This window comes from Streptomyces sp. NPDC056580, assembly GCF_042793175.1.
GTDB lineage: Bacteria > Actinomycetota > Actinomycetes > Streptomycetales > Streptomycetaceae > Streptomyces.
The window spans coordinates 56,943-426,174 of record NZ_JBHTVE010000009.1 but is presented as its reverse complement, the minus strand read 5'-3'; the positions used below and the strand labels follow the sequence as shown (position 1 = coordinate 426,174).

Annotated in this window: 305 protein-coding genes, 5 tRNA genes, 11 pseudogenes and 2 riboswitches (1 of these 323 running past the window's edge); of the genes and pseudogenes, 117 read left to right on the top strand and 204 right to left on the bottom strand. The window is 72.2% G+C overall.

The annotated features are described in order from the left end of the window. Positions 1–296: 296 nt before the first annotated feature. The 3 genes from ACFQ9Z_RS22635 to thyX form a co-directional block, all read right to left on the bottom strand. Positions 297–1,982, bottom strand: coding sequence for a ribonuclease J (locus ACFQ9Z_RS22635; RefSeq protein WP_383021331.1), 1,686 nt, complete (start codon positions 1,980–1,982; stop codon positions 297–299). A 155-nt stretch (positions 1,983–2,137) separates the two neighbouring features. Continuing rightward, positions 2,138–3,037, bottom strand: coding sequence for a 4-hydroxy-tetrahydrodipicolinate synthase (dapA, locus tag ACFQ9Z_RS22630; RefSeq protein WP_383021328.1), 900 nt, complete (start codon positions 3,035–3,037; stop codon positions 2,138–2,140). A gap of 211 nt (positions 3,038–3,248) precedes the next feature. After that, positions 3,249–3,992 (bottom strand): FAD-dependent thymidylate synthase, encoded by a 744-nt coding sequence (gene thyX / locus ACFQ9Z_RS22625; protein WP_143640151.1) that lies wholly within the window; start codon positions 3,990–3,992, stop codon positions 3,249–3,251. A 158-nt stretch (positions 3,993–4,150) separates the two neighbouring features. Between thyX and ACFQ9Z_RS22620 the strand changes: the two genes are divergently transcribed. Next, complete coding sequence (locus ACFQ9Z_RS22620) at positions 4,151–4,399, top strand: hypothetical protein (protein WP_383021321.1); 249 nt, start codon at positions 4,151–4,153, stop codon at positions 4,397–4,399. 89 nt (positions 4,400–4,488) lie between these two features. After that, complete coding sequence (locus ACFQ9Z_RS22615) at positions 4,489–5,043, top strand: hypothetical protein (RefSeq protein WP_383021314.1); 555 nt, start codon at positions 4,489–4,491, stop codon at positions 5,041–5,043. 100 nt (positions 5,044–5,143) lie between these two features. Here the strand turns inward: ACFQ9Z_RS22615 and ACFQ9Z_RS22610 are convergent, their stop codons facing one another. The 5 genes from ACFQ9Z_RS22610 to rpsO all read right to left on the bottom strand — a co-directional run bounded on the left by ACFQ9Z_RS22610 (position 5,144) and on the right by rpsO (position 10,616). After that, positions 5,144–5,596: a hypothetical protein gene (locus ACFQ9Z_RS22610; protein WP_383021310.1), complete on the bottom strand. Its 453-nt coding sequence runs from the start codon at positions 5,594–5,596 to the stop codon at positions 5,144–5,146. Between the two features lie 13 nt (positions 5,597–5,609). Continuing rightward, positions 5,610–6,362 carry a 4-hydroxy-tetrahydrodipicolinate reductase gene (gene dapB, locus ACFQ9Z_RS22605; protein ID WP_383021305.1) on the bottom strand — a complete coding sequence of 251 codons (753 nt, stop codon included), beginning with the start codon at positions 6,360–6,362 and terminating at the stop codon, positions 5,610–5,612. A 24-nt stretch (positions 6,363–6,386) separates the two neighbouring features. Further along, positions 6,387–7,766 carry a M16 family metallopeptidase gene (locus ACFQ9Z_RS22600; RefSeq protein ID WP_383021302.1) on the bottom strand — a complete coding sequence of 460 codons (1,380 nt, stop codon included), beginning with the start codon at positions 7,764–7,766 and terminating at the stop codon, positions 6,387–6,389. Continuing rightward, complete coding sequence (locus ACFQ9Z_RS22595; protein ID WP_383021299.1) at positions 7,763–10,006, bottom strand: polyribonucleotide nucleotidyltransferase; 2,244 nt, start codon at positions 10,004–10,006, stop codon at positions 7,763–7,765. The genes ACFQ9Z_RS22600 and ACFQ9Z_RS22595 overlap by 4 nt, the downstream gene beginning before the upstream one ends. A gap of 322 nt (positions 10,007–10,328) precedes the next feature. Further along, a complete protein-coding gene (rpsO, locus tag ACFQ9Z_RS22590; RefSeq protein ID WP_143640166.1) occupies positions 10,329–10,616 on the bottom strand; it encodes a 30S ribosomal protein S15 in 288 nt (95 codons plus the stop codon). A gap of 280 nt (positions 10,617–10,896) precedes the next feature. Here rpsO and ACFQ9Z_RS22585 point away from each other — a divergent pair, with 280 nt between their 5' ends. Further along, positions 10,897–11,190, top strand: coding sequence for a DUF397 domain-containing protein (locus ACFQ9Z_RS22585; RefSeq protein ID WP_383021291.1), 294 nt, complete (start codon positions 10,897–10,899; stop codon positions 11,188–11,190). 68 nt (positions 11,191–11,258) lie between these two features. Here ACFQ9Z_RS22585 and eccD read toward each other — a convergent pair whose 3' ends face one another. Then, positions 11,259–12,767, bottom strand: a complete 1,509-nt coding sequence (eccD, locus tag ACFQ9Z_RS22580; protein ID WP_383021412.1) for a type VII secretion integral membrane protein EccD — start codon at positions 12,765–12,767, stop codon at positions 11,259–11,261. A gap of 338 nt (positions 12,768–13,105) precedes the next feature. Here eccD and eccCa point away from each other — a divergent pair, with 338 nt between their 5' ends. Further along, the gene (eccCa, locus tag ACFQ9Z_RS22575) at positions 13,106–17,080 is read left to right on the top strand and encodes a type VII secretion protein EccCa (protein ID WP_383021285.1); all 3,975 of its coding nucleotides are present in this window, start codon (positions 13,106–13,108) and stop codon (positions 17,078–17,080) included. Positions 17,081–17,420: 340 nt separating this feature from the next. Here the strand turns inward: eccCa and ACFQ9Z_RS22570 are convergent, their stop codons facing one another. From ACFQ9Z_RS22570 to ACFQ9Z_RS22550, 5 genes are all read right to left on the bottom strand, one after another. Then, entirely contained in the window at positions 17,421–17,720 is a 300-nt protein-coding gene (locus ACFQ9Z_RS22570) for a WXG100 family type VII secretion target (protein WP_383021277.1), read from the bottom strand. A 95-nt stretch (positions 17,721–17,815) separates the two neighbouring features. Beyond that, positions 17,816–18,163, bottom strand: coding sequence for a WXG100 family type VII secretion target (locus ACFQ9Z_RS22565; protein WP_383021273.1), 348 nt, complete (start codon positions 18,161–18,163; stop codon positions 17,816–17,818). A 133-nt stretch (positions 18,164–18,296) separates the two neighbouring features. Next, positions 18,297–19,616, bottom strand: coding sequence for a S8 family serine peptidase (locus ACFQ9Z_RS22560; protein WP_383021270.1), 1,320 nt, complete (start codon positions 19,614–19,616; stop codon positions 18,297–18,299). Positions 19,617–19,618: 2 nt separating this feature from the next. After that, positions 19,619–21,403 carry a hypothetical protein gene (locus tag ACFQ9Z_RS22555; protein WP_383021265.1) on the bottom strand — a complete coding sequence of 595 codons (1,785 nt, stop codon included), beginning with the start codon at positions 21,401–21,403 and terminating at the stop codon, positions 19,619–19,621. A gap of 2 nt (positions 21,404–21,405) precedes the next feature. Beyond that, positions 21,406–21,810: a hypothetical protein gene (locus ACFQ9Z_RS22550; RefSeq protein WP_383021260.1), complete on the bottom strand. Its 405-nt coding sequence runs from the start codon at positions 21,808–21,810 to the stop codon at positions 21,406–21,408. 618 nt (positions 21,811–22,428) lie between these two features. Between ACFQ9Z_RS22550 and ACFQ9Z_RS22545 the strand changes: the two genes are divergently transcribed. From ACFQ9Z_RS22545 to ACFQ9Z_RS22525, 5 genes are all read left to right on the top strand, one after another. Beyond that, on the top strand, positions 22,429–22,776 hold the full coding sequence (locus ACFQ9Z_RS22545; RefSeq protein WP_383021257.1) for a DUF4333 domain-containing protein: 348 nt from the start codon (positions 22,429–22,431) through the stop codon (positions 22,774–22,776). A gap of 92 nt (positions 22,777–22,868) precedes the next feature. Next, positions 22,869–23,312: a hypothetical protein gene (locus tag ACFQ9Z_RS22540; RefSeq protein ID WP_383021251.1), complete on the top strand. Its 444-nt coding sequence runs from the start codon at positions 22,869–22,871 to the stop codon at positions 23,310–23,312. Between the two features lie 77 nt (positions 23,313–23,389). Beyond that, the gene (locus tag ACFQ9Z_RS22535; RefSeq protein WP_383021248.1) at positions 23,390–24,709 is read left to right on the top strand and encodes a hypothetical protein; all 1,320 of its coding nucleotides are present in this window, start codon (positions 23,390–23,392) and stop codon (positions 24,707–24,709) included. Positions 24,710–24,776: 67 nt separating this feature from the next. Next, positions 24,777–25,274, top strand: a complete 498-nt coding sequence (locus tag ACFQ9Z_RS22530; protein ID WP_383021245.1) for a hypothetical protein — start codon at positions 24,777–24,779, stop codon at positions 25,272–25,274. Positions 25,275–25,340: 66 nt separating this feature from the next. Further along, a complete protein-coding gene (locus ACFQ9Z_RS22525; protein ID WP_383021242.1) occupies positions 25,341–25,853 on the top strand; it encodes a hypothetical protein in 513 nt (170 codons plus the stop codon). Positions 25,854–25,939: 86 nt separating this feature from the next. Here the strand turns inward: ACFQ9Z_RS22525 and mycP are convergent, their stop codons facing one another. Next, positions 25,940–27,235 (bottom strand): type VII secretion-associated serine protease mycosin, encoded by a 1,296-nt coding sequence (gene mycP / locus ACFQ9Z_RS22520; protein ID WP_383021238.1) that lies wholly within the window; start codon positions 27,233–27,235, stop codon positions 25,940–25,942. Positions 27,236–27,258: 23 nt separating this feature from the next. After that, positions 27,259–28,785, bottom strand: a complete 1,527-nt coding sequence (gene eccB / locus ACFQ9Z_RS22515) for a type VII secretion protein EccB (protein WP_383021231.1) — start codon at positions 28,783–28,785, stop codon at positions 27,259–27,261. Between the two features lie 205 nt (positions 28,786–28,990). Here eccB and eccE point away from each other — a divergent pair, with 205 nt between their 5' ends. The 3 genes from eccE to ACFQ9Z_RS22500 all read left to right on the top strand — a co-directional run bounded on the left by eccE (position 28,991) and on the right by ACFQ9Z_RS22500 (position 34,766). Further along, the gene (eccE, locus tag ACFQ9Z_RS22510; RefSeq protein ID WP_383021226.1) at positions 28,991–30,352 is read left to right on the top strand and encodes a type VII secretion protein EccE; all 1,362 of its coding nucleotides are present in this window, start codon (positions 28,991–28,993) and stop codon (positions 30,350–30,352) included. Further along, positions 30,352–31,131: a hypothetical protein gene (locus ACFQ9Z_RS22505; protein ID WP_383021222.1), complete on the top strand. Its 780-nt coding sequence runs from the start codon at positions 30,352–30,354 to the stop codon at positions 31,129–31,131. Before eccE ends, ACFQ9Z_RS22505 begins: the two co-directional genes overlap by 1 nt. 362 nt (positions 31,132–31,493) lie before the next feature. Continuing rightward, entirely contained in the window at positions 31,494–34,766 is a 3,273-nt protein-coding gene (locus ACFQ9Z_RS22500) for an SCO5717 family growth-regulating ATPase (RefSeq protein WP_383021217.1), read from the top strand. Between the two features lie 73 nt (positions 34,767–34,839). Here the strand turns inward: ACFQ9Z_RS22500 and ACFQ9Z_RS22495 are convergent, their stop codons facing one another. The 9 genes from ACFQ9Z_RS22495 to rimP form a co-directional block, all read right to left on the bottom strand. Further along, a complete protein-coding gene (locus ACFQ9Z_RS22495) occupies positions 34,840–35,787 on the bottom strand; it encodes a bifunctional riboflavin kinase/FAD synthetase (RefSeq protein ID WP_383021214.1) in 948 nt (315 codons plus the stop codon). 130 nt (positions 35,788–35,917) lie between these two features. Next, a complete protein-coding gene (locus tag ACFQ9Z_RS22490) occupies positions 35,918–40,000 on the bottom strand; it encodes a serine protease (RefSeq protein WP_383021211.1) in 4,083 nt (1,360 codons plus the stop codon). A gap of 280 nt (positions 40,001–40,280) precedes the next feature. Further along, a complete protein-coding gene (gene truB, locus ACFQ9Z_RS22485; RefSeq protein WP_383021204.1) occupies positions 40,281–41,186 on the bottom strand; it encodes a tRNA pseudouridine(55) synthase TruB in 906 nt (301 codons plus the stop codon). Continuing rightward, a complete protein-coding gene (gene rbfA / locus ACFQ9Z_RS22480) occupies positions 41,183–41,635 on the bottom strand; it encodes a 30S ribosome-binding factor RbfA (protein ID WP_383021201.1) in 453 nt (150 codons plus the stop codon). The genes truB and rbfA overlap by 4 nt, the downstream gene beginning before the upstream one ends. 52 nt (positions 41,636–41,687) lie before the next feature. Then, entirely contained in the window at positions 41,688–41,981 is a 294-nt protein-coding gene (locus ACFQ9Z_RS22475; protein ID WP_383021196.1) for a DUF503 domain-containing protein, read from the bottom strand. 199 nt (positions 41,982–42,180) lie between these two features. Beyond that, positions 42,181–45,264, bottom strand: a complete 3,084-nt coding sequence (gene infB, locus ACFQ9Z_RS22470; protein ID WP_383021191.1) for a translation initiation factor IF-2 — start codon at positions 45,262–45,264, stop codon at positions 42,181–42,183. Positions 45,265–45,413: 149 nt separating this feature from the next. Beyond that, positions 45,414–45,719 carry a YlxR family protein gene (locus ACFQ9Z_RS22465; protein ID WP_383021185.1) on the bottom strand — a complete coding sequence of 102 codons (306 nt, stop codon included), beginning with the start codon at positions 45,717–45,719 and terminating at the stop codon, positions 45,414–45,416. Positions 45,720–45,820: 101 nt separating this feature from the next. Further along, on the bottom strand, positions 45,821–46,819 hold the full coding sequence (gene nusA / locus ACFQ9Z_RS22460) for a transcription termination factor NusA (protein ID WP_143640217.1): 999 nt from the start codon (positions 46,817–46,819) through the stop codon (positions 45,821–45,823). Between the two features lie 2 nt (positions 46,820–46,821). Beyond that, positions 46,822–47,331 (bottom strand): ribosome maturation factor RimP, encoded by a 510-nt coding sequence (rimP, locus tag ACFQ9Z_RS22455; RefSeq protein WP_383021179.1) that lies wholly within the window; start codon positions 47,329–47,331, stop codon positions 46,822–46,824. A gap of 219 nt (positions 47,332–47,550) precedes the next feature. Between rimP and ACFQ9Z_RS22450 the strand changes: the two genes are divergently transcribed. Genes ACFQ9Z_RS22450 through ACFQ9Z_RS22440 form a run of 3 tightly spaced genes read left to right on the top strand, consistent with a single transcriptional unit; the run spans position 47,551 to position 49,539 of the window. Continuing rightward, positions 47,551–48,096 (top strand): hypothetical protein, encoded by a 546-nt coding sequence (locus tag ACFQ9Z_RS22450; protein WP_383021176.1) that lies wholly within the window; start codon positions 47,551–47,553, stop codon positions 48,094–48,096. After that, positions 48,093–48,578, top strand: a complete 486-nt coding sequence (locus ACFQ9Z_RS22445) for a ferritin-like domain-containing protein (protein WP_383021173.1) — start codon at positions 48,093–48,095, stop codon at positions 48,576–48,578. Before ACFQ9Z_RS22450 ends, ACFQ9Z_RS22445 begins: the two co-directional genes overlap by 4 nt. 52 nt (positions 48,579–48,630) lie before the next feature. After that, on the top strand, positions 48,631–49,539 hold the full coding sequence (locus ACFQ9Z_RS22440; protein WP_383021170.1) for an aminoglycoside phosphotransferase family protein: 909 nt from the start codon (positions 48,631–48,633) through the stop codon (positions 49,537–49,539). 347 nt (positions 49,540–49,886) lie between these two features. On the opposite strand, the gene ACFQ9Z_RS22435 is transcribed toward ACFQ9Z_RS22440, so the two are convergent. The 3 genes from ACFQ9Z_RS22435 to ACFQ9Z_RS22425 all read right to left on the bottom strand — a co-directional run bounded on the left by ACFQ9Z_RS22435 (position 49,887) and on the right by ACFQ9Z_RS22425 (position 53,099). Then, on the bottom strand, positions 49,887–51,590 hold the full coding sequence (locus ACFQ9Z_RS22435) for a proline--tRNA ligase (protein ID WP_383021164.1): 1,704 nt from the start codon (positions 51,588–51,590) through the stop codon (positions 49,887–49,889). A gap of 109 nt (positions 51,591–51,699) precedes the next feature. Next, positions 51,700–52,230 carry a GNAT family N-acetyltransferase gene (locus tag ACFQ9Z_RS22430; protein ID WP_383021159.1) on the bottom strand — a complete coding sequence of 177 codons (531 nt, stop codon included), beginning with the start codon at positions 52,228–52,230 and terminating at the stop codon, positions 51,700–51,702. 20 nt (positions 52,231–52,250) lie between these two features. Then, positions 52,251–53,099 (bottom strand): GNAT family N-acetyltransferase, encoded by an 849-nt coding sequence (locus ACFQ9Z_RS22425; RefSeq protein WP_383021155.1) that lies wholly within the window; start codon positions 53,097–53,099, stop codon positions 52,251–52,253. Between the two features lie 262 nt (positions 53,100–53,361). On the opposite strand from ACFQ9Z_RS22425, the gene ACFQ9Z_RS22420 reads away from it, so the two are divergent. Then, positions 53,362–55,191, top strand: a complete 1,830-nt coding sequence (locus ACFQ9Z_RS22420; RefSeq protein ID WP_383021151.1) for a SpoIIE family protein phosphatase — start codon at positions 53,362–53,364, stop codon at positions 55,189–55,191. A gap of 423 nt (positions 55,192–55,614) precedes the next feature. Here ACFQ9Z_RS22420 and ispG read toward each other — a convergent pair whose 3' ends face one another. From ispG to dxr, 3 genes are all read right to left on the bottom strand, one after another. Continuing rightward, complete coding sequence (gene ispG / locus ACFQ9Z_RS22415) at positions 55,615–56,772, bottom strand: flavodoxin-dependent (E)-4-hydroxy-3-methylbut-2-enyl-diphosphate synthase (RefSeq protein WP_383021147.1); 1,158 nt, start codon at positions 56,770–56,772, stop codon at positions 55,615–55,617. 204 nt (positions 56,773–56,976) lie between these two features. Beyond that, positions 56,977–58,281, bottom strand: a complete 1,305-nt coding sequence (locus ACFQ9Z_RS22410; protein WP_383021142.1) for a M50 family metallopeptidase — start codon at positions 58,279–58,281, stop codon at positions 56,977–56,979. Then, complete coding sequence (dxr, locus tag ACFQ9Z_RS22405) at positions 58,278–59,543, bottom strand: 1-deoxy-D-xylulose-5-phosphate reductoisomerase (protein ID WP_383021139.1); 1,266 nt, start codon at positions 59,541–59,543, stop codon at positions 58,278–58,280. The genes ACFQ9Z_RS22410 and dxr overlap by 4 nt, the downstream gene beginning before the upstream one ends. A gap of 277 nt (positions 59,544–59,820) precedes the next feature. On the opposite strand from dxr, the gene ACFQ9Z_RS22400 reads away from it, so the two are divergent. Next, positions 59,821–60,282 carry a hypothetical protein gene (locus tag ACFQ9Z_RS22400; RefSeq protein WP_383021134.1) on the top strand — a complete coding sequence of 154 codons (462 nt, stop codon included), beginning with the start codon at positions 59,821–59,823 and terminating at the stop codon, positions 60,280–60,282. A gap of 29 nt (positions 60,283–60,311) precedes the next feature. Here the strand turns inward: ACFQ9Z_RS22400 and ACFQ9Z_RS22395 are convergent, their stop codons facing one another. Further along, a complete protein-coding gene (locus ACFQ9Z_RS22395) occupies positions 60,312–62,249 on the bottom strand; it encodes an acyl-CoA dehydrogenase family protein (RefSeq protein WP_383021131.1) in 1,938 nt (645 codons plus the stop codon). Between the two features lie 315 nt (positions 62,250–62,564). Between ACFQ9Z_RS22395 and ACFQ9Z_RS22390 the strand changes: the two genes are divergently transcribed. Then, the gene (locus ACFQ9Z_RS22390; RefSeq protein ID WP_383021127.1) at positions 62,565–63,578 is read left to right on the top strand and encodes a LacI family DNA-binding transcriptional regulator; all 1,014 of its coding nucleotides are present in this window, start codon (positions 62,565–62,567) and stop codon (positions 63,576–63,578) included. Between the two features lie 44 nt (positions 63,579–63,622). On the opposite strand, the pseudogene ACFQ9Z_RS22385 reads toward ACFQ9Z_RS22390, so the two are convergent. After that, positions 63,623–63,872, bottom strand: a pseudogene (locus tag ACFQ9Z_RS22385) (beta-galactosidase); the annotation flags it as partial. Between ACFQ9Z_RS22385 and ACFQ9Z_RS22380 the strand changes: the two are divergent. Continuing rightward, positions 63,861–64,543, top strand: a pseudogene (locus tag ACFQ9Z_RS22380) (fibronectin type III-like domain-contianing protein); the annotation flags it as partial. The pseudogenes ACFQ9Z_RS22385 and ACFQ9Z_RS22380 sit on opposite strands and share 12 nt — an antisense overlap. Before the next feature lie 164 nt (positions 64,544–64,707). Here ACFQ9Z_RS22380 and ACFQ9Z_RS22375 read toward each other — a convergent pair. The 4 genes from ACFQ9Z_RS22375 to ACFQ9Z_RS22360 form a co-directional block, all read right to left on the bottom strand. Beyond that, positions 64,708–65,055, bottom strand: a complete 348-nt coding sequence (locus ACFQ9Z_RS22375) for a hypothetical protein (protein WP_383021122.1) — start codon at positions 65,053–65,055, stop codon at positions 64,708–64,710. A 197-nt stretch (positions 65,056–65,252) separates the two neighbouring features. Next, positions 65,253–66,698: an aldehyde dehydrogenase family protein gene (locus tag ACFQ9Z_RS22370; RefSeq protein ID WP_383021119.1), complete on the bottom strand. Its 1,446-nt coding sequence runs from the start codon at positions 66,696–66,698 to the stop codon at positions 65,253–65,255. A 187-nt stretch (positions 66,699–66,885) separates the two neighbouring features. Continuing rightward, entirely contained in the window at positions 66,886–68,457 is a 1,572-nt protein-coding gene (locus ACFQ9Z_RS22365) for a PucR family transcriptional regulator (RefSeq protein ID WP_383021114.1), read from the bottom strand. Positions 68,458–68,594: 137 nt separating this feature from the next. Continuing rightward, on the bottom strand, positions 68,595–70,721 hold the full coding sequence (locus ACFQ9Z_RS22360) for an ATP-binding protein (protein WP_383021108.1): 2,127 nt from the start codon (positions 70,719–70,721) through the stop codon (positions 68,595–68,597). A 287-nt stretch (positions 70,722–71,008) separates the two neighbouring features. On the opposite strand from ACFQ9Z_RS22360, the gene gabT reads away from it, so the two are divergent. Together gabT and ACFQ9Z_RS22350 are read left to right on the top strand one after the other, a co-directional pair. Then, positions 71,009–72,343, top strand: a complete 1,335-nt coding sequence (gene gabT / locus ACFQ9Z_RS22355; RefSeq protein WP_383021103.1) for a 4-aminobutyrate--2-oxoglutarate transaminase — start codon at positions 71,009–71,011, stop codon at positions 72,341–72,343. Between the two features lie 376 nt (positions 72,344–72,719). Continuing rightward, positions 72,720–73,247 (top strand): annotated as a pseudogene (locus tag ACFQ9Z_RS22350) (hypothetical protein); the annotation flags it as partial. A 73-nt stretch (positions 73,248–73,320) separates the two neighbouring features. Here ACFQ9Z_RS22350 and ACFQ9Z_RS22345 read toward each other — a convergent pair. The 8 genes from ACFQ9Z_RS22345 to ACFQ9Z_RS22310 all read right to left on the bottom strand — a co-directional run bounded on the left by ACFQ9Z_RS22345 (position 73,321) and on the right by ACFQ9Z_RS22310 (position 82,984). Beyond that, positions 73,321–75,138 carry a chitinase gene (locus tag ACFQ9Z_RS22345; RefSeq protein ID WP_383021098.1) on the bottom strand — a complete coding sequence of 606 codons (1,818 nt, stop codon included), beginning with the start codon at positions 75,136–75,138 and terminating at the stop codon, positions 73,321–73,323. A gap of 69 nt (positions 75,139–75,207) precedes the next feature. After that, the gene (locus tag ACFQ9Z_RS22340; RefSeq protein ID WP_383021094.1) at positions 75,208–75,681 is read right to left on the bottom strand and encodes a hypothetical protein; all 474 of its coding nucleotides are present in this window, start codon (positions 75,679–75,681) and stop codon (positions 75,208–75,210) included. 123 nt (positions 75,682–75,804) lie between these two features. Further along, on the bottom strand, positions 75,805–77,235 hold the full coding sequence (locus ACFQ9Z_RS22335; RefSeq protein WP_383021091.1) for an NAD(P)/FAD-dependent oxidoreductase: 1,431 nt from the start codon (positions 77,233–77,235) through the stop codon (positions 75,805–75,807). A 23-nt stretch (positions 77,236–77,258) separates the two neighbouring features. Next, positions 77,259–78,059, bottom strand: a complete 801-nt coding sequence (locus ACFQ9Z_RS22330; protein ID WP_383021087.1) for an ABC transporter permease — start codon at positions 78,057–78,059, stop codon at positions 77,259–77,261. Continuing rightward, complete coding sequence (locus tag ACFQ9Z_RS22325) at positions 78,060–78,989, bottom strand: ABC transporter permease (RefSeq protein ID WP_383021080.1); 930 nt, start codon at positions 78,987–78,989, stop codon at positions 78,060–78,062. A gap of 2 nt (positions 78,990–78,991) precedes the next feature. Then, entirely contained in the window at positions 78,992–80,143 is a 1,152-nt protein-coding gene (locus ACFQ9Z_RS22320) for an ABC transporter ATP-binding protein (RefSeq protein ID WP_383021069.1), read from the bottom strand. A gap of 5 nt (positions 80,144–80,148) precedes the next feature. After that, complete coding sequence (locus ACFQ9Z_RS22315) at positions 80,149–81,396, bottom strand: PotD/PotF family extracellular solute-binding protein (protein ID WP_383021064.1); 1,248 nt, start codon at positions 81,394–81,396, stop codon at positions 80,149–80,151. Positions 81,397–81,445: 49 nt separating this feature from the next. Then, complete coding sequence (locus ACFQ9Z_RS22310) at positions 81,446–82,984, bottom strand: gamma-aminobutyraldehyde dehydrogenase (protein WP_383021059.1); 1,539 nt, start codon at positions 82,982–82,984, stop codon at positions 81,446–81,448. Positions 82,985–83,195: 211 nt separating this feature from the next. On the opposite strand from ACFQ9Z_RS22310, the gene ACFQ9Z_RS22305 reads away from it, so the two are divergent. Next, positions 83,196–83,762 (top strand): NADAR family protein, encoded by a 567-nt coding sequence (locus tag ACFQ9Z_RS22305; protein ID WP_383021056.1) that lies wholly within the window; start codon positions 83,196–83,198, stop codon positions 83,760–83,762. 195 nt (positions 83,763–83,957) lie between these two features. On the opposite strand, the gene ACFQ9Z_RS22300 is transcribed toward ACFQ9Z_RS22305, so the two are convergent. Next, positions 83,958–84,713 (bottom strand): DUF4190 domain-containing protein, encoded by a 756-nt coding sequence (locus ACFQ9Z_RS22300; protein WP_383021053.1) that lies wholly within the window; start codon positions 84,711–84,713, stop codon positions 83,958–83,960. Positions 84,714–84,851: 138 nt separating this feature from the next. On the opposite strand from ACFQ9Z_RS22300, the pseudogene ACFQ9Z_RS22295 reads away from it, so the two are divergent. Continuing rightward, positions 84,852–85,993: pseudogene (locus ACFQ9Z_RS22295) on the top strand (adenosine deaminase). Between the two features lie 37 nt (positions 85,994–86,030). Next, positions 86,031–86,717 carry a glycerophosphodiester phosphodiesterase gene (locus ACFQ9Z_RS22290; protein WP_383021049.1) on the top strand — a complete coding sequence of 229 codons (687 nt, stop codon included), beginning with the start codon at positions 86,031–86,033 and terminating at the stop codon, positions 86,715–86,717. An 81-nt stretch (positions 86,718–86,798) separates the two neighbouring features. Here ACFQ9Z_RS22290 and ACFQ9Z_RS22285 read toward each other — a convergent pair whose 3' ends face one another. Further along, complete coding sequence (locus ACFQ9Z_RS22285; RefSeq protein ID WP_383021044.1) at positions 86,799–87,323, bottom strand: hypothetical protein; 525 nt, start codon at positions 87,321–87,323, stop codon at positions 86,799–86,801. Between the two features lie 147 nt (positions 87,324–87,470). Here ACFQ9Z_RS22285 and ACFQ9Z_RS22280 point away from each other — a divergent pair, with 147 nt between their 5' ends. Continuing rightward, entirely contained in the window at positions 87,471–89,867 is a 2,397-nt protein-coding gene (locus tag ACFQ9Z_RS22280; protein ID WP_383021040.1) for an ATP-binding cassette domain-containing protein, read from the top strand. A 3-nt stretch (positions 89,868–89,870) separates the two neighbouring features. Here the strand turns inward: ACFQ9Z_RS22280 and ACFQ9Z_RS22275 are convergent, their stop codons facing one another. After that, positions 89,871–91,058, bottom strand: coding sequence for a spermidine/putrescine ABC transporter substrate-binding protein (locus ACFQ9Z_RS22275; RefSeq protein ID WP_383021033.1), 1,188 nt, complete (start codon positions 91,056–91,058; stop codon positions 89,871–89,873). 193 nt (positions 91,059–91,251) lie between these two features. Next, positions 91,252–92,691 (bottom strand): gamma-aminobutyraldehyde dehydrogenase, encoded by a 1,440-nt coding sequence (locus ACFQ9Z_RS22270; protein WP_383021026.1) that lies wholly within the window; start codon positions 92,689–92,691, stop codon positions 91,252–91,254. Positions 92,692–92,897: 206 nt separating this feature from the next. Between ACFQ9Z_RS22270 and ACFQ9Z_RS22265 the strand changes: the two genes are divergently transcribed. From ACFQ9Z_RS22265 to ACFQ9Z_RS22235, 7 genes are all read left to right on the top strand, one after another. Beyond that, the gene (locus ACFQ9Z_RS22265; protein ID WP_383021023.1) at positions 92,898–93,419 is read left to right on the top strand and encodes an Lrp/AsnC family transcriptional regulator; all 522 of its coding nucleotides are present in this window, start codon (positions 92,898–92,900) and stop codon (positions 93,417–93,419) included. Then, positions 93,404–94,786, top strand: coding sequence for an aspartate aminotransferase family protein (locus tag ACFQ9Z_RS22260; protein WP_383021019.1), 1,383 nt, complete (start codon positions 93,404–93,406; stop codon positions 94,784–94,786). The genes ACFQ9Z_RS22265 and ACFQ9Z_RS22260 overlap by 16 nt, the downstream gene beginning before the upstream one ends. Positions 94,787–94,994: 208 nt before the next feature. After that, entirely contained in the window at positions 94,995–95,735 is a 741-nt protein-coding gene (locus ACFQ9Z_RS22255; RefSeq protein ID WP_383021015.1) for an ABC transporter ATP-binding protein, read from the top strand. Then, on the top strand, positions 95,717–97,120 hold the full coding sequence (locus tag ACFQ9Z_RS22250) for a hypothetical protein (protein WP_383021010.1): 1,404 nt from the start codon (positions 95,717–95,719) through the stop codon (positions 97,118–97,120). Before ACFQ9Z_RS22255 ends, ACFQ9Z_RS22250 begins: the two co-directional genes overlap by 19 nt. Before the next feature lie 112 nt (positions 97,121–97,232). Next, positions 97,233–97,640, top strand: coding sequence for a VOC family protein (locus tag ACFQ9Z_RS22245; RefSeq protein ID WP_383021007.1), 408 nt, complete (start codon positions 97,233–97,235; stop codon positions 97,638–97,640). Positions 97,641–97,686: 46 nt separating this feature from the next. After that, complete coding sequence (locus ACFQ9Z_RS22240; RefSeq protein ID WP_383021003.1) at positions 97,687–98,814, top strand: LOG family protein; 1,128 nt, start codon at positions 97,687–97,689, stop codon at positions 98,812–98,814. 159 nt (positions 98,815–98,973) lie between these two features. Then, complete coding sequence (locus ACFQ9Z_RS22235; protein ID WP_383020999.1) at positions 98,974–99,672, top strand: LAETG motif-containing sortase-dependent surface protein; 699 nt, start codon at positions 98,974–98,976, stop codon at positions 99,670–99,672. Between the two features lie 75 nt (positions 99,673–99,747). Here the strand turns inward: ACFQ9Z_RS22235 and ACFQ9Z_RS22230 are convergent, their stop codons facing one another. From ACFQ9Z_RS22230 to rlmN, 5 genes are all read right to left on the bottom strand, one after another. Then, positions 99,748–100,545, bottom strand: a complete 798-nt coding sequence (locus tag ACFQ9Z_RS22230) for a maleylpyruvate isomerase family mycothiol-dependent enzyme (protein ID WP_383020996.1) — start codon at positions 100,543–100,545, stop codon at positions 99,748–99,750. 24 nt (positions 100,546–100,569) lie between these two features. Beyond that, entirely contained in the window at positions 100,570–101,592 is a 1,023-nt protein-coding gene (locus ACFQ9Z_RS22225; protein ID WP_383020993.1) for an ABC transporter ATP-binding protein, read from the bottom strand. Then, the gene (locus tag ACFQ9Z_RS22220) at positions 101,592–103,193 is read right to left on the bottom strand and encodes an ABC transporter permease (RefSeq protein WP_383021409.1); all 1,602 of its coding nucleotides are present in this window, start codon (positions 103,191–103,193) and stop codon (positions 101,592–101,594) included. Before ACFQ9Z_RS22220 ends, ACFQ9Z_RS22225 begins: the two co-directional genes overlap by 1 nt. Before the next feature lie 47 nt (positions 103,194–103,240). Then, complete coding sequence (locus ACFQ9Z_RS22215; RefSeq protein WP_383020989.1) at positions 103,241–104,326, bottom strand: thiamine ABC transporter substrate binding subunit; 1,086 nt, start codon at positions 104,324–104,326, stop codon at positions 103,241–103,243. Positions 104,327–104,408: 82 nt separating this feature from the next. Then, positions 104,409–104,516: riboswitch (TPP riboswitch) on the bottom strand. Between the two features lie 23 nt (positions 104,517–104,539). Further along, positions 104,540–105,646, bottom strand: coding sequence for a 23S rRNA (adenine(2503)-C(2))-methyltransferase RlmN (gene rlmN, locus ACFQ9Z_RS22210; RefSeq protein WP_383020980.1), 1,107 nt, complete (start codon positions 105,644–105,646; stop codon positions 104,540–104,542). Between the two features lie 439 nt (positions 105,647–106,085). On the opposite strand from rlmN, the gene ACFQ9Z_RS22205 reads away from it, so the two are divergent. Both ACFQ9Z_RS22205 and ACFQ9Z_RS22200 read left to right on the top strand, forming a co-directional pair. Beyond that, on the top strand, positions 106,086–106,562 hold the full coding sequence (locus ACFQ9Z_RS22205) for a hypothetical protein (RefSeq protein ID WP_383020977.1): 477 nt from the start codon (positions 106,086–106,088) through the stop codon (positions 106,560–106,562). A 405-nt stretch (positions 106,563–106,967) separates the two neighbouring features. Further along, positions 106,968–107,621 (top strand): YceI family protein, encoded by a 654-nt coding sequence (locus ACFQ9Z_RS22200; protein WP_383020974.1) that lies wholly within the window; start codon positions 106,968–106,970, stop codon positions 107,619–107,621. A gap of 110 nt (positions 107,622–107,731) precedes the next feature. Here the strand turns inward: ACFQ9Z_RS22200 and ACFQ9Z_RS22195 are convergent, their stop codons facing one another. The 5 genes from ACFQ9Z_RS22195 to rpsB form a co-directional block, all read right to left on the bottom strand. Further along, a complete protein-coding gene (locus ACFQ9Z_RS22195) occupies positions 107,732–108,835 on the bottom strand; it encodes a phosphatidate cytidylyltransferase (protein WP_383020971.1) in 1,104 nt (367 codons plus the stop codon). Continuing rightward, on the bottom strand, positions 108,835–109,392 hold the full coding sequence (gene frr / locus ACFQ9Z_RS22190; protein ID WP_143636040.1) for a ribosome recycling factor: 558 nt from the start codon (positions 109,390–109,392) through the stop codon (positions 108,835–108,837). Before frr ends, ACFQ9Z_RS22195 begins: the two co-directional genes overlap by 1 nt. Before the next feature lie 186 nt (positions 109,393–109,578). After that, on the bottom strand, positions 109,579–110,337 hold the full coding sequence (pyrH, locus tag ACFQ9Z_RS22185; RefSeq protein WP_383020964.1) for a UMP kinase: 759 nt from the start codon (positions 110,335–110,337) through the stop codon (positions 109,579–109,581). A gap of 192 nt (positions 110,338–110,529) precedes the next feature. Further along, a complete protein-coding gene (tsf, locus tag ACFQ9Z_RS22180) occupies positions 110,530–111,366 on the bottom strand; it encodes a translation elongation factor Ts (protein WP_383020959.1) in 837 nt (278 codons plus the stop codon). 173 nt (positions 111,367–111,539) lie between these two features. Continuing rightward, positions 111,540–112,481: a 30S ribosomal protein S2 gene (rpsB, locus tag ACFQ9Z_RS22175; RefSeq protein ID WP_383020956.1), complete on the bottom strand. Its 942-nt coding sequence runs from the start codon at positions 112,479–112,481 to the stop codon at positions 111,540–111,542. 300 nt (positions 112,482–112,781) lie between these two features. On the opposite strand from rpsB, the gene ACFQ9Z_RS22170 reads away from it, so the two are divergent. Continuing rightward, entirely contained in the window at positions 112,782–113,462 is a 681-nt protein-coding gene (locus tag ACFQ9Z_RS22170; protein ID WP_383021406.1) for a peptidoglycan DD-metalloendopeptidase family protein, read from the top strand. Here the strand turns inward: ACFQ9Z_RS22170 and ACFQ9Z_RS22165 are convergent. From ACFQ9Z_RS22165 to ACFQ9Z_RS22085, 17 genes and pseudogenes are all read right to left on the bottom strand, one after another. After that, positions 113,416–113,973 carry a TetR/AcrR family transcriptional regulator gene (locus tag ACFQ9Z_RS22165; protein ID WP_383021399.1) on the bottom strand — a complete coding sequence of 186 codons (558 nt, stop codon included), beginning with the start codon at positions 113,971–113,973 and terminating at the stop codon, positions 113,416–113,418. The genes ACFQ9Z_RS22170 and ACFQ9Z_RS22165 overlap by 47 nt on opposite strands. Positions 113,974–114,038: 65 nt before the next feature. Next, a complete protein-coding gene (whiG, locus tag ACFQ9Z_RS22160) occupies positions 114,039–114,881 on the bottom strand; it encodes an RNA polymerase sigma factor WhiG (RefSeq protein WP_383020951.1) in 843 nt (280 codons plus the stop codon). A gap of 349 nt (positions 114,882–115,230) precedes the next feature. Beyond that, positions 115,231–116,331, bottom strand: a complete 1,101-nt coding sequence (gene dprA, locus ACFQ9Z_RS22155) for a DNA-processing protein DprA (protein WP_383021392.1) — start codon at positions 116,329–116,331, stop codon at positions 115,231–115,233. Between the two features lie 56 nt (positions 116,332–116,387). Next, entirely contained in the window at positions 116,388–118,007 is a 1,620-nt protein-coding gene (locus ACFQ9Z_RS22150) for a YifB family Mg chelatase-like AAA ATPase (RefSeq protein WP_383020947.1), read from the bottom strand. A gap of 1 nt (position 118,008) precedes the next feature. Then, a complete protein-coding gene (locus ACFQ9Z_RS22145) occupies positions 118,009–118,404 on the bottom strand; it encodes a YraN family protein (RefSeq protein WP_383020942.1) in 396 nt (131 codons plus the stop codon). 85 nt (positions 118,405–118,489) lie between these two features. Then, on the bottom strand, positions 118,490–118,798 hold the full coding sequence (locus tag ACFQ9Z_RS22140) for a DUF2469 domain-containing protein (RefSeq protein ID WP_003965949.1): 309 nt from the start codon (positions 118,796–118,798) through the stop codon (positions 118,490–118,492). A gap of 56 nt (positions 118,799–118,854) precedes the next feature. After that, positions 118,855–119,379, bottom strand: a complete 525-nt coding sequence (locus ACFQ9Z_RS22135) for an NUDIX hydrolase (protein WP_383020938.1) — start codon at positions 119,377–119,379, stop codon at positions 118,855–118,857. Continuing rightward, positions 119,369–120,145 (bottom strand): signal peptidase I, encoded by a 777-nt coding sequence (lepB, locus tag ACFQ9Z_RS22130; protein ID WP_383020934.1) that lies wholly within the window; start codon positions 120,143–120,145, stop codon positions 119,369–119,371. Before lepB (ACFQ9Z_RS22130) ends, ACFQ9Z_RS22135 begins: the two co-directional genes overlap by 11 nt. Before the next feature lie 116 nt (positions 120,146–120,261). After that, complete coding sequence (gene lepB / locus ACFQ9Z_RS22125; protein WP_383020931.1) at positions 120,262–121,272, bottom strand: signal peptidase I; 1,011 nt, start codon at positions 121,270–121,272, stop codon at positions 120,262–120,264. Next, a pseudogene (gene lepB / locus ACFQ9Z_RS22120) lies at positions 121,163–122,257 on the bottom strand (signal peptidase I); the annotation flags it as partial. The pseudogene lepB (ACFQ9Z_RS22120) and the gene lepB (ACFQ9Z_RS22125), both read right to left, overlap by 110 nt. Then, positions 122,250–122,954, bottom strand: a complete 705-nt coding sequence (lepB, locus tag ACFQ9Z_RS22115; protein WP_383020926.1) for a signal peptidase I — start codon at positions 122,952–122,954, stop codon at positions 122,250–122,252. The pseudogene lepB (ACFQ9Z_RS22120) and the gene lepB (ACFQ9Z_RS22115), both read right to left, overlap by 8 nt. A 45-nt stretch (positions 122,955–122,999) precedes the next feature. After that, on the bottom strand, positions 123,000–123,350 hold the full coding sequence (rplS, locus tag ACFQ9Z_RS22110; protein ID WP_383020923.1) for a 50S ribosomal protein L19: 351 nt from the start codon (positions 123,348–123,350) through the stop codon (positions 123,000–123,002). 135 nt (positions 123,351–123,485) lie between these two features. Next, positions 123,486–124,319 (bottom strand): tRNA (guanosine(37)-N1)-methyltransferase TrmD, encoded by an 834-nt coding sequence (gene trmD, locus ACFQ9Z_RS22105; protein WP_383020919.1) that lies wholly within the window; start codon positions 124,317–124,319, stop codon positions 123,486–123,488. Continuing rightward, complete coding sequence (gene rimM, locus ACFQ9Z_RS22100; RefSeq protein ID WP_383020916.1) at positions 124,316–124,861, bottom strand: ribosome maturation factor RimM; 546 nt, start codon at positions 124,859–124,861, stop codon at positions 124,316–124,318. The genes trmD and rimM overlap by 4 nt, the downstream gene beginning before the upstream one ends. An 83-nt stretch (positions 124,862–124,944) precedes the next feature. Next, positions 124,945–125,184: an RNA-binding protein gene (locus tag ACFQ9Z_RS22095; protein WP_005479813.1), complete on the bottom strand. Its 240-nt coding sequence runs from the start codon at positions 125,182–125,184 to the stop codon at positions 124,945–124,947. Between the two features lie 5 nt (positions 125,185–125,189). Further along, positions 125,190–125,609 (bottom strand): 30S ribosomal protein S16, encoded by a 420-nt coding sequence (rpsP, locus tag ACFQ9Z_RS22090; protein ID WP_383020911.1) that lies wholly within the window; start codon positions 125,607–125,609, stop codon positions 125,190–125,192. A 302-nt stretch (positions 125,610–125,911) separates the two neighbouring features. Next, positions 125,912–126,508 (bottom strand): hypothetical protein, encoded by a 597-nt coding sequence (locus ACFQ9Z_RS22085; RefSeq protein ID WP_383020908.1) that lies wholly within the window; start codon positions 126,506–126,508, stop codon positions 125,912–125,914. A 525-nt stretch (positions 126,509–127,033) separates the two neighbouring features. Between ACFQ9Z_RS22085 and ACFQ9Z_RS22080 the strand changes: the two genes are divergently transcribed. Then, positions 127,034–127,930, top strand: a complete 897-nt coding sequence (locus tag ACFQ9Z_RS22080) for a class I SAM-dependent methyltransferase (protein WP_383020904.1) — start codon at positions 127,034–127,036, stop codon at positions 127,928–127,930. A 2-nt stretch (positions 127,931–127,932) separates the two neighbouring features. Here the strand turns inward: ACFQ9Z_RS22080 and ftsH are convergent, their stop codons facing one another. From ftsH to ACFQ9Z_RS22050, 6 genes are all read right to left on the bottom strand, one after another. Then, complete coding sequence (gene ftsH / locus ACFQ9Z_RS22075; protein ID WP_383020900.1) at positions 127,933–129,870, bottom strand: ATP-dependent zinc metalloprotease FtsH; 1,938 nt, start codon at positions 129,868–129,870, stop codon at positions 127,933–127,935. Between the two features lie 88 nt (positions 129,871–129,958). Continuing rightward, positions 129,959–131,509: a signal recognition particle protein gene (gene ffh, locus ACFQ9Z_RS22070; RefSeq protein WP_383020897.1), complete on the bottom strand. Its 1,551-nt coding sequence runs from the start codon at positions 131,507–131,509 to the stop codon at positions 129,959–129,961. A gap of 115 nt (positions 131,510–131,624) precedes the next feature. Beyond that, the gene (locus ACFQ9Z_RS22065; protein WP_383020893.1) at positions 131,625–134,075 is read right to left on the bottom strand and encodes a [protein-PII] uridylyltransferase; all 2,451 of its coding nucleotides are present in this window, start codon (positions 134,073–134,075) and stop codon (positions 131,625–131,627) included. 20 nt (positions 134,076–134,095) lie between these two features. Further along, positions 134,096–134,434 carry a P-II family nitrogen regulator gene (locus ACFQ9Z_RS22060; RefSeq protein ID WP_100828472.1) on the bottom strand — a complete coding sequence of 113 codons (339 nt, stop codon included), beginning with the start codon at positions 134,432–134,434 and terminating at the stop codon, positions 134,096–134,098. Next, positions 134,431–135,780, bottom strand: a complete 1,350-nt coding sequence (locus ACFQ9Z_RS22055; RefSeq protein WP_383020888.1) for an ammonium transporter — start codon at positions 135,778–135,780, stop codon at positions 134,431–134,433. Before ACFQ9Z_RS22055 ends, ACFQ9Z_RS22060 begins: the two co-directional genes overlap by 4 nt. A gap of 331 nt (positions 135,781–136,111) precedes the next feature. Beyond that, the gene (locus ACFQ9Z_RS22050) at positions 136,112–137,590 is read right to left on the bottom strand and encodes a hypothetical protein (RefSeq protein WP_383021387.1); all 1,479 of its coding nucleotides are present in this window, start codon (positions 137,588–137,590) and stop codon (positions 136,112–136,114) included. 457 nt (positions 137,591–138,047) lie between these two features. Between ACFQ9Z_RS22050 and ACFQ9Z_RS22045 the strand changes: the two genes are divergently transcribed. Beyond that, positions 138,048–138,710 (top strand): bifunctional DNA primase/polymerase, encoded by a 663-nt coding sequence (locus ACFQ9Z_RS22045; RefSeq protein ID WP_383020883.1) that lies wholly within the window; start codon positions 138,048–138,050, stop codon positions 138,708–138,710. Positions 138,711–138,862: 152 nt separating this feature from the next. Here ACFQ9Z_RS22045 and ftsY read toward each other — a convergent pair whose 3' ends face one another. Then, positions 138,863–140,065 carry a signal recognition particle-docking protein FtsY gene (gene ftsY, locus ACFQ9Z_RS22040; RefSeq protein ID WP_383020876.1) on the bottom strand — a complete coding sequence of 401 codons (1,203 nt, stop codon included), beginning with the start codon at positions 140,063–140,065 and terminating at the stop codon, positions 138,863–138,865. A 170-nt stretch (positions 140,066–140,235) separates the two neighbouring features. Between ftsY and ACFQ9Z_RS22035 the strand changes: the two genes are divergently transcribed. Both ACFQ9Z_RS22035 and ACFQ9Z_RS22030 read left to right on the top strand, forming a co-directional pair. Further along, positions 140,236–141,738, top strand: a complete 1,503-nt coding sequence (locus ACFQ9Z_RS22035) for a cytosine permease (RefSeq protein ID WP_383020871.1) — start codon at positions 140,236–140,238, stop codon at positions 141,736–141,738. Between the two features lie 95 nt (positions 141,739–141,833). Then, positions 141,834–142,805: an LLM class flavin-dependent oxidoreductase gene (locus ACFQ9Z_RS22030; protein ID WP_383020868.1), complete on the top strand. Its 972-nt coding sequence runs from the start codon at positions 141,834–141,836 to the stop codon at positions 142,803–142,805. Between the two features lie 134 nt (positions 142,806–142,939). On the opposite strand, the gene ACFQ9Z_RS22025 is transcribed toward ACFQ9Z_RS22030, so the two are convergent. The 4 genes from ACFQ9Z_RS22025 to ACFQ9Z_RS22010 all read right to left on the bottom strand — a co-directional run bounded on the left by ACFQ9Z_RS22025 (position 142,940) and on the right by ACFQ9Z_RS22010 (position 149,493). Then, positions 142,940–144,358 (bottom strand): sugar porter family MFS transporter, encoded by a 1,419-nt coding sequence (locus ACFQ9Z_RS22025; RefSeq protein WP_383020865.1) that lies wholly within the window; start codon positions 144,356–144,358, stop codon positions 142,940–142,942. 225 nt (positions 144,359–144,583) lie between these two features. Further along, the gene (locus ACFQ9Z_RS22020) at positions 144,584–148,369 is read right to left on the bottom strand and encodes a chromosome segregation SMC family protein (protein ID WP_383020860.1); all 3,786 of its coding nucleotides are present in this window, start codon (positions 148,367–148,369) and stop codon (positions 144,584–144,586) included. Positions 148,370–148,626: 257 nt separating this feature from the next. Continuing rightward, the gene (locus ACFQ9Z_RS22015; RefSeq protein WP_143635984.1) at positions 148,627–148,830 is read right to left on the bottom strand and encodes a hypothetical protein; all 204 of its coding nucleotides are present in this window, start codon (positions 148,828–148,830) and stop codon (positions 148,627–148,629) included. 381 nt (positions 148,831–149,211) lie between these two features. After that, on the bottom strand, positions 149,212–149,493 hold the full coding sequence (locus ACFQ9Z_RS22010; protein ID WP_383020854.1) for an acylphosphatase: 282 nt from the start codon (positions 149,491–149,493) through the stop codon (positions 149,212–149,214). Positions 149,494–149,674: 181 nt separating this feature from the next. On the opposite strand from ACFQ9Z_RS22010, the gene ACFQ9Z_RS22005 reads away from it, so the two are divergent. Both ACFQ9Z_RS22005 and ACFQ9Z_RS22000 read left to right on the top strand, forming a co-directional pair. Continuing rightward, positions 149,675–150,772 carry a CAP domain-containing protein gene (locus tag ACFQ9Z_RS22005; protein WP_383020851.1) on the top strand — a complete coding sequence of 366 codons (1,098 nt, stop codon included), beginning with the start codon at positions 149,675–149,677 and terminating at the stop codon, positions 150,770–150,772. A 375-nt stretch (positions 150,773–151,147) separates the two neighbouring features. Further along, positions 151,148–152,056, top strand: coding sequence for an alpha/beta fold hydrolase (locus ACFQ9Z_RS22000; RefSeq protein WP_383020846.1), 909 nt, complete (start codon positions 151,148–151,150; stop codon positions 152,054–152,056). A gap of 81 nt (positions 152,057–152,137) precedes the next feature. On the opposite strand, the gene ACFQ9Z_RS21995 is transcribed toward ACFQ9Z_RS22000, so the two are convergent. Beyond that, positions 152,138–152,722 carry a flavodoxin family protein gene (locus ACFQ9Z_RS21995; RefSeq protein ID WP_383020840.1) on the bottom strand — a complete coding sequence of 195 codons (585 nt, stop codon included), beginning with the start codon at positions 152,720–152,722 and terminating at the stop codon, positions 152,138–152,140. Positions 152,723–152,837: 115 nt separating this feature from the next. Between ACFQ9Z_RS21995 and ACFQ9Z_RS21990 the strand changes: the two genes are divergently transcribed. Beyond that, complete coding sequence (locus tag ACFQ9Z_RS21990) at positions 152,838–153,236, top strand: winged helix-turn-helix transcriptional regulator (RefSeq protein WP_383020836.1); 399 nt, start codon at positions 152,838–152,840, stop codon at positions 153,234–153,236. A 64-nt stretch (positions 153,237–153,300) separates the two neighbouring features. Here the strand turns inward: ACFQ9Z_RS21990 and mutM are convergent, their stop codons facing one another. The 8 genes and pseudogenes from mutM to recG form a co-directional block, all read right to left on the bottom strand. Continuing rightward, complete coding sequence (mutM, locus tag ACFQ9Z_RS21985; protein WP_383020833.1) at positions 153,301–154,158, bottom strand: bifunctional DNA-formamidopyrimidine glycosylase/DNA-(apurinic or apyrimidinic site) lyase; 858 nt, start codon at positions 154,156–154,158, stop codon at positions 153,301–153,303. 82 nt (positions 154,159–154,240) lie between these two features. After that, positions 154,241–155,032 (bottom strand): ribonuclease III, encoded by a 792-nt coding sequence (gene rnc, locus ACFQ9Z_RS21980; RefSeq protein WP_383020828.1) that lies wholly within the window; start codon positions 155,030–155,032, stop codon positions 154,241–154,243. An 8-nt stretch (positions 155,033–155,040) separates the two neighbouring features. Then, entirely contained in the window at positions 155,041–155,214 is a 174-nt protein-coding gene (gene rpmF, locus ACFQ9Z_RS21975; protein ID WP_003951102.1) for a 50S ribosomal protein L32, read from the bottom strand. A 2-nt stretch (positions 155,215–155,216) separates the two neighbouring features. Further along, complete coding sequence (locus ACFQ9Z_RS21970) at positions 155,217–155,861, bottom strand: YceD family protein (RefSeq protein WP_383020822.1); 645 nt, start codon at positions 155,859–155,861, stop codon at positions 155,217–155,219. 146 nt (positions 155,862–156,007) lie between these two features. Continuing rightward, on the bottom strand, positions 156,008–157,171 hold the full coding sequence (locus tag ACFQ9Z_RS21965; RefSeq protein WP_383020819.1) for a cell division initiation protein: 1,164 nt from the start codon (positions 157,169–157,171) through the stop codon (positions 156,008–156,010). 57 nt (positions 157,172–157,228) lie between these two features. Continuing rightward, positions 157,229–157,708, bottom strand: a complete 480-nt coding sequence (gene coaD, locus ACFQ9Z_RS21960; RefSeq protein WP_383021384.1) for a pantetheine-phosphate adenylyltransferase — start codon at positions 157,706–157,708, stop codon at positions 157,229–157,231. 26 nt (positions 157,709–157,734) lie between these two features. After that, positions 157,735–158,325: pseudogene (gene rsmD, locus ACFQ9Z_RS21955) on the bottom strand (16S rRNA (guanine(966)-N(2))-methyltransferase RsmD); the annotation flags it as partial. A gap of 106 nt (positions 158,326–158,431) precedes the next feature. Next, positions 158,432–160,648: an ATP-dependent DNA helicase RecG gene (recG, locus tag ACFQ9Z_RS21950; protein ID WP_383020814.1), complete on the bottom strand. Its 2,217-nt coding sequence runs from the start codon at positions 160,646–160,648 to the stop codon at positions 158,432–158,434. A gap of 202 nt (positions 160,649–160,850) precedes the next feature. Between recG and ACFQ9Z_RS21945 the strand changes: the two genes are divergently transcribed. Together ACFQ9Z_RS21945 and ACFQ9Z_RS21940 are read left to right on the top strand one after the other, a co-directional pair. Beyond that, positions 160,851–162,677, top strand: a complete 1,827-nt coding sequence (locus ACFQ9Z_RS21945; RefSeq protein WP_383020811.1) for an HSP90 family protein — start codon at positions 160,851–160,853, stop codon at positions 162,675–162,677. Next, positions 162,677–165,634 carry a tetratricopeptide repeat protein gene (locus ACFQ9Z_RS21940; protein ID WP_383020807.1) on the top strand — a complete coding sequence of 986 codons (2,958 nt, stop codon included), beginning with the start codon at positions 162,677–162,679 and terminating at the stop codon, positions 165,632–165,634. The genes ACFQ9Z_RS21945 and ACFQ9Z_RS21940 overlap by 1 nt, the downstream gene beginning before the upstream one ends. Positions 165,635–165,674: 40 nt before the next feature. On the opposite strand, the gene ACFQ9Z_RS21935 is transcribed toward ACFQ9Z_RS21940, so the two are convergent. Beyond that, positions 165,675–167,381 (bottom strand): DAK2 domain-containing protein, encoded by a 1,707-nt coding sequence (locus ACFQ9Z_RS21935; protein ID WP_383020803.1) that lies wholly within the window; start codon positions 167,379–167,381, stop codon positions 165,675–165,677. Between the two features lie 258 nt (positions 167,382–167,639). On the opposite strand from ACFQ9Z_RS21935, the gene rpmB reads away from it, so the two are divergent. Continuing rightward, on the top strand, positions 167,640–167,825 hold the full coding sequence (rpmB, locus tag ACFQ9Z_RS21930; protein WP_003993230.1) for a 50S ribosomal protein L28: 186 nt from the start codon (positions 167,640–167,642) through the stop codon (positions 167,823–167,825). Between the two features lie 88 nt (positions 167,826–167,913). Here the strand turns inward: rpmB and thiD are convergent, their stop codons facing one another. Both thiD and ACFQ9Z_RS21920 read right to left on the bottom strand, forming a co-directional pair. Then, complete coding sequence (gene thiD / locus ACFQ9Z_RS21925; protein ID WP_383020800.1) at positions 167,914–168,705, bottom strand: bifunctional hydroxymethylpyrimidine kinase/phosphomethylpyrimidine kinase; 792 nt, start codon at positions 168,703–168,705, stop codon at positions 167,914–167,916. Next, the gene (locus tag ACFQ9Z_RS21920) at positions 168,702–169,667 is read right to left on the bottom strand and encodes a thiamine-phosphate kinase (RefSeq protein ID WP_143635951.1); all 966 of its coding nucleotides are present in this window, start codon (positions 169,665–169,667) and stop codon (positions 168,702–168,704) included. Before ACFQ9Z_RS21920 ends, thiD begins: the two co-directional genes overlap by 4 nt. Positions 169,668–169,872: 205 nt before the next feature. Here ACFQ9Z_RS21920 and ACFQ9Z_RS21915 point away from each other — a divergent pair, with 205 nt between their 5' ends. Continuing rightward, positions 169,873–170,106: an Lrp/AsnC family transcriptional regulator gene (locus ACFQ9Z_RS21915; RefSeq protein ID WP_143635949.1), complete on the top strand. Its 234-nt coding sequence runs from the start codon at positions 169,873–169,875 to the stop codon at positions 170,104–170,106. 20 nt (positions 170,107–170,126) lie between these two features. Further along, positions 170,127–170,645 carry a DUF3515 domain-containing protein gene (locus ACFQ9Z_RS21910; RefSeq protein WP_383020794.1) on the top strand — a complete coding sequence of 173 codons (519 nt, stop codon included), beginning with the start codon at positions 170,127–170,129 and terminating at the stop codon, positions 170,643–170,645. A gap of 10 nt (positions 170,646–170,655) precedes the next feature. Here the strand turns inward: ACFQ9Z_RS21910 and ACFQ9Z_RS21905 are convergent, their stop codons facing one another. The 3 genes from ACFQ9Z_RS21905 to ACFQ9Z_RS21895 form a co-directional block, all read right to left on the bottom strand. Continuing rightward, positions 170,656–171,813 (bottom strand): D-alanine--D-alanine ligase family protein, encoded by a 1,158-nt coding sequence (locus ACFQ9Z_RS21905; protein ID WP_383020791.1) that lies wholly within the window; start codon positions 171,811–171,813, stop codon positions 170,656–170,658. A 168-nt stretch (positions 171,814–171,981) separates the two neighbouring features. Further along, positions 171,982–172,992 carry an NAD(P)H-dependent glycerol-3-phosphate dehydrogenase gene (locus ACFQ9Z_RS21900; RefSeq protein ID WP_383020788.1) on the bottom strand — a complete coding sequence of 337 codons (1,011 nt, stop codon included), beginning with the start codon at positions 172,990–172,992 and terminating at the stop codon, positions 171,982–171,984. Beyond that, positions 172,989–173,831 (bottom strand): lysophospholipid acyltransferase family protein, encoded by an 843-nt coding sequence (locus ACFQ9Z_RS21895; protein ID WP_383020785.1) that lies wholly within the window; start codon positions 173,829–173,831, stop codon positions 172,989–172,991. The genes ACFQ9Z_RS21900 and ACFQ9Z_RS21895 overlap by 4 nt, the downstream gene beginning before the upstream one ends. Positions 173,832–174,047: 216 nt before the next feature. Here ACFQ9Z_RS21895 and cofC point away from each other — a divergent pair, with 216 nt between their 5' ends. Further along, positions 174,048–174,686, top strand: a complete 639-nt coding sequence (cofC, locus tag ACFQ9Z_RS21890) for a 2-phospho-L-lactate guanylyltransferase (protein ID WP_383020780.1) — start codon at positions 174,048–174,050, stop codon at positions 174,684–174,686. A 110-nt stretch (positions 174,687–174,796) separates the two neighbouring features. Next, positions 174,797–175,000, top strand: coding sequence for a hypothetical protein (locus ACFQ9Z_RS21885; RefSeq protein WP_383020776.1), 204 nt, complete (start codon positions 174,797–174,799; stop codon positions 174,998–175,000). A gap of 82 nt (positions 175,001–175,082) precedes the next feature. Here the strand turns inward: ACFQ9Z_RS21885 and ACFQ9Z_RS21880 are convergent, their stop codons facing one another. The 4 genes from ACFQ9Z_RS21880 to leuC form a co-directional block, all read right to left on the bottom strand. Then, the gene (locus ACFQ9Z_RS21880) at positions 175,083–175,733 is read right to left on the bottom strand and encodes an HU family DNA-binding protein (protein ID WP_383020773.1); all 651 of its coding nucleotides are present in this window, start codon (positions 175,731–175,733) and stop codon (positions 175,083–175,085) included. A 136-nt stretch (positions 175,734–175,869) separates the two neighbouring features. Next, positions 175,870–176,100, bottom strand: a complete 231-nt coding sequence (locus tag ACFQ9Z_RS21875; protein WP_281294640.1) for a hypothetical protein — start codon at positions 176,098–176,100, stop codon at positions 175,870–175,872. A 264-nt stretch (positions 176,101–176,364) separates the two neighbouring features. After that, the gene (gene leuD, locus ACFQ9Z_RS21870; protein ID WP_383020768.1) at positions 176,365–176,958 is read right to left on the bottom strand and encodes a 3-isopropylmalate dehydratase small subunit; all 594 of its coding nucleotides are present in this window, start codon (positions 176,956–176,958) and stop codon (positions 176,365–176,367) included. Between the two features lie 2 nt (positions 176,959–176,960). Further along, entirely contained in the window at positions 176,961–178,388 is a 1,428-nt protein-coding gene (gene leuC, locus ACFQ9Z_RS21865) for a 3-isopropylmalate dehydratase large subunit (RefSeq protein ID WP_383020763.1), read from the bottom strand. A gap of 191 nt (positions 178,389–178,579) precedes the next feature. On the opposite strand from leuC, the gene ndgR reads away from it, so the two are divergent. Continuing rightward, positions 178,580–179,296 carry an IclR family transcriptional regulator NdgR gene (gene ndgR, locus ACFQ9Z_RS21860; protein ID WP_061925666.1) on the top strand — a complete coding sequence of 239 codons (717 nt, stop codon included), beginning with the start codon at positions 178,580–178,582 and terminating at the stop codon, positions 179,294–179,296. A 127-nt stretch (positions 179,297–179,423) separates the two neighbouring features. On the opposite strand, the gene ACFQ9Z_RS21855 is transcribed toward ndgR, so the two are convergent. Beyond that, entirely contained in the window at positions 179,424–179,948 is a 525-nt protein-coding gene (locus ACFQ9Z_RS21855; RefSeq protein ID WP_383020756.1) for a DUF4188 domain-containing protein, read from the bottom strand. 81 nt (positions 179,949–180,029) lie between these two features. Between ACFQ9Z_RS21855 and ACFQ9Z_RS21850 the strand changes: the two genes are divergently transcribed. Beyond that, positions 180,030–180,674, top strand: a complete 645-nt coding sequence (locus ACFQ9Z_RS21850) for a MerR family transcriptional regulator (RefSeq protein ID WP_383020753.1) — start codon at positions 180,030–180,032, stop codon at positions 180,672–180,674. Positions 180,675–180,726: 52 nt separating this feature from the next. On the opposite strand, the gene ACFQ9Z_RS21845 is transcribed toward ACFQ9Z_RS21850, so the two are convergent. The 9 genes from ACFQ9Z_RS21845 to ACFQ9Z_RS21805 form a co-directional block, all read right to left on the bottom strand. Then, positions 180,727–180,799, bottom strand: a tRNA-Glu gene (locus ACFQ9Z_RS21845). Positions 180,800–180,827: 28 nt separating this feature from the next. Further along, positions 180,828–180,899 (bottom strand) — tRNA-Gln (locus ACFQ9Z_RS21840). A 21-nt stretch (positions 180,900–180,920) separates the two neighbouring features. Next, positions 180,921–180,993 (bottom strand) — tRNA-Glu (locus ACFQ9Z_RS21835). A gap of 62 nt (positions 180,994–181,055) precedes the next feature. After that, positions 181,056–181,128 (bottom strand) — tRNA-Glu (locus tag ACFQ9Z_RS21830). A 38-nt stretch (positions 181,129–181,166) separates the two neighbouring features. Beyond that, positions 181,167–181,238: transfer RNA gene (locus ACFQ9Z_RS21825), tRNA-Gln, on the bottom strand. A gap of 91 nt (positions 181,239–181,329) precedes the next feature. After that, positions 181,330–182,064 carry an HAD family hydrolase gene (locus ACFQ9Z_RS21820; protein WP_383020750.1) on the bottom strand — a complete coding sequence of 245 codons (735 nt, stop codon included), beginning with the start codon at positions 182,062–182,064 and terminating at the stop codon, positions 181,330–181,332. Between the two features lie 112 nt (positions 182,065–182,176). Further along, complete coding sequence (gene gltX, locus ACFQ9Z_RS21815) at positions 182,177–183,661, bottom strand: glutamate--tRNA ligase (protein WP_383020745.1); 1,485 nt, start codon at positions 183,659–183,661, stop codon at positions 182,177–182,179. Next, the gene (locus ACFQ9Z_RS21810; RefSeq protein ID WP_383020741.1) at positions 183,654–184,439 is read right to left on the bottom strand and encodes a fumarylacetoacetate hydrolase family protein; all 786 of its coding nucleotides are present in this window, start codon (positions 184,437–184,439) and stop codon (positions 183,654–183,656) included. Before ACFQ9Z_RS21810 ends, gltX begins: the two co-directional genes overlap by 8 nt. Positions 184,440–184,950: 511 nt before the next feature. After that, complete coding sequence (locus ACFQ9Z_RS21805; protein ID WP_383020737.1) at positions 184,951–185,145, bottom strand: hypothetical protein; 195 nt, start codon at positions 185,143–185,145, stop codon at positions 184,951–184,953. 564 nt (positions 185,146–185,709) lie between these two features. On the opposite strand from ACFQ9Z_RS21805, the gene ACFQ9Z_RS21800 reads away from it, so the two are divergent. The 8 genes from ACFQ9Z_RS21800 to ACFQ9Z_RS21765 all read left to right on the top strand — a co-directional run bounded on the left by ACFQ9Z_RS21800 (position 185,710) and on the right by ACFQ9Z_RS21765 (position 196,434). Then, complete coding sequence (locus tag ACFQ9Z_RS21800) at positions 185,710–189,648, top strand: nitrate- and nitrite sensing domain-containing protein (protein WP_383020734.1); 3,939 nt, start codon at positions 185,710–185,712, stop codon at positions 189,646–189,648. Between the two features lie 9 nt (positions 189,649–189,657). After that, positions 189,658–190,071 (top strand): roadblock/LC7 domain-containing protein, encoded by a 414-nt coding sequence (locus tag ACFQ9Z_RS21795; RefSeq protein ID WP_003973453.1) that lies wholly within the window; start codon positions 189,658–189,660, stop codon positions 190,069–190,071. A gap of 111 nt (positions 190,072–190,182) precedes the next feature. Further along, a complete protein-coding gene (locus ACFQ9Z_RS21790) occupies positions 190,183–190,581 on the top strand; it encodes a DUF742 domain-containing protein (RefSeq protein WP_143635912.1) in 399 nt (132 codons plus the stop codon). Further along, the gene (locus ACFQ9Z_RS21785; protein ID WP_067301226.1) at positions 190,562–191,137 is read left to right on the top strand and encodes an ATP/GTP-binding protein; all 576 of its coding nucleotides are present in this window, start codon (positions 190,562–190,564) and stop codon (positions 191,135–191,137) included. The genes ACFQ9Z_RS21790 and ACFQ9Z_RS21785 overlap by 20 nt, the downstream gene beginning before the upstream one ends. Before the next feature lie 377 nt (positions 191,138–191,514). Further along, a complete protein-coding gene (locus ACFQ9Z_RS21780; protein WP_383020725.1) occupies positions 191,515–194,784 on the top strand; it encodes a nitrate- and nitrite sensing domain-containing protein in 3,270 nt (1,089 codons plus the stop codon). Between the two features lie 10 nt (positions 194,785–194,794). Continuing rightward, positions 194,795–195,208 (top strand): roadblock/LC7 domain-containing protein, encoded by a 414-nt coding sequence (locus ACFQ9Z_RS21775; RefSeq protein WP_004983065.1) that lies wholly within the window; start codon positions 194,795–194,797, stop codon positions 195,206–195,208. Positions 195,209–195,302: 94 nt separating this feature from the next. Continuing rightward, a complete protein-coding gene (locus ACFQ9Z_RS21770; protein ID WP_143635908.1) occupies positions 195,303–195,872 on the top strand; it encodes a DUF742 domain-containing protein in 570 nt (189 codons plus the stop codon). Beyond that, positions 195,853–196,434 (top strand): ATP/GTP-binding protein, encoded by a 582-nt coding sequence (locus ACFQ9Z_RS21765; protein WP_121406158.1) that lies wholly within the window; start codon positions 195,853–195,855, stop codon positions 196,432–196,434. Before ACFQ9Z_RS21770 ends, ACFQ9Z_RS21765 begins: the two co-directional genes overlap by 20 nt. Positions 196,435–196,600: 166 nt before the next feature. Here the strand turns inward: ACFQ9Z_RS21765 and ACFQ9Z_RS21760 are convergent, their stop codons facing one another. From ACFQ9Z_RS21760 to ACFQ9Z_RS21745, 4 genes are all read right to left on the bottom strand, one after another. Next, positions 196,601–196,789, bottom strand: a complete 189-nt coding sequence (locus tag ACFQ9Z_RS21760; protein ID WP_383020720.1) for an acyl-CoA carboxylase subunit epsilon — start codon at positions 196,787–196,789, stop codon at positions 196,601–196,603. 57 nt (positions 196,790–196,846) lie between these two features. Next, the gene (locus tag ACFQ9Z_RS21755; RefSeq protein WP_383020717.1) at positions 196,847–198,442 is read right to left on the bottom strand and encodes an acyl-CoA carboxylase subunit beta; all 1,596 of its coding nucleotides are present in this window, start codon (positions 198,440–198,442) and stop codon (positions 196,847–196,849) included. A gap of 154 nt (positions 198,443–198,596) precedes the next feature. Further along, complete coding sequence (locus ACFQ9Z_RS21750; protein ID WP_383020714.1) at positions 198,597–200,930, bottom strand: polysaccharide lyase 8 family protein; 2,334 nt, start codon at positions 200,928–200,930, stop codon at positions 198,597–198,599. A gap of 24 nt (positions 200,931–200,954) precedes the next feature. Continuing rightward, positions 200,955–201,470, bottom strand: a complete 516-nt coding sequence (locus ACFQ9Z_RS21745) for a hypothetical protein (protein ID WP_383020710.1) — start codon at positions 201,468–201,470, stop codon at positions 200,955–200,957. A gap of 270 nt (positions 201,471–201,740) precedes the next feature. Here ACFQ9Z_RS21745 and ACFQ9Z_RS21740 point away from each other — a divergent pair, with 270 nt between their 5' ends. Continuing rightward, complete coding sequence (locus ACFQ9Z_RS21740; RefSeq protein ID WP_383020707.1) at positions 201,741–202,346, top strand: YceI family protein; 606 nt, start codon at positions 201,741–201,743, stop codon at positions 202,344–202,346. Between the two features lie 126 nt (positions 202,347–202,472). On the opposite strand, the gene ACFQ9Z_RS21735 is transcribed toward ACFQ9Z_RS21740, so the two are convergent. Both ACFQ9Z_RS21735 and ACFQ9Z_RS21730 read right to left on the bottom strand, forming a co-directional pair. Next, the gene (locus ACFQ9Z_RS21735; protein WP_383020703.1) at positions 202,473–203,840 is read right to left on the bottom strand and encodes a hypothetical protein; all 1,368 of its coding nucleotides are present in this window, start codon (positions 203,838–203,840) and stop codon (positions 202,473–202,475) included. Between the two features lie 58 nt (positions 203,841–203,898). Next, positions 203,899–206,910 carry a carbohydrate binding domain-containing protein gene (locus ACFQ9Z_RS21730; RefSeq protein ID WP_383020700.1) on the bottom strand — a complete coding sequence of 1,004 codons (3,012 nt, stop codon included), beginning with the start codon at positions 206,908–206,910 and terminating at the stop codon, positions 203,899–203,901. Between the two features lie 236 nt (positions 206,911–207,146). On the opposite strand from ACFQ9Z_RS21730, the gene ACFQ9Z_RS21725 reads away from it, so the two are divergent. The 3 genes from ACFQ9Z_RS21725 (at position 207,147) to ACFQ9Z_RS21715 (ending at position 210,068) form a co-directional block, all read left to right on the top strand. Continuing rightward, positions 207,147–209,015, top strand: coding sequence for a ricin-type beta-trefoil lectin domain protein (locus ACFQ9Z_RS21725; RefSeq protein WP_383020697.1), 1,869 nt, complete (start codon positions 207,147–207,149; stop codon positions 209,013–209,015). A 19-nt stretch (positions 209,016–209,034) separates the two neighbouring features. After that, the gene (locus ACFQ9Z_RS21720) at positions 209,035–209,340 is read left to right on the top strand and encodes a hypothetical protein (RefSeq protein ID WP_383020694.1); all 306 of its coding nucleotides are present in this window, start codon (positions 209,035–209,037) and stop codon (positions 209,338–209,340) included. Between the two features lie 125 nt (positions 209,341–209,465). Further along, positions 209,466–210,068 carry a GPP34 family phosphoprotein gene (locus tag ACFQ9Z_RS21715; RefSeq protein WP_383020689.1) on the top strand — a complete coding sequence of 201 codons (603 nt, stop codon included), beginning with the start codon at positions 209,466–209,468 and terminating at the stop codon, positions 210,066–210,068. 434 nt (positions 210,069–210,502) lie between these two features. Here ACFQ9Z_RS21715 and cimA read toward each other — a convergent pair whose 3' ends face one another. The 11 genes from cimA to ACFQ9Z_RS21660 form a co-directional block, all read right to left on the bottom strand. After that, a complete protein-coding gene (gene cimA, locus ACFQ9Z_RS21710) occupies positions 210,503–212,113 on the bottom strand; it encodes a citramalate synthase (RefSeq protein WP_383020686.1) in 1,611 nt (536 codons plus the stop codon). Positions 212,114–212,469: 356 nt separating this feature from the next. After that, the gene (locus ACFQ9Z_RS21705; RefSeq protein ID WP_383020681.1) at positions 212,470–213,075 is read right to left on the bottom strand and encodes a TetR/AcrR family transcriptional regulator; all 606 of its coding nucleotides are present in this window, start codon (positions 213,073–213,075) and stop codon (positions 212,470–212,472) included. 9 nt (positions 213,076–213,084) lie between these two features. Continuing rightward, positions 213,085–214,104, bottom strand: coding sequence for an agmatine/peptidylarginine deiminase (locus ACFQ9Z_RS21700; protein ID WP_383020674.1), 1,020 nt, complete (start codon positions 214,102–214,104; stop codon positions 213,085–213,087). Between the two features lie 15 nt (positions 214,105–214,119). Continuing rightward, the gene (locus ACFQ9Z_RS21695; RefSeq protein ID WP_383020671.1) at positions 214,120–215,844 is read right to left on the bottom strand and encodes an urease subunit alpha; all 1,725 of its coding nucleotides are present in this window, start codon (positions 215,842–215,844) and stop codon (positions 214,120–214,122) included. Next, positions 215,841–216,551: an urease subunit gamma gene (ureA, locus tag ACFQ9Z_RS21690; RefSeq protein ID WP_383020667.1), complete on the bottom strand. Its 711-nt coding sequence runs from the start codon at positions 216,549–216,551 to the stop codon at positions 215,841–215,843. The genes ACFQ9Z_RS21695 and ureA overlap by 4 nt, the downstream gene beginning before the upstream one ends. Before the next feature lie 256 nt (positions 216,552–216,807). Next, entirely contained in the window at positions 216,808–217,896 is a 1,089-nt protein-coding gene (locus tag ACFQ9Z_RS21685) for a branched-chain amino acid aminotransferase (protein WP_383020663.1), read from the bottom strand. Positions 217,897–218,143: 247 nt separating this feature from the next. Further along, a complete protein-coding gene (locus ACFQ9Z_RS21680) occupies positions 218,144–219,187 on the bottom strand; it encodes a 3-isopropylmalate dehydrogenase (RefSeq protein WP_383020658.1) in 1,044 nt (347 codons plus the stop codon). Positions 219,188–219,329: 142 nt separating this feature from the next. Beyond that, a complete protein-coding gene (locus ACFQ9Z_RS21675; protein WP_359553267.1) occupies positions 219,330–219,461 on the bottom strand; it encodes a hypothetical protein in 132 nt (43 codons plus the stop codon). Between the two features lie 315 nt (positions 219,462–219,776). After that, positions 219,777–220,319 carry a GNAT family N-acetyltransferase gene (locus ACFQ9Z_RS21670; RefSeq protein WP_383020653.1) on the bottom strand — a complete coding sequence of 181 codons (543 nt, stop codon included), beginning with the start codon at positions 220,317–220,319 and terminating at the stop codon, positions 219,777–219,779. Positions 220,320–220,430: 111 nt separating this feature from the next. Continuing rightward, entirely contained in the window at positions 220,431–222,062 is a 1,632-nt protein-coding gene (gene pruA / locus ACFQ9Z_RS21665) for an L-glutamate gamma-semialdehyde dehydrogenase (RefSeq protein WP_383020649.1), read from the bottom strand. A 39-nt stretch (positions 222,063–222,101) separates the two neighbouring features. Next, entirely contained in the window at positions 222,102–223,028 is a 927-nt protein-coding gene (locus ACFQ9Z_RS21660; protein ID WP_383020645.1) for a proline dehydrogenase family protein, read from the bottom strand. 165 nt (positions 223,029–223,193) lie between these two features. Between ACFQ9Z_RS21660 and ACFQ9Z_RS21655 the strand changes: the two genes are divergently transcribed. Then, entirely contained in the window at positions 223,194–224,411 is a 1,218-nt protein-coding gene (locus ACFQ9Z_RS21655; protein WP_383020641.1) for a PucR family transcriptional regulator, read from the top strand. A 4-nt stretch (positions 224,412–224,415) separates the two neighbouring features. Here ACFQ9Z_RS21655 and ACFQ9Z_RS21650 read toward each other — a convergent pair whose 3' ends face one another. Beyond that, positions 224,416–224,991: a TetR/AcrR family transcriptional regulator gene (locus ACFQ9Z_RS21650; protein WP_383020637.1), complete on the bottom strand. Its 576-nt coding sequence runs from the start codon at positions 224,989–224,991 to the stop codon at positions 224,416–224,418. A gap of 98 nt (positions 224,992–225,089) precedes the next feature. Here ACFQ9Z_RS21650 and ACFQ9Z_RS21645 point away from each other — a divergent pair, with 98 nt between their 5' ends. Continuing rightward, positions 225,090–226,637 carry an MFS transporter gene (locus ACFQ9Z_RS21645; protein ID WP_383020634.1) on the top strand — a complete coding sequence of 516 codons (1,548 nt, stop codon included), beginning with the start codon at positions 225,090–225,092 and terminating at the stop codon, positions 226,635–226,637. 90 nt (positions 226,638–226,727) lie between these two features. On the opposite strand, the gene serA is transcribed toward ACFQ9Z_RS21645, so the two are convergent. The 6 genes from serA to ACFQ9Z_RS21615 all read right to left on the bottom strand — a co-directional run bounded on the left by serA (position 226,728) and on the right by ACFQ9Z_RS21615 (position 236,657). Further along, the gene (serA, locus tag ACFQ9Z_RS21640) at positions 226,728–228,317 is read right to left on the bottom strand and encodes a phosphoglycerate dehydrogenase (protein WP_143635859.1); all 1,590 of its coding nucleotides are present in this window, start codon (positions 228,315–228,317) and stop codon (positions 226,728–226,730) included. A 229-nt stretch (positions 228,318–228,546) separates the two neighbouring features. After that, positions 228,547–229,545 carry a ketol-acid reductoisomerase gene (ilvC, locus tag ACFQ9Z_RS21635; RefSeq protein ID WP_383020631.1) on the bottom strand — a complete coding sequence of 333 codons (999 nt, stop codon included), beginning with the start codon at positions 229,543–229,545 and terminating at the stop codon, positions 228,547–228,549. A 118-nt stretch (positions 229,546–229,663) separates the two neighbouring features. Next, on the bottom strand, positions 229,664–230,188 hold the full coding sequence (gene ilvN, locus ACFQ9Z_RS21630; RefSeq protein ID WP_004925060.1) for an acetolactate synthase small subunit: 525 nt from the start codon (positions 230,186–230,188) through the stop codon (positions 229,664–229,666). 28 nt (positions 230,189–230,216) lie between these two features. Further along, positions 230,217–232,064 carry an acetolactate synthase large subunit gene (locus ACFQ9Z_RS21625; RefSeq protein ID WP_174266435.1) on the bottom strand — a complete coding sequence of 616 codons (1,848 nt, stop codon included), beginning with the start codon at positions 232,062–232,064 and terminating at the stop codon, positions 230,217–230,219. Positions 232,065–232,307: 243 nt separating this feature from the next. After that, entirely contained in the window at positions 232,308–235,331 is a 3,024-nt protein-coding gene (locus tag ACFQ9Z_RS21620; RefSeq protein ID WP_383020622.1) for a putative bifunctional diguanylate cyclase/phosphodiesterase, read from the bottom strand. A gap of 372 nt (positions 235,332–235,703) precedes the next feature. Then, the gene (locus tag ACFQ9Z_RS21615; RefSeq protein WP_383020619.1) at positions 235,704–236,657 is read right to left on the bottom strand and encodes a 2-hydroxyacid dehydrogenase; all 954 of its coding nucleotides are present in this window, start codon (positions 236,655–236,657) and stop codon (positions 235,704–235,706) included. A 73-nt stretch (positions 236,658–236,730) separates the two neighbouring features. Here ACFQ9Z_RS21615 and ACFQ9Z_RS21610 point away from each other — a divergent pair, with 73 nt between their 5' ends. Together ACFQ9Z_RS21610 and ACFQ9Z_RS21605 are read left to right on the top strand one after the other, a co-directional pair. Then, positions 236,731–237,729 carry an aldo/keto reductase gene (locus tag ACFQ9Z_RS21610; protein WP_383020615.1) on the top strand — a complete coding sequence of 333 codons (999 nt, stop codon included), beginning with the start codon at positions 236,731–236,733 and terminating at the stop codon, positions 237,727–237,729. Positions 237,730–237,827: 98 nt separating this feature from the next. Beyond that, on the top strand, positions 237,828–239,000 hold the full coding sequence (locus tag ACFQ9Z_RS21605) for a PQQ-dependent sugar dehydrogenase (RefSeq protein WP_383020611.1): 1,173 nt from the start codon (positions 237,828–237,830) through the stop codon (positions 238,998–239,000). A 102-nt stretch (positions 239,001–239,102) separates the two neighbouring features. Here ACFQ9Z_RS21605 and ACFQ9Z_RS21600 read toward each other — a convergent pair whose 3' ends face one another. From ACFQ9Z_RS21600 to ACFQ9Z_RS21535, 14 genes are all read right to left on the bottom strand, one after another. Then, on the bottom strand, positions 239,103–242,147 hold the full coding sequence (locus ACFQ9Z_RS21600) for an AAA family ATPase (protein WP_383020608.1): 3,045 nt from the start codon (positions 242,145–242,147) through the stop codon (positions 239,103–239,105). A 125-nt stretch (positions 242,148–242,272) separates the two neighbouring features. After that, positions 242,273–242,464, bottom strand: coding sequence for a hypothetical protein (locus ACFQ9Z_RS21595; RefSeq protein ID WP_383020603.1), 192 nt, complete (start codon positions 242,462–242,464; stop codon positions 242,273–242,275). A gap of 195 nt (positions 242,465–242,659) precedes the next feature. Next, positions 242,660–243,319 (bottom strand): hypothetical protein, encoded by a 660-nt coding sequence (locus ACFQ9Z_RS21590; protein ID WP_383020599.1) that lies wholly within the window; start codon positions 243,317–243,319, stop codon positions 242,660–242,662. 35 nt (positions 243,320–243,354) lie between these two features. Further along, positions 243,355–243,930: a GNAT family N-acetyltransferase gene (locus ACFQ9Z_RS21585; protein WP_383020594.1), complete on the bottom strand. Its 576-nt coding sequence runs from the start codon at positions 243,928–243,930 to the stop codon at positions 243,355–243,357. 69 nt (positions 243,931–243,999) lie between these two features. Next, entirely contained in the window at positions 244,000–244,422 is a 423-nt protein-coding gene (locus tag ACFQ9Z_RS21580) for a hypothetical protein (protein WP_383020589.1), read from the bottom strand. Between the two features lie 182 nt (positions 244,423–244,604). Next, complete coding sequence (gene gatB / locus ACFQ9Z_RS21575; RefSeq protein WP_383020586.1) at positions 244,605–246,119, bottom strand: Asp-tRNA(Asn)/Glu-tRNA(Gln) amidotransferase subunit GatB; 1,515 nt, start codon at positions 246,117–246,119, stop codon at positions 244,605–244,607. A gap of 16 nt (positions 246,120–246,135) precedes the next feature. Next, entirely contained in the window at positions 246,136–246,375 is a 240-nt protein-coding gene (locus ACFQ9Z_RS21570; RefSeq protein ID WP_351664495.1) for a hypothetical protein, read from the bottom strand. Next, complete coding sequence (gene gatA, locus ACFQ9Z_RS21565) at positions 246,372–247,871, bottom strand: Asp-tRNA(Asn)/Glu-tRNA(Gln) amidotransferase subunit GatA (RefSeq protein WP_383020581.1); 1,500 nt, start codon at positions 247,869–247,871, stop codon at positions 246,372–246,374. The genes ACFQ9Z_RS21570 and gatA overlap by 4 nt, the downstream gene beginning before the upstream one ends. 5 nt (positions 247,872–247,876) lie before the next feature. Continuing rightward, entirely contained in the window at positions 247,877–248,173 is a 297-nt protein-coding gene (gatC, locus tag ACFQ9Z_RS21560) for an Asp-tRNA(Asn)/Glu-tRNA(Gln) amidotransferase subunit GatC (RefSeq protein ID WP_018531282.1), read from the bottom strand. A 367-nt stretch (positions 248,174–248,540) separates the two neighbouring features. Next, positions 248,541–250,766, bottom strand: coding sequence for a putative bifunctional diguanylate cyclase/phosphodiesterase (locus ACFQ9Z_RS21555; protein ID WP_383020573.1), 2,226 nt, complete (start codon positions 250,764–250,766; stop codon positions 248,541–248,543). Positions 250,767–251,018: 252 nt separating this feature from the next. Next, complete coding sequence (gene ligA, locus ACFQ9Z_RS21550; RefSeq protein ID WP_383020570.1) at positions 251,019–253,214, bottom strand: NAD-dependent DNA ligase LigA; 2,196 nt, start codon at positions 253,212–253,214, stop codon at positions 251,019–251,021. A gap of 15 nt (positions 253,215–253,229) precedes the next feature. Continuing rightward, on the bottom strand, positions 253,230–254,186 hold the full coding sequence (locus tag ACFQ9Z_RS21545) for a methionine synthase (protein ID WP_383021381.1): 957 nt from the start codon (positions 254,184–254,186) through the stop codon (positions 253,230–253,232). 89 nt (positions 254,187–254,275) lie between these two features. Further along, positions 254,276–254,974, bottom strand: coding sequence for an SDR family oxidoreductase (locus ACFQ9Z_RS21540; protein WP_383020566.1), 699 nt, complete (start codon positions 254,972–254,974; stop codon positions 254,276–254,278). Positions 254,975–254,981: 7 nt separating this feature from the next. Next, on the bottom strand, positions 254,982–255,521 hold the full coding sequence (locus ACFQ9Z_RS21535) for a TIGR00730 family Rossman fold protein (RefSeq protein WP_383020563.1): 540 nt from the start codon (positions 255,519–255,521) through the stop codon (positions 254,982–254,984). Positions 255,522–255,571: 50 nt separating this feature from the next. On the opposite strand from ACFQ9Z_RS21535, the gene ACFQ9Z_RS21530 reads away from it, so the two are divergent. The 3 genes from ACFQ9Z_RS21530 (at position 255,572) to ACFQ9Z_RS21520 (ending at position 257,019) form a co-directional block, all read left to right on the top strand. Continuing rightward, positions 255,572–255,904, top strand: coding sequence for a DUF427 domain-containing protein (locus tag ACFQ9Z_RS21530; protein WP_360672641.1), 333 nt, complete (start codon positions 255,572–255,574; stop codon positions 255,902–255,904). Between the two features lie 63 nt (positions 255,905–255,967). Next, positions 255,968–256,747 carry an alpha/beta fold hydrolase gene (locus tag ACFQ9Z_RS21525; RefSeq protein ID WP_383020557.1) on the top strand — a complete coding sequence of 260 codons (780 nt, stop codon included), beginning with the start codon at positions 255,968–255,970 and terminating at the stop codon, positions 256,745–256,747. Between the two features lie 38 nt (positions 256,748–256,785). Further along, positions 256,786–257,019, top strand: coding sequence for a hypothetical protein (locus ACFQ9Z_RS21520; protein ID WP_383020553.1), 234 nt, complete (start codon positions 256,786–256,788; stop codon positions 257,017–257,019). 52 nt (positions 257,020–257,071) lie between these two features. On the opposite strand, the gene mnmA is transcribed toward ACFQ9Z_RS21520, so the two are convergent. Beyond that, positions 257,072–258,196: a tRNA 2-thiouridine(34) synthase MnmA gene (mnmA, locus tag ACFQ9Z_RS21515; protein ID WP_383020549.1), complete on the bottom strand. Its 1,125-nt coding sequence runs from the start codon at positions 258,194–258,196 to the stop codon at positions 257,072–257,074. Positions 258,197–258,289: 93 nt separating this feature from the next. Here mnmA and ACFQ9Z_RS21510 point away from each other — a divergent pair, with 93 nt between their 5' ends. After that, a complete protein-coding gene (locus ACFQ9Z_RS21510) occupies positions 258,290–258,943 on the top strand; it encodes an N-acetylmuramoyl-L-alanine amidase (RefSeq protein ID WP_383021377.1) in 654 nt (217 codons plus the stop codon). A 266-nt stretch (positions 258,944–259,209) separates the two neighbouring features. Here the strand turns inward: ACFQ9Z_RS21510 and ACFQ9Z_RS21505 are convergent, their stop codons facing one another. From ACFQ9Z_RS21505 to ACFQ9Z_RS21495, 3 genes are all read right to left on the bottom strand, one after another. Continuing rightward, the gene (locus ACFQ9Z_RS21505; RefSeq protein ID WP_383020545.1) at positions 259,210–260,379 is read right to left on the bottom strand and encodes a cysteine desulfurase family protein; all 1,170 of its coding nucleotides are present in this window, start codon (positions 260,377–260,379) and stop codon (positions 259,210–259,212) included. 120 nt (positions 260,380–260,499) lie between these two features. Next, positions 260,500–260,778, bottom strand: a complete 279-nt coding sequence (locus ACFQ9Z_RS21500; RefSeq protein ID WP_383020540.1) for a DUF4190 domain-containing protein — start codon at positions 260,776–260,778, stop codon at positions 260,500–260,502. A 32-nt stretch (positions 260,779–260,810) separates the two neighbouring features. Next, positions 260,811–260,978, bottom strand: coding sequence for a hypothetical protein (locus tag ACFQ9Z_RS21495; protein WP_281294009.1), 168 nt, complete (start codon positions 260,976–260,978; stop codon positions 260,811–260,813). A gap of 145 nt (positions 260,979–261,123) precedes the next feature. Between ACFQ9Z_RS21495 and ACFQ9Z_RS21490 the strand changes: the two genes are divergently transcribed. Beyond that, positions 261,124–261,750, top strand: a complete 627-nt coding sequence (locus tag ACFQ9Z_RS21490; protein ID WP_383020535.1) for a TetR family transcriptional regulator — start codon at positions 261,124–261,126, stop codon at positions 261,748–261,750. An 11-nt stretch (positions 261,751–261,761) separates the two neighbouring features. On the opposite strand, the gene ACFQ9Z_RS21485 is transcribed toward ACFQ9Z_RS21490, so the two are convergent. Continuing rightward, positions 261,762–262,763 (bottom strand): helix-turn-helix transcriptional regulator, encoded by a 1,002-nt coding sequence (locus ACFQ9Z_RS21485; RefSeq protein WP_383020532.1) that lies wholly within the window; start codon positions 262,761–262,763, stop codon positions 261,762–261,764. Between the two features lie 101 nt (positions 262,764–262,864). Between ACFQ9Z_RS21485 and ACFQ9Z_RS21480 the strand changes: the two genes are divergently transcribed. Further along, positions 262,865–263,461 carry a TIGR03086 family metal-binding protein gene (locus tag ACFQ9Z_RS21480; RefSeq protein ID WP_383020529.1) on the top strand — a complete coding sequence of 199 codons (597 nt, stop codon included), beginning with the start codon at positions 262,865–262,867 and terminating at the stop codon, positions 263,459–263,461. On the opposite strand, the gene ACFQ9Z_RS21475 is transcribed toward ACFQ9Z_RS21480, so the two are convergent. After that, positions 263,448–264,344, bottom strand: a complete 897-nt coding sequence (locus tag ACFQ9Z_RS21475) for a thioesterase family protein (RefSeq protein WP_383020525.1) — start codon at positions 264,342–264,344, stop codon at positions 263,448–263,450. The two genes, ACFQ9Z_RS21480 and ACFQ9Z_RS21475, sit on opposite strands and share 14 nt — an antisense overlap. Positions 264,345–264,521: 177 nt before the next feature. Here ACFQ9Z_RS21475 and ACFQ9Z_RS21470 point away from each other — a divergent pair, with 177 nt between their 5' ends. After that, positions 264,522–265,826, top strand: coding sequence for an alpha/beta hydrolase (locus ACFQ9Z_RS21470; protein WP_383021373.1), 1,305 nt, complete (start codon positions 264,522–264,524; stop codon positions 265,824–265,826). On the opposite strand, the gene ACFQ9Z_RS21465 is transcribed toward ACFQ9Z_RS21470, so the two are convergent. The 10 genes and pseudogenes from ACFQ9Z_RS21465 to ACFQ9Z_RS21420 all read right to left on the bottom strand — a co-directional run bounded on the left by ACFQ9Z_RS21465 (position 265,735) and on the right by ACFQ9Z_RS21420 (position 277,465). Beyond that, the gene (locus ACFQ9Z_RS21465) at positions 265,735–266,394 is read right to left on the bottom strand and encodes a trimeric intracellular cation channel family protein (protein ID WP_383020522.1); all 660 of its coding nucleotides are present in this window, start codon (positions 266,392–266,394) and stop codon (positions 265,735–265,737) included. The two genes, ACFQ9Z_RS21470 and ACFQ9Z_RS21465, sit on opposite strands and share 92 nt — an antisense overlap. A 46-nt stretch (positions 266,395–266,440) precedes the next feature. After that, the gene (locus ACFQ9Z_RS21460; RefSeq protein ID WP_383020518.1) at positions 266,441–267,832 is read right to left on the bottom strand and encodes a M1 family metallopeptidase; all 1,392 of its coding nucleotides are present in this window, start codon (positions 267,830–267,832) and stop codon (positions 266,441–266,443) included. Positions 267,833–268,503: 671 nt separating this feature from the next. Then, a pseudogene (locus ACFQ9Z_RS21455) lies at positions 268,504–269,623 on the bottom strand (ABC transporter ATP-binding protein); the annotation flags it as partial. Between the two features lie 26 nt (positions 269,624–269,649). Further along, positions 269,650–270,744, bottom strand: coding sequence for an ABC transporter ATP-binding protein (locus ACFQ9Z_RS21450; RefSeq protein ID WP_383020514.1), 1,095 nt, complete (start codon positions 270,742–270,744; stop codon positions 269,650–269,652). Beyond that, on the bottom strand, positions 270,741–271,748 hold the full coding sequence (locus ACFQ9Z_RS21445; RefSeq protein WP_143635788.1) for an ABC transporter permease: 1,008 nt from the start codon (positions 271,746–271,748) through the stop codon (positions 270,741–270,743). Before ACFQ9Z_RS21445 ends, ACFQ9Z_RS21450 begins: the two co-directional genes overlap by 4 nt. Positions 271,749–271,820: 72 nt before the next feature. Next, positions 271,821–273,590, bottom strand: coding sequence for an ABC transporter substrate-binding protein (locus tag ACFQ9Z_RS21440; protein ID WP_383020511.1), 1,770 nt, complete (start codon positions 273,588–273,590; stop codon positions 271,821–271,823). 38 nt (positions 273,591–273,628) lie between these two features. After that, complete coding sequence (locus ACFQ9Z_RS21435) at positions 273,629–274,627, bottom strand: ABC transporter permease (RefSeq protein WP_383020508.1); 999 nt, start codon at positions 274,625–274,627, stop codon at positions 273,629–273,631. 349 nt (positions 274,628–274,976) lie between these two features. Next, a complete protein-coding gene (locus tag ACFQ9Z_RS21430) occupies positions 274,977–275,738 on the bottom strand; it encodes an enhanced serine sensitivity protein SseB C-terminal domain-containing protein (protein ID WP_383021368.1) in 762 nt (253 codons plus the stop codon). A 189-nt stretch (positions 275,739–275,927) separates the two neighbouring features. Continuing rightward, a complete protein-coding gene (locus tag ACFQ9Z_RS21425) occupies positions 275,928–276,722 on the bottom strand; it encodes an enhanced serine sensitivity protein SseB (RefSeq protein ID WP_383020503.1) in 795 nt (264 codons plus the stop codon). A gap of 65 nt (positions 276,723–276,787) precedes the next feature. Beyond that, positions 276,788–277,465: an AAA family ATPase gene (locus ACFQ9Z_RS21420; RefSeq protein WP_383020500.1), complete on the bottom strand. Its 678-nt coding sequence runs from the start codon at positions 277,463–277,465 to the stop codon at positions 276,788–276,790. 179 nt (positions 277,466–277,644) lie between these two features. After that, positions 277,645–277,743, top strand: a riboswitch (glycine riboswitch). Positions 277,744–277,900: 157 nt separating this feature from the next. Here ACFQ9Z_RS21420 and gcvT point away from each other — a divergent pair. The 5 genes and pseudogenes from gcvT to ACFQ9Z_RS21395 all read left to right on the top strand — a co-directional run. Continuing rightward, positions 277,901–279,028, top strand: a complete 1,128-nt coding sequence (gene gcvT / locus ACFQ9Z_RS21415; protein ID WP_383020496.1) for a glycine cleavage system aminomethyltransferase GcvT — start codon at positions 277,901–277,903, stop codon at positions 279,026–279,028. 116 nt (positions 279,029–279,144) lie between these two features. Then, on the top strand, positions 279,145–279,522 hold the full coding sequence (gene gcvH / locus ACFQ9Z_RS21410) for a glycine cleavage system protein GcvH (RefSeq protein ID WP_143635774.1): 378 nt from the start codon (positions 279,145–279,147) through the stop codon (positions 279,520–279,522). Between the two features lie 14 nt (positions 279,523–279,536). Further along, the gene (gene glyA, locus ACFQ9Z_RS21405; RefSeq protein ID WP_383020491.1) at positions 279,537–280,814 is read left to right on the top strand and encodes a serine hydroxymethyltransferase; all 1,278 of its coding nucleotides are present in this window, start codon (positions 279,537–279,539) and stop codon (positions 280,812–280,814) included. Positions 280,815–280,896: 82 nt separating this feature from the next. Further along, positions 280,897–282,264, top strand: a complete 1,368-nt coding sequence (locus ACFQ9Z_RS21400) for an L-serine ammonia-lyase (RefSeq protein ID WP_383020487.1) — start codon at positions 280,897–280,899, stop codon at positions 282,262–282,264. Positions 282,265–282,561: 297 nt separating this feature from the next. Next, a pseudogene (locus ACFQ9Z_RS21395) lies at positions 282,562–282,729 on the top strand (DNA-binding protein); the annotation flags it as partial. Between the two features lie 582 nt (positions 282,730–283,311). Here ACFQ9Z_RS21395 and ACFQ9Z_RS21390 read toward each other — a convergent pair. After that, positions 283,312–285,063, bottom strand: a complete 1,752-nt coding sequence (locus tag ACFQ9Z_RS21390; RefSeq protein ID WP_383020483.1) for a M28 family peptidase — start codon at positions 285,061–285,063, stop codon at positions 283,312–283,314. A gap of 409 nt (positions 285,064–285,472) precedes the next feature. On the opposite strand from ACFQ9Z_RS21390, the gene ACFQ9Z_RS21385 reads away from it, so the two are divergent. Continuing rightward, positions 285,473–286,483: a LuxR C-terminal-related transcriptional regulator gene (locus ACFQ9Z_RS21385; RefSeq protein ID WP_383020480.1), complete on the top strand. Its 1,011-nt coding sequence runs from the start codon at positions 285,473–285,475 to the stop codon at positions 286,481–286,483. A gap of 227 nt (positions 286,484–286,710) precedes the next feature. After that, positions 286,711–287,265 carry a GH25 family lysozyme gene (locus ACFQ9Z_RS21380; protein WP_383020475.1) on the top strand — a complete coding sequence of 185 codons (555 nt, stop codon included), beginning with the start codon at positions 286,711–286,713 and terminating at the stop codon, positions 287,263–287,265. A gap of 25 nt (positions 287,266–287,290) precedes the next feature. Here the strand turns inward: ACFQ9Z_RS21380 and ACFQ9Z_RS21375 are convergent. From ACFQ9Z_RS21375 to ACFQ9Z_RS21365, 3 genes and pseudogenes are all read right to left on the bottom strand, one after another. Further along, a pseudogene (locus tag ACFQ9Z_RS21375) lies at positions 287,291–287,956 on the bottom strand (NADPH-dependent F420 reductase); the annotation flags it as partial. A gap of 169 nt (positions 287,957–288,125) precedes the next feature. After that, positions 288,126–288,338 carry an EF-hand domain-containing protein gene (locus tag ACFQ9Z_RS21370; protein WP_358935701.1) on the bottom strand — a complete coding sequence of 71 codons (213 nt, stop codon included), beginning with the start codon at positions 288,336–288,338 and terminating at the stop codon, positions 288,126–288,128. A gap of 83 nt (positions 288,339–288,421) precedes the next feature. Then, complete coding sequence (locus ACFQ9Z_RS21365; RefSeq protein WP_383020472.1) at positions 288,422–288,598, bottom strand: hypothetical protein; 177 nt, start codon at positions 288,596–288,598, stop codon at positions 288,422–288,424. A gap of 49 nt (positions 288,599–288,647) precedes the next feature. Here ACFQ9Z_RS21365 and ACFQ9Z_RS21360 point away from each other — a divergent pair, with 49 nt between their 5' ends. After that, a complete protein-coding gene (locus ACFQ9Z_RS21360) occupies positions 288,648–289,280 on the top strand; it encodes a GNAT family N-acetyltransferase (RefSeq protein WP_383020469.1) in 633 nt (210 codons plus the stop codon). A gap of 11 nt (positions 289,281–289,291) precedes the next feature. On the opposite strand, the gene ACFQ9Z_RS21355 is transcribed toward ACFQ9Z_RS21360, so the two are convergent. From ACFQ9Z_RS21355 to ACFQ9Z_RS21330, 6 genes are all read right to left on the bottom strand, one after another. Beyond that, positions 289,292–290,470, bottom strand: a complete 1,179-nt coding sequence (locus ACFQ9Z_RS21355) for a beta-propeller fold lactonase family protein (RefSeq protein ID WP_383020466.1) — start codon at positions 290,468–290,470, stop codon at positions 289,292–289,294. Then, positions 290,470–291,261, bottom strand: a complete 792-nt coding sequence (locus ACFQ9Z_RS21350; protein WP_383020462.1) for a polysaccharide deacetylase family protein — start codon at positions 291,259–291,261, stop codon at positions 290,470–290,472. Before ACFQ9Z_RS21350 ends, ACFQ9Z_RS21355 begins: the two co-directional genes overlap by 1 nt. A gap of 126 nt (positions 291,262–291,387) precedes the next feature. Further along, entirely contained in the window at positions 291,388–291,903 is a 516-nt protein-coding gene (locus tag ACFQ9Z_RS21345) for an ATP-binding protein (protein ID WP_383020458.1), read from the bottom strand. A 287-nt stretch (positions 291,904–292,190) separates the two neighbouring features. Beyond that, positions 292,191–292,958, bottom strand: coding sequence for an enoyl-CoA hydratase/isomerase family protein (locus tag ACFQ9Z_RS21340; protein WP_383020455.1), 768 nt, complete (start codon positions 292,956–292,958; stop codon positions 292,191–292,193). 163 nt (positions 292,959–293,121) lie between these two features. Next, entirely contained in the window at positions 293,122–294,360 is a 1,239-nt protein-coding gene (locus tag ACFQ9Z_RS21335) for an Ig-like domain-containing protein (RefSeq protein WP_383020452.1), read from the bottom strand. A gap of 155 nt (positions 294,361–294,515) precedes the next feature. Beyond that, entirely contained in the window at positions 294,516–295,742 is a 1,227-nt protein-coding gene (locus tag ACFQ9Z_RS21330) for an Ig-like domain-containing protein (protein WP_383020447.1), read from the bottom strand. A 244-nt stretch (positions 295,743–295,986) separates the two neighbouring features. Here ACFQ9Z_RS21330 and glgX point away from each other — a divergent pair, with 244 nt between their 5' ends. The 8 genes from glgX to ACFQ9Z_RS21290 all read left to right on the top strand — a co-directional run bounded on the left by glgX (position 295,987) and on the right by ACFQ9Z_RS21290 (position 310,583). Then, positions 295,987–298,233 (top strand): glycogen debranching protein GlgX, encoded by a 2,247-nt coding sequence (glgX, locus tag ACFQ9Z_RS21325; RefSeq protein WP_383020443.1) that lies wholly within the window; start codon positions 295,987–295,989, stop codon positions 298,231–298,233. 330 nt (positions 298,234–298,563) lie between these two features. Beyond that, positions 298,564–300,354 (top strand): ABC transporter ATP-binding protein, encoded by a 1,791-nt coding sequence (locus ACFQ9Z_RS21320; RefSeq protein ID WP_383020438.1) that lies wholly within the window; start codon positions 298,564–298,566, stop codon positions 300,352–300,354. Beyond that, complete coding sequence (locus ACFQ9Z_RS21315) at positions 300,351–302,216, top strand: ABC transporter ATP-binding protein (RefSeq protein WP_383020433.1); 1,866 nt, start codon at positions 300,351–300,353, stop codon at positions 302,214–302,216. The genes ACFQ9Z_RS21320 and ACFQ9Z_RS21315 overlap by 4 nt, the downstream gene beginning before the upstream one ends. Before the next feature lie 26 nt (positions 302,217–302,242). Further along, on the top strand, positions 302,243–303,958 hold the full coding sequence (locus ACFQ9Z_RS21310; RefSeq protein ID WP_383020427.1) for an ABC transporter transmembrane domain-containing protein: 1,716 nt from the start codon (positions 302,243–302,245) through the stop codon (positions 303,956–303,958). Beyond that, positions 303,955–305,718: an ABC transporter ATP-binding protein gene (locus tag ACFQ9Z_RS21305; RefSeq protein ID WP_383020423.1), complete on the top strand. Its 1,764-nt coding sequence runs from the start codon at positions 303,955–303,957 to the stop codon at positions 305,716–305,718. Before ACFQ9Z_RS21310 ends, ACFQ9Z_RS21305 begins: the two co-directional genes overlap by 4 nt. Positions 305,719–306,045: 327 nt before the next feature. After that, entirely contained in the window at positions 306,046–308,085 is a 2,040-nt protein-coding gene (locus tag ACFQ9Z_RS21300; RefSeq protein ID WP_383020416.1) for a M4 family metallopeptidase, read from the top strand. 245 nt (positions 308,086–308,330) lie between these two features. Further along, a complete protein-coding gene (locus ACFQ9Z_RS21295) occupies positions 308,331–309,992 on the top strand; it encodes a M4 family metallopeptidase (protein ID WP_383020412.1) in 1,662 nt (553 codons plus the stop codon). Between the two features lie 69 nt (positions 309,993–310,061). Continuing rightward, positions 310,062–310,583 carry a DUF1990 domain-containing protein gene (locus ACFQ9Z_RS21290; protein ID WP_383020408.1) on the top strand — a complete coding sequence of 174 codons (522 nt, stop codon included), beginning with the start codon at positions 310,062–310,064 and terminating at the stop codon, positions 310,581–310,583. Positions 310,584–310,614: 31 nt separating this feature from the next. Here the strand turns inward: ACFQ9Z_RS21290 and ACFQ9Z_RS21285 are convergent, their stop codons facing one another. Next, positions 310,615–313,233: a glycosyltransferase family 1 protein gene (locus tag ACFQ9Z_RS21285; protein WP_383020404.1), complete on the bottom strand. Its 2,619-nt coding sequence runs from the start codon at positions 313,231–313,233 to the stop codon at positions 310,615–310,617. A gap of 348 nt (positions 313,234–313,581) precedes the next feature. Between ACFQ9Z_RS21285 and ACFQ9Z_RS21280 the strand changes: the two genes are divergently transcribed. From ACFQ9Z_RS21280 to glgB, 4 genes are all read left to right on the top strand, one after another. Then, positions 313,582–315,747: an alpha-1,4-glucan--maltose-1-phosphate maltosyltransferase gene (locus tag ACFQ9Z_RS21280; protein ID WP_383020402.1), complete on the top strand. Its 2,166-nt coding sequence runs from the start codon at positions 313,582–313,584 to the stop codon at positions 315,745–315,747. Continuing rightward, positions 315,744–317,444: a maltose alpha-D-glucosyltransferase gene (gene treS / locus ACFQ9Z_RS21275; RefSeq protein ID WP_383020399.1), complete on the top strand. Its 1,701-nt coding sequence runs from the start codon at positions 315,744–315,746 to the stop codon at positions 317,442–317,444. The genes ACFQ9Z_RS21280 and treS overlap by 4 nt, the downstream gene beginning before the upstream one ends. Before the next feature lie 95 nt (positions 317,445–317,539). Further along, positions 317,540–318,955, top strand: a complete 1,416-nt coding sequence (locus ACFQ9Z_RS21270) for a phosphotransferase (RefSeq protein ID WP_383020395.1) — start codon at positions 317,540–317,542, stop codon at positions 318,953–318,955. Continuing rightward, positions 318,952–321,336 (top strand): 1,4-alpha-glucan branching enzyme, encoded by a 2,385-nt coding sequence (gene glgB, locus ACFQ9Z_RS21265; protein WP_383020391.1) that lies wholly within the window; start codon positions 318,952–318,954, stop codon positions 321,334–321,336. The genes ACFQ9Z_RS21270 and glgB overlap by 4 nt, the downstream gene beginning before the upstream one ends. A gap of 83 nt (positions 321,337–321,419) precedes the next feature. Here glgB and ACFQ9Z_RS21260 read toward each other — a convergent pair whose 3' ends face one another. The 4 genes from ACFQ9Z_RS21260 to ACFQ9Z_RS21245 form a co-directional block, all read right to left on the bottom strand. Then, positions 321,420–323,645 (bottom strand): HelD family protein, encoded by a 2,226-nt coding sequence (locus ACFQ9Z_RS21260; RefSeq protein WP_383021363.1) that lies wholly within the window; start codon positions 323,643–323,645, stop codon positions 321,420–321,422. 171 nt (positions 323,646–323,816) lie between these two features. Next, positions 323,817–324,149 (bottom strand): thioredoxin family protein, encoded by a 333-nt coding sequence (locus ACFQ9Z_RS21255; RefSeq protein WP_383020385.1) that lies wholly within the window; start codon positions 324,147–324,149, stop codon positions 323,817–323,819. After that, positions 324,146–324,574: a MerR family transcriptional regulator gene (locus tag ACFQ9Z_RS21250; RefSeq protein WP_383020382.1), complete on the bottom strand. Its 429-nt coding sequence runs from the start codon at positions 324,572–324,574 to the stop codon at positions 324,146–324,148. The genes ACFQ9Z_RS21255 and ACFQ9Z_RS21250 overlap by 4 nt, the downstream gene beginning before the upstream one ends. A 143-nt stretch (positions 324,575–324,717) precedes the next feature. Next, entirely contained in the window at positions 324,718–326,133 is a 1,416-nt protein-coding gene (locus ACFQ9Z_RS21245) for a cation:dicarboxylate symporter family transporter (protein WP_383021360.1), read from the bottom strand. A 116-nt stretch (positions 326,134–326,249) separates the two neighbouring features. Between ACFQ9Z_RS21245 and ACFQ9Z_RS21240 the strand changes: the two genes are divergently transcribed. After that, positions 326,250–327,881 (top strand): ATP-binding protein, encoded by a 1,632-nt coding sequence (locus tag ACFQ9Z_RS21240; protein WP_383020379.1) that lies wholly within the window; start codon positions 326,250–326,252, stop codon positions 327,879–327,881. Beyond that, positions 327,878–328,576: a response regulator gene (locus ACFQ9Z_RS21235; protein ID WP_383020375.1), complete on the top strand. Its 699-nt coding sequence runs from the start codon at positions 327,878–327,880 to the stop codon at positions 328,574–328,576. Before ACFQ9Z_RS21240 ends, ACFQ9Z_RS21235 begins: the two co-directional genes overlap by 4 nt. A 238-nt stretch (positions 328,577–328,814) precedes the next feature. Here ACFQ9Z_RS21235 and ACFQ9Z_RS21230 read toward each other — a convergent pair. Further along, positions 328,815–329,354: pseudogene (locus tag ACFQ9Z_RS21230) on the bottom strand (hypothetical protein); the annotation flags it as partial. Between the two features lie 320 nt (positions 329,355–329,674). On the opposite strand from ACFQ9Z_RS21230, the pseudogene ACFQ9Z_RS21225 reads away from it, so the two are divergent. After that, positions 329,675–330,299, top strand: a pseudogene (locus ACFQ9Z_RS21225) (helix-turn-helix domain-containing protein). Positions 330,300–330,317: 18 nt separating this feature from the next. Here the strand turns inward: ACFQ9Z_RS21225 and ACFQ9Z_RS21220 are convergent. Further along, positions 330,318–331,343 carry an ATP-dependent 6-phosphofructokinase gene (locus tag ACFQ9Z_RS21220; protein WP_383020372.1) on the bottom strand — a complete coding sequence of 342 codons (1,026 nt, stop codon included), beginning with the start codon at positions 331,341–331,343 and terminating at the stop codon, positions 330,318–330,320. 199 nt (positions 331,344–331,542) lie between these two features. Between ACFQ9Z_RS21220 and pta the strand changes: the two genes are divergently transcribed. The 3 genes from pta (at position 331,543) to pyk (ending at position 336,359) form a co-directional block, all read left to right on the top strand. After that, positions 331,543–333,633 carry a phosphate acetyltransferase gene (gene pta / locus ACFQ9Z_RS21215; protein ID WP_383020366.1) on the top strand — a complete coding sequence of 697 codons (2,091 nt, stop codon included), beginning with the start codon at positions 331,543–331,545 and terminating at the stop codon, positions 333,631–333,633. Further along, the gene (locus ACFQ9Z_RS21210; RefSeq protein ID WP_383020362.1) at positions 333,630–334,841 is read left to right on the top strand and encodes an acetate kinase; all 1,212 of its coding nucleotides are present in this window, start codon (positions 333,630–333,632) and stop codon (positions 334,839–334,841) included. The genes pta and ACFQ9Z_RS21210 overlap by 4 nt, the downstream gene beginning before the upstream one ends. 99 nt (positions 334,842–334,940) lie before the next feature. Then, positions 334,941–336,359: a pyruvate kinase gene (pyk, locus tag ACFQ9Z_RS21205; RefSeq protein WP_383020358.1), complete on the top strand. Its 1,419-nt coding sequence runs from the start codon at positions 334,941–334,943 to the stop codon at positions 336,357–336,359. 106 nt (positions 336,360–336,465) lie between these two features. Here the strand turns inward: pyk and ACFQ9Z_RS21200 are convergent, their stop codons facing one another. The 4 genes from ACFQ9Z_RS21200 to ACFQ9Z_RS21185 form a co-directional block, all read right to left on the bottom strand. Next, positions 336,466–337,821, bottom strand: coding sequence for a hypothetical protein (locus tag ACFQ9Z_RS21200; protein ID WP_383020354.1), 1,356 nt, complete (start codon positions 337,819–337,821; stop codon positions 336,466–336,468). Next, on the bottom strand, positions 337,811–338,368 hold the full coding sequence (locus ACFQ9Z_RS21195; protein WP_383020351.1) for a DUF6114 domain-containing protein: 558 nt from the start codon (positions 338,366–338,368) through the stop codon (positions 337,811–337,813). Before ACFQ9Z_RS21195 ends, ACFQ9Z_RS21200 begins: the two co-directional genes overlap by 11 nt. 115 nt (positions 338,369–338,483) lie before the next feature. Then, positions 338,484–339,113 carry a DUF6230 family protein gene (locus tag ACFQ9Z_RS21190; protein ID WP_383020348.1) on the bottom strand — a complete coding sequence of 210 codons (630 nt, stop codon included), beginning with the start codon at positions 339,111–339,113 and terminating at the stop codon, positions 338,484–338,486. A 622-nt stretch (positions 339,114–339,735) separates the two neighbouring features. Continuing rightward, complete coding sequence (locus tag ACFQ9Z_RS21185) at positions 339,736–340,707, bottom strand: tetratricopeptide repeat protein (protein WP_383020345.1); 972 nt, start codon at positions 340,705–340,707, stop codon at positions 339,736–339,738. A 208-nt stretch (positions 340,708–340,915) separates the two neighbouring features. Here ACFQ9Z_RS21185 and ACFQ9Z_RS21180 point away from each other — a divergent pair, with 208 nt between their 5' ends. Further along, positions 340,916–341,548 (top strand): TetR/AcrR family transcriptional regulator, encoded by a 633-nt coding sequence (locus ACFQ9Z_RS21180; RefSeq protein ID WP_383020342.1) that lies wholly within the window; start codon positions 340,916–340,918, stop codon positions 341,546–341,548. 136 nt (positions 341,549–341,684) lie between these two features. Here the strand turns inward: ACFQ9Z_RS21180 and ACFQ9Z_RS21175 are convergent, their stop codons facing one another. The 5 genes from ACFQ9Z_RS21175 to ACFQ9Z_RS21155 form a co-directional block, all read right to left on the bottom strand. Next, on the bottom strand, positions 341,685–343,385 hold the full coding sequence (locus tag ACFQ9Z_RS21175; RefSeq protein WP_383020338.1) for a methylmalonyl-CoA mutase: 1,701 nt from the start codon (positions 343,383–343,385) through the stop codon (positions 341,685–341,687). Between the two features lie 120 nt (positions 343,386–343,505). Continuing rightward, the gene (locus tag ACFQ9Z_RS21170) at positions 343,506–343,844 is read right to left on the bottom strand and encodes a DUF3817 domain-containing protein (protein WP_383020331.1); all 339 of its coding nucleotides are present in this window, start codon (positions 343,842–343,844) and stop codon (positions 343,506–343,508) included. A gap of 43 nt (positions 343,845–343,887) precedes the next feature. Beyond that, entirely contained in the window at positions 343,888–344,397 is a 510-nt protein-coding gene (locus ACFQ9Z_RS21165; RefSeq protein WP_383020328.1) for a MarR family winged helix-turn-helix transcriptional regulator, read from the bottom strand. Between the two features lie 83 nt (positions 344,398–344,480). After that, a complete protein-coding gene (locus tag ACFQ9Z_RS21160) occupies positions 344,481–344,774 on the bottom strand; it encodes an MTH1187 family thiamine-binding protein (protein ID WP_143626819.1) in 294 nt (97 codons plus the stop codon). Continuing rightward, the gene (locus tag ACFQ9Z_RS21155; protein WP_143626821.1) at positions 344,771–345,115 is read right to left on the bottom strand and encodes a DUF3817 domain-containing protein; all 345 of its coding nucleotides are present in this window, start codon (positions 345,113–345,115) and stop codon (positions 344,771–344,773) included. The genes ACFQ9Z_RS21160 and ACFQ9Z_RS21155 overlap by 4 nt, the downstream gene beginning before the upstream one ends. Before the next feature lie 170 nt (positions 345,116–345,285). Here ACFQ9Z_RS21155 and ACFQ9Z_RS21150 point away from each other — a divergent pair, with 170 nt between their 5' ends. From ACFQ9Z_RS21150 to ACFQ9Z_RS21135, 4 genes are all read left to right on the top strand, one after another. Then, on the top strand, positions 345,286–345,918 hold the full coding sequence (locus ACFQ9Z_RS21150) for an AIM24 family protein (protein WP_383021354.1): 633 nt from the start codon (positions 345,286–345,288) through the stop codon (positions 345,916–345,918). A gap of 1 nt (position 345,919) precedes the next feature. After that, positions 345,920–346,570: an AIM24 family protein gene (locus tag ACFQ9Z_RS21145; RefSeq protein ID WP_383020320.1), complete on the top strand. Its 651-nt coding sequence runs from the start codon at positions 345,920–345,922 to the stop codon at positions 346,568–346,570. Next, positions 346,567–347,373 (top strand): AIM24 family protein, encoded by an 807-nt coding sequence (locus ACFQ9Z_RS21140; RefSeq protein ID WP_383020316.1) that lies wholly within the window; start codon positions 346,567–346,569, stop codon positions 347,371–347,373. The genes ACFQ9Z_RS21145 and ACFQ9Z_RS21140 overlap by 4 nt, the downstream gene beginning before the upstream one ends. Before the next feature lie 94 nt (positions 347,374–347,467). Further along, positions 347,468–347,944, top strand: coding sequence for a MarR family winged helix-turn-helix transcriptional regulator (locus tag ACFQ9Z_RS21135; RefSeq protein WP_383020311.1), 477 nt, complete (start codon positions 347,468–347,470; stop codon positions 347,942–347,944). 61 nt (positions 347,945–348,005) lie between these two features. Here ACFQ9Z_RS21135 and meaB read toward each other — a convergent pair whose 3' ends face one another. Both meaB and ACFQ9Z_RS21125 read right to left on the bottom strand, forming a co-directional pair. After that, the gene (gene meaB / locus ACFQ9Z_RS21130; RefSeq protein ID WP_358936009.1) at positions 348,006–348,962 is read right to left on the bottom strand and encodes a methylmalonyl Co-A mutase-associated GTPase MeaB; all 957 of its coding nucleotides are present in this window, start codon (positions 348,960–348,962) and stop codon (positions 348,006–348,008) included. 39 nt (positions 348,963–349,001) lie between these two features. After that, entirely contained in the window at positions 349,002–350,210 is a 1,209-nt protein-coding gene (locus ACFQ9Z_RS21125; RefSeq protein WP_383020306.1) for an acetyl-CoA C-acetyltransferase, read from the bottom strand. Positions 350,211–350,359: 149 nt separating this feature from the next. On the opposite strand from ACFQ9Z_RS21125, the gene mce reads away from it, so the two are divergent. The 8 genes from mce (at position 350,360) to ACFQ9Z_RS21085 (ending at position 360,525) form a co-directional block, all read left to right on the top strand. Beyond that, on the top strand, positions 350,360–350,800 hold the full coding sequence (gene mce / locus ACFQ9Z_RS21120) for a methylmalonyl-CoA epimerase (RefSeq protein WP_143626833.1): 441 nt from the start codon (positions 350,360–350,362) through the stop codon (positions 350,798–350,800). 206 nt (positions 350,801–351,006) lie between these two features. Beyond that, positions 351,007–354,888 (top strand): polarized growth protein Scy, encoded by a 3,882-nt coding sequence (gene scy, locus ACFQ9Z_RS21115; RefSeq protein WP_383020297.1) that lies wholly within the window; start codon positions 351,007–351,009, stop codon positions 354,886–354,888. 182 nt (positions 354,889–355,070) lie between these two features. Further along, positions 355,071–356,006 carry a cellulose-binding protein gene (locus tag ACFQ9Z_RS21110; RefSeq protein WP_383020293.1) on the top strand — a complete coding sequence of 312 codons (936 nt, stop codon included), beginning with the start codon at positions 355,071–355,073 and terminating at the stop codon, positions 356,004–356,006. A 137-nt stretch (positions 356,007–356,143) separates the two neighbouring features. Further along, on the top strand, positions 356,144–356,407 hold the full coding sequence (locus ACFQ9Z_RS21105) for a DUF3253 domain-containing protein (RefSeq protein WP_383020289.1): 264 nt from the start codon (positions 356,144–356,146) through the stop codon (positions 356,405–356,407). A 70-nt stretch (positions 356,408–356,477) separates the two neighbouring features. Next, positions 356,478–357,434, top strand: coding sequence for an ABC transporter ATP-binding protein (locus ACFQ9Z_RS21100; protein ID WP_383020285.1), 957 nt, complete (start codon positions 356,478–356,480; stop codon positions 357,432–357,434). A gap of 2 nt (positions 357,435–357,436) precedes the next feature. Next, on the top strand, positions 357,437–358,210 hold the full coding sequence (locus ACFQ9Z_RS21095; protein WP_383020281.1) for an ABC transporter permease subunit: 774 nt from the start codon (positions 357,437–357,439) through the stop codon (positions 358,208–358,210). Between the two features lie 132 nt (positions 358,211–358,342). Continuing rightward, the gene (locus ACFQ9Z_RS21090) at positions 358,343–359,653 is read left to right on the top strand and encodes an ABC transporter ATP-binding protein (RefSeq protein WP_383020276.1); all 1,311 of its coding nucleotides are present in this window, start codon (positions 358,343–358,345) and stop codon (positions 359,651–359,653) included. After that, positions 359,650–360,525 (top strand): ABC transporter permease, encoded by an 876-nt coding sequence (locus ACFQ9Z_RS21085; RefSeq protein ID WP_383020271.1) that lies wholly within the window; start codon positions 359,650–359,652, stop codon positions 360,523–360,525. Before ACFQ9Z_RS21090 ends, ACFQ9Z_RS21085 begins: the two co-directional genes overlap by 4 nt. A gap of 8 nt (positions 360,526–360,533) precedes the next feature. On the opposite strand, the gene ACFQ9Z_RS21080 is transcribed toward ACFQ9Z_RS21085, so the two are convergent. Continuing rightward, entirely contained in the window at positions 360,534–360,866 is a 333-nt protein-coding gene (locus ACFQ9Z_RS21080; RefSeq protein ID WP_383020261.1) for an ATP/GTP-binding protein, read from the bottom strand. 221 nt (positions 360,867–361,087) lie between these two features. Between ACFQ9Z_RS21080 and ACFQ9Z_RS21075 the strand changes: the two genes are divergently transcribed. Next, positions 361,088–362,116 (top strand): LLM class flavin-dependent oxidoreductase, encoded by a 1,029-nt coding sequence (locus tag ACFQ9Z_RS21075; protein WP_383020258.1) that lies wholly within the window; start codon positions 361,088–361,090, stop codon positions 362,114–362,116. Between the two features lie 124 nt (positions 362,117–362,240). Here the strand turns inward: ACFQ9Z_RS21075 and ACFQ9Z_RS21070 are convergent, their stop codons facing one another. After that, positions 362,241–362,633: an SCO5389 family protein gene (locus ACFQ9Z_RS21070; RefSeq protein ID WP_383020252.1), complete on the bottom strand. Its 393-nt coding sequence runs from the start codon at positions 362,631–362,633 to the stop codon at positions 362,241–362,243. A gap of 299 nt (positions 362,634–362,932) precedes the next feature. On the opposite strand from ACFQ9Z_RS21070, the gene nucS reads away from it, so the two are divergent. Then, positions 362,933–363,604: an endonuclease NucS gene (gene nucS / locus ACFQ9Z_RS21065; protein ID WP_383020249.1), complete on the top strand. Its 672-nt coding sequence runs from the start codon at positions 362,933–362,935 to the stop codon at positions 363,602–363,604. A gap of 75 nt (positions 363,605–363,679) precedes the next feature. Here nucS and ACFQ9Z_RS21060 read toward each other — a convergent pair whose 3' ends face one another. The 3 genes from ACFQ9Z_RS21060 to ACFQ9Z_RS21050 form a co-directional block, all read right to left on the bottom strand. Then, on the bottom strand, positions 363,680–366,157 hold the full coding sequence (locus ACFQ9Z_RS21060; RefSeq protein WP_383020245.1) for an ATP-binding protein: 2,478 nt from the start codon (positions 366,155–366,157) through the stop codon (positions 363,680–363,682). A 293-nt stretch (positions 366,158–366,450) separates the two neighbouring features. After that, complete coding sequence (locus tag ACFQ9Z_RS21055; RefSeq protein WP_143626857.1) at positions 366,451–366,774, bottom strand: STAS domain-containing protein; 324 nt, start codon at positions 366,772–366,774, stop codon at positions 366,451–366,453. 174 nt (positions 366,775–366,948) lie between these two features. Beyond that, positions 366,949–367,797, bottom strand: a complete 849-nt coding sequence (locus ACFQ9Z_RS21050) for a 3-hydroxyacyl-CoA dehydrogenase family protein (RefSeq protein WP_143626859.1) — start codon at positions 367,795–367,797, stop codon at positions 366,949–366,951. A 329-nt stretch (positions 367,798–368,126) separates the two neighbouring features. Here ACFQ9Z_RS21050 and ACFQ9Z_RS21045 point away from each other — a divergent pair, with 329 nt between their 5' ends. Beyond that, complete coding sequence (locus ACFQ9Z_RS21045; protein ID WP_383020237.1) at positions 368,127–368,264, top strand: hypothetical protein; 138 nt, start codon at positions 368,127–368,129, stop codon at positions 368,262–368,264. A gap of 21 nt (positions 368,265–368,285) precedes the next feature. Here ACFQ9Z_RS21045 and ACFQ9Z_RS21040 read toward each other — a convergent pair whose 3' ends face one another. Then, positions 368,286–368,819, bottom strand: coding sequence for an SMI1/KNR4 family protein (locus tag ACFQ9Z_RS21040; RefSeq protein WP_383020234.1), 534 nt, complete (start codon positions 368,817–368,819; stop codon positions 368,286–368,288). A gap of 218 nt (positions 368,820–369,037) precedes the next feature. Here ACFQ9Z_RS21040 and ACFQ9Z_RS21035 point away from each other — a divergent pair, with 218 nt between their 5' ends. Beyond that, positions 369,038–369,232, top strand: the start of a protein-coding gene (locus tag ACFQ9Z_RS21035) for a cob(I)yrinic acid a,c-diamide adenosyltransferase (RefSeq protein ID WP_383020231.1). Its footprint extends 378 nt past the window's final position; only the first 195 of its 573 coding nucleotides appear in the window; its start codon is at positions 369,038–369,040; its stop codon lies beyond the right edge, outside the window.

Here is a 369,232-nt window from a genome sequence, read left to right as displayed (position 1 = left end):
ACCCTCTCGGGCTTTCCTCCGGGCGCTTCCCTTCGTTCTTGCGTTTCCGACTCTATCAGATCTTTTCTCGACCCGATTTCCTCGGCGCTTTCCAGGTTCCCGCTTCCGCGTTTCCCTTTCCGGCGGCTCCGACTTTATCAGAACTTCTGAGCCGGATTTCCCACCCGATCCGTGGCAACCGTCGTCCAGCGCATGAAGCACTGGGGGTTCCCCTCGGGCGGAGCCGTAAACGTACTGGAGCGGGGCGCCCCGATGCAAATCGAGGCGCCCCGCTCCGAGTTCACGCAGCCGGCGTGTCAGACCTCCACGACGACCGGGAGGATCATCGGCCTGCGGCGATAGGTGTCCGAGACCCACTTGCCGAGGGTGCGGCGGATCAGCTGCTGCAGCTGGTGCGGCTCCACGACGCCGTCCTGGGCTGAGCGCTCCAGGGCTTCGTTGATCTTCGGGACGACGCCGGTGAAGGCGGAGTCCTCGATGCCGGAACCGCGGGCCTGGATGTGCGGGCCGCCCGTGATCTTGCCGGTGGACGAGTCCACGACCACGAAGACCGAGATGATGCCCTCGTCACCGAGGATCTTGCGGTCCTTCAGGGCCGGCTCGCCCACGTCGCCGACGGAGAGGCCGTCGACGTAGACGTATCCGGCCTGGACCTTGCCGGAGATCCTGGCCTTGCCCTCGACCAGGTCGACGACCACCCCGTCCTCGGCGATGACGATCCGGTCGTGCGGGACGCCGGTCATCGCGCCGAGCTCGGCGTTGGCGCGCAGGTGGCGCCATTCGCCGTGGACCGGCATCAGGTTCCGCGGGCGGCAGATGTTGTAGAAGTACAGCAGCTCGCCGGCGGAGGCGTGGCCGGAGACGTGCACCTTGGCGTTGCCCTTGTGGACGACGTTGGCGCCCCAGCGGGTCAGGCCGTTGATCACCCGGTAGACCGCGTTCTCGTTCCCGGGGATCAGGGACGAGGCCAGGATGACCGTGTCGCCCTCGACGATCCGGATCTGGTGGTCCCGGTTCGCCATCCTGGAGAGCGCGGCCATCGGCTCGCCCTGGGAGCCGGTGCAGACCAGGACCACCTCGTGGTCCGGGAGGTCGTCGAGCGTCCTGACGTCCACGACCAGGCCCGGCGGGACCTTCAGGTAGCCGAGGTCGCGGGCGATGCCCATGTTGCGGACCATCGAGCGGCCGACGAAGGCGACCCGGCGGCCGTACTCCTGGGCCGCGTCCAGGATCTGCTGGATGCGGTGGACGTGGCTCGCGAAGCTCGCCACGATGATCCGCTTGCGCGCTCCGGCGAAGACCTGGCGCAGGACGTTGGAGATGTCCCGCTCGTGCGGGGTGAAGCCGGGGACCTCGGCGTTCGTGGAGTCGGTGAGCAGGAGGTCGATGCCCTCCTCGCTGAGCCGGGCGAACGCGTGCAGGTCGGTGAGCCGGTTGTCCAGCGGGAGCTGGTCCATCTTGAAGTCGCCGGTGTGCACGACCATGCCGGCGGGCGTGCGGATGGCGACCGCCAGGGCGTCCGGAATGGAGTGGTTGACCGCGATGAACTCGCAGTCGAACGGGCCGATGCGCTCGCGGTTCCCCTCCGCCACCTCAAGGGTGTACGGGCGGATCCGGTGCTCCTGGAGCTTGGCCTCGATGAGGGCGAGGGTCAGCTTGGAGCCGATCAGCGGGATGTCCGGCTTCTCGCGGAGCAGGAAGGGGACGCCGCCGATGTGGTCCTCGTGGCCGTGGGTGAGGACGATGCCCTCGATGTCGTCGAGACGGTCCCGGATGGAGGAGAAGTCCGGCAGGATCAGGTCGATTCCGGGCTGCTCCTCCTCGGGGAAGAGCACTCCGCAGTCGACGATCAGCAGGCGGCCGCCGTATTCGAAGACCGTCATGTTGCGGCCGATCTCGCCGAGACCGCCGAGCGGGGTGACGCGCAGGCCGCCCTCGGGGAGCGGCGAGGGCGGTCCGAGTTCAGGATGCGGATGACTCAAAAGACTCTCCTCACCACGCGCGCCACGTACCGGTCGGGCACGTGGCGCGCATGACGTTCGTGCAGAAGCAGTTGTCGTTGTGGGGTGCGGGCACCGGTGGCCCGCTATGCGGTTGTGGATTCAGTTGTGAAGCTCGGGTGATGCCAAGTCTGTTGTCAGAGCTGTACCCCGCCGGCAGCAAGATCGATCTTGAGCTGGGCGATCTCCTCGGGTGAACACTCGACCATGGGGGCCCGCAGGGGCCCTGCGGGCAGGCCCTGGAGGGCGAGCGCGGCCTTGGTGGTCATGACGCCCTGGGTGCGGAACATGCCGGTGTACACCGGGAGGAGCTTCTGGTGGATCTCCGTGGCCTTGACGACGTCGCCCGAGGTGTACGCGTCCACGAGGGCGCGCAGGTCGGGGGTGACGACGTGGCCGACGACGGAGACGAAGCCGACCGCGCCCACCGAGAGCAGCGGCAGGTTCAGCATGTCGTCACCGGAGTACCAGGCGAGGCCGGACTGCGCGATGGCCCAGCCGGCGCGGCCGAGGTCGCCCTTGGCGTCCTTGTTGGCGACGATCCGCGGGTGCTCCGCCAGGCGGACCAGGGTCTCCGTGTTGATGGGGACCCCGCTGCGGCCGGGGATGTCGTAGAGCATGACCGGCAGCCCGGTGGTGTCCGCGACGGCCGTGAAGTGCCGGTACAGGCCCTCCTGCGGGGGCTTGTTGTAGTACGGCGTGACGACCAGCAGGCCGTGCGCGCCGGCGCGCTCCGCCTCGCGGGCCAGCTCGATGCTGTGGCGGGTGTCGTTGGTGCCGACTCCGGCCACGACGTGGGCGCGGTCGCCGACCGCCTCCGCCACGGCCCGTACGAGATCCGATTTCTCCGCGTCACTGGTGGTGGGGGACTCGCCGGTGGTGCCGTTGATGATCAGGCCGTCGTTGCCTGCGTCCACCAGGTGGGCGGCGAGCCGCTGCGCGCCGTCGAGGTCGAGTGCGCCGTCCGCCGTGAAGGGCGTGACCATGGCGGTGAGGACCCGCCCGAAGGGGGTCTGCGGAGTCGAGGTCGGAGCCATGGGTACCACGCTACTCGGTGCTCCGGGCGTGGTCTGCCCGTGGGGTGCCGGGTAAGTCAGGACAAATAAGGAGCCCGGCACTGCCTGCTCGGGGGTTCAAGCAGTGCCGGGTCCGTTCGATCAGGCTAGATGAACTTCTCGGAATGCCGCAATACGGACACTTCGCCCGGCTGATCCGTACATCCGTTCCGCGCGTGGGAACAGGGCTTCGTCAGGGGGCCACGCGCCCGTTCGCGTTGAAGGCGGCGTACGTGAGCGGCATGAGCTCGGCCCACCGCGCCTCCATCTGCTCACCGACCATCTCGATCTCCCGCTGCGGGAAGGACGGCACCTTCGCCAGCTCGTGCTGGGTGCGCAGCCCGAGGAAGTGCATCAGGGAGCGGGCGTTGCAGGTGGCGTACATGGAGGAGAAGAGGCCGACGGGCAGGGCGGCGCGGGCCACCTCGCGGGCGACGCCCTCGGCGAGCAGCTTCTGGTAGGCCGCGTACGCCTGCTCGTAGGACTCCTCGAGGGTGCCGCGCACGGTCTCCTGCTGGGCCGGGGTGCCCTCGACGAAGACGTACTTGCCGGGGCGGCCCTGCTGGACCAGCTTGCGGTCCTCGCCGGGGACGTAGAAGACCGGCTGGAGCTCCCGGTAGCGGCCCGACTCCTCGTTGTACGACCAGCCGACCCGGTGACGCATGAACTCGCGGAAGACGAAGATCGGGGCGCTGATGAAGAAGGTCATCGAGTTGTGCTCGAACGGGCTGCCGTGCCGGTCCCGCATCAGGTAGTTGATGAGGCCCTTGGAGCGCTCAGGGTCCTTCTTCAGCTCGTCCAGCGACTGCTCGCCGACGGTGGAGACGCGGGCGGCGAAGAGGACATCGGCGTCCGACGCGCTGGACTTCACCAGCTCGACGGTGACATCGCTGCGGAAAGTGAGCGACTCGGGGGTGGTCACGGGGGTCCTTCCCATCACTTCTTGAGGTTCGCGCCCACTGTACGGGGCACCCCTGACAGTCCCGAACAGTGACCTTGCCATGGATTTTTTCGGACATGGGCACCTTTTGTGCCACTCGAGCGTCTGTAGCGGTGAGGCCTGACCGTTCGATCCCCTAAGGAGCTGGACCCGCGATGTTCCGTCGGCGTGAGCCCGTACCCTTCGCCTTCCTGGCCGAGGCGGACAGGTTCCGCAGCAATGTCACTCCCCCGCCCCGGGAGCGGGCGTCGCTCGGCGAGCTGGCCGGGCGCTGGCTGCTGGGCCTGACCCTCGTCGCCGCGCTCGTCGGCGCCCTCGTCCTCGGGATGCCGGCGCTGTCGACGCCGTCCAGTACGCCGGCCCAGCAGTCCCAGGCCTCGCAGGGGCACACTCAGGGGCACTGACCCTTCCGGCCGCCCAAGGGTGGTGGGCGCGAACCCGGCCGGATAGCCTCACCGGGCACAGCCCAGCAAGGATCGAGTGAGGACCAGCCGTGCCCCTGCCCTTCCTGACGGCCGACCGCTCCTTCGACGCGGCCTCCGAGAGCCCGCTGCCGTACGACGACCGGGACCGCTGGCGGCGGCCCTACCGGCCGGGTCCCTGGCGGGTCGCCGGCGCCGCGCTGGGGCTGCTGCTCTCCTCGTTCGTGCTGTTCGGGGCGGTGCTCATCGCCCTGACCGACTCGGTGTCCGCCGCGGGCCTGGTGCTCACCCTGGCGCTGGCCGTCATCGCCTGCGCCCTGCGCGTGCTGCGCATGGGTGTGTGGGTGAGTCCGCGCGGGCTGCGCCAGGTGGGCTTCCTGGTGACGCGTACGGTGCCCTGGCCCCGGGTGATCGCGGTGCGCACGGCGCAGCAGCCGGTGCGCTGGCTGGGGCTGCCGCGCACCGTGCAGGGCCAGGCGCTGACGCTCGTGCGCAAGGACCGGCCCGTCGAGGACACGCCACCGCTGCTGACCACGCACGGCCTGGACTTCCTGCACCGGCCCGCGGCCTTCGACCGGGCGGCCGACACGGTGGAGGCGTGGGCCGCGGAGCACCGGCGCGCCTGACCGCCCCGGGAACACGAAGGAGGGGACGGACCGCGTGCGGCGCGGTCCGTCCCCTCCTTCGTGTTCCTCGTGCTCCCCGGGCCGGCCGGCCCGGCCCGGATCAGACCTGGACGGGTCTGCCGTCGTGCAGGGCGATGGCCCGCTGCATCGCCTTGCGGGCGCGCGGGGTGTCGCGGGCGTCGTGGTAGGCGACGGCGAGCCGGAACCAGCTTCGCCAGTCGTCGGGGGCGGCCTCCGTCTCGGCCTTGCGCCGGGCGAAGACCTCGTCCGCCGACTCGCGGTCGATGCGGCCGCTGGGCAGCCGCCTCAGCTCGTCGACGGGCAGCCCGCCCTCGGCCTCGAGTTCGGCGGCGAGCTGGTTGGCCCTGCGGACGAACTGGGTGTTCTTCCACAGGAACCACAGGCCGATGACAGGCAGGATCAGCACCGCCACACCGAAGGTGACGGTGACGAGCGTGCCGGTCTGGATGAGCATCACGCCGCGGCTGCCGACCAGGACGAAGTAGAAGACCAGGACGGCGGCCGTGACGAGGTAGGTGATCTTCGCGCGCATGACGTGTTCGGGCTCAGCTCAGGTCGAGGAAGTGTTCCAGGCCGAAGGTGAGGCCCGGGGTCGACACCACGCGGCGGACGCCGAGCAGGATGCCCGGCATGAAGCTGCTGTGGTGCAGGGAGTCGTGGCGGATGGTGAGGGTCTCGCCCTCGGCGCCGAGCAGCACCTCCTGGTGGGCCAGCAGGCCGCGCAGCCGGACGGAGTGCACGGGGACGCCCTCGACGTCGGCGCCACGGGCGCCGTCCAGGGCGGTGACGGTGGCGTCCGGCGCCGGCGCCGAACCGGCCCGGCGGCGTGCCTCGGCGATGAGCTGGGCCGTGCGCGCGGCGGTCCCGGAGGGGGCGTCCACCTTGTTCGGGTGGTGCAGCTCGACGACCTCGACGGACTCGAAGTACGGGGCGGCGAGCTGCGCGAACTTCATGGTGAGCACGGCGCCGATGGAGAAGTTCGGCGCGATGAGCACACCCGTCTCCGGGGACTGGTCGAGCCAGCCCGTGAGCTGCGCGAGGCGGTCCTCGGTCCAGCCCGTCGTACCGACGACCGCGTGGATGCCGTGGCGCACGCAGAAGTCGAGGTTGCCCATGACGGAGCCGGGGGTGGTCAGTTCGACGGCGACCTGGGCGCCGGTCTCCGCCAGGGTCTCCAGCTTGTCGCCCCGGCCGAGGGCGGCGACCAGCTCCATGTCCTCGGCGGCCTCGACCGCCCGTACCGCCTCGGACCCGATCCGGCCCTTGGCGCCGAGTACCGCCACGCGCAGCTTGCTCATCTGTTGCTTCCTTACCGGAGGTGATTAGGCGACGGCGTCGTGCAGCCGCGCGGCCTGCTTGTCCTTGAGCGGGCCGATGACCGACAGCGAAGGGCGTTGTCCGAGGATGTCCTGGGCGACCGACCGGACCTCGTCCGGGGTGACCGCGGCTATCTTCGCCAGCATGTCGTCGACGGACATCTGCTCGCCCCAGCACAGCTCGCTCTTGCCGATGCGGTTCATCAGCGCGCCGGTGTCCTCCAGGCCCAGCACGGTGGAGCCCTGGAGCTGGCCGATGGCACGGGCGATCTCGTCGTCGGAGAGGCCGTTCTGCGCGACGTGGTCGAGTTCGTCCCGGCAGATCCTGAGCACGTCGTGCACCTGGCTGGGCCGGCAGCCGGCGTACACGCCGAACAGGCCGCAGTCGGCGAAGCCGGAGGTGTACGAGTACACGCTGTAGGCGAGGCCGCGCTTCTCCCGGACCTCCTGGAAGAGGCGGGAGGACATGCCGCCGCCGAGGGCGGTGTTGAGCACGCCCATGGCCCAGCGGCGGTCGTCCGGGCGGGCGAGGCCCGGCATGCCGAGGACCACGTGCGCCTGCTCGGTCTTGCGGGCGAGCAGTTCCACCTTGCCGGTCGCGCGGATGGCGCGGCGGCCGTCGCGCGGGGCGATGGGCTGCGCGCCGGGGTCCTTGAAGGCGTTCGCCTTCTCGAAGGCGGCGCGGACCTGGCGTACGACCTTGTTGTGGTCGATGTTGCCGGCGCAGGCGACCACGAGGTGGGTGGGGTCGTAGTGCTTCTTGTAGAAGCGGCGGATGCGGTCGGCGGTGAGGGCGTTGACCGTGTCGACGGTGCCGAGGACCGGGCGGCCGAGGGCGGTGTCGCCGAACATGGTGTGCGCGAACAGGTCGTGCACGCAGTCGCCCGGGTCGTCCTCGGTCATCGCGATCTCTTCGAGGATGGCGCCGCGCTCTACGTTGACGTCCTCCTCGAGGATCAGTGAGCCGGTGAGCATGTCGCAGACGACGTCGATGGCGAGCGGCAGGTCGGTGTCGAGCACGCGCGCGTAGTAGCACGTGTACTCCTTGGCCGTGAACGCGTTCATCTCGCCGCCGACGGCGTCGACGGCGGCGGAGATGTCCAGCGCGCTGCGCTTGGCGGTGCCCTTGAAGAGCAGGTGCTCCAGGTAGTGCGTGGCGCCGTTCAGCGACGGGGTCTCGTCGCGGGAGCCGACGTGCGCCCAGATGCCGAAGGTGGCCGAACGCACGGAGGGCAGGGTCTCGGTGACGACGCGCAGGCCGCCGGGGAGGGTGGTCTTGCGGACCGTGCCGATGCCGCCGGTGCCTTTGATGAGGGTTTGGGTACGGGCGACGGCCCGCGCCTCCGAAGAGATGCGGGCCGTCGCCTTGGAGCCACGGGACGTCACTGGTCGGCGTCGTCCTTCTTCGTCTCGCCATCGGCGGAGCCGCTGTCGGACTCGTTGTCCTCGCCCTCGATCACCGGAACGAGGGACAGCTTGCCGCGGGAGTCGATCTCGGCGATCTCGACCTGGACCTTCTGGCCCACACCGAGGACGTCCTCGACGTTCTCCACACGCTTGCCGCCGGCGAGCTTGCGGATCTGCGAGATGTGCAGCAGACCGTCCTTGCCGGGCAGCAGGGAGACGAACGCACCGAAGGTGGTCGTCTTGACGACCGTACCGAGGTAGCGCTCCCCGACCTCGGGCATCGTCGGGTTGGCGATGCCGTTGATCGTGGTGCGGGCGGCCTCGGCGGAGGGGCCGTCGGCCGCGCCGATGTAGATCGTGCCGTCGTCCTCGATGGTGATCTCGGCGCCGGTGTCCTCCTGGATCTGGTTGATCATCTTGCCCTTGGGGCCGATGACCTCGCCGATCTTGTCGACCGGGATCTTCACGGTGATGATCCGCGGCGCGTTCGGGGACATCTCGTCCGGCGTGTCGATCGCTTCCATCATCACGTCGAGGATGTGGAGGCGGGCGTCGCGGGCCTGCTTGAGGGCCGCGGCCAGGACGGAGGCGGGGATGCCGTCCAGCTTGGTGTCGAGCTGGAGGGCGGTCACGAACTCCTTGGTGCCGGCGACCTTGAAGTCCATGTCGCCGAAGGCGTCCTCCGCACCGAGGATGTCGGTGAGGGTGACGTAGTGCGTCTCGCCCTCGATCTCCTGGGAGATCAGGCCCATGGCGATACCGGCGACGGGGGCCTTCAGCGGCACACCGGCGTTCAGCAGCGACATGGTGGAGGCGCAGACCGAGCCCATGGACGTCGAGCCGTTGGAGCTCAGCGCCTCGGAGACCTGGCGGATCGCGTAGGGGAACTCCTCGCGCGCGGGCAGCACCGGCACGAGCGCGCGCTCGGCGAGGGCGCCGTGGCCGATCTCGCGGCGCTTGGGGGAGCCGACACGGCCGGTCTCGCCGGTGGAGTACGGCGGGAAGTTGTAGTTGTGCATGTAGCGCTTGCGGGTCACCGGGGAGAGGGTGTCCAGCTGCTGCTCCATGCGGAGCATGTTGAGGGTGGTGACGCCCAGGATCTGGGTCTCGCCACGCTCGAACACCGCGGAGCCGTGCACGCGGGGGATGGCCTCGACCTCGGCGGCCAGGGTGCGGATGTCGGTGACACCGCGGCCGTCGATGCGCTTCTTCTCCTTGATGACGCGCTCACGGACCAGGGCCTTGGTCAGGGCGCGGTACGCGGCGGAGATCTCCTTCTCGCGGCCCTCGAACTCCGGCAGGAGCTTCTCGGCGGCGAGGCCCTTGACGCGGTCCAGCTCGGCCTCGCGCTCCTGCTTGCCGGGGATGGTGAGCGCCTGGGCCAGCTCGGGGCGGACGGCGGCCGCGAGGGCCTCGAGGACGTCGTCCTGGTAGTCCAGGAAGATCGGGAACTCGGCGGTCGGCTTGGCGGCCTTGGCGGCGAGGTCGGCCTGGGCGCGGCACAGGACCTTGATGAAGGGCTTCGCGGCCTCCAGACCGGCGGCGACGACCTCCTCGGTCGGCGCCTCGGCGCCGCCCTCGACCAGCTTGATGGTCTTGTCGGTGGCCTCGGCCTCGACCATCATGATCGCGACGTCGCCGTCCTCCAGGACGCGGCCGGCGACCACCATGTCGAAGACGGCGTCCTCGAGTTCGGTGTGCGTCGGGAACGCGACCCACTGGCCGCGGATCAGCGCGACGCGGACGCCGCCGATCGGGCCGGAGAAGGGCAGGCCGGCCAGCTGGGTGGACGCGGACGCGGCGTTGATCGCGACGACGTCGTACAGGTGGTCGGGGTTGAGCGCCATGATCGTGGCGACGACCTGGATCTCGTTGCGCAGGCCCTTCTTGAAGGACGGGCGCAGCGGGCGGTCGATCAGGCGGCAGGTGAGGATGGCGTCCTCGGAGGGACGGCCCTCACGGCGGAAGAAGCTGCCGGGGATCTTGCCGGCGGCGTACATCCGCTCCTCGACGTCCACCGTGAGGGGGAAGAAGTCGAGCTGGTCCTTGGGGTTCTTGGAGGCGGTGGTGGCCGACAGCACCATGGTGTCGTCGTCCAGGTACGCCACGGCGGAGCCGGCGGCCTGCTTGGCCAGGCGGCCCGTCTCGAAGCGGATGGTGCGGGTGCCGAAGGCGCCGTTGTCGATGACGGCCTCGGCGTAGTGGGTCTCGTTCTCCACTAGCGTTTTCTCCTCGTCTTCGTCCCTGGCCGCCCGTGTGGCGGGGGGACGTTTGTGGAGGGCGCTCCGTCTGGTGCGGGCCGGTCTTCGATCGAAGCACCCGGGGCTCGTTCCCCCGGGGGCCACTACCGAGGACCGGCGGCGGCGAGGCGCGCTCCTCCTCGTTCTGTTTGGTACGGGTTGCGCCGTACGTGTTCCGTGTCGTGCGTAGTGCGTTGTCCTACCACACTACAAAGCAGGTGTGACACCGCGCACGTTTCCGCACGTACGGCAAAGGGAGCGGCCCCCGAGTCCTATCGGGAACCGCTCCCTTCACGGCGTCTTACTTGGCGCCCGCCGCACCGCGGCGGATGCCCAGACGGTCGACCAGCGCACGGAAGCGCTGGATGTCCTTCTTCGCCAGGTACTGCAGCAGGCGACGGCGCTGACCGACCAGGATCAGCAGACCACGGCGGGAGTGGTGGTCGTGCTTGTGGGCCTTGAGGTGCTCCGTCAGGTCGGAGATCCGACGGGAGAGCATGGCGACCTGGACCTCGGGGGAGCCGGTGTCACCCTCCTTGGTACCGAACTCGGAGATGATCTGCTTCTTCGTAGCGGCGTCGAGCGACACGCGTACTCCTCATAGTCTGTAAGTGCCATCGAGTGCCCCCGGTCCACTTCTCGGGGGAGCTTCCACGACTCGGGAGGCGGGGATCCGCTGGGCGCGGCCTCCAGGGCGGCAGGCGATGCCTGCGGTCGCTCCGGAGGTGCGTACACAAACGGCCGTCGACCAGGATACCAGGCAGGCGCGGGCCCCTTGTCCCGGGTGCCGGAACGCGACGGCCCGGGGGGCGGCCGCCACTAGGGTGAGCGTGCTGAGCGCAGTCACGTCGGGAAGGGGTCGCTTCGGGATGGCGGAGTCGGAAGCGGAGATGAAGGCACGCAAGGAGCGGGAGCGGGACGAGCTGTACGCGCTCGACATCTCGGAAGTCGAGTGGCACTGCGCGCCGGGCACCGAGGAGCACGAGGAGCGGGTCGAGATCGCGTACCTGCCGGCGGGCGCGGTGGCGATGCGCTCCTCCCTCGACCCGGGCACGGTCCTCAGGTACACGGAGGCGGAGTGGCGGGCCTTCGTCCTGGGCGCGCGCGACGGAGAGTTCGACCTGAAGCCGATGCCGCACAACGGCGGGCTCGCGGCCGGCTGAGCGCGGTACGGCGAAGGGCGGCACGCGCGCGTGCCGCCCTTTCCCCTGCCGTGGGTCCGTCTCGGCCGCTAGCTGGTCATGGCCCGGGCCTGTGCGTAGACGTCGAAGACGGCCAGCGCCAGCGGGATCAGGGTGAGCAGCACGAAGCTCTCGGCGATCTCCAGGAAGCGCCCCCAGAAGGGGGTGACGCCGCGCCGCGGGGTGATCAGGGCGATCGCGGTGACCAGGGCGATGGCCGCGCCGACCGCCGCGGCGAGCCAGACGCTGCGGATGTCCAGGGCGGTGGTGTCGCCCTGGAAGGCGTCGATGACGTAGTCGCGCGGCGGGTTGAGGGCGAGCCCGAGGCCGAGGAAGACGATCGCGGCCAGGCCGGCGGCCAGGGTGGCGCCGACCTGCTGGGTGTAGCGGAACAGGTGGGCCCGCATCAGCATCGCCACGCCGGTCGCGAGGGCCAGGAGCTGGGCCCAGATGTCGCTGGAGAAGCCTAGGACGATCGACGCGCCGACGGCGACGAGGGCGCAGCCGCCCACGAGGCCGACGAGGAGTTCGTGGCCGCGGCGGGCCTGGGCGGCCACCCGCTCGGCGTCCACGGGCTCCTGCGGGGCGGGTTCGCCGCCGCCGTAGCCGCCGCGGGACGGGTTGGGCGGCTCGAAGCCGATGGGCAGCCGGGCGAAGCGCATGGACAGACCCGGCAGGAAGGCCAGCGCCACGACGGACAGCGGGGCGCAGATCGCGGCCGTCTCGATGGGCCTCAGCTCGGCGAGGATCGCGACGAAGGTGGTGACCAGGCCGACGGCGGAGGCGAAGACGAACGCCACGAAGGGTCCGTCACCGCCCGGTGACACCAGGGTGAGCACCACGGCGGCGACGAGGACCGCCGCGCAGGCGAGCAGGAACTGCAGCCGTCCGATGCCCTCGCCGCCGGCGATCGGCAGCAGGCCCGAGCCGGCCACGGCGACGTTCGGCAGGGCGCCGAGTCCGAGCGCGACCGCGGAGCCCCGGTCGTCGTACACACGCGCGCGTACGCAGGCGATGCCGACGAGCAGGATGCCGGTGACGCCCGCCACGACGCCCTGCAGGCTGTGCATGTCGTGCCGGATCTGCGAGCTCCAGGCCACGAACGCGAGGAGCGCGGGCAGGATGCCGGCCGCGACCAGGCCGGCGGCCCGGGTGAGGTCGCCGCTCCACAGGGTGCGGTCGCGGGTGACGGCGGAGGCCACCGCCTCGGAGACGTCGTCGAGGACGGCGGGCGGCAGCGACTCGGCGAACGGGCGCAGGGTGAGCAGTTCGCCGTCGAGGATGCGCTGCGCGGTGAACGAGCGGGCGCCGTCCAGGACGGTGCCGTCGCGCCGTACGAGGTGGTAGCCGACCGGTGCGCCCTCCTCGGGGCTCTGCCGGGACAGGCGCAGGATCTCCGGGTACAGGTCGGCGACCGGTACGTCGTCGGGAAGTGCCACGTCGATGCGGCTGTCGGGCGCCACGATGGTGACCCGGCAGAAGCCGAAACCCATGCCCGCCCCGGAAGGGGCTCCGGTGCCCGGTCCGCCGGTTGCGCCGGCCGGCGCGGAGGCCGTCATGCTCACCTGCTGTTCCCCCTCGTCGGTGGTGCGGCGGCCCCGCGGTGCCACCGCGCACCCTTCCGCCCGTAAAGATGCTGTGTAGGTTGAGCCGCGCCTTCCGTTCCGTCGCCCGACCGCGGGGTCGCGTCCGGGGTTCGCGGGTCGGCGCTCGCTTCGAACCGTTGCGGATTGCCCGGGTTTTCCCGGAACGATTCGCAACTGCTCACGCGTCTCACCGGCACCCTACCGCCCGCCGTTGTCCGTGGTTGTCAGTAGGATCGCGCATCGCGGTCGACGTCCGCCTGACACGGGGCGGCGGACGAAACATCTCGGTCCGGCAAGGGAATTGGTGCGTAGTGAGCCACATCGTCGTCAAGCGCCCGCCACGGGCGCTGCCGAAGGAAGTGCCCACGGACGAGGTCGTACTGCAGGCGCCGCCGGAGCTTCCGCGCGGGCAGCAGGAGGGCGCGCTGATGCAGCTCCTGCCCATGCTCGGCATGGGCGGGTCGGTGGTGTTCTTCTTCAACCCCCAGGCCCAGCCGTTCATGAAGATCATGGGCCTGGTGATGGTGGCGTCCACGATCGGCATGGGCATCTCCATGCTCATCCGCTACCGGCGCGGCAGCCAGGGGCAGATGGCCGACATGCGCCGCGACTACCTCCGTTACCTGTCGCAGACCCGGCGCGCGGCCCTGGACACCGCGAAGGCGCAGCGCGACGCCCAGTACTACCTGCACCCTTCACCCGAGCAACTGTGGGCGCTGGTGGCCGAGGGCAGCCGGGTGTGGGAACGGCGCACCGGTGACGAGGACTTCGGGCAGGTCCGGGTGGGTCTCGGCCCGCAGGCGCTGGCAACTCCCCTGATTCCGCCGCAGACCGCCCCGGTCGACGAGCTGGAGCCGCTGACCGCGGGCGCCATGCAGCGCTTCCTCGCCACGCACAGCGCCCTCGACGACCTGCCGATGGCGGTGTCCCTGCGGGCCTTCTACCACGTGACGATCAGCGGCGAGCCGGGCGCCGTGCGCGGCACCGCCCGTGCCGTCGCCGGCTCCCTGGCCGCCCTGCACTCCCCCGAGGACCTGGTCATCGCCGTCGTCACCGGCCGGGAGTCGGCGCCCGAGTGGGAGTGGGCCAAGTGGCTGCCGCACGCCCAGGCCCCGGGCCTGACCGACGGCGCCGGCAGCATGCGCCTGATCACCACCAGCCCGGTGGACCTGGAGGAACGGCTCGCCTCCCACCTCCAGGGCCGCCCCCGCTTCCACCCCGGCGGGCCGCCGGTCGCCGAGCAGCCGCACGTGGTGGTCGTGCTCGACGGCGTCTCGCTGCCGCCCACGTCGCTGCTGGCCGGCCCCGAGGGCCTGCAGGGCGTGACCGTCCTGGAGGTCGTGCCCGGCGACCTCACCATCGGCCGCGGCGACCTCTCCGTCGTGGCGCACCCCGGGGAACTGCGCCTGGAGTCGGGGCACGGCATGGTCTACGAGGGGACGCCGGACGTCCTGTCGTACGAGGCCGCCGAGGCCCTGGCCCGCCAGCTCGCGCCGCTGCGGATGGGCTCGGGCGGTGACGACGACGAACCGCTGCTCGCCAACCTGGAGTTCACCGACCTGCTGAACCTGGGCGACGCGGCCTCGGTCGACCCCAAGCGGACCTGGCGGCCGCGCTCGCAGTCGGAGCGGCTGCGCGTGCCGATCGGTCTCGGCGAGGACGGCCGGCCCGTGATGCTCGACCTGAAGGAGGCGGCGCAGGAGGGCATGGGCCCGCACGGCCTGTGCGTCGGTGCGACCGGTTCCGGCAAGTCGGAGCTGCTGCGCACGCTGGTGCTCGGCCTCGCGGTGACCCACTCCTCGGAGACGCTGAACTTCGTCCTCGCCGACTTCAAGGGCGGTGCCACCTTCGCCGGCATGGCCCAACTGCCGCACGTGGCCGCCGTGATCACCAACCTCGCGGACGACCTGACCCTGGTCGACCGCATGGGCGACTCGATCCGCGGTGAGCTCAACCGCCGCCAGGAGATGCTCCGCGACGCGGGCAACTACGCGAACATCCACGACTACGAGAAGGCGCGCGCGGCGGGCGCTCCGCTGCAGCCGATCCCGTCGCTCGTCCTGGTGATCGACGAGTTCAGCGAACTGCTCACCGCCAAGCCCGACTTCATCGAGATGTTCGTGCAGATCGGCCGCATCGGCCGGTCGCTCGGCGTGCACCTGCTGCTGGCCTCGCAGCGCCTGGAGGAGGGCCGTCTGCGGGGCCTGGAGACGTATCTGTCGTACCGCATCGGCCTGCGGACGTTCTCGGCGGCCGAGTCCCGCGCGGCGCTGGGCGTCCCGGACGCCTACGAGCTGCCGAACGTGCCGGGTTCCGGCTTCCTGAAGTTCGGCACCGACGAGATGGTCCGCTTCAAGGCGGCGTACGTCTCCGGCGTGTACCGCACCAGCTCGCAGCAGGCCGCGGCCCTCGGCGGCCCGCTGCCCGTCGACCGCAGGCCGGTGCTGTTCACCGCGGCCGAGGTGCCGGTGCGGTACGCGCCGGTCCCGCAGCAGCGCCAGGAGACGCCCGAGAAGCAGCAGGACGACGCGCTCGCCGACACCGTGCTCGACGTGATCGTGCGGCGTCTGGAGGCGCAGGGCCCGGGCGCCCACCAGGTGTGGCTGCCCCCGCTGGACAGCCCGCCGTCGCTGGACGCGCTGCTTCCCGGGCTGGCCCCGGTGCCCGGCCGCGGCATGACCCAGCCGGGTTACGAGGGCGCGGGCCGGCTCGTCATCCCGGTCGGCCTCGTCGACAAGCCGTACGAGCAGCGGCGCGACCCGCTGTGGACGGACTTCGGCGGCGCGGCCGGCCACATGCAGATCATCGGCGGCCCGCAGTCCGGCAAGTCGACGCTGCTGCGCTCGATCATCGCGTCGTTCGCGCTCACCCACACCCCCCAGGAAGTGCAGTTCTACGGCCTGGACTTCGGCGGCGGCGGCATGTCCGCGGTGGCCGGGCTGCCGCACGTGGGCGGCGTGGCCTCCCGGCTGGACCCGGAGAAGGTCCGGCGTACGGCGGCCGAGGTGTACGGCGTGATGACCCGCCGCGAGGAGTACTTCCGCGCCAGCGGGATCTCCTCCATCGCGGAGTTCCGCTCCCGTCGCGCGCGCGGTGACATCTCCGTGACCGACCAGCCCTGGGGCGACGTCTTCCTGGTCATCGACGGCTGGGGCAACTTCCGCACCGACTACGAGGCGCTGGAGCCGCTGGTCCTGGACATCGCCGCGCGCGGTCTGGGCTACGGCATCCACCTCGTCCTCACCGCGTCGCGTTCGATGGAGGTCCGCTCCAACCTCAAGGACCACCTGATGAACCGCCTCGAACTGCGGCTCGGCGACCCGATGGACTCCGAGTTCGACCGGAAGGTCGCGGCGAACGTGCCCACCGGTGTGCCGGGGCGTGGCCAGACCCCGCAGAAGCAGCACTTCATGGCGGCGGTCCCGCGGATCGACGGGCTCTCCTCCGACACGGACCTCGCGGAGGCGACGACCGCCCTCGCGGCCGAGGTCACCCGCCACTGGCAGGAGCCCGGCGCGCCGGAGGTGCGGCTGCTGCCCCGCGAGTTCCCGGCTGCCCAGCTTCCCCCGGGCGACCGCTTCCCGCAGCGCGGCGTCTCCTTCGCGCTGGACGAGGACAACCTCGAGCCGGTGTTCGTGGACTTCGAGCAGGACCCGTTCTTCCTGGTGTTCGGCGAGAGCGAGTCCGGCAAGTCGAACCTGCTGAAGCTGCTGATCAAGCGCCTCACCGAGCGCTACGACGGCAACACCTGCAAGCTGTTCGTCGTCGACAACCGCCGCTCGCTGCTGGGCGTGACCCCGCCGTCCCACCTGGCGGAGTACATCCCCATGTCGAACCAGATGCAGCACCACATGGACGCGCTGGCCGACCTGATGCAGCGCCGCACCCCGACGGCCGACGTGACCCCGGAGCAGCTCCGCAACCGGAGCTGGTGGCGGGGGCCCACGGTGTACGTCGTCATCGACGACTACGACCTGGTGTCCACGTCGAGCGGCAACCCGCTGTCGGGCCTGACGGAACTGCTCCCGTTCGCCCGCGACGTCGGCGTCCGCTTCATCATCGCCCGCTCCACGGCGGGCGCGGGCCGCGCCGCCTACGAGTCCTTCATGCAGCGCATCAAGGAACTCGGCGCCCAGGGCGTCGTCCTCGCGGGCGACCCGGCCGAGGGCGACCTGTTGGGCGGCGTACGGCCGCGCCCGATGCCGGCGGGCCGGGGCATCTTCGTGTCGCGCAAGCGGGGGAAGCCGATGGTGCAGGTGGGGCAGGTGGCGGACGAGGTGGACTGAGCCGGGGCAGTGCGCACGGGCGGCACGGGCCCGCCCGTGCCCCTCAGAAGACCGGCAGCGCGTGGAGCGAGCTGTCGTGCCGGACCGCGGCGGTTGCGGTGACCGGCCCGGCCTCACCCGTGGCGGGGACGAAGCGCGAGGTCTCGGCCTCGGCCAGGAAGGCCTGGTGGTCGGCGCCGGGAGGAGGTGCGCCGCGGAGGACCGTGTGCTCACGTCGTCGCTGCGCGCGACGCAGCGCCGCTCCGCGACGGGGACGCGGGTGTGGATCGTCCAGGGTGAGCGAAAGGGTGGGCGCCTCCCGCGCGCGCCCACCCTGGAGTTGCTTCTTGCGAGCCTCGTTCTACTGGAAGTAGCTGGAGGCCTTCTTGTCGCCTTCCATGTACGTACCGCCGGACTGGGCGACGACGTGGCCGATCCCGGTCAGTGCCTGGTGGATGTCGTTCGCCTCCTTGTCCCAGCGGTGCAGCTTCTCGTGGAAGGTGTTCTGGGCCTGGCCCTCCCAGTACTGCAGGCTGCTCACCACCATCTTGCGGAGCTCCTGCAGGTCCTGCTCGAGCTGGCTCGCCTCGTTGCCGATCGTGGTCGCCGCGAAGTCGAGTCCGTCATAAGTGACTGACAGTCCCTCAGCGTTGTTGGCCATGCCTGTTTACCTCGTCTCGCCGATGTGTGCCTGTTGTGTGCGCCGGCTGCCCGGCGTTAGCTCTGGGTGCCGCCCGCCCCGGTGGGGGCGGAGCCTCAGTAGGAGCTGAGGGAGGAGGACTGGACCGTGGGAGCGCCGTCCTTGACGTCGATCTTGTTGACGGCGGCGCGCACCTCGTCTTCCTTGCTGTCCTTGATGTTGCGCGTCGCGGTCATCGCCTCGATGACGTCACCGAGGATGTCGCCGATGTTCTTCAGCGACTCGTTGATCTCGTACTGCTTCTTGTCGAACGCGGCGCGGCCGATGCCCTGCCACTGGCCCTCGAGGCCGTCGATGACGCCCTGGAGCCCGTGCACGCGCTTGCGGATGCCCTCGTACTTCTCGTACATCTTCTTCTGCAGGTGGATTACTGCGGCATCTTCGAGCTTCTGCTTGTCGGCCATGTCAGCCTGCCCTTTCTTGTCTGTCTCTTCGGTCCAACTGTTCCGGCTCACCGCCGCCGTGGTGCGGTACGGCGGTGAGCGCGCACTGCGTCGCCCTGTCCCCGGGGCACAGGGCTACAGACGACTGCCGACGTCACCTGGCACGCCGGGCCCGCATGACGGCAGCGCCTCCGCCGCCGATCACGAGGACCGCGGCGACGGCGCCGAGTGCGATCCAGAGGGTGTTGCCGCCGTCCGAGGACTCCGCGCCCGATCCTGCCGCCGAGGTGCTGCCGGCAGAACCCTTCGCGGGGGCTTGTGACGGGGTTGATGCAGAGGGGGAGGGTGCGTTGGAGGCGGCTGAAGTTCCTGCCTTGGCCAGGAGGTCGCCGCCGTTCTCCTTGGCGAGGGGGTCTTCGTGTGCGGGGCCCGCATCGAACTTGGCGGATTCGAGAACCAGACGGGGGCGGATCATTCCGTAGCCGCCGTACTTGCTCGGCTTCTCCTTGGGCCACTTGCGTCCGGCCGTGTCGATCAGGGACCGCGTGACCTGGTTCACCGTCCAGTCCGGATGCGCGGACCAGATGAGCGCCGCGGCGGCCGAAGCGAGTGCTGTCGCCGGGCTCGTGCCCTCGCGGTCGCAGTACGAACGAAAATTGGTGTCACACCAGCCCGGGAACCCCTGGCCGGGCGCTGTGAGGTCGACATAGCCACCGGACGACGAGAACTTCGACACCGTCCCGGTTTCGTCGGCCGCCGCGACTCCGACCACGTAGGGATAAGCGGCGGGATAGTCGATCAGGTCCTTCTTGGCGCTTTGACCGGCGTTGCCGACGGCGGCAACAAGCAACTTGCCCTTGGAGGCGGCATACTTGACCGCCTCTTCTTCTTCCGGATACAGGTAGCCGCCGAACGACATGCTGATGATCTTCGCGTCGGTGTCAGCGGCCGCCCTGATCGCTTGTGCGATCTTGGGTGTTTTCTTCTCTTCGCTCTTGCCCCCCGGCAGACCCTCGAGGTCGACACGGTAAGGAACGATCTTGGCCCCCGGCGCCAGACCCTTGAGCCCGCCGCCGGAACCCGTACCCGCGATCAGTTCGGCCATGGTGGTGCCGTGGCCGGTGAAGTCGTCAGTGGCCTTGTAAGCCACTGTCTTGGGCACCTCGCCGGTCAGCACCTGGCCCTTCAGGGAAGGCGTATCCGGGTTCACGCCCGTGTCGATGACGGCGACCTTGACGCCTTCACCGGTGCTGACCCGCCACATCTGGTCGGCCTTCATCGGTTCCAGGTACCACTGCTTCGACTGAGCGTCGTCCGCGGTGGCACTCGGGGCGAATCCGACGCCCAGGACGGCGAGGACTCCGACGAGCGCGCCTACGGTTCTTCCCGGCCCCGCGAAGCGCCTCCGTGTCGGCACGGTGTGGCCGACCTCCCGCCCGGTCCCTGGCTTCATCGTCTGCGTGTCCTCGCTCATGCTCAGTTGACCACCGGCGGCACATCGCGCCGGGGACTGTTGGGCAGGTGGGTCTCTTCGTCCTCGACCAAGTAGTCAGGGCGTGTAGATCGCTGTGCTTCCTCGTCGTCGGCCGGTTTCTGCTTGCCGCCGGCACCCCGGACAAGACCCGCACCGCCACGCGTCATGCCGTTACGCTCAGCGCCTGCCGCTGAGTTGCGGCCGGCCGGCCGGCCCGTGACGCCTTCGGACGCGGCCGCACCCGTACGGGAGCCGGCGGCCGCACCGGGACCGGACCGCGCGGCGGGCTCGGTCGCTCCGACGACACCACGCTGGCCGATCCGGCCGGCCGTGGGCCGGGCGTTGACGGCTTCCCCGCTGCCGACGACCGTGCCACGAGGAATCCTCGACCCGCCCTTCGAGACACCGCTGGTGCTCGAAGGACGCCCTCCGACGACTCCGTTGGACCGACCGGCGCCGGTCGTGGGCCCGCTGCTCGCTCGAGGCGCCGCCGTGCCTCCGGGCCGCGGCGTACCCCCGGTGACCGCTCGCCCCATCGAAGTCGGTTTCGCCCCGGAGGTGGTCCCGCCGGACGCGGACTGGCCCGTCGACGTGGCGCGGCCCATCTGGTTCATGGGCCCCTGGCCCGCGGATCGTCCGGATCCGGGACCGGCAGCCCCGGGGGCCCTGGTCCCGCCCTGAGCCGACGTGGGCGTGCGGAAGCCTCCGGCACCACTCAGGCCACGGCCGGCCGGACCGCCGGTCACGGGAGTTCCGAGCGGGCCGTTGAAAGGCGGGAACTGGCTGCCACCACTTGCGGGGGGTGTACCGGGGACCGGCGGGGTGTGCCCCGTCGAAGACGTGGTCGTGGTCGGAGGCAGTGTGCCGACGGTGTCGATGTTCGTCCCGACAGGCCGGTCCGGGACCTCCGTGTGCGTCGGGAGGTCCTGCGCGGGGGTCGGGACGTGGCCGGTCGGCGCCACGACGTGCCTCGTCGTCGGCGCGATCGAAGGATGGCCGGCCGGCACGCTCGCGGTCCCAGTCCGCTGCGGGGTGCTGGAGTCAGTTCCGCCGGAGACGTCACGCTGCGCCGTCTTCGGCTTCGGGACGCCCACGTCCGGTACATCCTTGAAAGTGGGAGCGTCGTCGTGCAGGACCTGCAGCTGCTCCCTGGAAACCGCGTAGTACGAGGCCAACCGGTTCATCTGGTTGATCGCCTCTTGACGGTTCTTCTCGACCTTCACGGCGTCGGCGTACTCTTCCTTGTTCGCCGCCTTCTCGACCGAGCTGTAGGCACTGGGGCGTTTGAGGTTCGCCGGGTCCCGGGGCGGCATGGCGCCACGCACGGAGGCGAGGCCCACCGCGGCCGCCGTGATCTGGTCGCCCGCGCCTCCCGCGAACGTACTCAGGTCGTACGTGCTCGAGACCAGCCCGGCGCCCCACTTGCGGAAGTCGTCACCCGCCTTGCCGACCCACGGGACTGTCTCGAACTGGCCCTTGAGTTCCTCAGCCGCCGCCTTGATGGCGTCTCGCGCGTCCCACAGGGCCTTGCCGGAGGACTCCAGGTCCTCCGGGTCCGTCTGCTCGACCAGATCGAGCATCTCGTTCAGAGAACGCTGCTCGAATTCGGTCCGGCTGACCATGGCCTCCGAGTACGGGGTAGGCGCAGCGGCGGCGCGGATCACGCCGTTGATCAGTTCCTTGAGGAAGCCTCCCCCGTGGGGGTGTTCCGCCGCATCCCGCGCGAGGTCCGTGAAGTTGTTCTGATGGGATACCCGATCGAGGTCTGCCTTGTGATTGTCGGTCATCGTCAGAACACCTCCTGCGTACCGTCGCCCGTGTGCGCACCGTCCTGCGGCGGATTCAGCTTCCGGATCTCCACCTGAATCTCCCAGAACCGCCGCCGCTGCTCCTCTTCGAGGTTGTCGAAGGTCCCCTTCGCACCCAGAACGGCGATACCGAGCGCCTCGATCTGCAGGTGCAGTGTCTTGGAGAGCGTGGTGAGGCGCTCGTGGACCGCGTTGAACGTGCCGTACAAGGCGTCCGCCTCGTGGAAGGCGCCGGCCGCGCTACTGAGTGACCCCTTGCGGATCGCCTGCTGCCCGAGGCGTGTCGGGTTGCCCGCCGACCCCTCCAGGTCCTTGAGTACGGCGTCCACCCGGCCCACGAACTTCTTCAGCGCGTCACCGCTGGCCTTCAGGTTCGCCGCTGACACGCCCCCCACCATGTCTGCCGGAAGCACGACGCTCCTCCCCGTTTCCCCGTACGGTCGCTCGGCCCTGACGGGCCGGGACCGACCATCCGCTCGCCGTACGTTCGCAAAGCGAGCCGCGTCTCACAACGCCTTTACCACTCTAGTCAACCTGCCCAACCGGTCCAACCGAGCATGTGTCTTGACTCGGTCACGAGTCAGCACCCGTGGCCATGGTTTGTCCGGTTTTCCTGTTTGCAGGTGATGGCGCACAGGGATCTTCATGGAACCTCTACAGGCGATCGGGCGGGCGGCACCGGCCACCGCCCATATGCCGGGCGGGAGTTGACGAAGTGGCGCGGTGGGGGCCCGTACGAGTGACGTCCGACCCGATAGGGGTCAGTGCGAACGAGGAGTGGACGGGCGGGAACCGGGGGTGCGCCGGGCCTCAACTCGGCAGCCGAAAGCTCGGGTTGTCATTCGCCGCCGCATTCCCGTGAAGGCACGTGGGGAGAGGCCGTGGGAGTCATGAAGGGCCGGCGGAGGCCGCATGCGCGCGCCCTCCCCGGGGCGCCCGCGGCGATCCCGGCAAGTAAGCTTCCTGCGTCTTTCTGTCATGCTCAGCAAATCCGGAGACTCGACATGCCCAAGTTCCGCAGGTCCGCCGCCATTTCGGCGCTTTCGGCGGTGACCGTCGGCGCCCTGCTCTCCGGTTGCTCGGCCTCCGTGAGCGTCGGCACGCCGAAACTGTCCGCCGGCAAACTGGCGTCCACGCTGTCCGCCAAGCTCGCCGCCACCACCGGGCGGCCCAAGCCGCACATCACCTGTCCCGAGGACCTCAAGGGCAAGGTGGGCACGACGACGCGGTGCACGCTCAGCGCGGACGACGGCAGCACCCTGGGCATCACGGTCAAGGTGACCTCCGTGGAGGACGGGAAGATCAACTTCGATTACAAGGCCGACGACAAGGTCTCGCCGGCCGCGGGCTGACGTCGTCCGGCCGGGGCCGCGGTTCGGCACGGCCGGCGAAGACGATGGGAAGCCGCCGCGCGGACGCGGCGGCGAACGGGGAGAGGCGGATCATGGCAGGGCCGGGAGCAGGACAGACGTCGGGCGAGGCGGGCGCGCGGCCCGTGGGGATGCGGCTGAATCACGTGCCGGCCGATCCGGGAGGCTCCGCGGGCCCCCCGCCGCTGCTCGGCGGGCAGAAGGACCTCGCTTCCTCCCCGGCCGAGAAGAAGGCCGCCGCGAAGGCGATCGAGGACCACATCGAGCCCGGCACCCGCAAGGCCGGCGACTGGGCGGACACCGAGACCGAATCGGCCGTCTCCGGGTTCCGCGACGGCTGGCACACGTCTGGGGCGCTGAAGAAGGCGCACGGGACCTGGGGCGAGCAGGTCCAGAACCTGATGAACATGCTCGCGTCCGACAAGGCGTCGCTGCGCGGCGCGAACACCGTGCTGCAGAACACGGACATCCAGACCGGTGCGAACGCCGGCTCGGTGTCGGTGCTCAGCGGCTACTGACGGGACCGCCGGGCGCGGTCGCCGTCCGGACAGCCGTCCCGACCGGCCCGCCGCCTTGCCATGACAACGGGGAACCCATGCCGAACTATCACGAGATCATGACGACCGACCTGTCCAGCCTCTCCACGGCGGCCGACCGCTGGGACGGGATGGCGGAGGAGTTCCACAAGCAGGAGACCGCCTACAAGCGGGACGTGCACGGCGTCTCCACCGGGCAGACCTGGACGGGGCTGAGCGCGGACGCGGCCGGCCGGCGGTTCGACGTCACGCTCAAGCAGTTCCAGGCCGCCCAGGTGGAGGCCAAGGCGGTGGCCTCGCTGCTGCGGGAGGCGCACACGCAGTTCACGGACCTGCGCAAGAAGCTGGAGTCGGCCCGGGCGGACGCGGTCGAGGCAGGCATGGCGGTGTCGGAAGCGGGCGTGGTCTCCTACGACACGGCCAAGCTCGGTGACGCCGAGCGCAACGCCCTGCACCACGACCCCGACTACCAGCAGTCCGTGCGCTCCGCCGTCGCCTCCTGGCAGCAGCACATCGACAGGGCCGTGAAGGACGTCGTCGAGGCCGACGCCCATGTCGAGACCGCGCTCAAGGCGGTGGTGCTCGACTCCGACCTGGACGACGGCACGCTCACCGGCTTCAACGGCCAGGCGCACAGCGGGATCGACAAGTACGTCGCCGAGTCGAAGAAGACACCCACCAAGCCGGACGGATGGGTCTCTACCGGGGAGACCGAGGCCTCGGGACCCGATGTCGGCGCCGAAGCCACCGGGCCGGACACCGGATCCGGGAAGATGGGCGAGGCCGAGGCGCACGCCGACCTCGGTCGCGCCGGCGCGAAGGGCTCGCTCACCAACGGGCCGGTGAAGCTCGACGGTGAGGCCGAGGCGTACGCGGGTGCCAAGGGCTCCGTGAGCGGCGGCGTCACCAACGAGGGCCTCCAGGGGGAGGCCGGCGCCCTGGCGGGCGGTGAGGCGTCCTCCAAGGGGCGCTTCGACGTCGGCCCGGTTGGCGTCTACGCACGCGCCGAGGGCATGGCGGGCGCCGAGGCGAGCGCGCACGCCGGGGCGGGCCTCGAAGGCTTCAACCTCGGCGGCGAGGCGTTCGCGGGGGCGAAGGGCGGCGGCGCCGTGGGCGCGGACATCGGCGGTATCGGGGCCGGTGTCACCGCCGAGGGATGGGCCGGTCCCGGGGCCGAGGCGAACCTCGACATAGGCAAGACCGAGGACGGGAAGTGGGAGTTCAAGACGAGTGTGGGCCTGTCCCCCGTCGTCGGTGGCGAGGTGGGCGTCGAGTTCACCGTCGACCCGGACAAGGTCACCCGCACCGCCGGCGATCTGGCCGATGCCGTCGGCGACGGTCTGAGCTCGGCCGGTCACGCCATCGGCAGCCTGTTCTGATCCGCACCTCGTCCGCACCTCCCCGGCCGACGGCGAGGGCGCACCGCTCCAGGAAGGAGGGCTCGCGATGACCACGAGCCTGCCGGTCCCGATCGACTTCGACCTGCCGGAGGGCTGGCGCGCGGCGCCTCCGGACGAGGTGGGGGCCCCCGGCGCCGCGTTCGTGGCGGTGCATCTGCCGTCCGACGGCGGGTTCACCGCGAACATCACGATCGACGGCGAGTTCCGTCCGGACCCGGCGACCCTGCCGGAGATCGCCGACGAGTCGGTGCGGCGCCTGGGCCGGGCGGTCACCTCGGTCGCGGTGACGGAACGGCGCGAGACGGGTTCGCCGGAGGCCCCAGGCCTCACCCAGAGGCTGTCCTTCTCCACCATCGCCGGCGGAGTGAGCCGCGACCTCGTCCAGTCCCAGGTCTACATGTCCATGCTGGACGTGTCCGATCCGCACAAGCGGGCGGTGATCCGGCTGATCCTCACCTCGACCGCGGCCCAGCACCCTGCGGTGCTCGACGACTTCAGCGACCTCGTGCGCACCGTGCGCCCGGGCGGCGGCGCGGCAGCGTGAACCGGTAGGCGGGGGCGGGCGGCCGGTTTGTTGTGCCGTCGGCGGTGTCCCTCGTAGGTTGAGCCCATGGCACTCTTCGACAGGCTGACCGGGACCCGGCGACCCGCGGACGGTGTCCCGCCGGCGCCGGCGGAGGAGTTGCGTTCGGCCCTGCTGGGGCTCAGCCGGCCGGACGCGCCGTACGTCGTCCGCTACGGCGCCGCGGAGGGCGCCGACGTGGTGGCGGAGTGGCGGATCGCGGAGCCCGCCTGGCAGAGCTTCTTCCTGGAGTCCCGGATCACGCATGCCGTGCGCATCCGGATGCGGCTGGACCGCGACGGCCACGAGGTGCGTGCCCTGGAGGAGCAGTGGGAGGTCACCCGGGTCGGGGACCCGCCGAGGCTCCAGGTCGCGTCGACGTACTCGCGCGGGCAGGACCGGACCGTCACCCGGCGGTGGACGGTCGGACGCGGGGACGACGGCCGTCCCGAGGCCACGGAGACCTTCCGTTTCGACGTCTCCGAGCTGCGCGACCCCCTGCGGGACACCGTTGTGAAGTCCGGCTGGACCTGGCGCGGGGTCGTGTTCGGCAAGCTGTGAGGCCGGGCCGGGGGAAGGTCAGCACCCGCCTTCGCGCACCCGCGCGGCCGGACGGCGCCCCCGCGGGAGGCACACGTCCGTCCTCGTCAGCGTGTCCACGAGCCGCCCTTGGGCCGCTCCGGGCGCCGGCGCCGTGCGTCGCGGACCGCCACGGCCGCGCCGGTCAGGCCCGCGACGAGGACCAGGCCGCCGACGACCACGTAGGTCGCCATACGGGTGTCGCGCTCCTGCGCCGTCTCGCCGAAGTGCAGCGGGGTGACCGAGGGGGCCTCGCCCCTGGAGACGCCGTCCTCCGGGCGCGGTGACTGGACGGGGTGTTCCGGGTCCACGTCGGTGAGCGCCTTCACCGGGTCCACCACGCCCCAGCCGACCAGCCGGTCGTTGCCCGGGATGGAGCGTTCGGCGGTCTGCTCGATCTGGGCGGTGACCTGCTGGGCCGTCCACTTGGGGTACTTGGCCTTCAACAGGGCCGCGACGCCCGCGACATAGGGTGCCGAGAAGCTCGTGCCGTTGTCGGAGCAGTGGCCGCCGCCGGGCACGGTGGAGATCATGTCGACGCCGGGAGCGGCGACGCCCACGAAGTCCCCGGACTGTGAGAACGCCGCCCGCTCGTTGTTGCGGTCGGACGCCGCCACCGCCAGCACGCCCCTGTACGACGCCGGGTAGGTCACCTTCACGTTGCCGCCCAGGCCGTCGTTGCCGGCGGAGGCCACGACCACGACCTTCTGGTTCAGGGCGTAGTCGACGGCCTGCTCGAGCCGGGAGTCCGGCCGGACCGCGTTGGCCGTGTCCTGGGAGATGTTGATGACGTCGGCGCCGGCCTGGACGGCGTGGCGGATCGCGTCGGCCAGGGTGAGCGCCGTGCCGTCGCCCTCCGCGTCGTTCTGCTTGATGGGGATGATGGTCGCGTCCGGGGCCAGGCCCACGAAGCCGGTGCCCTTGGCGGGCCGGGCCGCGATGATGCCCGCCACGCGGGTGCCGTGGCCGACGGTGTCCGTGGTGCCCGAGCTGTTGCCGCGCTCTATCTTCTCGCCCTTGGAGTTCTTGGGCGGCAGCAGGTTCTTGCCCCTGGACGCGTCGACGGCCTTGGTGAGCTGCGGGTTCTTGACGTCGACCCCGGTGTCGATCACGGCCACCCGTACGCCCTTGCCCGTCGACTGGGCCCACAGCGCGTCCAGGTTGACGCGCTGCAGTGCCCACGGCCGGCCCGTGTAGTTCTTCGCGGGGAAGGTGCACTGGCCGTCGTCCGCGTGGGCCGGTGCGGCGGGCAGGGCGAGGGTGGTGGTCGCGGCGGTCAGGAGCGCCGCGGCGGCCAGGGACGCGGCCCGCGGGGCGGTCCGGGCCGCGGTGCCGGGCGACTGCGTACCGGACTTGGGAAACATGGGTGCGTTCTCCTCCCCCGCCGCTACGAACCCTGCGGCTGCCGGGCCGCCGCCTCCGACAGGCGCGGGCCCGTCGGCAGGAACCTCGACCACTCGACGGGAACGGGCGTGGGCGTCACGTTCTCGTAGCCGAGGCGGGTCTGGGCGATCTTCGCCTCGCTCAGCTCCTCCTTGCGCCGCTTCGCGGAGGTGCCGATGCCCTGGTCGTCGGTGGTGCTGTCGCTGTTGGACTGCAGGGCGTAGCGCAGTCCGGTGTCGGTGACCAGGAAGACGCCGCCGGCCGTGGTCTCCGTGCCCTGGAACTGGCGGTAGAGCTGGCCGGACCCGGGGGTGACGTAGGCGCTGGAGGAGCCGGTGGGCAGCTGGGCGGGGAAGTCCTTGCCGACCCAGGTGGACAGGGTGGTGGCGCCACCCTTGGCGCCGACCGAACGCAGCACGTTGCACAGGGTGTTGCGGCCGCTGGTGGGGCTGGAGCCGTCGTTCACCGTCCTCGGCTTGTACGCCGGCCAGTTCCGGTCGCCGTCGAACGTGGTGCTGTCGACGACGGCGCCGGGGCTGACCTGCTGCGCCTCACCGGCCTGGCCCACGCCCACGAGGTCGCCGCTGTTGAGCAGGAGCGTGGCCGTGAACTCGGAGACGCGGGCCACCTTTCCCTTCAGCACGACGTAGTACCGCATCGTCCGCCCGTCGTAGGCCTTGATGACCTCGCCGACCTTGTCGTACTGGTGCAGCAGTGCGGAGGCGCCCGCCTTCTCGCCCGGGGTGCCCTGGATGGACGGGATGGACACCGGGTCGCCCTTGTGGAGGGTGTCGAGCCACTCCTGGGAGACGCGCTGCGGGGCGCGGCCCTGGGTGTCGAGGGCCTTGAGGAGTTCCTTGTCGGCCGGGTCGGCGATCTCGTACGCGGTGCCCCGTGCGTCGACCACGTACTGGGTGCTGCCGTCGGGGCCGACGACGTACATCAGGTCGCCGTGGGCGAGCTTGTCGCGCCCGTCCGTCCTCGACCACTCCTTCTTCGCGAGCACGAACGCCGCCTTCTGGATGGCCCGGCCGCCCTCGCCGGGGCGTTCGCAGACGGCCCAGCGCTTGGTGGCCGAGGCCTCGTCCGGGGAGGGCAGGCGGTCGGGGGCGTAGGGGATGCCGATGGTGGCGCCGTGCGGTGGCTTGCCGCTGTCGAGGATCTTCTCGTCGACGGTGATGACGCTGTCCTTGCCGGGGTCCAGCAGGAGCTTGGCGGAGGCCATGTTGAGGACGGGGTGGAGCTGCTTCTGCTCGCCGGTCTTCAGCACGACGTACCGGGTGGTGGACTCGCTCGCGACGATGACGTGTTCTTCCGGGGTGTCCCAGCCCTTGGGCGCGGTCGGGCTGAACATGCCGATCGCGCCGAACACCGCGAGGATCACGACGCCGACGACGAGGCCGGGCACCAGTGCCTTCAGCGGCTTCGGGGCGCCCTCCTCGGAACCGGAGGGGGAAGGCTGCAGGAAGGACGCCAGCGTGCGGCGCTTCGCGAAGGTGTAGGCGTTGAGTTCGTCCCGCCGTGATGCCATCTGTGTCCGCTCTCTCCCCGTGCGGAGCCGTGGGGGACCTGTGAAGATCCGTCCCCCGTCCTCGGTTTCCTCTGGTGCCTCGACTGTCAGACCCGGCCCCTACTATGCCTGTTGCGTGGACGTGCGTGTGGCACGGGTAGGGTGCTCACGGCTCGAAGGGACCGGAGCGCAAGGGAATTCGGGAGAGTTCGGGGGTTTTGGAGTGATGGCTTCCGCAACGCGGGCCCGGTCGCGATCGCAATCGGGGGCACGACCGGACGACGCGGGGCGGCCCGGTGCCCGCGGCTCCTCTCCCTCCGGGCGGCGTGCCGGGCAGGCCCCCGCGTCTCCGCAGGGCGCCTTCGCCCCGCATCCGGAGTCCCGTTCCGGGCGCGGCGGTTCGTTCGCGGTGCAGCGGCTGGTGCTGCTCGAGGCCGCGGCCGCGCTGGTGGTGTGCGGCTGGCTCGCCGGCACGGTCGCGCTGATCGCCGCCGCCGCGGTCGCCGCGGTGCTGGTGGTGCTCGCCGTCGTACGGCGCCGCGGGCGCTCCCTGCCGGAGTGGCTCGGCACCCTGCTGGCGCTGCGCGCCCGCAACCGGCGGGCCGCGAGCACTCCGGTGCCGGTGGGCACCGACTCCGGTCTGGCGCCCGCCGTGGAGTGCGACCCGTCCCTGCGCACGTACAGCTACAGCCGCGGTGACGACCGCGACCAGCGGCCCATCGGCATGGTGGGCGACGGCGGCTTCCTGACCGCGGTGCTCCAGGTGGAGTCGGACGCGGGCGCGCTGCGCGCGGAGCGCGGCCGCAGACCGCTGCCGGTGGCCCTCGTGCGGGACGTCCTCGAAGTCGACGGGATCCGGCTGGAGTCGGCGCAGATCGTGGTGCACACACAGCCCGCGCCCGCGCTGCACCTGCCGCAGCAGTCGGTGGTGGTCAGCAACTACGCGCCGCTGCAGGCGGAGACCGGCTCGCCGGCGGTGCGCATCACGTGGATAGCGCTGAAGCTCGATCCCGAGCTGTGCCCGGAGGCGGTGGCGGCGCGCGGCGGAGGGCTGCCGGGGGCGCAGAAGTGCCTGGTGCGTTCGGCCGAGCACCTGTCGAGTCGGCTGACCGGCGCCGGGTTCCGGGCGAGCGTGCTCACCGAGGAGGAGCTGACCGCGGCCATCGCCACCTCGGCGTGCGCCAACCCCATGGTGACGGCGCAGGCCGGGCGGGGCGAGGCGCCACAGCGCCGTACCGAGGAGTCCAGCCGGAGCTGGCGCTGCGACAACCGCCGGCACACCACCTACTGGGTGCGCCGCTGGCCGCAGTTGGGCGGATCCGGCGGCTCGCTGGCGCAGCTGGTGGCGCGGCTGACCGCGGTGCCCGCGCTGGCGACCACCTTCAGCCTGACCCTGGCCCGGGGCACGCAGCAGAACGTGTCCATCACGGGCCACCTGCGGATCACCGGTCGCAGCAACCAGGAACTGACCGACGCCCGGCGCGATCTCGAGCGTGCGGCGCGCGAGGCGCGGACCGGTCTCGCGCGCCTGGACCGGGAACAGCTCCCCGGCGTCCTGGCCACCCTGCCGCTCGGAGGTGCCCGCTGATGGCCATCACGACCTCGCCCGCCCAGCAGGGCGGACCACGTCCGGGAGCGGCCGCTTCGCGCGCGGGTCTCGGTGAGCGGCTGCGGACGGGCTTCGGCCTGCTGGGGCCGCGCCATCCGCGGCACACACTGCCCGTGGAGCAGGCCGACACGCTGTTCCTGCCGATCGGCGACGACGGTGTGGTGGTCGGCGTCGACACCGAGGGGCAGCCCGCGGTGCTCGGGGTCAACCGTCCGACGCCGTACGACATCGTGCTGATCGGCGGTCTGTGGACGGCCCAGGTCATGGCGCTGCGCGCGGCGGCCACGGGCGCCCGGGTGGCGGTGGAGACGGGGCGGGCCCAGGCCTGGATGCCGATGGTGCACGCGATGGGCGGCGGGCAGAACGGCCTCGCGGTGCACGACGTCGGCCGGGTGCCCCCGCAGGGCGCCTCGGCGGGGACGCCGGTGCTGGTGGTGCGGGACTGCGGTATGCGGCCGCCGCGTGGGCGGGTGGCGTCCGCGCCGTGGCAGTCGGTGCTGACGCTGCTGCCGTATCTGAGCCCGGTGGCGCCGCGGTTGATGCGGCAGGCGCGTCTGGTGGGCGTGCAGCGGGTGTCGCCGGACGAGGCGGCGGAGATCGGGCGGGTGCTGGCGCTGCCGCGCCCGGAGCTCGAGTCGCTGCCCACGCTTCCGGACGGCGTGACCCTGTGGTGCACCGAGCGGGACCGGCAGTACGTGATGACGCGGGCGACGGACGCCGAGACCGGACTGCTGGGTGTGGCACGCCGGATGGACTGACAGACGTCCAACTTGGCCTGTTTACGGTGCGGATTGGCGACTTTTGGCGTCAATTCCGGCAGTGCTGACGACTGGACGTGATGGGTTCTCGTCACGTTTTGGTGTACGTCCGTGTGTGCCGCGCCCCTCGTCGGCCCGGTGTCCGGCGCGGAGCGGGCAGGTAAGGGGCGGACGGGCCTGCCGGGCCCGCGCTTTTGGTGATTAGGCTGGGGCAGGGCGCGTCGCGAGTTCCCGCGAGCGGGCGGAACGGCTTCGTGGCCGGGGGGTTCAGCGGCCCATGCGGGCGAGCCCCGGTGAATCGCACGACGGAACGGGGTGCCCCGAGCACGGCATGAGGGTGCCCGACCACACCAGGAGGAACTGTGAGCAGCGATCGGGACGGGATCCGCGGGGGCTGGGCCACACCCGGCGATGACCAGCCCGACGCGGAATCGGCCGTCGAGACCACCGGTGAGTTCACCATCGACTACGCCCCGCCCGCCTGGTACACGCAGAACGCGTCCGGGCCGCAGGGCGGTTCCGGCGACACCGGCGGCGCCCACGGGGCCGGTACGGCCGGTGCCTCCGGTGCCGCCGCGGTGCCGCAGTTCCCGTCCGGGCCGCCCGACGCGGGGCCGACTCCTCCGCCGTACCCGGCTCCGGCAGCCGGTACCGCGGCGCCGGGCGCCCCGTACGCCCCGCCGCCGCCCGCTCCCCCGGCGCCCGCGCCGGGTGCGCCCTTCGCGCCGCCCGCTTCCGCTCCGGCGGCGCCGTACACCCCGCAGACCCCGGCGGGCGGCCCCGGTACGCCGTACGCCCCGCCCGCGCCGCCGACCGGGAGCCCGGTTCCGGTGCCGCAACTGCCCGACGGCTTCGAACCGCAGCCGCCTCCGCGGCCCACCGAGCCGCCCCGGCAGGAGGACACCGCTCCGGCCGCCGCACCGGAGCCGGAGCCGGGCGACGGCGACCTGGAGAGCGGGGCGACCGTGCGGTTCTCCGCCGTCGCGCTGAAGCGCGAGTTGGACGAGATCGCGGACCGCGTGGCCGCCGCGGAGCGGGCCGCCGAGACCTCGGGCGAGGCTTCCGCGCCGAGTGCCGGCCCGAACGCCGGGGACGGTGAGGTCGCGGCTGAGGACGAGGCCGCTTCCCCGGACGGCTCCGCCGGAGAGCGCGCCGACGGGAACGGCACCGGTGACGACGGCTTCGAGACCGCCGAGGTCACCGCGACGGCCGGGGACGACGAGGGAGCGGACGCCGGCGCGCCCGCGTCCGCCGACCCGGATGAGGTGGCACGGCCCGCCGGGACCGCCGAGGCCGGCGCCGCCGACGAGGCGGACGGCACAGCGGAGGACGAGGCGGGAGCCGCGACGGGCTCCGCCCCCGAGGGCGCGGCCGACGAGGCCCCCGAGCCCGCCACCGCCGCGCCCGCCGAGCGCGCCGACGCGCCCGCGCAGGACGGTACGGCTGCCGCCGACGCACAGCCCGGTGCGCCCGGGCCCGGGGACGCCCCGCCGCGCGGCGAGCCCGAGGGCGCCGCCCCGCAGGCGGGCGACCCGCAGCCCGCCGCACCCGCAGGTCCGGCCGCTGCCGTCGCCCCCGAGGGCGCGCCGCCCGCCTGGGGACCGCCGCCCGCGCAGCAGCACGGGCTGCCTCTACTGCCCCCGTCCTACCAGCCCGCCGCCCCCACGCCGGCCGCCCAGTGGCCCGCGCAGCCCGCGCCGCAGCAGCCGGGCCCGATGCCGCCCGGTCAGGCGCAGCCTGCCGCCGCGCAGGCTCCTGGGGGCATGCCCGCGCAGCAGCCGCCGTTCCAGCCGCAGGCGCCCCAGCCCGCGCCCGCCGCCTGGCACCAGCCCGCCGGCGCCCCCGGCCACCCGGGCCTCGCGCCCGAGCAGCCCGGCGGCGGCTACGGCTTCCCCCAGCCGCAGCAGAGCGGTTACGGCTTCCCGCAGCAAGGACAGCCGCAGACCCCCACAGGACCCAACCCACCCAGCGGCTACGGCTTCCCCCAGCCCGGACAGCACCAGCCCAACCCGACCGCACCCCAGCCACCGCACCCCGGCACCCCCAACCCCCAGCCGCAGCAGAGCGGTTACGGCTTCCCGCAGCAAGGACAGCCGCAGACCCCCACAGGACCCAACCCACCCGGCGGCTACGGCTTCCCCCAGCCCGGACAGCCGCAGCCTGCCGCGCAGGGCGCGGAGACCGGGCCCGCGGGTCAGGCTCCGCAGCCGGCCGTCGATCCCCGGGCCGGTGCGGCATGGCCGCAGCCGATCCAGCACGACCAGCGGCAGCCGACCAACCCCGGTGCCGCGCCGCTCGGTTACACGGCGGCCGTGGAGCTGTCCTCGGACCGGCTGCTCAACAACAAGCGGCAGAAGCCGAAGAGCGGCCGGCCCGCCGCCGTCGGGTCCCGGTTCAAGCTGGGCGGCAAGAAGGAGGAGGCCGAACGGCAGCGGAAGCTGGAACTGATCCGCACGCCGGTGCTGTCCTGCTACCGGATCGCCGTCATCAGCCTCAAGGGCGGCGTCGGCAAGACGACCACCACCACCGCTCTCGGCTCGACCCTCGCCTCCGAGCGGCAGGACAAGATCCTCGCGATCGACGCGAACCCGGACGCCGGCACGCTCGGCCGCCGGGTGCGCCGGGAGACCGGGGCGACCATCCGCGACCTGGTCCAGGCGATCCCGTACCTGAACTCGTACATGGACATCCGGCGGTTCACCTCCCAGGCGCCCTCCGGTCTGGAGATCATCGCCAACGACGTCGACCCCGCCGTCTCGACCACGTTCAACGACGAGGACTACCGGCGCGCCATCGACGTGCTGGGCAGGCAGTACCCGGTGATCCTCACCGACTCGGGCACGGGCCTGCTGTACAGCGCGATGCGCGGGGTGCTCGACCTCGCCGACCAGCTGATCATCATCTCGACGCCGTCCGTCGACGGGGCCAGCAGCGCCAGCACCACCCTTGACTGGCTTTCCGCGCACGGGTACGCCGACCTGGTGTCCCGGTCGATCACGGTCATCTCCGGGGTGCGCGAGACCGGAAAGATGATCAAGGTCGAGGACATCGTGTCCCACTTCGAGACCCGCTGCCGCGGGGTGATCGTCGTGCCCTTCGACGAGCACCTGGCCGCCGGCGCCGAGGTGGACCTCGACATGATGCGGCCGAAGGTGCGGGAGGCGTACTTCAACCTCGCGGCCATGGTCGCCGAGGACTTCGTACGGCACCAGCAGATGCACGGCCTGTGGACCAACGACGGCAACCCGCCGCCGGTGGCCGCCCCGCCGATGCCGGGCCAGGCCATGCCGGGCCAGCCGTATCCCGGTCAGCCGTACCCGGGTCAGCCGTACCCCGGTGCGCCGGTGCCGGGTCAGCCTGTACCGGGCCAGCCGGTGCCGGGCCAGCCCACGGCGGAGCAGCCGTACCCCGGCCAGCCCCACCAGGGCCAGCCCCATCCCCCGCAGCAGGGCGGCCAGCCGTATCCGCAGCAGCCTTACCCGCAGCAGCCGGGTCAGGCACAGCCGTACCCGCAGCAGGCACAGCCCCACCCCCAGGGCGCGCCCGCCCAGCCCTACCCCCCGCAGCAGCCCGGGCAGCCCCAGGCGCAGCCGCCGCAGCAGCCCCAGCCTCCGCAGGCTCCGCCGCAGCAGTAGGCCCGGGCCGGGGGACACGACGAGGGGCGGCCGGTGCGCATCGCACCGGCCGCCCCTCCATGTCCTCGGGGCTCTACGCCTCCGCGGCCACGATCTCCCGGCACCGCTTCACGTCGTCGGCCATCTGCTCCAGCAACGCATCGAGCGACTCGAACTTCGCCTGGCCGCGGACGTAGGCGACGAAGTCGACGGCGACGTGCAGGCCGTACAGGTCGAGGCCGACGCGGTCGATGGCGTACGCCTCCACCGTGCGCTCGGTGCCGTCGAACTGCGGGTTGGTGCCGACCGAGATCGCGGCCGGCATGATCTCGTCCTGCGCGTGCAGATAGCCGGCGTACACGCCGTCGGCGGGGATCGCGGTGTGCGGGAGCGTCTCCACGTTGGCCGTGGGGAAGCCCAGCTCGCGGCCGCGCTGGGCGCCGCGCACCACCACGCCCTCCACCCGGTGCGGACGGCCGAGGATCTCGCGGGCGCCGGTCACGTCTCCCTCGGCGACCAGGCGCCGGGTCAGGGTCGAGGAGAACGGCTCGCCGCCGCCCGCCTCGCCGCTGACGTACAGGTCGACGACCTCGACCTCGAAGTCGTAGGTCTTGCCCTGCTCGGTGAGGAAGCCCACGTCGCCGGCGGCCTTGTGGCCGAAGCGGAAGTTCGGGCCCTCGACGACCGCCTTGGCGTGCAGCTTGTCGACCAGGACCTTGACCACGAAGTCCGCGGGCGACAGCTTCGAGAACTCGGTCGTGAAGGGGAGGATCAGGACCGCGTCGACGCCCAGCTCGGTCATCAGCTCGGCCCGGCGGTGGTGCGGGGCGAGCAGCGGCGGGTGGCTGCCGGGGCGGACGACCTCGCTGGGGTGCGGGTCGAAGGTGACGACGACGGCCGGGACGCCCAGCTCGCGGGCACGGTCGACGGCGTGCTTGATGATGAGCTGGTGGCCGCGGTGGACGCCGTCGTAGGAACCGATGGTGACGACGCTGCGCCCCCAGTCCTGGGGGATGTCCTCCAAGCCACGCCAGCGCTGCACTGTGACCGCTCCTCGAACCCTTGTCCGTGTCTACCGTTGACCTCTTGTGCAGGTCTAAGGGTGCCATGCCGGGTGCCCGGCGCCCGCATCGGCATGGAGGCTGTGACCGGGCGCACGTTCCCCGGGCAGGTCAGGCCGGTACGCGCACGCCGGCCAGGTTGTCGATCATGCGGTGGGCGCTCGGGCCCACCACCGCGGCCCAGTCGTCCGGGGCCTCGCCCAGCCAGCGGGCCATCCGGGCGGCGAAGCCGGGCGCGTGCCGGGCGAGGTCGACCAGGGCGCAGTCGAAGCGGGTGGCCCCGTCGGGGGTGCGGACGAGAAGCAGGCCGGTGCGGTGGACCAGTGCGCGCAGCTCCGCCTCCCGGCCGTCCCCGTGCGGGGCCGCCGCGTACAGGACGGCGTCCAGGACGGCCGGCTCCCGCTCCTTGGTGAGCAGAAGGTCCAGCAGCTCGCGCCGCAGCGGCCGGGAGGCGGGGGCCCCGGGGTCGGCGAGGACGGTGGCGAGGGCCGCCCGAACCTCTTCCGGGCCGTCGTCGAGCAGTGCGGTGACCAGGGGCAGCAGGACGGGGCGAGCGGCGGGCCCCCGGTCCAGGCAGCGGTCGACGTAGTCGGCCGCGGGGCCGGCCAGCTCCGGGCGCGGCTCGACCACCTCCCGGACGAGGGCGGCGACCGGGCCCGCCCCGGCGAGAGGGGTGACGTCGGCGAGCGTGCGCAGCACCTCTCCGGCGTCCGTCCCGCCACCGCCGCTCAGCCGGGCGCGGAACGCCTCCAGGACCGGCTCGGGGTGGGTGCTCAGGGCCGGGAGCAGGGCGGCGGGCGGGAACAGCGGATCGCCGTCGGCGAACTGGCGCAGGGCATCGGTCAGGTGCCGGGCGCGGGTCCCGGGGTCGCCGACCAGGATCGCGAGGGCGCCGCCGTGCAGGGCGCGGTCGGCGGGGCGGGCGAGCAGGGCGAGGGCTGCGTGGCGCAGCAGCTCCCGGTCGGCCGCCGACCGGACGTGCGGGGCGGTGCGCAGCCCGGCTGCGACGGCGGCGGCGCGGCGTGCGGGGCGCTCGTCGTGCGCCCAGCGGTCGACGGCCCGGCAGAGCGCCGGGGGCTCGTCCTCGGCGAGCACCGCGAGCAGCTCGTCCGCGCGCGGGTGCCCGCCGGCCACGAGCGCCTCGGTCAGCTCGTCCAGCGCCGCGTGCCGGTGGGTGTGCAGCAGCGCCTGCGCGGCGGTCGCCACGGTGGCGTCCGGGGTCGCGGGCAGCGGCCGTTCGTCGTCGAACCAGCCGGTCAGATACGGCTGTACGGCGCCGGGCTCGGCGGCCAGCAGCCGTGCCACGGCGTCGAGGTAGCGTCCCGCGGTGTCGGCCGGATCCGGTGGCGCGGTGTCGGCGAGGACCAGCTCGCGCAGCAGCGCGAGGCGCTCCTCGGCCGGTACGGGCAGCGCGGTCCAGAAGGCGGGCCCGAACTCGCCCGCCACCGGCCGCTGTTCGCGGCGCCAGGCGACGATGTGGTCGGCGAGGACGCGCAGCACCCCGGTGTACGGCGTCGCGTCCGGGACGGCCAGCAGGGTGCGGGCGAGGAGGCGGGCGGGCCACCAGGAGCTGGGTTCCAGGTCCAGGGCGTGCGTCAACTCGGTCAGGCGGGCCGCGAGTTCACGGGGGCCCTGCTGGCGGGCGAGGAGGAGCAGGGCCTGGACCACCGGGCCGGCGCGGTGGCGGGGCAGCGGCTCGCAGTACGGGTCCCGGGGGGCGCGGGGGCGGTGGACGAGGACGTCGAGGGCCTCGTCGAGGTCGAGGTGCGTGCCCTGGAGCCAGTCGGCCAGTTCCTCGTGGACGAAGCGGTAGCCGTCGCCGGCCGGGACCAGCAGGCCTTCGGCGAGGACGGCGGAGGCCCAGCCGGTACCGCCGCCCAGCCGGGCCGGGGCGGCCCCCCAGGGGAACAGCGCCTCGAAGGACTCGCGGTCAAGCTCGCCGCGTCCGGTGCCGAGGCTGCGCCGGGCGGCCTCGTGCACCTGCCCGGCCACCCGGGCGGCGAGCCGCCGTACGGCCGTGCCGCGCAGGCCGTTCTCGGCGGCGAGGCGGACCGCCACCCGAAGGCACATCAGGTCCAGGTGGGCGGCCAAGACCTCGTGCCGGTCGACGGGCCCGGCGAACGGGGCGGCCGGGAGGGCGGCACGGACCTCGGCGAGCAGGCGCAGGGTGAGCGGGTGCCGGGCGTCGCGGCCGTCGAGCGCTCCGTCCGGGATGCCGTAGCGGGCGCGGGCCTCGCGGGCCTCCTCCGGGGTGAGACCGGTGAGCCGCACGCACGGCGGCGGGCTTCCGTCGTCCGTCGCCGTGGGCGCGGGCGTGTGCAGCAGGCCGGCGGGGAACTCGGCCCCGGCGTGCTCCCAGTACTCCTCGCGGCAGGCCACCACCAGCCGCGCCCCGGTCTCCTCCAGCCAGCGCGCCGTGCTCCCGACCCACTCGGGCAGCCGGCGGGCGAGGGCGGGCGGCATCTCCTCCGGCGCGTCGAGCAGGAGCAGCAGCGGGCGCCCGGCCCGCCGTGCGAGGCCGGCCAGCCGTTCGGGGGTGGGGCCGGCGAGGCAGGCGGGCGGCGCCGAGGGCCCGGCGGCGACGACGCGTGCGGCGCGGGCCAGGCCGCGCCGCACGGCGTCGGCCAGGGACTCGTCGGCGCCCTCCAGGTCGGCGCCGCGCAGCCACAGGGTGGGGGCGGGCCGCTCCGCCCCGTGGCGCCGGGCGGCGAGGACCCCCAGTTCCGTCGTACGGCCGCTGCCCGGGGCGCCGACGAGACCGAGCACGGCGGCGTCGGCGTCGGCATCGGCGAAGGCGTTCAGCTCGTTCGCCGCGCACTGCCGTTCCACCGGCCGCACCGCGGCGAGGCCGGCGGCGCCGGTGCGGTCGGCCGGTGCGCCGGCCGGTCCGTCCTGGCACACCGATGCGGCGGCCAGTTCCAGGACACCGGCCAGGTTGAGGTCGGCCCCGTAGGCGGGCACGGTCTCCGCGTTGCGGGCGAGCAGTTCGGCGAGCGGGCCCTCCGGCGCCGGCCGCAGGGGCATCGCGAAGCCGGTGTCGCGCTGGGCGGAGCGCAGGGCGGTGCCGAGCACCGCGAGCACCGCGCCGGTCCCGGCGTCGAGCACCGGTCCGCCGGCCGCGCCGCCCCCGAGCCGCAGTGCGTCCTGGCCCGCCGTTCCGATGGCCAGCTCCAGGGCGTCGTCGATGAGGTGGAAGCGGTCGGTGGCGGTGTACGTCGCCTGGGTGGCGGCGAGTACTCGTGCCTCGCGCCAGCAGCCGGCGGCGACGCGGACGTAGGTGCCGGCCTCGACCCGTTCGCGCACCGTCAGCGGCAGCGGAGCCAGGTCCAGCCCTTCCGTGCGGATCAGGGCCAGGCCTAGCGAGGGCAGCGCGGTGACGGCCTCGGCGCCGACCAGACAGGTGCGCTGCCCGGCGGCGTGCAGCACCAGCCGGCTGAGCCCGTCGACGGCCTCGTGAGCGGTGAGGAGGGTGCCGTGGTGATCGGCCGGAACGCCCACGCCCCGGGGCCGACCGGCCAGGTCACGGATCCGTACCAGCCCGTCGAGCGCGGGACGGTCCGGGCCGCCCGCACGACCGGGAGCGGCGGTCCGCCGCGGAACGGCCCCCCGGCTCGGTCCGGCGGCCCGGCCGGGATCACCGGCCGGGCCCGGAACGGGCGGCGGGCTCGACCCGCCCGGCCGGCCGGCGCCCCCGGTTCCACCCGGCTCACCGACCGCCCCCGGACCGCTCGCAGAGCCGGGTTCACCGGACCCGTTCGAAGCGGCTGCCAAGCCCGGGTCGTCGGTCCCGCCCTGGCCGCCGGTGCGGCCGTGGACGCCTGTCCGCCCCAGGTCGCCGACGCCGCGGGAGACGCCGGTCCGACGACCGGGAACGGAGTCCTCGCCCTGGACGCGGGGTGCGGCCGGGGCCGGGATCCAGCCCGGGAGGCCGACCCAGCTCGCGTTGAGGGTCCGGGCCGGGACGCCGGTCCCGGCCGGGCCACCGCCGCCCGCGGCCGGAGTGCCGACGCTCGGGTGACCGATCGGCTCCCGTGCGCCGTCGAGGAACGCGGACCGGGCCGGGACGTCGGCGGTGCCCGCGGGCAGGTTGGGGCCGGCCGGGGCAGCGGCCCCGCTCGGGCCGGCTCCGCTGTCGTCCTCCCGGGCGCGGGCGAAGGCGTCGGTGGGTCCTGACTTCCCGTCCCGTCCCGTCATGGCCGTGCCCTCCCCGCCCGTACACGCGTGCCCTCGTCCTCGACGGTAGGCGGGGGAAGATCAGCGGGACAGTTCGCGAGGCGAAAGCGCCCCCCTCCACTCCCCCGGTTCACTCCGAGCGCCCGCCCGGACGGGTGAATGACCGGGGGCGGCCGGACGCAGCTTAGAGGTGGGGGAACCGAGGGGGGACCGTGGAGCGGCGGCAGTGGCAGTGCACCGTGGCCGCCGCTCCACGGGCAGGCGTCGCGGGCCGGCGGTACGCCGGGTCCCGGTCCGGCCGTCAGCCGAAGACGGCGAGGCTCTTGGCCTTGCCCTTGTGCTCCTCGACGAGGGCGAGGAAGCGGCCCTCCTGGTCGAACACGGCGACGGGACCGGCGCCCGCGTACTCCTCGGGCATCTCCAGGCGGACGCCGTTGAGCAGCAGCCGGGCCCGCCGGGCGTCCACCTGCCAGCGGGGGAACGCCGCCGTGGCCGCCTCCGCGACGGGCATCACGGTCAGCTCCTGCTGGAGCTGGTCCAGCGTCTTCGCGGAGTCGAGCCTGTACGGCCCGACGCGCGTCCTGCGCAGCGCCGTGAGGTGGCCGCCGACGCCCAGTCCGGCGCCCAGGTCGCGGGCGAGGGCGCGGATGTAGGTACCGGAAGAGCAGACCACCGAGACGACCAGGTCGAGCACGGCGGTGCCGTCCTCGGCGACGGCGTCGCGGATGTCGTACACCGCGAAGGAGGACACGGTGACCGGGCGGGCCGGGATGTCGAACTCCTCGCCCTCACGGGCCCGCTTGTACGACCGCACGCCGTTGATCTTGATGGCGCTGACCTTGGACGGCACCTGCATGATGTCGCCGGTCAGCTTGGCGATGCCGGCGTCGACGGCGTCCCGGGTCACCTTGGAGGCGTCCGTGGAGGAGGTGATCTCCCCCTCGGCGTCGTCGGTGACCGTGTTCTGGCCCAGGCGGATGGTGCCCAGGTACTCCTTCTCGGTCAGCGCGAGGTGCCCGAGGAGCTTGGTGGCTCGCTCGACGCCGAGGACCAGCACGCCGGTCGCCATCGGGTCGAGGGTGCCGGCGTGGCCGACCCGGCGGGTCCGGGCGATGCCGCGCATCTTGGCGACCACGTCGTGCGAAGTGAAGCCCGACGGCTTGTCGACGATGACGAGGCCGTCGGGCGTGGTGTGCTTCTGCGTCATTCCGCGGCGTCGCCGTCCGTCTCGTCCTCGGAGGGCTTGCGGTAGGGGTCCGCGCCGCCCGCGTAGTCGGCGCCCGCGGAGGCCTCGCGGACCTTCGCGTCCGACTGCCGGGCCTTGTCGAGGAGGTCCTCGATGGTCCGGGCGGTGTCCGGGAGGGCGTCCGCGACGAAGGTGAGGGTCGGCGTGAACTTCACACCGGCGGCGCGCCCGACCTCGGAGCGCAGGATGCCCTTGGCGCTCTCCAGGCCGGCGGCCGCGGACTTCCGCTCCTCGTCGTCCCCGTAGACCGTGTAGAAGACGGTCGCCTCCCGCAGGTCACCCGTGACCCGGGTGTCCGTGATGGTGACGTGCGAGCCGAGCCGCGGGTCCTTGATCCCGCGCTGCAGCTTCTGGGCCACCACCTCCCGGATGAGGTCCGCCAGCCTTTTCGCCCGCGCGTTGTCGGCCACTGGTCCGTCTCCCGTTCTTTCTTCTTCTAGCGTTCTGTGGGTCTGGTCGTCGTCAGTCGTCTTCGCCGTGGAAGCGCCGTCTCACGGACAGCAGTTCCACCTCGGGGCGGCCGGCGACCAGCCGTTCGCACCGGTCCAGTACGTCGGTGAGGTGCGCCGCGTCGCCGGAGACCATGGCCATGCCGATGATCGCTCGCCGGTGGAGGTCCATGTGGTCCACCTCGGCCGCGCTCACGGCGTACTTCCGCTGGAGTTCGGCGACGATCGGGCGGACGACGGAGCGCTTCTCCTTCAGCGAGTGGACGTCGCCGAGAAGCAGGTCGAAGGACAGAGTCCCCACGTACATGTGTGTAACCGGTTCACCCGCCGGCACGGGATCGATGGCCCCGGGACCGTGTGGCCGGGGACACCAAGAACGGTACCGCGTACCCGCCGGTGCCTCGACAGGGTTTCCGCGGCACCGCCGGCCGGGGCGGGGCCCCGGCAACGGCGCGCCGGCCGGCGGGAGCGGACTCCCGCCGGCCGGCTCAGGGGCGCCGTGGGCGTCACACCCGCGGCTTCTCCCGCATCTCGTACGTCGCGATGACGTCGTCGACCTTGATGTCGTTGAAGTTTCCGAGGTTGATACCACCCTCGTAGCCTTCGCGGATCTCGGTGACGTCGTCCTTGAAGCGACGCAGACCCTCGATGTTGAGGTTCTCCGCGATGACCTTGCCGTCGCGGATGAGGCGCGCCTTGGTGTTGCGGCGGACCTCGCCGGAGCGGATGAGCACACCCGCGATGTTGCCCAGCTTGGACGAACGGAAGACCTCGCGGATCTCCGCCGTGCCGAGCTCGACCTCCTCGTACTCCGGCTTCAGCATGCCCTTCAGGGCCGCCTCGATCTCCTCGATCGCCTGGTAGATGACCGAGTAGTACCGGACGTCCACGCCCTCGCGCTCGGCCATCTGCGCCGCGCGGCCGGCCGCGCGGACGTTGAAGCCGATCACGATGGCGTCCGAGCCCATCGCCAGGTCGATGTCGGACTCCGTGACCGCACCGACGCCGCGGTGCAGGACGCGGATGTCGACCTCTTCGCCGACGTCGAGCTGGAGCAGCGACGACTCGAGCGCCTCGACGGATCCGGAAGCGTCACCCTTGATGATCAGGTTCAGCTGCTGGACCTCGCCGGCCTTGAGCACCTTGTCCAGGTCCTCCAGCGACACGCGGCGCGTGCGCTTGGCGAACGCGGCGTTGCGCTCGCGGGCGGCGCGCTTCTCGGCGATCTGACGGGCCGTACGGTCCTCGTCGACCACCAGGAAGTTGTCGCCCGCACCCGGGACGTTGGTCAGGCCCAGGACCTGGACCGGCGTCGAGGGTCCGGCCTCGGCGACGTTGTTGCCGTTGTCGTCGAGCATGGCGCGCACGCGACCGTAGGCGTCGCCCACGACCATCGTGTCGCCGACCCGCAGCGTGCCTCGCTGGACGAGGACCGTCGCCACGGCACCGCGGCCGCGGTCGAGACGGGACTCGATCGAGATGCCCTGCGCGTCCTGGTTCGGGTTGGCCCGCAGGTCGAGCGAGGCGTCGGCCGTGAGGATCACGGCCTCCAGCAGCGAGTCGATGTGCAGACCCTGCTTGGCGGAGATGTCGACGAACATCGTGTCGCCGCCGTACTCCTCGGCCACCAGGCCGTACTCGGTCAGCTGACCGCGCACCTTGGTCGGGTCGGCGCCCTCGACGTCGATCTTGTTGACCGCGACGACGATCGGCACCTCGGCGGCCTTGGCGTGGTTGAGCGCCTCGACCGTCTGCGGCATGACGCCGTCGTTGGCCGCGACCACCAGGATCGCGATGTCGGTCGACTTCGCACCACGGGCACGCATGGCGGTGAACGCCTCGTGACCCGGGGTGTCGATGAAGGTGATCTTGCGCTCTTCGTCGTTGACCTCGGTCGCGACCTGGTAGGCACCGATGTGCTGGGTGATGCCGCCGGCCTCGCCCGCGATGACGTTCGTCTTGCGGATGGCGTCGAGGAGCCGGGTCTTACCGTGGTCGACGTGACCCATGACGGTGACGACCGGCGGGCGGACGACCAGGTCCTCCTCGGAGCCCTCGTCCTCGCCGAACTCGATGTCGAAGGACTCGAGCAGCTCGCGGTCCTCCTCCTCGGGGCTGACGATCTGAACGGTGTAGTTCATCTCGTCGGCGAGGAGCTGCAGGGTCTCGTCGGAGACGGACTGCGTGGCCGTGACCATCTCGCCGAGGTTCATCATGACCGCGACGAGCGACGCCGGGTTGGCGTTGATCTTCTCCGCGAAGTCCGTGAGCGACGCGCCGCGGGAGAGACGGATGGTCTCGCCGTTGCCGCGCGGCAGCATCACGCCGCCGACGCTCGGGGCCTGCATGGCCTCGTACTCCTGGCGCCTCTGCCGCTTCGACTTGCGGCCGCGACGCGCGGGACCGCCGGGACGGCCGAAGGCGCCCTGCGTGCCACCGCGGCCACCGGGACCGCCGGGACGGCCACCGAAGCCGGGACGGCCGCCGCCACCCGGGCCGCCGGGACGACCGGCGAAGCCGCCACCGCCGCCACCGGGAGCGCCGGGACGACCGGCGAAGCCGCCGCCGCCACCCGGACGACCGGCGAAGCCGCCACCGGGACGACCGCCGCCGCCACCACCGGGCCGACCGCCGCCACCGGGACCGCGGCCGCCGGGGCCACCGCCGGGACGCGGGCCGGCAGCGGGACGCTGCGGCATCATGCCCGGGTTCGGACGCGGACCGGCCGGGCCGGGACGCGGACCGCCCTGCGGGCGGGGCATGCCCGCCGGCGACGGACGGTTACCGCCCGGAGCCTGCGGACGGGGACCGCCGCCCTGGCCACCGGGGGCCTGCGGACGGGGACCGGCGCCGGGGGCACCGGGGCCGCCGGGACGCGGGCCGCCCTGCGGGCGGGGCGCCTGCGGGCGCGCCATGCCGGTGGAACCACCGGAGGTGAAGGGGTTGTTGCCCGGACGCGGGCCGGCCGGGCGGGCACCCGGACGCTGACCCTGGCCACCGGGGCGCTGGGCGCCCTGGCCGGGACGGCCGCCCTGGCCCTGACCGGGAGCCGCGGGACGGCCACCGGGCTTGGGCGCACCCGGACGGGCGCCGGGACGCGGGCCCTGCGCGGCCGGAGCCTGCGGGGTCTGCGCGGCCGGAGCCTGCGGGGTCTGCGCGGCCGGAGCCGGCGGAGCGGTGAACTCCGGCGCGGCCGGGGCCGGACGCGGCGCGGGCTTGGGACCCGGAACCGGACGCGGGCCGGAGGCAGGCGCGGGCGCCGACGGAGCCGACGGCTGCTGGGCCGTGGGCTGCGGGGCGGCCGGCTGCGGGGCCGACGGCGGCTTCGGGGCGCCCGGCCTCGGAGCAGCCGGACGGGCCGCCTGCGCCGGGGAGGGCGCGGCGGGCTTGGGTGCTGCCTTGCGCGGGGCGGGCCTGCCGGACTTGCCGGAGCCGCCCTGGAAGGCGTCGGTCAGCTTGCGTACTACGGGCGCTTCGATCGTCGAAGACGCCGAACGGACGAATTCACCGAGTTCCTGGAGCTTGGCCATGACGACCTTGCTCTCCACGCCGAACTCCTTGGCGAGTTCGTATACCCGGACCTTAGCCACTTCGCTCCTCTGAGGTCCGGGTTGCGGCCGGACCGTCGCTAGTTCATGGGCGTACTCATCGCGTACTCATCGAGTGCTCATCGCAATCTCGACCTGCTTTCGACTCGCGAGGTACCAGGCCGCACGGGGGCTTCCGTACGGCACGCTTTTTACGGTGTCGCCTGCGTTGCCTGCTCGGCAACTGTCTGTCGCTCGACGTACCGGCGCAACGCCTTTACGTCGAGCGGCCCGGGGACGCGGAGCGCCCGAGGGAACGCCCGGCGGCGTACCGCCTGGTCGATACAGACCGGGTCGGGGTGTACGTACGCACCCCGGCCGGGCAGCGTACCGCGAGGATCGGGAACGCACTGTTCCTGATCCGCCACGGTCCGCAGCAGAGCGTCTTTGGCCGCTCGCTGCCTGCACCCCACACAGGTGCGTTCAGGGCATGCGCGGGCTTGCGTCCGGCCAGACACTCCTAAGTCTACCTCCCCGCACCGACCTCACCCCTACGGGGGAAAGGTCGAACAGTTGCTTGCTGCAGGCTGACGTGATCTCAGCGCCACTCGGCCGAGATCTATTCCCCGTCGCGCTCCCCGGCCTGCTCGGTGTCCGGGCGGATGTCGATCCGCCAGCCGGTCAGCCGGGCCGCGAGCCGGGCGTTCTGCCCTTCCTTGCCGATCGCCAGCGAGAGCTGGTAGTCCGGCACGGTCACCCGGGCGGACCGGGCGGCCAGGTCGACGACGTCCACCTTGCTCACCCGGGCGGGTGACAGGGCGTTCGCCACCATCTCGGCCGGGTCGTCCGACCAGTCGACGATGTCGATCTTCTCACCGTTCAGCTCGCCCATGACGTTGCGCACCCGGCCGCCCATGGGGCCGATGCAGGCGCCCTTGGCGTTCAGGCCCGAACGGGTGGACCGGACGGCGATCTTGGTGCGGTGACCGGCCTCGCGGGCGATCGCCGCGATCTCGACCGAGCCGTCCGCGATCTCCGGCACCTCCAGGGCGAAGAGCTTCTTCACCAGGTTGGGGTGCGTACGGGAGAGCGTCACGGAGGGGCCGCGGACGCCCTTGGCCACCCGGACGACGTACGACCGCAGGCGCATGCCGTGCGGGTACGTCTCGCCCGGCACCTGCTCCTGCACCGGCAGGATGGCCTCGAGCTTGCCGATGTCCACGAGCACGTTCTTGGGGTCGCGGCCCTGCTGGACCACACCGGTGACGATGTCGCCCTCGCGGCCCGCGTACTCACCGAGCGTCGCGTCGTCCTCGGCGTCGCGCAGCCGCTGCAGGATCACCTGCTTGGCGGTGGTGGCGGCGATCCGGCCGAAGCCGGACGGGGTGTCGTCGAACTCGCGGGGCGCCTGGCCCTCCTCGAGGTCCTCCGGGTCCTCCTTCGCCCACACGGTCACGTGCCCGGTCTCCCGGTTGAGCTCCACGCGCGCGTGCCGGCGGCTTCCCTCGGTGCGGTGGTACGCGATGAGGAGGGCCGACTCGATCGCCTCGACCAGCAGGTCGAAGGAGATCTCCTTCTCCCGCACCAAGCCCCGCAGGGCGCTCATGTCGATGTCCACGGCTACGCCTCCTCCTCTTCCTTCATGTCCTTCTTGTCCTTGCGGTTGAACTCGACCTGCACGCGCGCCTTCGCGATCTCCGGGAAGCCGAGCCTGCGGGTCGTCGCCTTGCGGCCCTTCACCCCGGGAACCTCGACCTCGACGCCCTCCTCGTCGACTTCGAGGATCCTGGCGACGAGTTCGCCGCCCTCGGAGAGCTGGAACCTCACCAGCCGGTCGGTGGCGCGCACGAAGTGCCGGTGCTCGGTCAGGGCGCGCTCGGCGCCGGGGGTGCCGACCTCGAGGTCGTACGCGTCGTCGCCCATCGCGTCGGTCTCGTCGAGCTTCGCCGAGAGCGCGCGGCTCACATCGGCGATCTGGTCCAGGTCCGCTCCGGTGTCGGAGTCGACGGTCACGCGCAGCACACGCTTGCGTCCGACGGATTCCACGGCGATCTCTTCGAGATCCAGCCCCTGAGAGGTGACGAGCGGTTCGAGCAGCTCTCGCAGCCTCTCGCTCTGGGTGGTGCTCATCCGGGTGACTCCTCGGCCGCGTGTGCTGTTGTGGGATGGGTCGCGTGTCTGGTCAAAGGGTATCCGGTCGCGGGGAGTGTTGCCGTCCACCTGTGTACGCGCGGTGCCGGTGAGTGGCGTACCGGCGGGGCGCGGGTACGGTGATCACGGGCGTGCCGCCCGACGGCCGTTCACCCCTCCTTGCCGTTCCCTTCGTACGAGTGCCCGAGGACGTCTGCAGTGCCGTACCCGCCGCCGCGCACCCCCTCGGGTCCGCGCAGAAGATCCCTGCTCGCCTCGGCCGCCGGAGCCGCCCTGCTGGCGGGCTGCTCGGCCGGCCCCGACTCCGCCGCCGGCGGCACTCCTTCGGCGGCCGCGCGGGCACGCGCGCGTGCGGCCCGGGACAGCGAGGGTCTGCTGGCGCGGTACGACGCGGTGCTCGCCGCGCACCCCGCGCTGGCGCGGCCGCTGGGGCCGCTGCGGGCCCAGGTCGCCGCGCACCGGGCGGCGTTCGCCGATCAGGCCGCCGCCTCCCCTTCGGCCGGCCCCGCCTCCCCGTCGGCCGGCTCAGCAACGCCCGCGTCCGGCGCCGCGTCCTCACCGGCCCTGGCCGTGCCCGCCGGGGAGAAGGACGCGCTGGCGTTCCTCGCCACCGCCGAGCGCGGCCTCGCCGACCGCCGGGCGAAGGAACTGCTGGACGTGCCGGGAGAACTGGCCCGGCTGCTGGCGTCGGCGGCGGCGGCCGGGGCCGCACACGCGTACCTGCTGAGCGAGGAGGCCAAGTGAGCGAGCGGGACGCGACGGCCGAACTGACCGCGCTGCAGGCCGCGCTGGCGGCGGAGCACGCCGCGGTGTACGGCTACGGCGTGGTCGGCGGGCGTGTCGGCGACAAGCGGCAGACGCGGGCGCGGGCCGCCTACGACGCCCACCGGGCCCGCCGGGACACCCTGGTGCGCGAGGTGCGTGAGCTGGGCGGCGAGCCGGTCGCCGCGAGCGCGGGGTACGCGCTGCCGTTCCCGGTGTCGGACCCGGCCGACGCGGTGCGGCTCGCCGCCGAGCTGGAGGAGCGGGTGGCCGCGGTCTACTCGGACCTGGTGCGGGCGACGAGCGGGGAACGGCGCGGTGCGGCCGCCGGGGCACTGCGGGAGGCCGCGGTGCGGGCGGCGGGCTGGAGCGGGGAGAGCGTAGCCTTCCCTGGGCTCGCCGAGCGGACCGGTGACGACACGGCCGCGGCCGGGCCGAGTACCTCGGCGTCCCCGTCGAGCTGACCGCGCGGCCGCCCGCAGGGCGGGCCCAGCAGAGGAAGGAAACGACTCACGCATGGTTTTCGAACCGCCCCGGCGGCTGGTGAGGGCGCTCGGTGAGACGGCGCCGGCCGGGGACGACTGGCTGGCACGGCTGCCGGAGACGGCCGAACGGACAGTCGAGCGGCGCGAGTTGACGGTGGAGCGGGTCCAGGTGCCGGGCGGCCGCAGCAGCCTGGTGGTGCTCGTCCGGCGCGCCGACGGCACCCCCGCGGTGCTGAAGCTGGCCCCGCCCAGGGCCCGGCCGGAGAGCGAGCGGGCGGCGCTGGCGCACTGGGCGGGACGGGGCGCCGTGCAGCTGCTGGAGTCGGACGCCGCGGACAGCGCGGACGGGGCGCTGCTGCTGGAGCGGCTGCACCCGGATGTCTCGGTGCGGTCGCTGCCGGAGGCGAGGGCGCTGCTGGAGGCGGCGGGGACGCTGCGGCGGCTGTGGGTCGAGCCGCCGGACGGCCATGACTTCGAGACGGTGGCTGAGCGCACCGGACGGCAGGCGGAGGCGATGCGGGCCGGTGTGCCGGCCGAGCCGGAGACGGCGCCGCTGGTGGAGGCGGCGCTCACGGCCCGCGAGGAGCTGCTGGCCGCGCCGCCTGACCACCGGCTGCTGCACGGCACGTTCCGGCAGAGCAAGGTGCTCGCCGGGGAGCGGATGCACTGGCTGGCCGTGGGCCCGGACCCGGTGGTCGGCGAGAGCGCCTTCGACCTCGCGCGGCTGGTGCGCGACCGCGTGGAGGACCTGATCGCCAACGCGTCCGGCGCGTCCACCACCCGGCGGCGGATCAAGCGGCTCGCGGAGTCACTGGAGGTGGACCTGGACCGGCTGCGCGGCTGGACCCTGTTCCGCGCGGTGGAGTCCGGAGCCAGGGCCCTCCGGGTCGGCCGCCCGAAGGACGCCGAGCTGCTGCTCGAATTCGCGAGCTGGCTGTAGCCCTGCCGGGCCCCGGGTACGAGCACCGGCCAGACCGAAACGCAGGCACCCCCCCCCCCCCCCGGCACGCGACGCCGGCGCCACCCCGCCACCCCGAGACAGGACGCGGCCCCAGCCCGGCGCAGGACCGCAGACACCGGCCCAGCGCGGTAGGCAGGCGCCACCCCGGACACAACACCGACATGGGCACAGGCGCCACCCCGGCACGGGACACAGGCACCGGCCCAGCATGCGACGCGGGCGCCACCCCGGCACGGAAGCGAGCGCCTCCTCCGCACAGGAAGCGGACCCGCCCGTGCCGACGCGCCCCGCGTCCCATGGGGACGCGGGGCGCGGGGTGGTCCGGGTCAGGCGCTCAGCCGGGCGATGGCGTCCTCGACGGACAGCTCCTCGCGCTCGCCGGTCTTGCGGTCCTTGAGCTCCAGCACACCCTCGGCGGAGCGGCGGCCGGCCACCAGGATCTGCGGTACGCCGATCAGCTCGGCGTCGGTGAACTTCACGCCCGGGGAGACACCGGCCCGGTCGTCGACCAGGACGCGCAGCCCGGCCTCCCGCAGCCGCTCCGCGACGTCGAGCGCCAGCTCGGTCTGCACGGCCTTGCCGGCGGCGACGACGTGCACGTCGGCCGGGGCGACCTCCTTGGGCCAGACCAGGCCGTGCTCGTCGGCGTGCTGCTCGGCGAGGGCGGCCACCGCGCGGGAGACGCCGATGCCGTAGGAGCCCATGGTCACGCGGACCGGCTTGCCGTTCTGGCCGAGGACGTCCAGCTTGAGGGCGTCGGTGTACTTGCGGCCGAGCTGGAAGATGTGGCCGATCTCGATGGCGCGGTCCAGCTTCAGGCCGGTGCCGCACTTCGGGCAGGGGTCGCCGTCGCGCACCACCACGACGTCCACGTACTCGTCGACCTCGAAGTCACGGCCGGCGACGACGTTCCTGGCGTGGGTGTGCTCCTTGTTGGCGCCGGTGATCCAGGCGGTGCCGGGGGCCACGCGCGGGTCGGCGACGTACTTGACCTTGTCGCCCAGGCCCTGCGGGCCGACGTAGCCGCGCACCAGGTCGGGGCGGCCGGCGAAGTCCGCCTCGGTGACCATCTCGACGGCCGCCGGGGCGAAGTGCTCCTCCAGCTTGCCGAGGTCCACCTCGCGGTCACCGGGCACGCCGACGGCGACGATCTCGCCGTCCACCTTGACCAGGAGGTTCTTCAGCGTGGCCGAGGCCGGGACGCCGAGCGAGGCGGCGAGGGTCTCGATGGTGGGGGTGTCCGGGGTGGGGATCTCCTCGAGCGCGGGCACGTCCGAGGCGTCCACGGGCTTCAGCTCGTAGGTGATCGCCTCCGTGTTGGCGGCGAAGTCGCAGTTCGGGCAGTCCGCGAAGGTGTCCTCGCCGGCCTCGGCCGGGGCGAGGAACTCCTCGGACTTCGAGCCGCCCATGGCGCCGGCGGTGGCCGCGACGATGCGGTAGTCGAGGCCGAGCCGGTCGAAGATGCTCTGGTAGGCCTGGCGGTGCAGGGCATACGACTTCGCCAGGCCCTCGTCCTCGAGGTCGAAGGAGTACGAGTCCTTCATCAGGAACTCGCGGCCGCGCAGGATGCCGGCGCGGGGACGGGCCTCGTCGCGGAACTTGGACTGGATCTGGTAGAGGATCACCGGCAGGTCCTTGTAGGACGTGCACTGGTCCTTGACCAGCAGGGTGAAGATCTCCTCGTGGGTCGGGCCCAGGAGGTAGTCGCCACCCTTGCGGTCCTTGAGCCGGAACAGCTCCTGGCCGTACTCGTCCCAGCGGCCGGTCGCGTCGTAGGGCTCGCGCGGCAGCAGGGCGGGCAGGGAGACCTCCTGGCCGCCGATGGCGTCCATCTCCTCGCGGACGATCCGCTCCACGTTGGCGAGGACCTTCTTGCCGAGCGGCAGCCAGGACCAGATGCCGGCGGCGGTGCGGCGGACATAGCCGGCGCGGACGAGGAGCTTGTGGCTGAGGACCTCGGCGTCCGCCGGGTCGTCGCGCAGCGTCTTCACCATCAGCTGGGACATGCGCTGGACCGGTGCGTTCGCCATGGTTCTCGTACTCCTGCTGGATGGGGTCCCCCCGCTCGAGCGCGGCCGAGAGTGGGAGAGGGTTATGGAATAGGAGGTTAGCCGGGCGGGCTGTGCCGGTGGAAATCGGTTAACCGCGGCGCAGTGGCAGGGGGGCGCCCATCACGGCGTACGGCATGGCGGCGCTCGGGAAGTGCACCTGGCGGGCGAGGTCGACGTAGCCGAGGGAGTGGTAGAGGCCGCGGGCGGGGCTCTCGGTGTCGATCGCGGAGAGGATCGAGCGGGGTTCGGCCGCGCCGTCGGTGATGGTGGTGATCAGGCGGCGGCCGATGCCCCGGTTCTGGTGGTCGGGGTGGACGTGCAGCTCGGTGATGACGAAGGAGTCGTCCAGCCAGAAGTCGTTCCGTTGGGCGCGCAGGTAGGGCTCCACGACGGTGGACCACCAGTGGCCGCGCGAGTTGGGCATGCCGTAGACGAAGCCCACCAGGCGGCCCCGCGTGGTCGCCCCGAAGGCCCGGGCGCCCGGGTACTGCATGTGGCGCTGGACGATCTGGCGGCGCACGGCGACTTCCTCCGGGCCCAGTCCGAAGGCGACGGCTTGGACGGACAAGGCCTCGTCCACGTGGGCTGCGAGGTCCAAGGGGCCGATCACGAGGTCCATGCGGGGAGGGTACAGGGGCCTCAGAAGAGGATGCTCATGAAGGCTCCCACCTCTTGGAAGCCCACCCTGCGGTACGTGCGTCGCGCCGCCGTGTTGAAGTCGTTCACGTAGAGGCTGACCACGGGGGCCACGTCGGCCAGGGCGTAGCGCAGCACCGCCGCCATGCCGGGCGCGGCCAGGCCCCGGCCGCGGTACTCGGGGGCGACCCACACGCCCTGGATCTGGCAGGCCTGGGGGGTGGCCGCGCCGATCTCCGCCTTGAAGGCGACCTTGCCGTGTTCGTCGAGCCGGGCGAAGGACCGGCCGGAGCCGACCAGCTCGGCCACCCGCGCCTGGTACAGCAGCCCGCCGTCCCCGGCCAGCGGGGACACCCCGACCTCCTCGGTGAACATCGCCACGCACGCCGGCATGATCGTCTCCATCTCGTCCTTGCGGATGCGGCGGACGTAGGGATCCGGGGCGATGCGGTCGGGCATGCGGTCGGTGACCATCAGGGGCTGCTGGGCGCGGACCTCGCGGGCCGGACCCCAGTGGGGTTCGAGCAGGCGCCAGAGCTGGGCGGTGGGTTCGGCGGGCCCGACGATGGAGGAGCAGCGGCGGCCGGCTCTGCGGGCGCGGTCGGCGAAGGCGCGCACGGCGCGCGGAGTGGCGCAGATGGGGACCAGGTTGGCGCCGGCGTAGCACAGGGACGTGAGCATGCCGTCCTCGTACCAGCCCCACATCTCGCCGCCGAGCCGCCACGGGTCGAGGCCGGCGACCTGCACCCGGGAGGTCACGAAGGCGTTCGCGACCGGCTCGCGGTCGAGGACGGCGAGCGCGGCGTCAAGGTCGCTCGGTTCGAGCACCCGGGAGGTGGTCTGGGTCAACACGTGCGGGGCCTCACGCTGGGGTTCTGCTGATCTCCGCACTGTACCTGCGGATTCCGGGCAGCGCCGCCCCCGGTACCGGGCCGGGCTTCGGGGGGCGGACGGCGACACACCGCAGGAAAGTCGGAGGGTTCACGAGTAAAGGTAAAAATGTCATAAGAAGTCATTTTCCGGACACTGACGGGAACGTGATGGATGCGGCGCCGGGAGGTGCGGCGCCGGAACGCCAGACGGCCGTCCGGTACGACGACGAGGGCGTGAGGACATGAGCGGGGCTGACGCGAGCCGTGAGCCGGAACTCCCGCACGCGATCCTGCGCGACCTGGGCACCGGCGTCCTCGCCGGGCACATCACGTACGTCAACCCGTGGGCCGAGCAGCTTCTGGGCAGGGCGGCCGGCGACATGCTCGGCCATGACGCGCACGACCTGCTGCACCGCCGCCCCGACGGCAGCCAGGTCCCCCGCGAGCAGTGCCTGATGCGGACCCCGCTGCACGCCAACCGGTCCGTCGAGCAGGGCAGTGAGGAGTACTTCCTGCGCGCGGACGGCACGACCCTGCCGGTCATCTGGGCGACCACCCCGCTGCGGACGGCGGGCCGCAGGGCCGGGCTGGTGCTCGTGTTCAGCGACTTCAGCCTCCACCGGGAGGCCGAGCGGCGGGCGGCGGCCCGCACCGCCGCGCTGGAGGACCTGACGGCCCGGCTGAACCTGGTGTCGAAGATCTCGTCGGTGCTGATGTCGGCCCGCAACCCGACCGGCCAGATGCGCCGGCTGCTGCGGATGCTGGTCCCGGAGCTGGGCGAATGGGCCGCGGTGACGCTGCGCTCGGAGCGGACCGGGGCGCTGGAGCGGGTCGCCGTCCGCTGTCCCGGGCACCCGCACCGGGCGAAACGGCTGGAGGGGCCGCTGTCGCCCAGGGCCCGCCGGGCGGCGGCGCGGGCGGCGGGCGGTGAGGAGCCCGTGCTGCTGACCGCACAGGAGCTGCGGGACCCGGACGCCCCGCTGGCCGCCACCCACGGGCCGCTGTTCGAACGGCTCGGCGGTCACTCGGCCGTCGTCGTGCCGCTGCGCGCCCGCCGGCACCACTACGGGATGCTGACCGTCGGCCGGGCCGGGGCGTCCCCCGCGTTCACCGGCGCCGAGGTACGGCTGCTGGCCGACCTGGGCTGGCGCGTGGCGCTGGTGCTGGACAACGAGCGGCTCTACGAGGAGCAGCGCAACGTCGCCGCCACGATGCAGCGGCAGTTGCTGGCCCCGCTGCCCCAGGTCGACCACCTGCGGATGGCCGCGCGCTATCTGCCGGCGCAGCGGGCGATGGAGATCGGCGGCGACTGGTACGACGCCTTCCTGCTCGGCGACGGGGTGATGGCCCTGGTGATCGGGGACGTGGTGGGCCACGACCTGAAGGCCGCCGCCCACATGGCGGAGGTCCGCAACATGCTGCGGGGTCTGGCCTGGGTCGACCGCAAGCCGCCCAGCGTGATCATGCAGAGGCTCGACGAGGCGGTGACGAACACCAGCGACGCCCCGATGGCCACGGTGCTCTTCGCCCGGGTCGAGGGTCCCGAGGGCGGTCCCTGGCAGCTGCGCTGGGTGAACGCCGGGCATCCGCCGCCGCTGCTGGTGACCCGCGAGGGCGACGCACGGTTCCTGACCGGCGGGCACGGCCCGCTGATCGGCATGAGCGCCACCCTGCACCTGGGCCTGAGCTGGCCGGACGCCACCGAGAAGCTGCCTGCCGAGTGCACGCTGCTGCTCTACACCGACGGCCTCGTGGAGAGCCGGGAGCGGCCGATCGACCTGGGCATGGCCAAGCTGCGCCACCACGCCGCGGTGCTGGCCCGGCGGCTGGACGACGAGACCGTGGACGTCTTCTGCGACGAGCTGCTCAAACGCATAGGGCCCAGCGGTGACGACGTCGCCCTGCTGGCGCTGCGCCTGCCGGCCGCCGGCGCGGGCGCCCCCGGCGACCTCAGCGCCCCGCCCCCTCCCCAGTCCTCCGTCAGCCCGGCCGCCCCGAACCGCGCGGCCCCGGGCTCAGTGCAGGAGAACGCCCCGGTGGAGGACCCGACGCGGAGCGGCCGGCAGCAGTGAACAACGCCCTCCCGCGGCGAGGCCACCGCGGGAGGCGGCCGGCGGGGCACGCCGGGGAGCGGGACCCGGTCCGCGGGGCTGGGGAACCGCGGACGGCGGCGCGCACGCGGCGGCCGGCCGTCGCCGTTCACCTCACCGTCCGGCGGCATCGACGTTCCGGGGCAGGATCCGGCGCGGTGGGCGCGGACCCGGCGCGGCCGGCGCGTCCCCGACGGCCGGCGCGCCGCCGGCCGGCCCACGGGGGCCCGACGGCCCGGCGCCCCGCCATCACCCGCCGCCTCCGCGCCCCCCTGGACAGCCGGACGCCCCGCACCGGGCCCGCCTGAGGACTCGTCCGCGGGACGCTCCGGTGCGGGCCCCGGTACGGGGCGTACGGCGTGTGTGCGTGGACCCGGCCGCTCGGCCGCCCGGTCCGGGCGGGGTTCAGCCCGCCACCGAGACCTCGGGCTCGCCGGAGGCGACGCCGTCGGCCTCCATGGCCTCGGCGAGCTTCATGGCCTCCTCGATGAGGGTCTCAACGATCTTCGACTCGGGAACGGTCTTGATGACCTCGCCCTTGACGAAGATCTGGCCCTTGCCGTTGCCGGAGGCGACGCCCAGGTCCGCCTCGCGGGCCTCGCCCGGGCCGTTGACGACGCAGCCCATGACGGCGACGCGCAGCGGGACCTCCATGCCGGTGAGGCCGGCGGTGACCTCCTCGGCGAGCTTGTAGACGTCGACCTGGGCGCGGCCGCAGGACGGGCAGGAGACGATCTCCAGGCCGCGCTGCTTGAGGTTGAGCGACTCCAGGATCTGGATGCCGACCTTGACCTCCTCGGCGGGCGGGGCCGAGAGGGAGACGCGGATGGTGTCGCCGATGCCCTGGGAGAGCAGGGCGCCGAAGGCGACGGCCGACTTGATGGTGCCCTGGAAGGCGGGGCCGGCCTCGGTCACGCCGAGGTGGAGCGGGTAGTCGCAGGCCTCGGCGAGCTGGCGGTAGGCCTCGATCATGACGACCGGGTCGTTGTGCTTGACCGAGATCTTGATCTCGCGGAAGTCGTGCTCCTCGAAGAGGGACGCCTCCCACAGCGCGGACTCGACCAGCGCCTCCGGGGTCGCCTTGCCGTACTTCTGCAGCAGCCGCCGGTCCAGGGAGCCCGCGTTGACGCCGATCCGGATCGGGGTGCCGTGGTCCTTGGCGGCCCGCGCGATCTCCTTGACCTTGTCGTCGAACTGCTTGATGTTGCCGGGGTTGACACGGACGGCGGCACAGCCGGCCTCGATGGCGGCGAAGACGTACTTGGGCTGGAAGTGGATGTCCGCGATGACCGGGATCTGCGACTTGCGCGCGATGGTCGCGAGGGCGTCCGCGTCGTCCTGCGTGGGACAGGCGACACGGACGATCTGGCAGCCGGACGCGGTCAGCTCGGCGATCTGCTGCAGGGTGGCGCCGATGTCCGACGTGCGGGTCGTCGTCATCGACTGCACCGATACGGGCGCGTCTCCACCGACCGCCACGGTTCCGACCTGGATCTGCCGGCTCTTCCGGCGCTCGGCGAGCTTGGTCGGAACGGACGGCATGCCGAGAGAAATCGCAGTCATCTGCTGTGCAACCCCAAGTCGTGGATCAACATCCGGTCCCGTGATCGGCGGGCTCCAGGCTTCGAGATTACGGCACCGGTACGGGCGCGGGCACATCCCACCCGGCAATCCCACTCGATGGAAGGCGGCCCCGGGCCACCCCGCTCCCGGCCGTGCCGGAGCGGGGCACCCCCATGCTCGGGGCCGCTTCCCAATGCCCGGTGACTAAGAGATTTTCACCGGGTTAACGACGTCGGCGATCAGCACGAGGATCGTGAAGCAGACGAAGATCCCCGCCACCACGTACGCCACCGGCATCAGCTTCGCCACGTCGAACGGGCCCGGGTCCGGGCGGCGCAGCACCCGGGCCACGCCGCGCCGCAGCGACTCCCACAGGGCGCCCGCGATGTGCCCGCCGTCGAGCGGGAGCAGCGGGAGCATGTTGAACAGGAACAGGGAGAGGTTGAACCCGGCGACCACGAACACGGCCATGGCCAGCTGCTGCGAGGCCGGGATGTCCAGCGTGGCGATCTCACCGGTGACCCGGGCCGCGCCGACGATGCCCATCGGGGAGTCGGGTTCGCGCGGGCCGTCGCCGAAGGCCGCGTTCCACAGCGCGGGGATCTTGCCGGGCAGGGCGACGAGCGAGTCGACGGCGTCGCCGACACGGTCGGTCATCCACGTCACGGACTGGCCGAAATCCTGCCTGACGACGCCGGTGGCGGAGCTGAAGCCGAGGAAGCCCGCCTTGACGTACTGGCCCTGGACGTAGGTGCCGCTGGAGTCCTTCTTGGCGACCTGGTTCGTGGCGATCTTCGCGTGCAGGGTCACGTCCTGGCCCTTGCGGTCGACGACGATCGCGACCTCCTTGCCCGCGCTGTCCCGGATGAGGTCGGACAGCGTGCTCCACTCCTTGGTCGGCGTGCCGTCGAAGGAGACGATCCGGTCGCCGTTGCGCATGCCGGCGGCCGCCGCCGGGGAGGGGGGGTCGGACTTCTTGCAGGTGTCGCGGTTCTCGCTCTGCGCGATGACGCAGGGCGAGACGGAGGCGACGGTGGTGGTCTGCTGCTGGATGCCGAAGCCCATGAGCACGGTGAGGAACAGCGCGACCGCGAGCACCAGGTTCATGAACGGGCCCGCGAACATGACGATGACGCGCTTCCACGGCTTGCGCGTGTAGAACATGCGCGTCTCGTCGCCCTCCTTCAGCTCCTCGAAGGCGGCGGAGCGGGCGTCCTCGATCATGCCGCGCCACGGGGAGGTGGAGCGGGCGGAGACCCGGCCGGCGTCGTCGGGCGGGAACATGCCGATCATGCGGATGTAGCCGCCGAGCGGGATGGCCTTGATGCCGTACTCCGTCTCGCCCTTCCTGCGCGACCAGATGGTCGGGCCGAATCCGACCATGTACTGCGGGACGCGGATGCCGAAGAGCTTGGCCGTGGACAGGTGACCCAGCTCGTGCCACGCGATGGAGACGAGCAGGCCGACCGCGAAGACCACTATGCCGAGGATGAACATCAAGGTCGTCATGCACGCGCCTCCGCGGTCCGGTCTGTCAGTTCGCGGGCCCGGGCGCGGGCCCAGGTCTCCGCTTCGAGGACGTCCGACACGGTGAGCGGAGTTCCCGCGGCCGGGGTGCCGTGCTCCTCGACCACCCGGGTGACGGTCTCCATGATCCCGTTGAAGGGCAGCGCGCCGCTGCGGAAGGCCTCGACGCATTCCTCGTTGGCGGCATTGAACACCGCCGGGGCCGTGCCCGCGAGCCGCCCCACGTGCCGGGCCAGGTCGACCGAGGGGAAGGCGTCGTCGTCGAGCGGGAAGAACTCCCAGGTGGAGGCCTTGCTCCAGTCGAAGGCGGGCGCCGCGTCCGGGACGCGTTCGGGCCAGCCCAGACCTATGGCGATGGGCCCGCGCATGTCGGGCGGCGTCGCCTGGGCGATCGTGGATCCGTCGGTGAACTCGACCATCGAGTGGACATACGACTGCGGGTGCACGACGACCTCGATGCGGTCGAAGGGAATGTCGTAGAGCAGGTGCGCCTCGATGACCTCGAGGCCCTTGTTGACCAGGGTCGCGGAGTTGATCGTGATCACCGGGCCCATCGCCCAGGTGGGGTGGGCGAGGGCGTCCTCGACGGTGACGTCCGCCAGCTCGGCCCTGGTGCGGCCGCGGAAGGGTCCGCCGGAGGCGGTGACGACCAGCTTGCGCACGTCGGCCCGGGTGCCGGCGGCGAGGGCCTGGAAGAGGGCCGCGTGCTCGGAGTCGACGGGGATGATCTGGCCGGGCTTGGCCAGCGCCTTGACCAGCGGGCCGCCGACGATCAGCGACTCCTTGTTGGCGAGCGCGAGCGTGCGGCCCGCCTCCAGGGCGGCCAGGGTGGGCGCGAGGCCGATGGATCCGGTGATGCCGTTCAGCACGGTGTGGCAGTCGGAGGCGGCGATCTGGGTGGCCGCGTCCGGTCCGGCGAGGATCTCGGGCAGCGGCTCGGAGGCGCCGTAGAGCCCGGTCAGCGCCTCGCGCAGGGCCGGCACGGCGTCCTGCCGGGCGACCGCGACGGTCCGCGCCCCCAGGCGGTGCGCCTGCTCGGCGAGCAGGGCCGGGCGGCCGCCGTTCGCGGCCAGGGCGGTGACCCGGAAGCGGTCGGGGTGGCGCAGCACGAGGTCGATGGCCTGGGTTCCGATGGACCCGGTGGAGCCGAGGATCACCACGTCCTTCGGGCCGTCTCCCGCGAGGGGGTCGTACACGAGATGCGGGTCGGCGAGGGGCGCGGGGCTGGCGGGACTGTCGGTCATCCCCCCATTGTCGCCGCAAGCCGCCGCCGTCCGGACCGGGTGTCCCGAAGGCGGGGCGCACCACCCGTTTTTGTCGCCGAACGGGGTGATTGCCCTTGTATCCGATGATGTGAGGCCTACGTCAGGAACATCCGCGCACCGACGTCAACCGCGTGCCTTCGATTACCGCCGGACCGGGTGAATTCCCGGGCACCGGGCGCTCGCGCATGGCATTCTGCCCGCTGGAGCCACGTCCGCAGGGGCTCACAGGGGGAGGAGAGACACCACGATGAACCGCATGCGCACGACCGCGACCGTCCTGGCCGCGGCGGGGGTCTTCACCGCCGCTCAGCTCGGTCTGGGCGGTACCGCGTCGGCCGCGACGGCGACGAGCAGCGGCTGCCCGGTCGACCTGGTCTACCCGAGCCGCTTCTACGTCGACTCGCACGGCTGGGTGACGAACGGCGGTCTGTACTTCGGGATCAAGAACAAGAGCACGACCAAGAACTTCACCAAGGTCACGTTCACCGTCACCAATGTCCGCAACATCCGCTTCGGCACGGCCAAGGCGAAGGGCGGCAAGGTCACCAAGAACACGACCAAGACCGTGTCCGTGTACACCACGACGCTCAAGAAGAAGACCAGCCTCGGCGTGAAGGTGCCCACGCACCTGCTCAACACCCGTTCCTACAAGGTGAAGTTCACCCTGAAGGGCACGGGCTGGAACTGCGCCTCGAACCAGGGCACCTGGGGCGTCTGAGCCCAGGCGCCCGGTCCGGGACGGGATGTTCAGGCGCCGAAGGGGCGCCGCTCGTTGGTCCGTGCGGACGGTCCGGGGGTCGCGTCGGCGATCCACGGGCCGTCCCCGGACGGGTCGATGACGCCCTCCTCGAGCCAGGTGTAGGCCCCGCCGAGGACTCCCTTGACCACCTTGCCGTCGATGTCGTCGGTGTTGGCCCACAGCCGGCCGAAGAGTTCCTCGACCCTGATGCGGGACTGCCGGCAGAAGGCGTCGGCCAGCTGGTAGGCCTCGCGGCCGTGCTCGCCCTCGCCGCGCAGCCGCTCGGCGCGGACGCAGGCCGCGCTCATCGCGAACAGTTCGGCGCCGATGTCCACGATCCGGCCGAGGAAGCCCTGCTTGGTCTCCATCCGGCCCTGCCAGCGGGACATGGCGTAGAAGGTGGAGCGGGCCAGCTTGCGGGCGTGCCGCTCGACGTAGCGCAGATGGCCGGAGAGGTCGACCTCCCGCTTGAACTCGCCGTACGAAGAGGGCAGCTGCCCGGGTCCGGCGACCAGCTTCGGCAGCCACTTGGCGTAGAAGACGCCCGCGTTGGCGCCCGCCTTCGCCTTGTCCGAGAGGGTCTTGTCGGGGTCGATGAGGTCACCGGCGACCGACAGGTGGGCGTCCACGGCCTCGCGGGCGATCAGCAGGTGCATGATCTCCGTGGAGCCCTCGAAGATCCGGTTGATGCGCAGGTCGCGCAGCATCTGCTCGGCGGGTACGGCCCGCTCGCCGCGCGCCTTCAGGGACTCCGCGGTCTCGTAGCCGCGGCCGCCGCGGATCTGGACCAGTTCGTCGGCCATCAGCCAGGCCATCTCGGAGCCGTAGAGCTTGGCGAGGGCGGCCTCGATGCGGATGTCGTTGCGGTCCTCGTCGGCCATCTGCGAGGACAGGTCGAGCACCGCCTCCAGGGCGAAGGTGGTGGCCGCGATGAAACTGATCTTGGAGCCGACGGCCTCGTGCAGCGCGACCGGCTTGCCCCACTGCTCCCGCTCCGCCGCCCACTCCCGGGCGATCTTCAGGCACCACTTGCCGGCGCCGGCGCACATCGCGGGCAGCGACAGCCGGCCGGTGTTGAGAGTGGTGAGCGCGATCTTCAGGCCCGCGCCCTCCGGGCCGATGCGGTTGGCGGCGGGCACCCGGACCTGGTGGAAGCGGGTGACGCCGTTCTCGATGCCGCGCAGCCCCATGAAGGCGTTGCGGTTCTCGACGGTGATGCCCTCGGCGGTGGCCTCCACCACGAAGGCCGTGATCCCGCCCTTGTGCCCCTCGGACTTCGGCACCCGTGCCATGACGACGAGCAGGTCGGCGACGACGCCGTTGGTGGTCCACAGCTTGACGCCGTCGAGGACGTAGTGGTCGCCGTCGGGCACGGCGGTGGTGGCCAGGCGTGCGGGGTCGGAGCCCACGTCCGGCTCGGTGAGCAGGAACGCGGAGATGTCGGTGCGGGCGCAGCGGGGCAGGAAGGCGTCCTTCTGCTCCTGGGTGCCGAACATCTTCAGCGGCTGCGGCACGCCGATCGACTGGTGGGCGGAGAGCAGGGCGCCGATCGCCGGGCTGGCGGAGCCGGCCAGGGCCAGCGCCTTGTTGTAGTAGAGCTGGGTGAGGCCGAGCCCGCCGTACTTCGGGTCGATCTTCATGCCGAGGGCGCCGAGTTCCTTCAGGCCCGTGATGACCTCGTCGGGAATGCGGGCCTCGCGCTCGATGCGGGCGGAGTCGACGGTCGACTCGCAGAAGGCGCGCAGTTTCGCCAGGAACTCCTCGCCCCGCCGCACGGACTCGGCGTCGGGGAGCGGATGGGGGTGGATGAGGTCGAGCCGGAAGCGCCCGAGGAACAGTTCCTTGGCGAAACTCGGCTTGTGCCAGTCCTGTTCCCGGGCGGCCTCCGCCACCTGGCGGGCCTCGCGTTCGGTGACGGTGGTGCGTTGGGTGGTGGGGGCGGACATTGAGGCTCACCTCGCCGCGAAGAGGGATCATTGGGGGTCGTTCATTACCGACCGGTGCTACTGGATCGTTGGTACCCGAATCGGGCCGGTCCCACCACCCCTCGCGCGCCGTTCGGGTGGAACCGACGCGGCGGGGTGGTGACGGGGAGGTGCGCCGGTTCGCCGCGGCGCCTCATGCCGTCGGGTATCGCTGTCGAAGCGCTTCGACAGCTTAGGGACATCCCACTGCCGCTGGGGTTACTGTCGAACCACCCCTCACTCGCCCTTGTCAGCAATGCGCCCTGTCGAAGCGCTCCAAGAAGCTCGGAGAGCCGGATGGTCACCCTCGCCGAGGTCGCCCGGCACGCCGGAGTCTCGGCGAGCACGGTGAGCTATGTCCTCAGCGGCAAGCGGTCCATCTCCGCCACCACCCGGGAACGGGTCGAGCGGAGCATCCGGGAGCTGGGCTATCACCCGAACGCGGGCGCCCGCGCGCTGGCGAGCGCCCGGTCGAACATCATTGCGCTGATGATCCCGCCGCGAACCGACCTGTACGTGCCGGTGATGATGGAGATCGCCGTCGCGGTGGCCACCACGGCCCGGGCCCACGGGTACGACGTCCTGCTGCTCACCGGCGAGGAGGGTCCCGACGCGGTGCGCCGGGTCACCGGCAGCGGGCTCGCCGACGCGATGATCCTGATGGACGTGGAGCCGGAGGACGAGCGGCTGCCGCTGCTGCGCGGCTCGTACCGGCCGTCCGTGCTGATCGGTCTGCCCGCCGAGGCCGGCGGGCTGACCTGCGTCGACCTGGACTGGACGGCGACGGGCGCGCTGTGCGTGGAGCACCTGGCCGGGCTCGGCCACCGCGACATCGCTGTCGTCGGCGAGGCCCCGGCCGTGTACGAGCGGCACACCGGCTTCGCGGAGCGCACCCTCGACGGGCTCCGCGCCCGGGCCCGGCGGACCGGCGTCCGGGTGCTTCACCGGCCGTGCGAGGGCGGGTACGACGCGATGGCCGCGACGCTGGCCCGGATCCTGGACGAGCGGCCCGGGACCACCGGGTTCGTCGTGCGGAACGAGTCCGCGGTGGAGCCGCTGCTCACGCTGCTGCGCCGGCGGGGCCGGGCGGTGCCCGAGGACGTGTCCGTGGTCGCGATCTGCCCGGACCAGGTCGCCGTGCAGGCCTCGGTGCGGCTGACCTCGGTCGCCATCCCCGCGCAGGAGATGGGCCGGCACGCCGTGGAGCACCTGATGGCCAAGCTGGCCGGGCGGGGCGACGACCAGGTCGTGCTGATCGCGCCCGAGCTGACGGTACGGGCGAGCACGGGGCCGGCCCCCGCCGTGTCCTGACGCGTCCCCTTCCCTTCCCGCCCTCGGCCCCGCACATCCGGGCTGTGCCGTCCGGCCACCTCCGGTCCGACGGGGGCGAGTTCGCGCCCCCGGGCGCGCGGTCTCCCGGTAGGTGCGGCCCTGTTCGCCGGCGTGGGAGACCATCCCGGAGTGGAACTCCTCCGCGCCGTGCTGGGACTGGGGCCACCGGAAGCAGCAGACCGCGTGGGCGCCCCGGGCGACCGCCTGGAAGGACCACAGCCGGTTGAGTCCGCGCGGCTTGGGGTGGTTGACCCCGAGCCGGTTGACCGCTCCGCGACCAACACCGGCGACCGGACCGCAGACGAGGTCGCCCAGCTCTACGCCCGCGCCGTCGACCCGTCGGCGCCCAGGCCCCGCCGCGCGCTGCTCGCCCACCGCCGGGTGACGCCGGCCCCCGGCGAGCGGGCCGGCCTGGACTTCGAGGTCCCCCTGTCCTCCTTGGAGTTCTGGGACGTGGCCCGGGGCGCCTGGCGGCTGGAGCAGGGCCTGTACGAGCTGCTGCTCGGCGCGTCCAGCGAGGACTTCCGGCTGCGCACGCGGGTCACCCTGGCCGGCGAGTCCCCGGCGCCCCGGGCGGTGACCGAACGGGGCCTGGAGGGCGCTGACTTCGACGGGCACTCCGGCATCGCGATCGTGGACCGGGCGAGGACGGCGGGCGACTCGGTGACTCCCGCCGCGGCCGGGGCGCCTGTGAACTGCTCTACCGAGCATGTGACTTCGCGGAGGGTGTGACCGTGGTGAGCGCCCGGCTGGCGGGCGAGGGCGTCCTGGAGGTCTCCCTGGACGGCGGCCCGCCGCTCACCAGGCTCGCCCTCGCCGGTCCGACGCCCGATGCCTGCACCTACGTCGCCGTGGACGCGCCGTTCGCCGCCGCGGGCGTGCACGACGTCCGTCTCGGACTGCGCGGGCCCCTGCGGCTCGCGCATGTGGGCTTCTCCGGCTGAGGGTCCGGAGACAGCCCGCCACCACAAGGGCCCCGGCTCCGACAGGCAGCGGGGCCGGGGCCCTTCGTGGTTCCTGCCCCGACGAGCGAGGCCGCGTACCCGGGCAGCACGCCGGAGTCGTCGGTCTCCGCGGCCGGGATCGACCCCCCGTCACATGACGGGAGTCAGAACTTCGTGAAGCTCTCGATCGGCTCCAGTACGGTGACCGTCACTTCCACATCCAGCGGGTCACCCCAGTCGGTGTGCAGAAGGAACTCCACGCCGCCCGTCTCTCCGTTGTCGCCGCCGTGCGGGCCGACGTTGGTGACGTAGACGTTGGCGGCGCCGAGCAACGGCCGGCCCTGCGTCTGGAACGGACCCGGGAACTCCATTCCCTCATGGGGCAGGAACTGCGCCGCGGTGACGACCACCGCCGAGTCCTTGCTCATGACACCGAGGCCGTCGCCGATGTTCAGGTTCTTGCGGGCAGTGCCTTTTTCATTCCTGTAGAGGAAACGGAACGAGCGAGCCATGACAGCTGCCTCCTCGTAGGTTTTCTCGTGGGCAGCCCCTGAACCCAGTAGACCTCTTCCGCAACCCGTCCGCACCCCGGCACGCTCGTCCCCGTCGGCCGGCACGGTCACCGGCCGCGGCCCAACCGCCTTGCCAGAAACGGCCGGAGCCCCCGCACAGTGGGCTCCGGCCGTCTCCGCGACCTGTTGGTGTCAGGTCAGAGCGCGAGCCCGGTGAGGACCAGCACGCGCTCGTATGTGTAGTCGTCCATGGCGGACCTGACGCCCTCACGGCCCACGCCGGACAGCTTGGCGCCGCCGTACGGCATCTGGTCGGCACGGTAGGACGGCACGTCGCCGATCACGACACCGCCGACCTCGAGGGCACGGTGGGCTCGGAAGGCGGCCTGCAGGTCGTGTGTGAACACGCCTGCCTGGAGGCCGTACTTGGAGTCGTTGACGGCGGCGAAGGCCTCGGCCTCGCCGTCCACCTTCCGCACGGTGAGGACCGGTCCGAAGACCTCCTCGCAGGCGATCGTGGTGTCGGCGGGCACCTCGGTGAGGACGGTCGGCGCGTAGGAGGCGCCGTCGCGCTCGCCACCGGTGAGGAGCTTCGCCCCGGCGGCGACGGCCTCGTCCACCCAGGACTCGACGCGCTTGGCGGCGTCCTCGCTGACCAGCGGGCCGACGTCGGTCCTGGCGTCGCTCGGGTCACCGGTGACCTGTGCCTCGACGGCGGCGACGATGCGCGGCAGCAGACGGTCGTACACGGCGGCGTCCGCGATGACCCGCTGCACCGAGATGCAGGACTGTCCGCCCTGGTAGTTGGAGAAGGTCGCGATGCGGGCCGCGGCCCGGTCCAGGTCCTCGTCGCTCGCGAAGTCGCCGAGCACGACGGCCGCGCCGTTGCCGCCGAGCTCCAGGGTGCAGTGCTTGCGCGGCACCGAGTCCATGATCGCGTAGCCGACCTTCTCCGAACCGGTGAAGGAGATGACCGGCAGGCGCTCGTCCTGGACCAGGGCGGGCATACGGTCGTTGGAGACCGGGAGGATGGACCAGGAACCGGCCGGCAGCTCGGTCTCGGCGAGCAGGTCGCCGAGGATGAGGCCGGACAGCGGGGTGGCCGGGGCGGGCTTGAGGATGATCGGGGCGCCGGCGGCGATGGCCGGGGCGACCTTGTGCGCGCACAGGTTCAGCGGGAAGTTGAACGGCGCGATGCCGAGGACGACGCCCTTCGGGAAGCGGCGGGTCAGCCCCAGCCGGCCCTGGCCGCCGGCGTCGGTGTCCAGGCGCTGGGCCTCGCCGCCGTTGAACCGGCGGGCCTCCTCGGCGGCGAACCGGAAGACGGAGACGGCACGGCCGACCTCGCCCCGGGCCCACTTGATCGGCTTGCCGTTCTCCGCGGAGATCAGCTGGGCGATCTCCTCGGTGCGCTCGGCCAGCCGCCGGCTGACGTGGTCGAGGGCGGCGGCCCGCACGTGGGCGGGGGTGGCGGCGAAGTCCTCGCGGACGGCGTACGCGGCGGCCACGGCCTCCTCGACCTGGGCCTCGGTCGGCACGCTGACCTTGCCGACGAGACGGCCGTCCCACGGGGAGGTGACGTCGAAGGTGTCCTCGCCGGTGGCCTGGCGGCCGGCGAGCCAGAAGGCGTGGGTGGAAGTCATGTGAGTCGTCCCGGCCCTTCCGCGTTGTGGGTGTGCGTTCGGTTCGTGGTCAACGGTAGGGCGGCGGCGGGCGGGGGTCGCTTGTCCGAGTCGTAGCAGTCGGGGGGCGGGGTGCGCCGGTTTGGCGCGGTGGGCGCCGCGGCGGCCTCCGTGGACACCGCGGGGACCGCTCACCCCGACGGCCCGGTCATTCCGGCGAGGTCGCCTTCAGGGCCAGCCACAGCTCCATGCGGACGTCCGGGTCGTCCAGGCTGCGGCCGAGGATCTCCTCGACCCGTCGCATCCGGTACCGCAGGGTGTGCCGGTGGACGCCCAGGTCCGCGGCCGCCGCGTCCCACTGGCCGTGCCTGGAAAGCCAGGCGCGCAGCGAGGCGACCAGGTCACCGCGGCCGGTCGCGTCGTGCTCGTGCAGGGCGCGCAGCAGGCCGTCCGCGAACGCCTTCACGGCGTCGTCGGCCAGCAGCGGCAGCACCGAGCCGGCGGCGAGCTGGTCGTGCTCGACGAGCACCCGTCCACGCCGCCGGGCGACCGAGAGCGCCTGCTCGGCCTGCTTGTACGCCGCGGCCGCCGCTATCGGCCCGGCCGGCGCCGAGAGGCCGACGACCAGGTCGTCCTGCTCCGCCGCCCCCTGCTCGGACCCGGCCCGCGCCCCCTCCAGCGCCGCCGCGTACCCGGTGCACGCGGTCACCGCCGCGCCGCCGTCGGCGACCAGCACCACCAGCCGCCCCCCGGACGGGACCACGAGCAGCGCCTCACCGGCGCGCGCGGCCGCGGCCTCGACCGTCTCCGCGAGTTCGCCCAGCGGGTCGGCGCCGGACGCCGATTCGGCGACGACCATCCGGAACGGCGCGTCGAGCAGCCCGCCGTACAGGTCCCCGGCGACCGCCCGGGCGTGGTCGGGCTCGCCGGCGAGCAGCATGCGCAGCACCGCGGCGCCGATCCGCTGTTCGGCCGCGTGCAGCGAGCGGGAGCGTTCGGTGGTGAGCGTGAGCAGGGCGATCGCGGAGTGCAGGGCGTAGCGCTCGGCGGTGCCCAGCGCGGCCGCCGTCCCCACGGCGAGCGCGGCCCGCGGACGCTTGCCCGTCCCCAGCGAGTGCAGCTCCACCCGGTCCTCGTTCTCCGGGCCGCCCACCACCGAGGACGCCGGAGCGGGTCGTTCCCGCAGTCGCTCCACCTCGGCGGTGAGCCGGGCGGCGCGGCGGCCGGCCCACTCGGGCGCCGCCGCGACCACGGCGCCCGAGGCGTCGTACAGGGCGGCCCAGCCGTCGATCTGCGCGGCGAGCGCGCCGAGCAGTCCCTCGGGGCCGGCGTTCAGCGCCTGCCGGGTCAGCTCGCGCTGGGCGGCGAAGCCGGCCGTGACGGCCCGGTACTGGTCGGCGGCGATCGCGGCGGACACGGCCTTGCTGATGGCGAGGAAGGGGGTGCGGCGGGGCACCTCCAGCAGCGGCAGCCCCTCCTCGGCGGCGGCGTCGACGAGGGCCCGGGGGATCTCCTCGTAGTTGACGCCGACCGCGAAGCCGAGTCCGACGACTCCCGCGCCGGCCAGCCGCCGCACGTAGCGCCGCATGGCCTGCGGGTCCTCCGCGTCCAGCTTGAGCGCGGTGATGAGCAGCAGCTCGCCGCCCTCCATGTAGGGCACGGGGTCGGCCAGCTCGCTGACGTGCGCCCACCGGACGGGCACGTCGAGGCGGTCCTCGCCCGCGCGCACGGTCAGTCTGAGCGCGGTGTGATGGACGAGCGAGGCGAGGGTCGGGGGCATGGGGCCTTCAGGTCGTGGTGAACCGGTCGGTCGGGGGTTCCGGTGCGGCCGGATCGGATCTTTTGGCCGCTGCGTATGAACAGCCTATGCCGATTCTGCCGCACCGTACGGTCCGCCGATGGCCGTCAGGCGCCACCTCACCGCCGCAGGTCCACCAGGAGCGGCGGAGCGTGCTCGCCCCGCACCGTGGTCAGCGACAGCACCGCGTGCCCGGGCGGCACCCCGTGCGCCAGCTCGGAGGCGGACCAGCGCTCGCGTTCCACCTGGCGGACGGTGACGGCCCGGGCGGTGGGCGCCTGCCCGGTGATGACCCGGCGCAGCATGTGCACGGCCTTCCCGGCCGGCGTCTCGGCGATGATCTGCCGGTCGGTGACGTCCCGGGTCTCGGTCCACTCCTTGCCCCACACCTCGGCGAAGTCCTGCCCGTCCCAGGGGGTGAGCCCGGACAGCGCCATCCGGCATCCGGCGGAGCCGAGCAGCGGGCCGCGCAGCGGCCGGGGCACGTCGTCCAGGGTGCGCAGCGTCAGCACGGCGCCGGCGCCCGCCGACCGCAGCCGCTGGATGCCGCGGACCGCCTCGGGGGTGACCACGCCGGAGGCGTCGTCCAGCAGCAGACAGGCGAAGAGCGACCGGTCCTCCCGCGCCGTCACGCTCGCCGTGAACTGGGCGAGCACCAGCCGGGCCAGGATCCGGGAGGCGTCCGCGTGGCCGCGCTGCGGCAGGTCGATGCGGACCCGCACCGGGTGGTCGAGGGCCTTCAGCGAGAACGGCCGGGACTGCCCGGAGGTGTCGAAGAAGGGGGCGAAGGCGGGCCGGTCGAGCAGCGCGACCCGGTCGGCGAGCACCGCGCCCACATCTCCGGGATGGGCCATCTGCCGTTCGCGCGCGTCCAGTTCCCGGATCAGCGAGGCCTGCCCGGTGTCGGTGAGCGCCTTGCGGAGGGCGGCCAGCGGGCCGGGGGTGCCGTCGAGGAGCTGGCGCAGCTCGGGTACGGAGGGGAAGCGTCCGTGGACGGCCCGGAAGGGCCCGAGGAGCTGGGCGAGGACGGTGGTGGAGCGGCGGCTGTCGCTGCCGGGGTGCGGGTCGGCGAGGTCGCCGACGAGGGCCTCGGCGAGTATGGCGGCGGCCTCGTCCGGGTCGGTGGTGCCGCCGTACAGGTCGAGGTCGTAGACGGAGTCGGGGTGCCCGATCCGCACGACCACGTCGTACGACTCGGCCGGCCCGAGTCCGGCGCCCGCCGCGCCCACGACCACGAGCGCGGCCTGTCCGGCGAGCGCGTGCAGGCACAGCGACTCGGCGAGCGGCCGGACCAGGGAGGCGGTCTTGCCCGAGCCGGCCGGGCCGACGGCGAGCAGGGAGGTGGCGAGCAGCTCGGGTCCGAGGGCGAGTCCGGCGCCCCGGTAGTGGTAGGGGTTGCGCGGGTCGTCGGCCGTGGTGCCGAGCCGTACCTGACCGGTGAGCAGGTCGTGCCGGGCCTGCCGGGCGGGCAGGTCGCGCTCGCCCGAGGGGTGCGGGCAGGCGGCGGCGCCGTCCTTCAGCACGGCGCCGGTGAAGGCGGCGAGGCTGTGCGCGCCGGACCGTACGCCCTGCCAGGCCCGGCTGATCCGGGCGTGGTCGACGTCCCGCATCAGCCCGGCCCGCGCCTCGGCGGCCAGCCGGGCGGCGGCCTCGTGCGCACCGGAGGCACGCAGTTGCGGCCATTCGGCGGGGTCCTGCTCGGGCGCGGGCGGCGGTTCGGCGGCGGGGGCGGCCGGGCGCCAGGCGGGCGGGCCGTAGCGCCGCCAGACCTCGCCCCAGCGGCCGAGCCGGCCGACGACGAACATGATGGCGAGGGCGATGAGCGTGTAGTACGAGTACCAGAGGACGGCGTTGCCGACGCGGCTGTTGCCCTGGCGCCAGGAGTCCGGGGTGAACAGCTCCAGCGGCAGCACCCACCAGCCGCCCAGGTAGCCGTTCCACAGCAGGGACCACACCAGCCAGCCCACCAGGAACGCGATCAGCGCACCGCTCAGGAGCTGCCGGGCCGGGATCAACTCGGGTTCCTGCTCGGGCCGCGGCCGGTGCCCGAACCGCCACACGCCGGGCGCCGCCTGCGGCCGCGGCGCCCGCAGCCAGGCGAGGAAGGCCGAGCCGTCCGGGCGCGGCGGCGCGCCGGGGGGCGCCGGGGGCATGGGCGGTACGACGGCGCCCTCGGGGGGCACCGCCGGGCGCGGCACAGGATTCGCATGCGTGCCGCGCGCGTCCCGCGTCCCGTCGCTGTCCATGGCCCTTTCCCCCTGACCTGCCGTTCCGTCCACCGTCAGCGAGCCAATCTAACGCCCCGGGAACGGGAGTTCACCGCTTACGCGGCCGGGCGGACGGCCGGACCCGGCACATCCGTCACCCGCTGCTATGTCCACCGCGGACAACGCGCCGGCCCGACCGTGCCCACATGGAGCATGCCCACCCGCCTTCGACGGCCCTAACCTGCGAAGAAAGAGACATGCGTCCAAAAACGCGCCGTCCGGTACCCCCCGGGAACACCCGGTACGCAAGATCACAGGGAGCCCCCATGACCGCACTTCCGCAGGAGCGCCGCGTCGCCACCGCCATCCCCGGCCCGAAGTCGCAGGAGCTGCAGGCCCGCCGCACCGCCGTGGTCGCGCAGGGCGTGGGCTCCACGCTGCCGGTCTTCGTCACCCGCGCCGGCGGCGGCATCATCGAGGACGTCGACGGCAACCGCCTGATCGACTTCGGCTCCGGCATCGCCGTGACCTCGGTCGGCGCCTCCGCCGAGGCCGTCGTGCGCCGCGCGAGCGCCCAGCTCGCCGACTTCACGCACACCTGTTTCATGGTCACCCCGTACGAGGGCTACGTGGCGGTCGCCGAGGCGCTCGCCGAGCTGACCCCGGGTGACCACGCCAAGAAGTCGGCGCTGTTCAACTCCGGCGCCGAGGCCGTCGAGAACGCCGTCAAGATCGCGCGCGCCTACACCAAGCGGCAGGCGGTCGTCGTGTTCGACCACGGCTACCACGGCCGCACCAACCTGACCATGGCGCTGACCGCGAAGAACATGCCGTACAAGCACGGCTTCGGCCCGTTCGCCCCCGAGGTCTACCGCGTCCCGGTCGCCTACGGCTACCGCTGGCCGACCGGCCCGGAGAACGCCGGTCCGGAGGCCGCCAAGCAGGCCATCGACCAGATCACCAAGCAGGTCGGCTCGGACAACGTGGCCGCGATCATCATCGAGCCGGTGCTCGGCGAGGGCGGCTTCATCGAGCCGGCCAAGGGCTTCCTGCCCGCGATCCGTCAGTTCGCCGCCGACAACGGCATCGTGTTCGTCGCGGACGAGATCCAGTCCGGCTTCTGCCGCACCGGCCAGTGGTTCGCGTGCGAGGACGAGGGCATCGTCCCGGACCTGATCACGACCGCCAAGGGCATCGCCGGCGGCCTGCCGCTGGCCGCCGTCACCGGCCGCGCCGAGATCATGGACGCCGCGCACGCGGGCGGCCTCGGCGGCACCTACGGCGGCAACCCGGTGGCCTGCGCCGGTGCGCTCGGCGCCATCGAGACGATGAAGGAGCTGGACCTCAACGCCAAGGCGAAGAACATCGAGGGGATCATGAAGTCCCGCCTCGGCGCCATGGCCGAGAAGTTCGACATCATCGGCGACGTGCGCGGCCGCGGGGCGATGATCGCCATCGAGCTGGTCAAGGACCGCGGCACCAAGGAGCCGAACCCGGAGGCCACCGCGGCGGTCGCCAAGGCCTGCCACGCCGAGGGCCTGCTGGTCCTCTCCTGCGGCACCTACGGCAACGTGCTGCGCTTCCTGCCTCCGCTGGTGATCGGCGAGGACCTGCTGAACGAGGGCCTCGACATCATCGAGCAGGCCTTCTCGCGCATCTGAGCGACCTGGTCGCACCCTGAACAGCTGCTGCGGCAGGCCGTGTGAAGAAGGTGTGCGAGGTGGATGGCGGGACGCGATTGCGTCTGCCCAAGCGCCCCGGCCTGCCGTAGGTTCTACCCAGATGAGAGATACACCCCGCCCACAGGGGACTGTGGGCGACTTCAGGCCGGGGCCTCCCCAGCTTCGACCTGGTCGTGCCCTCGCGCACACAACCGGGGCCTGACGGCTCCGGGATCTCCTCACCGATCGGACGGTCGCCGCCCCAAACCCCCCGGGGCGAGCGACGTTCCGGTCCGGACGGCCGCCCCGGAACCACCCCCCCCTGTTCCTGGGCGGCCGGCCTCCTTCCCGGCCGAAACCTGCCAGTCTGTCCCTCATGGCTGTGCTCCTGGGTCTGTGCCTCCTCCTTCTCCTGCTCTTCGCGGTGATCACCTGGCAGGTGGTCGCGGGTGGTCCGCTGACGCGTGTGGACGAACGGGTCAGCCAGACCCTCGTCCACCCGGACCGGTTCTCCGCGGCCCTCGCCGACCTCGGGAACGTCGAGGTGGCGGTCCCCGTGCTGCTCCTGGCCGTCGGGTACGCGGCCTGGCGCGGGCGCGCCTCGGGCGCGCGGCGGTGGTGGCTGCGGCCGGCCGCGGCGGCGTTCCTGATGGCGCTGGTCCCGGTGATCGTCGTCCCGCTGAAGGAGTGGACCGCCCGCCCGGGCACACCCGTGGTGTCCCCGGGCACCGGCTACTTCCCGTCCGGCCACACGGCGACGGCGGCGATCGCGTACGGCTCCACGGCCCTGCTGCTCATGCCCTGGCTCCGCTCCCCCGCCGCCCGCCGGGTCCTCGCCGGCGGCTGCGCGGCCCTCGTCCTCGGCGTCTCCTTCGGTCTGGTCCGCCGGGGCTGGCACTGGCCGCTGGACGTGGTGGCCAGTTGGTGCCTGAGCACCGTGCTGCTGACCACCCTGTTCCTCGTGACCCGCGTCCCGCTCAGCCGAAGTACGCGTCGAAGCTCTTCTGGAACTCCCAGTTCGCGTAGCGGTCCCAGTTCACCGACCACGTCATCAGACCCCGCAGGGCGGGCCAGGTCCCGTGGGTCGCGTACGAGCCGCAGTTCGTCCTCTTCGTCAGGCAGTCCAGGGTCTTGGTGACCTCGGCCGGGGCCACGTAGCCGTTGCCCGCGTTGGTCGACGCGGGCATGCCGATGGCGACCTGGTCGGGGCGCAGGGGCGGGAAGACGTTGTTCGCGTCGCCCGCGACCGGGAATCCGGTGAGCAGCATGTCGGTCATGGCGATGTGGAAGTCGGCGCCGCCCATGGAGTGGTACTGGTTGTCCAGGCCCATGATCGGGCCGGAGTTGTAGTCCTGGACGTGGAGCAGGGTGAGGTCGTCGCGCAGGGCGTGGATGACCGGGAGGTAGGCCCCGCAGCGCGGGTCCTGCCCGCCCCACTTGCCGGTGCCGTAGTACTGGTAGCCGTTCTGCACGAAGAAGGTCTCCGGCGCCATGGTCAGCACGAACTTGGAGCCGTACTTGGCCTTCAGCGTCTTCAGGGCCGAGATCAGGTTGACGATCACCGGGGTGGTGGGGTTCTTGAAGTCCGTGTCGCCGGTGTTCAGGGACAGCGAGTGGCCCTCGAAGTCGATGTCGAGGCCGTCCAGGCCGTAGTCGTCGATGATCTTCGAGACCGAGGCGACGAAGGTGTCCCGCGCGGCCGCCGTGGTGAGCTGGACCTGGCCGTTCTGGCCGCCGATGGAGATCAGCACCTTCTTGCCGGCGGCCTGCTTGGCCTTCACGGCCGCCTTGAAGTCCGCGTCGCTCTCCACGTTCGGGCACTCGGTGACCGGACAGCGGTTGAACCGGATGTCGCCGGAGGTCACCGAGGTCGGCTCGCCGAAGGCGAGGTCGATGACGTCCCAGCTGTCGGGCACGTCGGCGAGGCGGGTGTAGCCGGAGCCGTTGGCGAAGGTGGTGTGGAGGTAGCCGACCAGCGCGTGGGCGGGCAGGCCGGGTGAGCCGCCGCCGGTGCCGGCCGGGGTCGTCGCGGTCACGACGGCCGACTTCGCGGACTCCCCGGCGTCGTTGCTCGCGGTGACCTGGAAGCCGTACGCCGTCGAGGGCGCGAGGCCGGTGACGGTGGCCGAGGTGCCGCTCGCCGTCTGCACCCTGACCCCGTCGCGGTAGACCGCGTAGCCGGTGGCGCCGGTCACCGCCGACCAGGACAGGGCGACGGAGGACGAGGTGACCGTGCCGGTCTTCAGGCCGGTGGGTGCGGCGGGCGGCTGCTGGGTGCTCCCGCCCGGGCCGGTCAGCGAGATGTCGTCGGCCTGGTAGGCGCCAGTGCCGTACCAGCCGTGCGTGTAGATCGTGACCTTCGTGGTGGCGGCGCCGGTGGTGAAGGTGGTGGTCAGCTTCTGCCAGTCGGCTGCGGACTGGGTCCAGGTGGAGACGTCGGTGGTGCCGGTGCCGCTCGCGCCCAGGTAGACGTAGGAGCCGCGGACGTAACCGCTCAGCGTGTACTGCGCGCTGGGCCGCACGGTCACCGTCTGCGCGCACTGGGCGTTGTCGCTGCCGGCCGGGGTGGCCTGCAGCGCGGCGGCGCCGCTGTGCACGGGTGAGGTGACCGTCGTCCCGGCCGTGCAGGTCCAGCCGTCCAGGCCGGACTCGAAGCCGCCGTTCTTCGCGAGGTCCGCGTCGGCCGCCCGGGCGGCGGCCGACGAGAGCGCGGTGATGCCGGGCACGGCCAGCAGCGCGGCGGTGAACAGGGCGAGGAGGGATCTGGGGCGTCGGTCGCGTCTGGCGCGGTCCACAAGGGCCTCCGGGGGCAGGGGAGTTGGAGGGGTGGAGCGCACTCAACTTGGTCCAGACCAATGCCGTTGTCAAGATGCCGGGCCGCCGTCCGTGCCCCTCCCGCCCCGGGCCGGCTCCGCCGCCGCCTCGTGCATCGCCAGTTCCAGCAGCGCGGGATCGGTCAGCGTCCCCGAGCCGTCCGGCGGCACCAGCCAGCGCACGGTCCGGGTCGCCCGGCCCGGGTACGGGACGACGATCCAGGTGCCGGCTCCGGCGGTGCGGATCCCGGTGCCCAGCCAGCGGGCCGCCGTGCCGGGCGGCACCAGGAAGCCGACCCGGCTGTCGCCGAAGTCGACGAGCACCGGGCCCGGCCGGTCCAGCACCCGGGTGAGCACGTCGAGCGTGGGATACCCCAGCTCCCCCGGCAGGATCAGCACGTCCCACAACCGGCCGGCCGGCAGCAGCGTGACGCCGAGCGGATTGCGCTCCCACGCCCGGCGGCAGGCCTCGGGATCCGGCGCGACCGCCACCAGCCACTCGACCGCCGTCCTGGCCGCACTCATCAAGAAGACCTCCCTCTCCGCCTCGGACACGGGCGCGTCCAGAAGGGAGAGGGAGGTCGTCCCGGGTGCGTTACGCGGGTCCCGGCTCCTCTTTCGAGTGAGCCCGGTCACCGCCCGCCGGGCTCAGCTGTCGAAGCCGAGGCCCAGCCGGTCCATCGTGCGCAGCCACAGGTTGCGCCGTCCGCCGTGCGCGTCGGCGCGGGCCAGGGACCACTTGGTCAGGGCGATGCCGGTCCACGCGAAGGGCTCCGGCGGGAACGGCAGCGGCTTGCGGCGCACCATCTCGAGCTCGGTCCGCTCGGTGCGCTCCCCGGCCAGCAGGTCCAGCATCACGTCGGCGCCGAAGCGGGTGGCGCCGACCCCGAGCCCGGTGTACCCCGCCGCGTACGCCACCCTCCCCTGGTGGGCGGTGCCGAAGAACGCGGAGAAGCGCGAGCAGGTGTCGATCGCACCGCCCCAGGCGTGGGTGAAGCGGACGCCCTCCAGCTGCGGGAAGCAGGTGAAGAAGTGCCCGGCGAGCTTGGCGTAGGTCTCCGGGCGGTCGTCGTACTCGGCGCGCACCCGGCCGCCGTAGTGGTGGACCGCGTCGTAGCCGCCCCACAGGATCCGGTTGTCGGCGGACAGCCGGAAGTAGTGGAACTGGTTGGCCGAGTCCCCGAGGCCCTGGCGGTTCTTCCAGCCGATGGACTCCAGTCGGCCGGCGCTCAGCGGCTCGGTCATCAGCGCGTAGTCGTAGACCGGGACGGTGTACGAGCGCACGCGCCGCAGCAGGCTCGGGAAGATGTTGGTGCCGAGCGCGACCCGGCGGGCGCGGACCGAGCCGTACGGGGTGCGCACCGCCATGCCGGCGCCGTACTGCTTCAGGGTGAGGGCGGGCGTGTGCTCGTAGACGCGCACCCCGAGCCGCACACAGGCCCGCTTCAGACCCCAGGCCAGCTTGGCCGGGTGCAGCATGGCCACACCCCGGCGGTCCCACAGGCCCGCCTCGAAGGTGGGCGAGTTCACCTGCTCGCGCACCGCGTCGGCGTCCAGGAACTCGATGCCGTCGGCCAGGCCCTTGGCCTCCAGTTCCCGGTGCCAGTCGCGCAGTTCCCGGGCCTGGTAGGTCTCGGTGGCCACGTCGATCTCACCGGTGCGCTCGAAGTCGCAGTCGATGCCGTACCGGGCGACGGCGGCCTCGATGCCGTCGAGGTTGCGCCGGCCCAGCTCCTCCAGCCGGGCGATCTCCTCCGGCCAGCGGGTGAGGCCGTTGGGCAGGCCGTGGGTGAGGGAGGCGGCGCAGAAGCCGCCGTTGCGGCCGGAGGCGGCCCAGCCCACCTCGCGGCCTTCGAGCAGGACCACGTCCCGCCCCGGGTCGCGCTCCTTGGCGTTGAGCGCGGTCCACAGCCCGCTGTACCCGCCGCCGACGACCAGCAGGTCACAGGTCTCGGCGCCGGTGAGCGCGGGCTCCGGCTGGGGCTTGCCGGGGTCTTCCAGCCAGTACGGGACCGGCCGGGCTTCGGAGAGAGCGGAGATCCAGTTGTCTTTGCCACGACTCATGGCGCTCGGGGCCATGATTTCAACTCCCTACAGGGCTGTTACGCCTTCTGGCTGTTACGGCGGTTGGTGATGAGCATCGAGACCAGGACGAACAGCACGGCGACGAGGAACATGGCCGTGCCGATGACGTTGATCTGCACCGGCGTTCCGCGCTGCGCCGAACCCCACACGAACATGGGGAACGTGACGGTCGAACCGGCGTTGAAGTTGGTGATGATGAAGTCGTCGAAGGAGAGCGCGAACGACAGCAGCGCGCCCGCCGCGATGCCCGGCGCCGCGATCGGCAGGGTCACCCGCAGGAAGGTCTGCACCGGCCCCGCGTACAGGTCCCGGGCGGCTTCCTCCAGGCGCGGGTCCATCGACATCACGCGTGCCTTGACCGCGACGACGACGAAGCTGAGGCAGAACATGATGTGCGCGATCAGGATGGTCCAGAAGCCGAGCTGGGCGCCCATGTTGAGGAACAGGGTGAGCAGCGAGGCCGCCATCACGACCTCGGGCATGGCCATCGGCAGGAAGATCAGCGAGTTGACGGCGGAGCGCGCGCGGAACCGGTAGCGGACCAGCGCGAACGCGATCATGGTGCCGAGCAGGGTGGCGCCGATCGTCGCCCAGAAGGCGATCTGGAGGCTGAGGGACAGCGAGCCGCACATGTCGGCGACCCCGCACGGGTCCTTCCAGGCGTCCGCCGAGAACTGCTGCCACTCGTAGTTGAAGCGCCCCTTCGGCTTGTTGAAGGAGAACACGGTGACGATGACGTTCGGCAGCAGCAGGTAGGCGAGCGTGAGCAGTCCGGCGATGACGACGAGACGGCGCTTGAGCCAGGTGACGAAGGGCATTTAGACCAGGTCCTCCGTCCCGGACCGGCGGATGTAGACCGTGACCATGAGCAGGATCCCGGCCATGAGGATGAAGGACAGCGCCGCCGCGGTCGGATAGTCCAGGATCCTCAGGAACTGGGTCTGGATGACGTTTCCGATCATGCGGGTGTCGGTGGAGCCGAGGAGTTCGGCGTTGACGTAGTCACCGGTCGCGGGGATGAACGTGAGCAGCGTGCCGGAGACCACGCCCGGCATGGACAGCGGGAAGGTCACCTTGCGGAAGGTGGTCCACGGCTTGGCGTACAGGTCGCCGGCCGCCTCGTGCAGCCGCCCGTCGATCCGCTCAAGCGAGGTGTACAGGGGCAGGATCATGAACGGCAGGAAGTTGTACGTGAGACCGCACACCACCGCGAGCGGGGTGGCGAGGACACGGTCGCCGGCCGTCCAGCCGATCCAGTTGGTCAGGTCCAGGACGTGCAGCGAGTTCAGCGCGTGCACCACCGGGCCGTTGTCGGCGAGGATCGTCTTCCAGGCCAGGGTGCGGATCAGGAAGCTGGTGAAGAACGGCGCGATCACCAGCACCATGATCAGGTTGCGCCAGCGGCCCGCGCGGAAGGCGATGAGATAGGCCAGCGGGTAGCCGAGCAGCAGGCACAGGACGGTCGCGGCGGCCGCGTAGAGGACGGAACGCAGGAACTGCGGCCAGTACTCGGCCAGCGCGTCCCAGTAGGTCACGAAGTGCCAGGTGACCTTGTAACCGTCCTCCAGGGAGCCCGTCTGCACGGAGGTGGAGGCCTGGTAGATCATCGGCAGCGCGAAGAACACGACCAGCCACAGCAGGCCCGGCAGCAGCAGCCAGTAGGGCGTGAACCGGCCCCGTGCGCGCGGGGGCTTCGGCGCCGGCTCGGCGGGGGCGAGAGGCGGGGGCGCCTCCTGAAGCGTCGACATGGTCAGGCGGCCTCTTCCTCGACGGTCTCCACCCCGGCGTCGATGTCCTGGGCCGCGTCCAGGCCGAAGGTGTGCGCCGGGCTCCAGTGCAGGACGACCTCGGCCCCGGGGACCAGCCGGCCGTCGCGCTCCACGTTCTGCACGTACACGGCGAGTTCGTCGCAGACGGGGCTGTCGACGACGTACTGCGTGGAGACGCCGATGAAACTGGCGTCGGCGATCCGGCCGGTGAGGCGGTTGCGGCCCTCGGGTATGGAACCGGCCTCGTCGGCGTGGGTGAGGGAGATCTTCTCCGGGCGGATGCCGACCAGCACCTTGCCGCCGGCCGTCGCCGGGGCGGAGCACCGCGCCCGGGGCAGCACCAGCTTGCCGCCGCCGGCCCGGAGCACGATGTCCTCGCCGTTCTCCGTGTCCACCTCGGCCTCGATGAGGTTGGAGGTGCCCAGGAAGTTGGCGACGAAGGTGGTGCGGGGGTTCTCGTACAGGTCGGTGGGCGCGCCGAGCTGCTCGACCCGGCCGGCGTTCATCACCGCGACCGTGTCGGCCATGGTCATGGCCTCCTCCTGGTCGTGCGTGACGTGCACGAAGGTGATGCCGACCTCGGTCTGGATGCGCTTGAGCTCCAGCTGCATCTGGCGGCGCAGCTTGAGGTCGAGGGCGCCGAGGGGCTCGTCGAGGAGGAGCACCTTCGGGTGGTTGATCAGCGCCCGGGCCACCGCGACCCGCTGCTGCTGGCCTCCGGAGAGCTGGTGCGGTTTCTTGCGCGCCTGCTCGCCGAGCTGGACCAGCTCCAGCATCTCCTCGACCTGCTTCTTGACGCTCTTGACGCCGCGCCGGCGCAGGCCGAAGGCGACGTTCTCGAAGATGTCGAGGTGCGGGAAGAGGGCGTAGGACTGGAAGACCGTGTTCACCGGGCGCTTGTACGGCGGCAGGTGGGTGACGTCCTGGTCGCCGAGGTGCACGGTGCCGGCGGAGGGCTCCTCCAGGCCGGCGATCATGCGCAGGGTGGTCGTCTTGCCGCAGCCGGAGGCGCCGAGCAGGGCGAAGAAGGAGCCCTGCGGGACGGTCAGGTCGAGCGGGTGCACGGCGGTGAAGGAGCCGTAGGTCTTGGAGATGCCGGTGAGGCGGACGTCGCCGCTGTTGTCTGTCGTCATGGTCGTCACGCCCCTGTGAGCTTCGCGAACTTCTCTTCGTAGGCCGTCTCTTCCTTCTGGCTCAGCGCGCGGAAGGAGTGCGACTTGGCCTGCATGGCCTTGTCGGGCACGATCAGCGGGTTGTTCGCCGCCTCCTCGTCGATCTTCGCGAGGTAGGGCCGCACACCGTCGACCGGAGTCGCGTAGTTGATGTACGCGGCGAGCGCGGCGGCCTGCTCCGGCTCGTAGTAGAAGTCGATCAGCCGCTCGGCGTTCGTCTTGTGCCGCGCCTTGTTGGGCACCAGCATGTTGTCGGTCGACGTCATGTAGCCGCTGTCCGGGATGACGAAGTCGACGTCCGGGCTGTCGTGCTTGAGCTGCACGATGTCGCCGGCCCAGGCGACACAGGCCGCGATGTCGCCCTTGGTGAGGTCGGACGTGTAGTCGTTGCCGGTGAAGCGGCGGATCTGGCCCCTGTCGACGGCCTTCTGCAGCCGGGCTATGACGCCGTCGTAGTCGTCGTCGGTGAACTTCGCCGGGTCCTTGCCCATGTCGAGCAGGGTCATGCCGATGCTGTCGCGCATCTCGGACAGGAACGACACCCGGCCCTTGAGCCTGGGGTTGTCGAGCAGGTCGGAGACCGACTTCACCTCGATGCCGTCGAGCGCCTTCTTGTTGAAGGCGATGACCGTCGGGATGCCCTGCCACGGGTAGGAGTAGGCACGGCCGGGGTCCCAGTCCGGGTCGCGGAACTGCGGCGACAGGTTGGTGTAGGCGTGCCGCAGGTTGGACGGGTCCAGTTTCTGCACCCAGCCCAGGCGGATCAGCCGGGCGGCCAGCCAGTCGGTGAGGACGATCAGGTCGCGGCCGGTGGCCTGGCCCGCGGCGAGCTGCGGCTTGATCTTGCCGAAGAACTCGTTGTTGTCGTTGATGTCCTCGGTGTACTTGACCGTGATGCCGGTCCGCCGGCGGAACGTGTCGAGCGTGGGATGGGTCTTCCCGCTGTCGTCGACGTCGATGTACTCGGTCCAGTTGGAGAAGTTGACGGTCTTCTCCTCGGCCGAGTGGTCCTGGGCGGACGTGCCGCCCCGGGTCGTGCCCGCCGCGGGGATGCCGCAGCCGCTCAGCGCCCCCAGACCGCCGGCCGTCAGTGCGCCGCCCGCGGAGGCGCGCAGCAGCGACCGGCGGGTCATCGCGGCCCTGCCGTTGCGCAGGCTGCGCCGCATGGCGGCCGCCTGGGGAGGGGTGAGGCGTTCGGGCTCGTACTGCTCCATGCGCGTGGTGCCCTTTCGGATGGGGTCGGCCCGGTCGGGCCGGTCGTTGCTAGCGGTCCCCGAACACGGTGCGGTGCCAGTCCTTCCTCGCGACCGCGGTGTTGTCGAACATTACGTGCTTGACCTGCGTGTACTCCTCGAATGAGTACGCCGACATGTCCTTGCCGAAGCCGGAGGCCTTGTAGCCGCCGTGCGGCATCTCGCTGATGATCGGGATGTGGTCGTTGACCCACACGCAGCCCGCCTTGATCTCGCGGGTGGCGCGGCCCGCCCGGTAGACGTCACCGGTCCAGGCGGAGGCGGCCAGGCCGTACGGGGTGTCGTTGGCCAGTCGGATGCCCTCGTCGTCCGCGTCGAACGGCAGCACGACCAGCACCGGGCCGAAGATCTCGGACTGGACGATCTCGCTGTCCTGGGCCGCTCCGGTGATCAGGGTGGGCCGGTAGTAGGCGCCCTCGCCCAGGTCCCCCCGGGGCGCCTCGCCGCCGGTGACCACGCGCGCGTAGCCGCGTGCCCGGTCCACGAAGCCGGCCACCCGGTCACGCTGGGCGTGCGAGACGAGCGGGCCGAGGTCGGTGCCGGGTGCGAAGGGGTCGCCGAGCCGCACGGTCTCCATGAGCGCGGCCGTCCGCTCCACGAAGGCCTCGTACAGCGGCCGCTGGACGTAGGCGCGCGTGGCGGCCGTGCAGTCCTGGCCGGTGTTGATGAGCGCGCCGGCGACGGCTCCGTTGGCGGCCGCCTCCAGGTCGGCGTCGTCGAAGACGACGAACGGCGCCTTGCCGCCCAGTTCCAGGTGGAGCCGCTTGACGGTGGCGGTGGCGATCTCCGCGACCCGCTTGCCGACGGCGGTGGACCCGGTGAAGGAGGTCATGGCCACGTCGGGGTGGCCGACGAGGCGCTCGCCGGCCTCCCTGCCGGTCCCGGTGACGATGTTGATCACGCCGTCCGGGAGGCCCGCGTCCGTGGCGGCCAGCGCGAACAGCAGCGAGGTGAGCGGGGTCAGCTCGGCGGGCTTGAGCACGACGGTGTTGCCCGCGGCGACGGCCGGGAGGATCTTCCAGGCGGCCATCTGCAGCGGGTAGTTCCAGGGCGCGATGGAGCCGACGACGCCGATCGGCTCGCGCCGGACGTACGACGTGTGGTCACCGGAGTACTCACCGGCCGCCTGGCCCTGCAGATGGCGGGCGGCGCCGGCGAAGAAGGCGGTGTTGTCGACGGTGCCCGGCACGTCGAACTCACGGGTGAGCTTCAGCGGCTTCCCGCACTGCAGGGACTCGGCGCGGGCGAACTCCTCGGCGCGCTCGGCGAGCACGGCGGCGAACCGGTGCAGGGCGTCGGAGCGCTCGCCCGGGGTGGCGGCGGCCCAGCCGGGGAAGGCCTCGCGCGCCGCGGCGACGGCCGCGTCGACGTCGTCGGCGCCGGCCAGTTCGTAGGTGTACACCTCCTCTCCGGTGGCCGGGTCGACCACGGTGTGGGTACGGCCCGACGTGCCCTTCGTCAGCCGGCCGGCGATGAACTGCGCGCCGTCCGCGAGGCGGTCCTGGGCGGGAAATCGTTCCGGGGTGATGGTGCTGCCCGGGTTGTGCATGTCGCTCTCCTCCGCCGTGCGTCCCGTCCCCAGAAGGGCGGGTGGCGTAGCTCCAGCTCGATTTGAGTGCCGATCCTGACAGAGCTAGGGGACTCCAACAAGTGATTCCGTTGTTGCCTTTTGGTTACGCGACGGAATCTGTCGACCAGGTGTCGAGTCGGCACCGAAAAGCACGGACGGAGTGTCAGTGGTGCGTGCCACACTCGCGTGCATGGGGAGGATCGACGGGGTGGAGGCCCTGATCAGTGAGGTCCGGGCGGGGGCCCGGATCAGATACCTGCACTTCTGGGGACACCGGCCGCGGCCGGACGGCCGGACCGGCGCGAGCTGTCTGAGCCAGTGGTGGCCGTCACCCTTCGTGATCGACGGCGTCGGCTACGCGACGGCCGAGCACTGGATGATGGCGCGGAAGGCGCGGCTGTTCGGGGACGCGGAGGCGGAGCGCCGGGTGCTGGCGGCGGAACATCCCGCAGAGGCCAAGAAGGCGGGGCGGCTGGTCCGCGGTTTCGACGAGGCGATATGGGAGCGGGAGCGCTTCCGGATCGTGGTCGAGGGCAGCGTCCACAAGTTCGCCGCGCATCCCGGCCTGGGCGCGTTCCTGCTCGGCACCGGCGACCGGGTCCTGGTGGAGGCCAGCCCGGTGGACCGGGTGTGGGGCATCGGCCTGGCGGCCGGTGACGAGGCGGCGTCGGATCCCGAGCGCTGGCGGGGGCCGAATCTGCTGGGGTTCGCACTCATGGAGGCGCGCGAGCGGCTCGCGACGTCCGGGCCTGTCTGACGATTCCCGCCGGGCCCGCGACGCCTGGCACCGCACCTCGCCGCGTTGTCGGGTACGCCCAGGTATCCAGTACGAGGGCGACCCTCCGCCTTGCGATGCACGGCACCAGACGCCGGGGGCTGATCCGCCGCGAATCGTCGGACAGGCCCTGGGGCCGAGCGCCGGGCGGCCCTCCGGCGGGCCGCCCGGGCGGGGTCAGCCCAGCGTGGGCGCCGGGTTCTGGGGAGCGGAGTTGTAGTACGGGTCGTCGTACTCGCTACCGTGCTTCCTGTCCTCCTTGACGGCCATCGCTATGGCGAACACCAGGAACGCGACCACCGCGAGGCCGACCACGATGCCGATGATGCCGGTGATGAAGCCGGCCTGGGCCTGGCCGTGGTTGGTGGCCTCGCCCCGCTCGGCCCGCTTCCGGCCCTTGACGCCGAGCACCACGGCGATCACACCGAGCACGATGGACACCACGCCGTACAGGCAGAACAGGCAGATGGACAGGATGCCCAGCACCATCGCGGCGGTGCCCATGCCGTTCTGCGGACCCATCGGCATGCCGGGCCAGCCGTAGCCCTGCTGCGGGTACGCCGGGTAGCCGTACCCGCCGGGGGCGGCGGGACCGGGGACGCCGGGCGCGGCCGGCGGGGGCGGCATGGCCGACTCGGTCCACCCCTGCGCCGGCGGCGGTGCGGGCGGGCCGTAGCCCGGCGCCCCGAACCCGGGGCCGGGCGCGGAGATCATGGTGGCCTGGTCGTGCACGGACGGCTGGGGAGCGGGGGGCTGCTGCGGGGCGGCGGCCGGGGGCTGCGGGGCCTGACCGGGCGGCTGCTCCTGCGCGGGGGGCTGCTGCCCCGGCACGCCGGGCTGCGGGCTCTTCTCCAGCGAAGGCTTGCTCTCGGGCGGCGCCCACGGGTCGAAGCCCCCGCCTCCGGCCGCGCCCTGCTGTTCCTGGTCCGCCACGTCCCCGCCCCTCCATCGATGGTCAGGCCATGGTAAAGCGTGGGTTCCGCGGCCCTCCGCCGGGTCGACGCTGCCACGGGCGCCGCGGGAGCCGTCACCGGCCCGGCCTACGATGACCCCCGAGTCACCGATCAGCCGATCACCCGCGCCCGGACCACGGATCTCGGTCCGCGGGCGCCGTTCCCGGGGAGGAACCCTTGACCGACCGCAGCACCGCGTCCCGCGCGGTACCCGCCGCAGGCACGCCCGACCGCGATCTGCACGCCTTCATCGCCGGACTGCCCAAGGCCGAACTGCACGTCCACCACGTCGGCTCCGCCTCCCCTCGCATCGTCTCGGAACTGGCCGCCCGCCACCCGGACTCCAAGGTCCCCACCGACCCCGAGGCCCTGGCCGACTACTTCACGTTCACGGACTTCGCGCACTTCATCGAGGTCTACCTGTCCGTGGTGGACCTCATCCGCACCCCGGAGGACGTCCGGCTGCTGACCTACGAGGTGGCCCGCGACCTGGCCCGGCAGCAGGTGCGGTACGCCGAGCTGACCATCACCCCGTTCTCCTCGACCCGGCGCGGCATCGAGGAGACGGCCTTCATGTCCGCCATAGAGGACGCCCGCAAGGCGGCCGAGGCCGAGTTCGGGACCGTACTGCGCTGGTGCTTCGACATCCCCGGCGAGGCCGGTCTGGAGTCCGCCGAGGAGACCGCCCGGCTGGCCACCGACGACCGGATCCGCCCGGAGGGCCTGGTGTCCTTCGGACTCGGCGGCCCGGAGATCGGCGTACCGCGCCCCCAGTTCAAGCCGTACTTCGACCGGGCCATCGCCGCGGGCCTGCACTCCGTCCCGCACGCCGGCGAGACGACCGGCCCGGAGACGGTGTGGGACGCGCTGACCGAGCTGCGCGCCGAGCGCATCGGGCACGGCACCAGCTCGGCGCGGGACCCCCGACTGCTCGCCCACCTCGCCGAGCACCGCATCCCGCTGGAGGTGTGCCCGACCTCCAACATCGCCACCCGCGCGGTCGCCACCCTGGACGAACACCCGATCAAGGAGTTCACCAGGGCCGGAGTGATCGTCACGATCAACTCAGACGACCCGCCGATGTTCGGCACCGACCTCAACAACGAGTACGCGGTGGCCGCCCGTCTCCTCGGCCTGGACGAGCGGGGGCTGGCCGGGCTGGCGAAGAACGCCGTCGAGGCGTCCTTCCTGGACACCGCGGGCAAGGCGCGCATCGCCGCGGAGATCGACACGTACACCGCCGCCTGGCTCGCCTCCTGAGGCACGGTCCGTGAGGGCGCAGCCCACAATGGGGGCCATGCAGACCGTGACCGCCGTGGCCCACCGCGGCGCCCCCTACCGCTTCCGTGAGAACACCCTGGACTCGCTGCGTTGCGCGCTCGGCCTGGGCGCGGACGCGGTCGAGATCGACGTACGGCTCACCCGCGACGGCGTCCCCGTGCTGCTGCACGACGAGACGCTGGACCGGCTGTGGGGGCACCCCCGGCCGCTGCGCTCGGTGGCGGCCGCCGAGCTGAGCGGGCTGACGGCCGGCGGGGTGCCGACGCTGGAGCAGGCGCTGGCCGCGACGGACGGCAGCCGGGTGATGGTGGACCTGTGCGGCCGGGTCGACCGCCGGACGGCCGGGGCGGTCCTGGACGTCGTACGGCAGTGCGGGGCCGGGGACCGGGTGTACTACTGCGCGGGCGCCGAGGCCGTGCTCGCGGTACGGGCCGCCGATCCGGCCGCCGAGATCGCCCTGACCTGGACGACCCTCGCCCCGCCCCGGCCCGCGCTGCTGGACGCGGTGCGCCCCCGCTGGCTCAACTACCGCTTCACCCTGGTCGACCGGGACCTGGCGGCCCGGGTCCACCGCGACGGCCACCTGCTGTCGGTGTGGACCCCGGACACCCGCCGTTCCCTGCGCCGCCTGCTCGGCCTGGGCGCCGACTCGATCACCACGAACCGCGTCGACGCCCTGCACGCGCTGCGCACCGGCGACTGAGGACGGCGGCCGGCCAGGGACGCCGGCCAGGAAGACCGCTGCCCGGCGGTCGCGCCGGCGGGCGGGCGGCCGCGCCCCGGGTCAGCCGGCGGGCGCCGCGGCGGCGGCCGGCCCGGCGAGCGCCTCCAGCCGCTTGGTTCTCTGGCGCACGACGTACAGCGGGACGGCCCCGAAGACCCCGAAGGACATGTCGATCAGAGTCCACCAGAAGGGGATCCCGCGGACCGGCCCGCACACGAGGGCGAGCGGGACGATCCCGGCGCAGGCGATCATCCCGAACTCGACCACCCAGATGTTGCGCACCGGGTCGCGGTAGGGCCCGTAGAAGGCGACCGCGATGACGAGGTGCGCGAAGGCCAGCCAGTCGGTGCCGTACAGCAGGAACGGGTGGTCGGCGTCGGCCGCGTCGAGCCCCTCCCGCACCCGGGTGATCCAGTCCATGAGCCCCGGCAGCAGTTCGGGCACGGACAGGGCCCGGAGCCCGCTCTCCGTCCAGCGCAGCTCGTGCACCAGCGGGAACGCGGTGGCGCCGCTGAGCACGAGGCACACGACGAAGAGGACCAGCCAGACGCGGATGCCCCTGAGCAGGGCGGCTCTGTCGTTCATGACAGGAGCCTACTCATGATTTGAACGTGTTCAAAACCCTCTGAGGCGAGAAACCGGCGGACCGGTCAGGAATCGAGAAGCGCCGGGCCGCGGCGCGCGGCTAGCGTGCTGCCTGGACCGAGCCGAGCGACGGGAGACACGAGGACCATGGCCACGAGGACGGACGAGACCCAGCCGCCTGCGCCGCACCTCGCCGACAGCCACGACCTGATCCGGGTGCACGGCGCGCGCGAGAACAACCTCAAGGACGTCAGCATCGAGCTGCCGAAGCGCCGGCTGACGGTGTTCACCGGCGTCTCCGGCTCGGGCAAGAGCTCACTGGTGTTCGACACCATCGCGGCCGAGTCGCAGCGGCTGATCAACGAGACGTACAGCGCCTTCGTGCAGGGCTTCATGCCGGCTCTCGCCCGGCCCGAGGTCGACGTGCTCGACGGGCTCACCACCGCGATCACCGTCGACCAGCAGCGGATGGGCGGTGACCCGCGCTCCACGGTCGGCACCGCCACCGACGCCAACGCGATGCTGCGCATCCTGTTCAGCCGGCTCGGCCGGCCGCACATCGGCTCGCCCAAGGCGTTCTCCTTCAACGTCGCCTCGATCAGCGGAGCGGGCGCGGTCACCGTGCAGCGGGCCGGGCAGACCGTGAAGGAGCGCCGCAGCTTCAGCATCACCGGCGGCATGTGCCCGCGCTGCGAGGGCCGGGGCACGGTCTCCGACATCGACCTCACCCAGCTCTACGACGACTCGAGGTCGCTGAGCGAGGGCGCGCTCACCATCCCCGGATACAAGCCGGGCGGCTGGAACCACCGGCTCTACAGCGAGTCGGGCTTCTACGACCCGGACAAGCCGATCAGCAAGTACACCAAGAGGGAACTGCGGGACTTCCTGCACCACGAGCCCACCCGGATGAAGATCGCGGGCATCAACATGACCTACGAAGGTCTGATCCCGCGGATCCAGAAGTCGATGCTCGCCAAGGACCGCGAGTCGATGCAGCCGCACATCCGGGAGTTCGTGGACCGCGCGGTCACCTTCACCACCTGTCCCGACTGCGACGGCACCCGGCTGAACGAGGGCGCCCGGTCGTCGAGGATCGGCGGGATCAGCATCGCCGACGCCTGCGCGATGCAGATCAGCGACCTGGCCGCCTGGGTTCGCGGGCTCGACGAGCCGTCCGTGGCGCCGCTGCTGGGGAAGCTGCGGCAGACCCTGGACTCGTTCGTGGAGATCGGCCTCGGCTACCTCGCCCTCGACCGGCCGGCGGGCACGCTGTCGGGCGGCGAGGCGCAGCGCGTGAAGATGATCCGCCACCTGGGCTCCTCGCTCACCGACGTCACCTATGTCTTCGACGAGCCCACCGCGGGCCTGCACCCGCACGACATCCAGCGGATGAACGAACTGCTGCTGCGGCTGCGGGACAAGGGCAACACGGTGCTCGTCGTGGAGCACAAGCCGGAGCTGATCGCGATCGCCGACCACGTGGTCGACCTCGGACCCGGCGCCGGCACCGCGGGCGGCGCCGTCTGCTTCGAGGGCACCCTGGAAGGCCTGCGGGCCAGCGGCACGCTGACCGGCCGTCACCTCGACGACCGGGCCGCCGTCAAGAAGACGGTGCGCGAGCCGACCGGCGCCCTGGAGATCCGCGGGGCGTCGGCGAACAACCTGCGCGACGTCGACGTCGACATCCCGCTCGGGGTGCTCACCGTCGTCACCGGTGTCGCCGGGTCCGGCAAGAGCTCCCTCGTGCACGGTTCGATCCCGGCCGGCGCGGGCGTGGTGTCGGTCGACCAGAGCCCGATCCGCGGCTCGCGGCGCAGCAACCCGGCGACCTACACCGGGCTGCTGGACCCGATCCGCAAGGCGTTCGCCCAGGCCAACGGCGTCAAGCCGGCCCTGTTCAGCGCCAACTCCGAGGGCGCCTGCCCGACCTGCAACGGCGCCGGCGTCGTCTACACCGACCTGGCGATGATGGCGGGCGTCGCCACCACCTGCGAGGAGTGCGAAGGCAAGCGCTTCGAGGCGTCGGTGCTGGAGTACCGCCTCGGCGGCCGGGACATCAGCGAGGTGCTCGCGATGCCGGTCGCCGAGGCCGAGGAGTTCTTCGGCGCCGGTGAGGCGCGCACCCCGGCGGCGCACCGCGTCCTCACCCGGCTCTCCGACGTCGGGCTCGGCTACCTCACCCTCGGCCAGCCGCTGACCACCCTGTCCGGCGGCGAGCGCCAGCGGCTGAAGCTGGCCACCCACATGGGGGACAAGGGCGGGGTCTACGTCCTCGACGAACCCACCTCCGGCCTGCACCTCGCCGACGTCGAGCAGTTGCTGGGCCTGCTCGACCGGCTCGTCGACGCCGGCAAGTCGGTCATCGTCGTCGAACACCACCAGGCGGTCATGGCCCACGCCGACTGGATCATCGACCTCGGACCCGGCGCCGGCCACGACGGCGGCCGCGTCGTCTTCGACGGCACCCCCGCCGACCTGGTCGCCGCCCGTTCGACCCGCACGGGCGAGCACCTGGCGGCCTACGTCGGCGGCCGCGCGGTCTGACCCCTACAGTCCCACGATCGTGTTCCAGCGCTTGGCCAGCTCCAGCCGTTCCGCGGAGGTGATGTCGCGGGCGACGGCCAGGCGCCCGCGCATCGTGGAGTCCGGGAAGATCAGGGGATTGTCGGCCAGGGCGGCGGTGTCCTCGTCCTTGGACGCGGCCAGCACCTCCCTGGCCGCAGGCACGGGACAGACGTAGTTGACCCAGGCGGCGAGCTCGGCGGCGACCTCGGGCTGGTAGTAGTAGTCGATCAGGCGCTCGGCGTTGGACTTGTGGCGGGCCCGGTCGGGGATCATCAGGGAGTCCGACCACAGCTCGGCGCCCTCCTCGGGGACGACGAAGCGGATGTCGGGGTTGTCGGCCTGGAGCTGGATGACGTCGCCGGAGTAGGCCTGGCAGGCGAGGACGTCGCCGCTGACCAGGTCCTTGGTGTAGTCGTTGCCGGTGAAGCGGCGGATCTGGCCCCGGCGGACCTGCCGCTCCACCCGGTCGCAGACCCGGTGGAAGTCGGCCGTGGTCCACCGGGTGATGTCCACGCCGTCGCCCTGCATCAGCAGCGCGAACGCCTCGTCGAGCCCGGAGAGCAGGGTGACCCGGCCCTTCAGGTCGCTCGCCCAGAGGTCCGCCACGCCACGGATCTCACGGCCCAGCCGGCGGCGGTCGTAGGCGATGCCGGTGATGCCGGACTGCCACGGCACCGTGGACCTGCGGCCCGGGTCGAAGGCGGGCGAGCGCAGCAGCGGGTCGAGGTGCTCGGCCACGTTGGGCTGGCGGGAGCGGTCCATCCGCTGCACCCAGCCCAGCCGGACGAAGCGGGCGCACATCCAGTCGCTGATGACGATCAGGTCGCGGCCGGTGCGCTGGTGGTTCATCAGCGAGGGGCTGATCCTGCCGAAGAACTCGTCGTTGTCGTTGATCTCCTCGGTGTAGCCGACGGAGATCCCGGTGCGCTTCTCGAAGGCCTCGAGGGTGGGCCGCCGGCCCGGGTCGTCGTCATCGGTGTCGATGTAGAGCGGCCAGTTCGCCCAGGTGAGTCTCCGGTCTGCGGCGGACTCGTCGGTCACGGACCGGTCGCCCGGCTCCACGTAGGCGGCGGGCACCCCGCAGCCGGCGAGGGCGCCGAGCGCGGCGGCGCCGGTGAGCGTGCGCAGCACGGAACGGCGGGACGGGGCGTACGGGGAAGTCCGGGTCACCCCGGCAGGATGCAACGGCGGCCCGCGGCCGGGCAATTGACGGTGCGTCGAGCGGACCGGGCGGGACCCGACACCCTGTCGAACGGCGTCCAGGGGCGGACCGCCGCACACACGCGCGCGGCCCCGGACGAGGAGATGTCTCCCCCGTCCGGGGCCGCGCGGGCCGGCCCCTGAGGGGCCGGTGATGCGGGTGCTACGCGTCGAGCGAGGTCATCACGTGCTTGATCCGCGTGTAGTCCTCGAAGCCGTACGCCGACAGGTCCTTGCCGTAGCCGGACTTCTTGAAGCCGCCGTGCGGCATCTCGGCGACCAGCGGGATGTGGGTGTTGATCCACACGCAGCCGAAGTCGAGCTTCTTGGACATGCGCATCGCGCGGCCGTGGTCCTTGGTCCACACCGAGGAGGCGAGGGCGTACTCGACGCCGTTGGCCCACTCCACGGCCTGGTCCTCGTCCGCGAAGGACTGGACGGTGATGACCGGGCCGAAGACCTCGTTCTGGATGATCTCGTCGTCCTGCTTCAGGCCGGAGACGACGGTCGGGGCGAAGAAGTAGCCCTTGTCGCCGACCCGCTCGCCGCCGGCCTCCACCTTGGCGTGCGCGGGCAGCCGCTCGATGAAGCCGGCGACCTGCTTGAGCTGGTTGGGGTTGTTCAGCGGGCCGAAGAGGACGTCCTCGTCGTCCGGCTGCCCGGTCTTGGTCTCGGCGGCGGCCTTGGCCAGCGCGGAGACGAACTCGTCGTGGATGGACTCGTGGACCAGGACGCGGGTCGCGGCCGTGCAGTCCTGGCCGGCGTTGAAGAAGCCCGCCACGGAGATGTCCTCGACGGCCTTGGCGATGTCGGTGTCCTCGAAGACCACGACCGGGGCCTTGCCGCCCAGCTCCAGGTGGACCCGCTTGACGTCCTTGGAGGCGGACTCGGCGACCGACATGCCCGCGCGGACGGAGCCGGTGATGGAGGCCATCGCCGGGGTCGGGTGCTCGACCATCAGGCGGCCGGTGTCGCGGTCGCCGCAGATGACGTTGAAGACGCCCTTGGGCAGGATCGAACCGAGGATCTCGGCGATCAGCACGGTCGAGGCGGGGGTGGTGTCCGAGGGCTTCAGCACGACCGTGTTGCCCGCGGCGATGGCCGGGGCGAACTTCCACACGGCCATCATCATCGGGTAGTTCCACGGCGCCACCTGGGCGCAGACGCCCACCGGCTCCCGGCGGATGATCGAGGTCATCCCGTCCATGTACTCGCCGGCCGAGCGGCCCTCGAGCAGCCGGGCCGCACCCGCGAAGAAGCGGATCTGGTCGACCATCGGCGGGATCTCCTCGGAGCGGGTCAGCCCGGTCGGCTTGCCCGTGTTCTCCACCTCGGCCGCGATCAGCTCCTCGGCGCGCTCCTCGAACGCGTCGGCGATCTTCAGCAGGGCCTTCTGTCGCTCCGCGGGGGTGGTGTCGCGCCAGGCCGGGAAGGCCGCGGCGGCGGCCGCCATCGCGGCGTCCACGTCCGCCTGCCCGGACAGTGGCGCGGTCGCGTACGCCTCGCCCGTCGCGGGGTTGACCACCTCGGTGGTCCGTCCGTCGGCGGCGTCCCGGAACTCACCGTCGATGTAGTTGCGCAGACGACGCAGCTCGGTGCTCACTGCCGGCCTCCTGATCTGGTTCGAGGGTTCGAGCTACCCAGCCCGGCCGGCCGCTATCGGCTGTCCGGAGACTGAGACACCCCACCCTAATCGGCACGCCCACGTTTTCAACACCCCCACCCGCATGCGTTCTGCGAAATCCGCAAGACGCGGACTCAAAAACAACGAATTTCATCGCTGCGGCCTTGCGAAACTGTCGAGACGTCGTGCACAGTGAGCTCGTGGCCAGTCGAAGCGCAGACCAGAGGGACTCGCCCCGCGAGTCCAGGAACGGCAACAGCCCCCAGCTGGACGCCGTCTCCCTCGCCATCATCCAGCAGCTCCAGGAGGACGGCCGCCGGCCGTACGCCGCGATCGGCAAGGCCGTCGGCCTGTCCGAGGCGGCCGTGCGCCAGCGCGTCCAGAAGCTGCTGGACCAGGGCGTGATGCAGATCGTCGCCGTCACGGACCCGCTCACCGTGGGCTTCCGCAGGCAGGCGATGGTCGGGATCAACGTCGAGGGCGACGTCGAGTCGATCGCGGACGCGCTGACGGCCATGTCGGAGGTCGAGTACGTGGTGATGACCGCGGGCTCGTTCGACATCCTCGCCGAGATCGTCTGCGAGGACGACGACCACCTGCTGGACGTCATCAACAAACGCATCCGGGCGCTGCCCGGCGTGCGCTCCACCGAGAGCTTCGTCTACCTGAAGCTCAAGAAGCAGACCTACATGTGGGGAACCCGATAACCGTGACCGAGAAGGACCTCAGCCGCACCGCGTACGACCACCTGTGGATGCACTTCACCCGCATGTCCTCGTACGAGAACTCCCCCGTCCCGACCATCGTCCGGGGCGAGGGCACCTACATCTACGACGACAAGGGCAAGCGCTACCTCGACGGTCTCGCGGGCCTGTTCGTGGTCCAGGCCGGTCACGGCCGCACGGAACTCGCCGAGACCGCCTTCAAGCAGGCCCAGGAGCTGGCCTTCTTCCCGGTGTGGTCCTACGCCCACCCGAAGGCCGTCGAGCTGGCCGAGCGTCTGGCCCACCACGCCCCGGGCGACCTGAACAAGGTCTTCTTCACCACCGGTGGCGGCGAGGCGGTCGAGACCGCCTGGAAGCTCGCCAAGCAGTACTTCAAGCTGGTCGGCAAGCCCACCAAGCACAAGGTCATCTCCCGCGCGGTCGCCTACCACGGCACCCCGCAGGGCGCCCTGTCGATCACCGGCCTGCCGGCTCTGAAGGCACCCTTCGAGCCGCTGGTGCCCGGCGCGCACAAGGTTCCGAACACCAACATCTACCGCGCCCCGATCTTCGGTGACGACCCGGAGGCCTTCGGCCGCTGGGCCGCCGACCAGATCGAGCAGCAGATCCTCTTCGAGGGCCCGGACACCGTCGCCGCGGTCTTCCTGGAGCCGGTGCAGAACGCCGGCGGCTGCTTCCCGCCCCCGCCCGGCTACTTCCAGCGGGTGCGCGAGATCTGCGACCAGTACGACGTGCTGCTCGTCTCGGACGAGGTCATCTGCGCCTTCGGCCGCCTGGGCACGATGTTCGCCTGCGACAAGTTCGGCTACGTCCCGGACATGATCACCTGCGCCAAGGGCATGACCTCGGGCTACTCCCCGATCGGCGCGTGCATCGTCTCCGACCGCCTCGCCGAGCCGTTCTACAAGGGCGACAACACCTTCCTGCACGGCTACACCTTCGGCGGCCACCCGGTGTCGGCCGCGGTGGGCCTGGCCAACCTCGACCTGTTCGAGCGCGAGGGCCTCAACCAGCACGTGCTGGACAACGAGGGCGCGTTCCTGCAGACCCTGCAGAAGCTGCACGACCTGCCGATCGTCGGCGACGTCCGCGGCAACGGCTTCTTCTACGGCATCGAGCTGGTGAAGGACAAGCACACCAAGGAGTCCTTCAACGACGAGGAGACCGAGCGCGTCCTGTACGGCTTCCTCTCCAAGGCGCTGTTCGACAACGGCCTGTACTGCCGCGCCGACGACCGCGGCGACCCGGTCATCCAGCTCGCCCCGCCGCTGATCTCCAACCAGGAGACGTTCGACGAGATCGAGCAGATCCTGCGCGCCACCCTCACCGAGGCGTGGACGAAGCTCTGAGCCTCCGGCTGAGGCCCGGTCATCCGACCGGATGATCAACACCGGCCCCGGCGCCGCCCGTTCGAGTGAGAACGGCGGCCCGGGGCCGTGTGCTGTCCAGGCTCCCGCGGCGGGCTGCCTAGCGTGCCAGTGACCGATCGGCCCTGCCTTCGTTCCCCCGGACGAGCGATCAGGCACGGGAAAACGGATCAGAACCGAGGTGTACGCCATGGAGGCCCCGCCGGACAACGACGTGCTCTGGGCACGCTCCCTGCACTACAGGCACCAGGACGGCTCCCCCGGCCTCGCCGGGGTCTCGCTCGGCGTGCGGGTGGGCGAGATCCTCGCCGTCGCCGGCCCGCGCGGCAGCGGCAAGACGACCCTGCTGCAGTGCCTGTCCGGTCTGCTCCCGGTGCGCGACGGCGAGGTCTGGTTCAACAGCTCGCCCGTGCACACCCTGGGCCCGACCGCCCGCGAACGGCTGCGCCGCGACCACTTCGGCTGGGTGGAACCCGCCCCGGTGCTGGTGCCGGAGCTGAACGTGTGGGAGAACACCGCCCTGCCGCTGATGCTGCGCGGCACCGGCCGGCGGCGTGCCAGGGCGGCCGCCCTGGAGTGGCTCGAGCGGCTCGACGCCGGCGAGCACGCGCGCCGGCACCCGCGGGAACTGCAGCAGGCCGAACGCCAGCGCGTGGCCATCGCCCGCGCGCTCGCCCCCGGCCCCACGGTCCTCTTCGCCGACGAGCCGACGGCCCCGCTGCACCGCGGCGACCGCGCGCACGTGCTGCGCACCCTCACCACGGCGTCCCGTTCGCACGGCATCACGGTCGTCCTGGCCACGCACGACGCCGACACCGCCGCCCTCGCCGACCGCACCGTCTCCCTGCTGGACGGGCGGCGGGTGCGGACCGTGCCGCTGCCGGACGCCGCGGAGACGGAAGGCCGGGCGGCGTGCTCGCTCTCCGTCTGACCCGCGCGGCCCGGCCCGGCGTACAACTGCGCCGGCTGCTGGTGGCCGCGGCCTCGGCGGGCACCTCGTTCCTGCTGCTGTCCTCGCTCGGCTACGCGCTGGCGCACCCCGGGACACCGGACGCGGCGGTGCGACTGGCCTGGTGCGTGGTCCCGCTCGCCGCCACGGTCTACCTCGCGCTCGCGGTGGCCCGCACGGACCCCGGCACCAGGCCGCGTCCGGGGCTGTCGGCGGTGGGTCTGGGCCCGGCGCGGCTCATGGCGGTCTCGGTGCTGACCACCGTGCTGTCCTGCGCTCTGGGCTCGCTGCTGGCCCTGCTGGTCTTCCTGCGCCTGCGCGGCGACCTGGCGGGCGCGCCTCTCGGCGGCGCGGCGGCCCGCTTCCTGGCCACGGACCAGTCCCTTCCGCTGCCCGCCGCGCTGACGCTGCTGGCACCGGTCCCCGCGCTCGCCGCCGCGGCGGTCGCGCTCGCCCTGCGCCCGCGTGACCCGCGTCCGCCGGCCGGCGCCCGCCGCGCCCTCGGCCGCTTCGGCGCGTACGGCCACTCCGCGCCCCGGGAGACGTTCGGGGCCTACGGCAGGTTCGGGGCACGCCAGCGCGTCCCCGCGGCGGCTCGGCAGGGCGCCGCGCCGCCCCCGGCCGACGGCGCCGCTACGGCGGCGGTCACCGAGCCGGAGGCGGACGGGAGCGGGCCGGACGGGACCGAGGTGAACGGCACGGAGGTGAGCGGGACGGAGATCCTGGACGCCGGCGAGACCGGCGCGCCGGGCCGTCGCCCCGCCCCGGCCGCCGCCCCCGCCGGTCTGCCCTGGGGCGTCGCGGCCGCCGCCGCCGGACTCGCGGTACAGGCCTACGCCGGGCGGCCCGCCGCGGTGCCCGCGCTCACCCACCTGCCCGCCGGCGCGGTGGCCGTCCTGACCGGCTGGCTCCTCACCGCGGCCGGGCTCGTGCTCGCCGCCCCCGGGCTCACCCACCTGTGCGGACGCCTGCTGCAGTCCGCCCGCCCCGGAGCGCTCAGGCTGCTGGCCGGCCGCGTGCTCATGGCGGAGGCCCCCCGGATCGGCCGGCCGCTCGGCGTGGCCTGCGCCGCCGCCGCGGCCACCTACGCCATGACCGCGCTGTACCAGGGACCGGCCGCGTCGCCCGGCCCGCTGAGGGCGCTGGGCGCGCTCGTGGTCACCGGCTGCACCGTGGCGACCCTGCTGACAGCGGCCGTCGAGGCACGCCAGTGCCGTGCCGAGACCACCGCCGCCCTGCTGCGGCTCGGCGCCCCGGCGCGCATGCTGCGCACCGCCGCCGCCCTGCGCGCCGCCGCCCTGCTGGTGCTGTTCGGCCCGCTCACGCTGGCGATCGCCCATCTCGCGGCGCCGGCGGCGGGCCGCTGACACCCGGCGCCGGAGCCGGGCGGAAAAAACGTCGGCCACCGGCGATGAGTTTTCCCCCGGCCCGGTGTCCAACCCCACGACAGCGACGACCCACAGCCAAGGGAGGCACCCCGTGTACCAGCAGATGATCTTCGTGAACCTGGCCACCGGCGACGTCGAGGCCTCGAAGAAGTTCTTCACCGAGCTCGGCTACTCGATCAACCCGCAGTTCAGCACCGACGACTGCGCCTGCGTGGTGATCAGCGACACGATCGTGGCGATGCTGCTGGGCAAGCAGCGTTACGCCGACTTCACCAAGAAGGAGATCGCCGACTCCACCAGGACCAGCGAGGTGCTGCTCTGCCTGAGCGCGGAGAGCCGCGAGAAGGTGGACGAGCTGGTCGACAGGGCGATCGCGGCGGGCGGCTCGTCGAGCGGCGAGACCCAGGACCACGGCTTCATGTACGGCCGCGCCTTCGACGACCTCGACGGCCACACCTGGGAGGTCATGTGGATGGACCCGGCCGCGGTCCAGGGCTGACCCCCTTCCGGCCGGGCACGCGCACACGCACGCCTAGCATGGGCGGGTGCATCAGACACCCGCCCAGCCGAACCGAGCAGCCCACGACCGTGAGATCGAGTCACTCGCCGAGTTCGACGAGGTGGTCGCCGGACACGGCTCACTGGCCCAGTACCGCGTGCAGGCAGTCGATCTGACGGACCGTACGGACGAGTTGCTCGGCGCCGACACCGAGGGCGCCGTCTTCCTCGGCTGCCCGATGGACCCCCGGGCCGCGGCGCACGTCCGCGCCACCGGCGCCCTGGTCTTCCCGCCGGTACCGGGGCTCCCGTTCGATCCGTACCGCGGATTCCCTTACACGCCCGACGAGTTGTTCCGGTCGCTCGACGACGGCTACGAGGCGACACCCGACGCGCTGGCCTACGCCTGGTTCCAGCGCACCAAGGCGGACGGCGACGTCTTCTCCTCGATGCTGCGCGCGATCCACGACGACTCGGTCTCCGACTCCCTGGACGAACTCCTCGCAGGCGCACCGGTGGTGGGCGTCATGGGCGGACACGCGATGGCCCGCGGCACCGTCGAGTACGCCGGCGCCGCGCGTCTGGGCCGCGAGCTGGCGCGCGACGGGTTCACGGTCGCCACCGGCGGCGGCCCGGGCGCGATGGAGGCGGCGAACCTCGGCGCGTACGCCGCGCCCTTCGCCGACGGCATGCTCGAGGAGGCGCTGCTGCTCCTCGCCAAGTCGCCGTCCTTCCGGCCGTCGGTCACCGACTGGGCGCGGGCCGCCTTCGAGGTGCGCGAACGCTGGCCCGGCGGCGGGGAGTCGGTGGGCATACCGACCTGGTTCTACGGCCACGAGCCGCCGAACGCCTTCGCCGCCCACATCGCCAAGTACTTCACCAACGCCATACGCGAGGACGGCCTGCTGGCCCGCTCCACCGCCGGGGTGGTGTTCCTGCCGGGCGCCGCCGGGACCGTGCAGGAGATCTTCGACAACGCCACCCCGAACTACTACGGGTCGCGGGGCGAGCCCACCCCCATGGTGCTCGTGGACGAGGACCACTGGACGCGGCGGCTGCCCGCCTGGCCGCTGCTGCGGTCACTGGCCGCGGGACGGGCGATGGAGTCCCGAATCAGCCTCGTTGACCGGATCGAGCAGGCTCCCGAGGCGTTGAAACGTCTGCGCAGGCAATAAGCAGGCAAAGTCAACGGCCCTGACGGGCTTACGCATTGACACCTCTTATGGAACGCTTATAAACCTGTGTGTCTCTTGGGGATGCTGGGGCCTCAACTCTTCCGTGCGCCCCAACTCCCTGTCTACCCCCCGCAGTTATGCACTCTGTAAAGGACAAACGTGTCCATAACTCGCCGTAACGCACGTCGTTCCGTGCGCATCCTGGGTGTCGCCTCCGCCTCCGCCGCACTGGCGCTGGGCGTCGCGGGCCAGGCGCTCGCCTGCAACATCAGTGAGTTCTCCGCCGAAGCCAAGTGCGACGGCGCCAAGGGCGTCATCGTCGTCACCGACAAGGACAGCTCCGGCACGCCCGCCACCGTCACCGTCTTCGAGAAGACCGACGCCGGTGAGACGCAGGTCGGCCAGGAGGTCGTCAAGGGCTCGGGCGGCGCAGGCACCCCGGTCGTCTTCAACGTAAACTGGAAGGCCAGCACGACCTACCGGATCCACGTCAAGACGGACCGCTTCAATGTCGACGACGACATCGCGGGCGGTCTGACGACCGAGGCCACCACCTGCAATAAGGAGGAGTCCCCCTCCCCGAGCGCGCCGGCCAGCCCGTCGTCGAAGCCGTCCCCCTCCGCTCCGGAGGAGTCCGCGAAGCCGACTCCGTCCGCCTCGGAGAGCAGCACCGCCCCGGCCCCGGCGGCCACCTCGGGCAACGCGCCGTCCCCGGCGGCCGGTGACTCGAACCTCGCCGAGACCGGCGCCAACTCCAACACCGGCATGATCGCCGGTGTGGCCGGCGCGCTGGTCGTCGTCGGCGGTGGCGCGGTCTTCTTCGGCATGCGTCGCCGTGGGGCGAAGAACGGCGCCTGACGCCCGGCTTCGCACACCGCTCGTGCGGCACCGCGGCCCGTCCCCGTATCCCCGGGGGACGGGCCGCGGTCCTGTTCAGCCGAAGCTGGTCCGCTCGAGCCAGAACTCCAACACCTCGCGCTCGCCCAGCACCTCGAGACCGGGGGCGTCCAGCGGCAGCCGCCGGTAGAAGGCGAGCAGCACCGAGGTGAGCGGTCCGCGCAGGGCGACGGCGGCCTTCTCACGGCCGCGGCGCCAGCCGACGCCCTCCTCGCCCAGCTCGACGATCCACTCGGCGTTCAGGGCGGGTTCGGCGTCCGTGGCGTGCAGGTGGATGCTGCGGCCCGGGCCACGCAGCTCCGCCGCGGCCGGATGGGCCGCGTTGCGCTGCACCCACTCCACGAGCTGGAGCCACTCGTCCAGCGCGTCGGCGGCGACGTCGGGCGCCACGTCGTAGGGCAGGCCGGCCGCGAGCGCGGCGTCGGCGCGGTGCACGGTGATCTCGTGGGCCATGCGCCGGGCCCAGAAGCCGCAGTCGAGGTCTCCCGCCCACGCCCACACCGCGGTGCCGGGTCCCGCCTCGCGCAGCGCGGCCACGGTCAGCTCACCCGTCTGCGCGAGCCACTCGTCCAGGGCGGCCGCGTCGCCCCGCTTCTCGGGCCCGGCACCGAACGGCACCCGCTCCAGCGGGATGTTCTCCTGCGCGCGGGCGCGCACCAGGGTGTCCACCCAGCGCAGGGCACCGCCCATGTGGCGCACCAGGTCCTCCAGCGACCACTCCGGGCAGGTGGGCACGGTGGCGGCGAGATCGGCGCCGGAGGTCACCACGGCCCTCAACTGCCCCACCTGCAGCTCGATTTCGTCGCAGTACCGGTCATGTGCGAGCAAGGTCATGTCCTCACCCTAGGCACACGATGATCACCCGAGCACGACGATTTCGGCCACGTCGAAAGCGATTCCCAGCTCGGCACCGGGCTCGGGCGCGTCCCGGAGCGCGCAGGCCGCCTCCAGGGGCGGGCCGCCGTCCAGGGGCAGCAGCCGGACGGCCACATGGGTGCCCTTGAAGGTGCGGGCGGTCACCGTGCAGGGCAGGCCCTCGCCGGCGGCGACGAGCCGCACCCCGGCGGGGCGCACCAGCAGCGGGCGGTCGCCCCGCGGTGAACCCTCGGGCACGGGCAGCTTGCCCCAGGGGGTGTCCGCGGCGCCGTCGGCGACGGTCGCGGGCGCCACGTTCTCGAAGCCGAGGAACCGGGCCACGAACTCGTCCGCGGGCCGCTGCCAGACCTCCAGCGGGGTCCCGGACTGGGCGATCCGCCCGTCCCGCATCACCACCACCCGGTCGGCCAGCACGAACGCCTCGCCCTGGTCGTGCGTCACGGCCAGCACGGTGGTGCCCAACCGGCCGAACAGCTCCCGCAGTTCCACCACCAGCCGGTCCCGGAGCGAGCGGTCGAGCTGGCCGAGCGGCTCGTCCAGCATCAGCAGCCGGGGCCGGGGCGCGAGCGCCCGGGCCAGGGCCACCCGCTGCTGCTCGCCGCCGGACAGCGCGGCCACGGCCCGCCCGGCCGCCCCCGGCAGGCCGACCAGCTCCAGCAACTGGCCCACCTCGGCGTCCCGTCGCCCCTTGCCGACCCCGTGCATCCGCAGCCCGAAGGCCACGTTGCCGCCGACGTCCCGCTGCGGGAAGAGCTGGTGGTCCTGGAACATCAGGCCGACACCGCGCTTGTGCGCCGGCACGCCCGCCTGGTCCCGGCCGCCGAGCAGCACCCGCCCCGAGTCCAGCGGCTGCAGACCGGCCACCGCCCTGAGCAGCGTCGACTTCCCGCTGCCGCTGGGTCCGAGCACGCACACCACCTCGTGCTCGGCGACGCCCAGACCGACCGAGTCCAGCACCGGCCGTCCGCCCAGGCGCACGGTCGCCGCCTCCAGGCTCAGCAGCATCAGAACTCCCCCGTCCGGTCCGTGCGCAGCCGCTCCAGCACCAGCAGCGCGGCGGCGCACACCACCATCAGAATCGTGGACAGGGCCATCGCCTGCCCGTAGTTGAGCTCCCCGGGCCGGCTCAGCAGCCGGGCCACGGCGACCGGAAGCGTCGGGTTGTCGGGCCGCGCGATGAACACGGTCGCCCCGAACTCGCCCAGGGACACCGCGAAGGCGAATCCGGCCGCGATCAGCAGCGCCCGCCGCACCAGCGGCAGGTCGACCTCCCGCCACACCCGCCAGGGCGAGGCGCCGAGCACGGCCGCCGCCTCCCTGAGCCGGCCGTCCACCGCCCGCAGCACCGGCAGCATGGTCCGCACCACGAAGGGGGCGCCGACCAGCGCCTGGGCGAGCGGGACGAGGATCCAGGACTGCCTGAGGTCCAGCGGCGGCCGGTCCAGGGCGATCAGGAAGCCGAAGCCGACGGTGACGGCGGAGACGCCGAGCGGCAGCATCAGCAGCGCGTCGAAACCGCGTACCAGCCGTCCCGCGTCCCGGCGGGCCAGCGCGGCGGCGGCGAGACCCCCGATCACCAGGGCGATGGCGGTGGCGGCGACGGCGTACTCCAGCGAGGTCCACACGGCGTGCAGCGGCGCCACCAGGAAGGTGCCGCCGTCGGCGTCGGTCAGCGCCCGGTAGTAGCCGAGGCCGGGCGCGTCCAGGGAGCGCTGCACGAGGACGGCGAGCGGCAGCACGAGCAGCAGCGCGACGGTGAGCAGGACCCCGGCGAGCAGCGCCCACTGCCCCGCGCCGCGTGGCCGGCGTGCGGTCGTCTTCGGGTCGGCGAGGCGCAGGGCGCTCTCGCGCCGCCGAACCGTCCAGGCGTGCACGGCGAGGATCGCGCCCACCGCGGCGAACTGGACGAGGGTCAGGACGGCCGCCGTGGAGAGGTCGAAGACCTCCGAGGTCTGCCGGTAGATCTCCACCTCAAGGGTGGAGAACGTGGGCCCGCCGAGGATCTGCACCACGCCGAAGGAGGTGAAGGTGAACAGGAAGACCATCAGCGCGGCGGCGGCCACGGCGGGCGCGAGGGCGGGCAGGGTGACCTTCCGCCACGCCGTCAGCGGTGAGGCGCCGAGCATCCGCGCCGCCTGCTCCTGCCGGGGGTCGAGCTGGGCCCACAGCCCGCCGACGGTCCGTACGACGACCGCGTAGTTGAAGAAGACGTGCGCCAGCAGGATCGCCCACACGGTGGTGTCCAGCCGTACCCCCCACAGGTCGTCGAGCAGCCCGCCGCGTCCGACCAGCGCCAGGAACGCCGTGCCCACCACGACGGTCGGCAGCACGAACGGTACGGTGACGACCGCCCGCAGCAGTTGTCTGCCGGGGAAGTCGAAGCGGGCGAAGACGTAGGCGGCGGGCAGGGCGAGCAGCAGGGTGAGCGCGGTGGAGGCGAGCGCCTGCCAGGTGGTGAACCAGAGCACGTGCCGGATGTCCGGCTGTGCGACGACGTCCGCCATCCGCCCGAACCGCCAGGCGCCGTCCGCCTTCAGACCGCGCGCCACGATCGCGGCGACGGGCCAGGCGAAGAACACGGCGAAGAACGCGGCGGGCAGGGCCATCAGCCCCAGCCGCGCCGCGCTCCCGCGCGCGGTGCCCCTGCGGACCGCTACCTCAGTACGAGTGACGTCCACGACTTGACCCACTGGTCACGGTTGGCGGCGATGGTGGCGGGCGGCATCGTCTCGGGGTCCTTGGCCTGCGGCCCGTACTTCGCGAAGTCCGGCGGCACCGCGGCGCCCTGGCGCACGGGGTAGACGAACATGTTGAGCGGCATGTCCTCCTGGAACTCCTTGGTGAGCAGGAAGTCGAGGAACGCCTTGCCGCCCTTGGTGTTCTTCGCGTTGCTCAGCAGGCCCGCGTACTCGGTCTGCCGGAAGCAGGTGCCCTGGGACACCCCGGTCGGGGCGGTGCCGGGCCGCTTCTTGGCGTAGATGACCTCGGCGGGCGGCGACGAGGCGTACGACACCACCAGCGGGCGGTCGCCGCCGGCCTTCCTGCCCTCGGACGACCCGGAGAACTCCTGGTAGTAGGCCTGCTCCCAGCCGTCGACGACCTTGACGCCGTTGGCCTTGAGCTTCTTCCAGTAGTCCTGCCAGTGGTCGCCGCCGAACTTCGCCGCGCTGCCCAGCAGGAAGCCGAGGCCCGGCGAGGAGGTGGCGGCGTTCTCGGTGACGAGGAGGTTCTTGTACGCGGGCTTCGCGAGGTCGGCGAAGGACTGCGGCGGGGTCAGCTTGTGCTCGCTGAAGAAGGCCTTGTCGTAGTTGACGCAGATGTCCCCGGTGTCGACGGGCGTGACACGGTGCCTGCCCTGGTCGACGCGGTACTGAGGCAGCACCTGGTCGGAGCCCTTCGGCTCGTAGGACTGGAACAGCCCGTTGTCCAGGGCGCGGGAGAGCAGGGTGTTGTCGACGCCGAAGAAGACGTCGCCCTGCGGGTTGTCCTTGGTCAGCAGCGCCTTGTTGACGGCCTGCCCGGCGTCGCCGCTCTTGAGGACCTTGACCTGGTAGCCGGACTTCTTCTCGAAGTCCCGTATGACGCTCTTGGAGACGAGCCACGAGTCGTGGCTGACGAGGGTCACGGTCCTGGAGTCCGCGGCGGATCCCTTGGCGTCGTCCGACCCGCACCCGCTCAGCACGGGCAGGGCGACGAGGCCGAGCCCCACCGTCACGGCCACGAGGGTCTTGTTGTGCACTGGATGTCCTCCTGGGGTTGGCCAGGAAGAGACGCGGCCCTGCCCGGGCTCCGCTGGGGGAGTCCCGGGCAGGGCGCAACAGCTTGAGTGGTGACCGAACTTCCTACCCAGAATGACCTGGGCGAGGTTCAGAGGGTCTGCGGCCCGGTTGCCGCACTCTCAGCGCTGTGGCGCTCCCCTGTCGGAATATGCAGATGTAGTGACGTGGCCAGATTATCGCTCGGTGGCCGCGAGCTGACCACAGGCCCCGTCGATCTCCTGTCCCCGGGTGTCCCGGACCGTGACCGGTACCCCGTGGGCCGCGATGGCCTCCACGAACGCCTTCTCGTCCTCGGGCCGCGAGGCGGTCCACTTCGAGCCCGGCGTCGGGTTCAGCGGGATCAGGTTGACGTGCACGGGCCTGCCCTTGAGCAGCCGGCCGAGCCGGTCGCCGCGCCAGGCCTGGTCGTTGATGTCCCGGATCAGCGCGTACTCGATGGACAGCCGGCGTCCGGACTTCGCGGCGTACTCGAACCCGGCGTCCAGCGCCTCGCGCACCTTCCACCGCGTGTTCACGGGGACCAGGGTGTCGCGCAGTTCGTCGTCGGGCGCGTGCAGGGAGATCGCGAGCCGGCACTTGAAGCCCTCGTCGGAGAACCGGTGGATGGCCGGGACCAGCCCGACCGTCGACACGGTGATGCCGCGCTGCGACAGGCCGAGCCCGTCGGGGGCGGGGTCGGTCAGCGCCCGGATGGCGCCCACGACCCGCTTGTAGTTGGCGAGCGGCTCCCCCATGCCCATGAAGACGATGTTGGACAGCCGCGCGGGGCCGCCGGGCACCTCGCCGTCCCGCAGCGCCCGCATACCGTCCACGATCTGGTGCACGATCTCGGCGGTGGACAGGTTCCGGTCGAGACCCGCCTGCCCGGTCGCGCAGAACGGGCAGTTCATCCCGCACCCGGCCTGCGAGCTGATGCACATGGTGACCCGGTCCGGGTACCGCATCAGCACGGACTCCACGAGGGTGCCGTCGAACAGCCGCCACAGCGTCTTGCGGGTGGTCCCCTGGTCGGTCGACAGGTGCCGCACGACGGTCATCAGCTCGGGGAGCAGCGCTTCCTGCAGCCTGCCGCGCGCACCGGCGGGGATGTCGGTCCACTCCGCCGGGTCGTACGCGTACCGCGCGAAGTAGTGCTGCGACAGCTGCTTGGCACGGAACGGCTTCTCCCCGATCTCGGCCACCGCGTCCTTGCGCTCGGCGGGCGTGAGATCGGCGAGATGCCGCGGCGGCTTCTTGGCTCCGCGCGGGGCGACGAAAATGAGTTCTCCGGGCTTGGGCATGGTGGTTCCAGTGTCGCAGATCCAATCGGGTGACCTGGGGCTGTCACCCGCTACGACTGTCGTCAGTTGTCGTCGCCGGTCGCGGTCGACCGCGTGTTCCGCCCGCGCCGCCGGGCACGCGCCAGGGATGACCCCTTCTCGCGCGGCATCGGTCCAACTGGCAGAGCGTCCGGACGGGCCTCCGTGGTTGTTGTGGGCCTTCCTGGTCGTGTGGGCGATCTGCGGAGTGTTCGTCCTCTTCAAGCTGCGCCGGAACGGCTGGAGGTTCCCCCGGCGGCGCTGAAGCGGCCCGACTGAATCAAACGCGGCAGGCGTGTGATGTAGACCACTCCGCGACCTATCACGTTTTGGGCACTTCGATCTGCTTGCGCTGTTGCGCCGGCACCTTTCCCTGCATCAAGATCACCTCCGGTTAATACATCTCTCATTTGGGGGTTCGATGCGACGGATTGCCTCTGTTCTCACTGGAATTCTTCTGCTTTTGGGCGGAAGTTTCATTTTGGCGCCTTCAGCCAGTGCCGCCGGCTATGGATGCAGTGGAAGCGAGATCGACACGTACCAGGTCAAGACTTCCGGCGGCAGCGTCTACGGCAATATTCACCTCTACTACGACTCTTCGACCGGCAAGAACTGCGCGGTCAACGTGGCCACGAGCGCGGGCGGTTACGGTACTCCCACCTTCAAGTTCGTGATGCTCGTGAAGTGTGTCGCCGGAGACACCGCGGGATCCACCTGCACGCAGGACACGTACTCTCAGGACCCGACTTCCACGGGTGTCACCTACAGCCAGTACGCCGGGCCGGTCAACATCTCTGCCGCCGGTCGGTGCATTTCGGTGTCGGGCGTCATCAGCCTCACCAGCGGCCCGAGCTCCTCGCAGGCGCAGTACACCAGTAAAGCGACTCATTGCGGATAACCTCTGAGTCCGTGACGGCCCGCCGGAATTCCGGCGGGCCGTTCTTGTTCCGGAGCCTCGCGGCTGTGTCGTCGCGACCTTGAGGCCGAAGCCGATCCCGTCGCGGCGGCTGCGCAGCAGCGTCTGCACCCCGAGGAAGGCCAGGTACGCGGCCCCGGCCGGCTTGATCACCGTATAGGCGACGGCGGAGGCGGCCAGGACGGCGAGGACTCCCGCGGCGGCGAGCAGTTGTACGGGCACCGGCTCACCACCCCACCGGGTGGTGCGGCGCCCGGCAAGGGGTGCGGTACGGCCGCCGTCCGTCCGGGCAGGCGCCGTCCTCATCTGTGAAGTTCTGCTGGTGAACGGTCGGGTTTCCTGGTCGGGTATTGCCCCACGCGTCGTGCTGCCGTAGCAAGGTGCGCCATGAACCTTTTCGGCCGCAGCCCATTCCAGCGGCGTCCGGAGGCGCCCGCCTCCCTCGCCGGGTACACCGCCTCGGCGCCGGGCGCCACCGCCGTCCTGCCCGATCCCGGTCTGGCGTCGCTCACCGGGGATTGGGCGATCGATCCCGCGCACAGCAGGATCGGGTTCTCCGTGCGGCACGCGATGGTGACCACGGTGCGCGGCGCCTTCACGGAGTACGAGAGCAAGCTCTACTTCGACGCCGGTGACCCGTCCCGCTCCCGGGCCGACATCGTGATGTACACCGCGAGCGTGGACACCGGGGTGGAGCAGCGTGACGCCCATCTGGTGGGCCGTCAGTTCCTGGACGCGGCGACGTACCCGCGTATGACCTTCACCAGCAACGCCGTGCGGCTCGCGGGCGATGACGTCTACCTGATGTCAGGCGACCTCACCATCAAGAACATCAGCCGCCCCGTCGACCTGGAACTGACCTACATCGGCCATGTCACGGACCCCTTCGGCTACGAGCGGGTCGGCTTCGACGGCACCACCACCATCAACCGGTGCGACTGGGGCCTGACCTACGACGCCAGGCTGGCCCAGGGCGGGGCCATGGTGAGCGAGAAGGTCCGCCTCCAGTTCGACATCGCCGCAATCCGCACCGCCTCCTGAGTCCGGCACGTACGACGACGGGCCCCACCCTGGTCGGGGTGGGGCCCGTCGTCCGTGTGCTCCGGGCGGCTCTCGTGCGCTCCGTACCGCTTCCGTGTGCCAGGGACGGCTCAGGCCGAGCCGACGAACAGCACCAGCAGGAGCCAGACCACCGGCGCGGTCGGCAGCAGCGAGTCCAGCCGGTCCATGATGCCGCCGTGACCGGGGAGCAGGGCGCCCATGTCCTTGATGCCCAGGTCGCGCTTGATCATGGACTCGCCGAGGTCGCCGAGGGTGGCGCTGGCGGCGACGGCGAGGCCGAGCACGAGACCCTGCCACCAGGCGCCGTCGTCGATCAGGAACTGCATGCACAGCGCGCCCGCGACCATGGCGAACAGCACCGCGCCGAGCAGGCCCTCGCGGGTCTTGCCGGGGCTGATGCGCGGGGCGAGCTTGGTCTTGCCGAAGCGCCAGCCGACCGCGTAGGCGCCGGTGTCGCTGACGACCGTCAGGAGCAGGAAGGTCAGCACACGCCAGGGGCCGTCGCCGGCGGTGAGCATCATGGCGACGAACGTGGCGAGGAACGGCACGTAGAACGCCGCGAAGACGCCGGCGGTGACGTCCCTGAGGTAGCCCTCCGGCGGTTCCGTCATGCGCCAGACCAGGATCGCCAGGGCGGTCAGCGCCATCGCGACCCACGCGCCCTCGGCGCCGCGGACGTACCCGGCGACCACCATCGCCGCGCCGCCCACCGCGAGCGGCACCAGCGGCGCCCCGATGTCCTTGCGCTCCCGCAGCCTGCTGGTCAGCTCCCACAGCCCGACGACCACCGCGACCGCGATGACACCCACGAAGACGGCCTTGACGACGAACAGCGACGCGATGATCACCACGCCGAGCCCGACCCCGACGCCTATGGCGGCGCTCAGGTCACGGCCCGCGCTCTTCTTCTGCGGCGCGGGCGCCGGCTGCGGGGCGTCGGACATGGGCTCCGGATTCTGCGTCTCGTTGCGGAACAAGGGGCCGCTCAGCCGAGCGGCCCCCCGGTCGTCGTCCTGGTCTCCGCCATGCGCGGGTACGTCGGGCACGATGGGCATGGGGCGAGTCTGCTGCGCCTGAGGCGCCTCGTACGCGGGACCCGCCGGGGCAGGCCCGTGGGCGGGCCCGCCCTCGGCGGGCCCCCAGTAGCCGGTCTGCCCCGCCGTCGGCGGCGCCCCCCAGGAAGAGTGGCTCATCAGACTTCGAGCAGCTCCGCTTCCTTGTGCTTCAGGAGCTCGTCCACCTGGGCGACGTACTTCGCCGTGGTGTCGTCCAGCTCCTTCTCCGCACGGCGGCCCTCGTCCTCGCCGACCTCGCCGTCCTTGATCAGCTTGTCGATGGCGTCCTTGGCCTTGCGGCGCACCGAACGGATCGACACCCGGGCGTCCTCCGCCTTGCCCTTGGCGACCTTGATGTAGTCGCGGCGGCGCTCCTCGGTGAGCTCGGGGAACACCACGCGGATGATGTTGCCGTCGTTGCTCGGGTTGACGCCCAGGTCGGAGTCGCGGATCGCCTGCTCGATGTTGCGCAGCGCGGTCTTGTCGAACGGGGTCACGACCGCCATGCGCGGCTCCGGCACGGAGAACGAAGCCAGCTGGTTGATCGGCGTCGGTGCACCGTAGTACTCGGCAACGATCTTGTTGAACATCGCCGGGTGCGCACGGCCGGTGCGGATCGCGGCGAAGTCCTCCTTGGCGACCACGACGGCCTTCTCCATCTTCTCCTCGGCCTCGAGGAGGGTCTCTTCGATCACCACTTGCTCCTGCGTGTCTTGAGTGAGGCCCGGCTGCGGTTGCTGAAGTCGTACGGCGGCCGGCTGCGTCGCGTCTTCTTCCTGCACGGTTCCCGACCGGCAGGGACATTGTCCATCCCCCGGCCAGGGTGCGTCCCGTCCGTACCCCGGACAGGTGTCCTACCGCGGGCGTCCGGGGTGTGCCGGTCAGTCCCGGCTGCCCTGGTCACCCACCAGCGTGCCGATCTTCTCACCCTTGACGGCCCGGGCGATATTGCCCTCCGCGAGCAGTTCGAACACCAGGATCGGCAGGTTGTTGTCGCGGCACAGGGTGATGGCGGTGGCGTCGGCGACCTTGAGGTCACGGGTGATGACCTCGCCGTAGCCGAGGGCGTCGAACTTGACGGCGTCGGGGTGGGTCTTGGGGTCGGAGTCGTAGACCCCGTCCACGCCGTTCTTGCCCATGAGAAGCGCCTCGGCGTCGATCTCCAGGGCGCGCTGGGCGGCGGTGGTGTCGGTGGAGAAGTACGGCATGCCCATACCGGCTCCGAAGATGACCACACGGCCCTTCTCCAGGTGGCGCACGGCGCGCAGCGGGATGTACGGCTCGGCGACCTGGCCCATGGTGATGGCGGTCTGCACCCGGCTGTCGATGCCCTCCTTCTCCAGGAAGTCCTGGAGGGCGAGGCAGTTCATCACGGTGCCGAGCATGCCCATGTAGTCGGAGCGGGCGCGGTCCATGCCGCGCTGCTGGAGTTCGGCGCCGCGGAAGAAGTTGCCGCCGCCGATGACGACCGCCACCTCCGCGCCGTCCCGGACGACGGCCGCGATCTCACGGGCGATCTTGTGCACCACGTCCGGGTCCACGCCCAGGCCCCCGCCACCGGAGAATGCCTCTCCGGACAGCTTCAGCAGAAACCGGCCGCGTACTTTGCCGTCGTCGCTCTTCTGGGCCTTGGTGGTCATGGAGATCCCGCCTCTTTCACGTGTTGCACATACGAAGAAGGCCACTGCCGGTTGGGGTCGCTTTTCGCTCCCATGCGCGGCAATGGCCTCCTCGTCAGATCTGCTGTCGTCCGACACGCGCCCGGGTGGGGCGGTGTGCGCGCACGACTGCTGTCGACCCTATAGCGGTCGCGCGTCGATCGCGGTACGGACTCAGATGCCGACCTTGATGCGCGTGAAGCGCTTCAGGGTGACACCGGCCTCTTCCAGCACCTTCTGGACCGACTTCTTGTTGTCCAGCGCGTACGGCTGGCCGAGCAGCGTGGCGTCCTTGAAGAAGCCGTTCACGCGACCCTCGACGATCTTGGCGATCGCGGCCTCGGGCTTGCCCTCGGCGCGGGTGGTCTCCTCGGCGATGCGGCGCTCGGACTCGACGACGTCGGCCGGCACGTCCTCCTTGGCCAGGTACTTCGGCGCGAAGGCGGCGATGTGCTGGGCGATGCCCTTGGCGACCTCGGCGTTCGGCTTGTCCAGCTCCACGAGGACACCGATCTGCGGGGGCAGGTCGGGCATGGTGCGGTGCATGTACGAGATGACGAAGCCGTCGGAGAACTGCGCGAAGCGGTCCAGGACGATCTTCTCGCCGAGGTTGGCGTTGGCCTCGTCCACGAACGCCTGGACGGTCTTGCCGGCCTCGATCTCGGAGGCGAGCAGGGCGTCGATGTCGGCCGGGGAGCTCTTCGCGACGTGCTCGGCGATGGCCTTGGCCACGGCCTGGAACTTGTCGCCCTTGGCGACGAAGTCCGTCTCGCACTTCAGCTCGACGAGGACGCCGGAGGAGTTGTCGTCGGCGATGATGGAGACCACGGCGCCGTTCTCGGCGGAGCGGCCCTCGCGCTTGGCGACGCCCTTCTGGCCCTTGATGCGCAGCGCCTCGACGGCCTTGTCGACGTTGCCCTCGGCCTCGTCCAGCGCCTTCTTGCAGTCCATCATGCCGGCGCCGGTCAGCTCACGCAGCTTCTTGACGTCGGCGGCGGTGTAGTTCGCCATGAGTCTGTGAGTCTTTCTCGAAGTCTTCGGAGAACGGAGATCAGCGGGGTCCGCGTCCACTTGTAGCCGTGGGCCGCGGACGGCGTGCCGACCTACGGGTGAACAGTGGGGGCGGATTCACCCGCGCCAGGGGCGCAAGGGATCCGGTACCGCCCCCACTGTCGACGCTGACGTCAGGCCTGCTCGCCCTCGGCGGCCGGGGCGGCCTCGGCGGCCGGGGCGGCCTCCGCGGCGGGGGCCTCGGCCGGCTTCTCGGCCTCGGCGGCCGGAGCAGCCTCGGCGGCCGGAGCAGCCTCGGCGGCCGGAGCAGCCTCGGCGGCCGGAGCGGCGTCGTCGGCCTTCTTCTCGCCCTCGAGCAGGTCGCGCTCCCACTCGGCGAGCGGCTCGCCCGCGGCCTTCTCACCCTTGTCACCGGTGGCGACGCGAGAGCGGGAGATGAGGCCCTCGGCGACGGCGTCGGCGATCACGCGGGTGAGCAGGGTGACGGAGCGGATCGCGTCGTCGTTGCCCGGGATCTTGTAGTCGACCTCGTCGGGGTCGCAGTTGGTGTCGAGGATCGCGACGACCGGGATGTTCAGCTTCCGGGCCTCGCCGACGGCGATGTGCTCCTTCTTGGTGTCCACGATCCAGACGGCGCTGGGCACCTTCTGCATCTCGCGGATACCGCCGAGGGTCTTCTCCAGCTTGGCCTTCTCGCGGGAGAGGACCAGCAGCTCCTTCTTGGTGAGGCCGGAGGCGGCCACGTCCTCGAAGTCGATCTGCTCGAGCTCCTTGAGGCGCTGCAGACGCTTGTAGACGGTCGAGAAGTTGGTGAGCATGCCGCCCAGCCAGCGCTGGTTGACGTAGGGCATGCCGACGCGGGTGGCCTGCTCGGCGATGGCCTCCTGCGCCTGCTTCTTGGTGCCGACGAACATGACCGTGCCGCCGTGGGCGACGGTCTCCTTGACGAACTCGTAGGCGCGGTCGATGTACGACAGCGACTGGAGCAGGTCGATGATGTAGATGCCGTTGCGCTCGGTGAAGATGAAGCGCTTCATCTTCGGGTTCCAGCGACGGGTCTGGTGACCGAAGTGGACGCCGCTCTCCAGCAGCTCCCGCATCGTGACGACGGCCATGGCCGTTTCTCCTTGAATTTCTCGGTTGTGCCGCGACAGCCGGCCGGCCGTCGCGCCTGACGCCCGCGTTGCGCCGGTGCCACGAGGGACCGAGGGGCGCTGATACGGACCGTCCGACGGACACCGTCCGACGAGACCCGTACCGGGGCGTGCGAAGTCGACCCGGTGACCCGGATCGCCAGAAGAAGTGTACGGGACCCGCGGGGTACCGGGTGACGCCGCTGTCCACAACCGGGGAGCGGTCCACAGTTCCCGGCCGTGATCGGGCGGGTGCGGGAGGGTTCGGGCATGCGACGAGAGATGCGGCATTCGGGTGTGTGGGCGGGCCTGGCGCTCGGTCTCGCGGCACTCGTGCCTACGCCCCCGGCCTCCGCGGACTCCCCTGCCCCGGCGCCCTCACCGCCCCCGCGGGCACCGGTTCCGGCCATCGCCCGCGCCTGGCCGGTGGGGGTCCGGCCGGTGGTCGTACGCGGCTGGGAGCCGCCCGCGACGGTGTACGGCCCCGGGCACCGGGGCGTGGACCTGGGCGCTACGGCCGGCGCCCCGGTGCGGGCGGTGGCGGCCGGACGGGTGTCCTTCGCCGGACGGGTGGCGGGGCGCGGTGTGGTGTCGGTGGAACTCGCGGGCACGGCTCTGCGCACGACGTACGAGCCGGTGACCCCGTCGGTGGAGAAGGGGGACGTGGTGGGTGCGGGCGACGTGGTCGGCGCGCTCGAGGCCACGGCCCCCCACTGCCCCGCCACGTGCCTGCACTGGGGCCTGCTGGCCGGCGAGACCTACCTGAACCCGCTGGCCCTGCTGCCACCGTGGCTGCTGCGTGCCGGACCGTCCAGACTGCTCCCGGTGCTCGACGTCCCCGGTCAGCGGCGCGCACCGCGGGCCGGCCGGCTGCGGGCCCGCGCGCTGAGGCCCGCCCGGGTCCGCGGCAGCGCCCTCAGCCCCGCACCCCGCGCAGCGCCATCCGGACGGCCGCGTCCGTGATCCGGTCCGGCTCCTCGGCCGCGCCCAGCTCGATCCGCCGCACGGCCGCGTCCACGACCCCCTGCAGCAGCATCGCCGCCAGCCGGGGCTGCTCGTGCCCGATCTCCGCCAGCGCCTCGACGACCATCGCGACCAGCCCGCCGTGCGCCGCCCGGATCTTCTCCCGCGCCCCCGCGTCCAGCTCGCTCGCCGAGATCGCCACGACGGCCCGGTGCCGCCGGTCCCCGACCAGCGCGAGCTGCTGCCGCACATACGCCTCGACCTTGCCCTCGGCCGTCGGCGCCCGCTCCATCGCCGTCGCTACCTCCGCCGCCCAGAGCGGGAAGTCGACCTCGCACAGCTCCTCGACCACGGCGGCGCGCGAACGGAAGTACTCGTACACGGAGGACCGCGCCAGGCCGGTCCGCTCGGCCAGCGCGGGGAAGGTCAGCGCTTCGGTCCCGCCGTCGGACAACAGGGACCGAGCCGCGTCCAGCAGGGCGGCTCGCTGCATCGACCGGTGCTCGGCCACGGAGGCCGCTCGAATCCTTGGCACGTCGACCACTTTACGGACGCGTCCCCGCGAACGGGAGCGACTCAGCGTCCGAAGCTCGCCAGCTTCGCCCTGAGCTGCAGCACCGACTTGGTGTGGATCTGGCTGACCCTGCTCTCGGTGACCCCGAGCACGTTGCCGATCTCGGCGAGGGTGAGCCCCTCGTAGTAGTAGAGCGTGACGACGGTCTTCTCCCGCTCCGGCAGCGTGTTGATCGCACGGGCGAGGAAGCGCCGCAGCTCCCGGTCCTCGGCGACCTCCACCGGGTCGTCGGCGGCGGTGTCCTCGAGCGTGTCCATGAGGCTGAGCCGGTCGCCGCCGTCGCCGCCGACGTGCAGCAGCTCCTCCAGCGCGACCACGTTGGCCAGCGACAACTGGCTGAACACGGCGTGCAGCTCGTCCACCTCCATGTCCAGCTCGGCGGCGACCTCGCCCTCCGTCGGGGTCCGCCGCAGCCGCGCCTCCAGGGTGGCGTAGGCCCGTTCGACGTTGCGCGCCTTCTGCCGGACGGACCGCGGGATCCAGTCCAGGGCGCGCAGCTCGTCGATCATGGCGCCCCGGATCCGGGTGATCGCGTACGTCTCGAACTTGATCTCCCGGTCGATGTCGAACTTCTCGATCGCGTCGATCAGCCCGAACACCCCCGAGGAGACGAAGTCGGCCTGCTCCACGTTGGGCGGCAGACCGACGCTGACCCGGCCCGCCACGTACTTGACCAGCGGCGAGTAGTGCAGGATCAGTTGCTCCCGCAGCCGCTCGTCCCCCGTCGCCTTGTACGACCGCCACAGTTCGTCGAGCGTCGAGGGAGCGGGCGGCCGCACGCTGCCACCGTCACGTGCGGCTGGTGGGACCGCCGCCCGGTCCGAGCCGGAGGTGTGCTGGGGCATTCGTCGCCTTGTGCCGTTCTGCCGTGAAGTGCCGTGATCTGCCGAAGAGTGCTGGGAGGTGGGGCGGTGAGCGGAAGTGGTGTGCGGTGGGCCACCGCGGGGTGTGCGGGACACCCGGGTGAGCCGTCGGTCTGGGGTCGGGTCGGCGCGGTCTGCGCCCGGACCTTGTGAGCGTAGCGTGACTGTGGTGTCGCGGTGTGCGAACAACGAGGCACCACCCCCGCACGGAGCCCCTCCGGCGACCGCGCCGCCGCACGCGGCGGATCGCTCTGTGTGACCACCCGAATGTGCCAACTCCGTGAAATCCCAAGGACATAGGGCGTTCCCCCGGACGGCCGAACACGCTCGGTCAGCACGGGGCGGGACCGCCCCGGGCCGAGATCAGCGCCTGGCGTGTCAACTTCCAGCCGTCGCCATGTCGTTCGACGTAGCCAAGTGCTCGGAGTTCGTACAGTCGCGCGATCGCGTCGTCCGGGGTGGTCCGCGCGCCGCGGGCGATCTCCCCGGCGCCGGCCGGGCGGCCGCCGGGCAGCGCGGCGAGGACGGCCCGCGCGCCCGGGTCCAGCAGGTCGCGCGGAAGGACGGGGCCGTGCCTTGGCGGGGCCAGCTCGCCCATGTCGCCCACGAGCTCGATGACGTCCGCCGCGTCGGTGACCAGCGTGGCCCCGCCGCGCAGCAGTTCGTGCACGCCGGCGGAGAGCGAGCTGGTCACGGGCCCGGGGACGCCCATGGTGAACCGGCCGAGCCGCTCGGCGGCCCGCGCGGTGACCAGCGAGCCGCTGCGGCAGGCCGCCTCCACGACGACGGTGCCCCGGGTGAGCGCCGCGATCACCCGGTTCCGCAGGACGAACCGGCTCGGCGTCGGGTGGTCGCCGGGCGGCAGCTCCCCCACGACCAGTCCCTGCTCCGCGATCCGGTCGATCAGCGCGGTGTGCCCGCGCGGATAGGGCCGGTCCACGCCGCAGGCCAGCACCGCGACGGTGGCCCCGCCGGCGGCGAGTGCCCCACGGTGGGCGGCCCCGTCGATGCCGTAGGCCCCGCCGGACACGACCACCCATCCCCGTTCGGCCAGCTCGGCGGCGAGGGTGGCAGCCACATGCGTTCCGTACTCGGTGCAGGCGCGGGCCCCGACCACGGAGACCGAACCGAGCGCCCACATCCGCAGACTGGGCGAGCCGCGCACCCACAGGCCCGTGGGCCGCCCGTCCCCCAGGTCGTCGAGTCCGCCCGGCCACTCGGCGTCCCCCGGGCACACGAAGCGCACACCGGCGCTCCGCGCCACCTCCAGGTCACGCTCCGGCTCGGCCCGTGCGGCCCGCGCCACCAGTCCGGCCCAGCGTTTCCCGCTGACACCGGGCAGCCGCCGGCCGTCCTCGCGCAGCCGCCGGACCACTTCCGTCACCCCGAACTCCCGCAGCCACCGACCGCCGGCCTCGTCACCCGGCTCCATGACCCGGGCGAGGAAGACCCGCCCCAGCAGTTCCTCGCCCGCGTCGGCCCCCGCCGTCACGCCGGGGCTCCGAGGGCCATGGGCACGCCCCGCGGGACGCCGGTGCGCAGTTGCAGGGCGAGGCAGACGTCGCCGGCGTCCGGGCGGTCGTGGCCGACGAGATCCGCGACCGTCCAGGCCACGCGCAGCACCCGGTCGAGGCCGCGGGCGGTGAGCACGCCGCGCTCCAGGCTGCGCGCCGCCTCGTCCATCGCGCCGGCGGCGGCGTGGAAGCGGCTGCGCAGCTCCCTTCCGGGCACCTCGCTGTTGGTGCCCCAGGGCGTGCCGGCGAGGCGGGCCGCGGCACGCTCCCGGGCCGTGCGGACCCGGTCGGCGACGGCCGCGGAGGACTCGCCCCCGGCCCCGGGCGCGGTGAGCTGGGCACGGGTGACCGGGTCGACCTCGACGCGCAGGTCGACCCGGTCCAGCAGTGGTCCGGACAGCCGGGCCTGGTAGCGGCGGATCGCCGACGGCGGGCAGTCGCACAGGGAGTCCCGCTGCGAGAACCGTCCGCAGGGGCAGGGGTTGGCCGCCAGGACCATCAGGAAGCGGGCGGGGAAGCGCACCACTCCCGCACTGCGGGCGATCACCACGTGCCCGGACTCCAGCGGCTGCCGCAGGGCGTCCAGGGTCTGGCTGTGGAACTCGGGCGCCTCGTCGAGGAACAGCACGCCCCGGTGGGCCAGGGACACGGCGCCGGGCCGCGCGACGCCCTGACCGCCCCCCACGAGGGACTGCATCGTGGCCGAGTGATGAGGCGCGCAGTAGGGCGCCGCCTCGACGAGGGGTTTGCCCGGCGGCAGCAGCCCGGCCACCGAGTGGACCGCCGTGACCTCCAGCGACTCCTGCCGGGTGAGCCGGGGCAGCACGGCGGGCAACCGCTCGGCGAGCATGGTCTTGCCGGCTCCCGGCGGTCCCTCCAGGAACAGGTGGTGCCCGCCGGCGGCGGCCACCTCGACGGCGGTGCGCGCCGAGGTCTGGCCCACGACGTCGGCCAGGTCGTGGTCCGGCTGCTGGGCGCCGCCGCCGTGCATGCCGGTGGCCGCCCCGGCGCCGGGCACCCGCAGACCGGCCAGCAGGGGGTCCGGGCGCCCATGGCCGTCGGGTTCCTCCTCGGGCACGGGCTCGTCGGTGAGGATGGCGATGAGCTGCCGCAGGCTGCGGACGCCGAGCACGGACACGCCGGGGACCAGCGAGGCCTCGGCGGCGGCGCACTCGGGCACGACGACCTGCTCGTAGCCCGCGTCGGCGGCGGCGAGGACGGCGGGCAGGATGCCCCGCACCGGCCGCACCCGGCCGTCCAGCCCCAGTTCGCCGATCATCACGATCTCGGCGAGGGCCCGTGGGTCGATCCGCTCGGCGGCGCCGAGCACCGCGCAGGCGACGGCCAGGTCGAAGCCGGAACCGGCCTTGGGCACGGACGCGGGGCTCAGTCCGACGGTGAGCTTCTTCTGCGGCCACTCGCCGCCCGAGTTCACCACCGCGGCCCGGACCCGGTCCCGGCTCTCCGACAGGCTCTTGTCCGGCAGGCCCACCAGGGTGAAGGCCGCCACCCCGGGTTCCAGGTCGGCCTGCACCTCGACGACCACGCCCTCCACGCCGACGAGGGCGACGGAACACGTGCGGGCGAAACCCATCTCAGGCCACCCCCCGCGCGTGCTCGACGGACGGGGCGCCGCGGCGGGGCAGCAGGACGCCGACCAGGTCGATGCGCACGCCGCCCGGCGGGGCTCCGCCGTGCGCCTGGACCCAGCGTTCGGCCAGGCCGCGCAGGCGTCGCGCCTTCTCGGGAGTGAGCGCGGCCATCGGGTGCTGGAAGCCGCCGGCCCTGCGGGTCTTCACCTCGCAGACGACCAGCGTGCTCCCGTCCCGGGCCACGATGTCGATCTCGCCGGATCGTCCGCAGCGCCAGTTGCGCCGCAGGACGGTCATACCCGCCTCGGTCAGCCGCCGCGCGGCCAGATCCTCGCCGTACCTGCCGAGTCCACTGCGTGCCCTGCTCATGTCGGCACCACCTCCGGCACCCACGGTCACGCAGCGGGCGGGCAGAAGTGGATCTTGGTGGGCTACTCGCCGGTTGTGGAGATCCCCGTCACCCGTTCGACGGAATCAGGGGTCGTCAGCCGCCCGGAAGCTCGAGGTCGCTCTTGTTCAGCTCCTCGATGTTGACGTCCTTGAAGGTGAGGACGCGTACCTGCTTCACGAACCGGGCCGGCCGGTACATGTCCCAGACCCAGGCGTCCGCCATCGACACCTCGAAGAAGACCTCGCCCTGGACCGAGTGCACCTGCATCTCGTAGTCGTTGGTGAGGTAGAAGCGCCGCTCGGTCTCGATCACGTATTTGAACAGACCGACGACGTCTCGATACTCCCGGTAGAGCTTCAGCTCCATCTCGGTCTCGTACTTCTCGAGGTCCTCGGCGCTCATGGCATGTTCCCCTTCAGCCGTGCGATCCCCCCATTGTGCGCCAGTCCGAGGAGCCCTCAGACGATTTCCGTGTCCAGGGTCACGGGCCTGGCGGGGGGACCTTCGTCGAGCAGCGTGCGCAGCAGCCCGGCGAGTCTGGTCGGATACACCGTCTCATGTGCCCGGGTCAGTTCCCGGCACGTCCACCAGCGCGCTCCGGCCACGCTGCGCCGCTCCAGCTCGGTCAGGCCCAGGGCCGCGGTCTCCGTCTGGGTCGTACGGGCCAGGTAGTACCACTCGTCCTGGTCCCAGCGCCGGCCCGCGAACGGGAAGGAGCAGCGCCGGCGCCACAGCACGGGGCCGAGGGCGACGTCGGTGATGCCGGTCTCCTCGGCGAGTTCCCGCAGGGCGGCCTCCTCGCGCGTCTCGTCGCCCTCCAGGCCGCCGCCGGGGGTGAACCACCAGTCGTCGGCCGGATCCTCCGGCTCGTGGCCGTGCAGCAGGAGAATGCGGTCCTCGGGGTCGAGCAGGACCACCCGGGCCACCCTGCGCAGTCCGCCTTCGTAGGTGTCCTCGCCCGGCCGCGTGGGCTCAGCGGGCACCGGCGGGCTCCGGGCGGTTGCGGGGGCGGCCCAGCCGCTTGGCGATCGAGCCGAACGCGCCGCCGCCGAGGACCAGGACGGCACCGACGACGATCATCAGCTCGATGATCCGGATCGGGCCCGGCTGTGAAAGGGCGCCGAGCGCCTCGAATCCGGTGGGGCGGGCGAGCGTGCCGTTCATGGGCCAGACGACGGAGTCGACACGCGCGGTGACGGCGCCGCGCGCCACCGTGCCCTGGGCGGCGTCGGTGAGGTGGGCGGTGGAGTCCAGGGAGCCCTGGCGCTCGTCGCCGAGGAGGAACAGCCGGCCCTTGGGGACGGTGATCCTCGGGAAGTCCGTGCTCTCGGCCGGGCTGCCGGCGGGCAGGTAGGGCTCGTCGATCTGCTTGCCGTTGACGGTGAGCTTGCCGTCGGTGCAGCAGGAGACGGTGTCGCCGCCGACCGCGACGACCCGCTTGACCACGTTGGCGTTGCTGACCCAGCTCTTGTCGCGGAAGACGACCACGTCGCCGCGCCGCACGTCACTGCCGTCGACCCGCTGGGCGAGCACCCGGTCACCGGCGTCGATGGTCGGCGTCATCGAGCTGGTCGGCACGGTGTAAGGCCGGTAGACCAGCGCTCCCCAGGCGAAGCCGCCGAGGAACAGCACCAGGCCCAGCGCCATGGCCACCCCGGACAGCCGTTCCCCGAGCCGGCCGCCGCCGGCCCGTGCCGTGCCTGTGCCCACGGTGTGCGGGGCCGTACGCATGGTGCTCTCACCGCTCATGGACCCGCACCCTACCTGCCGGTACCGAACGGGGGCAGCCCCTCTTCCACGACCTGGGGAACAGCTTTCCCGGAGCTTCACAGGGGGGCCTCACGGGCCCCACCGGCACGGCGGGCTCAGCGCTTGCCGGCCGCCGCCTGAGCCCGCGCCCCGGTGCGCAGCCGGTCAGCGCGCCTGCGCCGCCACACGACCACCGGCAGCACGGCCGCCACCGCCACGCCCTGCGGCGCCACCGTCAGGGACATGGCGGAGGACTGCTGGCCGAGGCCGGGCTGGTCGAAGGTGTCCGGCACCGGCAGGGTGCCCCAGCGGTTGATCGGCCAGGCGCGCACGATGGCGCGGCCGACGACCTTGTCGACGGGGACCATGCCGTGGTGGCTGTCGGACTGGTTGTAGCGGGAGTCGCGGGAGTTCTGCCGGTGGTCGCCCATCACCCAGATGTAGCCCGCGGGGACCTTCACCTTGAACTGGCCGCCCTGGTCGTCCTGGCTGCACGGTGTGTTGCCGGGGTAGACGTAGGGCTCGTTGAGCGCCTTGCCGTTGACCGTCAGCGGACCGGTGCCGTTGCACTCGACCGTGTCGCCGCCGACGCCGATCACCCGCTTGATCAGGTCCTTCTCCTCCGCGGACGGCATCAGGCCGATCCAGCTGAGGATCTTCTGCACCGGGTTCGGGTTGGGGGCGGGCTCGCCCGCCAGCCAGTCGTCCGGGTCGTGGAAGACGACGACCTCGCCGCGCTCGGGCTTGGAGCCGAACCACGGGGTGAGCTTGTCGACCAGGACGCGGTCACCCTGCTGGAGGGTGTTCTGCATCGAGTCCGAGGGGATGGAGAACGCCTGCACCAGGAAGGTCTTGATCAGCAGCGCCAGGACCAGCGCGATGCCGATCAGGATCGGCAGCTCCTTCCAGAAGGAGCGCGGCTTCTTCGGCTGGTCCGCCGTCCCGTCCGCGCCCTCGCCGTCGCTCCGCGGCCGGTGTTCCTCCGGCCCGCCGTCCCCGGACGCCGAGAAGTCGGAGTTCCCGGACGTCACAGCGCCGTCCGGGGAGGGGACGTTCGCCTCCACGGGACGCCCGCGGTGCTCTTCGCCGTCGTGTCCCGACCGTGCGCCAACCGCCACATCCCCCACGCCAACTCCTTACTCTCTGCCGCCGCCTGCGCCATCCACGGCGCAGGCCCACCACTCCCATAACGAGCGGGAGTTCCGCAGGGGTCGGGAGTCTGGTCATTCCGTTCGGATCACCGGGGGCAACCCTATGCGACAGCGGCGGGGCAGCGGTCGACCCCGACACGGAGTTCGCGACGCTTGCGAAGGTTTTAGGTTCGTCGAGGCTGGTCCAGTGACCGATCGGCCAGCCGATCACCATGGCGCGGCCCACCACCGAGTCCTCGGAGACCGTGCCGCCGTACGGGGTGTTCTGGTGCGCGCGGGAGTCGGCGGAGTTGTCGCGGTGGTCGCCCATCACCCACAGCCGGCCCTGGGGCACGGTGATGTCGAACGGCGTGATGGACGGGGCGCTGCCCGGGTTGAGGTAGTCGGTTTCGCTGAGCGGGCTTCCGTTGACGGTGACCCGGCCCTGTGCGTCACAGCACTTGACGTGGTCCCCGCCGACTCCGATGACCCGTTTGATCAGGTCCTTCTCGTTGTCGGAGGGCAGCAGGCCGATGAAGGTGAGGCCTTCCTTGAACTGCTTGACGACCACCGGGTCGTCCTTCGTCCGGGTGGTCTGCTCGTCGGCCAGCCAGCCGCCCGGGTCGTGGAAGACGACGACGTCCCCGCGCTGCGGCCGGGAGCCGAACCACGGGGTGAGCTTGTCGACCAGGACCCGGTCGCCGATCCGGATCGTCTGCTCCATCGAGCCGGACGGGATCACGAAGGCCTGGACGAGGAACGTCTTGAGGACCAGCGCTATGAGCACCGCGACGCCGACCAGAAGGGGGATCTCCCGAACGGCCGACCGCCTGCGCTTGCGCTTCACCTTGCGCTGGAGCTTGCGCCGCTCCGCGCGCGTGCGGCCCACGCCCGGTCCGGCGCCGGTGCGGCGGGTCCCGGTGGGCAGCAGGCTGTCTGCGGCGGTGGCCGGCGCTCCGCGCGGCCTGCCACGGTTACCCATGGCCGTCCCCCGCGGAAGCGGGCGCGGGCACGCGCGCGTAGGCCGCGGGCCGCGCCAGGTGCCGCCAGTGGCCGTACGGCCAGGCGACCCAGTCGGCCCGGCCGATGACGTCGTCCACGGGAATCATGCCGCCGCCGGGCGAGCCGAGGTGGTCGCGGGAGTCGCTGGAGCGACTGCGGTGGTCACCGAGGACGAACAGGCGGTCCGCGGGCACGACGACGTCGAAGGGGACGCTGGACGGGCTGTCCCCGGGGTGGAGGAACGCCGTCTCGTCGACCGGCCGGCCGTTCACCTCGAGTCTCCCCTCCTTGTCGCAGCAGACCACATGGTCTCCCCCCACTCCCACGACGCGCTTTATGTAGTCGGCGTCCCCGAAATACCCGGTCCCGTCGAAGACAATCACGTCGCCGCGCAGCGGCCGGGCACCGAGACGGTACGCCAACTTATTTACGAGGACGCGGTCGCCGATCCTCAATCCCTGTTCCATGGATCCGCTCGGAATCTGGAACGGTTGCACCACGAATGCGTTGAGGAGGAGCAAAAACGCCAGGCAGACGAGGAGGGTGAGGGTGATCCCGCCGCCCGGCAGCCGTGCGGCGACCCGCGGCAGCAACGCGAAACGCGACCGGCCCTCAGTCCCCGGGGTTCCGGGTCGGGAGGAGCGGTCGCGTTGCGTCGGCTGTGCTTCGGTGTCCATCGGGGCCAGATGCTATCCGGCCCCGCCATGACCCCGGAAAAGCGCTCAGCTCTCGCGCTTCTCCTTGATCTTCGCGGCCTTGCCGCGCAGCTCACGGAGGTAGTACAGCTTGGCGCGGCGCACGTCACCACGGGTGACCAGCTCGATCTTCTCGACGATCGGGGTGTGCACCGGGAAGGTGCGCTCGACGCCGACGGAGAACGAGACCTTGCGGACCGTGAAGGTCTCGCGGACACCGGAGCCCTGGCGACGGATCACAACGCCCTTGAACTGCTGCACACGGGAGCGGTTGCCCTCGATGACGCGGACGTGGACGTTGACGGTGTCACCCGGGCGGAAGGAGGGGACGTCGTCGCGCAGCGACGCGGCGTCGACGGTGTCGAGCAGGTGAGACATTTCGTCTGCTTTCTTCGCTGATGCCACAGGTCATCAACGGGAACTAGGTTTCCATGAGGACTGCCGTGCGGGTCGGAACGGGCGTCGTGTCCCCCTGTGGCAGGGACGCACGCCGGACGGACGCACAACAGCCGCCTATTCTTCCATGCCGTCGGCGTGGCGCCAAAACCGGCCGTACGGCTCCCCCTCCGGGTCCGGCTCCCAGCCCAGGATGGAGAGCATCTCGCGGTCCTTCTTGTCGAACACCCCGGGGGCGCAGCGCTCGATCAGGTCGGGCCGGTTGGCCGTGGTGCGGCGCAGGGCCTCGTCGCGGCGCCAGCGGGCGATCCTGCCGTGGTGGCCGCTGAGCAGCACCTCGGGGATGTCCCGGCCGCGCCAGACGGGCGGCTTGGTGTAGACGGGGCCTTCCAGGAGGCTGGCCATGGCGCCGGGCGCGAAGGAGTCGTCCCGGTGGGACTCGGCGTTGCCGAGCACGCCGGGCAGCAGCCGGGCCACGGCCTCGGTGACGACCAGGACGGCCGCCTCGCCGCCGGCGAGCACGTAGTCGCCGATGGAGACCTCGTACACGGGCATCCGGGTCGCGTACTCGTCCATGACGCGCCGGTCGATGCCCTCGTAGCGGGCCGGTGTGAAGATCAGCCAGGGGCGCTCGGAGAGTTCGACCGCCAGTTCCTGGGTGAAGGGGCGGCCGCTGGGGGTGGGCACGATCAGCGCGGGAGCCCGGGAGCCGGCCTCGTAGCCGTCGGCGAGCGCCGTGTCGAGCGCGTCGCCCCAGGGCCCGGTCTTCATGACCATGCCGGGGCCGCCGCCGTAGGGGGTGTCGTCGACGGTGTTGTGCCGGTCGTACGTCCACGCGCGCAGGTCGTGCACGTGGACGTCGAGCTGCCCGCGCGCGCGTGCCTTCCCGACCAGGGAGACGTTCAGCGGCTCGAGGTACTCCGGGAAGATCGTGACGACGTCGAGCCTCATGCGTCCTCTTCCCGGGACGAGGCGATCTCCGCGCGGTCGTCGATCAGGCCCGGCGGGGGCGTGATGACGGCCTTCTGCTCCTCGAGGTCGATCTCGGCCACGATCTCCGCCACGAAGGGGATCATGACCTCGCTGCCGTCCGGGCGCTCGACGATGAAGAGGTCCTGGGAGGGCAGGTGCGAGATCTCGGTGATCCGGCCGATCTCCGTGCCGTCCGCGGTGACCACGTCGAGGTCGATGAGCTGGTGGTCGTAGTACTCGTCCTCGTCCTCGGGGAGTTCCTCGGGGTCGACCTCGGCGATCAGCAGGGTGTTGCGCAGGGCCTCGGCGGCGGTGCGGTCGCCGACGCCCTCGAAGCGCAGCAGCAGGCGCCCGCTGTGCACCCGGCCGGTTGCGATGGTGAGCGGTCCGGCGGAGGCCGGGTCGGTGGCCAGAACGGCTCCGGGGGCGAGCCGCAGCTCCGGCTCGTCGGTACGTACCTCGACGGTGACCTCGCCCTTGATGCCGTGGGCGCGTCCGATCCGTGCGACTACCAGCTGCACTGTGCTTGATCTCCTGTCATACGACTACGGGCCGGGGACGGCCCAGTGGCCTTCCCCGGCCCGAGCCGGTGCTGCGATAAGCGTCAGCGGACGTGGTCCACGTCGACGAGGTCGACGCGGACGCCGCGACCGCCGATGGCGCCCACGACGGTGCGCAGAGCACGCGCGGTACGGCCGTTGCGGCCGATCACCTTGCCGAGGTCGTCGGGGTGCACCCGGACCTCCAGCACGCGCCCGCGGCGCAGGTCGCGCGAGGCGACCTGCACATCGTCAGGGTTGTCGACGATGCCCTTCACGAGGTGCTCGAGCGCCTCTTCGAGCATGCTGCTCAGGCCTCGGTCGACTCGGACTCGGCAGTCGCCTCGTCCTTCTTCTCAGCCTTCTTCTTCTGGGTGATGGCCTCACCCTTGCCCTCGTCGTCACCGCCGAGAGCCTCGAACGACGGACGCGTGGCCTTCGGCTCGGCGACGAGCAGCGGCGCGGGAGCCGGCTCGCCCTTGAACTTCTGCCAGTCGCCGGTCTTCTTCAGGATGGCGAGGACGGGCTCGGTCGGCTGCGCGCCGACGCCCAGCCAGTACGCCACGCGGTCGGCGTCCACCTCGATGACCGACGGGTTGTAGGTCGGGTGGTACTTGCCGATCTCCTCGATGGCCCGGCCGTCACGGCGGGTACGGGAGTCGGCGACGACGATGCGGTAGTGAGGCGAACGGATCTTGCCCAGACGCTTCAGCTTGATCTTGACTGCCACGGGAGTGGGTTCTCCTGGTTTTGACGTGGTTGGGCACGGCGAGCTGCCGCGTGGGGTTGCGGTACCCGAATGCCCGATGGACGCGTCAGCCGGAGGAGAGAGGGGTCCTGTGCGGCTGTCGAGTACAGCTAGCCATTGTGCCACACCGTTCGGATCGCTCTTCGCCGCGGGGGGCCGGACGATCCCGGGCATGGCTGAGCGGCACCCGGCGCGGAGGTGACGTGCGTCGGGTGCGCCGCCCGGCCGTGGACCCCGCGGGCATGGGGGCCGCGGGTGTGCGGCTGCCACGAGCAGCCGCACGCCTACGCCGCGCCCGCGACCTCCGGGATGCGGAACGGCTTGCCGCAGCCGCCGCACACGATGGGGGCCTGCGCCAGGACCGAGGGCACCACCCGGACGTTGCGCCCGCAGTCGCAGACCGCCTTGACGCGGACGCCGCCGCCGGAGGAGCCGTGGCGGGCGGCCGGGCCGCGGAAGGTCCGGGAGGTGTCGGCGGAGGTGGCCGCCGTGTGGGCCTTCAGGGCGCGCTGGAGGCGCTCGATGGTCGGGCGGTAGCGCCGCTTCGCCTCGGGATCGAGCGTGACCAGCGAGAAGCCGCTGCTGGGATGCGGCTCCTCGGGGTGGTCGAGGCCCAGTTCCTCGGCGATGGCCAGGAAGCGGCGGTTGTGGTAGCGGCCGGCGCGGGAGGTGTCGCGGACACCGCGGGCGGCGGCGATGCCGTGGACGGCCTCGTGGAGCAGGCGCTCGAAGGAGAGTTCGTGTCCGCACGCGGACGACGACTCCCCGATCAGGGACTCTGGCGCGGCAAGGTCCGGCAGCTCGGGGTGGTACCGCTGAATGTCGGCCCACGCCTGCGCCAGCTCTGCGGCGAGAACAGGTGGTGTCTGTGTCGTGCTCACGTAATGACAACGAGCGTGGGTGCCTCTGTGTTCCTATTCCGGGGCATCCCAAATAATTTGCACGTACCCGTCAGTTGCCGCTGATGCGTCCTGACGAGGGCGGGTGCGCTGATCTGCGGAGAAGCCTCACAGCTCGTACCAAGCCGGTGCGTAGTCCGACGTACGACGCGTCGTGCAGGCGGTGCCGGGGCGGCGGCCGGTGGATGCGCAAGGTGTGTTTCGGCCGCTCTCGCCGGACGCCTTCACCTCTGTCAACGTCCGCGGGGATCGTGACGTTACAGGCTGCCTGCGCACCCGTCGTCACCGGCCCGCCCCCACGTGAGCGGACACCGTACGGTCGCCCGCATTGCGTGGATGTGAATTCTCGCCACTTCTGCTCCTGGTCCCCAAGCCGGGCCCCACGCCCCCTGGACGGCACCGCGAGCCGGGAGTTACCTGACATAGGTGGAAGGGTGCGAGCGATCGGCACGGGGGCCTCGCAATCGGGCACTGCGACGAACTGTCGGCGGATTGGGGCGCTTACCTATGACACCTACGCTCGTGCGGGAGCACTTGTCTCACGCGGGTCCCGTACCACCCGGCGTGAACCCGTGCGCACGCGCGCGTGACTGGTCCGAGATCCAGGAGCGGATGCTGGTCCCGCTCTACGAGGCCGTCTACGAGCGGCTCGACGTGGGCCCGGCGACCCGGCTGCTGGGTCTGCACTGCGGTTCCGGTCTCGCCCTGCTGATGGCGTCCTCCAGGGGGGCCGCCGTGACCGGGGTCGACTCCTGCCGGGAACTGCTCGCCCTCGCGCGCGAGCGGCTGTCGCCGGACGCCGCGCCCGGCACGCGCGCGCGTACGCGGCCGGACACGGGCGGGGCCCGGGGCGGCGGCACGAGGCTCGTCGAGGACCTGGACCTGCCCGGCGTCGCGGCCGGCGCGCGGACGCCCGCGTACACCCTGATGACCGTCTTCGAGCCGATCGGCTGTCTGGCGGGCGACTCCGAGGGGCTCGGCGGGCTGCTGGCGGGCGCGCTGCCGCTGGCCGCGCACGGGACTGCCGTGGTGCTGGCCGGCTGGGGGCCGCCGGAGCGCTGCGCCACCTCGTCCGTGCTCCGGGTGGCGACGAAGCTCGCCGATCCGCTGCGCAGTCCGGGCAGCTGGCGGTCCGCCCGCCGCGACGATCTGGAGGAGGTCGCCCAGCGGGCCGGGCTCAGGCCGGACGGCTCGGGGCGGGTGGCCTGCCCGTTCGGCTACGCCGACGTGGACAGCGCGGTGCGCGGCCTGCTGTCGACCGGCCTCTTCGACGCGGCGATCGCGGCCACCGACGGCAAACAGGTGGACAAGGAGCTCGCGGAGGCGCTGCACCCGTACCGGCGGGCGGACGGCACGGTCTGGATGCCGAACGTCTTCCGCTATCTCATCGCCCGGGTGCCGTAGTCCTAGGGCTCCGTGTCCTTGGTCAGTCGGGTGATGCCGGCGATCCGGTAGGCGTCCGCCTCCTCCAGGGTCTCCTTCTCAAGCAGTGCGTGCGCCAGCGCGTCGAGCCGGCCGCGGTGGTCGCGCAGCTTCTGGAGGGCCTCCTCGTAGCACTCGTCGACGATCCGGCGCATCTCGGCGTCGATCACGTCGAGGGTCTGCGGGGCGGCCGACAGACCGTACGCCTGCTGGGCGTCGCCGGGAAGCGCGGAGAGCCGGCCGATGCGCTCGCTCATGCCCCAGCGGGCCACCATCCCGCGCGCGATGTTGGTGACCTGTTCGAGGTCGCTCTCCGCGCCGGTGGTGACGACTCCGTAGACGACCTCCTCCGCGGCCATGCCGCCGAGCGCGCCGATGATGCGGCCGCGCAGATAGCCCTCCGAGTGCGCGTACCGCTCCACCTCGGGCGTGGACATGGTCACCCCGAGCGCCCGGCCGCGCGGCACGATGGTGATCTTGCGGACCGGGTCGGCGCCGGTCTGCAGCATGCCGAGCAGGGCGTGGCCGCTCTCGTGGTACGCCGTGCGGCGGCGGTCCTCCTCGGGCATCACCAGGGTGCGCTCGGCGCCGAGCTGGACCTTCTCAAAGGCCTCGGACAGGTCCGCCTGCGTCACCCGTTCCTGTTTCCTCTTGACGGCCAGGAGCGCGGCCTCGTTGGCGAGATTGGCCAGATCCGCACCTGTCATGCCGGGCGTCACCCGCGCCACCTGGGCCAGGTCCACGTCCCCGGCGAGCGGCATCTCCCGGGTATGGATGCGCAGGATCGCCTCGCGCCCGCCCCGGTCCGGCGGGGACACGCTGACCACCCGGTCGAAGCGGCCGGGCCGGGTCAGCGCCGGGTCGAGGATGTCCGCGCGGTTGGTCGCCGCGATGACGATCACGCCCTCGGAGCCGGAGAAGCCGTCCATCTCGGTGAGGATCTGGTTCAGGGTCTGCTCGCGCTCGTCGTGGCCGCTCATCGAGGCGCCGCCGCCGCGCACCCGTCCGATGGTGTCGATCTCGTCGATGAAGATGATCGACGGCGCCACCTTGCGGGCCTCGGCGAACAGTTCGCGGACCCGGGAGGCGCCGACGCCGACGATCATCTCGATGAACTCGGACGCCGAGGCCGAGAAGAACGGCACGCCGGCCTCGCCCGCGACCGCGCGCGCGAGCAGCGTCTTGCCGGTGCCCGGGGAGCCCGCGAGCAGGACGCCGCGGGGCAGCTTGGCGCCCATCCTGCGATAGGTGTCGGGGTGCTCGAGGAAGTCGACGACGTCGTCCAGCTCGCCCTTGACCTCGTCGATGCCGGCGACGTCGGCGAACGTGGTGCGCGCTTTGCCGGGCAGCAGTTCGACCGGCCGCGGCGGTGGCTTGCGCCCGAACATGCCGCCCGCGCCGCCCAGCCCCGAACCGAACCGCCGGGCGATGAAGATCCACACCGCCACCAGCAGCACGATCGGGACGAGGGAGATCAGCAGGTTGGACAGCAGTCCCCGCTCCTGCACGACCGGCCGGGCCGTCACCGTGACCTTGTGGCTGCTCAGGTTCTGCCACAGCTTGTCGTCGGCGAAGGCCGGCCGCTGCGTGCGGAACTTGGTGTAGTCGCCGCCGCCCTCGGGGTTGGCACGGGGGCTCTTGAGCTGGCCCTGGATCGCGTCGCCCTTGGAGTAGATCTTGGCGACGTTGCCAGCGCCGACCTCCCGGCTGAACTCCGTGTAGGAGATCGTCGGCTCGTTTCCCCGGCCCAGGTAGTTCAGGCCGACGTACGCCAGCAGGAAGACGATCACGGCGGTGACGAGCAGGCCCCACCACTTGCCGCCGCGCAGTCCGCCCCCGCGCCGCCGGGGCGTGTCGTCCGGGGTGCCCTCGGCGCGCCACGGCTGGTCAGGGGCCTTGCGGGGTGGCGCCGCATTGCTCATACCTGGACGTTACGGCACCGCGCCTGCCTCGGCATGCGCTGAGGGCGCCCCCCGGCCCGGGGAGCGCCCTCGTAGACGTGCGGCCGGATCAGCCCATGAACTTCTTGAACTCGTCCGGCAGCTCGAACTCCTGGCCGCCCTGCTGCGGCAGTCCGAAGGCGCCGCCGCCCTGGGCGGCCGCGGCGCGCCGGGCCTCCTCCTCCTGCTCCTGCTGCTTGCGCTTCATCGGGTTGCCGGAGCGCTGCTTGCCCTTGGCCTTCTTGGGCTGCTTCTTGCTCCGCCCGGGGCCGCCACCCATGCCCGGGATGCCCGGCATGCCCGGCATTCCTCCACCCTGCGCCATGCGGGACATCATCTTGCGGGCCTCGAAGAACCGCTCGACGAGGTTCTTCACCGCGCTGACGTCGACGCCGGAACCCTTGGCGATACGGGCGCGGCGGGAGCCGTTGATGATCGTCGGGTCCTGGCGCTCCACCGGTGTCATCGACTTGATGATCGCGGCGGTGCGGTCGACGTCCCGCTCGTCCAGGTTGTTGATCTGGTCCTTGATCTGGCCCATGCCGGGGAGCATGCCGAGCAGCTTGGAGATGGAGCCCATCTTCCTGACCTGCTCCATCTGGGCCAGGAAGTCGTCCAGGGTGAAGTCCTGGCCCTTCTTGGACGCCAGCTTCGAGGCCATCTTGGCGGCCTCTTCCTGGCTGAAGGTCTTCTCCGCCTGCTCGATCAGGGTGAGCAGGTCACCCATGTCGAGGATGCGGGAGGCCATCCGGTCCGGGTGGAAGGCGTCGAATTCGTCGAGCTTCTCACCGTTGGACGCGAACATGATCGGCTTGCCGGTGATCTGCCGGATCGACAGGGCCGCGCCACCGCGGGCGTCGCCGTCGAGCTTGGAGAGCACCACGCCGTCGAAGCCGACGCCGTCGCGGAAGGCCTCGGCGGTGTTGACGGCGTCCTGGCCGATCATCGAGTCGACGACGAACAGGATCTCGTCCGGGGAGACGGCGTCGCGGATGTCCGCGGCCTGCTGCATCATCTCCTGGTCGATGCCGAGCCGGCCCGCGGTGTCCACGATCACGATGTCGTGGACCTTGGTCCGCGCGTGCTCGATGGAGTCCTTGGCGACCTTCACCGGGTCGCCGACGCCGTTGCCCGGCTCCGGCGCGTAGACCGCGACGCCGGCGCGCTCGGCGACGACGCTGAGCTGGTTGACGGCGTTCGGGCGCTGGAGGTCGGCGGCGACGAGCAGCGGCGAGTGACCCTGCTCCTTCAGCCAGCGGCCGAGCTTGCCCGCGAGGGTGGTCTTACCGGCGCCCTGCAGACCCGCGAGCATGATCACGGTGGGCGGCTGCTTGGCGAAGCGGAGCCGGCGGGTCTCACCGCCGAGGATGGTCACCAGCTCGTCGTTGACGATCTTGAGGACCTGCTGGGCGGGGTTCAGCGCCCTGGAGACCTCGGCGCCCAGGGCGCGTTCCTTGACGTTCTTGATGAACGACCGGACGACGGGCAGGGCCACGTCGGCTTCGAGCAGTGCGATGCGGATCTCGCGCGCCGTGGCGTCGATGTCCGCTTCGCTCAGTCGGCCTTTCCCGCGGAGGTTCTTGAAGGTCGCACTGAGGCGGTCGGAGAGGGTATCGAACACGGCGGCGTCGGTCCTCGGATGTCGGGGGCGTTTCGGGCTGCCCTCCAGGATATCCGCCCGGCGGGCGGATATCCCCCGCCCGCCTCACGCAGCGGACGGGAAGCGGGACGCGGTGTCACCCGCGCAACGCCTCCTCCAGCGCCTCGGCCGTCGAGGCCGCGTCCTGCGGCGGCAGCGGCGCCCCCGCGCCGGTCGTCACGTAGAAGGCGTCGACCGCGTTGGCGCCGAGGGTGCTGACGTGCATGCTGCGCACCCGCACCGCCGCCTTCTCCAGCGCCATGCCGATCCGGAACAGCAGCCCGGGTGCGTCCTGCGCGCGCACCTCGATCACCGTGGCGTGGCGGGAGGCGGCCGGGGCCACCGTCACCCGGGGCGGCGGAGCCGCCCAGCCGCGGCGGCGCGGATAGGCCGCGTCCCGCTCGGCGAGGCGGCCGGCGACGTCGAGGGAGCCGTCGAGGGCCCGGACGAGGTCGGCGCGCAGCCGGGCCGCCTGCGGCAGCGAGCCGTACTCGGCCGCGACCCGCCAGTTCAGCAGCAGGACCGAGGCGTCGTCGACGTCGTCGGGCAGGCGCAGGGCGCGCAGCCCGGCCGTGCGGACGGTCAGCCGGTGCACGGCGAGCACGCCGGCGACGGCCGGCAGCACGCCCGGCTGGTCCGGTACGGCGATGATCAGCTCGACGCCGAGCGGTTCCGGCCCGCCCGGGGCCTCCTCGTCGGCCGCCGGTTCCGTCTGCGCGCGCAGCGCGAGGACGGGGCCGCCGGTACGGAAGGCCTCGATGGCGAGGCGTTCCTGCTCGGCGGTGGGCGCGGCGGGTTCGGGCTCGTCGGTCTCCTCGCCCGCGAGGACGGCGGCCACGCGCCGCACCAGGTCGGCGACGAGGGAGCCGCGCCAGGAGGACCAGGCGGCGGGGCCGGTCGCGAGGGCGTCGGACTCGGTGAGGGCGTGCAGCAGTTCCAGCGTGCCCGGGGTGCCGACGGCCTCGGCGACCGAGCGGACGGTGGCGGGGTCGTCCAGGTCGCGCCGGGTGGCGGTCTCGATCAGCAGCAGATGGTGCCGCACGAGGGTGGCGAGCACGGTGGCGTCGGCGTGGTCGAAGCCGATCCGCGCGGCCACGTCCCTGGCGATGATCTCGCCGGCCACGGAGTGGTCGCCGGGCCAGCCCTTGCCGATGTCGTGCAGCAGCGCGGCGACCAGGAGCAGGTCGGGGCGGCTGACGCGGCGGGTCAGCTCTGAGGCGCGGACCGCGGTCTCGATCAGGTGCCGGTCCACCGTCCAGAGGTGGACGGCGTTGCGCTGCGGCCGGCAGCGGACCCGTTCCCAGTCGGGCAGCAGCCGGCTGATCAGGCCCTCCGCCTCCAGCGCTTCCCAGACGCCGATGGTCGGACGGCCGGAGCCGAGCAGCGTGACGAGCTGCTCGCGGGCCTCGGCGGGCCAGGGCGTGGGCAGCGGGCGGGTGGTGGCGGCCATGCGCCGCACGGCGTGCAGGGAGAGCGGTAGACCGGCCTGGGCCGCGGCGGCCGCGGCGCGCAGCGGGAGCACGGGGTCGCGTTCGGGGCGTGCGGCGTGGGCGAGCACCACCTCGCCGTCCTGCTCGACCACGCCCTCGGCCAGCGGCGACCGCTCGGCGATCGGTCGGCCGCCGCCCAGCATGGCCCGCAGCCGTGGGCGGACGGCGCGTGAGCGCAGCACGCGGCCGACCTCGCGCCAGGTGACGTCGCCCGCGTACGAGATCACCCGGGCGGCCTCGTAGACCTGGCGCAGCAGGGTGTCGGCGTCCAGCAGGCCCAGTCCGGCCGCGACCTGGTCCTGTTCCTGCAGGGCGAGCCGGTCGGTGGCGCGGCCGGTGGCCAGGTGCAGGGCGTCCCGGACGTCGAGCAGGCGCCGGCGGGCGTCCGCGAGGCCCTCGCGCGGGGCGTCGGCCAGCCAGGAGGCGGCCACGGCGCGCAGGGCGGTGGCGTCCCTGAGACCGCCGCGGGCCTCCTTGAGGTCGGGTTCCAGGAGGTACTGCAGCTCACCGTGCCGTTCGGCGCGCTCGGCGCACAGTTCCCGCAGTTCGGGGAGGCGTCTGGGGGCCTGGTTGCGCCAGTCGGCCAGGGCGGCGGTGCGCAGTCCGGCGGTGAGGCCCGGGTCGCCGGCGAGGTGCCGGGCGTCCAGCAGGCCGAGCTGGACCTTCAGGTCCTCGCCGGCGGCCTTGCGGGCCTCGGCCGGGGTGCGCACGGAGTGGTCGAGGGCGAGGCCGAGGTCCCAGACCGGGTACCAGAGACGGTCGGCCAGGGCGGCGACGGCGTCCGCGCCGGCGCCGTCGTGCAGCAGCAGGAGGTCCAGGTCGCTGCGCGGGGACAGTTCCCCGCGGCCGTAGCCGCCCACGGCGACCAGCGAGACGCCGCCGGTTGCGCCGGCCGCGGCCGTGAAGAGGCCGGTGAGCCAGTCGTCGGTCAGCTCGGCGAGCGCCGAACGGCGCGGCGGCCCGGCCCGCGTCCCCTCGGTGAGGAGGCGCAGCCGGGCCGCCGCGTAACCGCCGGGTCCCGAGTCGTCCGTCTCTTCGCGCACATCCGTACCCGTCACCCAGCGACTCCTGTCCTGTGTCAGAGCGCGTCCGGGCCGCGCTCGCCGGTGCGGACCCGTACGGCCGTCTCCACCGGCAGCGACCAGACCTTGCCGTCACCGATCTTGCCGGTCCTGGCGGCCTTCACGATGACCTCGACGAGCTGCTCGGCGTCGTCGTCCTCGGCCAGCACCTCTATGCGGATCTTGGGAACCAGGTCGACGGTGTACTCGGCACCGCGGTAGACCTCGGTGTGACCCCGCTGACGACCGTAACCGCTGGCCTCGGTGACCGTCAGACCGTGGACGCCGAAGGCCTGGAGGGCCTCCTTGATCTCGTCCAGCCGGTGCGGCTTGACGACGGCGGTGATGAGCTTCATGCGTCCACCTTCTTGGAGGGCTTGGGGGCCGTGGCCGGGCCGGGAGCGGGGGCGGCGGAGCCGATGACGCCGCCGCCGGTGCCGCTGAAGTCGTAGGCGCTCTCGGCGTGCTCGGCCTGGTCGATCCCGGAGATCTCCTCGTCCTCGGTGACCCGCATGCCGATCGTCCTGTCGATCAGGAAGGCGAGGACGGCGGAGGCGACCAGGGAGTAGGCGAGGACCGCGAAGACACCGGCGCACTGCTTCCACAGCTGGTCGAAGGAGTGGTCGCCGTAGAAGACGCCGGTCGCGTCGGACTGGCCCTTGCCGGTGGCGAAGAAGCCGATGAGCAGCGAACCGATGATGCCGCCGACCATGTGCACGCCGACGACGTCGAGGGAGTCGTCGTAGCCCCACTTGAACTTCAGGCCGACGGCCGCGGCGCAGGCGACACCGGCGATGGCGCCGACGGCGATCGCGCCCAGCGGGGAGACCGCGCCGCCGGACGGGGTGATCGCGACCAGGCCGGCCACCGCGCCGGAGGCGGCGCCCAGGGTGGTGAACGCGCCGTGGCGGATCTTCTCGTAGGCGAGCCAGGCCAGCATGGCGGCGGCGGTGGCGACCTGCGTGTTCACGAACATCAGCGCGCCGACGCCGTCGTCGTTGCCGAGCCAGGAGCCGGCGTTGAACCCGAACCAGCCGAACCACAGCAGACCGGCGCCGAGCATGACCAGCGGCAGACTGTGCGGGCGCATCGGGTCCCGCTTGAAGCCGACCCGCTTGCCGATGACCAGGATGACGCCCAGGGCCGCGGCGCCGGCGTTGATGTGGACCGCGGTGCCGCCGGCGAAGTCGATCACGCCGAGCTTGTAGGCCCAGCCGTCGGCGCCCCAGACCCAGTGGGCGACCGGGACGTAGACGATCGTGGCCCACAGCGCGACGAACAGCGACCAGGCCGAGAACTTCACGCGGTCGGCGAGGGCGCCGCTTATCAGGGCCGGCGTGATGATGGCGAACATGAGCTGGAAGACCATGAAGACGAAGATCGGGATCGTGTAGCCGTCCCAGAGTTCCGTCAGCCCGATGTTGCTGAGGCCGAGCCAGTCGGCGTTCCACCCGAGCAGGCTGGATCCCGAGCCGAAGGCGAGGGAGAAGCCGTAGAGCACCCAGAGGATGGTGACGATGCCCATGCTGATGAAGCTCATCATCAGCATGTTCAGGGTGCTCTTGACGCGGACCATGCCTCCGTAGAAGAAGGCCAGGCCAGGGGTCATGATCAGGACCAGGGCGGAACAGATGAGCATGAAGCCTGTGTTCGCGGCGGACAACTTGGGTGCCTCCGCGGCAAGCGTGATGGCTGGTGCCATCGGCGTCTCCTCGTCGGTTGGTACGGCCCCGTGCGGGCGGTGCCTGAGCGGTCCGGTCGGGTGAGGGGTGGGCCGGTTATGCGCCATGAGACTGGCGCAGCGCGGTTTCGGTGGAAGCCCCTCGCTGTTTCGCCGGGGTGACGAAGGCGCCCTGCGTGTTACGCGTCGGTGAAGAGCGGGATGTCCGGCTGCGGGATCGTTATCGTGGCGCAACCTCCACGGGAACGAGTAAACCGGCCGCGGCGGGCCTCTCCGATGACCTGGCGCGGGGGAGCCGAGTCGGGCGGTTCGGGAGGCCCGGCCGCGGCCGGGGCTTGCGAGTCCTGCGGGGTCAGACGGCCTCCGCGGCCTCCGGCAGGTGGACGGTGAGCTGCTCGGAGAGGTCGGCGACGGCCGCGAGGTCGCCGAAGTCGCGCACGGCGGTGTCGACCGTCTTGCGGATGCGGGTGTTCACCCGCTCGGAACGCACCCTCTTGGCGACCCGCATGGCGTCGCAGGCGTGCTGGGTGCTCTGCTCGGGCTCGCGCCGCAGCAGGTGCACGGTGGCCAGGCCGATCAGGTTCAGCGCGTACGACCGCTGGTGCTCGTGGTCCTCGGCGAACAGTTCGACCGCGCACTCCATCAGCGGCTGCGCCAGGGAGGCGTAGGCGGGGCTGCGGCCGGCCACGTAGGCGAGGTCGCGGTAGGAGTGCGAGTTCTCCGCGAACAGCTCGGCCTCGGAGAAGAAGCGGATCCAGTCGGGGTCCGGCTCGTCCCACTCGTGGACGTCGGCGAAGGTGTCCTCGGCCATGCGGACCGCCCGCTTGCACTTCCCGGGCTGGCCCATGTTGGCGTAGGCGCGGGCCTCCATCGCATACAGCATGGCCTGCGTGCGCGGGCCGGCGCAGTCACGGCTGCCGTACTGCGCGAGGTGGATCAGCTCCAGGGCGTCGTCGGGCCGGCCGAGATGGATCATCTGACGGCTCATGTTGGACAGGATGTAGGAGCCGAGCGGCTTGTCGCCGGCCTCCTTGGCGGCGTGCAGGGCGAGGACGAAGTACTTCTGCGCGGTGGGCTGCAGGCCCACGTCGTACGACATCCAGCCCGCGAGTTCGGCGAGTTCGGCGGCGACCTTGAAGAGCTTGCGGCCGGTCGCCTCGGGCTGGGGTTCCTGAAGCAGGTCGGTGACCTCGTGCAGCTGGCCGACGACCGCCTTGCGGCGCAGGCCGCCACCGCACTGGGCGTCCCACTGGCGGAACATCCGCGTGGTGGACTCCAGCAACTCCAGCTCGGGCTTGGACAGCCGGCCCGGCCTGCGGGAGTCGAGGGCGGTCTCCGGCTCCGGCTGCAGGGGCGAGGAGGGGGCCGGGACGAGCCAGCGCTGGAGGGGCTCGACTAGGGACGGGCCCGCGGCCAGGGCCAGCGACGTCCCGAGGAACCCGCGCCGCGCCAGCATCAGGTCGCTGCGTGAGAACTCGCTGAGCAGGGCCACCGCCTGCGGACCCGTCCAGGGCAGGTCGACGCCGGACGCGGAGGGTGACTGGCGGACGGCGCGCAGGCCCAGGTCCTCGATGGAGACGACACAGCCGAAGCGCTCGGAGAAGAGCTCGGACAGGATTCGCGGGATCGGCTCGCGAGGGTTCTCGCCGTCCAGCCAGCGGCGCACCCGCGAGGTGTCCGTGGAGATGTGGTTGGCACCCAGCTGGCGGGCCCGGCGGTTCACCTGGCGGGCCAGCTCGCCCTTGGACCAGCCGCTGCGCACGAACCAGGAATCGAGCAGCTCGTTGGGGCGCTTGTCAGCGTTCGTCCCGCTTCCGCCGTTGCCGCCCACTGGCACGCCCCCATCCCTGAGACCACTTGTCCGCCGAGTGCGCCAAGCCCTATCAGAATGCCGGTAAATAGAGCCTCCCGTCCGCCGGTTCTCACCCTTCGAACGAACCGGCGGCTTGCCTCCGGCATACCCGCGAGAGCATGTGCCCCCACGTCTCGCACACTCACAGTAATCCCACGATCACCCGTTCAGCCATGGCGAACCTGGAAACGCCACCATTCGCCACCCCTTCGAATGAACTCACGGTCGGCTCGGCGCGATTCACTTGACATAGGACGACAGGACGCCGGTGGGGTGATGCACGCGGGGGCGCACAACCTTCCCCGCGCCACCCACGACGCTTCGACGCGCCGCCCCCGCTTCCCGGAGCGAGTGGAGCCGCAGCCGTAACGTCACGATCCGCTTCCGTCTCGTTCCGCGCCGTAACCACCGGTGCGCCGGACCCGTTGGAGGGGGCATGGGCTTCACGATCGGCGGCATTCGCGAGATCCGCTCCGGCACGCGCCGGCGCGGCCGTTCGTCGGACTGCACCGCCGTCGCCGAGTTCACCGGGCTGTGGGGCTGGGACGTGGTGCCGGGCGCCCGGGCCGCGGCGGGTGCCTGCTCCTGCGGGCACACCGGCTGCCCTGCCCCGGGCGCGCATCCGCTGGACTTCGCGCCGCCGGTGCCGGCCGGCGCCACGCTCGGCGAGGTGAGCAGGGCCTGGGCGGACTTCCCGGGCGCCGCCGTGATGCTTCCCGTCGGCCGCGCGTTCGACGTCATCGAGGTGGCCGAGGCCGCGGGACGCCGCGCCCTGGTCCGGCTGGAGCGGATGGGCCTGCCGCTCGGCCCGGTCACCGCGACGCCCGACGGACGCGCCCACTTCTTCGTCGCCCCCGGCGCCGCGGCCGATCTGCCGCGGCTGCTCTACCGCCTGGGCTGGGACGACCCGTCCACGCTGGACCTGCGCGGCCTCGGCGCGGGAGCGCACGTCACCGCGCCGCCCTCCGACCGGGGCGGCCTCGGCCCGGTGCGCTGGCTGCGCCCGCCCGCGCTGGACTCGGCGTCCCGGCTGCCGGCCGCCCGGCTGCTGCTGGGCACGCTGGCATACGTGGCCCACCGGTCACGGGCACGGGCCTGAGCGGCCTCCCCGCCTACGGGCCCTGCCCGTGAGCGCTCCCCCGCGGCCGCACCGGCGGCTACGGGCGGCGGGCCGGAAAAGGGCGAAGCGCCCGCCCCCACTGTGCTGGGGGCGGGCGCTTCTTCGGTCCGGCGGGTGAGCACACCCCGTCGTCAGTCACCGATGAGCGCATCCACGAACGCCTCCGGCTCGAACGGCGCCAGGTCGTCCGCGCCCTCGCCGAGACCGATGAGCTTGACCGGCACGCCCAGCTCGCGCTGGACCGCGACCACGATGCCGCCCTTGGCGGTGCCGTCGAGCTTGGTCAGCACGATGCCGGTGATGTCCACGACCTCGGCGAAGACCCGGGCCTGGACCAGGCCGTTCTGACCGGTGGTGGCGTCCAGGACGAGCAGCACCTCGTCCAGCGGCGCGTGCTTCTCGACCACGCGCTTGACCTTGCCCAGCTCGTCCATGAGGCCGGTCTTGGTGTGCAGCCGGCCGGCGGTGTCGATGAGGACCACGTCGACCCCCATCTCCTTGCCTTCCTTGACCGCGTCGAACGCGACGGAGGCGGGGTCGCCGGCCTCGGGGCCGCGCACGGTGTAGGCGCCGACGCGCTCGCCCCAGGTCTGGAGCTGGTCGGCGGCGGCGGCCCGGAAGGTGTCGGCGGCGCCCAGCACCACGGTGCGGCCGTCGGCCACGAGCACCCGGGCGAGCTTGCCGGTGGTGGTGGTCTTGCCGGTGCCGTTGACCCCGACGACCATCACGATGCCGGGCTTGCGGCCCTCGGGCTCGGTGCGCACCGCGCGGTCGGCCTCGGTGCCGACCAGCTTGAGCAGTTCGTCGCGCAGCAGGCTGCGCAGCTCCTGCGGGGTACGGGTGCCGAGCACCCTGACCCGCTCGCGCAGCCGCTCGACCAGCTCCTGGGTGGGCTGCACGCCGACGTCGGCGGTGAGCAGGGTGTCCTCGATCTCCTCCCAGGTGTCCTCGTCGAGGTGCTCGCGGGACAGCAGCGTGAGCAGGCCCTTGCCCAGGGCGTTCTGCGAGCGGGAGAGACGGGTGCGCAGGCGGACCAGCCGCCCCGCGGTGGGCTCCGGGATCTCGATCTCGGGAGCCTCGACGGTGGGCGGCTCCTCGACGACGACCGGGGTGGGGCCGCCGGGAAGATCCACCTCCTCGATCGTCCGGCGCGGTTCGTCGCGCGGCGTCTCGGCCTCTTCGCCGACGTGCGGCTCGGCCGGGGGCGCGGTGATGTCGGGCGTCCTGGGCGGTGGCGGGGGCAGCGGCTTGTGGCGCCGGCTGCCGACGACGAGCCCGCCGAGCGCGCCGAGCACGACCACGGCGATGACTACAGCAAGGATGATGGTTTCCATAACTGGTCCAGTATCGGCCATGGGTGCGCCGCCGCCGGGTTCGTGGCTTCCTCCGCGAGACAAAAGCCACCGGAAGGCAGGAGTCGGATCAAAGTACGATGGTATTGGCTCCGTCTGCGCGCGTAGAGTCCCCGACGTCCCCCTCCCCCACCCCCGAGGCACTCTCTTCCATGAGCAAGACAGCCGAGGCCGAAGGCGCTCTCGAGACCCGTGGCATCGAGCAGGTACCCGACCACGAGCGGACCGCGAGGACCCGCGAGCTGTTCCCGACCTGGGTCGGCGCCAACATCAGCGTGCTGCTGCTCACCATGGGCGCGAGCCTGGTGGTGGCGTACGGCCTGAACATCTGGCAGGCCCTCGTCGTCGCGGCCGCCGCGCCGGTCGTCGCCTACGGGCTGGTCGGCCTGATCGGCATCGCCGGCAAGCGGGGCGGCGCCCCGGGCATGGCGCTGTCGCGCGCGGTGTTCGGCCAGCGCGGCAACCTGCTGCCCGGTTCGCTGATCTGGGTCGCGCGCTGGGGCTGGGAGACCATCAACGCGGTGACCGGCGCCTACGCCGTGCTCACCATCCTCGACATCGTGTTCGGCATCAGGGCGAACAGCGTGCTGGACATGGTGATGCTGCTGGCCTTCGTGGTCGCGACCTTCGCCATCTCCGGCCTCGGCATCAACGCCGTGCAGAAGTGCAACAAGTACGCGACCTATGTGTTCGGCGTCTTCTCCGTGCTGGTCCTCGGCTACCTCGCCGTGAACACGGACTGGTCGAAGGTCATGGACCACGGGGCCGGCTCCACGGCCGCCGTGATCACCGGCGTCGGCATGATCGCGGCGGGCGGGGTGAGCTGGATCCCCTCCGCGCCGGACTTCACCCGCTACCTGCCGCGCACCGCTTCGTCGAGGGCGATCGTGGGCACGGCGGTGGGCGGCGCCGGGATCGTCGTGCTGCCGATGGTGCTGATGGGCGCGGTCATGGCGGTGTCGACTCCCGACCTGGCCTCGGCGGCCGACCCGGTGTCCTTCCTCGGCGAGATCCTGCCGACGTGGATAGCGGTGCCGTACCTGCTCATCGCGCTGATCGGCATGCTGCTGATCAACTCCATGTCGATGTACTCGGCCGGCTTCACCGCGCAGACCCTGGGCTTCCGGGTGCCGCGGCACTGGGCGGTCTCGGTCAACGCCGTGATCTCCCTGGTCTTCGGCGGCGTGCTGATGCTCGCGGCGACCAGCTTCATGGGCTCGTTCATCGCCTTCCTCTCCCTGCTGGCGGTCGCCTTCTCGGCCTGGGTCGGCGTGTTCGGCGCGGACATGCTGCGGCGCACGGAGTACGACGGCCGGGCCATGGCCGACACCACGCGCACCAGCGCCTACTGGTACCGGGGCGGCTTCTCCCCCGCCGCGGTGGCGTCCTGGGCGGTCGGCCTCGTCGCGGGCCTGCTGTTCACCACCTCGGACTGGTTCACCGGCCCGCTGGCGAAGAACAACGTCATCGGCGAGTACGGCCTCGGCTGGGTCGCCACGATCGTGATCTCCGGGCTGCTGTACACGGCCCTGCCCAAGCCGGCGGTGGCGCGCCCGGCGGAGGCCGCCGGGACGGACGCCGGGCCCGCGGAGGCCGGCGGGACGGACGCCGGAGCCGCGGAGGCCGCCGAGCAGCCCGCGGCCGCCGGCGTCTGACCGCGGCTCGCCCGGCCGGGCCGGGTCCCCGGTGAACTGACACACCGTCAGCTAGCGTCCCCCTGCACACCAACCCGGTGAAGGGGGACGCAGCCATGTCCGTCACGGTCGTACGGTTCAACCTGGCCGAGCCCGGCGCCACCCCCGCCTCCCTCTCGGCGCGCTACCGGGCCGCGCTGGAGATGGCCGCGTACGCCGACGAGCACGGCGTCACCACCCTGCAGACCGAGGAGCACCACGGCGCGGACGACAACTGGCTGCCGTCGCCGTTCGCCCTCGCGGGCGCGCTGCTCGGGGCGACCCGCCGGATCGTGGTGACGGTGGCGGCGGCGATCGGCCCGCTGCACGATCCGCTGCGGCTGGCCGAGGAGATCGCCGTGCTGGACCTGCTGAGCGGCGGCCGGCTGGTGACGGTGGCCGGCATCGGCTACCGGCGCGAGGAGTACGCCCTGTTCGGCGTGGACTGGCGGCGGCGCGGCCGGCTGCAGGACGAGCTGCTGGAGACCCTGCTGAAGGCGTGGACCGGCGAGGAGTTCGGGTACCGCGGCCGCACGGTACGGCTCACCCCCCGCCCGTGCACCGAACCCCATCCGCCGCTGCTGGTCGGCGGTTCCTCCCGGGCCGCCGCCCGCCGGGCCGCCCGGCTCGGCCTGCCCTTCCTCCCCAGTGCGCACCTGCCGGAGCTGGCGGCCTACTACGAGGAGCGGCTCGCGGAGCACGGCACCGAGGGCCGGGTCCTGATGCCCGCCGCCGAGAGCCCGCTGCTGCACGTCGCCGAGGACCCGGAGCGGGTCTGGGCGGAGTACGGCCGGCACTTCCTGCACGAGGCGCGGACGTACGCCTCCTGGCAGCCGGACGGGACCGGCTCGGCGGTGCGGTCGGCGGCGACGACCGTGGCCGAGCTGCGCGCGGAGGGCGTCTACCGGGTCCTGACCCCCGAGCAGTGCGTGGGGCTGCGCCTGGAGAGCCTGGTCCTGCACCCGCTGGTGGGCGGGATGCCGCCGGCGGAGGGCTGGCGGAGCCTGCGGCTGTTCGCCGAGCGGGTGGTGCCGGCCCTGCGGGGCTGACTCCGGCGGGTAGGGCCGGTCCGCTCCGCAAGCGGAGCCGCCCCCGCTCGGGCAGTGACCGAGCGGGGGCGGCAGGGGTTCGAGGAGAGGGGCAGCGGGGACTTGGCCCTTCTCCTCGGGTCCGGGCGGGGCGGTTACCCCATCTCCTCCAGCGCCTTGCCCTTCGTCTCCTTGACGAACTTCAGGACGAACGGGATGGAGAGCGCGGCGAAGACCGTGTAGATCACGTACGTGCCGGACAGGTTCCAGTCGGCCAGCGACGGGAAGCTCGCGGTGATCGCCCAGTTGGCGATCCACTGGGCGGCGGCGGCCACGCCGAGCGCGGCGGCGCGGAGCCGGTTCGGGAACATCTCGCCGAGCATGACCCAGACGACCACGCCCCAGGACAGGGCGAAGAAGAGCACGAAGACGTGGGCGGCGATCAGGGCGATCCAGCCCTGGGCCGCGGGCAGCTTGCCGTCGACGAGGTGGTACGAGAACGCCCAGGCCTCCAGCGCCAGGCCGACGGCCATGCCGACGGAGCCGATGAGGGCGAGCGGCTTGCGGCCGATGCGGTCCACGAAGATCATCGCGATCACGGTGCCGACGATGTTGATGATCGACGTCGTGAAGGAGTAGAAGAACGAGTCCGTCGGGTCGACGCCGACCGACTGCCACAGCGTCGAGGAGTAGTAGAACGCGACGTTGATGCCGACGAACTGCTGGAACACCGACAGGCCGATGCCGACCCAGACGATCGGCTTGAAGAAGAAGCCGCCGCCGAGCAGGTCCTTGAAGGTGGACCTGTGCTCGCTCTTCATCGCGTGCTCGATCTCGGCGACGCGGGCGTCCAGGTCCACGCCCTTGCCCTCGACCTCGGCGAGGATCTCGCGGGCGCGGGCACGCTTGCCGACGGAGAGCAGGAAGCGGGGGGACTCGGGGATCGCGAAGGAGAGCAGGCCGTAGAGGGCGGCCGGGACGACCATCACGCCGAGCATGACCTGCCAGGCCTCCAGGCCCATCAGCTGTCCGCGCTGGTTGCCGCCGGCGGCGTTGAGCAGACCCCAGTTGACGAGCTGGGAGATGGCGATGCCGACCACGATCGCGGCCTGCTGGAAGGAGCCGAGCCGGCCGCGGTAGGCGGGCGGTGCGACCTCGGCGATGTAGGCCGGGCCGATGACGGAGGCCATGCCGATGGCGAAGCCGCCGACGACGCGCCAGAAGGCCAGGTCCCACAGCGCGAAGGGCAGCGCGGAACCGACGGCGCTGATCGTGAACAGCACGGCGGCGATCTGCATGCAGCGGATGCGGCCGATGCGGTCCGCGATCCGGCCGGCCGTCGCGGCGCCGATGGCGCAGCCGATCAGGGCGACGGCGATGACCTGTGCCAGGGCCGCGGAGCCGATGTCGTAGCGGTCCCGGATGGCCTCGACGGCGCCGTTGATCACGGAGCTGTCGTAGCCGAACAGGAAGCCGCCCATGGCGGCCGCCGCCGCGATGAATATGACGTGCCCGAGATGATCGGGGTGAGCCGTTCTGGCTCCTGGCTGAGGTGCCTGCTCAGTGCTGGTCACGAATAACTCCTCGGGCCGCGGCAACGCTGCCGCGTGGGGGTGAGCCCTTACAGGTATCCCGTGGTGCCGCGTTCACACCACTTAGAGCTGAAGGTAAAAGCAACGTTGCAGAGACTATGCCTTCAAGTTTCGAAGTCAAGACCTCGACTACTGTGAGCTTGAAGACGCAGCACAAGATTCCGTGTTCAAAAAATGAACACGGGGTGGGTGGTCTTGGCTGTGAACTCAGCGGAGACGCTGTGAGATGACCTTCGACACGCCGTCGCCCTGCATGGAGACGCCGTAGAGCGCGTCGGCGACCTCCATGGTGCGCTTCTGGTGCGTGATCACGATGAGCTGCGAACTCTCCTGCAGCTCCTGCATGATCCGGATGAGCCGCTGGAGGTTGGTGTCGTCCAGGGCGGCCTCGACCTCGTCCATGACGTAGAACGGGCTGGGCCGGGCCTTGAAGATCGACACCAGCAGCGCCACGGCGGTCAGCGAGCGCTCGCCGCCCGACAGCAGGGACAGCCGCTTGACCTTCTTGCCCGGCGGACGCGCCTCCACGTCCACACCGGTGGTGAGCATGTTGTCGGGGTCGGTCAGCACCAGACGCCCCTCGCCACCGGGGAAGAGCCGGCTGAACACACCCTCGAACTCCCGGGCGGTGTCCCGGTAGGCCTCGGTGAAGACCTGCTCGACGCGCTCGTCCACCTCCTTCACCACCTGAAGGAGGTCGGCGCGGGTCTTCTTCAGGTCCTCGAGCTGCTCGCTGAGGAACTTGTGCCGCTCCTCCAGCGCCGCGAACTCCTCCAGCGCCAGCGGGTTGACCTTGCCGAGCTGCTGGTAGGCGCGCTCGGCGGCCTTGAGCCGCTTCTCCTGCTCGGCCCGCGCGAACGGCCGTGGCCGGTTGCGGGGGTGCTCCGGGTCCTCGGGCAGCTCCTCGCCGGCGGCAGGGGGCGAGGGCGGCACGAGCAGGTGCGGGCCGTACTCCGCGACCAGCCCCGTCGGCTCGACGCCCAGTTCCTCCAGCGCCTTGGTCTCCAGCTGCTCGATCCGCAGCCGCTTCTCGGCGCCCAGCACCTCGCCCCGGTGCACCGAGTCCGTCAGCTTGTCGAGTTCGGACTTCAGTTCGCGGCCGGTGTTGCGGGCCGCGGTCAGCTCCTGCTCCCGGCGGGCCTTCGCGGCCTCGGCGGCGGCCCGTTCCTCCTCCGCCCGCCCGAGGGACACCTCGACGTGCGCGAGCAGTTGCCGGGCGCCGGAGGCGACGGCCTCCGCCACGGCGGCCTCGTGCCTCAGCCGGGCCCGCCGCTGCTCGGCACGCGCGCGTGCCTCGCGCTCGGCGCGCGCGGCCCGGTCCAGCGAGTCCGCGCGGCCCGCGAGGCCCCTGACCCTTTCCTCGTGCGTACGGACCTGGAGGCGGGCCTCCATCTCGGTCTGCCGCGCGTTGGCGCCATCGGCGGCGAGCCGGTCCCGCACCGAGCTGTCCGGTTCCTCCTCCACCGGCAGCTCCTCGGCGACGGCCAGCCGTTCGGCCAGCTCCTCGGCCTCCAGCACGGCCTTGTCCAGCGCATCCTGGGCGCGTGCGGCGGCCGCGGCCGACCGCTCGGCCTCCCCCGCCGCGCCCCGCGCCTGCCCCGCGAGCCGCCCGAGCTGCTGGGCGACGGCCGACTTCTCCCGGTCCGCGGCCCGGCGCCGCTCCCCCAGCTCCTCCACGAGCGCGGCGGCCGCGGTGCGCCGCTCGGCCGCTTCGTGCTGGGCCCCGGTCAGCTCCTCGCAGCGGACGGCCAGCTCCTCCAACTCGGCCGCCGCCTCGTCCACCGAGGCCTGCACCTCCAGCAGGCTGGGCGCGCCGGCCGAACCGCCGTGCGCGAAGTGCGCGCCGAGCAGGTCGCCCTCGGCGGTGACGGCGGTCAGCCCGGGGTGCGCGTCGACCAGTTCCTCGGCGTCCTCCAGGGTGCCCACGACCACGATCCCGCGCAGCAGCCGCCGCACGGCGGGCATGAGCCCGACGGGGCCCCGCACCAGGTCGGCGGCGTAGGGCGCGGCGACTGGGCGCCCTTCACCGGCCGCGCCGGCGCGATCGTCCATGCCGGCCGGCGTCCGGGTCTCGCCGGCGTACGGCCCGCTCGTCCCGCCGGCGTACGGCCCGCTCCCGCTTTCGGCGGCGACCGTCGCGGGAGTCTGCGGTGCCGCCGGGGCGCCGGCGAGAGGCGCGGCAGGGCCGGGCGCGCCCCTCGTGCCGGCCGGGTGGCCGGCCGCGTCGCCGGGAACGCCGGGGTCGGGTGCGGCGTCGCCGGTGGCGTCCTGCCGGGTGTCCGTCAGGAGCAGGGCGGCCCGTCCCCCGTCCTGTTTGCGGAGGAGGCGGATCGCCTCGGCCGCCGAGGCCGGGGACGTCACGGCGATGGCGTCGGCCGCCGCGCCGAAGGCCGCGGCCAGCGCCGTCTCGTGGCCGGGGGCCACCGTGAGCAGTTCGGCCGCCGGGCCCAGGACTCCCGCGACGCGGTCCCGGGCGCCCAGGAGTATGCCGGTGCCGTCCTTGCGCCTCAGGCCCAGCGCCAGCGCGTCGTGCCGGGCCTGAGTGGCGGCGCGCCGGCGTTCCGCCGCGGTGGCCGCCTCGCGGGCCGCGGCCAGCGCGGACTCGGCCCCGGCGAGCTCCCGCTTCGCCGTCTCGTGGCGTTCGGCGAGGTCGGCGTCGTCGGCGTCGAGGCCGTCGACCTCCGCCTTCAGCGCCTCGTACTCCTCCTGGGCCCGGACCGCGCGCTCCTGCGCCTCGTCGCGGCCGGCGGCCAGCCGGTCGATCTCGGCCTGGGCCGAGGCGGCGCGCGAGCGGGCCGCGTTGACCTGCCCGGAAAGGCGGGCCAGGCCCTCGCGGCGGTCGGCGATGGCACGGGCGACGTCCTTCAGCCGGCGTTCCTCCACGCCGAGTTCGCGCTCCAGTTCGGCGCGGTGGGCGACGGTGTCGTCCAGGGCCCGCTGGGCGGCCTCCAGGGCCGCTTCCAGCTCGGCCTCCTGCTCGCGGACCCGGGCGGCCTCGCGCTCCATGTCCTCGGGGTCGCGGCCGCGCCGCTCATCGGGGGGCGCGGAGGTGGCGCTCTTCACGCGGGCGTCGGCCAGCGAGACGGTGCCGCGGACCCGCTCGGCGAGCTGGGACAGTTCGTACCAGGTCTGCTGGGCGCGCTGGAGACGCGGGGCGAGCTGCCGCACCTCGTCCTCCAGCTGGGCCTCCCGCTGGAGCGCCTTCCGCAGCTCCCGCTCGGCGGTCTCCTTGCGCTCCTTCAGGGCCGCCTCGTCGGCGATCTCGGACTTCAGCGCCTGGCGCAGGCGTACGAGGTCGTCGGCGAGGAGGCGCAGCCGGGCGTCGCGGAGGTCGGCCTGGATGACGGCGGCCCGGCGGGCCACCGCGGCCTGCCGGCCGAGCGGCTTGAGCTGGCGGCGCAGTTCGTCGGTGAGGTCCTGCACGCGGGCGAGGTTGGCCTGCATCGCGTCGAGCTTGCGCAGCGCCTTCTCCTTGCGCTTGCGGTGCTTCAGGACCCCGGCGGCCTCCTCGATGAACGCCCTGCGTCCGGTCGGGTCCGCGTGCAGGACGGAGTCGAGCTGGCCCTGGCCGACGATGACGTGCATCTCGCGGCCGATGCCGGAGTCGGAGAGCAGGTCCTGGATGTCCAGCAGACGGCAGGTGTCGCCGTTGATCTGGTACTCGCTGCCGCCGTTGCGGAACATGATCCGCGTGATGGTGACCTCGGCGTACTCGATGGGCAGGGCGCCGTCGGAGTTGTCGATGGTCAGGGACACCTCGGCGCGGCCCAGCGGCGGACGGCCGGTGGTGCCGGCGAAGATGACGTCCTCCATCTTGCCGCCGCGCAGCGACTTGGCGCCCTGCTCGCCCATGACCCAGCTGAGCGCGTCCACGACGTTGGACTTGCCCGAGCCGTTCGGACCGACGACACACGTGATGCCCGGCTCGAACCGGAGTGTGGTCGCGGAGGCGAACGACTTGAACCCGCGGAGGGTCAGGGCCTTGAGGTGCACGCCGCCGGACTCTACCCGCCGCCGCTATCTCACTCCACGGACACTCGCAACCGCACGGTTTCGCCATTGAACACGCCGGGCACACCAGACGTTGAAGACGGTGAAAGGATGCACGGGGGAAAGACGCAGGGGAAAGAAAGAAGGGACGCCGAAGCGTCCCTTGCAGCTCTGGCGGCCGGGTCGCGGTCGCCGACAACTGGTGCGGTTGATACGGGCACCCCAACCGCTGCGAATGCTGTCGTGGAGCGATGCAGCGATCAGGTGAGCGCAGGCTCCGCCTGGTGTGCGTCGATGCTCTCCATGATCCTGCCCTGAGACGCGGCGGCCGCCAGCGCGTCGTTCTCCGCCTGGATCCGTACGAGCTCGGACTCCAGGTCCTGTACGCGCTGCTGAAGCCGTCGCATCTCGGCGAGGAGTCGAGGGTCGGAGCCGCCGACGTAACCGAGAAGCGCCTTTGCCATGATGGATGGTCCTCCACAATGAGTGACCGACCGATGCGGTGTGGGTCGTGAGGGATTCGCACCCGCGGTGCTTGACACACTCGAGTTTTGCTCTGCGTTCCTACATGCCAAACAGCTAAGGTGCGCGGGGCTTTCAGCGTCTCACCAAAAAGTTTGACGGTCAACACGATCACGCCCCGTATTGGCGGGCGAACCCGGTGCGCCCGGCCGCCGGACGGCGGCGCTGCGTCTCCTGCGGGGCCCTCGGGGCGTGACGATCAGCTGTACCTGCGGAGCCTGCCATGCGGCGCCCTTCTTGGCAACCACCAGCCCCTTTCTGCTGTGGGCATGTGCCAGGGGCAGGTCACCGGGCGGTTACCCGGAGGGCTGCACAGAATCGGTTCACCGGATGGCGAAGCCGTCGTAGCCGCCGCGGGGTGTGTCCCAGATCTCGGTGACACCGTCGACGCGTCCGGGCGTGTCGCCGTCCTGGAGCCAGTCCAGCAGACTCTCGCACCCCGTCCGGCCCCCCTCGGCGACCACCTGGACGCGGCCGTCGCCCAGATTGAGAGCAAAACCACTCAGGCCGCCGATCTCCAGCGCCCTGGCCCGCGTGAACCAGCGGAAACCCACACCTTGGACGTGCCCCCGCACCCAGGCGACCAGTCGAACATCCTCGCTCATGGGTGCAACCTAACCGGCCGATGTCGCTCGGGACACATCCCGCCCCAGTGGCATGCGGTACCGTCCCGACCCAATGAATCTCATCTGAAACTCACTCTTTCGAGTGGGTGGAGTTGACCATTCGGAGTCGCTCACCACCGTGGCGCCGGGTCGACCGCGAGACGAGGAAGAGGGCAAGGGCATGGGACGCCACCGACGCTCCGCCGCCGGCCGCGCCGCCACCGGCCGGACCACCGGGATCACACAGACGCACCACTGGGCCGCGAGCGGTGAGAACCAGTGGGAGTCCGCCCCGGGCGGCCACGCGCCCCGGGGCATCGCGCCGTACCTGCAGCCCGAGGCCTACGCCGAGACCACCGCCTACCTGTACTCGGTGGACGACGAGCCCGCGCGGGCGCCCGGCGACGACGGCTTCTCCCCGGCCGGCGGTCCGTCCCACGGCCACCGCCGCAGGAAGAAGGCGGCCACCCCCGTGCGCACCGGGCTGCTCGGCGTCTCCGCCGCCGTCGCCCTCGGCACCGTGGCGGTGGCCACCGGCGTGGTACCCGGCCTGGAGAACTACCGGCTCGGCGGCGGCACGAACACCACCGGCGGCGACCGGGTGCAGGCCGCGGCCTCCCCCGGCAACACGGCGTCCGAGCAGGGCGGCGACTCCGGCAGCGCGGAGAGCCGCGGCGACGGCACGGCACCCGGCCGCGGCACCGGCCGCCCGGCCTCGCCGTCCCCGTCCCCGTCCGCCTCCGCGTCCGCGTCGAAGTCCCCCTCGGCCTCCTCCACCCCGACGAAGGCACCGTCGAAGAAGCCCTCGCCCACCGCCGAGGCCCCGGAGCGCACGAGCACCCCGTCGCGCACGGCGTCCACGGCCCCGAAGCAGACGTCCGCGCCGGTGACCGTGTCGGCGCAGGCCGCCGTCGAGGCCGAGGTGCTCAAGCTGGTCAACGAGGAGCGGGCGAAGGTCGGGTGCAGCGCGCTGTCGGCGGACTCCTCGCTGACCGCACTGGCCGAGGCCTTCAGCGACGACATGGCCGCGCGGGGCTTCTTCGACCACACCGACCCGGACGGCGCCAGCCCCTGGGACCGGGCCGCGAAGGCGGGCATAACCGATCTCGGCGGTGAGAACATAGCCCGCGGCCAGGCGGACGCGGCGGCCGTGATGGAAGCCTGGATGAACAGCCCGGGCCACCGCGCCAACATACTGAACTGCGACTTCAAGACCCTCGGGGTCGGCGTGCACCTGGGCCCGGGCGGCCCTTGGTGGACGCAGGACTTCGGCTATTGAGATGACCGCGGGTCAGACGGCTGAGCATCCTCCTGGGCCGTGTCCTGACCGTCAGCCGTGGGTTCCTCGTCCGCGAAGACGCGATCCACGGCGGCCCGGGTCCGGGTCCCGCTCGACGGCATCGGGTGCGTGTACGTCCGCAGCGTGAAGCCGGGGTCATGGTGGCCCAGGGACTCGCTGAGAGCCTTGATGCCCCCCGCGTCCAGCCGATGAGCGGCGGGGATGCCGCGCCGAACTCACCCGTTCGGATGCCATTGCCAGGCCCGTTCGGTCGACCGCGTGAATGGTGGGGTTCTGTAGGCCCCTATCAAGAGCGAGGTCGACATGACAGTACCTGCGATACGCGGCTCACTGCTCCGAAGCAGAACGCTGCGCGTGGCGACGGCAGGTTGCGCGGTCACCGCCCTGTGCGCGCTGAGCACGGCCCCGGTGGTGGCGACCGGCGGTGCGAACGCCGCCAAGCCGACCGTCGTCCTGATCCACGGCGCCTTCGCGGACGCCTCCAGTTGGAACGGGGTGATCGAGCGGCTGGAGCGCCGCGGTTACACCGTGATGGCCCCGGCCAACCCGCTGCGCGGCCTGTACAGCGATTCCGCGTACATCGCCTCGGTCCTGAAGACGATCAAGGGCCCGATCGTACTGGCAGGTCACTCCTACGGCGGTGCCGTCATCAGTACGGCCGCGGCGGGAAATCCCCAGGTCAAATCCCTGATCTACATCAACGCGCAGATGCCCGACGTCGGTGAGAGCGGCATGTCGCTGTCCGCCCGCTTCCCCAGCGTCCTGGGCACCGCCACGAACTCCCTGCCGTTTCGGACGGCCGACGCCAGCGGCACCGACCTGTACCTCAAGCGGGACAAGGTCCACTCGGTCTTCGCCAACTGCCTGCCCGAGAGCCAGGCGAACCTGATCGGTGTCACCCAGCGCCCGGTGGCCACGACCGCTTTCTCCGAGACGGCCAAGGTCGCGGCCTGGAAGGAGATCCCATCCTGGGCCCTGATAGGACGGCAGGACAGGACCATCAGCCCCCAGCAGGAGCGCTTCGAGGCCGAACGGGCCCACTCCCACACGCAGGAGATCGACTCCTGCCATGTGTCCCTCATCGCCCGCCCTGACGCCGTGGCCGACCTGATCCTCCAGGGCGCCACCGCGGCTGCGGGCGGCTCCGACCCGCAGCTGGCGTACACCGGCACCGGCCGGCGGGCCATCGCGCTCGGCGGCAGCGCCGCCTTCCTCACCGTCGGCACAGGAGTACTGCTTCTCGGCCGGCGCGTCAGGCGCTGACGGATACAGTCGCGGGTCGCAGCGTTGGTCGATCGTACGGTCGCAGGGTGGGGCGGCTCGGCCCCGGCGGCCGCCCGGGGGTCAGGCCGCCGTGCGGCCGCGGGTCAGGACGCGGGCCGTTTCGGTGACCCGGCGGCCCAGGTGTTCCGCGGTGGCGATGTCCGCCTTGTGCACGGCGTCCGGGCCCTCGTCCACGTTGGTCTGGGCGGCCGCGCCCGCGAAGACGCCCAGGCGGTTGAGGTCGTGCTCGGAGCCCTCGCTGCTGTTCCAGCCGGGGAGCAGGCCCAGGTTGACCCAGTGCATGCCGTGCTGCCCGGCGAGGATCTGGAAGAACTGCAGCGTGTGCAGCTTGTCGCCGCTCTTGGAGCCGGAGTTGGTGAAGCCGGCCGCCAGCTTGTCCTGCCAGTCCTGGCCGGACCAGCGCCTGGAGGAGGCCTCGGCGAAGACGTGGAAGGCGCCGGACGCGGTGCCCATGTAGGTGGGCGAGCCGAAGACGATCGCGTCGGAGCGGTCCAGCGTCCGCCACTGCTCGTCGGTGATCTCGTCGACCTTGACCATGTGCACCTCGGCGCCGGCCTCCAGGGCACCGGCCCGGACTGCTTCGGCGAGCACGGCGGTGTGGCCATAGCCGGAGTGGTAGGCGATGGAGACGACGGGCGTGGTCATGGGGACTCCTGGAAGGTGCTCGAACGGGCAGCTCACTGACAATGACGAAAGGAAAGCACTAACCTTTAGTTAGTGCAACCTGGTGGTGAGCGCTGCGCTCGCGTACGCTTGTGGTATGAGCAACGACCGGCAGCCCGTCATCGAGGACGACCTCGCGTTCAACGTGTTCGCCAAGGCGTGCCCCTCACGCGGCACGCTCGAGCACGTCACGGGCCGCTGGGGCGGGCTGACGCTCGGCGCGCTGCACGAGGGCTCGCTGCGCTTCAACGAGCTGCGCCGCCGCGTCGACGGGGTGAGCGAGAAGATGCTGTCCCAGACGCTGCACGCGCTGGAGCGCGACGGTCTGGTGCACCGGGAGGCCCAGCCGACCAACCCGCCGCGCGTGGACTACGAACTGACCCCGCTCGGCCACCAGGTGGCGGAGCGGCTGCTCGCCCTCATCCACCTGGTGGAGGGCTCGATGGACGACGTGCTCGCCGCCCGCACGGCCTACGACGCGCGACAGCCGCGATAGCACCGGCCGCGGCCCCCGCCGGCCTGCGTGGCCGGGGCGCCCGGCGGCAACAAGGAGCCGCCGGCTACTGGCCGCGCGGCGCCCGCTGGCACTTGGGGCAGAAGTAGCTCGACCGGTTCATCCATGGGCGGCGCCGCATGGGCGTGCCGCACCTCCGGCAGGGCAGGCCCTCACGGCCGTACGCGTCCAGGGACCGGTCGAAGTAGCCCGACTCGCCGTTGACGTTGACGTACAGGCTGTCGAAGCTGGTGCCGCCCACCGAGAGGGCCGCGTTCATCACGTCCCGGACGTGGCCGAGGAGTTCGGCGGTGCGCGGCCGGGTGAAGCCGGCCGTGGGGCGCTCGTAGTGGACGCGGGAGCGCCAGAGCGCCTCGTCCGCGTAGATGTTGCCGACCCCGCTGATCAGCGACTGGTCCAGCAGGGCCCGCTTGATCGTGGTGCGCTTGCGGCGCAGGGCCAGGTGGAAGGCCTCGTCGTCGAACAGCGGGTCCAGTGGGTCGCGGGCGATGTGCGCGATGACGTCGGGCAGGCCGGCCGGGGTGTTGTCGTGCAGCGAGAGCCCGCCGAAGGTCCGCTGGTCGACGAAGCGCAGCTCGGTGCCGAGGGAGTCGGCGAACCGGACCCGGATGCGCAGGTGCTTCTCGTCCGCCGCCTCGTGCGGCTGCACCAGCAACTGGCCGCTCATGCCGAGGTGGGCGAGGACGGACTGGTTCGTCTCTTCCAGCGGCAGCCACAGGTACTTGCCGCGCCGGCTGGGCGTGCCGATGTGGTGGCCCTTCAGGCGGTGCGCGAAGTCGTCGGCGCCCGCGACGTGCCGGCGCACGGCACGCGGGTGCAGCACCTCGACCTCGGCGACCGTGCGGTGGGCGACCCACCGCTCCAGGCCGCGCCGGACGACCTCGACCTCGGGCAACTCGGGCATCGTGACCCCCGTGGGAACGTGGGATGAAGGCGAGCGCCCGCCCCGGCGTGAACGGCGGGGCGGGCGCTCGGTGTTGCTCTCGTCAGGCGGGCGCGGACGACGTGTCGTCGTCCTGGACGGCCTCCTCGGCCGCCTTGGCGCGCTCGTCCGCGGCAGCCCGGATGGCCCGCCAGGCGGACTCGGCGGCCTGCTGCTCCGCCTCCTTCTTGCTGCGGCCGGTGCCGGTGCCGTACGAGACGCCTCCGACGCGGGCGGCAGCAGTGAAGGTCTTCTCGTGATCCGGGCCGGTCTCCGTGACCAGGTACTCGGGAACGCCGAGTCCTTCGGTCGCGGTCAGCTCCTGGAGACTGGTCTTCCAGTCCAGGCCGGCGCCGAGATTCGAGGACTTCTCGATCAGCGGGTCGAACAGGCGGTGCACCAGTTCGGAGGCCGCGTCGAGGCCCTGGTCGAGATAGACCGCGCCGATCACCGCTTCAAGGGTGTCGGCGAGGATGGACGCCTTGTCCCGGCCGCCCGTGCCCTCTTCACCCCGGCCGAGCCGGATGAAGGCGCCCAGGTCGAGGCCGCGGCCCACCTCCGCCAGCGCACGCGAGTTGACCACCGCGGCCCGCAGCTTGGCCAGCTGGCCCTCGGGCAGGTCGGGGTGGGTGCGGTACAGCGTGTCCGTGACGACGAGGCCGAGGACGGAGTCCCCGAGGAACTCCAGCCGCTCGTTCGTCGGCAGACCGCCGTTCTCGTACGCGTAGGAACGGTGGGTCAGCGCACGCACCAGAAGGGCGGACTCGAGCTGATAGCCGAGCCGCCCTTCCAGAAGCGTGTGGGACGAGGCCTGGGTTTCCGCCGCCTTCTTGGGACTGGACACAGTGCCTCTCACCAGCCCGCTCAGACTTCGAGGACCTGGCGCTTGTTGTAGGTGCCGCAAGACGGGCACGCGATGTGCTGCTGCTTGGGCTCGTGGCAGCGCTCGCACGCAACCAGGGTGGGGACCGCAGCCTTCCACTGCGACCGGCGGTGGCGCGTGTTGCTGCGCGACATCTTCCGCTTCGGAACAGCCACGGCTACTTCTCCTGCTTCTCGTCGACGCCCGCTTCGGCGCCGCTCATCTCGTCCTTCTCGCCGTCCTGCATGGTGCCGGCGAGTCCCTGCAAAGCCGCCCAACGGATGTCGACGGCGTCGTGGTGGTGGTCCGGGTCGTCCGCGAGCCGTGCTCCGCACTCGGAGCACAGGCCGGGGCAGTCTTCCTGGCACACCGGCTGCATCGGCAGTGCGAGCACCACCGCATCGCGCAGCAGAGGTTCGAGGTCGAAGAGTCCGTCCTCGAGGTAGAACCTGTCCTCGTCGTCCTCGGCGTCGTCGCCCGGTTCCGCGATCACGCGGCCCCGGTCGTCGGCGTCAGGGTACGAGAACAGTTCCTGGAAGTCCGCTTCGAGCTCCAGCCCGAGCGGCTCCAGACACCTTACGCACTCCCCCTCGGCCTGTGCACGGGCGGTGCCTGTGACGAGCACCCCTTCCATGACCGACTCGAGCCGGAGTTCGAGCTCCACCGGGGCGCCTTCCGGCACTCCGATGACTCCCTGCAGACCGAGGTCCCTGGGGGCGTCGACCGTACGGGTCAGGCGCTGCAGCGCGCCAGGACGCCGACCCAGCTCGTGCGTGTCGAACACGAGGGGGTTGCGGTGGTCTAGGCGGGCGTTGGAAGCCATTCCTGCTTTCGATCTTCGAACTCGGAGGGCCGCCGCCCGTCGGGGTTCGGGGCAGCGACGATCGCGGACGTACACGCGACCGAAGAGCCAGGATACTGGACCTTTCGCTCACGGCCCAATCCGGTCCCGGCACCCGGGCTCGGGGGCTACAGCCCGCGCCCCTGCTCGTACGCCCGCAGCTGCTCCGCGCTGATCATGCCGGTGTCGAAGAGGCTGGTCTCGTCGAGGGCGTAGCCCTGCTGGTCGTGCGACTGGTGGGTCTGCTGGGACTGCTGGGCGCCCTGCGGGTCGTACGGGCCCTGCTGCGGGTCGTACGCGGCCTGCTGGTGGTCGTACGAGCCCTGCTGCGGGTCGTAGCCGCCCTGATAGGCGTAGGGGTCGGCCTGCTGGTAGCCGTACTGGTCCTGCTGCGCGTAGTCCGGCTGCTGCGGGAAGCTCCCGTAGGAGTCGGGCTGCTGCTGGGCGGGGGCGCCCGCCGCCGGGGCGTACCCGGAGGCGGGCGAGTAGGCCGGCTGCGGCTCGTACGACGGCTGCGGCGGCTGGGCGGGCAGCGGCGGCTGCTGGGCCGGCGCGGGGCGCTCGGCCGGGGTGTCGGCGAGGGCCGCGAGGTCGGCCAGGTAGTCGGCGTCGCTGGAGTGCTGGAACGTCGTGGTGTCGTCGGCGAGGGCGCCGAGGTCGTCCGTGGCGATCCGGCCGTGCAGCTTCTGCCGGCCGCGGCCGACGGCCTCCAGGGTCTTGGCGAGCACCGCCTCGAAGGCGCCGAGCTTGACGTCGACGTACGCGTCGGCGTTGTGCCGCAGGGTCTGCGGGTCCTGGCTGCGCTCGGGCGCGTCCTCGTCCTCGTAGCCGTTCTCGTCAAGGCCGGGACCGGTGCCGAGCAGCTTCTCTCGGCCGCGGCCGACCGAACCCAGCGTCTTGGTGAGGACGACCTCGAAGTTGGCGAGCTTGGAGTCGACGTAGTCGTCGGCCTCGGCGCGGATCTCCTCGGCCTCCGCGCGGGCCTCGGTGAGGATCCGGTCCGCCTCTGCCTGGGAGCGGCGGACGATCTCGGTGCCGGAGATCAGCGAGCCGCGCTCGGCGTGGGCGTCGCCGATGATCCGCTCGGCCTCGGCGCGGGCCTGCTCGACCATCTGCTCGCGGTCGCCGATCAGCTCCTGGGCCTGCGCGAGCGAGCCGGGCAGCGCCTGGCGCACCTCCTCGAGCAGCGCGAGCAGCTCGGCGCGGTTGACCACGCACGAGGCCGACATCGGCATGGACCGGGCGCCGGCGACCGCGGCGACGATCTCGTCGAGCTTCTTCTGGACGTCCACCTGTGCTCGCCACTCTCTACAGCTGTGTTGGAGACGGACGGGACGACTGTAGTCCCATCAGCCCTTACGCAGACGCCCGTTCAGGGCCTCGAGAACGGCGGGCGGCACCAGGTGGGAGACGTCGCCGCCCCAGGCCGCCACCTCCTTGACCAGGGAGGAGGAGAGGAAGCTGTAGGTGGGGTTGGTGGGCACGAACAGCGTTTCGACCCCGGTGAGGCCGTTGTTCATCTGGGCCATCTGCAGCTCGTAGTCGAAGTCGCTGACCGCGCGCAGGCCCTTGACGATGGCGGGGATGTCGCGCTGCTTGCAGAAGTCGACGAGCAGCCCGTGGAAGGCCTCGACCCGGACGTTGCCGTACTCGGCGGTGACCCCGCGGATCAGCTCGATCCGCTCCTCGATCTCGAACAGGCCCTTCTTGGACTGGTTGATCATCACCGCCACGTAGACCTCGTCGTAAAGACGCGAGGCGCGGGCAATGATGTCGAGGTGTCCGTTGGTGATCGGGTCGAACGACCCGGGACAGACGGCGCGGCGCACTTGTGATCCCTCGCTCTCCGGTCCGGTCATCGTGCGTCTTCGCACGTAGAGGCGGCGCGACCGTACCAAAACGTTCCCTCGCCGTAGCGACGGGACCGGAGCGCCTCGAAGCCGTCCGGCCAGTGGAATTCGCCGCCTCTGGTGCTGCGCTCCACGGTGACGAGGGCTTCGCCGGCGAGCCACCCCTCCGTGCGGAGTGTGAGCAGGATCTCCCGAAGATCGTCGTCCGTGACGGCGTACGGGGGATCGAGGAAGACCAGGTCGTAGGGGGCGGCGGGGGGCGCCGAGCGGATCACTTGTTCCGCTTTGCCCGCTCTGACCTCGGCGCCTGGCAGGCCCAGGCTGCGCACGTTGTCCCGGACGGTCCGGGCCGCGCGGGCGTCCGCCTCGACCAGCAGGGCGTGACCCGCGCCCCGGGAGAGGGCCTCCAGGCCCACGGCGCCGGAGCCGGCGTAGAGATCGAGGACCCGTTCGCCGTCCAGGGGGCCGCCGAGGAGGGACTGCCAGGTGGAGAAGAGACCCTCGCGGGCGCGGTCGGAGGTGGGGCGGGTTCCGGTGCCGGGTGGCACTGACAGGCGCCGTCCGCCGGCCCGGCCGGCGATCACGCGGGTCATCTGGGGGTCCTTCTCCGTGGGCGGCTTTACGGCTCATTGTGGCCGGTCGCGGCCGCGGGGCGGTAACCGCACACGCGGTCCGGACCGGTGGCCCCGCGGGCGGGCCGGGTCAGCCCTTCTCCAGGTACTGCTCCCGCTCCTCGTCCAGCAGGGCGTCCAGGGCGGTCCGCAGTCCGGGGAGGTGCTCCAGCTCGGGGTCGGCCGCCACCACCTCCGCCGCCTCCTGTCTGGCCTCGGCGATCAGCTCCTCGTCCTCGATGACCGCGAGGACGCGCAGGCTGGTGCGGGCGCCGGACTGGGCCTGGCCGAGGACGTCGCCCTCGCGGCGCTGTTCGAGGTCGATGCGGGAGAGCTCGAAGCCGTCGAGGGTGGAGGCGACGGCGTTCAGACGCTGGCGGGCGGCGCTCGCCTCGGGCATCTCGCTGACCAGCAGACACAGACCGGGCGCGGAGCCGCGGCCCACCCGGCCGCGGAGCTGGTGGAGCTGGGAGACCCCGAAGCGGTCGGCGTCCATGATCACCATGGCGGTGGCGTTGGGGACGTTGACGCCGACCTCGATGACCGTGGTGGCGACCAGGACGTCCGTCTCGCCGGCCGCGAAGCGGCGCATCACGGCGTCCTTGTCGTCCGGGTGCATGCGCCCGTGCAGGACCTCGACCCGCAGCCCCCGCAGCGGGCCGCGGGCGAGCTGGTCGGCCACCTCGAGCACCGCGAGCGGCGGCCGCTTCTCGGCCTCGTCCTCGGCGGACTTCTTCGCGCCCTTGCCCGGGTCGTCCTCCTCGTCGCCGATGCGGGGGCAGACCACGTAGGCCTGGTGGCCGTTCTGCACCTCCTCGCGGACCCGCTCCCAGGCGCGGGCCAGGAAGTGCGGCTTGTCGGCTGCGGGGACGACATGGCTGGCGATCGGCGAGCGGCCGGCCGGGAGCTGGTCGAGGACGGAGGTCTCCAGGTCGCCGAAGACGGTCATGGCGACCGTGCGCGGGATGGGCGTCGCCGTCATGACCAGCAGGTGCGGCGGCTGCTTGCCCTTGCCGCGCAGGGCGTCGCGCTGCTCCACGCCGAAGCGGTGCTGTTCGTCCACGACCACCAGGCCCAGGTCGTGGAACTGGACCTTGTCCTCGATCAGGGCGTGCGTGCCGATGACCAGGCCGGCCTCGCCGGTGACCAGGTCCAGCAGGGCCTGGCGGCGGGCGGCCGCGCCCATCGAGCCGGTGAGCAGCACCACCTTGGTGGCGTGCTCGGCGCCGCCCAGCATGCCGCCCTCGGCCAGCTCGCCCATCATCTCCGTCACCGAGCGGTGGTGCTGCTGGGCGAGGACCTCGGTGGGCGCGAGCATCGCGGCCTGGCCGCCCGCGTCGACCACGGCGAGCATGGCGCGCAGCGCGACCAGCGTCTTGCCGGAGCCGACCTCTCCCTGCAGCAGACGGTGCATCGGGTGCTCGGTGGCGAGGTCGGCGAAGATCTCCTCGGAGACCTTGCGCTGCCCTTCGGTGAGGGTGAACGGCAGCCGGTCGTCGAAGGCCGTCAGGAGGCCGTCGGGCTTCGGTCTGCGGGCCACGGCGGGGAGCTGGGCGTCGGCGTGGCGGCGCCGGGCCAGGGCGACCTGGAGGACGAAGGCCTCGTCCCACTTCAGGCGGGCCCGGGCGTCGGCGATGTCGGCCTGGGTGTGCGGGCGGTGGATCTTGAGCAGGGCCTCGGGGAGGCTGACCAGGCCCCGGCCCGCCTGGAGGGAGGCCGGCAGGGGGTCCACGGCTTCCCGGACGCTCGGCAGCACCGTCTGGACCGCCTTGCCGATCTTCCAGGACTCCAGTTTGGCGGTGGCCGGGTAGATCGGGATCAGGGCGCCGGCCCAGGTCTCGACGGTCTCCTCGCTGTCGCCGCGCAGGAGCTCGTAGGCCGGGTGGGCGAGCTGGAGGCGGCGGTTGAAGACGGAGACCTTTCCGGCGAACATCGCGCGCGTGCCCGGCAGCAGATCCTTGTGCGGCTTGTGGACGCCGTTGCCGAAGAAGACGAGCTGGAGCCGGCCGCTGCCGTCGGTGATCGTGACCTCGAGGCGCTGCCCCTTGCCGCGCGGGGCCCGGGAGGAGGCGAAGGTGTGCAGGCGGGCGTCGGCGACCTGGGCGACCACCGTCACGTGCTCGTCCATCGGGAGTTCGGCGAGCGGGGTGAGCCGGCCGCGCTCCTCGTATCTGCGCGGGTAGTGGTGCAGGAGGTCGCCGACGGAGGTCAGGCCGAGGTGCTCGGCCATCACCTTCGCGGTGGCGGGGCCGAGCACTGACTTCAGTGACTGCTTCAGTGGTTCTTCCAGTGCGGGCACGAGATCCATTGCACACCACCGCACCGACAAAGCCGTAGCGACCGCCCGGCGGTCCCGGGCGCGCGCGCCCTACCGGTTCGGGAAACCGCTGGTCAGGTGGCCCGTTCCGGCTCTAGGATGACGCGCTCCGGCCATCCCCCGCGGTCACCGCCCCACCCGGGACCGCCCGACCCCGCGCCGAACGCACGCTCCCCCCGCCGGCGCTGCGACGATGGACTCCCAGACCTCACAGTCATCCCAGGCACCCCAGTCACCTCACACCTTCCAGGTCGACCTGCGCGGTCTGGTCGACCTGCTCTCCCATCACCTCTACTCCAGTCCCAAGGTCTACCTGCGCGAGCTGCTGCAGAATGCGGTGGACGCCATCACTGCCCGGCGGGCCGAGGACCCCGGCGCCCCGGCGCGGGTGCGGCTGCACGCGGCGGACGGGACCCTGCGGGTGGAGGACACCGGCGTCGGGCTCACCGAGTCGGACGTGCACAGCCTGCTGGCGACCATCGGCCGCAGCTCCAAGCGGGCGGACGGCCTGCGGGAGGCCCGGTCCGACTTCCTCGGGCAGTTCGGCATCGGTCTGCTGGCCTGCTTCGTGGTCGCCGAGCGGATCCGGGTGGTCAGCCGCAGCGCCCGGACGCCCGGGGCGCCGCCGGTGGAGTGGACGGCCCGCGACGACGGCTCGTACACCGTGCGTACGCTGCCCGACGCGGAGCGGCCGGAGCCGGGCACCACCGTGCACCTGGTGGCGCGGGCCGGCGCGGCCGAGTGGCTGGCGCCGGAGCGGGTCCGCGCCCTGGCCCGGGACTTCGGCTCGCTGCTGCCGTACGACGTCCGGGTGGGCGAGGAGGCGGTCACCGACCTGCCGGCGCCCTGGGACCGCCCGTACCCGTCACCCGCGGCACGGCGGGTGGCGCTGGCCCGGCACTGCCACGAGCTGTTCGGGTTCACGCCCCTGGACTCGATCGGCCTGGACGTGCCGGTGGCCGGGATCCGGGGGGTCGCGTACGTGCTGCCGTCGGCGGTCAGCCCGGCGCAGCGGGCCACCCACCGGGTGCACCTGAAGGGCATGCTGCTCACCGAGCGGGCCGAACAGCTCCTGCCGGACTGGGCGTTCTTCGTGCGCTGCGTGCTGGACACCGACAGCCTGCGGCCCACGGCCTCGCGTGAGGCGCTGTACGAGGACGAGACGCTGGCGGCGGTGCGGGAGGCGCTGGGCGAGCGGATCAGGTCCTGGCTGACCGGGCTGGCGGCCGGCGATCCGGAGCGGCTGGCCGCGTTCCTCGCCGTGCACCACCTGGGGGTGAAGTCCCTGGCCCGGCACGACGGGGAGATGCTGCGCACGATGCTGCCGTGGCTGCCGTTCGAGACCACCGACGGGCAGCTCTCCCTGGAGGAGTTCGCGCAGCGGCACCCGGTGGTGCACTTCACCCGTACGGTCGAGGAGTACCGGCAGGTCGCGCCGATCGCCTCCGCGCAGGGCGTCGGAGTGGTCAACGGCGGCTACACGTACGACAGCGAGCTGGTGGAGGCGCTGCCGTCGGTGCGGCCAGGCACGGTGGTCGCCGAACTGGACGCGGACACGGTGACCGCGCACCTGGACGCCGTTGACCCGGCGGAGGAGCTGGCGCTGTCCGGATTCCTGGCGGCCGCGCGGGCGAAGCTCGACCCGCTGGGCTGCGACGTCGTCCTGCGCGCGTTCCACCCGCTGTCGGTGCCCGCGCTGCACTTGGACGACCGGGCCGCCCGGCACGAACAGGCCAGGGCCGAGGCCGAGGAGCGGGCCGACGACCTGTGGGCGGGGATCCTCGGCTCGCTGCGCGGCAGCGCACCGCGCGCGCGGCTGGTGCTCAACCACCTCAACCCGCTGATCCGGCGGATCGCCTCGGTCGGGGACCCGGAGCTGATCGGCACCGCCACGGAGTCGCTGTACGGGCAGGCGCTGCTGATGGCGCAGCGTCCGCTCAGGCCGGCCGACTCGGCGCTGCTGAACCGGGCGTTCATCGGCCTGCTGGAGTGGGCCACACACGGGGAGAACGGTCACTGATGGGTGAGATCACGGACTTCGACGCGCTGCGCCGGGCGATGGCGGAGAACTCCGGGCAGCCGGAGGGGCCGGCCCGCAACGCGCGCGCGGAACGGCTGCTCGCCGAGGCGGAGCGGCTGGACATCCCGCTCGCCGTGATCGAGGCGCTCGGGCACCAGCTGAAGGTCTACAACTACAGCTCCGAGAAGGACAAGATGTTCGTCCCGTTCGCGCGGCTGCTGCGCATGTGGGACGAACGGCCCGGGGACTTCGACGAGTACGAGACGCACTCGCTGCACTGGGTCTTCAAGTGGATGTCGGCGGGCATGCTGGACCAGCCGCACGTGCCGCTGGCCTCGATCGAGAAGTGGCTCGGCGAGATGGAGCACCGCTACCGGCTCGCCGGGCACTCCGAACGGGCCGTGCGGGCGGCCGAGTTCAGCGTGGCCGCGCACATCGGCGATCTCGGCCGGGCCGGGCGGGCGTACGCCGCCTGGCTGGCCGCGGACCGGGACCGGATGGCCGACTGCCACGCCTGCGAGCTGCACGGGCAAGGCGCCTGGCAGGTCGAGTGCGGCGCGGACGCGGAGGCGCTGCGGATGTGGCGGCCGGTGCTGGAGGGCGAGTACAGCTGCGCCCACGAGCCGCACACGGTGCTGGCGTCCTCGCTGGCGCCGCTGCTGCGCCTCGGCCGGGCGGACGAGGCCCGCGCCAGCCATCTGCGCGGTTTCCGCCTGGTGCGCCCCATGGAGAGCATGCGCGGCGCCTACGCCGACCACGTGGAGTTCTGCGCGCTGACCGGCAACGAGGCGCGCGGTCTGGAGCTGCTGGCCGAGCGGCCGGCGTACTTCACGGACACCGGGCAGCCGCGCAGCCGGCTGGACTTCCTGGCCGTGACGGCGCTGCTCATGGACCGGCTGACCGCACTCGGCCTGGGCGGGCAGCGGGTGCCCGGACCGGCCGGGCGTGCCTGGACCGCGGGGGAACTGGCCGTCCACGCGCGCGCCGAGGCCCTGGAGCTGGCCGCGCGGTTCGACGCGCGCAACGGCACGCCGTACGTCGGCGACCGGGTGCGCGCGCGGATGGCCCAGGAGCCGCTGGTGGAGCGGCTGCCGCTGGGCGTGCGCACGGTGCGCCCGCACCCGGCGCCGGCGGCCGCGCCGCCCGCGTCCGAGGCGCCGGGGCGGGCCGCGGCATCCGGCGAGCGGGACCTGGCCGGTCTGCTCGCCGAGGCGCGGCTGCTGTCGAAGACGCTGCGGCCGAACGCGCTGGAGGCCTGGGCGGCGGTCGCGCGGGCCGCCGAGGGGGTCGAGCTGGACCCGCGCGCCCGGGCGGAGATCACCGACCACGAGGCGATGGAGCGCGGCCCCGAGGGCGCCCCGCTCTTCGAGCGGGCCGCCGCGCTGTACGCGAGGGCGGGCGACCCGGGCGAGGCGCTGGCGGCACGCGCGCGCGGGGCGTTCGTGCGGGCGCTGGCGGGCGAGGTGGACGCGGCGGTGACGGCGGTCGCCGTGCTGTGCGACGAGGTGCTCGCGCTGTACGCCGCCGGGGAGACCGGCCTGCGGCAGACGGCGGCGGTGCTGATGAGCCGGGCGCGGATCCTCATGCGGCGGCTGGACGAGTACGGCGAGGACGGCGGCCGGGGCGGTGACCCCGAGGAGGCGCTCGCGGAGACCGGACGGGCCGTACGGGAGGTGCTGGCGCTCGTCGGGGGACGCGCGGACGGCGACGTACGGCTGGCCGCCCGGTCCGCCGAGGCGCGCGGCATGCTCGCCGGGCTGGCCGCGCTCACCGGCGACCCGGAGCGGGCCGCCGAGGGGCACCGGCAGGCCGCCGCCGAGTACGTGGCGGCCGGGCTGCCCTGGTTCGCGGTGGAACACGAGGTCGAGGCGGCCGGGCTGGCCCACGGTCTCGGGGACGTGGCCGGGACCGAGCGGGCGCTGCGGTCGGCGCTGGAGCACGGCGGTCCCTACCTGGAGCCGGTCGGGCGGGCCCAGCTCCACCTCCAGCTCGCCGAGGTGATCGGCGGCCGGGGCGAGGCCGGGGAGGCGGCGGAGCACGCGCTGGAGGCCGCGCACTGGGCCGACGAGGCGGGCGAGGGCGGCACGCTGGGCGCGTGGGCGCGGCACCAGCTCGGCGGTCTCCTGCTGCGCCGGGGGCGGTTCGCGGAGGCCGCCGAGGTGCTGGAGTCGGTGCTGCCCGACCTGACGGCCGAGACGCACGGCGAGGGGGCCGTCGTACAGGCGCAGTGGTGGCTCGGGGACTGCCTGGGCGAGCTGGGCGAGCACCGGGAGGCGGCGGAACGGCGGCTGCGGGCGGCCGAGATCGCCCGGCACTGGCCCGAGCAGCAGGACCACGCCACGCTCGCCCATCTGGCCGCCGAGTCGCTGGGCAACGCGGGGCTGCTCGAGGACGCGGACCGCGCCTACGCGCGCGCGGGCGAGCTGTGGCGCGCCCTGGGCAACCGGCACTTCCTGGTGCGTTCGCTGCGTGCCCGCGCCTGGCTGGCGCTGCGCGGCGACGGGCCGGCGGACGGGGCGCGGGAGCTGATGGCGCAGGCGGTGCGCGAGTGCGAGCACGCCCTGGAGGCGGCGGAGCCGGCGGCCCGGGACGCGTTCACCGCGGAACTGGCGAACACGCACCTCCAGTTCGGCGATCTGCTGGCCCGCTCCGCGGCCGGGGACGACGACGAGGTGGCCGCCGAGGAGACCCGGGAGGCGGCGCTGGCCCGGATGGAGCACGCGGCCGAGCTGTTCGGCACGCTCGGCGCTGAGGGCCTGCACGATCGCACCGGCGCCGAACTCGCCGCGGGCCGGCTGGAGGCCGACCTCGGCCGCCCGGCCGGGGCGGCGGCACGCGCGCGCGGCGTTCTGGCTGCCTACCCGCACACCGACACCCCGGACGGCACCGCCCACGCACGCCGCACCGAGGCCCGGGAACTACTCGACGACCTCTCCGAAACCACCCCGGAGAACTGAACCGGCCCGCACATCCGAGAACACCGGACACCCGCCGGGGTCACTCCACGCCGATGAGCAGCAGGGCTCCTTGACGGCCGCCCCGGTAGACCAGCGTGTCCACCGCCAGGTAGGTCTCGCGGACGTGGGTCTCCAGGTGGGCGGCGACGGATTCGGGGGCCTCGTCGCCGACGACGAGCGTGACCAGTTCGCCGCCCGCCCGCAGCATCCGGTCCAGGAGGGTCTCGGCGGTGGCGGTGAGGTCCGGCCCGATCACCGCCACGTCGCCGTCGATCAGGCCCAGCACGTCCCCGGCCTGGCAGATGCCGGCGCTCGTCCAGGACTCTCGCTCGGCGACGAGGACCTCGGCGTACCGGGTGGCGCCCGCCGCCGACGTCATCTGGACGACGTCCTCGTCGAACCGGCGCTCCGGCTCGTGCACGGCGAGCGCGGCGATGCCCTGGACCGCCGAGCGGGTCGGGATCAGGGCGACCCGGACGCCCTCGGTGCGCGCCTGCTCGGCGGCAGCGGCGGCGGTGTGCCGCAGTTCGGCGTCGTTGGGCAGCAGCACCACCTCGCGCGCGTGGGCCCGCCGTACGGCCTGCACCAGCTCCCCGCTGGCGGGCGGCTCCCCGGGGCGGGCGAGCACGGTGGTCGCGCCGGCCTCGGCGTACAGCCCGGCCAGGCCCTCACCGGGCACGACGGCGACGACGGCCCGCTGGGCGCGCTCGCGCGGCGGCCGCTCGCCCCCGGTGTGCACATCGCCGGCCCCGAAGTGGGTGATGCGGATCCGGTACGGCCGTCCCGCCTCGACGCCCGCCTCCACGGCGGCCCCGGCGTCGTCGACGTGGACGTGCACGTTCCACAGTCCGTCGCCGCCGACCACGACGAGGGAGTCGCCGAGGGCGTCGAGGCGCGCACGCAGCCGGGCCACGGCCTCGTCACCGGCCTCCAGCAGGTAGATCACCTCGTAGGCGGGGCCGTCGTCGGTGCCGTCGGCGGCGTCGGCGCAGGTCTGGGCGTCGGAGAACGGCGCCACGCGCGCGTGCGCCTCGGCGACGGCGGCCGCGGTCTCGCGAAGGGCCTCCCGTGCCCTCGGGATCTCGCCGGCCGCCTCTCCCGTGCACGCCTCCACCAGGGCGCCGAGCACCGTCACCAGCCCCCGGCCGCCCGCGTCGACCACCCCGGCCCGCCGCAGCACGGCGAGCTGTCCGGGCGTCGCCGCGAGGGCCGCGCCGGCGCCCTCGTAGGCGGCCCGGGCGACCGCAGCGCAGTCGCCCTCCGCCGTCTCGGCGGCGTCCGCGGCGGCCGCGGCGACGGTGAGCACGGTGCCCTCGACGGGATGGGCCACGGCCCGGTGGGCGGAGTCGGCGGCCTGCCGCAGGGCCAGGCGCAGCCCGGCGCCGTCGCAGTGGGACGCGTCGCCCGCCTCTCCCCCGGCGAGCACCTGTGCCATGCCCCGCAGCAGCTGGGCGAGGATCGTGCCGGAGTTGCCGCGGGCCCCGATGAGCGCCCCGTGGGCCATCGCGCGCGCGGCGTCCGCGAGCGACGGCTCCCCGGCGCCGGTCCCGTACCCGGCGAACACGGCCTCCACGGCGGTGGCCGCCGATTCCACGGTCAGGTACAGATTGGTCCCGGTGTCCCCGTCGGCCACGGGATAGACGTTGATCGCGTCGATCTCCTCGCGCGCCCGCCCGAGCGCGCGCAGCGCCAGACCGCACCAGGTGCGCACCGCGAGAGCATCCAGTGTCTGCGGCACCTGCGCCACCTGCGCCTCCCTGAGCTGCTTGGACGTGGACGCAGCGTAGACCCCGGAGCGGTGTCCTCCGGAGGAGGGCCGGGAGCGGGCCCCTAGCTGCCGTGGTAGTTTCGCGGTACGGACGCAGCCGTTGTATGCTGCTCCGGTTGCCCGATCCTGATCGGGCCATTCCCCCTGGCAGCGCCACTCAAGATCTCAGATCCTAGGATCTCGATCCCGGCATGCCGGGATCAACCGTAAGTGCATCTGAAGTCTTTGGAGTGACCCGTGGCTGCCAACTGCGACGTCTGCGGCAAGGGGCCGGGCTTCGGCAACAACATCTCGCACTCGCACCGCCGTACGTCCCGCCGCTGGAACCCGAACATCCAGCGTGTGCGTACCGTGGTCGGCGGGACGCCGAAGCGCGTGAACGCCTGCACCTCGTGCATCAAGGCCGGCAAGGTCTCGCGCTGACGCATAGCTGAGCGCGCGGCCACTGCTGGTTCGCTGCACTGAGCCGGTCCACCTCCGGGTGGGCCGGCTTTTTGCCGTACCCGCGGGATCACTCCGGTGGGCGGCACCGCCACCCGTGGTCGACCGGCCCGATCCCCGCGCCCAGTGCGAAACCGGCGGCGATCGCCCCGGTCACGTACTCCTTGGCCCGCTTCACCGCCTCCGGCACCGTCAGCCCCTTCGCCAGCTCCGACGCGACGGCCGAGGCGAGCGTGCAGCCCGTGCCGTGCGTGTGCCGGTTGTCGTGGCGCGGGCTGCGCAGCCAGTGCTCCCGCGAGCCGTCCGTGAGCAGGTCCACGGCGTCGCCGGGCAGGTGCCCGCCCTTGATCAGCACCCATCGCGGTCCGTACTCCAGCACGGCCGCCGCGGCCCGGCCCAGATCGCCCTCGGACTCGACCCGCACCCCGGTGAGTTGCGTCACCTCGTCCAGGTTGGGCGTGGCCACGGTCGCCACCGGCAGCAGCCTGCCCCGGACCGAGTCCAGGGCGGACGCGGCCAGCAGCGGATCGCCGTGCTTGGAGACACCCACCGGGTCCACCACGGCCGGCGCGTCCGTGCCGGAGATCAACTCGGCGACCGCCTCGACCAGTTCGGCGGAGGCGAGCATCCCGGTCTTCACCGCCTGGACGCCGATGTCGTCGACCACGCTGCGGTACTGGGCCCGCACCGCCTCCACCGGCAGTTCCCAGGCGCCCTGCACGCCGAGCGAGTTCTGCGCGGTGACCGCCGTGATCACGCTCATCCCGTGCACGCCGAGGGCCAGCATCGTCTTCAGGTCGGCCTGCACGCCCGCGCCGCCGCCGGAGTCGGACCCGGCGACCGTCAGCACCCGGGGGATCACGACTCGATGTCCCCGAAGTGGTCCCAGCCGCCCTTGCTGGTCCAGGGGGCGCCGTCGACGGTCACCTGGGGCAGCGCCGAGGGGTTGAGGACCTCGCCGATCACCTTCCAGCGGGCCGGAAGCTTGGCGTCCGGCGGGAACGTGGCCACGATCGCGTGGTCCTCTCCCCCGGTCAGCACCCACTGGAGCGGGTCGACGCCGACGGCCTGCCCGATGTCGTTCATCTGGGTCGGGATGTCGATCGCGCCGGAGCGGATGTCGATGCGCACCTTGCTGGCCTCGGCGATGTGCCCGAGGTCGGCGATCAGGCCGTCGCTGACGTCGCACATCGCCGTGGCGCCGAGCCCGGCCGCGGCCGGTCCCGCGTGGTACGGCGGCTCGGGGCGGCGGTGGGCCTCGACGAAGGCGCGCGGCGAGCGGAAGCCGCGGGAGAGCACCGCGTAACCGGCCGCGGACCAGCCGAGCCAGCCCGTCACGGCCACCAGGTCGCCGGGCTGGGCGCCGGCGCGGGTCACCGGCTCCTGGTTGCGCAGGTCGCCGAGCGCGGTGATGGACACCATGATCGTGTCCCCGCGCACCACGTCCCCGCCCACCACGGCGGCGCCCGCGACCTGGCACTCGTCGCGCAGGCCGTCCATCAGCTCGGTCGGCCAGGTGACCGGGAGTTCGGCCGGGACGACCAGGCCGAGCAGCAGCGCGGTGGGCACGGCGCCCATCGCGGCGATGTCCGCGAGGTTCTGCGCCGCCGCCTTGCGTCCGACGTCGTACGCCGTGGACCAGTCCCGGCGGAAGTGCCGCCCCTCCAGCAGGATGTCGGTGCTCGCCACCACCCTGCGGTCGGGCGCGGCGACCACCGCGGCGTCGTCACCGGGGCCGACCCGGACCACCGGGGTCGTGGTGAGACGGGAGGTCAGCTCCCGGATGAGCCCGAACTCACCCAACTCACCCACTGTGCCCTTCATCGCCTCAAGCCCCTTCTGTGCCTCTGCCTGCCCGGTCGCGCGTCATCAGTCTCCCCGATACGGTCGAGGTGACCGTCAACTTCTGTCGTGCCTGCACCCCTGGCGCGCAAGCCCGGTCCCCGCGGGTCTCCCCGCGGGGAGCGGCGACGCGATACCGTGGCGTTCCTTTTCCCCACATGATCCTCGTGGCCGCTCTGGAGGTTCCGTGGTACAGGCGTACATCCTGATCCAGACGGAGGTCGGCAAGGCGTCGACCGTCGCCGAGACGATCGGCAAGATCCCTGGAGTGATCCAGGCCGAGGACGTGACGGGACCGTACGATGTCATCGTGCGCGCACAGTCCGACACCGTCGACGAGCTCGGCCGCATGGTGGTCGCGAAGGTCCAGCAAGTGGACGGCATCACCCGCACCCTGACCTGCCCGGTCGTCCATCTGTAGCCCCCGTCTACGCTTGGCCGGTGAACTTCTTCCGCCACCGGCCGACCCACCTGCTCGCGCCCGCGCTGCTGATCGCGGTCACGGGCTGCTCCACAGCAGACGACAGCGCCACGGTCGCGGTTCCCACCCCCGACGCGAAGACGGCGGAGGTCTGCCGGGACCTGCACCGGGCGCTGCCCGGGAAGCTCGACGGACGGAGCCGTCACGACCCCGAACCCCGGTCCGCCTACACGGCGGGCTGGGGAAGCCCGGCGATCATACTGCGCTGCGGCGTCGTCCGGCCGCCGAAGATGGTCGACCCCGAGGTGGCCCAGGGCGGCGACCCGGACGCCGTCGCGGGCGGGGTGAACGGCGTCGACTGGCTGATGGAGAAGCGCGGCGACGGCACCTGGCGGTTCACCACGGCGAACCGCGTCGCCTATGTGCAGGTGAGCCTGCCCGGGGGGATGTCGGCACAGGACGAGGGCGCCGGGGTGCTCACGGATCTGGCGGACGCCGTGAAGAAGGCGATCCCCGAGGGGATCGCCTCCATGCGGTGATCGCGCCGGGTCAGCGCAGTCCGGTCGAGCGGCGCAGGGCCGCCTGCACCAGCCGGTCCACCAGCTCCGGGTAGCCGATCCCGGTGGCCTGCCACATCTGCGGGTACATCGAGATGGGCGTGAAACCGGGCATGGTGTTGATCTCGTTGATCACGAACTCGCCGTCCTCGTCGAGGAAGAAGTCGGCGCGGACCAGGCCCTCGCAGGATGCCGCCTCGAACGCCTCGACCGCGAGCCGCCGCACCTCGGCGGTCTCCTCGTCGGTGAGCGGCGCCGGGACGATGCCGGGCGTGGAGTCGATGTACTTGGCCTCGAAGTCGTAGTAGGCGTGCGTGTCCGGCGGCGGGATCTCGGCCGGCACCGAGGCGCGCGGCCCGTCCTCGAACTCCAGGACGCCGCACTCGATCTCGCGGCCGCGCACGGCGGCCTCGATGAGGATCTTCGGGTCGTGCGACCGGGCCTCGGCGATGGCCTCGTCCAGGCCCGAGAGGTCGTCGACCTTGGTGATGCCGATGGAGGACCCCGCGCGCGCCGGCTTCACGAACAGCGGCCAGCCGTGCTCGCCGGCGAAGTCGACGATCCGCTTGCGGGCCGCGGACTCGTTCGACTCCCAATCGCGGGGGCGGATCACCATGTACGGGCCGACCTTGAGCCCGAAGGAGGTGAACACCCGCTTCATGTACTCCTTGTCCTGGCCGACGGCCGAGGCGAGCACGCCCGAGCCCACGTACGGCACCCCGGACAGCTCCAGGAGACCCTGCAGGGTGCCGTCCTCGCCGTACGGGCCGTGCAGCACCGGGAAGACCACGTCGACCTCGCCGAGCGCCTTGGGCACCGAGCCGGGCTCGCTGTAGACGACCTCGCGGTTCGCGGGGTCGACGGGGAGCACCACGCCGCCCTCGTCCGACTCGGCCAGCTCCGCCACGCTCGGGGTGCGGCGGTCGGTGATGGCCATCCGGTCCGGCTCGTCGGCCGTCAGGGCCCAACGGCCGTCCGCGGTGATGCCGATCGGCAGGACGTCGTACTTCGTCCGGTCGATGGCCTTCAGGACGGCGCCCGCGGTGACCACGGAGATCCCGTGTTCGGAGCTGCGCCCGCCGAACACGACGGCCACGCGCGGCTTGCGGGACGGCTGGTCAGGGCTCTGGGGGAGGTTCTCGGTGCTCATATCGGGTTGAGAGTACCCGGTGGTATCCCCCAAGTCAGCGGCCGCTCCGGCGCGGTCGCTCAGCGTCGCACGGACGGTCGCTCAGCGTCGCGCGGAGGGCGGCCGGGCGCCGCGAGGACGGCCGCCGCGCCCCGGGCGGACGGCCGCCGGCCCCCCGCCGGCCGGGGGTCAGCGCCGCTCGGGCTTGGCGCTGCGCGACATCAGTTCCTTGAGGGCGACCACCGGCGGCTTGCCCTCGTGCACGATGTCCACGACCGTCTCGGTGATGGGCATCTCCACCCCGTGCCGGCGCGCCAGATCCGCAACTGACTCGCACGACTTGACGCCCTCGGCGGTCTGCCTGGTGACCGCGATGGTCTCCTGCAGGGTCATGCCCTTGCCGAGGTTGGTGCCGAAGGTGTGGTTGCGGGACAGCGGTGAGGAGCAGGTGGCCACCAGGTCGCCGAGACCGGCCAGTCCGGAGAACGTCAGCGGGTCCGCGCCGAGCGCCATGCCGAGCCGGGTGGTCTCGGCGAGGCCGCGGGTGATGAGCGAGCCCTTGGCGTTGTCGCCGAGGCCCATGCCGTCGGCGATGCCGACCGCCAGGCCGATGACGTTCTTGACCGCGCCGCCGAGTTCGCAGCCCACCACGTCGGTGTTGGTGTACGGCCGGAAGTACGGCGTGTGGCAGGCGGTCTGGAGCCGCTGGGCGACGGCCTCGTCGGTGCAGGCCACGACGGCCGCGGCCGGCATGCGGGCGGCGATCTCCCGGGCCAGGTTGGGCCCGGTGACGACGGCGATGCGGCCGGCGCCGACCTTGGCGACGTCGTCGATCACCTCGCTCATCCGCATGGTGGAGCCCAGCTCGACGCCCTTCATCAGGGAGACCAGCACGGTGTCCGGCGCGAGCAGCGGGGTCCACTCGGCGAGGTTGGCGCGCAGGGTCTGGGACGGCACGGCGAGGACGGTGAAGTCCGCGTCGCGCAGCGCCTCGGCGGCGTCGTCGGTGGCCCTGAGGTTGCGCGGGAGTTCGACGCCGGGCAGGTAGTCGGGGTTGGTGCGGGTGGAGTTGACCGCCTCGACCGGCTCGGGGCGGCGGGCCCACAGGGTGACCTCGCAGCCGGCGTCGGCGAGGACCATGCCGAAGGCGGTGCCCCACGAGCCGGCGCCCATGACGGCGGCGCGGACAGGCGTGCTCACTTGCCGCTCTCCTCCTCGGTGCCGGTCCGCGAGACTTCCCGGCCGGCCCCGGCCACCTGCGGGCCCGCGACGGCCGTCTCGGCGGCGGCCGCCTGCCGCGCGGCCTGTTCGGCGGTCCTGCGGCGCTGCTCGATCCGCTCGCGGCGCGGGTCGTATGGGGTCTCGGGCGCCTTCTCGCCGCGGATCTCCTCGAGCTGGCGGGTGACGGCCGCCATGATGACCTCCGTCGCCTCCTTCAGCACGTCGGCGGTCACCTCCCGGTCGTAGAAGCGGGAGAGGTCCACCGGCGGGCCGGCGAGTACGTGGTGCGTCTTGCGGGGCAGGAGGTTGGGCTTCTTGGCGTAGGGCGGCAGCAGTTCGTTGCAGCCCCACTGGGCGACCGGGATCACCGGGCACTTGGTCTGCAGGGCCACGCGGGCGGCGCCGGTCTTGGCGGTCATGGGCCAGCCGTCGGGGTCGCGGGTGAGGGTGCCCTCGGGGTAGAAGGCGACGCACTCGCCGCGCTCCACGGCGTCGATCGCGGCCCGGAACGCGCTGAGCGCGTCCGTGCTCTCGCGGTAGACGGGGATCTGCCCGGTGCCGCGCATGGCGGCGCCGACCAATCCCTTCTTGAAAAGGCCGCTCTTCGCCAGGAATCGCGGAACCCGTCCGGTGTTGTACTGATAGTGCGCGTACGCGAAGGGGTCCACGTGTGAATTGTGGTTCACCGCGGTGATAAATCCGCCCTCGGCCGGAATGTGTTCCATTCCGCGCCAGTCCCGCTTGATCAGAACCACCAGCGGCGGTTTGCAGAGGACCGCAGCGAAGCGGTACCAGAACCCGATTTGGCGGCGGGGCACGCGGACACCTTCCTCTAGGGCCTCTAAGGGCTGTCAGCTCGGCACCTCGGCCGGGAGCCGCACAAGTGTCGCCCCCGGCCGCCGGTCTGTCGAGAACACCGTACGCCCGCCCGTCCCCGGCCACCGCTCCGCCGGGAGCCTCGCGTCCCCACCGGCACCCGCCCGGCCGGACGCGCCGGGAGACAATGAGCGCGACGAGAGAGGGGCGGTACGCCGGTGCAGTGGAGCTTGGTCATCCCCCTGAAGCCTTTGGCGCGGGCCAAGAGCAGGCTTTCGGACACCGCCGCGGACGGGGTGCGCCCGGGTCTCGCGCTCGCGTTCGCGCAGGACACGGTGGCCGCGTCGCTGGCCTGCGCCTCGGTCGCCGATGTGGTGGTCGTCACGGACGACGCGCTGGCGGGCCGGGCGCTGGAGGCGCTGGGGGCCAGGATCGTCCCGGACGCTCCGGGCAGCGGGCTGAACGCCGCGCTCGCCCACGGCGCCTGCGTCGTACGGGAATCGCGCCCGGCCGCCGCGGTCGCGGCGCTGAACGCGGATCTTCCGGCGCTGCGCCCCGATGAATTGTCCCGGGTGCTGGACGCGGCGGCCGAGTATCCGCGGGCCTTTCTCGCGGACGCGGCCGCGGTGGGCACGACTCTGCTGGGGGCGGCGCCCGGACAGCCGTTGCGGCCGGCGTTCGGCACCGATTCCCGTGCCCGGCACCGGGCGTCCGGCGCGACGGAACTCGCGCCGCCGGACGTGAACTCCGTACGGCAGGACGTGGACACGGGTGAGGACCTGCGGGCCGCGCTGGCACTCGGTGTGGGTCCGTACACGGCGGCGGTGTCGGCGGGGCTGCTGATCCCGGAGTCCTGAGCGGCGTCCCGGAGCGGCGCCGGTGAGGGCGCGATCAGCCGTGGCGGGCCGGCGTCCGGCGCGTACCCGCGGCCCGGCGGGGGGCCCGCGCAGGCACTACGCTGGCCGTCATGCAGGCCACCGCGTACACCTACGACCCCGGTACCCGCAGCGGGCAGGTGCTGCTCGACGACGGGACCCCCGTGCCCTTCGACGCGGCGGCGTTCGACGCGGGCGGGCTGCGGTTGCTGCGGCCCGGGCAGCGGGTGCGGATCGAGACGGAACACGAGGGCGCGGCCCGGCGGATCACCCTGGTGACCCTGCAGACGTTCTAGGGGCGTTGATCAAGTCGGCGCACAGGCCGCGGGCCGGACTCCCGAGAGGAGTCCGGCCCGGCGCGTGAGTGCCCTGGTGATCTCAAGACGCCTTGCGGGCGGTGGCCTTCTTGGCGGTGGTCTTGCGAGCCGTCGACTTCTTGGCCGGGGCCTTCTTGGCGGTGACCTTCTTCGCCGGGGCCTTCTTGGCGGTGGTCTTGGCGGCGGTCTTGGCCGTGGTGGTCTTCTTGGCGGCCGCCTTGGTGCCCGTCGTCTTCTTCGCGGTCGTCTTCTTGGCGGCGGCCGTGGTCTTCTTGGCGGCGGGCGTCGCCTTCTTCGCGGCGGCCTTCTTCGCGGCCGCGGTCGTCTTCTTGGTGGCGGCCTTCTTGCCCACGGCCTTGGCGATGGTGGGCGGCGCACCCGACAGGCTGCCCTTGGGCGCCTTCTTCACCGAGACCTCGCCGCCGCGCGGCAGCTTCTTCGAGCCGCTCACCAGGTCCTTGAAGCCCTGCCCGGCGCGGAAGCGCGGCACGGAGGTCTTCTTCACGCGAACCCGCTCGCCCGTCTGGGGGTTGCGAGCGTAGCGGGCGGGGCGGTCCACCTTCTCGAAGGACCCGAAGCCGGTGACCGAGACCCGCTCGCCCGCGACGACCGCGCGGACGATGGCGTCCAGAACATGATCGACAGCGTCGGCCGCCTGCTGGCGGCCACCCAACTTGTCGGCAATCGCTTCTACGAGCTGCGCCTTGTTCACGTCTTCCCCTTCGGAGACATCGCCAGAACCAAAGTGTTCAAGCTTTTTCGCACGTTAGGCAGATATATACCGCAAATCAAACACGAAACGGGCTTATCACCCTTGTGCCGCAGCGAACTCGGCTGCCCAGGACCGCTCAGTGGTCCTCTTCGGGGAACCGTCCCTCGTCGAGGTCCGCGATGAACCGCTCCAGTCTCCTTGCCGCACCGGCGAGATCGTGCTTGGCCGCGGCCGTAATGACCAGCAGCTTCCGGGTCAGCGCCATCCGTACGCCCTCCGGGACTTGCAGTGCGCGCACCCTCGAGTGCGCTTCCTTGAGCCGGCCCGCGACTGCCGCATAGAGCTGGAGTTGGCCGTCGTGGTCCATGCACAGATTGTGCCATCTGGGGCGAGTTGTCGCCTGCGCAGGGTGCAACTGCCGCGCCGGACAGTCGTGTCGGCGCTCGCGCGGACCTCGTCCCCGACGGGCGCCTACCCGGCCAAACACCGCTCTAACGTGGGAAGTTGTGCCGCCGCGATCACCCGTGCGGGGCCGTTCGGGTGCAGACATGGCTGTACCCCCGATCGTGGCGATCGGGGGTACAGCCGGGGTGTTGGGGTGGCCGAAAGTCGACCTGCCGGGGCCCTCGGGTCAGACCTGGAGGGTGCGCGGCTTGTAGGCGGGCCGCTCGACCTCGTAGGCGGCGATGTCGGCCTCGTTCTGCAGGGTGATGGAGATGTCGTCCAGCCCGTTCAGCAGCCGCCAGCGGGAGTTCTCGTCCAGCTCGAAGGGGGCGGTGACGCCCGGGGCGCGCACCTCGCGGGCCTCGAGGTCGACGGTGATCTCCACCTGCGGGTCCGCCTCGGTCAGCTCCCACAGCTGGTCCACGACCTTCTGGTCGAGCACCACCGTGAGCAGGCCGTTCTTCAGCGAGTTGCCCCGGAAGATGTCCGCGAAGCGGGAGGAGATCACGGTCTTGAAGCCGTAGTTCTGCAGCGCCCAGACGGCGTGCTCCCGGGAGGAGCCGGTGCCGAAGTCCGGACCGGCGACCAGGACGGTCGCGCCCTGGCGCTCGGGACGGTTGAGCACGAACTCCGCGTCCTTGCGCCAGGCCTCGAACAGCCCGTCCTCGAAGCCGTCCCGCGTCACCTTCTTGAGCCAGTGCGCGGGGATGATCTGGTCGGTGTCCACGTTGCCGCGGCGCAGCGGGACGGCCCGGCCGGTGTGGGTGGTGAAGGCTTCCATGGTTATCGGACTCCAGCGGGCGTGCGGTCGTCGGTCAGGTCGGCGGGCGAGGCCAGGTGCCCCAGGACCGCGGTGGCCGCCGCGACCTGCGGCGACACCAGGTGGGTGCGGCCGCCCTTGCCCTGCCGCCCCTCGAAGTTGCGGTTGGAGGTGGACGCGGAACGCTCACCCGGGGCGAGCTGGTCGGGGTTCATGCCGAGGCACATCGAGCAGCCCGCGTGCCGCCACTCGGCGCCGGCCTCCTTGAAGACCACGTCCAGGCCCTCGGAGACGGCCTGCAGACCGACCCGCGCGGAGCCCGGGACGACCAGCATCCGTACGCCGTCGGCGACTTTGCGGCCGCGCAGCAGCTCGGCGGCGGCGCGCAGGTCCTCGATGCGGCCGTTGGTGCACGAGCCTACGAAGACGGTGTCCACACCGATGGAACGCAGCGGCTGGCCGGCCTCCAACCCCATGTACTCCAGGGCCTTTTCGGCGGCGAGCCGCTCCGAAGCGTCTTCGTACGAAGCCGGGTCGGGGACGGACGCCGAAAGCGGCGCGCCCTGGCCGGGGTTGGTGCCCCAGGTGACGAACGGCGACAGTTCGGCGGCGTCGATGACGACCTCGGCGTCGAAGACGGCGTCCTCGTCGGTGCGCAGGGTCTTCCAGTACTCGACCGCGGCGTCCCAGTCGGCGCCCTCCGGAGCGTGCGGACGGCCCTCGAGGTAGTCGAAGGTGGTCTGGTCCGGGGCGATCATGCCCGCGCGGGCACCGGCCTCGATCGACATGTTGCAGATGGTCATCCGGGCCTCCATCGAGAGCTTCTCGATGGCGGAGCCGCGGTACTCCAGGACGTAGCCCTGGCCGCCGCCGGTGCCGATCCGCGCGATGATCGCCAGGATCAGGTCCTTGGCGGTGACGCCGTCGGGCAGCTCGCCCTCGACGGTGATGGCCATGGTCCTGGGGCGGGCCATCGGCAGCGTCTGGGTGGCCAGCACGTGCTCCACCTGGGAGGTGCCGATGCCGAACGCCAGCGCGCCGAAGGCGCCGTGCGTCGAGGTGTGGGAGTCGCCGCATACCACGGTGGTGCCGGGCTGGGTCAGGCCGAGCTGGGGGCCGACGACGTGCACGACGCCCTGCTCGACGTCGCCCAGCGGGTGCAGCCGCACCCCGAACTCGGCGCAGTTCTTGCGCAGCGTCTCCAGCTGGGCGCGGGAGACGGGGTCGGCGATGGGCTTGTCGATGTCGAGGGTCGGGGTGTTGTGGTCCTCGGTCGCGATGGTGAGGTCGAGACGGCGCACCTGGCGGCCGCTCTTGCGCAGCCCGTCGAAGGCCTGCGGGCTGGTCACCTCGTGCAGCAGGTGCAGATCGATGTAGAGGAGGTCGGGCTCGCCCTCGGCGCGCCGGACGACGTGGTCGTCCCAGACCTTCTCCGCGAGTGTCCTACCCATCGCTTTCCCTTCGGCCGGCGAGCGTCCACCGGCCCAACTAGAGATCTTGGGGAGACGGCGCCCGCGCCCCGGTGTCCTCGGGCGTCCGCCGCCGGGCCCTGTGCTGCTCGGGCCGCTGTCTGATTCCAGGGTGGCGCTTTCCACGGAAAATTGAACTTGCGTTTCACAGAGTGAGACGCGAGTATCGTTTCATGGACAACAGTAGCGGCGTCGGCGTTCTGGACAAGGCGGCCCTCGTCCTGAGCGCTCTGGAGTCCGGTCCGGCCACCCTCGCGGGTCTGGTCGGCGCCACCGGACTGGCACGACCCACGGCCCACCGCCTGGCCGTGGCCCTGGAACACCACCGCATGGTGGCACGCGACATGCAGGGCCGGTTCATCCTCGGCCCGCGCCTCGCGGAACTGGCGGCGGCGGCCGGCGAGGACCGCCTGCTGGCCACGGCGGGCCCCGTGCTCACCCACCTCCGCGATGTCACCGGCGAGAGCGCGCAGCTCTACCGGCGCCAGGGTGACATGCGGATCTGCGTGGCCGCGGCGGAACGCCTGTCCGGACTGCGGGACACGGTCCCGGTCGGCTCCACGCTGACGATGAAGGCCGGCTCCTCCGCCCAGATCCTCATGGCCTGGGAGGAGCCGGAGCGGCTGCACCGCGGCCTGCAGGGCGCCCGGTTCACGGCGACCGCCCTGTCGGGCGTCCGGCGGCGCGGCTGGGCCCAGTCCATCGGCGAGCGCGAGCCGGGCGTGGCGTCCGTCTCCGCGCCCGTGCGCGGCCCCTCCAACCGCGTGGTGGCCGCGGTGTCCGTCTCCGGCCCGATCGAGCGCCTGTCCCGCCACCCGGGCCGCATGCACGCGCAGGCGGTCATCGACGCGGCGGCCCGTCTCTCCGAGGCGCTGCGCCGCTCGGGCTGAGACCGGGCGCCCCGGGAACCACACACCGGGAAGGGCCCGCCCCAACGCCGCGGCGAGCCCTCCCCGGTCCCCCCGGTCCCGGTCCTGCTGGTCCCCCCGGTCCTCCCGGTCCTCCCGGTCCTCCCGGTCAGGCGGTCTTCCCGGACTCCGGCACCGGCCGCGAACGGTGCGCGAACCGGTCCGCCGCGTAGCGGCCGCGCCGCTCCACCGGCACCTGACCGTGCGCCCTCGCGAGGCCGAAGGCCGGCATGTCGAAGTAGACGGACTCGTGCGAGCCCTCGGGTGCGACGTACGTCTCGTGCCACAGCCCGACGTGTCCGCGCGCCTTGCCCTGGCGGTCCTTGCGGTTGACGGCCGCCCAGGCCCGGTGGTGGAACATCTGCGGCGAGGTGGCGTAGGCGTACAGCTTGTCCTTGGACTCCCAGTACTGGACGACGTAGTACGTCCGCGGCGAGGCCGTCAGCAGCACGTGCCCCAGCAGTCCCCGGTCAGGGTCACGCGCGAGCTCCCGCAGCATGCGGATCATCGACAGCACGACCGGGAGCCACTGGTGCACCGCCCGGAAGTGGTTGATCCTCATGCCTATGAGCAGCACCACCGCATCCCCTTCGACCGCGGCGGTCGTGTGTCCCCGCACGGGCTTCGCGAACATGCCGGTCCCCCTCACTGGATAGCTGCACTATCTTTCCGGTGATGCTTGGATAGTGGCACTTCCCTAGGAGAGGCGCAAGAGATGCGGCTGGCGGAGCTCAGCGAGCGCAGCGGTGTGTCCAGGGCGACGATCAAGTACTACCTGCGCGAGGGACTGCTGCCGCCGGGCCGCCAGGTCAACCCCAGGACGGCCGAGTACGACGAGGAGCACCTGCGCCGGCTGCGGCTGGTGCGGGCGATGATCCAGGTGGGCGGGGTGCCGGTGGCCAAGGTGCGCGAGGTGCTCGGGCACGTGGACGACGACTCGCTCGGCCGCACGATCCGCCTGGGCGCGGCGATGTGGGCGCTGCCGCAGCTCCCGGAGCCGGACGAGGACGACGAGTACGTCCGGGCGGCGCACGGCGAGGTCGCCGCCCTCCTGGACCGGCTCGGCTGGGAGAACACCAAGCAGCTCACGACCATCTCGCCCTCGTACCGCTCGCTGGTGGTCGCGGTGGCCGCGTTCCGCCGGATCGGCTACGACTGGGGGGCCGAACAGCTCGCTCCGTACGCCGAGTTGATGCACCGGACGGCCGTCCTGGACCTGGACAACATGGAGACCCACCCGGCGGGGGCGGAGCGGGTCGAGTTCGCGGTGCTGGGGGCGGTCCTCAACGAGCCGGTGCTGCGGGCGCTGCACCGGCTGGCCCAGGAGGAGGAGACGGCGCGGCGGTACGGCTTCGAGTGACCCGCGCCGGGAACGGCCAAGGCCCCCCGCCGAAGCGGAGGGCCTTCCCTTGTACCCCCGACCGGATTCGAACCGGCGCTACCGCCTTGAGAGGGCGGCGTGCTAGGCCGCTACACAACGGGGGCGTGGACACTGCGTTTCCGCAGGTCCGAGCTGGTCTACCTGGACTCGAACCAAGACTAACTGAACCAGAATCAGTCGTGCTGCCAATTACACCATAGACCAATGATGGTTTAGACCAGTCAGTACCCCCGACCGGATTCGAACCGGCGCTACCGCCTTGAGAGGGCGGCGTGCTAGGCCGCTACACAACGGGGGCCCTAGCGATCCTGCATCGAGATGAGCGGGAGCTACCCGAACTCTCCTCGCGGGAAGGATCTGTACCCCCGACCGGATTCGAACCGGCGCTACCGCCTTGAGAGGGCGGCGTGCTAGGCCGCTACACAACGGGGGCTTGCGGATGTGATCCGCGGCGCAGATGAGCTCTGCGAGCTGGCCTACCTGGACTCGAACCAAGACTAACTGAACCAGAATCAGTCGTGCTGCCAATTACACCATAGGCCACTGGAACTCAAGCCCCTCAGGGGTTCTCGTTCTAGTTCGCACCTCCGGTTCCCGGCCTTTCGGCCCGCTCTCCGGCGGCGCAGGAAGAACATTACCCGAAGGTGGACGGGGCTCCAAAACGACTATCCGTGCCGAGGAGCCCGGGGAGTTCGGAGAGGGACGCGATCCGGTGCGGTCCGGTGGGCGGGTCCACGGTCGCGTAGGCGCCGCCGCGGTCGATCCACACCGACAGCAGCCCGGCCTCCGCGGCACCCCGGCCGTCGATCTCCGGGTGGTCGCCGACGTACGCGACCTCGTGCGGGGCGAGCGACAGGGCGTCGCAGGCGGCCAGGAAGGCGCCGGCCAGGGGCTTGGAGACGCCCAGCTCGGCGGCGCACAGCAGCGCCTCGAAGCGGTCCCGGACGCCGAGCAGGCGCAGCTTGCGGTCCTGGACGGTCAGGCTGGAGTTGGACAGCACCGCGTGGCGGTGGCTGGCGGCCAGGGCGTCGAGCACCGGCAGGACGTCCGGGAACAGGGACCAGGCCGCCTCGTAGTGCCGCACGTACCGCTGGAACCAGTCGTCGGCCTCGGCGTCCGTCAGCTCCGGCCGGTCCAGGAAGACGCGGGCCCGGTCGCGCCGCTGTGTGAGGAAGTCGACCTCGCCGGCGGCGAAGCGGGCCCACTGCCGGTCGGTGATCTCCCGCCAGCGCGCGAGCGCCTCGTCCGGCGACCCGTACCCGGCGAGGAGCCCCTCGGCCACCAGATGGGCGCGCATGCCCTCGCGGTCTGCGGTGGTGTAGTCGAAGAGGGTGTCGTCCACGTCCCAGACCACGGCGCGAATGCTCATGACCCGACCGTAACCGGCGCACGGCCGCCGTGTCCGGTGCGCGGACGGGGGGAGGCACGGCGAAGGGCGGCGCCCGGGTGTCCCGTGCGCCGCCCTCGGCGTGTGGCGTTCGTTACGCCGCGAGCCTCGCCAGTGCCGCGTCGATGCGGGCCAGCGTCCTCTCCTTGCCCAGGACCTCCAGGGACTCGAAGAGGGGCAGGCCGACCGTGCGGCCGGTGACTGCGACGCGGACCGGGGCCTGGGCCTTGCCGAGCTTGAGGCCGTGCGCCTCGCCGGCGGCCAGGACGGCCTCCTTCAGGGACTCCGCCGAGGTCCAGTCGGCCGCCTCCAGCTTCTCGCGCGCCGTGCGCAGGAGGTCGTCGGATCCCTCCTTCATCGCCTTCGTCCAGGACGCCTCGTCGAAGACCGGCTCGGGCAGGAACAGGAAGTCGACGTTGTCGGTGATCTCGGACAGGACCTTCAGACGGGTCTGCGCGTGCGGGGCGATCGCCTGCCACTTGGCCTCGTCGAAGTCCTCCGGCGCCCAGGGCGCGACCGGGGGCTTCAGCCACGGGCGGCAGCGCTCGGTGAAGTCCTTGACCTCCAGCATCCGGATGTGGTCGGCGTTGATCGCCTCGCACTTCTTGAGGTCGAAGCGCGCCGGATTGGGGTTCACGTCCTCGATGTCGAAGGCCGCGACCATCTCCTCGATCGAGAAGATGTCCTGGTCCGCGCTGAGCGACCAGCCCAGCAGGGAGAGGTAGTTGAGCAGGCCCTCGGGCAGGAAGCCGCGCTCGCGGTAGAGGTTGAGCGAGGCCTGCGGGTCGCGCTTGGAGAGCTTCTTGTTGCCTTCGCCCATGACGTACGGCAGGTGGCCGAAGGCCGGGGTCCGCTTGGCGATGCCCAGCTCGGTCAGCGCCTTGTACAGGGCGATCTGGCGCGGGGTGGAGGAGAGCAGGTCCTCGCCGCGCAGGACGTGGGTGATGTCCATCAGGGCGTCGTCGACCGGGTTCACCAGCGTGTACAGCGGGGCCCCGTTGGCGCGCACGATGCCGTAGTCCGGCACGTTCTCCGGGAGGTAGCTGATCTCGCCGCGGACCAGGTCGGTGAAGGTGATCGGCTCGTCGGGCATACGGAAGCGGACGATCGGGGAGCGGCCCTGGGCCTTGTACTCCTCCACCTCGGCCTCGCTCAGGTCGCGGCAGTGGCCGTCGTAGCCGGACGGCCTGCCCTCGGCGCGCGCGGCCTCGCGCCGGGTGTCCAGCTCCTCCTGGGAGCAGTAGCAGTGGTAGGCGTGGCCGGCCTCCAGGAGCTTCGCGGCGACGTCCTTGTAGAGGTCCATGCGCTGCGACTGGCGGTACGGCGCGTGCGGGCCGCCGACCTCGGGGCCCTCGTCCCAGTCGAAGCCCAGCCAGCGCATCGCGTCGAGGAGCTGGTTGTAGGACTCCTCGGAGTCGCGGGCCGCGTCGGTGTCCTCGATGCGGAAGACCAGGGTGCCCTGGTGGTGCCGGGCGAACGCCCAGTTGAACAGGGCGGTGCGGACCAGGCCCACGTGGGGGTTACCGGTGGGCGAGGGGCAGAAACGGACGCGTACGGGTGAGCCGGATGCGCTAGCCACGCTTGACAACCTTGTTGGTGAGAGTGCCGATGCCTTCGATGGTGACGGCGACCTCGTCGCCGACGTTCAGGGGGCCGACCCCAGCGGGGGTGCCGGTGAGGACGACGTCGCCGGGGAGCAGCGTCATGGCCTCGGTGATGTTGACGATCAGGTCCTCGATGGGGTGGATCATCTCGCTCGTGCGGCCGAGCTGGCGCTGCTCGCCGTTGACGGTGAGCTGGACGGTGAGGTCGCCCGCGCGCTCCAGGTCCAGGCCGGTCTCCACCCAGGGGCCGAGGGGGCAGGAGGAGTCGAAGCCCTTGGCCCGCGCCCACTGCTTCTCGCGCCTCTGCACGTCGCGGGCGGTGACGTCGTTGGCGCAGGTGTAGCCGAAGATCACGTCCTTGACGCGCTCGCGCGGGACCTCGCGGCACATGCGCCCGATGACGACGGCCAGCTCGGCCTCGTGGTGCAGTTCCTGCGAGAAGGACGGGTACTGGATCTCGTCCCCGGGTCCGATCACCGAGGTGGAGGGCTTGAAGAAGGCGAAGGGGGCGTCGGGCACCGCGTTGCCCAGCTCGCGGGCGTGCTCGGCGTAGTTGCGGCCGAACGCCACGACCTTGTTGGGGAGCACCGGAGGGAGCAGCCTGACCTTGCTGAGCGGCACCTTCGTCCCGGACAGCTCGTGGTCCGTGAACGGGATGCCCTTGATGATGTCGAGGACGAGTTCGTCCTCCTTGTCGCCCTCGACCGCGCCGAAGGCTACGTTCCCGTCGATGGAGAACCTGGCGATGCGCACGGGATCCTTGCGCCCCTCAACTAGAACCGGCGTACTGACGCCCCAGGTTAACCGGTCGGGCCGCCCGGTGTTCGGGCAGTACGGCGTGGCGGGTTTTCACAGCCGGTGGATCACGGCTTCGTGATCCCGAATTTCCGCGGGATTAAGCGGTCGGAACTTTCGTGCATTACTCAGGGAATTCCCCGGACGCCCGCGTCCGTGCGGGCCGCGCCGCCCGGGGCCCGGCCCCTCCCACGAGGGCGCGCGACCGGGCCGGCGGGGCGGGCACCGCCCCCCGGACACGGGCCCGGGCCCGCCGCGTACCGGCCTCCGGGAAATCCGTCGCGGACGGCGGCCCGGCGCATCGGAACGGACGGCCGGGAATCCGGCGGGCGGGAAATGGGACCGGGGAGTGAAACCCGCCGAAAAGCGAGCGCGGCCCGGAGATCATGTGATCTCCGGGCCGCGCTCGGTGTGGCGGGTCGCGCTCGGTGTGGCGGGTCGCGCTCGGTGTGCCGGGTGCCGGGTCCGGCTACTCGCCGGCCGGGGCGGCGGCGCCCACCGGGACCTCCATGAGGACGGTGCGCCGCGGGTTGGCCGTCTGGGCCGGGAGGTCGATGGAGTGCTCCGGCAGCTCCGGCGTCTGCAGGTCGTCGGCGTCCTCGAGGTGCGCCAGCGTCGTGCGCCGCGGGTTGGCTATCGTGCGGAACATCATCGTCGTCTTCACCGTTGTCATCCTGTGGCTGCTGGTGGGTTGACAGGGCATCTCATCCTGTAAAGCGCAAGGCTAAACATCGGATTCCCCGTCACGGACGTGAACTCCACAAGTTCTCCATGTGAGTTTGCTCACCACCTCATAGACAAACCGGTCATTCCCGACTCCCATCTCCTCCCGGAGAAACGGACATTGACCCCTTGAAGCGCTCATTCCGCTCCCGATCATGGCGACTGGGACACCGGGCACCGAGCAGCGCGCGACAGTGGTACGCCCGTTTTGTACGAGATCGACTTACACGGGTCGTAGCCTGAGCCTCACGTTCCGTCACGTAGGTCACAGCTCGGCTCACGGCCCTTGTTGGAGATCCGGCACTGTGCTGGAATTCCACGGACCGCCGCGGGATCGAGCCGGCGCAAGGGGCGCGACGCAGCGCCGAGTGGCGGCGAGATAGGGGGAACCAGCGCCGGGTCACTCAAGACCACCGGGGGGCGTATTCAGGGCGCTCTCCAAGACGCCGACACCGTGTCCCTCCGTTCGCGCGGAGGGGCGCCTGGTCCAGAGGTTGCGACGCTAGTGCAGGGACGTTTCAAGAGGGATGGCAGCGCTTCGGCGGAGCCGGAGGCGCACGGCGGGACCGACCGCGGTTCCTCCCCCCAGCACGCCCAGAATCCGGGCGCGGCCCAGCCCGGTGACGGCGGTGAGCGCTCCGGGCGACCCGGCGCGCCCTCCTCGGCGGGCCCGGCCGGTCAGGCGAAGGCCCAGGCCCCCGCTCCGCCCGTGAAGCCGGCCGGCAGGAACCCGAGCGGCCCCGGCTCGCGCGTGGCCCTGCGCAACTGGCGCATCTCCACGCGCCTGGTGTCGCTGCTGGCGCTCCCCGTCGTCGCGGCGACCTCGCTGGGCGCGCTGCGCATCAGCGACTCGATGGACGACATCCAGCAGCTCGACAACATGAAGCTGCTGACGGACATGACCAAGCAGGCGACCGAGCTGGCCATGGCGCTCCAGGACGAGCGCGACCAGTCCGCCGGTCCGCTGGCGCACGGGCTGAAGCCGACCGACTACACGGTCAAGGGCTACCAGGACAAGACCGACCGGGCCCGGGAGAACTTCCTCGACTCCTCCGAGCAGATCGACGAGGCGAGCAAGAACGGCAACCTCCAGGGCGTCCGCGACACCCTGGTCAGCCTCGCCAACCAGCTCGACGGCCTCGCCAAGATCCGCCAGGACGCCTACAAGTCGAAGAACAACTCGACGCAGACGGTCGAGGCGTACCACCGGCTGATCACCCAGCTGATCGACCTCTCCCAGTCCATGGCCGAGGCGTCCAGCAACCCGGAGATGATCTCGCGCACCCGCGCCCTGGCGGCCTTCTCCAGCGCCAAGGAGTACGCCTCCGTGCAGCGAGCCGTCATCGCGGCGGCCCTGACCTCCAGCAACACCTCCAAGGGCGAGCTGTCCAAGAACGACCAGCTCTACGGCAAGTCTGCGAACGAGAGCGAGAAGTCGCAGATCGCGATCTTCCGCAAGATCTACAGCAGCCAGAACCCGGACGAGCTGCTCAAGCCGATCGAGGACACCAACCCGACGATCCAGGCGGCGGACCTGTACGCCAAGCGCGTCCTGGAGTCCCCCGGCGGCCTCAACGACCTGCCGGCGCGCTCCTACCGCGACTGGGTCGACGACAGCTCGACCAAGATCCAGCAGATGAAGAACATCGAGCACACGCTGCTCGAGGACATGGAGCAGAAGGCCCGCGAGCTGAAATCGTCCTCCGAGCAGGAGGCGATCCTCTCCGGTGCGCTGATCCTCATCGTGCTCGGCGTCTCGCTGGTCGGCGCCTTCGTCGTGGCCCGGTCCATGATCCGCTCGCTGCGCCGGCTGCAGGACACGGCCACCAGGGTCGCCCAGGACCGGCTGCCCGAGCTGGTCAAGCAGCTCTCCGAGTCCGACCCGCAGGACGTGGACACGTCCGTGGAGTCGGTCGGTGTGCACTCCCGGGACGAGATCGGCCAGGTGGCCGCGGCCTTCGACGACGTGCACCGCGAGGCGGTCCGCCTCGCCGCCGAGCAGGCCCTGCTGCGGGGCAACGTCAACGCGATGTTCACCAACCTCTCGCGCCGCTCCCAGGGTCTGATCCAGCGTCAGCTCTCGCTCATCTCCGAACTGGAGTCCCGCGAGGCCGACCCGGACCAGCTCTCCTCGCTGTTCAAGCTCGACCACCTCGCCACCCGCATGCGCCGTAACGGTGAGAACCTCCTCGTCCTCGCGGGTGAGGAGCCCGGCCGCCGGTGGACCCGCCCGGTCCCGCTGGTCGACGTGCTCCGCGCCGCCGCGTCCGAGGTGGAGCAGTACGAGCGCATCGAGCTGGCCGCCGTGCCGACCACCGAGGTCGCCGGCCGCGTGGTCAACGACCTCGTGCACCTCCTCGCCGAGCTGCTCGAGAACGCCACCTCCTTCTCCTCGCCGCAGACCAAGGTCAAGGTCACCGGTCACGCGCTGCCCGACGGCCGCGTCCTGATCGAGATCCACGACACCGGTATCGGCCTCTCCCCCGAGGACCTCGCGGCGATCAACGAGCGGCTCGCCTCGCCGCCCACCGTGGACGTGTCGGTCTCCCGCCGCATGGGTCTGTTCGTGGTCGGCCGTCTGTCGCAGCGCCACGGCATCCGCATCCAGCTCCGCCCGTCCGACTCCGGTGGCACGACCGCGCTGGTCATGCTGCCCGTGGACGTGGCCCAGGGCGGCAAGAAGCCCGCTCCGGGCAAGCCCGGCGCGCCCGCGGCGACCGGCGGCCCGGCCGCCGCTCAGGCCGCGGCCGGTGCCTCCGCCGCCCGCCGGAACAACGGCGGCGGCCAGGGCGGCGCCCTCGGCGGTGCGCCGTCCGCCGGACGCCTCGGCGCCGGACCGGGCCAGCGCGGCCAGGTCGGCTCCGGCCAGGGCCCGCGGGCCGCGCTGCCCGGCACGGGCCAGGGCGGCCGTCCCGGTGCGCCGGGCCAGGCGCGCGGCCCGCAGGGTCCGGGCGGCCCGCAGCAGGGCCGGCCGGCTCCGGCCGGGGCCGGCGCGGCCGGCTTCGGCGGTCAGACGCCGGGCGCCGGACCGGGCCAGCAGGCCGCGGGCGGCCCGCAGCAGGACATGTTCGGCGGCCGCGGTCCGGCGGCGCCCCGCGGTGGCGCGGGCGCCCAGGACCAGGGCCGTCAGCCCCAGCTTCCGCCGCGCGGCGGCGCCCGGGCCGAACTGCCCGGCGGCAACCCGCAGTCCGGTCCCGCGGACTGGCGCGGCAACGCCCAGGCCCCGATGTCACGTGCCTCGCTGGACGCCCCGCGCGGCCACGACGAGCAGGACCCGGCGCAGACCTCGCACCTGCCGCGCCTGGACGACCGGCAGGGCCCGGGCGCGACGGCGGAGATGCCGCGGATCGACGCCCAGGGTCCGGCCTCCACCGGCGAGTTCCCCCGCCCGGACTTCGCGGGCAACGGCTCCACCGGCCAGTTCGCGCGCCCCGGCGCCGACGCCGCGCAGCAGACCGGCCAGTTCCAGCGTCCGTCCGGCCCGCAGGACACCGGCCAGTACGGTCAGCAGGGCGGCACCGGCCAGTACGGCCAGCAAGGCGCCACCGGCCAGTACGGCCAGCAAGGCGCCACCGGCCAGTACGGCGGCCAGCAAGGCGGCACCGGCCAGTACGGCCAGCAAGGCGCCACCGGCCAGTACGGCCAGCAGGGCGGCACCGGCCAGTACGGCGGCCAGCAAGGCACCACCGGCCAGTACGGCGGTCAGCAGGGCGGCACCGGCCAGTACGGTCAGCAGGGCGCCACCGGCCAGTTCGTCCGCTCCGACGTCTTCGGCACGTCGGCGGCCGGGCAGCAGGACCCGCAGAGCACCGGCCAGTTCGCGGCCCCGCAGGGTTACGACGGCGGCTCCACCGGTCAGCACGCGCTGCCCGACCGCCAGAACCCGGCCGGCACCGGACAGTTCGAGCGGCCGCAGCCGGGGGGCCGCGCCGACTTCGGCGCGCCGCGTCCCCCGGCCCCGCAGCCGCAGCCTCCCGTCCGCCGCGAGCCGGAGGCGCTGCCGCCGGCCACCGGTCCGGGCGACGGCCGCACCCCGCTGTTCGACACGCTGGAGACCAACTGGTTCCACGGTCAGCAGAGTCAGCCGGACAGCACCCCGGCCGCGGCGCCGCAGCAGCAGGCGTCCGCCCCGCAGCGTTCCGCCGCAACCGGTTCCTGGCGCACCTCGCCGAACGACGAACTCGTCCGGCAGGCGGAGCGCGTACGGCAGCCCGCGGCGGGCGGCGTCACCACCTCAGGCCTGCCGCGCCGGGTGCCCCGGGCCAACCTCGTCCCGGGCACGGCTCAGCAGCAACAGCACCAAAGCGGTCCGCAGGTCTCGCGTGCGCCCGACGAGGTACGCGGCCGGCTGACCAATCTCCGTCGGGGCATCGCTCAGGGCCGTCAGGCCGGCAGCGGCCAGACCGGCAGCTTCCCGAGCCCCACTCACCAGCAGGAGCGTTAGTTGAGTCCGATGAGCCAGGCGGCACAGAACCTGAACTGGTTGATCACCAACTTCGTGGACAACACCCCCGGGGTGTCGCACACGGTGGTGGTCTCCGCCGACGGCCTTCTGCTGGCCATGTCCGAAGGCTTCCCGCGTGACCGCGCGGACCAGCTCGCGGCCGTCGCGTCCGGCCTGACCTCCCTGACGGCCGGGGCCTCCCGGATCTTCGAGGGCGGCAACGTGGCGCAGACGGTCGTGGAGATGGAGCGCGGGTTCCTCTTCCTGATGTCCGTCTCGGACGGGTCTTCCCTCGCGGTCCTGGCCCACCCCGAGTGCGACATCGGCCTGGTCGGCTACGAGATGGCACTGCTGGTCGACCGCGCAGGGGCGGTACTCACCCCGGACCTGCGCGCCGAACTCCAAGGCAGTCTGCTTCACTGACCGGCCCCGGCACCACCCACCTCACAAAAACACCGTCCGGCCGCCACAATCCCCCCACCGGCCTCATCCGACGGCTTGACTGACCGACTTGCTGTCCCGCCCGGAGGATTCATGACCCCGCCCACCGCCTCTCATGATCCGTACGCGGAGCCGTACGGGGACGAGGGCGACCAGCCGCTGGTACGTCCGTACGCGATGACCGGTGGCCGGACCCGGCCGCGCTATCAGCTCGCCATCGAGGCACTGATCAGCACCACGGCCGACCCGGCAGCGCTCATGGGACTGCTCCCGGAACACCAGCGCATCTGCCACCTCTGCCGTGAGGTCAAGTCGGTCGCGGAGGTGTCGGCGCTGCTGGCCATGCCGCTCGGCGTGGCCCGGATCCTGGTGGCCGACCTCGCAGAGGCCGGCATGGTCGCCATCCACCAGCCGGGTGGCGACGAGAACAACGGCGGCGCTCCGGACGTGACGCTGCTCGAAAGGGTGCTCAGTGGACTTCGCAAGCTCTGACGCGGGCCGGGCCACCACCTCCGCGAAGATCGTGGTGGCGGGCGGCTTCGGCGTGGGCAAGACCACGTTCGTGGGCGCCGTCTCGGAGATCAACCCGCTGCGCACAGAGGCCGTCATGACGTCCGCTTCGGCCGGCATCGACGACCTCACCCACACCGGTGACAAGACCACCACCACGGTGGCCATGGACTTCGGCCGCATCACTCTGGACCAGGACCTGATCCTGTACCTCTTCGGTACACCCGGTCAGGACCGCTTCTGGTTCATGTGGGACGACCTGGTGCGCGGCGCGATCGGCGCGGTGGTCCTCGTGGACACCCGCCGCCTCGCCGACTGCTTCCCGGCCGTCGACTACTTCGAGAACAGCGGCCTGCCCTTCGTCATCGCCCTCAACGGGTTCGACGGTCAGCAGCCCTACACCCCCGACGAGGTGCGGGAGGCGCTGCAGATCGGGCCGGACGCGCCGATCATCACCACGGACGCCCGCCACCGCGCGGACGCCAAGAGCGCGCTGATCACGCTCGTCGAGCACGCGCTCATGGCCCGCCTGCGGTGACAGTCAAGTGAAACGTGCCGTACGGCAGTTGCCGTAGCGCAAGCGGAGCCGGCTGTGGCCTTTGACACGGTCGGCTCCGGTGTTCATAACAGTTCGGCAGAGGAATCACCGTTCTTCACCACGCGACGCGGTCGCGCGGTGTCGCTGTGCGCACGACCGCCCCGTCTTTTGGCGGGGCTCGCTCTGTATGCCCGTTTTATCTGGGGCTTACGTCACTCGGAACCTCAGGTTCCGAGTGTTTGGAAGAGCGGATGCCGCCGTGCTGGAATGCCTGAACTGCCTATTAGTCAATGACGTACTGAGTGGTCGATGACGAACCGGGCTCTGAGAGACTGCGGCACGACGAAGGTGCCGACCGCCGAGAGGTTGTTGGTCGAGTGAGGCGAAGCAAGAACGGTCCCGAGCCGTCGGCGCGGGGCAACTTCACCCCGCCGCCGCGCGTTGCGGCGCCCGCCCCTGTGCCGGGTGCCGAGCCCTCGGCCGCTCCCCCGGCCGGTGGCGGCCGTTTCTCACCGCGTAACTGGCGGGTGCCGACCCGGCTGAACGCGATCCTGCTCATACCCGTGATGGTCGGTCTCGTCATGGGCGGCTTCCAGGTGAAGAGCTCGATCGACACCTGGAACGAGGCCCGGGACGCGGAGAACACCGCCCGCCTGGTGCGCGCCGCCCTCGGCTACGCCGACGCGCTGGAGAACGAGCGCGACGTCACCGCCGCCCCGCTGCTGCTGGGTAACCAGAAGGACGTCGTCACCGCGGCCCGCAAGCAGACTGACCAGGCCGCCGCCACCTTCCACCAGGTGGCGCAGAACGTGCCGGACAAGCCCGGGCTCAAGCGCCGGCTCGAGCAGTTCAAGCAGGCCGAGCCCGAGCTGCAGACCCTGCGCCGGGTCGCGTACACCAAGAAGACCACCGGTGTGAAGACCGAGGAGGGCTACGTCAACGTGGCCCACCCGCTGATGGAGTTCGCCAACGAGCTCGGTCTGGGCACCGGCAACATCACCTCCTACGGCCGTACCGTCTACGCCATGTCGCTGACCAAGGCGGCGCTGTCGCTGGAGCGGTCGATCGGCATGCACCTGCTGGTCAAGCCCGGCCCGGACGACCCCAACCTGGCCACCCAGCGGGTGGCCCTGTCCTCCTACGCCTACCTGGAGCGCATCGCCCTCGAGGAGTACCTCGGCGGTGGCACCGACGAGGACGCGCAGAAGCTGACCGACGCGCAGGCGAAGATCAGGACGGACGGCGCCGCGCTGGTCGCGCAGGAGAAGCAGAGGGACCCGAAGTACGTCGCGCCGCCGTCCAAGCCGAACGCGATGGTCGCGGCGCTGGCGACGATGCAGGACACCTCCCCGCTCACCCGCCAGCAGATGGCCGCGGGCGGTGTGACGGCCCAGAACTGGTGGGCGGTCAACACCCTCAAGTACAAGGCCTACCGCCAGATCGAGTCGGACCTCGCCGACAAGGCCGTGAACGAGGCCTCCGGCATCGCCGGCGACGCCCAGACCTCGGCCATCACCACCGGCGCCGTGGTCGTCGTGGCCCTGCTCCTCGCCTTCATCCTGGCCGGCGCCGTGGCCCGGCAGATGAGCCGCTCGATGCGCCAGCTGCGCAACGCCGCGTTCGGCATCGCCGAGCAGCGCCTGCCGATGCTGGTCGACCAGCTCTCCCGTACCGACCCGGGCCGGGTCGACACCCGGGTGGCCCCGATCCCGATCCACACCAAGGACGAGATCGGCGAGGTCGCCCGCGCCTTCGACCAGGTCCACCGCGAGGCGGTCCGGCTCGCCTCCGAGCAGGCGCTGCTGCGGGGCAACATCAACGCGATCTTCACCAACCTCTCCCGCCGCAACCAGTCGCTGATCGAGGGCCAGCTGACCCTGATCACCGACCTGGAGAACAACGAGGCGGACCCGGACCAGCTCGAGAACCTCTTCAAGCTGGACCACCTGGCCACCCGTATGCGCCGCAACGGCGAGAACCTGCTGGTCCTCGCCGGCGAGGAGCCCGGCCGCCGCTGGGACCAGCCGGTCCCGCTGATCGACGTACTGCGCGCCGCCTCCTCCGAGGTGGAGCAGTACGAGCGCATCGAGCTGTCCGGCGTCCCGGAGGCCGAGATCCACGGCCGCGCGGTCACCGACCTCGTGCACCTGCTGGCCGAGCTGCTGGAGAACGCCACCACGTTCTCCTCGCCGCAGACCAAGGTGCGCGTCACCGCGACCCGGCTGCCCGACGGCCGCGTCATGGTCGAGATCCACGACAAGGGCATCGGCCTGACCGCCGAGGACTTCGCGGACATCAACCACAAGCTGGCCAACCCGCCGACCGTGGACGTCGCGATCTCGCAGCGCATGGGTCTGTTCGTGGTCGGCCGGCTGTCCGACCGGCACGGCATCCGGGTCCAGCTCCGCCCCTCGGGCGAGCAGGCCGGCACCACCTCGCTGGTCATGCTGCCGGACGCGATCACGCACGGCGGTGGCGGCGAAGCCCCGCTGGACCGCGAGGAGTTCACGGTCTCCCAGATCATCCCGGAGCAGCAGTTCCGCGGTGAGGACTTCGCCCAGGTGCAGCAGCCGATGCGCACCGCCGCCGAACTCGGCTTCGACGACAGCCGCTACTCGGAGGTCCCCGACGACCTCCGCGACCTGGACCCCGTCGGCCGCTCCCTGATGCGCGAGGAGCGCCGCGCCGCGCTGGAGGCCCAGACGCACGGCGAGCCGCAGCCGGAGCCGGACGGCCAGCAGTACGCGGACGAGTTCGACGCCCGGCAGGCCGGGTACGACGGCGCCGCCGGGTTCGGCGAGCAGCCCGCCCAGCCCGCCGCCTTCGACGGACAGCAGGCGTACGGCGACCAGGGCCAGGGGTACGAGGAGCACCGCGGCGCCGGGTACGAGCAGTCGTACGACGGCCAGTACTACGCGCCGAACGGCGGCATGCCGCGGGACGACGGCTTCGCCGCGAACGGCGGCGGCTACCCCGAGCCCGCGTATCCGGAGCCGGCCCAGGAGGAGCGGACGCCCGCGCACGGCTCCGCCGCCGACGCCTTCGGCTCCTACGAGGGGCAGTCCTACCAGGACGACTGGCCGCAGCAGGACAGCTACCAGAACGGCTACCCGGCCCATTACGCTCCGGAAACGGAACCGCAGGCCACTGACGCGAGTGAGCGCAACGGCGTAGGCTTCGACCGTCCGGGAGCGGATTCTCCCGTCGCCCACGGGATGACCGACGCCGGTCTGCCCCGCCGCGGGTCCGCGAGCGGTCCCGGCGGCTCGAACGGCGCCGGACGCACCCAGCCGGAGGCGCCGGCCCCCGCGGCGAACACCCCGGGGAGCAACGGCGACAGCGGCTGGCGTTCGGCCAACGACGAGCGCTGGCAGCAGGCTTCGGCGCTCCGCAAGCCCAAGGCCGGCGGAGTGACCGCCTCCGGTCTGCCCCGGCGGGTACCCAAGGCCAACCTGGTCGAGGGCACCGCCGAGAGCACCCCTCAGGGGGGCCCACAGGTCTCCCGCGCCCCGGAGGACGTCCGGGGCAGACTGAGCAACCTGCGCCGGGGCGTCCAACGCGGACGCAGCGCAGGCAGTGAAACGAACGGCCAGGCCACCAGTAATCAGCACAGTGGTCCTGACAGCACCTACAACCAGGAGCGTTAGTGTGAGCCCGATGAGCCAGGCGGCACAGAACCTGAACTGGTTGATCACCAACTTCGTGGACAACACCCCGGGGGTGTCCCACACGGTGGTGGTCTCCGCCGACGGACTCCTTCTGGCGATGTCCGAAGGGTTCCCCCGCGACCGCGCGGACCAGCTCGCGGCCGTCGCCTCCGGCCTGACCTCCCTGACGGCAGGCGCCTCCCGCATCTTCGAGGGCGGCAGCGTGAACCAGACGGTTGTGGAGATGGAGCGGGGATTCCTCTTCATCATGTCCATTTCCGACGGTTCCTCGCTGGCCGTCCTGGCCCACCCGGAAGCGGACATCGGCCTCATCGGGTACGAGATGGCACTTCTGGTGGACCGCGCGGGCACGGTTCTCACCCCGGATCTCCGTGCGGAGCTCCAGGGAAGCCTTCTCAACTAACAGACGAACGGTGCGTATTCGCGTCCCGGGGCCGTAAGGTTTCGGGACGCGGCTCCACGCGGATGGGTGCCCGGCACAGTCGGAGGAGGAGAAAGTGGCAACACCCCCAGGCGGTTCGCATTCGGGCAACTGGTCGTACGGCCCTGCCCAGGGCCAGAACGACGGTTCGGCGAACCGGTACGGCTTTCCCTCCACCCCTGCTCACCGCCAGCCGTACGCGCCGCAGGGCCCCGGGCCCTCGCCGTACGACCAGCCGCCGGCCCCGCGGATCCAGCCGGTCCAGCCGCAGCGCCGCCCGGAGCCCGCGCCGGCGTCCGCATCGAACAACCCCCTGGTGCGTCCGTACGCCATGACCGGTGGCCGCACGCGCCCGCGCTACCAGCTCGCCATCGAGGCACTGGTGCACACCACCGCCGCTCCGCACCAGATGCAGGGCCAGTTGCCCGAGCATCAGCGGATCTGCAACCTGTGCCGGGAGATCAAGTCGGTGGCCGAGGTCTCGGCCCTGCTCACGATCCCCCTCGGCGTCGCCAGGATTCTCGTCGCCGACTTGGCGGAGGCGGGCCTGGTCGCCATCCATCAGCCCGGCGGCGACGAGAACGCCGGTGGCCAGCCAGACGTGACACTGCTCGAAAGGGTGCTCAGTGGACTTCGCAAGCTCTAGCGGCGGTCCTTCCCGCTCCACCACCTCCGCGAAGATCGTGGTGGCGGGCGGCTTCGGCGTGGGCAAGACCACGTTCGTCGGCGCCGTCTCGGAGATCAACCCGCTGCGCACAGAGGCCGTCATGACGTCCGCTTCGGCCGGCATCGACGACCTCACCCACACCGGTGACAAGACCACCACCACGGTGGCCATGGACTTCGGCCGCATCACCCTGGACCAGGACCTGATCCTGTACCTCTTCGGTACACCCGGTCAGGACCGCTTCTGGTTCATGTGGGACGACCTGGTGCGCGGCGCGATCGGCGCGGTGGTCCTCGTGGACACCCGCCGCCTCGCCGACTGCTTCCCGGCCGTCGACTACTTCGAGAACAGCGGCCTGCCCTTCGTCATCGCCCTCAACGGGTTCGACGGCAACCAGCCGTACGGCCCGGACGAGGTCCGCGAGGCCCTGCAGATCGGCCCGGACACCCCGATCATCACCACGGACGCCCGCCACCGCGCGGACGCGAAGTCGACGCTGATCACCCTGGTGGAGCACGCCCTGATGGCGCGGCTCCGCTAGGCGACCGACCGCACGCGGAACCCCGCGCCCCCGCTGGGGGCGCGGGGTTCCGCGTTCTGCCCGGCGCGCGCAGCGAGATCCACCGGCGCGGGCAGCGGAAAGGGCCCCTCCGAGCGGAGGGGCCCTTTCCGGTGTCCTGGGCGGGCGGCCGTGGGCCGGGCGCGGGTCAGCCGTGCCAGCTGTGCGGGGCGCGGAAGCCGGGCTCGCGGTCCAGGCGGCGCCAGCCGGCCTTGGCACGGCCGCGGTGCACGGGGGCGGCCGGCTGGGCCGCCGCACGGGCGAGGAGGACGGCCGTGATGGCGGCGACTTCCTCGGGCTCGGCGTGGCCCTTCTCGACGCGGATTTCAGTGTTCATGGGTGTCAGTCTCCGTCAGGAAGAGGTCCGCGGGGTTGCCGCGACGGGTCCGCTCGGTTACTGCGGCGGGTTGCCGTGCTTGCGGGAGGGCAGGTCGGCGTGCTTGGACTGCAGCATCGCCAGCGACTTCACCAGCACCTCGCGGGTCTCGGCGGGGTCGATCACGTCGTCGACCAGGCCCCGCTCGGCCGCGTAGTACGGGTGCATCAGCTCGGCCTTGTACTCCTTGACCATCTTCTGCCGCATGGCCTCGGGGTCCCCGGCATCGGCGATCTGGCGGCGGAAGATGACGTTGGCCGCGCCCTCGGCGCCCATCACGGCGATCTCGTTGGTGGGCCAGGCGTAGGTGAGGTCGGCGCCGATCGACTGGGAGTCCATCACGATGTACGCACCTCCGTAGGCCTTGCGCAGGATCAGCGAGATCCTCGGCACGGTGGCGTTGCAGTAGGCGTACAGCAGTTTGGCGCCGTGCCGGATGATTCCACCGTGCTCCTGGTCGACGCCGGGGAGGAAGCCGGGTACGTCCAAAAGAGTGATGATCGGGATGTTGAAGGCGTCGCACATCTGTACGAAGCGGGCGGCCTTCTCGGACGCCTCGATGTCCAGCACGCCCGCCAGCACCTGGGGCTGGTTGGCGATGATGCCCACGACCTGGCCGTCCATCCGGGCCAGCGCGCAGATGATGTTGCGCGCCCAGCGCTCGTGGACCTCCAGGTACTCGCCGTCGTCGACGAGCTCCTCGATGACCTTGGTCATGTCGTACGGGCGGTTGCCGTCCGCCGGGACCAGGTCGAGCAGGACGTCGGAGCGGCGCTCCACCGGGTCCGTGGATTCGGTCCGGGGCGGGTTCTCGCGGTTGTTCTGCGGCAGGAGCGACAGGAGGTAGCGCACCTCGGCGATGCACGTCTCCTCGTCGTCGTAGGCGAAGTGGCAGACGCCGGAGGTCTCGGCGTGCACGTCGGCGCCGCCGAGCCCGTTCTGGGTGATCTCCTCGCCGGTGACCGCCTTGACGACGTCCGGGCCGGTGATGAACATCTGCGAGGTCTCGCGGACCATGAAGACGAAGTCCGTCAGCGCCGGGCTGTAGGCGGCGCCGCCCGCGCACGGGCCGAGCATCACGGAGATCTGCGGGATGACACCGCTGGCCTTCGTGTTGCGCTGGAAGATGCCGCCGTAGCCGGCGAGGGCGGAGACGCCCTCCTGGATGCGGGCGCCCGCGCCGTCGTTGAGGGAGACCAGCGGCGCGCCGGCCGCGATGGCCATGTCCATGATCTTGTGGATCTTCGTGGCGTGGGCCTCGCCCAGCGCGCCGCCGAAGATCCGGAAGTCGTGGGCGTAGACGAAGACCGTGCGGCCCTCCACCGTGCCCCAGCCGGTCACGACACCGTCGGTGTACGGCTTCTTGGCCTCCAGGCCGAACCCGCTCGCCCGGTGCCGGCGCAGCTGCTCCACCTCCTGGAAGGATCCCGGGTCCACGAGCAGCTCGATGCGCTCCCGCGCCGTCAGCTTGCCCTTGGCGTGCTGGGCAGCGGTCGCCTTCTCGCTGGGACCGGCCACGGCCCGCGCACGGATCTCGTGCAGCTCGGCGACCCGCCCGCGCGCGTCCGCCGGCTCCGCGGTCGGCTCACCCGTCGTCTCTTCCAAAACGGTCATGTAGTGACCTTACGAAGGACACCAAGGAAAGCGAGCCGTCGACTCCGTACAGTCTCCGGACCGTTTTCCTGGTAGCAGTGAACAGAACCAGAGCGACATGCAGCCGTTCCGACTGCTCAGAGGGCGCTCGGGTTGTAGGGGGGCCACAAAGCCGTCACCCGAGAGCCACCTCACATCGATGGACGGCACATGCCTTCCCCGGAGTGACGCGGAGCCTCAGACGGCCGTCCGCCAAGTGGACGTCCACGGTGTCGTCGGCGTGGACGACCGAGCGCACCGGGCGGTCCCAGACGATCTCCAGCGGCGTGCCCGTGCGGGGCGGCTCGCTGATCCACAGCGTAGCGCTCCGGCCCCGGCGGCGGACGAGCACGCTCGCGCCCGCGCCGGCGGACAGACCGCCCGCCGTGCCGGCCGCCCAGAAGTTGACCGCGGTCAGGCCGAGCGAGGGCACGGCCACCGCCTGGCGGCGGGCGTCGTTGGCGAGGACGCGCAGCCAGCGGCGGTCGGCGGCCCGCGCGGCGACCTCGCCACGGGTGGCGCCGGGCATCAGCACGTAGACGTAGTCCGCGCCGTCCGGATCGGTGCCGTGGTCGAGCCAGAGGGTCTGCCAGCGGCGGGTGCGCCGCTCGTCGGTGCTTGTGGTGTTGATGTCCGACCAGGAGCCGGTGCGGTCCTCGCGCAGGGTGCGCAGCTCGCCGCCGCGCGGCAGCAGCCAGCCGCCGTGGTCCTGCAGATGGGCCCAGCCGGGACCGCGCACGAAGGTCTGGGCGCCGCCCTCGCCGAGGTTGCGGTTGTCGACGACCGTCTCCACCGGGACGCCGTCGGCACAGCTGATCCCGGCGCCGAGGCAGACCACCGCGTCGACGAGGAAGAACCAGGACTTGCGGGCCTCGAGCGTGGACTCGAGGCCCTTCAGGTGCTGGCCCACGGCCGCGTACTCGCCGTCGGTCGTGCCGCCGACCCAGCGGACGTCCGGCCTGGGCGCGCCCCACTCGCCGCCGGCCCGGTCGGCCAGGCGCCTGGTGGAGACGGTGGTGCCGGGCAGCCGGTACCAGTCGACGGTCGGCCAGTACCAGTCCGTGTACTGATCGGACCGGCCGGACCGGCCGCCGCGCCCGCCGGCCCACCAGGAGAGCATCCCGGAGCCGGTGTGCCAGCCGCGCGGGTTCTCGCCGTTGCCGCACTCGTAGTGGGCGATGCGGTCGCCGGCCATGGACAGCGCGGCGGTGAAGCGGGGCCCGCGGTGGACGGCCCGGTCCATGGCCGGGAAGAGCCGGTGGCCGAGGGGCTCCGGGGCCGCGGGCACCGGTGAGGCGGCGACGGCGTGCAGCCGGGCCAGGTCCGCGACGCCGAACTGGGGGGCCGTCAGCAGCGGTGTCACGGTGTCCCGTTCGATCCAGCCCTTGACGAGGCCGTACCAGCGTTCCCGCTCCGTCTCGCCCGCACCGCCGGCCAGCAGGGCGACGGCCGCGATCAGCGCCTGGCCGTGGTAGTGGTCGCTGCGCATGACGCGCGAGTCGTCGCCGAGCAGCAGACCCCGGCTGACGGCACGGCCGTTGACGCAGTCCATCACCAGTCCGTCGTGGATCAGCGGGGCGAAGGCGTGCTCCACGCTGTCCAGGACGTTGCGCCGGGCGGGATCGGTGATCTCCCACGGGGAGCCGGCGAGCAGGGCGAGGAGCCGGCCCAGGCCGTCCAGCAGGACCTGGCCGTACGTGCCGGAGTAGGCGACCCAGGTGTGCTGCACGAAGGAGCCGTCGGCGTAGAGGCCGTCGCCCTCGGTGACGTGCGGGAAGACCGGCGAGAGGGCGTCCCGGGCGAGCGCGAGGCGGTCCGCGGACCGGCCGAGGACGCCGCGCAGGGCGACGGATCGGCACAGGTCGACGCGGTTGGCGCCGGTGGAGGTGCCGGAGTACTCGGTGAGCATCGCGTCCGGGATGAAGTGGTCGACCGCGGCGCAGGCCGACGCGACCCGGTCCGCGCCGAGCCGGTCATGGAGGGCGGCCGTGATGTCGGTGAGCAGCCGGGGGCTGCCGATCTGCCATTCCCACCAGTTGCCGTAGCGCGTGGTGGCCGGGTTGTAGACGGTCGCCGAGAGGTGGTCGAGTCCGCGGAGCACGCCGGCGAGGAGGGCGTCGTCGCCGGTGACCCCGGTGCCGGGCTGGACGTACGCCTGGGCCATGGCCCACAGGCGTCCGTAGCTGAAGGTGATCCCGGCGGGCGGATCGAAGGGGTGGCCGGGCCACAGGGAGCCGGCCGCGGGGGCCATGCCGGCGTGGAAGTCGCGTGCCATCTCGCCGAGCCGGGCCAGGCGTGAGGCGTACGGCTCGGCGGCCGGGTCGTATCCGGTGCCGAGCGCGATGCCGAGCCAGCGCAGGCGGAGGGTGTCGAAGGGGTCGGCGCCGGCCGCCGCGCGGGCCGCGGGGGCCGCGGCAGCGGTGAGGGCGGCGGCCAGCAGCAGTGCGCGTCGGCTCACTCCCGTGCTCATGCGGCCGGTCACCGCCCTCCCGGCTCAGCAGCCGCCGCAGTTGTAGTACAGGACGTCCCAGTGGCTGCCCTCGTCGGCGTAGATGTTGCCGGAGCCGGACTGGTACTGCGGGGCGCCGTCGCCACGCAGGCCGATGTAGCTGAAGTTGTTCTTGATGTACGAGGTGACGCAGGTGTTCTTGCCGTAGTCGAGCTTGTAGCCGTTCCAGTGGGAGTAGGTGCCCGAGGCGTGGCCGGTCTCGGTGCCGCCCGTGATGTTGAGGGCGCAGCCGCTGGCCTTCTTCAGGGTCTGGGCGCCCTGGGCGGTGGCGAGGTTGAGCTGCTCGAAGGACGTACAGGTGGAGTTGTTCCGGTCGGAGCAGTTGCCGGAGGACGACCAGGTGATGCCGGAGGCGCGGAACATCCCGGTGGCGGTCGCGTGACTGATCTTGGTGACGGCGAAGGCGTCGGTGGCGGTGCCGACCACGGCGACGCCGGGGGCGACGACGAGGGCGAGCGCGGTCAGGACGGAGCGGGCCTTCAGGGCCTTGGTGGCCTTCATGGGGAGAGACCTTCCTGCGGTGGGCCGGAATTCCTGTGGAGCGGCTGTGCAGGTGGTGCGGCTGTGCACGGAGATGGTGCCCGAGTTCTACGCGCGTTCGCCAGAGGGCGTCAGCCGGTTACCCGGAGTTGTTCCGGGAACACGTGGCGGATGATGTTAAAAAGTCAACGGAATAGGTCTACGGTCGAAGTCGTTAGGCTAGTTGAACGTTAAACAGAAACCCCGTCGCGGCTTCCCCACGGAGCCGCGGCCGTCCCCAAGGAGAACGCCATGGGCATCTTCGGCCGCAAGGAAAGCACCCCCGAGACCACCGCCCCGGCCGCCGCCGGCCCCGAGCTGGCCGCGCTGACCGGCGACTACACGGTCGACCCGGCGCACACCACGATCGGCTTCGTGGCCCGCCACGCCATGGTCACCAACGTCAAGGGAAGCTTCCAGGAGTTCAGCGGCGCGCTGCACCTGGACGGCGCCGAGCCCACGAAGTCCACCGCCTCCCTGGACATCAAGATGGACAGCATCGACACCGGCAACGCCGACCGCGACGGTCACCTGAAGTCCTCGGACTTCTTCAAGACCGACGAGTTCCCGGAGATGACCTTCCGCTCCACCAAGGCCGAAGCCCTCGGCGGCGACGACTACCGCATCACCGGCGACCTCTCCATCCTCGGCGTCACCAAGCCGATCACCATCGACCTGGAGTTCAACGGCGCCGCGAAGGACCCCTTCGGCAACGAGCGCGTCGGCTTCGAGGGCAAGGCCGAGATCCTGCGCTCCGAGTGGGGCCTGACGTGGAACGCGGCCCTGGAGACCGGCGGCGTCCTCGTCTCCGACAAGATCAAGCTGGTCTTCGACATCTCGGCCATCAAGAACGCCTGAGCCGACGGCGCCCGGACCCGCCCCCGCGGGTCCCTCCCGAGCCGCGCCCGCCCTCCACTCCCCCGAACGGGAGGGCGGGCGCCGTCATGCGCGGGACCGGTTCAGAAACCCATGCGCGGGACCGGTTCAGAAACCGCCTCCGAAGTCGCCGCCACCGCCACCGCCGTCGCCGCCACCGAAGTCGCCGCCGTCGCCGTCGCCGAAGCCGCCGCTGAAGTCGCCCGGGTCGAAGTCGGCGCCGGAGGCGTCGCCGCCCTGGTAGCCGGCGGCGCCGAAGTCGCCCTGGCCGGCGCCGTCGCCGTAGGCGTAGGACGGCGTGGACATCATGCCGCCGAGCAGCGTGCCGACCAGCAGGCCGGGCAGGATGCCGCCGCCGAAGTAGCCGCCGGCCCAGGGCCCGTAGGCGGGACCGGCGTCCCAGTAGGGGCGGCGGCCGTGCTCGGTGTCGACCTCCCGGACCGCCGGGTCGCGGCCGTCGGCCAGGCGGGTGGCGTCGGCGGCGCAGACGGGGACATCCCGGGGGCTGCCGCCCGGCGGGGTCCAGGCCGCGTCGGTGACGGAGGGGCCGTGGCGGGGGTCGAAGAAGCAGGGCGGCCTGCGCTCCGGCAGGGGGCGGCCCTCCCGGCGGGCGGCCAGTCGGGCCAGGGAGAAACGCCCGTCCTCCAGGGCCTCGGTGACCGGACGCACGTCGTCGGGTCCGCGCGCCCCGGCCATGTACTGCTTGGCCTTGTCGTAGGCGTCCAGAGCCCGCGCGTAGTCGGCGCGCATCGCGTCGTCCGCGCCCGGCTCTGCCGGGTGGAAGTCCAGCCGGTCCAGTTCCTCGCCGAACGCGGTGATGTCCTCGTCGACGACCACCCGCAGCCGGTCCAGCGCGGCCCGCTGCTCCTCGGCACGACGGCGGCGGTTGCGGCGGACCAGGGTGTAGGCGCCCGCGCCGCCGGCCACCAGGACGACGGCCGCCGTGATCAGCACCGTGCTCGACGCGCCCCCTCCACCGCCCTGACCGCCCCAGCTCGCGGGGGCGTGGCCGCCCATGTTGGCCAGGGCGCGGTCGGTGAAGTCGGTGAGCTGGGTCCTGGCGTCCTCGCCCTGGACGCTGGCGACGAGGTTGCGCACGGCGGTGCGGGAGAGGACGGAGGAGTCCGCGCGGGCGTCGAAGCGGTTGCCGAGCCGGACGGCGTACAGGCCGGTGATGCCGGTGGCCGTGCGCAGTTCGGAGAAGAGGTTCGCGGTGGGGTACCCGGCGGGCAGGACCGTGATGAACAGGGGCTTGCCTGCGCCCTCGACCCGCTTGGCGAGCCCGTCGGCGTCGGCTCCGGACAGCTGCCCGGAGGCCGCCGGGTCGACGTAGACCGGGCCCTTGCGCAGGGCCTGCGCGATGGTGGACACGCCGGTGGCCGCCGTCGCGCCCGGAGCCAGGGTGGTCGCGATCACCAGCGCCAGTACGGCCAGCAGCAGCGCCGGGAGGCTTCGGGTCCGGAGGACGGCCTTCACCCTCCGAAAGTACCCGAAGCCTCCCCTGCCAGTCATGCGCGCGGCTCGCCGGGAGGGCTCACGCGGCCCGGTAGGCCTCCGTGAGCTTCTGCACCGCCTTTCCGTAGTGGCCGGTCAGCAGCAGGTGGTCGGCGTCGGCGAAGGGCCTGGCCACCGCCGCCGTCATCCGCTCGCCCACCTCGTGCTGGACGATCAGCCGTGCCCGGGTGACCAGTTCCCGGCCGGCCCGGCCGGCGCCCGTCCGCTCGGCCGCCGCTGCCGCCGCCCCGAGCGCCCGCAGGGTGGCCGCGCCGCCCCGCGGGACGTGGGTGAGCGTGGTCAGGCCCCAGCCGTAGGGGAACTGCGGGTCGTACGACGTGTCGCCGACGTTGATCGGCAGCTGGGACTCCGAGCGGGGCCAGGTGACCGGGAGCTGCCCGGTGAAGGGCCGCCTGCCGTACAGGACGTCGGCGACGCCGGCGCCCTCGGTGCCCGGCAGCCACGAGGCGACCAGCGCGTCGATCCGGCCGAGCCGGTCGCCGACGAGCTGCGGGCGCCCGGAGACGATCAGCACCGCGCACTTCATGGCCGCGCACACCTTGTCCACGGCGGCCTGGTCGGCGGCCGAGAGCGTGAGCCGGTGGCCGTTGCCGACGTCGCCGACCCCTTCCGCGTACGGCGTCTCGCCGACGACGACCACTCCGGCGTCGTAGCCGTCGGTGGGCGCCGAGGCGTCCTTGGAGTACGTGACGTCCCCGCCCGCCTCGCGCATGCCGTCCAGGATCGTCGTGCCGGGGACGGTGTTCCCGGAGCCGCCCTGCCAGGTGACGGTCCAGCCGCCGGTCTGGTTGCCGATGTCGTCGGCGTTGGACCCGGCGACGTAGACCTTCTCGCCCTTCCTCAGCGGCAGCAGCCCGCCGCTGTTCTTCAGCAGCACCTGCGACTCGGCCGCCGCCTGACGGGCCACCGCCCGGTGCGCCGGGGAGCCGATGGCGGCGGCGCCGCGCGTGTCGGCGTACGGGTGCTCGAAGAGGCCGAGCCGGAACTTCTGGGTGAGGATGCGGGAGACGGCGTCGTCGATCCGCCGCTCGCCGATCCGTCCGGCCCGCGCCTCGTCGACGAGCGTGCCGGTGAAGTCCTTGTAGGAGTACGGCACCATCATCATGTCCAGACCCGCGTTGACCGAGGTCCGGACGTGGGAGGCGTAGTCGCCGGGGAGCTGGTCGATGGCGTTCCAGTCGCTGATGACGAACCCGTCGAAGCCCATGCGGCCCTTGAGGACGCCGTTGATCATGTCGCCCCGGGCGTGCATCTTCACCGGGCCCTGCCCGTCGCCGATGACGTCGAGCGAGGAGTACGACGGCATGACCGTGCCGACGCCCCGGTCGACGGCGGTCCTGAACGGCGCCAGGTGCACGGCCTCGAGCTCCTGCCGGGTGACCTTGGTGACGCCCTGGTCGATCGTGTAGGTGCCGGTGGTCGAGGAGCCGTACCCGGTGCCGCCGTCGCCGACGAAGTGCTTGGCGGTGGCGAGCACCTTGTCGCCGCGGCTGAGGTCCCTGCCGTCGGCCCGGCCCTGCAGGCCCTGGACGACGGTCTCCATCGACTCGACGAGCGCCGGGTCCTCGCCGAAGGACTCGTAGGAGCGTCCCCAGCGTTCGTCGCGGCTGACGCACAGGCAGGGCGCGAAGTCCCAGGGGATGCCGGTGGCCCGGACCTCGGCCGCCGTCACCGCCCCGGTCTTCTCGGCCAGCCGGGGATCACGGGTGGCGCCGAGGCCGACGTTGTGCGGCATGATCGTGGCGCCGACCAGGTTGTTGTGACCGTGCACCGCGTCGACGCCGTAGATCAGCGGGATCTGGAAGCGGGTCGCCTGTGCCCGCAGCTGGAAGCCGTCGATCATCTTCGCCCAGGCGCCGGGGGTGTTGGGTGTGGGCGTCGAGCCGCCGCCGGACAGGACCGAGCCGAGCGCGTAGCCGGCGATGTCCCCCGGGTCGGTCAGGGCGCCGCGTTCGGCCTGGGTCATCTGGCCGGCCTTCTCCGCCAGGGACATGCGGCCGAGCAGGTCCGCCACCCGCTTCCGCACGGGCAGCTTCGGGTTCAGGTAGGGCAGTCCGTGGGCGTCGATGACGACCTGCGGCGTCTCGGCGGGCGCCTTGGCGCCGGTCACCGTGAGTTTCAGCGGGACGGTCTCCGCGGGCTCCGCGGTCTTGTCCCGGAGGGTGGGCACCCGGACGGTCCGCGAGGCGCCGGAGGCGGTGCCGGCCGGGAAGGTGAGGGTGCCGGAGACCGGGGTGTAGTCCCTGCCGGGGGCGGCGGTGCCGCCCGCCGTCGTGTAGGCGACGGTCACCGGCTCCTCCAGGGGCCGGGCCCCGGTGGTGGTCACGGTGACCCCGACCTTCGCCGTGCCGCCCTCCTCGACGGGGTACACGGCCGCGCCGGTGGTGACCGAGGCGCGCAGCGACTGGTCGGCCCTGCCGTACAGCTCCACGCCGTCCATGGCGAACCGGCCCTTGACGCCGGTGGGCAGCGTGACCGCGTACCCCCACATCCGGTCGAGGCCGAGCACGTGGTCGATGCCGCCGACGGGCTGGTAGTCCGTGCGATAGGTGAAGTCGGTGAACGGGATCTCGATCTGTTTCCAGCCGGTGAAGTCGTCGGTGAAGGAGGTGGTCCACAGTTCGGAGGCCTCGCCGTGGGCGCCGCCGTCCTTGATCTCGAAGGCGACCTTGCGGCCGTTGTCCTGGCCCTCCCACCAGAACCGGATGCCCCGGTGGGCGGACCAGTCGTGGCCCGGCTCGCCGGCGGCGAAGTCGTGGGTGAAGCCGCCGTAGCCGCTGATGTCGTAGGTGCCGGTGAGCACCTTGGCGCCCTCGGGGGCGTCGGGGCGGGCGGCCAGCTCCAGGGCGGGCGGGTCGTCCGTGTCGCCGCCCCAGGTGAAAATGCCCTCGGCGGGCTGGGCGGCGAAGGGGACCTCCCCCTCGAAGCGGTCCACGGACACGGGGGCGGGGTCGTCGGCGGCTCGCGCGGTCGCCCAGGGGAGCAGCCCGGTGAGGAGTGCGGCGGAGACGAGCAGGGCGGTTCTTCGCATGTACCTTCCCTCGGCTCTTGATTCACTCATGACTTAGATCACGTCGTGAGTTAACTGGGCCCACACGGCGTCGTCAATACTTCACGTCAGAAGTGGTGCGGGGTCAACGAGCGGCCGGAACACGGCGGTTGTGCGTTCGGGAGCTGAATGCGCGACCCCTTGACGCCTCCCCGAAGCCGTCATTTACTCACGGCTCGCACGCCTCCCCACCCCCACCTCCCGAAGGGCGGCGCTCCATGAGACGACCCCTGCGCACGGCCCGGCTGCTGCTCGCCGGCCTGCTCACCACCGCCGGGCTCACGGCCCTCGGCATGCCCTCGGCGCACGCGGCCGGCGAGCAGGTCACGGCCTGGCTCACCACCACCGACGACTCCGGCGGACGGCACGTCGTGCGCGGGCTGCAGGCCCAGACACCGTTCGCCTTCCAGTCCGGGGCCGGCGGCGCCGGCGAGAACATCACGGTCGACGAGAACACCCGCTACCAGACCTTCACCGGCGGCGGCGCGTCCTTCACCGACACCGCGGCCTGGCTGATGAACAGCAGCGGCGCGCTCTCCCCGGCCACGCGGGACGCGGCCATGCGGAAGCTGTTCTCGCCGACGGACGGCATCGGACTGTCGTTCCTGCGCAACCCGATGGGCGCCTCGGACCTGGCGCGGTACGGGTACACCTACGACGACGTGCCGGCCGGGCAGACGGACCCCGGCCTGAACAGCTTCTCCATCTCGCACGATCTCGCCGACGTCGTCCCGCTGACCAAGCAGGCCCTGCAGCTCAATCCCTCCCTGACCGTCATGGCCTCGCCCTGGACGGCCCCGGCCTGGATGAAGGACAGCGGCTCGCTCAACGGCGGCTGGCTGAAGGCCGAGGACTACGGGGCCTACGCCGCGTACTTCGTGAAGTACCTGCAGGCGTACCGGAACCAGGGCGTGAACGTCTCCTACGTCACCCCGCAGAACGAGCCGACGTGCTGCTCGGGCTACCCGTCGATGAGCTGGAACGCCTCCGGCATCCAGTACTTCCTCAAGAGCGAGCTGCTGCCCAGGCTCCAGTCGGCGGGCCTGACCACCAAGGTCCTGGCGCACGACTGGAACTGGGACGTCTACGACTCCTACGCGGCGCAGAGCGTCGACGACGCGGCGATCCGCAACCACCCCAACTTCGGCGGCATCGCCTGGCACGGCTACGGGGGCGACGTGTCCAAGCAGACCGCCGTCCACAACCAGTACCCGAACCTGGACGCTTTCGGCACCGAGCACTCCGGCGGCACCTGGATCGCCAACCAGCAGCGCGAGGACATGAACAACATCATCGACTACACGCGCAACTGGGCCAAGTCGGTGACCAAGTGGTCCCTGGCGGTGGACCAGAACATGGGTCCGCACAACGGCGGTTGCGGCACCTGCACCGGGCTGGTCACCGTGCACAACGGCGACGGGGCCAGCGGGACGGTCGACTACACCGTCGAGTACTACACGATGGGCCACCTGACCAAGTTCGTCCGGCCGGGCGCCCAGCGCATCGCCTCGACCGCGTCGAGCGCCGTGCCGAACGTGGCGTGGCGCAACCCGGACGGGAGCAAGGCGCTGATCGCCTACAACGACTCGGCGTCGGCGAAGACGGTCACCGTCAACTGGGGCGGGCAGCACGCCACCTACTCGCTGCCCGGCCGGACCTCGGCCACCTTCACCTGGGCCGGCACCCAGTCCGGCGGCTCCGCGCAGAGCGGGTCCTTCGTCGGGCTGGCCGGCAAGTGCCTCGACGTGGCGGGCGGTTCTAACGTGAACGGCACGGCGGTCCAGCTCTACGACTGCAACGGCAGCGCGGCGCAGAAGTGGACGGTCGCGGCCGACGGCTCCGTCCAGGCGCTCGGCAAGTGCCTCGACGTGACGTCCGCCTCGACGGCCGACGGGGCGAAGGTGCAGTTGTACGACTGCAACGGAACCGGTGCCCAGCGGTGGTCGTACGACTCGGCCACGGGTGATGTGGTGAACACGGCGGCCGGCAAGTGCCTGGACGTCACCGACAACTCGTCGGCGAACGGGGCCCGGGCGCAGATCTGGTCGTGCACGGGCGCGGCCAACCAGAAGTGGAAACTGCAGTAGGGCGGGCCGTGTCCCGCCCGTGAGGGGGCGGGACACGCGCGGGGTCGCCGTGATGGGGGCGGTCGCCTGGTGTCTGCTGCTCGGCGGCTGTGCGGCGGTCGATCCGCCGCCGGCCGGGGTGGGCGCCGGGGCGGACGGTGCGCCGTACGCGCCGGTCCGGCCGTGCGGCGACGACGGCTACCGGGGACCCCACCTGGACGGGCGGGCGCGCGGTGGCGGTGAGGGGCCCGTCACGACCGGGTGGGACGTGCGGCGGCAAGATCTGCACGGCGACGCCGAGTTCCCCCTCTTCTCGCCGCCCGGCGACTGGCGGACGGCCGGGTGATGAGCCGGGCGGCTTCGAGGGGCTCGCCGCCCGGTCCCGCTGAGTCGCGCCGCCTTGTCGCGGAGACGCTCTTCACGCTTCATGGTGGTCGTAGGGAAAGCCGTCCGGTACCAGGAGTGCGACACATGACCACAGCACGGGATCTGTTCATCGTCGGCACCGACGTCCCCGGTGACCGCCCCGTGGAACAGGGCGACCTGTCGCTGGCGCTCGCGGGGGCCGAGCTGGTCGACCTGCTCGGCGCCCGCGCGGCGACCCTGGAGGGCGACCGCGTCGTGCCGGGTCCGCCGATGACACTGGGCGACCGGATGCTGGACGAGGCCGGCTCGGCGCTGGTCCGGCGGGAGCCGTACGAGAAGGTCGACGACTGGCTGTGGCGCCGGGGCGAAGGGCTGGCCTCGGCCTACTTCGACGTCCTGGACACCGAGGGGCAGCTCACCGGCGAGCGCCGGCCCTGGTTCCCGCGCCGGCCGCGCGGCGCGGCGGCCGCCGACACCGCGGCCCGGCGGCAGGCCACCGACCGCTGGGAGTCCCGCGAGCCGGTCCTGGCCACGCTCGCGGCGGCCCTGGGCATCCAGGGCGGGGAGCGGGCCGGGGAGGACTTCACCGACGAGCCGGTCGTGACCGTGCTCGCCGCGGTCGGCGACGCGGTGACCGAGCTGACCGCCGTGCGGCAGCGCCGGGAGATCGAGAACGCGGCCTTCGACAACATCTGGCGGGCGCCCTGACCGAGCGCACCGGCTGCCCGCTTCCCGGCGGGCAGCCCCCGCCGTCCCCGTACCGGGCGCCCCCGCCGTCCCCGTACCGGGCGCCCCCGCCGTCCCCGTACCGGGCGCCCCCGCCGTCCCCGTACCGGGCGCTCCCGCCGTCCCCGTACCGGGCGCCCTCGCCCGGGCGGCCGTCCGCGGTCCCGGCGACGCCGTGCCGGGTGCGGAACCCGGGCGCGCCGGGCCTCCCGGGGACCCCTGCGCGCCGCCTCAGCTCGGCGACGGCCCGCCCGCGGTCGGCGTCGCTCCCGAACCCCGTCCGGGTCAGGGCGCCGGGCGGGACGCCGGTGGAGCGGAACGGCACCAGGTCCGTTCCGCCGCACCGGCACGGCAGCGCGCCGGGATGTTCGTCGGCGGGTGGGGCGCCGTCGTCTTCGGCCGTGCCCCCGCTGTGACTACTCGGCCGGCTCCACGCCCGCCCGGAGCAGCCCGTAGGTGTAGGCGTCCTCCAGGGCCTGCCAGGACGCGGCGATGACGTTCTCCGCCACGCCGACCGTGGACCACTCGCCGCCGCCGTCGGAGGTGGAGATCAGGACGCGGGTGGTGGAGGAGGTGCCGTGCACGCCCTCCAGGATGCGGACCTTGTAGTCCACCAGGTCCAGCTTGGCGAGCTGCGGGTAGATCTTCTCCAGCGCCACCCGCAGGGCGCGGTCGAGGGCGTTGACCGGGCCGTTGCCCTCCGCGGTGGCGACGATCCGCTCGCTCTTGGCCCACAGCTTGACCGTGGCCTCGTTGGCGTGAGTGCCGTCGGGGCGGTCCTCCACGATGGCCCGCCAGGACTCGACCTGGAAGTACCTCAGCGGCCTGCCCTCGACCTCGGCCCTGAGCAGCAGCTCGAAGGAGGCGTCGGCGGCCTCGTAGGTGTAGCCCCGGAGCTCGCGCTCCTTCACCCGCTCGACCACCCGGCCGACCAGCTCCCGGTCGCCGCCGAGGTCGATGCCGAGCTCCTTGCCCTTCAGCTCGACGGAGGCCCGGCCGGCCATGTCGGAGACCAGCATGCGCATGGTGTTGCCGACCAGCTCGGGGTCGATGTGCTGGTACAGGTCGGGGTCGACCTTGATCGCGGAGGCGTGCAGCCCGGCCTTGTGCGCGAAGGCGGAGACGCCGACGTACGGCTGGTGCGTGGACGGCGTGAGGTTGACGACCTCGGCGATCGCGTGCGAGATCCGGGTCGTCTCGCGCAGCCGGCCCTCCGGGAGCACCTTCTTGCCGTACTTCAGCTCCAGGGCCGCGACCACGGGGAACAGGTTGGCGTTGCCGACGCGCTCGCCGTAGCCGTTGGCCGTGCACTGCACGTGGGTGGCGCCGGCGTCGACGGCGGCGAGGGTGTTGGCGACCGCGCAGCCGGTGTCGTCCTGGGCGTGGATGCCGAGCCGGGCGCCGGTGTCGGCGAGGACCGTGGAGACGACCGCGTTGACCTGGGCGGGCAGCATGCCGCCGTTGGTGTCGCAGAGGATGACGACGTCGGCGCCGGCCCGCGCGGCCGTGCGCACGACCGCCTTCGCGTACTCCGGGTTCGCGCGGTAGCCGTCGAAGAAGTGCTCGCAGTCCACGAAGACCCGGCGGCCCTGTTCGCACAGGTAGGACACGGTGTCCCGGACCATCTCCAGGTTCTCGTCCAGCGTGGTGCGCAGTGCCAGCTCGACGTGCCGGTCGTGCGACTTGGCGACCAGCGTGATCACCGGGGCGCCGGAGTCCAGCAGCGCCCTGACCTGGGGGTCGTCCGCCGCCTTGGAGCCGGCGCGGCGGGTGGCGCCGAAGGCGACGAGCTGGGCGTGCCGGAAGTCGATCTCCTCTTGCGCCCGCGCGAAGAACTCGGTGTCCCGCGGGTTGGCGCCGGGCCAGCCGCCCTCGATGAAGCCCACGCCGAAGTCGTCCAGGTGCCGGGCGATGGCGAGCTTGTCCGCGACCGTGAGGTTGATGCCCTCGCGCTGCGCGCCGTCGCGCAGCGTGGTGTCGAAGACGTGGAACGAGTCGTCGAGCTCGCTGGTTTCCGTCTCGGTCATGAGTTCAAGGCTCCTGATTGTGAATCTTCGGTCTTACCGGAATGTCCGGCTCCACCGCCCCTGCGATACTCCTCGCGCCGCGCCTCCCGGCCGTGGGTGAGCCGGAAAACGAAAAGACCCCTCGCGGGTGCGAGAGGTCTGCGCGCGGGTCTGAGACGACGATGGCCACCCGCACCTGGTCGTACGAGGTGGTCACTGCGGACCGGCGCGCCTGCTGCCGATAATCATGGCGAACGAGGGCACGGAGGAAGTTTCGCACAGTCCGGGCCCCTCCCGGCCCACCGTCTCAGCATGCGGTCGCCGTGGTGGACGGCGCCCGGACAGCGGGCGGCCGCGCGGCGCCCGGCCGCGCGGTGTCAGGCGGGGTCCGGTGCGTGCAGCGCGTCGGCGAGGAACTCCCGCACATGGGACATCACCTGCTCGCGGCCCGTGCCGCGCAGGCCGATGGCGACATGGATGGAGAAGCCGTCGAGCAGGGCGCGCAGCCGGGTGGCGAAGCGGTCCGCGTCGACCGGCCGGAACTCGCCGCGCGAGACGCCCTCGGCGATCAGCGCGACCAGGTCGCGGTGCCAGGCGCCCTCGATGGCGGCCTGCCGCTCCCGGGCGTCCTCGGGGGCGTTCTGCGAGCGGTTCCACACCTCGAGCCACAGGGTCCAGTGCGGGTCCCGGTGGCCGTCGGGGACGTACAGGTCGACGTACGCCGCCAGCCGTTCGCGGGCCGGGCCCGGACGGGCCAGCAGCCGGCCGCGCTCGGCCCCGAGCCGGCCCTCGCTCCACTCCAGGGTGCGCAGCAGCAGCTCGTCCTTGGAGCGGAAGTAGTAGAGCAGGTGGCCGCTGCTCATCCCGACCTCACGGCCGAGCGCCGCCATGGTGAGCTTCTCCAGACCGCGCTCGGCGATCATGTCCATGGCGGCGGCGAGGACCTCCTCGCGCGGCGGCGCGTTCCTGCGCGCACCGGCCATCGGCTGCTCCTAGCTCTTCGGCTGCTGCTGGGTGATGCAGTGGATGCCCCCACCGCCGGCGAAGATCGTACGTGCGTCCACCGGCGTCACCTCCCGGTCGGGGAACAGGCGGCGGAAGACGCCGGCCGCGACCTCGTCGTTCGGGTCGTCGAAGGCGCACAGCACGACGCCGCCGTTGCACAGGTAGTGGTTGATGTAGGAGTAGTCGACCCAGTCGCCCTCCTCGTCCTTCAGTACGGTGGGGGCGGGCACCTCGACGACCTCCAGGGGGCGCCCCCGGGCGTCGGTCTCGCCGCGCAGGATCTCCAGGTACGTCCTGGAGCGGGCGTGGTCCGGGTGGGCGGGGTCCCGCTGGCTGTGCACGACGACGGTGCCGGGCCGGGCGAAGGCGGCGACGATGTCGACGTGGCCCTGGGTGCCGTACCTGCCGTAGTCGCCGGTCAGTCCGTGCGGGAGCCAGATCGCCTTGGTGGTGCCGAGCCGGGCGTGGATCTCCGCCTCGACCCGCTCACGGCTCCAGCCGGGGTTGCGGCCGGCGCCGAGCTGGACGGTCTCGGTGAGCAGCACCGTGCCCTCGCCGTCGACATGGATCGCGCCGCCCTCGTTCACGAGCGCGCTGCTCAGCACCGGCACCCCGGCCAGGTCCGCGACCTGCCGGGCGATCTTGGAGTCGTGCTCCCAGCGGGCCCAGTCCTGGCCGCCCCAGCCGTTGAACACCCAGTCCACGGCGGCCGGCCGGCCCTCCTCGTCGAGGACGAAGGTCGGGCCGATGTCACGCATCCACGCGTCGTCCAGCTCGCGTTCCACCAGCTCGACGTCCGGGCCGAGCAGCGCGCGCGCCGACTCGCCCTGGCCGGGCCCGTGCACCATCGTCACCGGCTCGAAGCGGCGCACCGCGCGGGCCACGGCCGCCCAGGCGGCACGGGCCGCGGCCAGCTCCTCGTCGTCGGCGAAGGTCGGGTTGGGGCCCGGCCAGGCCATCCAGGTGCGCTCGTGCAGGGCCCACTCGGGGGGCATGCGGTAGGTCATGAACAGGTCCTTGGATCAGAGGAAGTAGAGCCGGTTGAGGGACACGGACTCGGCGGGTTCGGAGCGCAGCGGGTCGCCGTCGAGGGTGACCAGGCCGGTGTGCCGGTCGACGTCGACCGCTCCGGTGCGGGAGTTGAGCCGCAGATCGGCCGGGCCGATGCCGCGGGTGCCGCGGACGGCGACCCGGCGGCGCCGGGTGGGCATCGTGTCGTTCCCCTGCTCGGCGGCGGCGCGGGCGACGAAGGCGACCGAGAGGTCGGCGGCGGTGGCGCCGTACGAGCCGAACTGCGGTCCCAGCACCAGGGGTTCGCAGGTGTCGGTGGCCGCGTTGGGGTCGCCGGTCACGCCGTACGCCGGGAAGCCGGCCTTGAGGACGAGCTGCGGCTTGGCGCCGAAGTACTCCGGGCGCCACAGCACGATGTCGGCGAGCTTGCCGGTCTCGATCGAGCCCACCTCGTGCGAGAGTCCGTGTGCGATGGCGGGGTTGATGGTCAGCTTGGCGATGTAGCGCAGGACGCGGGCGTTGTCGTCGCCCTCGCCGTCGCCCTCCAGCGGGCCCAGCTCGGCCTTCATCTTGCCGGCCATGGCGAAGGTGCGGCGGACCGTCTCACCGGCCCGGCCCATGCCCTGCGCGTCGGACGAGGTGATGCCGATCGCGCCCAGGTCGTGCAGGACGTCCTCGGCGCCCATGGTGCCGGCCCGGATGCGGTCGCGTGCCATGGCGGCGTCGCCGGGCAGGTCGGTCTTCAGGTCGTGGACGGAGACGATCATGCCGTAGTGCTCGGCGACCGCGTCCCGGCCGAAGGGCAGGGTGGGGTTGGTCGAGGAGCCGATGACGTTCGGGACGCCGGCCATCTTGAGCACGTTGGGCACGTGGCCGCCGCCGCAGCCCTCGATGTGGAAGGCGTGGATCGTGCGGCCCTCCAGCACCCGGAGGGTGTCCTCTACCGAGAGGCACTCGTTCAGCCCGTCGCTGTGCAGCGCGACCTGGACGTCGTGCTCCTCGGCCACCCGCAGGGCCGTGTCGAGCGCGCGCGTGTGGGCGCCCATGTCCTCGTGCACCTTGAAACCGCTGGCCCCGCCCTCGGCCAGCGCCTCGACGAGCGGCGCCTCGTGGGACGACGAACCCCGGCCGAGGAAACCGATGTTGACCGGCCAGGCGTCGAAGGCGCCGAACGCGTGCCGCAGCGCCCAGGGCGAGTTGACGCCCACGCCCCACACCGGGCCGAACTCCTGGCCGATGATCGTGGTCACGCCGGAGGCGAGGGACGCCTCCATGATCCGCGGGGACAGCAGGTGCACATGGGTGTCGACGGCGCCGGCGGTGGCGATCAGGCCCTCCCCGGACACGATGGACGTGCCGGTGCCGACGACGACGTCGACGCCGTCCAGGGTGTCGGGGTTGCCCGCCCGCCCGATGGCGTGGATGCGCCCCTCGCGGATGCCGATGGACACCTTGCGGATGCCCTGCACCGCGTCGATCACGACGACGTTGCTGATCACGACGTCGCAGGTGTCGCGGACGGCGGCGGCCTTCAGGTGCAGCCCGTCGCGCGCCGTCTTGCCGAACCCGGCGAGGAACTCGTCGCCGTACCGCTGGGCGTCCGATTCGATCCGGACGGTCAGCCCGGAGTCGCCCAGGCGGATCCGGTCACCGGCGCGCGGTCCGTGGGTGGCCGCGTAGGCGTGCGGGTCGACGTGGATCGACCGGCTCACCTCGCGTCCCTTCGAGCGGCTCATCGCTCCTCTCCTCCGTCCCTCGAGTCCTGCTCCGTGACGCCCAGGTATCCGCAGGCCGCGGCCCTGCGCAGCGCCTCCCGCTTCGCGCCGGGCGCGTCCAGCGGCCCGTCGACCAGGCCGGCGAAACCGATCGCGATCCGCTCGCCGCCGATCGGCACCAGGCCGACCTCCTCGCTCTGGCCCGGCCCGAACCGCACCGAGGAGCCGGCGGGCACGGCGAGCCGCATGCCGTAGGACCTCTCGCGGTCGAAGTCGAGCCGCGGGTTGGCCTCGAAGAAGTGGAAGTGGGAGGTGACGGAGACCGGCACGCCGGCGGTGTTGGTGACGCGGAGCCGGACGACCGGCTCGGGGTCGGCGTGCTCGGGACCCGGCAGCAGCGCGCCCGGCGCCCGCTCCCCCAGGCCGCCGCCGATGGGGTCGGAGACCACGGCCAGCCGGGAGCCGTCGTCAAAGACGGCCTCGACCATCACCTCGGTGACGACGTCGGCCACGCCCGGCAGCACGTCGTCGGGTCCGAGCAGCGAGCGGGCCGCCTCCACTGCCTCCGCGAGCCGCCGGCCGTCGCGGGCCGCCTCGCAGACCGTGTCCGCGATCAGCGCGGTGGCCTCCGGCACGTTCAGCCGCAGACCGCGTGCCCGGCGGGCCCGGGCCAGTTCGGCGGCCCCGAAGAGCAGCAGCCGGTCCCGCTCGGTGGGGGTGAGTCTCACGACCCGGCACCTCCTTGTCGTCCTCGCCCGTCATCTGTCCGTTGTTCGGAGCAGTTAGAGCACCACTCTAAACACAGGCTCGGGGGAAGAGAAGGATCGGTGTGCCATATGGGCGGATATCATCTTGAGCACCGCTCGAATGTGTGTCGGCGAGACGGCAGCGGGACGGCGCCCGCACGCGCAGGCTCGCCCCGGACGCGCAGGGGCCGCCCCGGACGCGGAGTCCGGGGCGGCCCCTGGGTGTGCCGGCCGGGTGTCAGCCCAGCTTGTGCATCCAGCCGTGCTGGTCCTCGGCCTTGCCGCGCTGGATGTCGAGCAGCGCCTGGCGCAGGCGGAGGGTGACCTCGCCGGGCTCGCCGCCGCTCTGCTGCCACTCGGCGCCGGCCCGCTTGACCGTGCCGACCGGGGTGATCACGGCCGCGGTGCCGCAGGCGAAGACCTCGGTGAGGGTGCCGTTCTCGGAGTCGCGCTGCCACTGCTCGACCGAGACCCGGCCCTCCTCGGACTTGTAGCCGAGGTCGCGGGCGACGGCCAGCAGGGAGTCACGGGTGACGCCCTCCAGGATGGAGCCGGACAGGCTGGGCGTGACGATCCTGTCGCCGTACACGAAGTAGAGGTTCATGCCGCCCAGTTCCTCGACCCACTTGTGGTCCACGGCGTCGAGGTAGCAGACCTGGTCGCAGCCCTTGGCGGCGGCCTCGGCCTGGGCGAGCAGGGAAGCGGCGTAGTTGCCGCCGGTCTTGGCGTCGCCCATGCCGCCGGGGACGGCGCGGACACGGTCCTCGGAGACCCAGATCGACACCGGCCGCACCCCGCCCGGGAAGTACGCGCCGGCCGGGGAGGCGATGACGATGAACAGGTACTCGTTGGCGGGCTTGACGCCCAGGCCGACCTCGGTGGCGATCATGAACGGGCGCAGGTAGAGGGACTCCTCGCCACCGTGCGCGGGCACCCAGTCCTTGTCCTGCTGGACCAGGAGGTCGCAGGCCTCGACGAAGGTCTCGACCGGCAGCTCGGGCATGGCGAGCCGGCGCGCGGAGCGCTGGAAGCGCTTGGCGTTCTGGTCCGGGCGGAAGGTGGCGACCGAGCCGTCGGGCTGGCGGTACGCCTTCAGGCCTTCGAAGATCTCCTGGGCGTAGTGCAGGACGTTGGTGGCCGGGTCGAGCGGGATCGGCGCGTACGGAACGAGCTGGCCGTCGTGCCAGCCGCGGCCCTCGGTCCACTTGATCGTCACCATGTGGTCGGTGAAGTGGCGGCCGAAGCCGGGGCTGGCCAGGATCGCCTCGCGCTCGGCGGCGGCGAGCGGGTGGGCGGAGGGCTTGAGCTCGATCGTGGGCGTCGTCATGAGTGGTTGTCCTTCACCGGTGAGTAGTGACCGGGCCGCGCTCATGCCTGTCACCGGCCGGCGGCCGGTGCTAGGACGTCCGAGCTTTCCCTCATTTCGCGGCTCCGCGTTCGATTATCGCGCGCGGGCCACGACGGACGGAATCGGGGTGAAAGCGGCCCAGGGGTTGATGGTGGCACCCGGCGAGGCACAAAAGAAGCCGCCGGGTGCGTGTGCGACCCGACGGCTTCGTGCGTGGCGCGGCGGGTCAGCCGGCTACGCGTACGGCGAGGGCGTCGCCGATCTCGGAGGTGCTGCGGGCCGGCTTGCCCGCCCGCTCGATGAGGTCGGCGGCGACCGCGGCGTCGATGCGGTCGGCCTCGGCTTCGTAGCCGAGGTGGCGCAGCAGCAGCGCGACGGACAGGACCGTGGCGCTGGGGTCGGCCTTGCCCTGGCCGGCGATGTCCGGGGCGGAGCCGTGGACCGGCTCGAACATGGACGGGAACTCGCCGCCGGGGTTGATGTTGCCGGAGGCGGCCACGCCGATGCCGCCGGAGACGGCCGCGGCGAGGTCGGTGATGATGTCGCCGAAGAGGTTGTCGGTGACGATCACGTCGAAGCGGGCGGGGTCGGTGACCAGGTAGATGGTCGCCGCGTCCACGTGAACGTAGTCGGTGGTGACCTCGGGGTACTCCTCGGCCACCTTGTTGAAGACGTTCGTCCACAGGTGCCCGGCGAAGGTCAGCACGTTGTTCTTGTGCACCAGCGTGAGCTTCTTGCGCGGACGGGCCTGGGCACGGGCGAAGGCGTCGCGGACCACGCGCTCGACACCGTAGGCCGTGTTGACGGAGACCTCGGTGGCGACCTCGTGCTCGGTGCCCTTGCGGATGGTGCCGCCGTTGCCCGTGTAGGGGCCCTCGGTGCCCTCGCGGACGACCACGAAGTCGATCTCCGGCTGGCCGGCCAGCGGGGTGGAGACGCCGGGCAGCAGCTTCGACGGACGCAGGTTCACGTGGTGGTCGAAGGCGAAGCGGAGCTTGAGCAGGAAGCCGCGCTCCAGGACGCCGGAGGGCACCGACGGGTCGCCGATGGCGCCGAGCAGGATGGCGTCGTGCCGCTTCAGGGCGTCGAGGTCGGCGTCGGTGAGGGTCTCACCGGTGGCGTGGTAGCGCCTGGCGCCGAAGTCGTACTCCTCGGTCTCCAGCTTCACATCCTGCGGCAGGACGGCGGAGAGGACCTTCAGACCCTCGGCCACGACCTCCTGGCCGATGCCGTCACCGGGGATCACTGCGAGATTGATGCTGCGAGACATGTCGGCACCCTACTCCTCGTCCCAGAGGATGACATGCCCTGTCCGCGATGCGGACATTCGGGCTGCCGGCCGCCTCCGGGGTACGGCGCGGCGTGGGCCGCGCCGCACCCCGGGCGGGTGCGGCTCCCGGATCGGCGCCGGCTCAGTGGCCGGTCTCGCCGCCGTTGTCGCGGCGGTCGAGGGCGCGCTGCAGGGCGGCGGCGGCGTTCTTGCGCTCGGACTCGGTCGAGCGGGACACGTGGCGGACGCGGCGGCGGACGGTCGTCTCGGCCATGATGAATCGACTCCTTCGGGAAACCGGAGTGCGGCAAGGGGGTTGCGAGACTCCCGCACTGCCTAATGGGCGCGGGCGGGGCCCCCGATGGCGGCGAGCGGCGCCGCAGGGGTTGCCTGCACGGGCCCGGCTCACGACCGCCGTTCGCTGGATCGAGCGAGACGTTCGGCTCCTACAAAACTAAGCGAGCCCGCCGCGCCTGTCTGCACAATTACTCGGACTTCCTACTATCTGAGACGGCGGATCCCGCCACACGGCCATGACCTGCGCTTTGTCCGTGGGCTCGGGTGCGGCGTACGGACGCACAGGGGGAGGTCAGACGACGTCCCCGTCCCGCCAGTCGAAGACCAGGTCGTGAGCCGGGTCGAGCGGCCGCCCGGTGCCGACCGGCCGCAGCAGGACGCTTCCCTCCTCCTCCGGCAGCCGGACGACGCCGTCGGGCGAGAGGGCGCACACCCGTCCGTCCCACCGCTGCCAGCCCCGGGCCGCGTACAGCGGGGCGCCGTCCTCGCTCGCGCAGAGCGCACCGAGGTCGTAGGCCCGGTCGACGATGTGCTCCAGGGCCGCCATCACCCGCCCGCCGAGCCCGGTCCGGCGCACGTCGGCGCGTACGGCGACGGCCTCCACGTATCCGGTGCGCAGCCAGTGACCGCGGTGCAGCGTCCGGCGCATCACGACCGAGCCGTGCGCGGCGAGCCCGGCGCCGTCGTGGACGAGGGCGTGCATGCCGCCGAGGCCGTGGTCCCAGTCCTCGTCGCTGAGGTCGCCGTCGAAGGCGTCGTCCAACAGGGCCCGGACCGAGTGGAGTTCGGCGGACGCCAGAGCGGAGGTGTGGGCGGTGCGCAGACGAGGGGTCATGGCACCAGCATCCGACGCGGCCGCCGTGCTCGTCGCCCGGAAATGGCTTCGGGCCGGGAAGCCTGTTCGGGGATCAGGCTTCCCGGCCCGGGTTCACGGGGCGGGCGAAGGTCAGCCCATGTGCGGGTAGGAGTAGTCGGTCGGCGGGACCAGGGTCTCCTTGATGGCACGGGTCAGGGTCCACCGCATCAGGTTCTGCGGGGCGCCCGCCTTGTCGTTGGTGCCGGAGGCGCGGCCGCCGCCGAAGGGCTGCTGGCCGACCACGGCGCCGGTCGACTTGTCGTTGATGTAGAAGTTGCCCGCGGCGAAGCGCAGCTTGTCCATGGTGTACGCCGCCGCGGCGCGGTCGTTGGCGATGACCGACCCGGTGAGGGCGTAGTCGGAGACCGACTCCATCTGGGTCAGCATCTCGTCGTACCGCTCGTCCTCGTAGACGTACACGGCGAGGAACGGGCCGAAGTACTCGGTGGTGAAGACCTCGTTCTCCGGGTCGGTGCACTCGACGACGGTCGGGCGGACGAAGTAGCCGACCGAGTCGTCGTAGGTGCCGCCCGCGACGATCGTGCAGGTCTCGTCCGCCTTGGCGCGGTCGATGGCGGCCTTGTTCTTGGCGAAGGAGCGCTCGTCGATGACGGCGCCGATGAAGTTCGACAGGTCGGTGACGTCACCCATGGTCAGGCCGTCGACCTCGGCCGCGAACTCCTCCTTGAAACCGGAGTTCCAGATGGACGCCGGGATGTAGGCGCGGGAGGTGGCCGAGCACTTCTGGCCCTGGTACTCGAAGGCGCCGCGGGTCAGGGCGGTCTTCAGGATCGCGCGGTCGGCGCTCGGGTGGGCGACCACGAAGTCCTTGCCGCCGGTCTCGCCGACCAGACGCGGGTAGGAGCGGTACTTCTCGATGTTGTTGCCGACCGTCTTCCACAGGTACTGGAAGGTCTTGGTCGAACCGGTGAAGTGGATGCCCGCGAGGTCCCGGTGCTCCAGGGCGACCTTGGAGACCTCGATGCCGTCGCCGGTGACGAGGTTGATGACGCCCTTGGGCAGGCCCGCCTCCTCCAGGAGCTGCATGAGCAGCACGGCGGCGTGGGTCTGCGTCGGGGACGGCTTCCACACCACGACGTTGCCCATGAGCGCGGGGGCGGTGGACAGGTTCGCGGCGATGGCGCTGAAGTTGAAGGGCGTGATCGCGTAGACGAAGCCCTCCAGCGGGCGGTGGTCCATGCGGTTCCAGACGCCCGGGGAGTTCGCCGGGGGCTGCTCGGCGAGGATCTGGCGGGCGTAGTGGACGTTGAAGCGCCAGAAGTCGACGAGCTCACAGGGGCTGTCGATCTCGGCCTGCTGGGCGGTCTTGGACTGGCCGAGCATGGTGGAGGCGGCGATGGTCTCGCGCCAGGGGCCGGACAGCAGCTCGGCGGCGCGCAGGATGATCGCGGCGCGGTCGTCGAAGGACATGGCACGCCAGGCCGGGGCGGCGGCGAGGGCGGCGTCGACGGCGTCCTGTGCGTCCTGCTGGGTGGCGTGCCGCCCGGTGCCGATGACGGCCTTGTGGTTGTGCGGCTGGACGACCTGGAAGGGCTCACCGCCGCCGAGGCGCTTCTCGCCGCCGATGGTCATCGGCAGCTCGATCGGGTTCTCGGCCAGCTCCTTGAGCTTGGCCTCCAGGCGGGAGCGCTCGGGCGAGCCGGGGGCGTAGCCGTGCACCGGCTCGTTGACCGGGGTGGGGACCTGGGTCACAGCGTCCATGGGTTCCTTGACTCCTTGTGCGTGAGCGGGTGTTCGGGCTCAGCCCTTGCTGACCATGCTGCGCAGGAAGAAGCGCAGGTTCGCCGGCTTCTCCGCGAGACGGCGCATGAAGTAGCCGTACCAGTCGGTGCCGTAGGCGGTGTAGACGCGCATGCGGTGGCCCTCGGCGGCCAGTCGCAGGTGCTCGTCGCCGCGGATGCCGTACAGCATCTGGAACTCGTACTCGTCCAGCTTGCGGCCGGCCCGGTGGGCCAGCTCCTGGGCTACGGAGATCAGACGCGGGTCGTGGGACCCGATCATCGGGTAGCCCTCGCCCTCCATCAGCGTCTTCAGGATACGGACGTACGCCTTGTCGATCTCGTGCTTCTGCTGGTACGCGACTTCGGCGGGCTCCTTGTAGGCGCCCTTCACCAGGCGCACGCGGCTGCCGGACTCGGCGAGACGGCGGGCGTCGGCCTCGGTGCGGAAGAGGTAGGCCTGGATGACGCAGCCGGTCTGCGGGAAGTCCTTCCGCAGCTCCTCGTGGATGGCGAACATCGAGTCCAGGGTGGTGTGGTCCTCGGCGTCGAGCGTGACGGTGGTGCCGATGGCGGCGGCGGCCTCGACCACCGGGCGGACGTTGGACAGCGCCAGCTCGTGCCCGCCCTGAAGCGCCTGGCCGAACATGGACAGCTTGACGGACATCTCGACCTTCTCGCCCAGGTCCAGCTCCTTGAGCCGGCCGATCAGCTCGAGGTAGGCGTCCCGGGCGGCGGAGGCCTGCTCGGGGGTGGTGATGTCCTCGCCGACGACGTCCATCGTCAGCTCCAGGCCCCTGGCCGTCAGGTCCCTGACGATCGGGACGATGTCGGTCACGGTCTCGCCGGGGATGAAGCGGTCCACGACCTGCTTTGTCACCGGGGCCGCCGAGATCAGGCGTCGCATCCGGTCGCTGCGGGACGCGGCGAGAATCACGGGACCCAGCACGGGGCACCTCCACTACAAAGCACCGAAGACAGGCCGATCCCGACGATTCGGGTACGGCACGGAGAACCACCGTGAAACCTAGGGATTCCTCCGATCGTCTGCCATCGACAGCTGTCACGCATCCGCGGCCGCGTTCTCAGACAGATGTATGAAGGGGGCGGGAGAATGCGGGAGAATACGGGGGTGACGTCGGACTACAAGGCTGACTACCAGGAGCTGGTGGACGAGATCTCGGAGCTGCTGGGCGTCCCGGCGACCCTGGAGAACCGCGACTTCGAGCTGATCGCCTTCGGCGCCTACGACAGCGAGGGCGACCTGGATCCGTCGGCCCTGGACCCGGTGCGCACCCGTTCGATCCTGACGCGGCGTTCCACCGCGGCGGTGCGGGAGTGGTTCGAGGGCTTCGGCATCACCCGTGCCAGCACTCCGGTGCGCATCCCGCCCACCCCGGAGGCCGGCGTCTACCGCGGGCGCATCTGCCTGCCGGTGCGCCACCGGGGCGTGGTGCTCGGCTACGTCTGGCTGCTGGACGACGACCCCGGCCCGACGGAGACGCAACTGGGCGCGGCCATGCAGGTGACGGACCGGATCGGCGCCCTGCTCGCTGACGAGCAGCGGGCGGGCGCGGGGCTGGGCCGGGAGCTGCGGGCGGTGCTGACCGCGGAGCGCGGCTGGCAGCAGGACATGGCGGTGGCCGAGCTGCGCACCGCCCTGGGGGCGCGCGCGGACGGTCCGCACACCCTGGTCTGCGTGGCCCCCTGGCCGTCGCCCGACCCGGACGACGCGCCGTCCGTCCGCACGGTCCCGCACGCCACGGCGTTGTGCACGGTCCCCTGGGGGGCCACCGCGCAGAGCCTCGCGGTGCTGGTGCGGCTGCGCTCGGCGGACGTGACGACACCGGCGCTGACGGCGGCGTCGCGGGTGCTGAAGGAGCCGGCGGGGGCGCGCGGCGGCCGCCGGCCCCGGGAGACGGCGGCCGCGGGGGTCGGTGAGCCCCGGATCGGGCTCGCCGAGCTCGGCGAGGTCTGGCAGGAGGCGTCCGCCGCCGCGCGCGCCGCGCTCGCCGAGCCGCGGTTCGGTCCGGTCGCCGAGTGGCGGCACGTCGGGCCGTACCGGCTGCTGACCTCGCTGCCCCCGCAGACCGCGCACGACCCCGCGGTCGGCCCGCTGCTGGCACCGGCCCACCGGGAGCTGGCCCGCACCGCGGAGGTCTACCTCGACTGCGCCGGGCAGGCCGGCCGCACGGCGGCCGAGCTGGGCGTCCACCGGCAGACCCTGTACTACCGCCTGTCCCGCGTCGAGCAGCTCACCGGCCTCGACCTGGACGACGGCGAGGACCGGCTGCTGCTGCACATGGCGCTGAAGCGGGCGCGGCTGACCTGAGCGGTCAGCCGCCGCCCGCGGCCTCGATGATCCGGCGCAGGCCCTCGGTCAGCGCCTCCCCGTCGGGGGCGGTCTTCGGGTCGAAGGTCCACTGGGCGATGAGCCCGGTCATCAGGGTCAGGTAGAACCGGCCGAGGGTGTCCGCCGTCTCGTCGGACACCTCCTCCTCGGGCGCGTCCGTCATCACGGCGACCAGGCCGCGGCCGCCCTCGCGCTGCGCGGCGGCCAGGTGTTCGCGCAGCTCCGGCATGTCGAGGGTCATGACCTCCATGCTCAGCCGCCACAGCGAGCCCGGCTCCCGCATGGTGCCGACGATGCCCGACCACACCCACCGGAAGCGCTCCAGCGATCCGGGCGCGCCGGCGGGCTCGGCGTTCCGGCCGTCGAAGGCGCCGGACATGCCTTCCACGAGGGCGACGTAGGCCTCCGCGAGCAGGGCGTCCTTCGAGCCGTAGTGGTAGCCGATCGAGGCGAGGTTGGTCCCCGACGCCTTGACGATGTCGCGCGCCGTGGTGCGCGCGAAGCCCTTCTCCAGCAGGCAGCTCTTGGCGCCTTCCAGCAGATCCTCACGGTGTCCCATGCGGACCAGCCTAGCGCCGGATCCATACAGCCGTCCTAGACGCATGACTTATACAAGCGTTCTAGACAAGCGTTTAAGACGCCCGTACAGTCACCGTCATGACGAACCCGACGCGCAACGACTCCCCCGGCGGCCGTGCCGGGCGCCGCGAATGGACCGCGCTCTGCGTGCTGATGCTTCCGCTGCTGCTGGTCTCGATGGACGTCTCCGTCCTGTACTTCGCCGTTCCGGCGATCAGCGCGGACCTGGAGCCGAGCGGCACCCAGCAGCTCTGGATCTTCGACATCTACGCCTTCGTCCTGGCCGGGCTGCTGATGACCATGGGCGCGCTGGGCGACCGCATCGGCCGGCGCCGGCTGCTCCTGGGCGGCGCCGCCGCCTTCGGCGCCGCGTCCCTGGTGGCGGCCTACGCCGACAGCGCGGAGACCCTGATCGCGGCCCGCGCGGTCCTCGGCGTCGGCGGCGCCACCCTGATGCCGTCGACCATGGCGCTGGTGCGCACGATGTTCACCGACCCCGCCGAGCGGGCGAAGGCGATCGGCATCTGGTCCGGCGTGATGACCGGCGGCATCGCGCTCGGTTCGGTGCTCAGCGGCGTCCTGGTCCAGTACTTCTGGTGGGGCTCGGTCTTCCTGGTCAACCTGCCCGCGATGGCGCTGCTGCTGCTTCTCGGCCCGGTGCTGCTGCCCGAGTCCAGGAATCCGGCGCCCGGCCGCTTCGACCTGCTGAGCGTGCCGCTGTCCATGGCCGCGGTGCTCCCCGTGGTCTACGGGCTCAAGGAGATCCCGTCCGAGGGCTGGCACCCGCGGTACGTCGTCCCGGTCACCGTGGGCCTGCTCTTCGCGGCGCTGTTCGTCCACCGCCAGCGCACGGCCGCCTCCCCGATGATCTCCCCCGCCCTCTTCCGCGGCCGCGGTTTCGCCCCCGCGGTCGTCCTGAACCTCGTCTCCTCGCTGGCCATGATGGGCTCGGCCTTCTTCACCACGCAGTACCTGCAGTCGGTGCTGGACAAGAGCGCGATGGAGGCGGCCCTGTGGGCGCTGCTGCCGTCGGTGCCGATCGGCATGGCGGCCCCGGCCTCGACCGCCCTGGTCCAGCGGGGCGTGGACCGCGCCTACATGGTCACCGCCGGCTTCGCCGTCGCGGCGGCGGGTTACGGAATGCTGGCCCTGACCGGCACGGACTCGCTCTGGCTGGTCCTCGCCGCCTGCGGCGTGCTGGCGTCCGGCATCGTCATGGTGATGTCCCAGATGACGGACCTGGCGATGGGCACCGCTCCGGTGGAGCAGGCGGGCGCGGCCTCGTCACTGCTGGAGACCGGCCAGGAGTTCGGCGGCGCGCTGGGCATGGCGGTCCTCGGCTCCATCGGTACCGCGCTGTACCGCCACGGAATGCCGGCCTCGGCGCCGGCCGAGGCGCACGAGACCCTGGGCGGCGCGCTCGCGGTCGCCGGCCGGCTGCCGGGGCGCACGGGTGACGCCCTGGCGGCCGCGGCCCGGGAGGCGTTCACCACCGGGATGCACGGGGCGGCGGTCACGGGGGCAGCGGTGCTCGTACTCGCCGCGGTCGCGGCGGCGGTGACCCTGCGTGGAATCGACGCGCGGCGGACGCCGGCGGACACGGCCGAGATGGAGACCGCGGTCTGAGACCGCCGGGGCACACGAGGTCGCCGGAGCACGAGGAAGCGCCGGACGGGTCGCACGACCCGTCCGGCGCTTTCCGGTCCACGGTACGGATCAGACCAGGTTCACCGAGCGGGCGGACGTCGCGCCGATCTCCTCCGCGACCTCGGCCAGCACGCCGGCGGCCACCGTGTCGTCGACGGTCAGGACGGCCAGCGCCTCGCCGCCCGCGGCCGCGCGGGCGACCTGCATGCCGGCGATGTTGAGGCCGGCCTCGCCGAGGATGCGGCCCACGGTGCCGACGACGCCCGGGCGGTCCTCGTAGCGCAGGACGACCATGTGGTCGGCGAGCGCGAGGTCGACGTCGTACTCGCCGACCGCGACGATCTTCTGCAGGTGCTTGGGGCCGGCCAGGGTGCCGGAGACCGACACCTCCTCGCCGTCCGCCAGCGTGCCGCGCACGGTCACCACGTTGCGGTGCTCGGCGGACTCGGAGCTGGTGGTCAGGCGCACCTCGACGCCACGCTCCTGCGCGAACAGCGGGGCGTTGACGTACGACACCGTCTCGTCGACGACGTCCTCGAAGACGCCCTTCAGCGCGGACAGTTCGAGCACCTTCACGTCGTGCTGGGTGATCTCGCCGTAGACCTCGACGTCGAGGCGGACCGCGACCTCGCCCGCGAGGGCGGTGAAGATGCGGCCGAGGCGCTCGGCGAGCGGCAGGCCCGGCTTGACGTCCTCGGCGATGACACCGCCCTGGACGTTCACCGCGTCCGGCACCAGCTCACCGGCGAGCGCCAGGCGCACCGACCTGGCGACGGCGATGCCCGCCTTCTCCTGGGCCTCGTCCGTGGAGGCGCCGAGGTGCGGGGTGCAGACGACCTGGTCCAGCTCGAACAGCGGGGAGTCCGTGCAGGGCTCCTTGGCGTACACGTCGAGGCCGGCGCCGGCCACCCGGCCCTCCTTCAGCGCCGCGTACAGCGCCGCCTCGTCGACGATGCCGCCGCGGGCCGCGTTGACGATGCGCACACCGGGCTTGACCTTGCGCAGCGCCTCGTCGCCGATCAGGCCGAGGGTCTCGGGCGTCTTCGGCAGGTGGACGGTGATGAAGTCGGAGACCTCGAGCAGCTCGTCGAGGGACAGCACCTTGACGCCCATCTGCGCGGCCCGCGCGGGCTGCACGTAGGGGTCGTAGGCGACGACCTTCATGCCGAAGGCGGACATGCGCTGCGCGACGAGGGCGCCGATGCGGCCCAGGCCCACCACGCCGAGGGTCTTCTCGGCCAGCTCGACACCGGTGTACTTGCTGCGCTTCCACTCGCCGTTCTTCAGCGCGGCGTTGGCCTGCGGGATGTTGCGGGCGGTGGCGAGGAGCAGGCCGCAGGCCAGCTCGGCGGCGGTCACGATGTTGGAGGTCGGGGCGTTGACGACCATCACGCCGGCCTTGGTGGAGGCGGAGACGTCGACGTTGTCCAGGCCGACGCCGGCTCGTGCGACGACCTTGAGCTGCTTGGCGGCGGCGATGGCCTCCGCGTCGACCTTGGTGGCGGAGCGGATCAGGATCGCGTCGACGTCGGCGATGGCGGGGATCAGCTCGGCGCGGTCCGCGCCGTTGCAGTGCCGGATCTCGAAGTCCGGGCCAAGCGCGTCGACGGTGGCGGGCGACAGCTCTTCAGCGATGAGTACGACGGGTTTCGAGCTCACGTGAGTCCTCACAAGTCCAATGCGGACGGCCGTCCCGACGGCCGCTGGCGGTGGAGGGGGGCTACCGCGGAAGACGCACGACGCTGTGGGCCTGACGCGTATGTTGTCCAGCAGTCTAGTGGCGTGCAGGAGGCCGTCTTGCGCCTCTTCGGAAGGATCACCCGTCCGTGGCTGGACGGGGTGGACAAAGGGGGCCGGAGCAGTGTGCCCCGGCCCCCTGACGTGGGGCTTACGCCTCCTCGTTCACCCAGCTCATCAGCTTGCGGAGCTGCTTGCCGGTGGTCTCCAGCAGGTGCTCGGAGTCCTGCTGCTTGTACTCGTTGTACTTCTTCAGGCCGCCGTGGTACTCGTCCATCCAGTTCCTGGCGAAGGTGCCGTCCTGGATCTCGGCGAGGACCTTCTTCATCTCGGCCTTGGTGGCGTCGGTGATGATGCGCGGACCGGTGACGTAGTCGCCCCACTCGGCGGTCTCGGAGATGGACCAGCGCATCTTCTCCAGGCCGCCCTCGTACATGAGGTCCACGATCAGCTTCAGCTCGTGCAGGCACTCGAAGTAGGCGATCTCGGGCTGGTACCCGGCCTCGGTCAGGGTCTCGAAGCCCGCCTTCACCAGCGCGGCCGTGCCACCGCAGAGGACGGCCTGCTCGCCGAACAGGTCGGTCTCGGTCTCCTCGGTGAAGGTCGTCTTGATGACGCCGGCCCGGGTGCCGCCGATGCCCTTGGCGTAGGACAGGGCCAGCGCGAAGGCGTCGCCGGAGGCGTCCTGCTCGACGGCGGCGATGCAGGGAACGCCGCGGCCCTCCTCGTACTGACGGCGGACCAGGTGGCCCGGGCCCTTCGGGGCGACCATGCAGACGTCCACGCCGGCCGGGGGCTTGATGAAGCCGAAGCGGATGTTGAAGCCGTGGCCGAAGAACAGCGCGTCGCCGTCCTTCAGGTTCGGGGCGATGGACTCCTCGTAGACCTGGCCCTGGATCGGGTCCGGGACGAGGATCATGATGACGTCCGCCTCGGCGGCGGCCTCGGCCGGGGTCACCACGCGCAGGCCCTGCTCCTCGGCCTTGGCCTTGGACTTGGAGCCCTCGTGCAGACCGACGCGGACGTCGACACCGGAGTCGCGCAGCGACAGCGCGTGGGCGTGGCCCTGGCTGCCGTAGCCGATGACCGCGACCTTGCGGCCCTGGATGATGGACAGGTCGGCGTCAGCGTCGTAGAACAGCTCGGCCACTTTGGGTTCTCTCCTTGGTGTGCAGTTTGTGCTCTCACCGTATGCCGGTGAGGGGGAAGGAAGTCTCGGGGTCTCGGCATACGGGCGGCCGGTGCGCGCCGGCCGCCCGTGCTCAGCCTTACGCGGATCGGTCCAGAGCGCGGAGCGACCGGTCCGTGATCGAACGGGCGCCGCGGCCGATCGCGATCGTGCCGGACTGGACCAGCTCCTTGATGCCGAACGGCTCGAGCATCTTGAGCATGGCGGACAGCTTGTCGCTCGATCCGGTGGCCTCGATGGTCACCGCCTCCGGGGAGACGTCCACCGTCTTGGCGCGGAAGAGCTGGACGATCTCCACGATCTGCGAGCGGGTCTCGTTGTCGGCGCGGACCTTCACCAGGACGAGTTCGCGCTGGACGGCCTGGCCGGGCTCCAGCTCCACGATCTTCAGCACGTTGACGAGCTTGTTGAGCTGCTTGGTGACCTGCTCCAGCGGGAACTCCTCGACGCTGACCACGATGGTGATCCGGGAGATGTCGGCGTGCTCGGTGACACCGACGGCGAGCGAGTCGATGTTGAAGCCGCGGCGGGAGAAGAGGGCGGCGATCCGGGCGAGGATGCCGGGCGTGTTCTCCACCAGGACGGAGAGCGTGTGCTTGGACATGTCTGGTCTTCCTCTTCGCTCTTCCGGCTCAGTCGTCTTCGCTGTCGCCGAAGTCGGGACGGACGTCCCGGGCGGCCATGATCTCGTCGTTGGAGGTGCCGGCGGCGACCATCGGCCACACCATCGCGTCCTCGTGGACGATGAAGTCGACGACGACCGGGCGGTCGTTGACCGAGTTCGCCTCCTCGATGACCTTGTCCAGGTCCTCCGGACGCTCGCAGCGGATCGCGTAGCAGCCCATGGCCTCCGACAGCTTCACGAAGTCGGGGACCCGGGTGCCCCTGGCCTCCGGGTTGACGTCGTCCGGACCGGAGTGCAGGACGGTGTTGGAGTACCGCTGGTTGTAGAACAGGGTCTGCCACTGGCGGACCATCCCGAGGGCGCCGTTGTTGATGACGGCGACCTTGATCGGGATGTTGTTCAGGGCGCAGGTGGTCAGCTCCTGATTGGTCATCTGGAAGCAGCCGTCGCCGTCGATCGCCCAGACCGTGCGCCCGGGCTGCCCGGCCTTGGCGCCCATCGCGGCCGGGACGGCGTACCCCATCGTCCCGGCGCCGCCGGAGTTCAGCCAGGTGGCGGGCTGCTCGTACTGGATGAAGTGCGCGGACCACATCTGGTGCTGGCCGACACCGGCCGCGAAGATCGTGCCCTCCGGCGCGAGCCGCCCGATGCGCTCGATGACCGCCTGCGGGGACAGCGAGCCGTCCGCGGGCTGGTCGTAACCGAGCGGGTAGGTCTCGCGCCAGCGGCTCAGGTCGCTCCACCAGGCGGTGTAGTCGCCCTCGTGGCCCTCGCTGTGCTCCTTCTGCACGGCCTGGACCAGGTCGGCGATGACCTCGCGGGCGTCCCCGACGATCGGCACGTCGGCGGCGCGGTTCTTGCCGATCTCGGCGGGGTCGATGTCGGCGTGGACGATCTTGGCGTACGGGGCGAAGCTGTCCAGCTTGCCGGTGACGCGGTCGTCGAAGCGGGCTCCGAGGGCGACGATCAGGTCGGCCTTCTGCAGCGCGGTGACGGCGGTGACCGCACCGTGCATGCCCGGCATCCCCACGTGCAGCGGGTGGCTGTCGGGGAACGCGCCGAGCGCCATCAGGGTGGTGGTGACGGGCGCTCCGGTGAGTTCGGCGAGGACCTTCAGCTCGGCGGTGGCCTTCGCCTTGATCACGCCGCCGCCGACGTAGAGGACGGGGCGCTTGGCCGCGGTGATCAGCTTGGCGGCCTCGCGGATCTGCTTGGCGTGCGGCTTGGTCACCGGTCGGTAACCGGGCAGGTCCGTGACGGGGGGCCAGGAGAAGGTGGTCCGCGCCTGGAGGGCGTCCTTGGCGATGTCCACCAGGACCGGGCCGGGGCGGCCGGTGGAGGCGATGTGGAAGGCCTCCGCGATGGTCCGCGGGATGTCCTCGGCCTTGGTGACCAGGAAGTTGTGCTTGGTGATCGGCATGGTGATGCCGACGATGTCCGCCTCCTGGAAGGCGTCCGTGCCGATCGCCTTGGACGCGACCTGCCCGGTGATCGCCACGAGCGGCACCGAGTCCATGTGCGCGTCGGCGATCGGGGTGACCAGGTTGGTCGCGCCCGGGCCCGAGGTCGCCATGCAGACGCCGACCTTGCCGGTGGCCTGCGCGTAGCCGGTGGCCGCGTGGCCGGCGCCCTGCTCGTGCCGGACCAGCACGTGCCGGACCCGGGTGGAGTCCATCAGCGGGTCGTAGGCGGGCAGGATCGCACCGCCGGGAATGCCGAATACCGTGTCCGCGCCGACCTCCTCGAGGGAGCGGATGAGGGACTGCGCACCCGTGACGTGCTCGACGGGGGCGGACTGCTGTCCTCCGGATCGGGGCCGCGGCTGCGGATGGGCCCCGGTGGCCTGCTCGGTCATCGGCATTCTCTTCTCGATGCTGAGGTCTTATGCGAGGTTTGGGCGGAGTCGTAGCGCTGCACGAACGGCGCTCGTGCAACAAAAAACCCCTCGTGCCGGAAGGCAAGCGAGGGGAGCGCGCCGGGGAGGTCGCTGGGTGTTCCGGATCGTCCTCCGGTGGTTCCCAGCTCAGCCGACGCGCTGTCCAAGTACGAGAATTCGGGTGCGCATGGGACTGACCCTCCCCCCGGCACGCACCACGTGTCAAGTGGGTGGGACGGGCGTCTCATTATGTGAGCGAAGACCGCCGCCACCTCCGATGACGGCGGTCATCCCTCCGGCGTAGACCCCCGCCGCTCCGGCGGCGAACGCCGGCTCCGCGGGCGCGTGCGGCACCGGGTAGTGGCCGGCGCCGAGCGCCCGGCGCAGCCGGTACTCGTCCAGCGGGCCCGCGAACGCGCTGCCCTGGCCGTGGGTGCAGCCCATCGCGCGCAGTGCGGCCACCTGCTCCGGCAGGTCCACGCCCTCGGCGACGGACTGGAGCCCGAGATCGCAGGCGATCCTGAGCAGCCCGCTGGTGATCTTCTGCAGCTGCGCGGACTCCACGACCCCCTCGACCAGGCTGCGGTCCAGCTTGAGGATGTCCACGGGCAGCCGTCTGAGCGCCGTGATGGCCGCGTGGCCGCTGCCGAAGCCGTCCAGCGCGATACGCACGCCCAGCCGGCTGAGCGCGGTCAGCCGCCGCTCCAGCTCCTCCAGCGAGGCCCGGTGGCCGGTGTCGGAGAGCTCCAGGACCAGCGCGCCGGGCGGCAGCCCGTGCCGGGTCAGCAGCGCCTCCAGGGTGCCCAGCGGCATCGAGCGGTCCAGCAGCCGCCGGGCGCTCAGCCGCACCGCGACCGGTACGACCTGCCCGGCGGCCGCCCGCTCCGCGGCCTGGTCGACCGCCTCCCGCAGGATCCACCGGTCCAGCTCGGCGGTCTTGTCACCGTCCTCGGCCACGCGCAGGAACTCGGCCGGGGTGAACAGCACCCCCTGGGAGGAGCGCCAGCGCGCCAGCGCCGAGACCGCCGTGATCCGGCCGTTGCCGAGGCTGACCACCGGCTGGTGGAGCAGCGTGAACTCGCCGTCGTGCAGGGCGGCGCGCAGCCTGGTGGCCAGCTCCGCCTTGCGTACGACGTCCTGCTGCATCTGCGGCCGGTACAGCTCGACGCGGCCCTTTCCGGCCGACTTCGCGCGGTACATCGCGAGGTCGGCGTTGCGCAGCAGCTCGCCCGCGCCGAGGCCCGGCTCGGCGAAGGCGACGCCGATGGAGGCGTTGACCCGGACATCGTTGCCGTCGATGGCGTAGGGCTGGGAGAGAGTGACCCTGAGGCGGTCGGCGAGCTCCAGGATGTTCCGCTCCCGGGCGGCCCGGTCGCGCGAGCCGTCCCCGGCGATCAGGGCCGCGAACTCGTCGCCGCCCAGCCGGGAGGCGGTGTCCCCCTGCCGGACCGCGTCCTGGAGTCTGCGGGCGGCCTGGATGAGCAGTTCGTCCCCGGCCTGGTGCCCGATCGTGTCGTTGACGGCCTTGAAGCCGTCCAGGTCGATGAAGAGCACCGCCGTGCCCCGCAGGGCGGCGCCCCGGTCGGTGGCGCGGCGGCCGGACAGGGCCTGCTGCACGCGCCGGGTGAACAGCGCGCGGTTGGGCAGGTCGGTGAGCGGGTCGTGCTCCGCGTTGTGCTGCAACTGGGCCTGCAGCCGCACTCTTTCGGTCACGTCCCGGCTGTTGAAGATCAGGCCCCCGTGGTGGCGGTTGACGGTGGACTCGACGTTGAGCCAGCCGCCCCCGCCCGACCGGAAGCGGCACTCGATGCGGGTGGTGGGTTCGTCGGGCGGGCTCGCGGCGAGGAAGCGGCGCACCTCGTGCACGACGCAGCCCAGGTCCTCCGGGTGGATGAGCGCGGCCAGTTCGGTGCCCACCAGGTCCTCGGCGGGCCGTCCGTAGACCCCGGCGGCGGCCGGGGAGACGTAGCGCAGGATGCCGTTGGGCGCGGCGATCATGATGACGTCGCTGGAGCCCTGCACCAGGGAGCGGAAGTGGTTCTCCTTCTGCGCCAGTTCCTGGGTGAGGGTGATGTTGTCCAGCAGCATGATGCCCTGCCGCATGACCAGCGCCAGCACGACGGCCCCGGCGGTGACCAGGACGACGTGGTCCGGCCGGCGGCCGTTGAGGACGTTGTAGAGGATGCCCAGGGTGCACACGGCGGCGGCCAGGTAGGGCGTGAGCGCGGCCAGGGAGCCGGTGATCGGCCGGCCGGGCAGGTACCGCGGGTGCTCGCCGCCGTCCGGCGCGGGCGGGGCGGCGTGCGGCTGGCCGGGGCCGCGCTGTCCCGGCAGGTGTTCGTGGACGACGCGCGAGTGGCCGTCGGACGCGTGCCGTTCGGCGTCCGGCGGCCCGAGGCGGCGGGGCGCGGCCCAGGGGGCGTAGGCGAGCAGCAGCGAACCGGCGAACCAGCCCGCGTCCAGCAACTGCCCGGAGTGGTAACTGCTGTGCAGCAGCGGCGAGGTGAACAGCGCGTCGCACATCACGGTCAGCGCGAGCGCGCCGATCGCGGTGTTGATCGCCGTGCGGTTGCCCGTGGAGCGGCGGAAGTGCAGCGCGAGCACCATGCTGACCAGCACGATGTCCAGCAGCGGGTACGCCAGCGACAGCGCGGTGTGCGCCACGCTCGGCCCGTCGAACCGGGCGGCCTGGGCGAGCGCGAGGCTCCAGGACAGGGTGAGCAGCGAGCCGCCGATCAGCCAGGCGTCCAGCGCGAGGCAGATCCAGCCGGCCCGGTTCGCCGGCCGCTGGGCCAGCACCAGCAGGCCCACGATGGCGGGCGGGGCGAAGCACAGGAAGAACAGGTCCGCGTAGCTCGGGCTGGGCACGGGCCGGTCCAGGACGACCTCGTACCACCCCCAGACCGCGTTGCCGAGGGACGCCATCGCGGAGGAGAGCGCGAAGAGCAGCCAGGCGGGCCGGAAGCGGATCCGGGGCGCGCGGGCGTAGCGGAAGCAGGACACGGCGGCGGCGCCGGCCGCGGCGCTCAGCCCGAAGTCACCCATGAAGAGGGCGACTTCCCGCGAACCCCAGTCGAACATGGAGCCGATCGCGTAGGACCCGCAGACCATGGCCAGGACGAGCTGGGGGACCAGCCGCGAGCCCTGCGCGGCGGACGGCGGCCGGGCGGGCGCCGGGGCCGGCGGCGCGGCGGGGGTGAGCGGCGCGCCGTCGAGGGTGCCCGTCAGGGCCGGCGGGGCGTTCACCGGGGCCTCCCGGTGCGCGCCGCTCCCGGCTCCCCGGTGTCCCGGTGCGCCGTGTGCCTCCTGCGGCCGGCCGGTTTGCGGTGGCAGTGATGGCTCGTGTGACGGCCGCGTCTGCGCGCGGCCGTGCGCCAGGGCCTCCGCCGGCGGCTCCGCCGCGTCGGATCGTTCGTCCATAGGCCGTGCATCGCCCGTCGCCCCCCTCACAAGTCCGATCTGTCCATCCCCGGCGCCCGCGGTCGGCGGCGCTGCCCCTGTCGGGACGATACACCAGTGTCGTCACTCAGGGACATAGCTTCTCTACGCTCCGTGACGACCAGCGAAGATGTCAACACGTAACGCGTTCGAAAGATTGCGGAGGGTGCCGGGAGCGGGTCAGGTCCCCGTAGTGAGGATCACGTTCCGCAGCGGCTCGTGGTTCACGAACCGGTGCAACTGGTCCACCAGCAGCCGCTTCGCGCGCGGCAGGAAGGCCGAGGTCGGCCCGCCGACGTGCGGGCTGATGAGCACGCCGGGCGCCGTCCACAGGGGGTGCCCCGGCGGCAGCGGCTCGGGGTCCGTGACGTCGAGGGCGGCGGTGATGCGCCCCTTCTCCACCTCGGTGAGCAGCGCCTCCGTGTCCACGACGGGCCCGCGGGAGACGTTGACGAGCAGCGCCCCGTCCTTCATCAGGCCCAGGAAGTCCGCGTTCACCAGACCCCTGGTCGCCTCCGTCAAGGGCGTGGAGAGGATCACCACATCGGCTTTCGGAAGCAGTGAGGGCAATTCGGTGAGCGGATGCACGGGACCGCGCGCCGTGGTGCGCCCTGAGCGCGCAACGCGCGCCACCCGCGCGAGTTCGAAGGGCGCGAGCCGGTCCTCGATGGCGGCGCCGATGGCGCCGTAGCCGACGACGAGGGCGGTCCGGTCGGCGAGGGCCGGGTGGAAGCCCCCTCGCCACTCGCCCCGGTCCTGGGCCCGGACGAAGTCGGGGATGCCGCGCAGCGAGGCGAGGACGAGCGCGAGGGCCAGCTCGGCCGTGCTGGCCTCGTGGACGCCGCGAGCGTTGCACAGCCGGACACCCGGGGGCAGGTGCCGCAGCCCCGGTTCCAGGTGGTCGACGCCGGCCGACAGCGTCTGCACGACCCGCACGGTGCTCATGTCGGCCATCGGGCGCAGGCCGACGCCGCCCGGGCGCATGTACGGCACGACGTAGAAGGCGCAGTCGGCGGGGTCGCCCGGGAACTCCCGTTCGCCGTCGTCGCCCCCGTCCCAGAACAGGTAGCGGGGTCCCTGGGGAAGCCCCTCGATCTCCTTCGGCGCGATGGGGAGCCACACGTCATGTGTCATGGCAGGAGGCTATGTCAGGCCCGCGGGCGCGGGGCGTTAGGTTGGGGACCGGACGAGGGAGGTTCGCGAGCAGGTGGAGCGCAGGACGATCGGCGCGAGTGCGCTCGCGGTGGGGGCCGTCGGACTCGGATGCATGCCGATGAGCTGGGCGTACACCGGCTCCCGGCAGCGGGGCGACGAGTCGGTCAAAGCGGTGCACCGGGCGCTGGACGCGGGTTCGAGCCTGCTGGACACCGCCGACATGTACGGCCCGTTCACCAACGAGCTGCTGCTGGGGCGGGTGCTCAGAGAGCGGCGCGGGGACGCCTTCGTGTCGACGAAGGTGGGGCTCCTCGTGGGCGAGCAGCACATCGTGGCCAACGGCCGCCCCGGCTACGTCAAGCGGGCCTGCGACGCCTCGCTCCGGCGGCTGCAGACGGACGTGATCGACCTCTACCAGCTTCACCGCGCCGACCCCGAGGTCCCCGTGGAGGAGACCTGGGGCGCCATGGCCGACCTGGTGCGGGCCGGGAAGGTGCGTGCGCTGGGTCTGTGCGCGGTGGGCGCGCGCGCCGGGCGCCGCCCGGGCGGCCGGATCCACGACACCACGCTCCGCCAGCTCCACCGGGTGCAGCAGGTCTTCCCGGTGAGCGCGGTGCAGGCGGAGCTGTCGGTGTGGTCCCCGGAGGCGCTGGACACCCTGCTGCCGTGGTGCGCGGCGCGGGGCGTGGGCTTCCTGGCCGCGATGCCGCTGGGCAACGGCTTCCTGACCGGAACGCTGACGCCGGGCGAGGGCTTCGAACCGGACGACGTGCGCGCCAGGCACCCCCGCTTCACCGCCGAGATGATGGCGGCCAACCAGCCGATCGTGGCCGGTCTGCGCCGTATCGCCCGCCGGCACGGCGCGGACGTCACCGCGGCGCAGGTGGCGCTGGCCTGGGTGCTGGCGCAGGGCCGTCAGGTGATCGCGCTGCCCGGCACGAAGCGGGAGCGCTGGGCCGGGGAGAACGCGGCGGCGGCCGCGCTGCGCCTGACCGTGGAGGACCTGGCCGAGGTGTCCCGGCTGCCCGCGGCGCAGGGCTCCTGGGACTGAGCGGTCCCGCATGCGGTGCGCGCCTGGCGGGAACTTGGGCGGGACCGGCGGAGTATGAGGGGGAGAAGCTGTCGTACGTCCGCCGCTGCGAAGGGACCATGATCGTGCAACGCCGAGTTGTGACGGCCGTGTTGGCCGCGACCGCGCTCCTGCTGACGGCGGGCTGCTCGTCCGGCGACGGCCAGGGGTTCCCGGGTGACGGCGGAAGCGGCACGGCGAACGGGTCGGCGACGGCCACCGCTCCGTCCGGCCGGGCCACCGAGTCGGCGCCGCCGGCCAAGGGCTCGGTGAAGGTGCTGCGCACCGTCGCCGACGGCCTGAGGACGCCGTGGGGCCTGGCCGCGCTCCCCGGCGGCGGACTGCTGGTCTCCTCCCGGGACGACGCCACGATCACCCGCATCGACGAGAAGACGGGCCGCAAGACCGAACTGGGCACGGTCTCCGGGGTCTCGCCCGCCGGCGAGGGCGGCCTGCTCGGCATCGCCCTCTCCCCCGGCTTCGCCTCGGACCGCATGATCTACGCCTACTTCACCTCGGCCTCGGACAACCGCATCGTCCGGATGCTGTACGACGCGGCGAAGCCGGCCGGTGAGCAACTGGGCGCCCCGGACACGATCTTCAAGGGCATCCCCAAGGGGTTCATCCACAACGGCGGCCGCATCGCCTTCGGCCCGGACGGGATGCTGTACGCGGGCACGGGCGAGAGCGGCGACCGCGGTCTGGCGCAGGACGAGAAGTCACTGGGCGGCAAGATCCTCCGCCTGACCCCGGAGGGCGAACCGGCCGCCGGCAATCCGTTCCCCGGCTCCCCCGTGTACTCGTACGGCCACCGCAACGTCCAGGGGCTGGCCTGGGACTCCAGGCAGCGCCTGTTCGCCTCGGAGTTCGGCCAGGACACCTGGGACGAGCTGAACGCGATCGTGCCGGGCGGCAACTACGGCTGGCCGGACGCCGAGGGGCGCTCCTCCGACCGCCGCTTCCGCAACCCGGTGGCCGAATGGCACACCGACGAGGCCTCCCCGAGCGGCATCGCCTACGTCGACGGGGTGATCTGGATGGCCGCCCTGAAGGGCCGGCGGCTGTGGCGCATTCCGCTGCGCGGCACCTCCGCCTCGGCCGCCCCCCAGGCCTTCCTCACCGGCGAGTACGGCCGGCTGCGCACCGTCGTCCCGGCGGGCGACGGCAAGCTCTGGCTGGTCACGAGCAACACGGACGGCCGGGGCACCCCGAAGAAGGGGGACGACCGGGTGCTGGAGGTCTCGGTGCGGTGAGCGGCCGCCGGCCGTCGCCGGCTCCCGGCCGGTCCCGGGGCGAGGAAGACGGCGCGGGTCGGCTGGGCGCTGCGGGCGCCCGGCACCGCCGCCCCGCGTCCCCTATCCCGCCACCAGCCGGTCCTCGGTCTCCGGCGGGAACAGCCCGAGCCGGTGCGCCACCGCCGCCGCCTCGCCGCGGCCGGAGACGCCCAGCTTGGCCAGGATGTTGGACACGTGCACACTCGCGGTCTTCGGGGAGATGAACAGCTCCTCGGCTATCTGGCGGTTGGTGCGGCCGGCGGAGACCAGCCGCAGGACGTCCCGCTCCCGGCTGGTGAGACCGAGGGACGCCGCCGGGTCGGCGGAGGCGAGGGCCCGGTGCGGGGGGTGCCCGAGGCTGAGGCGGGCGCGCTGGGCTAGCCGGGCGACCGCCTCGGCGAGCGGGCGGGCGCCGAGGTGACCGGCGACCGCTCCGGACAGTCTCAGCAGTTCCACGGCCCGTTCCCGGTGCTCCTCGCCGCCGTGGGTCAGCAGCGCCTGGGCGAGGCGGTGGCGCACCCGGGCCAGGTCGTAGGGGCGGTCCAGGCTCTCGAAGGCCGTGACCACCGGTGACCAGGTGCCGTCGGTGTCCCGGCCCTCGGCCCGGCGCAGTTCGGCGCGGGTCCACTGGTCGTAGGCGCGCCACAGGGGGGCGTCGGCGATGAGCCCGCGGGCCGCCTCGGAGAGCCGGCCGAGCATGCCGGCCCGGCCCGCTTCGGCGGCCGGCAGCGTGCCGGCGTCGGCCTCGGCGGTGGCCATGGCCAGCAGCAGGGGCCAGGCGTAGCGCTGGGTGCCGGGCGGGAAGCCGGCCTCCAGGGCGGTCAGGAACTCGGCGCGGGCGTCGAGCAGTCTTCCCTCGCAGGCGGCCACGCCCACGGCGATGCGGGCCAGGGGCAGTCCGTTCTGGGGCATCGGGTCGCGGGTGCCGTAGTGGGCGCGGGCGGTGGCGAGCTGGCGGGCGGCCTCCGCGCCGTCGCCGTGGGCCAGGGCGAGGTGGGCCAGGCGCAGGGCGGCCGCGCCGCGCGGCTTGGCGCTGCGCCCGATGCGGATCGCCTGACCGGCCGCCTCGGCGGCCTCCTCCCACCGGCCCAGCGAGTACAGCGCGTCGGAGAGGTTGCCCCACACCCAGGCCTGGGAGTCGGGCAGCCCGTAGCGGCGGGTGAAGTCGATGCCCTCGCGCAGGATGGGCTCGGCGTCCCGGTCCCGGCCGACGGACTGCAGCGAGCCCGGCAGGTTCACATGGGCGCGGCCCGCCACCTGGGTCACGCCCTCGGCGATCGCCTCCTCCTTGACCCGGGACATCTCCGCGAGCCCGGCCTCGATGTCACCGGCGTCGACCATGAGGCCGCCGAGGGTGAGGCGGGCGTTGAGCTCGATCTCGCGGGCGTTGACCATCCGCGCGTACTCGACGGCCTGCTCGGCGTCCGCGAGGGCCTCGGGCCCGGGCCGGTGCAGCATGGACCAGCCGGCGGACTCCGTCAGCACCTCGGCGTGCACCTCGGAGGGCGGCAGGCCCCGCACCAGCTCCTGCGCGGTGGCCAGTTCCGGCCATCCGTCGCCGCGGGCCAGGGCCTGGACGAGGCGGGAGCGCTGGACCCAGAACCAGGCGGCGCGCAGCGGGTCCGGGTCGTCCTGGAGCAGTTGCAGCGCCCGTCTGACGATCTTCAGGGCGCGTTCGCGTTCGCCGCCGAAGCGGCCGGCGACCGCCGCCTCGGCCATGAGGTCGAGGTAGCGCAGCGGGGTGGTGGCCGGGTCGCGGCCGCACGGGGGGTACATGCCGGTGTAGTCGACCGGGCGCAGGGCGGCGCGGACCTCCTCGGGCGCGGTGTCCCACAGCTCCATCGCCCGTTCGAGGAGCCGCAGTTGCTCGGTGTAGGCGTGCCGGCGCCGGGCCACGACGGAGGCCTCCAGGACCGCCGGCAGGGCCTTGGCCGGGTCGTGGGCGTGGTACCAGTAGCTGGCCAGGCGCATCACGCGGGCGCCGGCCGGGACGAGCGAGGGGTCGGCCTCCAGGGCCTCGGCGTAGCGGCGGTTCAGGCGGGAGCGTTCACCGGGCAGCAGGTCGTCGGCGACGGCCTCGCGGACCAGGGCGTGCCGGAAGCGGTAGCCGTCGCCGTCCGGGGTGGCGGTGAGGATGTTGGCTCCCACGGCGGCCCGCAGCGCCTCGATCAGGTCGTCCTCGGAGAACCGGGCGACCGCGGCGATCAGCCGGTACTCCACGGTGGAGCCGCCCTCGGCGACGATCCGGGCGACCCGCTGGGCGCTCTCGGGCAGCTTCTCGACCCGGACCAGCAGCAGGTCGCGCAGGGAGTCGGAGAGGCCGGCGCAGCAGCCCTCGCAGTCGGCGACGGCCAGTTCCTCGACGAAGAAGGCGTTGCCGTCGGAGCGTTCGAAGATCGCGTCGACCTGGGCCGGGTCGGGTTCGGCGGCGAGGATGCCGGCGATCTGGCGGGCCACCTCCTCGCGGGTGAACCGGGCGAGTTCCAGGCGGCGGACGGTGCGCAGCCGGTCGAGTTCGGCGAGCAGGGGGCGCAGCGGGTGGCGGCGGTGGATGTCGTCGGCGCGGTAGGTGGCCAGCACCAGGAGGCGGCCGGTGCGCAGGGTGCGGAAGAGGTAGGCGAGCAGGTGGCGGGTGGAGGCGTCGGCCCAGTGCAGGTCCTCCAGGACGAGGACGACCGTGCGCTCGGCGGCGGCCCGCTCCAGCAGCCGGGCGGTGAGTTCGAACAGGCGGGCCGTGCCCTGCTCGTCGTGGCGGCTCGAGGCGGCCTCGCCCAGTTCGGGCAGCAGCCGGGCCAGCTCCTCCTCCTGTCCGGCCGCGGCGGCGGCGAACTCCCCGGGCAGGGTGTCGCGCAGGGCGCGCAGGGCGCTGGAGAAGGGGGCGAAGGGCAGCCCGTCGGCGCCGATCTCCACGCAGCCGCCCACGGCGACGACCGCGGACCGGCGGCAGGCGACGGCGGCGAACTCCTCGACGAGGCGGGTCTTGCCGACCCCGGCCTCGCCGCCGAGCAGCAGCGCCTGCGGCTCGCCCGCGGCGGCACGGGCGAGCGCGTCGTTCAAGGTGTCCAACTCGTCGGCGCGGCCGACGAACACGGGACTGACGGACCTGTTCTCCACGGGCCCGAGCATCGCACGAGGTCCGAGGGGTGCGGCACCACTTTTCCACAGTCCCGGTGCGATGGTCGTACGAACAGTGGGTGTGACCGTGCCGGCCCCGGCGCCGCCGCCCGTGCCGGGGCCCGCCGGCCCGGCGCTCACGCGGTGCGCGGGAGCCGGTGCCGGCGGGGGCGGTCGGTATGGGGCTCGGCGCCCGTGGCGCCGAACGGGGCCGACTCCGCGCGGCGCACGGCGCGCCGGGCGCCGACGGCCTCGCGGGCCAGGCGTTCCCGGGCGGCCGCGCGGCGCAGCTCGGCGTGACGGAGCCGGTGGGCTTCGAACTCGTACATGGCGTGGTCCTCCGTGGTCTCGGTGGGTGCGTCGCTCGTTGCGATGCCTCCACACTCGTCCCCCAGGGGGGTGCGCCACATCGGGCGAGTTCCGCATCTTCGGGCCGGCGGCCGGGCCCGGACGCGGGTAAGGGGCCCCAGGGGCTCCCTAAGGTGCTCAGGGATTCCCTAAGGCCCCCGCGGACCTGCGCCTCCTCAGCCCGTGGCGGGCAGTCCGAGCAGCGCGTCGGAGTACTTCAGGACGGCCAGCAGCAGGCCGATGGCGCCGAGCGAGACGCCCGCCCACGCGACCGACCTGATCCACGCGGCCCGCGGGCGGCCGGGGGCGCCGAACGCGGGCCGCACGAGCACGACCGCGCCGGTGATCAGCGCGGCCAGCGCGAACAGGCCCGCCCAGAGCGCGGTGGTGTGCCACGCGTCGCCGTAGACCTCCTTGATCTGCTTGCCGACGCTCGCGCCGGAGGAGGTCTGGAGCTGGCCGACCAGGGTCTCGCGGGCGGCGGCGACCGTGCCGATCCAGCCACCGGTGAGCGAGACCAGGCCCAGCCCGGCGGAGACCACGGCGCCGGCGCCGAGGCCGACCCCGGAGGACGCCCGCTGCGCGGGCTCCTCCGCGAGCGCGTCGGCCTCCTCGGCCCCCTCCGGACCCTCGGCCCGAGCCCGCTCCTCGGTCCCGGCCCGCTCCTCGGTCTCCGGCGTGCCCCCGGTCCCCCGCGTCTCCTCGCCGTTCCCGGCTGGCTTCCCGGACGGAGCGGTGCCGTCCGTCCCGTTCGCGGTGTCCGCCCCCGCGGCGGCCGCCTCCCGCGGTGCCCGCTCGTCGTCGGTCCTGTTGACGTCCTGTGTCTTCGTTGCCATGTCCGGCACCGTACGGATGCCGTCTGAGAGGTCCCTTAATGATCGTCGCGGGCGGTACGCGCGCGTGCCGCGCGCCACTCGGGCGCCAGCACCGACCAGATCTCGGTGTCCGTGCGCACCCCCCGGTACGGGTAGTTCTCCCGCAGCACGCCCTCCCGGGTCATGCCGAGCCGCCGGGCCACGCCGATGCTGGGCTCGTTGGCCGACGACACGTGCCACTCCACCCGGTGCATGCCGCGCTCCCCGAACGCCCAGTCCAGCAGCACCCGCATGCCGCGCGTGACCAGCCCGCGCCCGGCCGCGGCGGGCTCCAGCCAGCAGCCGGCCTCGCAGACCCCGCTGGGGGTGTCCCACACCCGGAACAGCAGGCCACCGGCCAGCCTCCCGTCGAGCCACACGCCGTGCAGGCTTCCGGTGTCGGCGCTGCGCTTGCCGGCGTACGAGGCGAGGTAGGCGCGGGCGGCGTCCAGATCGGTCACCACGTCCGGCAGGCCGACGTGCCGGCCGATGAACTCACGTCCGCGGTCGATGTTGGCGAGCAGGTCCGCCGCGTGCCAGACCTCCAGGGGCCCCAGTTCGGCGCCGTCGTCACCCAGGGACCTCGCGTACATCGCGTCGCGGCTCCTTCCCGCCGTACCGCTTCCCGGACGCCGCACACCCTACTTGCACCCGTGCCGCGTTCAGTCGAACTGGTCTCCGACGGCCATGACCGCCGTACCGGCGACCAGCAGCCACAGGGCGCGGCGGGTGCGGCCGCGGGAGCCGAGGACGGCGGCCAGGGCGCACACGGCGGCGCCGAGGGCGTAGGCGGCGGGGACGACGGCCGGGGCCGGGCCGGTCAGCCGGAGCAGAGCGGCGGCGCAGCCGGCGAGGCAGAGCAGACCGCCGGCGCCGGCCGCGGTCCACCGGGCACGGCGGGCCTCCCCGACGTGCTCGCCGTGGTCGTACCGCTCGTCGGAAGCGTCCGGCTCGTCGTGAGCATCCGGCTCGTCGGAAGCGTCCGGCTCGCCGTGGGCACCCGGCTCGCCGTGGTCCTCCGGCTCGTCCGCCTGCGCCGCCCGGGATATGGCGGGTGCGGCGTCGGAATCGGTGCGTCCACTCATGGCGGGTGAGTGTATGACGTCCGCTCCCCGAGCCGGGTGCGGGGCCGGGACGGCCGGGGGCCTGATGGGCCCGCACGCGCCGTCGCCGGCGCCCGCGCCGCGTTCGGCGGCCCGCCGGGAACGGCCGGAGACGGCGCGACGGCCCCGGAGGACGATGCCTCCGGGGCCGTCGCGCTGCCGGCTCAGCCCTCGCTGACGCCCAGCTTCTCGAGGATCAGCTCCTTGACGCGGGCCGCGTCGGCCTGACCCCGGGTCGCCTTCATGACCGCGCCGACCAGGGCGCCGGCCGCGGCCACCTTGCCGCCGCGGATCTTCTCCGCGATGCCCGGGTTGCCGGCGATGGCCTCGTCGACGGCGGTGGTCAGCGCGCCCTCGTCGGAGACGACCTTCAGACCGCGCTTGTCGACCACCTCGTCCGGGGTGCCCTCGCCCGCGAGGACGCCCTCGATGACCTGGCGGGCCAGCTTGTCGTTCAGGTCGCCGGAGTTCACCAGCTCGGTGACCCGGGCGACCTGCTGCGGCGTGATGGCCAGCTCGTCCAGCGACTTGCCCGACTCGTTGGCGCTGCGCGCCAGTTCGCCCATCCACCACTTGCGGGCGGAGGCCGCGTCGGCACCGGCGTCGATGGTGGCGACGATCGGGTCCAGCGCGCCGGCGTTCAGGATCGCCTGCATGTCGGTGGCCGAGATGCCCCAGTCGGCGAGCAGCCGGGTGCGGCGGGCCAGCGGCATCTCCGGCAGCGCGGCGCGGATCTCCTCGACCCACTCGCGGGACGGGGCGACCGGGACGAGGTCCGGCTCCGGGAAGTACCGGTAGTCCTCGGCCTCCTCCTTCACGCGGCCGGAGGTGGTGGACCCGGTGTCCTCGTGGAAGTGCCGGGTCTCCTGAACGATCGTGCCGCCGGACGACAGCACGGCCGCGTGCCGCATGATCTCGAACCGGGCCGCGCGCTCCACCGAGCGCAGCGAGTTGACGTTCTTCGTCTCCGATCGGGTGCCGAACTTGTCCGCGCCCTTGGGCATCAGCGACAGGTTGACGTCGCAGCGCATCTGGCCCATCTCCATGCGGGCCTCGGAGACGCCGAGGGCACGGATGACCTCACGCAGCTCACGGACATAGGCGCGCGCGACCTCGGGGGCCCGCTCGCCGGCGCCGACGATCGGCTTGGTGACGATCTCGATGAGCGGGATGCCCGCGCGGTTGTAGTCCAGCAGCGAGTGGGACGCGCCGTGGATACGGCCGGTGGCGCCGCCGACGTGCGTCGACTTGCCGGTGTCCTCCTCCATGTGGGCGCGCTCGATCTCCACGCGGAAGCTCTCGCCGTCCTCGAGCTGTACGTCGAGGTAGCCGTTGAAGGCGATCGGCTCGTCGTACTGGGAGGTCTGGAAGTTCTTCGGCATGTCCGGATAGAAGTAGTTCTTCCGGGCGAAGCGGCACCACTCGGCGATCTCGCAGTGCAGCGCGAGGCCGATCTTGATCGCGGACTCCACGCCGGTCGCGTTGACGACCGGGAGGGCGCCGGGCAGGCCGAGGCAGACCGGGCAGGTCTGCGAGTTGGGCTCGGCGCCCAGCTCGGTGGAGCACCCGCAGAACATCTTGGTGTTGGTGCCGAGTTCGACATGGACCTCAAGGCCCATGACGGGGTCGTACGACGCCAGCGCGTCCTCGTACGGCACCAGGTCGGTCGTGGTGGTCACGGTGAAAACTTCCCTCTCAGCCCAGCAGGACGTCGTCGTCGCCCAGCCGCTTCAGCTCGCGGTAGAGGATGGCGAGGCCGGTGACGATCGCGACGGCGGACACGGTGGCGTCGATCAGCCGCAGTGTGTCCTGCTCGGCGCGCGCCTTCTTGATCTGCTTGGCCACGCCGAACGCGCTGAACGCGGTCCCGGCCATCGACAGGTACGTGCCGGACTTCGACTTCTTGAAACCCTTGGCCTTGTTCAGTGCACTCACAGCGACGGAGCCTCCTCGAGCAGCGGGTGCCCCCACCTTTCCACGAAGGCGGCCTCGACGGCGGCTCCGACCTTGTACAGCCTGTCGTCCTTGAGCGCCGGGGCGATGATCTGCAGGCCCACCGGGAGGTTGTCCTCCGGGGCGAGGCCGCAGGGCAGCGACATGGCCGCGTTGCCCGCCAGGTTGGTCGGGATGGTGCACAGGTCGGCCAGGTACATCGCCATCGGGTCGTCGGCGCGCTCGCCGATCGCGAAGGCGGTGGTCGGCGTGGTCGGCGAGACGATGACGTCGACCTGCTCGAAGGCCTTCTCGAAGTCGCGCGTGATGAGCGTGCGGACCTTCTGCGCGGAGCCGTAGTAGGCGTCGTAGTAGCCGCTCGACAGGGCGTAGGTGCCGAGCATGACGCGCCGCTTCACCTCGGGGCCGAAGCCCGCCTCACGGGTGAGGGAGGTGACCTCCTCGGCGGAGTGGCTGCCGTCGTCGCCGACCCGCAGGCCGTAGCGCAGGCCGTCGAAGCGGGCGAGGTTGGAGGAGCACTCGGACGGGGCGATCAGGTAGTACGCGGACAGCGCGAGGTCGAAGGACGGGCAGTCCAGCTCGACGATCTCGGCGCCCAGCTCCTTCAGCAGCTCCACCGACTCGTCGAAGCGCTGCAGGACGCCGGCCTGGTAGCCCTCGCCGCGGAACTGCTTGACGACGCCGACCCGCATGCCCTCGACGCTGCCGTTGCGCGCGGCCTCGACCACCGGCGGGACGGGGGCGTCGATGGAGGTGGAGTCGAGCGGGTCGTGCCCGGCGATGACCTCGTGCAGCAGGGCCGCGTCCAGCACCGTGCGGGCGCAGGGGCCGCCCTGGTCCAGCGAGGAGGAGAAGGCGACCATGCCGTACCGGGAGACCGCGCCGTACGTCGGCTTCACGCCGACCGTGCCGGTGACGGCGGCCGGCTGGCGGATGGAGCCGCCGGTGTCGGTGCCGATGGCGAGCGGCGCCTGGAAGGAGGCGAGCGCGGCAGACGAACCGCCGCCGGAGCCGCCGGGGATCCTGGTGAGGTCCCAGGGGTTGCCGGTCGGGCCGTAGGCACTGTTCTCGGTGGAGGAGCCCATGGCGAACTCGTCCATGTTGGTCTTGCCGAGGATGACGACGTCGGCGGCCTTCAGCCGCTTGGTGAGCGTCGCGTCGTACGGCGGGATCCAGCCCTCGAGGATCTTCGAGCCGACGGTGGTCGGCACGCCCTCGGTGGTGAAGATGTCCTTCAGCGCGAGCGGGACGCCGGCCAGCGGGCCGAGCCGCTCGCCGCGGGCCCGCTTCTCGTCCACGGCGCGGGCCTGGGCGAGGGCGCCCTCGCGGTCGACGTGCAGGAAGGCGTGCACCTTCTCGTCGACGGCCTCGATGCGGGCGAGGTGGGCCTCGGTGACCTGGACGGCCGTCAGCTCGCCGGAGGCGATCTTCTCGGCGGTCTCGGCGGCCGTGAGCTTGATGATGTTGCTGTCGGTCATGCGGTTCAGTCCTCCCCCAGGATCTGCGGCACCTTGAAACGCTGCTGCTCCTGGGCCGGGGCGCCGGAGAGCGCCTGCTCGGGGGTGAGCGAGGGACGGACCTCGTCCGCGCGCATGACGTTGGTCAGCGGCAGCGGGTGGGAGGTCGGCGGAACGTCTTGGTCGGCGACCTCGCTGACGCGGGCGACCGCGCCGATGATGTCGTCCAGCTGGCCCGCGAAGTGATCGAGTTCTTCGGGCTTCAGCTCCAGACGCGCCAGCCGGGCGAGGTGGGCGACCTCCTCGCGCGTGATGCCAGGCATGCAGCGATCCTCTGGGGTGAGTGCGTGCGGTTTGGGTCAATCCTATGGGGCCGGGGGCGGTGCCCGTGAAACGGACGACCCGGGGCTGCTCGCGGAGACGTTCCGGGCCGCACCGCACGGACTGGCCACGCCGCCTCGCGACGGACGGCCGCCGGAGGCAGAGCGCACGGGCGCGGGCTCGCCCTGCTGGTCCCGCGCCTCGCGGCGAGCCGGCCGCACCCGCGGCCGGGCGCACGCCAGCCCCACTGGCCCGCCCCTGCGCGGCGAGCCGGCCGCACCCACGGCCGGGCGCCCCAGGGCACGCCCGCCCCAGTGGCCCGCCTGGCCCGTCTCCTCGCGGCGAGCCGGCCGCACCCGCGGCGGGGTGCTACTCGGCGGCCGGCAGGGCCGCCCGCGGCCGCTGCCAGCCGCGCGACCCGCGGGCCAGCAGCCACGCGGTCGTCTCGTCGGGCGGCATCGCGGCGGCGACCAGCCAGCCCTGGACCGCGTCGCAGCCGAGGTCGCGCAGCCGCTCCCAGGTCTCGTCGTCCTCCACGCCCTCGGCCACGACGAGCAGCCCGAGGGAGTGCGCCAGGTCGACCGTGCAGCGCACGATCTCCGCGTCCTCGGTGTCCACGGCCAGCCGGGCCACGAAGGAGCGGTCGATCTTCAGCTCGCTGACCGGCAGCCGGCGCAGGTGCACCAGCGAGGAGTACCCGGTGCCGAAGTCGTCCAGGGACATCTTCACGCCGTGCCCGGTGAGCGCGGCCAGGGTGTCGGCGGCCCGCTGCGGGTCCTCCAGCAGGACGTGCTCGGTTATCTCGAGCTGGAGCGCCCCGGCCGGGACCCCGTGCCGCGCCAGGCGGGCGGCGACCGAACCGGCGAAGCCGGGGGTGTGCACGTCGCGCGGGGAGACGTTGACCGCCACCGGCACCCGCAGCCCCTGCGCCCGCCAGGCGGCGACCTGGCCGAGCGCGGTCTCCAGCACGTACTCCGTGAGGTGGGGCATCAGCCCGGAGGACTCGGCGATCGCGATGAACTCGTCCGGCGGAACCTTCCCGCGCTCGGGGTGCACCCAGCGCACCAGCGCCTCCAGGCCCGCGACCTGCCCGTCGAAGCGCACCTTGGGCTGGTAGTGGAGCTGCACCTCGTGGGCGTCCAGCGCCCGGCGCAGATCGCCCAGCAGGCCCAGCCGGTCGGGCGTGTTGGAGTCCCGTTTGGACTCGTAGACCTCGACGCCGGTACGGTCCCGCTTGGCCTGGTACATCGCCACGTCCGCCCGCCGCAGCAGCCCCTCGGCGTCCAGCGCGTGGTCGGGGAAGACGGCGACCCCCGCGCTGGCCTCCAGCACGAGGGTGAGCCCGTCGAGGTCGAGCGGGGAGCTGAGTTCCGCGACGAGGCCGCGGGCGACGCGGGTGGCGGAGGTGGTGGAGTCCGCGACGGGCAGTAAGACGGCGAACTCGTCCCCGCCGAGCCGGGCGGCCTCCGCGCCGCGCGGTAGGGCCTGCCGGAGCCGGTCGGCGATCTGCAGCAGCAGCCGGTCGCCGGCGAGATGACCGAGAGTGTCGTTCACCGAACGGAACCGGTCGAGGTCGATCAGCATGAGCGCGGCCCGGGCGCCGATCCGCTCGGCGTCGTCGAGGGCGGTCCAGATCCGCTCCAGCAGCCACTGCCGGTTGGGCAGCCCGGTCAGCGGATCGCGCAACTGCTCCTCGGCGCGGGCCCGGGCCATCCACAGCGTGGAGTCGAGGGCGATCAGCGGGATGGCGAAGAGCGGCAGCAGCACCGGCCGGGCGTCGGCGACCACGCACACCAGCGGGGCGATGCCGAGCAGTGCCACGGCGAGCAGGCCCTGCCGGACCAGGGCGGTGCGGGCGACGGTGGGCAGCGGGCCGCCGCGCGGCGCGTGCGCGTACCACAGCAGGCCGCGGCTGACCGCGAGGTAGGCGGCCGCGACGAGCACCACCTCCGGTGCGGTGGTGATGCCCCAGCTGTCGGGCCGCCAGGGCTCCTCGACGCTGGGCACCCGCCCGAAGAAACCGAGCACCAGGGCGCCGGCGCTGATCCCGAGGATGTCCACCGCGCCGTGCAGCACGCCCTGCCGCCAGCGCTGGCGTCTGGCCACGCCGACCAGCACGACGACGGTGAGGCTGACCATCCCGGCCGGCATCCAGCCGTACAGCAGCAGGACGGCCAGCGTGAGGGCCGCGCCGGAGCCCGTGCCGCCCCACCAGCGGGCGCGGCCGAGCATCACGAGGTGGCCGACGATGACCCCGGTGAGCAGGGCCAGTGACCAGCCGCGCGTCTCGCACGGGAAGAGGGCGTGGTGGCCGGCGAAGGCGCGGTAGAAGCCGGCGGCCAGGGCGAGTGCGGCGGCGGACACGACGGCCGCGTGCAACGCGGGCCAGGGCGTGTGCCGTTCGGGCTCGGGTCCGGGCCGGGTCCGGGCGGCCTCGACGGCCGGGACCGTGGGGTTCGGCGGGGACGCGGCGCCCGGCCCGGCCGGGTGGGGCTGTACGGCGCCGCGCCCCGTCCACCGGGTCCCCCGCCACGCGCCCGCACGGCCGCGCAGGCGCAGCCGTGAGTGCGGGGCGGCGCTCTCGGTCGGTTCCATTCCCGTCCCTCTCACAGCCGGCGGTGCCCACGCCACGCGGCCCGACAACCATCAGCGGCTCCGCGTTGAACAATCCTTTCCCCGGCCCTGACGGGCAGGGGGAATGCCCCGACCGCTTGGGGGCACGGCGGGCGCACACCTCAACAGTAGGCCGCGGAAGGCTTCCTCGGGCAGCGGTCGTCGACGGTTGCCCGAATGCGCCCGGGCCACCCGTATGCATCTGATATGCACCGATCGGGTGGCCTTCAACCGCTACTCCCCGGTCGGAAGCGCGACTTCGGCCGCCGCTTCGGGTCCCCGGTCCAACAGGACGCCGAAACCGTCCTCGTTCAGCACGGGAACCTTGAGCTGCATCGCCTTGTCGAACTTGGAACCCGGGTTGTCGCCGACGACCACGAACGAGGTCTTCTTCGACACCGATCCGGTCACCTTTGCGCCGCGGCTCTGCAGCGCCTCCTTGGCGCCGTCCCGGGTGAAGTCCTCCAGCGTGCCGGTGACGACGACGGTGAGCCCCTCCAGCGGTCGCGGGCCCTCGTCCTCGCCGGAGGCCTCGTCCTCCAGCGGGACCCCGGCCGCCTTCCACTTGCGGACGATGTCGCGGTGCCACTCCTCGGCGAACCACTCCTTGAGGGCGGCGGCGATGATGGGGCCGACGCCGTCGGTGGTGGCCAGCTCCTCCTCGGTGGCCTGTTCGATGCGGTCCATCGAGCGGAACTCGCGGGCGAGTGCCTGGGCCGCGACCGGGCCGACGTGCCGGATGGAGAGACCGTTGAGGAAGCGGGCGAGCGGACGGGACTTCGCGGCCTCGATGTTCTCCAGCAGCGCCAGGGTGTTCTTCTTCGGCTCACCCTTCTGGTTGGCGAAGACCGCGACGACCTTGTCCTCGCCGGTCTTGGGGTCCCGCTTGGGCAGGCCGCTGTCCGGGTCCAGAACGTAGGCCCTGATGGGCAGCAGCTTCTCCACCGTCAGGTCGAACAGGTCGCCCTCGTCGACCAGCGGCGGGTCGGACGGCTCCAGCGGCTGGGTCAGCGCGGCGGCGGCCACGTCGCCGAAGTGCTCGATGTCCAGGCACTCACGGCCCGCGAGATAGGACACGCGCCCGCGCAACTGGGCCGGGCAGGTACGGGCGTTCGGGCAGCGCAGGTCGATGTCGCCCTCCTTCATGGCCCGCAGCGGGGTGCCGCACTCCGGGCACTCGCCCGGCATCACGAACTCCCGCTCGCTGCCGTCCCGCAGGTCGGCCACCGGGCCGAGGATCTCCGGGATGACGTCACCGGCCTTGCGCAGGACGACGGTGTCGCCGATGAGCACGCCCTTGGCCTTGACGACCTCCTGGTTGTGCAGGGTGGCGAACTCGACCTCGCTGCCCGCGACCGTGACCGGCTCGACCTGGGCGTACGGCGTGACGCGGCCGGTGCGGCCGACGCCCACCTTGATGTCGATGAGCCGGGTGTTGACCTCCTCCGGGGCGTACTTGTAGGCGATCGCCCAGCGCGGCGCCCGCGCGGTGGAGCCGAGGCGCCCCTGGAGGCGCAGTTCGTCGAGCTTGACCACGACACCGTCGATCTCGTGCTCCACCGAGTGGCGGTTCTCGCCGTAGTAGGCGATGAACTCCCTCACACCGTCGAGGTCGTCGACCACCCGGTTGTGCCGCGAGGTGGGCAGGCCCCAGGTCTTCAGCAGGTCGTAGGCCTGGGAGAGGCGGGTCATGCCCGTGAAGCCCTCCAGGGCGCCGATGCCGTGGACGACCATGTGCAGCGGGCGGGTGGCGGTGACGCGCGGGTCCTTCTGGCGCAGCGAACCGGCGGCGGCGTTGCGGGGGTTGGCGAAGGGCTTGTCCCCGGCGGCGACCAGGCGCTCGTTGAGTTCGAGGAACTTCTCCATCGGGAAGTAGACCTCGCCGCGGATCTCCACCAGGGCGGGGACCTCGTCGCCCTTCAGGCGGTCCGGGATCTCCGCGATGGTGCGGACGTTGGGCGTGATGTCCTCTCCGGTGCGGCCGTCGCCGCGGGTGGCCGCGCGCGTGAGGCGGCCGTTCTCGTAGGTGAGGTTGACGGCGAGTCCGTCCACCTTCAGTTCGCACAGGAAGTGGTACTCCTGGTCGCCGAGCTCCCGGGCGATGCGGTCGGCCCAGGCGGCGAGCTCGTCGTCGTTGAAGGTGTTGTCCAGGGACAGCATGCGCTCGCGGTGCTCGACCGCGGTGAACTCCGTGGCGTAGGACCCTGCGACCTTCTGGGTCGGCGAGTCGGGCGTGCGCAGCTCCGGGTACCGCTCCTCCAGCGCCTCCAGGCTCTTCAGGAGCTGGTCGAACTCCGCGTCGCTGACGACGGGGGCGTCCTTCACGTAGTACCGGAAGCGGTGCTCCTCGATCTGCTCAGCGAGCTGCGCGTGCTTCTCCCGTGCCTCGGCGGGCACTGCCGTCTCCGCCTGCTGCTTGTCGCCGGCCACCGTGTCGTCCTCCCGTTACTCTGGGTTGTCCGCGAGGGATCTCGCCGCCCGGACGCAGTGGGCGAGCACCTGGCGCGCGTACGCGGGAGAAGCACCCGCGAGACCGCATGCCGGGGTCACCGTGACCGCTTCGGCGAGCAGCCCGGGACGCAGCCCCAGCCTGCGCCACAGCGTCCTGACCCCCATGACGCTACCGGCAGGGTCTGACAATGGGCCGTCCGTGCCCGGCACGACGCCGGCGAACAGGCGGACGCCGTCCTCCACGGCTTCCCCGATGGCGTCGTCGTCACGCTCGGTGAGGAGCGAGAAGTCGAAGGAGACGGCGTCGGCGCCGGCCCGGCGCAGCAGGGCGAAGGGGACGTCGGGGGCGCAGGAGTGGACGGCGACCGGGCCGTCCGCGTGCACCCCGATCACGTCGCGCAGCGTGGCCTCGATCAGCTGCCGGTCGACGGCCCGGTGGGTGCGGTAGCCGCTGGCGGTCCGCACCCGGCCGCGCAGCACGGCGGTGAGCGAGGGTTCGTCGAGCTGGAGCACGAGGCGGGCGCCGGGGACCCGGCGCCGTACCTCCGCGAGGTGCAGCCGCAGCCCCTCCGCCAGCGAGGCGGCGAGGTCGCGGCAGGCGCCCGGGTCGGACAGCGCGGCCTCGCCGTTCCTCAGCTCCAGTGCGGCGGCCAGGGTCCACGGCCCGACGGCCTGCACCTTGAGGTCGCCCTCGTGGCCCTGGGTGAACTCCTCCAGCGCGTCGAGGTCCTCCCCCAGCCAGGACCGGGCCCGCTTGGTGTCCCGGCCCGGCCGGTCGCCGATCCGCCAGCCGCTGGGCTCCACGCGCGCGTACAGCTCGACCAGCATCCCGGCGGTGCGCCCGATCATGTCGGCGCCGGGCCCGCGCGCGGGCAGCTCGGGCAGGAAGGGGAAGTCCTCGAAACTGCCGGTGACGGTCTTGGCGGCCTCCGGGGCGTTCCCACCGGGCATGGACCCGATCCCGGTGGCCGCGCCGAAGCGAATGTTGTCGTCCACAGGGTGAAGCCTACGTAGCCCGCGGGGCCCGGGTGTGACGGCGGTCAGCGGCCCGGGCGCACCGTCACGTCGTTGATCTCCGCGTCCCTCGGCAGGTCGAGGGCGGTCAGGACGGTGGTCGCCACCGACTCGGGGTCGATCCACCGGGCGGCGTCGTACTCCTTGCCCTCCTGCTGGTGCACCTTGGCCTGCATGGGGCTGGCCGTGCGTCCGGGGTAGACGGAGGTGACGCGGACCCCGTTGGCGTGCTCCTCCTCGCGCAGGGAGTCGGCCAGCGCCTTCAGGCCGTGCTTGGACGCGGCGTACGCGGACCAGCCGGCGTGGGCGTTCAGGCCGGATCCGGAGTTGACGAAGATCACATGGCCGCGGGCGGTACGGAGCTGGGGCAGGAAGTGCCGGGTCAGCTCGGCGGGCGCGATCAGGTTGACGTTGAGCTGGTGACGCCACGATTTGGGGGTCAGCTCGCCGACCTCGCCGAGGTCCACGACGCCCGCGATGTGCAGCAGCGAGTCGACCCGGTCCGGGAGCGCCTGGTGGGAGAAGGCCCAGGAGAGCTTGTCGGGGTCGGCGAGGTCGCCCACCAGGGTGCGTGCCCCGGGGTACTCGGCCGCCAGCTCCTTGGCGCGGCCCGCGTCGCGCGCGTGCAGGACGACTTCGTCCCCGCGCGCGTGCAGCCGGCGGGCGACGGCCGCGCCGATGCCGGAACCCGCGCCGGTGATCACATGAGTAGCCATGTCCGCCATGCTCGCATCAGCCGGCCGCGAGTGACTCCTCGAGGTGGGCCAGGGCGGCCGCCGGCTCCTCGGCGAAGAACATCAGCTCGGCGAGCGGGCGCGGCAGGAAGCCCTCGGCCTCCATGCGGCGGAACTGCTCCTGGAGCCCGTCGTAGAAACCGGCCGTGTTCAGCAGCACCACCGGCTTGTCGGTGCGGCCGTGCTTCTTCAGCTCCAGGATCTCGGTGGCCTCGTCCAGCGTCCCGGTGCCGCCCACCATGATCACCACGGCGTCGGCCTTCTCCAGCAGCAGCCTCTTGCGCTCGGCGAGGTCGGCGGCGACGACCATCTCGTCGGCGCCGGGGCGCGCCTTCGTGGCGAGGAACTCCACCGAGACGCCCAGCAGCCTGCCGCCCGCCTCATGGACCCCGTCGGCGACGACCTTCATCAGGCCGACGTTGGAACCGCCCCAGACCAGGGTGTGGCCCGCCTTGCCGAGCAGTTCCGCGAACTCGCGGGCGGGGCGGGTGTAGCGCTCGTCGAGGTCGGCGGCGGAGAGGAAGACGCAGATGTTCATGCCCCAACGGTACGTGGGAAGAAGTCCGGGCCTTTCGGCGCTGTCCTGGTATGAGCCGAGGACACACGATCACCATCGAACAGGGCGAGCGGCGCGTGCGTGCGGTGCGCGACGGCCAGGTGCTGGCGGAGACCGACCGGCCCCTGCTGCTGCGCGAGACGGGCTGTCCGGTGCGGTACTACATCCCCGCCGAGGACGTCAGGCTCGATCTGCTCACGCCGTCCGGCACCCACACCGTCTGCCCCTTCAAGGGCACCGCCTCCTACTGGTCGCTGCCGGACGCGCCCGACCTGGCATGGGCGTACCCGGACCCGAAGCCGGACGTGGCCGCGATCAAGGACCACGTGTGCTTCTACGAGGTCGAGGAGGTCGAAGAGGCGTGACTCTCCGCGACACCGACGTGTCGTGACCGGTGAGTCCCGCGCCGTGCGGCAGTCTGCACGGGCATGGACAAGAAGACGACTTCCCGCGACGGCACCTCCCTCGCGTACCGAGTGACCGGCCAGGGGCCGACGGTGATCCTGGTGAGCGGCGCGATGTCCACGGGCGGAACCGTGGCGCCCCTGGCGCACCGGCTGGCGGACCGCTGCACGGCCGTCGTCTACGACCGCCGGGGCCGCGGCGAGAGCGGCGACACGGCGCCGTACGCGGTGGAGCGCGAGGTCGAGGACCTGGCCGCGCTGGTCGACGCGGTGGGCGGCGCGGTGGGCCTGTTCGGCGTCTCCTCGGGCGGCGCGCTGGTGCTGGAGGCGGCGGCGAGCGGCCTGCCGGTCCGTCAGGCCGCCGTGTACGAGGTGCCGTTCGCGGACTCCCTGGACGGCGGAGCCGGGAAGCGGGCGTACACGGAGCGCCTGGAGGAGGCGCTCTCCGAGGGCCGGCCGGGTGACGCGGTGGAACTGTTCCTGCGGCTGACGGGCCTCGGCGAGGAGACGATCAGCAGCGCGCGCCAGTCACCGATGTGGGCCGGCATGGAGTCCGTCGCGCCCAGCCTGGCCTACGACGACGCGGTCCTCGGCGACGGGCTGCTGCCCCGGGAGCGGCTGGCGGCCGTCTCCGTGCCGGTGCTGTCCGTCGCGGGCGGGGCGAGCCCCGGGTGGCTGCGCGAGGCGGCGGAGGCGATCGCCCGGACCGTGCCGCAGGGCACGTACCGCACCCTGGAGGGCCAGACCCACGCGGTGGAGCCGGAGGTGCTGGCGCCGGTCCTCGCGGACTTCTTCACCGGCTGACCGGCCGGGGACGGGGCCGTTTCGAGGACGGCACGGGCGTGCCGAGCGACGAGTACCACCGGGGCTTCACCTGCGCGGGCGGCGCGTACGTGCTGCAGGTCGCCTTCGACCGGGCGGCCCTGCCGGTGCGGTGCCGGCGGTCCGGGCGGACCAGCGTGCGGGCGCCGCCCGGGTTCCTCGGGGACCTCATGCTGAACGCGCACGGCACGGCGCACATCGTGGAGCCCGAGATCCGCCCCGGGCACGTGGGCGTGACCTGGGACCGGGAGTAGGGCCGGCAGGGGCCGGCCCCGCACGCAGCCGGGCGCCCGGGGGCGTGCGGGCTCAGACCGCCGGGGCCTTCGCCCGCACCGTCGAGGCGATCGTCGCCGAGCCGACCACGCGGGTGCCGTCGTACAGCACGATCGCCTGGCCGGGGGCGACGCCGCGCACCGGCTCGGTGAACGACACCCGCAGGGCGCCGTCGACGAGTTCCGCCGTCACCTCGGTCTCGCCGCCGTGGGCGCGGAGCTGGGCGGTGTAGGTGCCGGGGCCGGCCGGGGCGGTGCCGCACCAGCGCGGCTTGACCGCGGTGAGGGCGGTGACGTCCAGGGCGGCGGCCGGGCCGACGGTCACGGTGTTGTTCACCGGGGAGATGTCGAGGACGTAGCGGGGCTTGCCGTCGGGCGCCGGGGTGCCGAGGCGCAGGCCCTTGCGCTGGCCGATGGTGAAGCCGTACGCGCCCTCGTGGGTGCCGACGACCGCGCCGGACTCGTCGACGATGTCCCCCTCGGCCTTGCCGAGCCGGCCCGCCAGGAAGCCCTGGGTGTCGCCGTCGGCGATGAAGCAGATGTCGTGCGAGTCGGGCTTCCTGGCAACGGCGAGGCCCCGCCGCTCGGCCTCGGCGCGGATCTCGTCCTTGGTGGTGACCGTGTCGCCGAGCGGGAACAGCGCGTGGGCGAGCTGCCGCTCGTCCAGCACGCCGAGGACGTACGACTGGTCCTTGGCCATGTCGGAGGCACGGTGCAGCTCGCGCGAGCCGTCCTCACGCAGGACCACCTTGGCGTAGTGACCGGTGCAGACGGCGTCGAAGCCGAGGGCGAGCGCCTTGTCCAGCAGCGCCGCGAACTTGATCTTCTCGTTGCAGCGCAGGCAGGGGTTGGGGGTGCGGCCGGCCTCGTACTCGGCGACGAAGTCCTCGACGACGTCCTCGCGGAAGCGGTCGGCGAGGTCCCAGACGTAGAACGGGATGCCGATGACGTCGGCGGCGCGGCGGGCGTCGCGCGAGTCCTCGATGGTGCAACAGCCCCGCGCGCCGGTGCGGAAGGATTGCGGGTTCGCGGAGAGCGCGAGGTGGACGCCGGTGACGTCGTGGCCGGCTTCCGCGGCACGCGCGGCGGCGACGGCGGAGTCGACGCCGCCGGACATGGCGGCGAGGACGCGGAGGGGGCGCTGCGGGGTCTCAGTCATAACCCTTCCAGGGTACGGGGCCGCGGGAACCGGGACCGCCGGGTGAGCGTTGACGATCACAGCGGGCTGGGCAGGCTGGAGACGGGGGCGACCATGACCGACACGGACCGGCGGCCGGGGCGGCGGGCGCTGCTGATCGGCGGCCTGACGGCCGCGGTGGGCACGGCGGCGCTGGCCCGGGAGGAGTTGTCCCACCTGTGGTGGCGGCTGCCCGGGGTGGAGAAGCCGCGGGTCGCGGGTGCGGTGGACTTCCGGGGCGCGCGCTGGGCGGCGGCCTCCCCGGCGAACTATCGCAGCGCGGACCGCCCGGACGACTACCCCGTCGACCGGGTCGTCGTCCATGTCACGCAGGGCGGCTACCAGAGCGCGGTGCGGGCCTTCCAGGACCCGGCGCACGGTGCGGCGGCGCACTACATCGTTCGCCGGGACGGGCGGGTCACCCAGCTCATACGGGAGCTGGACGTGGCGTTCCACGCCGGCAACCGGGAGTACAACGAGCGCAGCGTCGGCATCGAGCACGAGGGCTTCGTGGAGGACGCCTCCTCCTTCACGGACGCCATGTACGCCGCGTCGGCGCGGCTGACGGCCGCGATCTGCGCGCGGTACGGCATGCCCGCCGACCGGGAGCACGTCATCGGGCACGCGCAGGTGCCGGGGACGGACCACACGGATCCGGGGCCGCACTGGGACTGGCCGCGCTACATGGGGCTGGTGGAACGGGTACGGCAGACATCCGGAAAAATCTAGGTTTCACCCCTTTTTCGTCCGGCAGGTGAGGTTCTATCCTGAGAGCAGGCCTACGGAGCGAGTGAGGGAGTCACAGCGGCGTAGCCGACTTTCGCGAGAGGCGCGATGCCCCCCGCCGAGGCCGACGTCGACGCTAGGACTGAGAGGCCGGAAGGTCGCAATGACTGGACCGGAAGGCGACCCCCAGCCACCTGATCCGGACAATGCCGGCGAAGGGAACCCGTTTCGTAGGTCCTTCGCATGCGCCGGGGCGGGTGTCTCGCCCCTCAGCTGAGTCCGGCCGCCCGGGCGCGTTCCACGGCGGGGCCGATGGCCTCGGCGACCGCCTCCACGTCCGCCTCCGTCGAGGTGTGCCCGAGGGAGAAGCGCAGGGTGCCGCGCGCCAGGTCCGGGTCGGTGCCGGTGGCGAGCAGCACGTGGCTGGGCTGGGCGACGCCCGCGGTGCACGCGGAGCCGGTGGAGCACTCGATGCCCTGGGCGTCGAGCAGCAGCAGCAGGGAGTCGCCCTCGCAGCCGGGGAAGGTGAAGTGGGCGTTGGCCGGGAGGCGGCCGCCGGGTGCCGGGTCGCCGCCGAGGATCGCGTCCGGCACGGCCGTACGGACGGCGTCCACCAACTGGTCCCGCAGGGCGCCGATCTCCCGGGCGAACCACTCGCGCTGTTCGGCGGCGAGCCGGCCGGCCACCGCGAAGGAGGCGACGGCGGGCACGTCGAGGGTGCCGGAGCGGACATGGCGTTCCTGGCCGCCGCCGTGCAGGACGGGCACCGGGGTGTACTCGCGGCCGAGGAGCAGCGCGCCGATGCCGTACGGGCCGCCGATCTTGTGGCCCGACACGGTGAGCGCGGCGAGTCCGGAGGCGGCGAAGCCGACCGGCACCTGGCCGAAGGCCTGGACCGCGTCCGCGTGCAGCGGAACGTCGAACTCGGCTGCGACGTCCGCCAGTTCGCGGACCGGCATGACGGTGCCGATCTCGTTGTTGGCCCACATCACGGTGGCCAGCGCGACGTCCCGGGGATCGCGGGCGATGGCCTCGCGCAGCGCCTCGGCGTGGACGCGGCCGTGGGAGTCGACGGGCAGGTACTCGACGGTGGCTCCCTCGTGCTCGCCGAGCCAGTGCACGGCGTCCAGGACGGCGTGGTGCTCGACGGGGCTGGCGAGGATCCGGGTGCGGGCCGGGTCGGCGGCGCGGCGGGCCCAGTACAGGCCCTTCACCGCGAGGTTGTCGGCCTCGGTGCCGCCCGAGGTGAACACCACCTCGCTGGGGCGGGCGCCCAGCGCCTCCGCGAGCGCTTCGCGGGACTCCTCGACCGTGCGGCGGGCCCTGCGGCCGGACGCGTGGAGGGAGGAGGCGTTGCCCGTGATGCTCAGCTGGGCGCTCAGTGCCTCTGCCGCCTCCGGGAGCATCGGGGTCGTCGCGGCGTGGTCGAGGTATGCCATGGTGACGCCGATTCTACGGCTCGCGTACGGCTCCCTCGGCCGCCACCGGGCGCGTCCCGCGCTCACCGGGTCCGCGCCGGGCGGCGACGCGCCGGCGCCGCCGGCGGCCGGCCGGACGCCTCACAGGCTCCAGGACACCGTGTTGGACAGGTCCATCGCGAGGCCCAGGACCGCCAGGTCGGCGATGCCCAGGGCCAGGCCCAGGAAGGCGCGGCCGCGGCGGGCCGTGCCGCGCCACAGGGCGACGGCGGCCAGGACGACGGCGACCGGGCCGAGGACGATGTTGAGGACGAGCAGCCCGAGCAGGCCGAGGATGAAGGACGCCACGGCCATGCCGTCGGCGTCCCGGGTGCGCGGGCGGTTCTCCGTGCGGCCCGAGGCCGGCGCGGTGAGTTGCATGGTGCTCAGCTCCTGGGAGTCGGTGCGGACGGTCAGTCGGCCGAGGTGTGGCGGCGGCGGCCGTGGCGCTCGCGGATCGCGAAGACGCCGAGCCAGACGGCGATGACGGCGGCCGCTGCGGCGGTGACGGTCAGCGGCGCGTGAGCGACGGTGCCCAGCACGACGCCGAGCAGCATGAGTGCGGCGACGAGGAACAGCATGGGATCAGATCCCCCCTCCGGGATGCCTCGCGTTGTCCTCTTGTGAACTTTCGGTGAACAGTTGTAGTAACAGTTGTTCACTGACTTCGAGTCTAGCGCTTCCTGCGGCTTTCCAATTCCGGAGAACAGTTGTTAACTGGATGACATGAGTCACACCCTCGGCGTCCGGCAGGCCCAGAAGCAGAAGACCCGGCAGGCGTTCCTGGACGCGGCGCTCGCCCTGCTGGAGGAGCAGAGCCTGAGCAGCCTCGGCCTGCGTGAGGTCACCCGTGCCGTCGGGGTCGCTCCGACGGCCTTCTACCGGCACTTCCGCTCCACCGCCGACCTCGGTGTGGCCTTGGTCGACGAGGCGCTGGGCAGCCTGCATCCGATGGTGCGGACGACGGTGTCCGCGGCCGGCGACAGCGAGGAACGGATCAAGCGCGCCGTCGAACTGATCGCCCGCCACGTCGACGGGTACCCCGCGCACGTCCGTTTCATCGCCCGCGAGCGACATGGCGGAGTCCAGCCGGTGCGCGAGGCCATCCGCGACCAACTGGCCCGCTTCGCCGAGGAGGTGAAGGCCGAGCTGGCCGACGACCCGCAGGCGCACGGCTGGAACGACGAGGACCTGGGGATGCTCGCGCACCTCTACGTCGACCAGATGCTGCTGACCGCGTCCCTCTTCCTGGAGGCGCAGGAGGCCCCGGAGGACGAACGGGAGCGCGTCACCGCGCTCGCCCGGCGGCAGTTGCGGCTCATCAGCGTCGGCCGCCGCCACTGGCTGGACTGACCCGCCCGGCTTCACCCGGCGGCCGGGCCGCCGTCCGCGCCGTCCGGCCGGGGCTGCTCGTACAGGGCCGTCACGGAGCGGACCGCCCGGAGCAGTTCCGCGCGCGCCTCGGGCGGTCCGACGAGCTCCACCTGGTCGGAGAACCCGAGCAGTTGGCGCACCGCGCGCAGCACCGGGTACGTCATCCGGGCGGTGACCCAGTCGCTCGCCCCGTCGTCGTCGCAGACCTCGGTGAGCTGGGCGGCGGCCATGCGCCGGAACATGTCGAGGCGCTCGCGCCGGACCCGCACGGTGACGTCGACGCCGTCCCCCGGCCGGTCCTCCACCTGACGGCGCAGCACCTCCCAGGCGTCGGCGAGTTCGACCCCGGGCCGCCGCCGCACGGGATCGTCGAGCAGCCGGGCCGAGCACACCCGGTCGGCGCGGAACAGCCGGGGCGCGCCGCGGCGGTCGGCGACCAGGTACCAGACCCCGGCCTTGGCGACCAGGCCGTAGGGGTCCACGGTGTACGTGGACGGCTCCCGGTCCCCGCTGTGCCGGTAGCGCAGCCGCAGCCGCCGGTCGGAGAACACCGCGTCCTGCAGCACCTCCAGGTCCACGGCCGGCCCCGGGCCGCTGAGCCAGCGGGTGGCGTCGACCAGGACGCGGCGGCTGGCGACCTCGGCGGCGGGCCGGTGCGGCGCCGGCAGCGCGGCCATCACCTTGCGCAGCGCCGAGCCGAGGGCCGTGTCCAGACCGAGCGCCGCGTGGGCGCCCTGCGCGGCCAGGATGAACAGCGCCCGGGACTCGTCCGCGGTCAGACCGGTGACGTCGGTGCGGAAACCGGCGAGGAGTTCGATGCCCCCGTGCCGCCCGCGCTCGGCGTACACGGGCACCCCGGACGCCGAGAGCGCCTCCACGTCGCGGTAGATGGTGCGGACCGACACCTCGAGCCGGCCGGCCAGTTCGCGCGCCGGAACGCGGCCGCGGGTCTGCAGGAGCAGCAGGATCGACAGCAGCCGGTCGGACTTCACGCGCCCAGGATCGCGCCGGGTCCAAGGTCCGCGCAAATGCTGACGGCGGATGTCAGGTTATGCGGGGACGCTCGGCGCACCGACTCAGCGAGAGGCATGTCATGAAGAACGAGTTCACCGACCCGCGCCCCTACTACGTCCGCGCCACCGAGCAGGCGGCCGCGCTCATCAAGACCGTGCGCCCCGAGGACCTCGGCAGGCCGACCCCGTGTTCCGAGTTCGACGTCCGCGGCCTGCTCGGCCACGTCGTCGGCGGCACCCGGCGGATCGCGGTGGTCGGCGAGGGCGGCGACGGCCTCGCCGTCGACCCGTCCACCGACGGTGTCGCCGACGACGGCTGGGCGGCTGCCTACGACGAGGTCAGGGTCCGGGTGCTCAGGGCGTGGGAGGGCGACGAGCGGATGGTGACGACGGCGCGCGTGCCCTGGGGCGAGGTTCCCGGCCACGCGGCGCTGTCCGGCTACGTGATGGAGATCGTCACCCACACCTGGGACCTGGCCGAGGCCCTGGGCCACCCCTTCGAACTCGATCCGGAGCTGGCCGAGTTCTCGCTCGCCAACGCCCGCCGCGTGCTGCCCGACACGAGGCCCCGGGACGCCGCCACCCCGTTCGCCGACCGCGCCGACGCCCCTGAGGGCGCCGGCGCCTACGAGCGGCTCGCGGCCTGGCTCGGCCGCACCCCGCTCAGCCGAGCCTGACCCGGGCGAGCTGCCGGGACTGGGCGACCAGCCGGTCCTCGCTGTCCCAGACCTCGGCGTCCTCCTCCAGGAAGCCGCCGGCCAGGTTGCGGGTGGTGATCGACACCCGCAGCGGTCCGGGGGCCGGGCGGTGCCGGACGTGGACGGTGAGTTCCACCGTGGGCACCCAGCCCTTGAGCCCGATCTCGAAGGCGGTGGGCGGCAGCGCGTCCACCGCGAGCAGCAGCGAGAGCGGGTCCGCGTCGCGGCCGTCGGCCAGCCCGAACCAGGCCCGCATCTCGCCCTTGCCGGACGGCGCGCCGAGCGCCCAGCCGAGGGTGGCGGGGTCCAGCTTGAGCATCAGCCGGCCGGTGATGGCCGAGCTGCCCTCGACCGGGGCGGGCCCGTCCTCCGCGCCGAAGCACCGCTCCAGCGGCGGGATGGCCGGCGGGGCGGCCGTCGTGCGGACGTCGTCGGGCAGGCCGGAGAGGTCGCCGTAGGAGGCGAGGACGCGGATCCGCTCGACCTCGTTGCCCTCGTCGTCGTACTGGAAGAGCGAGGCCTGGCCGGTGGACAGGGTGCGGCCGGTGCGCACGGTCTGCGTGCGCACGACCGCCGGGCCCGGCTGGGACGCGGTCAGGTAGTGCGCGGAGACGGTGAAGGGGTCCGGGTGCGGGAGGGTGTCCGCGAGGGCCCTGCCGAGGACCGCCAGCAGATAGCCGCCGTTGACGGCGTTGATGATGGTCCAGCCGGCCGAGAGGTCGATGTCGTAGACACCGGGCTCGCGCCGGGTGACCGCCGTGTCGCGGTCGAACTCGCTGTCTCCGATCACGGCCCGCGACGGGGGTCCCCCCGCCCGCGCGACGCCGAGCGTGGAGGAGGGTGCGGAAGCTGCTTCTGGCATGGGTGAACGCTACAACACGAAATTACTAAGCGGTAGCTTTTGTGACCGGGACCGGGTGAATGCCGTCCGGCCACCCGGCCCACGCGAGAGGGCCCCCCGGGTGAGATTCCGGCAATTTCCAGGTAAGTGTCCGGACACGTCCACAACCCCTGGACGCCGATCACCCTCTATGGGGACATGAGCCTCACCGGGACTCCGTTCCTCTGCACGACCGTCGTGCTCTCCGTGGTCGCCCTCATACTGCCGCTCCTGCTGTGGTCGAGGACCCCCGGGCCCGGGCCGCTGCGCGCCGCGGCCCGGGTGCTGATGCTGCTGTTCGCCCAGGGCACCGCCGTCACTCTGGTCTTCGTACTGGTCAACAACCAGAACGGCCTGTACGACAACTGGGCCGACCTCGTCGGCACCGGCAACCACGTCCAGCAGGCCGCCGACCTCGGCCGGGACGGCACCGGCGGCATCGCCCTGAAGCAGCTGCCCAAAGTCCGGCAGGTGTTCAGGCCGGCCGACGGCGCCGGGATGCGCGCGGCCGGCGGGGTGCGCGTCACCCAGCTCCGCGGCCGGGTCTCCGGCGTGAACGCCGAGGTCTACGTCTGGCTGCCGCCGCAGTACGGCGAACCGGCCTACCGCCACCGCAGGTTCCCGGTCGTGGAACTGCTGCCGGGCTACCCCGGCTCGGCGAAGGCCTGGTTCGGCGCGCTCCAGGCGCACGAGCAGGTGCTGCCGCTGATGCGCGCGGGCCGCGTGGCGCCCTTCATCATGGTCGCGCCGCGCACCAACCTGCTGGCCGGCGTCGACACCGGCTGCGCCAACGTCCCCGGGCAGGTCAACGCCGACACCTGGCTCAGCGTCGACGTGCCGAGGATGGTGCTGGACAACTTCCGCGCCCAGCCGGCGCCGTCGGGCTGGGCGGTGGCCGGCTACTCGGCCGGCGCCCACTGCGCGGTCAAGCTGGCCGTGGCCCACCCCGACCGCTACCGGGCGGCCGTGAGCCTGTCCGGCTACAACGACCCGATCGGCGAGCGCAACTCGCTGGCCGCCCAGACCCCCGCCCTGCGCGCCCGGAACAACCCCTACCTGCTGCTGCGCGGCGCGGTCGAACCGCCCCGGGTCGCCCTCTACATCTCCGGCGAGTCCGGCGACGGCTACCAGGCGGGCACCGCGCTGCAGGCCGTCGCCAAGGCGCCGACGACCGTGCACGTGGTGTTCCTGCCGCGCAGCGCCGGCGGTCACACGATGGCGCTGTGGCGGCCGCAGGTCCCCGAGGTGTTCCGCTGGCTGACTCTGCAGATGGGCCAGAACCGCGCCGCGGGCGAGGACCGCTCGCTCACCGGGGCCGCCACGGGAACCCCGAGCGGCACCGGCCGCGGGGCGGCGAGCGGGTCCATCGGTACTACTCCTCGGTCACCGTCGACCGCCGGTTCCACGCACGCGGCGCTCGCCAGTGGAACCTCATCGCGAGCAGCCGCAGGGCGAAGGCGGTGACGACCGCGAGCCCGCTGGCGAGCGGGGTCAGCGCGTCGTAGCGGATGCACAGCGCCACCATGGTGGCGCCGACGATCGCCGGGACCGCGTACAGGTCGCGGTCCCAGCGCAGCAGCGAGGGGACCTCGTTGGCGAGCACGTCCCGCAGCACACCGCCGCCGACCGCGGTGGCGAGGCCGAGGGTCGCCGACGCGGTCAGGTTGAGGCCGTAGGAGTACGCCTTGATCGTGCCGCTGACGCAGAACAGGCCGAGGCCGGCCGCGTCGAAGACCAGCACCCCCGTCTGGATCCGCTCCACGTGCGGGTGGAGGAAGAACACGACGAGGGTGGCGATCAGGGGGGTGAGGAAGTACCCCAGGTCCGTGAAGGCGGCCGGGGGCACGGCCCCGATGACCACGTCGCGGAACAGTCCCCCGCCCAGCGCGGTGACCTCGGCGAGCACGGCGATGCCGAAGACGTCGAAGTTCTTCCGGACGGCCAGCAGCGCCCCGGAGATCGCGAACACGAAGATGCCGATGACGTCGAGTGTGTGCTGGACGGAGGGACTGAAGAGTTGCTGCAGTTGCACCCCGACATTCTCACCTGTCAGGGAGTGTGCACCTTACAAGCGCAGGTCACAGGGCAGGCTTGCCTGTCGTGTAGAGCCAGGCGCCGAACAGGTCGTCCAGCCGCTGCCCGCTGATCCGCTCGGCGAGACGGACGAAGTCGGCCGTGTCCGCGTTGCCGTAGCGGTGCAGCCGGGTCCAGGCCGGCAGCAGCGCGAAGAACGCCCGGTCGCCGATCCGCTCGCGGAGCACCTGCAGGGTCATCGCGCCGCGCTGGTAGACGGGGGAGGCGAACATCGTGTCCCGCTGCGGGTCGGCCACCTTGATCTGCCAGAACGAGGAGTCGGCGGGGCGTGCGTCGTAGGCGGCGCGGAAGGAGTCGTGGGCCGAGCGGGTGCCCTGGTGCTCCGCCCACAGCCACTGGGCGTAGGTGGCGAAGCCCTCGTTGAGCCAGATGTCCTTCCACCGCGCCACGCTCACCGAGTCGCCGAACCACTGGTGGGCCAGTTCGTGCACGATGGTCGACTCGTTGCGCACGGCCGAGTAGGCGGGCTTGCTCTGCACCTCCAGCGAGAACCCGGCCTCGGGCATGTCGTCCACGATGGCGCCGGTCTCCTCGAACGGGTACGGGCCGAAGACCTCGGACCAGTAGTCGGTGGCGGCGGCGGTGACGCCGTAGACGTCGACGCCGTTGCCGTTCTTCAGCACGGGGTCGACGGCGACGTAGATCGGGGTGCCGCCCGGTGTGCGGCCGGTGCGCACGTCGAACCTGCCGATGGTGGCGGTCGCGAGGTACGTGGCCATCGGCCGGCTCTCCCGCCAGTGCGTGTACGTCGAACCGCCCCGGTCGCGGGTGGAGACCAGCCGGCCGTTGGAGACGGCGGTCAGGCCCTTGGGCGCCTTGATCCGGATGTCGTAGGTGGCCTTGTCGGAGGGGTGGTCGCTGGACGGGAACCAGGTGGAGGCGGCGTTCGGCTCGCAGGCCACGAAGACGCCGTCGGCCGTCTTCATCCAGCCGTACTCGGAGCCGAAGATGATGGGGCCGCCCAGTGGTTCGGGCACGCCGCCGTAGGTGACGGAGACGGTGAACTCGCGGCCCTGGCGCAGGGTGTGGCGGGGGGTGACGGTGACCTCGTCGCCGTCCCGGGTGAAACGCGCTCCGCTGCCGTCGACCTCGACGCGGCTGATCTCCAGCCGCTGGAGGTCCAGGTCGAAGGAGGACAGGTTCTGGGCGGCGCGTGCCCTGAGGGTGGTGCGGCCGTCGAGGCGGCCGGTGCCGGGGGCGTAGGCGATGTCCAGGTCGTAGTGGCGGGCGTCGTAGCCGCCGTTGCCGAGCCGGGGGAAGTAGGAGTCGCCGATGCCGGGTGCGCCGGGGGTCGGGGCGGGCGACGCCGCGATGAGGAGGAAGGAGGCCGCCGCGGTGGCGAGGGCCCCTAACCGTGCCGAACGGGAGAGTGCCATGGTCGTCCCTTCGAGCGTGCCGATCATTGGTCGGACACGGACGACTCTGCACTCTCCCGCTCAGACATGTACATGACTTTACGGTTCTGTCATGGGCTACTTGCCGGTTGACTCCTGGGAGTCGGTGCCGGCCTCACGCGCCGTCTCCTCGGCGGCGGCCTCCGGCCCCTCGGCGGGAGCGTCGGCGGCGGCGCCCGTGGAGGCGGTGCGCTCCCCGGCTGCGGCCTCGGTCCCGGCCTCGTCGGCGGAGGTCTTGGCCCCGGGCCCGGTCTTGGCGGAACCGGCTTCGGCGACGGCCTCGGCAGCCTCCGCCGACTCCTTCACCGCGGCGGACTTCTCCTCCGCGGCGGGGTTCCCCTCCGCAGCGGCGTCGGATTCGGCAGCGGCGGGTTCCTCCGCAGCGCCGGCCCCGGCGTCGGCGGGCCTCGCCTCGGCGCCGGATTCGGCAGCAGCGGGCTTCTCCGCAGCGGGCTTCTCCTCCGCGGCGGCGGATTCGGCAGCGGCGGGCTTCGCCTCAGCGCCGGACTCGGCAGCAGCGGGCTTCTCCTCCGCGGCGGTGGATTCGGCAGCGGCGGATTCCTCCGCAGCGCCGGCCCCCGCGTCGGCGGGCTTCGCCCCGGCGCCGGACTCGGCAGCAGCGGGCTTCTCCGCGGCAGCGGGCTTCGCCTCGGCGGCCGCCGCCGACTCCTCCAGCACGGCGTCCGGGACCAGTTCCGAGGCTTCCTTCGCCACCGACAGCAGGACCGTGTCCTGCGGGGCCTGGTCGGCGAAGTTCTCCGGGTGGTGGCAGGCGACCCGCTGGCCGGGCTTCAGCTCCAGGAGCTGTGGCTCGGTCGTCCGGCAGATCTCCGTCGCCTTCCAGCAACGGGTGTGGAAGCGGCAGCCGGGCGGCGGGGCGATGGGCGAGGGCACGTCACCGCGGAGCAGGATGCGCTCGCTCTTCTGGCCCCGGCGCTTGGTGTCCGGCACCGGCACCGCCGACATCAGCGCCTTGGTGTACGGGTGCATCGGCGCCTCGTACAGCGAGGTGCGGTCGGCAAGCTCGACGATCTTGCCGAGGTACATCACCGCGATCCGGTCCGAGACGTGCCGGACGACCGAGAGGTCGTGCGCGATGATCACGTAGGTGAGACCGAGTTCCTGCTGGAGGTCGTCCATCAGGTTCACGACCTGCGCCTGGATCGACACGTCCAGCGCGGAGACCGGCTCGTCGGCCACGACCAGCTTCGGCTTCAGGGCGAGCGCGCGGGCGATGCCGATGCGCTGGCGCTGGCCGCCGGAGAACTCGTGCGGGTAGCGGTTGTAGTGCTCCGGGCTCAGACCGACCAGCTCGAGCAGCCGCTGGACCTCCTTCTTCACCCCGCCCTCCGGCTCCACGCCCTGCAGCCGGAACGGCGCGGAGACGATCGAGCCGATGGTGTGGCGGGGGTTCAGGGAGCCGTACGGGTCCTGGAAGATCATCTGGATGTCGCGGCGCAGCGGGCGCATCTGCCCGGTCCGCAGACGCGTGATGTCCTGCCCGTCGAAGGTGATCGTGCCGCCGGTCGGGTCCTGGAGGCGGGTGATGACCCGGCCCATGGTCGACTTGCCGCAGCCCGACTCGCCCACCACGCCCAGGGTCTCGCCCTTGCGCACCTCGAAGTCGATCCCGTCGACGGCCTTCACCGCGCCGACCTGGCGCTGGAGAATGCCCTTCTTGATCGGGAAGTGCTTCTTCAGACCCTCGACCCGGAGCAGCACCTCACGGTCGGCCGAGCCGTCCGCGGGGGCCTGCGCCTGCTGCGGGATCACGGCCTCGTCCGTCTTCTTGGTCTCACTCACAGCTTCGGCGCAATCTCTTCGGTCCAGATCCGCTCACGGTCCTCGGCCGGGAGGTGGCAGGCGGACCAGTGCCCGGTGCTCACCTGTTCCAGCTCGGGGCGCACCGTGCGGGTGACGTTCCCCTTGGGGATGTCCGCGTACGGGCAGCGCGGGTGGAAGGCGCAGCCCGAGGGGACGTTGATGAGGCTCGGCGGCTGGCCCTTGACCGGGATGAGCCGTTCGGAGGTGTCGCGGTCGATGCGGGGCATCGAGCCGAGCAGGCCCCAGGTGTAGGGGTGCTGCGGCTTCTCGAAGACCTCGTCGGCCCGGCCGCGCTCGACGCACCGGCCGCCGTACATCACCAGGACGTCGTCGGCGATCTCGGCGACCACGCCGAGGTCGTGGGTGATCATGATGACCGCGGAGCCGAACTCCTTCTGCAGGTCACGGATCAGGTCGAGGATCTGCGCCTGGACGGTGACGTCGAGGGCGGTGGTCGGCTCGTCCGCGATGAGCAGCTCGGGGTTGTTGACCAGGGCCATGGCGATCATGGCGCGCTGGCGCATACCGCCGGAGAACTCGTGCGGGTAGCCGTCGACGCGCTTGGCCGGCTCGGGGATGCCGACCCGGTCCAGCATCTCGATGGCCCGCTTGCGGGCGACCTTCTTGCTGACGTCGTGGTGGACCCGGTAGGCCTCGACGATCTGGTCGCCGACCTTGTAGTACGGGTGCATCGCGGACAGCGGGTCCTGGAAGATCATCGCCATCTCGCGGCCGCGGAGCTTGCGCACCTCGTCCGGGGCGGCGGAGACCAGTTCCTTGCCGTCCAGCCAGATCTCGCCGGTCATCCGCACGTTCTTGCCGCGGGTGCCGAGCCGGTGCAGGCCCATGATGGCCTGCGAGGTGACCGACTTGCCGGAGCCGGACTCGCCGACGACGGCGAGGGTCCGGCCCTTCTCCAGCGAGAAGCTGAGCCCGTCGACGGACTTGACCAGGCCGTCGTCGGTCGGGAAGTGCACCTTGAGATCGCGGACCTCGAGGAACGCCTTGGGGGGCTGGGACGCGGTGGTGGGCTCGCCCACGGCGGCGCCGGTCTTGGAGAGTTCGGTCACGAGAGCCTCACCCGCGGGTCGGCGGCGGCGTAGAGCACGTCCACCAGGAGATTTGCGAAGACGACGAAGGCGGCGGCGAGCAGTGTCACGCCGAGGATCTTCGGCAGGTCGTTGTCGGTGATGCCCTGCACCGCGTACTGGCCGATGCCGGGCAGCGAGAACACCGACTCGGTGATCACGGCGCCGCCGAGCAGCAGGCCGATGTCCATGCCGAAGACCGTGATGATCGGGGTCAGTGCGGCGCGCAGTCCGTGCCGGGTGACGACGGTGCGCTCCCGCAGGCCCTTGGCGCGGGCCGTGCGGATGAAGTCCTCGTTCATCGTCTCCAGCATGCCCGAGCGGGTCAGCCGCGCGTAGATGGCGGAGTACAGCAGCGCGAGCGAACACCACGCCGGGAAGAGGGTGTTGGCCCACTGCGCCGGGTTCTCGGTGAGCGGGACGTAGGTCTTGCCGAAGATCGGCCACTGGTAGGTGAAGAGCAGGATCGCCAGGTTGCCCGTGAAGAACATGGGCAGCGAGACGCCGGTGAGCGCGATGCCCATGAAGGTGCGGTCGAGGAACGAGCGCGGCTTCAGGGCCGAGATGACACCGGCCACGACGCCCGAGACCAGCCACAGCGCGGCGGCGCCCACGGCCAGCGACAGGGTGATCGGAAGACGCGAGGTGAGCTCCGGCCACACCGCCTGGTGGTTCTTGAAGGAGTAACCGAAGCAGGGTGCGTCGCAGTGCACCGTGGTGGGGCCGAGGTCGTAGGTGGCGCCCGCCACGATCCCCTTGATGAAGTGCCAGTACTGGACGTAGACGGGCTGGTCCAGACCGAGGTTGTGCTTGACAGCGGCGATGTCCGCCTTCGACGGGCTCTTGCCGATGTACTGCTGCGCCAGCTGGTCCGCTGTCTGGCCGGCAAGCCGTGGCAGCAGGAAGAAGATGGCGAAGGTGACCGCGGAGACGACCAGCAGCAGGATCACTGCCGCGAACGTCCGGCGGAGGATGTACGAGATCACGGGGACCGGCGCTGGTGCCCGCGGGCCGCGAAGCCCGCGGGCACCAATGCCTTCACCTGCCTTCCGGGGCTGCTACTTCGACGCGACGCCGATGTTGAGGTAGTCGTACTGACCGCTGAAGGCCGCCGTGGAAACCAGGTTGGTGTAGTTCTGCGGGCGGGCCAGCAGGACCTTGAAGTAGGTCAGCGGGACCAGGACGGCGTCGTCCATGGTCTTCTTGTCGATCTGGGTGTAGAGGCTGTTGCGCTCAGTGTCGTCCTGGGTGCCGATCGCCTTGCCCAGCAGGGAGTTGACGTCCTTGCTGTCGTACTGCGACAGGTTGGTGTTACCGGACTGGCTGATCGCCTTGCCGTTCAGGATCTGCTGCAGGAAGCCGTAGCCGGAGGGCCAGTCGGCACCCCACTGCATCATGATCAGGCCGATGTTCTGCTTCTCGGTGAACTTCGGCACACCCGCGTAGTCGGTGAAGTACTTGCCGGACGGGTACTGCTTCAGGCTGGCGTTGATGCCGACCTTCTTCAGCGAGCTGATGATCGCCGTGGCGGCGTCGATCTCCTGCTGGCGGTCCGAGCGGGCCGAGATGGTGGTCGTGATCGACGACTTGCCGCAGGCCTTCAGCTGCTCCTTGGCCTTGGCCGCGTCGCCCTTGTTGCCGGAGGTCGCGTAGACGTCCGACTTCTGGTAGCCCGGGATGTCCGGGGGAAGCACGGTGGAGGCGATGTCGCCGCGGATCGGGCCGCCCTCGGCGGTCTGCACCGAGACCTTGTCGATCGCGTACTGGACGGCCTTGCGGCACTCGGGCTTGTCGAACGGCTTCACCTTGGTGTTGATCGCCATGTAGACGAGCCGGCCACCGTAGGTGTTGTCCGTGTTGGCCTTCTTCGCGGTGTCGGTGAGCACCTTGGCCTGGGTGGAGGCCTGGACACCGGCACCGGCGAGGTCGATCGCGTCACCGGCCAGGACGTCCTGGTCGATGGTCTCCGGGTTGACCTTCAGCTTGACGACGATCTTGTCCGGGAGCTGCTTGCGCAGCGGGTCGGTCTTCGGGTCCCAGTTCTCGTTGCGCACGAGCACGGCCTGCTTGCCGTCCTCGTAGCTCTGGAACTTGTACGAGCCCGACGACACGATGTGCTTGACGTAGTCGACGCCCTTGTCCTTGGACTGGGGCACCGGGGCCGTCTGCGGGGCGGCGACGAGGTAGTCGAACTCCTGGAACGCCTGGTTCAGGTGGAAGACGATGGTGGTGTCGTCCGGCGTCTCGATGGAGGACAGGCCCTTGCCGCTCTTGTCCTTGTACGGGCCCTTGTACTTGTCGCCCTTGGCCATGAACTGCTGGAAGTAGTTCGGGCCGAGGGAGAGCACGTCACGCGCGAAGTTCGAGCGCTCGACGGCGTACTTGACGTCCTTCGAGGTGATCGGCGAGCCGTCCTCGTACTTCAGGCCCGAACGCAGCTTGTACGTCCAGGTCTTGCCGCCGTCGCTCGGGACGCCCTTGCTCGCGGCGAGGTCCGGGACGAGGGTGTTGCCCTTCTCGCCGGCGCCGGGCTGGAACGTCATCAGCGGGCGGGCGTAGAGCCGGCTGAGGTTGTACATGTACGCGTAGTACGTGTTGCCGGGGTCGAAGGAGTCCGGCACGTCGGACAGCTCGTAGGTGACCGTGCCGCCCTTCTTGTCGGAAGCGTTGACCACACCCTTGGTCGCGGCGTTGGCCCCGGCGGACGAGCCGTTGTTGTCCTTGTTGTCATCGGCCTTGCTGCAGCCTGCAACGAGCAGGCTGGCGGAGCCGATGGCCGCGATAGCGGCCAGCGCTGACCTTCGCATGATGGGTGCTTTCCCCTCCATTGTCGGAAACTTTTCGTGCTCTCGAGTGGTGGCAGGCGTCAGCGGCTGCGCGGGTCGAGAGCGTCGCGGAGACCGTCGCCCAGCAGATTGAACGCCAGGACGGTCACGAAGATGGCGAGACCGGGCACGATCATGTACTGGGGATCGACCTGGTAGTAGGTGACCGCTTCGCGGAGCATGCCGCCCCAGGAGGCCTGCGGGGGCTGGATGCCGACACCGAGGAAGCTCAGGGACGCCTCGAAGAGGATGTTGGTCGGGATGAGCAGCGTCGAGTAGACGATGATCGGGCCGACCAGGTTGGGCATCAGCTCGCGGAACAGGATGTACGGGCCCTTGGCGCCCATGCCGCGGGAGGCGTCGACGAACTCGCGCTCCCGCAGGGCGAGGGTCTGGCCGCGCACGATCCGGCCCAGGTAGGGCCAGTTGAAGAAGCCGATGACGAAGATCAGCACGCTCAGGTGGAGCGGGAGCCCGTTGAGGCCGAACGCGCCGCCCTGCAGCGTGGCCGAGATCGCGATGGCGAACAGCAGGAGGGGGAAGGCGAGGAAGGTGTCCATCAGGCGGCTGATGATGTTGTCCACCCGGCCGCCGTAGTAACCCGCGATGACGCCCATGACGGCGCCGATCACGTTGGAGAGGATCGTGGCGCCGAAGGCGACCACCAGCGACACCCAGGAGCCCTCCAGGACACGGGTGGCGATGTCCCGGCCGAACTTCGGGTCCACACCGAGCGGGTGGTCCGCGCTCATGCCGCCCCAACTGCCCTTGGGCAGCGAGGTGTCGGGAGTGATCAGGTCCTGGTTGAAGGCGTTGGGGTCGAGGCCGAGCAGGGCCTGCAGGGGCCGGGAGAGGACGGCCAGGGCGATGAGCAGGACGACGATGACGGCGCCCGCCACCGCGACCTTGTCCTTCTTGAATCTCGACCACGCGATCTGCCCAAGGGAACGACCCTCGATCCGCCCCTTACCGGCACCCTCGAGCACAGCTTCCGGCTGTGCCTCGGCTGCCGCCCCGGTGGTCTCGATCGGTGCGGTCACAGTGACCCGACCCCTCTCGCCGGTGGTGACCGGCCTGCGCCTGCCGCGGTTTGCGGCTTTGTCGACTTGCATCGATCGTGAGGTTCGACCCCACGTCTGAATCGCGAGTCTTCAGCTTCTTTGCGATCACCCGCCAGAGCTGACGGGGAAAGTATGCGCAACCGTGATGCAGTCCAGGGGATTCCGTTATCCGATCAGTGGGTAACGGCCACCGGACGCGGGGCATTCCGGACAGAAAGCCGCTTCTGCTCGATTCGGACGAAACACCGCTCTTCTACGCGCGGAGAAGTCCGTCTCGCACACGAATCCTCCATCACTGTCCAAGTGGCGGACCGCCTCGAACGATTGCTCAGTAGCCCCCGTGGACCGGCGGGTAGCCGTACCCGGGAGCCGGCGGCTGCGGCTGGGGAGGGGCCGCGTGCGCCTCGCGGTCGTAGAACGGGCGGGCGTTGGCCCGCATCCACAGCACCACCGGGTCGTAGTCGTCGGTCATCGCGACCGTCGACACCGGCAGCCCCTCCGGGACCGCGCCGACGGACTGCTGCATCATCGCCCGCACCGAGTCGACGGCGGCGGGCGAGGTGTCGTACACGTCCAGTCCGATGGCGAGGTACGGCGCGCCGAGCGTGGGCTGCACCCAGGCGCGGCGCAGCGAGCGCAGGGCCGGGGTGCGGTGGGCGTTCTGCGTGAGCAGGGCGTAGAACTGCGCGACGTCGACCCCGGGTTCCGACAGCCGCAGGGGGCCGGCGGGCTGGCGGTCGAGGCCGGTGGCGATGCGGCGCAGATCCGGCCAGGGGACGCCGACTCCGCCGCCCGGGGCGTGCGGGTTGAGCCAGAGGCCGTAGTGGTCGGGATAGAGCGTGCGGGCCACGTCGAGCCCGTCGACCACCTCGTAGGAGCGGTTCCAGCCACTCGCCGAGAGTTCCTGCGCCGAGGTCACGCAGGGGGCGTAGCCGAGCCCGCCGACCTCCATGTTCCCGTACTGGGCGTCCGGGGAGCCGGCCTGGCCGTGCCACAGCAGCATCCAGATCTGGCCGGAGGAGGGGGTGGCGAGGGCGCGCAGCAGTGCCTCGTAGGCGTCGTAGCGGCCGGGGGTGACCTGGCGCAGCATGTGCTCGACGCTGCCGCTTGGGCTCGCGCTCACCTGTCTTTACCGCCCCTTCGGTTCTTGCCCCTTGTTCGGGGACAGCTTATGCGCCCCACGGCCCGGGGCCCCGTGTTCGTGCGCGGGTGCGGGTCGGTGGAGGCTGATCGCGCAGTTCCCCGCGCCCCTCGGGCCTGCTGTCCCCGAGCCGGCCGGTCAGTGGCCGTACTGGTAGAAGGGGCGGACGTTGGATTTGAGCCAGGTGGCCACCGGGTCGTCCGTGACGTCCAGGAGGACGAGGTTGACCTGCCACTTCACGGGGGCCCGCCCGAGGGCGCGGCCCAGGGCCTCGAGGGGCAGGGCCCGCAGGTCGCCCTCCCACTGGGAGAGTTCGACGCCCACGAACATCACCGGCTCCGCCGTCTCGACGACGGCGAGGCAGCGGCGCGCCGTGACGACCACACCGGTGCCGGCGAACTCGGCCGAGGCGGCGGAGAGGAAGTCGACCGGGTCCTCCTGCCAGTCCGGCTCGAAGAGGCGGACCCGGCCGCCGGTGGCGGGGCCGTCCAGCGGGCTGTGTCCGGTGCGGCAGAGTTCGGCCACCGCCTCGGGCGGGAGCGGCAGTCCGACCACCCCGTCGGGGTTGACGAGGACGCCGGCCTGCGGGGGCAGGCCGCGGGCGAACTCCACCGCCGGCGCGACGGTGTACGACATGTGGGGGCCGGCGGCCAGCCGGAGCTGCTCCTCGGAGCTGAACACCGGGACGTACACCTGGCCGTCGAGCTCCGTCGTGGGCAGGTCCAGCGGGCCGCTGTGCGGGCCGCCGCCGTTGGGCAGCGGGATCCACAGCAGGCTGCGGCCCAGCACCTCGGCGATCCGGCCGCCCGCGCCGGGTACGCCGAGGGAGGCCGAGAGCACCTCCTCCAGTTCGTTGCCGGGCCAACCGCCGTGCGGGTGGGGGTGCGTCTGTGCCGGGTAGTCCGCGGGAAGGTCCGCCGCCGAGAAGTCCATCTGCCTGCCGCCTGCTGGGAACCACTGCTGTGGTCCGAAAGGCTAGCGGGTGGCCGCGACGGTGCTCAGTCGGACCGGCCGGCGAAGCCGATGCGGCGCAGCACGTCCGCGGCGTCCCGGTCCAGCAGCACCGCCGAGCCGCAGCCGGCGGGCAGTTCGCCCCGCTCCACGGCGCGCAGCAGGCGGGCCGCCGTGCGGCGGTGACGGCGGAAGGCGTAGCGGGAGACCCCGCGGCCGCGCTCGCGCTGGCCCGTGCGGGCGGTCTCCGGGGTGACGTCGAGCAGGAGCAGGTGCAGGGTGCCGCCGCGGCGCCGGGCCGCGCGGGCCAGCCAGCCGCGCACCCAGGTCTGGGTGCCGCAGTCGTGCACGACGACGCCCTCGCCGGTGCCGAGGACGCGGCGCAGGCCCGCGTAGTGGGCGATCCGGACCAGGGGGCGGTAGAGCGCGTAGGGGAGGAAGCGGGGCACGCGGGCGTCCCAGCGGTCGCGGGTGTCCTGGGAGTCCACGCGGCGGCCGGGGACCGCGCGCTGCATCAGGGTGGACTTGCCGCTGCCGGGCAGCCCCGTGACCACCACCAGGTCGCGGGGGCCGAAGAGCAGGTCGTGCGGGCTGTGCCCGGCGCGCTCGCGCAGGTCGCGGACGACCGGGGCGGGACGCTCGGCGCAGCGCCCGCGCGCCGGCGCGGAGGGCTGCTTCGGCACCGCGAGACCGGCGGTGGCGGCGTAGGCCGTGGTCCTGTTCACCGTGATCGTCCTCCCCTGGTGGGCTTGGTGACCCCTTTGCCCAATTAATGTAAAGAGAAGGTAATGCGCCGGTCCAGCGGTTGGGTGCGCGTCCTGCCACAGCTCGGTTACAGATGCGGGCCCTGACGGTGCGGGGCGGGGCGTGCAATGATGTGCGCGCCAACTGCATACCGGCCGTTTGAATCCGCGCGGGAGAGTTCCCAGCCAGCTTTCGCTGGGACGCCGAAGGAGCAAGTCCCTCCCTTGAATCTCTCAGGCCCCGTTACCGCGCGGGCGAGGCACATCTGAAAAGCGGGCCGCTGCGACAGTGGCTCCACCCAAGGTGCAAGCCGTGACCACTCCTCGTGAGGATCATGGCGAACCTCTCAGGTTCCGATGACAGATGGGGAGGAACGTTCCTCGCCTGTCATACCTGCCCTGGGAGACGACCGACCGATGAGCAGTACCGAACCCACCGGGCCGCGCCGTACCGCGCTCGACGCCCTGCACCGCTCGCTCGGTGCGACGATGACCGACTTCGCCGGCTGGGACATGCCGCTGCGCTACGGATCCGAGCGCGACGAGCACGTCGCGGTGCGCACCCGGGCCGGTCTCTTCGACCTCTCCCACATGGGCGAGATCACCGTGACCGGGCCTCAGGCGGCCGCCCTGCTGAACCACGCCCTGGTCGGCAACATCGCCTCCGTGGGTGTCGGCCGCGCCCGCTACACCATGATCTGCCAGGCCGACGGCGGCATCCTGGACGACCTGATCGTCTACCGGCTGGCCGAGACCGAGTACATGGTCGTCGCCAACGCCTCCAACGCCCAGGTGGTGCTGGACGCGCTCACCGAGCGTGCCGCCGGCTTCGACGCCGAGGTGCGCGACGACCGGGACGCCTACGCGCTGATCGCGGTCCAGGGCCCCGAGTCCCCCGGCATCCTGAAGTCGCTGACCGACGCCGACCTGGACGGCCTGAAGTACTACGCGGGCCTGCCCGGCACCGTCGCCGGCGTGCCCGCCCTGATCGCGCGCACCGGCTACACCGGCGAGGACGGCTTCGAGCTGTTCGTGCGGCCGGAGCACGCCGTGGAGCTGTGGCAGGCGCTGACGGAGGCGGGCGAGGGCGCCGGCCTGGTGCCGTGCGGCCTGTCCTGCCGGGACACCCTGCGCCTGGAGGCGGGCATGCCGCTGTACGGCAACGAGCTGACCACCGCCCTGACGCCCTTCGACGCCGGGCTCGGCCGAGTGGTGAAGTTCGAGAAGGAGGGCGACTTCGTGGGCCGCGAGGCGCTGGCCGAGGCCGCCGACCGGGCCGGGCAGAACCCGCCGCGGGTGCTCGTCGGCCTGGTCGCCGAGGGCCGCCGGGTGCCGCGCGCCGGGTACCCCGTCGTCGCGGGCGGCGCGGTGATCGGCGAGGTCACCTCCGGCGCCCCCTCCCCCACCCTGGGCAGGCCGATCGCGATGGCGTACGTCGACGCGGCCTACGCGGCGCCGGGCACCGAGGGTGTCGGCGTGGACATCCGGGGCAGCCACGAGCCGTACGAGGTCGTGGCGCTGCCCTTCTACAAGCGCCAGAAGTAGACACTGGGCGCGGTCCGTCCACCGGACGTGACGCTGCGCACATTCCTGCTGCTCGGCAGCAGGACCAGCAGTCCCCCATTCATCAGCACTCCCGCGCGTACAGGAGAATTCAGGCCATGAGCAACCCCCAGCAGCTGCGCTACAGCAAGGAGCACGAGTGGCTGTCGGCCGCCGAGGACGGCGTCTCGACGGTCGGCATCACCGAGTTCGCGGCCAACGCGCTCGGCGATGTGGTCTACGCCCAGCTCCCCGAGGTCGGTTCCACGGTGTCCGCGGGCGAGACCTGCGGCGAGCTGGAGTCGACCAAGTCGGTCTCGGACCTGTACTCGCCGGTCACCGGTGAGATCACCGAGATCAACGAGGACGTCGTCAACGACCCGTCGCTGGTGAACTCCGCCCCCTTCGAGGGCGGCTGGCTGTTCAAGGTACGCGTCACCGAGGAGCCGGCCGACCTGCTCTCCGCCGACGAGTACACCGCCCAGAACGCCGGCTGAGGAGTCGTAGCCGTATGACTGTCCTGAACACGTCCCTGCACGAACTGGACCCGGAGATCGCCGCCGCGGTCGACGCCGAGCTGAACCGCCAGCAGTCGACGCTGGAGATGATCGCCTCGGAGAACTTCGCGCCGCTCGCGGTGATGGAGGCCCAGGGCTCGGTGCTGACCAACAAGTACGCGGAGGGCTACCCCGGCCGCCGCTACTACGGCGGCTGCGAGCACGTCGACGTCGCCGAGCAGATCGCCATCGACCGGGTCAAGGAGCTGTTCGGCGCCGAGTACGCCAACGTCCAGCCCCACTCCGGCGCCTCCGCGAACCAGGCGGCGCTGTTCGCCCTCGCCCAGCCCGGGGACACCATCCTCGGCCTGGACCTGGCGCACGGCGGCCACCTGACCCACGGGATGCGGCTGAACTTCTCCGGCAAGCAGTTCGACGTGGTCGCCTACCACGTGGACGAGGCGGGCCTGGTCGACATGGCGGAGGTCGAGCGGCTGGCCAAGGAGCACCGCCCGAAGGTGATCATCGCCGGCTGGTCGGCGTACCCGCGCCGGCTCGACTTCGCCGAGTTCCGCCGGATCGCCGACGAGGTCGAGGCGTACCTGTGGGTCGACATGGCGCACTTCGCCGGCCTGGTCGCGGCGGGTCTGCACCCGAACCCGGTCGAGTACGCGGACGTGGTCACCTCCACGACCCACAAGACCCTCGGCGGCCCGCGCGGCGGCATCATCCTGGCGAAGAAGGACTTCGCGAAGAAGCTGAACTCGTCCGTCTTCCCGGGCTTCCAGGGCGGTCCCCTGGAGCACGTGATCGCGGCCAAGGCGGTCTCCTTCAAGGTCGCAGCCTCGGAGGACTTCAAGGAGCGCCAGCGCCGTACGGTGGACGGCGCCCGCATCCTCGCCGAGCGGCTGACCGCCGCCGACGCCCGCGAGGCCGGGGTCAACGTGCTGTCCGGCGGTACGGACGTGCACCTGATCCTGGTCGACCTGCGCGAGTCCGAACTGGACGGGCAGCAGGCCGAGGACCGCCTCCACGAGGTCGGGATCACGGTCAACCGCAACGCCGTCCCGAACGACCCGCGTCCCCCGATGGTGACCTCGGGCCTGCGCATCGGCACGCCGGCCCTGGCGACCCGCGGCTTCACGGCCGAGGACTTCGCCGAGGTCGCGGACGTGATCGCCGAGACCCTGAAGGCGCCCTCCCCGTTCGAGGGGGCCGACGTGGAGTCGCTCAAGGCCCGGGTGAAGGCCCTGGCCGACAAGCACCCGCTGTACCCGGGTCTGAACAAGTAAGTCCGCGTTCCACCGGGCGCCGCGCACACTGGAACGTGTGCGCGGCGCCGCACCCCGCTTCACCCCGTATTGAGGAGTTTCCGTGGCCATCTCGGTCTTCGACCTGTTCTCGATCGGCATCGGCCCGTCCAGCTCCCACACGGTCGGCCCGATGCGCGCGGCGCGCATGTTCGCCCGCAGGCTGCGCAACGAGGACCTGCTGGACTCCGTCGCCGCGGTGCGCTGCGAGCTGTACGGCTCGCTCGGCGCCACCGGCCACGGTCACGGCACCCCGAAGGCGGTGCTGCTCGGTCTGGAGGGCGCCTCGCCGCGCACGGTGGACGTCGAGTCGGCCGACGAGCGGGTGGAGGCGATCAGGCGCTCGGGCCGGATCTCGCTGCTCGGTGAGCGCGAGATCGCCTTCTCCTTCGACGACGACCTGGTCCTGCACCGCCGCAAGGCGCTGCCGTACCACGCCAACGGCATGACGGTGTGGGCCTACGACGCCTCCGGCGGCGAGCTGCTCTCCAAGACGTACTACTCGGTCGGCGGCGGTTTCGTCGTGGACGAGGACGCGGTCGGCGCGGACCGCATCGTGCTGGACGACACGGTCCTGAAGTACCCGTTCCGCACCGGCGACGAGCTGCTGCGCCTGACCCGGGAGACAGGTCTGTCGATCTCCTCGCTGATGCTGGAGAACGAGCGCGCCTGGCGCACCGAGGAGGAGATCCGGGCGGGCCTGCTGGAGATCTGGCGGGTCATGCGCGAGTGCGTCCAGCGGGGCATGACCCGGGAGGGCATCCTGCCCGGCGGCCTCAAGGTGCGCCGCCGCGCGGCCGTCTCGGCCCGCCAGCTGCGCGCCGAGGGCGACCCGCTCGCGCACGCGATGGAGTGGATCACGCTCTACGCGATGGCCGTGAACGAGGAGAACGCGGCCGGCGGCCGGGTGGTCACCGCCCCGACCAACGGAGCGGCGGGCATCATCCCGGCGGTCCTGCACTACTACATCAACTTCGTGCCGGGCGCCGACGAGGACGGCGTGGTCCGCTTCCTGCTCGCCGCCGGCGCCATCGGCATGCTGTTCAAGGAGAACGCGTCCATCTCCGGCGCCGAGGTCGGCTGCCAGGGCGAGGTCGGCTCCGCCTGCTCCATGGCCGCCGGCGCCCTCGCCGAGGTGCTCGGCGGCAGCCCCGAGCAGGTGGAGAACGCGGCCGAGATCGGCATGGAGCACAATCTCGGCCTGACCTGCGATCCGGTGGGCGGCCTGGTCCAGATCCCGTGCATCGAGCGCAACGGCATGGCCGCGGTGAAGGCGGTCACCGCGGCGAAGATGGCGATGCGCGGCGACGGCTCGCACAAGGTGTCCCTGGACAAGGTCATCAAGACGATGAAGGACACCGGCGCGGACATGTCGGTGAAGTACAAGGAGACGGCCCGGGGCGGGCTGGCGGTGAACATCATCGAGTGCTAGGGAAATAGGCTCTGACCAGAGCGTTCGTGTCTTTCAGCGCTGTCAGGGCATGTGCCGGAGACTGCGATGGAACAGGTGAATAATAAAGAGACTTGTTAAACCACCTCTCCGCCTCCCGGTGAAGGTCCGATCCGTCCGGTCTCCGTTTCCCTCCACGAGAGGACCATCGCGGCCCTCAGGGCACGTACCGGCAAGCGCGGCATGTCCGCCTCTGTCGAAGCCCTCATCCAGCGTCAACTGGAGCGCGACCGGCTGCGCGAACTCATCGAGGACGCCGAAGCCGAACACGGCCCCGTGGCGAGCCGGCTCCTCGGCGCGGCGGGATTGCAGGGTCACGAGTACGCCCTGGGCGCGATCGTGGCAGCCACCGCGCTGGCCTCACCCGCCCCGGTCACCATCCTGACCTCGGATCCAGAGGATCTACGGGTCCTGTGCGGTTCCGGCATTCGCGTCATCAAGATCTGACATGCCCCCCGCCACAGCACCGCCCGGGGAGACCGGTGCCTGCCCGACGACGGACGCCCAGGAGTCGGTGCGGCTGACCGCGCCCGCGTAGATCCGGGTCCCGCCCAGCAGCCCCGCGCATGGCACGGAGACGCGGGGCGGGCGCAGGGAGGCCACCGTGTAGAGGGCGAGCATGCGGCCGAAGCTGCCCACCATGGGCCAGTTGCCGGCGCCGATGTAGACCGCCCAGGTGCCGAAAACCAGTCCGCAGACCGTGGCGGGGCCTGGTTGCGGAACGCCGGCGGCAGGCGGGCCAGGAGCACCAGGGCGTGGGCGGCCGCGTCGAGCGGGCGCTGTCCCTGCCGCGCGGCCTCCGCGCCCGGGGTCACGGCCACTGTGGTCAGCGCCACGGCGGACAGCGTGTCGCCGGCGAGGGGGCGGATCCGCATCGTCGCAGGGTGACGCCGGTTCCGCGGACGGGCGTCAGACTTCCGCGGTACCGCGTCGGTTGCAGCCGCGGGCGGGGTACGACGAGGGGTGGCGCGAGGGGGGGAGGCGGGCTGCGCGGAGCGCCCGCCTCCCCCGGTTCTCCCGGTGCCGGGCTCAGCCGGTCGTCAGGGTGACGTCGTCGACGACGAAGCTGGTCTGGAGACTGGCGTCCTCGGTGGCCGTGAATGTCAGTGTGATCTGCCGGCCGGTGTACTGGCCGAGGTCCAGGGTGCGTTCGGTGTACCCGGAGGCCGCGTGGGCGTTGGAGAACGTCTGCTTCGCGGTCCCGTCGACCTTGACCTGGAAGGTGTCGTACGCCGTCGGGCCGGACTCGGCGGTGTCGATGTGCAGCCAGTACCTCAGGGTCGCCCTGGCGCAGCCGGCCGGGATCGTCACGCTCTGGCCGACCGTGTCGGTGGCCGCGCGGCCGTAGCCCGCCAGCCAGGCGAACCGGGTGCCGGAGTGCGCGGACTGGCCGCTGAACGCGCCGATCGCGCCGGTGTCACCGGTCCACGGCGATGTCCCGCTCTCGAAGCCGCCGTTGGAGACCACCTGCGAGGCCGTGCAGCCGCCCGCGCCGGTGACGGTCAGGGTGTACGGCGCGGTGTGCGTGGTGGTTCCGGTGCCGGTGAGGGTCAGGTTGTACGTGCCCGGCGCCACGGAGGAGCCGACGGCGACCGTCGCCGTGGCGGAGCCGCCGGAGGTGACCGAGGCCGGGCTGAAGGAGACCGTCACACCGGCGGGGGCGCCCGAGGCCGACAGGCCGACCGTCTGCGCGGAGCCGCTGGTCGTGGTGGTGGAGACGGTGGTGGTGAGCGAGGCGCCCGGGGCGGTGCTGCCCGTGGCCGGGCTCGCCGAGAGCGAGAAGTCGTCGGCCGGGGCGGTGGCCGAGACCGCCTGCGACCACAGGGTGTAGGCGACGCCGTCGGCGCTGCGGTTCAGCCCGGTGGCGTTGATGTTGCCCGTGGTGTCGCAGGAGGAGTGGTAGCAGCCGTCGTAGGCGGCGTTCGCCGTGCCGCCCCACTTGGCCGCCTGCGCCGAGGTCTTGCGGGCGCCGGCGCCCATGGCGTAGCCGGAGGTGGGGATGCCGTAGTTCTCGAAGGAGTAGTCGTCGGAGCGGCCCGCGCCCTCGGTGTTCTCCTCGGGCTGCAGGTTCAGCGAGTCCCAGTACGCCTTCATCGGCGCGGCGGCTGCGGAGGTGATGTGGTTGATGAAGTAGCCGCCGTTGGGCGAGGCGACCATGTCGAAGTTGTAGTACGCCTTGATCGCCGAGCGCTGCGCGGAGGTCAGCGAACGGACGTAGAAGTCCGAGCCGTTGAGGCCCTGCTCCTCGTCCGTCCACCAGCCGAAGCGGACGCGTGCCGCCATCGACGGACGGGTCTCGGCGAGTTTCAGCGCGACCTCCAGCAGGGTGGCGCTGCCGGAGCCGTTGTCGTTGATGCCGGGGCCGGCGGAGACGCTGTCGAGGTGCGAACCGAACATGTACACCTTCGAGGCGTCGCCCTGCGGCCACTCGGCGATCAGGTTGGGTCCGGCGCCGCTGGTGCAGCCGGAGGCGCAGGCCTGCTCGGTGACGGTGTAACCGGCCGCCTGGAGCTTGCCCTTCACGTAGGCGACCGAGTCGCGGTAGCCCTGTGTGGTCGACCTGCGGTTGCCTCCGTTGCGGGTGGCTATGGCGTTCAGTTCGCCCAGGTGCGCCTGGACCTTGGTGACGTCGATGTCGGGCGCGGCCGCGGTGAGGGCGGCCGCGGTACGGGTGACCTCGGGGGCCGGCCGGGCGCTCGCGACAGGCGCCGCCAGGCCCAGTGCCGCGGCCAGGGTGAGGCCGGCCACGGACAGGCCGGCCGGGGAGATTCTTCGAAGCACCGTGTCTCCTTTGTGGGGTGGGAGGAAACGGGGGGCGGGGCGTGGTGGTGCCGCGCCTCCCGGCCGATGCGGGTGGGGTGGGGATCAGGGCGGGCGGTTCCGCGCCGCGCCCTGCTATGAGCATGCGCATGCCAAACACGGGTCAAGCCTCGCCGTGCGGAACCGGCCGGATCCGTGGGCCCGCGCCCGGCTCCCCGACGGCTCCCGGTGCGGGACGGATGGGGAGCGCACCGGTGGCCACCGGGGAGCCGGGTGGGCGGCGACGAGACTAACCGCCGTACGGTCCGTACGGTCCGTCCGCTCCTGTCCGATTCCGGCACGTCCGCTTCCGGCCAGTGCGGCCGCCGGACCCGTCCGCCCGGGTGTGACGTCCCTGGCCTCCGCAGGGGGGCGCCCGTATGGTGCGCGCATGCATTCGGCGCAGAACCCCGCCCACGGCGGGCCGCCGGCCGCCACCGGGGCGAGGGCGGCCTACCTGGCCATGATCGAGCGCATCACGGCGTCGGGAGCACGGGACTCCGCCGCCGAGCGGGAGGAACTGCGGCGGATGCCGCCCGAGCTGGCCCGGTGGCTGGCGGACCGGCGGCTCCTGGACCCCGACGGTGAACGCCTAGGCACTCCGGACCGGGCCCTGCGGCGCCTGGTCACGGAGCACGCACACCGGCTGCGGGAGACGGCCGAGCACGCCGGCCGGGACGCCGAGGCACTGGACGACCTGCTGTCCGTGCTGACGGCCCCGCGGTTCGACGCGCGGGAAGCGGTGGAGATCGAGTACTTCACGGACCGCGGGCACACCCGGAAGCGGCTGGAGGAACTGGACGCGCTCGGCCGGGAGGAGTTCCTGGCGATGCGCAACTCCTTCCCCGACGCGCGGGTCCTGGAGGCCAGCCTCGCCGCGGACCTGGACATGCTGGCGAACGGCGTCCGGATACGCATGCTGACGTCCCAGCAGGCCGTCCGCCCGCAGGCGCCGTCCCGCTACCTGAACGCGCTGACCGCAGCCGGGGCCGAGGTGCGGGTCGCTGTGACGGTGCCGCTGCACATGAACATCCTGGACCGGGCGATCGTCATCATCGGGGCGGGGCCCGGGCCGCAGGGCGAGGGCGGCGACGTCATCCTGCACAGCACACCCGTCGCGCAGTGCTTCTGCAAGGTCTTCACGCACGCCTGGGACCTCGCCCGGCCGCACACCGAGAGCCGGCCCGGACGCGGCCGCACCGGCTGCGCGCTGTCCGCGCAGGAGCGCGAGGTGCTGGCCCTGCTGGCCACCGGCGCCAAGGACGAGACCATAGCCCGCCGGCTGGCCTGCTCCGACCGCACCCTGCGCCGTCTGATGAACCAGATCATGGAGAAGCTCGGCACCTCCAGCCGCTTCGAGGCGGGAGTCACGGCGGCCCGGCTGGGTCTGGTGGACCGGTGATCCGGCACGGCGTGCGAGACCCACGGAAAACACCACGTTGCGGCCTCCAGGTCGCCGGCTGCGAGGGCGGCACCTGCCTGGACTCCTGCACCAGGTGGGCCGTCAGCGGGGGAGGACGACACCGCGGCCGGGGCCCAGCGGCACGGCGGACGGGCGGATCCATCGGGCCTGACGGGGCATATATCAGTCAACTCCTAATACCCCACCGCACTTCAGGGAGTCCCCCCATGCTGCACGGCATCGACGTGAGCGCCTACCAGTCATCGTCCTACGGCACGGACGGCCTCTCCTTCGTCTTCATCAAGGCGACGGAGGGGCGTTCGTACGTCAACCCCCGGCTCTCCGCGCAGGCCAAGCACGGCCGCGACGCGGGACTCGTCGTCGGCTACTACCACTTCCTGTGGCCGGGGCACATCACCGCCCAGGCCGAGTACTTCGTCCGGCACGCCCCGGAGAAGGCGGGCGAACTGCTCGCCGTCGACTGGGAGACCACCGGTGAGGGCACCCACGCGAGCAACGCGGAGAAGGACCTGTTCATCCGCACGGTGAAACAACTGCGCCCGCACAACAGGGTGCTGCTCTACACCAACCGGGACTACTGGCTGAACAAGGACCACACCTCGTACGCCGGCGACGGCCTGTGGATCGCCGACTACGTGAGCGCGGGGCACCCCCGCATCAAGGCCAAGTGGCGCTTCCACCAGTACACCAGTGAGCCCCACGACAAGGACGTGGCCGCCTTCGCCGACAAGGCCGCCCTGCGGAAGTGGGCCACGTCCTGACGCCCGCCCGCTCCGTGCGGCCGGGTCAGCCGCGGAAGGCCGCCGGCCGCTCCGGGGACGCCTTCGCGAGGGCCTCGCGGACCGCCTCGGCGCCCGCGCGCAGGCCGTACACCGGGGTGTCGGGCTGCTGGCGCCAGGAATCGTCGATTCCGCCCGCGTCGACCGTGTCGAAGCCGAGTTCGTCGATGAGGCCGCGGACGGTCCGCTTGGCGGCCTCGTCGTCACCGGCGACCGGCAGCGCCATCCGCCCGGGGTCTCCGGCCGGGCGGTGGCGGTCCAGGATGTCCTGGGCGTAGGTGCCGTTGAAAGCCTTGATCACGGGGTGCCCGAGGTGCCGTTCGGTCCAGCGGCTCTCGGTCAGGCCCTCGTCCTCGATCCCGGCGATCCGGCCGTCCCGCTCCCGCGGGTAGTAGTTGCCGGTGTCGATCACGGCCACGCCCTCGGCGGCCCCGGACAGCAGGCCGGCGGGGAGGTCGGGAACGGCCTTGAGCGGGACGGTGACCACGACGACCTGGGCGCCCCTGGCGGCCTGGGCCGCCCGTACCGCCTTCGCGCCGGTCTCCTCGGCGAGCGCCTTCAGGGTCTCCGGGCCCCGGGAGTTGGCCACGGACACGTCGTGCCCGAGTGCGGTGAGCCGCCTCGTCAGGTTGCCGCCGATGTTGCCCGCGCCGATGATGCCGATCTTCATGACAGACCTTCCAGTCCATGCATGTGCATGCTTCTGACGTGGGCGACAACCCCGGCCGGCGCCGGGCTATTCCGGCGCGTGCGCCGAACGGGTGCACGCGGGCACGGGCACCGCGGACCGCGTCACGCAGGGGGCGCCGTCCCGCCGCGGGCCGGCGCCCCCTCCGTACGCGTCACTTGCCCAGGTAGGCCCAGAACTCGTCGAACGACAGGACCTTGTCGCCGTTGAGGTCGCGGGTCCGGATGACGGCCTCCGCCACCGTGTCGGTGACGTTCCAGTCACCCCCCTGGGCGAGGGCCGACTTGAACTCCGCCGCGGTGATGAAACCGTCGCCGTCCGCGTCGATCCGCTGGAACTGCTTGCGTGCTTCCTCGATGTCCGCCACCGATCCGCCCCTTATGTTCGCGTTCTTCATGCCGTGCTGGCGTACTGACGCTGGTCAGATTAACGGCCTGTGTGCGCCTCCGGTTAACGGCCCGTGTCCGCCTCCGGTGCGGCGGCCACCGGGGCGGACCGCTCCTCGCGGGCGCTGGGGGTGGCCCGGGCGGCGCCGTCGTCGGCGCCGTCGTCTGTGGCGAGGCGCGCGGGGCCGGTGGCTCGCGCCTGCCCGCCGGCGGCGAGAAGTCCGGTGCCGTCGTCGATCACGTCTGCGAGTCTGGGTCTTCCATGCGGTGGAGAACCAGGGAGCGGTGGGTTGCGGAGCCTTCGGGACGTTCTGGACGCGGTGGCGGGCGGGGTCTTCCCGCCGGGTGACGGCCGCACGACGGTGGTGCCGCAGCACCGGGCGCGGGACGCGGGGGTGCTGGCCTTCACCGCGCACTCCGTCGTCTTCACGGACGAGGACCCGCGGTGGGTGCGCGAGACGCTGGACGCCGTGGACTGCGATCCGCTGTCCGCGGCGATGAACCCCGTCTTCCTGGCCGCCCTCCTGGCCCGGACCGGGCGCCGGGCCGAGACGATCGACGCGCTGCTGGTCGGCTCGCCCCTGCCCGGCAGGCCGGCGCTCACGGTGACCGAGATCGAGGACGCCGGCCACCCGCGCATCGCCTACGCCCGGCGCCGGCGCGACGAGGTACGGGCCTGGACGGCGGACGGCGGGGTGCTGGTCATGGGACGCGGGGTCGGCGGGCGGCTGGAGGTCAGCGTCGAGGTGGACGAGGGGGCACGGCACCGGGGTCTCGGCCGGGCGCTGGTGACGGCCGCCCGGCACCTGGCGGCGGAGCCGCTGTGGGCGCAGACGGCGCCGGGGAACGCCCGCAGCATGCGGGCGTTCCAGGCGGCCGGCTACCGCGTGGTGGGCGCGGAGGCACTGCTGCTGGCACCCTGAGGGGCTCCGGCTCAGCGGAAGACGCCGGTGTGGCCCAGGGAGTAGCGGCCCGGCTGGGGGTAGACGGCCAGTCCGTGCGGGCCGCTGCCGACCTTGATGCGGGCCAGTTCCCCGCCGGTGCGGGTGTCGATGGCGTACACCTCGGCGTTGTAGCGGCCGGAGAGCCACAGCACCTTGCCGTCGGCCGACACCCCGCCCATGTCGGGGCTGCCTCCGCCGGGCAGGTGCCACTTCTTGGTGAGTCGGTTCCGGGTGAAGTCGAAGACGGAGATGGAGCCCTCGCCGCGGTTGGAGACGTACATCTCGCGGGAGTCGCGGCTGACGTACAGGCCGTGCGCGCCCTTGCCGGTGGCGAGGAACTCCGGCTTGCCGAAGGTGTCGCCGTCCAGGACCCACATGCCGTTGGCCACCATGTCCGCGATGTAGAACCGCTTGCCGTCGGGCGAGACCTTCACGTCCTGCGGCATGGCGCCCTGCACTGCCAGCTTCTGCTCTCCGATGACCTCCATCTTCGCGGTGTCGACCTTGAGCAGTTCGCCGCTGAACTCGCAGGAGACGATGAAGTAGCGGCCGTCGATGGAGAAGTCGGCGTGGTTGACGCCGGCGCAGGCGACCGGGACGGACTTGGCCACCTTCATGGTGTGCGCGTCACGGAAGACCAACCGGCGGTCCTTGGAGGCCATGACGATCGCGTACTTGCCGTCGGGCGTGAAGTACAGGTTGTACGGGTCGTGCACGTCGACCGGCTCGCCCGCCTTGCCGGTGCGGGGGTCGATGGGGGTCAGGGAGTTGCCGAGGTCGTTGTTGACCCACAGCGTCCTCAGGTCCCAGGAGGGCACGACGTGCTGCGGCTGGCGGCCCACCCGGATGGTCTCGATGATCTTGTATGTCTTCGGGTCGATGACCGTGACCGTGTCGGAGTTGGTGTTGGGGACGTAGACCCGGGAGGGGAAGTCCGCGACCACCGGGGAGAGCCTGCCCGGGCGGTCGGCGGCGTAGATGTCGGTGGGGTCCTCCACCGGCGGCATCCCCGGCAGCACGTCCACCTGGGGCTTGCGCACCCGCGGCGGTACCGGGGCCTTGCTGGCGATGGCCTCGTTCTCGTGCTTCTGGGAGCAGCCGGACAGCAGGGTCAGGGCGGTGAGGGCGGCGCCGGCGGCCAGGAGGCGGGCGGCGTTCGTGGTTCGCATCAGCTCAGCAGCTCCGTGGTGGTGACCGCGCGCAGTCCGCAGCGGTCGAGTTCGTGGAGTACGGCGGGGAGGGCGGCGACCGTGTCCGGGTAGCCGAAGTGCAGGCTCACCACCGAGCCGGCGCGCACCTCGGCCGCGACCTTGCGGGTGATGGCGTCGGCGCCGGGCCGGGTGTAGTCGAGCGAGTCGACGTCGTAGGACAGCACGTGCGGATAGCCCGCGGCGCGTGCCAGTGCGGCGACCTGCGGGGAGGCGGTCGGGGAACGGGAGGGCCGGAACCAGGTGCCGATGGATCCGGTGAGCCGCTCAAGCCGGTCGGCGCAGTCGGTGATCTCCTTGCGGGCGTCGGCCGGTGACATGGCGTTGACGCTGACGTGCCGCTGGGTGTGGTTGCCCAGGTCGTGGCCGCCGTCGAGGATGCGCCGGGCCAGGTCCGGGTGCTGGTCCAGCCAGGTGCCGACGGCCAGCACGGTCAGCCGGGCGCCGCGCTGTTCGGCCGCGGTGAGCAGGGAGGTGGCGAGTTCGGGGTCGCCCTGTCCGTGGAATGTGAGGGCGACCAGGGGGCGGCCGCGCGGGCCGTGGGTGATCTGGGCGGGCTGTCCGGGATAGGGGCGGGGCGCGGGGGCGGTACGGGGGGTGGCCGCGTGGTGGCCGGGCGCGCGGGCGGGCGGGTCCGCCGAGGCGGTCTCGCTCGGTCCGGCCGGGGTGCCCGCGCAACCGGCGGCGAGCGCGCCCCCGGCGACGAACCCGGCGCCCGCACGCAGCATCTCGCGACGGTTGGTCGTGGTCACCCGCACCATTTAAGGGGGGAAGGGTAAGAAAACGCCCGATTGGCCCGATCGGAGGAGGATGTCGGGTCGCCCCGAGTCGGCGCCCGTCAGGGCGGCGGCGGTCTCAGCGAGCAGGCGGCGGCGGTCTCAGCGAGCGGTCTCGCGCTCGGCGACGCGCATCTCGAACCAGGTGGTCTTGCCGCGCGGCAGCAGGTCCACACCCCAGCGGTCGGCCAGTTTGTCCACCAGGAACAGTCCGCGGCCGCTGACGTCCATCTCCTGAACCGGCATCAGACAGGGCAGTCCGCGGGAGGGGTCGCGGACCTCCACCCGGATCCAGCCGCGTCGCCGGCGCATCCGCAGGCCGAAGACCCGGGCCCCGGTGTGCCGTACGGCGTTGCCCACGAGTTCGGAGACGAGCAGGACGGCGTCCTCGGTCATCTTGGGACTGAGTCCCCAGTGGCGCAGGACGACGACCTGGGCCAGCCGGCGCGCGGTGGCCGCGGACTCCGGGCGGGACGGCAGCGACACCTCCGCCTCCGTGGGATTGCCGAAAAGTTCGAGCGCCTTGAGCGCCCGTTCGTCCTCCACCGCGGGCGACCAGCGCGCCGCGGTCGCACGGCTGTGTCCCCGCGGCTGTCCGATGCCCTCCAGCCCCGCCATGCCCCCATGATGGCCGCCCGGGGCCGTCCCCGTGGGCGTTCCCGGGGAATACACCCCCGGCGCACCCCCGCGCCGCTCCGGCCCTCCGGCATATGCCGAAGGCATTACAGGGTCACCGGCATCCCGGCCGACCTGCGCAGACGACTCACTTCCGGGCAATCGTCAGGCTCCCTCGACGAGGCAGGCTTAAGGTTGAGTTAAGGCTCCCATAAACCGCCCCATCGAGGGACCGGAATCAGACGACGCGTCAATTGCAAGTACTTGTGCGAGAGTTCACACTTGCCGGCTCACAGGAACTTGGCCTTGCCCGGACCCTCCTCGATGAAGCTGCGCATGCCGCGCTCACGGTCCTCGGTGGCGAACAGGCCCGCGAACCAGTTGCGTTCGACGGCGAGCCCGGTGTCGATGTCGGTCTCCAGGCCGGTGTCGACGGCTTCCTTGGCCGCGCGCAGCGCGATCGCCGGCCCCTGCGCCAGCCTGGCCGCCCACGCGTGCGCCTGCTCGTACACCTCGGCGGCCGGGACGACGCGGTCCACCAGACCGATGGCGAGCGCCTCGTCGGCCTTCACCTGTCGGCCGGTGAAGATGAGGTCCTTCGCCTTGGAGGGGCCGATCAGCCGGGGCAGGCGCTGGGTGCCGCCCGCGCCCGGGATCAGGCCGAGCAGGATCTCCGGCTGGCCCAGCTTGGCGTTGTCCGCGGCGATGCGGTAGTCGGCGCACAGGGCCAGCTCGCAGCCGCCGCCGAGCGCGTAGCCGGTGATGGCCGCGACGACGGGCTTGGGGATGCGGGCCACGGCGGTGAAGGAGTCCTGCAGGGCGCGGGCGCGCAGGACCATGGCGGTGTGGTCCATGGCCTGCATCTCCTTGATGTCCGCGCCCGCCGCGAACACCCGCTCGCCGCCGTAGATCACCACGGCGCGCACGTCCTCGCGGCGCGTGGCCTCCTCGGCGAGCTCCTTCAGCCGGTCCTGCGTGGCCACGTCCAGCGCGTTCATCGGCGGCCGGTCCAGGCGGACGGTTCCGACACCTTCGGCGACTTCGAGATTCACGGTCATGCGGAGCAGGTTAACGGGGACTAACGGGGGGTGATGCGGTGCCGTCCGTCACAGGCGCCCCGAAGGGGCGCGGGGAACCGCGCGACCAGCCACAGCGCACCCGCACCCGCACCCAAACAGGCGGACCGGTGGACCCGCTCTCACCGCGCCGGAGAGCCGCAGCTCACTTCTTCCACTCCTCCCACGACATGTTCCAGCCGTTGAGGCCGTTGTCCGGAGCCACCGTCCGGTCGTGGGAACGCTTCACGACGACCACGTCGCCGATGATGGAGTGGTTGAAGAACCAGGCCGCCGGCACGCCCTTGTCGTAGCCGCCGCGCACGTCGCGCAGGCCGACGCAGCCGTGGCTGGCGTTGTAGTTGCCGAACGCCCCGCCGCCCCAGTAGTTGCCGTGGATGAAGGTGCCGGAGTTGGTCAGGCGTATGGCGTGCGGGACGTCCTTGATGTCGTACTCGCCGCCGTAGCCCACGGTCTCGCCGTTCATACGGGTCACGGTGAGCTTCTCGCTCATGACCATCTGGCCGTTCCAGGTGTCGTAGCCGGGCTTGCCGGTGGTGACCGGGATGGTCTTGATGACCTTGCCGTTCTGGGTGACCTTCATCGTGTGCTTCTTGGCGTCCACGATCGAGACCTGGTCGCGGCCGACGGTGAACTTCACGGTCTTGCGCTGCTTGCCGTAGACGCCGTCGCGGCCCTCGACGCCGTCGAGGTTGAGGTCGACGGTGACCTTGGTGCCTTCCTTCCAGTACTTCTCCGGGCGGAAGTCCAGGCGGTCGTTGCCGAACCAGTGGCCCTCGACGTCGACGGCCGGCTCGGTCCTGATGCTGATGGCCTTCTCGACGTCCGCGGGGTTGGTGATGCCCCGGGTGAAGCGGACGGAGAACGGCATGCCCACTCCGACGGTCGAACCGTCCTCGGGGGTGAAGTAGCCGACGAAGGTGTTCCGCGGGGTGAGCGTGGTGAAGCTGGAGTCCTCGGCGGCCTCGCGGCCCTCGGAGTCCTTCGCGACCGCGTGCACGCTGTACTTGGTCCCGGCGGCCAGGTGGGTCGACGGCTTCCAGGCGGCGCCGTCGCCGGTGACCGCGCCGTCGATCTTCGCGCCCCTGGCGTCCTTGACGGTGACCTCGGTCAGCTTGCCCTTGCTGACGCTCACCTTCAGCGCGCCGCTGGTGTCGACACCCGTCGCCCCGGACTTCGGCGAGATGCTGACGGCGGCCGTGGACTGCTTGCCCTGCCGCGCGCCGGAGTCCACGTCCTTTCCGTTCCCGGAACCGGACCCGGCCTCCTGGCCACCGCCGCACGCGGTGACGGCCACGAGCAGAGCGCCGGATATCAGCACCAGCCCCTTACGGCCCGACTTTCGGCCCCCCACCGATGCCCCCGATATCGGCCGCACGTTCACTTGTTCTCCCCTCGCCGGACCAGGTCCGGCCCGCTCCCCACCGCATTCGGTGTGCGCATGTTAACCGCAGGGTCAGGAGCGGAGGGCCGGGGGAATGTCACCGTTCCGTCGCAACTTCAACGGCCCGCTGGGCCCGAACAGGCCCCCGGTCGACCTCACTTGACGGCGCTGCCCGCTTTCCACTGCTTCCATGCCATGTTCCACCCGCCGAGCCCGTTGTCGGGAGAGACGGTTTTGTCCTTGCTGTTGACGACCTCGACGACGTCACCGACGAGGCTGCGGTCGAAGAACCAGCCCGCGGGCGTGTCCGATCCGCCGCCCTTGACGTCACGGAGCCCGACGCAGCCGTGGCTGACGTTCACGTTCCCCGGGGCCTTTGGCGACCAGTAGTTGCCGTGCAGGAAGGTGCCGGAGTCGGTGAGCCGCATGGCGTGCGGGACGTCGGGGATGTCGTACTCGCCGCCGAAGCCGACCGTCCGGCTGTTCATGCGGGTGACCTCGAGCATCTCCATCACCACCATCTTCCCGTTGTAGGTGGTGGTCTTCGGGGCGCCCGCGGTGATCGGCACGGTGGCCAGCAGCCGCCCGTCGCGCCGCACCTCCATCATGTGCCGGGCCGCGTCCACCAGGGAGACCTGGCCGCGGCCGACGGTGAAGGCGAACGTCTTGTCCTGCAGGCCGTAGACCCCGGGCGCACCCTCCACGTCCTTGAGGCCGAGGTCGACGGTGACCTCGGTGCCGGGCTTCCAGTAGCGCTCGGGACGGAAGTCGAGGCGGTCCTTGCCGAACCAGTGCGCGCGGATCTCCACGGGCGGGCTCGCCCGCACGCGCACCGCGCGCTCGACGGCGGCCCGGTCGGTGATCTCCCGGTTGAAGGACAGGGAGACGATCATCCCGGTGCCGACGGTGGCCCGGTTCTCCGGGGTGACGTAGCCGATGAACCGCTCCGCCGGCACATACGTCGTGAACGTGGTGTGCCGGGCCGAGCGGCGGCCCCGGGAGTCGAGGGCGACCGCGTCGACCGTGTACTTGGCGGCCAGCGCCAGTCGTCCGCCGTCCGGTTCCCAGCTCCGCCCGTCGGCGGAGACGTGCCCCGGGACCGGGGCGTCCTGGGCGTCCTGCGACATCACGACGCTCACCTTCTCCAGGTGCCCGTCGGACACCCGTACCCGTAGCGGCTCCGCGGGCCGGACGGCGGTGCTGCCGTCCTCCGGGGTGACCCCGATGGTGTCCTTGGGCGCCGGCGGCGGTCCGCCCAGCACCCGGTCGATGCCCAGACCGCCGGAGCCGCCCGCGGTGCAGCCGGCCAGCAGTCCCACCCATGTCAGTACGGCGGCCAGCGCGGCCCCCGCGCGCCGTGCGCGTCCTTGTGCGTGCCTCACATGGAACCCAACGAGCGGGCACGCCCCGGGGAAACGTGAGTGCGACGCCCGGGCTGGGCAGAACAGTGGGGAGGACGACACGAAGGGGAGCCTTCCCCCCGGCGGGGGGAAGGCTCCCCGAGCCCGCGTCGGAGCCGCCGGGGCGCAGCCGGACCGGGCGGGCGGGCGTGCGCCGGCGCGCGCGCCCGCCCGTTCGGCACGGCGCCGCGCCCCGCGGGCGAGCCACTGAAAGAGGGGCCGACTGGTGACGAGCGCAGCCGAGCAGCGGGCACGGGCCGGGGAACCGGCCGCCGGGAGCGGGCCGGCGGCGGCCGCGGTGAGCGGCGCCCGTCGCCCCGTGCCGCCCGCGCCGCCCGTCTGGCCCGGTGCGCCGACCCCGCTGGGGGCCCGCTTCCGGGTCGGCCCGGACGGGGTCGCGGGCACCAACTTCGCGCTGTGGGCGGCCGGGGCGGAGGCGGTCCGGCTGTGCCTGTTCGACGAGCGGGGCCGGGAGACCCAGGTCCCGCTGACCGAACTGACGCACGAGATCTGGCACGGCTTCGTGCCCGGCGTGATGCCCGGACAGCGTTACGGCTACCGCGTGGACGGCCGCTGGGACCCGTGGACCGGCGCTCGCTGGAACCCGGCCAAGCTGCTGCTCGACCCCTACGCGCGCGCGGTGGACGGGGAGTTCCGCCTGCCGCCGGAGGTCTACGGGCACGTCCGCGACTGGCCGGAGCAGCACGTCGCCGACACCGTCCGGGACGACCGGGACTCCGCGCCGCACGTCCCCAAGGGCGTCGTGGTCCACGACGACGACGACTGGTCCGACGACCGCCGCCCCAAGACGCCCTGGGCCGACTCGGTCATCTACGAACTGCACGTGCGCGGCTTCACCAAGCTGCACCCCGGCATCCCGGAGGAACTGCGCGGCACCTACGCCGGGCTCGCCCACCCGGCGGCGGTCGAGCACCTCACGAGGCTGGGCGTCACGGCCGTGGAGCTGCTCCCCGTGCACCAGTTCGCGCACGAGGACCACCTGCTGCGCCGGGGCCTCAAGAACTACTGGGGCTACAACTCCATCGGCTACTTCGCCCCGCACGCGGCCTACGCGGCCTCGGGGACGCAGGGCGGCCAGGTCGGCGAGTTCAAGCGGATGGTGCGCGCGCTGCACGCGGCCGGCATCGAGGTCATCCTGGACGTGGTCTACAACCACACCGCGGAGGCCGGCGAACTGGGCCCCACGCTCTCCTTGAAGGGCATCGACAACCGGGGCTACTACCGGCTCCAGCACGACGCCCGCCGGTACGCCGACTACACCGGCTGCGGCAACACCCTGCACGTGGTCCAGCCCCAGGTGCTGCGCCTGATCACCGACTCGCTGCGCTACTGGGTGACCGAGATGGGCGTGGACGGCTTCCGCTTCGACCTCGCGGCGGCGCTCGCCCGCTCGATGCACGACGTCGACATGCTGTCCCCGTTCCTCGCGGTGATCGCCCAGGACCCGGTGCTGCGCCGGGTGAAGCTGATCGCCGAGCCCTGGGACGTCGGTTCGGGCGGCTACCAGGTGGGCGCGTTCCCGCCGCTGTGGACCGAGTGGAACGACCGCTACCGGGACACCGTGCGGGACTTCTGGCGGCACGCCCTGCCCGACGTGCGGGAGATGGGCTACCGCCTGTCCGGCTCCAGCGACCTGTACGCGTGGGGCGGCCGGCGCCCCTACGCCTCCGTCAACTTCGTCACCGCGCACGACGGTCTCACCCTGCGCGACCTGGTGTCGTACGGCGAGAAGCACAACGCGGCCAACGGCGAGGGCAACCGGGACGGCACCGACGACAACCGATCCTGGAACTGCGGGGCGGAGGGTGAGACGGACGACGAGCGGATCCGGTCCCTGCGGCGCAGGCAGCTCAGGAACCTGATGACGACGCTGCTGCTGTCCACCGGAGTGCCGATGCTGGTCGCCGGCGACGAACTCGGCCGCACCCAGCGCGGCAACAACAACGCCTACTGCCAGGACAACGAGATCAGCTGGCTGGACTGGTCCCTGCTGGACGACCCGTCCTGGCGGCCCCTGTTCGACCTGACCTCCCGGCTGATCGCCCTGCGCCACCGTCATCCGGTGCTGCGCCGCCGGGCGTTCTTCTCCGGGCGCGCCCGCTCGGCGGCCGGGCTGCGTGATCTGGCCTGGTTCACCCCGCGGGGCGAGGAGATGACCGAGGGGGACTGGTACGCCCCCGCCGCCACGCTTGGCATGTATCTGTCCGGTCAGGACATCCCCGGCCGGGACGAGCGGGGCGCCCCGGTCCTGGACGACAGCTTCCTCGCGGTACTGCACGCAGGTGACCGCCCGACGGCCTTCGTGCTGCCGGGGCCGCCGTGGGCGGAGCGCTACGAGGTGGTGGTCGACACCTCGCGCGAGGACCAGTCCGAGGCGCCGGGGACGGTCCACCCGGCGGGCGCGGCGGTCACCGTGCCGGCGCGGTCGGTGCTGTTCCTGAGAGCGGGGTGAGCGCGGGCGACGGGCCGGCGCCGGTCCGGACCGGCGCCGGGGCGTGTGCGGTCCGTGCCGTGGCCGTTCTCCCGGCCCCCACGACCCGGGTGACCCGGACGCGGCCGCCGTCGGGGACGCGCAGGTCCCGGGGTCCCGGGGCCGGCCCGCCCGGCATATCGTCCGTCCCGCGGCGGCGGCGTCGTCCGATCGGTCGATGGCCGGGTACGTCCGCAGGCGTGCGGGGGGCCCGCCGAACGGCCGAATCCGCAGGTCGTAGGACCAGCGGCGGAGGGCGGTCCGGCCGAAACTCGGTGGGCGTCGTCGGTGCCGGTCCGTAGGCTCGCGATGATGCCCACGACACGTGCAACCACCGAGGACCGCTCCGCCGTCCGTACCCTGCTCCGGCTCTGGCCGTACGTCCGCCCCGTGCGGGCCCGGCTGTTCACGGCCGCGTTCGTCGCGGTCGTCGCCTCCTGCACCGGACTGGTGATCCCACTGGTCCTGAAATGGATGGTCGACGGCCCCGTGGCCGACCGGGACCCGGCCGGGGTGTGGCTCGGCGCCCTGTACCTGCTGCTGCTCGGCGTCGCCGAGGCGGTGCTGTTCGGCATAAGACGCTGGCTGGTGGCGCGGCCGCTGTCGCACGTCGAGGCGGAGATGCGGGCGGCCCTGTTCCGCCGGCTGCAGCGGCTGCCGGTGTCCTTCCACGACCGGTCGGCGTCCGGCCAGCTCCTCTCCCGGGGCACGACCGATCTGATGCTGCTGCGCATGTTCCTGGCGTTCCCGCTGACCTTCCTCCTGGTCAACGGGGTGACGATCCTCGTCGGCGTGGTGATCATGCTGATGCAGGACTGGGTGCTCGGTCTGGTCATCCTCGGGCCCGCCGTGCCGGTGATGTGGACCTGCGTGGTCTTCGAGCGGCGCTACGCCGAGGTGGCGCGGCGCGCCCAGGACCAGGTCGGCGACCTGACCACGGTCGTAGAGGAGAGCGTGCTCGGCATCCGCATCATCAAGGGCTTCGGCCGGCACCGCAGTCAGGCGCGGGCGTTCCACGAGTTGTCGGGCAGCCTGCGCGGGACGGAACTGCGCAAGGCGCGGCTGCTGGCCACCATCTGGGGCGTCATCGTGACGCTCCCGGAGGTGGCGATCGGCGCCGCGCTGGTGGTCGGCGTGCTGCAGGTGGCCGACGGCGCCCTGTCCGCGGGCACGCTGGTCGCCTTCCTGAGCACCGCGCTCGCCCTGCGCTGGCCGGTGGACTCCATCGGCTTCCTGCTGGCCATGAGCCAGGAGGCGGCGACCGCCACCGAGCGGTACTTCGAGGTGATGGACGAGGAGCCGGAGAGCGCCGGGGCGGTCGCGCCCGGCGCCGGCGCCGCACCGGAGGCCGGGCTGCGCTTCCACGACGTCCGGTTCCGCTACCCCGACGCGCCGCCGGACTCCCCGCCCCTGCTCGAACACATCGACCTGCACATCCGCCCCGGCGAGTCCATGGCCCTGGTCGGGGCCACCGGCAGCGGCAAGACGACCCTGACCGCCCTGGTCCCCCGGCTGCACGAGGTCACCTCCGGACGCATCACCCTGAACGGCCTGGACATCACCGCGATGCCCCGTGAGGAGCTGCGCGCCAGGGTCGCCGTGGCCTTCGAGGAACCCACGCTGTTCTCCGCCACCGTCAGCGAGAACGTCCTGATGGGCGCGGCCGACGGCGCGGGCGAGGCGGAACTGGACCGGGCGCTCGCGGTGGCCCAGGCGGAGTTCGCGCACGCGCTGCCGCAGGGCACCGGCACCCAGGTCGGCGAGCAGGGGCTGAGCCTGTCCGGCGGGCAGCGCCAGCGCCTGGCCCTGGCCCGCGCGGTGGTCGGCCGGCCGGAGTTCCTGGTCCTGGACGACCCGCTGTCCGCCCTGGACGTGCACACGGAGGCCGCCGTGGAGGCCGCGCTGCGGCGGGTGCTGGCCGACACCACCGCGCTGATCGTGGCCCACCGGCCGTCGACGGTGCTGCTCGCCGACCGGGTCGCCCTGCTCTCGGGCGGCCGGATCGCCGCCGTCGGCACCCACCAGGAACTGCTGCGCACGAACGCCGAGTACGCGCACCTGATGTCGGGCGCGGACGCCGGGGAACGGGAGGACGTCCGATGACCACCACGACCACCGCCGCCCCGGCCGCGGACGAGGACGACCGGCGGCCCGGGCCGCGGGGCGCAGGCGACGGCGACCCCTTCGACCGCGACGTCCTGCCGGCCCCGCCCGGCGCCACGGCCGCGCTGCTGCGCTCGCTGCTCGCGCCCATGAGGTCCCGGGTCGCCCTCACCACGCTCCTGCTGCTGCTCCAGCAGGCGGCCGTGCAGGCCGGCCCGCTGCTGGTGGCCTACGCCATCGACAGCGCCGTGCCGGCGTTCCGGGACCACGACCACGGGCCGCTGCTGGCGGTGGGCGCCGGCTACCTGTTGTGCGCGCTGCTCTCCGGCGGCCTGCAGTTCGCGTTCATCGAGGCCTCCGCCCGGGTCAACCAGGACGTGCTGCTGGACCTGCGGGGCCGCATCTTCCGGCACGCGCAGGCCCTCAGCGTCGACTTCCACGAGCGGTACACGAGCGGTCGGCTGATCTCCCGCTCCACGACGGACGTCGAGTCGCTGCGCGAACTCCTCGACGAGGGTCTGCAGGAACTGGTGACCGTCGTGCTGTCCTTCGTCTACATCGCGGCGATGCTGCTGTGGCTGGACCTCGGCCTCGGCGCGGTCGCGGTGGCCTCCTTCGTGCCGCTGTACCTGCTGGTGCGGATGTACCAGCGGCGCGCGGGGCGGGTGTACCGGGCGCGGTCCACGGCGATCGCGGCGGTGATCGTGAAGTTCGTGGAGACGATGAACGGCATCCGGCCGGTGCGCGCCTTCCGCCGGGAGGCGGCGAACGACGCCGAGTTCGCCGTGCTGAACCAGCGGCACGAACGCACCAACGGGGACGCCCTGCTGGAGATGGCCCGGTACGTGGTCGGCTCCCGGCTCGTGGCGAACACGGCGGTCGCCGGGATCGTGCTGTGGGGCGCCTACCGGGTGGCGTCCGGCTCGCTGGAGCTGGGCGTGCTGGCGGCGGCGGTGCTGTACCTGCGGCGGCTGTACGACCCGATCGACCGGCTGGGGATGTTCCTGAACTCCTACCAGTCGGCGGCCGCGTCCCTGGAGAAGATCGCCGGGCTGCTGGCGCAGACGCCGTCCGTGCCGGAGCCGTCGGCGCCGCGCGAACTGCCCGCGCGCAGGAGCGGGCTCCCGGGCCGCGAGGTGGTCTTCGACGGGGTCCGCTTCGCCTACCGCACGGGCGGCGAGGTGCTGCCCCGCTTCGACCTGACGCTGCCCGCCGGGCAGACCGTCGCCGTCGTCGGCTCCACCGGCGCGGGCAAGTCGACGCTGGCCAAGCTGCTCGCCCGGTTCTACGACCCGACCGAGGGGCGGGTGCTGCTGGACGGGGTCGACCTGCGCGGGCTGGCGACGCCCGAACTGCGGCGCGGGGTGGTCATGGTGACGCAGGAGGCGTTCCTCTTCTCCGGCACGGTGGCGGACAACATCGCGATCGGCCGGCCCGACGCCACGCGCGAGGACATCGAGCGGGCCGCCAAGGCGATCGGCGCCCACGAGTTCATCAGCGCGCTGCCCGACGGCTACGACACGGACGTGCGCAAGCGCGGTGGCCGCATCTCGGCCGGGCAGCGCCAGTTGGTCGCCTTCGCCCGCGCGCTGCTGGCCGACCCGGCGGTGCTGATCCTGGACGAGGCGACCAGTTCGCTGGACGTCCCGGGCGAGCGGGCCGTCCAGCGGGCCATGACCACGGTGCTGCGCGGCCGTACCGCCGTGGTGATCGCGCACCGGCTGTCGACCGTGGAGATCGCCGACCGGGTGCTGGTGATGGAGCACGGGCGGATCGTCGAGGACGGCGGCCCGGACGAACTCATCGCGGGCACCGGCAGGTTCGCGGACCTGCACAAGGCGTGGCGGGACAGTCTCGCGTAGCGGGACGGACGGGACGGGGTGGCGCTTTGATCGACGCGTACGAGGATCCGGGCACGCCCGACGTCCGCGGCGGCTGGCACTTTCTGGGCTGGCTCGTGCTGCGCCAGCGGGTGCGGTCGCTGGTGGGCGCGCTGCTGGGCAGCGCGTGGATGGTGCTGATGGCCGCGCAGCCGTATCTGATGGCGCGGGCGGTGGACGAGGGCCTGGTGCCGGGCCGGATGGGCGCGCTGGCCGGGTGGGCCGGCGTGATGTTCGCGCTCGGCGCGCTGAACTCGTGGGTGAGCATCATGCGGCACCGCACCATGACCCGGGTGCGGATGGACGCCAACTTCCGCACGGTGAAGCTGGTCGTGGGGCACGCGGCCCGGCTGGGGGCGGCGCTGCCGCGCCGGGCCGGGGCCGGGGAGGTCGTCACCATCGGCGTCGGTGACGTGCAGACCATCGCGCAGGCGCTGACCGTGGTCGGGCCCGGGGTGGGCTCGCTGGTGGTCTACGTGGTGGTGGCCGGGGTGCTGCTGTCCGTCTCGGCGCCGCTCGCCGCGGTGGTGCTGCTCGGGGTGCCGGTGATCGCGCTGGTCACCGGGCCGCTGACGCTGCGGCTGCAGGGGGCGGAGGGCGAGTACCGGGAGCGGCAGGGCGTGCTGACGGCCCGCATCGGCGACCTCGCGGGCGGCCTGCGGGTCCTGAACGGCCTGGGCGGCAAGGGGCTGTTCGCGGACGCCTTCCGGCGGGACTCGCAGCGGCTGCGCGACCAGGGGTACCGGGTGGGGGCGGTGGCGAGCTGGGTGCAGGCGCTGGGCATGGGCCTGCCCACGCTGTTCCTCGCTGTGGTGACCTGGCTCGCGGCGCGGCAGGCGGCCGCGGGCGCCATCAGCATCGGCGAGCTGGTGTCGGTGTACGGCTACGTGGCGGTGCTGATCGTGCCGGTGGCGTTCTTCATCGAGCTGACCTACCAGCTCAACCGAGGTGTGGTGGCGGCCCGCCGGGTGGTGGCGCTGCTGCGCCTCGAACCTGAGCCGGACGAGGGCTCGCTGCCCGCGCCGGACGGGCCGGCCGAGCTGCGCGACCCGGCGTCCGGGGTGCGGGTGCCGCCCCGCAGGCTGATCGCGCTGGCCGCCGCGCGCCCCGCCGAGGCGGCGGCCGTGGTGGACCGCCTGGGCCGCTACGGGGCGACCGACGCGACCTGGGGCGGGGTGCGGCTGGACGCGGTGCCGCTGCAGGCGGTGCGCTCCCGGATCCTGGTCGCGGACAACGAGGCGGACCTGTTCGCCGGGCCGCTCAGGGAGACGGTCGCCGCGGCGGAGCCGGCCGGCGACGCCGCGCTGCGCCGGGCGCTCCACGCGGCCGCCGCCGAGGACGTCGTACGAGGACTGCCGGACGGTCTCGACTCGGCCGTCGCCGGGCAGGGCCGCAGCCTCTCCGGCGGTCAGCGGCAGCGGATCCGACTGGTGCGGGCGCTGCTCGCCGACCCGGAGGTGCTGCTCGCCGTGGAGCCGACGTCGGCGCTGGACGCGCACACGGAGGCCACGGTCGCCGAGCGGCTGCGGGAGGCCCGCGAGGGCCGTACGACGGTCGTGGCGAGCACCTCGCCGCTGGTGCTGGACCGCGCCGACACGGTGCTGTTCCTGGCCGACGGCAAGGTGACGGCGAGCGGCCCGCACCGACGGCTGCTGGCCGAGGAACCGGCCTACCGGGCACTGGTGGCCCGCGACACCGAGGAGACCGAGGAGACCGTTCGGTGACGGCGGGCGAGGGACTGCTGCCGGTCGCGGACCGGGCCGGGGTGCGACGGGCGACCGTACGGCTGGTGCGGGCCGACGGGCGGGCGTTCACCGCCGCGCTGGTGCTCAACGCGCTCGCGGCCGGGGCGGGGCTGGCCGGCCCGTGGCTGGTCGGGCGGATCATCGACGAGGTCCGGGCCGGGCACGGGGTCGGCGCGGTGGACGGGCCGGCGCTGCTCATCCTCGTCTGCGCGCTCGCCCAGTTGCTGCTGGCGCGCTGGGCGCGGTACGTGGGGCACCGGTTCGGGGAGCGGACGCTGGCCCGGGTGCGCGAGGAGTACGTCGACCGGGTCCTGGCGCTGCCCGCGTCGGCGGTGGAGCGGGCCGGCACCGGCGATCTGACCGCGCGCGGCACGGCCGATGTGGCGACCGTCGGCACGACCCTGCGGGACGTCGGCCCGGACCTGCTCGTCAACACCGTGCAGGCGCTGTTCGTGCTCGGCGCGGTGTTCGCGCTCGATCCGCTGCTGGGCCTGTTCGGCGTGGTGTGCCTGACGCCCGTGTGGCTGGCGCTGCGCTGGTATCTGCGCCGGGCCCGGGACGGTTACCTCGCCGAGGGCGCCGCCAACTCCGAGGTGGCCGAGGTCGTGGCGTCGACGGCGGCCGGGGCGCGCACGGTCGAGGCGTTCCGGCTGGGCGGACGGCGGATCCGGGCGAGCCGGGACGCGCTGGAGCGGTCCCGCCGGACCCGCTTGCACACCCTGCGTCTGCGGACCGTGTTCTTCCCCGCGGTCGAGGTGACGTACACCGTGCCCGTGGTGGGCGTGCTGCTGCTCGGCGGCTGGCTGCACCAGCGCGGGGCGGTGGGGGTCGGCGCGGTGGTGGCGGCCGCGCTGTACCTGCGCCAGTTCACCGAGCCGCTGGACCAGATCCTGATGCGGGTGGAGCAACTGCAGAGCAGCGGCGCCTCGTTCGCGCGGGTGGAGGGGCTGGCGCGGGCGCCCCGGACGGATCCGGCGGGCGCCTGCCCGGCTCCGGCCGGCGACCGGATCGACGTGCGCGGGGTGCGCTACGCCTACGAGCGCGGCGGCGAGGTGCTGCGCGGGGTGGACCTGACGGTGCGGCCGGGCGAACGGCTGGCCGTGGTCGGCCCGTCCGGCGCCGGGAAGACGACCCTGAGCAGGCTCCTCGCGGGCATCGACAGCCCCGGCGCGGGCTCGGTGACGGTCGGCGGTGTGCCCATCGCGTCCCTGGAACCGGAACTGCTGCGCCGCCAGGTCGTCCTGGTCACCCAGGAGCACCACGTGTTCCTGGGCACGGTCCGCGACAACCTGCTGATCGCCGAGCCGGCCGCCACGGACGCCGCGCTGTGGGCGGCCCTGACGGCGGTGGGCGCCGACGACTGGGTGCGCGCCCTCCCCGCCTCGCTCGACACCGTGCTGGGGCCGGGCGGCCACCCCACCGACGCGTCCCAGGCCCAGCAACTGGCTCTGGCCCGGGTGGTGCTGGCCGACCCCCACACCCTGATCCTCGACGAGGCGACGGCGATGCTCGACCCCGCCACCGCCCGCCACGCCGAACGCGCCCTGGCCGCCGTCCTTCAGTCCCGTACGGTCATCGCCATCGCCCACCGCCTGCACACCGCGCACGACGCGGACCGGGTGGCCGTGATGGAGGACGGCCGCCTGACGGAACTGGGCACGCACGAGGACCTGGTGCGGGCGGGCGGGGCGTACGCGTCCCTGTGGCGGACCTGGCACGGGGACGGCGCGGCGGACTGATCCGGCGGGACACGGGCGGCCGGCGCCCGGCGACGGCACCGGCCGCCCGTGTCCCGTCCGGCGGCCAATGGTTCGTATACCGAACATGAACATCCGGACTACGAACGATTTCCGGCCAAGTTCGTGACGTGGTCCTGACAGGTGTCTTGATCCCCTGCCACCCTTCACAACGGCCGGCTCACAGCGAACGCACAGGTTCGCGCGCACCGGGTGAGCCCGCCCCGCACCTGCACGTGGTTCCGCGTAACGCCCTGTTCTGCCCGGACGTCCCAACCCACCGTCCGGTCTCCCCTGGCCGCGCGACCCGCGGTCATGCAGAAGGAGTCAGTGTTGAGCAGCACCTCTCGCAGACGCACCCCCCACACCGGGCACCACCGCACCGCCACCGTCGCCCTCGCCGGCGTGGCCGCCCTGATCGCCGCGGCCGTCCAGTCCGGCGCCGCGACCGCCGCACCCGCCGGGCCGCGGGCCGGCAAGGCCGATCCGGCCCATGTGGCCGTCGGGCTCACACCGTCGCAGCGCACCGGTCTCATCCGGCACGCCGACGCCGTGAGCGCCGCGACGGCCAGGGCGATCGGCCTCGGCGCCCAGGAGAAACTGGTCGTCAAGGACGTCGTCAAGGACGCCGACGGCACCCTGCACACCCGTTACGAGCGCACCTACGCCGGACTTCCGGTGCTCGGCGGCGACCTCGTCGTGGACACCGCCGGGTCCGGCGCCGTGAAGTCGGTCGTCAAGGCCACGCGGGCCACGCTGAAGGTCGCGGACCTCACCCCGGCCGTGGCGAGGACCGCGGCCGAGAAGCAGGCCGTCCAGCGGGCCAGGGCCCTCGGCGGCACCGCGCCGGCCGCGGACAGTGTGCGCAAGGTCGTCTGGGCCGCCTCGGGCAAGCCGGTCCTCGCCTACGAGACGGTCGTCGGCGGCCTCCAGGACGACGGCACCCCGAACCAGCTCCACGTCATCACCGACGCGGCCACCGGCAAGAAGCTGTTCGAGTACCAGGGGATCAGGAACGGCGTCGGCAACACCCAGTACAGCGGCCAGGTCACGCTGACCACGACCCAGTCGGGCTCGGCCTACACGCTGACCGACGGGGCGCGCGGCGGCCACAAGACGTACAACCTGAACCACGGCAGCTCGGGCACCGGCACGCTGTTCTCCCAGTCCAGCGACACCTGGGGCAACGGCACCACGTCCAACGCCGCCACCGCGGGCGCGGACGCCCACTACGGCGCCGCGGTCACCTGGGACTTCTACAAGTCCACCTTCGGCCGCAACGGCATCAAGAACAACGGCGTCGGCGCCTACTCCCGCGTCCACTACGGCAACTCCTACGTGAACGCCTTCTGGGACGACAGCTGCTTCTGCATGACCTACGGCGACGGCTCCGGCAACGCCGACCCGCTGACCTCCCTCGACGTCGCAGGGCACGAGATGAGCCACGGCGTCACCTCCAACACCGCGAACCTGAACTACAGCGGCGAGTCCGGCGGCCTGAACGAGGCCACCAGCGACATCTTCGGCACCGGCGTGGAGTTCTACGCGAACAACTCCTCCGACGTCGGCGACTACCTCATCGGCGAGAAGATCGACATCAACGGCGACGGCACCCCGCTGCGCTACATGGACAAGCCCAGCACGGACGGCGCGTCCAAGGACAACTGGTACTCGGGGATAGGCGGCGTCGACGTCCACTACTCCTCGGGCCCGGCCAACCACTTCTTCTACCTGCTGAGCGAGGGCAGCGGTACGAAGGTCATCAACGGCGTCAGCTACAACTCGCCGACGGCGGACGGCCTTCCGGTCACCGGCATCGGCCGGGACAAGGCGCTGCAGATCTGGTACCGGGCGCTGACCACCAAGTGGACCTCCACCACCAACTACGCGGGCGCGCGCACCGGCACCCTCGCGGCGGCCGGCGAGCTGTACGGCACCACCAGCGCCGAGTACAAGGCCGTGCAGGACGCCTGGGCGGGCGTGGCGGTCGGATCGCGCTCCGGCGGAGGCGGGGGCGGGGGCACCTCGTACGAGAACACCACCCCGGTGTCCATCCCGGACAACGGACCCGCCGTCACGTCGAGCATCACGGTCTCCGGCAGGAGCGGGAACGCGCCGAGCAACCTCCAGGTGAGCGTGGACATCTCGCACACCTGGCGCGGCGACCTGGTGGTCGATCTGGTCGGCCCGTCGGGCACCTCGTACCGCCTGAAGAACTTCTCCTCCTCCGACTCGGCGGACAACGTCCAGGCGACCTACACGGTCAACGCCTCCTCCGAATCGGCCAGCGGAACGTGGAAGCTGAAGGTGCAGGATCAGGCCACATATGACACGGGCACGATCAACAGCTGGAAGCTGACCTTCCCGTAAACCGCTCGCCACGAGCCGGGAAACGGCGCGCCGCCCGGGGGTCCACACCCCCGGGCGGCTCCCGTTCACATAGCCGAAACGATTATCGGACAGCTGGTTTGAGCCAACATCACATCAGGGTCATGACATGTACGCACCCCTGATGCCACTCTTCCCTCACCGCCGCAGCAGCACAGCAACTTCCATCCCCACCTCCGGCCAGTGACCCCACGCTGCCCGGACTCCCCCACCGAGAAGGAGCTTCTGTGAGCCCCCTCTACGCGCGTCGTAAGCGCACCACTCTGGCCGTAGCCACCGCTGTCGCCGCCGGAGCCCTGCTTTCCACTGGGCTGACCACCAGTGCCAACGCGCAGACCCCGGCCCCGGCCGCCGCCGCGAAGCCGCTCGCGGCCGCCCCGACCCAGCTGTCCGCAGCGGCCCGCACCACGCTGATCCAGCAGGCCCAGGCCGGTGCCGCGGACACCGCGCGGGAGATAGGCCTCGGCGCCAAGGAGAAGCTGATCGTCAAGGACGTCGTCAAGGACGTCGACGGCACCGTGCACACCCGCTACGAGCGCACCTACGCGGGCCTGCCGGTCCTCGGCGGCGACCTCATCGTCCACACCGCCAGGTCCGGCAAGGCCGAGGGCGTCACCAAGGCCGCCAAGTCGGCCGTGAAGGTGCCCTCGCTCAAGCCGCAGATCACCGCCGCCAAGGCGGAGAAGCAGGCCGTCGGCGCCGCCCGCACCCTGGGCTCGGACAAGGCCACGGCGGACGGCGCGCGCAAGGTGATCTGGGCCGGCTCCGGCAAGCCGGTCCTCGCCTACGAGACGGTCGTCGGCGGCTTCCAGGAGGACGGCACCCCGAACCAGCTCCACGTCATCACCGACGCGGCCACGGGCAAGAAGCTCTACGAGTACCAGGGCATCGAGAACGCGACCGGCACCGGCAAGACGCTGTACTCCGGCACCGTCAGCCTCAACACCAACCTGTCGGGCTCGACGTACCAGCTCTACGACACCTCGCGCGGCGGGCACAAGACGTACAACCTGGCCCGCGGCACCTCCGGCACCGGCACCCTGTTCACCGACGCCGACAACGTCTGGGGCACGGGCACGGCCTCCAGCTCCTCGACGGACCAGACCGCCGCCGCGGACGCCGCCTACGGCGCGCAGGAGACCTGGGACTTCTACAAGTCCACCTTCGGCCGCAGCGGCATCAAGAACAACGGCGTCGGCGCCTACTCCCGCGTCCACTACAGCAGCGGCTACGTCAACGCCTTCTGGGACGACAGCTGCTTCTGCATGACCTACGGCGACGGCAGCGGCAACACCCACCCGCTGACCTCGCTCGACGTGGCCGGCCACGAGATGAGCCACGGTGTCACCTCCAACACCGCCGGCCTCAACTACAGCGGCGAGTCCGGCGGCCTGAACGAGGCCACCAGCGACATCTTCGGCACCGGCGTGGAGTTCTACGCGGCCAACAGCTCGGACGTCGGCGACTACCTCATCGGCGAGAAGATCAACATCAACGGCGACGGCACCCCGCTGCGCTACATGGACAAGCCCAGCAAGGACGGCGGCTCCGCCGACTACTGGTCCTCCACCGTGGGCAGCAAGGACGTGCACTACTCGTCCGGTGTCGCCAACCACTTCTTCTACCTGCTGTCCGAGGGCAGCGGCGCGAAGACGATCAACGGTGTGTCGTACAACTCGCCCACCTACAACGGCGCCGCGGTGACCGGCATCGGCCGCGCCAAGGCGCTGCAGATCTGGTACAAGGCGCTCACCACGTACATGACGTCGACGACCAAGTACTCGGGCGCCCGCACGGCGACCCTGAACGCGGCGTCCGCGCTGTACGGCTCCACCAGCGCCGAGTACAAGGCGGTCGCCGCGGCCTGGACGGCGGTCAACGTCAACTAGTCGCGTCCCGCCGGACGAGGGCGGTACCCGGGCGCAGGTCGCCCCGGGTGCCGCCCTACCCTTTGACCCATGCCCCAGGCGCCCTTCACCTACGAGCCGGTCGGCGCGACCCGCGACGACCCGACCGTCTGCCCGTCCGGCTTCCGCCCGATGCTCGTCCGCACCCGCCTCGGCGAGGGAACGGCGGTCTTCGACCGGGCCGCCGAGGCGCTCCTCACCTGGGAGATGCACCGCGCCATGGGCGTGGGCATCGACGCCGGCGCCGACCGCGCCGCCCCCGGCGTGGACGTCACCGTCACCCTGGCCGGCGTCATCAAGGCCCCCTGCCGCGTCGTCTGGACCGTCGAGGAGCCCCGGCGCGCCGGCTGGGCCTACGGGACCCTCGAAGGCCACCCCGAGTGCGGCGAGGAGGCCTTCGTGGTCGACCGTACGGGTGACGGCACGGTCTGGCTGACCGTGGCCGCCTTCAGCCGCCCCCGCAAGTGGTACGCCCGCGCCGGCGGCCCCGCCACCCGGGGTTTCCAGCACGCCTACGCGCGCCGCTGCGGCACCGTGCTGAAACGCCTGTGCGCCGAGTTCGACGACGCCTGAGCGGCGCGCCCGCCCGGCGGGCCGGCGCGCCTCAGCGCAGCAGCACCCCCGCTCCCTCCGCCACGTCCTGCGAGGGCACCGTCACCAGGCCCAGTTCGGCCGCCGAGGTGAGCAGGCGGTGGGCCGGGAGGATGCGGACGGTGTAGCCGTAGGGGCCGGTGCGGTCCAGTGAGAGGGGGCCCTCGTAGAGCCGGCGGCCCTCCAGGTCGGGGGCGCCGACCGGCTTCAGCGGGACCGCCGTGGCCTCGGTGATGCGGTCCTCCGCGTCCACCCGGCCCGAGACCGCCTGCACCTCCACGTCGTCCGGCTCCAGCTCGCCGAGGCCCACCCGCACCCGCAGCCCCACGGCCGTGCCCAGTTCCGCGGTGGCCGTCGTGGCCGTCGTCTCCACGTGGTCGACGCTCACGCCGGGCCAGGCGGCCCGCACCCTGGCCTTCCAGGCGGCCAGTTCGCGGGCGGTGTCCGGGGTCAGCGCCCGGTGGGACCGGGCGGCGGGGGCGTACAGCCGGTCGACGTACTCCCGGACCATGCGGCCGGCGAGCACCTTCGGGCCGAGCCGGCCGAGGGTGCGGCGGACCATCTCGATCCAGCGGTCGGGCAGCCCGGCCCGGCCGCGCTCGTAGAAGCGCGGGGTGACCCGCCGCTCCAGCAGGTCGTAGAGGGCGGCCGCCTCGATGTCGTCCCGGTGGTCCGGATCGGTGCCGGCGCCGTCCGCGGTCGGCACGGCCCAGCCGAAGTCCGGCTGGAACCACTCGTCCCACCAGCCGTCGAGCACCGACAGGTTGAGGCAGCCGTTGAGCGCCGCCTTCATGCCGGAGGTGCCGCAGGCCTCCAGCGGGCGCAGCGGGTTGTTCAGCCAGACGTCGCAGCCGGGGTAGAGCTTCTGCGCCATCGCCATGCCGTAGTCGGGCAGGAAGACGATGCGGTGGCGCACGCGCGGGTCGTCGGCGAACCGCACCAGTTCCTGCACCAGCCGCTTGCCGCCGTCGTCCGCCGGGTGCGCCTTGCCCGCGACGACGATCTGGACCGGCCGCTCCGGGTGCAGCAGCAGTTCCATCAGCCGGTCGCGGTCGCGCAGCATCAGGGTCAGGCGTTTGTACGACGGCACGCGCCGGGCGAACCCGATGGTGAGCACGTCGGGGTCGAGGACGCCGTCGATCCAGCCCAGCTCCGCGTCCCCGGCGCCGCGCTGCCGCCAGGAGGCGCGCAGCCGGTCCCGCACCTCGAACACGAGCTGTTCGCGCAGGGTGCGGCGCAGCTCCCAGATGTCCTGGTCCGCGATGTCCGCGACCGAGTCCCAGCGCTCGGAGCCGCCGACGCTCAGCGCGTCCTCGGTCCGCTGGGAGCCGATCTCCCGGGCCCCGAGCCGGAGCACCTCGGGGGCCACCCAGGTCGGGGCGTGCACCCCGTTGGTCACCGAGGTGATCGGCACCTCCTCGGCGTCGAACCCCGGCCACAGGCCGGCGAACATCTCCCGGCTGACCTGCCCGTGCAGCAGGGACACCCCGTTGGCCCGCTGGGCCAGCCGCAGCCCCATGACGGCCATGTTGAACAGGTTCGGCTCGCCGCCCGGGTAGGTCTCCATGCCCAGGGCCAGGATCCGCTGCACGTCGATGCGCGGGAGTTCGGCGTCCGGTCCGAAGTGCCGGGCGACCAGCTCCCGGTCGAACCGGTCGATCCCGGCCGGGACCGGGGTGTGCGTGGTGAACACGGTGCCGCCCCGCACGGCCTCCAGCGCCGCGTCGAAGTCGAGGTCCCGGTCGCACAGTTCGGCGATCCGCTCGAGCCCCAGGAAGCCCGCGTGCCCCTCGTTGGTGTGGAACACCTCGGGCTCCGGGTGGCCGGTGAGCCGGCAGTAGGTGCGCACGGCCCGGACACCTCCTATGCCGAGCAGCATCTCCTGGAGCAGCCGGTGCTCGCTGCCGCCGCCGTACAACCGGTCGGTCACCCCGCGTTCGCCGAGGTCGTTCTCCTCCACGTCCGAGTCGAGCATCAGCAGCGGCACCCTGCCGACCTGCGCCAGCCAGATCCGGGCGTGCAGCGCGCGGCCCCCGGGCAGCGCGAGCGAGACCCGGGCCGGGGTGCCGTCGGCCTCCTCGAGCTGGGTGACGGGCAGCTCGTGCGGGTCGAGCACCGGGTAGTGCTCCTGCTGCCAGCCGTCCCGGGACAGGCTCTGGCGGAAGTAGCCGTGCCGGTAGAGCAGACCCACCCCGATCAGCGGAACCCCGAGGTCGCTGGCCGCCTTGAGGTGGTCGCCGGCGAGGATGCCGAGGCCGCCGGAGTACTGGGGCAGGGCGGCCGTGATGCCGAACTCCGGGGAGAAGTAGGCGACCGCGGCGGGCAGTCCGTCGCCCTGGTGCTGGTACCAGCGGTCGCCGGTCAGGTAGTCGCCCAGGTCGTCGACGACCGCGGTCAGCCGACGCAGGAAGCGCCGGTCGGCGGCGAGCTCGGTCAGCCGGGCCGGACGCACCCCGCCCAGCAGCCGCACCGGGTCGCCCTTGGCCACGGCCCACCGCTCGGGGTCGACGGACTGGAACAGGTCACGTGTTTCCGCATGCCAGGACCAGCGCAGGTTGCGCGCCAGGTCGCTCAACGGCCGGAGGGGTTCGGGGAGAACGGGACGGACGGTGAACCGACGGATCGCCTTCACATCTCACCTCGGACGCGTGCGTGGTGTGAGACGCACGGCGCTGTACGTCTCGTCGTCCCTGTCGACGGTAGTGGTTACCGGAGGGTCGGTGGGGACGTACCGGGGACGGGTGTCGGGCGCGGCGGGGTCACCGGGGTCGTGACGGGGCGTGGAGACGCTGTCGGGGGGCACCCGGGAAAGAGGGCCGGTCTTGAACGTAGACATACGCGCGAGTAGTTAACAAAGTGCCGGATTGCCCACCCGATACGGATGGGAAGGCTCCTCCGGTACACCCCACAGCACGTCACGCAGGACCCACCTCCCCATATTCATCCGCCCACACCCACGTTGACGCGGACAGGAGCGGTCATGCCCGCCACGCACCACTCGTCAGCACCACCGACAACCAGCACAGCCGGCAAGAAGACCTCGGGCAGGAAGGCCGGGGAGCCGGCGGAGGACCTCCACGACCCCGGCCCGCCCCGGCAGCGCCCGGCCCGCGCGCCGGCCGGTCCGACGGCCGTCGGGCGCATCCCCGTCCTCGACGTGCGCCCCGTGGTCCAGCGCGGGCGCCGGCCCGCCAAGGCCGTGACCGGCGAGGCGTTCGAGGTGTCGGCCACCGTGTTCCGCGAGGGACACGACGCCGTCGCCGCGAACGTCGTGCTGCGCGATCCGGAGGGCCGGCCGGGCCCCTGGACCCCGATGCGCGAACTCGCCCCGGGCACCGACCGATGGGGCGCCACCGTCACGGCGGGCGAGCCCGGCCACTGGACCTACACGGTGGAGGCCTGGTCGGACCCGGTCGGCACCTGGCGGCACCACGCGCAGATCAAGATCCCGGCGGGGATCGACACGGACCTGGTCCTGGAGGAGGGCGCACGGCTGTACGAACGGGCCGCCGCCGGCGTGCCGGAGGAACGGCGCCGGGCCGTCCTCGACGCCGTCACGGCGCTCCGGGACGAGAGCCGCCCGCCCGCCTGGCGGCTGGCGGCGGCGCTGTCTCCCGGGGTGGAGGCGGTGCTGACGCGGTATCCGGTGCGGGACCTGGTGACCGCGTCGGAGCCGATGCCGCTGCTGGTGGAGCGGGAGCGGGCGCTGTACGGGTCGTGGTACGAGTTCTTCCCGCGTTCGGAGGGGACGGCGGAGCGGCCGCACGGCACGTTCCGCAGTGCCGAGCGGCGGCTGGAGGCGATCGCGGAGATGGGCTTCGACGTGGTCTACCTGCCGCCGGTCCATCCGATCGGCACGACGTTCCGCAAGGGCCCGAACAACACCCTGACCGCGGGCCCGCAGGACGTCGGGGTTCCCTGGGCGATCGGCTCCCCGGAGGGCGGCCACGACGCCGTCCACCCCGACCTGGGCACGCTGGAGGACTTCGGTCACTTCGTCGGCCGCGCCCGGGAACTGGGCCTGGAGGTCGCCCTCGACTTCGCCCTGCAGTGCTCGCCGGACCACCCGTGGGTGCACAAGCACCCGGAGTGGTTCCACCACCGGCCCGACGGGACGATCGCCTACGCGGAGAACCCGCCGAAGAAGTACCAGGACATCTACCCCATCGCCTTCGACCGGGACATGGACGGCCTGGTCGCCGAGACGGTCCGGGTCCTGCGGCACTGGATGGACCAGGGCGTGCGGATCTTCCGGGTGGACAACCCGCACACCAAGCCGGTCGTGTTCTGGGAGCGGGTGATCGGCGAGATCAACCGCGCCGACCCGGACGTGATCTTCCTCGCCGAGGCGTTCACCCGGCCCGCGATGATGCACACCCTGGCCCAGATCGGTTTCCAGCAGTCGTACACGTACTTCACCTGGCGCAACACCAAGCAGGAGCTGACGGAGTACCTGACCGAGCTGTCGGGCGAGGCGGCGGCCTGGATGCGGCCGAACTTCTTCACCAACACCCCCGACATCCTGCACGGTTACCTCCAGGACGGCGGCCGGCCCGCCTTCGAGGTCCGCGCCGTCCTCGCCGCGACCCTCTCCCCCTCCTGGGGTGTCTACAGCGGCTACGAACTGTGCGAGAACACCCCGCTCAGGGAAGGCAGCGAGGAGTACCTCGACTCCGAGAAGTACCAGCTCAAACCCCGCGACTGGGAAGCCGCCGCACGCGAGGGCCGCACCATCGCCCCCCTCATCACCCGCCTCAACGCCATCCGCCGCGCGAACCCGGCCCTGCGGCAGTTGCGCGACCTCCACTTCCACCACGCCGACAAGGACGCGGTGATCGCCTACTCGAAGCGGAGCGGATCGAACACGGTTCTGGTGGTCGCCAACCTCGACCCCCACCACACCCAGGAAGCCACGGTCTCGTTGGACATGCCGCAACTCGGCCTGGAATGGCACGAGTCGACGCCGGTGCGCGACCTGCTGACCGGCGACACCTATCACTGGGGCAGGGCCAACTATGTGCGCCTCGGTCCGGGCGGCGCGCACGTGCTGGCCGTCGGCCGGGATTCCGGGGACCGTCCACCGGGTGAGCACAGCCGGGTCCTGCGACCGTCCACCCCGCTGATCGGAGGGTCACCCACAATATGATCGTCAACGAGCCCGTCCCGGACACCTTCGAGGACACTCCCGCCAAGGACCGGCATCCGGATTGGTTCAAGAGCGCCGTCTTCTACGAGGTCCTGGTCCGCTCCTTCCAGGACAGCAACGGCGACGGCATCGGAGACCTCAAGGGCCTGACCGCCAAGCTCGACTACCTCCAGTGGCTCGGCGTCGACTGCCTCTGGCTGCCGCCCTTCTTCAAGTCCCCCCTGCGGGACGGCGGTTACGACGTCTCCGACTACACCGCCGTACTGCCCGAGTTCGGCGACCTGGCCGACTTCGTGGAGTTCGTCGACGCGGCGCACCAGCGCGGCATGCGCGTCATCATCGACTTCGTCATGAACCACACCAGCGACCAGCACCCGTGGTTCCAGGAGTCGAGGAGGGACCCCGACGGCCCGTACGGCGACTACTACGTCTGGGCCGACGACGACAAGCAGTTCCAGGACGCCCGGATCATCTTCGTCGACACCGAGGCCTCCAACTGGACGTACGACCCCGTACGCAAGCAGTACTACTGGCACCGCTTCTTCTCGCACCAGCCGGACCTGAACTACGAGAACCCGGCCGTGCAGGAGGAGATGATCTCCGCGCTGAAGTTCTGGCTGGACCTCGGCATCGACGGGTTCCGGCTGGACGCGGTGCCGTACCTGTACCAGCAGGAGGGCACCAACTGCGAGAACCTGCCGGCGACGCACCAGTTCCTGAAGCGGGTCCGCAAGGAGATCGACGCCCAGTACCCCGACACCGTGCTGCTCGCCGAGGCCAACCAGTGGCCCGAGGACGTCGTCGACTACTTCGGCGACTTCACCTCCGGCGGCGACGAGTGCCACATGGCCTTCCACTTCCCCGTCATGCCGCGCATCTTCATGGCCGTGCGCCGCGAGTCCCGCTACCCGGTCTCCGAGATCCTCGCCAAGACCCCGGCCATCCCGTCGAACTGCCAGTGGGGCATCTTCCTGCGCAACCACGACGAACTGACCCTGGAGATGGTCACCGACGAGGAACGCGACTACATGTGGGCGGAGTACGCCAAGGACCCCCGCATGCGCGCCAACATCGGCATCCGCCGCCGGCTCGCGCCGCTGCTCGACAACGACCGCAACCAGATCGAACTGTTCACCGCGCTGCTGCTGTCCCTGCCCGGAAGCCCGATCCTGTACTACGGCGACGAGATCGGCATGGGCGACAACATCTGGCTCGGCGACCGCGACGCCGTCCGCACCCCCATGCAGTGGACCCCCGACCGCAACGCCGGCTTCTCCTCCTCCGACCCCGGGCGCCTCTTCCTGCCCACGATCATGGACCCGGTCTACGGCTACCAGGTCACCAACGTCGAGGCGTCCATGTCGTCGCCCTCGTCGCTGCTGCACTTCACCCGCCGCATGATCGAGATCCGCAAGCAGAACCCCGCGTTCGGACTCGGCTCCTACACCGAACTGCAGTCCTCGAACCCGGCGGTGATCGCCTTCCTGCGCGAGTACGAGGACGACCTCGTGCTGTGTGTGCACAACTTCTCGCGGTTCGCGCAGCCCACGGAACTGGACCTCAGGCAGTTCACCGGGCGCCATCCGGTCGAGCTGTTCGGCGGGGTGCGGTTCCCGGCCATCGGTGAACTGCCGTACCTGCTGACCCTCGCGGGCCACGGCTTCTACTGGTTCCGGCTGCGCCGGGAAGCGGCGTAGTGCCCGCCGGGTGGGGCGGCCGGCGGTTTCCGCCGCCCCACCCGGGGCACGCAACACTCACACCCCGACGACCCGGGGAAAGGAACGCGACGCCCATGGCGGAAACCGTCACCACCTTCGGCACGGACCGGACCACCGGTCACCTGCTCACGTCACTCGACCCGCTGCTGCGCGAGTGGCTGCCCCGGCAGCGCTGGTTCGCGGGCAAGGGACGTCCGGTCACCGGGTTCACCCAGGTGGCCGTCACCGAACTGCTGCCCCCGGACGGCCGGCTGGGCCTGTACCACCTGCTGCTGCGCGTGCACCAGCCGCCCGTGCTGGGCGCGCCCCCGCACCCCGGCGACTGCTACCAGTTGCTGATAGGCGTGCGCGAGGCGCTGCCGCCCCGGCTGGCGCCCGCGCTGATCGGGCACGTGGAACAGGGGCCGCTCGCCGGACGCACGGTGTACGAGGCCCTGTACGACCCCCGGCCCGCCGAGGTGCTCCTGGAGGCCCTGCGCACCCGGGCGCGCATCGGCGGGCTGCGGTTCGAACGGGCCCCGGACCAGGAGATCCGGGACGGCCTCGTACCGCGGCTGATGACAGCCGAGCAGTCCAACTCGTCTGTCGTGTACGGCGATACGTTTATTCTGAAGCTGCTGCGCCGGGTGGTCCCCGGGATCAACCCCGACCTTGAGCTACCGCTCGCCCTGGCCCGCGAGGGGTGCGCCCGGGTGCCCGCGCCGGCGGCGTGGCTGCTCGCCGGCCCGGACCCGGAGCCGTACGTCCTGGCCGTGCTCCAGCCCTTCGTGAGCGGCGCTGACGACGGCTGGGAACTGGCCCTGCGCGAACTGGCCAAGGGCGAGGACTTCGTCGCCGAGGCACGGGCGCTGGGCCGGGCGACCGCCGAGGTGCACACCGCGCTGGCGCGTGCCCTGCCGGCCGTCACCCTGGGCCAGGCCCAGCTCCGGCTGCTGGTGGACGGCATGACCGAGCGGCTGGAGGCGGCGGTGCGGGCGGTGCCGGCGCTGCTGCCGTACGAGCGCGGGCTGCGATCCGCCTTCGAGGCGCTGCGGGACCTGGCCGCCGAGGGGCACTCCTGGACCGCCCAGCGCGTCCACGGCGACCTGCACCTCGGCCAGTGCCTGCGCTCACCGTCCGGCGCCTGGTCGCTGATCGACTTCGAGGGCGAGCCGGCCCGTCCGCTGGCCGAGCGGCGCATGCCGCAGCCTCCGGTGCGGGACATCGCCGGAATGCTGCGCTCCTTCGACTACGCCGCCCACTCGGTGAATCCGCCCGCGCCGGACTGGGCCCGGCACTGCCGGTCCGCCTACTGCTCCGGGTACGCGGAGGTCGCGGGCCGCGATCCGCGTACCGATCCGGTGCTGCTGCGCGCCTACGAGATCGACAAGGCCGTCTACGAAGTCGTCTACGAGGCCCGTCACCGCCCCGACTGGCTGCCCGTGCCGCTCGCGGCGGTCCGCCGCCTCGCCACGTCCGACCCGACCCTCGCCCGGGAGAACCGTCCGTGACGTCCAAGAAGTCAGCCACCCCGAAGAACAAGTCAGGCAAGAGCAAGACGGACAAGAGCAAGACCGACAAGAGCAAGACCGACAGCAGCAAGGCCGACCGGAGCGGGGCCGAGGAGCCCAGGAGCGACCGGGCCGCGATCCCGGCCGCCCGCAGGCCCGAGCCGCCGGCCCGGCCGGATCCCGTGGAGGTGGCGGTCTCCCCCGCGATCGACGCCGGCGACCGGGCGCGGCTGCTGGACGGCACGCACCACGCCCCGCACTCCGTGCTCGGCGCGCACCCGGCCGGGGGCGAAGTCGCCTTCCGGACCTTCCGTCCCTACGCCCAGGCGGTCACCGTGGTCTCCGGGGACCTGCGGGCGGAGCTGCACGACGACGGCGACGGCTTCTTCTCCGGGCTGCTCCCGCTCACCGAAGTCCCCGCCTACCGGCTGCTCGTGACGTACGACGGCACCGTCCACGAGACGGAGGACGCCTACCGGTTCCTGCCCACACTGGGCGAGCTGGACCTGCACCTGATCGGCGAGGGCCGGCACGAACAGCTCTGGCGGGCGCTCGGCGCGCACGTCACGACGCACCAGGGGGTGACGGGCACCCGGTTCGCGGTGTGGGCGCCGAACGCGCTCGGCGTACGGGTCGCCGGCACCTTCAACTTCTGGGACGCCGACGCCTTCCCGATGCGCTCGCTCGGCTCCTCGGGCATCTGGGAGCTGTTCGTGCCGGGCGTCGGCGAGGGCGAGCTGTACAAGTTCGAGATAACCCGCCCGGACGGCTCCCGCACCCTGCGCGCCGACCCGCTGGCCCGGCGCACCGAGGTACCGCCGGCGACCTCCTCCGTCGTGCACGCCTCGCACCACGAGTGGGGCGACGCCGAGTGGCTGGCCCGGCGCGCGGACACCCCCGTCGAGAAGGCGCCGTTCTCGGTGTACGAGGTGCACCTGCCCTCCTGGCGGCCGGGCCTGACCTACCGGCAGCTCGCCGAGCAGCTCCCCGCCTATGTGACGGAGATGGGCTTCACGCACGTGGAGCTGATGCCGGTCGCGGAGCACCCGTTCGGCGGTTCCTGGGGCTACCAGGTCACCGGCTTCTACGCGCCGACGGCACGGCTCGGCACCCCGGACGACTTCAAGTACCTGGTGGACCGGCTCCACCAGGCGGGCGTCGGCGTCCTGATGGACTGGGTCCCGGCGCACTTCCCGCGCGACGCGTGGGCGCTGGCCGAGTTCGACGGGCGGCCGCTGTACGAGCACCACGACCCGATGCGCGCGGCCCACCCCGACTGGGGCACCCTCGAGTTCGACTTCGGCCGGCGCGAGGTGCGCAACTTCCTCGTGGCGAACGCGGTGTACTGGTGCGAGGAGTTCCACATCGACGGGCTCCGGGTGGACGCCGTCGCCTCCATGCTCTACCTGGACTACTCACGCGAGCCCGGCCAGTGGACCCCGAACGAGCACGGCGGCCGGGAGAACCTGGACGCGGTCGCCTTCCTGCAGGAGATGAACGCGACCGTCTACCGGCGCTGCCCGGGCGTGGTGACCATCGCCGAGGAGTCGACGGCCTGGGACGGCGTCACCCGTCCCACCCACCACCGCGGCCCGAGCGGCTTGGGCGGCCTGGGCTTCGGGCTGAAGTGGAACATGGGCTGGATGCACGACTCGCTGCAGTACATGAGCCACGAGCCGGTGCACCGCATCTACCACCACGGCGAGATGACCTTCTCGATGGTGTACGCGTACAGCGAGAACTACGTGCTGCCCATCTCCCACGACGAGGTCGTGCACGGCAAGCGGTCGCTGGTGTCGAAGATGCCGGGCGACTGGTGGCAGCAGCGCGCGAACCTGCGCGCCTACCTCGGCTTCATGTGGGCGCATCCGGGCAAGCAGCTGCTCTTCATGGGCCAGGAGTTCGCCCAGGGCGCCGAGTGGTCCGAGGCGCACGGCCCGGACTGGTGGCTGCTCGACCCGGCCTACGGCGCCGAGGCCGACCACCGGGGCGTGCGGGACCTGGTGCGGGACCTGAACGCCGTTTACCGGGCCACGCCGGCCCTGTGGCAGCGGGACACCGATCCGGCCGGCTTCCGGTGGATCACCGGTGACGCGGCGGAGGACAACGTCTTCGCGTTCCTGCGCCACGACGCCGAGGGGAACCCGCTGCTCGCGGTGTCCCATCTGGCGCCGGTGGTGCGGCACGACTACCGGATCGGTGTGCCGGAGGACGTTCCGGCGTGGGTGGAGGTGCTGAACAGCGACGCCGGACGGTACGGCGGCAGCGACGTCGTCAACCCGGACGCGGTGAAGCCGGAGCCGCAGGCCTGGCACGGGCAGCCGGCGAGCATCCGGCTGACGCTGCCGCCCCTGGCGACGGTGTGGCTGCGGCCGGCGTAGGCCGTCCCGGTCCCCTCCCCGCCCCCCTGGGGGCTCGGCACCGCCGGAGGAACCGATGCGGATCGACTCCTCCGGCGGGCCGGTCACGCCTTCAGCGCCGCCGGCAGGTCGCCGGTGTGGAGAACGCCGAGGCGCTGGGTGGCACGGGTGAGGGCCACGTAGAGGTCGCTCGTGCCGTAGCGGGCCGGTTCCACGACCAGGACCGCGTCGAATTCCAGGCCCTTGGACTGGCGGGGGTCGAGGAGGACGACGGTGCGGGTCAGGTCGGGTTCCGCGCCGGCCGTCACCCCGTCGAGCCGGGCGGCCAGCGCCCGGTGCAGGTCGCGCGGTGCGATGACCGCGAGCCGGCCCTCTTCGGGGGTGAGTTCGGCGACCGCCTCGGCGACCGCGCCGGGCAGGTCGCCTTCCGCGTCCCGCACCCAGGGCCGCACGCCCGTCGAGCGCACCGAACTCGGCGGTTCGAAGTCCGGGTGCTCGGCGCGCACCACGGCCGCCGCCAGTTCCATGATCTCGGCCGGGGTGCGGTAGTTGACGCCCAGCCGGGTGTGTTCCCAGCGGTCCTCGACGTAGGGCGTGAGGATGTCCGCCCAGGAGCCGACGCCGGCCGCCTCCGCGGTCTGGGCGGGATCGCCCACCAGGGTCATCGAGCGGGTCGGGCTGCGGCGCATCAGCAGCCGCCAGGCCATCGGCGACAGCTCCTGCGCCTCGTCGACGATGATGTGGCCGAAGGCCCAGGTCCGGTCGGCAGCGGCCCGCTCGGCGGCGCTGCGGTGGTCGGCCTCCTCGTGCCGCTCGGCGAACCGCTCCGCGTCGATGATGTCGTGGGCGGACAGGACCTCGCTGGCGTCCGGGTCACTGTCCTCCTTGTCCTCGAACTCGTAGGTGCGCGAGGCGTAGGAGACGTCGAGCACGCCCTGGGCGTAGGCGATCTGGGTCTCCCGTTCGCGTTCGGCACGGGCCCTGGCGATCCGGTCGTCCTCGCCGAGGAGTTCGGCCGCCTCGTCGAGGAGGGGCACGTCGGCGACGGTCCAGGCCCGGGTCTGCGGGCGGCGGACCGCGTCGGCGTCGGCGGGCGGCAGGTAGCCGTCGGGCTCGGCGAGGAAGTCGGCCACCAGGCGCCGCGGGGTGATGCGGGGCCACAACCGGTCGACGGCGGACCAGACCTCGGGGTTCTCGGCGAGTTCGTCGCGGATCTGGGTGATGTCGGCGGGGTCCAGCAGACTGCTGCCGTCGTACGGGTCGGTGCCCACCCGCTCGGCGTACAGCTCGGTGAGCGTGTTGAGGATGTGGCCCTCGAAGTACTCACGGGCCGTGTTGTGGGGCAGCCCGGCGGCGCGGGTGCGCTCACGGGCGACGGCCACGAGCCCGTCGTCCAGCATCAGCACCTCGCGCTCGTGCTCGACGGCGATGACCGGGTCGGGCAGGGCCTGCCGGTCGCGTACGACGGCGGCGAGCACGTCGGCCATGCCGGCCCGGCCCTTCACGGCGGCCGCCTCGGGTGTGTCCGCCGCCGTGGCCCGCACCCCGGGGAACAGCTCGCCGACCGTGGCCAGCAGTACGCCGGTCTCGCCGAGGGAGGGCAGCACCTCCCCGATGTAGCCGAGGAAGGCGGGGTTGGGCCCGACGATGAGCACGGCGCGGCGGGCCAGCAGTTCCCGGTGCTCGTAGAGCAGGTAGGCGGCCCGGTGCAGCGCCACGGCGGTCTTGCCGGTGCCGGGACCGCCCTCGACCACCAGCACCCCGCGGTGCGGGGCCCGGATGATCTCGTCCTGCTCGGCCTGGATGGTCTGCACGATGTCGCTCATCCGGCCGGTGCGCGCCGAGTTGAGCGCGGCGAGCAGGACGGCGTCGCCGCTGGGGTCCTCGTGGCCGGTGCGGGTGGCGTCGCCGAGGTCGAGGATCTCGTCGTGCAGCGAGGTCACGGTCCGGCCCTCGGTGGTGAGGTGCCGGCGGCGGCGCAGCCCCATCGGGGTGTGGCCGGTGGCCAGGTAGAACGGGCGGGCCACGTCGGCCCGCCAGTCGATGAGGACCGGGGTGCGCTCGGCGTCGTCCTCGCGCAGCCCGATCCGGCCGATGTGGTGGCTGACACCGGAGGTCAGGTCGATCCGGCCGAAGCAGAGCGAACCGTCGACCGCGTTCAGCGCGGCGAGCAGCCCGGAGCGCTCGGCGACCAGGATGTCCCGTTCCAGCCGGGCCTGCATGGGCTTGTCGCCCTGCGCGAGCGCGTCCGCGACCGAGGTCTCGGCCTCGCCGCGCAGCACGTCGACGCGCGCGCACAGTCCGTCGATGAATTCCTGCTCGCGCCGCAATTCACCGTCTGGAAATTCGGTGTTTGACAATTCCGCTCCCGCCCGGATATACTCTGCTCAGTAAACTTCTTCGCGCCCTTGTTCCATTGAAGTCGCGAACCACTGAATATACGCAGAGAAATCCCCCGAGCGCAATTGCTCAGGGGATTTTTTGGTGTGCGGGGCCCGCTTTCAGAGCACGTCGGCCAGTTCCTCCAGCAGCCGCCTGCGGGACCGCGCCCCCACCATCGCCTTCACCGGCTCGCCGTTGCGGAACACCATGAACGTCGGCATCGACAGCACCTTGTAGGCGTTCGTGGTCCCGGGGTTGGTGTCCACGTCGAGCTGCACCACCTTCAGCCGGCCGTGCTGCTCGGCGGCCAGGTCGCTGAGCACCGGCCCCATCTGGCGGCACGGCGGACACCAGTCCGCGGTGAACTCCACCAGCACCGGCAGATCCGCCCGCAGCACCTCCGCCCCGAAGTCCGCGTCCCCCACCTCGGCCACACCCGCTGCCCTGGTCATCTCTCTCGCCCTCCCAGTTCGCACAGGGGTTCCGGACCGCCCGGAACCAGCGATTCGGCGGCCAGTGCCTCCCGGGCGCGCTCGGCCCGCTCCAGTTGCCCGGCGACCGTCGCCCGCACCGCCGTGAGCTGCCCGACGAGGGCGTCGAGCTCGTCCAGCTTGCGCCGGTAGACCAGCAGGGACGCCGGGCAGGAGTCGCCCTGCGGATGCCCGGCCCGCAGGCACTCCACGAACGGCCTCGTCTCCTCCAGCTCGAACCCGCAGTCGCGCAGGATCCGGATCTGGTGCAGCAGCCTGAGGTCGTCCTCGTCGTAGGTGCGGTGTCCCTTGTCGTCGCGCCGGGCGGGCAGCAGTCCCCGCGTCTCGTAGTACCGCAGGGCGCGGGTGGTGGTCCCGGCCCGTGCGGCCAGCTCGCCGATTCGCATGCGTACGACGGTAGGCGTTGACGTCGGCGTCAAGGCAAGGACGCGGAAGCCGGGCGGCCGGGTCACAGGGGAACCCGGCCGCCCGGCGCGAGCCGGACGCCCGGCCCGGGTTCAGGCGGGGCCGCGCGTCCGGAGCCTTCGGATCAGGCCCTGGCCAGCTCCTTCTCCTCGCCCTCGCGGGACTCGGGCAGCCCGGTCACGGACTGCGTCTCGTCCAGCAGCGTCGTCTCGTCGAACGGGATCTCACCGGCCAGCACCTGCCGCACCCGGCCGTTGTCGATCTCCTTGGTCCAGGTGCCGATCAGCACGGTGGCCACGGCGTTGCCGGCGAAGTTGGTCAGGGCGCGGGCCTCGCTCATGAAGCGGTCGATGCCGACGATCAGGCCGACGCCGTCGACCAGCGCGGGCTTGTGCGACTGCAGGCCGCCGGCCAGCGTGGCCAGGCCCGCGCCGCTGACGCCCGCGGCGCCCTTGGAGGCCAGCAGCAGGAAGAGCAGCAGCGGGATCTGCTCGCCGACCGACATCGGGGTGCCCAGGGCGTCGGCGATGTACAGCGACGCCATGGTCATGTAGATCATCGTGCCGTCGAGGTTGAAGGAGTAGCCGGTCGGCACGGTGATGCCGACGACCGGCTTGCTGACGCCCAGGTGCTCCATCTTCGCGATGAGCCGCGGCAGCGCGGACTCGGAGGAGGAGGTGGACAGGATCAGCAGGAACTCCCGGGCGAGGTACTTGCACAGGGAGAGGATGTTCACGCCGGCGGCGATCCGCAGTACCGCGCCGAGCACGACGAACACGAACAGGAAGCAGGTCACGTAGAAGCCGAGCATCAGCACGGCGAGGCTCTTCAGCGCGTCCAGGCCGGCCGAGCCGACGACCGCCGCGATGGCGCCGAAGGCCCCGATGGGCGCGGCCCACATGACCATGGACAGGATGCGGAAGACCAGCCGCTGGATGTGCTCGACGCCGCGCAGCACCGGCTGCCCGGCCGAGCCCATGGCCTGCAGCGCGAAACCGGCGAGCAGGGCGATCAGCAGGGTCTGCAGCACCTGGCCCTCGGTGAAGGCGGACACGAAGGTGACCGGGATGATCGACAGCACGAAGTCGACGGGCGGCAGCGCGTCGCTGGAGACCTGGGCGTGCCCGGTCTGCTTGAGCGCGTCGGTCAGGTGCAGTCCGTCCCCGGGGTGCAGCACGTTGCCGACGACGAGTCCGATGGCGAGTGCGACCAGCGACATCACCAGGAAGTAGCCGAGCGCGATACCGCCGACGGCGCCGACCTTCGCGGCCTTGCGCACGGAGCCGATGCCCAGCACGATCGTGCAGAAGATGATCGGCGAGATCATCATCTTGATCAGGTTCACGAAACCGGTGCCCAGCGGCTTCAGCTCGACCGCGGCATCGGGCCAGATCAGTCCCACGGCGATACCGAGTGCGACCGCCACGATGACGGCTATGTACAGGTAATGGGTCCGGTCCCGCTTGGCGCGGGGTGCGGCAGGTGCCGTATCGGGGGTGCTGGCGGCCACGGCTGCCCTCCTTGACGTCTTCGTCGGCATCACCGGCGTGCGGCTCACGTCCGGGGTGGGGATGCCGTGACTATCTCCCGCCCTGTGAGAGCGGTCACCCTTCCGTTCATTTAGTTCACACCTGAAGGGAGAGGCACACTGCAGGCATGCGCTTTCCGTCCCTGCCCCGGCCCCGGCCCCGCAGCCTGGCGACCCAGCTGTTCGCCGTGCAGGCGGTGCTGATCGCGGTGGTGGTGGCCGGGTACGCGCTGTTCACCTACCTCAGCGACGGCCGGCAGGCGGAGGACGCGGCGGCCCGGCACGCGACCGCCGTGGCCCGCTCGATAGCGGACTCCCCCTCGGTCCGCTCGGCGATCCACACCCCCGACCCGACCGCGGAGCTGCAGCCCTACGCGGTGCGGGTGATGCGGGACACGAACGTCGACTTCGTGACGATCATGAACCCCTCCGGCATCCGCTGGACGCATCCCGACGAGCGGCAGATAGGCCGGCACTTCTGGGGCCGGACCGGCCCCGCGCGGCACGGCCGCACCTTCACCGAGACCTACACCGGCACCCTCGGCGCGTCCGTACGCGCGGTGACCCCGGTGGAGGAGAACGGCCGGGTCATCGGGCTGGTGAGCGCGGGCATCAAGGTCGAGGCGATCAGCGCCCGGGTCCAGGAGCAGGTCACCGCCCTGCTGGGGGTGGCCGGCGGGACCCTGCTGCTGGGCGCGGTGGGCACCTATGTGATCAACGCCCGGCTGCGCCGTCACACCCACGGCATGAACGCCACCGAGCTGAGCCGGATGCACGACTACCACCAGGCGGCCCTGCACGCGGTGCGCGAGGGGCTGCTGATGCTGGACGGGCAGTACCGGGTGGCGCTGATCAACGACGGAGGCCGTGAGCTGCTGGGGGTGGGCGGCGCCGGTGACGCGGACCTGATCGGGTGCTCGGTGGCCGACCTGGGGCTGCCTGTTCCGCTGACCGGGGCGCTGCTGTCCTCGCAGCCGCGGGTGGACGAGGTGCACCTGACGGCGTCCCGGGTGCTGGTGGTGAACACCTCACCGGTCTCGGGCGGCGAGCGCCGGGGCACCGTGGTGACGCTGCGCGACGTGACCGAGCTCCAGTCCCTGATGGGCGAGCTGGACTCGGAGCGCGGCTTCACGCAGGCGCTGCGGTCGCAGGCGCACGAGGCGGCGAACCGCCTGCACACGGTCGTCTCGCTGATCGAGCTGGGCCGTGCCGAGGAGGCGGTGGAGTTCGCGACGGCCGAACTGGAGCTGGCGCAGGCGCTGACCGACCAGGTGGTCGCGGCGGTGAGCGAGCCGGTGCTGGCCGCGCTGCTGCTGGGCAAGACGGCGCAGGCGAACGAGCGGGGCGTGGAGCTGGTGGTGTCGGCGGACAGCCGGCTGGACGACGGGCTGCTGCCCGAGGGCCTGTCCGCGCGGGACCTGGTGACCATCCTCGGCAACCTCATCGACAACGCGGTGGACGCCGCGCAGGGCAGCACCGGGGCACGGGTCACGGTGACGGCGTACGCGGCGGGCTCCGAGCTGGTGCTGCGGGTCTCGGACACGGGGGCCGGTGTCGACCCGGCCCACGCGGACCTGGTATTCCAGCGGGGGTACTCGACGAAACCGGCGGGTCCCGGCGGACGGGGCCTGGGCCTGGCCCTGGTCCGGCAGGCGGTCACGCGTCACGAGGGCGCGCTGGCGGTGGCGGAGGCCGAGGAGGGCGGCGCGGTGTTCGAGGTGCGGTTGCCGTTGCGCACGGCGGTGGGTGGCGGCAGATGACCGGGGAGCGGCAGGCGATCCGGGTCCTCGTGGTGGAGGACGATCCGGTCGCCGCCGACGCGCATGTGATGTACGTCGGGCGGGTGCCGGGGTTCGTCGCGGTCGGGAAGGCGCACACCGGGGCGGAGGCACGCCGGTTCCTGGACCGGGCGGCGGTGGACCTGCTGCTGCTGGACCTGCACCTGCCCGACGTGCACGGGCTGCAGCTCGCCCGGTCCCTGCGGGCGGCGGGGCACCACGCGGACGTCATAGCGGTGACGTCGGCGCGGGATCTGGCCGTGGTCCGCGAGGGCGTCTCGCTGGGCGTCGTGCAGTACGTCCTGAAGCCGTTCACCTTCGCCACGCTGCGCGACCGGCTGGTGCGCTACGCCGAGTTCCACGCCGCGGTGGGCGAGGCCAGCGGGCAGGACGAGGTGGACCGGGCCCTGGCCGTGCTGCGCGCGCCGTCCCCCGCCGCGCTGCCTAAGGGCCTGAGCGGCCCCACCCTGGAGCGGGTGACCGGCGCCCTGCGGGAGGCCCCGGAGGGTCTGGCGGCGACCGGCGTCGCCGAGGCCGTGGGCATCTCGCGGATCACCGCCCGCCGCTACCTGGAGCACCTGGTCGACGCCGGAAGGGCCGAGCGACACCCGGTCTACGGCCAGGTGGGCCGACCGGAACTGGTCTACCGCTGGACCCCGGGCACCCCGGCCCGCTGACCTGCGGCCCCGGTCACGACCTCTCCCCCACGTCCCCTGCCACCCTGACGCCGGGCGCCCCGGCGGCCGCCGTCCCGCCGCCAGGGGCCCCGGCCGCTCCGCCTCCGTGGTCCGGCGTCCCGCCGGCCCCGGGCGCGGCGCCCGGCACCCCGGCGGCCCCTGCCGCGTCGCCCGCCGTCCCGGCGCCCGGCGCCCCCGCGGGTCCCGGGCCCGGCCCGCCGGAAGCCCCCGTGTCTCCCGTCCCGAACGGCACCGCGTACTGGACGATGTAGACGCCGAGCCCGGTCACCGAGGCGGCCTCCAGGACGGACAGGGCCGCCAGTCCCGCCGAGACGTCGTCGCCGACCCAGTAGACGATCAGCGCGCTCAGCGGCACCACGCAGAAGGCCAGCAGGTCGACCACGCACTGGGCGGCCTTGCGGGACACCCGTCGCGCGTCGCCCCGGTGGGCGATCTCCCAGCGGAAGACCTCCGAGTCCCGCACCCGGACCGTCGCGGCGAGCCGGGGCCCCAGCTCCTCGCGCACATAGGCCCCGATGGCCGAGATCTTCTGGTCGTTGACCAGGTACGTCCAGCCCAGCACGACGCACACCGGCGGCAGCGCCAGCAGCATCGCGGTCTGCCTGGCCTGCGCGGCGGCCGCGATCACGGCGGCCACGACGGTCAGCGTGACGTAGAGCAGATTGTCCCGGAACCCGATGCGGGTCTTCTGCTCGTCCTTGATCGTCTGGTACTCGGCGAGCAGCAACTGCCCCACGCCGATGTCTGGTTCGGCCATGTGCGCCCCTTCCCCCTGCAACACGGGGAGAGTCTGCCTCAGCCGGGGCCCGCTATTCCGCTCTCACCGCACTTCCGCGCACTTCCGCCGGAGTTCGCGCTCGCAGACCGGCCGGCGGACAGGGCCGCCTCTCCTGCCCCGTCCGCCGAACGTCCAAATCCGCGCCCTCGCACAGCCGGTGATCCTGGTGGAACCCACCGTGGTCAGCGGCACTCCGCGGCCTTAGCTTGTGCCGGGTGCGCCCACTCCCGTCCCGACCCGATTCCGCCGGCCCCCCGTTCGACGCCCAGGCCGCCCGCAGGCTGCGGGCGGCCCTCGGCATGGGTCCCGAGCACGTCGCCCACACCCTGCGCGTCTCGTACGGGCTGCCGTACGTGACACCCGGCCTCGTGGTCGCCTGGGAACGCGGCACGGCCGCCCCGGGCGGTGCCGAGCTCAGCGCGCTCGCCGGGGTGTTGTGGTGCTCCCCGGGAGAACTCATCAGCCGCCCGCGGACCCTGCGGGAGCACCGCGTCGCCCGCGGGATCGCGCCCGAGGACGTCGCCCACGCGGTCGGCATGGATCTGCGCGGGTACCTGCGCACGGAGGAGAGCGGGCAGTGGCGCGGCGACGAACGCCGGTCGGCCGCCCTCGCCCGGGTGCTGGAGCTCGCCCCGCCCGACTTCGTCGCCGTCACGGGCCGCGAGGCGCCTCTCGCCGGCCTGCTGCGCGGCGCGGTGACGACCCGCTGGCAGGCCCAGGTGCGGCCGGTGACGAGGCTGGTGCCCCTTGGATCAGGGCGTGGTGGAGGAGGCGCTGCGGGAGCTGCACCAGGACTACCAGGGGCGCATGGCCGCCACCCTCGGCTGGGGCGGCGGCGGCAGCGGCGCCGGCGAGTCCGGCCGGGAGTTCCTCGACCGGATCGTGGACAACTTCTGGGCGGCGGTGGAGTCCGGGAGCCGCTGAGCAGGGGGCCGGGAGGGCCTAGAAGACCGACTCCGCCTCGTCCATGCGGTCCTTCGGGACCGTCTTCAGCTCGGTGACGGCCTCCGCGAGCGGAACCATCACGATGTCGGTGCCGCGCAGCGCGGTCATCCGGCCGAACTCCCCGCGGTGCGCGGCCTCGACGGCGTGCCAGCCGAAGCGCGTGGCGAGGACCCGGTCGTAGGCGGTGGGCACGCCGCCGCGCTGGACGTGGCCGAGGATGACCGGCTTGGCCTCCTTGCCGAGCCGCCGCTCCAGCTCGTAGGCGAGCGCGGTGCCGATGCCCTGGAAGCGCTCGTGTCCGTACTGGTCGATCTCGCCCTTGCCGTAGTCCATGCTGCCCTCGGCGGGGTGCGCGCCCTCGGCGACGCAGATCACCGCGAACTTCTTGCCGCGGGCGAAGCGTTCCTCGACCATCTTGACCAGGTCGGCCGGGTCGAAGGGGCGTTCCGGCAGGCAGATCCCGTGGGCGCCGGCGGCCATGCCGGACTCCAGGGCGATCCAGCCGGCGTGCCGGCCCATGACCTCGACGACCATCACGCGCTGGTGGGACTCGGCCGTGGTCTTCAGGCGGTCCATGGCCTCCGTGGCCACGCCGACGGCGGTGTCGAAGCCGAAGGTGCGGTCGGTGGAGGAGATGTCGTTGTCGATCGTCTTCGGCACGCCGACCACCGGCAGACCGGCGTCGGACAGCATCCGGGCCGCCGTCAGCGTGCCCTCGCCGCCGATCGGGATCAGCGCGTCGATGCCGAACTCCTCGACCATGTCGGCGGCGCCCTCGCAGGCCTCGCGCAGCCGGTCGCGCTGGAGCCGGGAGGAGCCGAGGATGGTGCCGCCGCGAGCGAGGATGCCGCTGACCGCGTCCAGGTCGAGCGAGCGGTAGTGGCGGTCGAGCAGGCCCCGGTAGCCGTCCTCGAAGCCGATGACCTCGTCGCCGTACTGCGCCACCGCCCGGTGCACGATCGACCGGATCACGGCGTTCAGGCCGGGGCAGTCGCCGCCTGCGGTGAGAACTCCGATGCGCATCGTGCTGTGTCTCCTGCTCGCTGTCGGTGCCTGTGAGCCAATCCCGATTGTTTCACGTCCGCCGACCGGGTGATGTCTTGATGGGCGCCTTAACCCTCCCCGGGGGTATTGTCAAGAGGATTCCGCCCAGCCGGGCGGGCGATTTTTGTGCCACGGAAGAGACCGGCGGAACGACGAGACGGAAGAACGGAGTGCACACGTGACGCGCAGCGTGTACGTGACCGGCATCGACCGCGGCGACGGCCGCCAGGTGGTCGAACTGGGGGTCATGGAGCTGCTGACCCGGCAGGTGGACCGGGTGGGCGTGTTCCGGCCACTCGTCCACGACGGCCCCGACCGCATGTTCGAGCTGCTGCGGTCGCGCTACCGGCTCTCGCAGGACCCGGCCACCGTCTACGGCATGGACTACGTCGAGGCGTCCGCGCTCCAGGCCGAGCAGGGCACCGACGAACTGGTCTCCACCCTGGTCGACCGCTTCCACCTGGTGGCCCGTGACTACGACGTCGTCCTGGTCCTCGGCACCGACTTCGCCGCCACCCAGCTCCCCGACGAACTCTCCCTGAACGCCCGCCTGGCCAACGAGTTCGGCGCGTCCGTGCTCCCGGTGGTGGGCGGCCGCGGGCAGCCCGCCGACTCGGTGCGCGCGGAGATCCGCAACGCGTTCCGGGCGTACGACGGGCTCGGCTGCGACGTGCTCGCCATGGTCGCCAACCGGGTGGACCGCGAGGACCGCGACGAGATCGCGAGGCGGCTCACGGACCGGCTTCCGGTGCCCGTGTACGTGCTGCCCGACGAGCCCGCGCTGTCCGCGCCCACGGTCGCGCAGATCGCCCAGGCCCTCGACGCCCGGGTGCTGCTCGGCGACGACTCCGGGCTGGCCCGGGACGCGCTGGACTTCGTCTTCGGCGGCGCGATGCTGCCCAACCTCCTCACCGCGCTGACCCCGGGCTGCCTGGTCGTGACCCCGGGCGACCGCGCCGACCTGGTCGTCGGCTCGCTGGCCGCGCACAGCGCAGGGACCCCGCCGATAGCCGGGGTGCTGCTCACCCTGAACGAGGTGCCGAGCGAGGAGATCCTCACGCTGGCCGCCCGGCTCGCCCCGGGCACCCCGGTGATCTGCGTGCCCGGCAACAGCTTCCCCACCGCCGAGCGGCTCTTCTCCATGGAGGGGAAGATGACCGCGGCCACCCCGCGCAAGGCGGAGACCGCGCTCGGCCTGTTCGAGCGGTACGCGGACAGCGCGGACCTCGCGCGCCGCGTCTCCGCCCCGAGCAGCGACCGGGTGACCCCGATGATGTTCGAGCACAAGCTCCTGGAGCAGGCCCGCGCGGACCGGCGCCGGGTCGTGCTGCCGGAGGGGTCCGAGGAGCGGGTGCTGCACGCGGCCGAGGTGCTGCTGCGCCGGGGCGTGTGCGACCTGACCCTGCTCGGCCCGGCCGACACGATCCGCAAGAAGGCCGCCGACCTGGGCATAGACCTGGGCGACAGCCAGGTGATCGACCCGGCCACCTCCGAGCTGCGCGACGCGTTCGCCGAGCGGTACGCCCAGTTGCGCGCCCACCGCGGCGTGACCGTGGAGCTGGCCTACGACGTCGTGTCGGACGTGAACTACTTCGGCACCCTGATGGTGCAGGAGGGCCTGGCCGACGGCATGGTGTCCGGCTCGGTGCACTCCACCGCCGCCACCATCCGGCCGGCGTTCGAGATCATCAAGACGAAACCGGATTCCTCGATCGTCTCCTCCGTCTTCTTCATGTGCCTCGCCGACAAGGTGCTGGTCTACGGCGACTGCGCGGTCAACCCCGACCCGAACGCCGAGCAGCTCGCGGACATCGCCGTCGAGTCGGCGGTCACCGCCGCGCGGTTCGGGGTGGAGCCGAGGATCGCGATGCTGTCGTACTCCACGGGCACCTCCGGCTCGGGCGCCGACGTGGACAAGGTGCGCCAGGCCACCGAGCTGGCGCGGGCGCGGCGCCCCGACCTGAAGATCGAGGGGCCCATCCAGTACGACGCGGCCGTGGAGCCCTCCGTGGCCGCCACCAAACTGCCCGGCTCCGAGGTCGCCGGGCAGGCCACCGTGCTGATCTTCCCGGACCTGAACACCGGCAACAACACCTACAAGGCCGTGCAGCGCTCGGCCGGCGCCGTCGCGGTCGGCCCGGTGCTGCAGGGCCTGCGCAAGCCGGTCAACGACCTGTCCCGGGGCGCGCTCGTCCAGGACATCGTCAACACCGTCGCCATCACGGCGATCCAGGCCCAGACCCCCAGCGAGAAGGCGGCCGAGCTGTGACCACCCCGACCCGAGTCCTCGTCCTCAACTCCGGCTCCTCGTCGGTGAAGTACCAGCTCCTGGACATGCGGGACAGCAGCCGGCTGGCGGCGGGGCTGGTCGAGCGGATCGGCGAGCAGACCTCGCGGCTGGAGCACACCTGCGTCATGAGCGGCGAGACCCGGGAGCAGAACGGGCCGATCGCCGACCACGACGCGGCGCTGAAGGCCGTGGCAGAGGAGCTGTCCCGGGACGGCGTGGGCCTGGACTCGCCCGAGCTGGCCGCGGTCGGGCACCGCGTGGTGCACGGCGGCATGTTCTTCACCGAGCCGACCCTGATCGACGACGCGGTGCTCACCGAGATCGAGCGGCTGATCCCGGTCGCGCCGCTGCACAACCCGGCCAACCTCACCGGCATCCGCACCGCGACGGCGCTGCGCCCGGACCTGCCCCAGGTCGCGGTCTTCGACACCGCATTCCACACGACGATGCCGGAGTCCGCGGCGCGCTACGCGATCGACCCGAGGATCGCGGACCGGCATCGCATCCGCCGCTACGGGTTCCACGGCACCTCGCACGCCTACGTCTCCCGCCGGACCGCGCGGCTGCTGGGCAAGGACCCCTCGGAGGTGAACGTCATCGTGCTGCACCTGGGCAACGGCGCCTCCGCGTCCGCCGTCGAGAAGGGCCGCTGTGTGGACACCTCGATGGGGCTCACGCCTTTGGAGGGGCTGGTGATGGGTACGCGATCCGGTGATCTGGATCCGGCGGTCATCTTCCATTTGGCCCGCGTCGGCGGAATGTCCATGGACGAGATCGACGGTCTTCTCAACAAGAGGAGCGGTCTGTTCGGTCTGTGCGGGGACAATGACATGCGGGAGATCCGCCGCCGGGTCGACGAGGGCGACGAAGAGGCCGCCCTCGCCTTCGACATTTACATTCACCGGCTCAAGAAGTACATCGGCGCCTATTTCGCGGTGCTCGGCCGGGTGGACGCGGTGGCGTTCACGGCCGGGGTGGGCGAGAACGCGGCGGCGGTGCGCGAGGCGGCCATCGCCGGACTCGAACCGCTGGGCCTGGCGGTCGACGGCGGGCTGAACGCGTCGCGCGGCCGGGAACCGCGGCTGATCTCGCCCGCGTCCGCCCGGGTGGCGGTCGCGGTGGTGCCGACCGACGAGGAACTGGAGATCGCGACGCAGACCTACGAACTGGTCGGAAAGAAGAGCTGAGCAATACACCGGAGTAACACGCCTGAGCGCATGACCGCCCATTTGTATCTTCCGCCAGACGGAATATTCCGCAGCGAAACAAACCGATAGGATCGCCCCATGCGCCGTTCGAAAATCGTCTGTACTCTCGGCCCCGCGGTCGACTCCCACGAGATGCTCGTCGCCATGATCGAGGCGGGTATGAACGTGGCCCGCTTCAACTTCAGCCACGGCTCCCACGCCGAGCACCAGGCGCGGTACGACCGCGTCCGGGCCGCGTCCAAGGAGACCGGCCGGGCCATCGGCGTCCTCGCCGACCTGCAGGGCCCGAAGATCCGCCTGGAGACCTTCGCCGAGGGCCCGGTCGAACTCGAGCGGGGTGACGAGTTCGTCATCACCACCGAGGACGTCCCGGGCGACAAGCACATCTGCGGGACGACCTACAAGGGCCTGCCGGGCGACGTCTCGCGCGGCGACCAGATCCTGATCAACGACGGCAACGTCGAGCTGAAGGTCCTGGACGTCGAGGGCCCCCGGGTGCGGACGATCGTCATCGAGGGCGGCGTGGTCTCCGACCACAAGGGCATCAACCTGCCCGGCACCGCGGTGAACGTGCCCGCGCTGTCCGAGAAGGACGTCGACGACCTGCGCTTCGCCCTCCGCATGGGCTGCGACATGGTCGCCCTCTCCTTCGTCCGGGACGCCAAGGACGTGCACGACGTGCACCGGGTGATGGACGAGGAGGGCCGCCGGGTCCCGGTGATCGCCAAGGTGGAGAAGCCGCAGGCGGTCGAGAACATGACGGACGTCGTGATGGCGTTCGACGGCGTGATGGTGGCCCGCGGCGACCTGGCCGTCGAGTACCCGCTCGAGAAGGTCCCGATGGTGCAGAAGCGCCTGATCGAGCTGTGCCGGCGCAACGCCAAGCCGGTGATCGTGGCGACCCAGATGATGGAGTCGATGATCACCAACTCCCGCCCGACCCGCGCCGAGGCCTCCGACGTGGCCAACGCGATCCTGGACGGCGCGGACGCGGTCATGCTGTCGGCGGAGTCCTCGGTGGGCGCCTACCCGGTCGAGACGGTCAAGACGATGTCGAAGATCGTCAAAGCGGCCGAGGAGGAACTGCTCTCCAAGGGCCTGCAGCCGCTCGTCCCCGGCAAGAAGCCGCGCACGCAGGGCGGCTCGGTCGCCCGTGCCGCCGCCGAGATCGCCGACTTCCTCGGCGGCAAGGGCCTGATCGCCTTCACCAAGTCCGGTGACACCGCCCGCCGGCTGTCCCGCTACCGCGCGGCCCAGCCGATCCTGGCCTTCACCACCGACGAGGGCACCCGCAACCAGCTCACCCTGAGCTGGGGCGTGGAGTCCCACATCGTGCCCTTCGTCAACAGCACCGACGAGATGGTCGACATGGTGGACCAGGAGCTGGCCAAGCTCCACCGCTTCAACCCCGGTGACACGGTGATCATCACCGCCGGCTCGCCCCCCGGCGTCCCCGGCACCACCAACATGGTCCGGGTGCACCACCTGGGCGGCTAGGTCGACTGACGACCCGCCCGAGGCCCGGCGAGCACTGAGGGCGCCCCCTGCGACAGGGGGCGCCCTCAGCTCTGTGCGCGGCTCCCGAACGGGCTTGTCGAAACGCTCAGTCGGTGGTGTACAGGTGCATGCCGGGCACGTGCAGGTCGCCGCCGAACTGGGCCGCCTGGACCACGTGCACCTTGGTCATGTAGATCAGCGGGATGTTCAGCGGCGGCGGGCTGTCCGGGCTGAACGTGACCGGGATCAGCCCCAGCAGGTTGCCGGAGATGCTCTCGGTGTACATCACCGTGTCGCCGCCGGTGATGGTGGACGTCGAGCCCTTGGCCGCCTGCACGTGGTACGTCTTGCCGGCCCGCTTGTCCTTCACCGTCTGGTGCAGGTCGCCGATGTCCGTACCGCCCGAGATGACGTACTTCAGCACCTTCTTGGTGGTGCCGTTGGCCGTCCTGACCTCGACTATGCCCTTGTAGTCGGCGCCCTTCAGCGTCAGCGAGCTGGCGTCCAGGTACCAGGGGTCGTCCGCCACCGGCACCTTGTTGTCGACGCCGCTCTCGGCGTCGGTGGCCGCCGGGCAGTCGTCGGGGGACGTCGTGGCGCTCGCGGACGGGCTGGGCGTCGCCGACCCGGCCGCGTCCCCGGCCGCCTTCGTGGTGTCCTCGACCGTCTTGGCGGCGTCCCCGGCCGTCTTGGCGGTGTCACCGGCCGTCTCGGAGACCTTGCCGGTGGTGTCCTTGACGGTGTCCGTGACGGTCTTGGTCGTCTTCTCGACGGTGTCCTTGACCGTGCCGGCCGCGCCGCCCTCGCCGGCGGCGGAGGACGAAGCCGACGGGGACGCCGACGGCTCCGGGCTCGTGGACGTGCCGGAGTCCTGCTTGCCGCCGGTGAGGATGTCCCCGAGCGTGTCGCCGAGCGTGCCCAGCACACCGCCGGTGCTCTTGGTCGCCGACGGGGACGGCGTCGCCGTGCCGCCGCCGGACCCGGAGCCCGAACCGGAGCCGGAGGAGCCGGACGTCGCCGTGGGCTCGGGCGCGGGCTCATCGTCGGAACCTGAATCCGACGAGGAGGGCCCACCCGGGGCCTGCGTGGCCTTGGTCCCGCCCTTGTCCTTGGCCCCGGCGGACGCCGTGGGGGCCGGCGTCGCGGTGTCCGTGGACTCGCTCGCGGACGGCGACGGCGAGGCCGAGGCCTTCCCCGCGTCCTTCAGCGCGTCGACGCAGTCCTTGTACTCCGCCGCCTTCTGGCTGTTGGACGTCGCCGTGCCGTTGTCGGCGAGGGCGAGCGTCGACGTGAAGCCCATGCCCACGATGACGGCGGTGGGCATCGCCACGGAGGCGATCGCCTTGCCGGCGGGCATGTGGAACCTGGTGAACAGCGGCCGCCTGGGTGCCGCGTGGCGGGGACCGGTTCTCGCACGGGATCCGTCCACATCGGCCCCGTGGGTCACCTCGTCAGCCGGCACTGTGCCTCCCGTTCGCCCCGTTGGCCGGGCTCGTTCCTGACAGGTCGTTCGACTCGTTCACGGTGCCCGCGTCCGGCGTCTTGTCCAGCCAGGACCCGGGGGTGTCCGACCGCCCCGTGCCGGGACCCTCCGCACCCTCCGGCGCGGCCGGCGAGCCCGGCACCCACGACACGGCCATCGCACCGCCGACGAGGGCGAACAGGAAGCCGACGATGAAGCCGCCGAAGTTGGACACGGGCAGGGACACCAGCCCGAGCAGGATCGCGGCGACGCCCGCGAAGGTCCGTACGTGCTTCTGGAACCAGAGGCTGAGGCCGAGGACGACGAGCAGTACGCCGATGATCAGGGATCCGGCTCCCGCCGTGGTCGCCATCGCCAGGGTCAGGTGACCGAGCTGGAGATGTGCGTACGGGAAGTACATGATCGGAAAGCCGCTGAGCAGGACGAAGAGGCCGGCCCAGAACGGCCGGGTGCCCCGCCAGGCGCGGAACTGCAGCCTGCGGCGGGTGAACTCGCCGGGTTCGGCGGCAGGAGTCTCGGCGCTCATGGAAAACAGCTCCCTGGTGCGGCGTTGCTGTGGTGGTGATGAGTGCCGCGTGTGAACACGCGGCCGGAGTGTGGACGGGCGGGGCGCCGTCGGCCCCCCGCCCGTCAGCGAGTGCCTAGTAGCACTCGTGCGTACCCATAGACAGCGACATCTTCAGGCCGCTGAGCTTGAAGGTTCCGGCTGTGGTCGCCCACGCCGTCTGCTTCACGTCGGTCAGCGTGGCCGAGTCGGCCTGCTGGGCGAAGCCGAACGGGTTGGCCTGCTCGCCGTTGCCCTTCATGCCCGGACCCTTGCTGGCGTCCTTGGCCGCAACACCGATGTCGATGTTGTTGAAGACGGCGTCGGCGTTGAGGTCGGCCACGTCGATGTAGAGGTTGTCGGCCTCAACCGGCTTGGAACCGCCGCCCGCCTTCAGGAGCAGGCTCACGTTGCCGATCGGCGTGGGCGTCACGACCGACTGGCACATGTTGTTGATCGTGGCCTTCTTGAAGGCCGAGACCGCGACCGGGTGATTCTCGTCCTCACCCTTGAGGGTCTTGCCCGAGTCGATCGCGCCGTACTGGGCGAACCCGTTGCCGACGAGCTTGTCGGCCGTCACCTTGAACGACTGACCCGACACGCTGAACGACGCGGCGAGGGCGCCCTGCGCCAGCGCCACGCCTATCGCTGCCGTCGCGGCCATGCTGGGCACCATGACCACAGCGAACCGCTTCCATCTGGTCCCGCCACGCACCTGGGACTCCATATTTCCTCCTTCTCGGACGTACATCTCCTGGCCCGGCTCGCCCCTATCGGCGGCTCAGCCGGGCAGGGATGGGAGAAGTGCTACGTCCTCGGAAAGGAGAGCGCCCGTACTCATCAGGCACGAACCGCGCCCGAACCACCGGCGATCACCCCCGAGCGACAACCACTGGTCGCGCCTGACACGCATCACGCACAACCTTCTGGACAGGCTTCGCCGTGCGGCGAAGACCCCCCTGTCCTAGAGCCGGCGCCACTGCCGCCGGCTCTGCTCGGTGGGGACCCAGAGTCTCCCTCGACCCGGCCGGCTGCCGGGGGTACGGGAATGGACCGAGCGTCGCCGATCGTGGTGCATTCTCGGCCTCGGCACAAGGGGGTTCGTTACTGGCTAGTAACGGCCGGATAACCGAACAACGACCCAGCGGTCTCGAAGGGCGACGCTGGGTGGCAGCCAGGGGCAGAGCAAAGCCGTTGATCCTTGGACGAATCCAGACAGATCAACGGCTTCGATTTACTCGGAGTAACAGCGGCCGCAATTGCCAAGTTTTGGCAAAGTGCGACCGCCCTGACGCCTCGTCGGCGAAGTTTTCACCTCGGCATCACATGCCGCGGCGTTTAGCGACTGGTCAGAACAGAGCCCGGGCGAGGGCCCGTCGGGCCCCGACCACGCGCGGGTCCTCCGGCCCCACGACCTCGAACAGCTCCAGCAGGCGGCGGCGTACCGCGTCCCGGTCCTCGCCCGCGGTGCGCCGCACGGCGTCGATGAGCCGCCCGAAGGCGTCGTCGACGTGACCGCCGACGAGGTCCAGGTCGGCGGCCGCGATCTGCGCGTCCACGTCGCCCGGCTTCTCGGCGGCCTCCTTGCGCACCAGTTGCGGGTCCATGTCCTGCACCCGCTGCAGCAACTCGGCCTGCGCGAGGCCGAGTTTGGCCTCCGTGTTGCCCGGGTCGTCGCTCAGCACGTTCCGGTACGCCTGGACGGCGCCGCCCAGGTCCCCCGCGTCCAGCGCCTGTACGGCGGCCTCGAGCAGCGCGTCGTACGGTCCCGCCGGCGCCTCCTGCGGCACGGCGGCGCCGGGCGCGGCGTCCGGGTCGACGGTCAGGCCGGTCAGCCCGAAGCGCTCCTCGGCGACCTGCACCAGCTGGTCGAGGGTCTGGCGGATCTGCTGTTCGCCTGCGGCGCCCTGGAAGAGGGGCAGCGCCTGTCCCGCCACGACGGCGAAGACGGCCGGGATCCCCTGGACCCCGAACTGCTGCATCAGCATCTGGTTGGCGTCGACATCGATCTTGGCGAGCAGGAAGCGCCCGTTGTACTCGACGGCCAGTCGCTCCAGGACCGGGCTCAGCTGCTTGCAGGGCTGACACCACTCGGCCCAGAAGTCGATGACGACCGGCACTTCGGCGGACCGCTGCAGGACATCCCGCTCGAATCCCGCCTCATCGACGTCGATGACTAGGTCGGCCGGGGAGACGGCCCCCGCGCCGCCCTGCCGGGCGGCTTCGGCGCGCGTCTGCTCGGCCTTGGCCTTGGCCTCCTGGGCCGCCTTCACCGCGGCGAGGTCGACCACGCCGCTCATGGACATGTTCCGTGGCTGCATGCGTCTATCCTCCCCTGTTCCGGCGCCTGAAGAAAAAAGCGAGTGCCCGGCGCCGGGTCCCCACCCCACGCCGGTGGCAGTCGCCCGTGTACGTCCCTCACGAGCTTTCGCTACGACCCGTAGCGTAATGCCCGGCACGGGTCCCGCGACACCGGTCCCCGGTGATCTCCCTCACGACCGCACAGTTTCCGCCGGTTATGGTCGGGGCATGCAGAGCCGCCGTCCCGCCAGCCGTACCGGACGCCCGCGCAGCGCCACCGCGGACGCCGCGATCCTGGCCGCCACACGGGAGGCCCTGGTGGAACTGGGCTGGTCGAAGCTGACCCTGAGCGACGTGGCCCTGCGGGCCGGGGTCGCCAAGACGACGCTCTACCGGCGCTGGGCGGGCAAGAACGAACTGGTGGTGGACGCGGTCGCGGAGCTGTTCGACGAGCTCGAACTGCCCGACAGCGGCAGCCTGGCCGCCGACATCGAGGGCGTGGTCCTGCAGTTCGCCGCGATCCTGGCCCGCCCGGAGGCCAGAAGTGGCCTGATGGCGGTGGTCGCGGAGGCGACCCGGGACGACGCGCTGCGCGAGCGGATCCGCGCCTCGATCGTGGACCGGCAGCTGCGCCTGGTCCTGGAGGGCCGCGCCCGGGCCCAGCGGCGCGGCGAACTCCCGCCCGAGCCGGATCCGGCGGAGTCGTCCCGCACGGTGGACCTGATCTTCGACATGGTGGCGGGCGCGGTGGTGCACCGCACCCTGGTGAGCGGCAAGCCGGCGGACCGGGCCTGGGTGCACGACTTCACCCGGGTGCTGCTGCTCGGCCTGACCACGCAGCCGGACGGCGGCGCGGCCTAGCCCGGACCGCCGGGGCGGACCGGGCCCTACCGCCGGGGCGGACCGGGCCGTACCGCCAGGCGGTGGGCCGGTCCGGCCGGACGGCCGAGGACCCGGCCCCGGTGACACCCGCGGCGGGCGGCGGCTGTGACGGCGGCTAGAACCCCGCCGGTTCCGTGTACACCCCCCACTCGTCCCGCAGCACGCCGCAGATCTCGCCGAGGGTCGCCTCCGCCCGTACGGCGTCCAGCATCGGCTCGATCATGTTGGCCCCGGAGCGCGCGGCCGACAGCATCGCCTCCAGCGCGGAGCGCACCGCGGCCTCGTCCCGCGCCGTCTTCCGCTCGCCCAGGACGCGGACCTGCTCCCGCTCCACCTCGTGGCTGACCCGCAGGATCTCCAGGTCCCCGGTCACCGATCCGGTGGCGACGTTGACGCCCACGACCCGCTTCTCGCCCTTCTCCAGCGCCTGCTGGTAGCGGAACGCGGACTCGGCGATCTCGCCGGTGAACCAGCCGTCCTCGATCCCGCGCAGGATCCCGGAGGTGATCGGCCCGATGGGGTGCCGCCCGTCCGGGTGAGCCCTGAGCCCGCGCTCCTTGATCTGCTCGAAGATCTTCTCCGCGTCCGCCTCGATCCGGTCCGTGAGCTGCTCGACGTACCAGGAACCGCCCAGCGGGTCGGCGACGTTGGCGACGCCGGTCTCCTCCATCAGCACCTGCTGGGTGCGCAGCGCGATCTCGGCGGCCTGCTCGCTGGGCAGCGCCAGCGTCTCGTCCAGCGCGTTGGTGTGCAGGGAGTTGGTGCCGCCGAGCACGGCGGCCAGCGCCTCCACGGCGGTGCGCACCACGTTGTTGTACGGCTGCTGTGCGGTCAGCGAGACGCCCGCGGTCTGCGTGTGGAACCGCAGCCACTGCGCCTTCTCGCTCTTCGCGCCGTACACGTCCCGCATCCACCGGGCCCAGATCCGCCGGGCCGCGCGGAACTTGGCGATCTCCTCGAAGAAGTCGACGTGCGCGTCGAAGAAGAAGGACAGGCCGGGCGCGAAGACGTCCACGTCGAGGCCGCGGCTGAGGCCCAGCTCGACGTAGCCGAAGCCGTCGGCGAGCGTGTATGCCAGCTCCTGCGCGGCCGTGGCCCCGGCCTCGCGGATGTGGTAGCCGGAGACGGACAGCGGCTTGTAGGCGGGGATGCCGGCCGCGCAGTACTCCATCAGGTCGCCGATCAGACGCAGATGGGGCTCCGGCTGGAAGAGCCACTCCTTCTGCGCGATGTACTCCTTGAAGATGTCGGTCTGCAGCGTGCCGTTGAGGACCGACGGGGCGACGCCCTGCCGCTCGGCGGCGACCAGGTACATGCAGAAGACGGGCACCGCGGGACCGCTGATGGTCATGGAGGTGGTCACGTCCCCGAGCGGGATGTCCTTGAACAGGACCTCCATGTCGGCGGCCGAGTCGATCGCGACGCCGCAGTGCCCGACCTCACCGAGCGAGCGGGGGTCGTCGGAGTCGCGCCCCATGAGCGTCGGCATGTCGAAGGCCACGGACAGGCCGCCGCCGCCCGCGGCGAGGATCATCTTGTAGCGCTCGTTGGTCTGCTCGGCGTTGCCGAACCCGGCGAACTGCCGGATCGTCCAGGTGCGCCCGCGGTAGCCGGTCGGGTGGAGCCCGCGCGTGAAGGGGTACTCCCCGGGCCACCCGATGCGCTCGAATCCCTCGTACGCGTCCCCGGGCCGGGGTCCGTACACCGGCTCCACGGGATCGCCGGAGAGCGTGGTGAAGTCTGCGTCGCGCTTGCGCGCGGCGTCGTAACGGGCCTGCCAGCGCCGGCGGCCTTCCTCGATGGCGTGAGCGTCCATACCGTCGAATTTACTTGGACGTCCTAGTAAATGTCGATGGCAACCGTGTCACGGCTGGGAGAACACCGCCGTACGGGTGCCGTACGGCGGTTCCGGAGACCCGGTGCCGGAGACCCTGGGCTAGGCCTTGGCGACGGCCGGGGCCGGGCCCGCGACCTTGCCGTCCAGCTCGCGGCTGATCCGGCGCTCGACGAAGAAGGCGGCCGTCGGGATCGTGCCCGCGAGCAGCACCCAGAGCTGCTTGCCGACCGGCCACTTCGCCTTGGAGCCCAGGTCGAAGGCGAAGACCAGGTAGACGACGTACAGCCAGCCGTGCGCGATGGCGACGACCCGGGTGACGTCGGCGGCACCGTCCATGTCCAGCCCGTACTTCGCGATCATGCTCAGGCACAGCAGCACCAGCAGCACACCGGTGACGTAGGCCAGGACGCGGTAGCGGGTCAGCACGCTCTTCTTCATGCCGTCGAGCGTAACCGCCCGTTGCGGGAGATCTTGCCCCGGGTCACCCCTCGTCGAAGTCGTGTGCCGCGATCCGCAGCGGGCGCAGCATGGCGAAGATCTCCGCGCACTCCTCGGCGTCGTAGGCGCCGAGGCCGAAGTCCATCGCCATCAGGTCGCGGGTGGCCGCGTCGACCACCTCGCGGCCCTTGTCGGTGATGACGGCGAGCGTGCCGCGGCCGTCGGCGGGGTTGGGCCGCTTGGCCACCAGACCGGACCTGACCAGCCGGTCCACGGTGTTCGTCACCGAGGTGGGGTGCACCATCAGCCGCTCGCCGATCTTGGACATCGGCAGCTCGCCGGCCTTCGAGAAGGTGAGCAGCACCAGTGCCTCGTAGCGCGCGAAGGTCAGTCCGTACGGCTTGACCACCGCGTCGACCTCGGCCAGCAGGATCTGCTGCGCCCGCATGATCGAGGTGATCGCGGCCATCGCGGGCACGTTCCCCCAGCGCTGCGTCCAGAGCTCGTCGGCGCGTGCGATGGGGTCGAAGGGGAGGCTGAGAGGCTTGGGCACGTCAGCAGACCCTACCGGCCGGTCATATGCCGGTCAGCCCCGTCTCGGCTTTCGGTCACCCGGGGGCCGGGACGCGGGACGGATCAGCCCGCGAGGTGCCGTTCCACGGTCTCCACCTTGGCGGTGAGGCCGTCGGTCACACCGGGCCGGATGTCCGCCTTGAGGACGAGCGAGACGCGCGGCGCCCGCGCCTCCACCGCGGCCACGGCCCGCCGGACGACGTCCATGACCTCGTCCCACTCCCCCTCGACCGAGGTGAACATGGCGTCGGTGCGGTTCGGCAGCCCGGACTCGCGGACCACACGGACGGCGTCGGCGACGTACTCCCCCACGTCCTCGCCGACGCCTAGGGGCGTCACGGAGAAGGCGACGATCATGCGTTCACGACCCCTTCCTTGCGGGCGCGGGCGGCGATGACGGCGTTCTCGGCCTCGCGGCGCAGCCTGCGCTCCGCGAAGAAGCCGCCGGTGGGCAGCACGGAGAGGACGAAGTAGAGGGCGGCGGTGCCGAAGCCCCACTTGGCGCGGTTCCAGGCGTCCGCCCAGAAGAGCACGTACAGGACGAACAGCACGCCGTGGACCGCGCCCATCACCGGCACCGCGTTGAAGTCCGTGGTCCGCTTCAGCACCGAGCAGACGAGCAGGACCAGGAAGGACACGGCCTCCGGCGCGGAGACCAGGCGGAGACGGCGGAGGGCTGAGGCGGTCTTGATGTCCACGGATCACCTTCGGTGGGAGTTGCGACGACGGGCCGGCTGCTTTGTGAACACACGCACAAGCTGCGGTCCATTCTGGCAAACGACGGCCCTAGGGGTGCGTTCAGGGTCGTTTCTCCACCCCCGGGCCCTGTTCCCGCCACCCGGCTCGCCGCTACTTTCCCTGCGTGGCGATGTTCCGACTCCAGGGAAGCAAGGTGCTCGCCGTCGACATGACCGGGGACGCCGTCAAGGCGAAGAACGGCTCGATGGTCGCGTACGACGGGCAGATGGCCTTCAAGAAGCTGAGCGGCGGCGGCGAGGGGCTGCGCGGGATGGTGACCCGGCGGCTCACCGGCGAGCAGATGACGGTGATGGAGGTGAGAGGGCAGGGGACCTGCTGGTTCGCGGACCGGGCCTCGGAGATCAACCTGGTACGCCTGCAGGGTGACAAGCTCCACGTCGAGTCGAGCAACCTGCTGGCGACCGACGCGGGGCTGCGCACGGGCACGACGTTCACCGGGCTGCGCGGCGCCTCGCAGGGCAACGGGCTGTTCACGACGACCGTGGAGGGCCACGGACAGGCGGCCATCATGTCGGACGGCCCGGCGGTGGTGCTCCGAGTCAGCCCGCAGTACCCGCTGACCGTCGACCCGGGCGCCTACATCGCCCACCAGGGCCACGTCCGGCAGAGCTTCCAGTCCGGTGTGACGTTCCGCACCCTCTTCGGGGAGGGCGGCGGCGAGGCCTTCCAGATCCGCTTCGAGGGCGACGGGCTGGTCTACGTCCAGCCGAGCGAGCGCAACACGATCGCGGGGGACCTGTGAGATGACCTTCCGGGAGATCAACGACAAGATGGTCGAGGCCACCGTGCTGCCCGGCCGGCGGCTGTTCAGCCAGCGCGGGGCGATGCTCGCCTACCGGGGCGAGGTGTCCTTCACCCCCAGCGTCCAGGGCGGCCAGGGCGGGCTGATGTCCATGATCGGGCGCCGGGTGGCCGGCGAGGCGACCCCGCTGATGTCCGTCGAGGGCAGCGGCACGGTCTTCTTCGGGCACGGCGGCCACCACGTCCACGTCATCGCCCTCACCGGCGACACCCTCTACGTGGAGGCCGACCGGCTGCTCGCCTTCGAGGGCACGCTCCGCCAGGGCACGATGTTCATGGGGTCCCAGGGCGGGGTGATGGGCCTGGTGCGGGGCCAGGTCACCGGGCAGGGCCTGTTCACCACCACCCTCCAGGGCCAGGGCGCGGTGGCCGTGATGGCGCACGGCGGCGTCTTCGAGATCCCGATCACCCCGCAGCGCCCGGTGCACGTGGACCCGCAGGCCTACGTCGCCCACCACGGCGACGTGCGCAACCGGCTGTCCACCGCGCTCGGCTGGCGCGACATGGTGGGCCGCGGCTCCGGCGAGGCGTTCCAGCTCGAGCTGAGCGGCAGCGGCACGGTCTACGTCCAGGCCTCGGAGGAGAAGCTGTGAGCGCGTACGGAGCACCCGGCGGCCCGGTGGTGCACGACCCGGTGTCCCTGCCCGCCGACGACAACGTGAACAAGTACACGTTCTGCGTCGAGCTCAAGGGCGGGGAGTGGTTCCTGCAGAAGGGGAAGATGATCGCCTACTACGGGGCGATCGAGTTCAACGGCATCGGGCACGGCCGGCTCGACCGGCTCGTCCGCACGTCGTTCCATTCGCCACTGCACGCGAGCGACTGGGTCGTGGCGGCCGGCTCGGGGAAGATGCTGCTGGCCGACCGGGCCTTCGACGTCAACTCCTTCGACCTGGACGACGGGAACTTGACCATTCGCGCGGGCAATCTGCTCGCTTTTCAGCCAAGTCTGTCGCTCAAACAGTCGATCGTGCCGGGTTTTCTGACACTCATCGGAACCGGAAAGTTCGTGGCCGCATCTAACGGTCCGGTGGTGTTCATGGAACCCCCGATCCGGGTGGACCCTCAGGCGCTGGTCGGGTGGGCCGACTGTCCGTCACCGTGTCATCACTACGACCACGGGTATCTGACGGGTGTGATGGGCGGTCTACGTGCGATGACGGGCCTGGGCGGGGCTTCCGGTGAGGAGCACCAGTTCGAGTTCGTCGGCGCCGGGACGGTCCTGCTCCAGTCGAGTGAGACGCTGATGGCGGAGCAGGCGATCGGGGCGGTTCCGCCGGAACCGGGCGTTCCCGGCGGTGGCGGTGCGGTACCGGGTGGACACGGTCCGCAATCGGCGGGCACACCGCGCCTTCCCGGACAGCTCGGGGACCTCCAGCGTCGCTTCGGGCTGTGAGCGGTAGTCTGCGGAGTGTGACGGCTCGAACGCGTGCGCACCGTCACACCATCCGAAGTAGTTCGTCATTCAACTTCTTAGGTAGACTTCATTCATGGAGACCGAGACGGCCACGCGCTGGCTGACCGATGCGGAGCAGTGCGCCTGGCGCACCCACCTGGAGGTCAACAGGCTGTTGACGTACCAGCTCGAGAGAGATCTGCAGCCGTTCGGCCTGACGATGAACGACTACGAGATTCTCGTGAATCTTTCCGAGTCGGACGACGTGCGGATGCGCATGAGCGACCTGGCGTCCGCCACGATGCAGTCGAAGAGCCGGCTCTCGCACCAGATCACGCGGATGGAGAACGCGAACCTGGTGCGGCGCGAGAACTGCGAGTCCGACCGGCGCGGGCTCTACGCGGTGCTGACGGACCACGGCATGGCGACGATGCGGAAGGTCGCTCCGCACCACGTGGCGTCGGTGCGCAGGCACTTCATAGACCTGCTGTCGCCGGACGCGCTGACCGAACTGGACAAGGCGCTCAGGCCGATCGCCGAGCACCTGAGGGGACAGCGGGGGCGCCCCTGAGCCGGGCGGGGGTTCCGGGGCGCGAGCCGCGCCCCGGAGGCCGCCTCCGGGCGTCCGGCGGTCAGCCCTCCGTCAGCCCCGCCACCAGCTCGTCCGCCGCGCGGTAGGGGTCGAGGCCACCCGCCACGATGCGCTCGGCGAGGGCGCTGAGCCGGCGGTCGCCGTGCAGGTCCCCGATGCGCTCGCGAAGCGCCGTGACCGCGATGGTCTCCACCTCGCGGGCCGCGCGTGCCCTGCGGCGCTCGGCGAGGACGCCGTGCTCCTCCATCCAGGCCCGGTGCTTCTCCAGGGCCTCCACCACCTCGTCCACGCCCTCGGCGCGGGCCGCGACCGTCTTGACGATGGGCGGACGCCAGTCACCGGGTCCGCGGGCCTCGCCCAGGCCCAGCATGTGGTTCAGTTCGCGGGCCGTCGCGTCGGCGCCGTCGCGGTCGGCCTTGTTGACCACGTAGACGTCGCCGATCTCCAGGATGCCGGCCTTCGCCGCCTGGATGCCGTCGCCCATGCCCGGGGCCAGCAGCACCACCGAGGTGTCCGCCTGGGAGGCGATCTCCACCTCGGACTGGCCGACCCCGACCGTCTCCACCAGGATCACGTCGCAGCCCGCCGCGTCCAGGACCCGGATCGCCTGGGGCGCCGCCCACGCGAGGCCGCCCAGGTGGCCGCGGGTGGCCATCGAGCGGATGTAGACACCGGGGTCCGAGGCGTGGTCCGACATCCGGACGCGGTCGCCCAGCAGGGCGCCCCCGGAGAAGGGCGACGACGGGTCGACGGCCAGGACGCCGACCCGCCTGCCCTGCTTGCGGTAGGCCGTGACGAGGGCGGAGGTGGAGGTCGACTTGCCGACGCCGGGCGAGCCGGTCAGGCCCACCACGTAGGCGTTGCCGGTCAGCGGGGCGAGCGCGGCCATGACCTCCCTGAGCTGCGGGGACGCCCCCTCCACCAGGGAGATCAGCCGGGCCACGGCCCGCGGCCGGCCTTCCCTGGCCTGGGCCACCAGAGAGGAGACGTCCTGCATCAAACAGCTCCGTTCACTTCACCGACACAACGGGGGGAATCAGGCCTTCGGAACCCGCACGATCAGGGCGTCGCCCTGGCCGCCGCCACCGCACAGCGCGGCCGCGCCGACACCGCCGCCCCGGCGCTTGAGCTCCAGCGCCAAGTGCAGCACGAGCCGGGCGCCGGACATGCCGATCGGGTGACCCAGGGCGATCGCGCCGCCGTTGACGTTCACCTTTTCCGTGGAAACGCCGAGGTCCTTCATTGACTGGACCGCGACCGCCGCGAAGGCCTCGTTGATCTCGATGAGGTCGAGGTCCGAGACCTCCAGGCCCTCCTTCTTCAGGGCGTGCCGAATGGCGTTGGACGGCTGGGACTGCAGGGAGTTGTCCGGACCGGCCACATTGCCGTGCGCGCCGATCTCGGCGAGCCACTCAAGGCCCAGCTCCTCGGCCTTGGCCCTGCTCATCACGACCACGGCGGCCGCGCCGTCCGAGATCTGCGAGGAGGACCCGGCGGTGATCGTGCCGTCCTTGGCGAAGGCCGGCCGCAGCTTGCCGAGCGACTCGGCGGTGGTGTCGCCGCGGATGCCCTCGTCCTTGCTGAAGACGACCGGCTCGCCCTTGCGCTGCGGGATCTCGACCGGGGTGATCTCGGCCTCGAAGATGCCGTTCTTCTGCGCGGCGGCGGCCCGCTGGTGGGACAGGGCGGCGATCTCGTCCTGCTCCGGGCGCTTGATGCCCAGGCGGGTGTTGTGCTTCTCCGTGGACTCGCCCATGGCGATGTTCTCGAAGGAGTCGGTCAGGCCGTCGTACGCCATGGCGTCCAGCAGTTCGACGGCGCCGTACTTGTAGCCCTCGCGGGACTTCGGCAGCAGGTGCGGGGCGTTGGTCATGGACTCCTGGCCGCCGGCCACCACGATGTCGAACTCACCCGCGCGGATGAGCTGGTCCGCCAGCGCGATCGCGTCCAGACCCGACAGGCACACCTTGTTGACGGTGAGCGCGGGGACGTTCATCGGGATGCCGGCCTTGACCGCGGCCTGGCGGGCCGGGATCTGCCCCGCCCCGGCCTGCAGCACCTGGCCCATGATCACGTACTGGACCTGGTCGCCGCCGATTCCCGCACGGTCGAGGGCGGCCTTGATCGCGAAGCCGCCGAGGTCGGCTCCCGAGAAGGACTTCAGCGAGCCCAGCAGCCGCCCCATGGGCGTACGCGCGCCCGCGACGATCACCGAGCTGGTCGTACCGGGTGTTCCAGAAGACATGAGCTGCGATCCCCTTACCGGCCTGCACGGCCGAGGAGTGAACGAGGGTTTACTTCGAATGTACTGAGCGGCACTCCGTGCCGTCATCGGCCCGTCGGTGTGATCGCGCGCACGTTGCGTAACCACGCCGGTGGCGTTGCACTGAATCCATGCTGACGCGAATCGACCACATCGGGATCGCCTGCCACGACCTCGACGCCACTGTCGAGTTCTACCGGTCCACGTACGGCTTCGAGGTGTTCCACACCGAGGTCAACGAGGAACAGGGCGTGCGCGAGGCCATGCTCAAGATCAACGAGACGTCCGACGGCGGCGCCTCCTACCTCCAGCTCCTGGAACCGACCCGCGAGGACTCCGCGGTCGGCAAGTGGCTGGCGAAGAACGGCGAGGGCGTCCACCACATCGCCTTCGGCACGGCGGACGTCGACGCGGACGCCGAGTCCGTGCGGGGCAAGGGCGTACGGGTCCTGTACGACGAGCCGCGGCGGGGCTCCATGGGCTCGCGGATCACCTTCCTGCACCCGAAGGATTGCCACGGTGTCCTGACAGAACTGGTCACTTCGGCCCCAGTTGAGTCACCTGAGCACTGACCCTCGTACATATGGGCCGGTAGGGTTGGGGGCGGTCGTCCTCAGAACCGGGGCGGCCGCATGCCGGGGTCCGGGTTTCGGGGGACGAGCGTCGGGGCAGCAGCCCGTGCTCCGCCGTTGATCTGACACCATTCCCCGGGGGCCCCGTTCGGCCGATGGACGGAGCTCGTTGGAGAAGCTGACCAGGGGACGGATGGGACCGCGCAGTGCGGGGCTACGAGAGCCAGGAGCGAGAGCCGGCGGCTGACGTCGACCACCTCTCTCGGTTCGAGGCCGAGATGAAGCGGCTGAGGACCGAGCGGGAAAAGGCGATCCAGCACGCCGAGGACCTCGGCTACCAGGTCGAGGTGCTGCGCGCCAAGCTGCACGAGGCGCGCCGCACCCTGATGACCCGGCCCGCCTACGACGGCGGTGACATCGGCTATCAGGCCGAGCAGTTGCTCCGTAACGCCCAGATGCAGGCCGATCAGCTGCGCCAGGACGCCGAGCGGGAGCTGAGCCAGGCCCGCGCGCAGACCCAGCGCATCCTGCAGGAGCACGCCGAGCAGGCCGCCCGGCTGCAGGCCGAGCTGCACCAGGAGGCGGTCACCCGCCGCCAGCAGCTCGACCAGGAGCTGGCCGAGCGGCGGCAGACCGTCGAGTCGCACGTCAACGAGAACGTGGCGTGGGCGGAGCAGCTGCGCGCCCGCACCGAGTCGCAGGCCCGCCGGCTGCTGGACGAGTCGCGGGCCGAGGCCGAGCAGGCCATGGCCGCCGCCCGCGCGGAGGCCGAACGGCTGACGCGGGAGGCCCGCGAGCGGCTGCAGAGCGACGCGGAAGCCGCGCGGGCCGAGGCCGAGCAGATCCTGCGCCGCGCCCGCACCGACGCCGAGCGGCTGCTGAACGCCGCTTCCACGCAGGCCCAGGAGGCCACCGACCACGCCGAGCAGCTCCGCACCGCGACCGTCAGCGAGTCGGACGCCGCTCGCCGGCAGTCCGCCGAGCTGAGCCGGGCCGCCGAGCAGCGCCTGGCGGATGCCGAGGAGGCGCTGCGCAAGGCTCAGTCCGAGGCGGAGAAGCTCGTCACCGAGGCCAAGGAGGCGGCCGCCAAGACGCTGTCGGGCGCCGAGGCCGCCAACGAGACCCGTACCCGCACCGCCAAGGAGCAGGTCGCCCGGCTGGTCGAGGAGGCCACCAAGGAGGCCGAGAACACCAAGTCCGAGGCCGAGCAGCTCGTCGCGGACGCGCGCGCCGAGGCCGAGAGGATCGTCGCCGAGGCCGCCGAGAAGGCCCGCAGCGTCACCGCCGAGGAGACGGCGACCCAGCTCTCCAAGGCGGCCCGGACCGCCGAGGACGTCCTCGACAAGGCGTCCGAGGACGCCAAGAAGACCACCAGGGCCGCGGCCGAGGAGGCCGAGCGGATCCGCCGGGAGGCCGAGGCCGAGGCGGACCGGCTGCGGGCCGAGGCGCACGACATCGCCGAGCAGCTCAAGGGCGCGGCGAAGGACGACACCAAGGAGTACCGCGCCAAGACGGTCGAGCTGCAGGAGGAGGCCCGCCGGCTGCGCGGCGAGGCCGAGCAGCTGCGCGCCGACGCGGTCGCCGAGGGCGAGTCGATCCGCGCCGAGGCGCGCCGGGAGGCCGTGGCGCAGATCGAGGAGGCGGCCAAGTCCGCCGAGGAGCTGCTCGCCAAGGCCAAGGCGGACGCCGACGAGCTGCGCCAGAAGGCGACCTCGGACAGCGAGAAGGTGCGCACCGAGGCGATCGAGCGGGCCACCACGCTGCGCCGGCAGGCCGAGGAGACCCTGGAGCGCACCCGCAAGGAGGCCGAGCGGCACCGCGCGGAGGTCGTCGAGCAGTCCGACGCGCTGAAGGCGGACGCCGAGCGGGCCGCGCGCGAACTGCGTGAGGAGACCGAGCGGGCGGTCGAGACCCGGCGCGGCGAGGCCGCCGAGGAGCTGTCCCGGCTGCAGGCGGAGGCCCAGGAGCGGCTGGCGTCGGCCGAGCGGGCTCTCGGCGAGGCCCGGGAGGAGGCGTCCCGGATCCGCCGGGAGGCCGCCGAGGAGATCGAGCGGCTGCGCACCGAGGCGGCCGAGCGGATCCGCACGCTCCAGCAGCAGGCCGAGGACGAGGCCGACCGGCTGCGCACCGAGGCGGCGTCGGACGCGTCCGCCTCGCGCGCCGAGGGCGAGGCCCTGGCGGTACGGCTGCGCTCGGAGGCCGCGGCCGAGGCGGAGCGGCTGAAGGCGGAGGCCCAGGACACCGCCGACCGGGTCCGCGCGGAGGCGCAGGCCGCCGCCGAGCGGCTCGGCGCCGAGGCGTCCGAGACGCTGGCCGCCGCCCAGGAGGAGGCGGCCAGGCGCCGCCGGGAGGCCGAGGAACTGCTCGGCGCCGCGCGGTCCGAGGCCGACCAGGAGCGCGAGCGGGCCCGCGAGCAGAGCGAGGAACTGCTGGCCTCGGCCCGCAAGCGGGTGGAGGACGCGCAGACCGAGGCGACCCGGCTGGTCGAGGAGGCCGACCGGCGCGCGACCGAGATGGTGTCCGCCGCCGAGCAGCACGCCCAGCAGGTACGGGACTCCGTCGCCGGGCTGCACGAGCAGGCGCAGCAGGAGATCACCGGGCTGCGCTCGGCCGCCGAGCACGCGGCCGACCGTACGAAGCGTGAGGCCGAGGAGGAGGCGGACCGGGTCCGCGCCGACGCCTACGCCGAGCGGGAGCGGGCGAGCGAGGACGCCTCGCGGCTGCGGCGCGAGGCGAACGAGGAGGCGGAGGCCGCCAAGGCGCTCGCCGAGCGCACGGTCGCCGAGGCGATCGCGGAGTCCGACCGGCTGCGCGCGGACGCGTCCGCGCACGCCCAGCGGGTGCGCACCGAGGCGTCGGACGCGCTCGCCGAGGCCGACCAGGCCGCCGCCCGCACCCGGGCGGACGCACGGGAGGACGCCAACCGCATCCGTTCGGACGCGGCGGCCCAGGTGGACACGCTCATCACCGAGGCCACCGCCGAGGCCGAGCGGCTGCAGACCGAGACGGCCGCCGAGGCCGAGCGGGTGCGCGCCGAGGCGGTCACGGAGGCCGAGCGGGTCAGGGCCGAGGCCACCGCGAGCGCCGAGCAGCTCGTCGGGGACGCCACCGGCGAGGCGGAGCGGCTGCGCGCCGAGGCCGCCGAGACGGTCGGTTCGGCGCAGGCGCACGCGGAGCGGATGCGCGCCGAGGCGGAGCGGCTGCGGGCGGACGCCGAGGCGGCGGCCGAGCGGCTGGTCGGTTCGGCGCGCGAGGAGGCGCAGCGGACGCTGGACGAGGCGCGCAAGGACGCCAACAAGCGGCGTTCGGAGGCGGCCGAGCAGGTCGACACGCTCATCACGGAGACCACGGCGGAGGCCGACAAGCTGCTCACCGAGGCCCAGCAGCAGGCGCAGAAGACCACCGCGGACGCGGAGTCGCAGGCCGACACGATGGTGGGCGCGGCCCGCACCGAGGCCGACCGGATCGTGTCCGAGGCGACCGTCGAGGGCAACTCGCGGGTGGAGAAGGCCCGCACGGACGCGGACGAGCTGCTGGTCGGCGCCCGCCGGGACGCGACCGCGATCCGCGAGCGCGCGGAGGAACTGCGCGAGCGCATCACCGCCGAGATCGAGGAGCTGCACGAGCGGGCCCGCCGGGAGGCCGCCGAGACGATGAAGTCCACCGGCGACCGCTGCGACGCGCTGATCAAGGCGGCCGAGGAGCAGCTCGCCAAGGCGCAGGCGAAGGCCAAGGAGCTTGTGTCGGAGGCCAGTTCGGAGGCCGGCAAGGTGCGCATCGCCGCCGTCAAGAAGGCGGAGGGGCTGCTCAAGGAGGCCGAGCAGAAGAAGGCCACCCTGGTCAGGGAGGCCGAGGAGCTCAAGGCCGAGGCGGTCCGCGAGGCCCGGCGCACGGTCGAGGAGGGCAAGCGGGAGCTGGAACTGCTGGTGCGCCGCCGCGAGGACATCAACGCCGAGATCTCCCGGGTCCAGGACGTCCTGGAAGCGCTGGAGTCCTTCGAGACCCCGGCGGCCGGCAAGGACGGCGGGGTCAAGGCGGGAGCGACGGTCGGTTCCCCCCGATCGGGTGGCAAATCGTCGGACGGCTAGCGAACGGGAAGGATTCCGGTGTGTTCTGGGTGCTTTGCCCAGTTCTTTGGCAAGCCGTCAGGTGATCAGCCACCCAAAAGAGGTGTCATTCTCCAGATCAAACACGTATCCGCTCGATGACACACCGCTTCGGCACCTAGGATTCCACTATCACCTCACCGGTCTCATTCGACAGGAACCCCATGAGCGACACTTCCCCCTACGGCTTCGAGCTTGTGCGGCGTGGGTACGACCGCGCTCAGGTGGACGAACGCATCTCGAAGCTCGTCTCCGACCGTGACAGCGCGCTCTCCCGTATCACCGCCCTGGAGAAGCGCATCGAGGAGCTGCACCTCGAGACGCAGAACGCGCAGGCCCAGGTCACCGATGCCGAGCCGTCGTACGCGGGTCTCGGGGCGCGGGTCGAGAAGATCCTGCGTCTGGCCGAGGAAGAGGCCAAGGACCTGCGTGAGGAGGCCCGGCGCGCGGCCGAACAGCACCGCGAGCTGGCCGAGTCGGCCGCCCAGCAGGTCCGCAACGACGCCGAGTCCTTCGCCGCCGAGCGCAAGGCCAAGGCCGAGGACGAGGGCGTCCGGATCGTCGAGAAGGCCAAGGGCGAGGCCTCGCAGCTGCGTGCCGACGCGCAGAAGGACGCCCAGTCCAAGCGTGAGGAGGCGGACGCCCTCTTCGAGGAGACCCGCGCCAAGGCCGCTCAGGCCGCCGCTGACTTCGAGACGAACCTCGCCAAGCGCCGCGAGCAGTCCGAGCGTGACCTGGCGTCGCGTCAGCAGAAGGCCGAGAAGCGCCTCGCGGAGATCGAGCACCGCGCCGAGCAGCTCCGCCTGGAGGCGGAGAAGCTGCGCACCGACGCCGAGCGCCGCGCCCGCCAGACGGTGGAGACGGCCCAGCGCCAGGCCGAGGACATCGTGGCCGACGCCAACGCCAAGGCCGACCGGATCCGTTCGGAATCCGAGCGCGAGCTCGCGGCCCTCACCAACCGCCGCGACTCGATCAACGCGCAGCTCACCAACGTCCGCGAGATGCTCGCCACGCTGACCGGTGCCGCGGTGGCCGCCGCCGGCTCGCCGGCCGAGGACGAGCCGATCTCCCGCGGCGTCCCGGCGCAGCAGACCCGCTAGCCGAGCGACCGGGTGAGGGGCGGCGGGCCTTGTCCCGCCGCCCCTTCTCGTGTGCCCGTAGCCTGACGGGAGACCGCGGGGCCGGGGCGGACCGCAAGGCGGGTGCCGGCCGTCCGGCCCGGGAAGAGGTGCGCCGCATGTCCGTCTCCGACCGGTCCCTTGAGGACGCCGTCCTCGAACTCCTCGACAGCAGAGCGCCGGGCGCCTCGGTCTGCCCCTCGGACGTGGCCCGTGCGGTCCACCGGTCCGACGACGACGGCTGGCGGGAGCTGATGGCACCCGTCCGCCGGGCCGCGGCCCGGCTCGCGGCCCGAGGAGAGGTGGAGATCACCCAGCACGGAACCCCGGTGGATCCCGCGCGTGACCGCGGGCCGGTCCGGATCCGCCGGCCGTCCCGCTGAGCGCGCACCACCCCGCGCCGGACCGGCCGCCCGAGTGGCAGGGCTCCGGTCCCCGTCCTAGCGTGGCCGCATGATCGAGCTCGAGGGGCTGACCAAGCGGTACGGCGAGAAGGTGGCGGTGGACGGGCTCACCTTCACCGTGCGCCCGGGCACCGTGACGGGATTCCTCGGGCCCAACGGGGCCGGGAAGTCCACGACCATGCGGATGATCCTCGGACTCGACCGGCCCACCGCCGGAGACGTGCGCATCGACGGCCTGCACTACGAGCAGCTCCAGGACCCGCTCACCGCGATCGGCGCGCTGCTCGACGCCAAGGCGGTGCACGGCGGCCGGAGCGCCTACAACCACCTGCTCTGCCTGGCGCAGAGCAACGGCATTCCCGCGCGCCGGGTGGCCGAGGTGCTGGACGCCGTCGGACTCACCGCCGTGGCGCGGAAGAAGGCCAAGGGCTTCTCGTACGGCATGGGCCAGCGGCTCGGGATCGCGGCCGCGCTGCTCGGCGATCCGCGGATCCTGATGTTCGACGAGCCGGTCAACGGGCTGGATCCCGAGGGCATCCACTGGATCCGGAACCTGATGAAGTCGCTGGCCGCCCAGGGCCGGACCGTGTTCGTCTCCAGCCATCTGATGAGCGAGATGGCGCTGACCGCCGAGCATCTGGTGGTCATCGGTCAGGGCCGGCTGCTCGCCGACACCTCCATGGCCGACTTCATCCGGCAGAACTCCCGGGCCTACGTGCGCATCCGCACACCGCAGCGCGAGCGGCTGCTCGACGTGCTGCACGAGGGCGGGATCACCGTCGTCGAGGCGGGCGGCGAGGCGCTGGAGGTGGAGGGCGGCAAGGCCGAGCGGATCGGTGAGCTGGCCGCCCGCAACGGCATCGTGCTGCACGAGCTGAGCCCGCGGCACGCCTCGCTGGAGGAGGCGTTCATGCGGCTGACCGCCGAGTCGGTGGAGTACCACGCGCACGCCGAACCCACCGCCCCGGTCCCGCGGGACTGGGGCGCCGGCTGGAAGGGAGCCTGAGCATGGCCGCCGCACAGGTGATCCGGTCCGAGTGGACCAAGATCCGGTCCGTCTCGTCCACGGCGTGGACGCTCTCGCTGGCCGTGCTGGTCACGATCGCCCTCGGGATGCTCATCTCCGCGCTGACGCGGAGCCAGTTCGGCGACATGCCGGTGGGCGAGCGGCTCTCCTTCGACGCCACCGTGGTCAGCTTCGCGGGCATGACGCTCGGCCAGCTCGCCATGATCGTGTTCGGGGTGCTGGTCGTCTCCGGCGAGTACAGCACCGGCATGATCAGGGTGTCGCTGGCCGCCGTGCCGCGGCGGGGCGCCTTCCTGTTCGGCAAGATCGCCGTGGCCACCGCGCTGGCGCTGGTGGTCGGCATGGTCACCAGCTTCGCCGCGTTCTTCCTCGGGCAGGCGATGCTGGGCTCGCTGCGCACCCACATCGACGACCCCGGGGTGCTGCGCGCGGTGATCGGCGGCGGTCTCTACATGACGCTGATCGCGGTGTTCTCCATGGGCGTCGCCACGATGCTGCGCTCGCCGCTGCTCTCGCTCGGCATCCTGATGCCGTTCTTCTTCCTGGTCTCCAACATCCTCGGCAACGTCGACGCCACAAAGAAGGTCGGCCGCTTCCTGCCCGACCAGGCCGGCAGCCGGATCATGCAGGTGGTGCCGAGGATCGGCGACGACACGCCCTACGGCCCCTGGGGCGGTCTCGGCATCATGGCGCTGTGGGTGGCCGCCGCGCTCGCGGGCGGGTACGCCCTGCTGAAGCGGCGCGACGCCCAGTGAGCCGTTCCGGCCGCGTCCGGTGATGCTCCGGCTTTACTTTCCCTTGGCCGGAACCGTCAGCGCCCGGATATCCTCCTAACCCTTACGGGGGCGTGTGCCCCGCTGTCCTGAACCTTTCGATGGGTGCGGAGCATGATCGAGGCTGTCGGCCTGACCAAGCGCTACGGCGACAAGACCGCCGTACACAACCTTTCCTTCCAGGTGCGACCGGGAGCGGTGACCGGCTTCCTGGGGCCCAACGGCTCGGGCAAGTCGACCACCATGCGGATGATCCTCGGGCTCGACAACCCGACGTCCGGCACGGTGACCATCGGCGGCTACCCGTACCGCAAGCTGCCCAACGCCCCCCGGCACGTCGGCGCGCTGCTCGACGCCAAGGCGGTGCACGGCGGCCGGTCCGCCCGCAACCACCTGCTCAGCCTCGCCCAGCTCTCCGGCATCCCGGCCCGCCGGGTGGACGAGGTGCTGGGGGTCGTCGGCCTGCAGGAAGTGGCGAAGCGGCGGTCCAAGGGCTTCTCGCTGGGCATGGGCCAGCGGCTCGGCATCGCCGCCGCGCTGCTCGGCGACCCCCAGGTGCTGCTCTTCGACGAGCCGGTCAACGGCCTCGACCCCGAGGGCATCCTCTGGGTGCGCAACCTGATGAAGGCGCTGGCCTCCGAGGGCCGTACCGTCTTCGTCTCCTCGCACCTGATGAGCGAGATGGCGCTCACCGCCGACCACCTCATCGTCATCGGCCGCGGCCAGCTCCTCGCGGACATGAGCGTGCGGGACTTCATCTCCGCCAACTCCGCCGACTTCGCACGGGTCCGCACCCCCGACACCGAGCCGCAGCTGCGCGAGAAGCTGTCCGCCGCGCTCACCGAGGCGGGCGGCCATGTGCTGCCGGAGCAGGACGGCGCGCTGCGCGTGACCGGGCTGCCGCTGCCGCGCATCAGCGACCTCGCGCACGAGGCGGACGTACGCCTGTGGGAGCTGTCGCCGCACCAGGCCTCGCTGGAGGAGGCGTACATGCGGATGACGCAGGGCGCCGTCGACTACCGCTCCACCATCGACCAGAAGACCGGGCTGCAGCAGCCGCTGCCGCCCGGCGCCCAGCCGCCCCTGCCGGTTCCCGGCCAGGACCAGCCCGGCTGGTACGCGCCGCCGCCGCCGCAGGCGGGCGGACAGCCGTTCGCCATGCCGGCGCCCGCCGGGCCGTACGGCGGCGCGCCCGGGGGCGGGTACGGGGCGCCCGGCGCCGGCGCCCCCAACCCGTACGCCGCGCCCGCCCCGCAGGCGCCCCAGGCCCAGCCGGTCCCCCAGGCCCAGCCGGCTCCCCAGGCTCCGCCGGTCCCGCAGCAGCCGGCGGCGGCCGCTCCGGCCCCGGCCCCGGCGGCCGAACCGTCCCAGCCCGCACCCGCGGCCCCGGCCGCCGACCCGACCCAGCCCGAGGACGCCCGATGAGCACCCACCAGCCCCCGATGCCGCAGGCCCCGGCCGCCGCGCCCGACTGGCAGGCGGCGCCCGGCGGGAACCACCCCGGCTACAACTCGCCGATCCCCGTCGTGCGCACCCACCTCGGGCACGCGCTGGCCTCCGAGTGGACCAAGATCAAGTCGGTGCGCTCGACGATGTGGACGCTCGGCGTCTTCGTCCTGCTCGTGGTCGGCATCGGCCTGCTGGCCGGTGTGGCGGTCCGCGGCTCCGGCGACCTGGGCGGCCAGAGCCCGCTGACCCTCGGCTTCTTCGGCCTGCTGATCGGCATGATGTGCATCATCACGCTCGGGGTGCTGACCACGGCGTCCGAGTACGGCACGGGCATGATCCGTACGACGACGACCGCGTGCCCGAGCCGGGGCCGGGTGCTGGCCGCCAAGGCGATCGTGTTCTTCGTGCTGGCCTTCGTGGTGACGCTGGCGGTGGTGTCCTTCGTCGCCATGCTCCACGCCTCCATGCTGGACGGCCAGGGCGCCAAGAGCCCGTCCACCGGGGAGTGGCTGAAGGCGACGCTCGGCATCAGCCTCTACATCGCGCTGCTCGGGCTGCTGTCGCTGCTCGTCGGCTCGATGATCAGGCACTCCGCGGGCGCCATCACCATCATGATCGGCGCGGTGCTCGCCCCGCTGGTGATCGCGCTGTTCATGAACGCGTCGTCGCTGGAGAAGGTGCAGACGGCACTGCTGGAGTACTCGATCCCGAGCCAGATGGGCGTGTTCTACGACAACACCCTGAGCCACTCCGGCCCGTCGGGCTGGGACCCGCTGTGGATCATGCTGGGGGTGACCGCCGCGGCCTACGCCGGCGCCTACGCGCTGCTGCAGAGCCGGGACGTCTGAGCCCGGGGTCAGAACCTCGGCGCGTTGCGGGACCGCCGCACCCTCGTGGTGCGGCGGTCCTTCGCGTTCCAGCACGCCTTGTGCCAGTGGCGGCGGTCGTCCACGCCCGCGTGCTCGGGCCAGGCCACCACGTGCGGGACGGCGGAGGGGATCAACTGGTCGCAGCCCGGGCAGCGGTAGGTCTTGCCCTCGGCACTCGCCCCCGCGACATGGCGCACGCTCCACTCCTCGCCCTGCCAGCTCTCCGTGGACTGCCAGCCACCGTACCGGCCCGCCGGATCGTCCTCGGCGCTGCGGCCGGACGATCCGGCTGCCTTCGGTCGGTTGCGACGCGGGGACACGGGACACCTCTCGGAGCTATACAGGAAGCACGGGCCGCATCCAGCGTACGCGGCGCCGTCAGGGGTACACGTAGCGCTCCGATCCGCACAAGTGCCCCCACAAGGGCGCCCATTCTGCAGACAATCCGCAAATCTCCCCGCCAGGCCGTGTCCTCGGCACGTGTCAGACGGTTATGCCCGGTGGGGGAGCTCCGGTCGGAGCCAAGGAAGCAGGAAGAGCGATGCGCGTAGGAAGTTTTGTGCTGGCGGCCCAGTTCCCGGGCCAGGGCCCCGGGGAGGCACTGCACCGTGCGGTCCGCTCGGCGGAGGTCGCCGAACAGGCCGGGCTGGACACGGTGTGGCTGGCCGAGCACCACTTCGTGCCGTACGGCACGTGTCCGTCCGCGGTCACCCTGGCCGCCATGCTGCTCGGGCGCACCGAGCGCGTCCGCGTCGGCACCGCGGTCAGTGTGCTGCCCACGGCCCACCCGGTCGCGCTCGGCGAACAGGCCGCGCTGCTGCACCTGACGAGCGGCGGACGGTTCACGCTGGGCGTGGGGCGCGGCGGACCCTGGGTGGACCTGGAGGTGTTCGGCACGACCCTTCAGGCGTACGAACGGGGGTTCCCGGAATCACTCGATCTGCTGGTGCGCTGGCTGCGCGAACCGTCCGTCGCGGCTTCTGGTGAACGCTTCTCCTTCCGCGAGGTGCCGGTCGTGCCCCGCCCCTCGGAGGCCCTGACGGAGACCCCCGGACCGGAGGTGGTGGTCGCCTGCACCTCACCGGCCACGGTGCGGCTGGCGGCCGAGCGCGGGCTGCCGATGCTGCTCGGGATGCATGTGGGTGACGAGGAAAAGGCCGAGATGGTCGCCCTGTGGCGGCGTTCCGCACGGACCGCCGGCCTGCCCCCCGAGGAGATCGCGGGCGCGGCCCATGTCTCGGCGGGCGTCTGCCAGCTGGCCGACCGGCGCACCGAGGCGGTGGAGACTCTGCTGAAGGCGATGCCGGGCTGGCTGAAACAGGGCCTGGAGGCCCATGTGACCGTGGACGGCAGGGCGCGTGCCATGCGCGACCCGCACGCCTACACCGAACTGCTCTGCGGACTGCACCCGGTGGGCACCCCGCGGCTGGCGGCCGACCGGCTGGCCGCCACCTCCGAGCGCACCGGCATCACCCGCTTCGCCCTCCTCGTCGAGGGTTCGGGCGATCTGGCGGCGACGGAGGAGAACGTGCGGCGGCTGGGCGCCGAGGTGCTGGCCCAGCTCCGCTGACGGGCCGACGGGCCGCAGGGCCCCCGGGCGCCACGGGGGGCTTGCCGCCCCAGTACGCATGCACCTCCCCCAGGTGGAGCGGCAAGCAAGCGGCTCACTGTGCAAACAGCCGGGTGTCCGCGCGTCAGCAGTCCCGGAGTTCCGGCGACTGGTTCAGCAACTGGTTGCGTACCGAGGTGAAGCGGGCCAGCGTCTCGTCCACCGAGTCGTCCAGCGGGAACACCGCCACCCGGTGGCAGTTCTGGAAGGCCAGCCGTACCCCGAAGTGCCGCTGCAGCGCACCGCGTATGGCGTCACTCGCGAGCGCACGCAGCAGCTGACCGCGCGCCTGCTCGTCCGGCGGAGGCGTCTGGTTGTCGGCGAAGGGTCCGCCGTCCACCTTCAGCTGGGCCACCAGGGAGCTGATCATCTCCCACGCATAGGGCAGGGAGGTCCGGACGCAGTCGACGAATGCTGCTTCGTCGACCTCGCCTCGCTCGGCCTGTTCGAGTAGGGCCGGTGAGACGTCGAGCGACATGGGTTCTCCTCTCGCACCCCCGCCGAGCAGGGGTTGCCGGACAGACAAGGGAGTTCGCGATACCGAACACGCTGGGTACACAGACCGCGACCTCCCGTTCTCTACGGTAGGCAACGGTCGGTGACCACACCAGCAGATTGCGTATATGGAACGGTCCCTTTGCGTGCACAATCGGCCAGAGTTGAACAGGAGTTTCCAGGGATAAAAAGGGTGGCCCCCCGGGCCGGAGGTGCCGGTGAGGTCCTGCGGCGGGAGGGCGGATCGCGTGCACCACCGGGTGTCGAGTAGCGTTGCCGACCATGCGTCTCGTCATTGCCCGATGCTCGGTCGACTACGCCGGCCGGCTCACCGCCCACCTGCCCTCGGCGCCCCGCCTGATCCTGGTCAAGGCGGACGGCAGCGTCTCCATCCACGCGGACGACCGGGCGTACAAGCCCCTCAACTGGATGTCGCCGCCCTGCACCCTCAAGGAGGGCGCGGGCGACGACGCGGGCGTGTGGACCGTGGTCAACAAAGCGGGCGAGAAACTGATCATCACGATGGAGGAGATCCTCCACGACTCCTCGCACGAACTCGGCGTGGACCCCGGTCTGATCAAGGACGGCGTGGAGGCGCACCTGCAGGAGCTGCTCGCCGACCGCATCGAGACCCTCGGCGAGGGCTACACCCTCATCCGCCGCGAGTACATGACCGCGATCGGCCCGGTGGACATCCTCTGCCGGGACGCGGACGGCGGGACGGTCGCCGTCGAGATCAAGCGGCGCGGTGAGATCGACGGCGTCGAACAGCTCACCCGCTACCTGGAACTGCTGAACCGCGACCCGCACCTGGCCCCGGTCCGCGGTGTCTTCGCGGCCCAGGAGATCAAGCCGCAGGCCCGGGTGCTGGCCACGGACCGCGGCATCAACTGCCAGATCCTGGACTACGACGCCATGCGCGGCATCGAGGACGACAAACTGCGGCTGTTCTGAGCCCGCGGCCGGGCCGGTACGGCGGAGGGCCGGTTCCCCTGGGGGAACCGGCCCTCGCGCGTCGGGCGGGAGGGGTCACACCACGGAATCCGGACCGCCGGCCACAGCCGCGCCCGCCGCGCCGTCCGACGCCGCCGGGGCGCCGGACGCCGGGCCGCTCGCCGAGGTGGACGTGCCCGGTGACGAGGACGGGTCCTCCGACGGGGACGGCGACTGCGGCGCGCTCGAACTGGGCGGCGGGCTGCTCTGCGGGGTGGATACGGTCGGCGTGGGCGTCTGCGAGCCCGGCCGGTGCGTGCCCCTGGTCGGCGACGGCGTCGTGCCCCCGCCGCCCGGAGCCTTCGTGGCGCTGGGACGGGACGACGGGCCGGAGCTGTCCGCGGGCGGGGCCGGGTCGTCCGAGGTGCCGTAGGTGCCGTCGGGCCCGGGGTTGACCGGGCTGCTGGAAGCCCTGCCGGGGTCTGCCCCGCGTTCGCCGCTCTTCTCCGGTTCGGCGCCGGGGCTGCTGTCCTCGATGCCCTGGCTCACCGACGGGTTGACGTCGACCGTGCCGGCCGGGTTCCGGTCGGCGTTCTGCTCGGACGTCATGCCGAGCGTGACGACCGTGCCGAGCACGGCGACGAGCAGCGCCCCGGAACCGGCCGCGACCAGGTTGCGGCGGGCCACTCGCCGGATGCCGCCGCCGGCCCCGGCGGCCGGGGTCCGGCGGGTGACCAGGGAGTCGCCGGCCGGCCCGAACGGCGCCGCGAGGGGCGCCGGCACCCCGCCGGACGGTGAAGCGGCCTCCTCGCGGCGGGCGTCGGGCGCCTCCTCACCGGCCGTCGCCGCGAGCCCGGGGGCCTCGCCGGCCAGGTCGGCGACCAGCGCCAGCGCACGGCGCCCGGCGACCGCGCCCCGCTTGTCGGCCAGCGCCGCGCGCAGCCCGCCCGAGGCCTCCAGCTCGGCACGGGCCCGGTCGAGCTGTCCGGCGCACAGCGCGAGGACGCCCAACTCGTGATGGAAGTAGACCTGTTCGGCGACATCCCCGGAGAGCCTTGAGGCCTCGGCGCCGGAGCGCAGCGATCGTTCCCAGGCGCTCCAGTGCAGCCCGGCGGCGAAGGCGGGCGCGGCCGCGCGGGCGAGCCGGACCGCGACGTCTTCCTCGTCGTCGTCGGCGGCGGGCCGGGTGTCCGGCACCACCACGGCGAGTGCGGCGAGGACCGCGTCGGCCTCGGCGCACACCCGCTCAGGGGTGACCGAGGGGTGCCCGGCCCACCAGGCGTAGTGCTCGGCGGCCGTGCGGGCCTCGGCGGGGACGTCGGCGTCGTATCCGGCGGCCTCGAGCTGGGCCCGCACACCGGCCGCGAGCCGGTAGCGGGGGCCGACCGCGGAGACCAGTCCGCAGCCCGCGAGTTCACCGAGCGCGGCGTCGGCGTGGGTGTCGCCGACCAGGGCGGGCAGGTGCGCCTGGTGCGGCACCTCACCGTCGAGGGCCACCGCGAGGCGGAGGGTGGCGCGGGCGGAGGCGCTCAGCCGGGAGGCGAGCAGCGGGGCGGGCGCGGCCGCTTCGGCGAGGGACGGCAGGGCCGGCTGGTCGCCGTCGTCGGCGCCGGCGTCGAACTCTTCGCCGGCACGGGTCAGTACGTCCTCGAAGACGCCGTACTCGTCCACCGCCCCGGCGCTGGCGCGCACCTGGTCGCGCTGCCGGAGCAGGGCGCCGGCCTGCACGAAGCGCAGCGGCAGGCCCTCGGACTCGAACCAGAGGTCACCGGCCCAGTTGGCCTCCTCCTCGGTGAGCACACGGCCGACGGTCCGCTCCAGGATCTCCACACCGGCCGCCCGGTCCAGGCCGCCCAGGAAGACCTCCTCGACCTCGGAGCCGGCGGTGGGAGCGGGCACGTCGGGGGTGGCGGCGAGCAGGAAGGCGCACTCGGGCGTGGCGTCGAGCAGTTCGTCCAGGGCCGCGCCGCCGAACTCGAGGTCGTCCACGACGACGACGGCGCCGATCTCCCCGGCCAGGGCGACGAGTTCGTCGTGTTCGGGGCGGTGTGCCGGGGCCTCGTGAACGGCGTGGAACAGGTCGTGCAGGAGTTCGGCGGCGGTGCGGTGGAAGCCGGAGAGCCGGACCACGCCGTCGGGCGCGAGGTCCGCGCAGTCCTCGGCGACGAGGTCGAGCAGGGCGGTGCGGCCGGAGCCGCCGGGGCCGGTGAGCCGCACCGAGCGGCCGCGCGCGAGCAGTCGGACCAGGCGCTCGCGTTCGTCCTGGCGCTCCAGCAGGGCGGGTGTCGGCAGCGCCGGGCCGGGCGGCACGGGCGGCCGGGCGGCACGCTCGGTCTCGGCGCGCTCGGCGGGTGTGCGCTTGCGGGGCCGCTCGGGCCGCTGGTGCGGCGGGCAGGGTTCTATCTCGCTGCCGTCCACCGGGTTGACGGTGAGCAGGAAGCCGCCGGAGACGACCTGCGACGTGCGGGCGGTCGCGAGTGCGCTCTGGCCGAAGTCGGAGGTGAGGGATTCCCGGGGCGGACGGCGGCCGAGAGCCTGGCCGTGCTCCTCGGGTCCCGGAGTGATCGGGTCCATGGGTTCAAGCCCCCCAAAAGCGTCGTGTGCCCTGAAAACCGGTCCCTACCGGCCTGTTGCACACCGCGCTGTCGCTTCTGGTCCGGTCCCGCTCGAGGGTTGCTTCAGGCAGCGGGCGACCGAACCCTAAACCTTGGCACAGTATCCACGACAGGGCGGGGTGCCGCGCGGCCCGAGACGTCACGGTCCGGTGAGGATTGCCCTCGTGGTGCGTTAAGGACCCTGCGCCCGGATCTCCCCCGTCGCCCCGGTCACCCCCGTCCCGGATGCGTCACACACGCGGCCCGGGTGCGTCACACACGCGGCAGCGACTCGACCCCGATGCCGCCCTCGATGGCGAGGATGCGGTGCAGCCGGGTGGCGACCAGCAGCCGCTGCATCTGGGCCGGGACCCCGCGCAGCACCAGGCGGCGACCGCAGCGGCCGGCCCGCCGGTGGGCGCCCATGATCACCCCGAGTCCGGTGGCGTCCCAGGAGTCCAGTTCGGACAGGTCGAGCACCAGGTCGCCGACGCCGTCGTCGACGGCCGAGTGCAGGGCCGTACGGGCGTCCGCCGCGCTGCGGACGTCGAGGCGGCCCCCGACGACCAGCTCGGCGTGGTCGCCCCTGATGTACATATGCGCTCCCCGTTGAGTGCGGTCCGGCGTACTCCGTGACGGTGCTGATGCTGTGCAACCTCTGACTGCCTGAGTGGCAGGGCGGTTGCTGCTTGTAAGCGAACCGATACCGAATTCACCCCCGGGAGTGACACTCCCGGGGCGTGCGTGCGGATCTGGTTGGATTCGTACGGATCAGTACTTGTAGAAGCCCTGCCCGCTCTTGCGGCCGATGTCACCGGCGTCCACCATCCGGCGCATCAGCTCCGGCGGGGCGAACTTCTCGTCCTGCGACTCGGTGTAGATGTTGCCGGTGGCGTGCAGCAGGATGTCCACGCCGGTGAGGTCCGCGGTGGCCAGCGGGCCCATGGCGTGGCCGAAGCCCAGCCTGCAGGCGAGGTCGATGTCCTCGGCGGTGGCCACGCCGGACTCGTACAGCTTCGTCGCCTCGACCACCAGGGCGGAGATGAGGCGGGTGGTGACGAAGCCGGCCACGTCCCGGTTGACGACGATGCAGGTCTTGCCGACCGACTCGGCGAACTCCCGTGCGGCGGCGAGGGTTTCGTCGCTGGTCTTGTAACCGCGGACCAGCTCGACGAGCTGCATCATCGGCACCGGCGAGAAGAAGTGCACGCCCACCACGCGCTCGGGGTGCTCGGTGGCCGCCGCGATCTTGGTGATCGGGATGGCGGAGGTGTTGGAGGCGAGCACGGTCTCCGGCCGCACGATCTTGTCGAGCGCGCGGAAGATCTCGTGCTTCACCTCGAGCTTCTCGAAGACCGCCTCGACGACGATGTCGGCGTCGGCGGCGGCGTCCAGGTCGGTGGTCGCGGTGATGCGGCCGAGAGCGGTGTCGGCGTCGTGCGCCTCCAGCTTGCCCTTGCTCACGAACTTGTCGTACGAGGCCTTGATGCCGTCGGTGCCGCGCTTCAGGGCCTCGTCGGTGACGTCCCGCAGGACGACGTCCCAGCCCGCCTGCGCGGCGACCTGAGCGATGCCGGACCCCATGAGACCGGCGCCGATGACGGCGAGCTTCCGTGCCACTGTGCGACTCCCCTGATACGCGCTGTCGTCAGGCCCTGGCGCTGCCTTCCCCGGTCCGCTCGGGGGTTTCAGTCCGGCGTCCTGGGACGGTTGCCTCACCGGACGCCGCCGGGCAGGCGCGAAGGTCACGCCGGGGCCTACCTCTCGGCCGGACACTAGCGTCCGCGAGGGGCGCAGCGGCGCAGTTAGTAACGCGTTTCACGTCTCACGGGATGAGATGCCGGTCACGTCCGCGGTCCGCGCACGAGCCGCCCGTCCGCCTGCCGCTGTCAGTACTTGCTCCTACGCTGGCCCTCGACCCACCGGGAACCGGGGAAAGAGGCAGCGACATGGGCGGCAACCGCTGGACGAGCACGGGCCCTTACCAGCAGGACCTGGCGGTGGCGTTCCGCGGGGCACAGGAGGCCGAACCGGCCGGGGACGGCGAGCCGCGGCGGATCGGGTACTGGGGAGTGACGGCGGACTAGCGGCCCCGGCCCCGGCGACGTTCAGTCGGTCAGTCCCAGCACCTCCGGCTGGTCGGCGGGGAAGTTCCGGGGCATGCCCGGCACATCGATGGTGCGCCCGTACACGCCGGCCAGGAACTCGACGACGCCGACCGGGAACTCCGACCAGTCGCCGTTGTCCCCGCGGACGACCACCGGCCAGGCGTCCGGGTCCGCGGGGCCCGTCCTCCAGAAGAAGTCGTCCCCCGCGTAGGACGACGCCCAGGAGACCAGGCCGCCGGGCCGCGGGTAGGGGACGTAGTCCTCGGTGTCGCCCATCTCGTACAGGTCCTGGAGGATCTCGTCCTCCCGGCGCGCCGAGGCCCACCCGGCCTCGTTCCCGGGCCGGGGAAGGGACACCGCCAGGAAGTCGTCGACGACCAGCACCGGGTACGCCTCCGCCAGCGCGCGGAAGTCCGAGGGCAGCGCCGTCCCGAGCGCCGCCTCCAGAGCGGCCCAGTCCACGCCGCGTCCCCCGGGCACGCGCCACCGCGTCATCGCCGGCAGCACGGCCTCCAGCTCTTCGATCCTCAGCAAGTCGTCCGCCTGTCCGGGTCGTTCTCCGGCCCCACGCCGGTGATGGCCCCTGCAGCCCCGTACATGATCCACGGCTCGCCGGCCCGTTCCGCGCCCGGCCCCGCCGTCCGCCCGCGTCCCGCGCGCGAGGACACCGGGCACGGCCCGGTCCGCCGCGCCGGCCGTGACGGTCGGCACATGGGACTCCCGGACGGCCCGGCCGTAACTACGCTGGTCACATGGTCAATCTGACGCGCATCTACACCAGGACCGGCGACCGGGGCACCACCGCCCTCGGCGACATGAGCAGGGTCGCCAAGACGGACCTCAGGATCTCGGCGTACGCCGACGCCAACGAGGCGAACGCGGTGCTCGGCACGGCGATCGCGCTGGGCGGCCTGGACGCGGAGATCGTCGAGGTCCTCACCCGCGTC

Excerpts from the sequence above, each read along its gene's own strand:
- ACFQ9Z_RS21650 (WP_383020637.1), bottom strand. The coding sequence starts at position 224,991 with ATGGGACACCGTGAGGATCTGCTGGAAGGCGCCAAGAGCTGCCTGCTG.
- ACFQ9Z_RS21255 (WP_383020385.1), bottom strand. The coding sequence starts at position 324,149 with ATGACCAGGGCAGCGGGTGTGGCCGAGGTGGGGGACGCGGACTTCGGG.
- ACFQ9Z_RS21320 (WP_383020438.1), top strand. The coding sequence starts at position 298,564 with ATGCCCACGACACGTGCAACCACCGAGGACCGCTCCGCCGTCCGTACC.
- ACFQ9Z_RS22525 (WP_383021242.1), top strand. The coding sequence starts at position 25,341 with ATGGCACTCTTCGACAGGCTGACCGGGACCCGGCGACCCGCGGACGGT.
- ACFQ9Z_RS21555 (WP_383020573.1), bottom strand. The coding sequence starts at position 250,766 with ATGGAACCGACCGAGAGCGCCGCCCCGCACTCACGGCTGCGCCTGCGC.
- ACFQ9Z_RS22420 (WP_383021151.1), top strand. The coding sequence starts at position 53,362 with ATGAGCGGGGCTGACGCGAGCCGTGAGCCGGAACTCCCGCACGCGATC.
- ACFQ9Z_RS22225 (WP_383020993.1), bottom strand. The coding sequence starts at position 101,592 with ATGCTGCTGAGCCTGGAGGCGGCGACCGTGCGCCTGGGCGGACGGCCG.
- ACFQ9Z_RS21170 (WP_383020331.1), bottom strand. The coding sequence starts at position 343,844 with ATGAAGAAGAGCGTGCTGACCCGCTACCGCGTCCTGGCCTACGTCACC.
- ACFQ9Z_RS22315 (WP_383021064.1), bottom strand. The coding sequence starts at position 81,396 with ATGGAGCAGTACGAGCCCGAACGCCTCACCCCTCCCCAGGCGGCCGCC.
- ACFQ9Z_RS22095 (WP_005479813.1), bottom strand. The coding sequence starts at position 125,184 with ATGCTCGAAGAGGCGCTCGAGCACCTCGTGAAGGGCATCGTCGACAAC.
- ACFQ9Z_RS21940 (WP_383020807.1), top strand. The coding sequence starts at position 162,677 with ATGGGTGAGATCACGGACTTCGACGCGCTGCGCCGGGCGATGGCGGAG.
- ilvN (WP_004925060.1), bottom strand. The coding sequence starts at position 230,188 with ATGTCCAAGCACACGCTCTCCGTCCTGGTGGAGAACACGCCCGGCATC.
- dapB (WP_383021305.1), bottom strand. The coding sequence starts at position 6,362 with ATGAGCAAGCTGCGCGTGGCGGTACTCGGCGCCAAGGGCCGGATCGGG.
- ACFQ9Z_RS22565 (WP_383021273.1), bottom strand. The coding sequence starts at position 18,163 with ATGGCCGACAAGCAGAAGCTCGAAGATGCCGCAGTAATCCACCTGCAG.
- pyk (WP_383020358.1), top strand. The coding sequence starts at position 334,941 with ATGCGCCGTTCGAAAATCGTCTGTACTCTCGGCCCCGCGGTCGACTCC.
- ACFQ9Z_RS21675 (WP_359553267.1), bottom strand. The coding sequence starts at position 219,461 with ATGGCCGAGACGACCGTCCGCCGCCGCGTCCGCCACGTGTCCCGCTCG.
- ACFQ9Z_RS21750 (WP_383020714.1), bottom strand. The coding sequence starts at position 200,930 with ATGAGCACGGGAGTGAGCCGACGCGCACTGCTGCTGGCCGCCGCCCTC.
- ACFQ9Z_RS21605 (WP_383020611.1), top strand. The coding sequence starts at position 237,828 with ATGATCGTGCAACGCCGAGTTGTGACGGCCGTGTTGGCCGCGACCGCG.
- ftsH (WP_383020900.1), bottom strand. The coding sequence starts at position 129,870 with ATGAGCAATGCGGCGCCACCCCGCAAGGCCCCTGACCAGCCGTGGCGC.
- ACFQ9Z_RS21480 (WP_383020529.1), top strand. The coding sequence starts at position 262,865 with ATGAAGAACGAGTTCACCGACCCGCGCCCCTACTACGTCCGCGCCACC.
- whiG (WP_383020951.1), bottom strand. The coding sequence starts at position 114,881 with ATGCCCCAGCACACCTCCGGCTCGGACCGGGCGGCGGTCCCACCAGCC.
- ACFQ9Z_RS22140 (WP_003965949.1), bottom strand. The coding sequence starts at position 118,798 with ATGAGCGCCGAGGACCTCGAGAAGTACGAGACCGAGATGGAGCTGAAG.
- ACFQ9Z_RS21820 (WP_383020750.1), bottom strand. The coding sequence starts at position 182,064 with ATGAGCATTCGCGCCGTGGTCTGGGACGTGGACGACACCCTCTTCGAC.
- ACFQ9Z_RS21175 (WP_383020338.1), bottom strand. The coding sequence starts at position 343,385 with ATGGACGCTCACGCCATCGAGGAAGGCCGCCGGCGCTGGCAGGCCCGT.
- ACFQ9Z_RS21460 (WP_383020518.1), bottom strand. The coding sequence starts at position 267,832 with ATGGCACTCTCCCGTTCGGCACGGTTAGGGGCCCTCGCCACCGCGGCG.
- ACFQ9Z_RS21585 (WP_383020594.1), bottom strand. The coding sequence starts at position 243,930 with ATGTACGCGAGGTCCCTGGGTGACGACGGCGCCGAACTGGGGCCCCTG.
- ACFQ9Z_RS21695 (WP_383020671.1), bottom strand. The coding sequence starts at position 215,844 with ATGAGCCGCTCGAAGGGACGCGAGGTGAGCCGGTCGATCCACGTCGAC.
- ACFQ9Z_RS21725 (WP_383020697.1), top strand. The coding sequence starts at position 207,147 with ATGAGACGACCCCTGCGCACGGCCCGGCTGCTGCTCGCCGGCCTGCTC.
- ACFQ9Z_RS22535 (WP_383021248.1), top strand. The coding sequence starts at position 23,390 with ATGCCGAACTATCACGAGATCATGACGACCGACCTGTCCAGCCTCTCC.
- ACFQ9Z_RS21970 (WP_383020822.1), bottom strand. The coding sequence starts at position 155,861 with ATGGCTTCCAACGCCCGCCTAGACCACCGCAACCCCCTCGTGTTCGAC.
- ACFQ9Z_RS21510 (WP_383021377.1), top strand. The coding sequence starts at position 258,290 with ATGACCGACACGGACCGGCGGCCGGGGCGGCGGGCGCTGCTGATCGGC.
- ACFQ9Z_RS22015 (WP_143635984.1), bottom strand. The coding sequence starts at position 148,830 with ATGGCAAAGGCGCTTCTCGGTTACGTCGGCGGCTCCGACCCTCGACTC.
- ACFQ9Z_RS21385 (WP_383020480.1), top strand. The coding sequence starts at position 285,473 with ATGCATTCGGCGCAGAACCCCGCCCACGGCGGGCCGCCGGCCGCCACC.
- ACFQ9Z_RS21180 (WP_383020342.1), top strand. The coding sequence starts at position 340,916 with ATGCAGAGCCGCCGTCCCGCCAGCCGTACCGGACGCCCGCGCAGCGCC.
- ACFQ9Z_RS21745 (WP_383020710.1), bottom strand. The coding sequence starts at position 201,470 with ATGAAGGCCACCAAGGCCCTGAAGGCCCGCTCCGTCCTGACCGCGCTC.
- ACFQ9Z_RS21075 (WP_383020258.1), top strand. The coding sequence starts at position 361,088 with ATGCGCGTAGGAAGTTTTGTGCTGGCGGCCCAGTTCCCGGGCCAGGGC.
- ACFQ9Z_RS22410 (WP_383021142.1), bottom strand. The coding sequence starts at position 58,281 with ATGACGACCTTGATGTTCATCCTCGGCATAGTGGTCTTCGCGGTCGGC.
- ACFQ9Z_RS21490 (WP_383020535.1), top strand. The coding sequence starts at position 261,124 with ATGAGTCACACCCTCGGCGTCCGGCAGGCCCAGAAGCAGAAGACCCGG.
- pyrH (WP_383020964.1), bottom strand. The coding sequence starts at position 110,337 with ATGACCACCAAGGCCCAGAAGAGCGACGACGGCAAAGTACGCGGCCGG.
- ACFQ9Z_RS22005 (WP_383020851.1), top strand. The coding sequence starts at position 149,675 with ATGGGACGCCACCGACGCTCCGCCGCCGGCCGCGCCGCCACCGGCCGG.
- ACFQ9Z_RS22310 (WP_383021059.1), bottom strand. The coding sequence starts at position 82,984 with ATGCACAACCCGGGCAGCACCATCACCCCGGAACGATTTCCCGCCCAG.
- ACFQ9Z_RS22285 (WP_383021044.1), bottom strand. The coding sequence starts at position 87,323 with ATGAACGACAGAGCCGCCCTGCTCAGGGGCATCCGCGTCTGGCTGGTC.
- ACFQ9Z_RS22475 (WP_383021196.1), bottom strand. The coding sequence starts at position 41,981 with ATGTACGTGGGGACTCTGTCCTTCGACCTGCTTCTCGGCGACGTCCAC.
- ACFQ9Z_RS21670 (WP_383020653.1), bottom strand. The coding sequence starts at position 220,319 with ATGACCCCTCGTCTGCGCACCGCCCACACCTCCGCTCTGGCGTCCGCC.
- ACFQ9Z_RS22220 (WP_383021409.1), bottom strand. The coding sequence starts at position 103,193 with ATGGCCCTGCCCGCCGCGTTCTTCGCCGTGTTCTTCGCCTGGCCCGTC.
- ACFQ9Z_RS21730 (WP_383020700.1), bottom strand. The coding sequence starts at position 206,910 with ATGCGAAGAACCGCCCTGCTCGTCTCCGCCGCACTCCTCACCGGGCTG.
- ACFQ9Z_RS21045 (WP_383020237.1), top strand. The coding sequence starts at position 368,127 with ATGGGCGGCAACCGCTGGACGAGCACGGGCCCTTACCAGCAGGACCTG.
- ACFQ9Z_RS21290 (WP_383020408.1), top strand. The coding sequence starts at position 310,062 with ATGCCCCAGGCGCCCTTCACCTACGAGCCGGTCGGCGCGACCCGCGAC.
- ACFQ9Z_RS22055 (WP_383020888.1), bottom strand. The coding sequence starts at position 135,780 with ATGGCACCAGCCATCACGCTTGCCGCGGAGGCACCCAAGTTGTCCGCC.
- ACFQ9Z_RS22555 (WP_383021265.1), bottom strand. The coding sequence starts at position 21,403 with ATGACCGACAATCACAAGGCAGACCTCGATCGGGTATCCCATCAGAAC.
- ACFQ9Z_RS22585 (WP_383021291.1), top strand. The coding sequence starts at position 10,897 with ATGGCGGAGTCGGAAGCGGAGATGAAGGCACGCAAGGAGCGGGAGCGG.
- ACFQ9Z_RS21855 (WP_383020756.1), bottom strand. The coding sequence starts at position 179,948 with ATGTTCGCGAAGCCCGTGCGGGGACACACGACCGCCGCGGTCGAAGGG.
- ACFQ9Z_RS21110 (WP_383020293.1), top strand. The coding sequence starts at position 355,071 with ATGAGCGACACTTCCCCCTACGGCTTCGAGCTTGTGCGGCGTGGGTAC.
- rimP (WP_383021179.1), bottom strand. The coding sequence starts at position 47,331 with ATGAGCACCACCCAGAGCGAGAGGCTGCGAGAGCTGCTCGAACCGCTC.
- ACFQ9Z_RS21240 (WP_383020379.1), top strand. The coding sequence starts at position 326,250 with ATGCGCTTTCCGTCCCTGCCCCGGCCCCGGCCCCGCAGCCTGGCGACC.
- ACFQ9Z_RS21470 (WP_383021373.1), top strand. The coding sequence starts at position 264,522 with ATGAGCCTCACCGGGACTCCGTTCCTCTGCACGACCGTCGTGCTCTCC.
- rlmN (WP_383020980.1), bottom strand. The coding sequence starts at position 105,646 with ATGCCCAAGCCCGGAGAACTCATTTTCGTCGCCCCGCGCGGAGCCAAG.
- ACFQ9Z_RS22255 (WP_383021015.1), top strand. The coding sequence starts at position 94,995 with ATGGAGGCCCCGCCGGACAACGACGTGCTCTGGGCACGCTCCCTGCAC.
- ACFQ9Z_RS21875 (WP_281294640.1), bottom strand. The coding sequence starts at position 176,100 with ATGGACCACGACGGCCAACTCCAGCTCTATGCGGCAGTCGCGGGCCGG.
- ACFQ9Z_RS21885 (WP_383020776.1), top strand. The coding sequence starts at position 174,797 with ATGCAGGCCACCGCGTACACCTACGACCCCGGTACCCGCAGCGGGCAG.
- ACFQ9Z_RS22560 (WP_383021270.1), bottom strand. The coding sequence starts at position 19,616 with ATGAGCGAGGACACGCAGACGATGAAGCCAGGGACCGGGCGGGAGGTC.
- leuC (WP_383020763.1), bottom strand. The coding sequence starts at position 178,388 with ATGGGTAGGACACTCGCGGAGAAGGTCTGGGACGACCACGTCGTCCGG.
- leuD (WP_383020768.1), bottom strand. The coding sequence starts at position 176,958 with ATGGAAGCCTTCACCACCCACACCGGCCGGGCCGTCCCGCTGCGCCGC.
- cimA (WP_383020686.1), bottom strand. The coding sequence starts at position 212,113 with ATGACCGAGACGGAAACCAGCGAGCTCGACGACTCGTTCCACGTCTTC.
- ACFQ9Z_RS21145 (WP_383020320.1), top strand. The coding sequence starts at position 345,920 with ATGACCTTCCGGGAGATCAACGACAAGATGGTCGAGGCCACCGTGCTG.
- ACFQ9Z_RS22365 (WP_383021114.1), bottom strand. The coding sequence starts at position 68,457 with ATGCCCCCGACCCTCGCCTCGCTCGTCCATCACACCGCGCTCAGACTG.
- ACFQ9Z_RS22080 (WP_383020904.1), top strand. The coding sequence starts at position 127,034 with ATGACACCTACGCTCGTGCGGGAGCACTTGTCTCACGCGGGTCCCGTA.
- ACFQ9Z_RS21135 (WP_383020311.1), top strand. The coding sequence starts at position 347,468 with ATGGAGACCGAGACGGCCACGCGCTGGCTGACCGATGCGGAGCAGTGC.
- thyX (WP_143640151.1), bottom strand. The coding sequence starts at position 3,992 with ATGGGAAGGACCCCCGTGACCACCCCCGAGTCGCTCACTTTCCGCAGC.
- nucS (WP_383020249.1), top strand. The coding sequence starts at position 362,933 with ATGCGTCTCGTCATTGCCCGATGCTCGGTCGACTACGCCGGCCGGCTC.
- dapA (WP_383021328.1), bottom strand. The coding sequence starts at position 3,037 with ATGGCTCCGACCTCGACTCCGCAGACCCCCTTCGGGCGGGTCCTCACC.
- ACFQ9Z_RS21590 (WP_383020599.1), bottom strand. The coding sequence starts at position 243,319 with ATGGCAACGAAGACACAGGACGTCAACAGGACCGACGACGAGCGGGCA.
- ACFQ9Z_RS21190 (WP_383020348.1), bottom strand. The coding sequence starts at position 339,113 with ATGGAGTCCCAGGTGCGTGGCGGGACCAGATGGAAGCGGTTCGCTGTG.
- ACFQ9Z_RS22335 (WP_383021091.1), bottom strand. The coding sequence starts at position 77,235 with ATGGCCCCGAGCGCCATGAGTCGTGGCAAAGACAACTGGATCTCCGCT.
- ACFQ9Z_RS21545 (WP_383021381.1), bottom strand. The coding sequence starts at position 254,186 with ATGCCCGGTGGGAACGCCCCGGAGGCCGCCAAGACCGTCACCGGCAGT.
- ACFQ9Z_RS21740 (WP_383020707.1), top strand. The coding sequence starts at position 201,741 with ATGGGCATCTTCGGCCGCAAGGAAAGCACCCCCGAGACCACCGCCCCG.
- ACFQ9Z_RS22530 (WP_383021245.1), top strand. The coding sequence starts at position 24,777 with ATGACCACGAGCCTGCCGGTCCCGATCGACTTCGACCTGCCGGAGGGC.
- ACFQ9Z_RS21070 (WP_383020252.1), bottom strand. The coding sequence starts at position 362,633 with ATGTCGCTCGACGTCTCACCGGCCCTACTCGAACAGGCCGAGCGAGGC.
- ACFQ9Z_RS22360 (WP_383021108.1), bottom strand. The coding sequence starts at position 70,721 with ATGGACAGCGACGGGACGCGGGACGCGCGCGGCACGCATGCGAATCCT.
- dprA (WP_383021392.1), bottom strand. The coding sequence starts at position 116,331 with ATGGAGCCGGGTGACGAGGCCGGCGGTCGGTGGCTGCGGGAGTTCGGG.
- ACFQ9Z_RS21525 (WP_383020557.1), top strand. The coding sequence starts at position 255,968 with ATGGACAAGAAGACGACTTCCCGCGACGGCACCTCCCTCGCGTACCGA.
- ACFQ9Z_RS22290 (WP_383021049.1), top strand. The coding sequence starts at position 86,031 with ATGCAGACCGTGACCGCCGTGGCCCACCGCGGCGCCCCCTACCGCTTC.
- ispG (WP_383021147.1), bottom strand. The coding sequence starts at position 56,772 with ATGACTGCGATTTCTCTCGGCATGCCGTCCGTTCCGACCAAGCTCGCC.
- ACFQ9Z_RS22060 (WP_100828472.1), bottom strand. The coding sequence starts at position 134,434 with ATGAAGCTCATCACCGCCGTCGTCAAGCCGCACCGGCTGGACGAGATC.
- rplS (WP_383020923.1), bottom strand. The coding sequence starts at position 123,350 with ATGTCTCACCTGCTCGACACCGTCGACGCCGCGTCGCTGCGCGACGAC.
- ACFQ9Z_RS22440 (WP_383021170.1), top strand. The coding sequence starts at position 48,631 with ATGGTTTTCGAACCGCCCCGGCGGCTGGTGAGGGCGCTCGGTGAGACG.
- pruA (WP_383020649.1), bottom strand. The coding sequence starts at position 222,062 with ATGGACGCTGTGACCCAGGTCCCCACCCCGGTCAACGAGCCGGTGCAC.
- ACFQ9Z_RS21355 (WP_383020466.1), bottom strand. The coding sequence starts at position 290,470 with ATGCGAACCACGAACGCCGCCCGCCTCCTGGCCGCCGGCGCCGCCCTC.
- ACFQ9Z_RS21060 (WP_383020245.1), bottom strand. The coding sequence starts at position 366,157 with ATGGACCCGATCACTCCGGGACCCGAGGAGCACGGCCAGGCTCTCGGC.
- ACFQ9Z_RS21235 (WP_383020375.1), top strand. The coding sequence starts at position 327,878 with ATGACCGGGGAGCGGCAGGCGATCCGGGTCCTCGTGGTGGAGGACGAT.
- eccB (WP_383021231.1), bottom strand. The coding sequence starts at position 28,785 with ATGGCATCACGGCGGGACGAACTCAACGCCTACACCTTCGCGAAGCGC.
- ACFQ9Z_RS21530 (WP_360672641.1), top strand. The coding sequence starts at position 255,572 with ATGAGCCGAGGACACACGATCACCATCGAACAGGGCGAGCGGCGCGTG.
- ACFQ9Z_RS21105 (WP_383020289.1), top strand. The coding sequence starts at position 356,144 with ATGTCCGTCTCCGACCGGTCCCTTGAGGACGCCGTCCTCGAACTCCTC.
- ACFQ9Z_RS21095 (WP_383020281.1), top strand. The coding sequence starts at position 357,437 with ATGGCCGCCGCACAGGTGATCCGGTCCGAGTGGACCAAGATCCGGTCC.
- ACFQ9Z_RS22620 (WP_383021321.1), top strand. The coding sequence starts at position 4,151 with ATGTTCCGTCGGCGTGAGCCCGTACCCTTCGCCTTCCTGGCCGAGGCG.
- glyA (WP_383020491.1), top strand. The coding sequence starts at position 279,537 with ATGACTGTCCTGAACACGTCCCTGCACGAACTGGACCCGGAGATCGCC.
- ACFQ9Z_RS21085 (WP_383020271.1), top strand. The coding sequence starts at position 359,650 with ATGAGCACCCACCAGCCCCCGATGCCGCAGGCCCCGGCCGCCGCGCCC.
- mnmA (WP_383020549.1), bottom strand. The coding sequence starts at position 258,196 with ATGACTGAGACCCCGCAGCGCCCCCTCCGCGTCCTCGCCGCCATGTCC.
- ACFQ9Z_RS22490 (WP_383021211.1), bottom strand. The coding sequence starts at position 40,000 with ATGACGGGACGGGACGGGAAGTCAGGACCCACCGACGCCTTCGCCCGC.
- ACFQ9Z_RS22390 (WP_383021127.1), top strand. The coding sequence starts at position 62,565 with ATGGTCACCCTCGCCGAGGTCGCCCGGCACGCCGGAGTCTCGGCGAGC.
- ACFQ9Z_RS21495 (WP_281294009.1), bottom strand. The coding sequence starts at position 260,978 with ATGCTGTTCCTCGTCGCCGCACTCATGCTGCTCGGCGTCGTGCTGGGC.
- ACFQ9Z_RS21160 (WP_143626819.1), bottom strand. The coding sequence starts at position 344,774 with ATGATCGTCGCCTTCTCCGTGACGCCCCTAGGCGTCGGCGAGGACGTG.
- ACFQ9Z_RS21270 (WP_383020395.1), top strand. The coding sequence starts at position 317,540 with ATGGCGGAAACCGTCACCACCTTCGGCACGGACCGGACCACCGGTCAC.
- ACFQ9Z_RS22305 (WP_383021056.1), top strand. The coding sequence starts at position 83,196 with ATGGGGAGGATCGACGGGGTGGAGGCCCTGATCAGTGAGGTCCGGGCG.
- ACFQ9Z_RS21340 (WP_383020455.1), bottom strand. The coding sequence starts at position 292,958 with ATGACCGTGAATCTCGAAGTCGCCGAAGGTGTCGGAACCGTCCGCCTG.
- ACFQ9Z_RS21600 (WP_383020608.1), bottom strand. The coding sequence starts at position 242,147 with ATGCTCGGGCCCGTGGAGAACAGGTCCGTCAGTCCCGTGTTCGTCGGC.
- gcvT (WP_383020496.1), top strand. The coding sequence starts at position 277,901 with ATGAGCAGTACCGAACCCACCGGGCCGCGCCGTACCGCGCTCGACGCC.
- ACFQ9Z_RS21055 (WP_143626857.1), bottom strand. The coding sequence starts at position 366,774 with ATGTACATCAGGGGCGACCACGCCGAGCTGGTCGTCGGGGGCCGCCTC.
- ACFQ9Z_RS21150 (WP_383021354.1), top strand. The coding sequence starts at position 345,286 with ATGTTCCGACTCCAGGGAAGCAAGGTGCTCGCCGTCGACATGACCGGG.
- ACFQ9Z_RS21430 (WP_383021368.1), bottom strand. The coding sequence starts at position 275,738 with ATGCTGCGCCAGGTCACCCCCGGCCGCTACGACGCCTACGAGGCACTG.
- ACFQ9Z_RS21425 (WP_383020503.1), bottom strand. The coding sequence starts at position 276,722 with ATGGACTTCTCGGCGGCGGACCTTCCCGCGGACTACCCGGCACAGACG.
- ACFQ9Z_RS21755 (WP_383020717.1), bottom strand. The coding sequence starts at position 198,442 with ATGACCGTTTTGGAAGAGACGACGGGTGAGCCGACCGCGGAGCCGGCG.
- ftsY (WP_383020876.1), bottom strand. The coding sequence starts at position 140,065 with ATGGAAACCATCATCCTTGCTGTAGTCATCGCCGTGGTCGTGCTCGGC.
- ACFQ9Z_RS21700 (WP_383020674.1), bottom strand. The coding sequence starts at position 214,104 with ATGACCTACCGCATGCCCCCCGAGTGGGCCCTGCACGAGCGCACCTGG.
- ACFQ9Z_RS21505 (WP_383020545.1), bottom strand. The coding sequence starts at position 260,379 with ATGGCATACCTCGACCACGCCGCGACGACCCCGATGCTCCCGGAGGCG.
- ACFQ9Z_RS22395 (WP_383021131.1), bottom strand. The coding sequence starts at position 62,249 with ATGTCCGCCCCCACCACCCAACGCACCACCGTCACCGAACGCGAGGCC.
- ACFQ9Z_RS22505 (WP_383021222.1), top strand. The coding sequence starts at position 30,352 with ATGGCCATCACGACCTCGCCCGCCCAGCAGGGCGGACCACGTCCGGGA.
- ACFQ9Z_RS21125 (WP_383020306.1), bottom strand. The coding sequence starts at position 350,210 with ATGTCTTCTGGAACACCCGGTACGACCAGCTCGGTGATCGTCGCGGGC.
- mycP (WP_383021238.1), bottom strand. The coding sequence starts at position 27,235 with ATGTTTCCCAAGTCCGGTACGCAGTCGCCCGGCACCGCGGCCCGGACC.
- ACFQ9Z_RS22435 (WP_383021164.1), bottom strand. The coding sequence starts at position 51,590 with ATGGCGAACGCACCGGTCCAGCGCATGTCCCAGCTGATGGTGAAGACG.
- ACFQ9Z_RS21945 (WP_383020811.1), top strand. The coding sequence starts at position 160,851 with ATGGACTCCCAGACCTCACAGTCATCCCAGGCACCCCAGTCACCTCAC.
- ACFQ9Z_RS21100 (WP_383020285.1), top strand. The coding sequence starts at position 356,478 with ATGATCGAGCTCGAGGGGCTGACCAAGCGGTACGGCGAGAAGGTGGCG.
- ACFQ9Z_RS22545 (WP_383021257.1), top strand. The coding sequence starts at position 22,429 with ATGCCCAAGTTCCGCAGGTCCGCCGCCATTTCGGCGCTTTCGGCGGTG.
- eccD (WP_383021412.1), bottom strand. The coding sequence starts at position 12,767 with ATGACGGCCTCCGCGCCGGCCGGCGCAACCGGCGGACCGGGCACCGGA.
- ACFQ9Z_RS22030 (WP_383020868.1), top strand. The coding sequence starts at position 141,834 with ATGTCCGTCACGGTCGTACGGTTCAACCTGGCCGAGCCCGGCGCCACC.
- ACFQ9Z_RS21775 (WP_004983065.1), top strand. The coding sequence starts at position 194,795 with ATGAGCCAGGCGGCACAGAACCTGAACTGGTTGATCACCAACTTCGTG.
- ACFQ9Z_RS21195 (WP_383020351.1), bottom strand. The coding sequence starts at position 338,368 with ATGAGCGCCGAGACTCCTGCCGCCGAACCCGGCGAGTTCACCCGCCGC.
- mutM (WP_383020833.1), bottom strand. The coding sequence starts at position 154,158 with ATGCCCGAGTTGCCCGAGGTCGAGGTCGTCCGGCGCGGCCTGGAGCGG.
- ACFQ9Z_RS21795 (WP_003973453.1), top strand. The coding sequence starts at position 189,658 with ATGAGCCAGGCGGCACAGAACCTGAACTGGTTGATCACCAACTTCGTG.
- ACFQ9Z_RS21220 (WP_383020372.1), bottom strand. The coding sequence starts at position 331,343 with ATGCGCATCGGAGTTCTCACCGCAGGCGGCGACTGCCCCGGCCTGAAC.
- truB (WP_383021204.1), bottom strand. The coding sequence starts at position 41,186 with ATGACGCAGAAGCACACCACGCCCGACGGCCTCGTCATCGTCGACAAG.
- ACFQ9Z_RS21905 (WP_383020791.1), bottom strand. The coding sequence starts at position 171,813 with ATGAGCACCGAGAACCTCCCCCAGAGCCCTGACCAGCCGTCCCGCAAG.
- recG (WP_383020814.1), bottom strand. The coding sequence starts at position 160,648 with ATGGATCTCGTGCCCGCACTGGAAGAACCACTGAAGCAGTCACTGAAG.
- ACFQ9Z_RS22610 (WP_383021310.1), bottom strand. The coding sequence starts at position 5,596 with ATGCGCGCGAAGATCACCTACCTCGTCACGGCCGCCGTCCTGGTCTTC.
- ACFQ9Z_RS21440 (WP_383020511.1), bottom strand. The coding sequence starts at position 273,590 with ATGGAGGGGAAAGCACCCATCATGCGAAGGTCAGCGCTGGCCGCTATC.
- ACFQ9Z_RS21090 (WP_383020276.1), top strand. The coding sequence starts at position 358,343 with ATGATCGAGGCTGTCGGCCTGACCAAGCGCTACGGCGACAAGACCGCC.
- gatC (WP_018531282.1), bottom strand. The coding sequence starts at position 248,173 with ATGCCTGGCATCACGCGCGAGGAGGTCGCCCACCTCGCCCGGCTGGCG.
- ACFQ9Z_RS22280 (WP_383021040.1), top strand. The coding sequence starts at position 87,471 with ATGGCCACGAGGACGGACGAGACCCAGCCGCCTGCGCCGCACCTCGCC.
- gabT (WP_383021103.1), top strand. The coding sequence starts at position 71,009 with ATGACCGCACTTCCGCAGGAGCGCCGCGTCGCCACCGCCATCCCCGGC.
- ACFQ9Z_RS21655 (WP_383020641.1), top strand. The coding sequence starts at position 223,194 with ATGCGGGAGAATACGGGGGTGACGTCGGACTACAAGGCTGACTACCAG.
- ACFQ9Z_RS21185 (WP_383020345.1), bottom strand. The coding sequence starts at position 340,707 with ATGCAGCCACGGAACATGTCCATGAGCGGCGTGGTCGACCTCGCCGCG.
- ACFQ9Z_RS22150 (WP_383020947.1), bottom strand. The coding sequence starts at position 118,007 with ATGGGTTTCGCCCGCACGTGTTCCGTCGCCCTCGTCGGCGTGGAGGGC.
- ACFQ9Z_RS21245 (WP_383021360.1), bottom strand. The coding sequence starts at position 326,133 with ATGCCGACGAAGACGTCAAGGAGGGCAGCCGTGGCCGCCAGCACCCCC.
- lepB (WP_383020934.1), bottom strand. The coding sequence starts at position 120,145 with ATGAGCGGTGAGAGCACCATGCGTACGGCCCCGCACACCGTGGGCACA.
- ACFQ9Z_RS21715 (WP_383020689.1), top strand. The coding sequence starts at position 209,466 with ATGACCACAGCACGGGATCTGTTCATCGTCGGCACCGACGTCCCCGGT.
- ACFQ9Z_RS22035 (WP_383020871.1), top strand. The coding sequence starts at position 140,236 with ATGAGCAAGACAGCCGAGGCCGAAGGCGCTCTCGAGACCCGTGGCATC.
- ACFQ9Z_RS21500 (WP_383020540.1), bottom strand. The coding sequence starts at position 260,778 with ATGCAACTCACCGCGCCGGCCTCGGGCCGCACGGAGAACCGCCCGCGC.
- ACFQ9Z_RS22325 (WP_383021080.1), bottom strand. The coding sequence starts at position 78,989 with ATGTCGACGCTTCAGGAGGCGCCCCCGCCTCTCGCCCCCGCCGAGCCG.
- mce (WP_143626833.1), top strand. The coding sequence starts at position 350,360 with ATGCTGACGCGAATCGACCACATCGGGATCGCCTGCCACGACCTCGAC.
- ACFQ9Z_RS22200 (WP_383020974.1), top strand. The coding sequence starts at position 106,968 with ATGAACCTTTTCGGCCGCAGCCCATTCCAGCGGCGTCCGGAGGCGCCC.
- ACFQ9Z_RS21280 (WP_383020402.1), top strand. The coding sequence starts at position 313,582 with ATGCCCGCCACGCACCACTCGTCAGCACCACCGACAACCAGCACAGCC.
- ACFQ9Z_RS21580 (WP_383020589.1), bottom strand. The coding sequence starts at position 244,422 with ATGAGTGGACGCACCGATTCCGACGCCGCACCCGCCATATCCCGGGCG.
- ACFQ9Z_RS21680 (WP_383020658.1), bottom strand. The coding sequence starts at position 219,187 with ATGTCTCGCAGCATCAATCTCGCAGTGATCCCCGGTGACGGCATCGGC.
- ACFQ9Z_RS22195 (WP_383020971.1), bottom strand. The coding sequence starts at position 108,835 with ATGAGCCACTCTTCCTGGGGGGCGCCGCCGACGGCGGGGCAGACCGGC.
- ACFQ9Z_RS21475 (WP_383020525.1), bottom strand. The coding sequence starts at position 264,344 with ATGCCAGAAGCAGCTTCCGCACCCTCCTCCACGCTCGGCGTCGCGCGG.
- ACFQ9Z_RS22205 (WP_383020977.1), top strand. The coding sequence starts at position 106,086 with ATGCGACGGATTGCCTCTGTTCTCACTGGAATTCTTCTGCTTTTGGGC.
- ACFQ9Z_RS21790 (WP_143635912.1), top strand. The coding sequence starts at position 190,183 with ATGACCCCGCCCACCGCCTCTCATGATCCGTACGCGGAGCCGTACGGG.
- ACFQ9Z_RS22430 (WP_383021159.1), bottom strand. The coding sequence starts at position 52,230 with ATGGACCTCGTGATCGGCCCCTTGGACCTCGCAGCCCACGTGGACGAG.
- ACFQ9Z_RS22570 (WP_383021277.1), bottom strand. The coding sequence starts at position 17,720 with ATGGCCAACAACGCTGAGGGACTGTCAGTCACTTATGACGGACTCGAC.
- ACFQ9Z_RS21615 (WP_383020619.1), bottom strand. The coding sequence starts at position 236,657 with ATGACACATGACGTGTGGCTCCCCATCGCGCCGAAGGAGATCGAGGGG.
- ACFQ9Z_RS22375 (WP_383021122.1), bottom strand. The coding sequence starts at position 65,055 with ATGGCTCGCTCGTTCCGTTTCCTCTACAGGAATGAAAAAGGCACTGCC.
- ACFQ9Z_RS21250 (WP_383020382.1), bottom strand. The coding sequence starts at position 324,574 with ATGCGAATCGGCGAGCTGGCCGCACGGGCCGGGACCACCACCCGCGCC.
- tsf (WP_383020959.1), bottom strand. The coding sequence starts at position 111,366 with ATGGCGAACTACACCGCCGCCGACGTCAAGAAGCTGCGTGAGCTGACC.
- ndgR (WP_061925666.1), top strand. The coding sequence starts at position 178,580 with ATGGACAACAGTAGCGGCGTCGGCGTTCTGGACAAGGCGGCCCTCGTC.
- ACFQ9Z_RS22540 (WP_383021251.1), top strand. The coding sequence starts at position 22,869 with ATGGCAGGGCCGGGAGCAGGACAGACGTCGGGCGAGGCGGGCGCGCGG.
- ACFQ9Z_RS21595 (WP_383020603.1), bottom strand. The coding sequence starts at position 242,464 with ATGTACGAGTTCGAAGCCCACCGGCTCCGTCACGCCGAGCTGCGCCGC.
- meaB (WP_358936009.1), bottom strand. The coding sequence starts at position 348,962 with ATGCAGGACGTCTCCTCTCTGGTGGCCCAGGCCAGGGAAGGCCGGCCG.
- ACFQ9Z_RS21535 (WP_383020563.1), bottom strand. The coding sequence starts at position 255,521 with ATGAACATCTGCGTCTTCCTCTCCGCCGCCGACCTCGACGAGCGCTAC.
- ACFQ9Z_RS21685 (WP_383020663.1), bottom strand. The coding sequence starts at position 217,896 with ATGACGACGCCCACGATCGAGCTCAAGCCCTCCGCCCACCCGCTCGCC.
- ACFQ9Z_RS22340 (WP_383021094.1), bottom strand. The coding sequence starts at position 75,681 with ATGAGTGCGGCCAGGACGGCGGTCGAGTGGCTGGTGGCGGTCGCGCCG.
- ACFQ9Z_RS22045 (WP_383020883.1), top strand. The coding sequence starts at position 138,048 with ATGGGCTTCACGATCGGCGGCATTCGCGAGATCCGCTCCGGCACGCGC.
- ACFQ9Z_RS21645 (WP_383020634.1), top strand. The coding sequence starts at position 225,090 with ATGACGAACCCGACGCGCAACGACTCCCCCGGCGGCCGTGCCGGGCGC.
- ACFQ9Z_RS21920 (WP_143635951.1), bottom strand. The coding sequence starts at position 169,667 with ATGAAGGGCACAGTGGGTGAGTTGGGTGAGTTCGGGCTCATCCGGGAG.
- ACFQ9Z_RS22320 (WP_383021069.1), bottom strand. The coding sequence starts at position 80,143 with ATGACGACAGACAACAGCGGCGACGTCCGCCTCACCGGCATCTCCAAG.
- treS (WP_383020399.1), top strand. The coding sequence starts at position 315,744 with ATGATCGTCAACGAGCCCGTCCCGGACACCTTCGAGGACACTCCCGCC.
- eccE (WP_383021226.1), top strand. The coding sequence starts at position 28,991 with ATGGCTTCCGCAACGCGGGCCCGGTCGCGATCGCAATCGGGGGCACGA.
- ACFQ9Z_RS21850 (WP_383020753.1), top strand. The coding sequence starts at position 180,030 with ATGCGGCTGGCGGAGCTCAGCGAGCGCAGCGGTGTGTCCAGGGCGACG.
- lepB (WP_383020926.1), bottom strand. The coding sequence starts at position 122,954 with ATGGACACCGAAGCACAGCCGACGCAACGCGACCGCTCCTCCCGACCC.
- ACFQ9Z_RS22330 (WP_383021087.1), bottom strand. The coding sequence starts at position 78,059 with ATGCCCTTCGTCACCTGGCTCAAGCGCCGTCTCGTCGTCATCGCCGGA.
- dxr (WP_383021139.1), bottom strand. The coding sequence starts at position 59,543 with ATGACCGACAGTCCCGCCAGCCCCGCGCCCCTCGCCGACCCGCATCTC.
- ACFQ9Z_RS21705 (WP_383020681.1), bottom strand. The coding sequence starts at position 213,075 with ATGGCCGGTGCGCGCAGGAACGCGCCGCCGCGCGAGGAGGTCCTCGCC.
- trmD (WP_383020919.1), bottom strand. The coding sequence starts at position 124,319 with ATGAGGCTCGACGTCGTCACGATCTTCCCGGAGTACCTCGAGCCGCTG.
- rpsB (WP_383020956.1), bottom strand. The coding sequence starts at position 112,481 with ATGGCCGTCGTCACGATGCGGGAGCTGCTGGAGAGCGGCGTCCACTTC.
- ACFQ9Z_RS21380 (WP_383020475.1), top strand. The coding sequence starts at position 286,711 with ATGCTGCACGGCATCGACGTGAGCGCCTACCAGTCATCGTCCTACGGC.
- ACFQ9Z_RS22400 (WP_383021134.1), top strand. The coding sequence starts at position 59,821 with ATGCGCACGACCGCGACCGTCCTGGCCGCGGCGGGGGTCTTCACCGCC.
- gatA (WP_383020581.1), bottom strand. The coding sequence starts at position 247,871 with ATGACCGACAGCAACATCATCAAGCTCACGGCCGCCGAGACCGCCGAG.
- ACFQ9Z_RS22370 (WP_383021119.1), bottom strand. The coding sequence starts at position 66,698 with ATGACTTCCACCCACGCCTTCTGGCTCGCCGGCCGCCAGGCCACCGGC.
- gcvH (WP_143635774.1), top strand. The coding sequence starts at position 279,145 with ATGAGCAACCCCCAGCAGCTGCGCTACAGCAAGGAGCACGAGTGGCTG.
- ACFQ9Z_RS21345 (WP_383020458.1), bottom strand. The coding sequence starts at position 291,903 with ATGGCGGGGCTGGAGGGCATCGGACAGCCGCGGGGACACAGCCGTGCG.
- ACFQ9Z_RS21760 (WP_383020720.1), bottom strand. The coding sequence starts at position 196,789 with ATGAACACTGAAATCCGCGTCGAGAAGGGCCACGCCGAGCCCGAGGAA.
- ACFQ9Z_RS22170 (WP_383021406.1), top strand. The coding sequence starts at position 112,782 with ATGCGGCATTCGGGTGTGTGGGCGGGCCTGGCGCTCGGTCTCGCGGCA.
- ACFQ9Z_RS21625 (WP_174266435.1), bottom strand. The coding sequence starts at position 232,064 with ATGACCGAGCAGGCCACCGGGGCCCATCCGCAGCCGCGGCCCCGATCC.
- ACFQ9Z_RS21990 (WP_383020836.1), top strand. The coding sequence starts at position 152,838 with ATGAGCAACGACCGGCAGCCCGTCATCGAGGACGACCTCGCGTTCAAC.
- ACFQ9Z_RS22230 (WP_383020996.1), bottom strand. The coding sequence starts at position 100,545 with ATGACCTTGCTCGCACATGACCGGTACTGCGACGAAATCGAGCTGCAG.
- ACFQ9Z_RS21315 (WP_383020433.1), top strand. The coding sequence starts at position 300,351 with ATGACCACCACGACCACCGCCGCCCCGGCCGCGGACGAGGACGACCGG.
- ACFQ9Z_RS21995 (WP_383020840.1), bottom strand. The coding sequence starts at position 152,722 with ATGACCACGCCCGTCGTCTCCATCGCCTACCACTCCGGCTATGGCCAC.
- ACFQ9Z_RS21540 (WP_383020566.1), bottom strand. The coding sequence starts at position 254,974 with ATGGCGGACATGGCTACTCATGTGATCACCGGCGCGGGTTCCGGCATC.
- ACFQ9Z_RS22010 (WP_383020854.1), bottom strand. The coding sequence starts at position 149,493 with ATGAGCGAGGATGTTCGACTGGTCGCCTGGGTGCGGGGGCACGTCCAA.